This window comes from Streptosporangium sandarakinum, assembly GCF_013409935.1.
In the GTDB taxonomy this organism is placed as follows: domain Bacteria; phylum Actinomycetota; class Actinomycetes; order Streptosporangiales; family Streptosporangiaceae; genus Streptosporangium; species Streptosporangium nondiastaticum.
Genome location: NZ_JACCCO010000002.1, coordinates 1,429,517 through 1,792,651 on the forward strand (window position 1 = coordinate 1,429,517; position 363,135 = coordinate 1,792,651).

The following is a 363,135-nucleotide window of genomic DNA, read 5'->3' on the forward strand; positions in this document are numbered from 1 at the left end:
GGACGCGGCCGGTGTCGGGCGAGACGACGGTGGTGCTCTCCAGGTCGAGCTTGTCCTTGAGGTAGTGGACCAGCACCGGCATGGCGAACAGGTGGTCGACCGGGCCGTCGAAGAAGCCCTGGATCTGCGAGGTGTGCAGGTCGATGGACATCAGCCGGTCGGCGCCCGCGGTCTTGAACAGGTCGGCCATGAGGCGGGCGGTGATGGGCTCGCGGCCGCGGCCCTTCTTGTCCTGGCGGGCGTAGCCGAAGAACGGCATGATCACGGTGATCCGCTTGGCGGAGGCGCGCTTGAGCGCGTCCACCATGATCAGCTGCTCCATGATCCATTTGTTGATCGGACCGGTGTGGCTCTGGATGACGAAGGCGTCGCAGCCCCGGACGGACTCCAGGTAGCGGGCGTAGATCTCGCCGTTGGCGAAGTCACGCAGGGTGGTGGGGGTCGGGTCGATCCCGAGGTGGCTCGCCACCTCCTCGGCCAGCTCCGGGTAGGCGCGTCCGGAGAAGAACATCAGCTGCTTCTCACCGGTCTGCTTCATGCCGCTCATGCCGTCCTCCTCGCCTGACGGCCCTCGGTCGTCGTCGCGACGCTGCCGTGCCCGCCGGCCGGCTCGCTGCGCTTGCTCACGTCTTGCTCCCCTGCTGGTTTCCGGTCTCGATGGCCTTTTGGGCCGCCTCGGCCGATTTGGTGCCCGCGCGCCTGCGCGCGACCCACCCTTCAATGTTGCGCTGCCGGCCCCGGGCCACCGCCATCGCCCCCGGAGGGACGTCGTTGGTGAGCACCGAGCCCGCCGCCGTGTAGGCGCCGTCCCCGATGGTGATCGGCGCGACGAGCATGTTGTCGCTGCCGACCCGGACGTGGTCGCCCACCGTCGTGTGGTGTTTCTCGGCTCCGTCGTAGTTGACGAAGACGCAGGCGGCTCCGATGTTGGAGCCCGTCCCGATCGTGGCGTCGCCCACGTAGGTCAGGTGGGGCACCTTCGTGCCCTCGCCGATCCGGGCGTTCTTCATCTCCACGTACGTCCCGGCCTTGGCCCCGCGCGCGAGGACGGTGCCGGGGCGCAGGTAGGCGTACGGTCCGACCTGGGCGCCGGGGCCGATCTCGGCCTCGACGCAGACGGCGTTGCGCACCACCGCGTCCTCGCCGACGACCGTGTCGGTCAGGGTGACGCCGGGGCCGATCTCGGCGCCCTCGGCGACGGCCGTACGGCCGTGCAGCTGGGTGCCGGGGTGGAGGACCACGTCGGGTTCGAGGGTGACGTCCACGTCCACCCATGTGTTGGCGGGGTCGACGACCGTGACCCCGGCCCGCATGTGCCGCTCCAGCAGGCGGGTGTTGAGGACGCGGCGGGCGAAGGCGAGCTGCACCCGGTCGTTGACGCCCTCCACCTCGACGTGGTCGGCCGCGACGTGCGCGCCGACCCGGTGGCCGTCCTCCCGGAGGATGGACAGCACGTCGGTGAGGTACTCCTCGCCCTGGGCGTTGGCGGTGGAGACCCGCTTGACCGCGTCGGCCAGCAGGCGGCCGTCGAAGGCGTAGACGCCGGAGTTCATCTCCCGGATCAGCCGCTGCTCGGGGGTGGCGTCCTTCTCCTCGACGATGGCGAGGACCGCTCCCGTCCCGTCGCGGACGATCCGGCCGTAACCGCGGGGGTCGGGGACCTCGGCGGTGAGCACGGTGACGGCGTTGCCGTCGCGGTCGTGCCGTTCCAGCAGCGCGGCGAGGGTCTCGGTGCGCAGCAGCGGCGTGTCGCCGTAGGTCACCAGGACCGTGCCGTCGATGGCCCCGGCGGTCTCCAGCACCACCCGGACCGCGTTGCCGGTGCCGCGCTGTTCGGGCTGGACGACGGCCTGGGTGTCGGGGCCGGTTCGCGCGAGGTGCTCGCGCACCCGTTCGCGCTCGTGGCCTATGACAACAATGAGCCGCTCGGGTTCGAGACCTCGAGCGGCGGCGAGCATGTGGTCCACGAGTGCGCGGCCGCACAGCTCGTGCAGGATCTTGGGTGTTTTCGACTTCATCCGGGTGCCCTCGCCGGCGGCGAGGACGATGACGGCGGCCGGGCGCGGCACACTCACGGACGAGGCTCCCTCGGCGTCGCGGCTGAGACATTGACGGAGCGGATGACCGAAGGTCGCCCTCCTCAGGGCATCGGACGGTCACCCACTCGACAACGTGAGGATACCTGCCCGCCCGGGAACCCACCCAGCCGACTAGCCGGAACAATAAAACCGTCAAAAGCCGTAGCTCCGGCACCAGGACTCGAACCTGGACAACAAGGACCAAAACCTTGCGGGCTGCCAATTACCCAATACCGGACCGACAGGGCCGCCCGAACCGGTCCGGGCACCCGGCCACCCCCCACGATACCGAGCCATCGATATCGAACGCGCCTCGTTTCGGCTCCGCCTGCGCCACGGGAACCGGAAGGAGTAGGGGGACCCCGCCGCGGGCATGGACCGGAAGACGTCGTTTAGCAGATCCGCTCGGTGGCAGCAAGTCGTGAACCGACCACGGGATCCACCGAGGAGCGTCACCTTCTCCACATCCGGCCACAGGTATTCCTAACTTACGATGGCGTAGGTTACGGTTGCGTAGCCGGACGAAATCGCCCTTCTCCTATGAGTCGTATCGAGGTAGCCCATGACCGTCCTTGAAGAGCGTTCCGCCCCCTCCCCGAAACCGGACGTCGACCCAGAGCCCAAGACCCGACCCGAGATCATCACGTTCGGGGTGGTCGTCGCCCTGCCGCTGATCGCGCTCGTCGCCGCCGTGCCGCTCGCCTGGGGGTGGGGGCTCGGCTGGACGGACGTCGTCATCGCCCTCGTCCTCTACGTGATCACCGGCCTCGGCGTCACCGTCGGCCTGCACCGTTACTTCACCCACGGATCGTTCAAGGCCAAGCGCCCGCTGAAGATCGCGCTGGGCATCGCCGGCAGCCTCTCGCTGGAGATGTCGGTGCTCGACTGGGTGGCCACCCACCGCAAGCACCACAAGTTCTCCGACAAGGAGGGCGACCCGCACTCGCCGTGGCGGTTCGGCACCGGCTTCTGGGCGGTGAGCAAGGGACTGCTCTGGGCCCACATGGGCTGGCTGTTCGAGGCCGACCGGGCCAACCGGGAGAAGTACGCCCCCGACCTGGTCAAGGACCCCGACATCATCAAGCTGCACAGGTACTTCCCGGTGCTGGCGATCACCTCGATGGTGATGCCCGCCGTCCTCGGCGGCCTGCTGAGCTGGTCATGGTGGGGCATGGCGACCGGATTCTTCTGGGGCACGCTGGTCCGCATCGGCCTGCTGCACCACGTCACCTGGTCGATCAACTCCATCTGCCACGTCTTCGGCGAGGAGGTCTTCGAGTCGCGTGACAAGTCACGCAACGTGTGGTGGCTGGCCATCCCCTCCTTCGGCGAGTCCTGGCACAACCTGCACCACTCCGACCCGACCTGCGCCCGGCACGGTGTGCTCAAGGGCCAGATCGACCTCAGCGCCGGCGTGATCCGGCTGTTCGAGAAGCTCGGCTGGGCCCACTCCGTCCGCTGGCCGAACCCGGAGCGACTGGCGGCGAAGCGCATTGCCGCCTGACGGCCCATCACGGAGTACCGGGGCGGCCCGCGTCACCGCAGCGCCGCCCGGCATCCCGTCCCAGAGCCCCGGAACCGCGCGTCCCCCCGCGGCGGCCCGCCTCGCCGTGTCATCGCCCGGCGCCCCGCCCGGACCCTCCGCAACGGTCTCCGGCGGCACGGCGCCGCCCGCCGGCCCGTCCAGGACCGCGCGGCGGACGGCCACCGTGACCTCGGACGAGACGATCGACCGGAGTGCCGGAATCGACGCCGTCCAGGACGTGGTTCCCGCTTCGCGACCCGGGAACGCCATTATTAGAACCGTGAACGAACCCCGACGACGCATGTCAGGCAAGGAACGCCGGGAACAGCTGATCCAGATCAGCCGGTCCCTGTTCGCCGAGAAGGGGTTCGACGGCACCTCGGTGGAGGAGATAGCCGCCACCGCCGGCGTCTCCAAGCCGGTGGTCTACGAGCACTTCGGCGGCAAGGAGGGCGTCTACGCGGTCGTCGTCGACCGGGAGATGGACAAGCTCCTCGGCATGGTGACCGAGGCGCTGGCGGCCTCGCACGCGCTGGTCAAGCTGGAGCGGGCCGCCCTCGCGCTGCTCGCCTACGTGGAGGAGAACAGCGAGGGCTTCCGGATCCTGATCCGCGACTCCCACGCCGCCTCCGGGACCGGCACGTTCGCCAGCCTGATCAACGACATCGCCAGCCAGGTCGAGGACGTCATGGTGGACGAGTTCGTCCGCCGGGGCTACGACCCCAAGCTCGCCCCCATGTACGCGCAGATGCTGGTCGGCATGGTGGCGCTGACCGGCCAGTGGTGGCTCGACGTGCGCCGGCCGCCGCGCGAGGAGGTGGCCGCCCACCTGGTCAACCTCGCCTGGAACGGCCTGAAGGGCCTGGACCCGAACCCCCGCCTGACCGCCTCCCGCGGCCCGGACCAGTTGCGGTCCCGGCCGTCGGAGAAGGAGCTCCGGGAGCGGGAGAAGGCCCGCGAGCGCGACCTCAAGGAGCTGGAGAAGGCCCGCGAACGCGAACGACGCGAGGCCGAGAAGCTCGCCCGCGAGCAGGAGAAGATCCGCCAGCGCGAGCTGAAGGAGGCCGAGAAGGCGCGGGAGCGGGAGCTGAAGGAGCAGGAACGGCTGCTCAGGGAGCGGGAGAAGGCCCGCGAGCGTGACCTCAAGGAGCTGGAGAAGGTCCGTCAGCGCGAGCAGCGGGAGGCAGCCAGGCAGACCAGGGCCGCCGAGCACCCCGGTGAGCAGCCGGGGCCCTGAACCGATCCGGCGGGTGACGGCGGCCGTTGATCCGGCGTTCACGTTGAGTTTCTAAAAACCGGGCATTGTCGTCATATGTCCGTAGAAGCCGTGCAGGCCGACCCCGGAGAACCACCTCTTCCCCAGGAACGGTTCCTCAACCGCGAGGAGAGCTGGCTCCAGTTCAACCAGCGGGTGCTGGAGCTGGCCGAGGACCCCTCCCTGCCCCTCCTGGAACGGGTCAGGTTCCTCGCGATCTTCGCCGGCAACCTCGACGAGTTCTTCCGGGTACGGGTGGCCGGCCTCAAACGGCGGATGGCCACCGGCCTGCTGCTGCGGACCAAGAGCGGGCTGAAGCCCAGCGAGGAGCTCACCCGGATCTCCTCGATCGCCCACGACCTCGCGCTGCGGCACGCGGCCTGCTTCCGCGAGCTGCTGTGCCCGCGGCTCGCCGCCGAGGGCATCGAGATCGTGCGCTGGGACGACCTGGGCCGCGACGAGCGCACCGCGATGCGCAGACTGTTCCGGGAGCGGATCCGGCCGGTGCTCACCCCGCTGGCCGTCGATCCCGCCCACCCGTTCCCCTACATCTCCGGGCTGTCGCTGAACCTCGCGGTCACCGTCCGCAACCCGGTGACCGGCCACACCGTCTTCGCCCGGGTGAAGGTGCCGAGCCGGCTCCCCCGCTTCGTCGCCGCGTCCAGGGACCGGTTCGTGCCTCTGGAGGACGTGATCGCCGCCCACCTCGGCCAGCTCTTCAAGGGCATGGAGATCGTCGAGCACCACGCCTTCCGGGTGACCCGCAACGAGGACCTGGACGTGGACGAGGACGTCACCGAGAACCTCATGCAGGCGCTGGAGCGCGAGCTGCTCAAACGCCGCTTCGGCCCGCCGGTCCGGCTGGAGGTCGAGGAGAGCATCACCCCCGAGGTCCTCGACCTGCTGGTGGACGAGCTGGGCGTGGCCGAGCACGAGATCTACCGGCTGCCCGGCCCGCTGGACCTGACCGGCATGCACGCCATCGCCGACCTGGACCGGGGCGAGCTGGCCTTCCGCCCGTTCGTGCCCGCCGAGGTCGTGCACGTCTCCGACGACATCTTCGCGGTGCTGCGCGAGCGGGACGTGCTGCTGCACCACCCGTACGACTCCTTCGCCACGAGCGTGCAGCGCTTCATCGAGCAGGCGGCGGCGGACCCGGACGTGCTGGCCATCAAGCAGACGCTCTACCGGACCAGCGGCGAGTCGCCGATCGTGGACGCGCTGATCGACGCGGCCGAGGCCGGCAAGCAGGTCGTCGTGGTGGTGGAGATCAAGGCGCGCTTCGACGAGCACGCCAACATCACCTGGGCCCGCAAACTGGAGCGGGCCGGCTGCCACGTGGTCTACGGCGTGGTCGGCCTGAAGACCCACTGCAAGCTGGCGCTGGTGGTACGGCAGGAGCCCTCGGGGGAGCTTCGCGCCTACTGCCACATCGGCACCGGCAACTACAACCCCAAGACCGCCCGCGTCTACGAGGACCTGGGCCTGCTCACCGCCGACCCGCTGGTCGGCGAGGACGTCACCGACCTGTTCATCCACCTGACCGGCTACTCCGCCCACTCGGCCTACCGGCGGCTGCTGGTGGCGCCGCACTCGCTGCGCGGCGGGCTGGTGGCCAGGATCGAGCGGGAGGCCGCCCACCAGGAGGCGGGCCGCCCGGCCGGCATCAGGATCAAGACGAACTCCCTGGTGGACGAGCCGGTCATCGACGCGCTCTACCGCGCCTCGCGGGCGGGCGTCCCGGTGGACCTGTGGGTGCGGGGGGTCTGCACGCTGCGGCCGGGCGTCCCCGGGCTGTCGGAGAACATCCGGGTCAGGAGCGTGCTGGGCCGGTTCCTGGAGCACTCGCGGATCTACGAGTTCGGCCGGGGGCGCCGGCCGGAGATCTGGATCGGCAGCGCCGACCTGATGCGCCGCAACCTGGACCGCCGGGTCGAGGCGCTGGTGAAGGTGACAAGCCAGCGGCAGCGGGCATATCTGTCGGGCCTGCTGGACCTCGCGATGTCGGAGGACGCCGCCACCTGGTGGCTCGACGCCGACGGCACGTGGACCCGGCACGGCGGCGAGGACCTGCAGGACCACCTGATCGGCACCCGGCGCTGGAGGACGATGGATGACTGACCCGGACACCCGCCCGCCGGATCCGATCCGCGCGGCCGGAGCGGTGGTGTGGCGGGGGCGGGAGTCCGCGCCGGAGGTCGCGCTCGTGCACCGGCCGAAGTTCGACGACTGGACGTTCCCCAAGGGCAAGCTGCGGCCGGGCGAGCACGTCGTCGCCGGAGCCCTGCGCGAGGTGGCCGAGGAGACGGGCCTGGCGGTGCTGCTCGGCCGGCCGCTGCCGCCGGTCCACTACCTGGTCGGCGGCCGACCCAAGCGCGTCGACTACTGGACGGCCCAGGTGGCCGAGGACACCCGCCCCGTCGCCGAACGGGAGGACGACGAGGTGGACGAGGTCGCCTGGGTGCCGGTGGCCGAGGCCGCCCGGCTGCTGACCTACGAGTGGGACACGGGCCTGCTGGACGCGCTCGTCTCCGCGCCGCTGGCCACCACCACGCTCGTCCTCGTACGGCACGCCCTGGCCGGGTCACGCGGGGAGTGGGAGGGCGACGACGACGAGCGGCCGATCGACCGGGACGGCGCGGCGCAGGCCGCGGCGCTGGCCGGCGTCCTGCCCGGCTACCTGCCCGCCGAGCTGGTCAGCTCCCCCAGCAGACGGTGCGTGCAGACCCTGGAACCGTACGCCGGGCGGGCCGGTCTCGCGATCCGCCCCGAGCCGGCGCTGTCGGAGAGCCGCCACGACCCCGGTACGGCCCTGCGCCTGGTCACCGGTCTCCTGGCCGCCGGCCGGCCCGCCGCGGTCTGCAGCCACGGCAAGGTCCTGCCCGGCCTGATGACCGGTGTCGGCGTCGGCCAGGAGGAGGCCCGCCTGTCCAAGGGCGGCTTCATGGTGCTCCACCACGTCACGGGCCGCCTCGTCGCCACCGAGAACCACGCCGTCTGACCCCGCGGCCCCCGGGCGCCGGCGTCACGGTGCCGGCGCCCGGGAACCACGGCCCGAGCCCGCGCCCCTCCGGGTCCGGCGCGGTGGGGTCTCACAGGAGCTTCGCCACCGCCTTCGACGTCTTCTTCCACAGGCGCGGGAACTCCTCGCGGGCCCGCTCGGTGCGGGCCCGCTCCAGGCCGGTCAGCACGCCGTAGGTGAAGGTGTCCTCCCCGGCCCGCCGCGCGGCGTCGGCGACCACGGCCAGCCGTCCCTGGGCGACGACGCCGTCCAGGCGGGCGCCCAGCGCGTCCTGTACGGCCTCGGCCCGCTCGGCGAGCTCGTCCATGCCGATCGCCTCGGCGGTGTAGCGGGCCCGCTTGGCGGCCTTGCGCACGTCGTGCATGGCGTGCTCGCGCCCGGCGGGGTCGGTGGCGGCCAGGGCGGCCCGGTGCGCCTTGACCACCCGCCGCCAGCTCCCGGCGGCCCGGGCGCGGAGGGTCCCGGCCGGCCGGTCCGCCGCGCCGGTCAGCGCCGGGGCGCCGGTCAGCGCGTCGAGGGCGTCCAGCAGGGCGAAGTAGCGCTCCCCGCGCAGCGCCTCCCGCACCCGGTCCAGGGCCTCGCTCTCGGCGGCTCCCAGCTCGGCGTCGAGGCGGAGCCGGACCGGGCCCGACACCGCCCCCTCCCCGAGGGCGTCGAACCCGGCGATCAGGCGTTCCCTGACCACCTCGGCGTCCCGCGCCTCGCCGAGCACCCGCCCCAGCCACTTCAGCTCCTCCTGGAGCCCGGCGGTGTCCTCCACGACGGCGCCGAACGATTTCAACGCGCTGCGGAGCCGGCGGGCGGCGACGCGCATCCGGTGCACGGCGTCCTCGTCGGCCCGCCGTACGCGGGGGTCCTGGGCGAGCAGGGCGTCCGCCTGGGCGGTGAGGTAGCCGACGACGACCTCTCCTGCGGAGCCGGGCCGGGTGCGCGGGCGGGGCCGTCCAGGGATGGGGCGGGCGGCGCCGAGCGCGCGGGCGAGCTTGCTCGGCGACGCGGCGGGTACGGCCCCGGCGGCGGCCAGCCGCTTGCCGACCTTGCGGAGCAGCCGCTCGTCGCCCCCGATGAGTTCGGCCTCCACCTCGCGCCACCGTTCCACGTGCGGCCCGGCTCCCGGTTCGCCGCCCGCGGCGGCCTCGGGGACGGTGCCGGTGACCCGGTCGTCGGCGATCTCCACCAGCCGCACGCCCGCGCCGTTGACCAGGGTGGTCACCGTACGGTGCGTCTCCAGTTCGGCGACGGGGGCCAGGGGCGCGCCCCGGGTGAGGGCGGACACGAGGTCGGCGAGGTCGGCGGGGACGGTCTTCGTACCCCGGCCGAGCGGGCGGGTGATCTCCTGCCGGGCGCCCTCGGACCTGGGCAGCTTCAGGTGCCAGCCCGCGTCGGTCCCGCCCCTGCGCCGGCGCAGCGTGACGCCGCGGGCGGCCAGCCGCAGGTCGGGGGTGTCGAAGTAGACCGCGACGAGCCGGTGGGTCACCGGCCCGGCCGCCTCCGTGACCCCCGGCAGCCCGGTCAGGTCCGGGACCTCGAACCCGGCGGGCACGTCGAACTTGTCCTCGATCTCCATCGCCACAGGCCACTCCCCGGTCGACTCACACCGCGCAGTGGGTATTGATGCCCCGTCCCGCGTCCGGAAACGTCGGCAGGCCCCGCCCGTTTTTCGGCGTCCGGCCGGGCAGGCGGGCCGATGGGCCAGGCAGGCCGGGCAAGCGGACCGTCCGGCCCGGAACGTCACCTGCGGGCGACCACGAAGATCCTGCGGAACGGGAAGACGGTGCCGTACGGCCCGCGCGGGTACGCCTCCCCCAGCCGCGCGCCGCAGTCGGCGAGGAACTCCTCCGTCTCCCGCGGGTCCAGCCGGTCGAGCGCGGGGCGCAGGGCGGTGCCGCTGACCCAGCGCAGCACGGCGTCCTCCCCCTCCAGGACGTGCAGGTAGGTGGTCTCCCAGGCGTCCACCCGGCAGCCGAGCCCGGCCAGCAGCTCCAGGTACTCGGCCGGGTCGCCGACCGGGACCCCCCGCCCCAGGTCCCCGAGCCGGTCGCGCCACCTGCCCGTGGCGTACAGCTCGCGCAGGATCGTGTGGCTGGGGAACTCGAAGTTGCCGGGCACCTGGAAGGCGAGCCAGCCGCCCGAGGCGAGCGCGTCCACCCAGGCGGGCAGCAGTTCGCGGTGGCCGGGCACCCACTGCAGGACGGCGTTGGAGACCAGCACGTCCACCGGCCGTTCGGGCCGCCACCGGGTGACGTCCCCGACGGAGAAGGTCAGCCGCTCGCCCGGCACCGCCTTGGCGATCATCGCGGGCGAGGAGTCGAAGCCGTGGACGTCGGCCCCGGGCCACCGCGCGGCGAGCTGCGCGGTGAGCTCGCCGTCGCCGCATCCGGCGTCCACCACGTACGAGGGCCGCTCGGCCGCTACTCTGGCGACGAGCTCGAAGAACGGGCGCGCACGCTCACCGGCGTAGCGGCCGTAGACCACGGGGTCCCACATATCTCTTGACATCAAGATAATTGATATCCGCCGAGATATCTCGATGTCAAGAGAGATAGAATCGTGTCATGACCCTGCAGCACGCGGACGACGGCGACGGCCGGGCGGACCGGCACGAGGACGAGGTCGACCGGCTGGTGGCCGCCTGGCGCACGGAGCGCCCGGAGCTCGACGTGGCGCCCCTCCAGGTGCTCAGCCGGGTCTCCCGGCTCGCCCGCCACCTGGACCGCGCCCGCCGGACCTCCTTCGCCGAGCACGGCCTGGAGATCTGGGAGTTCGACGTGCTGACGGCGCTGCGCCGGGCCGGCGAGCCGTACGAGCTGAGCCCCGGAGCCCTGCTCCGCGCGACCCTGGTGACCTCCGGGACGATGACCAACCGGATCGACCGCCTCGCCGCGGCCGGGCTGGTCCGGCGGCGGCCCGACCCCGAGGACCGGCGGGGCGTGCTGGTGTCGCTGACCGACGCGGGGCGGGAACGGGTGGACGGCGCCTTCGACGACCTGCTCCGGCGCGAGCGCGACCTGCTGGCGGCGCTGGGAGAGCATGAACAGCAGGCCCTCGCGGACCTGCTGCGCACGCTACTCGTCCCTTTTGACGCCGATGAAACCGGAGCTTCCGGAGCGCACGGATGATCTACTGCCCGCCTGCCGGAGGCTAAACCGGCCGGAGACGATCATTCGGTCACTCGCCCAGGCGGTCGGCCGTCTCCAGCCACTCGGCCTCGATCCCGTCCTTCTCGGCCAGGATCTCCTTGAGCTCGGCGTCCAGCGAGGCCAGCCGACCGTAGTCGGAGGCGGCCTCGGCCATGGCGGCGTGCAGCTTCTCCTCCCGGCCGCTCAGCTTGTCGAGCTGGCGCTCCAGACGGGACAGCTCCTTGCGCAGCTCCCGCTCCTCCTTGGCCGACAGGCCCGTCTGAGCCTTCGTCCCGTCCGACGGCGCGGACGCGGCCGGGGAGGCGGGCGCGGACCCGCCGGCGGCGGCGCGGGCCGACAGCGCCGCGCCTGAGGCCCGCCGGGCGAGATACTCGTCCACCCCGCCGGGCAGCATCGACAGCTTCCCGTCACCGAGCAGCGCCACGACCCGGTCGCACACCCGCTCCAGGAAGTAGCGGTCGTGGCTGACCAGGATCAGCGTGCCGGGCCAGCCGTCGAGCAGGTCCTCCAGCTCGTTCAGCGTCTCGATGTCGAGGTCGTTGGTCGGCTCGTCGAGCAGCAGCACGTTGGGGTCGTCCATCAGCAGCCGCAGCATCTGCAGCCGCCGCCGCTCGCCGCCGGACAGGTCGCCGACGACCTTCCACTGCGCCTCGCCCTTGAAGCCGAGCCGCTCCAGCAGCGCCGAGGCCGTCCACTCCTTCTTGCCGACCTGGACGAACTTGCGGACCTCCTCGACGGTCTCCAGCACCCGCCGGGCGGGGTCGAGCTCGGCCAGCTCCTGCGACAGGTGCGCCAGGCGGACCGTACGGCCCCGCACGACCCGTCCCGCGTCGGGCTCGACCGTGCCGGACAGCAGCCGCAGCACCGAGGACTTGCCCGAGCCGTTCACGCCGATCAGGCCGATCCGGTCACCCGGGCCGAACTGCCAGGTCGAGTGGTCGAGCACCAGCGGGCCCCGGCCGGGACCGCCGGCGTGCAGGGTGACGTCCTCCAGGTCGTAGACCGTACGGCCCAGCCGCGCCGCGGCGAACTTGACCAGCTCGACGGTCTCCCGCGCCGGCGGCTCGTCGGCGATCAGCGCCTGGGCGGCCTCGATGCGGAACTTGGGCTTGGAGGTGCGGGCGGGCGGGCCGCGCCTCAGCCAGGCGATCTCCTTGCGCATGAGGTTCTGGCGGCGCGCCTCGGCGGCGGCGGCGATCCGGGCGCGCTCGGCCTTGGCCAGCACGTAGGCGGCGTACCCGCCCTCGTAGCGCTCGACCGCGCCGTCCACGACCTCCCAGGTGCGGGTGGAGACGGCGTCCAGGAACCACCGGTCGTGGGTGACCACCAGCAGCGCCGACCTGCGGCCCGTGAGGTGCCGGGCCAGCCAGTCGATGGCCTCGATGTCGAGGTGGTTGGTGGGCTCGTCCAGGACGATCAGCTCGTGCTCGCCGATCAACAGCCGGGCCAGCGCCGTACGGCGCCGCTCGCCGCCCGACAGGCTCCCGACCGGGACGGTGAGGTCGATGTCGCCGAGGAGGTTGGCGAGGATCTCACGGATGCCCGCGTCACCCGCCCACTCGTGCTCGGCCCGGCCACCGAGGACGGTCTCGCCCACCGGCCGGTCCGGGTCGAGGTCGTCGCCCTGGGACAGCACGCCGATCTGCAGGCCGCGGTTGTGGGTGACGCGCCCCTCGTTGGGCTTGAGGGCGCCGGCGATCACCGAGATGAGCGTGGTCTTGCCGCCGCCGTTGCGGCCGACCACCCCGATGCGGTCGCCCGCCTCGATGCCGAGGGAGACGTCGCTGAGAAGGGGCTTGGGGCCGTAGGAGTGGGAGACCGACTCAAGATTGACCAGATTCATCGCCCTACAAGGGTATCCGCTCCCGGACCGCGCGGCCGTCGCCCCGGAGAGGACCGGGCGGCCGCCCGGTCACCGCGGACACGGGCCGCACAGACCGCACGGACGGCACGGCCGGCACCGACGGCACGGGCAGCCGTGAGCGGACCGGGTCAGGGGCGCTGCCCGACCGCCGGGCCGGGGACGGGGCCGTGGGCGGTCACCGCGTCGCGGGCCACGCCCTCGGCCCGCAGGGCGGCGGCCAGCTCGACCGCGTGGGGCTCGGAGTCGGCCAGGAAGGCGCAGGTCGGGCCGGAACCGGAGACGATCGCGCCCAGCGCGCCATGCTCGCGTCCGGCGTCCAGCGTCCGGGCCAGGGAACGGCGGAGCATGACGGCGGCGGGCTGCAGGTCGTTGGCCAGCTCCGCGCCCAGCGCCTTGGCGTCCCCCCGGCGCAGCGCGTCCAGCAGCGGCTCCGACGCCTGCGGCCAGGCGGCCTCGGTGCCCGTCGCCTCGCGGATCCGGTCGCACTCGGCGTAGACGGCGGGCGTGGACAGGCCACCCTCGGCCAGGGCGAACACCCAGTGGAAGGTGCCGCCGACCTCAAGCGGGGTCAGCCGCTCCCCCCGGCCGGTGCCGACGGCCGTGCCGCCGAGCAGGGCGAACGGGACGTCGCTGCCGATGTCCGCGCCGATCTCCATCAGGTCCGCCAGCGGCAGGCCCAGGCCCCACAGCTCGTTGCAGGCGACCAGCGCCGCGGCGGCGTCGGCGCTGCCGCCCGCCATCCCCCCGGCGACCGGGATCGACTTGCGGATCAGCAGGCTCACGCCGTACGACCGGCCGGCGTGGTGGGCCAGCGCGGAGGCCGCGCGGATGGCGAGGTTGTCGTCGTCCTCGGGCACCTGGCCGGCGCTGTCGCCCTCGACGCGGACCCGCATCCCGGTCTCGGCGGTGGCGGTCACCTCGTCGAAGATCGAGACGGCGTGGAAGACGTTCACCAGGTCGTGGTAGCCGTCGTCACGCAGCGGCCCGACCGCCAGTTGCAGGTTCACCTTGGCCGGCACGCGGACGGTCACGGAGTTCATGTTCCTCAAGGCTCTCGCTCAGGGGATGATGAGGTCCGATCGTAACCGGGCGCGTTCCCGCCTCCCCGCCAGCCCCGGCGTTTCGCCACGCTAGAGCCGGTTTTAAGGACCCACGACGCGACAAAGATCCGCGAAACAGAACCTAAGGGCGGTTCTCCGCGATACGCGCGAAGTCCTCGACCGTGAGCTGCTCGCCCCGGCGGGACGGGTCGATCCCCGCCGCCCGCAGCGCCCGCTCGGCGGCGGCGGGCGAGCCGGCCCAGGAGGCCAGGGCGGCGCGCAGGGTCTTACGGCGCTGGGCGAAGGCGGCGTCCACGGCCGCGAAGACGTCCTCGCGGGACACCCCGGTGGTGGGCGGCTCGCGGCGGGTCATCGCGACGAGGCCGGAGTCGACGTTGGGCGCCGGCCAGAAGACCGTGCGGCCGACGGGGCCGGCCCGGCGCACGTCGGCGTACCAGGCGGCCTTGACCGATGGGACACCGTACACGCGGGAGCCGGGCGCCGCGGCCAGCCGGTCGGCCACCTCGGCCTGGACCATGACCAGCACGGTGCGCAGCGACGGCAGGGCCTGCAGCAGGTGCAGCACCACCGGGACCGCGACGTTGTAGGGGAGGTTGGCCACCAGCGCGGTCGGCGGGTCCCCCGGCAGGTCGCCGGGGGCGACCCGGAGGGCGTCGGCGTGCACGACGGAGAGCCGGTCGGCCAGTTCGGGGGCGTGCTCGGCGACGGTCAGCGGGAGCTGCCCGGCCAGCACCGGGTCGATCTCCACCGCCGTCACGCCGCGGGCCTCCGGCAGCAGCGCCAGGGTCAGCGAACCCAGGCCGGGGCCGACCTCGATGACCACGTCGTCGGGGCGCAGCCCGGCGGCGCGGACGATCTTTCGGACCGTGCCGCCGTCGATGACGAAGTTCTGGCCGAGCTTCTTGGTGGGGCGGATGCCCAGCCGCGCCGCCAGGTCGCGGATCTCCGCCGGGCCCAGGAGGCCGCTCATGACCGGCCCCCGCGCGTCGTCGGCCGTGTCCCGCGCGTCGCCGGCCGTGCCCCGCGGGTCACCGCGCCGTGCACGGCGGGACCGCCACCGGCCGCGTCGCGCACGCGGCGGGTCTCACCACGCGCGCCGCCGCGGACCTCACCGTGCGCGCCGCCGCGGGTCTCACCACGCACCGAAGACCGCCTCGCCGTTCGCACTGATCACGCGGGCCAGGGCGTCCGGGTCGGCCCCCCGGACCTCGGCCAGGCAGCGCAGGGTGAGCGGGATCAGATAGGGGGCGTTGGGCTTGCCCCGGTGCGGCGTCGGAGGGAGGTAGGGCGCGTCGGTCTCGACCAGCATCAGCTCGTCGGGCACGATCGCGGCGGCCTCGCGGAGGCCGGCGGCGTTCTTGTAGGTGACCGGCCCGGAGAATGACATGAAGTATCCCGCCCGGGCGCACCGCTTGGCCAGCTCGGCGTCGCCGGAGAAGCTGTGGAAGACCACCACGTCGGGGGCGCCCTGGTCGGCGAGCACGGCCAGCACGTCGTCGTGGGCGTCGCGGTCGTGGATCACCAGGGCCCGGCCGGTCCGCTTGGCGATCTCGATGTGCGCGCGGAAGCTCGCGTGCTGGTCCTCCTTGGAGGCCCAGTCGCGGTAGTAGTCGAGGCCGGTCTCGCCCACCGCGCGGACGTGCGGCAGGCGGGCCAGCTCCTCGATCTCGGCGAGGACCTCCGGGGTCGCGGCGTGCGCCTCGTTGGGGTGGATCGCCACCGCGGCGTACACGTCGGGGTGCGCCGCGGCGGCCTCGGCGTTCCACCGCGAGGACGGCAGGTCGTAGCCGACGGTGACCAGCCGGGTCACGCCCACCTCGCGGGCCTGCCGGGCGATCTCCTCGACGCTCGCCCGGGCCGCCTGGGCGGCCAGGGCGACCGGGTCACCCGAGGACGCCTGGCGGTGGCCCACCATGATGTCCAGGTGACAGTGGCTGTCGAACACCTCCGTGGCGAGGGGCTCGGGGACTGCGGGAAGCCTGGTGTCGCTCATCGTCGCGTCAGTCGCCCAGCCGGGCGAGCTCCTCGTCCACGATCTTGGGGTCCAGCTTGGAGAACAGCGGGGTCGGCGGCGCCAGCGGGACGCCCGCCCGGATGGGCGTGGACTCCCAGCGCGCGGCGCCGTCGTAGGACCCGGTGATGATCGGGTAGCTCCGGCCGGGCTCGTCGAGGTCCTCGACCTCCTGGATCTCCGGCATGCCGGACCAGGCGCCCTCACCGCCGAGCATGGCGTGGACCTTGTCGGAGGAGGCGGGCAGCACCGGGGTCAGCAGGGTCTTGGCGTCGTCGACGACCTGCAGGGCGACGTGCAGGATCGACTTCACCCGCTCCGGGTCGTCCTTGCGCTTCCACGGCTCCTGCTCGGCGAGATACTTGTTCGCCTCGCGGATGACGTCGAACGCCTCGTTCGTGGCGTTCTTGAACCGGGAGCGCTCGAACTCGGCGGCGACCCGGGGGAAGGCGGCCCGGCTGCGCTCCAGCATGGCGCGGTCGGCGTCGGTGAGGTCGCCCGCCTCGGGGACGACCCCGAAGTTCTTGGCGGCCATCGAGATCGAGCGGTTGACCAGGTTGCCCCAGGCCGCCACCAGCTCGCCGTTGTTGCGGTTGAGGAACTCCGACCAGGTGAAGTCGGTGTCCTGGGTCTCCGGGCCGGCCACGGCGATGTAGTAGCGCAGCGCGTCGGCGTCGTAACGCGCCAGGAAGTCGCGCACGTAGATGACGACCTGGCGGGAGGAGGAGAACTTGCGGCCCTCCATGGTCAGGAACTCGCTGGAGACGACCTCCGACGGCAGGCTCAGCTCGCCGAGGGAGCCGGGCCGGCCGTCGCGGGCGCCCTGGCCGTTGTAGCCGAACAGCAGCGCCGGCCAGATCTCCGCGTGGAAGACGATGTTGTCCTTGCCCATGAAGTAGTAACCCCGGGCGTCGGGGTTCTGCCACCACTGCCGCCAGGCGTCGGGGTCGCCGGAGCGGCGGGCCCACTCGACGGAGGCGCTGAGGTAGCCGATGACGGCGTCGAACCACACGTACAGCCGCTTGTTGGGCTGGTCGCGCCAGCCGTCCAGCGGGATCGGCACGCCCCAGTCGAGGTCGCGGCTCATCGCGCGGGGCTGCAGGTCGCCCAGGAGGTTCAGGGCGAACTTCAGCACGTTGGGCCGCCACTCGCCCTGCTTGGACTGCAGCCAGGAGCCGAGGACCTCGGCGAACGCCGGCAGGTCGAGCATGAAGTGCTCGGTCTCGACGAAGATCGGGGTCTCGCCGTTGATCCGGCTGACCGGGTTGATCAGCTGGATCGGGTCGAGCTGGTTGCCGCAGTTGTCGCACTGGTCGCCGCGGGCGCCGTCGAAGTGGCAGATCGGGCAGGTGCCCTCGATGTAGCGGTCGGGCAGGGTGCGGCCGGTGGACGGCGAGATCGCCCCCATGGTGGTGCGGGGGAAGATGTAGCCGTTGTCGTACAGGCCCTTGAAGATCTCCTGCACCACCGCGTAGTGGTTGGCGGTGGTGGTGCGGGTGAACAGGTCGTAGGACAGCCCCAGGCCCCGGAGGTCCTCGGCGATCACCCGGTTGTAGCGGTCGGCGAGCTCGCGGGCGGTCACGCCCTCCTTGTCGGCCTGGACCTGGATCGGGGTGCCGTGCTCGTCGGTCCCGCTCACCATCAGGACCTTGTTGCCCGCCATCCGCTGGTAGCGGCTGAAGATGTCGGACGGCACGCCGAAGCCGGACACGTGCCCGATGTGGCGGGGGCCGTTGGCATAGGGCCAGGCGACCGCGGTCAGGATGTGGTGGGACATGTGCCCAAGCCTAAGGGACACCACCCGGGCTTCGCCGCCCGGAATCGGGAGGCGCCGCCCCGCGGGGCCGCGCCGCCGTACCGGAGTCCGCCCGTACCGGAACCCGGCGCGCGGCCCGATGCGGCTCGGGCGCGCTGCGCGGGGATCAGGGCTGCGCGGGGATCAGGGCTACGCGGGGATCAGGCGGCGCCGCCCCGGCTGCCGGCCGGTTCGTCCCGGTTCGCGGCTCGGCCGTCCTCCCGGCTGACGGCCTCGGCCGCCTCCTCCGCTGCGGAGGCCGCCACGTCGATGGGCGTCTCCTTGGTACGGCGGATGCCCAGGATGCTGACGAACAGGGCCGCGAAGATGGTCTGGAAGCTCATGATCAGCGCGGTGGCCGAGGGCACGACCAGGCGCAGCGACTCCGACGGGATCAGCGTGCCGAAGCTGCGGGTCTGCCAGTGGACCAGCGAGGCGGCCAGGCCGCCGAGACCGGCCAGGGCCAGCAGGCCGCCCACGATCAGGCCCTTCTCCAGGGTGACCACGTCGACGAGCTTGCGCACCCGCCGGTCCTCCGGCAGGAAGCCCTCCTCGGCCGCGTACACCTTGGTGAACACCGCGAACAGCGTGGCCTGGAAGCCGATCACCATCGCGGCCGACGCCCCGACCAGGGTGTCGACGTCGAAGGCGAGCTTGCCGATGTAGACCGGGCCGAAGGTCAGCGCGGTGCCCGCCACCAGGCCCAGGGTCATCAGGATCATGCCCGGGATCAGGAACAGCCAGCGGGGGCTGTACAGGAGCAGGAAGCGCAGGTGGCGCCAGCCGTCGCGCCAGGAGCGCAGGTGCGGCGGGCGGGAGCGGCCGTCCGGCGAGAGCGTGGTGGGCACCTCTCGCACGTCGAGGCCGGAGAGGGTCGAGCGCACCACCATCTCGCTGGCGAACTCCATGCCGCCGGTCTGCAGGCCGAGCCGCAGGATGGAGTCGCGGCGGAAGCCCCGCAGGCCGCAGTGGAAGTCACCGATGGCGCTGGGGAAGAACAGGCGGCCGATGAAGGACAGCACCGGGTTGCCGAGGTAGCGGTGCAGCGGGGGCATGGCCCCCGGCGCGATGCCGCCCTTGAACCGGTTGCCCATCACCAGGTCGGCACCGTCGCGCAGCTGCTCGACGAACGGCAGCAGCGAGGTGAAGTCGTAGGAGTCGTCGGCGTCGCCCATGATGACGTACTTGCCGCGCGCCGCGCGGATGCCGCCCATGAGCGCGTTGCCGTACCCCTTGGCGTCCACGTGCACGACCCGGGCGCCGGCGTCGCGCGCCAGCTGCTGCGAGCCGTCGGTGCTGCCGTTGTCTGCGATCAGCACCTCACCGTCGATCCCGTGGTCCCGCATGCAGGCCAGCGCCTTGCGTACGCAGGTCTCCACGGTCTCCGCCTCGTTCAGGCATGGCATGACCACGGTCAGTTCCACGTCTCAACCCTTCGATCCGGCACAAGCCAATCTCATCATGATGCCCTGTGCCGACTCGCGCGCGGGGCAACTCCGTGAAAGGACTGGCATCCTGTAAGGCATGGTTACCGTGGCCGAACGACCATGCCTGGACGAGCCTCCATCTGGCTGGAGAGCGCGTCTCCTGGCGTTCGTCCGCCGTCACCGCGTCTTCCTCGCCGCCCTGACGGCGGCGTTCGCGCTGCGGCTGGTCACCATGATCGGATACGGCCCGGCGCTGTGGTTCAACGACTCCTACGACTACGTCTCCGGGGCGGTGAACCCCGAACGGCCCAGTGCCCTGCGGCCGAACGGTTACTCCTTCTGGCTGCTCCTGCTCAGACCATTTCACAGTTTCGGACTGGTCGCCTTCACCCAGCACCTCATGGGCCTGGCCGTCGCCGTCCTGGTGTACGCGCTGCTGCGCCGGAAGTTCGGGCTGCCCGCCTGGGGGGCGACGCTGGCGACGGCGCCGGTGCTGTTCGACGCCTACCAGATCCAGCTCGAACACCTGGTCATGTCCGACACCATGTTCATGCTGCTGGTCGTCGGCGTCGTGACGCTGGTGCTGTGGCACCGGAAGATGTCGTGGCGGCTGGGCGTCGTCGTCGGCCTGCTGCTCGCCCTGACCGCGCTCACCCGGTCGATCGGCCTGCCGATCCTCGCGCTGGTGGTGGTCTACCTCCTGGTGAAGCGGGTCGGCTGGCGGCCGGTCGCCGCCATGGTGACGGCCTGCGCGATCCCGGTGACGGGGTACATGGCGTGGTTCGCCTCCGCGCACGGCAACTTCGCGATGACCAACAGCGACGGCGCGATCCTCTACATGCGCACGGCCCTGTTCTCCGACTGCAAGAAGATGGGCGTCGACCCGCGCGAGGAGCTGGAGCTGGCGCTGCTGTGCATCACCGCGCCGCCGAGCCAGCGCCACTTCTCCGGCCAGAACTACCTGTGGTGGGCCAACGGCGACGGCCAGCGCTTCCACGCCTTCGGCTCCGGCGTCACCTTCACCCCGGAGATGAACCGGGTCGCCGGGCAGTTCGCCAAGCGGGCCATCCTGTCCCAGCCGGGCGACTACCTCGCCCGGGTCGGCCTCGACTTCGTCCGGGCCTTCCACTGGGGCCGGCCGCGCTTCCCCGACTACAAGACCTACCTGCAGTACGAGTTCCCCTTCGAGGACAAGGTGCTGCCCTCCTGGTCGTCGTACAAGGGCACCACCGACGGCGACGCCCAGATCTACGACCCGGGTCTGCGGACCGCGTCGATCGACGGCCGGGCGAAGGTGATAGGCACCCGGGTGAACGACCCGTGGGCCGCGTTCATGCAGGGCTACCAGCGGATCGTACGGCTGCCCGGCCTGGTGCTCGGCGTGCTGCTGCTGATCGGCCTGGCCGGGGTGGCGGTGCGCTGGCGCAGGCTGGGCGGCCCGGTGCTGCTGCCGTGGCTGGCCTCCTTCGGCCTCCTCCTGGCCCCGGCGGCCACCGCGGAGTTCGACTACCGCTACGTGCTGCCCGCGGTGCCACTGGCCTGCCTGGCCGCCGCGATCTCGCTGCGGCACGGGGTGCCGTGGCTCCGGGGGGTCGCGCCGCGGCTCGCGGGCGCCCGGCCCGGCGCGCGTCCGGCGTCCGGGACGGCCTCGCGGCGCCCGGGACGCACCCGGCGCTGAGACCCCCGCACACCGGGCCCGTGCCACCGGGGACCGCGCGCCGGGTCCCGCGGCGGCCTCCGGACCGAACGGGTCACGCCTGGTGGACGGCGTCGTACAGGACCCGCTTGGGCACGCCCGCGCCCTTGGCGACGTCGACGATCGCCTGCTTCCTCGACGTGCCCGCCTCCTCCCGGCGGGCCACCTCCTCGACCAGTTCCTCGATCGACGGGGGCGCGGCGTCGTGGACGCGTCCGGCGACGACCACGGTGATCTCGCCCCTGACCCCGCCGGCCGCCCATTCGGCCAGCTCGCCGAGGCCGCCCCGCCGTACCTCCTCGTAGGTCTTGGTGAGCTCGCGGCAGACGGCGGCGGGCCGGTCCGGGCCGAACGCCTCAGCCATCGCCTCCAGCGCGGCGGCCAGCCGGTGCGGCGCCTCGAAGAACACCATCGTGCGCTCCTCGGCGGCCAGGGCGGCGAGCCTGCGGGCGCGTTCGCCGGGCTTGCGCGGCGGGAAGCCCTCGAAGCAGAAGCGGTCGCTGGGCAGGCCGGACACGGCCAGGGCGGTGGTGACCGCCGAGGGTCCCGGCAGCGAGGTGACCGTGATCCCGGCCTCCACGGCCAGGCTGGTCAGGCGGTAGCCGGGGTCGGAGACGCCGGGCATGCCGGCGTCGGTGATCACCAGGACGGTCCGGCCCTCCTGGAGCGCGGCGAGGAGCTCGGCGGCCCGGCCGGACTCGTTGGCGTCGTAGTAGGAGACGACGCGCCCGCCGATCTCGGCGCCCAGCTCGGCGGCCAGCCGGCGCAGGCGCCGGGTGTCCTCGGCCGCGACCACGTCGGCGTTCTCCAGGGCGTCGCGCAACCTCGGGGAGGCGTCGCCCGCCTGCCCGATCGGGGCTCCCGCCAGCACCAGCCTGCCGTTGTCCGTCACGCCCCCATCCTCGCGCATCCGGGGGCGGGCCCCCGCCCGGGGGATCGGCCCCCGTTCACCGGCGCTCGGGGCCGGTCCCCGACCGCAGAAGGACAGCGCACCCCAGGACCGCCCGTTCACCTGCGCGCGGAGGAGTCCCCGCCCGGGGACCGACCGGGAGGCCGTACCCGTTCACCGGCGCCGTCACGGGGGCGGGCCCGCCGGAGGACCGTCCCACCCGGCGGCCAACCCGGATCACCCGGGAATATCACCCTCAATTGGGCATGCGGCCGGGGTTTCCCTGGGTGGCCGGGCGGGGTGGCCCGTACGATGGCCGGGTGGCCGTGACCGATTTCACCAACAAGGGGTTCGAGCAGCCCGACCCCTCGCCGACCCGCGAATCGGCACGCTCCGTGCGCGACCGCCTGGTCCCGCCGATGCCCGGGAGCGCCCTGTGGGGATGGCTGGGCCCGGCGCTGGTGGCGGCGTTCGGTGCGATCCTGCGCTTCGTCGACCTGAGCCGCCCGAAGGCGGTCATGTTCGACGAGACGTACTACGCCAAGGACGGCTTCGCGCTGCTGAACTTCGGCACCGAGCACACCCCGGTGGACAACGCCAACGCGCTGCTGCTCCAGGGCAACACCGACATCTGGCAGCGGTGCGCGGCCGACCAGCTCGAGAAGTGCGCCTCCTACGTCGTCCACCCGCCCCTGGGCAAGTGGATGATCGCGCTGGGCGAGCAGATCTTCGGCATGACCCCGTTCGGCTGGCGCTTCGCCGCCGCCCTCACCGGCGTCGTGTCGATCCTCGTCATGGCCCGCGTCGCCCGCCGGATGACCCGCTCCACCCTGCTCGGCTGCCTCGCCGGGCTGCTGCTGGCGGTCGACGGCCAGCACTTCGTGCTGTCCCGCACCGCGCTGCTCGACATCTTCCTGATGTTCTGGGTGCTGGCCGGCTTCGCCTGCCTGGTCACCGACCGCGACCGGGCCCGCGCCCGCCTGGCCGCCTGGTACGAGACCTCCCCGCTCGACGAGCACGGCCCCTGGCTCGGCTGGCGCCCCTGGCGCATCGCGGCCGGCGTCTGCCTGGGGGCGGCCTGCGCCGTCAAGTGGTCCGGCATCTTCTTCCTGATCGCCCTCGCCATCATGTCCCTCGTCTGGGACGCCGGCGCCCGCAAGGCCGTCGGCCTGCGCAGGCCGTACGGCGGCGCGGCGAGCAAGGACCTGCCGACCGCGCTGACCGCCATGGCCCTCGCCCCCGCCGTCGCCTACATGGCCTCCTGGAGCGGCTGGTTCGCCACCGCCGGCGGCTGGGGCCGCAACTGGGAGCGCGCCACCTCCCACGGCCCCGCCTACTTCGTCTTCGACTCGATCCGATCGTGGCTCGCCTACCACTTCCAGGTCCTCGGCTTCCACAACGGCCTGTCCACCCCGCACAACTACCAGTCCGAGCCGTGGAGCTGGCCGCTGCTGCTGCGCCCGGTGGCGTTCTTCTACGAGTCGCCCAAGACCGGCTGCGGCGCGCAGAACTGCTCGCAGGCCGTCCTCGGGGTCGGCACCCCGATCATCTGGTACGGCGGGCTCGCCGCGCTCGTCGCCATGTTCACCTGGTACGTCTCGGCCCGCGACTGGCGGGCCGGGGCCGTGCTGCTCCCCTACATCGCGGGCTGGCTGCCCTGGTTCTACTGGGCGATCGCCGACAACCGCACGATGTTCCTGTTCTACACGGCCCCGATGGAGCCGTTCATGATCCTGGCACTGACCCTGGCCGCCGGGCTCGTCCTGGGCCGCGCGGACGCCCCGCCGCGCAGGCGTATGGTCGGAGGGGTGGTCGTCGGCTCCTTCACGCTGCTGGCGGTCCTCAACTTCTGGTGGCTGTACCCCGTCCTCACCGCCGAGATCATTCCCTACACGGACTGGAGCGCGCGGATGCTCTTCAAGAAGGGCTGGATCTGATCGTTCCCATGTGGTGCTCGGATGCGGATTTCCTAGGGTAGGCACGGTGCACGAACCACTGCGTCACCTCCATCGCCAGGGCAGGCCCGGCCACGGCAGGCTGCGGAGCGTGCCCGCGCCGGACGTTGCCGCGCTGCTGGCCGAGCTGGAGCGGTCCGAGCCCGGCCACGCCGGGCACGCCCGCGACGCGATCGACCGGCTCACCGGCGGCGAGCCGCTGGAGACCCTCACCGAGCTGACCGTGTGCGAGTTCCTCTGGTACACGCTGCCGACCCAGATCGCGGGTGACCGCGGGGCGGTCGCCACGGCGCTGGGCAGGCTGCTGGAGCTGGGCGGCCTCGGCCGCTACGCCGCGCTCTGCTCCTCGCCGCTCACCGCGCGGATCCTGCGGACCTACGAGCGGTCCGGCGAGGAGGCCGGGACGGCCGCCTGCCGGCGCGCCCTGGACGCCACCGGCCTGCTCCCGCCCGACCTCCCCGAGCTGCGGTGGAGCTCGATCATGGGTCCCGAGGAGCTGGGCGCGCACGGCGCCTGCTCGGCCGCGCTGGAGCTGGCCCGCGTCTGCGGGGAGCCGGCCGTGGACTCGGCCGCCGGGCGCGAGGCGCTGACCCGCCGCTGGCTGACCGAACCCCGCGCCGACCTCGGCGGCGACAGCTGGCTGCACCGGGTCCGGGGTGAGCGGCTCAACCGCTGGGTGCTGGGCCGGGGCGCCGCCTGGCGCGAGCTCGCCCAGCCCTTCGAGGCGCACCTGCACGCCCCGGTCCCGGCTCCGGCCGGAACATTCCTCGCCGCGCTGCGGTGGCTGCTGGAGCTGGGCCGCCGCCCCGACGGGATCCCGCTGCCCCAGGACCGCGACCCGGCCCGCCCGGCGCCCGACGGGAGCCGCTGGAGCGACGGGGAACTGGAGGCGGCCCGTGAGCTGGCCGAGGGACGCATGGGCGCGCTGCGCCGCGCGGGCCGGAGGCTGGTGACCACCCGGGAGGGGCGGCGCCTGCTCGGCGACCGCGATCTGCTGTGGGAGACGGCGTCCGCCGCGCTGCTGGCCCCCGCTCCCGGGGAGGACGCCTTCCGCGCCTCGGCCCGCGAGGCGGCGCTGATGCTGCTCGCCGAGGGGGCCCCCGCCGACCGCGACCGCGTCGCCGGGGTGGTCGGCCGCGGGGAGGGACGGGCCAGGGAGGTGGACGCCGTCCTGGCCGACCTCGCGCGGCGCCTGGCCGCCTTCGGGCTGCGGACCGGCGGGCGGCTGACCCCCGCGGGCCGCTCGGCGGCTCTGGCGGCGCTGCGCAGCCACGCCCTGCGTCCCCGCACGTACGCCAAGGCGTCATGACCGCTCCCAGTGCCGCCGGTGGTGGCCATCACCCGTTGAACCCGACTATTCGCCCAAACGACGGGCAGGTCCCCTCCGTGTCCGAGCACCACTCCCCCGCCCCCGAGGCCCCAGAAGCCCCCGACCCGGTCGCGGCCGACTCCGCCGACGCGGCCGGGCCCGCCGAGCCGATCCTCACCTCGGCCGGCCCCCTGCAGCCGCTCGACGCCCCCGAGGACCCGCCGGACCTGCCCTTCGGGCGGCCGGGCCGGTCCATGCGCAACCACCCGTTCGTGTTCGGCTTCACCGCCGCGCTCGGCGTGCTCACCGCCTGGTGGCTGGTGCAGGCCGTGATGAGCGCCAGCTCGGTGATCATACTGATCGTCGTCTCGCTCTTCCTCGCCATCGGCCTGAACCCGGCGGTCGAGGCCCTGCAACGGCGCGGCCTGCCCCGCATGGTGGCGATCACCGCGGTCTTCCTCTGCGTCACCGCCGTCTTCGTCGCCTTCGGCCTGGCCGTGGTGCCGCCGCTGACCACGCAGTCCACCGACTTCGTGGAGAAGCTCCCGCAGTACGTGCGGGAGCTGCAGGACAACCCGCTGATCCGCGACCTGGACGAGCGCTTCCAGATCCTGGAGCGGCTCCAGCAGTACGTGACGAGCGGTGACTTCGGCAGCCAGATGTTCGGCGGCGTGCTCGGCTTCGGCCAGGTGCTCATCGGGGCGGTCTTCAACTCCCTGACCGTGCTGGTCCTGACGCTGTACTTCCTGGGCTCCCTCAACTCCCTGAAGAAGATGGCCTACCGCCTGGTGCCGCGCTCCCGCCGTACCCGGGCGAGCCTGCTCGGCGACCAGATCATCGCCAGCATCGGCGGCTACGTCGCCGGGAACCTCATCATCTCCCTGATCGCCGGGGTGACGACCTTCTTCTTCCTGGTCCTCATGAAGGTCCCCTACGCCCTGGGGCTCTCCCTGATCGTGGCCCTGACCGACCTGATCCCGATGGTGGGCGCCTTCATCGGCGCGGGGATCGCCTCCCTGGTCGGGTTCTTCGTCTCGCCCACGGTCGGCATCGTCTGCATCGTCTTCTTCACCATCTACCAGCAGATCGAGAACTACTGGATCGCGCCGAGCGTGATGAAGAGCTCGGTGGACGTCCCACCGCTCGCCACGGTCGTCGGGGCGCTGCTCGGCGGCGCCCTGCTCGGCGTGGTGGGGGCGCTGCTGGGCATCCCGCTGGTCGCGGCCATCCTGCTCATCATCCGCGAGGTGATCATGCCCCGCCAGGAACAGGCCTGACCACGACGGGCGCCGCCCGCCCGGAGGCCCGGCGGCCCGGGGGGCTCGGGCCGCCGTGGGCCTCGGGCCTCATGCCTCCCGGACGCTGACGGCGGCGCGGCGGGTCCGGGGGGCCTCGACCTCGTCGAGCAGCGCGATCGCGAAGTCCGCGTAGGTGATGCGGCTGGCGGCGTCCCCGTGCTCGGCGACCCGGTACCGCCCCGTCGGGACGCCGCCGTGGTCGAAGTCGCCCGCGGGCGCGACGTACGCCCAGTCCGGCTCGCACGCCCGCAGCTCGTCGAGGCCCGCCGCGTGGCCGAGGTAGAAGGCGCGGTACTCGTTCGGGTAGCCGGGCTCGTCCATCAGCGGCACGCCGGACGCGCCGGGCAGGACGGACGCGAGGCCGACCACCACCAGACGGCCCACCCCCGCCTTCGCCAGGCCGGCCGACAGGGCGCGGGCCGAGGAGGTGAAGAAGTCGTGCGGCGGCACGGCCAGGTCCGCGGCGGCGCTGATCGCGGCGTCGTGCCCGGCGGCCACCCGCTCGACGCCCGCCTCGTCCACGACGTCGCCCGCCACCACCCGCGCGCCGGTCAGGTCGCCGTGGCGCGCGGGGTCGCGCACCACGGCGGTGACCCGGTGGCCGCGCCGGAGCCCCTCGGCGACGGCCTGCCGCCCGGCCCTGCCGCCCGCGCCGAAGATCACGATGTCCATGGGGGACCGCCTTTCACCGGGGCCGGGTCCCGTGCGCCCGGCCTGCTCGCGGACGCTATCCGCAGCCGCGGTTACCGCCGGGATACCGGCTATCGTGAGGTCATGAGGGAGCCTCTGCCCGCCGACATGTTCGACGAGCTGTGCCCGTCCCCGCTCAACCCGATCCGGTTCGGCGACAAGTGGGCGGCGCTCATCATCCGATGCCTCGAAGACGGGCCGCGCCGGTTCTCCGAGCTGCGCGTGCCGCTGCGTCGCGTCACCCCCAAGGTCCTCACCGGGTCGCTGCGCTCCCTGGAGCGCGGCGGCCTGGTCAGGCGCACCGTCCTCGCCGGCGCCACCCCGCACGTCGAGTACGAGCTGACCCCGCTGGGCCGCAGCATGCTCGTGCCGCTGGCGGCCGCGTGCGCCTGGACGGAGGAGCACTGGGACGAGCTGATCGACGCCCGCGAGTCGTACGACGACGCCTCCGGGCCGCGGCCCGCGCACGCCTACGCCCCCGGCCCGGCGGCCGGACGTCCCGGCGGGTGAGGCGGGGCCGGCTTCGCGACGCCCGCGCCGCGACCCCTGCCGGGACGTCCGGGCGGGTGAGGCCAGGCTGATTTCACGACGCCCGCGCCGGGCCCCTGCCGGGGACATTCGGGCGGCTGAGGCGGGGCCGCCCGGGCTCCTGAGGGCTCAGATGCCGTGCACGGCGGCGACGGTGAAGGGCGTCTCCGGGGTTCCCTCCCCCATCGGGCCGCCCTTGTCGAACTGCGAGCGGACCACGTAAAGGGTCCCGCGGACCCGTACCAGTGTCGTCGGGAGCCGCAGTTCCTCGTCGGCCGCCCGCCGCTCCAGCCGGGCCGAGGAGCCGTTCCGGGAAACCCGCCACCGGCTGATGGCGTCGTCGGTGTTGTGGACGGCCCAGAGCGTGCCGTCCCGCAGCTCCAGCCCGTCGGCGTGGAGCAGGTCGCCGCCGCGCAGCGCGACCCGGCGGATCGCGCCGGAGGCGACGTCGAGGCGGTAGAGGTCACCACCGGTCGTGTCCACGACCAGCAGGTACCGCCCGGACGGGCCGGCGACGATCCCGTTCAGGGTGTACGCGCCGGGCGCGTGGGCGTCGAGGAGATCGCCCAGGTCGAATCGGGGGGTGAGCGCCACGGGTTCGTCTCCCGCGCCGGCCAGTTGCCGGGGCGTGACCCGGTAGACCATGGCGCGGGCGCTGTCGGTCAGGTAGGCGCTGCCGTCCGGGGTGACGGCGAGATCGTTGACGAAGCGCGCGCCCTCCTCCGGGACCACGAAGCGGGCCAGCAGGCGGCGGCTGCGCGTGTCGTACACGGAGACCCCGGTGGTGGAGTCGGTCACCCACAGCCGCCCGAACCGGTCGGCCTTCAGCCCGTTGGCGGTGTGCCGGCCGTCCGCGCCCGCCGGCAGGAAGATCTGGGCCGTGCGCCGTCCCGGGGTCATCTTGAAGACCGTCCCGTCGGTGAACGACCCGGCGTAGAGGTCTCCGGTGCGCGGGTCGGCGGCGATGCCCTCCGGGTAGACCCGCTCCCCCGGCAACTCGTACGCGGTGGAGATCCGGAGGCGCGCTCCGGAGGGGGCCGACGCGGGCCGGTCGGCCGCGGCGGCCGGGGACGGGCCGGCCGCGGCGGTGGGGGCCGCCTGGGCCGCCGGGGCGCAGGCGAGGGCGGCGGCGAGAACCGCGGTCGCGACGGTGACGGACCTGCGAGCTCGGAACACGGGCTTCTCCATTCGACCGCTCAAGGTACTTAGATGTCTATCTCCAAATCGACCTCTAACGATAATTAGAACTCTAATGATCGTCAATCCGCGAATCCTCCAGGCCGTTAACATGCGGGAATGACCTCGATGCCGGTTCCGGAGCGCCTGGGATCCCACCTCAAGCGGGCGGCGCAGGCGCTCACCGCGGCCAAGCAGTCCGCACTGAAGCCGGCCCACCTGACGGTGTCGCAGTACGCGGCGTTGCTGCACCTGTCGCGGAACCCCGGGATCTCGGCCGCCGCGCTCGCCCGGGCGTGCGCGGTCACCCCGCCGACCATGAACACCGTGCTCAAGAACCTCCAGGAGAACGGCCTGATCGAGCGCACCCCGCACGAGTGGCACCGGAACATCCTGGAGACCCGGCTCACCGAGAAGGGCGAGCGGGTGCTGGCCGACGGGGACGCCCGCGCGGTGCGGGTCGAGCGGGGACTCGCCGCCGAGTTCAGCCCGGAGGAGCGGGAGACGCTGGTCGCCCTGCTGGGCCGCTGCATCGAGTTCCTCCAGTCGGCCCGCTCCGACCAGCCGGGCGAGCGCGGCTGACAGGACGGACCCGGCCGTTCCGGCCCCCACGCCGGGACGGCCGGGCGAGACGGGTCCCCGGCCGGCGGGACCATCCGTCCCGCCGGGCGCCCCGGAGAGGGCGGGGACCTCAGAGCGCCGGGGACGCGCCGCCCACGGGGGCCGTACGGGCGGCACGCCTCTCCAGGACGCCCGCGGCCCAGAGCGCCACGCCGATGTAGAGGATCTGCTCGGGGACGCGCTGCCACAGCGGCGTCGCCGGCTCTCCGCCGAGGGTCGTCCCGGCCAGCGCGGCGTGGACGTTGGCCGGGAGCATGAGCACGAACAGCAGTGCCAGGCAGATCCCGGCCGCCCGCCGGGTGACCGGCAGCGCGAGACCCACCGCCCCGGCCAGCTCCAGGACGCCGGTCAGGTAGACCACGAAGGCCGGGAACGGGACGAACGGCGGGACCATCGCCACCATGTCGGCGTGGTTCGGCATGAAGGTCACGCCCGGCGGGACGAAGTGGGCACTGGCCGTCATCACCAGCATGACGGCCAGGCCGTGCGCGGCGCCCACCCGCCAGGTGGCGAAACGGTCCAGGTGGAGCACCGCGCCCAGCAGGCGGAAGACCAGCGTGGCCACGATGAGGACGATCAACGTCATGAGACTCGCTCCTTTTGGATAGTTACAGTATCCAATTATGGATAGTTTTACTATCTAATGGAAGTCCCGGCGGACGGGATCTCCCGCGGAGATATACAAACGATCGGTCGTTAATGTAGTTTGGCGCCCATGACACACGACGGCCGACGGCTGCGCGGGTCACGCAGCCGGGAGGCGATCCTGGAGCGGACGGTGAGCCTGGCCTCCGTCGAGGGACTGGACGGGCTCTCCCTGGGACGGCTGGCGGCTGCGACCGGCACCAGCAAGTCCGGATTCTTCGCCCACTGGCGCGACAAGGAGCAACTCCAGCTCGACGCCGTCGAATGGGCCGCCCGCCAGTGGACCGAGTTGGTGGTGGCGCCCGCCCTGCGGGCCCCCGCCGGTGTGCGGCGGCTGTTCGCGCTGCACGAGGCGCGGCTGAAGTTCTACAGCGACGGCGTGCTGCCCGGCGGATGCTTCTTCTTCGCCGTGCATGCCGAGTTCGACGACCGCCCCGGGCCGGTGCACGACCGCATCGCGCGGGCCATGCGCGATTGGCTGAAGTTCGTCCGGCGGCAGGTGGACGAGGCCGTGGCGCTGGGCGAACTGGCCGGGAGCACGGACCCTGCCCAGCTCGCGTACGAGATCGACGCGCTCGGCGAGATGGTCGTCCCGCACTCCCGCCTGCACGAAGGACAGGCCGTGTTCGCCCACGCCCGCCGCGCCGTACTGCAACGCCTGCGCGCGCTCTGCCCGCATCCCGATCTTCTCCCGGAGGACTGACCATGACTGAAGACGGTGTTTTCGAACCGGTCCAGGTGCATTTCGATGATCTCGACGCCATGGGGCTGCTGCACAACTCCCGGTACGCCCTGCTCGTCGAGCGGGCGGTCGGCACGTACTGGCAGCGCCTGGGCTGGGCGGCGGACCCGGCCCGGTCGGTGTTCAAGGACGTGTTCCTGGCCGTGCGCGAGTTCAAGGTGACCTACCACGTCCCCATCGCCGGGGCCGGTGAGCCCGTGGTGCAGTTCTGGATCGAGCGCCTGGGCCGCACCAGCAACATGTACGGCTTCCGCGTGCTGTCGCCCGACCGCGCGGTGGTGCACGCCGACGGCTACCGCGTCAACGTCAACCTGGACCCGGCCACGCTGCGGCCGACGCCGCTCAGCGACGAGCTGCGCGCCGCCGCCGAACCCCTGCTCCGCCGTACGGCGGCGGCGTGCTGAGGACCCGCTGGATCGCCGGTCCGGCGGCCGGCCACCCGGGCCCGCTGGTGGCCGCGCTGACGGACTACCGGACGAACCGGCTCCTCGACCTGCCCGGGATCGCCCGGCACGGCCTCTCGCTGAGCCGCCTGTGGCCGACCCTGCCGGGCGCGGTGGGCATGTGGCTGTGGGCGGACCTTCCCGGACGCCGGGTCGGTTCGCTGTCGGTGTGGCGCGAGGAGGACGATCTCCAGGCGTTCGTACGGCTGCGCGCACACATGCGGATCATGCGTGAGTACCGCCACCGGGGCGTGCTCCGCTCCCGTACCTGGCAGATCGACGGCCTGGACCAGGTCGTCCCGCCGGGTCCGGCTATGCCGCCTCGGCGGCCTGCCCGGCCCCGCGCAGGACACTAGAGCGCCGCTGACCGGCCAGGAGGTGCCCGGCCCCGATGACGAGCACGATGGGCCAGTCGATGATCTCCAGGGCTCCCAGCGCGCCCAGCACCGCGTAGAAAGCGAGGTGCTCCGGAGGCGGAAGGTTCACCTTGCCGATCACCGGCACGGTGACGTGCAAATCCTGGAGCTTGCCGAGTCCGCCGCCCCGCTTGCCGGGCGCAGCCGATGTGGATCTCGCCGCCATGATGGCCTCCATCGGATCTGGCGAGGGGGCTACCGGGTCCGCCCGGCGGAGAAGTCGCTTCCCCCGCGACGGCCCGCGTGTTCGGAACGGGCAGGGCTTGTCCGTCGCCCACCTCGGGCCCACCTCGGCCGAGGGAGGCGAGAGCCGCTCCCTCGGAGCGCGGAGGAGTCACGAATCAGGGTCCCTCAGCTGGGATGCCCGCTCCCCCGCGAGCCGTAACACGGCCGCCGGGAGCTTTACGGTCGCCCGCCGGCGCGTCGACCGGCGGGCGTGAGAGGGGCGCGCGGTGAGCCCTCGGTCACCCGGCCGGGGTCAGCCACCCGCGGGCGGGAACGCCTCCGGGTTCTTCAGCGGATCGATCGGGGCGTCCCAGGACGGGTCGTCGACGAGCACGCAGGGCTTCACCGGGCCGTCGGTGACCTGGAAGAGGTACTGCCACAGGGCTCTCGGCTTCTCCGGTCCCGAGGTCTGGTCCTCGTTCTCGGTGAACTCCATGACCACGGTCCAGTCCGGCTTGATCCTGTCCGGATAGATCCTCAGGCCACCACCCGGCATCCTGTCGTGCGCGCGCGCGGAGGGCGTGTTCTCGATCGCCTTCCTCACCCGGTCCCGGACCGCCGGGTCCTTGCTCCGCAGTTCCTCGGGCGTGACACGCGGCTCTCCGATGGTGGAGAAACGACCCGGAGCGCACTTCTTGCCCGGCTTGACGTATGAGACGTCCGCCGTCACGCCCAGCTCGTCGAGATCCCGCTCGACCTGTTCCGGGTTCCGGAACTCGTTGATCTTCAGGGCGATGGACCCGTCGGGGTTCCGGGTCAGCGCGTACGCCGCGTTCTCCGTCCCGGTGACCATCGGCACGGCCACCAGCGCCGCGGCGGCCACGCCCGCGACCGCGACCACCGCCGGCAGGCGACGCCGCAGGGGGCCGCGGGCGGGCCTCCGTGCCGCCCGCTCGTTCATCTCGGTCTTGAGCTCCATGAGCAGTCTCTCCTCGAAGTTCATCGGAGTCCTTCCATGACCGTGGGGGAGATGACGCCGGGAATGCGGCGCAGTGCCTTGCGGGCGCGGTGCAGCCGGACCCTGGTGGTCCCCTGCCGGATGCCCAGCGCGGCGGCCGCCTCGGGGACGGAGAGCTGGTCGACGACGACCAGCTCCAGGACGGCGCGCTCGCTGTCGGGCAGACCGGCCATGGCCTCGAAGGCCCGCCGGGCCGGACTCTCCGCGTCCAGACGCTCCTCCATCCGCGACAGGTCGTCCGCGTCGAGGAGCCGCCGCCCGCTGATCCTGGTGGCCAGCCGCAGCTCGCTCACCGCCCGCCGCCGTTCGGCGGACAGGGTGTTGCGTGCCACGCCGTACAGCCAGCCGATCTCACTGCCCAGGCCGGAGCGGTAGGTGTGCGCCGAGTCGAGCACCGCGACGAAGACCTCCGCGACCAGGTCGGCGACCGTGTGGGGGTCGTCCACCCGGCGGGCCATGAACCGCGTGACCGCTTCGACATGGCACCGGTAGAAGGCTTCGAATGCCTCGGGGTCGGTGGAGATCCCCACCGGCCCCGTTCGTCTGAAGCGCACCGGCCGTGCTCCCTTCGTCGTCCTCCCGAACACGCCAATGCTTGGAAGAAGACCGACGAAGCGTTACATGGTCAGAGAAAGGCCCTTTCCGGTGAGTTGCTCCCCGATGCCGCACCGCGGCGGGGCGTGATCACGCGGCACCGGGGCCGTCCGCCGCGGAGCCGGTCCGCGTCCGCCTCCCCGCCTCGTCCCGGAGTGGAGAGCCGACCCAGACGTCGACGCGCATGCCCCGATGGAGGAGACGCCTGCGAAGCGTCGCCTCGACCACGAACCCCGCCTTCTCGGCGACCCGTCTCGACACCGTGTTCCCGACTTCGCACCGCTCACCGCGGTCCGGTCCGCATGCGCCGGTGTGCGATCCGCGCCCGCGGGGTCAGCCTCGCCACCAGTCGAGCACCCTGAGCGCGCGGAGGGTGTTCCAGCGGCTCGGCTTCCCCACGCCCTCCTCGAAGGCGAAGTGGACGCGGCCCGGGTGGACGCGGTCGAGCGGCCAGCGGCCGTCGGGCCGCCGCCTGGAGCGGACGACCTCCACGGCCTCCGCCATCCGGGGATCCGGTTCGGCCCCCGAGCGCCTGAAGTAGTCGAGCGCGCGCAGCACGTCGTGGTGCCAGTAGTACGGGAAGGCGAAGTCGAGGTACGCCGCGTCGGCGACCTCCCCGGTGCTCCTGCGGCGGAACAGGCCGCGTTCGAGCAGGTACTCCTCCCCGCCGCGTCGCGCCCGGCGCACCACGGCGGACCCGCCGGTCGCGCGCTCGAATTCGAGCAGGCCGTCCAGCACGTTGATCGTCGTGTCGAACGAGGAGCGCACGGATCCGTTCTCGGCCTCGCAGTTCCATCCGCCGTCGGCGAGCCGTTCACCGATGACCCGCTCCACGATCGCCGAGACGTCCACCCCGAAGTAGGCGCCGGTCTCGATCGTCCTGCCGTTGATGCACGGCTCGACCTCGCCGTCGAAGTACCGCTGCCCGGCGTGCTCCCATCGCCCGTGTCGGGCGACGAGCGGGATCGCGCGGCGTGCCGCCTCCGACGCCGGGTCGAGCCCGAGGATCCGCAGCGTCTGGAGGGTGTGCATCGTCGGCGTCCAGGGCTGCCCGGGTTCGCCGCCGGTGTAGGACGCCGGGAAGCAGGCGCCGCCGTCCCACAACCCGTCGGGGCCCTGAAGCGCCAGGAGACGGGCGCCCCAGCCCTCGTGCTCCACGCGCGCCCGCTCGGCGGCGACCTCGTCGGGCGAGGAGCCGGTGAGGTCGCGCGACACCTGCCAGCGGATGGCGGGGTCGGATTCGAACAACCAATCGATCACGCTCACCGCTGCACCATAAGCCATCCGGACCGCCCGTTCACGGAATACGAGAAGTTCGGCCCCGGCCGCCGAGATCACGAGTGACGGTTCGGGGTCCATCGCGGGCTCCCCGGCAAAACCACGAACGTGGGCCGTCCCCGCGGAGACGGCCGAGGACGCGTGGTCGCACGGCAACGCAGGAGGCCGCTCCCGATCCCTCGGGAACGGCCTCTGACCTGGGTCGCGTCCACACGGGTCGCGATCCTCACCGGCCCCGAGGACGGTACGGAGGAGGCGGGGACGGTTCCGCTCTGCGCGAAGCCGGCAGAACTCGAATGCGTCGTCTCCCTATGGTGAGGTATGGCCTTCTCTGTCCCGCCGCTACGTCCGGCGACCGATCGGACCGCCCCCAAGCCGTCTCCGGCTCGCGAGCCGCTGTGGCGGCACGTGCTCGGTGAGCGTCTCAGAGGTCTTCGTCACGAGCGGGGCGAGAAGCTGAGCGAGACGGCGCGTCGCGCCGGCGTCTCGCCGCAGTATCTCTCCGAGATGGAACGGGGCGTCAAAGAGCCGTCGAGCGAAATGATCGCCGCGGTCGCCGGCGCGCTGGACGTCACCCTGGTCGATCTGACCCTTGCCGTCGCCGAGAGCCTGCGGTCCGCTCAGAACAGCACGTCGAGGGGTGCCACCTGCTCGGCGGCGTACGCCCTGGCCGCGTAGCGCGGCCCGCCGGGATCATTCACGGGCCTATGAGCGCTCCTCGATGATCTGATCGAGGAGCCCGTACTCCAGGGCCGCGGTCGCGGTGAACACGCGATCGTGATCGGTGTCGGCGCGCAGGGTCTCGACGGTCTGGCCCGTGTGCCGTGACAGTATGCGCTCGATGTCCGCTCGGATACGCACGACCTCGTCGGCTTGCAGGATGAGATCGGGGATCGTTCCGCGCCCTTGGGCGGCCGGCTGGTGCAGGATCACCCGTGCGTGCGGGAGGGCGGCGCGTTTTCCTTCGGCGCCCGCGGCGAGAAGGACGGCGCCCACCGCGATGGCCTGCCCGACGCAGGTCGTCTCGACCCGCGGGCGGATATAGCGCATGGTGTCATATATCGCGAGCATCGCACTCGGGTCCCCGCCCTCACAGTTGATATAGAACTGTATGCCGGCCTCGGGGTTATCGGACTCCAGAAAAATAAGCTGTGCGATGAGCGCGTTCGCGACGCCCGCATCGATCGCGGTCCCCAGATAGACGATCCGCTCGGTGAGAAGATGCGAATAGACATCCATGATCCGCTCGCCACGAGGATTCTGGGCGATGACGTTGGGGATCGTGTACGTGCTCACTTACCGACTCCTTCGGTGACGCCGAATCCGGACCGTGGACGGCTGCGTGGCGCTATTTCGTCGAAACTCTGGACGATCGCGTCGATGAAGCCGTAGTCCAGAGCCTCCTGCGCCGTGTACCAGCGATCGTGCAGGGAGTCCTCGAATATGCGCTCCACGGGCTGACCCGTGTCCTCGGCGATGAGACCGAGCACCGTGTCGCGAGTGTGCCGGAGGTCGTCGGCCTGCAGCTCGATGTCGACCGCGGTGCCACCGATCCCGGCCGATCCCTGGTGCATCAGGACACGTGCGTGCGGCAGGGCGCGGCGCTTCCCCCGGGTACCCGACGACAGCAGGAACTGCCCGGCGCTGTATGCGATACCCATCGCGAGGGTCGACACGTCGCAGGGAATGAGCCGCATGATGTCGCGGATCGCGAGCATCGATGGAACCGAGCCGCCCGGGGAATGAATCCACAATGCGATATCGGCCGACGCGTCCTGTGTGGCGAGTGCTATCAACTGCGTGGCGATCAACGTCCCGTTGTCGTCATCGAGAGGACCGTCGAGAACGAGAACACGCTCTTCGTAAAGCTGACGTCTCACCCGCGCGTCGAAAAGTGGAAGTTTCGATTCTTCGCCCATGCGTCCATCATGTGGGGCGTTCTGTATCGACGTCGACGCGATCCGCCTGCGGCAGCTCTGCTCTGAGCAGCGCGGACCCGGTTCCCGGCCCGGCCGGACGCGTCCGGCTCGTCCTCGCAGGAGGCGAAGAACGGCGGATCCCGCCCTCCTCGTACTCCTCCGGGAAGCACCGGACCGACGCCGAAGCCGGCCCGAGCTCCGCTTCGGGCACCTGATCCACCAGGTGGTGAGGCTCCTCGCACAGGGCACCCGTGCCTTCACGCGTGGGCGGGCAGCCCTCGGCACACCCTGTCTTTGAGGAAGCGCCCAAGGCCCGACTCCACGAGCTGGAGCCGGGCCTTTCTGACGGGGTGTTCACGAGTGATGGGAGCCGGGATGGGCCGGAGCCCTAGGAGATCGCTTCCCGCGGTCCCCGCACGGAGTCGACTTCACCGGGCCCGCGGAGAACCCGGTGCCGGAGCTGGTCAGTCCTTGCGGGGTCTGCTGAACTCCTCGATCAGCACGGGATACTGCTCCCCACCGTGCCCGGCGGCGATCGAGCGGTCGGCCATCGCCTTGATCAACTTTGGCAGTTCGGCGTTGACACCCACCGCCTCGCTCTCCTCGATCAGGTGCGCCATCGCCCGCGCGTCGGTCTCCAGGGCCGACACCTCGGCCGGGAAGGAGCCGCTGTCGATCTGCTCGGCGTACCCGGGCAGCCATTCGGCGACAGTGGCGGCGATCTGCCGCGCGAACGGCGCATACGTCGCGGCGTCGACTCCGGCCGTCCTGAGCAGGGCGGTGCCCTGGAGCCAGGCGTTCAGGACGCTCCACATCATGGCGAGGCCGGCCACGTCGTACAGGGACGCCAGCCCGTGGTCCGCGCCGAGGTAGGTGACGGTGCCGAGCGCGTCGAGCGTCGGCCTGTACGCCTCGAAGTCCGGCTGCGGCCCGCTGTGCAGAATCACCGCCTCGGCGGTCCCGATCGCCGATGGGATGGCCATTATGGCGCCGTCCAGGTAGTGGGCGCCGCGTTGCGCGGCCCATCGGGCGGCTTCCCTGGCCTGGGTCGAGTCGCCCGAGGTCAGGTTGACCAACGTCTTGCCGTCCAGCTCGCCATCGCTCGCGCCGAGCAGTTCGTACATGGCCTGGTAGTCGGTGACGCAGATGATCGTCAGGGAGCTCGCCCCGAGCGCGTCGCCGACCGTCGGCGCCGGCCGGGCGCCCTCGGCCACCAACCGGTCGGCCTTGGAGGTCGTGCGGTTCCACACGGTCGTGGGGTGCCCGGCTCTCAGGAACGCGCCGGCGAGCGCCCGGCCCATCAGCCCGAGTCCGATGACCGTCACGGGTGTATCGGTTCTGCTGTTCATGGCAGCATCGTCAGCGTTGATACCGGTATGAAGGTCAAGTGAGGGTTCGATGCTGATCGGGGAGCTGAGTCGTCGGACGGGCGTGAACACCCATCAGTTGCGTTACTACGAAGCCCAGGGTCTGCTGGAGGCGGACCGCGGCGCGAACGGTTACCGCGAGTACGACGAGAGCGCCGTACTGCGGGTGAAGCAGATCCGGCACCTGCTCGGCGCGGGCCTGTCCTCCGAGGACATCGCGTACCTGCTGCCCTGCGCGGTCGGAGAAGCACCGGAGCTACTCGGATGTCCCGAGTTGCTGGCCGCGATGCGGTCACGGCTGCGGCGACTGGACGATCAGATGGACAGGCTCGCCCGATCCCGCGACGCCCTTGCCGACTACATCGACGCGGCCGAACGAATGGCCGGCGAGAGCTATCCCCCCTTCGAAGCCCCTGACCAGGAGCCCGTCCCCGCCTGAGCCTGTGCTTCCCGCCCGCCCTCGTCCCGCTCGGCCTCGCCCCCGCGGCGGCCGGCCCGACCCAGGGGATGATCACCCTCTTAACCCGCCGTGAACTGCTCCGCGTACTCGGCGGACGGCTCGATCGGCGTGATCACGTCGATCAGCACGCCACTCGGATCGGCGACGATGAAGTGCCGCTGCCCGAAGCCCTCGCTACGCAGCTCCAGCTCGGGCCGCAGGCCGTGCCGTACGACCAGCCGCTCCCACTCCGCGTCGACGTCCTCCACCTCGAAATTGAGCAGCAACCCCCGCACCGGCGCCCGGTAGGCCTCGGGCAGCGTCGGGTGCTCGTGGTCGAGCAGGGCCAGCTCGTACGGCCGCGCGCCGGGCCGCCGCAGGCTCACGTACCAGTCCGCCTCGAAGGTCGGCTCGAAGCCGAACAGGCCGACGTAGAAGTCCCGGCTCTCGGCCAGGCGCTTGGTGCAGATGACCGGATAGAAGCTGGTCAGAATCATGGCGAATCCCTTTCGCATACCGTCGGTATGTGAAAGCTATTTGGCGTACCATCGGTATGTCAACAGCCCGAGGAGCGACATGAGCAGAGCCGAGCAACGCGAACAGACCAGACGCGCACTGCTGCGGGAGAGCAGGCGGCTGTTCGCGGCCGAGGGCTACGGCGCCGTGGGCCTGTCCCAGATCGTCAACGCCGTCGGCGTCACCAAGGGCGCCCTCTACCACCACTTCGATGACAAGACGGCGCTGTTCCGAGCCGTCCTCGCGCAGGTGCAGGAAGAGGTCGGCCGGCGCGTGGCCGCGACCGCCGACGCCGAGCCGGATCCCTGGGACCAGTTCGTCGCCGGATGCCACGCCTTCCTCACCGCGAGCGCCGACCCCGCCATCCAGCGGATCATGCTGATCGACGGCCCCGCCGTACTCGGCTGGAACGAGTGGCGCGCGTTCGACGAAGCCACCTCGGCCCGCCACCTCACCGACGCGCTGACCCGCCTGATCGAGGCCGGCATCATCGCCAGGCAACCGATCGCCCCCCTCGCCCACCTGCTCTCCGGCGCCATGAACGAGGCCGCCCTGTGGCTCGCCACCTCGGCCGACCCCGGCGCCCTCGCCGACACCAAGGCCGCCCTCACCCGCATGCTGGAGTCCCTGCGCACCTGACCGGCGGTCCGGCCGGCGAGAACGCCCCGCCATCCGGGCGGGAGAGACGAGACTCAGGTCCTCGTACGGGATGACCACCGGAACCGGCACCGTGACGCGCCCGCGGATGGCCGGACACCGCCCGCCCCCTCTCCGCGCCGCCACACGCGCTCGAACAAGCCCTCCAACGACCTCACCGACCCGGAAAACGACGGAATCCCATTCGATCAGGTCGATCGGACGGGATCTCGTCAACCAGCCACCGGCCGCCTCAGGAGCGGCCCCGACCGGAGGTGTTCAAGAGCGTGTACGGCCTGGCCGGACATGTCGTCGTGGAAGATCGCCTCCCAGCGGGAAGGCGATCGTTTCCCGGCCCCTACCGGAACTCGGGCAGATCACCGACCCGTCACGGGAACCGCGGGGCTATGCGAGACGTGCGGAGGGCTGGGGCTGGGACTGAAGCTGGGGCTGGGGCCTGGAACCGCTGAGCAGCAGGCCACCGGCGAGCATGACCGCCAGGGCGGTGGCGCCGTGCACACCGAAGGCGGTGGTGGGCGCTCCATCGGAGGACAGCACGATGAACATGTCGCCGATCGGGGTGAGCGCCGTGGCCAGCATGACCCACCCCAGGACACGGCGGTTCCCCACCAGAGCGACCGAGAGGATCACCAGGCCGGACACCACGTCCCGGACCCCCTTGACGGCCAGGAATCCCGCGCCCTCACCGTGCGGCCAGGTCGGCAGCCCGAAGTCGGGCGCCATCGACTGGGGAGCCAGCAGATAGCTCACCCCGACGTAGCCGATGAAGAGGGCACCGACGACAGAGAGGACGGTGCCGATCGTGACACGGGACGGCAGTTTCGCGGACATGGAAGGTCTCCTTCAGCACGGGTGAGGGTCAGGACGCCTGGCGGTCGTGGGTCCAGGCGGGGCTGTCGAGGAAGTGGTTGTCGTAGAGGTCCTGGGACGCGAGCAGTTCCTCGAGCGTGGCCTCGCCCCGGCGGAGGCGGTCGAGCAGGCGGAAGTACTCGAAGCGCTGGATCCCGGGGGCGACGACGATGAGGAGGTCGGCGGTGTGGCCGGGAGCGGCGGCGAACGCGTGGGGCGTCAGCGGGGGCACGGCCGCCACGTCGCCCTGTTCCAGCGTCACGATCTGCTCGCCCGACAGGATGCGGGCCTTGCCCCCCAGGATGTAGAAAAATTCGGTGGAGGTGGCGTGGTGGTGGGGCACGGCGCCGTCCGCGCCTTCGGCGAGCGTCATCCGGATGGTGCTCAGCGCGCCGCCGGTGTCGCCGGAGTCGAGCAGCAGCCGTCCGGTCGCCGTGGGCGAGACGATGGTCTCGGCGTCGACTTCGCGGACGATGGCGGTTTCCACGATCAGTGACATGTCAGGTTCCCTTCGAGCGCGGAGGACACGAGCCGTTCTGCGTAGGCCCGGTCGACCGGCGCGCCTGTGATCATTACTCGGTAGTAGAGGGCGCCGGCCATCTGGTCGAACAGCGCCTCGGCGTCGAGGTCCGCGCGCAGCTCGCCGCGCACGCGCGCCCGCTCGATCAGGGCGAGCGCGAGGGCGTTGCGCTCGGCGTACTGCTCGCGGGTCAGCCGTCCGATGTCCTCGTGCCTGGCCGCGGCGGCCACGAGCTCGCCGACCGTTCCGGCGGAGGGGCCCTGGCGGTGCCCGGCCGCGCGCATGCGGTTGAGCCCCGCGGCGATCTTCTCCAGGTAGTTGACGAGATCGGCCCGGATGTCGCCGGTGTCGGCGATCTCGTCGTCGGCCTGCAGTCGCGCCACCACCGCGACGGCCAGGTGGTCCTTGGTCGGCCAGCGGCGGTACAGCGTGGTCTTGGCCGCTCCCGCCTGCTCGGCCACCTCGTCGATGGACAGGCCGGCGTAGCCGCGCTCAAGCATCAGGGCGGCGGCGATCCGCAGCACCCGCTCGTCAACCTGCATGTCACGCGGCCGTCCCCGAGACACCATGCCGACCTCCCCATTACGAAACTCAGGTAGCGAAAAAGAAGCTACTCCTCACCCCTGGATTACGCAACTACAGTTTCGTAATTGGTGGAGCGGCCATGGGGACGGCAGGGGCGTGCACCGTCCCGATCGGCATGCCGCCAGGTCCTGCGGCGCGGAAGGCTCCGGGGTGACGCGGAAGGTCACCCGGCCCTGCGGCGCGGAAGGCTCCAGAACGACATGGGAGGTCCCGGCCCGCCCGGCGCAGAAGGCTCCAGAACGACGCGCGAGGTCACCCGGTCCGCCCGGCGCGCCCCTTCTCGGACACGGGGCGGGCCCGCTCGGCCCCGTCCCTGCCGGAGCCGCGCCAACAGCGGCGGGCGATCACGGGCCGGATCTGCGGTTCGCGGACCATGCGGCGGTACTCGTCGTGGTCATGGCCGCGATCGGCGGGCACGCCCCCGGGCCGCCGCCGGGGGCGGCCGCGCTTGCCGCAGATCTTCGGGATGGCGTCCAGAAGCGGGCGACGCCGGGTGACATCGTTGCGGTCGGCGCCAGTGAGGATCACCGCGAGCGGGATTCCCGTGGCATCGGTGATCAGGTGGCGCTTACTGCCGGATCGTCCCCGGCCGACCGGCGCCGGACCGGTCTGCGCCCCTCTTTTCAAGGCTCTGATGTGGGAGGAGTCCGCCACGGCCTGGGAGAGGTCAAGAAATATCGGCCGCGCGCAGCCGGTCCAGGAGCACCTCGCGCAGGCGCTGCCGGACGCCGGAGACGTTCACTCCTTCGGGCGCCGCCGGCACGTCATGCCCGAGCCGTAGCCCAGCTCCTGCGGCGGATGCTCCCAGGAGATGCCGGTGTGCGGCACGAACAAGATGCCCCGCAACGCGGGGCGGTCATCCAGCCGCTTACGGCCTGGCCGGCGGGTGCGACACGGCTTCTTCGGCAGCAGCGGCTCGATGACCGCCCATGGTTCGTCACCGGCCTCCGACGGCTTCAACCGCGCTACCTGCTGCTCCTCTCGCCGCTGTGGCAGCGAGAGATCAAAACAAAACGGAGATCATTCTGTTAGGAGCCCCAAGCCCTTTAGTCGTGCTTGGACCAGGTCAGGCCCTGGTCGGTCCAGATGACGCCCTTGTTGCGGCACAGGCAGAAGGGGTGGCCGATCGGGTCGGTGTAGACCCGCCAGCCGTAGCCGTCGGCGCCGATGAAGTCCTGCCGCAGCGTCGCACCGAGGTCGAGGACGCGGCGCTGCTCGGACTCGATCTCGTCCACTTCGAAGTCAAGGTGGAACTGCTTGGGGTGCTCGCTGTCGGGCCACTGCGGAGCGCGGTAGTCGTCCACCCGGATGAAGGCCAGCTCGACCTCACCGAACTTGATGCCGGCCCAGTTCTCGTGGCTGTCTTCCTTGATCGGACGGCCCGTCACCTCAGAGTAGAAGGCCGCAAGCTTCATCGGGTCCGGGCAGTCGATGATGAAATCGGTGAGTCGCAGCATCCCGCGATCCTGTCACAAGATCTTTGATGCAGGGCCTAGTCCGGGTTCCCGTCGATGTAGTGGAAGTGCTCCTGCTGCGCGGCCGTGAAGCGCCCGACGAACGAGGAGGTCTGCTGATGGGCGGCGCGGGGCTGGAAGTGGCCGTGCTCGATCGCCCAGTCGTAGACACCCGTGTCGAGGGGGTACTCCGTGAGCATCCCCGTCAGCTTGCCGGCCTTGATCCAGGACTCTGCGCGCTCTTGTGTCCGGAACACGCCGGACGGCCACTGGGCGTCCTCGCCCAGGAAGACCCACACGGTCACGGGACTGGAATCGCTCACCGCTGAGACCCCTCATCACTGGACTCTGCGAAACCCGGAGGGAACAGAGCTGGTGGATGAACCGTAATCACTCGGTTGGTCACCCGGCAACGCAAGAGGCCGCTTCCGATCTCTCGAAAGCGGCCTCTGACTTGGTTGGAGATGAGGGGATTCGAACCCCTGATCCCTTCGATACGAACACTGGTGGGACATGCCGGGTCGGCTCATCGGATGACGTCCGGTGCCGTCAGGTGCCGCGTCGGTGCTGTTTGATGATCTCGGCCGCGTCCTCGTGTCAACGGGTTCGCTGGCTTTTCGCCGACTCGACACACCCACCCATCGAAATCCATTACGGCTGGAGCAACCCGCTCCGATGCTGTTCCTGGATGGTCGCCACCACCCGCCGCACTCCGGCGACACCCCAAGATCATGGATGGGATCTGCGCTCCCCGCACCAAGGCCCTGCCCGGCCAGCGCCGGTTCCCCGCGTCCCAGGTCCCCCCGGAGTCGGGTAGACCACGGCTTCTCCCCGGTCTGGCCGATCAGGCTGGGCAGGGGACTCGCTGCGACGAGACCGTGACCATCATCCGTGATGATCGGCGCATGAAACGCATGAGCGTCGCTCTGGTGGTGGCCGGCCTGTTGAGCGTCGCGATTCCAGGCGGCGCCGTGCACGCGGCTCCCGAATCGAAGTCTCTCGACTCAGTCGTCCAAGCGATCAAGAAGCAGTTCGCGAAGAAGAGCAGCGTGCGCTTCTCCGTCAAGCGACGTGGAGGCCCCCTTCCCGCGGTGGACAGCCAGGCGTCCGGTGCGTACCGCTTCAGGGCTTCGGGCGTGTACGCCGCCGACATCACGGAGATCTCCCAGGAGCCGGATGGGACAGGCCGGTCCCGGGAAATCAGCATCGGCCGGGAGTTCTACTCGCAGGCCTACGTGCGTTCCAAGGACGGCAAGTACATCTGGAAATCGCCGTCGACGGTGGGGAAATGGAGCTACGGGCGGAACCTGGCCGGGGTCATCTGGGGAGAGGACCTGATCAACGGGATCAACCCGGGCTTCCTCAAGCTGGCCGCCTCTCACGCTGAGACCAGCACCGACGGCGGAACGTTCGAGGGAGTGAAGACGACCCTCCACAGCGGCACGGTGACGGTTCCCGAGCTGGGCGAGAGGCAGGCCGGGATGACCTTCGGGACCGAGAAGGAGTATGGCTCGCGGGGCGGGCCGATCACCTGGAAACTCCGGGTGGGCCCGGACAACCTGCCGAGACGCTTCCACGCCATCATCAGGTTCACCCGGCCGGAGGGCGGTGACGCCGAGACCATGACGATGAACATCATCTATCGAGGATGGGGAACCCCCGTCAAGATCACGGCCCCGCCCGAGCGCCTCATCACCGACGACTGGTGATCGCACCAGCGTTCGCTCGGCGGCTGCTCCGCGTACCGGCGATGAGAAGCGCGGTTATGCCTCCATAGAGCAGAAGAACGAACCAGAGCCCCTGCGAACCCAAGGGACAGTAGGGGGAGAAGAACGTGACGACCGAGAGCGCGTAGTAGGCGGCCGTCATGAGCGCCGCACCGGCCCCGATCCATCTCAGGGCGCGGAGTCTCTTACCTGAGGATCGCCATATGGCCACTGCCAGCACCGCCAGGACGACGGGAAGAAGCGTAGCCATGGCACCGAAGCCCAAGGCGAGCACGTCAGGACCGGTGTACCCACCCTCGGTGTTCAGATAAGCGCAAATCTGAATCCCTGAGTCAGCGTCCAGGAATCCCCAATGAGGAAGGAGCGACAGCAGAACGGCGCTCGTCCAGCACAGCAGCACACGGCGCTTCATCGCCTTCCTCCCAGACCCGCAACGCCTCGTCCTCCCACGCGGATCTTGGGAGGAAGTCCATGATCCCGCGATGACCAGGGCCTCTGGACGAGGTGCGGCCGTAGTCACTCAGTTGGTCACTCGACAACGCAGAAGGCCACTCCCGATCTCTCGGAAGCGGCCTCTGACCTGGGTGGAGATGAGAGGATCCGAACCCCTGACCCCTTCGATGCGAACCCTGGCGGGGCGTACCGCTCCTGGTCACCGGACGCCATCGGGTGCCGTCAAGTGCTGTGGGGATGACATCCGTTGATCTCGGCTGCGATCCCGTGCCATCAGGTCCGCCGACTTTTCACTGACTCGACACACCCGCCCGCCGGTCCGGCTCTTCCTCCGGGCGCACCCCGCTCGGCACCCTCCATGGTCTGTTCCGACCGGGTGAGGGAGTAGGCGTGTGAAACCGGAGTGATCAGAATTGGACGTTGGTCATCGTGTACCACGTCGGAGCGAAAGTCAGCAGGGCCAGTGCGACGAGGACCGCCAATGACTTGAGTACGCGTGAGGTGGCGATGGGCGCGGGTGCGATGGGCCGTAGCCTCCATCGCCCGACCACGATGAACGCCGCGACGCCTCCCAGCAAGAGATTCGCGGGCACCAATGCGTATTCGCCGCGCGTGATATGAAAACCAGCCGCGAGGACCATCGTCAGCGTCAGGCCGACGGCGGCGAGCGGCGTCAGCTTCGGTTCGACTCTCGTCATCGCCGGCAGGATCAGGCCGACGCCGCCGAGCACCTCACAGACCCCGATGAAGACGATCAGAGGTTGCGGCACCGCCGCGTACCACGCCACGGCCCGGGGTGCTGCCGCATACAGAGCTCCGTCGTACAACAGCACCTTGCCGAAACCGCTGCCGGCGAAGAAGAATCCGAACAACACTTGTAGTGACCAAAGTGCGCCGTTGAGCGTGAACCTCGTTCCGCGCCTCTCAGGCTGCTGCTCAATGTTCTTGACGCTGAGCAGGTTGACGCTGACATGCCCGTTCAAGCTCTATCACTGCCTTTCTCATGGAGTTCGCCGGGGAAGGAGCTCTGTGGGCGGATCTCTACGAGGTGACCCGTCGTTTCGATGCTGCTCATGGCAGCTTCCCCTCTGAAAACCTCGATGTACTCGATCTTGCGAAGGGCCCTGATGGCCCTGAGGTCGTCGCGGGTGAGCCGGTGCCCGGTGTGGCGGCGGCGTCGGCGTTCATCGGTCTTGAAGCAGCCCGAGGACGTTGCCGTCGGGGTCGGTGACGGTGGCCACGCGGCGGCCACCGCCGACGTCGTGCGCGGCCTCCTTCACGGTGGCCCCCGCGGCGATCACCTCGGCCAGCTTCGCCTCGATGTCCGGTACGTGCCAGTAGGCCACCGGCGAGGTCATGCCCTGCGGCCCACCGCCCGGCACCAGCCCGATGTGCTGCCCCCCGACCTCGAAGCCGACGTAGTAGGACGAGTCGGTCTGTGGCGCGACACCGAGGAGGGCCGCGTACACCGCCTTGGCCTTGGCCAGATCGGACACGGGATGGAGCACGGTCTTGATCTCCTGGGAGGAAGAGCCGGTCACGGTCACTCCTGTCGTCGTGGGTCACATCGACCCGCTGTTTGCGTGTGCTCAGCTTTTCGCCCGGCTTGGCCGCTGCGCATTCGTGGTGATCACGGATCCTCAGTACGGATCGTCGGCACGTATGGGCTGCGGAGGGCATACGCCAAACTGGGGCGGTGGTGACGAGAGTGGAGATTTCGCCTCGGGAAGCCGAGGTACTGGAGCTGGTCGGGGCCCATCTCAGCAATGCCGAGATCGCGGCACGGCTGTGCATCTCGGTGCGTACCGTGGAGAGCCATGTTTCCTCGCTGCTGCGCAAGCTGGAGGTGCCGAATCGGCGGGCGCTCGCCCAGCGTGCGCCCACGCCGGCCGATGTCGGCCCGGCACCGGTTCTGCCGACCCCGCTGACCTCGTTCATCGGCCGGGTGAGCGAGCGGGCCCAGCTGACCGGGATGACCAAGACGCACCGGCAGGTGACCGCGGTCGGTCCCGGCGGAGTGGGCAAGACCCGGTTGGCATTGGCGGTGGCCGCGGAGGTGAGCGGCGAGTACGCCGACGGAGTGTGGTTCGTCGACCTGGTCCCGGTCACCGATCCGGGCCTGATCGCGACCGCGGTCGCGGGAGCGCTCGGCCTCGGTGAGCAGCCCGGCCGCGACATGACCGAGTCCGTGTTCGCCGCGCTGGCCGACCGTCATGCGCTGCTGGTGCTGGACAACTGTGAGCACGTGGCGGACGGGGTGGCGCTGTTTCTCGAGCGGCTGTTGGCGACGTGCCCGCGGGTGACGGTGCTGGCGACCAGCCGGGCCCGGCTGATGGTGCCGTTCGAACGGGTATATCCGGTCCCGCCGCTGTCGCTGGCCGTCGACGGTGAGTCGGACGCGGTCGCGTTGTTCATGGAACGGGCGGCGGCGGTCGGCTGGCCGCTGGATCCGCCGTTGCGCGACCAGGTGGCCGCGATCTGTGAGCGGCTGGACGGAATGGCGCTGGCGATCGAGCTGGCCGCCGCCCGCTATCCCATGCTCGGGGTCGATGGCATCACCGCCGCCCTGTCCCACCCTCTGCGGATGCTCACCGGCGGCTCCCGTGCCGATGACCGGCACCGCTCGGTGCGGGCGGCGCTGGACTGGAGCCACGCCCTGTTGGAACCGGCCGACCGGGCGCTGCTGCGCCGGGTGTCAGTGTTCGTGGCGCCATTCACCGCCGCGGCGGCGGCGCAGGTGACCGGGGATGAAGACGAGGAAGGCCTGGTCGCCGACGGCCTGGCCCGGCTCGCCGAACAGAGTCTGCTGACGGTGACGGCATCCCTGGGCAGGACTGAGTACCGGGCGCTGGAGACCATCCGCCAGTACGGAATGGAGCGGCTGTCCGAGGCCGGTGAGCTGATCAACACTCGATCCCGGCACCTTCGCTGGTGCCTGGCGCAGGCGGCCGACTTGGCAGTGGTACGCCAAGATTGGCGGGCCCGGTTCGATCTGGTGGCCGACGACCTCCGTGCCGCCCTGGCGTGGGCGGCCAACCGTCCGGAGCAGCGCGTCGACGCGTTCGAGCTCGCCCGGTGCCTGGCGGAGCTGACCTTCACCCGTCACCTGACCGGCGAGTCCCAGCGGCGCTATGAGCAGGCCGCCGCACTCGCGACCGACCCGGCCGCCTCCGCGTCGATGCTCCGGCAGGCCGCGGCCGTAGCCGGGTGCCGGACAGCCGGCGATGACATGTACCGCCTGCGCCGCGCGGCCGCGGACGCCGCCCGCACGTCCGGCGCCGCCGCCGCTGCCGCCGCCGACCTGGCGACCGCCGCCACCATCGCGTTCCGGTTCTCGACCACATTCGTGCGGCACCCGTCTCAGGAGGAGGCGCTCCAGCTGATCACCGAGGCGCGGGAGCAGGCCGGCGACGATCCGGCCGCGCAGGCGGCGGTGGCACTGGCCGAGGCCGCGGTGCTCACCGACGCGTTCGGCGCCGTCCAGGGCCCGCCCGGCAACGCCGTACCGGAGACGCGTGAGCGCGCCGAGCACGCCGTCGAACTCGCCCGCCGGACCGGCGACCCGCTCGCCGAGTCGGCCGCACTCGACGCGCTCACCGGCGCTCAAAGCTGGGTCGGCGACACGTTCGCCGCCGCGGTCACGGCCCGGCGCCGGATCATGCTCCTGTCGTCCCTGCCGATCTCGCCGGCCGGCACCCATGAGCTGATCGACGCGCTCGGTATCGTCGCCGAGGCCAGCCTCGGGGCGGGAGACGTGCAGGGCGCCCGCCGATGGGCACGGCAGCTGGCCGACCATCCATCGCTGGCGGAGGTAGGTCATCGCGCTACGTGTCGGCTGCTGATGGTCGCCGCGCTGGCGGGCGACGTCGACGAGGTGCTCACCGGCAGCGTCCGGTTCCTCGATGCGTGGCGGCGGGCAGGCAGCCCCGCCCGGTCCATCCTCGCCCCGGCGGCGGCCGGTGTGGCGATGATCCACGGCCTGCGCGACGACCATGACGCCAGGCGCACATGGCAGGAGATCCTGGGCCGGCTCGGCAGCTCACCGGAGCATACCTACGGCGGCTACGGGGCGGTCTTCGACGCGATGCTCCTGCTGCACAACGGGCAGGCGCCGGAGGCGCTGGAGCGGATGGCCCCTGAGCCCCGGCAGATGTGGAAGTGGATCACCTGGATCTGGCACCACTGGTATGTCGCGCTGCGCAGCGAGACCGCCGTGCTCGCCGAAAGCCGCAACGCCCGCGACATCGTGGCCGAGGCCCGCACCGTCGTGGCCGGCAACCCGGTCGCCGCTGCCATCGTGGAACGGGCTGGAGCCCTGCTCGACGGCGACCGGGAGGCGCTGCTCGCCACGACGGACGCGTTCGGCACCGCCGGCTGCCGCTACCAGTTCGCGCGGACCCTTGTGCTCGCCGGCGGCGACCACGCCGAGCGCGGCGCCGCCGCCCTCGCCGCCCTTGGTTTCGCCCCGATGAGACCAACCGGCCGAAGATGGTGACCTCGTTACGCACCGGGCCGGATCGCCCCGTATGTGTCGAACCGTCGAAGACCTGGCGTGGGCTGTGTGGAGATTCGTTGTGCCCGTAAGAGATCCCTGACCGCCGCCACCGGCGTGAACTCCGAGAGATCGTTGACGAGCGGTGGGCAGGAGGCTCGCTGCGCCGAGATCGAGATCACCATCCGTGATGATCAGCGCATGAAGCGCATGAGCGTCGCGCTGGTGGCCGGTCTGCTGAGTGTCGCGATTCCCGGCGGCGCCGTGCACGCGGCTCCCGCATCGAAGTCTCTCGACTCCGTCATCAAAGCGACCAAGAAGCGGTCCGCGCAGAAAAGCAGCATGCGCTTCCCCATCAAACGACGAGGCGGACCCCCAGCCACCTGGGATATGAAGGCGTCCGGCGCGTACCGCTTCAGGGCTTCGGGCGTGTACGCCGCCGACACCACGGAGATCACCCAGGAGTCAGAAGGAACAGGCCGGTCCCGGGGGATCAGCATCGGCCGGGAGTCCTACTCACAGGCTACGTGCGATCCAAGGACGGCGCCTACGTCTGGAAGTCGCCGTCGGCAGTGGGGAAGTGGTTCTACGGGCGGAACTTCGCCGGGGTCATCCGGGGAGAGGACCTGATCAACCCCGGCTTCCTCAAGCTGGGCGCCTCTCACGGTGCGACCAGCGCCAATGGCGGAACGTTCGAGGGAGTGAAGACGACCCTCCACAGCGGCACGGTGACGGTTCCCGAGCTGGGCGAGAGGCAGGCCGGGATGACCTTCCGGACCGAGGACGAGGACGGCTCGTGGAGCGGGCCGATCATCTGGAAACTCCGGGTGGGCCCGGACAACCTGCCGAGACGATTCCACGCCATCATGAGGTTCACCCCGAAGTACGGCGGCGGTGAGATCGAGACCATGACGATGAACATCGTCTATCGAGGATGGGGGCCCGTCAGGATCACGGCCCTGCCCGAGCGCCTCATCACCGACGATTGGTGATCGACGACCCCTCGGAAGAGAACCTCGCCCTTACGTGTCTGCCGCGAGCAATCTCGGGGTCAGTCAGCGCGGCGTAGGGCATCGGCGAAGCTCATCAGGCCGACCGGTTCGAGGTCCAGGACGGGATGATCAGACGGGATCTCGCCCCTGAGCAGCAGAAAAGGCCCGGCTCCATGATCTGGAACCGGGCCTTTCGTCTTGTGGAGATGAGGGGATTCGAACCCCTGACCCCTTCGATGCGAACACCGGTGGGGCGTACCGGGCCGACTCGTCGGGTGCCATCCTGTGCCGTCAGGTGCCTCGCCAGTGCCGTCTGATGATCCCTGCCGCGTCCTCGTGCCAGCGGGTTCGCTGACTTCTCACTGACTCCGGCCGACCTTCGCTGATCATGTGTCTGTCCTGGTCCCGACCATTCAGCCGAAGCTCGTGATCCCTTCCGGCAGGAGGGTGAACGCATCGACATGGCGGGGTCTCACCGCGTGGAAGTGCCGATGATCGACCGTGGCGATCGTCGACAGCCCCAAGCGTTCGGCCACCGCGATGACCGATGCGTCGACGATTCCCAGAGGGAAGCCGATGTACTGCTGCGCCAACTCCGCCATGCGAACGAGGTCTCTCTCCTCAAGTTCGGCCAGCCGGAAGCCGTTGCCGCCGAAGGACCTCAGAAAGTTCAGCTCCGCCTCGGGACCGACCCGGGCCGTCAGGTAATACCCCACCTCACCAAGCACCGGCGACGGCACAAGGATCGGTCCTTTGGTACGGCGCAGCAGATCGAGGCACGCGTGATGGTGCCTGTCCTTCTTGCTCCCGACCGCGATGAGCACGCCCGAGTCGCACAGGAGCACGTCAGAAGCCCGACCTGGAACGCAGGATCTCTCGGTACTTCTCGGACGCGTCCGGCTCGTCCTCAAACGAGGCGAAGAACGGCAGATCCCGCTCGCTCTCCTCCTCATGCTCCTCCAGGAAGCCCCGGATCAACTCCAAGGCCGGCCGGAGCTCTGCCTCCGGCACCTGATCCACCAGGTGGTGAAGCTCCTCACGCATGGCACCCATGTCTTCGAGTGTAGGCGGACAGCCCTCAGCACGCCCTGCCCTCGGAAGGATCTCAGCACGTCGAAGGCCCGAGTTCATGACCTGGAGCCGGGCCTTTCGTCTGGTGGGGTGTTCACGAGTACGGCTGACCTGCAGCGCGAGAGCTACTTCGAAGATCGCCTCCCTATTCAGGAATGATCGTTTCCCGAGAGTAGATGCAGTTCACGCTTGATCGCCTCACGCATCGCATTGTGCTGTGGCCCCAGAGCGAATTGCTGATCGCTCCAGTGTTCGTGCGGGTACAGCCACACCGGGCGGCCGACCAGATGGGCGGGCTCCCATTCGTAGCGCGGCCACACATGCGCATGAAGGAAGGCATCGGTGTTGCCGAGGATCTCCAGGTTCACTCGCCGAAACGCTGGGTCTAGGTCGCGGCAGGCCCGCTCAACCGCCTCGCCGAGCCGATCCATGTCGGAGAGGAACGCCAGTCGCTTGGCGCGGGGTAGGTCCGATAGCCGCTGAGCGTCAGGCTCGTCTGCCAGCAGGACCGAGTAGCCCGGCAGGAATTGGGTATCGCCGATCACCGCGAAGCCGGCTTCGAGCCGTCGCAGCACGGTGGGATTGCCGCCCTCCAGGGCACTTCCGATCCGGTCCGCTCGCCAGTTGTTGATCATGGTCGTTGACCCTATTGCCTCCAGGATTGCCCTTTGGCAACCCCCTACGAACCGTAGAGACTTCCGATGTGGTGATCTTGCACTTTTAGGATCTTGCCAGTGCGCCGCGCGCCTTCGCCGGGGCAGGCCCCGGCCTGCCCCCAACCCCTGAGCACAAGACCAGCGAACTGCCGAAGATCTGCCACCAGCACACCATCACCCTGCGTTCCGGCGACCTCGACCACCTCGACAAGCTCCGCCAGGACCTGCCCTACCTCAGCCCCTCGTGGCGGGGGACATACTCCGTGCCAGGGCGATGACGGAGGGGCTGAACGGCCGTCTCAAGGGCTATGACCTCGACCTTGGTGATCCGAAGAACCGGCTCGCCCATGGCCGCGCCGCCCAGACCATTCTGGTCGCGTTGCTCATCGCTGTTGCCAACGACCACTTCCTCGACCAGTGGCGCCACATCCACCAGCCCCCCAGCGGGCCCGACACACCCGCCGACACCTTCAAGATCCCAGCAGAGCACCTCGACCGCTCGCCGCTCACAGGCAGAAGCCGACCACCACCGGCCCGATAACCCGCACTTCAGATCACTTCGCTGACTCCCTCCGGCCTCTATCGACTAGAGATGATCTGGTCGGGGGACCACCGCGCTAAGCATCATCAGATCAGCAGGAGAGTCTTGCCCAGGGCACTTCGCGACTCGATCGCGGCATGCGCGTCCGCAGCACGCTCCAGAGGGAAAGTCTGCCCGATGATCGGCCGGATCCGACCCGCCGCCGCCTCCGACAGCACCCGCTCGGCCCAGCCCCGCATCTTCGGCCCGAAACCGAAGAGCTGCTCGATCCCGATCACCTCGACTCCGCGCCGTTGCGCCTGGGCAGGATCGATCTCCGTGACTTGACCGCTGGAAGCACCGTGGATGGAGAAGCGACCGCCGGCCGCCGTCACCTCGAACGCGGCCCGGCCGATCGCTCCGCCGACCCCGTCGAACACCACATCGGGCCCCGCGCCACCGGTCGCCTCGCGTACTTGCTTCGCCCAGTCCGGGTCCGAGTAGTCGACCGCGACATCCGCGCCCAGACCACGGATCATGTCCAGTTTCCGTGCACCGCGTGCGGCTCCCACGACTCTGGCGCCTGCCGCCCGAGCCAACTGCACCAACAGAGTGCCGACACCGCCACCTGCCGCCTCGACCAGCACCCATTCCCCGGGAAGGATCCGAGCTCCCTCGACCAGCCCCAGCGCGGTGCTGCCGTCGGTATGAAGAGCGGTGGCCTCGGGCAACCCCAGCCCGTCCGGCACCGGGATCAGATCCTCCACTACGGCCACCGCGCGCTCGGCGAAGCCGCCGGTCTCCCCCACATCGGCGATGACACGCCGTCCGGACCAGCTCGGATCCACGCCCTCCCCGACCGAACCCACCTGACCGGCCACCGTACCGCCCGGCACGTACGGCAGTGCAGGCCTGGTGTGCCATTTGTCGACACCCCGCCGGATCTGAGTCTCGACGAACGTGATGCCGGCGACGGATACGTCGACCACCGCCTGTCCCGGTCCGGCGACCGGGTCCGGCACCTCGCCCGGAACCAAAACCTCGGGACCTCCGAAACGCGTCACCTGCACCACTCGCACGTCAGCCGCTCTCCTGTACTCAGCTTGCCCGACACCGGTACAGAGGAGTCTTCAACCCCAACTGAGGTTGAGGTCAAATGATCACGAGGCGGCATCCGTCCGCAGGCGAGCCAGACCCACCCTGCGTCCGACGAGTATCTAAATCGCCCCGGCGAAGCGACAGCAGGTTCTCTCGCCCTGCGGGTCGTTGCTGGATGACCCCCGCGGCGAGGAGGGCTGCTCCTGCTGCGCGGCCGTGAAGCGCTCGACGAACGAGGAAGTCTGCTGGTGGGCGGAGCGAGGCTGGAAGTAGCCGTGCTCTATCGCCCAGTCGTAGAGACATCCGCGTCGAGGGGGTACTCCGTGAGCATCCCCGTCAACTCGCCGACCTTGATCCAGGACTCGGCGCGTTCTCGTGTCTGGAACACACCGGACGGCCACCGCGCACCGTCGCCCAGGAAGACCCACACGGTCACGGGACTGGAATCGCTCACCGCTGAGATACCTCGCCGCTGAACTCTGCGCAACCCGGAGGGGCACGGCCCTGATGGATGGACCATAGTCACTCAGCAACGCAGAAGGCCGCTCCCAATCTTTCGGAAGCGGCCTCTGACCTGGGTGGGCTGTTCACGAATAGGTCTGGCCTGGGATGGAGCAGAGGCAAGGAAGATCGCTTCCCAGGATCGACGTGATCGTTTCCCAGATGTGGCTTCCACCCTGTCCTCATCCGCACCCCCACGCAACGGCATCATCATTCAGCTCAGTCGGGCAGAAGGACCCCGCGCCGTGCCCGCCGTGTGGCGGTCAACCCTCCGATCAGGCCGCTCACCACGCAGACCAGTACCAGCCCGACGTATTGCGGCAAAGAGTAGGCGAACCACGGCACGCCGGTCGCTGCCTTGCCCAGCACGGTGAGGCAGACGACCGCGATGCCCGTCCCCAGCAGTGTTCCAGCGGCCGTCACGATCAACGTCTCCCAGATCACCGCCCTGGTGAGCTGCCGCGGCTTGGTCCCCACCGTGCGCAACAACCGGATTTCCTCGGCCCGCTCGGTCATCGTCATCGCGGTCGCGTTCAGCACCGCGATCACGGTGTAGACCACACCCGATCCCACCATCATCGGTGCCGCCCACGCCGATGTCCCCGTACGGACCACGCCCGCCGCTGCGTCCGAGGTCGCCACGGCGAACAGGAAGGTGCACGCGAGCGCCACGGTCAGCATTACGGGGGACGCGGCCGACATCGCCCGGCGCGGCTGGGTGATCAACGAAGCCCTGGCCAGCATCCCGGCGCCCGGGTCGAGTCGGGCGAGCACGGCTCCCAGCAGCCAACCGATACCGGCCAGCGCGATGGGTCCGAGCGCGGACGCGCCCACGGAGAGAGCCATAGCCGCCCCCAAGCCGGCCGGAAATGCGGCCACCGGCTTGACCTGCGGCACGAGATAGGCCAGGGCGCTGCCCCCGCACAGCATCAACACCCCGATGACAGCCCTCGGCCAGGGCAGCAGCCGCCGCTGCGCCGCGCTCTCCCGCAGTACTTCCAAAGGCCCCACGCGGACGGCCTTACGCGCTGCGCTCCGGGCCGCCAGCAGCGTCACGGCCAGCCCGACCACCAGTGCCATGATGAACGGTCCCGGCGTCACTTCCACCGGAACGCCCACCGGCGCCAGGCCGGTCATCCGCATGGCCTCCGCCATCGTCACGGCATACGGCACGGCCAGCACGCAGCCCGCCACACTCGCCAGTACGGCCAGTACCAGCGCCTCCGCCGTGACCAGCCACCGCACCTGCCGCGGGGTCATGCCGACCGACCGCAGCAACCCCCACGTCCTGCGCTGCCGCAGCACGTGCAGGCTCAACATGCCCGCGATCACGAAGATCGACACGAAGCCCGACACCGCGGCCGACAGCACCAGCAACCCCATGACGCCGTTCAACTCGTCGCGCGCTCCGGCGCCGGCGACCAGCATGCCGCTACCGCCGACCAGCATCGCGGCCAAGACCACCGCCGCGAACGACGCGGCGAAGCTCATTCGATTGGCCCGTACGTTGTTCCAGGCCAGGACGAGTGTCACCGGCGGCCACCCAGTCGCATGCCGATCTGGTCGGCCGAGGGCCTGTCCAGGACGTCGACGATCTGCCCGTCGGTCAGGAACAGCACGCTGTCGGCCCGGGCTGCCGCCTGCGGATCGTGCGTGACCATGACCACCGTCTGGCCGAACGCGTCGACCGCTTCCCGCAGCAGTGCCAGCACCTCGTGTCCGGTGCTGCGGTCCAGCGCCCCCGTCGGCTCGTCTGCGAAGAGCACCTCCGGCCTGCCGAGCAGGGCACGTGCGATCGCCACCCGTTGCTGCTGGCCGCCGGACAACTGCGCCGGGCGATGCCTCTCCCGCCCTTCTAGTCCGACCCGGTGCAGCAACTCGCGCACACGGGACGGGTCGGGCCGCCGCCTGGCCAGCCTGCTGGGCAGGATCACGTTCTGCCAGGCGGTCAGCGACGGCACCAGGTTGAAGGCCTGGAAGATGACGCCGACCTGGTCGCGGCGCAGCACCGCCAGTTCCTTCTCCCTCAAGCGGGTGACGTCCTGCCCGGCGATACGAACCGCCCCGGAATCCGGCCGGTCCAGCCCCGAGGAACACTGCAGCAGCGTGCTCTTGCCCGACCCCGACGGGCCCATCACAGCGGTGAAAGTGCCACGTGGGAAGGCGACGCTGACCTGCCGGAGCGCGGCCACCTCGGTTCCACCCTTTCCATATGTCCTGGTCACTTCCTCAAGGAGAACCGCGTGATCACTCATGATCAGCAGCGTGCCGGAACCCGCGGACTTTAGCCATCCGGTATCTCCCCGATCGATCCCTGAGCCTCGCCGCACGCCTCAAGAAAGCACTGGGCACTGCGGGGCGAGCAGGCCGATATGTGCCGGGTGCGTGGTTGATGTGGGGATCCGGTGCAAGGCAGCTGGGGGCCGGATTGGGACGTGGCTGTGGCTTGGTCACGGAAGTTGTGGCCTCCCCGACCTCCGATCACAAAGCGGCGAACTACCGAAGATCTGCCACCAGCACACCATCACCCTGCACCCCGGCGACCTCGACAAGTTCCGCCAGGACCTGGCCTACCTCAGCCCTTCGTGGCGAGGGACGTACTCCACCGTCAGGGCGATGACCGAGGGACTGAGCAGAGCACCTCGATCGCTCGCCGCTCACGGGCCGGAGCCGGCCACCACCCATCCCAATAACGAGCAACTCAGATCCTCTTGTCGCAGCGTCCAGCCCGGAGCCGGCATCGCCATGCCCAGCGACGCGAACCCAGCCCTCCACCAGCGACCAGACACCACCCGGGCCTTCCCGGACGCCCGCTCCGCGGTTCCCGAACCAGGACGAACCCGATTCGCAAACCCCTGAAACGACAAGATCCCGCCTGATCGCGATGATCAGACGGGATCCCGTCAACTTCAGTCCGGCCGTCTCAAGAACGGCCCCTGGTGGGGTGTTCACGAATAGGTCGAGCGGACTGCGCTCCCCAAGGTTCTGAGCGGGGGATCGCCTCAAGGCGGCGCACAGGGTGTGGTTGTCGAGCCATCCGGCGGGTCTGCAGTCGCACAGGGGCAGTTGTGCTCGGTGGTGGAAGGAGCGAGTGCAGAGGCGTCTCTTCCCGTGAGCTGCAAAGCCATCTACAGTTACGGTTTGCAGGCATTGCGTGACTCTGTGTGGTCGCACATTCTCTGCGGGTTACGCACGGCGCCAGGTATGTGGAGGTCGGCATGACGTTGGGCGAAGCATCGCTACTGGAGCAGTTGGCTGCGGACGAGGAGTCCGCCCGCGCACAACTTGAGTCGTTGCATGAGCAGGTGGCGACCCTGGAAGAGCAGCTGCGCGACCTGGCCACCACCCGGAGGATCGTCGCGCCGATGCTCGCCGGGCGTTCCCGGCCCGAGCAGGCACCGTCTGGCGGCACGCCTGAAGCCCCGACACACACCTCGCCAGTGAAAGCCGCGCCAGCGCCGAAACCAGTCGCCGGGCTCGACCAGCGGGTCGTTGTGATCATGGCGAGTTCCGGGCGGACGATGCGTGCCAAGGAAGTGGCTCAAGCGCTGGGCGAGCCCGACGTGCGGGGCCGGGTGGAGACCACCCGGGCGCGACTCAAGCGGCTGACGGCGCTCGGCTGGCTGACCCAGCACGAGCCGGGCCTGTTCTCCATCGCCGCGGGCATCAATGGCCACGCGCCGGGGGGAGTCGCCGACGACGAGGCATAGAGCCACACATCAGAGGTCAAGCGTTCCACAACGGTCGTGGGCGCCGGGCCGGACAAGCAGGGTGCCGCCGAGATTAGGCCCTCGGCGGCACCCGAGGTTGCGTGAGCACCCTCCAGGTATCAACTGACAGTGTCTCGCGCACTCCTGAGAGTAACTCGAATGAGGACCTTTGGGGAGGCGTCGAGCCTGGATTTCGTCTGCCCTGCGATCGGCAGGGCAGGCGCGGGAAGGATCGACAATGCCCTCACCAGGGCGAGAAGGGGTCCGGGGCGGGTCAGTTTCCGCCGGTCCCGGTGGGCGACGCAGGCCACAGCCGGACGGCCAGGCCGACCTCCAGTTGGGCGATGGTGGCCACGTCAGGCCAGCAGCGTCCGGCGGCCACGTCGTTGACGGTCTGCCGGTTCACCCCACTGATCTCGGCCAGCCGGCGGAAGCTCAGCCTTCGCTCGGTCATCACTGCTTGCAGAGTCGCGGCGATGGCCTGGACGACGGCGGCGGCCGGATGGCCGGACAGGTCCGCGTGGGGCCAGTTCTCCGGGTCGTCGGCCAGCTCCCGGGGAGAGCGGGAACGCCCGCGTCCTCCGACCATGACAAACGACTCCTTTCGGTAGATGTCGTCGTCCTCCGTAACGGCAGGTTGTCCTGCCGCTATGGATGGGGTGTGACCCTCGACGCGGAAACCTCGGCGAAGATCACCGGCTACCGGCCGCAGCAGGCCACGCCGGAATGGGAACAGATCGCCGGGCACGTCCGGATGCTGGTCGCCGCCAGCGCCAACCGCTCCCCCTACCGAGTGCAGCGGCTGCTCACCGCGACCACCCGGCTGGCCGTGTGGTGTCACCGCTCCGGCCTGCCCGATGACCCGGAAGTGTGGCTGCGGCACGAGACGATCGACGCGTTCGTCCTGACCGGCTGCACCGACCTGGCCCCGAGCTCGGCGCAGACCTACCGGTCCTGGCTGCGGCACATGCGCGCCATGCTGGCCTGGCTGGAACGCGGCGAACAGGTGCCGCCACCGATGAAAGCCCCCAAGAAGGTCAGCCCGCCGTACTCGCCGGCCCAGCTCGGCCGCCTTCGCGGCTGGGCCGAACGCCTGCCTGGCCAGGCTAGGGGCGACGCTCTGGCGTTGATGGCGCTCGCCTGCGGCTGCGGTCTGACCTCTGGAGAAGTGGCCGCCGTCCGCACCGGGCATCTGCGCCGCTTGGACTGCGGCGCGGTCGTGGTCGCCGTCCCCGGCACCGAGCGGTTGATCGTCTGCCGCGCCGCCTGGGAGGACGTCCTGGCTCATGCCGCCGACCAGCCGGGCGACCGGTTCGTATTCCGGCCCAGGCGCGCCGCCCGGCACGCCAAGAACCTGTTCAGCTCCTGGACCGCCCGCCACACCCCGACCGGCGGCCTGCCCGCCCTGTCGGTGCGCCGGCTGCGCTCCTCCTGGATCGTCGAGTTGCTGAGCGCCCGCATCGATTTGGGGGTGGTGGCCGTCGCAGCCGGGATGAGCACCTCCGCGCTGGCCCGCTACCAACATTTCGTCCCCGTCCTGGACGAGTCCACCGCGGTCGCGCTGCTGCGCGGCAGGCCCGACGAACAGGCCCGTTGAGTACGGCGAAGCCACGCGCCTGGCCGCCGCGCACCACCCGAGCCCGAGCCACCCGGCCCCGGCCACCTGCCAAGCAGACGGCACAGATCCCCGATGCCGTCACCAGCCACTACGCCCGGCTGCTGGACGACTCCGGCATCATGGCGTTGATCAACGACGAGCTCGGCCAGCGCCCCGGCCCGGCGGGAGTGCCGATCCGGGCGGTGCTCGTCTGTCTGATGATCTCGATCCACCACAGCGGCAAAGCCACCCTGGCCGAAGCCTGGCAGCTGGCCGCCTTCTGCCTGTCCCCGGCCGCCCGACAGCATCTGGGCCTGGATCCCGACCGGCCATCTGCCGACGATCCGCACGCCTGCCTGGCCGACAACCGGCGTTTCTACCGCGCCTTCGACCGGCTCACCAGCCTGCTGGACCCGGCCCGGCACGACCGTCGCACCCGCCTGCCCCAGCACGAGGCCGACCTGCTTGCCACCGCCTGGCAAGACGACGATCCCGACCACACCCGCACGCGGGGCCTGCTGCAAGACGTCGTCACCGCGCTCGTGCTCACACCGGTCCGCTGGAGCAAAGGCCGCGGCTACCTGGCAGGATTTAGCGGTGACGTCGGCATCGACACCACCGCTGCCCCGGTCTTCGCCCGGCCGCCCCGAGCTCGCCGCTCCGCCGGCGAATTGATCGCCTCCACCGAGATCACCGCAGGCTGGCACCACTCGGCCGGAAACGATCCACCCGAGTACGGCTACAGCGCCACCCTCACCGTCGCCGCCCGCACCCGCTCTGTTTCCGGGTCTTTTCCGCAGTTGGCGCTCGGCCTGGTCCTCGACACCCCGCACAAACGCATCGGCGCCAACGCCATCACCACCTTGAAACCTCTGGTTGCGCTCGGCTTCCCCGCAGCCTTCGCCGTCGCCGACCGCGCCTACACCGACCAGCAATCCGCCCATTTCGCTCAACCCGCACGCGAACTCGGCTACAAGCTCGCACTCGATTACAAAGTGGATCAGCGGGGAGTGCAGGGCAGCGCCCACGGCGCGCTGCTCATCGACGGCTCCCTGGCCTGCCCGCTGATGCCCGCCAAGCTCGCACAGGCCACCACCGGCTTGGACGACACCGCCATCCGCACACCATCGCAAGAACTCACCGCGTTGATCGCTGCGCGGGAGCCGTACTTGCTGCGCCTCAAACAGAGCGCGAACGCAGACGGCGCCATCCGCTTCCAATGCCCGGCAGCAGGCACCTCCCCGTCGCTCACTTGCCCCCGCTTCGACCGCCTCCACCAGCGCGAGCCCAGCAGGCCCGCCGCGGTCGACCTGACCGACGCCCGGCAGCGAGCCGCCCACCCAGCGGCCAAACCCCGCGTCCTGCCCCCAACCCCCGACCACAAGAGCGGCGAACTGCCGAAGATCTGCCACCAGCACACCATCACCCTGCGCCCCGGCGACCTGGGCCACCTCGACAAGTTCCGCCAGGACGTGGCCTATCTCAGTCCTGCCTGGATCGGAACCTACAAGCCCGTCCGCGCCAACACCGAGGGCATCAACGGCAGACTCAAGGGACACGACCTCGACCTCGGAGATCCCAAGAACCGCCTCGCCCACGGACGCGTCGCCCAGAGCATCCTGGTCGCGCTGCTCGTCACCGTCGCCAACGACCACTTCCTCGACCAATGGCGCCACACCCAGCAGCCCCCAGACGAGCCCGACGCGGTCGCCGCCACTCCGCAGACTCCAGCCGGGCCCTTCGACGGCACCCCACCCGCAGGCCAGAGCAGGCCACCATCCGCCCCATAAGCCGCAAAACCCACCACCCTGTCGCAGCACCTCGCCCGCCGCCGGCTTCGCCATGCCCAACGGCCAGGTCTCGGTTCTCCACCAGCGGCCTGACATCACCCGGGCCTTCCCGGACACCTGCTCCGCGGCTCCCAAACCAGGACGAACCTGATTCGGAAACCCCTGAAACGACAAGATCCCGCCTGATCTCTATGATCAGACGGGATCCCGTCAACTTCAGTCCAGCCGTTTCAAGAACGGCCCTGGGTGGAGATGAGGGGATTCGAACCCCTGACCCCTTCGATGCGAACGAAGTGCGCTACCGGACTGCGCTACATCCCCAAGACCTGCACTAGGTTAGCAAACTTCTGGAGCCGCTCGCGCCACCCGAGGACGGGTAGATCGAGGGGATCGCGCGGGAGGCCGGAAGAGGCGGCGCGGTGCGGCGGGAAGCCGCAGGCAGCGGCATCCAAGCCGGGTACCGGTCGCGCCGTGCGGCGCGGGAGCGGACCGTTCGGCGTGAGCCACATCACGGTGCCGGAGCCGATGACCCGAGACGGTCGGCATCGGCGGGGAACGAGGCTTTCAACCGTGGGGTTGATAAACGGATGATCTACGGCCTAAGATTCTTTCAACCGTTGAGTTGAAAACCGGAGGGGTGATGAGCACGGACGCGCTGTCCCGGGTCTTCGCGGCCCTCGCGGATCCGACCCGGCGTGACATGGTCGCCCGGCTCTCGGAGGGCGACGCGACCGTGAGCCGGCTGGCCGAGCCGTACCGGATGACGCTGCAGGCCGTCTACAAGCACCTGCGGGTGCTCGAGGACGCCGGGCTCGTCAGCCGGCCGCCGGGGCCGCAGCCCCGGCCGGTGCGCCTGGAGGCCCAGGCATTCGACCTGATGGACACCTGGATCGAGCGCCACCGGAGTCGCGTCGAGCAGCGCTACCGCCGCCTTGACGCCGTCCTGGCGGAGATGAGGGGAGACGAGCATTAACAGGATCATGGAGACGGCCATCGAAGCCGACCCGGGACTGCCGGTCATCCGGATGACGCGTGACTTCGCGGCGACGCCCGGGCAGTTGTTCCGCGCCCACACCGATCCCGCGTTGTTCGCCCGGTGGGTGGGTCCCGACGCCACGGTCACCCGGATCGAGCACTGGGACGCGCGCACCGGCGGCAGTTGGCGGTACGTCTCGGCGCACGGGGGCACGGAGTACGGGTTCCACGGCTGCTTCCACGAGGTACGGCCGGACCGCATCGTGCAGACCTTCACGTTCGAGGGCGATCCCGACGGGGTCGCGCTGGAGACGCTGTGGTTCGAGGACCTGGGCGACGGCCGCACGCGGCTGCGGACGCAGTCGCTGGTCGACAGCTTCGAGAGTCGTGACGCGTGGCTGCGCGGCGGCATGGAGGTCGGTGTCGGCGAAGGTCACGCGAAGCTGGAGAGGATGCTCATCGATGGCACTGTCTGACCACCCGGCCGAGCGGCACCGGCAGATCGCCGGACTGTTCACCGACCGGGTCCGCGGCACCCGGTCCTGGGACGCGCCGTCCCCGGTCGCCGGCTGGACCGCCCGCGACGTCGTGCGCCACCTCGTCGAATGGCTGCCCGCGCTCCTCACCTCCGGCGCCGACGTCGACCTGCCCCGCGGACCGTCGGTGGACGACGACCCGGTCGCCGCGTGGCAGACGCACCGCGACGGTGTGCAGGCGGTACTGGACGACCCGGAGACCGCGCACCGGAAACTCACCAATCCGCACATCGGCAGCCTGCCGCTGGACACCGCGATCGATCAGTTCTACACCGCCGACGTGTTCATGCACACCTGGGACCTGTCCAGGGCCACCGGCCAGGACGACCGGCTGGACCCCGGCTTCTGCGCCCGGCTCCTCGCCGGGATGGAAGAGATAGAGCAGGTCCTTCGCTCCTCCGGCCAGTACGGCGCCCGGATCAGGGTGCCCGATGACGCGGATGTCCAGACCAGGCTGCTGGGTTTCATCGGCCGGAACCCGTTCTGGCCGGAGCCGGTGAGCCGAACGCCCTGACCGGGCCGAAGGCCGATGGAAGCATGCCGGAGCCGGGAACGGGCGAGGTCTCCGGTGGACGCCCCGCCGCCGGACGTCAGTCGCCGACCGCGCGGCGCGGTGTCTCGGCGTACTGGTCGAACAGCTCGTCGCGCAGCGCGGTGAGGTCGATGACCTCCGCCACCGGCCGCCGGACCTCCAGCTCGGCGCGCCGGCGGGCGCGCCTGGCACGCTCCGCCCTGGCCAAGGCGGCGGCTCGGCGCCGTTCGGCGTCGACCCTCACGGCGGTCCGCAGGACCATCAGGTAGCCGGCCAGGAGAACGACCGAGGGGGTTATCCCCCACCAGGGGATCACCCCGGTCGCGGCCGTCACCACGGAGGCGAGGAGCAGCAGCACGCACCACAGCGTCAGCCGCCTGCGCTTGGCCACCTGGGCGGCCCTGCGCCGCCGTTCGGCGCGCCGGCGCTCGGCCGCGGACCGCGGGAGCCGGTGGCCGGGCGCGGCGGAGGAGGCGTCGCCGGCCGCATCATCCGCGCCGGCGGGGGGCTCGGCGCGCGTGTCACCGCCCCCGTCCCCATCATCGGACACCCGCGCGGCCGGGCCGTACGGCTCGGCGACGGTGACGGCGTCGGCATCGACGTCCGCCACGCCGTCGGCTTCGGCGTCCGCGCCGGATTCGGTGTCGGTGTAGGCGGGCCGGTCACGGCGCAACCACATGGGCACGAGCACGCACAGCCACATCACCACGATGGCCAGATAGAGAAGGACGCTCCCGCTCACGGCCACCTCCGGGCAGCACGAAAGCGCCGCTGGTCCGCTGGCGCTCTCGATGTGCTCACGTCACGCACCGTAAGACCGCGTGTCACTATTTGACGAGTATTCGATGCGGTGTGTCGCGAGATCTTCAAACCTCTTCGTGCGGAGCGCCTCCGTGCGCCGCCGCCTCGCGGTCCCTGCGCCACCTGGTCAGCAGCCCTCTGGGCACATCCTCAACGGTCAGCGCATAACAAATATGGTCACGCCAGGCGCCGTCAATGTGCAATTGCCGACGTCTGATGCCCTCTTCCCGGAAACCGAGCTTTTCAACCACTCTACGACTCGCGTGATTTTCCGGACGGATATTCGCCTCGATGCGGTGCAGGCCGGTGGTGAAGAAACAGTGGTCGACGGCCATGGCCACGGCGGTGGGGATGATGCCCCGGCCCGCCACGGCGCTGTCCACCCAGTAGCCGACCTGCGCGGACCTGGCCGACCCCCAGACGATCGCGCCGACGGTCAACTGCCCGGCGAACGCCCCCCGGTAGGTGACGACCCAGGGAAGCGCCAGTCCCTGCCTGGCCTCCCGGCGCAGCGTGGCGGTCATCGACACGTAGGGGCCGAGCCCCGTGCGGAACAGGGGCGTCTCGGGGTTGCTCGGCTCCCAGGGACGCAGCCAGTCGGCGTTGCGCAGCCGCGACTCGCGCCAGACGCGCACATCCCTCAGCCGCAACGGCCGAAGCCCCACGGGTCCTTCCGTCAGGGTCACCGGCCAGCCACGTAGTCGATCCACGCCTTCCATCATCCTCCCAAGGCGTGCCACCGTGCCACGGACTCTCCTCCCCGGCTCGGCCCGAGCGGCACCGGCCACCCGAGCGGCCCTGAACCGGCCCGAGCAGCCCCGGACCGACCGAGCAGTCCCGGTCCGCTCCGAACGGCCTCGGCCGACCCGAGCAACCCCGGCCCGCCCGACCCGAACGGCCCCGGCACGGCCGGAAGGGCCGGAACAGCCCCGGTCCCGGTCCCGAGAACCAGGCCCCGGCCCCGGTTTCCGGCCTCCGCCCCCGGCGCGCCGCCCGCCGTACCGGCGGGGTCCTCCCCCGTACCGGCGGGGTCCCCCGGGCCGGCACGGTCAGCGTGGGTGGTCTCCCCCCCGGATCTGGTCCACGACGTGCCTGAGGACCGGCGCGAGTACGGCCATGCCGTCGCGGACCCCGCCCGAGGAGCCCGGCAGGTTGACGACCAGGGTGTTCCCGGCCTGCCCGGCGAGCCCCCGGGACAGGATCGAGGTGGGCACCCTGTCGCGGGACGACTGGCGGATGGCCTCGGCGATGCCGGGGATCTCCCGGTCGAGCACGCGGCGCGTCATCTCCGGGGTCAGGTCGGCGGGTGTCAGGCCGGTGCCGCCGGTGGTGACGATCACATCGTGGCCCTCGGCCACCCCGGCCCGCAGCGCCTCCTCGACCGGCCCGCCGTCGGGCACCACCCGCGGGCCCGTCACCTCGCACCCGGCCTCGGCCAGCAGCTCGGCGAGCAGCCTGCCGGACCTGTCCTCGTACACCCCCGCGGCGGCCCGGTTGGACGCCGTGATCACCAAAGCCCTCACCCGATCACCCGGTCCTCATCCGCGTCTGCTCAAGGCGGCCGGTCACGGGCGGGTCCAGACCCCGGTCTTGCCGCCCGTCTTCTCCTCCACCCGCACGTCGGTGATCACCGCCGCCGGGTCCACCGCCTTGACCATGTCGATCAGCGCGAGCGCCGCGACGGAGACCGCGGTCAGCGCCTCCATCTCGACGCCGGTGCGGTCGGCGGTCTTCACCCGCGCGGTGATCTCCACCCCGTCGTCGGTCACCGCCAGGTCGACCTTCACGCCGTGCAGGGCGATCGGATGGCAGAGCGGGATCAGGTCGGGGGTGCGCTTGGCGCCCATGATCCCCGCGATCCGGGCGGTGCCGAGCGCGTCGCCCTTGGGAACCTCCCCCGACCGCAGCAGCGCGACCGCCTCGGCCGACAGCAGCACCTTGCCGGTGGCGGTGGCCGTACGGGCGGAGACGTCCTTGGCCGAGACGTCGACCATGCGGGCCGCGCCGGTCTCGTCGATGTGTGTGAATCCGCTCACAGCGGGATGACCTCCACGTTCGATCCCTCGGGCAGCTCGGTGACGTCCTCGGGGACCGCGATCAGGGCGTTGGCCGAGGCGAGGGCGGCGAGCTGGTGCGAGCCCTGCCCCCGGACCGGCGTGACCGCGCCGTCGTGGCCGAGCACGGCGCGCAGGTAGGACCGCCTGCCCTGTGGCGAGCGCAGCGGCGCGGTGGTCACCCCCCGAACGCTGTACGGGGGCCCGGCGGCCAGGCCGCGCATCTTCAGGAGCGCGGGCCGGACGAACAGCATGAACGACACGAAGGACGACACCGGATTGCCGGGCAGCGCGAAGATCGGGATCTGGTCCTGACCCACGACGCCGAACCCCTGCGGCATACCCGGCTGCATCGCGACGCGTTCGAAACGGACCGTGCCGAGCGGCGAGAGCGCCTCCTTGACGGGCTCGTAGGCGCCCATCGAGACGCCGCCGCTGGTGATCACCGCGTCGGCCCGCAGCAACTGGGCGTCGAGCTGGTCGAGGAACCGGGCGGGGTCGTCGGCCACGATCCCGGCGCGGTAGCCCTCCCCGCCGGCCTGCTGGACGGCGGCGGCCAGGGTGTAGCTGTTGGACTCCCACAACTGCCCGGCCTCCAGCGGCGCGCCGGGTTCCACCAGCTCGGCGCCGGTGGAGATCACCACGACCCGGGGGCGGGGCCGTACCAGCACCCGGCGGCGACCGACCCCGGCGAGGATGCCGAGCTGCGCCGGTCCGATGGGCGTGCCCACCGGCAGTACGGCCTGACCCGCGGAGACGTCCTCGCCCGCGCGGCGGATGGCGTTGCCCTCCGGTGCCTGCCGGTCGATCCGCACTTCGACGGTGCCGCCGTCGGTCCACTCGACCGGGATCACGGTGTCGGCGCCCGGCGGCACCGGGGCTCCGGTCATGATCCGCACGGCCGTGCCGGGGCCGACGGCGAGCGTCCGGCCGGCGCCGGCCGCGATGTCACCGAGCACCTGCAACTTCGCCGGCACCGTCGCGAGGTCCTCGGCCCGTACGGCGTAACCGTCCATGGCCGAGTTGTCGAACGACGGCAGCGGCACCGGGGAGGTGACCTCCTCGGCGAGGGTGGTGCCCAGCGCCTGGTCGAGGTCGACCTCCAGCGGCGCGAGCGTCCGCACGGTCCGCAGGATGTCGGAGAGGTGGTCGTCGACCGTTCTCATGGGATGGTTCATCGAGACGCCAGGAATTCCTTCAGCCAGGGCAGGAAGTCCGGTCCGAGGTCGGGCCGGTCCGCGGCGAACTTCACCACCGTGCGCAGGTATTCGAGCTTGTCACCGGTGTCGTAGCGGCGGCCGCGGAACAGCACGCCGTGGACCGGGCCGCCCTCGTCCTCGCCGCGGCCCGCCAGGGTGCGCAGCGCGTCGGTGAGCTGGATCTCGCCGCCGCGGCCGGGCCCGGTGTTCTCCAGCACCTCGAACACGGCCGGGTCGAGCACGTAACGGCCGATGATGGCCCAGTTGGACGGCGCCTCGTCCGCCGGCGGCTTCTCCACCAGGTCCGTCACCCGTACAACGTCGTCGTCGGAGGTGGGCTCGATGGCGGCGCAACCGTACAGGGACACCTGCTCCTGGGGCACCTCCATCAGCGCGATGACGCTGCCGCCGTGGGTCTGGCGCACCTCGATCATCCGCTTGAGCAGCTCGTCACGCTGGTCGATCAGGTCGTCACCGAGCAGGCAGGCGAACGGGTGGTCGCCCACGTGCTGCTTGGCGCAGAGCACCGCGTGGCCGAGGCCGCGCGGCTCGCCCTGCCGCACATAGTGGATGGTCGCAAGGTCGGCGGGCTCACGCACCTTGGACAGGCGCTCGTCGTCGCCCTTGGCCTCCAGCACGTCCTCAAGCTCGATCGCCCGGTCGAAATGGTCCTCGATAGAACGCTTGTTCTTCCCGGTCACCATCAGCACGTCCAGCAGACCGGCGGAGACGGCCTCCTCCACGACATACTGGATCGCCGGCTTGTCGACGATCGGGAGCATCTCCTTGGGGGTCGCCTTGGTCGCGGGCAGGAAGCGCGTGCCCAGCCCCGCGGCGGGGACTACGGCTTTGGTCACAGAATGGAAGTCGGTCATAACCGAAACCATAACGGAGGCGTCTGTGGACAAGTCGAGGCTGCGGTCGGTCATCGAAAGCGCGCGGGCCGCCGTTCCCGGCGACGCGCGGCACGCGGCCTCCATCCGGATCAGGGACGCCCTGCTCGACCAGCCCTGGGTGCAGATGGCCGGATTGGTCGCCTGTTACTGGTCGATCGGCGCCGAGCCCGAGACCCACGGCCTCGTCTTCGCGCTGTGGAAGCACGGCGCGACCGTGATGCTGCCGGTGCTGCGCGACGACGACGACCTCGACTGGGCGGTGTACGACGGCCCCGACACCCTCGCCCCCGGCCGCTTCGGGATCATGGAGCCGGTCGACACCCGGCGCGGCATCGACGCGATCCGCACCGCCGCCCTGGTCATCGTGCCCGCGCTGGCCGTGGACCGCGCGACCGGCGTACGGCTCGGCCGCGGCGGCGGATCCTACGACCGCGCGCTGGCCCGGGTCGGCCCGAACGTGCCGACGGTCGCGCTGCTGCACGAGGGTGAGCTGATGGACGGCGTGCCGGCCGAGCCGCACGACGTACCGGTCCGCTACGCGGCCACCCCGGAGGGGATCGTCCGCCTGGCAGGGTGAGCCGTACGGCCTCGCACCGGGGGACCATCCGCCTGGCGGGGAGCCGTACGGCAGGGAGCCGAGGGGCCGCAGCGCCGTACGACCGCACGCTGGGGGACCGTCCGCTTGGCCGGATGAGCCGTACGGCCGCACGCCGGAGAAGCATCCGCCTGGCGGGGCGAGCCGTACGGCAGGGAGCCGAGGGGCCGAAGCGTCGTACGGCCGCGCGTCGAGGGGACCGGGTGAACCGTGCGCCTGGACGTGCGGTACGGCTCGCCCCGGACGGGTGAGACGGAGCAGTAGACCGAATACGACAGAATGGTCGCCGAGGTAGGAGAGGGGGCCAGATGAACGTCGACGTCTGGCTTCTTCTGGGCGCCGGCGTGGTGATCGCGGCCATCGTCGCGGTGCGCATCGCCCACCGCACCGGCCTGCCCAGCCTTCTCATCTTCCTCGGCATCGGCCTGCTCGTCGGCGAGTCCGGCCTGGGCCTGCAGTTCGAGAACCCGCAGCTCGCCCAGCAGATAGGGCTGATCGCCCTGGCCGTCATCCTCGCCGAGGGCGGCCTGACCACCAACTGGAACCACGTCAAAAAGGCGGTCCCCCTCGCGGCGGTGCTCGCCACCGTCGGCGTGGGGGTGAGCATCGTGGCCGTCGCCGTACCGGTCCACCTGCTGCTCCGCCTGGACCTGCGCACCTCCCTGATCATCGGCGCGGTGCTCGCCTCGACCGACGCCGCGGCGGTCTTCTCCGTCCTGCGCCGGCTGCCGCTGCCGCGCCACCTGGCGGGCACCCTGGAGGCGGAGTCCGGATTCAACGACGCCCCCACCGTCATCGCGGTGGTGCTGCTGAGCACTGCGCGCTCGCCCTCGCTGGGGCACGCGTTGCTGGAGGTGGTCGTCGAGCTGACGGTGGGCGCCGCCGTCGGCCTGGCGGTCGGGCCCCTGGGCGTGTACGCGCTGCGCCGGATCGCGCTGCCGGTCTCCGGCCTGTACCCGATCGCCGTGCTCGCCCTGGCGTTCGTCGCCTACTCCGGGGCCGTCCACCTGGGCGGCAGTGGCTTCCTCGCGGTCTACCTCGCCGCGCTGATCATGGGCAACTCCCGGATGCCGCACCGCGCCGCCACCCGGGGGTTCGCCGAAGGAGTGGCCTGGCTCGCGCAGATCGGCCTGTTCGTCATGCTGGGGTTGCTGGCCAGTCCCTCGGAGATGCCGTCGGCGATCGTCCCGGGGTTGCTGGCCGGGCTCATCCTGGTCGCGGTGGCCCGGCCACTGTCGATCGTGGTCTGCTCCTTCCTGGTGCGGATCGTCCGGGTGGACCGGCTCAACTGGCGCGAGCAGGCGTTCCTGTCGTGGGCGGGACTGCGCGGCGCGGTCCCCGTCGTGCTCGCCACCATCCCCTGGGCGGCGAGCACGGCCGGCGACGGCTCCGCCAAGCTCGTGTTCAACGAGGTGTTCGTCATCGTGGTCGTCTACACCCTGATCCAGGGGCCGACGCTGCCCTTCGTGGCCACGCGACTCGGGCTGTCCAGGGTGGACGAGGCGCAGGACCTCGAAGTGGAGTCGGCGCCGCTGGAGGAGCTCAACGCCGACCTGTTGCAGATAAAGGTCCCGTCGACCTCCAAGCTGCAGGGTGTGGAGATCTTCGAGCTCCGGCTGCCCACCGACGCCCAGGTCACGCTGATCGTCAGGGACGGCCGGACGTTCGTGCCCACCGACACCACCAGGATCAAGGTGGACGACCAGCTCCTGGTCGTGACCACCGCCGCCTGCCGCGACCCGGTCGAGCGGCGGATCAGGGCGATCAGCCGCCGGGGCAAGCTGGCGGGCTGGTTCGGCGAACTCGGCCACTGACCGGCCGATACCTTCGCTGACCAGTCGATGCCTTCATGACCGGCCGATGCCTTCGCTGACCAGCCGGCATCTTCGTGACCGGCCGCCACCTTCATGACCGGCCGATGTCTTCCCTGACCAGCCGATGCCTTCACTGACTGGCGGAATGGCAAGGGCCCGACTCGCGTTCACCCCTGTCAGCCGAATACCATTAGCAGTCGCGTCTGTAGAGTGCCAACCGGCGTGAACCAACGAGGAGGAGCGCGTGCCCACTTACCAGTACGCCTGCAACACGTGCGGCAACGAGTTCGAGATCGTCCAGAAGTTCTCGGATGACGCCCTGACCGAGTGCCCGTCCTGCTCCGGCCAGCTCCGCAAGGTGTTCTCGGCGGTCGGCATCGTCTTCAAGGGCTCCGGCTTCTACCGGACCGACAGCCGGTCCTCCTCCTCCAGCACCGTGGGCTCCTCCAGCTCGTCGAGCTCCTCCGGGTCGTCGAACTCCTCGGACTCCTCGGGGTCGTCGAGCTCGTCCGGCGAGTCGAAGCCGTCCGGCTCCTCGTCCGAGTCGAAGAGCACCGCCTCCACCCCGGCGAGCAGTTCGGCCCCCGCCGCCTGAGCCCGTCCGCTCCCACCCGGGAGCGGACCCGCGGCAGTTGTCCACAGGCGCGGCTCGGCGCCCGCCCGTTGTCCACAGGCACGGTCCGGCCTCATCGCCGGGCCGCCGGCCGCGCTAGTCTCGGCGCCATGGTCACTCGCGCGGAAATCGGGGTCATCGGCGGCTCCGGCTTCTACTCCCTGCTCGACGACGCCACCGAGGTCGAGGTCTCCACGCCCTACGGCCCGCCCAGCGACGTCATCACCGTCGGCCGCATCGGCTCCCGCACGGTCGCCTTCCTCCCCCGCCACGGTCGCGACCACCGTTTCGCTCCCCACCTCATCCCCTACCGCGCCAACCTGTGGGCCCTGCGCTCCCTCGGCGTCCGCCAGGTCCTGGCCCCCAGCGCGGTCGGTTCCCTGCGCCCCGAGGTGGGTCCCGGCGCCCTGGTCGTCCCCGACCAGCTCGTCGACCGCACCTCCGGCCGCGTCCAGACGTACTACGACGCCGACGGCGTCGTGCACGTCGCCTTCGCCGACCCCTACTGCCCGGCCGGGCGCGCGGCGGCCGTCTCCACCGCCCGCTCCGCCCAGTGGGACCTGGTCGACGGCGGCACCCTCGTGGTCATCGAGGGCCCCCGGTTCTCCACCCGCGCGGAGTCGCGCTGGTTCAGCTCCAACGGGTGGACGATCGTCGGCATGACCGGCTTCCCCGAGTCGATCCTCGCCCGCGAGCTGGCCATGTGCTACACCTCGCTGTCCCTGGTCACCGACCACGACGCCGGGGTCGAGGCCGGCGAGGGCGTCACCCACGAGGAGGTCCTGGCCTTCTTCGCCGCCAGCGTCGAGCGCATGCGTTCCCTCGTCACCGAGGTCGTCACCGCCCTCCCGGAGGAGCGCGCCTGCCCGTGCTCCAGCGCCCTCGACGGCCTCAAGCTCCCCTTCGACCTCCCCGAGTGACCATCGCCGCCGTGCGGTGACGGCCCAGGGGTCGCCGGAACCGCACAGTGCCGGCGGAAGATACCGTCCCCGCCGTACGGCCCCGCTGTACGGCGGGACGCTGCCATCACGGGTACCGCGCCACCCGGCTCTTCCAACTCTCACGATGGAGTCCGTCATGCGCGCGTTCCGCCGTCTTCTCGGCCGCTACCACCGCCTCGCCGCCACCGCCGTCGCCGCTCTGGCCGCCGCCTGCGCCGTCGTCGCGCTGCGGCCGGAGACCGCCTCGGTGACCGTCCTGGTGGCGGCCAAGAACCTTTCCGGAGGCGTGCTGACGGCGCGCGACGTCACCACGGCCGCCTTCCGGCCGGGGACGGTCCCCGACGGCGCGCTCCGGCCCGGCGTTCCGGTCGCCGGGAAGGTGCTGGCCGGGCCGGCCCGCCGCGGGGAGCCCATCACCGACGTTCGCCTCCTCGGTCCGGGCCTGCTCGCCGCGCACGGCCCGGGAACGGTCGCCACGCCGGTCCGCGTCGCCGACTCCGAGGCTGCCCGGCTGCTGTCGCCCGGCGACGTCGTCAACGTCCTCGCCGCCTCCGCCACCTGGGAGAGCGCCGTCCCGGCCCGGGTCGTGGCCGAGGGCGTCACCGTTCTGGCCGGTCTCGGCGACCGGTCGGATCACGGTGCCCTGGTCGTGCTGGCCACCACCGCCGAGCAGGCCGTCAGGCTGGCCTCGGCCCAGGCGGGCGGCCACCTGTCGATCACCATCGGCCCGCGCGGATGACAGGGCCGGCCCCGACCGGCCGGTCCTCCACCCAGCCCGGGAAAGCCGGGAAAACCGAGGAAGCCGGGAAGGCCGGGGAGGGTGTCACAGCAGCGAGCCGAGCTTGGGGTCGTACTCCCAGTGCCAGGGCTCGAAGGGGCTGACGTAGGCCCACTTCGGGTGGAACCACCCGTACTTCTTGCTGTTGGCCTCCATCCAGTTGAACTGGGGCGACCGGAACTGCTGCACCCCGCCGCACAGGTCGACGGCGAGGCCTAGGCCGTGGTTGCTCCGCCCAGGGACGGCCGCGAAGCCCGGGCGGCGGTAGTAGACCGACTGCTGCTCGGCGAGGCTCCGGTAGCTGTCGGTCACGCACATCGGCTTGCCGAACTGCTTCTTGTACGCCTCGTTCATGCTGATGAACGCGAGCGCCGCGTCCCCGCGCAGCTCGCTGCCGGGCTGCGGGAGCGGGCAAAGGTACGCCTTGGGGATCAGCCCGTTGGAGAACTGATCCGACATGCCCACCTGGACCGGGTTGCATCCCTGGGCAGGCTGGCCCGACTTGTCGACCTTGACGCCCAGCTTCACCAGCGCCTGGGTCAGCGACTTCACGATCTTGCCGGACCGGGCCCGGAGCGCCTCGATCTCGGCGTTCGCCTGCGCCTCGGACAGCAGTCTGTCGGCCCGCAGCTCCTGAGCTTGGGCGGCCAGCTTCTCGCGCTCGGCCTGCAGACGGCTGCTCTCCGCCAGGATGAGATCCCGCTCGGCCACGATCTGGGTGACGTCGGCCATGGCCTGCAACGTCGCGTCGTTCGTCTCCCCGGACAGGAAACCGGCCAGGTCCCCGCCGGTGGGCTGCTGGTAGAGCAGGCCGACGATGTCCGACAGCGGCTGCCGCATCTGGGCGAAGGCGCGGTCGGCGGCCTGGAGCTCGCGCAGCTTGTTCGACAGCTCCTTCTCCGAGGCTCGGATCTTGGCCTGCCGGTCCCGGAGCGCCTTCGTGGCGTCTTCCAGCTCCTTGGTCGCCTTCTCGGCCTCGCGGCGCAGCTCCAGGAGGCTCGTCGGGTCACGGCGCAGTTCGGCGAAGGCCGGGAATCCCGCCTGGGCCGTGGCGGAGACCGGGAACCCGGACTGAGCCTGAGCGTAAACCGGAGAACCCGGCTGGGCTTGGGCGGAGACCAGGGACCGAGGCTGGGCCTGGGCGGAGATCGGGGACCTCGACTGCTCCTGGGGGGAGACCGGCGGTCCGGATCGTGCCTCGGCGGCCCCGGGGATGAGGGAGGTCATGGTCGCGACAACGGCGATCAGACCCGCTGATCGACGAGGTGGCACTTTACGACCCCTCCGTTTGCGAACTCGTGACCTGGGTCAGGCACGCACGTTACTACAGCTCCCCAAGTGTCCGAGCCAGAGACGGTGCAGCCGTTATGCGCGGAACTCACCTTTTGTCAGCCTGCTGCCTCAAGCACCCTCCCACTCCTGTTCCTCGCACACCTCCCACAACCAGGTCCCCCACCACTCCTTCGGACACTCGAACACGGCGTCCGCACTCTCCGGCCGCGGCGTCCCCGACACCTCGGGCGTCGGCTCGGCCTCCGGCCGCGGCGTCTCGGCGGGCTCCGCCGTACGCTCGTCCCTCGGGACGGTCACCCTGGGAGCCGTCAGACGCGTCCTCGGCTCCCTGGCGACCTCCACCGGGCGGCGCGGCCGGGCCACCACGACCCCCGGCATCCACCCCTCGTACACCCGGTCGGGCCGAGGTGGAGGAGGCACCCACCTCGGCCCGAAGGCCACGTCCGGAACGGGAACGACCACGTACGGCAGAGCCGCGATGACGCCCCCCTCAGGTCCCCCGGCGGCGCCGGCGTCCCGGACGGCCTCGCCGTACCCGGTGAGGTCGGCCACCAGCAGCCCGGTGGCGAGAAGCGCGGGAGCCAGCATCGCCCCGCAGAGCACCAACGGCCGCAGCGCGCGACGCTCCCGGCTGCGAATAGGTCGCCGTTCGATCACGCAGCGTGACACTAGCCAGGCCCGCCACACGGCCACGCCGCCACTTGCCACGCTTTTACCGCAGCTCAGCGAAGGGATGACGCGCCCTTCGCCCGCCATCCGCCCGCCCGGCGCGCATGCACGCCGAACTTTCGCTACCCTTGGAGGGAGTCCCTGCCTCCGTAGCTCAGGGGATAGAGCACCGCTCTCCTAAAGCGGGTGTCGCATGTTCGAATCATGCCGGGGGCACCATCGTTACCTTGCCATATACCGCCCCACCTGGGCTTTCCCCTCAGTGCGGCGTACGCCGCCGTGCAGCCGTAGGCCGCCGTGAGCGACCTTGAGTCGCCGTTCACGGGATATGCACGGGATGATCTTGAGCCCCTCCGTCAAAGGACAAGCGGCTCCTCGCCCGACGCGGATGCCTCAGTCCGATCACGAAGAGCCGTTCCACTTCCATTCGCCGCCCTTGAAGCTGGTTGTCCAGGAAAGTGGTCTCTGCGATCATCTGCGATCTGGAGATCCCTACGGCGCCCAGTCCAGCCTCCCGGACCACGCCGGGGCCGATCGGAGGTCGAGCTTCATCGTGCAGTCCTGGGCTGATCACTGGCCGATCGTCGATCCCACCATCCCGCCCCGAGACAAGCGCCGGATCATGGGCAACCGAAAGCTCCTGGGTATATCAACGGCGTCCCCGGCCAGACATCCCAGCTCTCAACCGTCGAAGGGCAAAGGTTGCCTGATCGTTTTTGTGTCCCTCGTCGCCGTGGGAATCCTCAGGGCCATTGGCGCAGCTGTGATCAAGGCGCCATGGATCGGTTTACTTCTCCTCGGTCTGATCACCGTGGCCGCAACAGCGTTCTTCGTGTGGAGACACCTCGAATCCCCGAAACGGCTGGCATGTCTCTACCGCGACCGATACGTGCTTCCCAGCGATCTCGACAACGAGGCCCACGCCCTATTCAAGCGGGCTGCTGACGCCACCATGACGGTCACCCGGTCTCAGGTCAGCCGGCACGGGTTCCTGGACTCTGTCGCCAACGACGTACTGTTCCCCTCTCAGCTGTGGGAGATCAGTCGTCTTCTGCGCTTTCAGACCATCCTCCGCGCCGAGCAAGCCGCCGCCACCCGCGGCGTCATCGTCACCCCCGAGCTGGCGGCCGTCCTCGCCCCACAGCGGCAAGCCTTGCAGCATTCGGTCGCGATGGTCACACAACGGGTCGTGGAGCTGGAGGTCTATGCACGTCGCGTTCAGGAAGCCGATGCCGCCCTGCGGGCCCAGGAGCAACTGCAGAACAACGACAGATACCGCCACCTGCTCGCGCACACCGACGACAGAATGGGCATGCAGAGCCTCCTGGAGCAGGCGGCCGTTATGGAGAGCACCCTCACACGCAGTGTTCAGAACGCCATCGCGGCAGGTCAGACGCTGAGCCTGCCGGACCTTAAGCACTGGAGCTGACCATTGCACGATGTCAGCGAACAACAGCGAAGGCCCCGGGCTCGCCGGGGCCTCTGCTGTAGCGCTGTCTGTCAGTCTTCGAGAGCTTTGGTGATCTGACCGTTGGCGCGATCTCGCTGCCCTTCGAGGCATTTCGCGTAGACACGGAGGAGCACGTCCACACCGTGGCCGGCGCGCTGGGCGACCTCAGTAGGTGGAACCCCCGCGTTGAGCCACAGAGAGACCGCCGCGTGCCGCAGATCGTACGGCCGGGCCGCCAGCGGGGAGGCGACCTGCTCAGCGGTGAAGGCCAACCGACGGGCCTCCTGCCATACGGCGGAGTACGCCGAGGAGGAGAACGGGCGGCCCTTGCCCGTGCGGAAGAGCCTGCCGTCCTTCTCGGTGCCATACGTCCCGATGTGCTCGCGGAGGATCGTGACGAGAGCCGGAGGGATCGGGATCTCCCGAGTGTCGTCTTTGGCCCTGTGCTTCAATCCACGCTCGTCGTGGGTCTCCCCCGAGTCCGTCCACCGCTTGTTCGCCTGTGGACGTGCCTTCTCAAGCGTGATGAGCCCCCATCCCTCGGTGGGGAGGACGCAGTTCTGGCGACGCAGGCCAGACGCCTCTTCGGGGCGGAGTGCTGCGTAGTACATGCAGGCGAACATGGCCACCAACCGGGGGCCGCGTGTCCGTCCCACTTGTCTCACAGCGTCGAGCAGTTTCCGCGCCTGCATCGGGTTGACCGCTGTCCGGGGGTCAACAGTCCCGGAGACTTTTGGCGGCTTCCACTTGACCGCGTGCAGCGGATTGACAGACAGCTTCTTGAGTTCAACCGCGGATTCCATCATGTGGTGGAGCACCGCCCGCTTGCGCCGTACCGTGTTGGCCGCCGCCGGCCTCCCGTCGAAGCGGAGAGCGATCGCGTCGAGGGCCGATCGGATGATGACCGGTTCCAGTAGGTCGGTAAGCGGTAGGGACGCCGCTTCCAACCAACCGAACACCGCCTTGCGCTCCGGCCGCAGTTCCCCGCGTCGCTTGTCCGGAAGGAAGGCGTAGTCGCGCAGCACCGCGCGGAGCTCTTCGTCATCCGGCCTGCCGGGAAGGTCCGTGGTAAGGGCGGGGACCAGGGACAGCAAGGCGTACGTCATCGTCTCGCGGGTCCGAGCAGCCGAGTGGACCCAGCGGGCCGCCATGTACGACCGTGCGAAGCCGAAGAAGGTCGGCCCACTGTCGGCAGCAGGCTTGGCCATCGACTCGGGAAGACCGGTCACCAGATCGAAGGGCTCCCCCTTCCTGGCCGCCTGCCGTAGATCAGAGACGAAGCTCTCGGCAAGCGCCTTCGTCCGGAAGGTCTTGGACCGCTCCTTGCCGCCGACCTTCCAGCGGACGACGTACGAAGGCGTCTTGCTGGAGGCGTTTCGGCGGATGTCCCAGATCCGCACGTCGTAGGAGGTATTCACGCCGCCTCCCGGAGGGTGTCCAGCCAGGCCGCGAAGTCGCTCCGCCAGACGCGGATCTCCCCGTTCGGCAGCTTGATGCACTTGGGCGCGTGGCCGAGTTCGCGCCAGCGGTAGAACGTCCGCCGCGAGAGTCCACCCAGTTCGTCGAGGATCTGGGCCACGGTCAGCAGTTCATCGCGACGGGTCATCGGGACTCACCTCCACCGCTCGTCGCCGAGGCGGGTAAGGCGGTGCCGGTTAGTGCGGCGGCGAGGAGGGCGTCTCCGAGGGAGTGGCCCTTTCCGGCGTACTGCCATTCGGCGATGACGAGGACGGTGTCCTCGTCGAAGAGCGGGAGCCGACCGGTGGTGATCTCTTCATTGCGGGCGTAGGTGGTGCGGTCGGCGCGGATGTCGCCGAGGGTGGTGGAGTAGCCGCGGGAGCGGGTGGAGAAGTGGCCGCGGAAGCCGAGCATGTGCGCCCACTGGACAAGGCGGAGGTCGGCCAGTTCGTCGAGGGCGCCCAAACGGAAGCATTCGGCGATGAGCCGCCGGGCGTGCTCGCGCAGGGGCAGGGCGGCCAGGTCGTCGAGGGGGTTGATGCGCCGGTCGAGGGTGCCGACGCATTCGGCGGCCTTGGTGGCGTACTTGGCGATGTAGCCGGCCACGGCCTGGTCGGTGAGGTCGCCGTCCAGGGTGATCGGACGGACGTCGAGCTGAGCGCCCCAGCGCAGGACGTGGGCGGGTTCGTCGGCCGCGTCCGGGGTGGTGACGGTCACGGCGGAGGTGGCGTGCCGTACGGCGTCGGCCAGGACGTCGGCGCTGGCCCAGGCCGGGGGCGGGGAGGCGGGTCCGTCGGGGCCGTCGAGGCGGATGACGGCGTGGAAGTGGACGACGCCGCGCCGCTGGTACTCGGCGACCTTGGCGAAGGCGATCGTGGCCTGCCCGCGCAGTTCCCGCAGGGTCAGACCGGCGGCTTTGGCGACGCGGCGGCGCAGGGCGTCGGTGAAGTAGCGCCACAGCTGCGGGGCCAGGGCGTTGAACAGCACCGAGCCGGTGTAGTCGTAGCAGTCCGGGCACAGCGGCTCGCCGAGGCGCTCGTCGTCGGAGGCGTGGCGAACGGTGCAGGAGAGGACGCGGCCGTGCGGGCAGGTGGCGGCGTCACGGCGCGGGTGGCAGGGCAGGGTCTTGCCCTTCTTCTCCCGGCGGGTGTGGACGGTGCCGAAAGAGGGGGCGGTGAGGGTGACGAACAGGCATGGGTGCGCGGTGACGGTCTGCGGGACGCCCTTGCCGCCGGTTAGACCTGCGCGGATGAGCTGGTAGGTGTCGGCCCGGTAGGTCTCGGCGCAAGCGGGGCAGCGGGAGGCCCGGCGGGTCTTGCACGGGACGCGAAGAACACCGTCGGGTTCGGTCCGGGTGGTGTAGCGGTGGAGCAGTTCGCCGGTGGCCCGGTCGATGTGGTCGACGCGGCCGCGCAGGTGGATCGGCTGGCGGCAGCCGTTCGTGGCGCGGATTTGGGCGGCCCAGCGGGAGTAGTCCGGGTCGTGCAGGCGGGTGATCATGCCGCGGATCGCGTGCGTGTTGAGTGTGGATACGGGCAAGATGGTGACCTCCTTTCACTCGTTGGGGTGCGAAGGGGATGGCCCCCGACCTGGCGGGCGTCTTGGCGGATGTGCGGCCAGGCCGGGGGCGCCGGCGGCTTTCAGCAGAAGCCGAGGCCGTCGCAGGAGGAGCAGGTCTCACCGTCACCGGTGACGCCACCTCCGCCGCAGGAGCAGCAGCGCCAGCGCTGAGGGGTCAGCGCGACGAACGGCACCTGCTCTCCGGGGTCGTCGGGGAAGGGCACGGCGGGCGTCTTCTCTCGGTTCAAGAGACCGGAGGGTCGAGGGTGATGCAGTCCTCGTGGGAGGTCTGTGCCTGGTGGCGAGTGCGAGCGGCGGCGAGGATGCCGACCGCCTGGTAGGTGACCGGGCCGAAGTTGACGGCGGTCGTGTAGTGGTTCTGGTCTGCGTCGCCGGGGTCAGTCGCGACGCCGAGTAGGGCGGCGATGCGGTCGATCTCGGCGCGGATCTCCTCGTCGCTTCCCTTGGCGTAGTGGGTGACGGTGACGACGGAGGGAACGGGCACGTCCCGGTGGGTCAGCGTGAACACGGCGAGGCTGACGAGTCCGCGGGCCAGGTCGGTGCGGTGATCGTTGGTGGTTGCCATGGTGGTTTTTCCTTCCTCTGTTGTCAGGCGGCTTCGGGAACGGTGTGCAGGGTGCGGAGCAGGTCGGCGGCGAGCTGGTCGGACACGCCCAGCCGGGCGCGCAGCGTCTCGGCGGTGATGGGTGCGCCGTGTGTGGCGTGGTGCTCGTCGGCCACGCGCCGGGCGAAGGTGACCAGGGCCGGAGGAAGCCCGGCCGCGGATCCGGAACCGTCTGCGTCGACCGGGGTGAGCTCGGGCATCGGTGGTGCAGGAACGGGCGCGGCCGAGGCGGTGACGGTCGCCGGGGCCGGTGCGGGTCGGGGATCGGCGGAACGAGTGGTGGCGCGGCGTTCCAGCATCGAGACCGCGATGAGGAACGCCCCGGCGGGCGTGGCGGCGACCAGCCAGCCCCATACCGACGCTTCGGCCTGGTGCAGGTTGGCCGCCAGGGATAGTGCGACCCCGCCGGCCAGTACCAGCGCCGGCCAGGAGACCAGCCCCGATCGCTTACGGCCCGTCGCGGCGTCGCGCTGCCGTTCGCGGGCGGCCATGACGCAGGTCAGGTCGACGCAGACGGCCACGGCCCAGGCCATCCAGCCGCCCTGTCCGTGCTCGGTGGCGGTGTCGTGGATGTGGGTGAACGATCCGGCACCCGCGATGGCGGCCAGGACGATGACCGGGCCGGAGTCGAGCAGCCGGCGGGCAAGGCGTCGCATCGTGTCCCCCCTTTCTGATCAGGTCGGTTTGCCGGTTCAGGCGTCGAGTAGCTCGGTCAGGTCAAGCTCGCTGGTGTCGGTGTCGGTGTCGTGGACGTATGAGGTGATGTCGGCCCAGGCCGGGGTGAGGTCTGAGTACATCCGGGCGGCGTGTTCGGCGGCCTGCTCGGTGACGAGGAAGGAGCGGGCGCGGTACCACTGGCCGTCCTGGCCGGCGAAGATGGCGACGCCGGGTGTCTCGGCGGGGATCGCGCGGGCAGAGACCAGAGCGGCCGGGTCGAGGTCGCCGAGGGTCATGGTCGCGGTTTCGGGATCGTTGACTCGGTGGCAGATGCGGCCGGAGCATTGGGCGCGCAGGGCGGTGACGCCGGGTCCGAGGTCGGAGCCGATGCGCTGGCCGCAGCAGAACAGGTAGATGCCGAAGGCCCGTCCGAGCTGGGCAACGCGTAGCAGGGCCGTGGAGGTGCGGGCGATCTCGTCTTTCTCGCTCTTGTCGGCCATCAGGTACAGCTCGGCCAGCTCGTCGATGAGGACCACGACCGGCATCGGCCGCACCCCGGGTGGGAGCTGCCAGATGTTGCGGGCGCCGGCCGTACGGCACAGGCCCATCCGGTCGGCCATCAGCGCCACCAGGTCATCCAGCAGCGCGGCGCATTCGGCGCGGGTGGTGGCCAGCGCTGAGAGCCGGGGCGCGTACGGGGTGAATTCCACGCCGCCCTTGAGGTCGAAGCCGACCAGGGCGACCGGTTGCGGGGCCAGGCCGACGATGAGGGCGTTGGCGAGGTTCGACTTTCCCGACTGGGTCGCTCCGGCGTTGAGCCAGTGCGGCACGGTGCGGAAGTCGATCTCCCAGGGTTTGCCGGTCTCCAGCCGCCCGACCACCACCTTCAGCAGCGCATCGGAGGGCGGGAGCCGGTCAATGCGCACCAGCGGGTCGTGCATGGTCGCCGACAGCACGACCCGGCCCGGCCGGGGTGAGGAGACTCGGACGGCGTGGACCCGCCAGGAGTGCGCGAGCCGTTCGGCGGCCTGGCTGTAGTCATCGGGGATCTGGCCTTCCAGCAGGTGGAGGGTGACGCGCCAGCCGTGCCGGGTTGGCAGCGGCAGCCACATCCAGGGCTTGGTGTCGACGGCGATGCGCTGGAAGCGGCGGCGGACCTTGACCAGGCCGGTGGAGGCGACCGCGCCGGGGGTGAGGGTGAACCACCAGCGTTGCCGTTTCTTGGTCAGGCCGCAGCCGAGGGCGACCTTGCGCCAGGTGCCGCGGACCGTCAGGGCCATGAGCGGGTAGCCGGCCACCAGCCAGAAGGAGCGGTAGTGCCAGCGCCGCCAGGCCCATAGCCCGAGCACCATGGCGGCCAGGGCGGTGAGGAGGGTCAACAGGTCATCGCGCAAGAGCGTTCACCTCCGCCGGGAGGATCGAGGCGGCGCGGTAGCTGATGCCCCAGCGGACCTCTCCGTTGCGGGTCTGCTCCCACACGAAGCCGACCAGGTCCACGGGGTGGACGGGCATGCCGAGGGTGACGGGCGGTTCGCCGGAGACGTTGACGCGGAGCAGTTCGATCCGGCCGGTTGCGTCGATGGCCGACAGGGCGACCTCGTAGACGGGGTTGCCGCTCTTGTCGGTCTTGATCTCGCCGGTGTCCTTGTTGACCAGGCGGGGGCGGGGTGCGGCGACGCAGACGAACTGCAGCTTGGTGGTGTCGACGGGGATCGGGATGTTGCGCATGGTCGGTGACCTCCTATCTGTCGTAGCCAACATAGTTAACCTAGTTAGCTTGGTTGTCAACGTGCTCATGGTTGGCTTGGTCGCGTGTCTGTGGTGAAGTAAGAGGTTGGTAGACCAACAAGAGGTTGGTAGGCCGAGCTGGACTACCAGGCAGCAGCGGGCGGAAGAGAGACGGCGGGATGGTCAAGAACACCGGGCGGCCCGGCTATCTACAGATCGCCGACGATCTGCGCGAGCAGATCCGCTCCGGCGCCCTTACCCCCGGCGCCCCGCTGCCGTCCACCACCCGGCTCGCCGAGCGCTACGAGGCGTCGTTGAGCGTGGTGAAACTTGCCGTCGGTGTCCTGCGCAACGAGGGCCTGGTCATCGGCCAGCAGGGCAAGGGCGTCTTCGTCCGGGAGAGCGCCGCGCCGGCCCCGCCGGAGGCTTCGTCGGACGAGCTGACCGAGATCCGCGCCACCCTGCAAGATCTGTCGGAACGGCTCGCCCGGGTCGAGTCGGCCCTGTCAGACCGCCCGTAGACCGCTTCTGGAGTCATCCGCGGACGTGGCAGCCGGTCACCCGCCGCGCCAGGCCTGCCGTACGGCTCGGCGGCACCTTGCCCAGGCTCATGCACCGGTCCTCCTGGCGCATCCCGATCAGGACGAGCGCGTAGCCGACGAGGACGGTTGCCCCGAGCACCAGGGCGACGATGAGGGGAAGCGCGCTCACGTCCAGATCACCCCCGCCTCGGCGACGCCGCGCGGGTAGCCGGCCGGGCGCCGGACCTCACCGCGCCGCCTGCTCGCCTTGCGGCGGCGCTGAGCCGTACGGCGCAGCCAGCGCGCCGAGGCGTGGCACTTGCGGCAGAGCGTCTGCCCTTCCTCCACGGCCGCGCCGCAGGCGCAGACCGGTCCCTCGTCCAGCGAGGCCATCAGGTCGATCATGATCGTTGCTCCCTTCGCCGAGTCGGTGTCGTGCGGTGTGACACGAGAATCCGGCCAAAGGGCAGGACGGGATCACTACAGGACGGGACATGTTCAAGACGTCCGGCATACGATTGCCCCGTCCCTGGACGTCCCCTGGTGGCAGGTGAAATGCCGAACGAGCGACTGCGCGCGGCCCTGTTAGAGCGCGGGGCGACGGTGGCCGACCTCGCCGAGTCGATTGCGGTCGATCCGAAAACCGTGGAGCGGTGGATCACCAAAGACCGCACCCCGTACCGCAAGCACCGTTACGCGGTGGCATCGTTCCTGCGCATGGACGAGGCGTACCTGTGGCCGGCCGCGCTGACGCCCGAGCAGGCCGCGGCCGTGTCCGAAAGTGAGATCGTCACCGTCTACCCACACCGCTGGGCCGTCCCCCGGGACGCCTGGGGACGTCTGTTCACCGCGGCCAAGCAGGAGATCGGCGTGCTGGTCTACAGCGGCCTGTTCCTCGCCGAGGACACCGGCATCGTGCGCCTGTTCGCCGACAAGGCCACCGCCGGCACCCGGGTCCGCATCCTGCTCGGCGATCCCGACTGCGCCGAAGTCGCTCAGCGCGGCGCCGACGAGGGCATCGACGACGGCATGGCCGCCAAGATCCGCAACGTTATGGTCCTCTACCGGCCGCTGCGGCAGGTCGAAGGCGTGGAGATCCGGCTGCACCGCACGGTGCTGTACAACTCGATCTACCGCGGAGACGACCAGCTGCTCGTCAACACCCATGTGTACGGCCAGCCCGCCGCCAACGCCCCCGTCTTCCACCTGCGCAAGGTCACCGGCGGCGACATGGTCTCCACCTACACCGGCAGCTTCGACGCCATCTGGGCCGACGCCACCCCGCTAGAGTCCTGACCATGGCCCGCCGCATCGACTTCTACGACGACCCCGACGCACCCAAGCCCAACAGCCTGGTCCCGTCGGTCAACGTCGTGGTCACCAACGACGCCGGCGAGATCCTCATGATCCGCCGATCCGACAACGGCAACTGGGCCGTCCCCGGCGGCGCGATCGACCTGGGCGAGTCCCTGCCCGAGGCCGCGATCCGCGAGACGCTGGAAGAGACCGGCATCACATGTGAGATCACCGGCCTGGTCGGCACCTACACCGACCCCAAGCACGTCATCCTCTACACCTCCAATGGCGAGGCCCGCCAGGAGTTCTCCATCGTGCTGCACGGCCGGCCGGTCGCCGGTGAGCCGACGCCGAGCGATGAGTCCCGCGAGGTGCGGTGGGTGCCCCGTGAAGAAGTCGGCGCGCTGTCGATGGACCGGTCAATGCGCCTGCGGATCGGTCACTTCCTCGACGGCCGGGCGGCGCCGTACATCGGCTAGAGCCTCCTGAACCGCGCGTACGGCCGAGGTGATGCACGGGGTCGCATTGCTGATCGACCGGCTGACGAGATGCTCGGGGCCGTAGCGGGAGTGGATCTCCGCCAGCCGGTCGGCGACGTCCAAGGGAAGACCGTCCGGGCTGGTGGTCATGTCGGCATAGGTCAACGCCGTCACCAGCTCAGGGCGCTCAAGGCCGAACTCGGCGTTGAGGGCGTCGAGGAGTCCCCGCTCGGTCGCCTCGTAAACCGCGCAGGAGTGATGAGCGACCAGGCGGCAGAGCCGGGCGTCGGCCTGGTGGACATCGCGCAGGTACCGGGCACCGTCGAGCGGATGAAAGCCGGTGTCGACGAGATCGGGCGCGTAGCCGATGTCGTGCAGCCAGGCCGCGGCGGTCAGCAGGTCGGCTTCCTCGCCGAGGATCGGCGCCAGGGACTCAGCACGCGCGGCCACTCCTTGAGTGTGCGCCCAGCGGCGCGGCAGCGGTTTGCACAGGAGGGTTTCGGCCAGGTCGCGTGCCCATTCAGCATGTCCCATGCGGCTCACGATAGACGCCGGCCCCGGGGAGGCTTCCAGGGTCGGCGCCGGGACGTCCTCAGACGTCTCAATCGGGGGCAGGCCGGACGAACCGGCCTTTTCCGTGCGCGGTGGTGATCAACCCTTCGCGCTCCAGCTCGGCCAGGGCGTGGCGGACGGTGTTGCGCGAGGCCCGGTGCCGGCGGCACAGCGCGTGCTCGCTGGGCAGCAGGGCCCCGGAGGGCAGCGCTCCAGTGCGGATCTGCTCGCGTAGGCCGCGGGCGATCGCCTGGTAGCGGTAGGCCGCCTGCCGGTCCGGGTCATCGCATCTGACGACGCGGCCCTTGCCGGGCAGGGTGATGATGAGGCCCTCGTCTTCCAGGACCGCCAGGCCGCGCCGGGCCGTGGAGCGGGCGATGCGGAACCGGTCGGCGAGGGCCGTTTCTGAGGGCAGGGTGCTGCCCGGCGGGTAGGTCCCCGCGGTGATCTGCGCGCGGAGCCGATCGGCGAGCTGGTGGTAGACCCGCCCGCCGGTCAGCCACCTGCTCTCAGCAACCGACATCGAAGGCCGGGTTCAGGAGCGGTAGGCCTGGCGGATCTGGCTGAGGTCCAGGCCGAGCTCTTCCTGCTCGCCGTCGCGCCAGCCGGCCCGTGCCGCCTCAGCGATCCGGTCGGCCGCGGGGAACAGCTTCAGGCACGAGACGCGCTCGTCGTGCTCGGCGCCCCAGTAGTACCACTGGAACGCCAGGTGGGCGTAGACGCGGCGGGTGCGGAAGGCGCTGTCGGTGACGTCCAGGCACGGCCGGTTCTTGCTGTCGGTGATCAGGACCGCGATGATCTCCCGGTTGATCAGCTCGTTGCGGAGTGCGGTGAGCAGCTCCACCTGGTAGGCGTGCTGGCTTTCTTTCACGGTGCCCATGACTGTTTCGGCTCCCATCGGATGGTGGAGGGCGAAGACCCCGGATCAGGTGGGGTCACATGCCGATGAGCTTCGTCGCCGGAGAGGGACTCGTGGACCGCAAGTTAGGGACGTCTAGGGACGTCTTATGTTAACGTCGCAGGCACCGGCCCTCCTGCTGTGGAAGGTGCGTCCCTGTTATGAACGAAAACCTCCGGCACGCCCTTATTCGGGCGCGACTGCAGCCCGTCGACATCGCCGCCCGCCTGGCGGTCGACCCCAAGACCGTCGCCCGCTGGATCAGTGGCCGCATCCCTCACCCCCGTCACCGCCTCGCGGTCGCCGATCTCCTCGGAGCCGAGGAGAGGGACCTGTGGCCCGACGCCACCCGCGGCCGGCGCGTCCCCGACGAGATCAAGGCGATCTACCCTCATCGCTGGGCTGTCCCGGCCGATGTCTGGCGCACCTTCTTCGAGGCCGCGGAGGAAGAGATCGGCATCCTCGTCTACAGCGGCCTGTTCCTCGCCGAAGACGCCGGCCTCCTGCGCATCCTGACCCAACGAGCACGGGCAGGGGTGCGGGTCCGCATCCTCCTGGGCGACCCCGACAGCCCGGACGTTGCCGCCCGGGGCGTCGAGGAGGGCATCGGCGGCGACGTCATGGCCGCCCGCGTCCGCAACACCCTGGCCCTCTACCGGCCCCTCCAGGACGTCGAGGGCATCGAGATCCGTCTCCACCGCACGGTGCTGTACAACTCGATCTATCGAGCCGACGACAGCCTGTTGGTCAACCTCCACGCCTACGGCACCCGAGCCTCCGAAGCCCCGGTCATCTACCTGGCCAGAATCGAGAGCGGCAACGCCGCGACGACCTACCTCGACAGCTTCGAACGCGTCTGGTCCAGCACCGAAACAGCAGTTCAAAGGACCTGACAGTTCTTCATTCAAGATCGAACGTAACTTATCTGTTCGCTTTCAAGGGCGGTCCGCTCCGCGGCCCGCCGCGCGTGCGCGGTCGCCGGCCGCGCTGCGGCTCTTCGGCCGGTCGCGCCCGGCGCCGCCCACGCGCCAGATTCATCGGGTGAACCTCTTGAGCAGGACAAGCCTTCAGGTGGTCGAAGCGGTCTCTCCGCAAGGCTGCCGCGCCGCTTCCGTTGCTAATGACGGTCGCGGGCACGTCCCCGATCTGGCAGAGCGGAGCGGATGCCTACTTCCGTTGCAAGATCTCCGAGATCTTTCGCCCGAGACTGGTGCCGTTGCCGACTCGGCCGGACGGGGACGTGCCGCACCTGATAGACCGTGGCGTGAGCCCACCCGCGCAGGAGGAACCCCTTTCACACGTTGGTGAGCGGCCAGCTCTGAGCAAGACCGGGGCCTGCACGGGTCACCGGGGTCACCGACGGCTCATCGGATGGTAGGCCGCAGAGCCTTGTCATTAGGGCGCCGCACGACCCCGCCACGGGCAGAGGAGCAACCGGAGCAGCGGAGGTGAACAGTGCGCGTCTTCTGCGGAATCGACTGGGCCGAGCGCCATCACGACGTGGCGTTGGTGGACGAGAGCGGAACCGTGATCGCCCAACGGCGGATCACCGAGACCGTGCAGGGCTACCAGGAACTCCTGAACATGCTCGCCGAGGCCGGCGACGGCCCGGAGGCCCCGATCCCGGTCGCAATCGAAACACCTCGTGGCCTGCTGGTGGCGTGCCTGCGCGCCTGCGGCCGCCCGGTGTTCGCCATCAACCCCTTCAGCGCCTCCCGCTACCGGGAACGGCACGCGATCTCCCGCAAGAAGTCCGACCGCCAGGACGCCATCGTGCTGGCCAACATCCTGCGCACCGACATGGCCATGCACCGGCCGCTGCCGGCCGACACCCACCAGGCCCAAGCGGTCACGGTACTGGCCCGCGCCCAGCAGGATGCCGTCTGGCGAGTGCACCGCACCGGCAACGAGCTGCGCTCGGTGCTGCGTGAGTACTACCCCGCCTTCCTGGAGCTGTTCGCCGCCCAGGAGGGCGGAGTCAGCTGCCGTGAGGCCCGCGCGATCCTGGCCATCGCCCCGACCCCCGCCGCAGCCGCCCGGCTGAGCCGGCCGCAGATCCGCGCCGCCCTCAAGCGCAGCGGCCGGATCTATCACCTGCAGTCCTGGACCGAGAAGATCCACACCGGGCTGCGCGTCGAGCACCTGCGCCAACCCGGCCCCGTCGAAGAGGCCTACGGCCACCAAGTGCTGGCGCTGCTGGCGGTGCTGGACGCCGCTTGCACCTCGGCCGCGGCTCTGGAAGAGGCCGCCATCGCCGCGTTCCGCGCCCACCCCGACCACGCGATCATCACCAGCTTCCCCGGCCTGGGTGACCTGACCGGCGCCCGACTGCTCGGTGAGATCGGCGACGACCGCACCCGCTTCGCCGACGCCCGAGCGCTCAAGGCATATGCGGGCGCGGCCCCGGTCACCCGAGCCAGCGGACGCAGCCGCGCCGTGATGCACCGTCGGGTCAAGAACCAGCGCCTGGCCGCGGTCGGGTATGTGTGGGCATTCGCCGCTCTGACCGCCTCACCTGGAGCGCGAGGCCACTACGACCGGCGCAAAGACCAGGGCGAGCGCCACGCCGCCGCCCTGCGCAACCTCTACAACCGCTTCCTCGGGTGCCTGTTTCACTGCCTGACCACCCGCCAGACCTACCGGGAACAAGCGGCGTTCCCCGCATCGACCGAGCAGCCCGCCGCAGCGTAAGCCGGCCGGGCTGAGCCCTGTTGCCGCTGGGGGCTTCGCAGCCCCCAGACCCCCGCGCGCCGGAGCAACCGCCGGCGCGCCCACTGTCATGCCCACGACCCGCCGCTCGCGCCGGCGGTCACTCCGGACCGGGTTGACACGCCCCGCCCATCGGATGTCTCGGGCCTAGCGGCCCTGCGCTACGGGTCGGCTTGCCACCGAATGACTCAGGTGTCACTTACCGACTCCGATCCTCATAGGATTGCAGCTCCTCAACAGTGAGCCCAACGTCATCGGTGTCAGTAGTCTCCACCGAATTCAGCGAATACGGCTTCGATGCTGGCCTTTGTTGTGCACTCATCAAGCCGTTCAGTGATTATGTCGGTGGTTAGATCGAGGGCCTTCAACTCATCGGATACCTTGATGACTGCAACAACTCGCCGTACCTTGTCATGGTGCGCCCGAGCCCACCGGCTAAGAGCAGCCCACTTCGGGCCGGTGTCCCACCCCTGGTGACCGTGCGGATCGACCACATCGACCACGATCGCACCGTCAACTTCATGGAAGAAGAGGAAGTCTGGGTACATCAGTGCCCATCCTTCACCGTCGGGGTAAGGAACTCCCAAGCCATGCTTCGACCTGGCCGGATTCCGGTACCACCCGACCAGTGTCGCGTACCCGATCTCCTTCTCAAGCACGTCAATCTCCCACGCAGAGCCGGGCTTGAAAGGATACTTCCCTTCCGGAACGACACGATGGTCCGACGGCGCGACATACAAGTGCTTGTCGTACACCGGAACTGGCGAGGTAACCGCGTGCTCCCCGCTTCCCGTGATCGTCTCTGATGGGGCTGAGACGCTTGCGGGGATTTCGATGTCGACAGCTAGAGTTCCGACCCTCGGGTTCCATGCTCCCTCGAAGTCAAGACGAGCTTGTTTACCCAACATGGAAACCTGATTGGCGTATTGAACTCGCCAGGCCTCGCTCTGGTCAGCGGCGGCTGCCTCGACGGCCTTCTTGAAGGCTATCGCCATCTCTTTTGTTTTCACTAGAGCAGCTACATGTGCTTTCGCCTCGTACGGATCATCCATCTCGTCGCAGAGGGTATTCCAATACCACTTCGCAGTGGCATCGGGCAGCGCACGAACCGCAGCGTTGAATTGCGTGTCGATGTCCTGGACCTTGGTTGAGATCGACTGCTGGTTATCGCTCTCCACGAACTGACCGCGTCGGTTGTCCCAGACAGTTTCGGAGATGTCAAGCTCCATCACGTCGTTGACAAGTTCCTGAATCTCCGCAGCGCGCACAGCAACCTCGGTTTTGATTGCTCCGACAAGGCGGGCCTGTGCCTGTGCGCTGGCGTTAGCTACTAGGTTGTGGCCGCGGAGAAGCCGAGCGAGGCCGAGGAGCCGGTCAGTCTGCGAGCGCCATGGTTTCTTGGCTCGGGCGACCGACGGCAAAGCTCCAAGAAGAGCGAAGCACTCCGACGGAATGGCCGTGTTCTTCACGCAATCGACTGGCTCTACGGCGATTTCGATGTCACCGCCCGTATCCTCACCGAGTGCCTGGACGACCTTAGCGACTTCACTCTTCGAGTAATGAGGAAGGTAGAGCGTTACCGAGTTCAGAGATTCGTCGGTTTCAATACGCTCCGCAAGCGGTGTGCGGACCATACGGCCGATCAGCTGCGCAATATTCGTGTAGTCCTTGGCAACACGTAACGAGAGCATCACCTCGGCACGTGGGCAGTCCCACCCGGTCGTCAGAGCGCTCTTAAATAGGACCACACGAACCCGGCTGTCAGCCGCGATCCGGTCCGGGGCGATATAGCGGACCTCTCGGTCACCTGGCAGTGTCAGAGTGGCGTGGGACTCGAAAGAGTGCGCAATAGCGTCCCCCTTCAATAGCAACCATTCCGACTCCAGAGAAGATAGATATGAACCGAGTTCAGCGTCCGAGGTACCCGGACGGACTTGGATCACCAGGAGGGGTTCGACCAAGGGCGCCCCGGTCAATTCCGTGTAAGCCCGCCATCTCTCGTCGAACTCCTTCAGGGTGACGACTGATTGCGCCAAAAGCGTCGACTCGGCGGCCTGGCTTTCGCCTGGGTGGCGGACGATGATTCTGTCCTTCAATAGACCCGATTCACGGACTTCCGAGACCGGTACCTCGATCATCTCCAACGACCGGCCGGCCCGGTCCATCGCTCTCTTGAAGCGCTCCGGCGTGGCGGTGATCCCGAAGATTACCGGCGCTGCCGGATGCGGTCGTCCCGTGAAGTGGTCGGCTGTGCCGCCATGGCTTATCCGTTCGATGATCGTGGCTGCGTCCCTCTTCGCCTCAACGCCCTTATGGGCCTCATCGATGACAAGAAGGAAGTTCGAGCCATACGCCTCGACGGTGTTCGCAACGATCTCCCATAGCCCATTCTCACGGCTGTTTGAAGGCTGCATCGAGGTGGTGCCCTTACCGAACAGATGGATGTGCGCGAAGTGGATACGGCCACGGTCAAGTCGCTTCTGGTCAAACGCCGTATCAATCTCGACCAAATCGCCATCGGTTAACTGGGCAGAGGCCAATAACATCTTGTCAAGTGTTTGACGGTTCAGAGCTGGGTCGTCGGTGACCCATAAGATTGCCAGGCCAGGGTTCCCCTCGGTGGTTTCATCACCGAAGATGAGCCGCTCCAAGACGGAGGTTGCAATAACAGTCTTTCCCGCGCCCGTCGGAGCCGAGAGCCCAACAGCGGTCTTCTTGGCACGCTCTATGAACACACGCTGAGCGTCACGTACTTCCTCGACGCACAATGTCACGGCATTAGACTGGTAGGGAGTGAGAGTGAAGCTCACTGGGCCGCCTCCACGTTTATTTCAAAGTTCCTCAAGTACGACTCATAGAGTCGGTATGTGCGGATCCCTCGGGGCAGCCGCCCTGTGACATCCTCGAAGTCAGAAGGGGAGTCGGTTACTACGAACACCAGCGGGGGCGGCTTCTGGAGCGCGGACATCGCAGCGACAAAGGACTCGCTCGCGTCGACATCAACGAGAACCGCGTACCGGTCCGAAAGCGCCCACCCCTCGGACGGCTCCTTAGATATACACCTCCCTATCGCTCCGGCCTGCATCCAGAGCAGCGGTGCGATCGCCTCGAAATCACGGGCGCGAGAGACACGGTCAGGATCTAGGTAGGTGAGGTCAAAGAATTCGACGGTGGCGCTCAAGCCATTCGAGTAGATGGAGCCATCAGGACGGGTTCCGGTAACGACAGTAGTAATGCGAGGCTGAGTGACATACCTACATACTCCTCTCGCCTCCCATTCGGGATCCCCAGGGCTACACCCGGCCGCGCGGAGCGCCTTGGAATCCTTGGCCCCTACTTCGTTGTTTGTGACCAGAATTGACTGGCGAGTCCCGCCATCTTCAGCATTGAGGCGCGCCACAGCCTCGGTCGTCGAGCCCGAGCCTCCAAAGAAGTCGAGGATTACTGCGTCAGACGGAGCTATCGCAGAAAACCACCGCATCAAGACTTCGTGATCTTTGGGGAACGGAAAGCGTTTATCGCCGAGTATAGCTTCCAGCCGCTTCGAGCCCGGCATGCGAGGTGTCGTAAACGTTGCATAGGGAACTTGAACAGCCTGATCCACAAGTAGCCGCTTTATCCGTGGCGTAGTTGTTTCATCCGGACCAAACAAAATGCGATTATCTTTGAGGCGTTCCTCCATTGCATCAGGATCCAATCGCCAACCATTTGCAGGCATGCGGACAGGCTTACCCGTCTTCGGATGGTGGAGGTCATATCTCAGATTTTCGCGCGGACTTGGACTACTAAGATCTCCTGCCTGAAAGACGCGACCTTGATCATCAATCTGGTCATAACGGAATACGGCTGGCCCGAGGACATTCCGAAGTGGGCGCAGAGCCGCACGGTAGATCTTGGTTGCCTCGCTGGGGTCGTGTCCCGACTCTTCCCATGCCTTCTTAGCGGTTTCCAACGCTAGGTCAATGCCTGGCTTGACGACTCGCCAACGGACTTCATTTTCGGCGAGCGTCGACTCATCCCTTGCGTACGCCAACATATAGTCCACCCCGCCAGCGGTGTAGCGAGCGTCGTTCTTGCCGCTGCCTTGCCAGACGATATTTGCAATGAAATTCTGAGGGCCGAAGACCTGATCCATCAACATTCGGAGACGATGGTGTTCTTCGTCGCCAATCGCTACGAGGATAATCCCTGTATCCTTAAGGAGGTCTCGTGCGAACGTCAGACGTCGCTCCATAAACGAGAGCCACTTGGAATGCTTGAAAACATCCTGGTCCGCGATATATCTATCACTGTAAATCCAACTCTGATTCCCGGTATTGTACGGCGGGTCAATATAGATGAGATCTATTGCCTTGCGGTGGGTCATCTTTAGCGCTTGTAGCGCATGATAATTTTCGCCATTGATGACGACATGGCATGGGACGTTAGGCTGTCCGCGCTCGATCCGATGAATCGGCTTCAGACCGGGATAAACTGGCTCACCGAAATCCCGCACGACGACTAGGTCGGCAACTGGAACGGGTTCCTCTACATCGGCCAGGTAGGCCAAGCGCTCAATCCCTGCACTGACGACCTTGAGGACACGCCAAGTTTGTTCTTGCCCGCCATGAACCGAGTCACGGCGCACTACCTTCACACCGCGCTTTACCGGATGCTCCGGAAGCCTCACCGACTCGGGAAGATGCTTCTCGAAAACTAGTCCGAACTTCCGGCCTTCGCGTATCGCATCTACTTCGCGGGCGAGCGTGACGGCTAGCGCGGGATCCAGTGCGCGGACCCGGGCAAGCGCATCATCAAGGACGTTCGATCCTGGTTTGTTGCCCACAACCTTGGGCGCAGGGTTGGTTGGAGAGGGGGCTTCAGTCACAGATTGAGGCTTTCACTGTTGGGTTATGGGATAGTTGATCATTTTGGGTTCTATTAAACCGTACTCAGTCATCCGCTAGTGGGCTTACGAGCGGATGACTGAGCCGACGAACAGGTGCCGCATCCAACATGAACACTCATGATCAACTTTGAGCTAACTATGGATCAGGTTATGGCAAAGTCTGCGGCGAGGCATCCGTTTCCACAGCCCGGCGGCCTTGTGAGGCAAAGTCTCCACTGCCAGGTGAGCAAGTGCTGAGGTGTAGCTCACCACACGATTCGCCCCTGATGCAGACGGGGCTACCATCTTGTGACGGCCAAGCCATGAAATGTCCGTTATGTCCTATATTTGGGATCCCATCAGCCGCTCTAGCCGGGAGTCATGCCACTGCCCACAGCTTCCAAGGGCTATGTCGGCAACAGGGAGCACCGACTATCCCTCCTCGGCTGGGATGCGGTCGTCTGTTGTACATCGAGGTAGCCCGGGGCTGTATTGGCATGTCACGCTTAACGTAGAAGCCGCGAACACACAGCGTGCTGTGCGACCCAGCCTGCCAAAGCAACGCGGTTCGTCCCTGTCGAACGCTCGCTAGATCAGTTATTCGATACGGTGACTGTCGTGAGCTCGTACCTGCTGATTCTGGGTGAACGTGAGGCCGTGGCCTGGGTGCTACGCGAGTCTCGGATGGCTTTCCCTCCGAGAAGCCGGAGCGAAGTGGCCAAGCTCAAGGTGGGTGATGAGCTGCTCATCCTCACTACCCGCGGCTGCTGGCACAACCCCACGCGGGACCGCACGCGGGTCATCGGCCTCGCGAAGGTAACCGAGGACGTCGTCCCTTACGATGAGCCCATTACCATCGCAGGTCGCAGCTTCACACGAGGCTGCGAGATCAAGATCGAAGCGCTTGCACCCTATCTTGCCGGCGTTGAGCTGTCGCCACTTGTCCCTCAGCTTGCTGCTTTTCCGGATAAGCGGAGCAGCGCATGGTCCCTTCGACTTCGTCGTCCCCTTCTGGAGATCTCCGATCATGATGCGCTGTTCCTCAGGCAGAAACTGCGTATCGTCTGCGGGGATGCCGCCAACGTGATCCCCGAGTACCTTTCTGCCATCCGCCCCGTACAGGCCTCTTCGCGGAGGTAGTTGTCGAGGTTAAAGGCGTGGTGTCGTCGGAGTCGGGCGGGGACAAGTCCAGTGCCGAGGAGGCAGCCGTCGAGGACGTCGTGGCGGTATTGGAGTCGGTGTAGGCCTTGGCGGACGATGGTGATCAGGTCGTTGGGGTCGGTGAAGGCGCGGTTGGCCATGGTGGTGCGGCGCAGTATCGACCAGATGCCTTCCACGGGGTTGAGGTCGGGGACGTAGGTGGGGAGCTGGTAGACGGTGAGCCAGTCGCGTTCGGTGATGTAGCGGCGTATCCCGGCGGTCAGGTGGGCGTTGAGGTTGTCCCACACCAAGACGATCGGGCCGCCGAGCTGGTGGGCGACCTGGATCAGGTTGCGGTAGTCGGTCCAGGCGAAGCTTTTGCGGCCGTCGGGGTGAGCGTTGCGCACGGCCGGTAGATCAGGCAGGGTGGCCGGCCGGATTTACAGCACAGCAGGGCGGCCACCGATAATCGGCGCCGGGATCGGCCGCGCACGCGCACGATCGGGGTGGATCCGTACCGGGCCCAAGTCCGGGTGACCCGGCGGCGTCATCGAGAACCCGGCCTCGTCTCCGAAGACGATCTATGCCCCGAGCGCCGCCGCGGTTGTTCCACCTGTGACCAGATCTCCTTCACCCATCCGGCCACCACGGCCTCATCGCGCTCGACCGCCCGGTGTGCCGGTATCTGAGCCGGCCAGCCGTGCCGCTTGAGCAAAACGGCCACCCCTTGGGTGGTTTAGCTCTTGTGGAACCGCCGGCGGATCAACGTCTTGATCCGGGCCAGGGTCCAGGTCTGGTCCGGCCAGCCGTGCGCCACCGTTCCTTTGTCCAGTTCGGTCTCCAGCACCGCGAAAAGCTCATCGCTCAGCAGCGGCAGCGCGGCCGGGCCCTTGGAGCCCAGCGCCTGAACACCGCCCTGTGACCAGGCTTTACGCCATCACTGTACCGAGCAGATACTCACCCGCAGATCGCGGGCGATGACCGCGTTGTCCTGCCCGGCCACGAACCACCCGGCCGCCTCAAGGCGCAACCGTTCATGAAAGGCCCGGCGCTCGGCGGTCAGCCCGCTACCCTGCGCGTATCGCATGACGACGGCGCGCCTCAGGGATCACCACCCGTCAGCTATCCTCAACACCACACTTTTAAGATCAGTAGCTGATCGCCCTGCCGAAGAACCGGTTCAAACAGATGCAGTGCTGCCTCGCCCTCGTCACCGGCTTCATCGCTAAGGTCGGCCTGGATTTCCAACCCCCGGAAGCCCAGCCACTAAGCCTCTCTAAGAATACGAAGCAAAGTACCGTGTCGCGGATGTGCTTCAGGTGATGGAGGCGCTCCTTGCGGAACGGTGATCCTCAGTTTCAGGAGGCATCTGAGGGTGCGTCCAGGTTGAGTCGCCGCTCTACGTTCACCAGAACGGCATCCAGCATTTTTTTTGGATCGTATCCAGGCATCGGACCAAGCCGGATGCGAAGCTGCTCGGCAAGTTCGCAGGCGAGTTCAGCGATAGGCTCATCACTTAAGACCGCAGCCAGTTCGTCTAGAAGATGCGCTATCGCGTCGCCTTCATGCCAATTTAGCAAGGGCTGTTGCAGCAACGGAAGATGCCGAGCTGAGTCGACTTGGGCGGCCAGGGCGATAGCGATATTCAGGCGTAAATCTCGGGCCGAAGAGCTCTCTGTCGCGATCTGCCAGTTCGGCGTGCAGTCGGTCATGATAATTTCTCCTGTCCACAAGTCGACAGTATGCTATATGTCCATGTTCATGAAAATTCAATAACTATACACAATTTCAGGCAAACCGGCATTGATATTCCCATATGCCCTAACCGTCGGTGGTGTGGTATCAGAATTCCAGACTCAGCGTTAGCGACGTCGTTTGTACGGTTTGGACTGCCCGGCTTGTCTTCATCGGTCCCTGCTGCATGCTTGCTGAACCGTTGAACCCTTTCGGCTACCGACTTGCCACGCCTTCACCTGCTGAAGCCCGCGACGACCGGGTGCAGAGACAGCGCCCCCGAGCGGTCTTGCTCGAAGGCGCCGTCGTCCTCAGCCTCCGAAGAACAGCGGGTTAGGCAGGAACATAAACCCCATGCGATCACCTCCCGTAGCTTTGTAATTGCATAGGGTAGTCATTAAGGTCTCTTGTGACCAGAGGAGGAGGGGCTTCCATGCAGAGAGTCCAACAACACGTGATCGACGACATCTACGCCCAGCTTCGCCGCCAGCTCGCCGAACTAGAGCGACACATCGAGCGCCAGCGCAATCACTCAGGACCGATTGCTGCCGAGGCATATGTAGGCATACGTCGGTTATGCCAGGCGATACGTGACGCTGCGGCTGATCTCGACGTCCTGATCAGAGATTCCTGACCTAAGCTGCATCGACGAACTCAGAGCAACTACTAAGTCTCGTCATGTATCGCCAAAAGGAAGGGGACCCGCTTCCACACCGTCGCTCTCTGTTCGCCCTCTTGGCCTGCATTGGTAACATTTGATCCCACCATGACGACTGACTAACCACAGGCCGACGAGATGTGCGGCGTCAAGTAAGTCGCGAGAGCCTACAAGATTAGGAAAATTCTCTCATCAACCCGGTGTTCTGGAATACCAGTTCGGAACGGAACATCACACAGGAGTCGAAAAGAGGACAAATGGGTCTACACATCTCGCGGATTGAGGTACACAACTTCCGCAATTTCCACCATCTGGTCATTGACAACTTCCCCGGGCACGCAGTGATTGTCGGCGAGAACGGAGTCGGCAAGTCGAACCTGCTGGAGGCGATCCGCCTAGTACTCGATCCCTCCCTGCCTGACTCACGGCGCATGCTGCGAGAGGAGGACATCTGGGAAGGGCACCCAGCTGGCCTAGCGGGCGGGGCCGAAGTAACCGTCGTGGTAGACCTGCAGGGATTCGACACCGATGACGACGCCAAGAGTGTCCTGTCCACGGCCATCGTGGACTTTGCTCCCTACACTGCACGGCTGACCTACCGTTTTGCTCCGCGCGTTGAGGCTGATGTCGTCGCCGGCCTCAGCCTGCAGCCCACCGGACGGCCGCTGACCGCGCAGGACTACGACTTCATCGCTTTTGCAGGTACCAGCGAGACCAGCGACATCCGCACCATTCGGCGCGAAGTGGCCTTGCGCGTCCTACCAGCCCTGCGGGACGCCGAGGGCGACCTATACAACTGGCGGCGCAGCCCTTTGCGAGATCTTCTCGAACGGCTGCCCTTGGACCCGGCCAACCTACAGGCTACTGCTTCGGCGATCGCCACCGCCGTTGACCAGCTCACTAAGGACGTCAATGTCGCCAAGCTAGAGGGGCACCTGACAGACCGGCTGGGGAACATGTTCGGCCCGCGGCTGGCGGTGCAGCCCACTCTTGGCTTTGCTTCCTCCAAGCCCGATGAACTGATCCGAGCCATCCGCCTGTTCCTCGACACGGCCCGCCGTAAGGGCATCTCGGACACTAGCTTGGGCAGCGCCAATGTCATCTACCTTGGCCTGCTGCTGGAGGTCCTCAACCAGCAGCGCCTGGACGAGCAGTTCGTCGCCACCCTAGTAGCTATCGAAGAGCCCGAAGCGCACCTCCACGTCAGTCTCCAAAGGCACCTCTTCAGCTACCTGTTGCGTACCGGACAGTCCCTCATTCTCACCACTCACAGCCCTCACATCGCTGCGGTCACCCCAGTCCACTCTTTCATCGTGCTGCGCGCCAGCGAGAGCGGCACTACCGGAGCCAGCACCGCGGCCCTTCCCATCAGCAGCGATGAGGCGGCGGACCTGGAACGCTACATCGACATTAGCCGCGCTGAGATCTTGTTTGCTTCTGCCGTCATCCTTGTCGAAGGACTGGCTGAGCTATACATTCTGCCTGCCCTGGCCGCCGCTGCGGGATTCGATCTCGACCCCTACGGAGCCGTCGTCGCCAGCGTCCACGGAACTGACTTCAAGCCCTACTGTGCCTTTCTCGGCCCGAAGGGGCTCAACACCCCTCATGTGGTCATCACCGACGGCGACGCCGCCTCGGATAAGCGCAACCAGCGGGAAGCCGGCCTCAAACGAGGCGCTAACCTCCATCCCGACCAGATGCACGCCAAAGCCCTCTTGAATCAAATCGCAGAGCTACCCGAGCCCAGCACAGCTAACTACCACGCCGTCCGCGCTCCCCTCACCACGGATCTAGAAAGCATCGGTGTCTACGTCGGTGTTCAGACCTTGGAGGCCGACCTGTGCCCCCTGTTCGGTGAAGAGATCATCCAAGCGTTTCAAGAACTGAGCAGCAACACCACTGCGATCGATGAGGTGCGCCGCGGCGTCGCCAATGAACAGGATGTGACAATCGACCCCGAAGCTCGCAAAAACATGCTCAAACGCATCTCTGACTTGGGCAAGGGCCGTTTCGCGCAGCGGCTCGCCGCGCACATCGCCCGTGCTGATCTACCCGCCCGCATCCGCGCAGCAGCCCACATTGCCAGCGACGATACTCCGGTGGAGCGCCAGGATCTGCGTCGTCTAGGCACCGCCTCCTACCTCTTCCTCGCCCTGGACGACATCTCCAGAACCGCCCGCGGCACCTCTCTGTTCGCCGTTTATCCGAGCATTTCTGACCGCAGTCAGCAGGTAACCGATGCAGATCAGTGACACCCTGCTGAGGGAACTCGAACACCTGCACCCCAAGCAGCGCGCCGCCGTCCTCTACCTCGGCAACGTCGCTCTGCGAGCCGGGCCTGGCAGTGGTAAGACTCGCACCCTCGTGGCTCGCATCGCTTACCTTCTCCAGACACAGATCTCCGCCTTCCGAGGAGTGGCTTGCATTACTTACGCCAAGGCCGCGGCCGATGAGATCCGCCGCCGCGTCCTCCACAGCGGAGTACGCGCCGAAGGGCGGATCGCTTGCTCTACCGTCCACTCGTTCTGCCTGAACGAGATCTTGCGCGCCTTCGCCCCCCTCACTGGCCAACCAGCACTTCAAGCGGGCCAAGTCCTCAACAAAACGGCCGTCGAATCGCTCCTGCAACGTTGCTTTGATCAGGTCGGCATCGCCGAGACTCTCGCCCAGTACCGCACAAACGAAAACACCCGGATCCGCCGCGCTCTCGCCTGCAACGAACCCCTGGACGCCTTCGACCCGCGGGAAGTACAGGCCGCCCGCCTCTACGAGGAACAGCTCACCGTCCGGGAAGAAATCGACTTTGAAGCCATGGTGATGCGAGCTGTGCGCATCGTTCGCGAGAATGAATCTGTCCGAGACCTACTGCATGCCCGCTTCCCTCACCTCATCGTGGATGAGTACCAGGACCTCGGCGGAGTCCTCCATGAACTCGTCACAACCCTGCATGATCTGGCCGGCATCACCGTCTTCGCCGTCGGGGACACCGACCAGTCCGTTTACGGATTCACCGGCGCCGACGCTAGGTATTTGACAGCCCTAGCCGCTCGGGACGACTTTTACGATCTGGAACTCGACGTCAACTATCGCAGCGGCCAAGACATCATCACTGCAGCCGAAGCCGCCCTCGGAACGCCCCGAGGACGTCGCGCACGCGACGGCGCGCCCCCCGGCACTGTCCACCTAGAACAAGTCCACCGAGGACTCGAAGACCACGCACGCCTCGCCTGTGACCTAACCCAAGAGGCACAACGCCGGCAGATCAGCCCTGAGCAGATCGCCATCCTCTATCCCCAGCGAGGCCCTCTGCTTGACGCCCTCCACAGCGAACTGACCCGGCGCCAGCTTGACTTCCTACACGAACGGGACGACAAACTCCCCGATGGGACAATCTCCCACTTCATCCAGCGCTGCGCCAGCCGCGCTGTCACCAACTACCAAATTCACTCCGCACCCGATACCGAACGCTCTGACATGCTGCACCGAGCGGAAGCACCGTCGCTCGCCGCATTAGCTCGCGACCTCACCACACTACGCACCGAGGCCCATCTCCCCCCGCCCGCATCGCGACTATTCTTGCTGCGGGCTCTACAAACCTGCCTCGACCCTCAACCGCTCTACCCGGCCAGTGCATCCGCCTACGACTGGCTGCAGCAGTTGCGCGCCATACTGGCCCTCGATGCGGTGGCCACATCGCACCCCGATCAGGACAATGTCACCAGTCTTGACGACCTCGCCCGTCTATGCCGCTCCAAAAATCTCATGCTGCAAGACCTCGCCCAGGGCGAACAAGTTATCGGCAAGGTGCTCCTTACGACCTATCACGCAGCCAAGGGTCGGGAATTCGACACGGTGATCCTGCCCGGACTACTCAACGGCATCATCCCGCGCAACAGCATCCCTGACCGAGGTAAGTGGCGTAGCCCCACGGCAAAGGAACTCGCGGAACAACGCCGCACCTTCTATGTGGCCTTAACTCGCGCCGAGACAGCACTACATCTGATCGTCGGCCCCGGCTACCACACGAGAAGTGGTTATTGGCAATCGAAGGGGCCCTCAGACTTCGTGATAGAGATGGTCCAGCGCCTGCCTCCGACCTGAGTACGCCTCCCACGCTTTCTACAGAGAGCCGGTGACAGTGCCGCCGGCCCTACGGAACTTCTAAGCACAGCGCTTCGGAAGCGTTTCGAGGGCCGGACCTGCACGATCGACGGCGAACTCGGTCACCGCCATGAAGGCATGCCTTCTACAGGAAGAAACGGCCTCGGCAAGCCCCATCAGAGCGGTGGCAGCAGCGCTGAAGCCAACGTCTCCGACCAGTAGAACTAGGAATTTTATTCCAGTCCACTACCGAAGCAAATTTTTCTCTGTTGGTCGCAATCTGCGACCTCGCTTATTGATTTTTTCCGCCCTTGCCGCGAGCATCTTTTCATGCGGATCGTATATCAGTTCAATGGCTCGCGAAAAATGTTCAATACCATCAAGAAGCCAAGAAAATGGCAGTTGCTCAACCTCATGACTGCCGACATTTCCGATCCATTTCATTGCCATTAATTGCTTAGCGGCCGATGCATTCTTTTCTTCGAATATCTCAATACGTCGATGTGTCGTTAGAGGACGCCTTGAATTTCTTGAGAATCTGGCGATCTTCTTGTGCGTCAACATGCAATCAATAGCAGATCGAATGCGATTTGCTGTTGCACTTGTATCAGAGAATAACGTCGCAGAAGCCGATTCTATTATGGCGCGCAGCTGGGGAGGGACGGCCTCGGGAAGTTTCATAAGGGGAAGTGGTGGAAGAATATGTGTAACCAAGTATCCTCGCAGATAGGGATCGTCTTCGGTGCCTTGAATGGACGCTGGCCCCCACTCAATGGACCAGCTCCCTGTGACAACATACCGATTCCCACAACTCAGCCTCGGACACTTTAGCTCACCATAGAAATAGCCTTCCTTAAGGTCGCTATCTAGCATTCCACGCGCCGATATGCTCGCGTAGCTCTCGAACTCTTTGATATCTGGCTCAAGCGCAATCGCCGCACACTCGGGGCAGAGGACTATAGGCCAATCATTGAAAGGACCCGCCAGCCGTTCGAATATCTCCCTATTGAAGAGCACCCACGGCTCCCTTATACTTCTAATTTCTGTTGATACGGCCCTGACTTCCGATTAAACAGATAATTAGCTGTCACTCCCGCGTGATCGGGGGATCTCTTGGAAGTAAGGTAGCAAGGGTGTGGGCATCTCCGGTCGCTGGTTTTGAAGCAACTGCTCGACCTTAATAATTTGGATCTTGGGATAGGTCACACCTGTTCCGGGGTGGTTGAACACTCCGGAGTTTGTCATCGCGTCAAGTGCGGATAAGTCCGGCTCATCCATCGTGATAATAATTCCCATAGCAGCTCTATGCTTCCTTACCGCACGCTCTAGCTCGACGATGTGAGTCTTCTTAATGCGTCCCGCCTTAACGGATACAAGGATGCGTTGAGAAACCCCGTTATGGTCGAGCGGTATACGTATAATGCCGTCGAATCCTCTATCTCCATGTCGGGAATCATGGAATTGCCCATCGACCTGCATCAGACACCACCGCTCAAACTCGGCGGGCGAATTGGCCAGCAAGGCACGCGCAGAGTTCAAGTCGTGAGGGAGTCCCACGATATTGTAATGATCTCTGGCTTCTTCCCCATATTTATGCCGGAGGCGCGTATCGATTAGCGCAATTCCTTGAGTTGTCTTATTGATACCAATCCAACGCCTACTCAGATCCTGCGCAACATCGACTGTTATTCCTTCCCCGGCATAAGGATCTAGAACCATGCCGCCAGGAAGAGTAGTCATGCTGATTATCCGTGCCAGCAGTTCAGCAGGTTTCTGCGTCGGATATCCAAGCCGCTGGGCTTCCTTGTAACTGGCCCCAGGTATATCTGTCCATATCTCATCTATAGCCTCACCTCGCGACTCATCGATGTACTGCTTGAGAACTGGCACTGATCCAGGAGCCCGCTGCTCAATAAGACCGGAGTTGTACGCAGATTCCATCCTTTCCTTGGCCCAGCGCCACACTCGCGTCACGCCTAAAAATTCATAGGAATAATTCTCCCTGTTGGGATTTGGGTTAACGAGACTAACATGTCTATAGAGTCGCCCTTCTTCATCTCGTCGATAGCCTTTGTGTTTATACTCGAAGCTCGAATCGTTAATATCGCGAGCAGCAAACAAAGCATCGCGATTCCATATTGCCTTATCGGTCTTTCCATACACGAGAATAGCATCATGGTTTCGCGGAACATGGAGGGTTTGAGACGGCCTCCGCTTCAAATATTTCCAAACTATTTCATTGCGAAAATTAGTTTGACCAAATACGGCATCTAGGGTCAGTCTGAAATAGTGACTAACGGCCGGGTTGCATTGCAGAACAAGAAATCCTGCAGGCTTAAGCGTGCGATACAGCTCCGGAAATATTCCAGCGTTGGAGGCGATGTAGGAAAAGGTTGGTCCTTCTCCCGCGATAACTCGAATCGTCTCAATTGATGTCTTTAGCGGTTCAGGCGCATTGTCCACAAGCGAAGCGCGATATACAGCCTTGCTGTCAGCTTCAGGCATCAACTCACCCAAGAGGCTGTCTGAGGAACGATCTATATAATCTCGACCTCGATCCTCTGGAGATATATTATGCGCTTGATTGAATCTAGTTTGCGGATCCAAATAAACTAGATCTACCGATTCATCTGAAATTTTCTCACTTAGGACATCAAAAGCATCTCCATAATAAAGTTCACTCAAGCAGGCATCACCCTTCTTTTTGCATAATGGCCCTTATCTGCCATTTTTAGACTTGCTGTCAGTTGTCGATACTCGACGGCTGGCACGCAGTATGTCATCCACCGAGGGGCTGAGGTGAGCATATAGATGTTCCTGCATGTAGCCCAGCCCTTTAGACAGCCACTGGTTCAGAGGTGGCAGCAGATGAGCGCTGAGGCCAGAACGAGGGACTCCTTGGATAAGGAGGAGATCGACGAAGCTCCCCACAGGGAAGCCCCAGTCAACGAAGATGTCTGTTGCACCATCGGCCAGGAAGAAGGTTGGACGGTTCCCATGAGGTACTGGCCAAGTCGGAGTTGAGGGCGAAGACACTACCAATCCTCAGCGCTCATGGTGGCAACGCTACCGTCCTGGAGATCAACCTTTTGCTGTAGCAGTGCCGTACAGCAATACCGCCTTATGCGATCACATCCCACCGGCCCGCATCCACCGTTTTACCAGGGCGGAAGGCCACCGAGGAGGTGGCCACAGCTCCCCACGGATCAAATGATCAGAGCTGAGGCCGTCACGATCGCTGACCATGGCTAGTGCCCGACGAGGTCGAGATGATCGGCTGCTGCCGCCCTCCTTCGTCGGGTCTTGCTACTGGACGATGTGGCGACCAGCTTCCCCGAACACGGAACATGCGCGGGATGATCTTGTAAATGGTGTGGGCCGTACAGAGCGTCCGAGCAGCTCACGCTGGGTGGGCCATCCATATAGCTGCCGCTCTCCTAAAGCGGGTGTCGCATGTTCGAATCATGCCGGGGGCACCATCCTGACCTTGGCGTCCACTGCCCAACCCGGGGTCCTCCCTGGGTGCTACGTGCGGCCCGGTGCAGCCATAGCCACCGGGTGCAGCTCTGACTCACTGGTCGCGGTCCGTTCACGGGATGATCTTTAGGCTGTTCGGCCAGGTTGAGCTGGACAAGGGCTCCTCGAACCGTCGGCTCAGGGAACCAGCCGAGGTCCGGATCTCAGTTGCGACCGACGAGCAGCACGTTCAACGGTTGACGATTCGCAGGAACACGTCGCACACTGGCGTCAGCAGAAGGAGGGGAGTATCCCTTCGCGGCGATGTCGTCATCACGGGCGGATCTTCGGAGACCCTGGTAATTCCGAAGGTACGCATTCCCGGCGTCGTTGGCCCTTGTATCAGGGGCGGGAGAGACCTTCAGCCATCGGGACGCCCGTCCCCTGAGGAAAACCGTATGGGATTCACAATCCCGTCTGAGAACCCAGCCAGGGCAGGGAACTCAGCTTGCCAGTGTTGTCTACTGGTCGAGCTGAGCCCTGCGCGCCCTGCTCGATCAGAGCCAGGGACGAGGGGTATGGGTCATGGTTTTCTCGGTTCTCACCACCTGGTTGGCCGTAGCGATCGTCGTGCCCACGCTAACGATCACGATCGTGTCGATCGTTGCTCTTCGAGGCACGCAGCCCGACCAGCGACCCGAGATCCTGCGCGCCTTGGCGATACTCGCGAAGGCCAATCAGAGGTCTTTGCCCACCCTCAGGCGGAGGTCAGGTGACCAGCAGCTCCCGCGGTAGTCGATCTGACTTCAGTGATCCAGGGTGTTCGGACTTGACGTTGGCCTGATGCCGCCGGCCATCAATGCGCACGGCCATCTCCGGTGAGAGCCTCAGCGACCTGGTCAGCGCGGCGGGCGCCTCGGACGAGGGTCACTTACTCAGGACGTATGAATGCCGCGGGACATCGCCGCGCGGCCTCCCATGACCCACGTCGACCGGGTGACCACGCCGACGCTGTTCCTCCACGGGGAGGATGACGATCAGGCTGAGCAGTGGTTCGCCGCCCTGCGCGAGCGGGGCGCGCCGGTCCGGCCGGCCCGTTACCCGGGCGGCTCCCACCTGTTCATCCTCAACGGCCGCCCGTACCGTCGAGTGGACTGCAACGAAAGGATCGTCGAGTGGCTGCAGCAGTGGATCCCGGTCGATGGCGGGCCCGTCTCGCCGAGCTGATCGCCCGCTTCGAGGTGCCCGGTGCGGGTCTGGCCTTCCTGCACGAGGGTGAGGTGCACGAGTTCGCCGCGGGCGTGCTCAACACGGCCACCGGTGTGGAAGTGACCACCGACTCCCTCTTCCAGGTCGGTTCGGTCACCAAGGTGTGGACCGCGACCCAGATCATGCTGCTCGTCGAGCGTGGCGAGTTGACGCTCGACACCGCGGTCGCCGAGGTGCTGCCGGAGTTCCGGGTCGCCGATCCCGAGGTGAGCAGGACCGTCACGATCCGGCATCTGCTCACGCACACCTCCGGCATCGACGGGGACCTGTTCCTCGACACGGGCCGCGGCGACGACTGCGTGGAGAAGTACGTGCGGGCGTGCGCCGACCTCGCGCAGAACCACCCGCTCGGCGCCACCCAGTCGTACTGCAACTCCGGGTTCACCATCGCCGGGCGCGTCATCGAGCGTCTCACCGGGAAGGTCTGGGACGCCGCGCTGCGCGAGCAGGTCATCGAGCCGCTCGGCCTGACCCACACCTGGACCCTGCCGGAGGACGTGCTGCGCTTCCGCGGTGCGATGGGCCACATGGACGGCCGGCCCGCCCCCGTCTGGGGCCTGATGCGCTCCGCCGGCCCGGCCGGGCTGATCTGCGCCCGGCCCGCCGACGTCGTCGCGTTCGCCCGCGCGCATCTGGGCACCGAGCTGCTCGCCGACCCCCGGGCGATGTGGGAGCCGCAGGTGGACATCCCCAACCCGCACACCATGGGCAGGCAGTGGGGCATCGGCTGGATCCTGGACGAGTGGCAGGGCCGCCGGGTCCTCTCCCACGGCGGGAACACCATCGGCCAGGCCGCCATGCTCTGGGTGGTCCCCGAGACGGAGACGGTGGTGTGTGTGCTGGCCAACGGCGGCCACACCGCCGCCTTCCAGCGCGCCCTGGCCACCGAGCTCTTCGACGAGCTGCTCGGCCTGGCCGTGCCGCCGGTGCTCGGCCCTCCCGCCGAGCCGTTCGAGACCGACGTCGAGCGGTACGCCGGCGTGTACGAGCGGGCGGGCGCCCGGATGACGATGTCGGTCCGCGACGGCCGGCTCTCGCTGCACAACGAGCCCACCGGCGCCCTCGCCGGGATGCAGCCGCCCATGGAGTTCGACCTCGTCCCGGTGGACGACACCACCTTCGTCGGCCGTCCGGACGGGGAGCCGCAGTGGGTGTCGGCCGTCTTCTACGAGCTCGCCGACGGCTCGCCGTACGTCCATCTGGGTGTGCGTGCCACACCCAGAACCGCCTGAGCGGTCATGACGGGTGTGGTGATCAGCGGGACGGTTCCCCGCTGATCAGTCCCCTTCACGGATGATGTCCGTTCATGTTCACTGTCGTGAGCGGATGAGGGATCGGCCACGTGAAGCGGGGCCACGGCCTTGGGAAGCACCGCCGGAGGGCGGGCTCCGGCGGTTCGTGTGGCGGCGGCCTTTCGAGAAGCGATGGGCCTCAGGGCCTCAGGAGCAGATCAGGGAGACGTCGCCCGGCTTGCAGGGGCCCTGGTTTCCGCCTCCGTCGACCACATCTCGCGATGACGCCCAGATGAGGTAGTCCGCGTTGCCCGAGCCGGTGTTGCGGGTGAGCGTGATCGCGGGAAGGTAGGGCGGCCCGTTCTCCACGCTGGAGTTCACGACGTGCAGGCCGCCCCGGAGGGGATAGCCCCAGCGGTCGGTGGCTCCGCTGGGGGCCTGCCCGTTGTCCAGGAAGACGTTGTCGGAGACCGGGTAGGACTGCCGGGGCGTCACCCGGTTGTCGATGTACAGGCCGACCGTCGTGTTGCGTGCGAAGGTGTTGTTCCGCACGGTCATCGTGTCGAAGTACGGCGCGGCGCGCATTCCGATGGAGTTGTCGTTGAACTCGTTGTTCTCGACCGTGCCCGAGGACCAGGGACCCCGCGCGATGCCGCCCATGTCGAGGGCCGTTCCGGCGTTCTTGAAGACGTTGTTCCGGAAGATGAAGTCGACCGACTCCCAGCCCACCGACACCGGGGCGTTGTCGAAGACGTTTCCGGTGAACAGGCCGTCGCTGGATTCGGTGAAACTCAGTGAGCCGTTGCTCACCACGCTCGACCTCACGGTCGGCACCCCTTGGTAGAAGGTTCCCCCGTGCAGGGTGCAGTCGTCCGCCGTCAGGCGGGCCTGCGTGAGGCTGATGGAGTCTATCTCGCAGGTGCTCGGCGTTCCGTTGGCGGTCACCGTCGCCCGGTTCCTGACGGTCAGTCTCACCCCCCGCACGTCGGTGAGGGTCACGGTGGTGCTGTCGGAGGCGGTGAGTCCCGAGAGCCGCCCGTTCTTCACGAGCACGCGGGAGGCGGTGTACACCAGGATGCTGCCCGCCACGGTGTGGCCCGCGAGGTCGAGGGTCACGAGGAAGGCGTTGTCCGAGTTCATGGTCAGGGCGTAACCCGAGGGGCAGTTCAGGTCGTTGTCGAGGGTGACGGTCAGGGGTCTGCCGGACACTATCGAGTCGCCGCACTTCAGGACCGTCGCCTCAGCCGGTACGGCCTGCGTCAGGGCGACGAGCAGGACGAACGCAAGGATTCCCGCCACCGTTCGCAGGCGTCGCGGCCCCGTTCTTCCCACACGAGTTCTGGTCATTTCTCTCCTGACTTTTCGGCGCGTCCCGTCTTATTCTCCGCCGGGGCTCCCCGAAATGTCCTCCGGCGGAACAGATCACCGTCCAGGGTGCCTTGGAAGCGATTACCGAAAAAGTCAGCAAAACGGCCTTCGGGTTCCATGAACGAGACCGTTCCGGTAGTTGCTCCGCAATCAAAGATGGTGATCACCAATTTGAGCGGGTGGATGAGCGCGATTCGGAGGCGTCGACGACCAGGAGATGCCCACCGGTTTCCGAAAACACCGAAAACCGCCTGGGGTGCGAGCTGTAATCGATATCGGTCGGCGCCTTTTTCTTGATGGCGCGGAAAGGGCCTTCGCACCTTTCTCCCCCGGCCCCGGGTCGACGACCAAAGCGCTTCCTCCCTCCGCGCTCCGTTCCCGCATCCCGAGTGGAGGGTGTGAGAATTCTCCGTCCCCTGTTCTCGGAAGTTCCAGTCTCGGTGATCGCCCAGGCGGGTGGACGGAGGCCTCCCTCGCCCCGGCGAGAGACGGTCAGAAGGAGAGGACCGCCAGAACGGCGAGGCCGATGCTCAGCGCGATGAGGGCCGGCGTTCTGGGCCGCCGGGCGGCCTCTTTCCGCGAGGAGACCACCAGCACCGCGCCCACGGCCAGCACAGTCAGCAGGTGCAGGCCGTACCACAGGGGGACGGGCACCTTCCCGAGGACGGCTCCGGACAGCAGGTCGTCGACGGCCCCGTACCCGGAGAGCGCGGCGAGCGCACCCAGGCCCAGTGCCACGAGGGCGTACCGGAACCGGCCGAGCAGGAGCCAGAGGATCGTCCCGGCGACGAGCAGGATCGAGGAGGTGTGGTGCAGTTGCCGGATGAGGAGGCCACCGCGCACGTCGAGGCTGATGTTCAGGGCCGAGGCGTAGGCGTCGCTCATGAGAGTGCCCCGAAGGGGCTCGTAGGAGCCGCTGTAGGGGACCATTTCGTCGCTGGGCACGTGGAAGAAGGCCAGGAAGCCCCCGGTCAGCAGGAGGACCGCGAAGAAGCAGACCAGCATCTCGCCTATCAACTGCCTCACGCGCTCCATTCAGCGTATTTCACCACAGGGGCCAGGTTCGGATCAGGCGATCGACATCGCCGGATCTCTCCTGGGAGGTACGGCGAGGCACGGCGCTAGTCGGCGACGAGAGTGGTGAACGTGAGGGTCTCCTCGCCCGGAGGGCCGGTGAGGCGGACGGACAGTTCCCACCCGCCGCCCATGGAGAACAGGTCGCCCTCGGCGACGAAGTGACCGGGGGCGGCTTTCCTGGCGGTGGCCTCGGGCATCGCGTGGCCCATGGCGGGCATCACGGCGGCGACGGTGACGGTGTCGGCCTCGCCCCTGTCCAGCCGTACGTCTATCGTGTTCCGGTCTGCGGTGACGGTGACGGCGTAGCGGGTGCCCGCCGTGGTCACCGGGTCCCCGCCCGAGGTGCGGGCGACGACGAACGCGACCACGACGACCGCCAGAAGCCCGGCGAGCACCAGACCTCCCAGCCCCTTCATGCCTTTCGTCCGGATCATCGGGGGACCTCCACGGTGAAGGGCACGGTGGTGATGCCGCGGTCTGTGGCGTACTGCGCCCAGGCGAAGTAGCGGCCCGGCACGGGGAAGCCGAACGTGAAGCGCAATCGGCTGCCGGGCGTCCCCATCTCGTGGACGTGGCCGAGGAACTCACCGTCCTCGGCGCGCACGATGAGGTGGCCCGCCATCCCGAGCCACGGCCGCGGCGTTCCGTTCGCGGCCACTTCGACGGTGGCGGGTCGCCCCGCCCGCGGTACGGCGGGCGTCACCGTGACCGTCCCGGCCGCGGCGTCCTGGATCCCCGGGCCGGGCGAGGCCGTGGGCCTCTCCGGGCCGGCGACAGTGAAGGAGCCGGTGAGGAGCTGGCCGCCCGAGTCGGTGCGTTCCAGCTCGACGTAGGTGAGGTAACGGCCGGGGCGGTCGGCGCGCAGCCGTACCTCCAGGCGTCCCGGGGCGGTGCGCAGCGGATGGACGTGACGGAAGTAGCGGCCGTCCTGGCTGGTGACCACCAGGTGGGCCATGGCCTCGTGGTGGACGGCTAGGTCGTCGACGGGCCGCCCGGTGGACCCGTCGAACAGTTCCACGCGCGTCGTGAACTCCTCGCCCGCGGCCGGGCGGGCGGGGACCGTGGTCACCACCCGCTGAACGTACGGCCGGCCGAGCGCCGAGCCCGTGGGCCGTGGCTCGGCGCCGTCCGGCGGCCTGGCGGGCAGCCAGGGTTCGAGGACCACGATCAGGGCGGCGACCGAGATCCCCGCGGCGGCGACCGCGGTCACCACGACCGCCGGTCTGCCACGCCGGTTGAACGCCCCGGTGAGCAGGCCGCCCACCAGAAGCAGACCGGCCACGAACAGGCCGCCGTAGATCAGGAACTCCCATCCCGAGCCGCGGTCCACCAGGACCCGGAACGGGATCACCGCGGTCTCGCCCCCGGCTCCGACGGTCAGCTCGTGCGGTCCGGTCTCCTCGACCCGGAACTGCGCGGGGCGCCCCGGCGCCGCCGTACCGTGCGTGACGCGCCCGTCGGCCGTCGATCGGAGCCGCAGGTCCAGCGCCGGGGCGGAGGGGAAGCCGATCACCTCGACGCGCAGCGGCCCCGGCACCCGGGTCGTGGCCTTGATGACGAGGGTCAGCTCCGCGCCCGCGATCGTCTGCGCGATCCGCAGGTCCGCCCCCGCCCTGACGTCGTGCGCCGCCGTGGGCGACGCTGACACCACCACCAGCAGAACGGCCAGGCAGAACAGCCGGAGCAGCCGGATCATGCCTGTCGGACGCCGGACCCACCGGCCCCCGCGGGTGTCGCGTTCGGGAGGAACAGGGCGCCGAGTGCGAGGCCGACGAGTCCCGCCACGATCGGCGCGCCGGTCCACAGTTCGGGTACGGCCGGCAGCCGTCCCGCGACCAGGGACGCGACCGCGATGTACAGGGACCAGGTGACGAACGCCGACAGGCCGGCGAAGGCCCAGTAGGCGGCCCGGCGTTCCCGGGAGGGACGCAGCCACCGGATCAGCAGGTCGCTCACCAGTCCGGCGGCGACGAACGTCAGCAGGATCGGCATGTTGCCGAAGGACGTCTGCGCGCCCGGCATCAGGACGCCCACCGCGGACAGCACGGTCACGCTCCCGAACGGCAGCCGCCATCTCCGCTGGAGGAACAGCACCGGGGCGAGCAGCACCACGTTCGTGACGATCATCGATGCGGCCAGTTGGTCGACGCCGCCGTCGTCCACGCTGGAGAAGGCCCGGACGACGCTCTCCGCGCCCCACTGCATGGCGTTGCCGTACGACACGAACAGCGACACCAGCGCGGCGCCGAAGCCGAGTCCGACCAGCGCGGGCAGAAGCCGCGACAGCCGGGGCCGGTCCCCGATGTCCGGGGCGTTCCAGGCCGAGCGGAGCGGGCTCGTGATGATGAGCATCATCGTCACGATCAGTCCCAGGTGGGAGGGGCTGAACAGGATGTCGATGGTCTGCTCGATGCCCAGGAACGTGTGCCACGTCAGGTCGGCGAACCCGAACGCGGCGAACCCCGGGATGGCGAGCAGTCCCGCGAGGTACCCGTCCGGCACCGCGGCCAGGCCGCTCCGGCCGGCGCGCACGTTGCGGTGGACCTGCCAGATGATCCACCCGGACACCGCTGCGAACCCCGAGTAGAACGCCGCGTGCCAGGGCGTGAAGAACGTCTCCAACTCGGCCAGGTTGCTGTGCGCCCAGGCGTCGATCATCAGCCCGACGCCGAACCAGACGCCGAGCAGCGCCGTGACCAGGTCGGTCCGGGGGCTCACCCGTGTGCGCGCCTGCCCGGAGTCCGCGAGCAGCCGCCGCACCTCAGCGTCCACCGCCATCAGCGTGCTCCTTTTCCTCGGTCCGATCGCCGGTGACTTTCCGCCGACGGCTTTCCGCGGATGATTTCTCGTCGGCGGCTTTCCGTCTGCGGTTTTCCGCCGGTGACTTTCCATCGGTGACTTTCCGTCGGTCCGATCATCGGCGACGGCCATCGGCGGGGGAACCCGGCTGGCACGCTCCTGAAGGTGCGGTTATCCGTACCTCCACGCCTCCGCACACGGCCGGGCGCCGTGACACCGCGCGCCCGCCGGTGACCGTACGGGCGCCCGCCCCCTCACCCGTTCAGATGTCGCGAGGCCGCGCGGACCCGCCCCTCACGCGTTCACGCACCGCGAGACCGTACGGGCTGCCCGCCCCCTCACGCGTTCCGGCGTCACAAAGCCGGGTGGCCCCGCCCCACACATGGTTCATGCGCCGCGAGGCCGCGCGGACCCGCCCCTTACGCGTTCAGGTACCGCAGCACCGCCAGCACCCGCCGGTGGTCGTGCGCGCTGGCCTCCAGGTCGAGCTTGGCGAAGATGCTCGTGCAGTGCTTCTCCACGGTGCGTTCGGCGATGGCCAGCCGTTCGGCGATCGCCATGTTCGTGCGGCCCTCGGCCATCAGCCGCAGTACGGCGCGTTCCCGCTCGGTGAGCCGTCCCAGCGGGTCGCCGGGCTGCCGGTGGCGGCCGACGAGCTGCTCGACGACGACCGGGTCCAGCACGGACCCGCCCGACCCCACCCGGCGGATGGCCGCGGCGAACTCCGCCAGGTCCGACACCCGGTCCTTCAGCAGGTAGCCCACGCCCTCGGTGCGGCCGCCGAGCAGCTCGACCGCGTAGCTCACCCGGACGTACTGCGACAGCACCAGCACCCCCACCTCCGGGTGCCGCTCCCGCAGGGTGACCGCGGCGCGCAGCCCCTCGTCGGTGTGCGTGGGCGGCAGCCGGATGTCGAGCACGGCCACCTCGGGCGGGTCCTGCGCCACGTGGGTGAGCAGTTCATCGGCGTTGTCGACGCACGCCGCCACCGCGAACCCCGACTCGGCCAGCAGCCGGGCCAGGCCCTCACGGAACAGCGTGGAGTCCTCGCAGATCGCTACGCGCACGGCAGGACCACCCTCAGCACGGTTCCCTTCCCCGGTGGGCTGTCGATCGTGAGTCTGCCGCCGTTGGCCTCGGCGCGGTCGGCGAGCCCGGCGAGCCCGGAGCCGCGCGCGGGGTCGGCGCCGCCCGCGCCGTCGTCGCCCACCTCGACCAGGAGATGGCCGTCGTGGCGGGCGAGCCGTACCCATGCCTTCGACGCGGCGGCGTGCCTGGTCACGTTGGCCAGGGCCTCGTTGACGATGTAGTAGGCCGCGGTCTCCACGGACTGCGGCAGCGGCCCGGCCGGCGCCAGGTCGCAGGTGACGGTGACGGTGACGGGTGAGACCGCGGCCAGCTCCTTGACCGCGCCCGCCAGACCGCGCTCGGTCAGCACCGGCGGGTGGATGCCGTGGCTGACCGCGCGCAGGTCGTCCAGCGCGGCGAGCACCGCCGCCTTGGCCTCGCCGATCAGCGGTACGGCCCGCCCGGGGGCGGCGCCCGCGGCCTCGGCCAGCCCGAGCGTCATCGCCACCGACAGCAGCCGCTGCTGCACGCCGTCGTGCAGGTCGCGTTCGATCCTGCGGCGCTCGGACTCGCCCCACTGCAGCATCCGCCGCCGCGAGGCCGCGAGCTGCCGCAGCCGGGCCCGCAGGTCCGCGGTGAGCCGCTCGTTCTCCAGGGCGAGCGCCGCGGCGGCGCACGCGGCCTCGACCAGCAGGGGCTGCTCCAGGAGGGCGGCGTCGTGCACGAGTACGGCGAGCGGCGCCTCGCCCTGGTCGACGCGGGTGACGGCCCTGCCCGGCCCCGGGTCCAGGTGGACCGGGCGGCCGTCGGCGTCGACGTAGCGGTCCTGCTCGGCCGTCCAGTAGCCCACGGTCAGCCCCGGGTCCCGCAGGGTGGCGGCCAGCTCGTCGCGCAGCGTGTCCGGCCGTTCGCGTCTGCTCAGGTGGACCACGAGCTCGGCCACGCGGCCGTGGTCCATCCGGCTTCGCATCAGCCCGGCCAGGTACGCCAGCGGGACCGCCACGAAGGCCGCCAGCATGACGAGCGCCGCGGGGAGTTGCAGCGGGTTGGGTGGGAAGAAGTCGGCCACGCGGTCCCCGGCGAAGGCGACCGTGGCGACGATCGACGCGCCGGTGACCGGTGCGATCGCCCGGCGCTGCGTCACGCTGGCCCGCCGCCAGCGTTTGACCGTGAGAACGAGCAGCGCGCCGGAGATGAGGAGCGCCGCCTGCCAGGAGGAGTCGTCGAGCGCGACGGCGATGTGCCGGAGCGGCTCGGGCAGCGGAAGGAGGACGAGTGCCTGGGCCGCGGACAGCACGAGGGCGGTGATGTACGCCAGGCCGGTCACCACCCGATGTGAAAGGGAGCCCAGCCTGCCGGTGGGGAAGGCGAGGAACAGGTGGCAGGCGACCCCGGCCCACACGCCGCACAGCGCCAGCGCCCACAGCGGGTCCTCGGGCAGGAACAGCATCTGCTGGGGGATCCAGGCGACCCCGAGCAGGACCATGAGCGGACCGACCTGGTTGCGCGGATGCTCCCGGGCGATCACGACCCCGATCATGAGGAAGGAGAGGCCGGCCAGCGCGCCGAGCGCCCATATCAGGCCGTTCCGCCAGATGACCTCCTGGCCGGCCCCCAGGACGGTGACGACCAGCAGCCACGTCCCTCCGGCCGCGACGGCGAGTGAAGCGGTGGTGCCCGTGGAACGTGACGCGGCGGTGCGTGTAGAACGCGGTGACGCGGTGGTGCCCGTGGAATGCGTGGCCATCGCCCACCCCCGATGGGATTGTACGGACGAACCACCCGGGGCGCGGCTGACAACGGAATGACGGCGGGGAATCTCACCGCCTCCCCCGGCGCCCGCGATCGGTGCCGGGGGAGGCGGGAACATGATCGGTCATCCGTACGGGCGGCCCCGCGTCCGGGCGGACCGGCGGCTCCCGTCGGCCCCGGTCCGCCCGGAGCGAGTGCGATGGATCGTGTGGTGGTCCGCCCCGGAGCGGGCACGGGGGACCGTGCGGTGGTCCGTCCCGGAGCGAGTGCGAGGAACCGTGCGGTGGCCCGTCCCCGAGCGGGTGCGAGAGGCCGCGCGGTGGTCCGTCGCGGTCGTCACGCCCTCTCGTGCGCGAGGGTCCGCGAGGGCGTCAGCAGCGTGGACAGCGCCCAGCGGCCGGGGCCGAAGACGGCGATGAGCAGGAAGCCCCAGCAGAAGAGGGCGGCCTTCTCGCCGCCGTTCTGGATCGGGAACAGCGCGTGGGCCTGGTGGACGGTGAAGTAGGCGAACGCCATGGTGCCCGAGCAGATGACGGCGGCGGTACGGGCGCCCAGTCCGAGGACGACGAGGGTGCCGCCGACCAGTTCGATGACGGCGGCCCACCACGAGGGCCACTGCCCGACACTGGGCGCCTGGCCTTCCGGCCCTCCCAGGACGTCGAAGAGGGTCGCCGCGCCGTGGCAGGCGAACAGCAGTCCCATGACGAACCGGTACAGGGCCAGGAACAGTCCCTGGTTCTTGACCACCATGTCCACGGCGGTGCCCTTTCTCAGTGTGGGACGGAGACGTCGTACCGGATCGGGGGCCGGTGTTCGGCGCGGTGTGGTCGGAAGCGTTTCGCGTGGTGATGACATGCCGGGTCTGACCCCCAGGTGTGGAGCCGAGAGGATGTGGGAGCGCTCCCATGAGACTTTTGGAGTTCGGGCACCGTATGTCAACGCCGCGCCGTCCGGTGGACGGCCCCCGGGCACTCGGCACACGCGTCACGTGGGCGGACACCCGGGAACGGGATCCCGCGATCGTGAAATTTTCAACTATTACCTGAAAGCATCGACGCGCATCCGGGAAAGCGCCCGGGGACCCGCCCGGCTCGCGGCCCTGGGACTACCGGGAGAACCGTGCCGCGGCCTCGCCTGTGAGCCGGCCCGGCGGCAGGCGCCGTCCGCAGACGACGAGCAGCAGGTCCTGCGCCAGGCCCCGGAGCGGCGTCCCCGTGCCGTGGCTCCAGTCGATGTCGGTCGCCTGCAGCCTGACCCCCGTCAGGTCGGTTCCGAAGAACGCGATGTTCTTCGGCCGCATCCCGGCCAGCACCATGGCGACCCGCTCCGCCGGCACCCGGCGGTCGAGTCCCAGGCCCACCGTGATGTCGAGCCCATGGATGACGTCGTGCGACAGCGCTCCCCCGGCGCCCCCGCCCGGCGGCGTCCACGGGTGCGCGACGTTGTCCCGCAGCGAGGCGAGCAGCCTCTCGGGCGGCAGTTCCGTGGCGTCGCGGCGCGCGCACCGGTCGGCCATGCGGTTGAAGTCTCCCCGTGCCCTCACCAGCTCCAGCAGCGTCCTGCCGAGTGAGGCGCGGAAGGGCGTCGTCGTGTGGGCGACGACCTCGCGCACCCGCCACCCCTCGCACAGCGTGGGCGCGTCCCACTGCTCCGGGCTCAGGGCGGCGAGCAGTTCCGCCTGCTCACCGCGCTCCGCCGCCACCGCTTTCCGAAGGTCGTCCTCGGTCATCGCGATCTCCCGTATGTGTGTCCGTACCGTGGTCTCGACAGGTGTACGGGCGCAGAGCCGGGAACTCATCGGTCCCCTCCCCCGGGATGTGTCGGTGGCGGTGCGTATGGTCGGGGGATGGCCAAGACGCCGACCGGCGAGGAGTCCCGGCTGGAGCCGTTCCGGGCCGAGCTGACCGGTTACTGCTACCGGATGCTCGGCTCCGGCTTCGATGCCGAGGACGCGGTGCAGGAGACGCTGCTGCGCGCCTGGCGGTCGTTCGACCGCTACGACGAACGGCGGGCGTCGCTGCGCACCTGGCTCTACAGCATCGCCACCAACGTCTGCCTCGACATGCTGCGCAGCGCACAGCGCCGCGCGCTGGCGATGGACCTCGGCCCGGCGGCGGAGGCCGGTTCGGGCATCGGCCGGCCCGCGCCGGAAAGCGTCTGGGTCCAGCCTGTTCCGGACGCCCTCGTGCTGCCGCCGGACGGTGACCCGGAGGAGCTGGCCGTACTGCGCGAGACGATCCGCCTGGCGTTCGTCGCCGCGCTGCAGCACCTGCCACCCCGGCAGCGGGCGGTGCTGATCCTGCGCGACGTGCTGCGGTGGAAGGCGGAGGAGGTCGCGACCCTCCTGGAGACCACCGTCGCGTCGGTGACCAGCGCGTTGCAGCGGGCGAGGGCGACGCTCCGGGCGGTCGGCACCGGGCCCGGCGAGCCGTTCCGGCCGTCCGACCCCGCCCAGCGCGAGCTGCTCGCCCGCTACTGCGCCGCGTTCGAACGGCACGACGTCACCACGCTCGTCGCCCTGCTGCACGAGGACGCGGTGCTGTCCATGCCGCCCTTCGTCTGGTGGCTGCGCGGCCGGGACCAGATCAGGCGGGTGCTGCTGGCCCCGGAGTCATCCTGCGAGGGGGCGCGCCTCGTTCCGGTCGCGGCGAACGGCTCGCCGGCGTTCTGGCAGACCAGGCCGGGCCCCGGCGGCGCCCACGTCCCGTTCGGGCTGGTGGTCCTCGACGTGTCCGGGGGGCTGGTCGTCGGCACCACCACCTACCTGGGCGCCGACCGGCTGCTCCCGCTCTTCGGCGCCTCGATCGGTTCCCCCCTGGCCGCGGCGAACGTCTCCGGCTGACACGCGTCCCCGGCCGCCGACGCTCCCGGTCGCTCCGCCCCCGGCCGCCGCGGAGGTTCCCGGCCTCCGCCGCGGCCCTTCCGTCATGAGCGTTCCCGCCCCACCGATGAGTTTCGCCGCGCCGCGCCGTACCACCGTGGACAGTGACATGAAGCGAACGAAGGAGCGGACATGACGACCGTCCAGCCCATCATCATCACCCCCGACCTGCCCCGGCTGCAGTTCTTCTACGAGCGGCTGCTCGGCGCGGTGGAGGTGCGCCGTTTCCCGGATGACGGCCCCGTCTTCTTCGTGGGCCTGCGGCTGGGCGACTCCGAGCTCGGCCTGGTCAGTGAGAAAGTCGATCTGTCCACGCCGCAGCGGTTCGCACTGAGCGTGCAGGTCGATGATGTCAACGGCCTGCTGGAGCGGGTCGAGGCGGCCGGCGGGCGCGTGCTCGGCCCGTCGAACGACATGCCGTGGGGGGAGCGGGTCGCCCACGTCCACGACCCCGACGGCAACATGGTCAACCTGACCCAGCCCCTCTGAGGAAAGCACGGGCCGGAAGGCCGTCCGGGACGGCCTCGGGCCGATCGGCCTTCCGGTCCGGTTGGACTCTCCCACCGTGGGAGCCTCCATGCTGAAGACGTGAACGAGGGATACCTGCCGATCGGGCGGTTCGCCCGGCTCTGCCGGCTCAGCGTCAAGCAACTGCGCCACTACGACGAGCTGGGACTGCTGGCCCCCGCCCACGTCGATCCGGACAGCGGCTACCGCTACTACCGGCCCGACCAGGCACGCGCCGCCCTGCTGATCGGCCTGTTGCGCTCCCTCGACGTGCCCCTGCCGTCGATCGGGCGGGTGCTGTCCGACGGGACGGACGCGCTCGGCGGCGTGCGCGACCGCATGGAGGCCGACCTGGCGCGCCGCGAGCGCAACTTCGCCGCGCTGGAACGCATCCTCTCCCACGGCCTGCCCCGCTCGGAGGTGACCGTCGTCCGCGAGCCCGCCCGGCGGGTGGCCACCGTACGGGACACCACGTCGCAGGAGCGGATCGGCGCCGTCACGTCGGCGAACGTGGCCCGGCTGATGGCGGCCGTGAACGCCATGGGCGTCGGGGGCGAGCCGGAAGGGACCGTGGGCGTCACGGGTGGGCCGACGGGGACGCCGATCGGGTTGTTCCCGCTCGACCTCACCCGGGAGATCGCCGTGACCATCGCGGTGGAGACGTCCGCGGACGTCCCGGGCACCTCTCCGGACGTCCTGCCGGGCGGCCTGTACGCCTCGGTCACCCATGTCGGGCCGTACGACCAGATATCCCTCACCACGCACGCGCTGTTCGCCTGGCTGGGTGAGCGCGGGCACACGCCCGACGGCCCGCTGCACGAGGTGTACGTCTCCGACCCCAGGACCACGTCACCGGACCGGCTGGTGACACATCTGATGATCAAATTGGAGGACCCCGAATGAGCTTGAACTGGTACTCGGCCGCCGACGATCCCGAAGTGGTCGAGTTCGGCCCCGTACGCGCGCTGTCGATCACGGGACAGGGCGAGCCGGGAGGGGCCGTCTACGGCACGAGCGTGGGAGCGCTGTACGCCGTCGCGGGGGAGTTGATCGGCGTCGCGGCCCGCCACGGGTGGATGTTCGAGTTGCCCTGTCTCGAAGGCCGGTGGTGGGTGGAGGATGAGCGTCCGCCGTTCGACGTGCCGCGCGAGGAGTGGTGGTGGCACCTGTTCCTGCGGCTGCCCGACGCGGCGGGCGTTGCCGGGAACGGCCCGGTTAGCGGTGGGGAGAACGACGCGATGGGCGGATCTGCGGGCGAGGCGGTGAACGGCCCGACGGGCGGAGCGGTGAACGGTCCGGTGGACATGACGTCGGACGGCCCGGCGGGCGGAGCGGTGAACGGTCCGGTGGACATGACGTCGGACGGCCCGGCGGGCGGAGCGGTGAACGGTCCGGTGGACATGACGTGGGACGGCCCGGTGGGCGCGGCGTGGGACGACGCGTGGGTCGACGAGGCGCGTGAGGCCGCGCGGCATCCGGCCGCCGCCCGGGTGCAGCTCGTCACCTTCACCGAGGGCCTGTGCGTGCAGGCGCTGCACCGCGGGCCGTACGCCGAGGAGCCGAAGACCCTCGCCCGGATGGAGGCTCACATCCGCGACGCCGGCTTCGTCCCGAACGGCCTGCACCACGAGATCTACCTGTCCGACGTGCGGGAGACCGATCCGGAGAAGATGCGGACCATCCTCCGCCAGCCGGTCCGCTCCGCCTGACGACCGGCGTCGCGGCCGGCGACCGGTCCCGGTTCTGTTCCGCGGATCTCCCCGCCCGCCGCGGCCGGCCGAGTGGAGATTCGCGGAACGGAACCTAGCGGCGCCGTCCGCCCGTGCTCTCGTCACTCGACTCGCTCAGCCCGCCGCCGCTCTCGTCACTCGGCTCATCCACCCCGCCGGCGCTCCCGTCGCTCGGCTCATCCAGCCCGCCGCCGCTCTCATCACTCGGCTCGTTCAGCGGGCGCAGGGTGGCCGAGGCCTCGTCGTGGTCCATCCCGGTCGCCTCCAGCAGGTCGACGGCGATGGAACGTAGCTGCGCGAGGGTGACGTTCGCCGAGAAGCCCAGGTTCGTGGGCCGCTCCCGCTCGGCGACGGCGAGCAGCGCCTGCCGGGCCAGCATCGGCTCGCGCCCGGCCCCCAGTTCGAGCTGAAGCAGCAGCGCCGCCTCCGAGACCTCTCGCAACGAGTCGGCCAGCACGACCGGCGGCGGGCTGGTCTCCCCCAGCGCCGCGAGCGTACGGCGGGCCAGCACGCGGGCGTTGCGCAGCGCCAGGTCCACCGGCATGGCGGCGGTCTCGTACCTGGTCAGCTGGGCCCGGTGGTGCCAGCGCAGCGGCGAGATCATGATGATCTCCTTGCTGTTCTCCAGCGCCGCCTCGAACTCCTCGACCGCCTCCTGGGTCCTGCGCCCGCACTCCAGGGCCTCGGCGGCCATGTCCATGTCGTTCTTCTCGATCGCCTCCGCGGCCTGCTCCAGCACGGTGGAGAGGGCGTCGAGCACGCCGGACAGGTGCCGGCCCGCGATGGCGAGCGGGCTGGCGGGCAGCAACGCGACCGCGACGATGCCGACGATGCCGCCGGTGAGCGCGTCGGCCATCCGGTCCAGCCCGCCGACGTCCTCGCCCGGCACCAGCATGGCGACCAGCACCGCGGACGACCCGACCTGCGACACGAACAGCTCACCGCTGCTCAGGAGCCCCGCGACGGTCATGGCCAGCGCGATCACGAGGGCCATCTGCCAGGGGCCCGAACCGATCCAGGATCCCAGCAGGTCCCCGATGCCCACGCCCAGGCTGACGCCGACCACCAGCTCGGCCACCCTGCGCAGCCGCCGCCCGAGCCCCACGCCCACGCAGATCATCACGGAGATGGGCGCGAAGAGGGGATGGGCGTGGCCGAGCAGATGAACGGCGACGATCCAGGCCAGCGCGGAGCCGACGGCACACTGCGCGATGGAGGGCACGATCGGGCTGAACGTGCTCAGCCGCTTCCTGACCTGATCACCGAGCCACGTTCGCACCCTTCCACCATGGCGGATCTTTATGACACTGGGGTCACATTTGCCCCTGGTTCTTCTGTTACGGGTGATTCGACGGGAAGCAGGCGCCATGGTTGAGAGTCACCAGGCTTGGTCATGCATGGTCGCTCTAACTGTTTCTGTTGCCGTTACCTCGGTTGCCGAGGTCCTTGATCCCCACTGGGACAGGACACAAACGGTGGCCGGATAGCTCGCCACGGCACCGGTCACGGCGCGTCGACGATGCACCTGCGAGATCCCGCAGTGACGGCCATGCCCAGACAGGGCACACCCCGTAATCACCGGTCATAGCAGCGCCGGTCCCGTGTTTTGACGAAGTCTGCACCACTCAGCGCGGTATGCCACAGGGACCGTCCCGACGGTCGCAACCGCCTTGCTCCCTGCCAGCCCGCAGTCTCGACCTTGACGCGCCCAACCCCAGCCGCCATTTCCAGCGCCGGCTCCAGGTCCGTGTCGTGGGAGGCCAGGACGACGATGTCGTATCGGCCGAACTGCGCGAGCTGGACCACCTCGAGAGCGACCATGACATCGATGCCCTTCTCCCGCGGCCTCTCAACACAGGATCGCTGCCCCCAGTCGGCCGGGTAGCGCAGCGGACGGTAGGTCACCTGGACGCGCGCGTCCCGAGTCCACTCAGCCCGATGCCGCTGGGTCACGCTGTAGAGGATGGGCTCCCGAGCGTTACTTGGAGAACCCCGGAAGACATGGACCTCAGCCAGGGTCACAAGCTTCGGCGCAGGAAGGGTCTGAAGCTCGGCGCGTACCTCCAGGACTCGCTCGGCGAAGGCGAGGGGATCCACGAGAGTGTCTTTGACGTGTGTCCCATAGGGGGCGAACAGGCCGTTGGCCGTGAGGTGGATGTTCTGGTAGTCGATCACCATGCATGCCGAGAGGGGGGTTCCGCTCGCCATCGAGCACCTCACATGAAAAGGCCCGCCAGTTCCGGGGAACGGCGGGCAGCAATGGACTCAGGATAGGCTGCTTTGGCGCGTACTCGCAACACGTCTCCGCCAAGAGTAGGTCAAGCGACCTGAACGCACAGCGTTAATCAGCGGCAATCTCCACGTCGTAACCTGGGTCTTTCCGTTATTTTCCAGTCGATGTTCGACAGATTCGTATCGCCTCGAACAGCGACCTGAACTTAGTGATCCCGGCAAATCAGAACGAACTCGCTCTTGGCTTGGAGGCGCGGCAAGGCTTCATGCCATGTGAGTGCCCATGGACGGTGTCCAGACGACCGGCAGCAGTTCCGTCGCTCTTCGGTAGGCATCCTTGAGAGCGGCACGCCGGAGGGCCGCAGTCGCGCCGGTCTGGGCCATGAGGACGTCACGCAGCGGATGACGCGATTCGATGAGGTCGTTGTTGCGCTGTTCCAGCCACGGCATCCAGGACTCGTGTGGTGCTCGATCCCGCTTCGCGACGTTGCAGGGCTCGCAGGACAGCACCAGGTTCCAGACGGCGTCGACGTCGGGGCCGTTCCAGTCGCGGGTGAGCAGCTTCCAAGGTAGAACGTGCTCGACGATGGGTCCGCTTCGCTCCTGGGCCATGAGCTGGTTGCAGTAGGCACAGCGGCCATCCTGATATCCGCTGAGGGCCGCGACGACTCCGGCGACGCTCTTACGGCGCTGCCCGGTCTGCAGGACCAGGTGCTGGGTGCCGGAGTCGTAGACCAGCGAGGGCGTCGAGGACGGTGAGGAAGCGAGGAGGGCGCCGGACACGCCGGTCGCCCACGCCGTCTCCACCAGCCGCCACCGGGCTGCGGTCTCGGCGTCGAGGTCGGGGGCGTGCACCGATCGGGCGAGTTCGAGAAGCTCGTCGCGCAGCACCAGGCCCGGGGCGAGGCTCTTACGCCGGTCCTCGTAGTAGCGCACCGGTGCCTGTTCACCGCCGAGCTTGGGAAAGGCGTCGATGACATTGACGAAGCCGAGCTGGACGGTTCGCCGGTGCAGTGTGTCGAGGTCGAGGTCACCGGCATTGAACGCGCGGCAGGCATCCAGGAACTTACTGCGGCCGGAGGTGCCTTGCCGGGGCTGGCGCTGGAGGGCCTGACAGAGCAGTTCCGCGTACCGCGGCGCCAACTCGTCCAGCGTGACGTGGTCACGACCGGTGGCGGCGATCTCCAGCAAAGTCGCACCGAAGGCGAACTTGTAGGTGGCCGAATTGGCACCGTACAAGACGATGGCACGCCATACGCTCTCACCGGTGATCACGCCACGCTGGTAATCCACATGCGGAGTATCCGCCAGGAGGATGACATTTTCATGCAAAAACGGACAATCAAGTACGGCAAGCTGGTCCGCGATCGGATCCCGGAGATCATCGAGGCCAGCGGCGAGACGGCCAGGGTGCGTGTCCTTGACGAGTGGGAAGTGATCCCCGCGCTGACAGCCAAGCTCGCCGAAGAGGCCGAGGAGCTGCGACAGGCCGGACCCGATGATCTACTGGGGGAACTGGCCGACATCCACGAGGTGCTGGCGGCCCTCACCGAAACGCTCGGATTCTCCGAGGAGGAGGTCCAAGAGGCGGCACATCACAAGCGGGCCGAGCGGGGCGGCTTCAGCCGCCGGTTGTGGCTTGACGAGGTGACGTCGAATGAGTGAATCGCACCGGTCTTCGGCAGCGATGCGCTTCCACGCGCAACGAGGAGATCTCTCCTCCCCCATCCCTGCCGAACCACCGGAAGGCCGGCGTTTTCGCTCCGAAAGCCAGCCCTGTCCATGGGGATGTATTGAGCGGTGACCGCCGAGGGCTGCGGTAACCGCTCCTGAAGCCGGCTCTGGGGCGGAGCCGCCAGTAGGGGCGGTCACCGGGGGATGGGGGAAGCACGACGTCGGAAGCCATGTGGGATCGCCTGCCGGCAGGCAGGGTGGTGAAAAGCGCCGGGGCCGCGGAGGGACCGACCGATTCCAGGGCAACGAGGTAGGCAGCGGACTCCTCGGTGTGACGAGTCGTCCCCTTGGCCGAACCACGGTGAGACTCACTTAATCCATGATCGCGAGAATCCTTACCGTGCCGCGGCCGTTCTCCAGCTGCCACCCTTGGCCGACGCGGGAAACCGCTGCCGCCCTCCCCGCCGATTTGAAGGGAGAAAAGCGGTCGTAGTCCGGGAGATCCACGGCGGAAATGATTACGGTCTGTTCCTCGCCGTCAGCGAAGCCCACTCGGATGAGACACCCGGGCGAGACGAGGTCACACTCGGCGGGGCGAACCCCAAAAGCCGGCCAGGAGAGCATGGCACGCAGCTGACCAGCGCGCTGAGCGAGTCTCCCTGCCATATCCGTACCGCCGTCAGCGTGGAAGTTCGGCAGCGATATGCCGCCTCGGAGCTTTTCTTCGATGGCGGACAGCTCAGCACGAAGGCGTGACAGGGAGTTACGCGTGACGAAGGCGCCAAGGCGCCGTGCCGCAGCTCTTCCGAACCCCAGGTTGTGGCGGATGGCGAACTCGCGGAGATTGTGGCACACCTCGGGGGACCGCGCCGCCGCGGCACTGAGCCGGTAGGCTCTGGCATCCCAGTCGAACCTGATGTCCGTTGCCTGGGTCAGCCTGCGCAGCTCGCGATTGAACTCGTTGTTCTTCTCGAAGAAGACCAGCAGGTCGTCATGGTTCAACTCGATCGACTTTCGGGGAGGCATGACCATTCCTTCCCTGAAGGGGGATCGACAACGCCACCGGTATGTACCGCGTCGCCGACAAGACCGGAAACCTAAACCATGCGGGTCGAAACCGCCAGCGATTTCCAAAGGCTCGGATTACATGCTCTGACTTCGCCTGGAGGCGATCAGGCGAAGCACTCTCCGTCGTTGCCGGACCCCGGCTCGGGGCCTGGGTAATGGATCACCCGTTTGCCCGCGTCGGGAATTGTCAGGGCTCAGTCGTAGGACAATGATTCCAAGACACGTGGCGAACGCCCCAAATGCGCTGATTCGACCTCAATGGAATCGGTGTTCCACAGGTACCGCCGGTCCGCGCGGAGCCGCCACTGCGGCGGTCACGGCCGGGCGGCGAGCAGGCGGGCGGCTCGTTTCTCCGGGGATGGCTGCAGCTTCAGTGCGAGCCGGTACAGGCCCCGCGTCCGGGGCGGGTGCTCCTGCACGTACCGTAGGGCGCGGTGGATCGGCTCCTCCCCGCAGACCTCGGCCACCCGGCGGTCCATCGCGTATATCTGCCGCCGCATCATGACCGGCAGCACGACGAGGACGAGAAGCGCCAGGGCCGTCACCGCGACCGGGACGAGCGAGTCGAACAGGAAGACCAGCGGAGCGCACACGAGGCCGACCAGGGTGCCGAGGCCGACCGAGACGCGGGTCGGCACGCCTTCCTTCCGGAGGTACGCGCGGTCGGACGCCGTGATGGCCCATGCCAGGTCGGTGTCCCGGGCGTACTCCGGCAGGGCGTCGAAGGTGGGACCGACGACGATCACCTGGTTCCTCCCCTGCCTGCGCAGTATGCAGTCCACGCCCTGGGGCGGCTCGCCGCAGACCACGTCCGGCGCGTGGACCCCGAACCCCCGGGACAGTTCCTCGACGCGGAGACGGATCTCGTCGATGTTCACCGGATCATCTTCGGGGACGAAGATCACACAGTGATCGCGACGGACGACGGAAGGAGTGCACATGGACGGGGACCGATCCGAGGTCCAGCCGTACGTCGTGGTGACCGGGGGTCCCGGGGCCGGGAAGAGCACCCTGATCGACCGGTTGCAGGAGGCCGGGTTCGCGCGGTCGTACGAGGCGGGGCGCGGCGTCATCCAGGACCAGGTGGCGATCGGCGGGCGCGCGCTGCCCTGGGCCGACCGGGAGCTGTTCGCCGAGCTGATGCTCGGCTGGGAGCTGCGCTCCTACCGGATGGCCTCGGCGGCGGCGCCGGACACGGTGAGTGCGGAGAAGGCGACGGACGCGGTGAATGCGGAGGAGATGACGCGTACGGCGGAGGCGGCGCCGGTCTTCTTCGATCGCGGGATCCCCGACATCGTGGGCTACCTGCGCCTGGAGGGGCTTCCCGTCCCGGAGCACGTCCACGCGGCAGCGCTCGGGTTCCGTTACCACCGGAGTGTGTTCGTCGCGCCTCCCTGGCCGGAGATCTACCGGCGGGACGCCGAGCGCAGGCAGTCCTACGAGGAGGCCGAGCGGACCTACGAGTCCATGGTCGCGACCTACACCGAGTACGGCTACGAGCCGGTGCCGCTCCCCCGCGCGCCGGTCGAGGAGCGCGTCCGGTTCGTCATCGAGCGGCTGCGGCGGGCCTGAGGCCACGTCAGGTGTCATGGCGATCCGGCGGGCCGGCGGTCTCGGCCCTACGGTCCGGCGGTTCGCCGAGCCGTCGCCCGGCCGGCCGGCCCTGAAAGTGGTCTGTGAGACGGCCCGCGAGGCGGTCCGTGCGCGCCGGTGCACGCCGGTGTGCGCCGATGTGTTCCAGTGGGCGCCGGGACGCGTGCGGGCCGCCTCGCCGGAGGACTCCGGGAACCGGGGCGGTGCCTCCCTACCGCGAGACGACCTGTCGCATCGCGTCCGGCCGGTTGGTGATGATGCCGTCCACGCCGTAGGAGACGAGGCGGCGCGCGACCGCGGTGTCGTTCACCGTCCAGGTGAGGACGCCCATGCCGTGGGAGTGGACGCGGCGGACGTAGTCGCGGGTGAGCCCGCCGTACGGCGGGTTGATCAGGTCGGCGTACTCCGCCAGCTTCGGAAGGTCCGCGATCGGCGGGGTGCCGAGCAGGCCGATCGGGACCTCCGGCATGAGACGGTGGAACGTCCGCATCGAGTTCCAGTCGAATGACTGCACCACGAGGCGACCGGGGCTCAGCCACGACGGGTGGTCGCGCAGCTCGTCGGCGACGCGGGCCTCGACGCCCGGGTAGAGCCGGGGTTCCTTGACCTCCAGGAGCAGACCGGGGGCCTTGTCCGCCATCGCGTCCAGCACCTCGCCGAGGGTGGGCACCGGCTCGTCCCGGTAGTCGACGGAGAACCACGAGCCCGCGTCCAGTCTGCGGATCTCGGCGAGGGTGAAGTCACCGACCCTCCAGGGCGTCCGGTCCGGGAAGACCTTCTCGACGTCGGTGGTGCGGGCCAGCGTGGTGTCGTGCATCAGGACGAGCTTGTGGTCGGCGGTCTCCTGGACGTCGAGCTCGAACATGTCGGCGCGCTGCCTGGCGGCCAGTTCGAAGGCCGCGACGGTGTTCTCGGGCGCGTAGGCGGACGCCCCGCGGTGGGCGACGTCGGCGACCGCCGGAGCCGCCGAGGCCGTCAGGGCCGCCGAGATCGTCGGCGCTGCCGGGGACGGTACGGCGGCCGCCACCGCGGCGGTCACCGTCAAGGCGGCCAGCGCGATCCTGGTCACAAGGCCGGGTCGTCGGAACATGGGTCTCCTCGGGGTGGTGAGGTGGCCTGGGAACCGACCTTCACAAGATCAGATGACGGGGAGTTGAGGACCGTACGGCACGCGGATGCAGGGGAGATGAGCATCGGGGAGGAGGGCGGGTGCGGTGGCCGGCGCCGTGCGGGCCGTACCGCCGGGAGCCGCAGACCGTACGGCTCGGGTTCGCGAGTCGTACGAACGGGGAGCCGCGGACCGTACGGCTCAACCGCGTTGGTCGTATGAGCGGATGGCGCGGGCCGTACGACTGGACGGCGGATCCGTACGGCTCAACCGCGTTGGTCGTATGAGCGGATGGCGCGGGCCGTACGACTGGATGGCGGATCCGTACGGCTCAGCCGCGTGGACCGTGCGGGTGAAAGATTCACCGGGCAGGCGGTCGGTGGGACTCTCCGCCCGGGAGAAACCCCTGGTCCCGGCGGCGATCGGGGTCCGGTGACGCGCCGAGAGCGGGGCGGGCGTTGACGGGTGGGCGGTGCGGTACGAAACATCGTCGTCGTCCCGGTTCGCCGAGTCCGAAGGGTGCGATGTCATGGCGCTTCCCGCTTCGTTCGCCGTCCGGCTCCGGGCGGTCGTCGTCTCGGCGGCACTGGTACTGGGAGGTCTCGCCGCGGCGGCGGCCGGCCCGGCGGCGGCCCTGCCGGACACCGGCTGCCGGGTGGACTACACCGTGAACCAGTGGCAGGGCGGGTTCACCGCCCAGGTGAAGGTGACCAACCTGGGGGCGGCGGTCGACGGCTGGCGACTCCGGTTGACCTTCGGCGGTGACCAGCGGGTGACGAACGCCTGGAACGCGCAGGTCGGGCAGAGCGGCACGACGGTGACCGCGACGAACGTCTCGTGGAACGCCTCCCTGCCCACCGGCGGGACCGCCGAGTTCGGCCTGCAGGGCACCTGGACGGCGGCCGGCCCGGTGCCCGCCGACTTCACCCTCAACGACGTGCCCTGCAACGGCACCGGTTCCCCGAGCCCGAGCGTCACCCCGACGGCCACGCCCACCGCGACACCCACGGTGACACCGACGGCCACGCCCACCGTGACACCGACCGCGACGCCGACGGTGACGCCGACCGGCGGGCCGGGGTGCGCGGGGGCGGCGGTCTGCTCGGGGTTCGAGGACCAGGCGGGCGTCCCGGCCGGTGACTGGCAGGTCGTGACGCCCAACTGCTCCGGCTCCGGCACCGCCGTGATCGACACCTCGGTCGCGCACGGCGGGAGCAGGTCCCTGCGGATCAACGGCGGCGGCGGGTACTGCAACCACGTCTTCGCCGGTACCACCCGGGACGTCTCCGCCATCGGCCCCGTGGTCCACGCGCGGATGTGGGTCCGGCACGCGACGGCCCTGCCTGCCGGGCACGTCAGCATGATCACCATGGCGGACTCCCGGGACGGCGGCCGGGACCTGCGCGTCGGCGGCCAGAACGGGGCGCTGCAGTGGAACCGCGAGTCCGACGACGCCACGCTTCCCGAGCAGAGCCCGGCGGGGGTCGCGCTCAGCACCCCGCTGCCGGTCGGCCGCTGGGTCTGCCTGCGGTACGAGATCGACACCACCCGGCAGTCGATCCGCACCCTGGTGGACGACCGGGAGGTCGCCGGGCTGCGCGTGGACGGGGTTCCCACGCAGGACGTCGACTCCCAGTGGCTTCGCCGTACGACCGCGCCGCGTCCGACCACGCTGCGGCTGGGCTGGGAGAGCTACGGGGGCGACCAGGACACGATCTGGTACGACGACGTGGCCCTGAGCTCCTCCCCGCTCTCCTGCTGAACCGCTCCCCCGCCGGGCCGGTCCCCTCCCGGGCCGCTCTCCTGCCGAACCGGCCCCGCCGAACCGCTCCGTCTCCGAACGCTCTCCCGCCGGACCGCTTCCCCGCCGGGGAGGCGGTCCGGTTCAGGGGCGGCCGGGGGCGGTGTCCGGGGTGGGGAGGGCGGCGCGTACGGCTTCCAGGCAGCGCTCCACCACCGGGAGCGGGTCGAACGCGTAGGTGCCGTCGCCGAAGAGCTCGAAGGTCATACGGCCCCGGTACCCCCGGCGGTCCAGGGCGGCGAGGTAGTCGGCCAGCGGCAGTTCGCCGTCGCCCCACGCCAGGTGGCCCGCGGGCCGGCCGTCGATCAGGTGGACGTGGCGGACGCGGTCGCCGAGCGCGTCGAAGTAGTCGTCCACGCTCTCGCCGGCGACGGCCATGCCCACCGTGTCGAGCACCGCGCCGAGGTTGGCCGCGCCCACCTCGTCGATCATCCTGGCGAGCGCCCGGGAGTCGTTGAGGAGGTTCGACTCCACGCGCTGCAGGGGTTCGAGCACGCAGGTCACGCCGAGGGTGGCGGCGTAGGCGGCGATCTCGCCGATCGCGTCGGCGGAGCTGCGCCAGGCCGCCTCCACCGGCTCGTTCTCGAAGCCGCGGCCCGGGGTCAGCAGGAGCAGCTCGGCTCCGAGCTCGGCGCACAGCTCGGCCGCGCGGCGGAACATGCCGATGCTGGCGGCGCGCAGCCAGGTGACGGGCGAGGCCACGTTGACCGGGTACATCACCTGCTCGGGGGTCAGGCAGCGGACCGTGAGGCCGCGCGACTCCAGGCGGCGGCGGACGGCTCGCGCCTCGGCGTCGCTCACCTGCGGCACGTGGAACTGCGGCGCGATGCCCCACAGTTCCACGTGTTCCCGGCCGAGGGCCGCGGCGTCGTCGAGGAACCGCTCGAACGGCTGGTGCTGGTAGGAGAAGTTCGAGGCGGTGATCTGGCCGAGGGAGAGGGTCATCGGTGCTCCTGTCGTGTGGGGTGCGACGCGGACCGGGTTCGGAGACCTGGTTCGGGGCCGGGTTCCGGGGCGGGCCGGGTGCCGCCCCGCCATCGTCCTCCGGCCGCGCGACGCCGTCCTGGGTCCGCGGTCCCGGGTCCGTCGTCCTGGGTCCGTCATCCCGGGTCCGTCGTCCTGGGTCCGTCGTCCCGGGTCCGCGGTGCCGGGTCCAGGGCCCCGGCGCCGCGGTACGGCGGTGCGGACGCCGTACGGCGGGACCGGTCACTTGCCGATGCCGTCGGCCATGCCCTTGACGATGTAGCGCTGGCCGAAGAAGAACAGCAGCATGACCGGGATCGCCGCGATGGTCATGCCGGCGAAGACGACGGGGAACTCGGTGCCGTGCTTGCTCATCAGGCTCATCAGGCCGACCGGGAGGGTCTGCACGCCGCTGCCGCTGGTGAAGATCATCGCGAAGAGGTACTCGTTCCAGGCGAAGAGGATGTGCAGCAGGACCGTCGAGGTGATGATCGGCTTGCACATCGGCAGGATGATGTGCCAGAACGCCGTCCACCGGCCGCAGCCGTCCATCTCGGCCGCCTCGTCGACCTCGCGGGGGAGGTCGAGCATGTAGGCGCGGATGAGGAAGGTGGTGAAGGGCACCCGGAAGGCGGTGTAGAGGATGAGCAGCGCCCAGAAGCTGTTGTACAGGCCCATCGCCTGGAACATCTTCACCAGCGGGACGAGCGCCACGCTGGGGGCGAGCATGAGGCCGCCGAGGATCGTCCCGGTGACGAACCCGCTGAACGGGATCTTCACCCGGGTGAGACCGTAGGCGGCCCAGGCACTGACGAAGACGGTGGCGACCGTCGAGGTCACCGTGACGAGCACGCTGGTGGTGAGGTAGTCGCTCACCCCCCGGTTCCACGCCTTGCGGTAGTTCTCGAAGCTCCAGTCGACGGGGAGGGCGAAGGGGTTCCCGAAGAGCTGCGAGTTGGTCTTGAACCCGTTGAGCACCATCCACAGCAGCGGGTAGACCACGACCACGGCGAGGCCGAGCAGGAACACCCACAGGAAGACGCGTGCGATCACGCCGAGGAAGCCGATGCGGCTCACCATTCCACCCTTCTCCTGTTGGCGACCCACAGCTGCGCCACGGCGATGGCGAGCGTGATCACGAAGATCACCGTCGCGATGGCGGCGGCGTAGCCGAAGTCGTTGCGGACGAAGCCGCTCCGGTAGAGCCAGGTTCCGAGCACCTGGCTGGAGTTGTCGGGGCCGCCGCCGGTCATCACCATGACCTCGTTGAAGACCTGGAACGCGCCGGAGATGGTGACCATCATCATCAGGCCGGTCATCTCGCGCACCAGGGGGACCGTCACGTGGAAGAAGCGGCGGACGGGGCCGGTGCCGTCGAGGGCGGCGGCGTGGTAGATCTCCGCGGGGATGCGCTGGATGGCGACGGCGAACAGCAGGGTGGAGTAGCCGAAGCCCTGCCACTGGCTCATCGCGATGATCGCGGGCATCGCGGTGCTCTCCTCGCCGAGCCAGGAGCGGCCGAGGTCGCCGAGCCCCACCGCCTCCAGCAGGTGGTTGAGCGGGCCGAGGTTGGGTTCGTAGATGAAGTAGAACAGCAGGCCCGCCACGGTCAGCGAGATGGCGCAGGGGATGAAGTAGATCGACCGGAGGATCCGCTGCCACCGCCGGCTGCGGATGCTCTCGATGAGCGCGGCGAGCACGAGCGCGCCGCACACCTGGAAGGCGATCGAGACCACCGCGTACATCACGTTGTTGCCGAGTGACCTCCAGAAGACGGGGTCGTCGACGAGCTTGCGGTAGTTCTCCAGGCCGACGAACTCCTGGCTTCCGCTGTAGATGTCCCATTTGAGGGTGCTGAACCCGAGGTTCTCCGCCAGCGGGAAGTAGACGAACACCCCGACCAGCGCGAGCGCGGGGAGGACCCACGCGAGCCCGAGCGCTCGTTTGACGATGGTGGGCACCGGCATGCTCTCCTTACGCCGAGCGGCTCGTGTGCGGGCGGGTCACTTGGCCGACGCCGATGCCTGGCGCACGCTTTCGAGCACCTGCTCGGGGGTCTTGCCGCCGGTGATGAGCGCCTCTCCGCCGGACAGCCACGCGTCGGCGACCTCGGGCACGGTCACGGTGTCGAGCCAGGCGGCGAGCCTCGGGGCGTTGTTGACCGCCTCGATGCCCTCGAACACGGCCTTGCTGGAGGTGTCGGTGGTGACGGCGCCGATGACCGTGCTGGGCTGGCCGTACGGCGGGGCGGAGAGCGTCTTGGCGTTCTCCTGGTTCGTGACGAACTTCATGAAGTCGACGGCGAGCGGCACGCGCGGTGAGGCGGCGTTGATCAGGTATCCCTCGGGCGCGCCCTCCAGCGTCGCCGCGTCACCCGCGGCGCCCTGGGGGACGGGCAGCGGGAAGATGCCGAACTCGGCGGGGTCGAGTTTGCCCTTGGCGGTGGCGTTGTCGAACTCCAGGATCTCCTGGTAGTACATCGCGGCCTTGCCGCCGGCGAACGCCTCCTGCGCGGAGCTGTAGAGGACGCCGTTGGTGCCGGTCCCGGTGTCGGTGCACTGGGTGACGAGGGTCTTGAACTGCTTGAGCGCGGTGACGTAGCCGGGGTCGTCGAGCTTGGCCGTCCCGGGCTTGAGGTCGGCCTGGAGGGTGGCGGGCGGCACGTTGTAGGCGAAGAGCTGCTGCAGGTAGTGCAGGGCGGGCCAGCCGTCCTTGTTGCCGAAGGCGATCGGCTCGTAGCCGGCCTTGCGCAGCGGGGCGCAGCTGCTGATGAGCTCCTCGAAGGTGGTGGGCACCTTGACCCCGGCCTTGTCGAAGGCGGCCTTGTCGTACCCCATGAACTTGCCGTTGTTGTAGAGCGGGATGCCGTAGTACTTGCCGTCGTAGGCGAAGGCCGACAGCGACCCCTTGCCGAAGGTCTTGCCCCAGGGGGTGTCGGGGCCGATCACGTCGGTGAGGTCGGCGGCGCGTCCGCCGCGGATGAAGTTCTCCGCCCAGTTGCCGGTCCAGGTGAAGTAGATGTCCGGCAGGGCGTTGGAGGCCGTCAGGGTCTTGGTCTTGTCCTTGATGCTCTGGTCGGTCTCCTGGATGAGCTCGACCTTCACCCCGGGGTGCGCCTTCTCGTAGTCGGCGGCGACCTTCCCGAAGTACGGCTCCAGCGGCTCGCCGGCGAACTTGGTGAGGATGCTCAGCGTGCCGGAGTAGTCCGGTTTCGCGGCGGCGTCGGCGGCGGGGGCCTTCGCCGGGGTGCCGCCGCCGGTGCAGCCGGTCAGTGTGAGCACCGAGGTCCCGGCGATTGCCGCGAACGTCGTCAGTACGCGAGAGCGCATGGGCTTCCTTTCTCTCGTGAGAGGAGAGGGACCACCGGTGCCGTGGCACCTCGGATCCGCGCCGTGGGGGTGTCTGCGACCTGGCCCGCCCGGTTGTCGGCTGACTGTACAGAGAATCTGATACCGGTACCAGACCTAAAACAAGATCTTATTTTTCGAGAGCGCCAGCCGAGACCCCATCGTGACCTGAGAGCGATTTGACCAGGTAAATCAACGGATCAAGGGCTCGGTATTGACGGCCCGCCGCTCGCTGTGCCAGCGTGACCCCTGCGTGATACCGGTATCAGGTCGCAAGGCGACACCGGTCGTGGCATTCCCGAAAGGACGCGTAGATGCTCCGCTTCAACGAGCCCGAGTTCCTCTCCCGGACGGCGAGCGCGGCGGCGCTGCGCCCGCAGATCGAGGAGCTCGTCGACCGTCTGGTGGACGAGGGGTTCGACAACCTCCTCCTCGTCGGCGCCGGCGGCACGTACGCCCAGATGTGGCCGTACGAGCACCTGGCCCGGCGCTCCTCCACCTTCGACGTGCGCGCCGCGATCGCGGCCGAGCTGGTCGTCTCCGGTGACGCGCGGCTCGGCGAGCGCTCGGTCGTGGTCTTCACCTCGGTCTCGGGCACCACCGAGGACAGCATCCGTGCCATCGAGTACTGCAAGGCCCGGGGCGCCTACACGATCGGCTTCACCGGCTACCCCGACTCGCCCATCGCGAAGCTGGTGGACGCCGCCCTCGTCACGGAGCCGGAGACCTGGCCCTTCGACGTCCAGATGCTGTTCTTCATGGGCCGGCTGCTCTCGCGCCGCGGGGAGTTCGACGGCTACGACAAGCTCGCCGACGAGCTGGCGGACATCCCGCGGATCCTCGTGGACGTCGCCAAGCAGGCCGAGCCGGTGGCCGCCGCCTTCGCCGAGGCCCACCGGGACAACGACTACCACTTCCTCATCGGCGGCGGGAACCTGTGGGGCTTCACCTACCTGTACTCCATGTGCATCCTGGAGGAGATGCAGTGGCTGCGCACCACCCGGGTGCACAGCGCCGAGTTCTTCCACGGCTCGCTCGAACTGCTGGAGGAGGACACCAGCGTCGTCATCTTCCAGGGCGAGGACGAGACCCGCGCCCTCACCGACCGGGCCGAGGCGTTCGCCAAGCGCGTCTCCAAGGACGTCACCGTCTTCGACACGCGTGACTACCCGCTCGACGGGATCAGCCCGGAGTTCCGCGGCCTGCTCTCACCGCTCGTGCTCGACACCGTGCTGAGCCGGGTCAGCAAGCACCTGGAGCGGGTCCGCGACCACTCGCTCGACCTGCGCCGCTACTACCGCGTCATGGACTACTGAGCCCTCCTCCTCGTCCCCGGGTATCCGCTCCCCCGGATACCCGCCCCGGCCGTACGCGCGGGCCGGCGTCATGCCGGCCCGTACGCGTGCCCTCCCCCTGTCCCGCGCCGCGGTGCGCGGAACCCGCGCACAGGAGAACCCATGAGAGTCCTCGGTTTCGGCGACAACATCGTCGACCGGTTCGTCGACCGCGGCGTCGACTATCCGGGCGGCAACAGCGTGAACGTCGCCGTCTACGCCCGCCGACTCGGCCTCGACGCCGCCTACCTCGGGGTCTTCGGCGACGACGACCTCGGCCGGTTCCTGCGGGAGGCGATCGCCGCCCAGGGGGTGGCCGTCGACCGGTGCGTGGTGCGGGTCGGCGAGAGCGGCGTCTCCACCCTGCGCGTCGACGACGGCGACCGCGTCTTCCTCGGATGGAACGGCGGCGGGGTGACGGTGCGGGAGCCGCTCGTGCTCGACGACGAGCTGCTCGGCTACGTGTCGGGTTTCCACCTGGTGCACTCCAGCGTCTACTCCGGCAGCGAGAGCGAACTGCCGAAGCTCGCCGGGCTCGGCCCGCTGGTGAGCTTCGACCTGTCCAGCGAGGAGGAGTTCCGCTCCCCCGCCTACCTCGACCGCGTCTGCCCGCACGCCGATCTCGTCCTGCTGTCGTGCTCCCACCTCGACGAGGCCGCCACGCGCGACCTCCTCGCCGACGCCGTACGGCGGGGCGCGCGGCTGGCGCTCGGCACCCGCGGCGTGGACGGGGCGATCGCGTACGACGGCGACGTCACCGTCGCCGCTCCGGCTCTTCCGGTGGCGGACCCCCGGGAGATCGTCGACACGATGGGCTGCGGTGACGCCTTCCTCGCCGGGTTCGCCGTATCGTTGCTGCGCGGCGGCTGGTCGGCCGGGACCCGGCCACGGCGTGACATGATCGAGCGGGCGCTGCGCGACGGCGCGGAGGCGGCCCACGAGCAGTGCCTCGTCGAGGGCGCGTTCGCCCGCGGCCGTCCCGCCGTACCGCAGGGTTAGCCGGGAGCGGCGAGGCATGCCCCGGGTCCCCTCGGCGGTCCTCGCCGTAGCGCGGGACCGGACGGGTGACCGGGGGAAACGCGCCCGGTCCATGAAAGGGATCTAGCATGTGGCGAGCCTCCGAACGCGAGATCCGAACGCGAGAAACGAGGGACGCGATCCATGCCAGGTGAGCGGAGCCAGGCGGGACGGCCGACGATCTCCGAGGTGGCCGCCGAGGCCGGTGTCGGCAGGGCGACCGCGGCCCGCACACTCGGCGGGTACGGATACGTCAGCCCCGAACTGCGCGAGCGGGTGCTCGCGGCGGCCGAGAAGCTCGGCTACCGCGCGAACGCGCTGGCGCGCAGCATGTCGACGGGCGTGAGCCACACGCTGGGCGTGATCGTCGCCGACATCGGCAACCCCTTCTTCGCGGGGGTGATGCGCGGCATCTCCGACGCCTCCCGCGCCCGCGGCTTCGACACGCTCGTGCTGAGCACGTACGAGGACCTGGAGGAGGAGGTCGCGGCGACGAACGTGCTCATCGACAAGCGCGTCGACGGCGTCATCCTCGCCTCGGCCGCGGTCGGCCGCGGCGACGTCGCGCACATCAGGGCCGCGCTGGACCGGGGCATCCCCGTCGTGCTCGTCGACCGGGCGGTCGCGTCGGTCGACCTCGACGCGGTCGTCATCGACAACCGCGACGCGGCGCGCCGGGCGGTCGAGACGCTCATCGCCTCCGGGCACCGCCGTATCGGGTTCGTGTGGGGCCCGCCGATGGCGGAGCCGCCCGCGACCCGGCGGGCGCTGCTGGCGGCGGCGTCCCGCAACCTGTGGACCGACGGGGAACGGCTGCGCGGTTACCTCGACGCGCTCGACGACGCGCGCATCCCCTTCGACCCCGACCTGGTGATGATGGGGCGCAAGATCGAGGAGCGGGCGACCCAGGAGGTCGCCCGCATGCTCGCCCTCCCCGACCGCGTCACCGCGCTGTTCTGCACCGAGACCGAGGCGGTGACGGGGGCGCTGCGCGCCCTGCGGACGTCGGGGCTGTCCTGCCCGCGCGACATCTCGCTGATCGGCTTCGACGACAGCGCCTGGGCGGCGGTCATGGAACCGCCCCTGACGATGATCGAGCAGCCGGTTCACCAGCTCGGCGCGAAGGCCGCCGAGGTGCTGCTCGACATCGTCGGAGGGGCCGAGCCCCGCCGCGAGATGCACACCCTCCGCTCGCGCCTCATCACCCGGTCCTCGGTCGCCCCGCCCCCGTCCCCGGACGCGTGACGGGCACCGTGTCCGCCCTACCCTTCGGGCGGCGCTGGGACGGGGCCGTGTCGGCTCTACCCCCGGGTGGCGCCGGGGCCGGGCCGCGCCGCGGCGATCCGGTCCGCGCCGGCGATGACCCGCCTGGCCAGGGCGGCGACGTTCCTCGCGTCGGTGACCACGGCGTCGGCCACGGGGCCGAACCGCTCCGCGAAGGAGGCGGCCCGGTCCGCCCGTACGGCGATCCGCCTGGCCTCCGCGGCGACCCTTTCGGCGTCCCGGCCGTTCTGCAGCGGCATGCGGCTGAGCCCGGTGGCCTGGGATTCCAGCCTCTCGGCGTCCGAGGAGATCCGGTCGGCGGCGGGGCTGGACCGGGCGCCCCTGCCGAAGATGAGCCTCAGCAGGTCGCGGGCGTCCCGTACCAGCTTGCCCGTGTCGTCGAGAAGTTTGATCGTGTCCCTGCCGACCTGGACGATGTCACCGAACACGCGCTCGACGGGCGCCGGGCTGGGCGGGTAGGGCTGGCGTCCCGGCGCCGTCACCACCGGGTGTCCCGGCATCGTCACGACCGGGCGGTCCTCCGCCACCGCCATCGGGTGGCCCGCCGCGACCACCGGCCCGGCGGCCACCGGCCCGGTGACCACCTGCCCGAGGGCCGGCCCCGTACCGGTGATCGGCCCCGCGCCGGCGGCCGGCCCCCCGCCGGCGAGCACGGCGCAGGCGAGGGAAACAGCGTGCCTTCCGGCTACTCGGATCACTCCGGCCTCCGTACTGTCCAACGGCGCGAACCACGTGATGACGTCCCTGAGGCACGACGGGCGCGCCTCCCGGACATCATGGAACCCCGCCGCGAACCGTGGTCTCCCGGCTCGCGCGACTTACCCAAAGATCATTTCTTGCTTCCCATCGGATGACGGAGAATCCGGCGGCCACGTCACCGGGTCCCTGGGCCGTGTGGATGCCTGGGCGGCCGTTCGCGCGTAAGTTGTGTGATCCGGGCCGCTCACCCGGTACGGGGAGCCCTTACCGAAGAACCTGAGGAAGAGAGCCGGGGATGAGCAGCACACACGAGGACGGACGGCGCTTCGGCGACATGCTCTCGGAGAGTGTCCGCGCCCTCGGCGAGACGGACGGCGCGCAGGACTCGGAGCGGGAGGCGCTCCGGGGCTGCGGCCAGGCCGCGGACGGCCAGGTGCGCGTTCTGGTCGGCCCGGACGGGCGGCTTCGTGAGGTGAACCTCAACCCGCGGGTGATGCGGATGGCGTCCGAGGACCTCGCGCGGGAGATCCTCACCGCGGTGAACGCGGCCGTGGACGATCTCCGTACGGACGTCCACGGTCTGGATCCGGCGACGGTTCCGGTCCCCACGGCGCTGGCGAGGAGCCTGGAGGGTGTTCACGACGACGTGATGCGCCGCATGGACGAGTTCGCGGCGGGGATCGAGTCGACCGTGCGGAGGCTGGAGGAGCGATGACCGGCGATTCCTGGATGGACGTCTCACACGCCGACCTGCGTGACATGAGCAGGGGGCTCACCGAGAACGGTGCGGACCACCTGACGGAGGTGCGGGCCATGCGCGCCTATCTGGAGGGGGAGGGCGACCCGTGGGGTGACGACGAACTGGGAAGCATGGTGGGGGCGGCATATCACGCGATGACCCGGCACGCGCTGGACGTCTACGAGTCGCTGGCGGAACGGCATGTGACGACGGGTGAGGGCACCGGCCTCATGGCCGGGAACCACCGCTCCGCAGAACAGCGGAGCGAGGAGGAGGCCGACCGGATCCTGCGGGACGTACGGCAGGCCTGAGACCGGCCCGGCGGCCGGCGGCGAGGATCACCGGTCACGGCCCGCGGTGAAGGCCGGGGGCCGCGGTCGACGGCCGGGAGTCGAGGACCGGCGGTCAGGGGTCGAGGACCGGCGTCAGGGCCGGCGGTGCAGGTCGGCGGGCGGGAGTATCACACTCGCCGGCCCGGACGGGTTGACCGCGACGCCGACGTCAGCGGGCAGCAGCGCGACCAGGTCGCCGCCGCGGATCGGCTGCCAGCCCGCAGTGCCTTCCGGGAACTCGTCCGGCAGGTGGGCGTGAGCCGTGTAGGCGAACGCCGCGCGGCCCCCGCCCGTCTCGAACACGGGGATGCCGCCTCCCGGGCCCACGGCCACGATCACCTCGGCCGCCAGGAGCAGGCGGACGATGTCCTGCCCGCCGGTGTAACCGGTCGCGCCGAGCTGGACGGCCCTGTCGACGGGGTCGGTCGGCTCGGGATAGCCGAGCGCGACCGGTGAGGGCCGGTAGTTCGGGTTGCGGCGGAACTCGCCGGTGATCTCCCCGCGGTCGTCGGCCCGCCACGCGCCGACGACGCCGTACGGCGGGACCTCGTCACCGGGGCCGAAGAAGGGGTCGATCGCGTAGAGCCAGGTCCCGGGGCTGCGTCGCGCCTGTTCCCGCAGTTCGTCGGTGAGCGGGGGCGGCGCCGGGGCGTCGTTCACTGTCGTACCCGTTCCTGGGAGCGTCTTCGGCCGGCGCACCCGCCCCTGCGGCTCGTGGACGCGCTGCGGAGGCGGCCGGACATGGTTCCGATCATTGTCGAGGGTAGCCGGGGTAGGGGTCGTAGTGCGGATTGGGGATGAAGTTCTCCGGTGTTCTGGGCACTCCCCCGGGCCAGGCGCCGGAGATGTACCGCCGGTGGACGCCGCCGGGGAAGGCGATCTCCTGTTCGTGGCCCAGCCGTCCGCTCGCCGGGAGGGTTTCCCGGACGTCGATCCCGCCGGGGGCGTCCACCTCGTAGAGGTGGCGGCGCAGGAGGACGTTGTCGATGTCCCTGCGGTAACTGGTCCCCACGAAGGCGGAGGGGGCGGACTTGTTCACGTAGTCGCCCAGGTCGGTGGCCGAGGGGTCCCATGGGCGGAACCCCTCCTCGAACACCTCTTCCGGCGGCCTGTTGTCGACGCGGTAGAGCGGCTCACGGTCCCTGCGCCATATCGGATAGGGGGTGATGTCCCGCACGACGACGCTGTCGTCGGCGGCGGCCTCCAGATAGTTGTCCGGTCCGCGAACGGGTGTGGGCGGGCGCTCCGAGGCCGGGAGCCGCGTGCCGCCCTCCCGGACGGGAGGTTTCCGCAGGAGTGCGGTGGCCCGGTCGAAGAGGCGGAGCACGCTCCGTTCCATCAGTCCGGACGTCTTGTGGGCGAGCTGCCGGGTGGCGAGGCGGGAGCCTCCCACGACGGCGGGCACCGCGGCGAGGGAGGCCCCGGCCGTGGGGCCCGAGGCCGCGGTGAGCCGGAGCAGGTTCAGCGCGAGCCGCAGGAGGATGACGATCAACGCCACCTTGGCCGCGAGCACGATCATGGCAGCGAGCTGCAGGGCGCAGCCGATGAGCAGGGCGGCGGCGATCGCGTCGTCAGAGTGTTCGGAGGTCTCCCGCCAGTCCTCGTCGAGCGCCCGGACGCCTTCGCTGACGTTGCGGGTCGTGGTCCGGACGACGTGCGCGCCGGCCGCGACCGTGTGGCGGCTCATCGCCTCCGCGAAGGCGATCCACCGCTGCCCGGACGCGTAGAGCTTGTCCTCGTCGGCCGGCGGCCATGGCAGTCCGACGAGGTTGAGAAGCGCGACCAGTTCGGCCGGCGGTTGCAGGGCCATGGCGTCATGATCCCGTACCGTTCCGGGCCGCGGGGCGGACCGGCTCGGCTACCAGGGGACGACCGGGTACCAGCCGTAGCCGAACATCGACGGCAGCCGCAGGTCCCAGTACAGCAGCGTGAACGAGCCCGCGACGAGGAAGGCGACCGCGGTCACGGTCACCAGGCGGGCCGGCTTCGCCGCCAGCCACCGCGCGAACCGGCCCCGGGCCGCGAGCATGAGCGCGGCGAACAGCACCGCCATCACCGCGATGTTGCCCACCGACTGCAGGATGAACACGGCCGCGCCGTACAGGGGGTTGTGGGTCTCGGCGGCGTAGGTGAACAGCTTGTGGAAGAGCGGGAACGGCCGGCCGATGAGGAAGCCGCCGACGAACGCGCCCAGGACGACGAGACGGACGTTCGGGAAGCGGCGCTCCAGCCGCGCCAGCGGGTCGGGCACGAGGCGCAGCGCGGCCAGGCCGAGCCAGATGAACGCCAGCCCGATGATCCCGAACACCACCGACGCCTGGAGCAGCCGTACCGGCATCCCGTCGCCCACGGTCGCGGTCGAGAGCTGCGGCAGCCGGTCACCGAGGAGCGCGCCGACCGCGCCGTACACGCCGCTGACCGCGACCATGCCGATGGCGAGCCGGCCGAGCGGGCGCAGCGTCTCCCGGAGCCTGACGCGCCAGGAGTCGCCATGCCGGACGAGCGGGACGACCGCGCCGAACGCGGCCACGTTGCAGGCGGTGAACGTGCCGGCCAGCCCGGACACGAACGCGAACACCGCCCCGGCCACGGCACCGGTGATCGCGGTGCCCTTGGCGTCGTGGCCGAGCAGCGTGTTGGCGACGTTGTCGCCGATCACGCTGTCCACGAAGTGGTAGGACCACAGGGAGGCGAGCGCCGCGCCGGCCAGCACGCTGAGAAGGACCAGGCGCCCTCGGCGGCGCGGTGCGGGGGAAACGGGGCCGGGGGCGGAAGCCGGGTCCGTGGCCCGGTGGCGGCCTTCGGCGGAGCCGGTGAACGTCATGTCGGATCCTCGATCCTCGCGGGGGACGGATACCGCGTCTGCGCCGGTCGGCGCCTCGGCACGCCTCTTCGAGAGACCCCGGGCCCCCTTCCGCCGCGCCCCGGCGGCGGCCGGGGGCGAGGATCGGACCGGCGTGGCAGGGCGCGTCCCGGCACCGGGTATCGGGAGCACCTTCATGGTCACCGGCCCCAGGCTTCCCTGTCGTCTCCGAACGTGCGGGGATCACGCCGTGGCCGCCGTGGGCTGCCGGTCGCGGAGCACGCGGACGGGTACGGTCGGAACATGACCGAACGCAGCATGCCGCATGACTTCGCCTCCTGGGCGTGCCCTCACGGGCAGGACGCGCGCCAGGGCTGCGCGGCCTGTTACGCGGAGTCGGCCGCCCCCGGCGCCGGGCCGCCGGGGTGGGAGGTCACCGCCTGGTTCACCACCGAGCAGCCCCTGCCCATCAGGACCCTGCAGGACGTCCACCACCACGGCCGCCGGTTCTCCATCGACCAGCCGTCCACGCCGCTGGTCTACCTGCTGACCGGCCGCACCTCGGCCCGCGACAGCGTCCAGGCGGTCGCGAGCGTCCTCGGCTTCCTGCTGCACGAGCGGTACACGGTGGGCGGGTTCACCGCGACCGAGACCAGGGCGACGCCGTTACCGGCCGCCGATCCGGGCACGGACCGGCGGACCGACGCGTGGATCAGCGACCGCGACCGTTCCCGGTGACCTCCGGGCCGCGCGACCGGCCCGTGCGCGGCGATCGGCTCGTTTCCTTACGAGGTGCGAACGTCATCGCCGAGCCCCTCCTCCGGCCTGCCGGGGCGCGATTACCGTCCCCGCATGAGAACACTGGTCACCGGCTCCGCCGGGTTCATCGGAAGCCACGTCGTCGAGACGCTGCGGGCGGCCGGGCACGAGGTCCGGTGTCACGGCCCGACCCTGGACGTCGGTTCCGGGCCTGGGCGGCTCACCGTCGCGCTCGCCCGGCGCGGGATCGCGGCCCTGGGAGTCGATGTCACCCCCTACGCCGTCCGCCTCACCCGGCGCGCGGGCGGCCGGGCGATCTGCCGGAACGTCTTCGAGCCGCTGCCCGGGGCGGGCCGCTGGGCGACCGCGTTGCTGGCCGACGGCAACATCGGCATCGGCGGCGACCCGGACGCCCTGCTCCGCAGGGTCCGCGAGCTGGTCCGGCCGGGCGGCGAGGTGATCGCCGAGGTGCGGCCGCCCGGTACGGCGGGCCGGGTCGAGCGGGTACGTCTGCGCGGTCGCGGGCTCACCGGCGCGTGGTTCACGTGGGCCACCGTCTCCGTGTCCGACCTGGGCTCCCTGGCCGGGCGTACCGGTTTCACCCGCGTGGAGGCGTGGAAGGAGGCGGGACGGTGGTTCGCGAGCCTTCGTTGACGCGACGCCCGTCGTACTCCTCGGGCACGCGCCCGTCATGATCCTGGGCGCGTGACCCCGCTCGCGTGATGGCGTGCGGGGTCAGGTGGTCGTACCGGGGCTACGCCGGGGCGCCGGTCACCTGGGCGATCAGGACGCACGTGTCGTCGGCCTCGTTGCTGGGCGCCATGGCGTCCATGACGGCCGTGAGCCGGTCGCGGGGAGCCGGTGGCGTGGACGGCGGCGCGGTCGGTGCCACGCCGAGGGCCGGGACCATGGGCGGGAGGAGTGCGGCGACCGCGGACGGGAGCGCCGGCGGGAGCGGGGACGAGGCCACGGGAGCCGGGCCGATCGCCCCGGCCACCGCGCGGCTCAGCATGTCCAGGCCCTCGTAAAGGTCGCCGCCGCGCTTCTCGATGAGCCCGTCGGTGAACATCACCAGCAGGTCGTCGGGGTGCAGCCGTACGGAGCCGCAGGTGTAGGTGGCGTCCTCCGAGACGCCCAGCAGGACGCCCGGGTGCAGCAGGCGCTCCACCCGGTTGCCCCGGGCGAGGAGCATCGGGGGGTGGCCGGCGTGGGTCCAGCGCAGGGTCCGGTCGGCCGGGCGGTAGCGGGCCACGAGCGCCGTCGCGAGCACGTCGGGGCGCAGCCTGCACAGCATGCGGTTCAGCACGCCGAGGATCTCCGCCGGGTCGTGGCCGGCGAAGGCCAGGCCGGTGATCGCGTGGCGCAGCTTCGCCATGGCCGAGGCGGCGGGCAGCCCGTGACCGGCCACGTCTCCCACCGCGAGCAGCACCTCACCGTCGTCCAGGGGGATCGCCTGGTACCAGTCGCCGCCCAGGTACGCCTCGGTGACGGCGGGCTGGTAGCGGGCGGCGACCCGCATGCCGGGCAGGACCCGGGGCTCGTCGGAGGCGGGCATGATGAGCTCGTGGAGGCTGGCGGTGAGCCGGTTCTCCTCCGCCCGCCGGGCCGCGCCCTCCCGGCTCCCGGACGGCTCGGCGGCGGCCGCTCCGGCATCGGGGACCGATCCGGCCGCGGTGACCCGCTCGGCCTTGGGAGCCGGTCCGGCCACGGCGGCCCGCTCGGCCTCGGGGGCCGGTCCGGCCACGGCGGCCCGCTCGGCCTCGGGGGCCGTTTCGATGACGTCCGGCCCGCCGGGGAGCAGCAGGCGACGTTCGTTGACGGATTTCAGGATGGCGTCCTTCCATACGGCCAGGCGTCGGCCCGGAGCGATCCGGCCGGCCACGAGGCCCGCACAGGGATGTCAGACGGTGAAGTACGCGCGGACGGTGGTGCCGTCCCCGCCGGTGTGGATGCGAACGAGGTCGCTGAGCAGGTTGGTCATGAGCAGGCCGCGGGAGCCCTGCTGTCTGGCGGCGGCGGGTCTGCGACCGGCGAGGAGGTCGACGATGTGACCGGCGTCGCTGACCTCGATGACCGCCCGGCCGTCCTCGAACCAGAGGCGCAGCGTTCCCGATCCGCCGCCGTGGTCGAGGCTGTTGGAGGCGAGTTCGCTGGCGATCAGCCTGAGGTCCTGGAGGCGCTCGCCGGAGAGCCCCATGCGTGAGGCGTGCTCGACGGCGAAGGCCCGCACCTTGAACAGGTCGGTCTCACCGAAGGCGAACTCGACGGCGTTACCGGGGGCGGGCAGCGGCCGGTTGTACTCCTGGACGGCGTGCTCGGGCGCGTACTCCTCGCTGATGCGCAGCCCGGAGGCGTCCATGATGGTGGGGTGGGTCATCCTGGCGTCACGGACGACCTCGGGGTCGAGCCCGTCGAGGTCGTACGGGCACAGGATGGTCACGCCGCGGCCCGCGAAGGCGAGGTTGATCAGCGCTTCGTGCTGGACGCACGCGGGGTACTCCGTGGCGGACCGCTCGGGCCAGATCGGCTCGCCGATGATGCGCACGCGGCGGCCGGGGTGAAGGTCGGCGAAGGCGGTCAGGACGGCGGGGATGATGCGCCCGGGGTTGCGGCCGGCCTCGCTCATGTCGATGAGACGCACCTGGGAGGCCAGCTCGCCCAGCTCGTCACGGATCAGCCGGAGGTTCCGCTCCGGCACGGCCACCGCGACCGGCTCGCCCGCGTCCAAGCCGCCGAGCACGAACGGCGTCGTCCCCTGGAGGTACTGCCTGCTCCCCCGATAGAACAACGCCGGATGGACGAAAGGGTCCGCCTCGGTCGTCGCGGTGGTGGTGGTCATGAGATCTCCACTTGGATGGGAGAGGGATCCGATCCGATCAGGGTGAGTACGGATCGCAGGCAGTAAGGGGAGTGGTGCAGGTACACCTTCTTCCCCGAGGGAAGGTTGCGGGCGGCCTCCGTCAGCAGCCAGACCCCCCTGACGTCGATGAACGTCAGCTCGGAGAGGTCGAGGTGCATGTCGTCGCCGCCGAGGGTCAGGCCGTCCAGGGCCTGCGCCCAGGGCACCCTGGTCGTCCGGTCGATCTCGCCGCTCACCTTCAGGCGGACCGGCGCGGCGAGCACGCTGATCCGCAGCCCGTGGAGGAGCTGCTCGCCCGCGTCGTGCGGAAGATCGCCACTGCTGGGCGGGGGGTGTCCACGCGGTCTCGCGCCCGGCCAGATCGGCATGATGACCACCCTGAGGTTGACGATGGGCATCTCCAACGTACCCGCTATCCCGTATGAGGTCGAAGGGATGGACTGCGGAGTGTCATCGGAATGGACCGCTCCCGGCTCGTCCCCCTTCGCCACCTGCGGCCCCTCCGGCACGGGCGAACAAGTGATCCTTTTCAGCGGCATCGGGTGAGAGCGGAAGGCCATACCGATGACTACCCGGCTCTCTGCCCGCTATGCGAAAGATTTTCCCTATAGGAAAAGATGGGAGACATGCGCATTCTGATCATCGGCGGCACCCGGTTCGTCGGCCGGCACATCACCGAGGCCGCGATCGCGGCCGGGCACGAGGTCTCCCTTCTGCACCGCGGCAGGACCGGCGCGGACCTGTTCCCCGAGGCCGAGCACCTCGTCGCCGACCGCGACGGTGACCTGTCGCTCCTGCGGGGCCGCGGGTGGGACGCCACGATCGACGTCACCGCCTACGCGCCATCGCAGGTCGAGTCCCTCGCGTCGGTGCTGACCACCGGCCAGTACGTCTTCATCTCGACCTGCGCGGTCTACGCCGTGCCCAAGACGCCCGGCGGCTACGCCGAGGACGCGCCGCTGGCCGAGACCGCCGGCCTGACCTCCGAGGAGGTGACCCCCGCGTCGTACGGCCCGCTGAAGGTGCTGTGCGAGCGGGCCGCGATCGAGCTGTTCGGCCCGGGCACGCTGATCGTCCGCCCGACGTACGTCATCGGCCCCCACGACCACACCGGCCGGTTCACCTACTGGGTGAACCGGATCGCCCGCGGCGGCGAGGTCCTGGCCCCGGGCTACCCCTCCGACCCGATCCAGGTGATCGACGGGCGCGACATGGCCACCTGGATCATCTCGATGACCGAGCGGGCCGCCGCCGCCCGGACCACCGCCGGAGAGAAGGGTCAGACCGCCGGGACGGACCCGCTGGACGGCACGGGCGTCTTCCACGCGGTCAGCCCGGCTCCGCCGTTCACCTTCGGCGACATGCTCCAGGCGATCGCGGACGAGGTCGGCCCGCCCGGGACCACGCTGACCTGGGTCGGGGAGGACTTCCTGCTGGCCGAGGGCGAGAACGGCCGGTCACTGCCGCTGTGGTCGGGCGGCGGCCACCGGGGCGCGCTCAACACCGCCGACCCGGCCGCCGCCAACGCGGCGGGGCTGGCGCCGCGTCCGCTGGCCCGTTCGGTGCGCGAGATCCGCGAGTCGGAGGCGGGGTACGCCACGGGCGCCGAGATCACTCCCGAGCGGGAGGCGGAGCTGCTGACCAGGTGGCGTTCGCGCTCCTGATCCTCTGTACCCGCCGTCCGCCCGGGGCCGCCGCGGTCCTCGTACACCCGGCCGGGTCGGGGACGGCGGTGCGGGGTGATCCGCTCACTCGCCCAGGTCGCGGGCGGTGTTGTCCAGGCAGTTCGCCAGGGCGTCGAGTTGCTCTCCGGTGACGGTGTCGCCGGAGAGCGACTCCGGCAGGTCCCGGCGGCGCGCGACGACCAGCGGCCGGTGGTCGTCGTCGATCTGCCCGCTCGTGAGGACCAGACACTCACCGCGGACGAACACCAGGGCCGTGTCGGGGTCCTCGGCCTCCAGCAGCTGTCGGACGCACTCGCGGTCGATGAGCGCCATGAGCCACCTCCCCTCACCGGTGACCTGGCCATACCCGAGCTTTTCCCCGGCTTAACAACCGTCCGGGTCAAACCACCGCGTACGGCTCACGACCCTCGAAACCCGGCCGCCCGCCACCGCGCACCGTCCCCGCATCGTTCACCGCGCGCCGCCGCGCCGTTCACCGTACGCCGTCGCCGTTCACCGCTCCCACGCCGTTCGCCGTCAGAGATCGCCGGGGAGAGTTCTGTAAACGAGTGAGTGAGCGGCTCACTCACTCGCTAGGGTGGTCGCGTGATCTCCACCTCCCAGCGCGCCGCGCCCCTCCCCCCGGAGGAACGGCGGGCCTCCCTCATCGAGTCCACCCTCTCACTGATCCTCGACCACGGCCCCGCGGTGAACACCCGGCAGATCGCCCAGGCGGCCGGCGTGGCCGAGGGCACGATCTTCCGGGTCTTCGCCACCAAGGACGAACTCGTCGACGCCGCCGTGGCCAGCGCCTTCGACCCCGCCCCGCTGGTGCGCGAGCTCGACGCCATCGACCGCTCCTCCCCGCTGGAGACCCGGCTCGCCACGGCGGTGCGGGTCCTGCAGCGCCGTGCGGCACGCGTCTTCCGGCTGGCCGACGCGCTGGGGGCGACGGGTCCGGCCGTCGCCCACCACCACCGCCAGGCATGCTCCGACGAGAGCGTCACCGTCCAGCGGGCGCTCGCCGACCTGATCTCCCCCGACCGCGTCCTGCTGCGCTGCGAGCCGTACGAGACGGCGCGGCGGCTCCAGCTGCTGACCGTCGCGTGCAGCCACCCCCGGCTCACCGAGGGCGACCCGCTGCCGCCCGAGGAGATCGCCCGCATGCTCCTGCACGGCGTCCTCGTTCCCGAGCACGCCGCCTGCCGTCCGGCCTCGAGTGGCGCCTCCGGAGAGGAGGTCCCGTGCTGATCCGGCTGCTCCGCACCCATCTCCGCCCCTACACCGGTTCCCTGGTCGCCGTCGTGGTGCTGCAACTCCTCGGCACCATCGCCTCGCTGTACCTGCCGAGCCTGAACGCCGACATCATCGACCGGGGCGTCGCCACCGGCGACACCGGCTACATCCTCACCACCGGCGGCTGGATGCTCGCCGTCTCCTTCGCGCAGATCGCCTGCTCCATCGCGGCGGTCTACTACGGCTCCCGCTCGGCGATGGGCTTCGGCCGCGACGTCCGCGCGGCCGTCTTCCACCGGGTGGGCACGTTCTCCGCCCGGGAGGTCTCCCAGTTCGGCGCACCGTCGTTGATCACCCGCAGCACCAACGACGTGCAGCAGGTCCAGATGCTCGTGGTGATGTCCTGCACGATGCTGGTCGCCGCACCGATCATGGGCGTGGGCGGCATCGTCATGGCGCTGCGCCAGGACGTCGGCCTGTCGTGGCTCATGCTGGTGTGCGTCCCGGCCCTGCTGGTGTCGATCGGCCTGATCATCTCCCGGATGGTCCCCCAGTTCCGCGCCATGCAGGACCGCATCGACACGGTCAACCAGGTGCTGCGCGAGCAGCTCACCGGCATCCGCGTCGTGCGCGCCTTCGTGCGCGAGCGGGAGGAGACCCGGCGGTTCGCCGAGGCCAACGAGGCGCTGACCGCCACCGCGCTGCGCGTCGGGCGGCTGACCGCGCTCATCTTCCCGACCGTGATGCTGATCCTCAACGCCTCCAGCGTCGCCGTGCTGTGGTTCGGCGCCGCGCGGGTGAACACCGGCGAGATGCAGGTCGGTGAGCTGACCGCGTTCCTGATGTACCTGATGCAGATCCTGACCTCGATGATGATGGCCACCTTCATCTCGATGATGATCCCGCGCGCCTCGGTCTGCGCCGAGCGCATCTCCGAGGTGCTGGACACCGAGTCCTCGGTCCTCCCGCCCGCCGACCCGGTGCGCCAGGTGCGCGGCCGGGGCGAGCTGGAGATGCGCGACGTCGGGTTCCGCTACCCGGGCGCGGCGTCCCCGGTGCTGTCCGGCATCTCGTTCCGTGTCGAGGCGGGCCGGACCCTCGCCGTCATCGGCAGCACCGGCTCGGGCAAGACGACCCTGCTGTCGCTGGTCCCCCGGCTCTTCGACGCCACCTCCGGCACGGTGTCGGTCGACGGCGTCGACGTGCGCGACCTCGACCCCCAGGTCCTCTGGCGGCGCATCGGCCTGGTGCCTCAGAAGCCGTACCTGTTCACCGGCACCGTCGCGAGCAACCTCCGGTACGGCAATCCCGACGCCACCGACGAGGAGCTGTGGGAGGCCCTGGAGATCGCCCAGGCCCGCGACTTCGTCGAGGCGATGCCCGAGGGTCTCGACGCCCCCATCGCCCAGGGCGGCACGAACGTCTCCGGTGGGCAGCGACAGCGCCTCGCCATCGCCAGGGCGCTGGTCAGAAAGCCGGAGATCTACCTGTTCGACGACTCGTTCTCGGCTCTCGACCTGACCACCGACGCCCGGTTGCGCGCGGCCCTGCGTCCGCGCACCTCCGACGCCGCCGTCGTCATCGTCGCCCAGCGCATCTCCACCGTCGCCGACGCCGACCAGATCGTCGTCCTCGACGACGGCGTGATCGCCGGCATCGGCACCCACGAGGAGCTGCTGGCCTCCTGCCCGACGTACGTCGAGATCGTCGAGTCCCAGCGAGCCGTGGAGAGTGCGGCATGAGCGACCGGTCCGTATCCCCCGCCTCCCCGGCCGCGCCGGGGGCCGCCCCCGCCGCGGCACCGGCGACCCCGGCGGCCTCGGCCGCCTCCCCGGCCGCCCCCGCAGCCGCCTCTCCCGCGGCCGCGCGTCCCCGTCCCCCGATGGGCGGCGGGCCCTTCGGGCGCGGCCCCTTCGGCGGGATGCCCGCCGAGAAGTCGATGGACTTCGGGCCGTCCGCGCGGCGGCTGATCCGGCGCCTGGCCCCCGAGCGGCCCCGGATCATCGCGGTGATCCTGCTCGCCGTGGCCAGCGTGGTGTTCTCCGTCATCGGCCCGAAGGTCCTCGGCCGCGCCACCGACCTCATCTTCAGCGGTGTCATCGGCGGTCGGCTGCCCGCCGGGACGACCATCCAGCAGGCGGCCGAGGCGGCCCGCGCGTCCGGCCACGGCGACTTCGCCGCGCTGCTGGAGAAGATGGACGTCGTCCCCGGCCGCGGCATCGACTTCGCCGCACTCGGCACGGTCCTGGCCTGGGCGCTGGCCCTCTACCTCGCGGCGACGGCGTTCGCCTGGCTGCAGGGTCACCTCCTCAACGACGTGGTGCAGCGCACCGTGTTCCGGCTGCGGTCCGACGTCGAGGACAAGCTGAACCGGCTCCCCCTGCGGTTCTTCGACGGCCAGCCGCGCGGTGAGCTGCTCAGCCGGGTCACCAACGACATCGACAACGTCTCGCAGACCCTTCAGCAGACGCTGAGCCAGCTGCTGACGTCCCTGCTGACCGTGGTCGGCGTGCTGGCGATGATGTTCGTGATCTCGCCGCTGCTCGCGCTGATCGCGTTGGTGACCATCCCGCTGTCGACGATCGTCACCGGGCAGGTCGCCAAGCGCTCGCAGAAGCTGTTCGTCGCCCAGTGGGCCCACACCGGCTCGCTGAACGCCCACATCGAGGAGGCGTTCACCGGCCACGAGCTGGTGAAGGTCTTCGGGCGGCAGCCGGAGGTCGAGGAGGTCTTCCGGGAGCGCAACGAGGAGCTGTTCAAGGCGAGCTTCGGCGCCCAGTTCGTCTCCGGGATCATCATGCCGGCGATGATGTTCATCGGGAACCTCAACTACGTCGCGATCGCCGTCGTCGGCGGCGTGCGGGTGGCCACCGGGTCGATGAGCCTGGGCGACGTGCAGGCGTTCATCCAGTACTCCCGGCAGTTCACCCAGCCGCTCACCCAGGTCGCCTCGATGGCCAACCTCCTGCAGTCGGGGGTGGCGTCGGCCGAGCGGGTCTTCGAGCTGCTCGACGCCGACGAGCAGACCCCCGACCCGGCCGAGCCCGCCCTGCCCGAGACCCGGCGCGGCCGGGTCGAGTTCGAGCAGGTGTCCTTCCGCTACGACCCCGACCGGCCCCTCATCGAGGACCTGTCGCTGGTGGCCGAACCCGGGCAGACGGTCGCGATCGTCGGCCCGACCGGCGCGGGCAAGACCACCCTGGTCAACCTCATCATGCGCTTCTACGAGCTGGACGGCGGGCGCATCACCCTGGACGGCGTCGACGTCACCGCGATGCGCCGCGAGGACCTGCGCTCGCGGATCGGCATGGTCCTGCAGGACACCTGGTTGTTCGGCGGCACCATCCGGGACAACATCGCCTACGGCGACCCCTCGGCCAGCGAGGAGCGGATCCTCGCCGCCGCGCGGGCCGCGTTCGTCGACCGGTTCGTGCGCACCCTGCCGGACGGCTACGACACCGTCATCGACGAGGAGGGCGGCAACATCAGCGCCGGCGAGAAGCAGCTGATCACCATCGCCCGCGCCTTCCTCTCCGAGCCGTCCCTGCTGATCCTCGACGAGGCGACCAGCTCGGTCGACACCCGCACCGAGCTGCTGGTGCAGCAGGCGATGGCCGCGCTGCGCGCCGACCGCACCAGCTTCGTCATCGCCCACCGGCTGTCCACCATCCGCGACGCGGACCTCATCCTGGTGATGGAGGAGGGCCGCATCGTCGAGCACGGCAACCACACCGAACTGCTCGCCGCGCGGGGCGCCTACCACCGGCTGTACTCGGCGCAGTTCACCGGCGCGGCGACCCCGGACGAGGAGGAGGCCGCCGTCGGCTGAACCGTCCGAACAAGCCGCCCGGGCGGGCCGTTCCCGACAAGCCGCCTCCGGTGAACCCGCCCGGGTCGGCCCGCGGCCCGGACCGTACTGCCGTCACGAAGCGGCCACCACGCGACCGGCCCGCTCACCGTACGGCGCCGTACGGTGGGGTCATTCGCCGGAGGGCGGCTGCTCGTCGGTCCAGCCGCTCTCCTGGTAGGCGGTGACGGCGCCGACCCGGACGGTCCGCCCGTCCGCGAGCCTGCCGTCGTACCGCTCCTCCCCTCCGAGGGGCCGCCCGCTTCCCGGCTCGATCACGAAGAGCAGGTCACGCCTGCCGTCCTCGCTGCGGTAGCCGACCGCCTGCCCGGTACGGCCCAGCGGATCGGTGACCTCCCCCTCCGAGCGCATGCCGGGCAGCGCGGCGAGGATCTCGTAGGCGGCGGCCCGCACCTCCGGCGTGACCGGCAGCTGCACGATGAGGTCCACGCAGCTCTTCTGCAGGACCGGCTCCATCCGCAGGTCCGGGTCCCCGCCGTTGCCACGCACCAGTTCCTCGGTGATGCGCTCCTCCAGATAGGCCCGCAGCCTCCCCGCGTCGTCCGGGACCTCCCGCAGTTCGTCCCAGGTGAGCATCTTCGTGAGCAGGGTCCCGCCCGTCCCCTTCGACGCACTGGACAGCGGGGTCGTCACCGGCGCGCCAGGCGAGGAGCGCAGCCTCTCCTTCGGGAAGACGTATCCCATGTCCCGGGTGTCGGCCGGATACCGCCAGGTGCGGGGGGAGCCCGCCGTGCGCCAGGCCGCCTCGTCCTCCGGGGTGGCGGGCCGGGTGCCCAGGTCCCGGTGGACCCGTACGCTCCGCCCGCCGGGCCGCCGCGCCAGCCACGTCTCATCGGAGACGCGGTGCCGGAGGAGGTAGCGGCCGGTCGGATCGACGACCGGCAGGTCGGTGACCGTCCGGACGCGCCAGTAGGCGCCATCGGAGGACGCCTTCGCCGCTCCGGTCACCGCGGCCGACGCCGCGGCGAGCAGGATCCGCCGGGCGTCCGGCTGTCCGGCCTGCGCCGTGGCGGACGTGCCCGCCCCGGGCGACAGGCGCACCGGGTCGCCTCCCGGGGCGGCCACGGTGACCACCAGGGCGGCCGCGGCCGCCGCGACCAGCCCGCCCCCCACGACCGTCCACGACCGCGGTCGCGTCCCCGGCCGGTGCCACCGGCCGGTTCTCCTCCCGGCGTCGGTCCGCCGGCCCTCATGTCCGGCGGTCCGGCCGGCCCCGGCCCCGGCCCCGATCCCGGCTCCGGTTCCGGTTCCGGCTTCGACGGGATCCGCGCCCGCCGTGGCCGGACCGGTACCGGCCGCCGCGCCGGCCGGGCCGGAGCCCGCGACGATCGACGCCAGCAGTGTCCGCGCCCCCGCGGTGGACGCCTGCCCGGTCAGCTCGCCGTCCCGGACCCGGGCCAGCCGGCCCACCATCTCTTCGGTGTCGTTCACAGCGACCCTCCTGTCGGGATCCGCGTCGGCCTGCTCATCAGGGGTGTCTCGACGTCCGCCGCGGCCAGCGCACGGGAGAGACGCCTGCGTGCCCGGTGGATCCGGATGCGCGCGGCGTTGCGGGAGCAGCCCAGGACGCGGGCGATCTCCCCTGCGTCCAGGCCCTCCCAGGCCACCAGGGACAGCAGTTCCCGGTCGTCGTCGGACAGCGCGCGGAATACCCGGCCCACCGCCTCCAGGCCGGCACGTTCGGCGGGCGGCGCGGTACGGGCGTAGAGGTCCGCGATGTCCTCGCGCAGCTCCGCCTGTCCGGCGTGGCGGCGCAGGTTCCCCCGGCGCTGGTTCGCCAGGACGTTGCGGGCCACGCCGTACAGCCAGAGCCTCGCCTGGTCGCCCGGGGGCAGGTCGTCGATCCGGCGCCAGGCGACCTCGAACGTCTCGGCCACGACGTCCAGCGCGTCCTCGGGGGAGTCGCAGCGGCGCGTCGCGTAACCGAGGATGCGTTCGTAGGCGTCGAGATACGCCTCCTCGAAGCGACGTCTCCGGTCGTCACTCACGGGCGGTCCACATGGTCGGCCTCCTCGGAGTCGGGATGTTCGGACAGCCCTTCATGTCGGAGAGCCCGGGATCATTTCATCCGGGAGGGTCGTGGCCGGAGCGGGCCACGCCGCCGGGCCGGACCGCCGTTGACCTCTGTACGGCGGGCGGGCGGCCGGAAGGCGCGCCGTACCGTACGGCGGGCGGGCGGGAGGCGGGCCGTACGGTGGGCGGCCGAGGAGACGCGCCGTGCCGTACGGCGGGTCGGGGCGGCTCAGCGGACCAGGCGGAAGAACTCCCGGATGTCACCCGTCAGCAGGTCCGGCGCCTGCAGCGCGGCGAAGTGGCCGCCGCGGTCGAACTCCGACCAGTGCACGACCCGGTGCTCCCGTTCGGCGAACGGCCGGACGGTCGAGTCGCCCGGGAACACCGCCAGGCCGGTCGGCACCGGGCAGAACTCCACCTCCCGGCCCCACGACGCGGCGGCCTCCCGGTAGAGGCGGGCCGCGGACCCGGCGGTGCCGGTCAGCCAGTTCAGCGTCACGTTGGTGAGGATGGCGTCCGGGTCCATCGCGCCGACGCCGTGCCCGTAGTCGTCGAACCACTCGGTGTTCCAGGCGAGCTGGCCGACCGGCGAGTCGACGAGGGCGTAGGCGAGCGTCTGCGGCCGGGTGGACTGGATCTGCGCGTACCCGGACCGCTCATCGCTCCACCGGGTGATCTTCTCCAGCCGCTTCCGCTCGGCCTCGCTCAGGTCCCCGGCCTCGGCCGGGTCGCTCGGGAAGGCCACGAAGGAGTTCATGTGCAGCCCGGCGACGTGGCCGGAGTCGATGCGGGTCAGCTCGGGGGAGATCCGCGCGCCCCAGTCGCCGCCGTGGGCGCCGTAGCGCTCGTAGCCGAGGCGGCTCATCAGCTCCGCCCAGGCCCGCGCGACGCGCGACACGTCCCATCCGGTCTCCGTCGTCGGCCCGGAGAATCCGTAGCCGGGAATCGACGGGATGACGAGGTGGAAGGCGTCGGCCGGGTCGCCGCCGTGCGCGCGGGGGTCGGCGAGCGGCCCGGCCACCTCCAGGAACTCGGCGACCGAGCCCGGCCAGCCGTGCGTGAGAATCAGCGGGAACGCGTCCGGCTCCGGCGAGCGGACGTGCAGGAAGTGCACGTTCTGCCCGTCGATGGTCGTGGTGTACTGCGGGAACGCGTTCAGCCTCGCCTCGTGCCGGCGCCAGTCGTAGCCCGTCCTCCAGTACTCGGCCAGCTCCCGCAGCCGGCCGAGCGGCACGCCGTACGACCAGCCCACGTCGGGCAGTTCGTCGGGCCAGCGGGTACGGCCGAGCCGGTCGCGCAGGTCGTCCAGGTCGGCCTGGGGGATGTCGATGCGGAAGGGACGGATCTCGCGGTCGTCGTTCATACCGGAACGGTAGGGCCGATCACGGAAGATCCGCTTCCGCGATCGGCCGGTCCCCGTTGACCGGTCCGGCCGCGCTTGGAAGCATGAGATGCGAACCGCCGGGCTCCCGGTCCTCCTCCTGCCGGGTTCCCGGCCTCCTCCGCGACGAGAGGCGGCGATGCGCCGGGCAGCGTACCTCGTCATCGGAGCCGTCCTGCTCCTCCTCGGGCTCGTGCCGGGGATCGCCGCCTACGGCGACACCGCGGCCTACCGGGGAGCCGCCCGCTGCGCCGACCTCCCGCCCGGCGGGCGGGGCGACTGCGTCGCGACCGTGGACGCGTCCGTCGTGTCGCGCTCGGAGTCCACCACACACGACCAGGACTTCCCCGACACCCCCGTCGACCCGTTCCCGCAGCCTCCCGCCCCGCCCCCGTACGTCCCGCCGCTGCGCCTGCTCGGACCGGCGGGCCCGCTCGTCTCCGCCGGTGTCACCGCGCTGGACCGCACCTCCTACGAGGTCGTCGTCGAGGTCTCCGGCCGCCGGTACACCGTCTCAGCGGGTGAGACCCTCTATGGCCTGGCCAGGCCGGGGACGAGGTGCCGGGCCGACATGTGGCGCGGCCGGCTGCTCAGCGTCACCGTGGGAGAGGCCACCGGGTACGCGTATCCGCCCTCGATTCCGTTCATCGCGGGCTGGATGCTCGCCTGGGTGGGCGCCGTGTTCGTGATCGGGGCGACCGTCCTCGACCTGGGGAACGCCTGGTACGGCCGCGACACCTCGTTCATGTGGGCGCTCGCGGTCGCCGGGCCGGTGTTGTTCGTCGTCGTCTTCGGCTTCCTGGGCTGGTGGCCGGCCTGGTGGGTGCTGCCCCTCGCCGTCCCGCCCGCCGTCGCCGTACGGCGGGCGGCCACCCGGAGACCCTGACCGGCCGCCCGAAGACCGGCCGGCACGGCCGGCCGTACGGTGTCAGGACGTCGCGCGGAGGTCGTCGACGGCCTGCCGGTACGCCTCGGCCGCCCGGGTGAAGTAGTCGAAGAGCACGTCGAGCTGCTCCGGCGAGTAGCCGCGCAGGATCTTCCCGATCTCCTCCCTGGCCGGGGTCATCACCTCGTCGAGCCGGACGGGCTTGCCGATCGGCTCGACGATCACCTTGCGGCGGTCGTCGGGCGATGGGACGCGGCGCACGTAGCCCGCCTCCTCCAGCCGGTCGATCATGCGGGTGGTCGGACCGGTCGTCAGGCCGGCGCGGGCGCCGAGCACGCCGGGGGTCATCGGCCCCTCCAGTTCCAGCAGGTTGAGCGCGTAAAGGTCGGTCGCCCCGAGGTCGCATGCCTTGGCGCTGGCGTGGCCGTGCAGCATCACCGCGCTCAGGTAACGGCGGTAGACCGCGCCGGCGTCGGTCCGGCTCTCCGGTGTTGACATGATCCACCCGACTCTCTAATCTCTTCTTTAAGGAAGAGAAATCTTCAAGGAAGAATCTTCTATGAAGAAGATATCACGGGAAGGAAGAGATCATGGGTGACACCGCCGCCGTCCGCGCCCTGCTGGAGGAGACCAGGGAAGCCTGGGACCGGGGAGACGGCATCGCCTACGGCGCCGCCTTCACCGACGACGCCACCGACGTCACCTTCGTCGGCACCGTCTACCGCGGCGCCAAGGAGATCGGCGCGGCGCACCAGGCCCTGTTCGACAGTTTCCTCAAGGGGACCCGGCTCACCATGGAGATCCTCGACATCCGCTTCTACGGCCCGGACACCGCCGTCGTCGTCAGCCGTGGCGACGTCCACAAGGGCAGGCCGAAGAAGCTCGGCAAGCTGCAGACCTACACCGTCGTCCGCGGCGCCGACGGCCGGTGGCGCATCGCCGCCATCCAGAAGACCAAGCACAACAGGCTGATGGAGGCGTTCTCCTTCGCCCTGCAGCCCGCCACCCGCCCGCGTACCCGGAACTGACCGGATGCCGCCCCGCGACGCGCCCGGCCGGGCACCCGACGGTCCGGCCCACCCCCGCGACAGAACCCCGTTCCCAGAAGTAGAGGAGCCCCCGCCATGTCATCCATCGCCGTCGTCGCCGCGACCGGCAGAACCGGCCGGATCATCGTGGAGCGGGCGCTGGCCGCCGGGCACGCCGTCACCGCGGTCGCCCGGAACCCAGGAGCCCTCGGCCTGCGCCACCCCCGCCTGACGGTGAAGGAGGGTGACGTCCTCCACCCCTCATCCCTGCGCGACGCGCTCACCGGCCATGACGCGGTCATCTCCGCGCTCGGTTCCTCCGGGCTCGGTCCCACCACCGTGTACTCCGAGGGCACCGCGGCGATCATCCCGGCGATGGCTCCCACCCACCGGCTGGTCGTGCTGTCCTCGGCGGGCCTCGCCGTACCGGCCGGCGCGGGCCTCGGCACGCGGATCCTCAGCGGTGTCCTGAAGCGCGTCATGCGCCATCCGTACGCCGACATGACCCGCATGGAGCGACTGCTCGCCGACAGCGACCTCGACTGGACGGCGGTGCGCCCGACCCGCCTGACCGACGACCCCGGAACCGGGCGCCCGCGCGCCTCCGTCGGCGCCACCGGCGTCGTCGGGTCCAGCACCGCACGCGCCGACCTCGCCGCGTACGTCCTCGCCGCGCTCGACGACCCTGCCACTCACCGCGTCCCCGTGGCGATCTCCTCATGACGGGTCCCCGTGGCGGTCTCCTCTGACGGCCTCACCGCACGCGACCGCCGGCCCTTTCGGACGGCCGACCTCCTGAGGGGACGGTCGCGGGCGCACCGCGCCGGCCGGAATCCGGGCGGAAACCGGCAAGGCGTGTGCGCGAATCGCCAACACGCGGACCCTCGCCAATGACATGATCACCCGAGCGGTTCCGCGCCGGTCCGAGCCGGGAGGCCCCAAAAGGCCCCGGGAGGCCGGGGGAACCGGAAGGAGTGACCGCACGAGCACGTGTCGGAGGCGGGTGCCACATGGACGCCGGAGGATACGAGCGGGCCGGACAGGCCGCGCGAACCGATCGCGCCCGGCGAACCGCGCCAGGCGGACCGCGCCAGGCCGATCGCGCCGATCAGACCGCGCGGACCGATCGCGTCATCCGCGCCGGGATGTGATCGGCCGTGAGACTCGACGGAAAGCCGATCCCGGGCTGGGCCGAACCCTACGTCGACTGGATGGTCGGGCAGGACTGGCCCGAAGGTGACGAGGAACGGTGCTTCCGGCTCGCCGACGCCTGCGTCGCCGCCGCCCACCGGATCGTCGCGGGACCGGGAGCCGACCGCCGGCTCACCCCGGGCACCGGGGCCCACCGTCAGATCGCCGCGGAAGCCGGAGACGGCCGCCCGATCACCGCGGAGACCGGAGACGGCCGCGGAATCGTCGCGAAGACCGGGGCCGGGCCCGTCATGAACGACGGGAAGACGGGACGGACGTGGGACGGCGCGGCCCACGCCGCCTTCGCCGAGCACGTCGCCGGGGCGGTGGGCGGGCGGGAGGCCGAGCTGGTCGTCCGGCTGGTCGGCACCGCCATAGCGATCAACGACGCCGGGGTGCGGGTCCGGAACGCCAGGCACACCATCGAGGCCACCGTACGGCTGGCGGTCGCACAACTGGGTCACCTGCTGGCCGCCGCCATGACCGGCGACGCCTCCACCCTGGCGCTCGTCTCCGCCCGGCTGCGGCTGGCCCGCCTGACCGTCGTGCACATCGGCGAGCGGACCCTGAACGACATCGCGCTGTCCACGGCCGTCACCGGCGACGCCGTCCCCGCCGGTGGACTCGCCCTGGCCGGACAGGACCACCGCGGCGTCCTCGACGCGCGGCGCCCGGCGGCCAGCACTCTCGCCGAGCTGGCCGACCACGTCACCGCCGCCGACGACGTGATCACCGAGGAGCGGTCCGGCACGGAGTGGCACGCCGGCGGCGAGGCCCCCGGCGTGCCGGACACCGACGGCCGGTACCTCGCCCCGTTCCTCTACCCCGGCCTCATGTACACCGGCCTCATGGGCGGCGGCCCGTACGGCGGAGCCACGTCCCCGTCCCGTTCCCCCGCCGGCCGCCGGGCCGCGGCCGTTCCTTCATCGCCCGACCATCCCACGGGGCACTCGGCCCCGGCCGTTCCTCCGTGGCCCGGCTCCGCCTCCTCCGCCGCTCTCGCCACCGATCGCCGTTCCTCCGCCGGCCGTTCCTCCACGGCCGCCGCTTCCTCCGCCGCCCCCGCCCGTTCCTCCGCCGCTTCCGCCCGTGACACCACGCCGGGCCATGCCTCCGCCCCGGGTACGGCGCGCCCTTTCTTCGGCCTCGACCTCGACCTCATCCGCCGCAGCGTCTCCGCCCCGGCCGTGACGCCGGGGGCCTCCCGGACCGGCCGTCCCCGCAGGACGCCCCGGCCAGTTCCCCGCGCCGATCCCGAGGCACGGCAACCGGCCGAGACCGAACCCCGGCCCGGAGCCGCGACCGGCGCCGAACCCGCGACCGAAGCCGGGTCCGGGTCCGGGTCCGGAGCATCGACCAGGCCCTTGAGCGGGTCCAGGGCCGAAACCGCAGCCCAGACCGACACCGAAACCGGAGCCGGGGCCAGGAGCGGGACCGGAAGCGGGACTGGGACTGGGACCGAAGCTCAAGGCATGGCCGCCCAGGGCACGGCCGGGGCGACGGCCTCCGACCCCTCCTACAACAAGGTCCAAGAGGCCCTCACCCCGACGGCGGACGAACCCACCGCCTCCGTTCCACCGGGTGGGTCCGCACCCGCGAAACCGTCTGCCTCCACGTCCGTATCCCCCGCTTCGGAATCTTCCTCCGCGTCCGGGGTTCCCTCTCCGGGACCTTCCTCCGCGTCCGGGTCTCCCTCCCCGGAACCTTCCGCGGCGGGGCCTTCCACCCGGGAATCTCCCGCGTCCGGCTCACCGGCCCCGAAACGGCCGCGCGTGCGGTGGAAGCGCCGCAGGTGAACCCGGAGGCGGCGGGGCACGCCGCGACCTGCTCGCCGGGCGGGACGTGAAGGCGGTCGGCGTTGACCCGCCCGGTCGGCGTTGACCCGTCCGCCGCGATGGGAGCACCGCCGGCCTGATCGTCGCGGTCGAGCACGCGGGAAACACGGGCGGGAAACGCGGGCGGTGGCTGATCCCGTCAGCCACCGCGTCCAGGCGCCCCGTCCGGGCGCCTCGGCCAGGCTGCCCCGGTCAGTCGTCCCCGGTCAGCAGGAACGCGGGCGGCGAGCCTTTCCACTCGGGGACGTCCAGGGAGTTGAGGGCCTCGACGATCTTCTTCTCCTCGTAGCGGAAGTGCGTCTCCAGGATGGCGCTCAGGCCGTCCAGTTCGTCCCGTACGGCCCGCGCGTCGACCGCGCCGGCCGCGCCGGTCCCATCGGCCGCACCGGTCCCGCCGATCGCGCCGGTTCCGTCAGCCGCGCCGGTCCCGTCGGCTGCTTCGGACAGGCCGGCACGCGGCGCGAGGCCGCTGAGCAGTTCCTCCACCCGTGACAGGATCCCGGTGACCATCCGGTGGTCGTGCTCCAACTGCTCGATCACGGGACGCAGTTCGGGGAACCGCTCGGCGAGGGCGGGGAACGCGCCGCCGTCCTCACCGGTGTGATGCCTGGTCAACGCGGAGCAGAAGGTCATGCAGTGCGCCCACAGCATGCGCGGGCGTTCGCCGCCGTCGAGGTAGGAGTCGAGATCCTCGCGGATCCGGTCGAGATCCTCGCGGAGCTGGAGGTGAACTTCGACGAGCTGGTTGCCGAACGCCGCGAGGCGGTCGCCCGGCCGGTCAGATGTGGTCATGGCTGTCCCATGATTCGGCGCCTCCATGCCCACGGCGGTCTCTTTGCCGGGTGCACCGCGACGCTGAGCCGAGATTCCACCATCCGGACGGCGGATCGTCAACCGCCGCCCATCCGGGGACGGCGCCGCGCGATCCCGGAACCGTCGTACCCGTCCGTTATGGTCCTGCCCCCTGGACGAAGGAGACCGGATGGCACGCGGGATCGACCTGACGATGGACTGCTCGGACGCCGGCAGGCTGGGCGAGTTCTGGAAGCTGGCGCTGGGCTACGAGGACAAGCCGCCGCCCGCGCCGTTCGCGACCAGGAACGAGTGGGTGAAGCACTTCGACCCCTCCGACAGCGCGGAGGGCGGGGCCTGGCTGCGCGATCCGGCCGGGGTCGGCCCCCGCCTGGTGTTCCTGGAGGTCCCCGAGCCGAAGACGGCCAAGAACCGGCTGCACATCGACGTCCGGGTGGCCGGGACGGGCGGCCCCGAGGAGCGGTGGGCCAGGGTCGTCGAGGAGGTCGAGCGGCTGACGGCGGCCGGTGGCGCGGCGCTGCACGAGTTCCCCGGCCACCACGTGGTCATGGCCGATCCCGAGGGCAACGAGTTCTGCGTCTGCTGAGCGCTCGGCGCCGTCCCGCCGTGTGAGCCCCCGGTTCCCGCTGACGGAACGCGCCCTCCACGGCCGCGGGACGGACATCCGCCGCACCTGCCCGGCGGCCCGGCGGGACGGGGCCCGAAGATCGGGTAGGCCCCGGGGATCACACGGCGAACAGCAGGGCGGCGCTGAGCAGGACGACCACGGCGGTGGCGAAGTGGATGCCGAAGGCCACCGCCTTCGTGCCGCCGTGGCGCAGGACGATGAGGGTGTCCCCGAGGGGCAGCAGGGCGACGACGAGCATGAACCAGGCTTCGGCGCGGGCGCCCGCGAAGATCAGCAATGCGAGGCCGAGGATGCCGTAGGTGAGGTCGCGCAGGCCCTTGACGGTCAGGTAGGCGGCGTCCCCGTTCTCCTTGGCGGGGACGCCGTAACCGGCGGCGGCGGGCCGTGGGGACAGCAGGAACCGCGCGCCGATGAAGAGGACGAACAGGTTGAGCACGACGGCGAGCCCGTAGGCGATGGGGGTGAGCATTGCCCCTCCTTTTTCTAGCAATGCTAGGAACGAGAGTGAAGCTAGCATAGCCTCGACAGTTCCGCTAGCGGCGCTAGAATCAGGAGCATGTCGATCCAGACGCGCCGGGAGCGCGAACGAGCGGAGCGGGAGCGGCTGATCATCCGGGCCGCGCGGGAGCTGGCCGAGTCGGAGGGCTGGGACGCGGTGACCACGCGCCGCCTCGCCCAGGAGATCGAGTACAGCCAGCCGGTCCTCTACAGCCACTTCAAGGGCAAGGACGCCATCATGGCGGCGGTCGCGATCGAGGGCTGCGCCGACCTCGCCGTCGAGCTGCACGCGGCCCGTACGGCGGCGGCCGACCCCCGGCGGACCCTCGCCAACGTCGCCGCCGCGTACGTCGGATTCGCCGAACGGCGGCCCGCCCTGTACGACGCGATGTTCACGCACATCGTCGATCTGCCGTTCGCCACCGCCGAGGCCCCGCCCGCCCTGCAGGAGGCCTTCGGCGAACTGCGTGAGACCGTACGACCGCTGGTGCGGGACGACGAGACGGAGGCCGACCTGGGGGCGCTCACCGAGGTCTTCTGGAGCGGAATGCACGGTCTCGTCACGCTCACGCGCAACGGCAGGTTCCGGCCCGAGCACCACGACCGCCGGATGGCGCTCCTGCTCGACCGCCTCTCCCGCTGACCCGCCCACGCTCGCCGTACCGGCCACCCACCGGCCGCCCCCGCCCACTCGCCGTGCCGGCCTCCCGCCGACCAGCCCACGCTCGCCCGCCGCACCGGCCTTCCGCCGACTCGCCCGCGCCCGCCGTACCGGCCGGGCGGGTCAGGGGTTCTGGAAGGTCACCTCGGGGTTGGCGGGGGACGGCCCGTCGAGCAGCGGCTGGGCCTTCAGCAGCAGCCGGGCCTCCTCGACCGTCATGTACGGCGCCGGAGTGCCGTCCCCGGCGGTGCGGGCCGGGTAGTACACCGACACCATGAGCCGCCGCGCGCCCGCCGACGGCACCCACGGGTCGGTGCGCGCGGTGTCGGTGAGGTGCAGGACGTCCCGGCCGACCGCGTACGGGCCGCTGGGCGCGGGAAGCCGCAGCTCCACACCGGCGGCCTTCACACCGCTCGGCGCCGCGGTGGCGTTCGACGGCACGGCGGTGTTAGACGGCGCGGCGGTGTTCGACGGCGCGGCCGTTCCCGCGAGGCGGGAAGGCGACGCGACGGCTCCAGCGGCATCGGGCGGCGTGGCGGCGGACGCCGCGGCGTTCGACGGTGACGCGGCGACGGCGGTGAGAGCGGCGACAGCCGACAGGGAGAGCGTCAGGGCGGCGGCGCGGCGCACGGGCATGACCACGGGAACTCCGTTCAGCGGGGCTAAAGGGGGTCGGAATCGAGCCCCTCCGAAGGGGCCGAGATCGAAGGTAGAAGCCCGGTGGGTCCCGGCACATCGGCCGATCGGCACGCCCGCCCCCCTACCTTCGTCAGGGGCGCGCCCGGCATCCCCGGCGGTGACGACCGCACACGGGCCGGGCAGACGTCCCAGGCCGGGCAGACGTCCCAGGCCGGTAGGCGTTCCAGGCCGCGGGCGCGAGAGACCGGCCGCCCGGCCGATGCCTTTCTCGCGGCGGACGTGACGCGTTCACGATGTCGAGCGGCCGGCATCTCGGGGCTGGGAAGCGGGGACGTCGCTCTGCTACCGTTTTCGGTATGCAGCGTGCCGCCATGACGACGACGCCGGAGAGTGTCCCGGCGCGCTGACAGACGTCTTGATCCGAAGCCCCGGGGCGAGTGCCCCGGGGCTTCGTCTTGTGGTCGCTCGCCTCCTGGACCCGCATCCGCGAGGAGACCGCCATGCACGACCACCGCAGACTCGGCCGCGAACTCGGCCTGTTCGACACCGACCCGCTGATCGGCTCGGGCCTGCCGTACTGGCTGCCCGACGGCGCGGCCGTACGGCACGCGCTGGAGGAGTACATCCGCGAGGCCGAGCGGAGAGCCGGCTACCGGCACGTGTACTCGCCGGTGCTGGGCAAGCGGGAGCTGTACGAGATCTCCGGGCACTGGTCGCACTACAGCGACGACATGTTCCCGCCCATGGACCTGGGCGGCGAGCAGGTCGTCCTGCGGCCGAGCCTGTGCCCGCACCACGCCCTGATCTTCCGTTCCCGCTCGCGCAGCTACCGTGAGCTGCCGCTGCGCATGGCCGAACTGGGTGGCATGTACCGCTCGGAGCTGTCGGGCGTGCTCGGCGGGCTGACCCGCGTCCGGGCCATCCAGCTCAACGACGCGCACATCTTCTGCACCCTGGAGCAGGTCGCCGACGAGGCGGGGGCCGCGCTGGAGATGATCCGCCGGGCGTACCGGGCGCTCGGCATCAGCCCGGCCCGCTACCGGCTGTCCCTGCCCGGTCCCGGCGGGAAGTACGTCGCCGCCCCCGAGCTGTGGCGGCGCTCCACCGAGCTGCTGACCGAGGTCCTCGACCGCTCCGGCCTGCCGTACGAGGCGGCCGAGGGCGAGGCGGCGTTCTACGGTCCCAAGATCGACATCCAGGTGGCCGACGGCGCCGGCCGCGAGTCCACCCTGTCCACCGTCCAGGTCGACTTCCACCAGCCCGAACGGTTCGGCCTGCACTACATCGGCGCGGACGGCGCCAAGCACCGGCCGGTGATGGTCCACCGCAGCATCATCGGCAGCGTGGAGCGCGCCGTGGCCCACCTCATCGAGCACCACGGCGGCGCCTTCCCCGCCTGGCTCGCCCCCGTTCAGGTGGTGGTCCTCCCGGTGTCCGACGCCGAACTGCCGGACGCCGCCGCGCTCGCCCGGCGCTGCGCCGATCTCGGGCTGCGGGCCGAGGTCGCCGGGCCGGAACACGGCAGCCTGGGCGCCCGGGTACGGCAGGCCCGCCTCGTGCCCTACCAGGCGGTCATCGGCGCCCGGGAGGCCGCCGCCGGCCACGTCGCCCTGCGGCTGCGCGACGGCCGCCGGCCGGAGGGGCTGACCGCCGCCGAGGCGCCGGCCCGCATCCGTGCCCTCGTCGGGTCCCACGGCACCGACCTGTGGGACACCGGTGCCGATGCCGACACCGGCGTTGACGCGGGCAGCGGCGGGCGGGGCGGTCTGACCGCGGGCTGAGCCGAGCCGTCGGAAGCGCCCCCGTGGTCTCGGACCGGTCCTCGGGGTCAGGTGGCGGCGAGGCTGCGCTCGACCGCCTTGACCACCAGCTCGTCCACTTCTTCGGGGGCGAACAGCTCCGGGAGCGTCAGCGTCTCCACGATCAGCCAGTTGAGCGCCAGCATGAGGAGCTTGACCGAGATCGCATCGCCCGGCAGGCCCCGCTCCACGTGATAGGCGACGTTCGCGTCCACATCCGCGCGCACCCTCTCGGTGAGCACGGCGCGCAGCTCGGGCCGCCGGGTCGACTCCAGTCGCAGCTCCAGCATGGCGAGATAGCCGCTGCGGAATCCGGCGACCCGCCCGACCGTCTCCCGCATCAGCTCGACCACCTTGGCCCTGTCCTGCGGTCCCGCTTTCGCGGCCGCCCAGGTGGCCTCGTCGGGCATCCACCGCTGGTAGACCCGCTCGGCGATCTGCATGAGCAGGTCGTCGCGGTTGGCGAAGTAGTTGGTGGCCGTGCCCACCGGGGTGCCCGCCTCGGCGTCGACCGCCCTGAAGGTCAGGCCGCGCGCGCCTTCCTTGGCCAGCACCTCGATGGCCGCGTCGAGGAGCGCGTTCCTGCGCTGGTCGTTCTTTCGCATGTTGACATCCTAAAGGCGTAGTACTACGTTTGCACCACTTCAACCGAAGTACTACAGAAAGAGTGACCAAGTATGCGAAAGCTCGTCTACTACGTCGGCGTCTCCATCGACGGCTACATCGCCGGTCCCGGCGAAGAGATCGACTTCTACCCGGTCAGCGACGACATGGCCGCGTGGATGAACGAGCGGTACCCCGAGGTGATCCCCACGCACATCCGCGCGCACGTCGGCCTGGCCGACGCGCCCAGCAAGAGGTTCGACACGGTGGTGATGGGCCTCGGCACCTACCGGCCCGCCCTGGACGTCGGCATCACCAGCCCCTATGCCCACCTGCGGCAGTACGTGGTGTCCTCGACGCTGGAGAAGATCGACGACCCGTCGGTCGAACTCGTCTCCGGCGACCCCGTCGGGCTGGTCCGCGAACTCAAGGCGGAATCCTCCGACAAGGACATCTACCTCGCCGGAGGCGGCAAGCTGGCCGGAGCGCTGCTGCCGGAGATCGACGAACTGATCATCAAGTGGTACCCGGTGGTCGCCGGCGCGGGCATCCCGGCCTTCCAGGGCGGGTTCGACCCCACGCTCTTCACCCCCGTCCAGCGGGAGTCGTTCAGCAACGGGGCGCAGGTGACCTGGTTCCAGCGCGCCGCCTAGCCGCCGGGCGACGACTCCACGGCGACCTGGCCCCAGCACACCGCGTAACCACCGGGCGACGACCCCACGAGACCGAACAGCCCTCATCCGAAGGACTCACATGCGAAAGCCGATCCAGATCAAGCTGCCCGCCTCCCTCACCGCCGCCACCGCCCGTCCTGGCGACCCGCGCTCGCCGCGCCGCTCCGCCGTACCGGCTCGCGCCGTGAACCCCACGGCGCAGCCGCACCTCACGCGCCGCTCCACCGCCGCCCCGCGCCGCGCCGCGTACTGAGCGGCATCGGCGCGCGGGCCGGCTTGACCTCAAGTCAGGTTGAGGCGGCACCGTGATCCACATGAACGCGGAACACATCGACGAGCGCACCCGTGAAACCGAGATCGAGGCGATCAGGCGGGTGGTCGCCGCCGTCCAGCACTCCCAGCGGAACATGCTCTCCGAGGAGTTCGTCGGCCTGTTCCGGCACGACGCCGTCTGGACGACGGCCCACGGCAGGCGGCTCTTCGGCCGCGACGAGATCTCGGAGTTCACCCACAAGGTGCTCCCCGGCGCGATGACGGACGTCACGGCCACGTACGAGGTGGAGCACGTGCTGTTCATCCGGCCCGACGTCGCCGCGGTCAAGGTGCGCCAGCGCTACCTCACACCCGGCGGCGAGCCGGTCGGAAACGCGGGCAGCCCGATGTACGTCATGTCCAAGGAGAACGGGCGCTGGCTCCTGACCGCCTGCCAGAACACCGAGGTCCGCGACACGTGACGGCTCCCAGTCCGGGCCGACCCCGGAGCCCCGGCCCGGACGCCGGGGCGCTACGAGTGAGCCGCCTCGTGTTCGGGGAGCACGGCCGGGGTGTCCTGGGCCGCCGGGCGCATGGTCAGGACCAGTACGGCCAACCCGGCGAAGATGACCGCGGTGACGACGCCGGTGACGTGCAGGCTCGCGGTGAACGCCTCCCGCGCGGCATCCAGCAGCTCCGCGCCCTGCCCGGCGGGAAGGCGCTCGGCGGCGGCGAGCGCGGCGGCCAGCGAGTCGGACGTGCCGCCCATCCGGTCGCGGTAGACCACCGCGGCCACCACGCCGAGCAGCGCGAAGCCGAGCGAGCCGCCGAAGTAGTTGCCGGTCTCCGACATCGACGCCGCCGAACCGGCGCGCTCCGGCGGCACGGACCCGAGGACCAGCCCGGTGCCCAGCGCGAACAGCGGGCCGGTGCCCAGCGCCAGTACGGCGATGCCGGTCATCACCAGCGGCAGGGCGCTCGCGCCGCCGACGCCACCGTCACCGCTGACGCCGACCAGCAGCAGGCCGCCCAGCGCCGACCCCGCCAGCCCGCCCGCGATCGCGGTCGCCGGCCTCATCCACCGGGTCAGCGCCGGCGCGGCCATGGTGCCGGCCGCCACGCCCAGGCCCATCGGCGCGAACAGCACCGCCGACGTGAACGGCGAGAAGCCCAGCACGCCCTGCAGGTACTGGGTCACCATCAGCCCCGTACCGGCCATGGCGACACCGGCGAAGACCAACCCGATGATCACGGCCGTGAACGGGCGGTTGCGCAGCAGCCGTAGGTCCAGCAGCGGCGTCTCCAGCCGCAGCTGCCGCCGTACGAACACGACCCCGACGGCCGCGCCGGCGACGAGCGCCACCGCGGGCACGGCCGACACGCCCTCGACGGTCAGCTGCTTGACGCCGTAGACCATCGCGAGCACCGCCACGAGCGACAGCCCGACACTGGGCAGGTCCAGCCGGCCGCCGGCCCGGTCGTCGCGGAACTCCGGCAGCAGGAACGGCCCGGCGAGCAGCAGCACCGCCATCGCCGGTACGGCGATCAGGAACACCGACCCCCACCAGAAGTGCTGGAGCAGGAACCCGGCGAGCACGGGCCCGAGCGCGCCGCCGGTGAACTGGCAGGTCGCCCAGATCGCGATGGCCTTCCCGCGCTGCCGCTCGTCGCGGAACATGTTGGTGATCAGGGCGAGCGTGCACGGCGCCAGGGTCGCTCCGGCGACGCCCAGCAGCGCCCGCGCGACGATCAGCATCAGCGGGTCGGCCGCGAAGGCCGCCGCGACCGACAGCGTCGCGAACGCCGCCGCGCCGATCAGCAGCAGTCGCCGCCGTCCGATCCGGTCGCCGAGCGTGCCCATCGTGATGACCAGCCCGGCCACCATGAACCCGTAGCCGTCACTGATCCACAGCTGCTGGACGCCGGTGGCCCCCAGGTCGGCGCTCAGCTGCGGGAGCGCGAGGAGCAGCGCCGTCGCGTCTATCGCGACGAGCAGTGTCGGCAACGTGAGGAGTGCCAGTCCCAGCCATGCCCGGTCGACTCTCATATCGGAAAACCCCTGTTCTCTCGACGTCTCGCCGCTTGGTCGGAGCGGCCGGGGGCTTCTTGACATCCGTACGGCGGGCGATCGCCGGCGCCCGCCACGTACGGCGGGGGTCACCCGGGACGGCGGTCCCGGAGGTCCCGGCGGCACGCCAGTACTGCGGCGTTGCGGCGAAAGGCCCCTCGCGACATGGCGGCGAAAATCTTGTGCGAAAGTTCCGGCGGGGATGTCAAGACGGCGGCGGCCGCTCCGACCGACCGGCGAAGGGCCCGGACGGGGCCCGCGAACCACGAGGAGTACGGGATGCAGTTCCTGATCAGCATGCACATCAACCCGGCCGTGCTGGACGCGCTGACCGACGAGGAGAAGACCGCGATCGGCGACGGCCACGGTAGGTTCATCGAGATGCTGAAGCGGTCCGGTGAGCTGATCACCACGCAGGCGCTGGCCGACCCGTCGCAGGCCGCCGTGGTGTCCGTGCGCAACGGCCAGCCGGTGGTGACCGACGGCCCCTTCCTGGAGGCGAAGGAGTACCTGGGTGGCTTCTACCTCGTCGACTGCGAGAACAAGGAGCGGGCGATCGAGCTGGCGGCGCAGATCCCGGACGCCGCGGTCGAGGGCCTGGGGATCGAGGTGCGCCAGGTCATGTTCGCCGATGGACAATTGGAGATGTGACCGCACCACCCATCGAGGACCTGCTGCGCGAGCTCGCGCCGCAGGTCCTCGGCACGTTGATCCGCCGGCACGGCCGTTTCGAGGAATGCGAGGACGCCGTCCAGGAGGCCCTCCTCGCCGCCACCGTGCAGTGGCCCGCCGAGGGGGTGCCGGACAACCCGCGCGGCTGGCTGGTGACCGTCGCGTCCCGGCGGCTCATCGACCAGATCCGCAGCGAGCACGCGCGCCGCGAGCGGGAGACGGCGACGGCCACCGCCGAGACTGTGCCCGAGGACGTGCCGGACACCGACGACACGCTCGTCCTGCTGTTCCTGTGCTGCCACCCGACGCTGACCCCGGCCTCCCAGACCGCCCTGACGCTTCGGGCGGTCGGCGGCCTGACCACCGCCGAGATCGCCCGCGCGTTCCTGGTGCCCGAGGCCACGATGGCGGCCAGGATCAGCCGGGCCAAGCAGCGCATCAAGGCCGCCGGCAGCTCGTTCGGCCTGCCCGAAGGCCCGGAACGTGAGGAGCGGCTCAGGGTCGTCCTGCACGTGCTCTACCTGGTCTTCAACGAGGGCTACACCGCCTCCTCGGGCAGTGAGCTGCACCGCGCCGACCTCGCGCACGAGGCGATCCGGCTGACCAGGATGGTGCACGCGCAGCTCCCCGACGACGGCGAGGTGGCCGGGCTGCTCGCACTGATGCTGCTGACCCACGCCCGCCGTACGGCGCGCACGACCGCGACCGGCGACCTGGTGCCGCTGGACGAGCAGGACCGTACGCGCTGGGACCGCGAGATGATCGACGAGGGCCTTGAGCTGGTCAAGGCGTCGCTGGCCGGCCCGGCGCTGGGGCCGTACCAGTTGCAGGCCGCCATCGCCGCCACGCACGCCGCCGCGGCCACGGCCGCGGAGACCGACTGGCGGCAGGTGCACGCGCTCTATCTGATCCTGGGACGGATCGCACCCAACCCGATGGTCACCCTCAACCGGGCGATCGCGCTCGCCGAGGTCGAGGGCCCGGCGGCCGGGCTGGACCTGCTGTCCACGCTGGACGGCGACGAGCGGATGGCCGGGCACCACCGGCTGCTGTCCGTACGGGCTCACCTGCTGGAGAAGACCGGCGAGGCGGCCAGGGCGTACGAGCACTACCGGCGCGCGGCGAAGGCCACCGCCAGCATCGCCGAGCAGCGCTACCTGGAGTCCCGCGCCGGGCGGCTGCGAACGTAGCGCCCTGAACGCCCCTCCCGGAAACGTGGCGCCTTGAACACCCCGTCCCGGAGCGGACGGGTTCGTCGCGAACTCCACGGGGCACGGGTGGAAAGGCATCCCCGGACAGGGGTCCCGCGTTCTATGATCACGGGCCTATGAGCCAATCGCCCACGCTGTCCGCCGCGGAGATCCCCTCGGAGCGGCTCCTGCTTCGCAGAGCGTTGCTCGACACCGATCGTGAAGGGCTCATCGAGCTCTCGACCGATCCCGACGTACGGGCGTACATCGGTGGTCCCCGGCCCCGGAGCGAGGTCGAGCAGCACTTCGATTCGGTCCTGGCCGCCGACGCGACGACCAGGCCCGGCAGTTACGTCATCGCGAACAACGCGACGAACCGGGTCATCGGGATGGTGATGCTCTCCCGCCGGTCGGCCGGCAGCCCCGGGCCCGTCACCGGGGACGGCGAGGAACTGGAGCTGGGCTACGAACTGCGGCGCGGCGCGTGGGGCGCGGGATACGCGTTCGAGGCCGCGACGGCCGTGTTGCGCGCCGCGGCCGGCGAGCTCCCCGACCAGCCGGTCCTGCTCACGACCCAGACCGCGAACACGCGATCCCTGAACCTCGCCACCCGCCTCGGCTTCCGCCCCGTCAGCACGTTCGAGGAGTACGGTGCCGAGCAGACCCTCTGCACCGCTCGTCTGTCCATGTTCCGACTCTGATCCCGGCCCCCGCCCCGACGCCGCCTCGCACCGGGTGGTCGGCACCCGGTAGCGGAAGGCGGGACGGATCGCGGATCCGGGCGCGGCGAGGCGGGTGGCCGGTCAGCCGCGTCGGCGCAGTTCGGCGTTGATCCGCAGGGCTTCGGTGAGCTGGTCTTCCAAGATGATGATGCGGCAGGCCGCCTCCAGGGCGGTGCCCTGGTCGACCAGTTCCCGGGCTCGGGCGGCCAGACGCAACTGGTAGCGCGAGTAGCGGCGGTGGCCGCCTTCGGAGCGCTGCGGCTCGATCAGCTTGGCTGCGCCCAGGCTGCGCAGGAAGGCCGGGGTGACGCCGAGGATCTCCGCTGCCCGGCCCATGCTGTAGGCGGGGTAGTTCTCATCGTCGAGTTTTTGGCCGGGCTTGTCGTCGGCCGCATCGGAAGGCGTCCGGGCCGCCTCCGTCTTCGCTTTCCCGGCGGTGTTCCGGGGGTGGGTGACTGTTTGATCCATAAAACCTTCCCTAACGCGGACAGGGGCCCCGGCGCCATGATGCGCCGGGGCCCAGTTGAGGTTCAACACCATCTACCGGTCCTGTGACCGGTTCACTGCTTCCGCACCGGCCTCCCGAGAAGGCGGGGGTGCGGGGATCGCGTATGCGTGACCGTAAACCACCATCCAATCCGTGGAGGTGCGGTACCCGTGCGGCGAACTTCAGCCGACGACGGGCGATCCTGATGGCGTTCAACACTCCCTTCGGTATCTCTACTTCGACTTCATCTGCCACTACTCCGGCAGCGCGTCCACGGCCAGGACCCTTCAACCTCGCCGGCCCCGGCACGTCCGACCTTCTGCCGTCCATCTACCTCGTCTTCTGCTGTCCACGTGCGTCCGGGCAGTTCGTCGTGATGCCTGCGTACTGCTCTGCCCTCGTGGATCCGTCCCTTGCGATGCCAGAAACTCTACCCTCCCCCACCATAAATGTCTACCGTCGTCACTACAGATTTTCGGTAGCAGAGAAGGCAGACCCTCCCCCGGGTCCGTGCGACCAGGGGCGAAGCGGCGAGAAGGACCACGGGATGGAGGAACAGCGGGACAGTCGTTCCTGGGGATTCAGGGGCCCGCTATGTCGAGGCGGCGCGCAGCGTCGCGATGACGGCCGCCGCGTGATCGGGGTCGGCCATGACCTGATCCCCGTAGACCAGGTTGAAGTGGGCGTCGTAGGCGGCCTTCCTGGCGTCGGGTGACAGAGCCTGTCGTGTCGATATCGCCGCCTGCCAGCGCGGCCGGACCGCCTCCCGCTCCTCCTCGCCCGGACGGTGATGCCACCCGCAGCTCGGGCAGGCCGGCATGCCGGTCGCGGTGTCGAAGGAGAAGATGTTGCGCCCGCTGTCCGGGGAGCTGTGCGGACCCGCGGACGGGTTCGCCATCCACTCGCCGGTGGTCTCGTCGATCGGATGGCCGGTCAACTCCGACTCGTAACCGCGGATGAGCCCGGCGAGCGGGGAGCCGTGCCCGACCGGCGTCGTCTCGCCCCGCTCGGCCGAAGCCAGCGCGGCGGCGAGCACCGGGTGACCGGCCACGCCGGCCACCCGGCACTGGCGGCGGGCTTCGGCGACCGCGGCCCGCCGCTGGAGGTCAGGGGAGGCGTCGTCGATGGCCTCGGCGAGCTTCCGGTTGACGATCCGCAGGGCGTGCCGGGCGAACGCGTCCCCTTTCCGGGGATCGTCGGGAGCCCGGTCGGTGATGACCCCGCCCAGCAGCGACCCGCCCAGCAGCTCGGGGGTGAACAGCACTCCGGAGATACGGCCGGCCAGGGCGAGGGCCGCGGGAACGGAGTCGGGCAGGTACTGGAACTCCTCGTCCGGTTCGGGTTCCAGGCCCAGCTCGCGCATGTCCTCGTTGAGGGCGTCGGGGTGGCTGCCCCAGCGCTCCTGGGGCGTCTGCGGGCGAAAGGCCGTGCGGATCCGGCCGTCCGCGGCGTGTTGGAAGTCATGCGAGGCCGCGTAGTTATGGCGCATGACGGAGACGGCCTCACCGCCGTCGCGGGTCAGCTCGCGCAGGGTCTCGGGCCGGGTCCCCTCCCAGCCGTCGTATTCATAGGCGATCGTCCAACCACCGGCCCGGGTCACCATCACCATGTCGCAGCAGCCGTCGGTCTCCAGGACGCGCTCCATGACCTCCTCGTCGTCCACCGGATGGATGTTGCCGTCGACCACGCCGAACCGCCGGAGCGTCTCGCGCTCGTCCAGGCCACGGACGAAGGTGACGGTGTAGATCTCCATCGGCCAGCCGGGCTCCCACGCGTAGTCCGCGGGCATGATCTTGCGCATCGGTCTCCTCAGACCTTCCCTTTCATGATCACGGTGAGTGTGGCAGGCGGATCCGACATTCCCGGCGACAGGAGGGATCGGCTCGTCGCACGTCCGGCCCAGGAGTCCCACCTCGGATCCGGGACGATGAACGAGCCGCGGATGGCGTCCCTTCGGGGATCCTCCGCCGGACGCTCCCGATCGTGGCCGGCGTATGGGCGCGACCTGCACGAACGCCGTCTCATCTGGGTGGTCCGGCGCGCTGTCCGGTATCCGGCTCGGGGACGTCACCGCCGGCCCGCCCCCGCCCCGGACCGCGAACCGGTGATGTGCCATCGGTGTCTGAAGCTGATCGGACACGAGTCGTTCGGTGAGCAACAGGAGCTGTTCGGCACCGACGAGCAGGACGATCTCACGGATGCCGGGGCCGGTGTGGCGGAGAAAAGGACCTAACCATATTGGGTGATCGGGCAGTTGGGCCGCCGGTACAGCTCGTTGGGAATGTATCGCCGCCACTCCTCGGCGGTGAACGACCGGCCCGCGATGTCGCACACCGCTCGCAGAAGACCTTGAAGGCCATACGGTAACCCGACGTTCCAGATCCGCACCGTGCCGTCGTTTCCGGCGGTGGCCAGGCGGGTGCCGTCCGGGCTGAAGACCACCGAGTTCACTGTGAGGGCGTGTCCGGTGAAGGGGATGCCGATCTGCCGGCCCGTGCCCGCATCCCACAGGCGCACCGTACCGTCGTCTCCGGCGGTGGCCAGGCGGGTGCCGTCCGGGCTGAAGACCACCGAGTTCACACGACCGGTGTGCCCGGTGAAGGGGATGCCGATCTGCCGGCCCGTGCCCGCATCCCACAGGCGCACCGTACCGTCGTCTCCGGTGGAGGCCAGGCGGATGCCGTCCGGGCTGAAGACCACCGAGTTCACACGACCGGTGTGCCCGGTGAAGGGGGCACCGATCTGCCCGCCCGTGGCCACGTCCCAGATCCGTACTGTCCTGTCGGCTCCGCCGGTGGCCAGACGGGTGCCGTCCGGGCTGAAGGCCACCGACTGCATCGTTCCGATGTTCCCGGTGGGGGGAGCGCCGATCTGCCTGATCTGCCTGCCCGCGGCCACATCCCACAGCCGCACCGTGCCCTCGACTCCGGCGGAGGCCAGGCGCTTGCCGTCCGGGCTGAAGACCACCGAGTTCACTGCGAGGGCGTGTCCGGTGAGGGGAGTGCCGACCTGCCGGCCCGTGGCCACGTCCCATAGCCGCATCGTGCCGTCGCCTTCGCCGGTGGCCAGGCGCCTGCCGTCCGGACTGAAAACCACCGAATACACCCAACCGTTGCGTATGGTGGGAGCGCCGATCTGCTTGCCCGTGCTCACATCCCACAGCTGCACCATGTTGCCCATTCCGCCACCGGCCAGGCGTTTGCCGTCGGGGCTGAAGGCCACCGAATCCATCGTTCCGAGGTGTCCGGTGAGGGGAGCGCCGATCTGCCTGCTGGTGGCCACGTCCCAGATCCGCACCGTCTTGTCGTCTCCACCGCTGGCCAGACGCTTGCTGTCGGGGCTGAAGGCCACCGACCTCACTGTGAGGGTGTGTCCGGTAAGGGAAGCGCCGATCTGCTTACCCGTGGCCACGTCCCAGATCCGCACCGTGTCATCGTCTCCGCCGGCGGCCAGGCGCTTGCCGTCGGGGCTGAAGACCACCGACAACACCACACCGAGGCGTCCGGGGAGGGGAGCGCCGATCTTCCTGGTCTGCCTGCCTGTGGCCACGTTCCAGATCCGCACCGTGTAGTCGGCTCCGCCGGTGGCCAGGCGCCTGCCGTCCGGGCTGAAAACCACCGATAACACCGCACCGAGGTGTCCGGTGAGGGAGGCGCCGACCTGCCTGCCGGTGGCCGCGTTCCAGATCCGCACCGTCTTGTCGTCTCCGCCGGTGGCCAGGCGCTTGCCATCCGGGCTGAAGACCACCGACCTCACTATTCCGGTGTGTCCGGTGAAGGGGGCACCGACCTGCCTGCCGGTGGCCGCGTTCCAGATCCGCACCGTCTTGTCGTCTCCACCGGTGGCCAGGCGCTTGCCATCCGGGCTGAAGACCACCGACCTCACTATTCCGGTGTGTCCGGTGAAGGGGGCACCGATCGGTTTGCCGGTGGCCGCATCCCAGATCCGCACTGTGCTGTCGCCACCGCCGGTGGCCAGGCGCTTGCCATCCGGGCTGAAAACCACTGAATACACCGCGTCGGTGTGTCCGGTGAGGGGGGCGCCGACCTCCTTGCCCGTCGCCGCATTCCAGATCCGCACCGTGTCATCGTCTCCGGCGGTGGCCAGGTGGGTGCCGTCCGGGCTGAAGACCACCGATTCCACCGAGCCGGTGTGCCCGGCCAGGACGGCACGTGCCGGTCTGCTGAGAAGCGTGGCCAGGTTCACCTGTGCCTCGCCGGTGCCGGCGATGGCCTGCGCCGCGAGGGCCAGACGCGCCGACGTCTCCGGGTCGTCGGACAGGGCCTGGCTGTAGGCGGCCGCCTCCCGGGATGCGGCCTGGGTGCTGCGGAGCAGCGCCGAGGCACGTTGCCGGTCGGCCTCGGCGCGCTGCCGTTCGGCGTCCTGACCGAAGCGCACCGCGGCCACCGCGGTGATGATCGCGACCACCAGCAGCCCCGCCAGCACCGTGAACCGGAGCCGCTGGCGGCGCCGGGCCCGGGTGGCGGCACGGGCGCCGGCGTGCAGGAACGCCGCGGCGGGGCCGGGCAGGTCGAACCCGGTATAGCGGCCCGGGTCGGCCCGCCAGCGCCTGATGGCCTCCTCAGCGGCCTGCAGGCGGATCCCGCCGTACAAAAACGACGCATCCCGGCCGCGCCGGTCCCACTCATCGGCGTCCTGCAGGATCTCGGTGTGCAGGACACGGTCGGCGCGCTCGTCGGCCAGCCAGCCGCGCAGCCGCGGCCAGGAGCCCAGCAGCACATCATGGGCGATCTGGACGCGGCCGGCGTCGACGACGACGAGCCGCCGTCGGGCGAAGACCTCCAGCACCTCATCGACCGCGGCGCGCCCGGCCTCGGAGCGGCCGGTGTGCAAGGCGGTCCGCTCGACGGTACGGCGGGCCAGCGCGCCATCGCCGGTGACGGCCGTCAACCGCTCGAACACCCGCCGCGCCGCCTCCCGCCGATCCGGAGCCAGATCGGCATAGACGGCATCGGCGCTGGAGGCCACCGCCTTGGTCACCCCGCCGGTGCGGGCATACCCCCGGCTCGTGAGCCGCCCGCCCTCGCGGTGTTCCCAGACGGTCAGCATGGTCTGCGACAGCAGCGGCAACGCCCCCGCCTCATAGCCGCCGCCCGCGGCACGCAGCTCGCTGAGGATCACATCGACCAGGCCGGGCTCGATGGCCAGACCGGCGGCGTCGGCGGGGCCGGTGATCGCCCGCCGCAGATCCGTCCGCGTCATCGGGCCCACGACGAACGCCCCGTCCCGCAAAGCGGCGGCCAGATGCGGATGGGCGGCGCAACGGTCGACGACGTCGCCGCGCACCGCGACCACCACCAGCGCCGCCGCGGCCCCGTGCGGCCCGCACGGGGCGGTCGCGGCCGCGTGCAGCGCGGCGATGAACGCCTCCCGCTCCGCCACGGCCCGCTCATCGGCGGCGGAGACGAGGGTGAAGATCTCCTCCAGCTGGTCGACGACCAGCACGAGCCGGCCCCCGGCCGCGGCCGACGACGGCAGGGTGCGGCGGCGGGCGTCGGCCTCGACGGCCTGGCGCACCAGCAGCGGCGCCTGCCCGGGATCCTCCCGCAGGCCGCGCACCACCTCAGGGGCCGAAACACCCGCCAGCGCGGCCAGCGCACTCGCCAGAGCGACCAGCGGGGAGCCGGCCGGCTCGATGACCTGCACCGGCCAGTGGCGGGCCGCCGCCGTCAGCTCGCCCCGGCCGATCGCCGGCAGCAGGCCCGCGCGCAGCAGCGAGGACTTGCCCGCCCCCGAGGCGCCGGTCACCACCACCAGGCCCGGGGCGGCCAGCCGCTGGGAGACGGTGGTGAGCAGTTGCGCGGTGGTCACCTCCCGGCCGTGGAAGACCTCGGCGTCGGCCTCGCCGAAGGGCACCAGCCCCCGATACGGGCACCCGTCGCTCCAGCGTGCCCGGACGGCACCGGGCGCACCGCCGGGGTGGTGCCGGGGAAGCTCGGCCACCAGCTGCAACAGCAGCCGGATGTCGGTCGCCTGCCGGTACTGCAGATCCACCACCAGGCCGAGCTGCGCCCCTTGCGCATCCTGGCCGTCGCGCAGCACCCGCAGCTGATCTTCGACGGCGGTCAGCGTGAAGGCGAACTCGGCGAACTCCCGGCCCAGACCGGCCAGGCCACGGGTCAGACGCTCCTGCAGGTCGCGGTCCCCGGCCTGGATCGTCGCCTCGATCGCGGCGCCGACCGCGCCGACCTCCTCCAGCAGATGCGCGATCTCCGCGCGCAACGCCTTCGCCTCGGGCCCGCCGCTCTCCAGGACCTGCTGGATGCGCCGCTCCAGCTCCGCCTCCAGCGCCTGCCGCGACGACTCACCACCGCCGGCACCGCCGGCACCGCCGCCGCTGCTTGGGCCGAGGCGGGCGATGCCGGTTTTGACGATGTCGGTCAGCAGGTTGCCACCGACCGCGGTGGCCGCTCCGAGCATCGCGGCCCCCGCCGTGGCCTCACCCGGCTCCAGGAACGCCCCGAACGCCCCCGCCGACAGCAGCGCCAGCAGCGCCGGAGGCGACCAGCGGCGCGCTCCGGAGACCGAGGTACGGGCCAGCCGTGCCACCCGGGCCCGCACCCCGGCCCGCATCAGCTCCGACCGAACCTCCCGCCCCTCCCCCTCCTGCTCCTCGTGCTCCTCAACGCCCACCCCGCCACTATCACCCACCCAAGGCCGGAAAGTCCGCACAATCCCCGATCATCTGCCGCCCCAGAGGGTGCCGGCTGACAGCCCGCCCGGACCCGCCTCGGTTTCCGCCCCGCCGGCACGTTCGAGGAGTACGGCGCCGAGCAGGCCTCTGCACCACTCCCCCGTCCATGGTCCGAACTAGATCACCTCGACCCCGTCAACTGCGAGCAGCAGCCCGATAAGGTGCCGATCGCCACATAACAGTCGGCGTCACACATCGGGGAAGTCCTCCGGTCCGCCTGCCAGCCGCAGGGCGCCGGATGGACGTATCAGTTGGGAGTCCGTCATGACCACCGCACTCATCATCGGTGACATCCAGCGGGGCATCACGAGCAACTATCCGTTCGCCAGGCAGGTCGTGCCACCGCTCACCGAACTGCTCCCGCGCGCCCGTGCGGCCGGCGCTCTCGTCGTGTTCGTGCACTTCGCCGTCCGGGGCAACGGAGCCGACCTGCCGCCGGGCAACGCGCTGTTCAGGACGTTCTACGAGGCAGGGGACACCTTCCACGAGGGGTCGGCCGGAACCGAGATCGATCTGCCGGTCGCCGACGAGGACGTCGTCGTGACCAAACGCCGCGCCAGCGCGTTCGCCGGCACAGACCTCGACCTGGTACTCCGCGCGGGCGGCGTCGACACTCTTGCGATCGCCGGTGTCGCGACCAGCGCGATGGTGGCCGCGACGTGCTACGACGCGGCGGACCGTGGCTACCGGGTGACGGTGTTGCGTGACGGCTGCGCCGACGGCGATCCGGCGATGCACGACTTCTTCATGGATTCCGTCTTCCCGAGCCGGGGGGTTGAGGTCGTATCTTGCGCCGGTTGGCGGCCGACCGGCGAGGACATGTGACCGCGGTCGGCCTGACCCGCTCCGGGAGCGGGTCCGCTCCCCTGAGTTCCGGTGGCCTGACATCGACCGGTACGGCGCTGCCCCGTACGGCGTCGAAGGGGCGATCCACGCCAGGCTGAATCCGGACGCCGCGCGAGAAGGACGCCTCATGGCCCGTCCGGCCGCCGATTTGACCTCAACCATGGTTCAGGTTGAAGAGTGGGCGGCACGTTCTCTCCCATGAAGGGTGTTTGCTCATGCGTGCGATCCAGGTGTCCGTGTTCGGCGGTCCGGAAGTGCTGACCCCGGTGGAACTGCCCGACCCGGTGCCCGGCCGCGGCCAGGTCGTCGTCGGCATGGCCGCGGCGGATGTCATCTTCCTCGACACCCTGCTGCGCGGCGGCTGGGGCAAGGAGATCTTCCCGCGTGAGCTGCCGTACATCCCGGGCGGCGGCGGAGCCGGCGAGGTGGTGGCGATCGGCGAGGGTGTGGACCCGGCGTGGATCGGCCGGCGGGTGGTCACCCGTACCGGCACCGGCTACGCCGAGCGGGTCGTCGCCGACGCCGATGAGATCATGCCGATCCCCGACGGAATGGCCTTCGAGACGGCGGCGGCGCTGGTGCACGACGGCACGACCGCGATCATGATGGAACGGCTGGGTGTGGCGGAGAAGGGCGAGTGGGTCCTGGTGACGGCGGCGGCCGGCGGAGCGGGATCGCTGCTGGTGCAGCTGGCGATCGACGCCGGCGCCCGGGTGGTGGCCGCCGCGTCCAGCGACGCCAAGCTGGCGCTGGCCCGTGAGCTGGGCGCGGAGGCCACCGTCGACTACACGCGTCCGGACTGGATCGAGCGGGTCCGCGAGGTGACCGGCGGCGGCGCCGCGCTGGTCTACGACGGCGCGGGCGGCCCGCTCGGCACGGCCGCCCTGAACGCGCTGGCCGACGGCGGGCGGTTCGTCACCTACGGCACCGCCGAGGGCTTCGCCGCCCCGGACCGGGAGCTGGCCGCGCGTCGCGGTCTCCGGGTGTTCACCCCGCTGCTCGACGGCCCGCCGGCCCGGGAGGCCGCGCGTGGATGGCTGGCCCTGGCGCTGGAGCGGGCCACGGAAGGACGGCTGCGACCCGCCATCGGCGCCGTCTACCCGCTGGAGCGGGCCGCCGACGCCCACCGCGCACTGGCCGAGCGCGCCACGGTGGGCAAGTCACTGCTGCTGCCCGGCGCCAACGGGGCCTGACCGGGCCGCCGAGCCGCCGGATCGGCACGGCTGAGATCGAGCTCGCTCAGCGTGCCGGGACCGTCTCGTGCAGGAACCGGATCAGCAGGTCCGTCACTTCGGCGGGCCGCTCCAGGCTGGGCAGGTGACCCGCCCAGGGCAGCTCACTGTGACGGGCATCGGCGAGTGTTCCGGTAGCCGGGCGGCGGTCTCCCGGAAGTCCGCCAGGTCGTGGCCGCCGGAGAGAGCCAGACACGGGGCCTTGATCAGCGAGAGATCCACCTCCGCCTCGGTCGGCGCGAACTCCTCCTCCGCGGCCAGTTGCACGTCGAATGCGTGTCGCTGCATCCGGCGGACCTGCTCCCGAACCGTGTCATCGGCCTCGGGGCCCAGCCAGTTCTCCACAGGCGGAACCACGCTCGGCGGCACGTCGATATCGCCGCCGCTCCTCGTACGCCCCAGGGCACGGATGTCACGGCGGCCGGGCCGGTGGCACATCGGCGCGGTGGCCTCACCTCTGGGTCAGGCGAAGCAGTCCAGTCCGGTGAGCTCGCTGGAGAGGGCCCAGAGCCGGGACGCGGAGTCGGGGTCGACCGCCCACGGCTTGACGCCTCCGATGAGCATGTCGTCGGTGGTCGCGGGTTCGGCGATGTCGCAGTCCTGGCAGTAGGCACCGCCGTACTCTTCGAGCAGAGGCGACGTGGCCGCCCATACGGCCGTCGCCGCCCCCTGCGCCGGGGTTTTGAAGCCGTCGGCCTGGTGGCCCTCCCGGTTCATCCAGCCCTGGGCGATCTGCTCCGCGCGGGGGATGTGCCGTTGCAGCGGAGTGAGGATGCTGCCCGGGTGCACCGCGAAGGCGCGCACGCCACCGGCCGCGCCCAGGGTGTCGAGGTGGACGGCGAACAGGGCGTTGGCCGTCTTGGACTGCCCGTAGGCCCGCCAAGGGTCGTAGTCATGACGGAAGTGCAGGTCGTCCCAGCGGATGTCGGACAGGAAGTGTCCTGACGAGGCGACGGACACCACTCGCGCACCGGTGGGGGCCAGTGCCGGACGCAACCGGTTGACCAGGGCGAAGTGCCCGAGGTGGTTGATGGCGAGGTGCGCCTCCCATCCGGACCCGACGAGCCTCTGCGGGTAGGCCATGACGCCCGCGTTGTTGATGACGATGTCGAGGGTCCGGCCGGTCTCCAGGAACCGGTCACTGAACCTCCGGATACTGTCGGAGTCCGCCAGATCGAGCTCCCGCACCTCCGTCCGCGGAACGTCGCGCAGCGCTTCCATCGCCGCGGCGGGACGGCGGGCGGGCACGATGACGTGCGCCCCGGCGCGGGCCAGTGCGCTCGTGGCCTCCAGGCCGAGACCCGAGTAACCACCGGTGATCAGGACGTTCTTGCCGGACAGCTCGATTCCGGCCAGGACGTCGTCCGCCGTGCTGTGCGCGCCGAACCCCGAGCCGATCTTGTGTTGCGTGATTGCCATGCGCTCAACGCTAAAATCTAGAGTGCGAGCTAGGTCAAGCTATGGCGGTACGGCATGAGCAGAAACACGGACGGCCTCTCCATCGGAGACGTCGCGAGGGCGACCGGCCTGGGCGTGCACGCGTTGCGGTTCTTCGAGCGTGAGGAGCTCTTCCTCCGTCCGATTCCGCGCACGGCCGGAGGACAGCGCGTCTACGAACCGGCGGATGTGGAGTGGCTCCTGCTGTGCAACCGGCTGCGTGAGTCCGGCATGCCCATCGCCACCGTGAAGAGGTTCGCTCAACTCGTCCGATCCGGTCCGGGCAACGAGGCGGAGCGGCTCGCACTGCTGGAGGAGCACGAGAGAACCGTCCGGGACAGGCTCGCCGACCTGACGGCCAGCCTGGAGATCATCCACGACAAGGTCCTCACCTACCGCAGGCATGTCGAGAACGGCACCGCGGCCGGGCTCTGGTCGCCGGCCTCCTCTCCGCAGCCGTAGTCACAGCCGAGCCCTCTGAGGAAGCCGACGCTCAGATGTACGGCGGGCCGTACGTGGTCTGTGATGTTCGTGTGCTTTTCTGCGGTCAGGCCCGAGTCTCCGCTCGGCGACCGGCCTCCCCTCGGACGCCGGTGACCGACGGCTTCAGGGGCCGGAGAAAGGAAAGAACGTGTCCGGACAAGAAGTCAGCCGGCGTCGGCTCCTGGCTTCGGCGGCGGCCGTCGGCGGTCTGTCATTAGGGCTTTCACTCATCCCCACCGGGGCACAGGCCACGTCTTCAGCCGGTGGCCGCCCCCGCCGGGCCGGCGCCTCGTGGGAGGACGTCATCAAGAAGTCCTCCTTCAGCAGTTCCTCGGCCTTCAACCAGAACTGGAACCATCTCTACCCCTGGGACGGCGACGCCGACACCCACAACGGCGCCGCCAGGATGCACTCCAGCCAGATCTCTCTCGCTCAGGGCGTGCTGACCCTGAAGGCGACCCGGCTGGCCGAACCCGACGGAGACAGCCCGCACGCGCCGAACGCTCCGCTGTGGTACCGCTCAGGCGCCATCCACGCCAAGAAGCAGATCCTCGTCAACGACCGGTTCCCCGAGTACGACATCGAAGGCGAGTTCCGCACGCAGACCGGGAAGGGCATCTGGCCGGCTTTCTGGACCACCGGGATCTGGCCGGACTGGCCGCCGGAGAGCGACATCCTGGAATACGTGGGGAACTCCACCAACCTTTTCAACACCTGGAACAGGAGCGCCGACGACAATGAGCTCGTCGAGCGTAAGCGGATCAGTGGCCAAAAACCCGATGCCTGGCACAGGTACCGCGTCCGGATGTCCAAGCGGGGAAACGACGTCATGCTCGACTACTACTTCGACGGGGTCCGGAAGGCGACCCACCGGGGAGTCGGCTGGGCCGGTGTCCCCCAGTGGCTCATCATCAATCTGCAGATGGGATCCTGGGCTTCCGGAATCGCGCCTGGCGGTCCCGGCTGGGACAAGCAGCCGGGCCCCGCCGGCAGCACCTACCTCCGTGCTCGCAACGTGCGGGTCGGTCGCATGCGCGCCCGGTGACACATCACCGCGGGTCGGTCGCATGCGCGCTCGGTGACGCGTCACCCCGGCAGAACGCGACGTCCGCCCGAAGCCTGCGTGGCCGGGGAGCGGTGAGCCGGCTCTCCGGGACGGGCTCACCCGCCCGCCTCCGTCTCGGAGGGGGGAATTCTCCGTCTCCCCTCCTTGTGCCACGACCACGCGAGGGCGGCGATACCCAGCTGACCGAAAATCGCAAAGGGTATGACGGTCTTACGTGGCTGCGACCACCAGTCCTGGAGTAGATGAACGATCCCCAGGGGCTGGAAGAAGGCGATGCCCAACCCGCCTATGACAAGAACCACGACGAAGACCTCTATCAAGGTCCCGCCGATGACATCGGCGACAGGCTCAAGGGAAAGCCTGACCGCCTCCCCGAGTATCGTGATGAATATGAGCATGGAAATCAGCATGACCGCCACCGCGACAAGAAAGTAGAGGGGCTCCTCCTCGCCGCTGAATTCGACGAAATAGTCTCCGCCGCTTCCGATCGCCTCACGACCGCCCACAACGGCCAGCGGGGACGTCAGCACCACACAGGCCAGAGCCGCGTACATCTGCCACGGCAGTCCTCTTCTCAGCTTCACAGGCGTCGGTGCCGAACGAGAAGGGGACGGACCCGCAGAAGGTGACGGCTCCGGCTCCGTGGGTTCCGAGCCGGCCGGCCTCCTTGGAGACGAGGACCGCCCCGCCATGGCGATCCACAGTCCGGCCAGCGAGGTCACCGCGGCGACCACGCCTCCCACCTGATCGGCGAGCTCCCATCCGAAGAGCACCACCACTCCGGCCACGGCCAGCCCCGTCAGCAGCAGCGCGATGCCTATCGCCAACCGTCCCTTCCTGCTCATAACCGCAGTCTTACAAGCTTTGCAGGACTGCGCCCTTGTTTCGGAGGGAAGATCGCCATTGAATCCACCCGCGCGACTCGCCTCTCACCATGAAGTGCGGCACGCGAGGACCGCGATGCTCATTCGCCGCGAAAGCCCGAGGTCAGGCGGGGAGATCCCAGCTCGGGCCGTTCGGGTCGCCCAGCCAGACGTACTGGCGGGCCGGGGTGACGGTGAGCCCGAAGGCCGTCTGGTCCGGGGACCCGGCGGCCCGCCAGGTCAGCACGGCGTCCTCCACCGCGTCCCACAGCCGCAGCGGCCCGCGCTGCCGCACGGTCCCGGCGGTGACCTCGGCGAGCGAGCCGGTGCCCACATCCCACAGCACGACCTCGTCCCCGCCGCCCAGCCGTACCGCGGACGGTACGGCGAGCTGCGCCACGAACATCCCGGTCCGGTCGTCCAGGACCCGCGGGTCCACCCGGCCGTCCCGGGCCTCACCCATCCCGAGGTGCGGGGAGGCCAGCGGAGGGCGGCCGTGGGGCCGGGCGGTCATGAAGTGGAGGCCGTCCGGGAGGAACCGTCCGCCGGCCGTACCGTCGTCGGCGAGCGTGAGGTGCGCGAACGCGCTGCCGCCCAACCACCCGGACAGCGGTGCGGTGATAACAGAGGAGGGGAGCCGCCTAACTGTGAACATTAGAAAGGCTCAAGATACCGCTCAAGTCTTTGCACCACTTCGCATGTTCACTTGAGCTTGGACAGCACCAGTGCCATAGCACACAAAATACCATAAAAAGTACATGCGGGAACATTGTGACGAAAGATCAGGTAGTGCATCTGTCCGTATTCAGTGCCAAGATGCATACGTGGCTAAGTACGTCAGGACTTTTGGTGAGATACCCGGCTACCCAGAAGGTTGGCAGCCTCGGACGGGAAAGCGCGAAGAACTGCGCCTAGCAGGTCTGCACGCCCACAACGTGGCCGGGATTTCCGGCACGGCCAAAGAGGGCGCCGATGCGATCGTGCTCAACGGAGGTTACCCCGACGATCGTGACTATGGTGATGTAATTATATATACCGGACACGGGGGGCAGGATCCGAGAACCAAGAAGCAGATCGCCCATCAGACCCTCAATGACTCCGGGAACGCCGGTCTAGTCAAAAGCGAGCTCGACAAGTTACCCGTTCGAGTTATACGAGGCTTTGAAGAGAAGTCGCCACATGCCCCCCTTACCGGGTATCGATACGACGGGCTATACCGAGTTATCCGACACTGGTTCAAGGAACGCTACGACGGGTTCCGCGTCTGCCAATTCCTTATGATTAAGATCGGAAGCACCTACGATGCTGGCGATCTGCAATCGCCCGCCGAAGCAAATATCGGCGAGCTTCTAGAGGTTCTAGACGATCAGGCGAAGCCAGCCAGCAGAACCACCTCTACTGTCAACAAGATCAATCGACGCGCCGAACTTGTTAAAAAGGTAAAAGATCTCTACGAGAACCACTGTCAGATTTGCGGAAATACCGTAGAGCTTCCCAGCGGGCCGAGTAGCGAAGCCGCTCACATCCAGGCCCTCGGCATCCCTCACAACGGGCCAGACACGCTCGATAACATTCTCTGCCTATGCCCTAACGACCACAAGAGGTTCGACAATGGCGCTCTCTATCTAACGGATGATTTGAGAATCGTGAACGCCATTAAAGGCACCATTGAAGGACAAATAAGAAGGCACAGAGAGCACAGGATTGAAATCGCCTACGTGAGATACCACCGGTCCTGCTGGGAGATATCCGAATAGCCCGATAAAATAGCGCAGTTTGCCACCTCGCCTTTACTTATATAGATCCACTAACTTCAGCCTATGACTGCTCTATTCCTAAGTCCTCAAAGGATGTGCATGCGGACGCCGAGGCGGCGGATGCGTTCGCGGTAGCTGTAGCGCTCCAGGTCCAGCAGGGTTCGTACGGCCTGCTGGGCCATGGGGTGGTTGCGGACGAGCATTGGGGCGATCTTCTCGGCGCGTTCCAGCTCGGCCACGGCGGCATCGCGCTTGCCGCACCACAGCAGCCCTCGCGCGTAGTCGAGGTGGTGGTAGCCGGCGCGGCTGGCCTGCAGGCCCTTCGGCAAATGGACTATCTGCGCTCGCTGCACTGCCCCTGGTCCGTCGCCCAGTTCGACGGCTATGGCGACACCGTGGATGTCGATGTTGGGCTGGTTCGTGGACAGCTGGTAGTAGTTCGTGCGCTGACGAGCGCCGAGCCGGGTGACCGCCTCGGCCGCGAGCCGATGGCGTGCCCATGCCTCGTCGGCGTCATTCTTCCGGGCCGCGGTGATCGCCGCTCGAAGCTGCAGCCCGCCCCAGACAGCCAGCGCCTCAGGGTGCCCCGCGGTGTACTCACGCTCGATGTTCGCGCTCGCCCTGTCGAGTACGGCCAGCGCGTCATTCCATGAGGTGCTGGCCCACAGGTTCCGCACTCTTAGATAGGCGAAGAGGGCCTCACCGTAGAAGTCCCCTGCGCGTTCCCCCGCCCAGCGCATCCGGTCGGCTGTGATCGTGGCCAGGTCGGCGTAACCCAGGTTATAGAGGGCCGAGTCGGCCGCTCGATACGCGAAAGAGAGCAGGCTGAAGGCCGCGTTCCGATCAGGGCCCTCGTACAGATGCGTCGCGGCTTGGAGTTCGGAGAGCAGCGTCGGGATCTCATCCGTCAGCTCGGCGTAACGAACCTCTTGCCGAAGCCAGTGGATGCGCCCGACCGCCGTGCGCAGGTCCGCCAGTGGTCGTACCGTGCCTTCCCACTCCGGGTCGAGGTCGTAGCGCTCCAGTTGGCGGCGGATCTCAGGAATCGCCGAGTGGCCCTGGTCATCTTTCGGGTTGTCGCCACGGTAGGGACGCGCGGTGAGCTCGTTGGGGTGCATGCGCAGAGCGCGGGCGAGGGTGTTGATCAGTGCGACAGAGTCCAGGGGGATGCTGTCGTTCTCGACCCCGGACACCCAGGACTGCGCGCGACCGACGCGCCGGGCCAACTCGATCTGGGTGATACCGGCGCGCTTACGGGCACGCCGTACACGGGTTCCCACGCTCTCCGCCGCCGGATCTGAGTAGGCCATGGCCTCAAAGTAACCCTGCTGGAGGGCTTTGGCCTTACCCATCGCCGAAATATCAACGGCACTGATCTCCGCGCCGCTGTGCTTCCATACATTTACTCTCCGTGAGGGATAACGAGCATCCGAACTTCCACTGGCATCCGCCTGAAGCGTCGGCCGTAGAAGCCGCCGAGCGGTTGCGGCAAGCGCTTGAAGCGCTGGGTGTCGTGGTCGATGTCCATGACGGTTACGGGCTGGCGCTCGTGTCGGTGTGGGACGGCCTGGTCGTGTGGTGCAACGGCGACCGGTTCTGGTGGCAGGCCGGGTGGGACGAGCAGTGCGGGCGGCCCGCCTACGCATCGCGGCCGGTGTCCGGGGTCGAGGAGGTCGCCCGCCTGGTCACCGCTCGATGCGCGGAGCTGCGGCGAGTCCGATTCGGGGAGCGGGCCGACCCGAGGCAGGCCCAGCCCGAGGAACGGGCCGACCCACCGCGAGCTCAGGCCGGCGAGCGGGCGGCGACGCCGATGCAGGAGCCGGAACCGCCCCAGGGTCCCGTCTGACGGCCCGCAAACTTATCCACAGCCTGTGGAAACAAATCCCAGGCAAGCCCCAGAACCCTCATAGTCCAAAGAGAACGGCCCCACCAAGCGAGGCCAAGTCGCCTGGCAGGGCCTTGATCGCACACTGGAGGTGCGACCCGTGTCCAACCCTAATGGAGCCGTACGGATCATCCGGGTCCGTTGGCACGCCGAGCAACCACCCACCCCGCTCGGGTGCCGGTGGTGCGGGCATCCGCCGTACGCCCACGACGCCGCCGGCCTGCCGCACCGGCCCGGCCACCTGTGGGAACAGCCCACGCCCGTCCAGGTACGCGCCCGGATGGCCGCGCGGCGGCGGCTCGGCCTGTGCGACCGCCCCTTCCCCGGTACGGCGAAGCCCACCACGACCCGCTCCCCGAGGCTGTTCCACCCGTCCACGGGATCTTCGGCAGGCAGGCCGGCCGCTGGATCTCCGGCGAGCAGGTCGTCCACGGGATTCCCCGCGAGCCAGGGACGGCACGCGCGACCGGCGGCGACCGCCGTCGCACCGTACGGATGGGGGCCGCACCCGCAGGACCCGTACGTGCGGGACTCGCCACCGGGGTCATGCTCGCCGTACGGAAGCAGGCGCGGGGCGCGTCGCGAGGGGGTGACGGTATGAGCCCGGAGCGCCGGGCCGACGGTCCGGGGGACTCGGCTCCGCGGTCCCGGCCGGACAGAAAGCCGGGCAGAGAGCTGGACAGGCGGCTGGATGGGGAGCCGGACAGGGAGGAAGTGGAGAGGGCGGCGCGGTTGTTGTCGCGGCTGCTTCGCGTGCTCGTCCGGCGTGCCGGAACGGCGAACGGCTTCGATGGCACGCACACCACCGGAACTACGAACGGCCTCGGTGGCGCGGGCACCAGCGGAACGGCGAGCCGCTCCGGCGGCGCGAACCCCACCGGATCGGCACGCCCGGACACCGCCGGGCTGACGCAGCCGAACGCTACCGGACCGGCATGGCCGAGGGCCGCGCGAGCGGAGGCGGAAGCCGCGTGGCCGCCGCGTCCCGGGCGGACCGGGACCGACCTGCCGGTGATCTCCCACTGCTTCCCGGCGAACCGCGACCAGATCAGGCACGCTCGCGACTTCGTCGCCGGACTGCTCGGCGACGGCCACCCGCTGCGAGACGACGTCGTACTGCTGACCAGCGAACTGGCGACCAACGCCGTCGAGCACGCGTGCGGGCCGGGCGGGAGGTCGAACGGCGAGGCGGGTAAGCCAGGCGGGCCGGACGGCGCGGTGGACAAGGCGACCAGGCCGAACGACGGGCCGCGGGAGTTCCTCGTCACGGTCGCGTTCGTCGGGCGCGGTGTGCTGGTCACCGTCCAGGACCCCGGCTCCTCACGGATCCCCTGCCCCCGCGACCCCGGACCCGACGCCGTCGGCGGACGCGGGCTGGCACTCGTCAACGCCCTCGCCGCCCGCTGGGGCTTCCATCGCGACCCCCTCGGCACCGTCATCTGGTTCGAGTTGCACTCCCCCGGCTGACGACCTGCCCAAGGATCCGGAATCCGTCCAGGAATCCGGACCCTGCCCGAAGACCCGGACCCTGCCCAAGAATCCGCGGGCCGCTCACCTCATCCGGGTGAGCGGCCTGCGGATCCGTCGGGGGACGCCGGGTCACTTGGCCTTTTCGGCGAAGGCCGCGAGCGCGATGCCGAGGCCGCGCTCGTTCTGCCCGGCGGCCTTGGCGTCGGTGGAGTTGATCGAGTAGACGACCGTGCGGCTCAGGTCGCGGGTGGCGCCGACGCCGGTCGCGCTGCCGTACCTGGCTCCGGTCTTGCCGAACGCCACGATGCCGCCGGGCAGCTCCAGCCTGGTCAGGCCCGAGGTGTAGACCGCGGGCTGGTCGCCGCCGTACATCGTGACCTTCGGCACCGTGAACATGGGCTCGATCTGCGCGGCGGGCACCACCTTGCCGCCGAACAGGGCCTTGATGAATTTCTCCAGGTCGGCCGTGGTGGAGATCAGGTCGCCGGAGGCCCAGGTGGAGGTCACGCTGGTCTCGGTCATGTCCACGACGTAGCCCTGGCCGTACTTGACGGCGTTCGGGAAGCCCTTGGGGACGACCTGGTAGCCGTGGTTGTGCCGCCCGCGGATCTTGATGGACTCGCCGGGGAGGTAGCTGTCGCGCATGCCGACGGGTCGCAGGATCCGGGTGGTCACCTCGTGCTCGTAGGTCTTGCCGGTGATCTTCTCGATCAGCAGGCCCGCCACGAACGTGTTGGTGTTGAGGTAGTGCTGCCGAGTGCCCGGGGTGAACTCGATCGGGTTCTTCACGGCCTCGGCGACGTACTCCTCGGGGGTCACCTTCTCGAACCTGGTGGCGTAGACCCGCTCGAAGCCGCCGTCGTTCGTCGGCGAGGGCAGGCCGCTGGTGTGGTTGAGGAGCCGGCCGACCGTGATCGTGGGATAGTCGGCGGGCAGCAGCCCGGGGAGGTACTCCTGCACCGTGTCGTCGAGGGAGACCTTGCCCTCGGCCACGAGTTGCAGCACGACCGCGACGGTGAAGATCTTGGTCACGCTGCCGGCCCGGAACCGGGCGCCTTCTCTGGCGGGCCGCTCGGTGCGCAGGTCGGTCACGCCCGTGACGCCGCGCCAGGAACCGGCCGAGCCGCCCACCCTGACCTCGGCGGCGGTGGCGTCGGCCGCGGGCAGCCCGGCGATGCTCCGCTTCAGCGCCGCCTCGTTGATCGGCGGTACTTCGCTCCGTACGGCGGACGACCCCGCCGTGGTCGCGGACGGCCCCGCCGTGACGGCGGCGAGCGCCGGGGTGCCCGCGGTCGAGAACAGGGCGGCGAGGGCGAGACCGGCGGCGGCGACGCGGGTGCGCTTCATCGTGGACATCTCCAGGGGTCAGGCGGGGAAAGTGCTGGTGATGCCGTCGATCCTGCCGACCCGGCCCCGTCGCGCGGATCGCCGACGCAGGCGATTTTCCCGCTCCCTCCCGGGAGGGAGATCCTCCCCTGCCACTCCCCCGCGACGGAGGGAGGCACCGTTTTCTGTCCGGTGTCCGGTGACGAAATGCGGTCATGGAACTCGCCGCGATCGAAGCCGCTGTGCTCCGGGCTCGCCGGCTCCGTCCACCGCGTACGGCCGGCCCGCAGGCCCGGTACGGCGGTGCGAGGCGGAGAAGGGCGCACCGCCGTACCCCGGGTGTCAGGCCGAGGGCAGGAAGGTCAGCAGGTAGAGCGCGAGGAGCAGGGCGGTGGGTACGGCCCGCCAGGGCCAGGAGACGCGCGGCGCGGTGACCAGGGCGGCGAGCGGGTAGGCGAGAATGCCGCTGATCAGGATGAGGCCGAAGCCGCTTCTCCCCGACATCCAGGGAGCCAGGGCGATCTCCCAGATCGCCACCAGGAACGGGGCCGCCACGGCGGCAACGGGCCAGGCCGACCGTACGCGCAGGAAATACAGCAGCGGCCAGGCGAGGACAATCGCCACCCAGCGGCCCACCGCAAGGACGTAGAAGAGGAGCGCCAGGCAGCCGCTGGACTTCTCGCACAATCTGGAGCCGGCGAAGACGTCCATCGACAGGAGGCCGACGGCGAGGAGGAGAACGGGAAGGATCATCCCGACCACCCCCGCCCGGATCATCCGGTCGGCGACCTTCTCCCCGTTCGGCGGCGTCCCCACCGCGGCACCGGTCATGCTCGGATGATCACACGCGTCCCGCCGTCCTCCCATGGCCCTGACGCATTCGCAATCACGCCGATCCCGGATGGTTACCGGCTCGCCCCGGCTCCGCCACCCCCGCCCCCGGCCCCGGCCCCGGTCCCGGAGCGGCTGTGATCGGCCGTTTCACGACGGTGCCGCGTAACAGTGGACGGCCACCGTCCGGTGTGGGTTCCATCGCTGCTCGACGGTGGCCAGCAGTTCCCAGCCCATCCGCTCGTACAGCGCCGCCGCGGCGGTGTCGGACGCGACGACGTCGAGCACCGGATGCAGGCCGCTACGCCGTGCCTCCTCCATCGCCCGGCCGACCAGCAGCGCACCGATCCGATGTCCCCTGGCCTGCGGGGTGACGAACAGCCTGCCGACCACGGCGGCCGAGTCCGGCGTCGTCCCGTTCCGCTCGCTCCACAGCATCGGGGCCAGGTCGCCTTCTCCGCTCCGCGACAAGCCGACATGGTCGGCGAGGCGGTCGTCGAGCTCGGCGACCCAGGAGCCCAGCGAGGGGCCGGGCGACAGCCACTCGCCGGGCCGGTCGGGCCAGTTCACCGGGTAATCGTCCCGCCGGTGGACCTCCGCGAGGAGCCGCACGCACTCCTCGACGTCGTCCTCGGTCCTCCGCCGGACGCGACGGCTCGGCCTCTCGTCAGGCGCCCTGAAGCTCTCGATGCCCATCCCGGCATAGAAGCACATCCCGGATGGTCGCCACCCGCTCCCGCCGGCCGGGTTCGGTGAGACGGCCTCTTCGGACCCACCAGCAACCTTTCCCGGTGCGGTCACGTCAGATGGATCATGATTCTCGGTTCCTGTGCCGTCGTGAGCTGGGTCGCGCTCGGCACGGCGTACTACTTCTCCTTCTGGCTGGACGACGGCATCCTGTCGCCGTGGCTGCTGGCCTATCCCGTGCTGTGGATCCTGGCGGTCGGGCTGACGACCTGGTGGGCCGTCCGTCTGGGACGGCGGCAGAGCCGGGGATGGGCGGCGGTCATGGTCTGCCAGCTCGTCGTGGCAGTGGTGATCGCCGGAGTGGTTCCCTGGGAGCGGTTCTTCCGGTGGAGCTGGTTCGAGACGCACCGGACGGCCTTCGCGGAGCTGGCGCGCCTGGGCGAAGGGCTCCCGCCGGACCGCTCCCCGCTGCCGGAGCGGTACCGGGCGCTCGCTCTCGGCCGGGGTGCGGTGCAGAGGATCCACGACCCCGAAGTGCCCGGAGGGGATGTGCTGTTCCTCGCCGTGGCGGAGTGGAAGCCGGAGCGGATCGGCTTCGCCCGCGTGGTCGGCGGGAAAGCCGGCGCGGACCCCTGCTCCCTCCTCAACGTGGCGTATGACGGAGATTTCACCTGCGCGGCCCTGGGCGACGGCTGGTGGTGGATGGGGGACGTCTTGGAGATCGAGCGGTGAGCGGCCCGCGGGCGCGCGTGACCAGCTCGGCGAGGGCGGCCAGGTGTACCAGCGCGGCGACCGACTGGATGACCGTGAGGACGGGCAGGTACCACGGGGGGATGTGCTCGCTGAATCCGGACTGGTCGTCGGTGAGCACACCGGTGCTCAGGGGGTTGTACACCTGGGCCACCACCAGGGCGAGCAGGTAGAGAACGGCGAGGACACCCGACGTGAACAGGGCGCCCGGCCGGGTGCGCAGCCGCGGGTGCGTGCCGAGGATCGCCAGTGCGACCGCCGGGACACCGAGAAAGGCGGAATCGACGAACATCGCGGTCCGCGCGGCCGACACCACGTGCTCGACGAGGGCGGGGTCGGCCGCGTTCTCGGTCAGCCGGATGGCCGTGTGGTTGAACGCGGCGACCACGGCGACGAAGACGGGACCGAGTGCCATCAGTGGAATCGCCCGGGTGCGTCCCTCCGGGACCGCCGTCTCCCCCGTCGTGTCCTCTGCCGGGGCCGCCGTGCCCCCCGCCGTGTTCCCCGCGGTCTCCTTCCGGGCGTACCGGCGGACGGCGGCCGGCCGTGCCAGCAGGATCAGGCCCGCGAGCTGGCCGGCCCAGCCGATCAAGAGGAGTGCCGCGAGAGCGGGCAGGTACCAGGGCGGGGCGGCCGCCACCATGTCGAAGGGCGCTCCACTGAACAGGGCGCCGTTCACCGGGAACAACCGCGGGCCGTAGCCCGTGACGGGGTTGAGGCCGGCCACCAGGACCAGGCCGATCGTGTGGAGGACGGCGAGCACGCCGGCGAGCAGCGAAACCGCGGGCCACCGCCGCGCGCCCCGCCGGGCGGCCCGGGCGAGCAGCCCGAACGCGAGGGCGGCGGCCACGAAGAAGAGCCCGATGAGCGCCGTCCGCCCCCAGGCGAACCCCGCGTACTCGCGCAACGCGATGGGGACGGCTTCCGCGTTCTGCGTCACCGGCGCGTGTGGGAGCCGCCGGTCGGTCATGACGAGCGCGACGCCGTTGAGCACAGTGACGGCCAGACCGTGTGGGATCACCGACCACAGCAGCGCGATCGTGATGCGAACCTGCCGCGGTGGCGTGCGTGCCGTGTCGATCATGGTGAGTTGGACTTCCGCGCGGCGTGATCGGTTCCTCCGCGGCACCGGGCCCCGGAATCACCGTGAGCGAGCCCGGTGGAGGGCGCGCCGCCGTACCCCGGGTGTCAGGGTGACGGCAGGAAGGTCAGGACGCAGAGTGCCAGGAGCAGGGCGGCGGGTACGGCGCGCCACGGCCAGGCGAGGCGCGGCGCGGTGACCAGGGCGGCGAGCGGGTAGGCGAGCACGCCGCTGAGCAGGATGAGGGCGGATCCGCTGTTCCCCGCCCAGGACGACTGGGCGAACCGCCAGATCACCACCAGGAAGAGGACCGCCGCGACGGCGACGGGCCAGGCCGGCCGTACGCGCAGGAGATACAGCAGCGGCCAGGCGAGGATGACCGCCACCCAGCGGCCCACGAACCAGGTGAAGCCGATGGCGCCGAGGCAGGCGAAGGACTGTTCGCAGGTCCCCGGGCCGGTGAGGGCCCGCATCATCAGGAAGGCGGCTCCCACGAGGAGAGCGGTGAGGATCACCCCGGTCAGCGCGGCCAGGAGCAGCCGCCGGGGAAGTCTCCGATCGGCCGCCGGCCCGCTTTCCCTGATCGCTGTCACCTTCCGAGGATGGCACGCGGAAGTCCCACCGGCCCAGGGATGAAGGCCGGCGTTCCCGGAACCCATTGACACCTGGACGAGCCGGGACGGCCTAGGACAGACAAGGGCGGCACGGGAAAGGACGGGCCAGGGCAGGCCAGGACAATCGCGGACGGACCGAGACACGGGCCAGGACGGGTTTGCCTGACGTCAGTGACAAGGTTCTAGCGTGCTTCCGATGGGCGTGCGGAGGGCGTCGGGCGCGGATCGGCGAACCGGTCGTACGGCGACGCGGGACGAGCACGCGTCGCCGTACGACCGGAGGACGACAATGAAGTTCGCGATCAGCTACAACACGGCCTACTGCGGCGTCGATCCCGAGGAGGTCGGGTCCTTCGCCCGGCACGCCGAGGACTGCGGCTTCGAGGCGCTCTACCTGCCGGAGCACATCGTGCTGTATCCCGGTGCGACGTTCGGGCCCCATGAGATCCCGCCGTCGCTGCCGTACGTCGATCCGCTCGACTGCCTGAGCTTCGTCGCCGCTGCCACCCGGCGGATCCTGCTCGGCACGGGCGTGCTGCTGCTGCCGTACCACCACCCGGTCATCCTCGCCAAGCGTCTGGCGACCATCGACGTGCTTTCCGGGGGACGGATGCGGCTGCTGACCGTGGGGCTCGGCACCCTGCCGGGCGAGGCGGACGCGATGGGGGTCGACTTCGCCGGCCGGGGCCGTCGTGCCGACGAGGCGATCGACGTGCTGCGGCTGCTCTGGGGCGGCGGCGAGGAGGGCGTGAGCTTCGAGGGGGAGTTCTTCTCCTTCGAGCGGCTGGTGAGTTTCCCCAAGCCGTCCGGGGTCACCCACCTGCCGATCCACGTCGGCGGGTCGAGCCGGGCCGCCGCGCGCCGGGCCGGGCGGCGGGGCGACGGCTACTTCCCCGGCGGCGCGCTCGGCCCCGAGGAGCGCGCCGTACAGCTGGAGATCGCCCGGTCGGCCGCCGCCGAGGCCGGTCGTGACCCGGAAGCGCTCGAGTACACGCGCTGGGGGTCGATGGACATGACCGCGGAGCGGGTCGAGGAACTCGCCGCGCAGGGGGTGACCCGCGTCGTGGTGAATCCCACCGCCGCCGATCCGCAGGGGCGGCGCGAGGAGATGTCCGCGTTCGCCGAGCGGTTCGCCCTCCCGCACTGAGCGGCGCTTTCCCACACCGAGCGGTTCGCCCTCCCGCGCTGAATCGCCGGGCCCGTCCGGGCCGCTCTCAACCTTTCGGTACAGAGAAGCGTCAAAGTTCAAAAGCGCGATGGGAGAGCGGATATGACCAAGTGGGCGCACCGGTTCTCGGCCGCCACGGTGGCGGCGGTCACCGTCACCACCATCTTCCCGGCGACGGCGATGAGCGCCGTACGGTCCTCCCCGGTTTCGGCGGTTTCGCAGGCCCGGGAGACCGCCTCGCAGGCCCGGGGGACCGCCGTCAACCTCAAGGTCACCGAGAAGGTCCGCCGCGCGCTCGCCGACGCCTACTGGACCCAGTACTACGGCCCGTACCTCAGGAAGCACCACCCGGGGACCGGCCGCAAGAAGGTGGACGGGCCGAAGAAGGTCTACTACGGCAAGGTCAGGAGCGCGGGCAAGGACGTGTACTGGGCGGTCGGCTCCATCGGCGTCAAGGGCGACCCGATCAGCTACCAGGACGGGCCGCACGTGTGGCGCAGGAGCGCTCACGGCGCCTGGTCGTACCGCGGCGACACGGGCGGCTGCCTGGACAAGGCACCGAAGGCGCTGCTGAAGATCTGGCACCTGCGCTCGTACTGCTGAGCCGGACGGGAGCCCCGCCCCGGACGTCGCTCCCGGGAGGGGCGTGGCCCGAAAACCACATCCGTGTACGCCGCCGGTCGTGAACGGGTTCCTCCGCTCGTAGCGTGACGGGGGCGCCGGAGGGGAGCCGTCAGATCAGGACGGTGAGCCAGGTCCCGGCCGGCCGGAACCCGAGGCTCTCGTACACGCGCCGCGCGGGGTTCCCCTCGGTGACCGCCAGGCCGATCCCGGTCAGCTCGTCGGCGGCGGCCCGGGACAGGGTCGCCGAGAGCATGAGCGAGCCGAGGCCGCGTGGCGATCGGTCCGGGTGCCGGAAGACCTCGGTGACCCACGGGCCGTCGTTCGAGTCGGTGACCAGGACGCCGCCCACCACCTCGTCTTCTCCCCCCGCGTCGTCCCGTACGGCGAGGATTCCGCACGGGAGCAGGGGGCCCGTCACCTCGCCACGCATCAGGGGCGCGAGCTCATCGTCGAGGGTCATCTTCCGGGACCGGCGGTCGGGATGGCCGGGCGGGTAGGCCGCGAGCCACGCGGGGAAGACCTCCGCGGGCTCGCGGTCCCAGGGCGTGAACCGCAGGCCGCCGGGGGCCGCGTCCGCGGCCGGCCGTACGTCGGACAGGTCGCACCGCATCCGGTGGACGTGCCGCAGCGTCCGGGCGCCTCGCGCGACGAGACGCCGGGCGAGCTCGACCGGCGCCGACACCACCCAGCCGGGCAGGCGCGACATGACGGCGTCGACGGCTCCCGGGCCGAGCTCCTCGACGTTACGGGCCCAGGGACGCCCGTCACGGACGTCCTCCACATAGCCGATCACCGGGGCGCCGTCGGCCCCGGTCAATGTCCGTCGTTCGCCACTCATCACGGGAAAGTCTGCCACGCGCGGCGGAAGAGCCCGTCACCGGCGCCGGGAGAGTCCCGGCCGCGGCGGGAAAGCCTGTCATCCGCGGCGGGAGAGCCGCGCGACCGGGGCCGTTCCGGGTGGCGCCACAGCCGGTCCACCGGCGTCCCCGGGCCGGTGGGTCAGCCGGGTGAGGAGGTCGGCGTGGGGTTGGCCCCGGACCTCGGGGCGGACTTCGCGTGGGCGGCGCATCCGGCGTCCCACTCCGGGACGCGGATCAGCGCCGGGTTGGCGACGCCGTCCTCGCCCCGCGACCCGCTCGACGTGCTGGCGAAGGCCAGGCCCTCGACGCAGATCCGGGCGATGTTGGGGAAGTTGTCGGCGTTGCGGAAGACCTCGACGTAGTCGACGTCGCCGATCCGGTCGGGCGGGGCGCCGTTCTTGCCGCCGCGGTCGCCGAGCTGGTCCGAGCAGCCGGCCAGCAGCAGTACCGCGAGAGCCGCTCCCGCCGCCCGGCCGGCGGTCGCCGAGTGTGCCATCCGTCGCTCCCGTCACCGGAGGGGACGCCGCGGCGGGCGCCGATGATCGCCGAAATCCTACAAAAGAAGGATCGGTCTCATACGGCTTACCCGGGATGAGTTCGATGGCCTCGGACCCGGTCCGGAAACGGTCGCCCACGATGCGGTCAGACGCGGTCGCCCGGCTTCGGAAGGCGCGGCGCGACGTAGTCGTCGCCGTCCTTGGGATCGGTCACGATGGACACCCGCGGGGGCGCGTACTGGTCGGGCAGGAGCAGCACGTCCGTCACCTGGTCGAGGCGGTGGCCGGCGCCCAGGAACGTCTCGACGGTGTAGTGGTACCGGTCCTCGGCGGTGTGGTCCATGCGCATTCCGGCCGTGCCGCACGTCACCACCGTCCGCTGCCCGGTGACCGCGCACACGGCCAGCTCGATGAACCGTGACGACAGCGCCCACTCCGTCCTGCCGGTGAAGCGGATGTCGACCCGGATGACGTTCTGCGGCGGAAGGGCGTTGTTCCTGTCGTGCTCCCAGCCGGCGACCCTGGCGGTGACTCCGGAGACGTCGTTGCCGGTGACGACGACCTCGTGGGCGGCCGGTCCCGGCGCGCGGTCGCCGTCGGTCTCGGGATCGGCGGCGCACCCGCCGGCGGCCAGGACGGCGCCGATGACGCCCACGGCGACGACGCCGCGAAACGGTGATCCGATGACGCCCGCGGCGGCGACGGCACGAGCGGCGACGCGGCGGAGCGGTGAACCACCGCGCCGGGCCGTGATCGACGGATGCTCCACGGCGCGCAGCCTACCGCCCCCTCTTCCGGAAGGCCGGTCACCTCCGGAGCACGGCTTTTCGCATCCGGAATATGGCTTTGCCCGCGCCGCGAAGGGTCGCTAGGGTCGGCGCGGGAAGGACCCGTGATCACTCCTGGAGAAGGGGGGCTGATGAATATGGCTGCCGACAGCCCTGTTCAGCATGCCCTCGGCCGGTCCGCGTGAGTTCGGAGCGTGGCCGGTCACCCGAACGACCAGGAGTGTCACATGTTCTCTTTCTTCTCTTCGGCCGGTACCGATCTGGTCACCGACCGCCTCGTCCTGAGGATCTGGCCCCGCGATGAGGTCGACGCCGTTCTGCGGGACGCCCGGTGCGCGCACTGGGCGGACGACTTCCCCGCCGAAGGCGACCGCGTCATCGCCGGCCTGTTCGGCGAGTATCCCGAGTGGCTGGGCGAGTACGGTCACCGCCAGATCATCGAGCGCGACAGCGGTCTGGTGGTCGGCTCGCTCGGCCTGTTCTGGCCGCCGAGCGACGGCACGGTCGAGATCGGCTACGGCGTCGTGGCCTCCCGGCGGGGCCGCGGCTACGCTCCCGAGGCCACCCGGGCCCTGACGGAGTTCGCCCTCACCGCCGCCGATGTCCACACGGTGTACGCCAAGGTGGAGCCGTCGAACCCGCCCTCGGTCCGGGTGCTGGAGAAGGCCGGTTTCCGGTGGGTGAGCTCTGAGGAGGGCACGTCCCGGTTCCGTGTCACGGCGCCGTATCCGGCTCTGCCGTAACTCCCGAGGCCGGCGGCGCGTGCCGCCGCCGGCCTCGTCCCCGTCCCACGCCGGCCTCGTCCCCGTCCCACGCCGGCCTCGTCCCCGTCCCACGCCGGCCTCGTCCCCGTCCCACGCCGGCCTCGCTCCCGTCCCACGGCGGTTCCGCCTCCGGCCCCGCCGGCCTCGTCCCGTCCCGCGCCGGTCCTGCCCCTGGCCCCACCGGCCTCGTCCCCGGTCGGTCCCGGCCGGTCCCGGTCCTCCGCCGTCACCGGTCGCGGGCGGCGGCGAGGAGGTCGCGGAGCGCGTCCAGCACCGCGTCGGGCTGCTCGATGTGCAGGTACTGGTGGGAGGCGCCGGGCAGCTCCCGGCGCTCCCCCCGGGGGACGGACGCGGCCAGCGCGACGTGCATGGCGCGGATGCCGTCGTGCGCGGCGCGCATCTGCTCCTCGGTCATGAAGTGCGCCCAGTACGGGTTGCGCCCGCCCGCGGTGAGGAGGATCAGCGGCACGTCGGGGAGCGGCCCGCCGTTCCGCAGCTCGTCGTAGATCTCGGTCTCGAAGTTGGCCGTCTCGTGGAGTTGGGTCCGCCAGTCGGTGAGGTGGTACTCGACGAGCGCTTCGCGGACCCCGTCGGGCCATGCGGCCAGCAGCCCGGTCAGCGCGGCGCGGGCGGACGCGAGCTGCTCGCCGGTGAGGTCCGGCATCGTCTCGGGGTCCGGCTTCATCCGCTCGTTCAGCTCGGCGGCCCCTTCGGGCAGGTGGTCGAAGATGTCCTCGTGGCCGGGGTCCAGCAGCAGCAGTCCGGCGACCTCGCCGGGGAAGAGCTGCGCGTAACGGCGAGCGTAGAACGCACCCAGCGAATGCCCGGCCAGCAGGTACGGCCCGGGCACTCCGGCGGCGCGCAGCAGGTCCCGGAGCTCGCCCGCGACCTCGGCGGCGGAGCGGGGCAGGCGGGCCGGGTCACTCCAGCCGGTTCCGGCGCGGTCGTAGACGACGGCGGTGGTGAACCCGGCGGCCAGCTCCTGGAGGTTCAGGAAGTCCAATCCGACCAGGCCGGCGCCGGGCAGGAACACCACGCTCGGGCCGCCGGTGCCCGCGCGGTGCAGCAGCAGTCGCCGGCCGCCCACGTCGTGGTGGCGTCCCAGCGGCGCCGTACCGGCCGTCGTGGCGGGACCGGCGGGACCGCTCTCGGCGGGCTGATCGTGCATCGTCACTCCTTCGGACGGAGGGTGGGTCAAGGGCGCGCGGCCCGACCTTTCGCATGTTTGAGAACGGTAAACCCGATCGGCACCGTTCGCAAGATTGCGAAAGGTCGGGCGCTCTGCGAGCATGACGCGGTGGACGCGTTGGAACTGCTCGCACACCCGGTACGGCTGCGCGTCGTGCACGCCATGTCCGGTGGACGGATCCTCACCACCGCCCAGTTGTGCGACCGGATACCCGACGTCTCCAAGGCCACCGTGTACCGGCACGTCGCGCTGCTCGCCGAGCACGGCCTCCTGGAGGTGGCCGACGAGCAGCGGGTGCGCGGCGCGGTGGAGCGCCGCTACCGGTTGCGCCAGGAGCGGGCGGTCGTGGACGCCGGGACGGCCGCGTCGCTGTCCCCCGAGGACCACCGACGCGTGTTCGCCGCCGCCATGGCCACCCTGATCGCCGAGTTCGGCGCCTACCTCGACCGGGACGGCGCCGACCCGGCCGCCGACCTGGTGGGCTACCGGCAGCACGCGGTCTGGCTCGACGAGGAGGAGCGCGTGGAGCTGATCGAGGAGCTTCGCGCCGTGATCCTGCCCCGGCTGGCGTACGGCCCGGCCCCGCACCGCACCCGGCACCTGCTCAGCCCGATCCTGTTCCCGGCCGAGGAACCGCCGCGGGAGACGCCAGGGGAGACACCGTAGGGAACGCACCGGAGGGGACGGGGCACGGCGGACGCCGGCCTCGGCCCGCGTCCCGGCTTGCGCCTCAGCTATTCGGCGTTGCTAAGTACCGGTAGTCAGTGTTACTTTCTACCAGTACCTAGCAACACGAAGTAGCTGAAAGGAGGTGTTCCATGGGCAAGCTCGTCACGGAGATGCTCAAGGGAACGCTGGAGGGCATCGTCCTGGCGATCCTGTCCGGCCGGTCCGCCTACGGCTACGAGATCACTGCCTGGCTGCGCGACCAGGGCTTCTCCGACATCGCCGAGGGCACCATCTACGCGCTGCTGGTCAGGGTCGAGCAGCGCGGCCTGGTCGACGTGGAGAAGGTCCCGTCCGAGAAGGGGCCGCCGCGCAAGGTGTACTCCCTCAACGCTCAGGGACGGGAGTACCTCGAAGAGTTCTGGACGACCTGGAGCTTCCTGGCCGGAAGGCTCGAACAGCTCCGCGAAGGAGGCAAGTAGCCATGGCGGCAGAGCCGAACGAGCCGAAGAACCGCTACCGGCGGTACCTGGAGGTGGTCACCGGGTCGCTGGAGGACAAGCGGCGCTACCGGCAGTACAAGACGCGCATCAGGCAGCTTCCCCCCGACTACCGTACGGCGGCCGAGGCGATGGAGCGGTACCTGCTGCACCTCGGGCTGACCGACGGCGCCGACGTGACGATGTACGAGGACCTCGCCGACCTGTTCGAGCGGAGTGCCATCGACGAAACCCCGATCCGTGACCTCTTCGGGGAGGACCCCGTGGAGTTCGTGGAGGCGTTCGTCGCCAACTACCCGGCCGGACAGTGGCGGAACCGGGAGCGCAACCGTCTCACCAGCGCCATCAAGCGCGCCGCCGGCGAAGAGCCCGCAGGAGAGGACAGGACCGAATGATGACGACGCAGCAGGCCCCGGCGATCCAGGTGCGGGGCCTGGAGAAGTCGTACAAGGAGCTGCGGGTGCTGCGCGGCGTGGACCTCACCGTGGCGCGGGGCAGCATCTTCGCCCTGCTCGGCTCCAACGGGGCCGGCAAGACCACGGCCGTGAAGATCCTGTCCACGCTGCTCAAGGCCGACGCGGGCACGGCCCGCGTCAACGGCTTCGACGTCGCCACGCAGGCCGCGGACGTGCGCGAGTCGATCAGCCTCACCGGGCAGTTCGCCGCCGTGGACGAGATCCTCACCGGGCGGGAGAACCTCGTGCTGGTCGCCCGGCTGCGGCATGTCGGAAATCCGGGCAAGGTCGCCGACGACCTGCTGGAGCGCTTCTCGCTGACCGACGCGGGCGGGCGGAAGGCGTCGACGTACTCCGGCGGCATGCGCCGCCGCCTCGACATCGCGATGAGCCTGGTCGGGAATCCGCCGGTCATCTTCCTGGACGAGCCGACGACCGGGCTCGACCCCCAGGCGCGCATCGAGGTGTGGCAGGCCGTCAGGGAACTCGCCGCGCGCGGCACGACGGTGCTGCTCACCACGCAGTACCTCGACGAGGCCGAACAGCTCGCCGACCGGATCGCGATCCTCCACGAGGGCCGGATCATCGTCAACGGCACCCTCGCCGAGCTCAAGCGGCTGCTGCCGCCCGCCAAGGTCGAGTACGTCGAGAAGCAGCCGACCCTTGAGGACGTCTTCCTCACGCTCGTCGGCGCCGACGGCAGGAACGGCCATGACCGCAACGCCGGCACGGACGCATAAGGAGCAACGATGAGCAAGCACTTCCTCGGTGACACCGCCGTCCTGCTGGGACGATCCCTGCGCCACATCGCGCGCAGCCCGGACACCATCATCACGACCGTGGTCATGCCGATCGCCTTCATGCTGCTGTTCGTCTACGTGTTCGGCGGCGCGATCAACACGGGGTCGGACTCGTATGTGACCTACCTGCTGCCCGGCATCCTCCTCATCACGGTCGCCTCGGGCATCGCCTACACCGCGTACCGGCTGTTCATGGATATGAAGGGCGGCATCTTCGAGCGGTTCCAGTCCATGCCGACCGCGCGGTCGTCGGTGCTGTGGGCGCACGTGCTGACCTCGCTGGTCGCCAATCTGATCTCGCTCGCGGTCGTCGTGCTCGTCGCCCTGCTCATGGGCTTCCGCTCGACGGCGGGAGTGTCGGCGTGGCTCGCGGTCGCCGGCATCCTGATCCTGTTCACCCTGGCGTTGACGTGGATCGCCGTCATCCCCGGCCTGACGGCCAAGACCATGGAAGGCGCGAGCGCGTTCTCCTACCCGCTCATCTTCCTGCCGTTCCTCAGCTCGGCGTTCGTGCCCACCGGCACCATGCCCGGCCCGGTGCGCGCCTTCGCCGAGCACCAGCCGGTGACGTCCATCGTCAATGCCATCCGCGCCCTGTTCACGCAGCAGCCGGTCGGCACCGACATCTGGATCGCCCTGGCCTGGTGCGCCGGCATCCTCGTCGTCGCGTACGTCCTCGCCATGAACACCTACCGCCGCAGGATCTCCTAGAGGCCCCGCGAAGACAGCAGGCCGAGAAGGTAGAGCGCGAGGAACGCCGCGGCGATCGCGGCGCGCCACAGCCGGGTGAGCCCAGGCCCGGCGACCAGGACGGCGCACGAGTAGGCGATCAGGGCGCTGAGCGCGATGAGGTCGATGACGATGCCCAGCGGAGGCACCGAGGACAGGGCGAACTCCCAGATCGCCACCAGGAACAGCCCGCCCACGACGGCGACGGGCCAGGCGGGCCGTACCCGCAGGACGTACAGCAGCGGCCAGGCGAGGACGATCGCCACCCAGCGGCCCACCTCCCAGACGCGGACGAGAGAGCCCAGGCACCCGATGAACCCACCGCACATCCGGGAGGGGAACACCTCGCTCATCACGTACGCCCAGCCCAGAAGCGCCACCGGGAGGATCGCCCCGACCATCATGGCGCCGAAGACCCTCCTGCCGACTCTCTCTTTCACCGTCGTGGGTTCCATCGTCGTCCTGCGCCGCCTTCCGGTTCTCCGCGCGTGGCGCGTTCGGTGAGCCCCCGAAGGGATTCGACGCCCGGAGCGGGCGGGGAGTTCGGCGGAACCCACCGGCCGGCTTCCCCCGCCCGTCCCCTACCCGCAGGTCTTCGTCTCCGGGGAGCAGAACATGACCTCGGGATGGCGGGGCGATGGTTTCCTCAACAGGGCCTGCGGCTTCTCACGGAGGTGGAGGTCGAAGAAGGCCCGGACGTATCCGCGGGTGATCTCCACCGTGCGGGGTCCGGAGAGGGTGCCGCCGAGGTCGACGCCGATCTGCCTGGCGAGCAGGTCGTAGTCGGTGAAGGACGCGTGCACCGCCCCGGTCACCACGAGCCAGCGCTTCCAGCCGGTCAGGTGTCTCCAGTCACGGTCCCATGTGGGGTCCTCGCCGCTTCCCGGGCTGTGCGGTCCCCGTACGCCCAGGAACATGAACGGCCGCGCCAGCCCGCTCGCCGGAATCGGGGCGAACATCTGGCCGTCCATGTTGATCCCGGCGCGCACCCGGGGGTCCTTCAGCATGGTCTCGGCGACGCTCGCGCCGCCGAGGGACTGACCCGCCATCGCGATCCGGGACGGGTCGATCAGGGCGCCGCCCCGCCACTTCGAGCGTGGCCCGACCAGCTCGGCCAGCACGAAGGAGGTGTCGGCCGCCCGGCTCTTCACCGCCTTCCCGCCGAAGTCGTCGGTTTCGAGCTCGCACGCGGCGCAGGTGGTGACCCGCCCGTCGGGGAAGGTCGTGGCGAAGGTCTCGTAGGTGTGGTCGATGCCGGCCACCACGTAGCCGCGGCTCGCGAGCTCCTCGGCCAGGGCCGTCAGCGAGCTCCTGGGCCAGGTGAAGCCTGGAGAGAGCACCACCAGGGGCAGGCCGCGCCTGCGTCCGGCCGGGCTCGCGTCGCGGAACGCGTTGGTGCGCGTCCTGCTCAGCGCGTCGGCCGGCACGCCGGTCATCCCCGTTCCCTTCAGGACGAGCTCCGACTCCTTCGGTGTCATGTACGGCGCCCGCCGCCCGCCCGGTGACTTCGCCGGGTACCAGAGGGAGACCATGAGCTCCCTCGCCTTCACCCCGGGCACCCAGGGGTCCGGCCGGGAGAGGTCTCTCAGATGCAGGGACGTCGTGCCGACCGGATGGGGGCCGGTCGGCCTGGGCAGGTACGGCGCGCCGATCGGGGCGCCGGCGGGTGTGCCGCTCGGGGTACCGTCCGGCGTCCCGCTCCGCGCGGCCGGGGGGCTGGCGGAGGCGGGCACGGCGACGGTCGCTGTGGCTACGGACGCGGGCACGGTCGAGGCGGAGGCCGGCGTGGACGCGCAGGGAGCGGCGACCACGAGGGCGAGCAGCGCGGCGACGACGGCCAGGGCGCCCCTCGACACGGGTCCGGAGCCGCTCCGCTCCGGCTTCGTGCCGCTCGGACGGTGGCCGGTCCGGGTCACGTGCCCGTCTCGGCTCCCGGCTCCCAGCGCCGGGAAGAGATCTTCGTATGGCATGGAAAGATCCTGCGGATTCGGGCTCCCGGCGATATCGGCCCAAAGTACGGTTCACGGCACCTTGAACCGTCCATCTGGCCGGTTCACCGGATCCTCGCTCCCGGCTCGGTCCCGGTGAACCGGCGCCGCGACGGCCGTGAACCGTCGCGGCGGGCCGGTGGGCCTTTCCAGGGGCCGTGCGACGGTCAGGACCCTTCGGGGATGACGGCGTCGCGGGGGCCGCCGTAGACCGGGTTCCGGTCGTGGTGCTCCTTGGTGACGAGGAGGCGGATCACCCCGGTGGGCGTGTCCTCCGGCCCCTCGATGACCTCCTCCGCCTCCCAGACGGTCCAGTCCTCGCCGACCGGGGCCTTCTGGACGCGCAGCTCCCCGAAGCCGCCAGGGTTGCCCGGAGGGAGGGCCATGATCACGTAGACGACCTTCAGGCCGCGCTTCTCGATCTCCGGGACGACCTCGCCGACGGTCTTCTCGTCCACCCGGTACCCGGCGAGCGAGCGGCCCTTGGTGGTGGCCAGCCGGTAGGGCGGGCGGATCTCCTTCGGTTCGGGCGCGTCCACGAGCTCGCAGGGTCCCACCGGGCCCTCCATGAGGATGGTGCTGGTGCTGGTGTTCTTCCCGATGGTCCAGACGAAGGTCTGGCCGGGCTTGAAGAGCCGGGTGTCGATCCGCATCCGCCAGCCGTGCTTCTCACCGGGGATCGACTCGGGCACGTGGTACAGGTCCCTCGGGATGTCCTCCACGTGCTTCCCGCGCGGCTCCCGGCACATCTTGCCCTCGGGCGTGTAGTCGACGATGGCGGGGACGCCGAGCCTCCGCAGCTGGTCCGACAGCCCGGCGGCGTCGCGGAAGTCGCGGAGCTCGGCGTACACGACCCCGTTGGCATCCCTGGTGACGGCGTAGGCGGACTCGCCGCCGCCCCCGAACACCGCCGGGATCGCGACGGCGGCGCAGACCCCGGCCGCGACGGCCGCGGCGGCCAGGAGGAGGCGCCCCCGCGGCCTCCTCGCCGGTGCCGCCGTCGACCGCGCGGCGATGTGCTCCTTGAGCTCGGCGAGCTGCCGCTCCTCGAACCCGGCGAGACGTCTCTCACTGGTCGTCATGACGTTCCTTTCGCGATGGCGGGTTCCGGACGGCGGGCGTCGAATTCGGTCCTGAGCAGGCGGCGGACACGGTGCAGCCGTACCCGGGCGGTCCCGACGCGGATGCGCAGGGCGGCAGCGGCCTCCTCGACCGGCAGGCCGTCGAGGTGGACCAGCTCGGCCACGGCCCGCAGCCCCTTCGGCAGGGCGGCGATGGCCGACAGGAGGCGGCGGGCGTCCCGTTCGGCGTCGATCCGCTCCTCCAGCCGGGCGATGTCGTCGGCGTCCAGCGGGCGCCGGCCCGCGGCCCGGTCCGCCTTATGGACCTCCCGGGCGGCCCTGCGGTGCTCGGTCGCCACGACGTTGCGGGCTATGCCGTACAGCCAGGCGGCCTGACTGCCGCGCTCGGGACGGTAGGTGCCCGCGGTGTCGACGGCGGCCAGGAAGACCTCCATCGTCAGATCCGCCACCGTGTGCGGGTCCGTCACCCGGCGCGCCACGAAACGGCTGACGGACTCGGTATGTCTTCGGTAGAACTCCTCGAACGCCTCCGGATCGCGCATCGTCCGCCGGAGATCCTCCGTATCGGGTGCGGTGTTTGCCACCTGCTTTGCCCTTTCGCCGACCGTGTTCTCTTCCTTTCTTGGAGGGCGGGAAGGGAGAAATTACATTTTTCTTCACATCTCGCCTCGGCCGGGGCAGTCGGATATCGAAGTGATCCGCTCTCCCGCCGGCCCGCCGGGAGGAGCCGTCCCTCTCGGCGGCGGAGGCCGGGAAGCGGCGGAGGCCGGGAAGCGGCGGACGGAGGTCGCCGGTCCGGGGACGGAGCGGAGGCCCTGTTAGAGTTCGCGGCGTCTGCCTTCGATCATGACTTGAGGGGCGGTTGAGGGACATCGCCACCGACGACGTGGCCCTCGCGGGAGTGCTGGGGTTCGACCCGGAGGTCTGGGCCGGCGCGGGGAGAGGCGTCCGGGAGGCCGCCGACGAGCTGGCCCGGGGCGTGGACCGGTTCTGCCGGGCGATGGACGAGCGGCCCTTCGGCCAGGACGACCTGGGCCGCGCGTTGTTCGACGGCGATCCCGGGGCGGGCGTGCCGGGGTTCGCCCGGATACGCGACGACCTCCTGAAAGACCTCGCCCTGGCGGTGAACCTGCTGCGCGAAATGGCGGCCGGAATGGTCGTCACCGGATGCGAGTACGCCGCGGCCGAGGAGGCGAACGCGGGGGTCCCGTACGTGCCGCCGTGCCCGGGATGGCTGAGGGACCCGGAGGTGTACCGGCCCGAGCCGGGCCCGGGCGGCCTGCCGTCGACCACGCCGCCGCCCGGCTTCGTGAGCCAGGCGATCTGGTTCCTGGAGTCCGTGGGATTCGGGGCGGCGTGGCCGGACGGCGATCTCGACGGGGTGGCGCGGCTGCTCGACGCCGCGACGGCGATGGCGCGGGTGGTCGGCGACGTTCAGGAGCAGATCGCCGGGCAGTCCGGGCGGGTGGTCCGGGCCGGGTCCGGGTCGGCCACGGCCGCGTTCGGACGGGCCGCGCGACTGGTCCACGGCGAGCAGGGGTGGCTGGCGGACCTGCGGCGGCGATGCGAGCACCTCGCCGACTGCGCCCGCATCGCCCATGACGCGATCATCGAGGCCAGGCAGCGGTTCATGGCGTCCGCGGCGTTCGTGCTGACGCTGATGCTCCTCGCGAGGCTGCTGGCCCCCCGGCTCGGCCCGGTGCTCGACCTCGTGGTGAGGAAGCTGCTCCGGCTGGAGGGCCTGGCGCTGCGGATCGTCCTGCTGATGATCCGTCAGGCCGCGCTGGGCGCGATGTACTCCGGCGGGCTGGGGGTGATCGACCAGCTGTTCGCCACCGGAACCGTCGACGGAGCGGAGCTGGTCCGGGACCTGTCGCACGGAGCGCTCGCCGGCGGGTTGATGGCCGGCGCGCACGCCGCGCTGCCCGCCCTCCTGCGCCGGGGCGGCCCCACGCTCACCGGCCTGGCCGAGGCCATGGAGTCCGCCACGTGGGAGCGGGCGTTCTCCCGGACCCTGGTCGGCGGGGCGGTGAGCACGACCGTGCTGGCGACCGCGGGATGGGCCGGCGGCGCCGGCTGGGACTGGAAGCACGCCGCCGGGATGGGATTCGGCATGTCCGTGCTCAGCACCGGCGCGGGCCTCGCCGCCCGGTCCTGGCCCGCCCCGAGTTACGCGAGCCTGAGGGGCAGGGACTGGAAGCAGAGCCCGGCCAAGCGGTGGCACGACGTCAAGTGGGCCCTGGGGATTCTCACGATCACCGCCCCCGTCGTCTCCGTCTTCGCGCTCGCGAAGTTCGCCGAGGACCGGAGGAACCCGTTCTTCCTGCAGAAGCGGGTCGGCCAGTTCGGCCGCGAGTTCGACATCGCCAAGGGCCGCACCATGTCGACGACCGACGGCAAGGACGGCAGCCTCGGCGCGTCGGATCCGCGGCGTACGAGGGTCGGCGCCCTCTGGGCGAGGACCAGCCTCGACGAGTTCGTCCAGCTGGCCTACAACGTCCTCTACAAGAAGGACATGTCGGTCATCAACGACCGGCCGCTACTGGAAGCCGACAGGCAGAAGACGAGAGAGGCCGTCGGTCCCTTCCTGGGGCCGCGCTGGAACGAGGCGGACCTGGCCGGTAAGCCGGGACTGTTCGGCCCGTTCCCCAACAAGACCGTCGAGCTCGGCCTCAAGCCGAAGACGGAGATAGGTGCCTACGACGTCCAGCGGGGCTTCACGGGCCTCTGGCACGACCAGCACGCGAGCCTGGCCTCGGACCGGAAGATCCTCTGGGACTTCATCTCCACATACTGGCAGCGCATCTCCTAGCGCCGCGAAAGGACCGACGCGTGCACGAACTGAGCAGGCTGCTGGAGGCGGCCGGACGCGGGGACTTCCCGGCCGCCGACGGCTCCGTGCGGCTCACCGTACAGCCGAGCCCGCGCGACTGCGGCGTCATCGCGTTCACCGCGCACAGCGTGGTGTTCGCCGACGTCGACCACGAGTGGCTGCGCGGCCTGCTTCCCGCCGATGACCTGTCCGCGCCCCTGCACCCGCGCTTCCTGCGCGCCCTGGAGGAGCGCACCGGGCGGCGGGTGGACAACGTGGACATGCTGCTGACCGCCGGACCGCTGACCGGCCCGCCGCCGCTGCCGCTCACGGAGCTCACCGACCGCGGCCACCCCCGGGTACGGCGGGCCCTGCGCCACCGCGACGACGTGCGGGTGTGGGAGGCGGACGGCGGGGTCGTGCTGCTCGGCCGGGGCGTGGCGGGCCGCTGGGAGGTCGCGGGCGAGGTCGATCCCGGCCACCGGGGCGCGGGCCTGGGCAGGCTGCTGGCGCTGGCGGGCCGGCACCTCCTCACCGCGGTGGACGGCGCCGCCCACACCCTGTGGGCACAGGTGGCGCCCGGCAACGCGGCCAGTGTGCGGGCCTCCCTCGCGGCGGGCTTCCGCCCGGTCGGCGCCGAGGCCCTGCTCATGCAGCCCGAGCGTCCCTGACCGGGCTGCACCGGTCCGACCAGCCCTGTAAGAGCCGGCCAGGACCGGCCAGGGACGGTCAGGAGGCGGCCAGGGACGGTCAGGGGGCGGCGCAGACGTCGCGGTATGGCACGCCGCCGAGATACTCGCCCCACTCCCGCCGGGTGAGCGTACGGCCGGCCCGCGCGCAGACCTCGGCGGCCATCAGGCCAGGGGCGACGGGCAGCTCGTAGACGTGGCCTCCGACGCCGGCCGGGCGCAGCCGGGTGCCGTCGGCGGTGAAGGCCGGGTAGAGCCCGAGATACTCGTCGGCGTCGTGGATGTCGATCCCCGCCCCGATCGGCTGCCGGGTGGCGGTGTCCCACAGCCGGATGATCTCGTTGTCGTCCACGGTGACGAGCACGTCCCCGCGGGGGGAGAACACCGTGGGGCCGGAGTCGCGCGCCGCGACGGGCAGGTCCGGGGGCAGCGGCCTGTGGTTCCGGATGTCCCACAGGGTCACCCGCTCGCCGTCGCCGACCGCGAGCCACCTTCCGGTCGGGTCCGCGGTGACGTTGACCGCCCCGCCGGGAGTGCTGACGTATCCCCCGCCGGCGGACCTGCCCGTCGCGGTGTCGACGAGACGGCCCTCGGCCGAGGCCAGCGTGCGGCCGTCGCGTAGGTAGACGATGCCGGAGACCTGGGTGTCCAGCTTGACGGTCCGGATCTCCCGGCCGGTGCGCGTGTCCCACACGTGCAGCCGGTAGTCGCTCCGCACGGGGTAGGCGGAGGTCTCCGGGGCCTCGTCGCCGGTCTTCCCCGGGTCGGCGGCGGGGTCGCCCCGGGTGTCGCAGTCGGCCACGGTGAAGGTCCGGCCGTCGGGGCTGAACGCCTGCCCGGTCACCTTCCGGCCCGCGCCGAGACTGTGGCTCCACAGTCTGCGCCGTGTGGCGACGTCGAGCACCTCCACCCGGTGGTCGTCGTAGACGACGGCGACACTCCTGCTCGTGGGGTCGAACATCGAGCGGGGCATCACGGTCGGGTCGTGGGGGAAGGTCCCGGCGAGACGGCGCCCGGGGACGTCCCAGAGCATCAGCCGGGAGGCGTCGGACGGCTCGGCCATGAGCCACCGGCCGTCGGGGCTGACCGTCTGGACGTCGTGGATGCCGCGGAGCCGCCACTCCGGGAGCCGGGACCGCACGGCGAGGCCGACTATCCGGTCGCCGAGCCGGTAACGCAGGGTCCGGCCGTCCGGGGTGAACCAGACGGCGGAGACGTTGGCGGGAGCCCGATAGGTCAGGATCTCCCGGTGGGCCTGGACGTCCCAGACCCAGATGGACGTCCCGGCGTGGCCGGCGGCCAGCCGGTTGTCGTCGCTGAGCCGTATCCCGGAGGCGCCGTCCAGCGCCACCGGCGGGTCCGCGCCCGCCCAGGCCCACATCCAGTTGTAGCTCTGCTCGTGCGCCTCGGCGGCCTGCCGGGCGCGCCGGCCCGTCGCCGTGTCCCACAGCTCGATCCGCACGCCGCCGCAGATCAGGAACCGGCTGTCGGCGCTGAAGCTCACCACGTTGACGTCGCCGCCGCAGCCGCGCGGGAAGCGGCGGTCCTCCACGACGCCGGGCAGCCGCCACACCCGGACCCTGCCGCCGTTCACCGTCGCGCCGATCCGCCCGGACGGCGCGACGGTGAACGAGGTCTCGTACGGGGACCACCCCATGCGGACGAGCCGGTCGCGGCGCACGTCCCAGAGCCGTTCGGAGCCGCTGAGCGCCAGGAGGTGGCCGCTGCCCGCGAAGTCGGCCTCCAGCCCCTCCGGGCTCACCCCGGGCATCGACCGGCTTCCGGCGAGGCGGCCGGTGCGGGTCTCCCACACCAGGATGGCCTGGGAGACCGTGACGGCCAGCAGGCGGCCGTCGCCGCTCAGATCGGCGTGGCCCACTCCCCCGGACAGCCGGGGCGAGTTCCACTCGGCGACCTGCCGGCCGGTCGCCACCTCGTACACGCGCACCCCGCGCTCACCGACGAGGGCGAGCGTCCGGCCGTCGCCGCTCACCGCCTGCACGGCGGCTCCCTGCGCCGCCGGGGGCCGGAACACGCCGACCTCCCTGCCGTACATGGCGTCGGTGAGGCTGGAGCGGCTCTCGAACCCGGGGGCGAGCCGCCAGGCGGCGACGCTGAGCAGCATGGCCTTCACCGGGTCGGTGGTGCGCAGGTCGCCGGCAACGCGGGCGATCTCCCGGCCGCGGGCCTGGTCGCGTTCGGCGGCCACCTGGTCGCGCTGCTCGGCGACCTGGGCGCCCTGGTAGACCGAGGCGGCGGCGCCGGCCAGGGACAGCACCAGCAGCACCGCCAGCGCGACGGTGAACAGCCGCCGGCGGCGGGCGCGACGCCGGGTGAGCCCGCCCGCGGCGGCGAGGAAGTCACGTTCCAGCGGGGTGAGGGTCAGGTGCCGCCGCCCGGTGGCGGCCCAGCCGAGCGCCGCCTGCAGCCGGCTGCCCTGCGGCAGGTCGGCGTCGCGGCGGCCGTGCGCGTCCCAGACGCGGGCGGCCCGGCCGATCTCGGCGAGGACCGGCAGCCCCTCGCGGTCGGCCTCCACCCACGAGCGCAGCCTGGGCCAGGCGCGCAGGACGGCGGGGCGGGAGATGGCCACCTCGCCGTCGCGCTCGGTGACGAGGTAGCCGAAGGCGTCCAGGATGCGCCGGCGGGTCTCGGGACGCTCGGGCAGCAGCTCGTCCGCGGGCACCCGCCGTACGGTCTCCAGGCCGTCGGCGTCGATCGTGACCAGCCGCAGCAGCAGCTCGGGGACGAACTCCCGCTCGCCGGGCCCGAGGGTGGCGTAGGCGTCCTCGGCCAGCGCGCCGAGGGCCGGGTCGGCCGGGCCCGAGGTGTGCAGGGCGCCGGCGCGGCGGCCTGCGCCGAGCAGGTCGCCCCCGGCCGGGAGGTCCGCGCCGAAGCCGCCCAGCGGGCCGGCCTCCCCGGAGCCGCCCGCCGTACCGGCCGCCCAGAGGCCGCCGGCCGTACCGGTCTCCCCGGGGCCTCCGACCAGGGCGAGCAGGAGGTCGCGGGCGGACGGGCGGCGGTCGGGGTCCTTGTCCAGCGCGGCGGCCACCAGCGGGCGGACGGACGGCGGCAGCGCGCCCAGGTCGGGGTGGTGGGTCAGCACGCGGTGCATCACCGCGCCGAGGTCGTCGGCCCGGAACGGGTCCTCGCCGGTGGCGGCGAACACCACGACGCACCCCCAGGCGAACACGTCGGCCGGCGGTCCGGCGCGCTGTCCGGTGAGGATCTCGGGGGCCATGTAGGCGGGGGTGCCGGCGACGGCGCCGCTCGCGGTCAGCGACATCTCCGCGGTCCGGGCGATCCCGAAGTCGATCACCCGGGGCCCGTCCGGGCCGAGCAGGACGTTGTCCGGTTTGAGGTCGCGGTGCACGACGCCGGCCTCGTGCACCGCGGTCAGCGCGGTCGCGACGGCCGTCGCCAGGCGGTGCAGGTCGTCCCCGGTGAACCGCCGCCCGGCGCGCCGCAGATTGACGCCCTCCACGTACTCGCTGACGACGTACGGCCGGGCCGCGTCCGGGTCGGCGTCGATCACTTTGGCGGTGCAGAACGAGGCGACGCGCCGGGCCGCGGCGATCTCCTTGCGGAACCTGTCGCGCAGCCCGGGGTCGGTGGTGGCGTGCAGGACCTTGAGGGCGTAGCGGGCGCCGTCGGCGTCGTACGCCTCGTACACCACCCCCTGCCCGCCGGAACCGAGCCGTCCGGCCAGCCAGTACCCGCCGATCCGGTCAGGATCCCCGGTGCCCAACGCTTCCATCGTGCCTCCTCGGAGGGGTTGGACGCGCTTCGGGCGCCACGGGTTCATCAGGACGCGCGGGCGGACCTGTCCCGGACGAGCGTCGGGTCTCAGCTCCCGCCGGGTTCCCCCGGCGGGAGCGGCCGGTGCCGCGCGCCCCAGTCCCAGAGCGCCTGCAGGACGGGGCCGAGGTCGCGGCCGTGCGCGGTGAGCGTGTAGCGCACCCGGGGCGGCCAGCCGGCCCGCCGGTGCCGGTCGATGACGCCCATCCGCACCAGGTGCGCCAGCCGTTCGGACAGGACCTTGTCCGAAAGCGCGGGCAGGGCCTCCCGCAGTTCGGTGAAGGTGCGGTCGCCGCGCAGCAGCTCCCGGACCACCAGGGTGGTCCAGCGGCCGTGCAGGGCCGCGAGGGTGATCTCCACCGGGCAGGCGGGGGTGGGTTCGGTGACGCCCGCGCGGGGGTCGTCGGGCAGGCCCGGCCGTACCGGGTGACCAACCGTTTGGTGAGCCACGAGAGCGCCTCTTAGCGTTTCCGCGTCCGGGTGATTTCTACCTCACGACCCACGATTCACGACCCGCCGCCCGGCGGTCCGGTGGGAGGACCGGCGGCGGCCCGGCCGCCCGGCGGCCCGGCGGAAAAGACCGGGCGGCGGCCCCTACGGAAGGACCTGTGCCGATGACGCGGCAGCTTGCCGAACGCCCCGAGGACGTGCCCGCGGTGTTCGCCGAACGGTTCAACAGCGGCGACCCCGAGGCGGTCGCGGAGCTGTACGAGAGCGGGGCGGTGTTCGTCCCCGAATCGGGTGCGGCGCTGACCGGCCCGGACCTCCACGCCGCCAACGAGCGGTTCCAGTCCCTCGGGGTGCCCATCACCGTACGGCCGCGGCACGTCCACTCCGCCGGTGACGTCGCCCTGCTGGTCGTCGACTGGGTCATCGAGGGCACCGGCCCCGACGGCCTGCCCGTGCTCATCGAGAGCACCGCCGTCGACGTCGCCCGGCGCGGGCCGGACGGGCGGTGGCGATACGTCATCGACAGCCCCTTCGAGGGGACCCGGGCGGGCCGCGACCAGGGATGACGCGGCCCCGGGACGCCGTCGTCCGCGGACGGCGCGCGGCGCCGGGTGACGCGGACCGGAGCCTGCTTCGTTCGGCGCCCGTGAACGACGCGCGGCGCCGATGACGCCCGGCCGCGGGGACCGGTTCAGGAGAAGGTGATGTCCGGGGCGGGGGCGCCGGGGACGACGAACGCGTGGAGCCGTTCGGCCTCCTCGGCCACGGATTCGGTCTCGCCCGGTGTCAGGGGCCGGAACGGGAGGACGGCGAGTGTCGTGCCGCGCAGCTCCCAGATCCCGCGCACGAAGCCGTCGACGAGGAAGGTCGGCAGCACCAGCGCCCGTCCGGGCATGACCCGGGCGCGGTCCTCGTCGCTGATGATCCGGGTGCGGTCGGCATGCCCGAGCAGGACGTTGTCGTAGGCGGGCAGGAACCGTACCGGGGCGGGCGCGTCCTCCTCGGCGAGCGGCGCGCCGGGGAGGTCGAACAGCTCCCTGCCCTGCCCGTCCCGGACGACGCGGAGCTCCGGGCGGAGACGGTCGACGACCTCGCGCAGCCGGGTGATCCCGGACCACGCCTGGACGTCCATGACGCCGGCGGGCCCGAAGGCGGCCAGGTAGCGGAGGACCATCGCCTCGACGGACGGCGCCGTCTCCATGGGCTCGCCGATCCAGGCGTCGGCGAGGGCGACCTCGATCGAGGGACGGGTGCCCCAGCCTCCCCAGACGCCGATCCGCGGGGAGGTCACCAACGGCACCTGAAGCTCCAGGTTCCGGGCCAGCATCATGCCGTCGCGGCCCGGGTAGCGCTCGGCGAACAGTCCGGCCAGCATCCGGCGCGGGACGACCCGGTCGCCCAGCAGTTCCCGGCCCGTCTCGGCCAGCTCCGCCAGGTCCAGCCCGGCGGCCGGCTCGGCGTAGAGGGGCCGGCGCGCGGCGCGTTCGATGAAGGGCTGGATCAGGGGACGCAGCCAGCGGAAGTCGTCGGCGGCGACCAGGTGCTGGGTACGGCGCAGCGAGGTGGAGCGCACGACGGCGCGCTCGTGCAGCAGCGACTCCAGGTCGCCGTGGGTGAAGGGGTCCATCCGCGTCCAGAGCCCGACGTAGGGCCAGTTGGGCTCCTGGCTCTGCACCGCCACCAGGTGCCGCACCACCTCCAGCGCGGGCCGGGAGGTACGGCTGGTCAGGAACTGGCGGCTCAGCAGCGTCCGGTTGAGGGTACGCCGGGAGACGACGGGCACGGCGGTCATGGGACGGGGGCTCCTTCGGGGATCGGGCCCGCGGCTCCGGAGTCCTGCGGGGCTCCGCGAGCCTAGATCCCATACCGGTCAGTTCCCGTCCGGTTCACTCGCCTTTTCGTCGCGGGCTCGGAGGACCCGTCCGGGCCAGGACGGGTCCTCCGGGTCCGGGGTCTCAGAGGCGGCCATTGCGGCGGAGGACGTCCACGGCGCGCACGGTGGTGTACCCGCGCCAGTCGAGGGCGCCGGCGGGCGAGATCGTGGCGTAGTCGACGGTCCACCCGCCGTCGTCCCGCTGCAGACCGGCCAGCCGGTCGAGGTCCGCGTCGATCACCTCCTGGGTGAACAGCGCCCGCGCCGGGCGGTCCGGGAACGGGGCGAAGTCGAGCGGGCGCAGCGTCTCGTCCTCGGTGCCGCCCTCGACGCGCACCCGCCCGTCGGCGGGGATGTACTCGCCCAGGCGCTTCAGCAGGCCCGCCGCCTCGGGGGCGGTGCCGTGGACGGCATCGAGGAACCGTACGGCGAAGGCCAGCACATAGGCGTGGGACGTGTGGTCCACCTTCTCGACGGCGGCCAGGCAGTAGCGGACGGCCCGGTCGAGCCAGGGGTGTTCGGCGACCGCCGGGTCGTGGGCGGCGACGCGGAGGGCGGCGGCCGCGGTCACGGACGTGATCTGCAGCGAGGAGACCGTGGTGTCGGCGCCGGCCCACCAGGGGGCGCATCCGGCACTGGAGGTGACGGGAAGCGCGAACGGCAGGCCGCCGTCGGGCAGCGAGACCGACTCCAGCCAGTCGCACAGTGCTGTGGCCTGCGGCGCCGTGGCCGGGGCGATCTCCTCGAACACCTCGAAGGCGTGCGCGGCGGCGCCCGTCTGGCTCTCCGGGGAGCGCAGGTCGGGCTCCAGGCCCCAGCCGTAGCCGCCGTCGGGGTTGCGATAGCCGTCCAGCGCCACCAGCACGGCGGCGGGATCGCTCTCGCCCAGCGGCAACCCGAACCGGCGGCGGTCCAGGAGGCGGGCGTGGGTGGCCATGAAGGAGGAGACCGCGGAAAGGTCGATGCTCATATCGCAACCCTGCCTCATCCGACCGACGGTTCCGGGCTCCCCGGCCCACGGATCCTGGGCGGCGTCCCCGCACCGCGGCTCCCGCCGCCCCGGTGATTCGTTTCCCGTTTCGCACCCGAGCCATTCCTTGAGGGCTTCCCGGGGCGTTGCTATGGTGCGCGGGAAAGCGGGGAATGGTGAAACACGATTTCATCGGGGGACATTCGATGCGAATACCGCGAACAATGGCTGTGAAGGCTGGGAGAGCGGGTCTCGCCCTGCTGGCGGCGGGTGTCACGGCCGCGGCCTGGCCCCAGGTCGCCTGGGCGGAGCGGGACGGGAGCCAGGGCCGGATCCAGGGCCCGGAGCAGGGTCGTGATCAGGACTGGGAGCAGGCGCGAGGCCGGGAGCGGCAGAGTCCGCAGGGCCAGGGCCGGGAACAGCGGGGGCGGGAACAGGAGTGGCAGGGCCACGACCAGGCGGCCGGACGCAACGTCAGGAACGCCAACAGCGGTAAATGCCTGCTCGTGCGCGGGGACGCCGACGGTGCGAAGGCCGCGCAGTCGTCCTGCGCCGACTATCCCGACCAGAAGTGGCGTTTCATTCTGGAGGACGCCGAATCCGAATACAAAAGCTATCGGCTGGTGAACGCCAACAGCGGTAAATGCCTGCTCGTGCGCGGCCCGGAGGGTTCCCCCGCTCTCCAGTCCACCTGCGGCGACTACGACGACCAGATATGGGAGGTCATGTCCGCCAGGAACGGCTACTTCCAGCTGAGGAACCTCGCCGGCCAGCAGTGCCTGGTCGTGCGGGGAGACGAGGACAACGCCCACCCTGTCCAGTCCGACTGCGACACCGCCTACACCGACCAGTTCTGGCGCGACGAGGACGGGTCCTCACGCTGAGGATCGGCCGGGGTCGCCGGGCCCTGAGACGGGCCCGGCGGCCCCGGCCGCGGTCGATGACGGGTGACGTCAGGAGGCGGGCCCGTCGTCGGTCCAGCCCGACTCCAGCGTGACGTCGGAGTTCCACACGGTGCCCGGCTCCATCCCGGCCTGGGCACCGCCGGGCCGTACCACGACGTTCTCGGTGGCCAGCGCCCGCCCGGTCTCCTCATCGAAGATCAGGCGGGTGCGCAGGACCCCGTCGTCCCCGGCCGCCGCCTTCCCCATGGCCGACGCCTCCGGCCCGTCGATCGTGACCGCGGTGCCGGCGCGGCCCTCGGCGTCGGTGACGTCCCGGGTGACCTCGATGGACGCAAGGCCGGCGAGCATCCGGAACGCCGCGCCGCGCACCTCGGGGGTGACCGGCATATCGGCGATCAGGCCCGTCGTGACGGTGAACAGCCAGGCGTCCCGCGACATCGGGGCGCTCGACTCGGTGCCGTGCCCCTTGTAGGAGCGCAGCAGCCACGCCTTGAGGGCGCCCGGCTCGGACGGCAGGGCGCGCAGGTCCCGCACGCTGACGTTGCGGCCCAGCCAGAACACCTTGTCCCCGTCGGGGAGGGGGGCCTGGCCCTTCTGGACTTCCCCGGGCCCGGTGGGCAGCGACAGCTTCGCACCCTTCTTGCCGGGCACCACGACCGGGATCTCGGCCGGGGCGCCGGCCTCGCGCCACGCCGCCTCGTCCTCGGGGGTCGCCGGCTGCGCGCCGAGCGACTGCGAGCCGCTGTGCTGCCGCTGGTCGGGGCCGGTGGCGGACGGGGTCCAGCTCTCGGTCCGCTGCCGGTCCACGACGGTGTAGTCCGCGCCCTCGGCCCGGAACAGGGTCCGGCTCACCGACACCGTGTGCCACCAGGCGCCGGTCTCGTCCGGCTGGCCGGCGGCCCGGTGGGCGGCGGCCAGCAGCACGGTCCGCGCGGAGAGCCGGACCTGCCCGTCCGGAGCCGTACGGCCCGGCGAGGACTCCGGGGACTCCGAGGCCGACACGGCCTGCCCGGTCCGCGCGGTGGACGGCGAGGGCGCCGTACCGCCGGTCCCGGTGACCGCGACGGCCACCGCGGTCACCGCGGCGGCGGCTCCGGCGAGGCCGAGCCCCCACGCCGGCCTCGCGATCGTCCGCCTCCCCGGTGCCCGTCGCGTCCGCCTTTCCTGGCGGGGCTGCGCCATGGCGCGCGTGAGCTCCGCCGCCCGGGTGCGCTCGTCGACCGGGGTGTCCCCCAGGTGCGCGGGACGGGCGGCTCGCAGCCTGTCGATGGGATCGTTCATGACAACTCCTCGCTGAGGTTCCTCACCCGGGGCCGGGGGCTCACCGGGTTCTCCATGGCGCGGCCGAGCCGTTTGCGCGCGCGGTGCAGCCGTACGCGGAAGGTCGCCTGGGAGCAGCCGATGACGCGGGCCGCGTCACGCGGGGAGAGCCCCTGCCAGGCGACCAGGACCAGGATCTCCCGGTCGTCCTCGGGCAGCTCCGCCAGCGCGGCCAGCACGCCGAGGCGCTCGGTCACCTCGTCGGCGACGTCCGCCCGCCGTACGCCGTCCCCCGTCGCGGCGATCCAGGCCCGCAACTCGGCGCCGAACGCCTCCCGCCGCGCCTCCGCCCGCACGGTGTCGCGCAGCACGTTGCGGGCCACCCCGAGGAGCCACGGCAGAGCCGGTTCCGGCACGTCCTCCAGCCGCCTCCAGGCGATCGCGAAGGTCTCGCTCACCACCTCGTCCGCCACCTGCCGCCCGGCGCGGCTGACCACGTAGGCCCACACGCGCTGCCGGCACTCGTCGTACATGCCGGTGAACCTGCGTGAATCATCCGTCAACGCCCGGCCCCTTTCGTCCCGGATGTTCTTCTGACACCGGGAAGTGGTCCGGGCCCGCCCGTTGTTACGGGCCACCCCGGAGAATTTCACGGCCGCGGCGGACTCGGCACCGGGCCGGGACGCGGGCTCCGCGCCGAGCCGGAATGTCGGACCGGGTCACTACCGTTGCGGGAGCCGGCCCGCCGGGCCGGCGCGGGCGCGGTCCGGTGCCCGCCCCCGCGAGCGAAGGACCCGCACGTTATGGCCGACCGCAAGCACGGCGTGCCCGTGCCCGAGACCCACTCGACCATCCGGTCGGAGGACTGGGACAGCGAGGACCTCTCAGGCAGGCGATACGAGCGGGTCGCCTTCGTCGACGTGGACATGACCGAGGCGACGAGCCGGGGCGCGACGTTCCACGAATGCGTCTTCCGTGACGTGCGGTTCAACGCCTCCGTCCACTCCGACAGCGCGTTCACCAACTGCGCTTTCAAGAGCTGCGTGTTCTTCGACGCGACCTTCACCGGCTGCAAGCTGGTCGGCAGCGTGTTCGACGACTGCTCCTTCAGCCTCCTGAGGGTCGAGGGCGGCGACTGGTCGTTCGCCGGGCTCCCCGGGGCCGATCTGCGCGGCGTGTCCTTCAAGGACGTACGGCTGCGCGAGGCCGACCTCACCAAGGCGCGCTGCGAGGGCGCGGTGCTCCGGGACGCCGACCTGTCGGGCGCCTGGCTGCACAGCGCCGACTTCACCCGCGCCGACCTGCGGGGAAGCGACCTGTCGGCCCTCGACCCCCTCGTCGCCAAGCTGAAGGACGCGGTCATCGACGTACGGCAGGCCGTCACACTCGCCATGGCCCTGGGCATGGAGGTCCGCTCCGACTGACCCGCTCACCGCCACGCCCGGCCCGGCTGCCCGCCACGACGAGGCCCCGGAAGACCACGAGGCCGGACCCTACCTCCGAGGCTCGATCATGTGGCTGAGGCTCCCCGCCTCAACCACATGATCCGAACCCCGAACGGCTCCCAGGCGGGCGGCGGCCCGAGTGATGAGCCGCGTCCGGGTCCAGCGCGCCATGACGCCGCGCCGTTCCAGTTCCAGGACGGCGAGGAGGGCGAGGACGGGCATGAAGCCGCCGACGGCCGCACCCCCGACGAGGGCGAGGTACGGCGCGGCCGAGCGGGCCAGCCGCCGGAGCACAGGCGCGGGCCGCCCGGTCGCCGCGTGGCAGACCACGACGTGCACGGCCGCGCGGCCCGGTGTGGCGCCGTCCCTGCGCGCCGCCGGGAAGAGTGCGAAGATGACCAGCCCGATCACCGCGTACGACAAGCCGGGCAGGATGTCCCGCAGGAGGGCGTCGTCGGGCATCGGGCCACCCGTGACGAGCCGGTGGCCCTGGACGGAAAGCAACCCGAACACCGGCGAGGCGAAGAACCACACCACGCCATCGAGCAGCATGGCGAGCGCCAGTCGGCCGGCGGTGGGCGGGGCGAGGTCCTGGCGGGGCGCCGGCCATGGCCCCGGCAGCAGCCGCGCGGCCGGGCCCGCCAGTGTCCAGCCGAGTCCGGCGCCGACCGTATTGATGATCAGGTCGTCCAGGTCGAACAGCCGATACGCGCAGGGGTAGAGGCCCCACAGGCCGGTGAGCTGGGTCAACTCGATCGCCAGCGAACCGGCGAGGGAGATCGCCAGGGTGCGTGCCACGCCGAGCCCCTGCCGGTAGCGCAGGAAGAAGCCGAGCGGCACGAACAGGGCGACGTTGAACACGATCTGCAGCACCGACCTGCTGTACAGCGCGGCGGGCAGATCTCGTCCCGCGTTCTCTCTGATCACGTCCTGGATGCTCGACAGCGGCTGCCAGCGCGGCGTCGCGAGGCTCTGCCGGATCACGCAGAAGTCCGGCGTCACCTCAGGGAGCGGAAAGAGGGTGAAGGCCACCACGCCGCAGGCGTACAGGACGAGCATCGCCGTGACGAAGCCCGACCATCGCCCGATGTGCCCGAAGCGGCCGTATTGGCGAGACACGAAGGGCAGCGACAGCAGTGCGATGGCCAGCGGGGCGAGAAGCAGGGCGATTTTCGCCTGGGTCAGGTAGATCTCCACAAGTCGCGAAGTCTAGCCAAAGAGGACATATCGGTATGTTTGTGGATATAAGCACGGCCCCGAGGATCCTTCCCGGCGGACCATGCCGACGGCCCGCGCTCGCCCACGCCGCCGAACTCCGGACCTAGATGGACCGTTCGAGGATGTGCCGCATCGGGGTGAAACCGGCCGCCTCGTAGAAGGCCCGTGCGTCGGCGTTGAAATCCCACACGTCGGTGAGCAGGCTGGAGCACCCCTCCCGTCCGCCCGCCGTACGCACCGCCTCGACCAGGGCGGTGGCGACGCCGGTCCGGGCCGCCCGGGGATCGACGGCCAGGTGCTCCAGGATGACGAAAGTCCTCGGCCGCACGAGGGCGTCGCCCGGACGGTCGGCGATGACGGCGAGGGCGTAGCCGACCGGCCGACCGGCGAGGTGGGCCACGAAGGCGCGGACGTCCTCGCGGGCCAGGTGGGTCTCGAAGATCGGCACCAGTTCGGCGTGGGCGGCCCCGGAGCGGAAGACGTCCGGCCGGTTGCGGGCGTGGACGGAGTGGACGAAGTCGTTCAGCCGGGCCAGCAGGGCGGCGTCCCGGATCGAGGCGGGACGGACCTCCGGCGCGGGACGGGGTTCTTCGCCGGCCGGGGGCACGGACTGAGGCGGGGACGCGGGTTCGGTGGGTGTCATGGCCCGGATGGTGACGCACGCCCCGCGACCGGTGCCACCCGTTTTCCGCCCGGCCCGGCGTGCGGCGCCTTCCAGAGAAAAGGCCGGCGTTTTCCAGAGAAAAGAGCTGCGCGCCCGTTCCGTGGTGGAATCGGGCGCGCAGCCGGGACGTTCCCGGTTCGCCGATGTCTCGTTCAGGTGCGGTGCCGCGGATACTCCGCCTTACCCGGCACCGGGTCCTGCCATCCGCCCGGGAGTGGGAAACGGGTCCGTCCCCGTCCGCGCACGGTCACGCGCGGAGACGGTCTCAGTCGTCGTCCTCGTCGTCGCAGTCCTTGTGGCCGCGGCGGTCGTTGTCGAAGAAGTCCTGCAGGGCCAACGCCAGGAAGAACTCGTCGTCATCGTCGCCGTTGCCGACGCCCAGGGGGATGCCCACGCCCCCGGCGGTGACCGGAGCCACGGACGCGGCCTGAGCCGGAACGGTGTAGGCACCGGCGAAAACGACTGCGCCGAGAGCGGCCGCGGCGAGCGACGCGGCGGTCTTGATTTCCATGCGATCCTCCGATTTTCAGGAGGACAGATTCGTCCTCATGAGTTACCGACGCCCTAAGAATGCCCATCGTCGGATACCAAAAGAAACCGCAAAGCACTTATACTTCGGCAAAGCCGGGAAGAGGTACATAAATAAGAAGTGAATTGGACATTTCGGCTTATTTCAGGATGAATCGCGTTCCGCCAGGAATGAAGGCCCGGCGTTCACCGGCCGCCGGGCCGACTCCCGGACCCGCGCTCCGCCGGGAAAAGAGCCGGAGACCTGGGCAAAAGATGGCCGAGCGCCTTCCGAGGGATGGGAACGCGGCGGGTTACGTTGGGGCGATGAACTCTGGTTTCGGGCATTTCGCCACGCACGACGCGGTCGGCCCCGCCGTGATCGCCAGACTGGTCGAGGAGCGCGGCCACGAGGCGCTGCTCTTCAGCATCACTTGCGAGGAATCCCGGGCCGCCAAGCCCGGGAGGAATCGCATACGGCGCCGCACGTGTCGGCCCGAGCGGGTGAACTTCACAGCGTGAAATTCGTTGTACAGGTCCAGCCGTTCCCCACGCCCGCCCAGGAGGCGGCGCCGGCGGACGCGTTGCGCCTGTGCAACGAAGCGGCCGGCATCGTCTCCGGCGTCGCGTGGGAGACGCAGGCGTTTCGCAACTACGACCTGCGCAGGCCGCTCGCCCAACCGATCGCCTTCCGCTCCGACGCGGCACAGCGCCACCGCTCACCTCGGTGAAGCCGCAGCCCCGCTGCAGCTCATCATGGGCAAGACACGGCACAAGAACCCCCGCACCGCCATACGCCACCTCGAACCCGGCGTGCGGTGCCTTCCCCACCGGACCGGCGCCCAGCGCTCTCCCGGGTGATCCCGCTTCCGCCGCTTTCCCCGGGCGGCCGTGCTCCCGCGGCTTCTCCGGGTGTGGCCGTGCTCCCGGCGTCCCCGGGTGACGGCGTTCCCCGTGTCTTCCAGAGAAAGGACCGGCGTTCTCCAGAGAAAAGAGCTGCGCGCCCGTCCCGTAATGGAATCGGGCGCTCAGCCGGGACGTTCCCGGTTCGCCTGCGTCTCGTTCAGGTGGTGTGCCGCGAATACTTCGCCCTACCCGGCACCGGGTCCCGCCGTCCGCCCGGGAGCGGGAAACGGGTTCTGTCCCCCTCCGCACATGATCATGCGGAGACGATCTCAGTCGTCGCCACCGGCGGTGAAGCTCTCGGCGTGAGTAGCAACGGCCGACTGAAAGAGCACTGCCAGAGCGAGAGCCTCGAAGCCGTCGTCATGGGAGGTCCTCAAGGACCTGGGATCGGGCACAACGCTCTGGGCCTGAGCCGGAACGGTGTAGGCACCGGCGAAAACGACTGCGCCGAGAGCGGCCGCGGCGAGCGACGCGGCGGTCTTGATTTTCATGCGATCCTCCGATTTCAAGAGGACAGATTCGTCCTCATAGGCTACCTACGCCCCAATAATGCCCACTATCAGATACCAAAGGAAACCGAAAAGCATTTATGCTTTAGCAAAGCCGGGAAGAGATGTATAAATAAAAAGTGAATTGGACATTTCTCCTTATTTCGTGTTTAGTCGTTCTCTCCTCGGAGGGAAAACCCGGAGATCCCCGGCCGCCAGGTGGACTCCGGGGCCCGTGCCTCGTTGCGGTTCCGGGCCGGTGACCTGGGGAAAAGATGGCCGGGTGCCTTCCGGGGATCGGGGACGCGGCGGGTTACGTTGAGGTGATGGACTCTGGTTTCGGGTATTTCGCCACGCATGATGCGGTCGGCCCTGACGTGATCGCCAGGCTGGTCGAGGAGCGCGGCCACGAGGCGCTGCTCTTCAGCGAGCACACCCACATCCCCGCGGGAGAGAAACTGCCCGAGCGTCCCGAGGGCGGCGAGCTGCCCCGCAAGTACTGGCACACCTACGACCCGTTCGTCGCCTGCACGGCGGCCGGACTCGCCACCACGCGACTGCGCGTGGGCACCGGGATCTGCCTGGTGCCGCAGCACGACCCGATCGGCCTGGCCAAGACGGTGGCGAGCGTGGACGACCTCACCGGCGGGCGCTTCGAGTTCGGGATCGGGGCCGGGTGGAACGACCCGGAGATCCGCAACCACGGCGTGGACCCGGCGCGGCGCTTCGCGGTGATGAAGGACTATGTCCGGGCGATGCGGGAGATCTGGACGCACGACGATGCCTCCTACGAGGGGGAGTTCGTCGCCTTCGGCCCGATCTGGTCGTGGCCCAAGCCCGCGCAGCGTCCCTGTCCGCCGATCCTCGTGGGCGGAACGGGGCCCAAGGTCTTCGACCGGGTGCTCTCGTACGGCGATGCCTGGCTGCCGAACTACTCCGCCGGCATCCTGGATCGGGTGAAGGAGCTGTTCCGGCGGGCCGACGACGCCGGGAAGAGCGTCGAGGTCATCATGATGTCGGCGCCCGCCGACCCCGACGTGCTCCAGGCGATGGAGGAGGCGGGGGTCAGCCGGGCGATGGCGTGGCTGCCGTCGGCCGGGCCGGACCGCGTCCGGCGTGAGATGGACGCCTTCGAGACGGCGCTCGCGGAGGCCCGCGGCGAGTGAGGGGCGCCGGGTGAGGGACACGGCGGGTGAGGGACGCCGAGTGAGACTCCCGGCGCCCCGTGACATCGGGGGGAAACCGCCCGGTGCCCGCGAGGGTCCCGGTGTGGCACGCTGTCCCGGACAGCGCACGCCAACACGGGATAAATCGCGAAATGACCCACAGGGACGCCACCGGCCAGGGCAGCGCCATGGACCTGCTGGAACGGATCGGCTCGGTGGTGCTCCCGGTGGGCATCGCGCTCTACGCCCTGCTGTACCTCGGCGTCCAGCAGATGTACGGGATCTTCAACATCAGCCCCGAGCAGGCGGGCATCGACCAGGCGACCATGTTCGGACGCCTGGTCGGGTCCCTGGTCCTGCTGATCCTGACGGGTTCGCTGGTCCTGGGCGCGCTGGTGGCCGTCTGCTGGCTGGTGAACAGGGCCACGCTGGGGCACGCGGCCAGGCTGGCCCGCGCCGTACGGGCACGGCCGTGGGCGGCGGCGACCCTGGGCGCGGTGTGGTGCGGCGCGACGTACTGGGGCTTCCTCGGCTACCTGGACCTCGACGAGGGCGCCGGGCTCGCCTCGATCGTGCTGGTCGCCGCCGTCATCGGGACCGTCTCCTTCCTGGTGCCGTTCCGGCTGCTGCGGCGCCGCCCGACGGGCCGGGCCGGGATGCGGGTGGTGATCGCCGCGTTCACCGGCATCGGGCTCGGCTTCGCGCTGATCGGGCAACTGGAGGCGGACGCGGAGGCGCTCGCCGCCACGGGACGGGGAAGCATCGTGCTGAGCCTGGCCGGCTTCCAGGACCAGTGGGTGGTCGCCGTCACCCCCGCCAAGGGGACTCCCCTGTACGGCGGGACGCCCCTGCTGCTGCTCGGCGAGCACGAGGGCACCTACGCGTTCTACGACTGCGCCCGGCGGGAGACCTTCCGCCGCCCGATGGGCGCGACCGTGCTCCAGGGGATCGAGCTGGAGCCCGACCACGAGGGCTTCACCTGCGGCGAGCCCGCCCCCGCGAAGAACGCCGCCGCTGAGAGGACCCCCGCCGAGGACGCCTCCGCCGGGAACGGTTCCCCGAGGACCGGCTCGGCGAAGACCGGCTCGGCGGAGAGGGGTCCGATGGAGAGGGGTCCGGTGAGGACCGGCCCCGGAAGGATCGCCACGCCGGCCCCTTCAGCCGGCCAGGGCGACTGAGCGCAGGAACCCCGCGACGGCGGCGGCGACGCCCTCGGGGTCGGCCGCGTAGACGAAGTGGTCGGTCCGCAGTTCCACGAGGCGGGTGCCGGGACGCCGCTCGACCATGGCCCGGGCGTCCTCGGCGGAGATGACGCCGCCCTCGGCGGCGCGGATCAACAGGGCCGGGCAGGTGCTCGCCGTCCAGTCGGCCCAGTGGTCGCCGCGGTTGGACTGCTCGGACTCGTGGATGTCCTCGGGGTGGAACGGCAGGCGCCAGCTTCCGTCGGGGTTCTCCCGCAGGGCGTCGGCGAAGAACGGCGCGAAGTGGCCCATCCCCTCGATCATCGCCTCGCGGGTGGGCGCCTCGTACGGCAGGGCGAGCACGAAGGCCAGCGGGTCGGGGCCGCCGTCCAGGCCCAGCCGTACCGGCGCGTCCATGTTGACGAACGCGGAGACCCGCTCGGGGTGGCGCGCGGCGAGCTGGTAGGCGTTGATGCCGCCCAGTGAGTGGCCCATGACCACGGTCCGGTCGAGGCCGAGGTGGTCGAGCAGGGCGACGACGTCGGCGACGTATCCCTCGCGCGAGTAGTCGGCTGCCCGGTCCGACTCACCATGCCCGCGCTGGTCGGGGGCGACGACCCGCCACTCCGGGGCCAGCGCGGCGGCCACCCGGGCGAAGCTCGCCCCCTCGGACATGTGGCCGTGCAGGGCGATGAGGGGACGGCCGGGGCCGCCGAAGTCGACGTAGGACAGGCGTCGCCCGTCGATGCGGAACTCGGCCCGGACGGGGGCGGTCACCTGGGGGGTGCTCTGGTTCATGGCTGACCCTTTCGCGGTCTCGCGGTCACGCCCCGGTGGCGTGTGCTCGGAACGTTACGCCGATTTGGGCATACGCGCAATACATATGCCTAAGGCGTGCGCGCAAGGGCATGCCGCCGGGCGGAGAAGGAGGCCAGTAGCATCCCGGCATGGGAAATCGCGAGGATCTGATCGCCGGCGCCCGGCGCTGCCTGGAGGAGAAGGGTTGGGCGCGGACCACCGTCCGCGACATCTCGGCCGCCGCCGGAGGGGTCAGCATGGCGGCCATCGGCTACCACTTCGGCTCCCGGGACGCGTTGCTCATCGCGGCCCTCATCGAGGCGATCGACGAGTGGGGCAGCGAGACCGGGCGCACACTGGCCGCCTACGGCGAGGCGGGGTCCTCCTCGGCGGAGGAGTACGAGGCCATGTGGACGCGGATCATCGAGTCGTTCACCGCCAGCCGAAGGCTGTGGCTGGCCAGCATCGAGGCGGCCCTTCAGGCGGAGCACTCCCCCGAGCTGCGGCGTCACCTGTCGGGGAGCCAGCAGGAGGGGCGCCGCGGGCTGACCGCGCTGCTGTCGGGGGTCCCGGAGGAGGAGGTCCCCGACGCGGTGACGCGCACGCTCGGCTCGGTGCAGATGGCGCTGCTCTCCGGCGTCATGGTGCAGTGGCTGATCGACCCGGAGAGGTCGCCGACCGGCCCGGAGGTGGTCGAGGGACTGCGGGCGCTGGTGGACGTCATCGGCCCGCCCCCGGCCTCGGGCACGGCCCCGGTCTCGTGACCGCCCCCGGGACCGGATGACGGGCCGCGCGGTCAGGCGGTCTGGTAGACGGGGTCGTAGGTGAGGCAGTCGGCCCCGTTCTCCCCCGCTCCGACGGTGATGCCGGGAGCCTGGCACTCGAACTGGTCGTTGTGCCGGCAGTCGGCCATCTTGCACGCGCCGACCCGGCCGGTGCCGCCCGGGTCGCCGCCCTTGACCGAGTCGGTGAAGAAGGTGTCGCAGCGCGCGTGCCGCCGGTCGCCCACGGTGATCGCCAGTGCGTGGCACCCCTGGTTCCTGTTGTACGCGCAGGCTTCGGCCTGACATCGGTTCACGATGGGCATCTCCATCGGAAGTCCTCCTCGCACCCTTGAAGAAACATCACGCTGAGTAGGAGGTTCGTACCGAAAAGCGACCTTCACCAAGCCCGACGCGGCCCCAAATCTTCACCAGCCATCGTTCCGGCGCTCCGGCCTCGGGGTCCCCCGAGCACTCCGATCGCCGCGTTCCACCGGGCACCGCGCCGCTCCGGCACCGACCGCGCCGGGACGCCTCCCCGGTGCCGCGCCTCACCAAGCCCGGGTCCCGCCGAGTCCGCGTTCCGCCGGGCGTCGTACCGTGTCACATCGGAAGCCATACTTTTTCCAGAAATCTCGGTTGAGACGTAACACCGCGCCGTACCCGGACAGGTGCAAGGTGACGAGCACCCGGCGAAAGGCGACAGCGTGGGCCCCCCTGACCCGAAGGGGCGCTTCGAGGAGATCTACGAGGCGCACTACCCCGACCTGCTCGCCTACGTGCGACGCCGTACCGACTCCCCCGACGACGCCGCCGACGCGCTCGCCGAGACGTTCACCACGGCCTGGCGGCGGATGCGCGACATCCCCGACGGTCACGACGCGAAACTCTGGCTGTACGGGGTCGCCCGGCGGGTCCTGGCCAACCGGCGGCGCGCGGAGACCCGGCGGTCCGCGCTGGCCGTACGGCTGCGCGCTGAGCTGACCGTCTGGGCCGAGGACCTCGTGGAGGACGACGCCGACGGGGTGCGCCAGGCGTTCATGCGCCTGCGTCCCGAGGACCGGGAGCTGCTCGCCCTGGTCAGCTGGGAGGGTCTGAGCGGCGAGGAGATCGCGAAGGTGCTGGGGTGCTCGCACGGCGCGGTGCGGCTGCGGCTGCACCGCGCCCGCAGGCGGCTCGCCAGGGAGCTGCAGGCGGAGGGGCTCGACATGGCCAGGTACGGCTCGCGCGCGGTCGCGCTGGTGAAGGGTGGATCCGGTGCCTGACATCGACCGTCTCGTCGCCGGGATCGCCCCGGACCCCGGCCCCGGCATGACCCCCGGCGCCAGGGAGCTGCTGGACGAGATCACCGCCATGCCCGTTCCCGCCGCCGGCGGGCTCCGCCGATGGCTCGCCGTCCCTCACGGTCGCCGCTGGCAGGGCCTCTCCCGGCCCGCCCGGCGGTTCGCCGCGCCCCTCGTGGCCGGGATCGCCGCCGCCGTGACGATGCTGAGCTGGGCGCTTCCCGGCCTGTTCGGCACCGCCCCGGCCTCGGCCGCCCTCGACATCAGGCGGGAGGGCGACAACATGCTGATCATGGTCAGGGACATGTACGCCGCCCCCGCCGCCTACCAGCGCGAGCTACGGGACCGCGGCCTGCGGATCTCGCTCATCCTCGACCCGGCGCCGTCGAGCCTCGTCGGCCGGATGATGGTGATGGACCGGCGCTCCAGTGGTCTGTCCAACGTGGAGCTGCGGCGCAGGAAGGACCTCATCAGTACGATCGACCGTCCCGGGGGCTGTGATCGGCCGTGGGGGGACTGCCCGATCGGGATCAGGGTCCCCGTCCGCTACCGGGGACAGGCCGAGATCTCCCTCGCCCGCCCGGCGCGACCGGGTGAGATCTACCGGTGGCGAACCAGTCTCGCCGCGCCCGGCGGGCTGCTCCACTGCGTGCCCTTCATCAACCGTCCCCTGTCCGAGGTGCGGCCACTACTGGAGAGCCGCGGCGTCACCGTGAAGACCGTCTTCTACGGCGGCAGGCAGGCGGGGAAGCCGGTGCCCGGCCGGTGGTACGTCCACGACGCCGTCCTGGAGTCCGCGACCTCGGCGCTCGTACTGGTCCGGCCCACCAAGAAGGATCTCGCCCCGTCCGAGGCGGTGGGCGCCCCGGAGAACATGTGCCGGAACGGCTCGCCGAAGGCCGGCTCCTCCGACCCGAAAACGGGGGTCTCGTGATCGGTACCTCTCCGGGGGGTTCGCCGGAGGGCGAGCCCTCCCACCCGAAATCGGGGACCTGGTGACCGGGTCCTCCCCCTCGGAGGACCCGCTTCACCTGACGGCTCCCTCGGAGGACCCGCTTCACCTGACGGCCCCGTCAAAGGATCCCGCCTCCGTCTGACGGCCCCGCCGGAGGACTCCGCCTCCGCCTGAGGGCTCCTCGCCCTCCCCCGCTCTCCGGGGATCGCCGCCCTCCTGCTCCCCGGAGAGCTCTCGCCCTCCGCGGCCCCGCGGCCGGGCGCCCCTTTCCTCGCGTTCCCTCACGGCGCCGGCTCCGCGCCGCGCGCTCTCCTCGGCATGCCCGACCGCGGCACGCCCGACCTCCGGCACGCCCGACCCCGGTGTACCCGACCCCGGCGTACCCGACTTCGACATTCCCGGCTCCGGCGTACCCGGCTCCGGCGTACCCGGCTCCGGCGTGCCCGGAAAGACGATCGGACCCCGCATGTTCACAGACACCCGCCCGGCAACGGCCCCCCGGCCGCTCCGCCCGTCCACCGCCGTCCGCCGCCCGCTCGCCGCGGCCCGTCACGCGCTCGTCGCCGTCCGCCGCGCGCTCGCCCGGCACCGCGTGTTCACGGTGGTCCTCGTCCTGGCCGCCGCGCTGCGCGTGATCACGATGCTCGGTTACCGCCCCGCGCAGCTGTACTGGTACGACTCCTTCACCTACCTCGACATGGCCGTCCACCTGCGGCCGTCCGCGTCGTTCCACCCGATCGGCTATCCGCTGCTGCTGCGCGCCCTGTGGCCGTTCCACAGCGTGACGGTGATCGCGGCCGTTCAGCATCTCCTGGGCCTGGCCACCGGGGCGGTGATCTACGCCTTGCTGCGCCGCAGGTCCCTGCCCGGATGGGGGGCGTCCCTGGCGACCGTGCCGGCCCTGTTCGACGCGTCGTTCTTGCGGCTGGAGCACGGGGTGCTGTCGGACATGCAGGTCATCTTCCTGATCGTCACCGGGGTGGCCGCGCTGATGTGGTCGCCCAGGCTGTCGCCGCGGGCCGCCGCGGTGGCGGGCCTGCTGTTCGCGGCGGCGGCACTCACCAGGACGATCGCGCTGCCGCTGCTCGTCCTGGTCCTCCTGGTGCTGGCCGTACGGCGGGCCGGGTGGCGCCCGCTGGCGGCCCTGGCGCTCGCCGGGACACTCCCGCTCGCCGCCTACGCGGGCTGGTACCGCGCGCACCACGGCGCGTTCGCGCTCAGCGGCGCGGACGGGGTGGCGCTGTGGGCGCGCACCATGACGTTCGCCGACTGCTCGGTGATCCACCCTCCCGCCGAGGAGGCGCGGCTCTGCCCCAACGGCACGGTCGTGGACGCGGCGTCGGAGTACGTGTGGGCCCCCGGCGCCTCGCTCAACCGGCTTCCCGGCGATCGGTTCTCGCACAACGCGCTCGCCCGGTCGTTCGCGCTGCGCGCCATCGCCGCCCAGCCGCTCGACTATCTCCGCGAAGTGGCGAAGGACACCTCGCTCGCCTTCCCCTGGACCCCCGTCCCCCACCCCAAGCGGGTCAACGCGGCCTTCGGCTTCGCGCTCGGGGACTGGGCGCTGCCCGCCCAACCGTTGATCGACCAGGTCAGGCGGGAGTACGACCCCGGTATCCGGGGGCTCTACTCGGTCCGGCCGTACGCGGACTTCCTGGTCGCCTACCAGTACCCCGCCTACCTGCGCGGCCCGATGCTGGCGGCGATCCTGCTGACGGGCGCGGCCGGGGCGGTCTTCCGGTGGCGCTCGGTGATGCTGCCGTGGGCGGTGGCGGCGGGGCTGCTGGTGGGTCCGGTGGCGGTGCTGGACTTCGACCACCGCTACGTCCTGCCGGTCATCCCGCTCGCCTGTCTGGCCGCCGCGCTCGCCGTACGGGAGGGGGCGGAGGTCCTCCGGCCTGTGCTGCGGCGGGTGCGGAGATGAGCCCCGGACACCCCGGCTACGGCCCCGCCGCAGGCGGGCGGCGTGACAGGGCTTCGCGAGAAGGGTGTCCCGGGGCGGATGTCCCGGCGTGGCTCTCCCGGGCCGGGTTCCGGAACGGGCGTCCCGGGGCGGGCGCGGCGGGCGCTCCCGCCGTAACCGGGCGGCTCCGCGGGGTCAGGGGATCCCGGTCGTGCCGGGATCCGGGGGTTCCGGCCGTGCCGGGGTCAGCCAGAAGTGATCATGAGTGCCAGGCCGAGCAGCACGATGACGGGGATCAGCCACACCACGGCCTCGACTGCGAACTCCTTGTACACGGTCAATTTCTCCTTTTAGGTCCTGCTCAATACCTGGTTCCAGCCATGGGAAGCATATGCGTCTACCGGGATGACGTCGCATCGGACCCGGCCCGGCCCGGCTCCGCGCCCGGCCCCGCGGCCCGTCCGGCGCCGCGCGCGACCCCGGAACCCGCCCGGTGTCTCAGCCGGGTACGGCCCGCATAGTCCGCCGACGGCCGGGTACGGCCAGCACAACCGCCGACGGCCGGGTACGGCCCGGCCGGAACGACGGTGGTCCGGTGCGGAACGGCCGGGACGACGGCGACGCACGGCGCGGCGCCGGAGACGAGTCCCCTTGACCGGCGGACCACATGATGAGAAGACACAGAGCTGGTAGGAGGACATATGACGATGAAGAGCGCGGGCGAGGAGCAGGTGAACATCGTCGACGAGCGGCTCTACCTCGGCAGGGGCTTCGCCGACGACGAGCGCCCCGGGATCGTGGAACGGTTCACCCCGCTGGAGAAGCGACTGCGCTCCCACCCGCTCAGCTCGGTCGACCTGCTGCTGAACGTCAAGAACCGCGACCGGGCCGAGCAGAAGGTCACCCTTGAGTGCCGGCTGGCGGGCGCCGACCCGCTGGTGGCGACCTCCGGCGAGGAGGACATGACCTCGGCGCTGAACGAGGTCCGCGACGACCTCCTGCAGCAGCTCGACAAGCTCAAGACCAAGCGCGACCCCCGGCAGGACCGTCACCAGCAGCGCCGCCCCTGACACCGCCGGCCCGCCGACCGGCCGGGGACGGCCCGGCCGGTGATCGGGGCGGCCGGAGATCGGGGCGGCGACCCGCCCGGAGCGCCCGGCCGGGGACCGGACGGCGTCCGCTCGGAGGATCCGGACGGCGGAGGGCGCCGGCCCGGGTTCAGAGGGCGGAGCCGCCGGTGGCGTCGAGGGTCGTGCCGGTGACCCAGCGGGCGTCGGCGGAGGTGACGAAGGCCACCACGTCGGCGACGTCCTCGGGCGTGCCGACCCGGCCCAGGGCCGCGAAGCCCGCCGCGTACGCCTGGGCCTCGGGGTCGCCGCGCAGCCAGTCGGCGTTGATGTCGGTGTCGACGAACCCCGGGGCGACCGAGTTCACCGTGATCCCGCGCGGCCCGAGCTGCTTGGCGAGGGTCCGGCCCATCACCTCGATCGCCCCCTTGGTCCCGGTATAGGCGATGGTCCCGGGGAGGGCGATCCTGGTCACCCCCGAGGTGATGTTGACGATGCGCCCGCCGTCCCGCATGAGCGGGAGCGCCCGCTGGATGATGAAGAGCGGCGCCTTGACGTTCACCGCGTACACCCTGTCGTACAGCTCGGGCGTGAGCTCCTCGATCGACGCCGAGGCGTTGACCCCGGCGTTGTTGACCAGGATGTCCAGTCCGTCGATCTCCGGTTCCAGCGCGGCGAAGAGCGTGTCCACGTCTCCGGGCACACCCAGCTCGGCCCGTACGGCGAAGGCCCGGCCCCCGGCCCCGGTGATGGCCTCCACCGTCTCCTTGGCCGCCACCTCGTCCCTGCCGTAGTGGACGGCCACCCGCACACCGACCCGTCCCACCCGCCCGGCTGCCTGGTGATCAGCGCGGCGGTCAACTGCGGGCCGGGGTCGGCGGACGTACAGGAGAGCCTGCGCCGGCTCAGAGAGGCGGGCAAGGCGGCGATCGCCGAGCGCATCGCCGGGGACGTCGCGGCGGGCCGGCTTCCCGAGGACACCGACGTCGGCGCGCTGGCGACCTTCTACGCCGGTGTCCTCCAGGGCATATCCACCCAGGCCCGCGACGGCGCCGGCCGCGAGGAGCTGGAGCGCGTCGCCGACCTGGCCATGCTCGCCTGGCCCGCGGGAGACGGCGACCGCGGCGGACCCGGCCCGGACGACGCGGAGCGACCCGGCCGCGCGGACTGACCGGCTCGGGCGGCCCGGGGCGACCGGGCCGTCCGGGGCGACCACCCCGGACGGCCGGGACCGGGCGGACCGGTCGGTCCGGGCGGCCGGGCCGGGGTCACTGGTTCTTTGCCGAGCTGTCCTCCGGCGCCGTGTCGCGCGTGGTGGCGCGAAGCCAGCGCGTGCCGTACGGCTCCAGTGTGAACCTCACCCGGCCGTCCGGGGGAAGTTCCTGGGTGCCGTCCACCAGCAGGTCGACGAGCACGTCGCAGTGGCCCAGGTCCTTCAGCACGAGCTCCACCTCCGCCTCGCGGCCGGCGAAGTTGTGCACCGCCACCACGGTGCCGCCCTCGGCGTCGGCCCGGTGGGCCAGTACGGCGTCGTCCCCGGTGTCGAGCACCTCGTAGGAGCCCCAGGCCAGTTCCGGGGACTCGCGGTAGCGCTCGATCAGCAGCGTCATCCAGTGCAGCAGCGAGTCCGGGTCGCGGCGCTGGTCGCTCACATTGACGTTGCGCGGGCCGAACCTCCCGTCCGGGGAGGGGACGGAGACCTTCGGGTCGGGCGAGAAGCCGCCGGAGGGCGACCACTGCATCGGGATCCGGACGGCCATCCGGCCCTCGCCCGCCAGGTTCTCGCCGAGGCCGATCTCCTCGCCGTAGAAGAGCACCGGCGTGCCCGGCAGGCTGAACAGCACGCTGTAGGCCAGCTTGAGCCGGCGCGTGTCGCCGTCGAGCATCGGCGGGAGGCGGCGGCGCAGGCCCCTGCCGTACAGCTGCATGTCCTTGTCCGGGCCGAAAGCGTCGAAGACCTCCTGCCGCTCGGCGTCGGTGAGCTTGTCCAGGGTCAGCTCGTCGTGGTTGCGGACGAACATGGCCCACTGGGAGTCGTCGGGCGGCTCGGGCCGCTCGCGCAGCGCCTCGGCCAGGACGCGGGGGTTCTCGCGGGCCATCGACAGGTGGAACCGCTGCATGGCGATGAAGTCGAAGCACAGGGTGACCTCGTCGCCGTTGCCGTCACCGAAGTACTTCATCAGGTCGGGGTAGGGCAGGTTCACCTCGCCGAGCAGGATCGAGGAGCCGTCGCGGCGGTTCATGAAGGCGCGCAGGTCGGCCAGGAACTCGTGAGGGTCACCGTTGATGTCCTCGATCAGGAACGGCACCGCGTCCACCCGGAACCCCGACAGCCCCAGCTCCATCCAGAACCCGAGGATGCGCGCGATCTCGTCGCGCACCTCGGGGTTGCCCGTGTTCAGGTCCGGCTGGAAGCGGTAGAAGCTGTGGTAGTAGTACTGCCCGGTCTTCTCGTCGAGCTCCCAGACGCTGTCCTCCTTGTCGGGGAAGACGATCGCCTTCGGATCGAACGGCTCGGGCTCGTCGCGCCAGACGTACCAGTCCCGTTTGGCCGAGTCGCGGCTGGACCGGGCCTCCTTGAACCAGGGATGCCGGTCGGAGGTGTGGTTGACCACCAGGTCGGCGATCACCCGGATCCCCCGGTCCCTGGCCGTGCGCATGAACTCCACGAAGTCGCCCAGGGTGCCGAGCCGGGGGTCCACCGAGTAGAAGTCGGTGATGTCGTAGCCGTCGTCGCGGTCCTCGGTCGGGAAGAACGGCATCAGCCAGATGCAGGTCACCCCGAGCCGGTGGAGATGGTCGACCTCCTGGGCGAGTCCCCGGAAGTCGCCGATGCCGTCACCGTTGCCGTCCTTGTAGGTCTCGACGTCAAGGCAGTAGACGACGGCGTTCTTCCACCACAGGTCGGCTGTGTAGGTCATTCGCATGCATCCGCACTACCCCCGCTTGACGATTTCATGAGGAAAGCGCGGGTCGCGGAGTACGGCCCCGCATGGAAAAGCCGTGGAGCCCGGATCGCATGGGAATGGCGCGGACCGTGAAGCCCGCGCCTTCCCGTTCGTCCGGTGCCCGCCCACTCCGCCGGCGTGCCGGTCACGTGTGCGACCCGTCGGCCGGAGGGCCCTTCACAGGGCCCTCCGGCGCCTCGCACGGCCGGTGGAGCGGGATGTCCCCGCTCAGGGCGGTGGGATCAGCACAACGGGACGATCGCGGTGGTGCAGACCGCGCCGACCGGGTAGGCCCGGACGACCCCCACGACGGGACGGGTGTAGAACACCGGCCGGGTGTACACCATCGTCCTCGGGTAGACGACCTGCTTGGGCGGATAGACCACGGTCACCTGCCCCACGGGGCCCTGCAGACCGGTCACACCGGATGTCCCGGCGGGTCCGGGCGGGCCCTGCGGCCCCTCGGGTCCGGGCGGGCCCTGCGGCCCCTCGGGTCCGGGCGGACCTGTCAGGCCGATGTCACCCTGCGGGCCGATCGGACCCTGTGGACCGATCGGGCCGACGTCACCCTGCGGACCGGGCTCACCCTGCGGACCCTGCGGACCGACGTCGCCCTGCGGGCCCTGAGGACCAGCGGGGCCGATGTCACCAGGCAGACCCTGCGGACCGGGCTCACCCTGCGGGCCCTGCGGACCCTCCGGACCGACATCACCCTGCGGACCCTGCGGACCGACGTCGCCCTGCGGGCCCTGAGGACCAGTGTCACCCTGCGGACCCTGAGGACCAGCGGGGCCGATGTCACCAGGCAGACCCTGCGGACCGGGCTCACCCTGCGGGCCCTGCGGACCGACATCACCCTGCGGACCCTGAGGACCGGTGTCACCCTGCGGACCCTGAGGACCGGCCGGACCGGTGTCACCCTGCGGACCCTGCGGACCCTGCGGACCAGTGTCACCCTGCGGACCCTGAGGACCAGCGGGGCCGATGTCACCAGGCAGACCCTGCGGACCGGGCTCACCCTGCGGGCCCTGCGGACCGACATCACCCTGCGGACCCTGCGGACCGGTGTCACCCTGCGGACCGGCCGGGCCCTCCGGACCCTGCGGACCGACATCACCCTGCGGACCCTGCGGACCGGCCGGACCGGTGTCACCCTGCGGACCCTGAGGACCGGTGTCACCCTGCGGACCCTGCGGACCCGCCGGACCAGGCTCACCCTGCGGGCCCTGAGGACCGGTGTCACCCTGCGGACCCGCCGGACCAGGCTCACCCTGCGGACCGGGAAGCCCAGGCAGACCCTGCGGACCGGTCATGCCCATCGGACCCATCGGACCCATCGGGCCTTCCGGACCCTGCGGACCGGGAAGCCCGGGCAGACCCTGCGGGCCGGCGGGACCAGCCGGGCCGGCCGGACCGCGCTCGCCCTGCGGGCCCGGAAGGCCGGGCAGGCCCTCGGGTCCGGACTCGCCCTGCGGACCGGCCGGGCCCTCCGGGCCCTGCGGACCCGCCGGGCCCTGCGGACCGACGCCACCCTGCGGGCCGACCGGACCCGCCGGACCGGACGGACCGGACGGACCCTGCGGACCTGCCGGGCCCTGCGGACCGGTGTCACCCTGCGGGCCGACCGGGCCCTGCGGACCGACCGGTCCGGGCGGGCCCTGCGGTCCGGCCGGGCCCTGCGGTCCGGGAGGACCGGGGGGAACGGCACAGAGGGACTCGGGAAGACGAAGCCACCTGCACAGCAGGATGTAGTTGCCTGCCGCCACGGGCGGAGCGGGAGCGGGAGCGGCCGCCGGCGGGGTGGGGGCGGGACGAGGCACCGCCGTACCCCACGACGAAGTACAGAACGAGTGGAAGGTCACCATGAGCGGGCTGTCGTCACAGAAGGGGTCAGGACCCCCCTTGCTGCTCTGCACCTGCTTCGGCACCTGCTTGGGTGCTGTGTCGGCGAACGCCGGAGCGGACGCCTGGGCGAGGACGGCCCCGGCGAGTGCACCGCTCGCCAGGACGCTTTTCATAAGGGTAGCCACGACGTCTTCTCTACTCTTCCGGCGCTCGCAAAAAACCCGGTGCGGGCACTTTTGAACCACGGCGGAGAATCAGGAAACAGTGTCCCCCGGAATCGTTTGACACACCTGACAAGGAGAGCGCGTTTCTTTACCCATCACCCCCGCAAAACGTCGAATAAAAGCAGATTTCCTTAACGACTGACCAGCTCCGCCAAATGCCTTATCGCGCCCGATGCCGACAACATCGGTGAAGTCGTTAAAAAGCCATAAAGCCGCACATCATCCTGAAAGGGAAACGCTCCATAGAAGCGGGACGGAAGCGTTGCCGCCCCCCGGCGGGGACTCCCGACGGGGAAGCTGCGGACCCACGGTCTCCCCAGGGCCGCGATCGCCCGCTAATGTGCTTGACGCCCGATCCCCCGCTTCCGGAAGGCGGACGCACCCATGACGAACGACTACGCGACGACTTTCAAGATCATCGACGTCGACGGTGACGGCCTGATCTCGCTTGAGGAGTTCACCCGCCTCATGGAGGTGCTCGGCCAGCCGGTCACCCCCGAGACGGCTCGTGCCGCCATCGCCAAGCTCGACCAGGACGGCGACGGGCTCATCTCGCTTGAGGAGTTCGCTGGATATCTCCGGTAGGCCGGAGGGACGCGCCGTCCCTCCCCGCTCTCCGCCGGTCGCGCCGGGCGCGGATGGGCGCCCGGCCCGCGGATCCCCCTTGCAGGCCACGACGGGCCAGCCACGGACCGGACGCAGTTCAGGTCCATTCCCGGCTCTCCGGACCGTGACACCTGCCGGAACCACCGCTCGTCGGCGGCCGCATGCCCATATCCTCCTCGCCCCGGACATTCCGTACTCCGTTCTCAGGTCCGGTGGCTTTTCGGCCGCTCGTCGGCCGGGCCGGGCCTGCGGACGTAGACGGGGTCCCCGGGCCGGATCATGTCGTAGATCGGCCTGGCGTTGTGGAGCGGAATGCGGATGCATCCGTGCGACGCCGGGTGCCGGGGCACCTTCTCGGAGCCGTGGAAGCCGATCTCGCCGTTGAAGTAGACCGTGTAGAACTGGTCGCCCAGCGGTCCGCTGGTCCACCCGGGCGTCCGCAGCCAGGCGCGGAAGTCGCCGGTCGGCGTGACCGCGACCCCGCAGTGGCCCTTCTCGCAGTAGTGCTCGCCGTTCCCGGTGGAGATGTGGGTGACCAGCTCGGGCCTGTCGTTCCGCCACACGGTCAGCAACTGCCGGCGCAGGTCGATCTCCACCCGCGTGGGACCGCCGGACGGCACCAGCGGTCTGATCCGCGCGGGGTGGGCGAGCGCGCGCCAGGTGGGGCCGTCCACCTCGTTGACCGGGGGCAGCCCGTTCGCCTTCTGGAAGGCCCACACGGCCGCGCGCATGGCGGGGCCGTACGTGGGGCCGGGCGGGCCCTCGTCGAAGCCCAGCCGGCTCAGCCTCCGCCGGACCGCGAGGACGATCGTCCCCTCCGCGCCGGGCCGCAGGACCGGGAGGCTCACGGCGGCGCGCCCGCGGCCGGAGACCGGCCGCCCCGGCGGGGCCGCCAGGGCACCCGGGGCGCCGGGGACTTCCGGCGAGCCCGCGGAGCCCGCGGGCACCGGAGGACGCGACTGCGCGACGTCGCCGGGGGAGAGCCGGAACGGCAGGACCGCCGCCAGCAGGAGAGCCGCGTTCGCCGTCAGCAGGCAGCTAATGGTCTTTCGCATTTTCCACGCCCATCCGCGGTAAGAGGAGAACTCTCAGAAAGAGCGCGAGTATCGCCGCTCCTCGACGGCCGTCCGCACCAGTCCGACGGCCTCCCGGGCGCACCCCCAGGAAAAGCTGAATCCGGCGCCGCCGTGCGCGAAGTTGTAAACGACCTGGTCTTCCTCGTCCCATTCCAGGCAGACGTTCTCGCTGCGGAACGGGCGCAGGCCGACCCGCACCGGCTCGTCGGGGTCGATCCTGGCGCGGCGCAGCGCGGGCATGAACGCGAGGCACCGCTCGTACATCTCGCGGATGGGGGCGTGGTTCTCCAGATCGATTCCGGTGTCCCACTCGTCCTTTTCCGCCAGCCCGCCGAGAACGAGGAGATTCTGGTTCCGCGGGACGATGAAGACGATGTCCTGCTCGTCGTGGCGCTCGTCGTGGGAGACGCAGTGGGCCTCCTCGATCCGGGGGCCGCGCAGGCCGCCGTTGCGGACCCGGACGAGCGCGCCGCGCAGCGGGTACATGGGGACGCCGCGCAGCTCGGCGGTGCCGAGCCCGGCGCAGCAGACGACCAGTCCGGCGCCGAACCGCTCGCACAGCTCGTCCCGCCGGGCCGCCAGCGGGCCCTCGACGCGGTGCCGTACCACCCGTACACCGTGGCGGACGACTTCGCGCATCAGCCACACCATGTACCGGTCGGTGTCGATCATGGGCGCCAGGTGGGAGTAGGCGTCGACCACACCGTAGTCGGGGTTCACGCCGTTGCGCTCGGCGAGCGCCGGGTCGCGGAGGAAACCGCGGACCTTCCCGGCGAGCTCCCGCATCTTGTGCAGATCGTGCGGGTTCTCCTCGACACGGTGCCGGAAATAGAAATTGGATCTCCGCATGGCCACCCCCGGCACCTTGGCGCGGGCCATTTCCTCGAACATCCGGTACGAGGTGAGGCACCAGTCCTTGGACCGGGCGAGCGATATCTCGTCGTGGTGGTACCCGCACACCGCGGGCGGCCACTCCCACAACGCCCCCGCGACGACCGAGACGATGTCGGGCGCGAACCTGTCCGCGACGACGGTGACCCGGAAACCCTCTCTGGCCAGACACAACGCGGTCGTCAATCCGCTTACACCGGCCCCGACAACGAGTATTCTCTCCGAATTCGCGCGCACCTGAGAACGCCTTCTTCCTGGATTCTCCCGGATCGACCGGTATTTCGGCGCGACCGGCCGCGAAAAAGCCGCCCCGCCGTCCCACTCAAACGCTCCAAGGGTAGATCCGGGCGCCGACGCCCCCCGGAGCGTCGGCGTGTCCGGGAAATCCCGCGAACGGCCACGGAACCAGGACGAACGATGAACGATCAGAGAGATCGCCTGGACCGGACGCGGGTAACCCCGGCGGCCCGCCGAATGATCCGATGACGGCCGATCGGTCCCGGGCCGACCTTCACCGGCCGATCGGCGCCATCGGCCGGGTGGAAGGTTGACGCTTTTTTGGCACGGCCGCAGGAATGCACGGCTCCCGGTCCGGGCGCAAGGGGGGAGATTGCCTGCGTTGCTCGGCAAGCTCGCCTATTCGCCCCCGGTGGTATCGATGGGCGGAGGCGGCCGGGTGAATCCCGCTTGTACGGGATCCTGGCGGCAAGGAGGGGATTGGGCCCCGCATGACGGACGCCCCGCCGAAGAGCCGGCGGGGCGTCCCGGGTCAGCCGCCGATCCGCCGCCGGGTCCGCCGGAGCGACGCCCGGACGGTGGTCGGACGGTGGTCGGACGGTGGTCGGACGGTGGTGAGGCGGCGGTCAGGCGGTGGTGAGGTAGACCTGGCTGACGACCTCGGCGAGCTTCTTCAGGTCACCGGCCGCGTCGGTCTCCGGCGTGGCCGGGTCGTAGATGGCCGCGATGCGGCGCTGGACCGGGGCGAGCTTCTTCAGTTCGTCCCAGGCGGTCAGCCGGTTCACCGTGCCCTGGGCGGTCCGGACTCGGGTCCAGAGGTTCACCTGCTGGGCGGCGCCGTCCTTGACCGGCGCGGACACCCGCATCGCGACCTGCTCGGGGGCGACCTGGCCGACGACGCCGGTCTCCTCGGCGGCCACCTGGGTCAGGACGTCCCAGGCGCGGGCGCGGACCTGGATCCACTGGTTGCGGTGCGCCTGCTCGGCGTCGATCTTCCAGGTCTGGTAGCCGCCGTACAGCAGGCCGGTGTCCAGGGAGAGCTGGTCGAGGCGCCCCGCGTTCACGTAGCCCTCGACCTTCTCGGGGGTGAGCAGCGGGTACCGCTTGGTCATCTCGGTCTTGCAGGCGGCGTCGGCGCCGCAGGCGAACTCGGGGACGACCGTGTGGACGCCCAGCCGCTTGCCCGGGGCCGCCTGGCGCAGCGCGGCCGACGCGCCGGCGACGAAGGCGGTGACCTCGGCGTCCGTCGCGAACGTCTTGTTGTAGCCGAGCTGCGAGGTGAAGCGGATCCCGGTCACCTCGGGCCGCGCGGCCAGCGCCGCGACGCGCTTGACGGCCGCGGCGAAGTTCGCCGGGCCCGCCTTCCAGTCGTCGGCCAGCTCGGTGTCGAGCCAGACGCGCAGCCCACCGCTCCGGGCGGCGGTCACCGCCTGGCCGGTGGGGGTCTGCGCGGCCGCGGTCACCTCCTGGGCGGTGGGAGCCTGTACGGCGGGCTGGGCGCCCTGCGTGCCCTGGGTGGTCGCCGGGGTGGCCGTCGTCTTCGCGCCGGTGCCGCCGGGGCCGGTGAAGCTGCCGTTGTCGGGCCCGGTCACGCTGCCGTCGCCGCCGATCCCGTGCCCGTCGGTCGAGCACTGCCGGCCGCCCTCGCACTCGGGGGTCCCGCCGTCCTCGGCGCCCTCCGGCCAGGGGGAGCCGTCATCGCCGACCGCGCCGTCGCCCTGGAGCTCCGCGCAGTAGTTGCCGGGGGCCGAGCAGTCGATGAACTTGCCCTGCAGCGGGGTGGCGTCCTTGAGGTTGGCGCCGTCGTCCTTCAGCCAGAACTTCGCGATGTCGAGGGCCTCGTCGGGCTTGGCCAGCCAGTGGCACACCACGTACGCCGGGGCGTCGGCGCTCAGCAGATCGTTGCAGCTCCGGGGATCGTCCTGGGAGTAGGCGGCGACCGCGGGAGTCACCGCCCCGATGACCGTGAGCATGGCGCCGACGGCCAGGGTTCGCCGCAGAGTGAGTCGCATTCTTAAGCTCCCGGGTGAAGCCGGTCAAAACGATCGTTTGGCACTCTATCCGGATCATCCCTATCTCAACAGGTTTTGTCAGGAAGTCAGCAGACTCCCCCTCGCCCCACCGGCCCGCCCCGCACGCAGCCGCCCGGACCGTTTCCGCACCGCCCGGCCGTCCCGATCGCGGACCGGCACCGCCCTGCCCGGCCGCCCGGCGGCGGGGCGCCGATAATCGAAGCATGATCCCCGTACGGCGGGCCCGCTGATGGCGGCCGAGTCCTCACAGACCCTGGAGCGCGGTCTCCGGCTGCTCCGCCTGCTGGCCGACGGCCGGCGTGGCCGTACCCCCACCGAGCTCGCGACCGAGCTGGAGCTGAGCCGCCCGGTGGTCTACCGCCTGCTCACCACGCTCCAGAACGAGGGTTTCGTCCGCCGGGGCGGCGACGGCCGGGTCCACCTGGGGTTCGGGGTGCTCGTGCTGGCGCGGGCCGTACAGCCGCTGCTCCGCGAGGGCGCCCTGCCGACGCTGCGCGGGCTCGCCGAGGAGGTGGGCGCGACGGCGCACCTGACCGTGGCCGAGGGGGACGACGGCCTGGCGGTGGCGGTGGTGGAGCCCTCCTGGACCGACATGCACGTCGCCTACCGCGAAGGGTCCCGCCACCCGCTCGGCCGGGGCGCGGCCGGGCACGCCATCCTCGCCCTGCGGCAGGGCCGTACCGGCTATGTCGTCACCGAGGGCCAGCTCCAGGAAGGCGCCCGCGGCGTGGCCGCGCCCGTCACCGGCCTGCCCTGGCTGGAGGCGTCCGTCGGGGTCGTCGCCTTCACTCCGCTCGACCCGGCGGCCGTCGGCCCCCGGGTCGCCGCCGCGGCCGCCGAGCTGGGCCGCGCCCTCGCCTGAGGGAACCCGCCGGGTCAGGCGATCGGTTCGAGGAACTCCAGGCGGTTCCCGTGGGGGTCCTCGCTGTGGAAGCGCCGCATTCCCGGGAAGTCGTCGTCGAAGGTCACCGGGTGACCCGCCTCCGTCAGGCGCCGGGCCCACCCGTCGAGGTCGCGGACCAGCAGGCCGGGGTGCGCCTTGCGCGCCGGGCGGAAGTCCTCCTCGACGCCGAGGTGCAGCTCGATGCCGTGCCCGCGGAACCAGCAGCCGCCCCGCGCGGCCAGGACGGGTGGCTTGGGGATCTCGGCCAGACCGAGCACTCCCCCGTAGAAGTCCCGCAGGGCGGGCTCGCTCCCCGGCGGGCAGGCGAGCTGGACGTGGTGCAGCATCACGACTCCTTTCTATATCTTGATATCAAGATACTTCGTCCGTGAATCGCACCGTCATCCATCGCTCCACTCGGTCACCGCTCCGAGGCCGCCGGTTCTTCGGGGCGGGAGCGCGCCCGAGCCCCCGGGGTGTCGCGGTAGAGGTCGCGCAGCAGCAGCGTCTCCGCGCCGTGGTGGACGACCTCGCGGTTGACGTGCAGGACCAGCGCGGCCATGGGGTGGTCGGCGAACGGGCCCTCGGCGGGGCCGCAGGGCCGGGACAGACCCTCGGCGCCGAGCTCCCGCACGCCGTCCGCCCAGGCGGCGTACACCTCGTCGAGCTGCCTCAGAGCCTCGCCCGCCGTACCGGCGTAGGGGAAGGTCGGGTACTCGACGGCGGGTCCCCCGAAGTGCGCGGCGGCGCGCGCCCCCAGGACCCCCACGATGATGTGGGCGAGACGCCAGGCGATCGTCGTCACCGGCGGCGGACTCGGCTCGGGGCGCACGAAGTCGATCACGAAGTCTCCGTTCCCGATGGCGCCGGACGCGGCGCCGTCGCCGCGGGGCCGTACGCTCCAGCAGCCGGCCACCGGCTCCCAGAGGTACTCCTCGTCGGTCAGGCCGTCGAGTCGGGGCCGCAGGTGGTGCCGCCAGTGCCAGTCGAGCTGGTCGGAGAGCAGGTCGTTCCAGTCCAGGGTCGTACCGGGATGAGTCATGGCGGGACGATACGAACGATCGGGGACCGTATCGGTCCTCGATCTCTGGCAATCTCGGTCCATGTCCCACACACCGGCGCTGGACACCTCCGCCAGGCTGCTGAAGCTGCTGTCCCTGCTGTGGTCGCGCCGGGACTGGCCGGGCGCCGAGCTCGCCGCGCGCCTGGGCGTCACCCGCCGCACCGTCCGGCGCGACGTGGAACGGCTGCGCCTGCTCGGCTACCCGGTCAGCGCCACATCGGGTGTGGCGGGCGGATACCGGCTGGAGGCCGGGGCCACGCTGCCGCCGCTGCTGCTCGACGACGAGGAGGCAGTCGCGGTGGCGATCGGGCTGCGCCTGGCGGCCGGCGGCGCCGTCACCGGACTGGAGGAGACCTCGGTCCGGGCGCTGGCCAAACTGGAGCAACTGCTCCCGGCTCGGCTGCGGCGCCGCCTGACCGCGCTGCACGCCGCGACCGTGCACCTGCCCGGACGGGCCGCGGCCGTGGACTCCGCGGCGCTGTCGACGCTCGCCGGCGCCTGCCGCGACCGGGAACGGCTGCGGTTCGCCTACCGTGACGCCTCCGGCGTCCCCAGCGACCGTACGGTGGAGCCGTACCGGCTCGTCCACGCCGGGCAGCGCTGGTATCTCGTCGCCCTGGACCTCGTGCGCGACGACTGGCGCACCTTCCGGGTCGACCGGATCGGCGCGCTGCGGCCGACGGGAGCCCGCTTCACACCGCGGGAACCTCCCGACGCCGCCGCGTTCGTCGCCGCCTCCGTGTCCACCGGCCCCTACGCCTTCACCGCCCGGGTACGGCTCGCCGCCCCGGCGGACGCCGTCGCCGGGCACGTGCCGCCGACGGTCGGCGTCCTGGAGGACCTCACCGACGGGACGTGCCTGCTGACCACCGGATCGGACTCCCTGGACGCCCTGGTCGCCCACCTGATCCTCATCGGCGTGGAGTTCGAGGTGCTGGACCCGCCCGAGCTGGCCGACCGCGTCCGCGCCACCGCCGGCCGCCTCACCCGCGCCGCCCCGGTCCGGCCGACGGACGGGTTCCGCGGACGGGTTCCGGGGTCAGTGGCCGGTCCGCAGGCCGAGACCGCCGTTGACCGGAACGACCTCTCCGGTCATGAACCCGTTGGTCGCGACGAGCAGGACGGCCTCGGCTACGTCCTCGGGCCGGCCGACGCGCCCCACCGGCAGGGCCGCGGCGTACTCGGCGAACATCGCCGCCCGCCGCTCCTCCGGCAGGCCGGACCACCACGGGGTGTCGATCACGCCGGGTGAGACCGCGTTGACCCGCAGCGGGGCCAGCTCGGCGGCCAGCGGCGGGACCATCGCCTCCAGCGCGCCGTTGATCGCGGCCAGGCCGGCGGTGCCGGGCAGAGCCGCCCGCGCCGAGGATGCGGTGAGAAGGGTGACCGATCCGCCCTCGGTCATCCGGGGCAGCGCCGCCTGAAGGATCCGCAGGTACGGCCAGACCTTCCGCTCGAACCCGTCGCGCAGGCCGTCCAGGTCGAGGGTGGCGAACGGCCCCGCGCCGGAACCGCCGCTGAGGGCCAGCACCAGGTGGTCGTACCGGACGTCCTCGGCGAAGAAGTCGCTCACCTCCTCGGACGAGCAGCCGTCCACCCGCCGCGCGGTGACCTTGCCACCGATCCGCCCGGCCGCCGCGTCGAGCCGTACGGGGTCGCGGCCGGTGATGACGACCTCGGCGTCCCGCTCGGCGAAGAGCCTGGCGACGGCCTCACCGATCCCCGAGCTGCCGCCCATCACCAGCGAACGCCGTCCGGACAGCGACATGGGTCGCTCCCTTCGATTTGTCGATACCAAGAGTCTCGACAAATCATTGCCGAGACTAAGAGTCTCGTCAAGTAGGATCAGGACATGCAGACCGGCAGCGGTGATCAGGCCGCCCGCCGCCCGCACACCGGGCGGCGGCGCAACGAGGCGGCACGGCGGGCGATCCTCGACGTCGTCGTGGATCTGATCGGGCGGGACGACGACGCGCCGGTGACGATCGACACGATCGCGGCGGCGGCGGGGGTGGGAAAGCAGACCATCTACCGCTGGTGGCCCTCCAAGGGGGCCGTCCTGCTGGAGGCGATGACCGAGCGCGCCGACCTGGACATCCCACCGCCCGACACCGGGACGCTCGCCGGAGACCTGGAGACGTTCCTGCGCGCGACGTTCCACCTCGCCGGACAGGCGACGATGGCCCGTCTGCTGCGCAAGGTGATGGTGGAGGCGCAGCTCGACCCCCAGATGGGAGAGGCGACGCGGAGCTTCCTCGCCCGGCGGCGGAGCGCGCTGCGGGGCCTGTTCGAGCGGGCCGCCGAACGCGGCGAGACCGCCTCGGGCACCGACCCGGACCTGCTGGTGGACCAGGCGTTCGGCGTGCTCTGGTACCGGATCCTCGTCGGTCACGCCCCCCTCACCGAGGCGTCCGCCACCGAGCTGGCCGGGGCGCTGACGGCGCAGGCCGTACGGCGGGCGCCCGGCGAGCCCGGCTGACCGCGCCGGAGGCGGGGCACGGCCGGGCATGTTTGACAGGGCCCGGACCGGTGGCGGAAGGTTGTACGTATAAAGGACAGTAGTGTCCGATAAGCGGACATACTGTGTCACCATCTGCAGGCTCGGAGAGGCGCATGCCGTACTACCGCATGGTGGGAGAGGTCCCCCGCAAGCGACACGTGCAGTTCCGGCGGCCCGACGGCGGGCTGTACGCCGAGGAGCTGATGGGCGAGGAGGGCTTCTCCAGCGACTCGTCTCTCCTCTACCACCGGCACCTGCCCACGGCCATCCTCAAGTCCGAGGCGGTCGAGCCCACGGCGGCGACGGCGCTGACGCCCAACCTGCCGCTGTCGCCCCGGCACTTCCGCACCCAGGACCTCCCGGTGAACGGCGACCTGGTGACCGGGCGCGGGCTGCTGGCGGGCAACGCCGACGTCCGCATGTCGTACGTCGCGACCGAGACGCCCAGCGAGCTGTACCGCAACTCCATGGGTGACGAGTGCGTCTACATCGCGAGCGGCCGGGTCCGGTTCGAGTCGACCTACGGCGTGATCGAGGCCGGCGAGGGCGACTACGTCGTCATCCCGACCGGGACCATCCACCGCTGGGTGCCCGAGGGCCGGGTCACGGCCTTCACCATCGAGGCCGCCGGGCACATCCGGCCACCCAAGCGCTACCTGTCGAAGCACGGGCAGTTCCTGGAGCACGCCCCCTACTGCGAGCGCGACCTGCGCGGCCCGCAGGAGCCGCTGATCGTCGAGGGCGAGGAGGTGCCGGTGCTGGTCCGCACCCGCGGCGGGCTGACCCGGCTGGTCTACCGCAACCACCCGTTCGACGTGGTCGGCTGGGACGGCTGCCTGTACCCGTTCGCGTTCAACATCAACGACTTCGAGCCCATCGTGAAGCTCACCCACGCCCCGCCGCCGGTGCACCAGACGTTCGAGGGCCCGAACTTCGTGATCTGCTCGTTCTGCCCCCGGCCGCTGGACTTCCACCCCGAGGCCATCCCGATCCCCTACAACCACCACAACGTCGACTCCGACGAGCTGATGTTCTACGCGGGCGGCGACTACACCGCGCGCCGCGGCTCGGGCATCGACGTCGGCTCCATCTCGCTGCACCCGGCCGGGTTCACCCACGGCCCGCAGCCGGGCGCCGTCGAGGCCGTCATCGAGGCCGTACGGCAGGGCCACTCGACCACCAGCGAACTGGCCGTGATGGTCGACACCTTCCGCCCGCTCGACCTGGGGCCGGCCGCCCTGTCGGTCGAGGACCCCGCCTACGCGTGGACCTGGGCACGATGAGCCTCTTCGAGGCCCTCGTCGACGACGCGGGGCTGTTCCCGCCCACGGCGCTGCCGATGGCCGACGCGCTCCGGCGGCACCGCGACGACCTGGACGCGGGCAGCCCGGTGCTCACCCACCGGTTCCTGTGCCCGGCGAGCCGCCTCGCCGAGCTGCGCGCCCACCTGGAGCAGGCGGGATTCCCCGGCGCGGGTCCCCGGGCGGCCGAAGCCGACCAGGCGGGCCGAACCGAGCGGGCGGACGAAGCGGGCCGTACGGGCCGGGCCGGGCGGGTGGCGGAGCCGATCCGGCTCGGGCTGATCCTCGACACCCCCGAGGTCCCGCCGCTCGACGGCCTCACCGTCGAGCTGGTCGAGGTGCCGGGCGGCCGGGCGGTCACCCTGGACATCCCGGCGCGGCAGTTCGTCGAGGTCACCGCGGCACAGTTGCCGATCGACCCGCCGCCCGGGGTCGGGCTGAAGATCAGGTGCGGCGGCCTGACGGCGGCGGCCTTCCCCACCCCGCGGGAACTGGGCGCCTTCATCACCCACTGCGCCGAGCGCGGCATCCCGTTCAAGGCGACGGCGGGCCTGCACAACGCGGTCCGCCACTTTCATCCGGGGCTGGGCACCGACCGGCACGGCTTCCTCAACCTGGTCCTCGGGGTCTGCGCGGCGGTGGAGGGCCGCGACCCGGTCCCGGTGCTGACCACCACCGACGTGGGCGAGCTGGTCCGGCTCGCGCAGGCCGTACCGGACGGCACCGCCGAGCGCGCCCGCCGGCTGCTGGTCTCCTACGGCTCGTGCAGCACGAGCACGCCGATCGACGACCTGACCGCCCTGGGGCTCATCGGTGCGCAGCCGGCCGCGACGGGGTACGGGACCGGGGCGGCCGGCGCGGCCACCGACCCGGCGACGAGGGAAGAGCCGCCGACCCGATGACGAAGAAAGAGGAGGAAGCGTAATGTCCTGGGGCCTTTCCAACCTGCCCTACGGGGTCTTCACCCGGAGGGAGGGTGAGACCCCGCGCGTCGGCGTGCGGTACGGCGACCACGTGCTGGACCTCGCCGCGGCCCTGCACGACGAGGTGTTCGCCACCGGGTCGCTCAACGCGTTCATGGCCCGCGGCGTCACCGCCTGGCGCGAGACCCGGACGCTGATCCAGAACAGGCTGAGCGACGACCCGGCGGTCACCGCGTATCTCGTCCCGCTCGCGGAGGTGCGGATGCATCTGCCGTTCGAGGTGGCCGACTACGTCGACTTCTACTGCTCGCTGGAGCACGCCTCCAACCTCGGCCGGATCTTCCGCCCGGACGACGAGCCGCTGAAGCCGAACTGGCGGCACCTGCCGGTCGGCTACCACGGCCGGGCCGGGACCGTCGTGCCGTCCGGCACCCCGATCGTGCGGCCCTCCGGCCAGCGCGGCGCCGGGACGTTCGGCCCCTCGGCACGGCTGGACATCGAGGCGGAGCTCGGCTTCGTCGTCGGCACGCCGACCGGCCTGGGCGAGCGGGCGGGACGCTTCGAGGACCACGTGTTCGGCGTGACGCTGGTCAACGACTGGAGCGCCCGCGACATCCAGGCGTGGGAGTACGTCCCGCTGGGCCCGTTCCTCGGCAAGTCCTTCGCCACCTCGGTCTCGCCGTGGATCACCCCGCTGGAGGCGCTGTCGGAGGCCCGGGTCGCCGGGCGGGAGCAGGACCCCGAGCCGCTCGGCTACCTGCGCCGCGAGCGGCCCTGGGGACTGGACCTGACGCTGGAGGTCCGGCTGAACGGCGAGGTCGTCTCCCGCCCGCCGTACCGGGAGATGTACTGGACGCCCGACCAGATGCTCGCCCACATGACCGTGAACGGCGCGAGCCTGCGCACCGGCGACCTGTACGCCAGCGGCACGGTCTCCGGCTCGGAGCCGGACCAGCGGGGCTCGCTCATCGAGCTGACCTGGAACGGCACCGAGCCGATCAAGCTGGCCGACGGCTCGGTCCGTTCGTTCCTGGAGGACGGGGACACGGTCACCATCTCCGCGACCGCCCCCGGGCCGGGCGGCGAGGTGATCTCTCTCGGAGAGGTGTCGGGCACGGTCCGGCCGGCCCGGTGAGCCGCCTCGCGCGGACCCCGGTCCGCGCGAGGGGGGAGGCCGGATCCCGCGGTCCGCGCCCCGCGGGATCCGGCCGCGTCCCGCGGGCGCGGCCCGCGCGGCTCAGCCGCGCCCGTACGCGAGGATTGCGCGGGTCATGGCACGGCGCGCGGCCCGCGCGGTTCGGCCGCGCCCGGTGCGGGGACTCCTGACGGCTCGCCGGTCCCGTCATACCGTAGGAGAAGGAACCTCTCGGGCATCTCACTCGTTGTAACAAGCAGGAGGGCCGGCGTATGGACGAGTGGACCATCTGGTTGATTCTCGCGGCGGTGCTGGGCATCGCCGAGATCTTCACCCTGACCACCGTCCTGGGCCTGCTCGGCGCCGCCGCCCTCTTCACCGCCGCCGCCGCGGGGCTCGGCCTGCCGGTGCCGCTCCAGCTCCTGGTCTTCGCGGCCGCGTCCGCCGCGGGACTGCTGGGGGTCCGCCCGATCGCCAGGCGCCATCTCCGGCAGCTTCCCCAGAGCCAGCGGTTCGGGGTCCAGGCCCTCGTGGGTAAGACCGCCTACGTCCTGCGCGAGGTGACCGGCCAGGACGGCCGGGTACGGATCGGCGGGGAGGAGTGGTCGGCCAGGGCCTACGACGAGACACTGGTGATCCCGCCGGGGGCGGTCGTGGACGTCATCGAAATCGAGGGCGCGACCGCGCTCGTCTATCCCCGAGAGTGATCCTCTGACCGACTCACAGACTTCCCGGATGTGACCATGGACCCATTGCTGCTCGTCGGCCTCCTCATCGTCCTGTTCGTGGTGTTCACCGTGGCCCGCTCGGTGCGCATCGTCCCGCAGGCCAGGGCCCGCAACGTGGAACGGCTCGGCCGCTACCACACCACGCTCAAACCGGGTCTGAACTTCGTGATCCCGTACATCGACCGGGTCTACCCGATGATCGACCTGCGCGAGCAGGTGGTCTCCTTCCGCCCGCAGCCCGTGATCACCGAGGACAACCTGGTCGTCGAGATCGACACAGTGCTGTACTTCCAGGTCACCGACCCGCGGGCCGCCGCCTACGAGATCGCCAACTACATCCAGGCGATCGAGCAGCTCACCGTGACGACCCTGCGTAACGTCATCGGCTCCATGGACCTGGAGATGACGCTGACCTCCCGGGACACGATCAACAGCCAGCTCCGCGGAGTGCTGGACGAGGCCACCGGCAAGTGGGGCATCCGGGTCAACCGGGTCGAGATCAAGGCGATCGACCCGCCCAAGACCATCAAGGACGCGATGGAGAAGCAGATGCGCGCCGAGCGGGACAAGCGCGCCGCGATCCTCACCGCCGAAGGCCAGCGGCAGTCGCAGATCCTCACCGCCGAGGGTGACAAGCAGAGCGCGATCCTGCGCGCCGAGGGTGAGCGCAGCGCCGCGATCCTCAAGGCCCAGGGCCAGTCGCAGGCCATCGACGAGGTCTTCCAGGCGGTCCACCGCAACGACCCCGATCCCAAGCTGCTGGCCTACCAGTACCTCCAGGTGCTTCCCGAGCTGGCCAAGGGCGACAGCAACACGTTCTGGGTGATCCCCAGCGAGGTGACCTCCGCCCTGCAGGGCGTGTCGAAGGCGTTCACCGAGGCGCTGCCGCAGTCGTCCGCCACCCGGCAGGCTCCGGCCGTCAACGAGGCCGCCGAGCGGGAGATGGCCGCGGCACAGCGGGCCGCGGCCGAGGCGGTCGCGGAGGCCTCCGAGGCCGACATCGGCCCCCGCCAGCTCGGCCCCGGCGCTCCGGCCGCCACCGACCCGCTGGCCGGGCTGAACGAGGAGCGCCCGGCCGCCGCCGTCCGCCGCGACGGCGCGGGCGGGACCGGCGGGGGCACGGGCGGGACCGGCGCCAACGGCACCGGGGACCCGGCCGGTCCCGCCGGTCCCGGCGCCTGACCCCTCGTCCGCTCCCCCTTCGGGTTCCCGCCCGCCGTACGGCACCGCAGCGCCGTACGGCGGGCGGTGCCGTACGGGGGGGGCGGGAATGACCGGGATGATCCCGGGTAGGGAGGCCCCGTCTTTGCGAGCGTGAAGCAGCGCTGTGGGCGGGTTTAAGAAAAGCGCGATGGACACCTCCGGAGCCGACCGGGCACAGTGCGTAAGGTCGTAACCGAGGGGGGATCCGTATGAAAGCGCTGGTCAAGGCGAAGGCCGAGCCCGGTCTGTGGTTGATGGACGTACCGGTGCCCGAGGTGAGGCCGGGTGAGGTGCTGATCAAGGTGCTGCGCACCGGCATCTGCGGCACCGACCTGCACATCCGGAGCTTCGACGCCTGGGCGCGGCAGACGCTGCGCACGCCGCTGATCATCGGGCACGAGTTCTGCGGCGAGGTCGTCGAGGTGGCGCCCGGGGTCGAGGACGTCGCGGTCGGCGACTTCGTCAGCGGCGAGGGCCACCTGGTCTGCGGCAAGTGCCGCAACTGCATGGCCGGGCGGCGCCACCTGTGCCGCAACACCGTCGGGCTGGGCGTGAACCGCGACGGCGCGTTCGCCGAGTACCTGACGCTTCCCGCGTCCAACGTCTGGGTGCACCGCACGCCGGTCGACCCCGACGTCGCGGCGATCTTCGACCCGTTCGGCAACGCCGTGCACACCGCCCTGACGTTCCCCATGGTCGGCGAGGACGTCCTGATCACCGGGGCCGGGCCGATCGGCCTGATGGCCGCGGCGGTGGCGACGCACGTGGGCGCCCGCAACGTGGTCGTCACCGACCTCAGCCCCGAGCGGCTGGAGCTGGCCCGCAAGCTCGGCGTCTCCCTCGCGCTGAACGTCGCCGAGACCCCGATCGCCGAGGGCATGCGGCGGCTCGGCATGCGCGAGGGCTTCGACGTGGGCCTGGAGATGTCGGGCCACCCGCAGGCGCTCCGCGACATGATCGCCAACATGACGCACGGCGGGAAGATCGCCATGCTCGGGCTGCCCGCCGAGGAGTTCTCCGTCGACTTCGCGACCATCGTGACCTCGATGATCACCCTCAAGGGCATCTACGGCCGGGAGATGTTCGAGACGTGGTACGCCATGTCCGTGCTGCTGGAGAAAGGCCTCGACCTCTCCCCCGTGATCACCGACCGCTTCTCCCACCGCGACTTCGACGCGGCCTTCGACACCGCCGCGAGCGGTAAGACCGGCAAGATCATCTTGGATTGGACCGCCTGATGTTCGACAACGTCCGCGACGACCTGCGCGTGACCCTCGACGAGATCGCCTCCGCCGGGCTGCTCAAGCCCGAGCGGGTCCTCACCACCCCGCAGAGCTCCGGCATCGCCGTCGCCGGGGGCGGCGAGGTGCTGAACTTCTGCGCCAACAACTACCTGGGCCTGGCCGACCACCCCGAGGTGGTCGCCGCCGCCAAGGAGGCGCTCGACCGCTGGGGCTTCGGCATGGCGTCGGTCCGCTTCATCTGCGGCACCCAGGAGGTCCACAAGGAGCTGGAGACGCGGCTGTCGGAGTTCCTCGGCCAGGAGGACACCGTCCTGTACAGCTCGTGCTTCGACGCCAACGGCGGCGTGTTCGAGACGCTGCTCGACGACCGCGACGCGGTGATCTCCGACGCGCTCAACCACGCGAGCATCATCGACGGCATCCGGCTGTGCAAGGCCCGCCGCCTGCGCTACGCCAACCGCGACATGGCCGAGCTGGAGGCCCGGCTGAAGGAGGCGTCCGACGCCCGGCGCAAGCTGGTCGTCACCGACGGCGTCTTCTCCATGGACGGCTACGTCGCCCCGCTGCGGGAGATCTGCGACCTGGCCGAGCGGTACGGCGCCATGGTCATGGTGGACGACTCCCACGCGGTCGGCTTCGTCGGCCCCGGCGGCCGGGGCACCCCCGAGCTGCACGGCGTGATGGACCGGGTGGACATCATCACCGGCACCCTCGGCAAGGCGCTCGGCGGGGCCAGCGGCGGCTACGTCGCCGCCCGCCGGGAGATCTGCGCGCTGCTGCGCCAGCGCTCGCGCCCCTACCTGTTCTCCAACTCCCTCGCCCCGGTGATCACCGCCACCTCGCTGCGCATCCTCGACATGATCAGTGGTGACAGCGACGCCCGGGACCGGCTGCGCGCCAACACCGAGCGGTTCCGCACGAAGATGACCGAGGCGGGGTTCGACATCCTGCCCGGCGACCACCCCATCGTCCCGGTGATGATCGGCGACGCCGCCGAGGCCGCGGCGATGGCCGAGCGGCTGCTGGAGCGGGGCATCTACGTGATCGGCTTCTCCTACCCGGTGGTGCCGAAGGGCCAGGCCCGTATCAGGGTCCAGCTCTCGGCGTCCCACTCGGCCGAGGACGTGGACCGCGCGGTCGAGGCGTTCATCGCCGCCCGCGGCTGACCCCCCGCCCGGCCCGTTCCCGCGCTCCGTTCCGTCCTCGCGCTCCGGCCCGTTCCCGCGCTCCGGCCCGGGAGCGGGCCCGCGGCCGGCGTTCCGGAACGGCGAGGGGCGACCGGCCGGGGAACAGACCGGCACTACGCGCCGAGATAGGCCAGGACCGCCGCGACCCGCCGATGACTGTCGGGACTGTTCTCCAGCCCCAGCTTCATGAAGATCGCGTTGACGTTCTTCTCGACGGCGGAGACCGACAGGTGGAGCGCGCGGGCGATGCCGCCGTTGGACCTGCCGTGGGCCATCTCGCGCAGCACGTCGCGCTCGCGCGGGGTCAGCTCCTCCCCCCGGTGACCCCGTACGGCGCGGCGGGCCATCAGGGCCTCCACGACCTTGGGGTCGATGACCGAGCCGCCGCCGGCCACCGCCCGCACCGCGCCGAGAAGCTCCTCCAGATCACCGACGCGGTCCTTCAGCAGGTAGGCGAAGCCCTCGGCGCCGTGCTTGAACACCTCGAAGGCGTAGAGCGCGTCGGAGAACTGGGAGAGCACCACGACACCGGTCGCCGGGTGGTCGGCGCGGATCCGGTGGGCCGCGTCGATGCCCTCGAAGCCCGGCCGGAACGGGCCGCCCGGCATGCGGATGTCGGTGATGACCACGTCCGGCCGGAGCCTGCGCACGGCGTCCAGCAACTCGCCGGCGCTGCCCACCGCCCCGGCGACGACCGCCCTCCCGGACGTCTCCAGCAGTCTCCGGACGCCCTCGCGGACCAGGTAGTGGTCGTCGGCGACGACGACCCTCGGCCGCCCCTCGACCCGCTCCGGCTCAGTCATGGGCCGGCACCCAGGCTTGCACCCTCGTCCCCTCTCCCTTCGCGCTCGCCACGTCCAGGCCGCCGCCGAGCGCGGCCAGCCGGTCGGCGAGGGCCACGAGCCCGCGCCGGGTGACCGTCCCCGGGTCGAAACCCTCACCGTCGTCGGCGACCGTGACCCCCAGCCGCCCGCCGGACAGCGTCAGCCGTACGTCCACGGTGGAGGCCCGGGCGTGCTTGAGCGTGTTGGCGAGCGCCTCGCTCACGGTGAAGTACAGCGCTCCCTCGACCTCGTCGGGAAAGCGTCTCACACGCGACTCCGGGTCGACGCGCACCGTCGAGGGCACCGGCAGGCGCGAGCAGCGCTCCTCCAGGGCCTCGGCCAGCCCGCCCTGGCTGAGCACCGACGGGTGGATGCCCGCCGCCAGCTCCCGCAGGTCGTCGAGGGTCTGCCGGGCCTGGTCCCGCAGGAGCGTCAGCGTCTCGGCGTCCCCTCCGGTGGCCCTGGCCAGCTCCAGTCCGGCGATGAGCGCGACGACCTCCTGCTGCACGCCGTCGTGGATGTTGCGCTCGATCCGCCGCCGCTCGGCCTCCTGCGCGTTGACCAGCCGGGCGGCCAGCCCCGCGCTCTGGATCGCCAGCCCGACCGGTACGGCCAGCGCCCGCAGCAGCCGCCGGTCGTCGCGGGTGAGGCCGCCGTCCCGGGGCCCACAGGCGATGTGTCCCTGCCCGGCGGGGACGGTCAGCTCCGGCTCGCCCTCCTCCGCACCCGCCACGACCCGGGTGCCGTCGGCGAGCGTGACGGCCGCCCACCGGACGTCCAGGCCCGCCCGCACGGCCTCGGCCAGCCGCTCAAGCAGCTCGCCCGGCTCCGCCTCCTCCAGGCCGGGCGCCAGCTCCGAGAGCAGCTCGTCCACCGTGGGCCGCAGGTCGAAGACGAGGAAGAAGCGCGATCCCCGGACGCCCACCCGGATGTCGAGCAGGTTGTGCCGGAACACGGCCACCCCGATCACGGCGGGCAGCGCGCCCAGCAGGGGCATGACGAGGACTCCGGTCGCCGTCGACTCCGTGATGATGGAGAACGTGCCCAGCAGGAACCCGCCGAGGGTGACGGCGAGCCCGGCGGCCATCCAGCCGAGCCGGCGGCGCTCGGGTCCGGAGGCGCGACGGGTGCGCGCCGCGAGGGAGCCCAGCACCGCCAGCGCCGTGCCGAACACGGTCAGCTGCCCCAGTCCGGCCAGGCCCGCCACGACCAGCGCGCCCGGCCCGGTGACGCCGAGCGGGTTGCCGAGCGGCGAGATGACGTAGACGTCCTCCGGGAACAGCAGCACCCCCAGCCAGTGCGCGGCGATCGCCACCCCGGCGATCCAGGCCGCCACCCGCCAGCGCCGCGAGGGGAGCCGCCCGTCCGGGAAGAACAGCGGGACGAACACCCACGAGAGCCCGTAGAAAGGCGCGAACAGGGAGGACAGCAGGACGGCGAGGACGAGCGTCGGCATGGGCCGTCCCGCGCCCGCGGAGACGAGGAGGCCGACCCCGAGGGCTCCCAGGCCCAGGCAGTCCGCGGTGGCCAGGAGCAGCCAGCCGTAGAGGTTGTCCGGCCGCCGGTGGGCGACGAGCCAGCCCAGCGCGGGCAGCGGCAGCCCCAGCGCGACGAACGTCAGCTGGGCGAGTGGCGGGCTGCCCTCCAGCACCGTGCCGGTGACGATGCCGAGGATCGCCACCGCCGCCATGGAGGCGGCGAGGACGCGGGTCGGGGTCGGGGAGAGCACGGAACGCAGTGTGGTCCCCCGGGCGGCCGCCGTCTATGAGGTTGTCCTCACATCCGCCGGTGGACGGCCGCACCCCGCAAGCCGGTGGCTCGCCGGATACCCCCGCCCGGCGCGCCCTTCCTAGCGTGAGGGCCACGGCCGCCACCGTGGCGGTGGCGGCGGACCGCAGCCTTTGAAGCAGCCCATGAAGGAGACCTCCGTGCACCTCCGGCCCCGAACGACCCGCGCCCTGGCCTTGGCCGCCCTCGCCGTGGCCGCGCCTCTGACCGTCGGCGGAACCCTCCCGGCCACCGCGGACACCGTACGGCCCGCCATGGACGCCGTACGGCCCGCCGCCGCGCCGGCGCGGCAGGCCGCCGTGGAGACCACCCGGCGGACCACCGCGGAGGCCACCCCCGCGGCCACGGCCACCGCCGCCCCGGAGATCCCGGACAGCCCGGCCGGGCGGCAGCTCCGCTGGTTCCTGGACGCCACCACCCGGGCACCGCTCACCGCGGACGAGCTCGGGCAGCACGTGAACGCCGACTACCTCAAGCAGCTGACCGTCGACGGCCTCAACCGGTTCCTCAAGGGCCTGGCCGGCATCAGGCTCGAAGAGCTGACCAGGACCGACCCGGTCCTCCTGACCGGCACGACCGTCCTCGCCGGGCAGAGGTTCGACGTCCGGCTCGGCGTGGACGCCTCGGAGAAGATCAACTACCTGCTGGTCACGCCGTCGATCCCGCCGGCCCCCACCGGCTGGGCCCAGCTCGACGCCCGGCTCCGCGAGATCGCCCCCCGGACCGGCTTCCTCGCCGCCGAGATCGACCGGCGGGGCCGGTGTGAGACCGTCCACGGCGTCGGCGCGGACACCGCCCGTCCGCTGGGGTCGGTCTTCAAGCTCTACGTGCTGGGAGCGGTGGCGGACCGGATCCACGCGGGCAAGCTGGGCTGGGAGACGAGGCTCACCGTCACGCCCGACGTGAAGATCCCCGACGCGGACGGCCTCGGAGCCCGGCCGGACGGCAGCACCGTCACGGTCCGCGAGGCGGCCAAGCTGATGATCTCGATCAGCGACAACACCGCCGCCGACCTGCTGCTCAAGACGGCCGGCCGCAAGGCCGTGGAGAAGAAGGTCCGCCAGTGGTCCGGCCACGCCGAGCGGAACCTCCCCTTCCTCACCACGCGCGAGCTGTTCCTGCTGAAGGGCGTCGATTACCCCCGGCACGCCCGCGCCTACCTCGCGCGCGACACGCAGGGGCGCCGCGCCTACCTCCGCGACGTCGTCGCCGGCCTCCCTCTCTCGAAGATCAAGGTGTGGGAGCGGCCCCGCGAGATCGACACCCTCGAATGGTTCGGCTCCCCCCGCGACGTCTGCCGTGCCTACGCCGGCCTGCTCAAGCAGAATGACGACCGCCTCGACGAGGTGCTCTCGGTCAACGACGCCGGGCTCGGCCTCGACCCCGCCGCGTGGCCGACCGTCTGGTACAAGGGCGGCTCCGAGCTCGGGGTGCTGGACATGGCGTTCCTCGGGCGCACCGCCAAGGGGAAGACGTACGTGGTCACCACGCTGGCGAGCGACACCCGCGCCCCTCTCGACGAGGGCACCGTCGCCCCCGAGATCATCTCCCTCAGCAGGGGCGGTTTCGGCCTCGTCAAGTGAGCGGCCCGCCGGGTACGCGCACCCCGGGCGCTGCCCGACAATGAGGGGGTGATTGACACCCGGCGGCTGCGGACCCTGCGCGCGGTGGCCGACCACCGTACGGTCACCGCCGCCGCGGCGGCCCTCCACCTGACGCCGTCCGCGGTCTCCCAGCAGCTCGTCGCCCTGGAGCACGAGGTGGGGCACCGGCTGCTGGAGCGCGACGGCCGGGGCGTGCGGCTGACCGCCGTCGGCCGCATCCTGCTCGGCCACACCAACGAGGTGCTCGCCCAGCTGGAGCGTGCCGAGGCCGACATCGCCGCCTACACCACCGGTACGGCCGGCGAGGTGAAGACCGCCTCCTTCGCCACCGCGATCGGCCTCGTCGTGGCCCCGGCGGTGGGCGCGCTGCGGAGCAAGGAGCCCGGCATCCAGGTCCGCGTCCTCGACGCCGAGGGCGACCAGAGCCTCACCATGGTCCTGGACGGCGCGGTGGACGTCGCCGTGGCCGTCGAGTACCGCGGGGCACCGGCCGAGGACGACCGCCGCCTGTCGCGCATCCCGCTCTACTCCGAGCCGTTCGACGTGGTGCTGCCCGGCGACCACCCCCTCGCCCGCGACTCCGGGGAGCCGGGGGAGCCGGGGGAGGCCGGGGAGCGCGGGGATCTCGGCGAGCCCGGTGCGGCGATGCGGGAGGTGGCCGTGGCCGACCTGGCCGGGGAGACGTGGATCGGCCCCTACCCCGGCAACCCCTGCCACGACGTGATCGCGCTGGCCTGCGAGCACGCCGGGTTCACCCCGGAGTTCGCCCACTCCTCCGACAACTTCAGCGCGGTGGTCGCCCTGGCGGCGGCCGGGGCGGGCGTGGCGATGGTGCCCCGGCTGGCGCTGCGCGCGGCCGACCTGTCCGGCGTGGTGGTCCGCCCGGTCGCGGGCCCGGAGCGCCGGGTCTTCGCCGCCGTACGGCGCGGCGCCGAACGCCACCCGCTGCTGGTCCCCCTGCTGGACGCCCTCACCGACGCCGCGGCGGACCTGCGCCGGATCCCGCCCCGGTGAGAGGGCCGGGTCCGAAAGGCCACCGGCTCCGTCAGGCGGGTACGGCGCGCAGGAAGTCTTCGAGGATCTCGTTGAAGGCGTCCGGGCGCTCCATGTTGGGGTAGTGCGCGGTGCCGTCGACGGTGACCTCGCGGCCGTCGGCGACGGTGCGCGCGAGGCGGCCTGACATGCCGATGTGGTCGCTCGAATCGAGGCCGCCGCTGACGGCCAGCACCGGGACGGTGATCTTCTCCGCCCGCTCCCAGGTGCCGGTCACGGGCACCTGCCAGTCCCGCTCGGCGCCGGTGTGCTTGGCGACGGTCCGCATGGTCATCTCCCGCAGCCGCCGTACGACGTCCGGGGCGACGTCGTCGAGCGTGCGGTGCGGACCGGCCGCGAACAGCGTGAAGGCGTCCACCCAGCCGGCGACGTCGCCGGCGGCCAGGGCGCGGGCCTGCTCGGCCCTGACGCTTCCGATCCAGGGGTCGCGGAACTCCGGCTCGCTGGTCCCGGCGCCGACGGCGACCAGGGCGCGCACCAGTTCGGGGTGTTCGAGCGCGGTGTCGACCGCGACGGCCCCGCCCATCGACACCCCGACGAGGATCGCGGGGCCGGTGTCGAGGTGGCGCAGCAGCGCGGCGAGGTCGTCCGTGTGGCGGAACGGCCCGGTCGCGTTCGAGGACCCGCCGTGGCCGCGGGCGTCGGGGACGATCACCCGGTGGTCCCGGGCGAGGACCGGCAGCTGGTCGTCCCACATGTCGCCGCTCAGGAAGCCGCCGTGCAGCAGCACCACCGGCTGCCCCGCCCCGGCTTCGCGGTAGGCGAGACGACCGTCGCCGGTCGCGAACGTGAACGTGTCTGAAGTAACGGCCATGACAACCAAGGTGCCATCTTTGCGATGGTTTGACAACCAAGGTGTCATCATGGAGGGGTGGCCGATACCGAACGACCCCTCGCCCCCGATGATCTCGCCCACCGGCTCACCGAGGTGTTCGACCTCGTGGGGCCCCTGTACCGGCGCGCGCAGCGCAAGGTGGAGGAGGGCGTGCCGATCGAGGGGCTGTCCGTCGGGGTGCGCGCCGTCCTGAACCTGCTCCGCGAGAACGGGCCCATGACCGTTCCGCAGATGGGCCGCGCGCAGGCGCTGAGCCGGCAGTTCGTGCAGCGCACGGTCAACGACGCCGCGGCGCGGCGGCTGGTCGAGAGCATCCCGAACCCCGCCCACCAGCGGTCCTCACTGATCCGGCTGACGGACGACGGCAGGGCGGCCATCACCGCGGTGATGACGCGCGAGCACGCCCTGCTGCGCCAGGTCGGCGGAGACCTGACCGACGCCGACGTGACGGCCTGCGTGCGGGTCCTCACGGCGATGCTCGCCTTCCTCGACAACGTCGACGTGGACTGACCCACGCGTCACCACGGCCGTACGGTGCCGTCCGGGAACGACGGCGGCCCGCATGGTTCGCGTCCCCGCGGCCGGAAGGCCCTCCCGTCAGCCCTTGGCCCGGAAGACGATCTCGACGCGGCGGTTCTTCGCCCGGTACCTCTCCATCGGCCTGTCCTCGACGACGTTGGGGAACCTGGGTCTGGCCTCGCCGTACCCGGTGGCCTTCAGCGTCATGCCCGACCCGGTGAGCAGCGGGCCGAGGGCCCGCCGGACGGCATGGGCCCGCCTGCGCGACAGGACCAGGTTGTAGGCGTCGGATCCCTGGTCGTCGGTGTGACCACCGATCTCGACCGTGCCGCCGGCGGACTCGGCCCTGATCCGTTCCGCCACCTTCCGGAGCCGTTGCCGGGCCTTCGACGTCAGCGCGGCCCTGTCGAGCGCGAAGAGCACATCGCTGGTCAGCGCCACCGTGACCCGGTCGCCCCGCCGGGACTCGCTCTCGCCGCCGTCGAGCGACTCGACGTCGGGAACGAGGTCCTCGACGGGGAAGACGAGGTCCTCGGCGGGGAGGACGAGATCCTCCACCGTGGTCGTCGCGCCGGGCGGGACGGCGGGGACCGTGGGATCCCTGTGACCTGCGAAATTTGCATGACCCGTGAAGTCGGGGCGACCCGCGGAGTCCGAGTGACCTGCGAGACCCATGCGCCCCGCGAGATCTTTGCGCCCTGCGAGGTCCACGGTGTCCGCCCGGGCCACCGGTCCGGGAACCGCCGACAGCGCCACCGCCAGCGCCGCGGTCACCGCCACCGCCGCCACGGACGGCACGGACGGCACGCGGTCAGGAGATCGGGACATCGGTGATCACGCCGATCGACGGGAACTCGATGTTCACTTTGGCGACGTCCGCCGGGGGCGCTCCGAAGACCGCGTAGAACTCGAGGGACGACCCGCCCTTCACCGACGACCCCGAGGTCCTGGAGCAGACGCACTCGGCCTCCTTTCCGGTGCCGTTCCGCGCGACGCGGTACCGCTTGGCGTTGACCGGGTCGATCAGCGAGACGCCCGACACCGTGAAGTCCAGCATCTCCGCGCCCAGCTTCTGGTGCGGGATCCAGGTGTCCTTCTCCGCGCCGAGGTTGGTGACGGTCCAGTTCAGCGTGACCGTACGGCCCTGCCTGACGAGACCGGTGACGTCGAGGCGGAGGTCGTTGCCCTCGCTGCGCGTCTTGCGGCTGGCGAGCACCTGACCCTGCGGCGGCGCGGTCTCCCCTACGGGGGTCTCCTGGGCGTCCGCTCCCTGGGCGGCGGTTCCCTGACCGGCGGGCGGGGTGGCGGCGGACTCCGCCCGCTCCTGCCGCGCGGCGGTGATCGCCTTCTCCCGCGCCGCGGCCTGCTCCTCCTCCCCGCCGGTACCCCCCAGGGCCGGGGGAAGCATCCCGCAGCCCGTCAGCAGGGCCGCGAGCGCGGACGCCGTCACGGACAGTGTGATCTTCCTGTGCATCCTGGGGTCACCTTCACCTGTGGGGATCGCCGACGTGCCCGGCCGCAGAGACGCGGACGCCGGGAACCCGCGCGGCGGACCATGATGACGGTCGCGCCACCGCACCCCCGTGCGAGCCACCTCCGGCCTGGCCTGGCCGTACCCGCCCGGACGAGCCGGGCGGTCACATCCACCCGGATGAACCGGGCGGTCCGTACACGCGCCCAGGGCAGAGATGGGCCGCACACGCGCGGCCGGGCCGTACGCGGCACGGAGACACGATGATCTCGCAGGTACGACACATACCTCAATACCCCAAACCCACAAAAAGGGAAGTCCCTTAATCGACGGTCAGGGCGACCTCCATCCCCACGCTCTCCCCCTGCTCCAGCAGCCCGATCTGGCGCAGGCGGGTCAGCTCCACGTCCAGTCCGCGTTCCTCGGCCGCCACCAGCAGGGCGAGCACCGCCGGGTGGGTCGCGCCGTCGACCACCGGCACCTGGTCGTCGAACCGCCAGCGCACCGCCAGCTCCGGCGCGGCCTCGGCCGTGCCGGACTCGACCTCCCACCCCGGCACCGAGAACCCGTCGGCCGGCGGCCGGGCGACCGGCCAGCAGCAGACCACCTCGACCTCGCTGTCACTGCCGGGTGCGGCCCGCAGCGTCGACCAGAACGGCCCGACCGGCGCGTTGCCCTCCTCCGCCAGCGCCCGCCAGAGCGCGGCGAACCCCTCGTTGGCCCGTTCGTCCGCGCTTTCGACGTCCTCCGCCGCGGGGCTCTCCCCGCCGGGCACCCGCAGCACGACTCCCGCCCAGTGCCGCCGCTCGGCCCGCCGTTCCACCACCTGCCATTCGTGATCCCCATCGCCGCCGAGCAACCGGTCGAGCGTGTCGAGGGCGGCGTCCTGGCGTTCCCGCTCCGCCGCCAGCCGGGCGCGGTGCCCGGCGAGCGTCGCCGCTGCCGTACGGGGGTCGTCCAGGAACGGAGGGGCTTCGGCCAGCAGGACGCCCGCCGCGCGCAGCGCCTTCAGCCGGAGGGCCGGTCCGAGCTGGGCCGCACTGTAGCGCCGGTGCCGCGACCAGGGGTCGACCGAGGCCGGTTTGAGCAGGCCCTGCTCGTCGTAGAGGCGCAGGGCCTTCAGGCTCAGCCCGGTCAGCTCCGCGAATTCGCCGATGCTCATCATGCGACCAGTGTGGAACCTCCCCCAGGGGAAGGTTCCAGCCGCGCTCGACGGTTTTCTCCCGCGGCCCGGATGGCGGCCCGAGTAGGTGTGGCGATGGCATCCACTGGCGCCGCGTGCGGCCGGCCCATCTGGAGTGGAGGCCCGTACCGGCTGAAAGATCCGGACGACGGGTCATGGCTCGCCGTCATCACCAAGCCCACCAAGCTGCGCCGATCGCAGAAGGACCGATTGCGAGAGGACGCCCGCCACCTGACCGCCGGGCACACCTTGCCCAAATGATCTATCTGAACGACGTAGGCCCCCAGTGGGGACTTAGCGCCTGTACGATCGAAAATCGTAACGATCTTCCCATCCCTCACAGGCGTCACAGGGTTCTGTGGGGACGGTGGTGCTCAGCGAAAGGAAGGGCATGAACATTCGGACCAAGCTCGCGGCATTGGCCGGCGCCGCGGTGGTTTCCACCGGCCTGGTGGCCAGCGCCGCGCCGGCAAGCGCGGCTGGCCCCTGCGGCGGCGGCTACTACCAGATCGACGTGTACAACATCTCGAACCTCGCGGGCAAGACGGTCGGCCGCACTCATCTCTACTACTCCAGGTCCACCAAGAAGAACTGCGCCGTCACCTACGCCACGCCCGCCAAGCGCGGCTACAAGGCCGTGAAGCTCCGCCGCTCGGGCACCTTGAAGTGGACCGTCGACGCGGGGACCTTCAACGAGTACGCGGGCCCGGTTTACGTCTCCGCTCCGGGCAAGTGCATCGACATCGAGGGGTACATCGGCGGCAACGGCGCCACGTACTACGGCAGGCACTGCGGCTGAGCCGTTCCAGGACCTGTAGGGAGTACGGATCTTCACCTGGTCTGAAGGTTCCGGATCCACAAGACGGCTCCGCGTAGACGGAGGCCGGCGAGGTAGCCGTCGGGGTCTTGCCGAAGCACCACGGCGGCCAGGAGCTCAGGCGCTCTGGCGGGCCTCGGCGTTGCTGGTGCGGATCTGCTGGATGCGCTGCTTGGTCAGGCCGAGCAGCTCACCGATGTCGGCGTCGGACAACCCGAGGCTCGACAGGTGCTCGACGCGCGCCCTGGCGGTGCGGCTGTAGTCCTCGGCGATCGCGGCGGCCCGGCGCTGCAACTCGGCGAAGGCGCTGAGGTCCTCCCCGGTCAGGCCGGGCAGCGTGTAGTGGAAGACGGGCGTCGGCGGCTCGGCGCGGTCGCCGAACAGGAACGGCAGCCCCTCGGCGACGTCGGCGTGCAGCTCCTTCAGCGAGCGGGCGGACATGCCGCCGGCGACGCCGTCCACGGTGGCGAGCCACAGCGTGCCGTTCTTGGTGACGTGAACGTCAACGCTGTCGTCGGCCATCAGTCCTCCAGCCAGTCGTCACCGAACAGGGTGGCGAGCCCGCGTTCGAGGGCTGCCACGAGTTCGGGTGTCTCACCCGGGTAGAGCGGGACGATCGCGCGCGCCGCGACGCGCCCGGCCGGGTCCCACAGCAGCAGGAAGCGCTGCCGCCTGCTCGTCTCCGCCCAGTCGCAGCGCAGCCCGTGGGCACGCGCGAGGGCCACGAGCCGGTCACGGATGGCCGCGTAGTCGTCTCGTTCTACCACACGCGGCAGACTATACCCCTTGTTTCACACCGACAATGCCCCTTGTCGCTGCATTCCGGCATGGCGTGTTCCTCGCCACCCGGCGAACATGGGGACCGGAAGGCCGGCGGGTCCCGAGAAGCGCGAGGGTCCCGGCCGGGACCCTCGCGGCGGGAGGGTCAGACGGTCACGGGCAGCCCCGTGAGGCGCCAGGTGCCGGGGTCGGGGACGCGCAGCCCGGCCGGCGGCACGGTCGGCGACAGGTCGGGGAAGCGGCGCAGCAGGGCGGTGAGCGCGACCTCGGCCTGCACCCGGGCCAGCGACGCCCCGACGCAGAAGTGCGGCCCGTGGGAGAACCCGAGATGGCTCGCCGTATCGGGGGTGCCGGGGACCCGGGTGACGTCGAGCCGGTCGGGGTCGGCGAACGCGCGCGGGTCGCGGTTGGCGGCGGCGACCGCGACGGTGACGGCCTCACCCTTGCCGATCGGCACGCCGTACAGCTCGACGTCCTCCCGGGCGTGGCGGGGGATCGTCAGCAGCGTCGGGCCGCACCAGCGGATCAGCTCCTCGACGGCGCGCGGCACGATCGCGGGGTCGGCGCGCAGCGCGGCGAGCTGTGCCGGGTGGTCCAGCAGGGCCGCCACGGCGTTGGCGATGAGGTTCGTCGGCGTCTGACCGGACAGCACGAGCTGCCAGACCAGCATGACCAGTTCGGTCCCACTCAGCCGGTCACCGTCCTCGTCCCGGACCCGGACGAGGTCGGAGAGCAGGTCGTCGCCGGGCTCCTCGCGCCGCCGCGCCACCGCCGCCTCGGCGCCCCGCATGATGGCCGGGATCGCCGCGGCGAACGCCTGTCCCGCGCCCGCGGCGATGGTCGCGCCGTACTCGCGCCAGCTCGGGCGGTCGGCCTCGGGGATGCCGACCAGCTCGCAGATGACGTCCATCGGCAGCGGGCGGGCGAAGTGCCACAGCAGGTCCACCGAGCCGTCCTCGGCGTGAGCGGGAAGGTCGTCGAGCACCCCCTCGACGATCCGCTCGATCCGGGGCCGGAACCCGGCGGCGCGGCGCGCGGTGAACGCGGGCGCCACCAGCCGCCGCAGCCGCAGGTGCTCCGCCCCCTCCATCTCGCTCATCGTCCGCATGTACGGCAGGCAGTCGGCGGGCACGTCGGGCCGCATGAAGCTGCTCTCGGTGATCTCGAACCGCGGGTCGGTGAGCAGTGCCCGTGCGTCCTCGTGCCGGGTGACGGCCCACATCGGCATGCCGGGGATCAGCAGCCGCGCCAGCGGGGAGCGCTCGCGCGCCCGCCCATAGGCGGTGAAGGGGTCGCGGATCACCTCGGGGTCGGTGAGATCGACCTCGGGGACGCCGCCTGCCTCACGGTCGCCGCCCGCTTCGGTCCCGCTCATGAACTCTCCTCAAATCCAAATGCCGTGAACATATACACTCATCATTCAGATGTTAACTGTATTCAGATTTGCCGGGCGCGACAACCCGGGGCAGGAAGGAGGCCGGCTCGCCGGAACGTGGACACGGGGAGGGCGACCGGGCAGGCCGCCGACGGCCGCTCGGATAAGTCTGAGATGACAGAAATTTGTGTTATTTCAGATATTTAAGTAATCTCATGCACGTGACATTCGATGACGAGCTCGCCTTCGCCGACGAGGTCGGCCGGCATTTCGCCCGGCAGAACGGCCTCCCACCGATCACCGGCCGAGTGGCCGGATGGCTTCTCATCTGCGATCCGCCGCAGCAGAGCATCGCCGAACTCAGCGAGGCGCTGCGGGCGAGTCGCAGCGCCGTCAGCGGCGCGGTCTCCGCCCTTGAGGAGTGGTCCTGGATCCAGCGCTCACGCGCCGCCGGCGAGCGCATGGACCGCGTCAGCCTCCATCCCGCGATCTGGCTGAGGATGACGGACAAGTCAACGGAGTACGCCTCACTCGGCGCGCTGGCACGACACGGGCTCGCGGTTCTGGGCGACGCTCCCGCGCCCCGCCGGGCCCGTCTCCTGGAGACGGTGGCCTTCGCCGACTTCCTCCTTGAGCGGATGCCCGCGCTCGCGGCCGAGTGGCGCGCCCACCGCGACGCCCTGCGCGCCTCGGGTGAACTGCCCGGCGACCCCGGAGCGCGCTCTTCCTGACCCTCACCCCGCGAGGCCGTTTTCCCGTTTTCCCGCTTTCCCGTCGCCGCCCCACCGGCGCCGGTTCCCCCACCATGCCCGCACCACGGCCGTGCCGGTCGTGAGCACCTCCCGACGAGGAGAATTCCGATGACTTTCGACGCCGCCCGCTGGCAGGCCCGCTTCGACGCGCTTCGCTCCGCCCACCATGTGCCGGGAGCGTCGCTGGCCGTACTGGTCGATGGTGAGATCCACGAACTGGCCGGCGGTGTACTGCACCGGGGGACCGGGGTGGAGGTGACGACCGACTCGGTGTTCCTGTCCGGTTCGCTGGCCAAGGTCTACACCGCCACCCTGGTGATGCGGCTGGTCGACTCCGGCATGCTGGACCTGGACACGCCGGTCGTGGACGTCCTGCCCGAGTTCGCCACCCCGGACCCCGAAGCCACCAAGGCGATCACCATCCGGCGGCTGCTCAGCCACACCGGGGGGCTGACCTGCGACTTCAACCACGACTCCGGCCGGGGCGACGACTGCCTGGCCAGATACGTGGAGGCCGCCAAGGACGTCGCCCTGGACTGCCCGCCCGGGACGGCCATCTCCTACAGCAGCCTCGGATACGTCGTACTGGGCCGCGTCGTCGAGGTGCTCACCGGCATGACCTGGGACCAGGCGCTGAAGGACCTGCTCCTCACCCCGCTCGGGCTGGAGCACTCGATGACGCTGCCCGAAGAGGCGCTTCGCTTCCGCGTGGCCATGAGCCACCTGGGCGGGCCCGGCCAGGATCCCGACCCGGCGCCGGCCTGGGACCTGATGCCGCGTTCGGCGGGGCCGTACGGGAGGGTCATCATCTCCGCGGGGGACGTCATCCGGTTCGTCCGGATGCATCTGGACGGCGGCACCTCCCCCGACGGCACCCGCGTGCTGTCCGCCGACGCCGTCGCGGCGATGCAGCGCCGCGAGGTCGACAGCCCGGACAAGTGGACCGTCAGCGCCGACGGCTGGGGCCTGGGCTGGACCCTGTACGACTGGGACGGCGTCCCCGGCTACGGCCATGACGGCAGCGCCGTCGCCCAGCACTCCTACCTGCGCGTCGTCCCCCACGCGGGCGTCGCCGTCGTCCTGCTGACCAACGGCGGCGGCACCGACGGGCTTTACGCCGAGCTGTTCCGGGAGCTGCTGGCGGAGCTGGCCGGGGTGCGGATGCCCGCCCCCTTCGGTCCCGCGGCGAACCCGCCCGCGGTGGACATGACGCCGCTGGTGGGCACCTACCGGCGCGAGGGCGTCGTCACCACCGTCACCCAGGACGAAGACGGCCGCGCGCACATCCGCTACGAGTTCGTCGACGGCATGAAGGACTTCTCCCCGCCGCTGGAGATGGACCTGCTGCCGGTGTCGGAGACGGTGTTCGCCGCCTCCGGCGGCCCCGCCTACGGCGAGGGCCACATCCCCGTCGTCTTCTCCACCCTGACCGACGGCACCCCGTGCGTGTACATCGGCATGCGCGCCACACCCAAGGCCGCCTGACCGCTCACGCCGCCCGGGAGGAAGCCGCGGTGGGGGCGAGCTTTGGGGGCGCGTCGAACGCGGACCGGCCCGGTGCCGCGCGTCTCACCCGATGGCGGGGCCGGGGCCGCGGTAGGGCAGGGTGCGGCTGTAGACGATGTTGGTCGTCGTGCCGCCGAACACCGCCAGTTCGTTGACGACCTGTTCCAGGTGGGGCATGGACGTCGCGGCGACCTTCAGCACGTAGCAGTCCTCGCCCGTGGTGCGCAGGCACTCCAGGATCTCCGGACGCTCCCCGAAGAGCCGGTGCAGCGGCTCGTGCCGGCTGCCGGGATACTTCAGGCGCACCACGGCGAGCACCGGGAACCCCGCCTTCTCCAGGTCGACATCGGCCCGGTAGCCGGTGATGACCCCCGCCGACTCCAGCCGCCTGACCCGCTCGGTCGTCGCCGAGGCGCTGAGGCTCACCCGCCGCGCCAGCTCGGTGAGCGGAGCCCTGCCGTCCCGCTGGAGCTCGGTGATGATCGCCCAGTCGGTCTGGTCAAGATTCTCGGCCATTCGCCAAAAATACCGTCATATCCTCGGCCGATCCCCCGTCATGGCGTGAGGAATCCCTTCCGGATCGGCCGACCGGATAACTAGCCTCGATCGAGTGGAAATAGGAGTCAATGTCCCGAATTTCGGGCCCGGCACCGACCCGGACACGCTGCGCCGCTGGGCGCGGACGGTGGAAGGACTGGGCTTCGACCTGCTGATGGTCTCCGACCATGTCGTGGTGACCCCGGACGTCGCCGAGCAGTACCCGGCGCCCTTCTACGAGCCGTTCACCACGCTCTCCTGGCTGGCCGGCGTCACCGACCGGATCCGGCTCGGCACCACGGTGCTCATCGTGCCCTACCGGCATCCGCTGCTCGTCGCCCGGATGGCCGCCAACCTGAACCGGCTCAGCGGCGGACGGCTGGTCCTCGGTGTGGCGGCCGGCTGGGCGCGCCAGGAGTTCGAAGCGCTCGGCGTGCCGTTCGAGCGGCGCGGAAGGCTCACCGACGACCATCTGCGGGCCATCCGCGCCGCCTGGGAGGAGGACGACGACTACCGCGCCGGCGACATACCGTTCTGGGTCGGCGGCCACAGCGACGCCGCGCTGCGCCGTGCCGTACGGCTGGGCGACGCGTGGCATCCGCTGCGGTTCACCCTTCCCTGGCTGACCGGGGCGCTGGACCGGCTGAAGGCCGTCGCCGCCGAGGAGGGGCGGACCGCGCCCGCGCTGGTCCCTCGCATGATCCTGAGGCTCACCGAAACGCCGGTCGCCGGGCCGGACAGGCTCGCCGGGGAGGGGACGATCGACCAGGTCACCGAGGACCTGGAGCGGCTGCGCCTGCTCGGCGCCGAGACCGTCGTGCTGGACCCGTTCGGCGGGGACCCCGCCGAGACCCTCCACCCGGAGACGGCATGGCGGGCGCTCGCGGCCGTCGCCGACCGGCGGCGAACGCTCACGGCCGGAAACACCATCGCGCGCGAACGGAGTGATCATGACAGGTGACGACGAGCGGTTCCTCCGCAGGGCCATCGAGCTGGCCGCCGAGGCCAGGGCGGGCGGGAATCCGCCGTTCGGATCGCTGCTGGCGGGGCCGGACGGCGGGATCCTCGCGGAGGAGCGCAACACGAGCGTCACCGACGCCGATATCACCGCCCACCCCGAGCTGAAGCTGGCCAGGTGGGCGGCCCGCGAGCTGGACCGGGCCACCGCGGCCGCCACCACCATGTACACCAGCTGCCGGCCGTGCGGCATGTGCGCGGGCGCCATCGAGCGGTCCGGCCTGGGCCGCGTCGTCTACGCGCTCTCCCCCGAGCAGCTCGCGAGCCTCAAGTCACCCGGTGCCACGCCGGTCGTCTTCCCCTTCTCCGAGGAGGGCCCGGCCCTGTTCGACGAGGCCCGCGTCCCGGTGCAGGGCTACTACTGAGGACCGGGCCCCGGCAGCCCGGCTCGCCCCCGGGAGGATCGAGGATTCGTCGATCACGACGCCGTGAAGGCCCGACGCGGGCCGGACCGCCACGGCGTCGTGATCGACGGCCGGCCGGCGTGGCGCACCGTCAGGCCAGCCGGCCCGCGGCCCTCAGGTCGTCGAAGATGAGCTGGTCGACCGGGGAGACCCGGTCGCGGTCGGCGTACGACAGCCAGGCGACCTCCTCGATCTCGCCGCTCGCGGTGAGGGTGCCGCGGTAGTCGCCGGTGTAGCAGGTCATGCGGACCACCGTCCCCTCCGGGTGGCCGTGCGCCTGGGCCTCGTAGGTGCCGAGGAGGGCGACGGTCCCGGGGAGGATCTCCACGGTGAGCTCCTCGGTGATCTCACGCGCCAGCGTCTGCGCGTCGCTCTCCCCGGCCTCCCGCTTGCCGCCGGGGAAGTAGTAGGCGTCCTTGCCCCGGGAGCGCGTGCTGAGGACCCTGCCGTCCTCCAGCCGTATCCACGCCACCTTGTCGATGAGCACCGGCATCACGGTGTCCCCGTTCCTCGTGGTTGATGAAAGACGCGGCCGCGGACGCCGGGCTGAGGCTCCGGCGTGCGGGCTTCAACGACGAGCGATGAGTGGGAGCAGCAGGTCATCGATGACCGACTCGATCTGCTCGTCGGTGCTCTTGGGCTGTCCGCTGACGCAGTGGTAGAGGAGCATCGCGGGCCCGGCCGCGGCGATGGCCGTCTCGCTCGCACCCGGCGCGGCGCCTCCGTGTCTCTTGATCAGCTCGATGACGCCCCTCTCGCAGGGCACGGTCACCGACTCGTGGAAGAGCACGCGCAGCTGGGCCGTCTCCTCGTCCCCCGCGGCCGCCACCGCCTGGAAGGCCGTGCCCCTGGAGTCGTACAGCGCCTGGTTGAGGTACCGGAGCAATATCAGCAGGCCGTCGCGGAGCGGCGTGTCCGGCGGGATCTCCGGTGGGGCGGGAAGCAGGTCGCGCAGCGCGTCGCGCACGAGTTCGTCCTTGTTGCGCCACCTTCGGTACAGGGCCGCCTTGCCGGTGCCGGCCGCGGCGGCGACCCGGTTGGTGCTCAGCTTGGCATAGCCGACGGTGCCGAGCTGCTCGATCACCGCGTCGAAGATGGCCCGCTGCAGCGCCTCACCACGCCGTCGCGTGGAGGACGGCTCCGGCCGCGCCGGTCGTTGCGCCGATGTGGTCATCGACACCTCCTTCACACCGGACCGGTTGCGCTCCCACCCTATCGGCCAAATATAGCGAACCATCTAGTTCCCTATTTGGGCTTCAGCCCCGAAGGAGGAAGAGGAAGATGTCGAGCCCACCCGAACGAGCCGCCACCGAGGCACCGGCCGCTGCCGCCGAGGCGGCGCCGAAAGCCACCGATGGGAGGCTGACCGGTGCCGCCGCGATGACCCTGGGGGTGATCGTCTCCTGCGAGCTGGTCCTGATGCTCGATGCCACGATCATGAACGTGGCCCTGCCCCAGATCCGCGGCGGCCTGGGATTCACCCCCGCCGGACTGTCCTGGGTCACCAACGCCTTCCTGCTCACCTACGCGGGCCTGATGCTGCTCGGCGGGCGCGCCGGCGACATTCTCGGCCACCGCCGGGTGTTCCTCGCCGGCATGGTGCTGTTCACCGCCGCCTCCCTGCTGGGCGGGCTGGCCCCCGACCCTGAGGTGCTCATCGTCGCCCGCGCCGCGCAGGGTCTCGGCGCCGCGCTGGCCGCGCCCAGCACCCTGGCCCTGCTGACCACCAACTTCCGGGGCGAATCGCAGGCCAAGGCGCTGGGTGTCTACTCCTCCGTCACCGCCTCCGCCATGACCCTCGGCCTCGTCCTCGGCGGCGTCATCACCACCGCGCTGTCGTGGCGCTGGGTGCTGTTCATCAACGTCCCGATCGGGCTGTTCGCCGTCCTGATCGCACCGCGCCATCTCGCCGAGTCGCCGCGACGGGCGGGCCGCTTCGACGCGGCCGGGGCGCTGACGTCGATGTCCGGGCTGGTCGCCGTCGCCTTCGCGCTGATACGCGCCGCCGAGCACGGCTGGCGGGACCCGGCCGCGCTCGCGGCACTGATCGGCGGCATCGTGCTGCTGGTCGCCGTCAGTCTCGCCTTCGCGGCCGCCGCTCTCCTGATCACCCTCCTGGTGGTCAGACGAACGGGCGCGCGATGAATCCGGCAGGCGCTCAGGACGTGGTTCACACGGAGCCGCTGACAGCCGATCAACGCCGGACACCGGTGGCGCCCCCCTGAGACCCGGCGCGGAGCGGGACCGCCGTGCCTCGGGCGGGACCGGCGGAGGTCAGTCCCGGGCGGGTTTCCGCTGCTCCCACCGTTCCATCGCGAGCAGGAGCTCGTCGTGGCAGAAGACGAAGAAGTCGCGCATCTCAGCCATGGTGCGGCCGGGGCGGCTGTCGGGGTCGCCGATCGCGGCTATGCCCTCGTCGACGGTGTCGGCGATGAGCTGCAGCCGGTTCATCTTGCCGACCATCGCCTCCCACCAGCTCTGGCTGCTCAGGAGGTACAGGTCGCGCCGGGAGCCCGGGACCGGCTCCCGGCGGAGCAGATCCACGTCCACGAGGTAGCGCACGGCGCCCGAGATGGCGCCGGAGCTGGCGCCGAGCCGTTCGGCGAGGTCGGCGGCGCTGAGCGCGTCCTCCTCGGCGGTCATCACGGTGAGCATCACGCGGGCCGCCATCGGCGGGACGCCCATGGCGGCCAGCATCCGGCCCATCCGCTCCACGAACCGGCGTACGGCCTCCTCGTCGCGCATCCGTCCCCCTCTCTGGCGTCCTCCCGCATTCTCCCGCGTCAAGAACGCGTACAGGTACTTTCATTTTTCTCTGAAGCCTCTGTACATTCTAAAACATGAGCAACGTCATCTCGGTGTCCGGCGTCACGAAGCGATTCGGCCGGACCCGCGCGCTGGACGGCCTGGACCTGGAGGTCCGGGCCGGCGAGGTGCACGGCTTCCTGGGCCCGAACGGCGCCGGGAAGTCGACCGCGATCCGCGTCCTGCTCGGCCTGCTGCGGGCCGATTCGGGCACGGTCCGACTGCTGGGCGGCGACCCCTGGAAGGACGCCGTCGAGCTCCACCGCCGCCTGGCCTACGTGCCCGGCGACGTCACACTGTGGCCCAACCTGTCCGGCGGAGAGGTCATCGACCTGCTCGGCCGGCTGCGCGGCGGTCTCGACCGGGATCGCAAGAGGGAGCTGATCGAGCGGTTCGACCTCGACCCGCGCAAGAAGGGCCGGGCCTACTCCAAGGGCAACCGGCAGAAGGTCGCCCTCGTCGCCGCGCTCGCCTCCGACGCGGAGCTGCTGCTGCTGGACGAGCCGACCTCCGGGCTCGACCCGCTGATGGAGGCGGTCTTCACCGACTGCGTCGCCGAGGCTCGGGAGCGGGGCCGTACGGTGCTGCTGTCCAGCCACATCCTCGCCGAGGTCGAGAAGCTGTGCGACCGGGTGAGCATCATCCGCGACGGCCGCACCGTCGAGACCGGCACGCTGGCCGAACTGCGCCACCTGACCCGCACGTCGATCACCGCCGAGCTGGCCGGCCCGCCCGACGGGCTGGCGGACCTGCCCGGCGTCCACGGCCTGCGCGCCGACGGCGGCCGGGTGACGTTCGAGGTCGACGACGACCGGCTGGGCGACGCGCTGGCGCGGCTCGCGGCCCGCGGCGTGCGCTCGCTCACCAGCCGGCCGCCGACCCTGGAGGAGCTGTTCCTGCGCCACTACCGGGACGGGGACGCCCGTACGGCGAACGGGAGCACCCGTACGGCCGGCGGCGACGCCCGGCCGGTGGACGGGGACGCCCGTACGGCGAGCGGAGACGCCCGATGACCGGCACCGGCTCGCTCGTCCGGCTGATCCTGCGGCGCGACCGGCTCGTTCTGCCGCTGTGGGTGCTGCTGCTCGCCGTACTGCCGATCACCCAGACCGCCGGCATCGCCGAGCTGTACCCGACCGAGCGGGGGCTGCGGGAGTTCGCCGCGTCCTTCGGCGCCAACCCCGCGCTGGTCGCGATGTACGGGCCGTTCACGCACTGGAACGCCGCCGCGCTGGGCGTGTGGCGCGCCGGGTTCACCCCCGTGCTGCTGGGTCTGGCCTGCCTGCTCACCGTGGTCCGGCACACCCGGGTGGAGGAGGAGACCGGCCGTCGCGAGCTGCTCGGCTCCACCGTCCTGGGCCGTCAGGCGGGGCTGTCGGCGGCGCTGGCCGTGGCCGCGTCGGCGAACCTGGCCGTGGCGCTGGTCGTCCTGGCCTCCTTCGCCGGGCCGGGGTACCCGGTCGCCGGCGCGCTGGCCACCGGCCTCGGCTACGCCGCGACCGGCATGGTGTTCGCCGCCGTGGGCGCGGTCGCCGCGCAGCTCACCGAGAGCGCGGGCGGGGCCCGGGCGATCGGCCTGTCGGCGCTCGGCGTCGCCTACCTGGTCCGGATGGCCGGCGACTCGACCGGCGCCTCGTGGCTGTCGTGGCTGTCGCCGTTCGGCTGGAGCCAGCGGATGCGTCCCTTCGCCGGCGAGGTCTGGTGGCCGCTCGCCCTGTCGCTCGCGGCGGTCGCCCTGCTGTCGCTCGCCGCCTACGCCCTGGCCGGGCGCAGGGACCTCGCGGCGGGTGTGCTGCCGCCGCGGCTGGGTCCCGCCGACGCCGTGCCCGGCTTCGGCTCGCCGCTCGCGCTGGCCTGGCGGCTGCACCGGGGGCCGCTGCTCGGCTGGAGCGCGGGTTTCGCGGTGTTCGGCGCGGTGGTCGGCGCCGCGGCGAAGGCCGCCGCCGACACGATGGCCGGCAACGCGCGGCTCATGGAGATGATGGCCCGGCTGGGCGGCTCGGCGAACGTGGCCGACGTCTTCGTCGCGAGCGTGATGAGCATCTTCGGGATGGGCGCCGCCGGCTACGCCGTGCAGGCCGCGCTGCGGATGCGCGGCGAGGAGACGCTCATGCGCGCCGAACCGCTGCTGGCCGCCCCGGTGGGCAGGGCCCGGTGGATGGCGGGTCACCTGGTGTTCGCGCTGCTCGGGCCGGCCGTGGTGATGCTGGTCCTGGGGGTCGCGGTCGGGATCGCCTACGGCGCGAGCACCGGCGACGTCGCCGGCCGGCTCCCCGGGGTGGCGGGCGCGGCGGTCTCCCAGCTCCCCGCCGTGTGGTCGCTGGCCGGGCTGGCGGTCGCGCTGTTCGGCCTGTTGCCACGCCTGACCGCGCTGGCGTGGGCGGCGCTGGCGCTGTTCCTGCTGCTCGGCCAGGTCGGCGCGCTGCTGGACCTGCCGCCCGCGGCGCTGGACCTCTCACCGTTCAGCCATCTGCCCAAGCTCCCCGGCGGGGAGGTGGCGGCGACGCCGCTGCTCGTACTGACCGCGATCGCCGCCGCGCTCGTGGCCACCGGCCTGTACGGCTTCCGCCGCCGCGACGTCGGCTGACGCCGGCGGGCACGGTCCGGCGTCGCCGGGGTCCCGCCGTACGGTTCGCGGGCCGTACGGCGGGACCCGGGGGCCATGCGAGGAGGGTGCGCGGACGGGCGGCCGATGGGGGTTTCGGCAGGTGGGAGCCGGTGAGGAACGAGGAAGGAGCCGTCCGCCTCCGGCGGCGGCCCGCAGGGGGGCGGACCGGTGCCGCCGGGGATGAGCGCCGCGCTCGGGGGCAGGGTCTCCCGGTCACCCGTCCGCACCGCCGAAGGAGGACCGCATGGCCGACACCGCCATCATCGACGTCGACGGCACCCTGGTCGACACCAACTACCAGCACGCGCTCGCGTGGTACCGGGCTTTCAACCGCTACGACGTGGTGCTGCCGCTGTGGCGCATCCACCGGCACATCGGCATGGGGGGCGACCAGATCGTGGCCGCACTCGCCGGGGAGGACGTCGAGCGGGAGCACGGCGACGCGCTGCGGGAGGCGTGGACCGAGGAGTTCGACAAGATGATCGACGAGGTGCGGCCCTTCGAGGGCGCCACCGACCTGCTGGTCGAGCTGGGCCGACGCGGGTTCGCCGTGGTCCTCGCCTCCTCCGGCAAGCCGGAGCACGTCGATCACTTCCTCGACCTCATCGACGGCCGCGAGCACTGCAGGGCGTGGACCACCTCCGAGGACGTCGAGAAGACCAAGCCCGCCCCCGACCTGATGAAGGTGGCGCTCGCCAAGGTCGAGGGCGCCTCGGGGGTGGCGGTCGGCGACTCCACCTGGGACTTCCTCGCCGCCGGCAAGCTGGACCTGCCCGGCATCGCGATCCGCACCGGCGGGTTCTCGCCCGAGGAGCTGCGCGAGGCCGGCGCCGCCCACGTCTTCGATTCGATTCCCGACCTGATCGACGGGCTCGACCGCACGCCGCTCCGGAAGGCCACCTGACGACGTCGCCCCCGCCCGGGGGCGGGGGCTTCCCGGAGGTTTCCGATGAACTGGTACCCGCTGCGTCTCAGCAGCCCCGTCCGCGACTACGTCTTCGGCGGCCGGGCCATCGCCGAGCGGCTGGGCCGTACCGGCCTCCCCCATGGTCCCGTCGCCGAGACGTGGGAGGTGAGCGACCTGGAAGGCGAGAGCGCGGTGGTGAGCAACGGCCCCCTGGCCGGGTGCACGCTGCGGGAGCTCGTCGAGGACCGGCCGGGCGAGCTGGTGTGCCACGGCTGGAGCGGGCCGCACTTCCCGGTGCTCACGAAGTTCATCGACGCCACCGGCATGCTGCCGGTGCACCTGCACGCCGACGACGCGACCGCGCGGCGGCTGCAGGCCCAGCCGAACGGCAAGACCGAGGCGTGGCACATCCTGGACGCCGCACCCGGCGCCACCGCCCTGGTCGGCGTCAAGGAGGGCGTGGGCCACGACGAGCTGCGCGCCGCGCTCCTGGAGCAGGACTTCGACGCGGTGATGCGGCGGCTCCCGGTGCGGCCGGGCGAGACGGTGTACGTGCCGGGCGGGACGCTGCACAGCTTCGGTCCCCGCACCCTCGTCTACGAGATCGAGCAGACCTCCGACATCCATCAGCACGCCATGCCCTGGCGCATGGAGGACGGCTCCCCCCTGGGGAGAGGTGAGTGGCACGCCGGCGTCGAACGGCTGCTGGAGGAGTGGCGGCCGGAGCCGCGGCCCGACTTCCAGCCGGGCCTGCGCATCCCCGCGGGCGAGGACGTCGAGCGGGTGATCTGCTGCGCCGGGCCGTACTTCGCCCTGGAGCGCTGGCGGGTGGCGGCCGGCGTGTCGCCGGTGTGCCGGTTCGACACCGCGCTCGTGGTGAGCAACGCCGGCGGCCCGGTGGCGGTCGAGGCCGGCGGGTGGTGCGAGACCCTCGGGCCGGCGCGGACGCTGCTGCTGCCCGCCGCACTCGGCCTGGTACGGGTCAGCGGGCCGGCCGACCTGCTGGTCGGCTACCTGCCGAACCTGGAGCGCGACATCCGCGCCCCGCTGGCCGCGAGCGGCTACGGGCCACAGGTCATCGCCTCGCTCGGGGAGGGTCTGGCGGCCTGAGCCGCGCGGACCCGGCGGTTCGGGACGCGCGGACCCGGCGGTTCGGGACGCGCGGACCCGGCGGTTCGGGACGCGCGGACCCGGCGGTTCGGGACGCGGGAAGGAGCCCCCGCGGGGGCGGGGATGAGTTATCACGCCTCTCACCTGGGCAACCAGCAGGGATGGACCATTCAGAAGCACCGGTGCTGGAGGCGCTCGCCGCCTACCACGCCGAGAAGCAGCTGCCGTTCACCCCGCCGGGCACAAGCAGGGGCGCGGCGCCGACCCGAGGGTCCGCGCGGTGCTGGGGGACGCCGTCTTCCACTCCGACGTCCTGGCCGTCAACGGCCTGGACGACCGCACCTCCTCCAAGGGGATCCTGGAGCGGGCCCAGGAGCTCATGGCCGACGCCGTCGGCGCGGACCACACCTTCTTCTCCACCTGCGGCAGCTCCCTGTCGGTCAAGGCCGCCATGCTGGCGGCGGCAGGCCCGCACGAGAAGCTGGTACTCGGCAGGGACGCCCACAAGGCCATGGTGGCCGGGCTGATCCTGTCCGGTGTCCGGCCGGTCTGGGTGGACCCGAACTTCGACCCGGACCTGCACCTGGCCCACCCGCCGTCGGTCGAGGCGTTCACCGCGGCCTTCGACGAGCACCCCGACGCCAAGGGCGCGCTGGTGACCAGCCCGACGCCGTACGGCACCTGCGGCGACCTGGCCGGGCTCGCCCGGATGTGCCACGAGCGGGGCAGACCCCTGCTGGTGGACGAGGCGTGGGGCGCGCACCTGCCCTTCCACCCCGACCTGCCGGTCTGGGCGATGAACGCCGGCGCCGACGTCTGCGTCACCTCCATCCACAAGATGGGGTCGGGGCTGGAGCAGAGCTCCGTCTTCCACCTGCGGGGCGACCTCGTCGACCCGGAGGCACTCAAGTCGCGCGCCGACCTGCTGAGCACCACCAGCCCGTCGGTGCTGATCTACGCCGCCCTGGACGGCTGGCGGCGGCAGATGGCCGAGCACGGCCGTGAGCTGTACGACCACGCGCTGGCGCTGGCCGGGAGCCTGCGCGAGCGGATCTCCGAGATCAAGGGCATGCACGTCCACACCCGGGACGACTTCTGCGGGCCCGGCCGGGCGTCCGACATGGAGAGGAGTCCGCCGCCAGGCTGCTCACCGGGCTGAGGGACCTGGCCGAGCACGCCGGTGAGCTGCCCCCGGGCCCGTCGATGGACGTCCCCGACCCGCGGGAGCTGCGGCTGGAGCAGGCCATGCTGCCGCGGGACGCGTTCTTCGGCCGTGCCGAGCGGGTGCCGTGGCGGGAGGCCGTGGGCCGGGTCTCCGCGGAGATGCTCACGCCGTACCCGCCCGGCATCCCCGCCGCGGTGCCCGGTGAGCGGCTCACCGAGGCGGTGCTGGACTACCTGCGCACCGGGGTGGACGCCGGGATGGTCGTACCGGACGCGGCGGACCCGGAGGTCAGGAGCGTCCGCGTCGTCGCCGGGGAGTGACCGCCGCCCCCGGCGGGCGGCCTCCGCACCGGCGAGGGCCGCTGCCGTCCGGTGGCGGGGCCGGATCGCGAGGGCGGCACCGAACGGCCGGGGCACCCCGACCGTTCGCCCTTTTCCGACTTTTCCGGCTTTTTCATCCTCGATGTACCCTTTCGATCACTTACGCCTTGACCAGGGGAAGACGACCCTTTACAGCCCTTTGACATGACTGTACGTTGTCGTTAAATCACCCTGTGCATTCGAGGAATGTAGGTGAGACCATGCCCGAAAACGGCAGCGAACGCCCTCCCGACCCCCGGGTGGCGTTCGCGAGCGCGGCGGAGGCCAACGCCGGGGAGCGCAACGAGCGTCCCGGGGCGGCCGACCGCGCCGTCATCACGGTGACCGCCGACGAGCACCTCCCGCCCCTGGCCGAGCAGGCGTTGGACGACCGGCCGCTGACCCTGCGATTCACGGAACCGGAGGAGTAGGCCATGGAGCTGCACTTCCGCAACCGCTACGTGTCCAGGGTCTGGGTGGCGATCATGTTCTACAGCCCCGTCACCTGCCGCGACTACGGCCAGTGGGGCACCCGCGGCTGGTGGGCCGTCGACCCGGGCGGTGAGGCGTTCGTCCTCAACACCGACAACCGCTACGCCGCCTTCTACGCCGAAGCCGCCAACGGAGCCGTCTGGACCGGCCCCTACGGCCCGATGTACGTCTACCAGACCGCCTTCGACTCCTGCCTCAACATCGGCAGCACCGCGGCCAGGCGCGTCGGCACCCGACTGGTCGACATGAGCGGCTACTCCCGCTACTACGTGAACCTCGTCGCCTGACGAGGCCCCTCACCGGGCGCCGGCCCGGCACCGGCCGATCGGCATCGCGGTGAGGAAGCCCCCTTGAGCGCCTCCTGGGAGACGGCTCCGAGGTCCGTCCGGCCTCGTGTCTCCTTCCGCTGACCCGTCCCCCTCCGACCGGGAGGCGCTCACCCCGAAACCGGCCGCCGAGGCGCCGGCCCCGAAGACGCCCGCCGGCCCCGAACCCGCCCGCCGGCCGCCGAGGCGCACCTCGCCCGTCCGGGACGCCTTTCCGTACGGCTCGCCGCCCCGGCCGACGCCGGCTAGGGCTCGATGTTCTTGCGCAGCGCGGCGAAGTAGAACCCGATGGCGATGGCGCCCACCAGCGCCACCATCCCGACGGTGGTCCCCTCCGCGCCGAAGAGCGAGGTCAGCACGATCGCGACGGCGAAGACGAGGGGCACGCCGATATCGAGCCTTTTGCGGTTCACGATCCTCCTTCTCGGTTCGCCTCGCGGCTTCACCGCCCGTTGTCCAGGGCGATGCCGTCCGGCGAGGCAGGATCAACCTAGCGCCCCGCACGCGAACCCGCGCACGGCCGCCGTCCCGCGACCCGGCGGGGCACCCGCCGAGCACCGGCCCCACGGCCCGGGGGAGCACGCCGGCCGGGTCGCCCGGCCGCCGGTTCCACGGCTCAGCGGGACGCGCCCCGGGCCACCGCGATCATCTCGGCGAACCGGCGGTAGCGGGTCAGCTCCTCTCCCACCGGGTCCAGCACGAACTCCCGGGCGACCTGACCCACGCTCGCCCGGAGCGCCCGGGACGCCCGGCGCGCCCGGCGGCGCCCGCCCAGCCACGCGGCCACCCGGCAGAGCAGCGCGATCACCAGCCCGAGGAGCACCCCGCCGAGCAGCAGCAGGGTGGGCCAGGGCAGCTCCCCCACGGTCGGCATGTAGGGCCGGGGAAGCCGCAGGTAGTCCATGGCGATCAGGCCGAGCAGCCAGAACGCCCCGGAGAGCGCCACCAGCAGCACCAGCCACTGCGCCAGCCCCGCCGCCCTCCACCACGCGGGCCGTCCCGACACGCCGAGCGAGGTGGTCGCCACGGCGCGGTCGAGGCCGTCCTCCAGCTCGTCCGCGCGTGCCCGGGCCGCCTGCCGTACGGCCGCCGCCCACGGCTCGGGCAGGCCCTCCGAGGCGGTCCCGGCGGTCTCGCGGACGGCGGTGTCCATCCGCGAGCGCTGCACGGCGGACGTGGCCGGGATGGAGGTGCGGCCCACGGGCCCGCCGCCCTCCGGCGTCGCGGGCCCGGCGGCCCCCCTCGTCGCGGACGGGGCGGGAAGGCCCAGGCGGAGGCGGCGCAGCGGGTCGGGCCGCAGCCGGCGGATCCACCGGGTCGGCGGCCAGCCGGTCGCGACGACGGAGCGGTGCCGGTGAGACTTGGCCACGGCGGCGACCACGACCGGGACCCCCGCCGCCTCCGACAGCGCGCCGGTCAGCGGCCCCGCGAGGCCGTCCAGGGAGACCTCCGGCGGCGCGGCCACCTCGATCGGGCCCGTGGCCGAGGCGCCGGCGTCGCGCACCACCCCGAAGGCCGGGCCTCCGCCGAGTCCGGGGCCGGAGCCGGGACCGGTACCGGGGCCGCCGGCGTAGAGGTCCGTGCCGGCCATGACGGACTCCCCGTCGTGGAGACCGGCGCCGCTGGAGGCCAGGGCGAGCGCGTCCGAGGCCGTACCGACGTCGGCGGCCAGGCGGGCGGCCCACGAGCGGCGGTTCGCGACGCGCGAGGCGAGCAGGGAGCGCAGTTCGTCCACGCCCTCCCCGGTGCGCGCCGAGACCGCGACCAGCGGCACCCCGGCCAGCCCGTCGTCGTCGAGCAGCCGCCGCAGGTCCGCCAGGCAGCGTTCCACGGCGGCCGGGGACAGGCGGTCGATCTGGTTGAGGACGACCACCGTGACGTCGCGGTGCCGGGACAGCGGGCGCAGGTAGCGGTCGTGCACGGCCGCGTCGGCGTACTTCTGCGGGTCCAGCACCCACACCAGCAGGTCGACCAGCTCGACCAGCCGGTCCACCTCCAGCCGGTGCGCCGCCTCGATCGAGTCGTGGTCGGGCAGGTCGAGCAGGACCAGCCCGGGGACCTCCCCGCTCGCCCAGCCCCCGGTGACGGCGTCATCGGAGGCCCCGGCGTCCACCTCGTGGCGGCGGGAGATCTCCAGCCAGTCGAGCAGCGGCCCGGCGCCCGTCCCCTCCCAGAGGGCCGCCTGCGCGGCCGAGGTGGTCGGCCGGGTGACCCCGACCGTGGCGAGCGTGGTGCCGGACAGCAGGTTGAACAGCGAGGACTTGCCGCTGCCGGTGGCGCCGGCCAGCGCCACCGCGGTGTGGTCGACCGACAGGCTGCGCCGCACGCCGGCGCGGGCGACCACCGAGCGGGCCCCGGCGACCGCGACGGGGGCCAGCCGCCCGTCGGCGAGGTCGGCGGCCTCGGCCAGCGCGTCCAGCCGGTCGTCCAGGGAGACCGTGGTCCTGCGTCGCAGCAGCTTCACGCCTCACGCCCCTCGGTGCCGTTCAGCGGAACGGCGTCCGCTCCGCCCCGCGACACGCCGCCCAGGCCGTCCATGCCGTTCACGCCTCCGGTGGAGCCGCCGGGCGGCAGCGCGCCCCGGCCCTCGGCGGCCGCCGGGATCTCGCGCCGGTGCTCCCGTACGGCCCGCGCCGCGGCCCGCAGCGCCCCGGCGGTGTCCCCGGGCGGCTGCACGGCGTCGAGGAGGTCGGTGAACCGGGTGGCCTCCGCGCCGAGCAGGGAGGCGACGCGGGCCCGCAGGTCGGCCCGGGCCTTGACGGTGAGGGTCCGCACCGCCTGGTCGCCGAAGACCGCCTCCAGCAGCTTCTGGCTCAGCACGCTGGTTCCCCCGGCGATGCCGACCTCGATGCCGGTCAGGCCCCCGGTGGAGGCGAACACCGCGAGCATCAGCAGCAGGCCCGCCCCGTTGAGGCCGTAGGAGGTGACGCGGGCGGCGGTCCGCCGGTCGGCGCCCTCCTCGCGGACCAGGCCGAGGACGTACTCCTGCCAGCCCCGGACGGCGGCCTCGGAGCGGGCGGGCAGGTCGGTCGCGGCCCGGCCCAGGCGCCCGGCCGCCGCGACCCCGGCCTCCTCCAGCAGGGCTCGCCCGGAGGGGTGCGACGACCACGACTCCAGCGCGCGTTCGGCGGCGTCGTCGGCCGCCGCCCTGATCAGTGCCTCCACCCCGCTCTCCAGGGCGACGCGCAGCTCGCTGTCCGGCGCGGGCCGCCCGGTGAACATCGCCACCAGCCGGTCGCGGAACCGGCCGACCCGGCTCTCCAGGGAGCGCATCAGGTCGCCGGTGCCGACGAAGTCCTGCCAGCGGGCCAGCACCTCCCCGCGCAGCAGCGAACCGTCCAGCATGCCCTGGTCGAAGGCGGCCAGCCCGCCCGAGTAGGCGGCGCCCGTCATCGAGCGGAGGTCCTCGGCCGCGGCGCGCTGGCGGTCCACCGCGTCGGCGAGGGCGGGGACCCGTACGGCGAGGCTGTCCAGGGCGCCGGACAGCGTCTGGCGGACCACGTCCGCGCGGGCCTGGGCGTCGGCGGCGATGCCGGTCAGCCAGTCGGCGATCGGCTGGACCGCCGGGCGCGGCAGGCGGGCGTTCTCCTCGGGCAGGACCAGCTCCGGCACCTCGAACAGGCGTGTCCCGCCCAGTCCGTTGGCCTCCAGCAGCCGCCCGAGGTCACGCTCGACCACGCCGACGGCCTCGGGCGGGACGCGCGACAGGATGACGGCCAGGGCCGTGCTCCGCTCCCGGGCCGACCGCAGGAACCCCCACGGCACCTCGTCGGCGTAGCGGGAGGCCGTGGTGGTGAACAGCCACAGGTCGGCGGCGGCGAGGAGCTGGGCGGCCAGCTCGCGGTTGGCGGCGACGACCGAGTCGATGTCCGGCGCGTCGAGCAGGGCCAGCCCCGGTGGCAGGCCGGCGACGGTGACCACCCGCAGCGTGCCGGGCTCCCCGGAGCCGCCGCCGGTGACGCGGGGCAGGCCCGGCAGGACGTGCTGTTCGGTGAACCACGCCTCGTCGGCGGGGCTGGTGACCAGGGTGGGCGCCAGCGTGGTGGGCCGCAGGACGCCGGGCGTGGTGACGTCGGCCCCGACGATGGAGTTCACCAGGGTCGACTTGCCCGCCCCGGTGGAGCCTCCGACGACGGCCAGCAGCGGGGCGTCGATCGCGCTCAGGCGCGGGATCAGGTAGTCGTCGAGCTGGCCGGCCAGCTCGCGCAGCGCCCTGCGGTCCGCCTCGACACCGCCGGTCTCCAGGGGCAGCGGGTCAGGATCGAGGCGGCCCCGCAGCTCCCGCAGCGCCTCCAGCAGACCGCCGTTCCCGTTCATAGGACCGGTCCTTCCCGAAAGGGAACGGCCTAGACGTCCAACGTGATCGGTTCCGCGCCCGGAGGCCGACCGGGTGAAGGCGGGCGGACCACGACGAGGACGGACACGGCCGGACGGCGGGGCGAGGGCCGCACGAGCCTGACGAAGACGGACGGACCCGGACGGGCCCCACGGAGAACGTCCCGGAGACGGGGTCGCACGGGGAACGACCCGGAGACGGGGTCCCACGGAGAACGACCCGCGTACGGCCCCGCGCATGAGAAGGGCCCCGCCGTCCGACCGGATCACGGGGGCGAATCCGGTAGGCGACGGGGCCCGAATCCCCGGTGCCCGAGGGCGGACCGGAACGGTCTCGCCTCCCCCGCAGCTGGAGGCGAGCCCTGATCCGCCACGGTCACGGGGAGATCTGGGGTGACGCGGTGACCATTGGAGCAGCCGAACCTCAGGGACAGATGAGGCGAACCTGAGTATTCGCTGAAAGTTCAATCATCCCGGGGAGGGCGCAGGACGTATCCCACGCCCCTCAGAGTGTGGATGAGGCGGGGCTCGTTCACGTCCACCTTCCGGCGGAGGTAGGAGACGTAGGACTCCACGACCCCGGCGTCGCCGCCGAAGTCGTAGTTCCAGACGTGGTCGAGGATCTGCGCCTTCGACAGCACCCGGCCGGTGTTGACCATGAAGTAGTGCAGCAGCTTGAACTCGGTGGGCGACAGCCGCACCGGCTCACCCGACACCCAGACCTGGTGGGCCTCCTCGTCCAGTTCCAGCGTGCCGACCTGCAGCCGGGCGGGGATGTCGAGGTCGCCCCGGGTACGGCGCAGCACGGCCCGGATCCGGGCCACGACCTCCTCCAGGCTGAACGGCTTGGTCACGTAGTCGTCGGCCACCCGCAGGCCGGCGACCTTGTCGTCGGTCGCGTCCCGGGCGGTCAGGAAGAGCACCGGCGTCTGGCCGCTCACGTCCCGCAGCCGCCCGGCGACCGAGAAGCCGTCCATGTCGGGCAGCATCACGTCCAGCACGACGAGGTCGGGGCGGGTCCGCTCGGCGAAGTGCACCGCCTCCCGCCCGTCCGCGGCGGTGATCACCTCGAACCCCGACCTGCGCAGGCTGGCCGAGAGCAGCTCACGGATGTTCGGCTCGTCGTCCACGACGAGCAATCTGGCCTCGGCTCTGTCCAGCACGATCACGAGGTTCGCTCACCGCCCTGGAACGCAGCTCAGCCCAGGCTGAACATTTGCTGAGAAAACGATTTCAGTACGCGGACCGCCATCGCCGCCGGGAAACGGACCCGATTCCGGCCCCCTTTCCCGCCGGCGAGACGGACCCGGTCCCGGACCGCCGTCGCCGCCGGGCCCGCGCCCGCCCGTCACCCCCGGCCGCCGCCCTCGCTGATCGCGGTGGCGGTGATCGAGCCGTCCCCGGCCCGCTCCCCCTGGACGACCACCACGCCACCGGGTTCCAGGTCGGTGACCTTCCCCTTCTTCGAGACCCGCACGGTCGTGTCGTCGCCGGTGTTGACCGTCACGACGGAGCCGTCCCTGGTCTGGACGTAGACCTTCGTGCCCTCCACCCGCTGCACGGTGCCGACGGCCGCCCCGCCGAACCCGCCCCGGCCGCCGAAGCCGCCGCCCGGACCGGTCCGGCCGTTCTGCGTGCCCTGGTCACCCTGGCCGTTCTGTCCGGGCTGGCCGCTCCGCTGGCCGCCGCCGAAGCCCCGACCGTCCCCGAAACCGCTCCCGGAGCCACCGGGACCGCCGGAGCCCTGCCGTACCGCGGCGTTCGACGCGGCGGGACCCGCGGCCGGGCCGCCCAGCGCCTTGTGCGCCTGGATACCCAGGACGATCCCGGCGACGAGCACCACCCCGGCGCCCAGCACGAGCGTGAGCGTGGACGGGCCGCGCCGCGGCGGGCCCGTCAGTTCCGTCTCCAGGTCGTCCCCGAAGGGAGAGCCGTCGAGCACCTCCCCGGCGGGGACGGTGCCACCCGGCCCGTCGGCCGGTCCCGCGCCCTCGTGTTTCCCCTTGGGCCCCATGTGTCTCTCCTCAGCCTGAATGCGCGCGGCGCGCGCCGTACCGGGTCACTCGTGGCGCAGGGCCTGGATGGGGCGGAGCTTGGCCGCCCGGTTGGCCGGGTAGCCGCCGAAGAACAGCCCGATGCCCACCGAGACGCCGAGGGCCAGCGCGATCGAGGACGGCACGACCACGGGCTGGATGCCCGCGACCGGGAGCCGGCTGCCGGCCAGCGCGACCAGCACGCCCGCCAGCCCGCCCGCCAGGCTCAGCACCGTCGCCTCCGTCAGGAACTGGCCGAGGATCGCGCTCCGGGGCGCCCCGATGGCCTTCCTGATGCCGATCTCCCTCGTCCGCTCGGTCACGGTGACCAGCATGATGTTGGTGATGCCGATGCCGCCGACCAGCAGGGAGATCGCGGCGACCGCGCCGAGCAGCGCGGTGAAGACGCCGATGGTCGAGCTGACCGTCTCCTGCAGGGCGGCCTGGTTCAGGATGCGGTAGTCGGCGGCGCCGCCGGGGGCGATGCCGTGCCGCTGGTCGAGGATGGCCGTCACCTCGTCCTGGGCCGCGTCCGTCGTGTCGGCGCCGGTGGCCTGCACGATGATCGAGCCGAGCGGGCCGAACCCGGTCAGGCTCTGCTGTACGGCCGGCAGCGGCACGATCGCGACGTCGTCGGCGTCCTGCATCCCCGACGAGCCCAGCTCCCTGAGCACCCCGACCACCGTGAACGGCACCCCGGAGACGGTGACCTGCCGGCCGACCGGGTCGGCGGCCCCGAACAGCTCGTCGGCCACGGTCCGCCCGACCACCATGACCTTCCGGGCGGCGACCACGTCGTCGTTGACGAAGTACGACCCCTTCTCGACCACCTTGTTGGTCGCCTCGAAATAGCTGGGGTAGGTGCCGACGAGCTGGGAGACGGTGTGGCTCGTCCCCTCGTACACGGCGGCGGTCCCGTTCGCGGTCACCACCGGCGACACGCTCCGGACCGACGGGGCCTGCGCGCGGTCGGTCAGCGCCCGCGCGTCGTCCAGCGTGAGCTGCCTGGCCTGGGTGCGCGGCCCGCCGCCCCCGCGCCCGCGCCCGCCGGCGAACCCGCCGGGGCCGCCGCCCGCGAAGGACGCGGAGACGGTGAGGGTGTTCGACCCCAGCCGCTGGATGTTCTGCTGGATGGACCGCGAGGCGCCCTCGCCGAAGGCGACCAGCAGGATCACCGCGGCGACCCCGATGAGGATGCCGAGTGTGGTCAGGAAGCTGCGCAGCTTGTTGGCCGCCAGCCCGCGCAGCGCGAACCGGAGGATCTCGAACCGGCTCACGCGGGCACCTCCGGCGTGCGGGCCCGGGGCGGGGCGCCCTCGGCGGGCGCCTGCCGGCGGTCGTCGACGATCCGGCCGTCCACCAGGCGGACCACCCGCTTGGCGTGCTCGGCCACGTCGTCCTCGTGGGTGATGATCACGATCGTCCGGCCGGAGACGTTCAGCTCGTCGAAGATCTCCAGGACGTCCCGGGTCGAGGCGGTGTCAAGGTTGCCCGTCGGCTCGTCGGCGAGCAGCAGGGACGGCGCGGTCACCAGCGCCCTGGCGACGGCGACGCGCTGCTGCTGGCCGCCGGACAGCTCGTTCGGCTCGTGCCGGACGCGGTCGGCCAGGCCGACCCGCTCCAGGGCCGCCAGGGCGCGGGCCCGCCGCTCGGCCGCCCCGACCCCTCCGTACGCCATGGGCAGCTCGACGTTGGCGAGCGCGCTCATCCGGGGGATCAGATTGAACGACTGGAAGACGAAGCCGATCTTCCGGTTGCGCAGGACGGCGAGGCGGCGCTCGTCCAGCGACCCGACGTCGGTGCCCTCGATGAGGTAGCGGCCCGAGGACGGCACGTCCAGGCAGCCCAGGATGTTCATCAGCGTGGACTTGCCGGAGCCGGAGGCGCCCATGATGGCCACGTAGTCGCCGCGCTCGACGGTGAGGGACACCCCGCGCAGGGCGTGGACCCGGGCGTCGCCCTCGCCGTACACCTTCGACAGGTCGCGGACCGACAGGACGGGGACGCTCACCGGCCACCGTCCCCGCCGCCACCGCCGCCGATCCGGCCCAGGCGGCCGGTGCCGCCCCCGCCTCCGCCGAGGCCGGGGAAGCCGCCCTGCTGGGAGGTGCCGGCGGCGGCCGGGCGGACGACCTGGTCGCCCTCGGCGAGACCGGACGTGATCTCGGTGAGGGTGAGGCCCCTGACACCGACCTCGACCGGGGTCGTCACCTGCCGGCCGTCCCGCAGGACCGTCACCGTAGTGCGGCCACCCGCCGTGGAGACGACCGAGGAGGGGACCGCGAGGACGTTCTCGGCCCGGCCGACGGTCACCTCGACGGTCGCCGTCTGGCCGAGCCTCACCTCTTCCGGCGCCTTGGCGAAGGAGATCGTCACCGGGTACTGCACGACGTTGTCGCTGGTCGTGGCGGTCGGCTGGATCTGGGTGACCTCGCCGCCCGCGGTGACACCGGGCAGCGCGTCGAACCGGACCGCGGCCTGCTGGCCGACCTTGAGCCTGGTGACGTCGGACTCGGTGAAGTTCCCGACGAGCTGGAGCCTCCCGGTGTCGGCGAGCTCGATGAACCCGCCCGACCTGGCGGTGGAGCCGTTCGACGCGTTGCTCCCCGACGCGCCCGAGCCGGACCCCGAGCCCGAGGCGGACCCCGACTCCGAGCCGGAGGCCGAGGCCGACGACCCCGAGGCCGAGCCGCCGACGGTGCCGTTGACCGCGGTGACCGTGCCCGCGAACGGGGCCTTGATGACCGTGCCCGCCGCGGTCCGCCGCGCCTCCCGGTAGGTGTTCCTGGCGGTGACGTACCGGGCGTAGGAGGCGGCGGTGGAGGTGTCGTCGTCGGCGGAGTCGAGCGCGGCCGCCGCCGCGTCCAGACTCTCCCGGGCGGCGGTGTCGTCCAGGCGGGCGAGGATCTGCCCCGCGCGCACCTTGTCACCGGGGGCCACGTAGATCTTCTCCACCGTGCCGCCCGTACCGAACCCCAGGGAGCGCGACCGGGCGCTCGTCACCGCTCCCGAGGCCGACACCGAGGCGACCACCGTGCCCCGGGTCACCGCCACGGTCCGCGCGGCGGCTCCGGCGGACCCGGCGGCCTCCGCCGAGGAGGACTCCCCGCCCAGGGAGGAGTAGGCGATCCCCGCGCCGCCCAGCAACAGGACGGCGAGCGTCCCGTTGACGATCAGCGCTCCGCGCTTGGTCGACAGCTTCACAGGGCGGTACCTTGGCGCACCTTCCTTAGGCGCAGCCTCTAGATCGCTGAAGGTTTCCTGGGGACCCGCGGGGCTCCGGTGGAGATACGCAGGAAACCCTCAGGTGTTCCTGAGGAGAGAGTGGATCGGGCACGCCACAATGGTCCGCCATGAGACCGACTGATCTCCCGAAACCGGTACGGACGGGAGGACTCGCCCTGGCCGCCCTCGTCCTGGCGGGCGCGGGCGTGCTCTACGCGCTCGACGACGGCTCCGCCCCGGCGCCCCGGGTGGAACTCGCCGCCGCCCGGCGGGGGACGGTGACGGCCGAGGTGTCCGCGGCGGGCGAGACGGTGGACGGCCACACCCGCGAGCTGGCCTTCGGCGCGTCCGGCACGGTCACGAAGGTCCATGTCAAGGCCGGTGACAAGGTCGGCCGGGGCGACGTCCTCGCCAGGATCGACCCGGCGGCCGCCCGCGAGCACTACGCCGCGGCGAAGGCGCAGCTCGCGGCGGCCCAGGAGGCGCTGGACGACGCGGAGACCTCAGCGACCTCTGTGACCTCGGAGACCTCCGCGACCGCCGCGCCGCGGGCCACCCGACAGGCCGCGCAGCCCCGTCAGCCGCAACAGCGGGGTCGGGAGCAGGTCCCCGCGACCTCAGGCCCCACCGTCCCCGCTGTCCCCACCGCCCGCGCCACCTGCGTCCCCACGGTCCCGACGGCCCGTCCCACCTCCGCCCCCGGGCCCAGCGGCACCACCGACCGTACGGCCCGCCCGACAGGCGCGCCCGCCCCGACCGGCGCGCCGGCCGCGCCCACACCCGGGTCGCGGGAGCCGGTACGGCAGGTCACGGTGGCACCGGCCGGTGGGATCGCGCCGGCCGGGTACTTCCTCGCGCCCGCCCGGATCCCTTCGTTCGCCGGAATCCCTTCGTCCGTCCAGAGCCCTTCGTCCGTCCGGAGCCCGGAGCGGACGCCCACCCCCACGCCCACGGTCAGCCCGACGGCCGTCCCGTCGCCCACCGGCGACTCCACCGACCCGGAGCCCGCGCCGACGGTGACCGTCACGGTGACGGCGACCCCGACGGCGGCCCCCACGGTGACCGTGACCGCCACGGTCACCGCCACGGCCACGGTCACCGCCGCGCCGGGCGGGGACCGCCCGCCGGTCACCACCGGGCCCACGCGTCCCGGGACGGAGCCCACCGCCGGACCGAGCGGGCACCCCACCGCCGGGCCGGGCAGGCACCCCACCGCCGCCCCCACCTCGACCGGTCGGCGCGGATCGAGCCCCACCCCGACCGTCGGCCGCACCCCCGGGACGCGCACCACCCCGGCCTGCCAGGAACAGGGCTCCGGCCGCGACCGGACGGCCACCGACACCGGAGACGGCACCGGCACCCGAACCGGGACCGGAAACGACACCGGCACCCGAACTGGGACCGGAAACGGCACCGGGACCACCCGGTCGGCCACCGCCACCGGGGACGGCGCCGGCGGACGGCAGGCGCTCAGCGTCGAGCAGGCCCGGGCCGAGGTGAAGCGGGCGGAGGCCGACCTCACCGACGCCCGCGAGGAACTGGGCGGCGTGCGGATCGTCGCGCCCGCGGACGGGACCGTCCTGTCCGTGGCGGGCGCCGTCGGCGACAGCGCGGGCACCGGCGCGTTCGTCACCCTCGGCGATCTCGACGAGCTCCAGGTGGAGGCGCTGTTCACCGAGTCCGACATCGGCCGGCTGAAGCTCGGGCAGCGGGCCCGGGTCACCCTCGCCACCCGGGAGGGCGAGGAGCACACCGGCACGGTGACCCGCATCGCCCCCACGGCCACCACCAGCGGGCAGCTCGTGCGGTACGGGGTCACGGTGGCGTTCGACGAGCCCCCGGCCGGGCTCCTGGTCGGCCAGACCGCCACCGTCCGGGTGACGGTCGCCGAGGCCGAGCAGACGCTCTATCTCCCGGCCCAGGCCGTGCGGTCCCGGGCGGGCGGCGTCTCGGTGGTCACCGTCCAGGGCGGCGTCGAGCGCGTCGTCGAGACCGGGGTCCGCGGCGACCGGTACGTCGAGATCGTCTCGGGTCTGACGGAGAACGACCGGGTGGTGCTCCCCGGCGGCACGGCCACCGGTGGGTTCCCCGACAGCGGCTGGCCCGAAGGGATGTGAGCCCGTACGGTTCCGGGGCCCGGCCGGGTCCCGGGACCGTACGGCTCATCCCGGGAGATCCCGCCGCCCCGGAACGCGGCCCGTGACGACCCGGACCAGGGAAGGGTCAGTCGGCCTCGGGGGCGAGGGGGAGGGCGACCCGGAACGTCGCCCCCTCGCCCGGGGCGGACTCCACGGCGACCCGGCCCCCGTGGGCCTCGACCATGGCGGCCACGATCGCCAGGCCGAGCCCGCTGCCACCGCCCTCGGGAGTACGGCGGCCGCGGGCCGAGTCGACGCGGTAGAACCGCTCGAAGACGCGTTCGCACTGCTCGGCGTCGAGCCCCGGCCCCTTGTCGGCCACCTCGATGACGGCCGTGCCGTCCTCGGCGCGCACCCTCACCTCGATCGGGGTGCCTTCGGGCGTGTGGGTGAGCGCGTTCGTCATCAGGTTGCCCACGACCTGGCGGAGCCGTACCTCGTCGCCCGAGACGATGAGCGCGGCGCCGTCCACGGTGAGCGTGACGGAGCGGGCGGGGGCCAGGATACGGGCGTCGTGGACGGCGTCGGCCGCGATGGCGAGCAGGTCGACCGGGCGCGTCGCCATCGGGCGCTGCTGGTCCATCCGGGCGAGCATCAGCAGGTCGTCCACGAGCAGGCCCATCCGGACCGCCTCGGACTCCACCCGGCGCATCAGCGGCGCGACGTCGACGTCCGGGGCCTGCCGGTAGAACTCGGCGAAGCCCCGGATCGAGGTCAGCGGGGTGCGCAGCTCGTGTGAGGCGTCCGCGACGAACCGGCGCATGCGCTCCTCGGAGCTGCGGGCCGCCGCCTCCGACTCCGACCTCGCCCGGAAGGCGGTCTCGATCTGGGTGAGCATGCCGTTCAGCGACTGGCCGAGGCGCCCGACCTCGGTGCGCGGGTCGGCGTCGGCGACGCGGCGGCTCAGGTCTCCGGCGGCGATGGCCTGGGCGGTGGCCTCGATCTCCTCCAGCGGGCGCAGGCTCCGCCGGATGACCATCACGCCCGCCCCGGCGAGCACCAGCATCAGCCCGCCGCCGCCCAGCACCTCCACCAGGGCGAGCTGGCCGACGATCTGGCGGACCTCGGACATGTCCACGGCCACGACCAGGCTCCCGCCTTCCGGGAGGGGGGTCACCCGGACCCGCCACTCCCCGCTGGTGAACGACCCCGGCCGACGCCACGCCGGCACGTGCGGGCCGGGCTTGTCCTCCACCTCCGAGCCGCTGAACGGCAGGAGGACAGCGCCGTTCCGGTCGCGGATCTCCACCCTGGTGTCGGCCGAGAGCGGTTTGCCGGCCAGCATGGTGTTGCCCCGCTGGACGCGGCGCAGGGCGGTCGCGGTGGTCAGGGCGGTCTGGTTGTCCACCCGGTCGATCAGGTAGCCGTGCATGATCGAGACGCTGCCGATGCCGATGAGGGTGAGCGCGATGACCAGCAGGACCAGGATGATCACGATCAGTCTCACCCGCAGCGGGGTGCCCTTGAAGGTCATGACCCGCGGCGGGGCGGCCATGAGGGTCCTGGCCCGTGACGGGACGCCCCGGCGGATCATGCGCCGGGCGGGAGTCGCAGAACGTAGCCGACGCCGCGCAGGGTGTGGATGAGCCGGGGATCGGTGTTGTCGATCTTGCGGCGGAGCACGGAGACGTAGGACTCGACGATCCCGACGTCGCCCCGGAAGTCGTAGTCCCACACGTGGTCGAGGATCTGCGCCTTCGACAGCACCCGCCCGGCGTTGGCCATGAAGTAGCGCAGGAGCTTGAACTCCGTCGGCGACAGCGCCACCGCCCTGCCGTCGCGCCACACCTCGTGGCTCTCCTCGTCGAGCTCGACGTCGGCGAAGGTGAGCCGGGGCGGCCGGGCGAGCACGTCTCCGGACCCGGTACGGCGCAGCACGGCCCTGATCCGGGCCACGACCTCCTCCAGGCTGAACGGCTTGGTCACGTAGTCGTCGCCGCCCAGCGTCAGTCCCTTGATCTTGTCCTCCACGGCGTCGCGCGCGGTGAGGAAGAGCACGGGGGTGTCGGTGCCGCCGCCGCGCAGCCGCCGAACGACGTCGAAGCCGTCCATGTCCGGCAGCATCACGTCGAGGACGATGAGGTCCGGGCGGTGGCGCTGCACCGAGGCGACGGCGTCGGTCCCGTTGCCCGCGGTGTTCACGCCGAACCCGGCGAACCGCAGGCTCGCGGCCAGCAGTTCGAGGATGTTGGGCTCGTCCTCGACGATCAGGAGTCGAGCCTCGGGGGAGTCGGTCACGACGGTTATCTTCACTCCCCCAGATGAAAGCGCAGTTAAAAGGACGACACCGAGGTTAGCCCCACAATATGCCTGGCGATTGCCAGACTGGACGTCGCCGCAGGCGAAGGGGCGTTTCTCACCAGCGCCACCCGGCCCTGGACGTCGACGGAGAAGTCGTCCAGAAGGGCGCCGTCCCTGTCCACGGCCTGCGCCCGGACGCCGCCCTCGACCCTGACGAGGTCGTCGGTGGTGAGGGCGGGCACGTAGCGGCGGGCGGCGGACAGGAAGGCCCCCTTGGACAGCGAGCCGAGCACCTCCCGCACCCCGGTCCGCCAGTGCCGTACGGCCAGCCGCCGGGTGCCCCGCCAGGCGAGGATCCGGCGCAGGTCGCCCGGGTCGACGTCGCGCCAGGAGTAGCCCTCCAGCGCCAGAGCCATGACCGCGTTGGGGCCGACCAGGACCTCGCCGTCGATCCGGCGGGTCAGGTGGACGCCGAGGAACGGGTAGCGGGGGTCGGGGACGGGATAGATCAGCCCGCGGACCAGGTCCCTGGCCGTGCCGGCCAGCGCGTAGTACTCCCCGCGGAAGGGGACGATCCGCACGTCGCCGGGCGCCCCGGTCATCCGGGCGACGGCGTCGGTGCCGAGGCCGGCGCAGACGATCAGCCGGTCGAAGCGGTGCCTCCGCCCGCCGGCCAGCACGTCCACCCCGCCCGAGGTCTGCCGCAGGGCGCGGACCGGGTGTGACAGGAGCACCGAGCCGCCCAGTTCCTCGATGTCGCGGGCCAGGCGGCGGGCGACGGCGGGGAAGTCGGCGATCGCGGTGTGCGGGGAGTGCACGGCGGCCACCCCGACGGCGTTCGGCTCGACCTCGCGCAGCGCCAGGGCGTCCAGCTCGGCGATGTCCGGCACGCCGTTGGCGCGGGCACGCTCGGCGATGTCCCGCAGCCCCGGCCGCTCGGCGGCGGTGGAGGCGACGACGAGCTTGCCGACCTCGTCGTAGGGGATGCGGTGCTCGGCGCAGTACTCCCTGAGCATCGCCGCGCCCTCGCGGCACAGCCGCGCCTTGAGCGAACCGGGCCGGTAGTAGATCCCCGCGTGCACGACGCCGCTGTTGTGCCCGGTCTGGTGGGCCGCGACGTGGTCCTCCTTGTCGAGGACGGTCACCGTGGCGCCGTCCAGGGCCACCTGCCGGGCCACCGCCAGTCCGACGATTCCCGCGCCGACGATCCCCACGCTCCCGCGGGGGACGGCGCCGCCGGACGCACCGGCCTCCAGAAAGGGCATGCCCGCACGCTAACGGCAACACTTCCCCGCGGTGAAGCCCCTTCCGCTGATCGTCACCTTTTGCCCACATACCGCCTGAAAGACAGGGACCACGCGCGGGAGTCGCCCGCCGGAGCCGCGTGGAAGCCGCGCGCCGGGACCCGTGGGAGCCGTCCACCGGGGCCGCTCGGGAGCCACGCGGGAGCCGCCGGCCGGAGCCGCGTGGGAGCCGCGCGTCGTCAGCGCATCCTGCCCACGGCCGCCCGCAGCCGGCGCACGTCCCTCAACCGGGCCTCGTAGGTGGCGCCGAGCGCGACGAGCAGCAGCCCGCCCGCCGCCATCGGCGCCCACCGCGGCACGGCCACGACGACCAGCGCTACCCACGGGGCCAGCTCGTGCAGGACGACGACGGCCAGCGTGAGACCACCGAGCAGGGCCGGCGCCTGGAGCCGCAAGCGGGCCCCGGCCAGCAGCACGGCCATCGAGACCAGGCCGAGCAGCAGCGGCCGGACCCAGCCCTCGCCCTGGAACACCGCGAAAGCGCTGGGCAGCAGGCCGGTGGCCAGGCCCGTGCCGTAGGCGCTCCAGGAGGAGATCCTCGCCCCGCGCGCCCGCCACCGGCCGAAGGCCACCAGCACCAGCGCGAACGGGACCGTGTACGCCTCGATCACCGACACGTCCCAGGCGAGCAGCCGCAGCCAGAAGGCCACGAGCAGGAAGCCCGTCCCCACGTATCCGGCCTGCCGCCGGTCGGCGCGCAGCGCCGTACCGGCCATCAGCACGCCGACGACCGCGCAGGCCAGCGCCATCACCGGCAGGTCCGCGCCGGAGCCCGTGCTCCCGACGGCCTCCGGGAGCGAACCCGTGACGGCGAGGATCAGGCCGGCGGCGGCGAGGGCGTACCCCGCCGCCTCCACCCCGGCCGCGAACACCGACCGCCGCAGGCGGCCCGCGACGACCGCCGCCGCACAGGCCACGGTCAGCGCGCCGAACGCCGCGTACCGTACCGGCCACCCCGCCGCCAGACCGGCGGCCAGCGCCTCGCCGCCCAGGAGGAGCGTCGCCACGCCCGCCGCCCCGGCCCGTACGGCCGACTCCCGGCCGGCCGCCGCGACCGCCGCCCCGATCGCCGCCACCGCCGGAAGCGCGGCCAGCGTGGCGGATTCCGCCGCGAGCGCCCAGGAGACCGCCATCGACCCCGCCCACAGCGCGCCGGCCGCACCGGCCACTCCGGCAGCGCCGATCGCTCGGGGCGCTCCTGCCGCGGAAGCCGTCCCGTCGTCACGGCCACGCGCCGCCGCCCACGCCGCCGGAACGATTCCCGCGACCAGCAGCGCCACCTCCACCCCGTACGGCGGGGCGGCCGAGGCCGCCAGCGCCGCCGGCACCACCGGCCCGGCGGCCGACGCCGCCGCGAGCGCGCCGACCCGTCCGGCGGCCCGGCCGCGGAACGCCGCCAGGGCGACCACCGTGAGAACCGCCAGGACGACGAGGGACGGGTGCTGCCGGACGTGCTCCACCGGCGGCGCCCAAGGCCGGGCGAGCGGGTGGTAGAACCCGTGGATCCCGGCGGCGAGCACGGGAACCGCGACGAGCCCGGCCAGGAGACCGGCGGAGACCGCGGCGGCCGGGCGGATCCGCACGCCCCCGCGGACCGGCGTACCCGCTGCTCGGCGGATCCGCGCGTTCACCGGGCCCGGCAGGTACAGCGCGACCGCCGCGACGACCAGCGCCGCGGTGACCTGGGAGACGGCCCACCACTCCCCCGGGAGCAGTGTCCGGAGGGGCGCCGCCAGGCCGACGGCCGCCGCGAGCGCCGACGCGGCCGCGAGGACCGTGCGCGCCGGAGCCCCCAGCCGTACGGCGACGGCCACCCCGATCACGGCCAGCACGACCAGCAGCGTCCCACCGGTGAGACCGGCTGCCGTACCGCCCGGGAGCGCGGGAGAGGCCGGCACTCCGAAGGAGGTGTGGAGGAATCCGCAGAGGGCGGCCGCCGCCCAGGCGAGACCGAAGCAGGCGGACGCGGTCACCCGCGCCCATCGCCCGCCCGCGCCCAGCCCCGAACCACGCGTCCCCGGCGCCGGACCACCGGCTCCCGGCACCGGGTCACCGGTCTCGGGCCCCGGGCCGTGCACCTCTGACCTCGGATCACCCGCCTCCGGCCTCGGATCGCCCGCCCACGGCCTCGGGTCGTGTGCCTCCGGCCTCGGGTCGTGTGCCTCCGGCCTCGGGTCGTGTGCCTCCGGCCTCGGGCCGTGTGCCTCCGGCCTCGGGCCATGCGCCTTCGGCGCCGTCCCGGGGACGGAGGCCGGGCCTCGCGCCCCGCGGGCGAACAGACCCACGAGGACGGCGTCGATCGCGGCCGTGACCACGAGGGCCGCGGTGCTCCGGACGTCCACCCCGTGCACGAACAGCAGCGGGAGCGGGAGCTGGGCGAACCCGATCGCCACCGGCAGCGGCAGCCTCAGCGGCAGCAGCCGTGAGTACCCCGCCATGGCGAGCGCGACCACGGCGGACAGCAGGGCGGCGTAGTCGCGTCCGGCGAGGTCGGCGGCTCCCGCCAGGCCGACACGCCGGACCGCGTAGCCGTCCAGGAGAAGCAGGGCGACGCCGAGCATCGCGACGGTCTCCGCGGTGGTGACGAGTGACCGCCGCACCAGGAGCCGCGGCGCGGCGAGGGTCAGCGCGGTGAACCCGGCGAGGATCGCCGCCCGCCCGCCGATGCCGATGCGTCCCCAGTTCACCACGGTGAAGGCGACGGCCGCGACGACGAGGAGCAGGCCGCCGAGCGTGAGGAGGAGGTTCTGCACGGCCCGCGGCGAGAAGTCCCGGCGCGGGGCAGCGGGACCGCCGGGGCCATCCGAACCGCCGGGACCATCGGGACCGATGGGACCGCCGGGGAAACCCGCGGGCGCCGGCCCGGCGGCCGGGGCGTGTTCCGCCCTGAGCCGGGCGAGCAGTCCACCGCGCCGCTCCAGCAGCTCGGCCTCTTTGGCCCGAAGGTCGGCCAGCGCCCGGTCCACGTGCCACAGCTGGGTCGCCACCGGCCCGCGCAACGGCAGCGCGCAGCGGGGACAGCGGTCGTACGTCGCGTCGATGGGCGCGTCGCATTCCGGGCAGCCCGTTCCCAGCGGGCGCCGCGCACCGGGGGGCGGGGTTAGATCAGGCATGGTGCCGACGATGGCAGGCGCCGATTGCCGTTCGGTTGCGGAAAGCACTCATCCCGGCCCGCCGCCGGATCCGAGGCCCCCGCCCAGCCGCCGAGTCCGGGATCCCTGCCCGGCTATCGGGTCCGAGGCCCCCGCCCAGCCGCCGAGTCCGGGATCCCTGCCCGGCTATCGGGTCCGAGGCCCCCGCTCAGCCACCGAGTCCAAGGCCCCTGCCTGACCGTCGGGGCCGAGGCCCCCGCCCGGCTACCTGGCGCGGCGGGCGATGAAGGTGATGACGCCGGTGGCTCCCGCCGCGACGGCCAGCCACAACGCCACCGCCCGGTTCGGCACCCCCGCGTCGGCGTCGGCCGCCCGCGCGTCACCCCGGGCGTCCGGCCCGGCGTCGGCAGCCGTCGTGGCCCGGCCGTCCGCGCTCCCCGTCGGGGTCGGCGCGGCCTTTCGGTCCCCCGTGGCCTTCGCCCGCGTCGCGTCTATCTCGCGGAGCACCCGCTCGGGCAGCGGGACGCGGTACACAGGGCTGCCGACCCCCTCGCTCCCGGTCAGCAGCGCCCTGCCGTCGGGCGTGTAGGCGATGGACTCGGCCTGCTCCAGCGGCGGCATCGACACCCGGGAGATCTCCTTGCCCGGCGCACGGTAGACGGTGGCGGAGAAGTAGGTGCGGATGACGAAACTCGACCCGTCGGGGGCGTAGGCGGCGTCGGTGGCCATGATCGGCGCGGAGCCGACCCTGCGGAAAACGTTGATCCGGTCGGTGCGCAGCCGCTTCGGCGCCGCGTAGACCCCGCCGGCGAACTGCTTGGTCACGACGTAGAGCCGTCCGGTGCGGGGGTGGACCATGACGCTCTCGGCGTTGTGCTTGCCGTCCTCGTAGCGGAACCGGTAGCGCACGGCGGGCAGGGTGGCGTCACGCATCGTGGTGGGCTCGTCCACCCGGTAGACGGAGACGTCCGGCCACGCCCCGTCGAAGTTGTCACCGATGTCGGCGAACCAGAGCACCCCCCGGCCGGTCGCCGGGTCCTTGGACGCCGCCATCCCCTCCCAGTCGCGGGCCGACGCCCCCCGGAGGGTGAACGTCGCGCGGGTGCGGCCGTTGGGCCCGACGGCGTAGAAGACCGGCCCGGCCGCGCTGTCGTTGTGGGTGTAGTAGACGTCCGGGTGCGTCGGCGAGACCGCCAGCCCGCTCGACTCGGTGATCCGCCGGTCCTTGAAGGTGAACAGCGGCCTCCCCTCGTCGTCGTCCCACGCCGCCGCCCGCGTCCCCGTCCCCGTCCCCGCCCACGCCTGCGCCTGCGGTCCGGTGAGCGCCACCGCGCCGGCCAGCACGACCGCCCCGGCCGACGCGAGCGTACGGACCACGATCTCCCCCGCCTTACTCCCCATCCCGCCATAATGCCCTGCGATCGGCCCGCGGAAGCGGCCTGCCTGATCAGCCCCGCGCCTGCGCTGCCCGCCCCGGCCGGTCATCGCTTGTCCATCCCCAAACGATCTTAGAGGTATACCTCTTAGAGTTATAGTTCTAAGAGGTATACCTCTAAGGAGCGCGACAGTGATCAGGAAGCCCGAGTACGTCTTCGCCCGGGACACCGAATGGGCCGCGCTGAGCCGTTTCGTGGAGAGTGAGGCGCTGAGCACCCGGCTGGGCGTGGTGAGCGGGCGGCGCAGGCAGGGCAAGACCTTCCTGCTCAATGCCCTCGTCGAAGCCGTCGGCGGTTTCTACTTCGCGGCCAGCGAGGATACCGAGACGGAAGGGCTCCGGCGGTTCGGCGAAGCCCTGGCCTTCCACGCGGGCGGCGGAGGACGGTACCAGTTCGACAACTGGGACCAGGCCATCGACCGCCTGTATGCGACGGTCCCCGACGGCATCGTCGTCATCGACGAGTTCCCCTACCTCACCAAGGCCAGTCCCGTTCTGCCCTCGCTGTTCCAGCGGGCCCTCGATCCAGGTGGCATCGCACGCCGGTCGAGGACCAAGACCCTGCTCTGCGGATCCGCGATGTCGGTGATGGGCGGCCTTCTCGCGGGTGACGCAGCGCTCCGGGGACGGGCCAGTCTCGAACTCGTCGTCAGTCCCATGGACTACCTCACCGCCGCACGCTTCTGGGGATGCGACTCCGACCACGAGCTGGCGGTGCTCCTCCACTCCGTCGTCGGCGGGACGCCCGCGTACCGGCACGAGTTCATCCACTCCGACGCGCCGTCGTCGCTCGCGGAGTTCGACGACTGGGTGGTCAGGACCGTGCTCAATCCCGTGGTCCCCCTCTTCCGGGAGGCCCGTTATCTCCTCGCGGAGGAGACCGAGATCCGCGATCCGGCCCTCTACCACGCCGTTCTGGGGGCCATCGCCACCGGGCACAACACGCGCGGCGGCATCGCGGGATACCTCGGACGCCCCTCGACCCACATCGGCCATCCCCTGACGGTGCTGGAGGACAGCCGCCTGATCCATCGGGAACAGGACACCTTCAGGCCGGGGAAGTTCACCTACCGGATCACCGAGCCGCTGATCACCTTCTACGAGAGCGTGATGCGCCGCACTTGGAGCTTCCTTGAGCGCGGGCTGGCCGGGCAGGCGTGGGAGGTGTCCAGGAGCGGTTTCCTCTCCCAGGTCGTCGGCCCGCACTTCGAGGAGCTGTGCCGGGAGTTCACCATCGCCAACAGCCTGGACCTGTTCGGCGAACTGCCGGGACAGGTGTCCCCGGGGGTCGTCCCGGACCCCTCCGACAGGAGATCGATCCAGGTCGACGTCGCCGCGGTCGCCCCGGGCGAGGCGGGTGCCCGCCCACGCGTCATCGCCCTGGGCGAGGCGAAATGGGGGAAGGTCATGGGGCTGCGCCATCTCGAACGGCTGCGCAGAGCCGGAGAGCTACTGGCCGTCAAGGGATACGACACCGAGGGCACGTCGCTGCTCTGCTACAGCGGAGCCGGGTTCGACGCCGAGCTGCGCGCGGCGGCCGCCCGCGACGGCCGGATCGTCCTCGTCGACCTCCCCCGCCTGTACGGCCGGGCAGCCGGGTGAGGCGGGGGATCCGCCATCCCCGCCCGGACGGCCGGGTGGTGCGGCATATCAGTCCGGCGGGAACCCGTTCTCCAACGCTCCCGCCGGACTCCACTCCCCCAAACCCGTGAAGAGTCCCGTCCACTTGTTCGCCCGCCGCCCCCGCCGCCCCCGCCGGCTTCGGCGGCTTCGGCGGCTTCGGCGGCTTCGGCGGCGAATGATCGATGAGAGGGCCGCGCGCGGGGGCCGGCCCCCGCCTGGTCCCCGCGCGCGGATCGGTGAGCGCCTCAGTCCCGGTGGGCGGGCGGTTCCGGTCTTTCGTCGGTCCAGCCGATCGCCTGGTACGAGGTGGATGAGGGGATCTCCACCGGCCGCCCGTCGGCACCCTTGGCCACGTTCGTCCGCATTTCGGCGAGCGGCAGGCCGGTGCCGGGATCGACCACGAAACGGATCTCGGTGAACAGGCCCGGCTCGGCCTCCTCCCGATAGACGAGCGCCTGCCCGCGCCGGCCCAGCGGATCCGTGATCTCCCCCTCGGCCCGGATGCCGGGCAGGGACGCGAGGATCCGGTAGGCGGACGCGCGAGCCTCGGGGGACACCGGCAAGCTGGTGATCATCCGTATGCAGACCGCCCGAAGGAGCTGCGGCATCTCCTTCTCCACGTCCATCCCGGAGTCAGGGTGCGCCACCTGCCGCCGGACGTACTGTTCCAGGTACGTCCGGAGCTTCCCGGGGTCGCCCGGGATCGCGCGCGCCTCCTGCCAGGTGATCAAATCCCATACCAGGTCACCGGCCGTGCCCCTCCAGCGGCCGCGAAGCCGCTCGGCGATCCGCTCGCCCGCCGCCGCCTCCAACGACTCCCCGGGCGGCGGGGCGGCGAACTGTTCCTTCTTCATGTCCTCGGGGTACCGCCAGCTGGTGGGCGCCCCCGCGGCCCGCCATGCCTCCTCGTCCCGCGGGGTCGCGGGCTTGGCGCCGAGATACTGCCGGACACGCCAGCTCTGCAGACCCGGCCGCTCCGTCAGCCATTCCTCCCGGGACTGCTTGATCTCGATCACATAGCTGCGAGTGGGGTCGGTCAGCGTCGACTGGTCGACCATCGCGATGCGCCAGTAGTCGCCGCTCGCAGGGGCCTTCTCCACGGCGACGGCGGCGGCGAGCAGGACCTGCCGGGCGGTCAGTTCGGTCGTGGCGGGAACCGACGTACCGGTGCGAGGTGCGATGGACGTCCCGCTGCCGGACAGCCCCATGGGGACGAGAACCGCCACCGCGGCCGCCGCGGCGAGGCTCAGCCCGATGCCGACCCGCCGGCCCCGCCGTCCGTGCCGCCTCCGCCGTACGGGTTCCAGGCCGCTGACCGTGGCGGTCGCGGCCGCCTCGGCGAGCAGCCGGGCGCGACCCTCCGCGACCGTGCGGGGTGAGGGTTCGTGGGATCCCAGCAGGTGGCGTACAGCGGTCACGTGGTGCGGCTCGACCGGCTGACGGAAGTCCTGGTCGTCGTGCGGCTCATCCATCGGATCCTCCCGATTCAGCAGTGATGTCGTTCAGCGCCGCGCGCAGCTTTCTGCGGACCCGGTTGAGCCGGGAGCCCACGGTGCCCAGAGGGATGTCGAGGGCTTGAGCGATCTCCTCGTAGCTGAGATCGCCGTACGCGACAAGGAGCAGCACGTCCCGCTCGCCATCGGGCAGCCGGCTGAGCTCCGCGGCGAGTCGGCGCTGCGTGGCCGCCGCGGTCACCTGCGCCGCCACGCGGTCGGCGTGCTCGCTTTCGGCGGGACTGTCCACCGGCACCCTGGCCAGCGCTTCCAGCCTCCGGGTCTCGCTTCGGCGATGGTCGGCGAGGAGGTTGGTGGCGATTCCGTACAACCATCGGCGTACCGCGCCACGCTCGGGGTCGAAGCCGTCTCGCTTGCGGAACGCGACCAGGAAGGTCTCGGAGGCCAGATCGTCGGCGGCCTGCGGTCCGATCCGCGCGGCGACGTAGCGGTAGATATCGCCGAAGTGGCGGTCGTACAGCGTGGCGAAGGACTCGGGCCGATGCCGCGACTGCTCGATGAGCGTGGCGTCGTCAAGTCTCCCCGGCGAATCGGGGGGAGCGGTCATCCGCATGGTGTCCCTTCTTCCAGATACACCATTAGTCCGTCGCAGAGCCCGTCCGACTTCACGGCCTGCGCCGGTGGGTGCGCGAGACGGTCATCGATGACGCCTGTCGGCGCCGGAGTTCCGCGCGACGGACTCGCCTGGAGCGCGCTCCAGGTATTTAGGGTGAAGGTCATGGATTACACACAGCTTGGCCGTACCGGCCTGAAGGTCAGCCGCCTCTGCCTCGGCACCATGAACTTCGGCCCTGTGACCTCGGAGGAAGACTCCTTCGCGATCATGGACCGCGCCCACGAGCTGGGGATCAACTTCTTCGACACCGCCAACGTCTACGGGTGGAAGAAGGGCGAGGGCATCACCGAGAACATCCTCGGGCGATGGTTCGCCAAGGGCGGCGGCCGCCGCGAGAAGACCGTCATCGCCACGAAGCTCTACGGCGACATGGGCGACTGGCCCAACGAGGGCCGCCTGTCGGCGCTCAACATCCGCCGGGCCGCCGAGGCGTCGCTGAAGCGGATGCAGACCGACTACATCGACCTCTACCAGGCCCACCACATCGACCGGAACACCCCGTTCGAGGAGTTCTGGGAGGCCATGGACATCCTCAAGCAGCAGGGCAAGATCCTGTACGTGGGGTCGTCCAACTTCGCCGGCTGGCACATCGCCAAGGCGCAGGAGACCGCCCGGCGCCGGGGCGGCCTCGGCCTGGTCTCCGAGCAGTCGCACTACAACCTCATCGTCCGCGCCGCCGAACTGGAGGTCATCCCGGCCTGTGAGGACTACGGCCTGGGCCTGATCCCGTGGAGCCCGCTGGCGGGCGGCCTGCTCGGCGGCATCCTCCGGAAGATCGACAAGGGTCGCTCGGCCGCCGAGCACATCGTCCAGGAGCTGGAGAAGCACCGCGACAAGATCGAGCGGTACGAGGCGTTCTGCGACGAGCTCGGCGAGGACCCGGCCAACGTCGGCCTGGCCTGGCTGCTGCACCAGCGTGCCGTCACCGCGCCGATCATCGGCCCGCGCACGACCGAGCAGCTCGACGGGACCGTCAAGGCCCTGGAGATCACGCTGGATGACAAGGCGCTGACCCGCCTGGACGAGATCTTCCCCGGGTTCAGGACGTCGCCCGAGGAGTACGCCTGGTAGCGGACGACCGGCGGACACGGCCCGCGGATCCCCGTCCCGGCGGGGGCCGCGGGCCGTACGGCGGGGGCGCGCGGAGACCGCGCGGCCGAGCCGTACGGCGGGAGTCCAGGAAAGCCGCGGGGAGCCCTGGGAGCGGACGGCGAGGGCCCGGAAACAGGCCCGGGGAGCCTAGGAGACGAGGGCGCCGATCACCACGAGCAGCACGAGCAGTGCGAGCACCGTGGGCAGCAGCCAGCGACGGGGACGATCCACGCTTTGGAGCTTAGCCCCGCTCACCGGGTGCGGGCGCCGCGAGGGGGTACTCCTCGATCGTCTCGTAGCGGACCGTCGCCCCCAGGTGGCTGCGCACCAGATGCACGGCGTCCGCCTCCCAGGAGGACCCGGTGAACGCGGCGAAGGCGTCCACCAGGTCCTGGACGTCGACGCCGGAGCGGGTCCTGGCCAGCGACAGGTGCGGCCGTAGCCGCCGCCGGTCGGCCTGCTCGGCCCCGGCCCGGAACGCCCCCGCCCCGAGCGAGTCCGCCAGGCGGACGAGCCGGGGTTCGGGGCCGCGCAGCCCGGCCCAGAAGACCCGCGCCCGGCGGGCGGAGGGGAAGGCGCCCCCGCCCGCGAACGACAGCGTCATCCGCTCGTAGCGCGACGCGGCGCGCGCCAGCCGGATGTGCAGGCCGGGCAGGACCGTCTCCGGGACCTCGCCCAGGAACGACAGCGTCACGTGCCAGCTCTCCATGTTCAGCCAGCGCAGCTCGGGCCAGGCCGCCCGGTGGGGTTCCAGGGCGCGGGCGAGCTCGTCACGCACCTGCCGCGGCGGCAGTAGCCCGACGAACAGCCGCATGCGTCCTCCTGCCGATCACCCTGGTCAGCATTATCGCCGCGCCGACCCCGAGCATCGTGAGCACCCCTCCGATGACGACGCCCGTGCGGGGGCCGCCGACCTCCGCGACCCAGCCGAGCAGCGGCGCGCCGATCGGGGCGCCGCCGGTGAAGACCAGCACGTAGATGCCCATCACCCGGCCGCGCATCTCCGGCGAGGCGGCGAGCTGGACGCTGGTGTTGGCGGCGGTGTTGACCGTGATCAGCGCGATCCCGGCGGGGATGAGGAAGAGCAGGTAGAGCGGGTACCACATGGCCAGGCCGCTGACGATCTGGGCCACGCCGAAGGACAGCGCGCCGCCGATCAGCAGCTTGCGGCTGGGCCGTACCCGCCGGGCCGCGAGCAGCGCGCCGCCCAGCGCGCCCACCGCGAACATGCTGGAGGCCAGACCGAAGGAGGACGCGCCCGCGCCGAAGACCTGCCGGGCCATCAGCGCGATCGACATCGAGAACGACTGGGTGAACAGCGACACGAAGGCGACCAGCAGTATCGGCAGCAGCAGCTCGGAGCGCGCCAGCACGTACCGCAGGCCCTCGCGGAGCTGGCCCTTGGCCCTGGGCACCGGGTCGGGGGCGGTCAGCTCCGAGGCCCGCATCATCCCCAGGCCGGCGAGGACCGCGCCGAACGACAGCGCGTTGACCAGGAACATCGGGCCGGTGCCGCCGAGCGCGGAGATCAGCACGCCCGCGATGGCCGGGCCGACCACGCGGGCCAGGTTGAAGCTGGAGGCGTTCAGCGCGACGGCGTTGGACAGGTCCTTGCGGCCCACCATCTCCACGACGAACGACTGCCGGGTCGGCACCTCGACGCAGGAGATGAGGCCCAGGACGAAGGCCATCACGTAGACGTGCCAGACCTGCGCGCTGCCGGTCACCACGAGCACGCCCATGGTCAGCGCCAGCAGGCCCATGAGCGACTGGGCGGCCATCAGCAGCGGCCGCTTGGGGTAGCGGTCGGCGAGCATGCCGCCCCACAGCCCGAACAGCAGCAGCGGCAGGAACTGCAGCGCGGTGGTCAGGCCCAGGGCGAAGGCGCTGCCGTGCGCCAGGTCCAGCACCAGCAGGTCCTGCGCGGTGCGCTGCATCCATCCGCCGACGTTGGAGATCACGCCGCCGATGGCGAACAGCCGGTAGTTGTAGATGCGCAGCGACCGGAACGTCCCGCCCGTCGACTTGGGGACGGGCTGAACGGTCCTGGTCTCGACGGCCTGCAGCTCACCCGCGGCCGCCGCCCGCGCGGTCCGGCGGCGGCGCGCGGCCGCCCGCCACCCGGGCACCGCGCGCGTCACCCGCCGCGTGACCCGTCGTACCGGCCCCTCCTCCGGTACGGCACGCGCCTCGGCGTCCTGCGGGGTCGCCGAGGCCCTGGGTTCCTCAGGTTCGGCTAGATCCGGCTGAGCTTCTCCAGAATCGGAGCCGCCTGCCGCAGCACCGCCCTCTCCTCGGGTGTCAGCTCCTTCAACTGCCGCGTCAGCCACGCCTCCTTGCGGCGGCGCTCCTCCTTCAGCAGCGCCGATCCCGCCTCGGTCACGCTCAGCGTCACCTGGCGCCGGTCGGTCGGGTGCGGTGTGCGCGACACCAGCCCTCGCTCGCCCAGTACGGAGGTCACGCGGGTCATCGAGGGCGGTTGCACCTTCTCGAGCTCGGCCAATTCGCCGGGGGTTATCCCGGAATGCCGTTCCACGGCGGCGAGCGTCGCGAGCTGGGTGGGGGTCAACGAGTGTCCGGCGGCCTGCCTGCGCAGGCGTCTGTTCAGGCGCGCCAGCGACACGCGCAGCGCCGAGGCCAGACCGGCGTCGCTGCGCAGGTTCGCGCGCTGATCCTTGCTTGGGTTCATTATCATGCGTCATTACCTTTGCTAACTATATACGACGCTACGGAATTCCCGGCGGGGCAAGGGTTTCTCGCGCGCGTCACCGGCCCCGGGCAGCGGCGCCCGCCGCATGTTCGCAGAGTACGGCGAGCGCCCTCCGCCCCTCCGCCGGACCCCGCGAAGGGTCCTTCCACGCGGCCGCCACCCGGTCCGCCGGGCGGCCCGCCACACGGCGTGGAGGCCGCCGGCCGCCGTGGTGATGCGCCCCTGGCCGGCCTGCCCTCCCTCTTCGGGGGGACGGCCCCTCTTCTCGTGCCCGGACGACCCGGGCCCGCGTGGCCTTACGGGTCCGCACGAAACGGGAAAGGCCGTCGTGGCGGCCCGCACCGCCACGACGGCCTTTCCCGCGCGTCTCTCAGCCGACGCCGAGGAGGGACTTGATCGGGCCGAGGGCGAAGTAGAGGACGAACAGCGCCGCGACCACCCACATCAGGGTGTGGATCTCGCGGACCTTGCCCTTCGCCAGCTTGATCAGCACGAAGCTGACGAAGCCCGCGCCGATGCCGTTGGCGATGGAGTAGCTGAACGGCATGAGCACGATGGTGAGGAACGCCGGGATGGCGATCTCGTAGTCGGTGAAGTCGATCTCGCGGATGGCCGTCATCATCAGGAAGCCCACGACGACCAGCGCCGGGGCGGCGGCTTCGTGCGGGACGACCGCGACCAGCGGCGAGACGAAGATCGCCAGCAGGAAGAGCACGCCGGTGACGACGCTGGCCAGGCCGGTGCGCGCACCCTCCCCGACGCCCGCCGCCGACTCGACGTAGGTGGTGTTGGACGAGACCGAGCCCGCGCCGCCGACCGCCGCGCCGATCGAGTCGACCAGGAGGATCTCCCGGGTCCGGGGCAGCGTGCCGTCCTCCTCGATCAGACCGGCCTGCCCGCCGACGCCGACGATCGTGCCCATGGTGTCGAAGAAGTCGGTGATCAGCAGGGTGAAGACGAGCAGCAGCGCCACGATGACCGAGACGGAGCCGAACGCGCCGAACGGGTCGAACTCCTTGAACAGCACCAGCGGGTTCTCGAACCCGAAGATCTTCTCCGGCATCGCGGGCACGACGAGCCGCCAGCCGCCGGGGTTCGGGTGGTCGGCCGTGCCCGAACCGCCGACCTTGGCGACGGCCTCCACGACGATCGCCAGGACGGTGGTCGCGACGATGCCGAGGAGGATGGCGCCCTTCACCTTGCGGGCCACGAGCATGACGAGCACCAGCAGGCCGGCCACGAACACGAAGATCGGCCAGCTCGTCAGGTTGCCGCCGATGCCCAGCTCCAGCGGAACGGCCGGCGCCTTGCGGACGAAACCGGCGTCCACGAAGCCGATCAGCGCGATGAACAGGCCGATGCCGACGCTGATCGCGGTCTTCAGCTGGGGCGGGATGGCGTTGAACACCGCCGTCCGGAACCCGGTCAGCACCAGGAGGGCGATGATCACGCCTTCGAGGAAGACCAGGCCCATGGCCGCCTCCCACGACATCTGCGAGGCGATGCCGTAGGTGACGAAGGCGTTCAGGCCGAGCCCGGCGGCCATCGCGAACGGGACCTTCCCGACGACGCCCATCAGGATGCACAGCACTCCGGCGACGAAGGCGGTCCCGGCGGCCACCAGGCCGGTGGGCGCGGAGGTCGCGTCGGCGATGAACTGGCCGTCCGCGTCCTTGGCGGTGGCGATGATCAAGGGGTTGAGCACCACGATGTAGGCCATCGTGAAGAAGGTCGCCAGGCCGCCCCGGACCTCCCGGCCGACCGACGATCCGCGCTCGGAAATGCTAAAGAAACGGTCAAGACCGCTCAATTGGGTGGGTTTACTGTCAGTCACGGACGCAGGGTGACAGTGCGTGTCCGCCGCCGGAAGGGCCAGGCCGCGATGGTGATGTTTTCGCGACCGATTCGCGATCTCACAGGGCCAGGTTGCGGGCGGTGAGCCCCCGTCGCCTACGCTGGCTCACGTGAAGCAGTCTCGCCCCTCGGATCTCCAGCCGCTGAAGACCAACGACACGGCCACGATCCTCACGGGCATCGGCCTGTGGGCGGCCGCCCTCGTCGCGCTTCTGATCGTCGGCCCCGACGCCGGGCACCGCTGGTGGATCTGGACCTGCGTCTCTGGCATCTGCGGCGGCGTCTTCGGCCTGTGGTTCGTCCGGCGGCGCGACCGGCACGCCCCGGCCTCGGCCCCGGCTCCCGGTGAGGAGCCGGTCGAGCCCGCCACCGCGATCCCCCCGATCTCCCCCACCCCGCCGTCCGCCTGACCGGGGTCGCCGCGCGCCGGAGTGTCACGTTGCGGCTTCGGCCGCGGCACCGCTCGGAAGGAGGGCCAGGAGCTGCCGCGTGTGGCCGGGCAGCTCCGCCTCCGCGAGGCCCTTGATGAGGTCCCTCAGCGGCATGGGCTGATCGACCAGGACGGTGTCCTTGGACAGGAGCCGGGTGGGCACCGGTGTGTCGAGTTCGGCGTCGCTCAGCATCGGTCCCCCGAGTGCGCAGAGGGCGTCCGCTTGGAGACGGATGCGGTCTCGAAGCCCCGCGTTGCCGCCGGCGAGCGCGATGAGGCGCTCGATGGTCCAGGTGTCGAGCGCCATGCGGTTGTCGTAGGTCGTGTTCGTTCCCGAAGCGACGGCTGAGACGGCTGCGATGGTGGCCGCATTGACGATGGCGACATGCGCCAGGATCTGGTCGGCGTTCCACTCACCGGCCGGCGGGAGAGGGCTGGGCTCGCCGGAGCCGGCCACGGTGGCAGCGGCGTCCAGCAGCGCGCGGTAGGCGTCTCGCAGGGGGATGGTGTCCATCGAAGTCCTCTTTCCGCGGTCGCGGGCGGGGGCGAACGGGAAGGGTCGTGTCCGATGCCGTCTCAGGCATGGGCTTCGTGCATCTCCCATGGCGCCTGTGGGAGGACCTCGCCGGTTTCAAGCAGCGACTTGAGGTTCGCCAGCACGGCCGGCCATCCGCGTGAGATGCCGTCGAGCATCTCCTGGTTGGGAAGATTCTCGTGGGTCACGGTGAGGCGGACGATGTCCCGGTGTGGTTCGACGAGAAAGGTGACGACCGACGGCTCTCTCGGCGATTCGGCGTCGGGGGCGTCGTCGAAGGTGATGACCAGGCGCGTCGGGGGGTCGGCTTTGATCACTTGGCCGGCGACGTCGACGACGCCTGATCCGTCGACGCGCCGGTGCTCCCAGGCCGAGCCCGGCTGCCAGTCCGACACGTTGGCGTGCCCCCAGTAACGCGCCGTCAGGTCCGCGTCCGTCAGGGCCCGCCACACCTGCTCCGCGCTCGCGCGGATGTAGGTGACATAGACGTAGGTCGGCACGGACGCGGGTCCATTGGTCATGGCGTACTCCTCTGCCTGGTTCTTGATGGCACTGACCGCCCGTAGGCGGGGCTTGTCGAACCCCGAGATCCAGCGCTCCTCGATCTCGTGGATCGGTATCGGGTTGAGGTAGTGAAGCCGCGCCCGTCCGCGTCGTACGACGGTCACGAGGTTGGCCCGCTCAAGGATGTCGAGGTGCTGGGTCGCCGACTGGCGCGCCATGTCCAGGCGTTCGCACAGCTCGCTCAGCGTCTGGCCGTTGTGCTCGCGCAGACGGTCGAGCAGAAGTCGCCGGGTGGGGTCGGCCAGCGCTTTGAAGACCGAGTCCATCGCTTCGAGGCTCACGCCTCCGTTATGCAGGCATTTGCCTGCATAACGTCAAGTGATGGATCTCCGCTCGCCTGACTTCATGACCATCGGGCGCGACCAGGCACTACGCGCCCACCCGGCATGACGCACAACGCGCCGCCCGGAACGATTCCGGACGGCGCGTCGCTACGGGGCGAACGTTGCTCGATGCGGGCTAGTTCGTCGAGGCGGTCCAGCTGTCCAGGTCGGCCTCGGCCAGCAGCAGCGGCACGGCCGCCGGGTCGCGCAGCAGCGCCGCCACGGCCAGCCGGTCGCCCCACTGGCCCGACGCCCAGGCCAGCCCCCGCGCCAGGCCCTCCACGCCCGAGGCGTGCACCTGGCCCTCGAAGAACCGCCAGGCCGCGGGGACGCCGTCCACCAGCAGCTTCTCGTGCTCCACGTACGTGGCGGGCGCGGTGGGCAGCAGCGATCGCACGGCGGGCGGCACCTCGCGGGCCGCGCCCGAGGAGGTCACCTCACCGGCCGCCTCCTCCCCGGCCAGCGGCAGGTCGAGCAGCTCCGACAGCGCCTCGGCGAGGTCGAACGGCGCCAGCACCAGCGGCCGGCCCGCCACCAGCGGCAGCAGGTCCGGGGCCTCCACCACGACCGGCTCGGGCACCTCGGCCCCGGCGCCCCCGACGCGGTCGGGTCCCGCCAGCAGCCGTCCGTTCTCGGCGTCCACGACGACGATCTCGCCGTCGAGGATCGCCCGCACCGCCCGCGGGGGCGCGACGCGGGCGGGCTCGACGCCGGCGAGCGCCACCCACAGCGACCGCAGCTGCGCCCGGTCCACCTCGGCCGAGGGGTCGCCCAGCAGGTCCAGCAGCTCGTCGGGGCCGCCGTGCGAGGCGAGCAGGTCGGTCAGGGTGGTCCGCACGCCGATCATGGCGAGCGCGGCCTCGTCCACCACCGGGGGCGCGTCGCCGTACAGGCCGAACAGCAGCGGGTCGGCGGCGGGCAGCCGCAGCTGCGTGGGACGCCGGCCGTCCAGCACCGGGTGGGTGGACAGCCACCACGCGGTGTAGGACGGCACCTCCACCACCTCGCCGGCCGCAAGGACCCGCAGCGGGTGCAGGACCGAGCGAAGCGGCGGGCGCGACAGCAGGGCCAGGGCCGACGGCCAGTCGGCGACGTACTCCAGGTCGCGGACGGCGGAGAACTCCCTGGCGACCGGCGGCACGTCGATGTCGGGCAGCAGGTCGAGCACCGCCTCCAGCCACTCCTCCTCGCGGTCGAGGTCGTGGTCGAACTCGTCCGGGTCGAGCATGACGTCGGCGTCGTTGACCACGGCGAAGCCGTCGAGCACGCCGGCCGCGGCCAGCACCCGCGGGCCGTACCGCTCCACCAGGTCGGGCGCGGCCGTGCCGAAGTGGGTCTCGGCGTCGAGCAGCCCGGCCAGCGCTCCGTCGGCCAGGAGCAGCTCACCCGCCGGGTACAGCTCGCCGTCGGCGCCGCGCAGCGCCAGCTCCGACAGCCACGGGGCGTCACCCGGGACCAGCCCGGCGGCGTCCACCAGCGCGAGCACCGCCTGCGCCACCGGCTCGGGGTCGGGGCCGTCCAGCGACTCCGCGACGGCGGAGCGGGTCAGCGGGTCCTCCAGGACCGTTCTGGGCGTCGCCTCGGCGGCGCCCAGGCGCAGCAGCAGCGGATGGGCGGCCTCCGGGTGGACCACGCGCAGGCCCAGCGGGCCGAGCACGGCCGGGTCCAGCGCCGAGCCGTCGCTCAGCAGCAGCGTGCCGCGCGGCCCCCGGACCAGGCGGCCGTCCGCCAGCGGCACCGGCAGCGCACCGAGCGCCTCGGGGTCGTCGGCGGGCAGCACCTCGTACAGCGACCGCCACCATTCGGGACCGAGATCGGCGACGGCGTCCCCGGAGAGCATGTCCACCACGTCGGACAGCTGCACCCGCCGGACGCCGAGCGCGGCGATCGCGGGGTGCCGGGACGGCCACCCGGCCGGCAACAGCCCGGGGACCATACCGGCGATCTTCTCCAGCAGCTCGCCCGGCGCCGCCACCACCGACGCCTGCCGCCCCGTGACGACGATGTCCTCACCCGGCGCGCCCGCGCCCGCGCCCTCGGCGGCGGCGTCGGCGGCGGCGTCGGCGGCGGCGTCGGCGGCGGCGGCGGCGGCGGGTGGCGACAGCGCCGGGAGCAGCGGCAGGTCGGGCAGCCTGCGCAGGATGGCGCGGCGGATCCGCGCGTCGAGCTCACCCCTGCCCATCAGGCCGGGGACGAGGTCGAGGAGGGCGGGCGTGCGGGGCAGCCCGGCCAGCAGGTCGAGGTAGGCGTCGGCGGCGCGCTCCACCAGGAAGTCGGTCAGCGGCCCCATGGCCACGTGCCGCCGGTCGGTCGCCATCGGGAAGGAGGCGATGAGCAGGGCGGGCAGGTCGAGCGGCTCGTCGCTCGGCGTCGGCGCGTGCACCACCGGCCGGACCAGCTCGGGCAGCGGCCGGGGCTCCCCCGCCTCCCCGGCGACCGGTACGGCCCAGCGGACCAGCCAGTGCGGCCGGCTCCGCTCCTCGGTCGGCCGGTCGGCGAACAGCTCGGCCACCTCCTCGGGGGTGAACCGCCCGGACGCCGAGACCACCCGCCAGCCGTCCGGCAGGATCGTGCGCATCTCGCCGTCGAGGTCGATCTCGATCGACTCCAGCGCGGGCAGCCCGAGCAGCAGCGCCGGACCTGCCTCCCGCAGCATCCGCCGTACGGCGTCCTCGGACGCGGCGTCGCGCAGCGGCAGCCGGACGAGCGTGTCGAAGCCCGGCGGCACCTCCACCGGGCCGGCCGGGAACGGCAGGCGCAGCAGCGGCACGTGCCCGCCGCGCTCGGCCAGTTCCGCGGCGAGCACCGGCTCGGCGGCCACCAGCGCGGCGGTCTGGGAACGGGACCAGCGGACCACCCCCGACCCGAGCGAGCCGATCACCGGCTCGTCGGTGACCGAGACCACGGCGGCGAAACCGACGCCGAAGCGGCCCGCGGCGTCCTCCTCGCCGCGCTTGGCGGAGGCGCGCAGCGTCGACAGGCTCTCGATCCCGGCGGCGTCCACCGGCGCGCCGGTGTTGGCGGCCGACAGCACGCCCTCGCGCAGCGACAGGCGCAGCCGCCCCGGCACCCCGGCGCGGACCGCGGCGTCGGCGGCGTTCTGGGCGAGCTCGACGATCAGCCGGTCGCGGTAGCCGCCGAGCGCGAAGTCCTCCTCGGCGTTGGCGTCCTCGCGGAACCGCGCGGGCGAGGCGGTCCAGGCCGCGAGCACCGCGGAGCGCATCCGGTCGGTGCCGAAGGTGTCGGGGCCGAAAATGTCAGTCACAGCGATGAGTCCAAGGGTCGAAGGGATCCAGTGGTCACGTCGCGCACCGGGCCGCCGGGCCGTGAACGGCCCGCCCGCGCCGGACGGCCCCGCGGGGACCGGGACGCGGCCCCGCGGGAGGGGGCCGGGTCAGGAGTGGCCCAGCGGCTCGGCCGCGGCGTCGTCCACCGAACCGCCGCGGTCCGCCCCCGGCAACTCCTCGGCGAGGTGCTCGGTGATGTCGTAGGCGAGTTCGTCGAGGATCGGCGCGGTCGGCTCGACCTGGGGCGGCGTCACGGCCGCCTCCGAGTGCGCGCCGCAGCCGTGGTCGGCGGCGACCACGCGGCCGTCGTCCGGGGCGAACTCGTTGGTGCAGACGCCGAACGTCGCGCCCAGCGCGCCGGCGAGCGGCCAGTAGAAACCGCAGGTGGAGCACTGGGCGGGCGCGGCGTGCGCGATCGGGGTGTGCGGCCCCGCCTCACCCGCGTGCCAGCGTCGCACGGCACGGTCGCGGCCGACCGGGGACAGCACCCGGGCCCTGCCGAGGCCGTACTCGAAGAACATCTCGCGGTCGGTCTCCTCACCGGTGTCGGTGAAGCCGGGCGCGAGGCGGACGTCGTCGGCCGCGGTGGGCAGCAGGTCGCCCACGCCGAGGTCGCCGGGGCGCAGACGCTCGCTCCACGGCACCCACTGCGGCGGCAGCAGCGCGCCCTCGCCGGGCACGAGCACGACCTCGCTGACCGTGACGTTGCGCGCCCGCGAGGCGCGGGCGACGGTCACCGCCCATCGCCAGCCGGTGTAGGCGCGGTCGAGGCAGGCGAAGTAATGGGTGACGACCCGCTCGCCCTCGCTCTGCGCTCCGAGGTGCCCGCCCACCTCGTCGGGCCGGACGTTCTCCTCCACGGCGGAACGGGCCAGGTCCACGGCGTCGGCGCAGGCGGGGTCGAGAACCGGGGTGCGGGTCCGGACGCGGCTCACGAGCCCGCTCCCGTCGGCCCCGCAACCGGACGGTCGCTGTGCTTGCTCGCTCGCTCGTTGCGCTGACTCACAGTTCATTCTCACCCATGTCCGGAGCGGACGGCACCGTACCTCCCCTGGGGCGGGAGGGGCGAGCCGTGGCCATCGGACGACCTGGCCATCACCATTTTTTCAGGAATAGGCGCCCGGTGCGAAAAAGGCGTCCCGACCCCGCCGGAAGCGCGCCGCGGAACGGGCCGGTCCGGTCCGCGGGCCGATCGTAGGGCGGGATCGATCGGGTAAGACTGGATGCGTGGGAAACGGGTGGAACCGGGCGCGGCGGGTGGTGGGCGAGGCGTCCCGCCGGACGGGCCGGGCGGCGGCCGGGGCGGGGCGTGGCACCGTACGGGCGGGCCGGGGCGCGGGGCGGGCGGTGGCGCGCGCCGGTCGCGGCACGGCCGGCGGGGTGCGGCGGATGGGCCGGGCCACACGGCGGCTCACCCACGCCCAGGGGGCCGGCCGCACCGGGCTCGGCCCGCTCATCGAGCTGACCGCCGGGCAGAGCGCCGGCGACGCGCTGGTCACCGCGGCCCTGGCCGGGACGCTGTTCAAGCTCCCGGTCAACGAGGCCCGCGGCCACGTCGCCCTCTACCTGCTGATCACGATGATCCCCTTCGTGGTGGTCGCGCCGTTCGTCGGCCCGGTCCTCGACCGCTTCCGCTCCGGCCGGCGCTTCGTGATGGCCGGCACGCTGTTCGGCCGCGGGCTGCTGTGCTTCGCGATGGCGGCGGCGTTCGTCAGCGGCGACCCGTTCACCATCTTCCCCGCGGCGCTGGCCGTGCTGGTGCTGTCGAAGGCGTACAGCGTCTCCCGCGCCGCGATCATGCCGAACGTGCTGCCGGCCGACATCCCGCTGGTCACCGCGAACGCCAGGGTCGCGCTGTTCGCGCTGGTGGCGGCCGGGGTGGCGGTCCCGATCGGCGCGGGCGTCAGTGCCTGGGTCGGCGGCGACTGGATGCTGCGCGGGGCGACGGTCGTCTTCCTGCTTCAGGGCGTGTGGGCCGTACGGCTCCCGCGCCACGTCGACTCCCCCGACCTGGAGGAGCTCCGTGAGGAGGGGGAGGAACGCCCGCACCGCTGGCGCACCCTGCTGAACGTCGGCCCGGTGGTGACCGAGGCGATGCGGGCCAACATGGCCATTCGCGCCCAGTCCGGGTTCCTGCTGTTCTACCTGCTGTTCCTGGTGCAGGACGGCAAGCTGCCGGGCCAGGCGCCCGCGGTGACCATCGGCCTGCTGGCGGTGGCCGCCGGGGCGGGCGGCCTCGCCGGTACGGCCGTGGCCTCCCGGATGCGCCGCCGCTCGCCCCAGGTCATCGTGCTGGCCACCCTGGCGTTGACGACCGTGGCGACGATCGTCCCGGCGGTGGTGTTCACCCTGTGGACGGCGGTGGCCGTCGCCCTGGTGGCCGCGTTCGCCCAGGGGCTGGGCAAGCTGGCGCTCGACGCCATCGTGCAGCGCGAGATCGGCGAGGAGGTGCGCTCGTCCACCTTCGGCGTGGTGGAGGCGATCCTGCAGATCACCTGGGTGGCCGGCGGCCTGTTCGGGCTGCTGCTGTCGCTGTTCGCCGGCGGCCGTACCGGGCTCGCGGTGATGGCGGCGCTGCTGGGCGGCTCGTTCGGCTGGCTGGTGGCGCGGCGCCGCGGGCGGACGATGGCGGTTGAGGAGCGGGTCCAGGCCGCCCGGTCCGCCTCCGGCGCCCCCGCCGCGTCCGGCGTCCCCGCCGTCACGACGGTCGCCGGGGACGACGCGCCCGGTTCCGAAGGGCCCGCCGCCCCGCCCGCGCCGGACGGGGACCCGCAGGGCCCCCCGCCCGGCGGTCCCTCGCCGGACGGCCCGGTGCCCGGCGGATCGACGTCCGGCGGCCCGGAGGGCGGGCCGTACGACGGCTCCCCGGCCTCCGGCACGCGCCGGCTCCGGTGGACGCGGCGCGCCCCGAAGCCCACCGGGCCGACCACCGCGATCGTGCGGCACGGGGACCACCCGGCGGACAAGACGGAGAAGCACACCAAACCGCTGACCAACCCACACGGCTGAACACGGGAGCCGGTCGCGGGGCCACGGGGGGTCACCGCCGGAGCGCGGTCAGGCCTCCAGGTCGTCGGCCACCGTGCGGAGAATGGCGGCGATCTTCCTGGCGTGCGCCGGCTCGGGGTGCTTGCCCTTCTGGTACGACGTGGAGACGGTGTCCAGGAGCTTGATCAGGTCTTCCACGATGACCACCATCTCGTCGGGCTTCTTGCGCTTGCCCTTCGGCTTGGCGGCCCTGGCGAGCGTCGGGGGCTGGTCGATCACGCGAACCGAGAGCGCCTGCTGGCCACGGCGCCCCTCGGCCACACCGAACTCGACCTTCTGCCCTGGCTTGAGGGAGTCCACGCCGCCGGGCAGCGCGGAGGAATGCACGAAGACCTCACCGCCGTCGTCGCGGGTGAGGAAGCCGAAACCCTTGTCGGCGTCGTACCACTTGACCTTGCCACTCGGCACAGGGGTGACCTCGTTCAGACTGTCGTGAAAAGGAATGGATGTAGGTTATGCCCACAGGACGCCGGGGGCGACCGTCTATTTCCCCGGAATTACGCGACGACAGCGGTGTTTCGCCAGCCGCCGAACCACTCCCCGAACTCGGTCAGATCCGCCAGGACCACGTCGGCCCCGTGGTCGCGCAGATCCTCCACCTGATGACCGCCGGTGGCCACCGCCACGCTGACCGCGCCGCCGGCCCGGGCCGCCTCGATGTCGGCCACGTGGTCCCCCACGTAGGCGGTCGCGCCGAAGTCGGCGAGGGCCGGGCCCTTGGCGGCCCCGAAGACCGACCCGGCGACCATGTCCACCTCAAGGCCGAGGAACTCGACCGTCCGCGTCGCGTCGATGGGGTTCTTCCCGGTCACCACGATGACCCGGCCGCCGCCGCGCCGTACGGCCTCGACGGCCTCGCGCGCGCCGGGCATGAGGACGGTGGCGGGCACGGCGAGCGAGGGGTACAGCTCCCGGTAGAGGGCAACGGCCGGCGGGACCTCCTCCGGCGGCAGCCAGTTGGCCAGCTCCCACTCCAGCGGCGGCCCGAGCCTGGCCACCACGACGGCGCTGTCGATGAACACACCGAGCCGCAGGGACAGCTCGTCGAAGACGGCCGCGATGCCGGCGCGCGTGTCGGCGAGCGTCATGTCCAGGTCGAATCCCACCGACGTCATCGGACACTCATCTCCGGCTCACAACTCCTCGTCATCCGCCGGAGGGTTCGCTCCGCGCGCTCCCCGCAGTGTGCCAAATCCCGCCGGTGCAGGGGTAATCGCCGCCGGGGAACGGGCCTGACGCCGACGTGCCCGGACTTTCCCGGACGGCCGGACGCCGACGTGCCGCGCTTTCCCGTACGGCCGGGCGACGGCGGATCCGGACTTTCCCGGACGGCGCTTTGTCGGGGACGCCTCTTACCATTGACGGAATGAGCACGGAGTTCACCGAATGGCTGCGCGGCCGGAGCGACGACCGGCTGCGGGCGCTCGTCGCCGCGCGCCCCGAGCTCATCACCCCGGTCCCGGCCCACATCGAGGGGCTGGCCGGGCGGGCGAGCAGCCCGTCGGCGGTCGCCCGGGTGCTCGACCGGCTCGACCGGTTCGCGCTCGCGGTCCTGGAGACGCTGGTCGTGCTCCCCGAGCCGGTCGGCTACGACGCCCTGCGCGGCCGGCTCGCCCTGGCGCTGCCCGGGGCCGCCGGACGGCCGTTCCGGACGGCGCTCCGGGAGACGGTCGAGCGACTGCGGACCCTCGCCCTGCTCTACGGCCCCGATCGCGCCCTCGCCCCGGCGCCCGGCGTGCGGGAGGCGCTGGACGCCCCCGCCGGGCTCGGCCCGCCGGCCGCCGAGGCGTTCCGGCACCACTCCCCCGAGCGCCTGGCGGAGCTGGTCCACGACATCGGCGGCCGGACCGGCGGCACCGGTGAGCCCGCCGGGCGCAACGGCGCCGCTCCCGGGCCGAACGGCGCCCATGACCGGCCGGACCGCGGGGGCACCGGCGGGCGGGAGGCCCTCGCCGCGCTGCTCGGCGACGACGCGACCGTCGGCCGCCTCCTCGACGAGGTCTCCCCGCAGGCCCGCGCCGCCCTCGACGAGCTGACCTGGGGCCCGCCCAGCGGCCGGGTGCCCAACGCCCGCCGCGAGGTGCGGGCCGCCACCGCCCGGTCGCCGATCGACCAGCTCCTCTCCCGCGCGCTGCTGGCCGCGACCGGCGAGGAGACCGTCGTCCTGCCGCGCGAGGTGGGCCTGTTCCTGCGCGGTGGCCGGGTCCACCGCGACCTCTCCCCGCTCCCGCCCGTGCTGGAGGGCCCGGCGCGCGACCCCGGGCTCGCCGACCGCACGGCGGCGGGGCAGGCGTTCGCGTTCACCCGCGCGGTGGAGGAGCTGTGCGAGCAGTGGAGCGCCGACCCGCCGGGCGTGCTGCGCGGGGGCGGCCTGGCCGTACGCGACCTGAAGCGGTGCGCGGCCCTGCTCGACCTGCCCGAGTGGGCGGCGGGCCTGGTCATCGAGGTGGCGCACGCCGCCGGGCTGGTCGCCGCGAGCGGCTCGGTCGACGGCGAGTGGCTGCCCACCCCCGCCTACGACGCCTGGCGGGTGAAGGGCACCGAGGACCGCTGGGTGGCGCTGGCCACGATGTGGCTGACCATGGACCGGGTGCCGGGCATGATCGGCGACCGCGACGAGCGCGACCGGCTGCTCAACGCCCTCCACCCCGACCTGCGCACCTCCGTGGCCTCCGAGGTCCGCACCACCGCGCTGGGCGTGCTGGCCGTCGCGGGCCCCGGGGTGGCGCCGGCGCTCGCGTCGGTGCGCGAGCGCCTGGCCTGGGAGCAGCCCCGGCGCCGCGGCGAGCGGCGCGACCGGCTGGTGGAGTTCACCCTGCGCGAGGCCGAGCAGCTCGGGGTCACCGGTCTCGGCGTGCTCGCCGGCCATGGCCGGGCGCTGCTCCCCGGGGTCCTCGACCACCAGGATCCCGTGGAGCCCGGTGGGTCCGGCGACCCCCGCGAGTCCGGCGGCGTCCGCGCCGGGACCGCGGGCGAGCTGCTGCTCCCGCTGCTGCCCGAGCCGCTCGACCACGTGCTCCTGCAGGCCGACCTGACCGCCGTCGCCCCCGGTCCGCTCACCGGCGAGCTGAGGCGGTGGCTGGCGCTGGCCGCCGACGTGGAGTCCACCGGCGGCGCGACGGTGTACCGGTTCGGCGAGGGGTCGCTCCGGCGGGCACTGGACGCCGGGCAGGGCGCCGACGAGATCCTCGCCATGCTGGAGCGCCACTCGGCCACCCCGGTGCCGCAGCCGCTGACCTACCTCGTCACCGACGTGGCCCGCCGCCACGGCCGGATGCGCGTCGGCACGGCGAGCGCCTACGTCCGCTGCGACGACCCCTCGCTGCTGGACGAGGTGATGGCCGACCGGCGCTCGCTGCCGCTGCGGCTGCGCCGCCTGGCCCCCACGGTGATCGCTTCCAAGGCGTCCCGGCAGACGCTCCTCGACGCGCTGCGCGCGATGGGGTACGCCCCGGCGGCCGAGTCGCTGGAGGGCGACGTCATCATCACCCAGCTCGACGTACGGCGGACCGAGGGCCAGCCCGCCGTCCGCCCGCCGGTCGCGTTCAGCGGGCTGGAGGCCGACGTGGTGGCGGCGGCGGTCCGGGCCGTGCGGGCCGGGGACGCGGCCCACCGGTCCCGCCGCGCCCCGGTGAGCGCGCCGGAGGGCCGGCCGCCCCGCTCACCCTCGACCGCCACCGTCGACGCGCTGCGCGAGGCCATCCGGCAGGGCTCCCAGGTCTGGATCGGTTATCTCGATTCCCAGGGAAACGCCACGAGCCGGATCCTGGAGCCCGCCCGGATGGAGGGTGGTTACCTCACCGCCTACGACGAGACCCGGGCGGCGGTGCACCGCTTCGCCCTGCACCGCATCACCGGCATCGCGGGCGTCGAGTGACGCGCGCCCCGTTCCGCTGTGGCCGGGATCCCGGCCCCATATCGTGATATCTGTTGAAGCTGGTCTGCCCAACCGAAGTGAGAGATCCACAGTGAGCAGCGGTCACCCCGAAGGCCCCAACGGCAACCCGGACGACTGGAGGAACCCGTACGGCCCCGGCCCCGGCCAGACCCCCGGGTACGGCCAGTCCGGCGACCACGGCCAGGCCCCCGGATACGGCCCGCCGCCGGGCGGCCACCCGACCGGCGGCCAGTACCCCCCGCCGGGCCAGGGATACGGCCAGGGGTACGGCGGTCAGGGATACGGCGACTCCGGCTACGGCGGCCAGGGGTACGGCGGCCAGGGGTACGGCGACCCCTCCTACGGGCAGTCCGCACCCGGGTACGGCTACGGCGGTTACGGCTACGGACCCGCGCCGCAGGGCGGCAACGACGGCGTCCGGACCCACGCGATCGTCGCGCTGGTGATCAGCATCATCCTGGCTCTGAGCTGCTACGTCACCCTGGGCGGCATCGCCGGAGCCATCCTGTCCGGCATCGCGCTGGGCAAGGTCGAGCGTGAGCCGCAGACCGCCAGGAACCTCCTCAAGTGGACCTGGATCAGCATCGGCATCAACGTCGGCCTCCTCATCCTGGGCGTCGGCGGCGTGATCATCGCCGGGATGAACGGCGCCTTCGACTGACCGGCGGCCCCGGTGGGAACTCGGGCTCCGGTCAGGGACTTATCGGGGGTCCGTGTCCGTTGAACACCGGGTGGGCCGCACGCGGAGAGCGGGATGACACGGCCACCCGGACCGGCCGCGCGGATCCCCGCCACGGAGGATCCGCGGTGGATCCGCCACGCGGGCCCGGAACACACCGGCCGCCCCCTCGCCGATGCGAGCATGGGGTTCGCCGGCCGCGCAACGAGGGAGAAGCCTTGACCGACGGACCACTCATCGTGCAATCGGACAAAACCCTGCTGCTGGAGGTCGAGCACGAGCGGGCCGACGAGTGCCGCAAGGCGATCGCGCCGTTCGCCGAGCTCGAACGCGCCCCCGAGCACGTGCACACCTACCGGGTGACCCCGCTGGCGCTGTGGAACGCGCGGGCCGCCGGGCACGACGCCGAGCAGGTGATCGACGCGCTGATCGGCTACAGCCGCTACCCCGTCCCGCACGCGCTGCTGGTGGACGTGGCCGAGACCATGGCGCGCTACGGCCGGCTGCGCCTGGAGAAGCACCCCGTCCACGGGCTGGTGCTGACCAGCACCGACCGCGCCGTGCTGGAGGAGGTGCTGCGCTCCCGGAAGATCCAGCCGCTGCTGGGCGAGCGGCTGGGCGACGACGGCGTGGCGGTGCACCCCAGCGAACGCGGCAACATCAAGCAGCACCTCCTCAAACTGGGCTGGCCGGCCGAGGACCTCGCCGGATACGTCGACGGCGAGCGCCACCCGATCAGCCTGGCCGAGGACGGCTGGACCCTGCGCACCTACCAGCGGGAGGCCGCCGAGGCGTTCTGGCACGGCGGGTCGGGCGTGGTGGTGCTCCCCTGCGGCGCGGGCAAGACGATCGTGGGCGCGGCGGCGATGGCGCACGCCCAGGCGACGACGCTGATCCTGGTGACGAACACGGTCTCGGCGCACCAGTGGAAGCAGGAGCTGATCCGGCGGACCTCGCTGACCGCGGACGAGATCGGCGAGTACACCGGCACCAAGAAGGAGATCCGGCCGGTCACCATCGCCACCTACCAGGTGATGACCACCCGCAGGCAGGGCGTCTACCGTCATCTGGAGCTGTTCGACGCCCGCGACTGGGGCCTGATCGTCTACGACGAGGTGCACCTGCTGCCCGCGCCGATCTTCCGGATGACCGCCGACCTGCAGGCCCGGAGGCGGGTCGGGCTGACCGCGACGCTCGTGCGGGAGGACGGCCGGGAGGGTGACGTGTTCTCCCTCATCGGCCCCAAGCGCTACGACGCGCCGTGGAAGGAGATGGAGAACCAGGGCTGGATCGCCCCGGCCGACTGCGTCGAGGTGCGGGTGACGCTGAGCGAGTCGGAACGGCTCGCCTACGCGATGGCCGACGCCGAGGAGCGCTACCGGTTCTGCGCGACCACGCCGGCGAAGCTGCGGGTGTCCGAGGCGCTGGTCCGGCGGCATCCGGACGAGCAGGTGCTGGTCATCGGCCAGTACATCGACCAGCTCGACGAGCTCGGCGAGCACCTGGGCGCCCCGGTGATCAAGGGTGAGACGAAGGTCAAGGAGCGCGAGCGGCTCTTCCAGGCGTTCCGCGACCGGGAGATCCAGGTCCTGGTGGTGTCGAAGGTCGCGAACTTCTCCATCGACCTGCCGGAGGCCGCGGTGGCCATCCAGGTGTCGGGCACCTTCGGCTCGCGCCAGGAGGAGGCCCAGCGGCTGGGCCGGGTGCTGCGTCCCAAGTCGGACGGGGGTGGCGCCCGCTTCTACTCGGTGGTCAGCCGGGACACCGTCGACCAGGACTTCGCCGCCCACCGTCAGCGGTTCCTGGCCGAGCAGGGGTACGCCTACCAGATCATCGACGCTGACGACGTGCTCGCCGGCGAGTGACACCGCCCGGCGAGCACGCCCTCACATGTCCCGGTCCGTCGACCGGTCAGGTCCACGAGATACCGCGGGTCTTCGGCAACCACACCACCCCCTCGACAAGGCCGCGGCGGCCATTGGCGACATACCCCCATGATCTGCGGGAGTCACCAGATTTGCTCCCCTTTTTTGCGATTTTCGAGTAGTGTGACGGAGGGTGACAAAGGGGTCGCTGTGGGAATTGGAACGTTCCTCCGGTCGACCCCGGCACGGCCCCCCGTCCCTCCGGCCCCACCGTGCTTCCCCCGGAACGCCGCGTCCCGGCGCTCCCGCCCTTCGGGGTGAGCCCGTACGGCCCGCACCCACCCCCGGCGGGTCCGTCCGGTCCGGCGCGGCGCCGGATCCGGCGATCGGCACGACCGTCGCGATACCCGCCGCACCGGGCCCCCGGTCACCCGCCAATCCTTTTGAGACGCCCTGGGACCGCGGCTAAGCTAGTCGGTTCGCTGCCTGATCACCTCCGTTTACCGAATGGGAGGCGTTTTCGTATGCCCGCACACCAGCTGGCCCCCGACATAGCCGACGACCCCGGCCACTCCGGCCACCCCGGCCACTCCACCCGTTCCGCCGGTCCCGGCGACGGCGACACCGCGGCGGTCCTCGAAGCCGAGCGACGGCACCTGGCCGTCTCCCGGGCGGCGCTGCGCGCGATGCGCGAGCACGCCCAGTCCCTGTCCTCCGACGCCGCCGGCGACTGGGTCTCCCAGCAGATCCTCCAGGCGCTGCTGGACCAGCGCGTCGCGGCGCTCGCCGACCACTCGGGCACCCCCCTGTTCTTCGGCCGCCTCGACCGCACCGGGGGCGACGACCTCCCCGGCATCATCTACGTCGGGCGCCGGCACGTCCACGACGAGCGCAGCCGCCCCCTGGTGATCGACTGGCGGGCGCCGGTCTCGCGGGCGTTCTACCAGGCCACCCCGGCCGACCCGATGGGCGTGGAGCTGCGCCGCCGGTTCGGCTACCACGGCGGCGACCTGACCGCCTACGAGGACGAGCCGCTCACCGGGGGCGGCGTCCTGGCGCAGAGCAGGATCCTCACCGAGGAGATCGAGCGTCCCCGCTCCGGCCCGATGCGCGACATCGTCGCGACCATCCAGCCCGACCAGGACGAGATCGTCCGGTCCGAGCTGGGCGGCACGGTGTGCGTCCAGGGGGCGCCGGGCACCGGGAAGACCGCAGTCGGCCTGCACCGGGCCGCCTACCTGCTGTTCACCCACCGGGAGAAGCTCGCCAGGTCCGGCGTGATGATCGTCGGCCCGAACCGCGCCTTCCTCGCCTACATCTCCTCGGTGCTGCCCGCGCTGGGCGAGGTCAAGGTCGACCAGACCACCGTCGCGGGGATCCTCGGAGAGTACGCCGCGCCGGAGGACCCCGCCGCCGGCACGGTCAAGGGTGACGCGCGGATGGCTCCGGTGCTGCGCCGCGCCCTGTGGACGCACGTCGTCAAGCCGACCGAGGGCCTGCTGTTCACCAAGGGCGTCAACCGCTACCGGGTCGCCGACCACGAGGTCCGCGAGATCGTCGCCTCGCTGCGCGGCACCACCCGCTACGGCCCCGGCCGCGCGGCCCTCGCCCAGCGGCTGGCCCACATGGTGCTGGTCCGGATGGAGCAGCGCGGCGAGTCACCCGACGACCGGGTGCAGGACGCCGTGGCCCGATCCAAGCCGGTCAAGCAGCTCGTGGACGCCGTATGGCCCAAGCTGACCCCGCAGCAGGTGCTCCACCGGCTGTTCAGCGACCCCGCGTTCCTCGCCGCCGCCGCGAAGGACGACCTCACCGCCGACGAGCAGGCCCTGCTGCTGTGGGCCAAGCCCGCCAAGTCGCACCGCTCGGCGAAGTGGTCGGCGGCCGACGGCGCGCTGATGGACGAGCTGGCCGACCTGATCGAGCGGACACCCTCCCTGGGGCACCTGGTGGTGGACGAGGCGCAGGACCTGTCGGCGATGCAGCTGCGGGCGCTCGGGCGGCGGTGCCGTACCGGGTCGGCCACCGTACTCGGCGACCTGGCGCAGGGCACCACCCCCTGGTCGGCCTGCTCGTGGACGGAGGTCCTCACCCACCTGGGCTTCGAGAACGGCGCCGTCACCGAGCTGACCCTCGGCTTCCGCGTGCCCCGCGAGGTCCTCGACTACGCCGCCCGGCTGCTGCCCGACGTCGCCCCCGGCCTGGCCGCGCCCCGCTCGCTGCGGCCCGGCGCGGGCTCCCTGACGGTACGGCGGGTGCCCGACCTCGCCGCGTCCCTGCCTGAGGCGGCGCGGGAGGTCCTGGCGCGGGAGGGGTCGATCGGCGTGATCGTCCCGGACGCCTCGGTCGCCGCCGTGTCGGCGTCCCTGGCCGGCCTGGACCACCGGGTGCTGGGCCCCGACTCCGTCGAGGAGCACCGCCTGCTGGTGGTGCCGGCGTCCCTGGCCAAGGGCCTGGAGTACGACCACGTGATCGTGGCCGAGCCGGCCGACATCGTGGACGCCGAACCGCGCGGCCTGGCCCGCCTCTACGTGGTCCTCACCCGCGCGGTCACCTCGCTGACCGTCCTGCACACCCGGGACCTGCCTCCGCGACTGCGCTGACGCGGGCCGCGGCCGGCCCGGGAAAAGGGCCGAGGGAAAGAGGCCGTGGAAAGGGTCCGGAGAAAAAGGCGGAAAAGGACAGCGGAAAAGAACCGCGAAAAAACGGAAAGGCGGCCCCGGAGATCCGGGGCCGCCTTCTCGTTCGCGTGAGACGACGGACTAGAAGTCCATGTCGCCGCCGCCCGGCATGGCGGGAGCGGCCGGGGTCTTCTCCGGCTTCTCGGCGATGACGGCCTCGGTGGTGAGGAACAGCGCCGCGATGGACGCCGCGTTCTGCAGAGCGGAACGGGTCACCTTGGCCGGGTCGAGGATGCCCGCCTCGAACATGTTGACGTACTCGCCGGTGGCGGCGTTCAGGCCCTCACCCGGGGTGAGGTTGCGCACCTTCTCCACCACGACGCCGCCCTCAAGGCCGGCGTTGACGGCGATCTGCTTCAGCGGCTCCTCCAGGGCCTTGCGGACGATCGCGGCACCGGTGGCCTCGTCGCCGTTCAGCTCCAGCTTGTCGAACGCCTTGGCGCCCGCCTGCAGCAGCGCCACGCCACCGCCGGGGACGATGCCCTCCTCGACGGCCGCCTTCGCGTTGCGGACGGCGTCCTCGATGCGGTGCTTGCGCTCCTTGAGCTCGACCTCGGTCGCCGCACCGGCCTTGATGACGGCCACGCCGCCGGCCAGCTTGGCGAGACGCTCCTGGAGCTTCTCGCGGTCGTAGTCGGAGTCGGTGTTCTCGATCTCGGCGCGGATCTGGTTGACCCGGCCGGCGATCTGCTCGGCGTCACCGGCGCCGTCGACGATGGTGGTCTCGTCCTTGGTGACGATGACCTGGCGGGCCCGGCCGAGCTGGTCGAGCGCGGTGGACTCCAGCTTGAGGCCGATGTCCTCGCTGATGACCTGGGCGCCGGTCAGGATGGCGATGTCGCCCAGCATGGCCTTGCGACGGTCACCGAAGCCGGGGGCCTTGACGGCCACCGAGCGGAACAGGCCGCGGATCTTGTTGACGACCAGGGTCGCCAGGGCCTCGGCCTCGACGTCCTCGGCGATGATCAGCAGCGGCTTGCCGGACTGCACGACCTTGTCGAGGACCGGCAGGAGGTCCTTGTTCGCGGAGATCTTGGAGTTGACGACGAGGATGTACGGGTCGTCGAGGACGGCCTCCATACGCTCCGGGTCGGTGACGAAGTAGGGCGAGATGTAGCCCTTGTCGAAGCGCATGCCCTCGGTGAGCTCAAGCTCCAGGCCGAAGGTGTTGCTCTCCTCGACGGTGATGACGCCTTCCTTGCCGACCTTGTCCATCGCCTCGGCGATCATCTCGCCGATCTGCGGGTCGCCCGCGGAGATGGAGGCCGTGGAGGCGATCTGCGCCTTCGTCTCCACGTCCTTGGCGAGCTTGAGCAGCTCCTCGGAGACACGCTCGACGGAGGCCTCGATGCCCTTCTTCAGGCCCATCGGGTTGGCGCCGGCGGCCACGTTGCGGAGGCCCTCGCGAACCAGGGCCTGCGCGAGGACGGTGGCGGTGGTGGTGCCGTCACCGGCGACGTCGTCGGTCTTCTTGGCGACTTCCTTGACGAGTTCGGCCCCGATCTTCTCCCACGGGTCCTCGAGCTCGATCTCCTTGGCGATGGACACACCGTCGTTGGTGATCGTGGGGGCGCCCCACTTCTTCTCCAGGACGACGTTGCGGCCCTTCGGGCCCAGGGTCACCTTGACGGCGTCCGCGAGCTGGTTCATACCACGCTCGAGACCGCGCCGGGCGTCCTCGTCAAACGCGATCATCTTGGCTGCCATACGGCTAGACCTCCCGAACACAGGGTGGCTTGCACCGGATCGAGCCGACGCCCGCGACGGCATCGGATCCGCGACTCCGTTCGGCGGATCCCATCGCCCCGATCCAGGGTTGGCACTCACCCGTGGGGAGTGCCAACAAACTATTTAGCACTCTACCCTGCCGAGTGCAAGCGACGCCGCGTTGACCTGCCCCGGGAGGCGACGACCTCAGGCGGCCCGGCGCGGCCACCGCTTCACCTGGCCTCGCCCCGGCGGCCACGTCGTGCGGCGGAGTCCGGCCCCGATACGGCGAGGGCCCGGCCCGCCGAGTGGACACGGCGGACCGGGCCGGCGTGCCGAGGGCCCGCGTGGACTGCGCTGCCACGGGGGCCGTCCGGCACGCCCCTGCGCACCTCAAGGAGACGGCTGCCTCAGACGGCCCGGACGGACTCCGCCTGCGGACCCTTCTGCCCCTGGGTGATCTCGAACTCGACCCGCTGGCCCTGTTCGAGTGAGCGATAGCCGTCCATCATGATCGCGGAGTAATGGACGAACACATCCTTACCACCGTCTACCGCGATGAAGCCGTAGCCCTTGTCCGCGTTGAACCATTTGACGGTGCCTTGCGCCACTTCCGACTCCTCTTACTGGACTTGAGGACGTCGCCCATTCCTCTCGCGGCGCCCTCAATCTCCGAGGCGGACACATCGCCTGCGTCGATCGTTCTCGACCATACCTGTGGTACGCCGTAGGGCAACAGAGTCAACCAGCAAACTGCCGCTTTACGTACGAATACAGCACGAGAACATAGTTTTGCTATCCAGGCCCGCTGATCAAATATTGCATTATTTCACCAAGCGCCGATATCGACACCCTCCCGAAAGCGCGACACCCGCCCCGAACTGGACCGGGGCGGGTGTCGGTGGGCGCCGTACGGCACGGCGGCCCGGAGTGTGGAGGGACGGATCAGCCCCCGGCGACCGCCGGGATGATGGAGACCTGGACGCCCGACGGCGTGGCGGTGTCCAGGTTGTCGGCGAATCGGACATCCTCCTCACCGACGTAGACGTTGACGAACCGGCGAATCCTGCCGGAGTCGTCGAGAATCCGGGCGCCGATCCCGGGGAAGTCGGCGTCGAGTTTCCGCAGCACGTCGCGGAGGGTCTCACCCTCGGCGTTCACCTCGGCCGCACCACCGGTGTACGTCCGGAGAATCGTCGGAATCCGTACAGAGACACTCATTATTAAGCACCTTTCCGGTGATTTCAGGCGATGACCGAGCGGAATTCGTCAAGCGAGGGGCGGATGACGGCGGTGGGACGGGCCTCGCCCGCCACCGCGTCGAGGGTCTTCAGGCCGTCGCCGGTGTTGAGCACCACGGTCTCGGCGTCGGGGTCGAGCCGCCCCTCGGCGACCAGCTTGCGCAGCACGCCGACCGTGACGCCGCCGGCGGTCTCGGCGAAGATGCCCTCGGTCCTGGCCAGCAGCCTGATCGCGTCGACGATCTCGGCGTCCGTGACGTCCTCCACCGCGCCGCCGGTGCGCCGGGCGATGTCCAGCACGTAGGGGCCGTCGGCCGGGTTGCCGATGGCCAGTGACTTGGCGATCGTGTCCGGCCGTACCGGGCGGATCACGTCCTGGCCCGCCTTGTAGGCGGCCGAGACCGGGGAGCAGCCCTCGGCCTGGGCGGCGAAGATCCGGTACGGCCTCTCCTCGACCAGCCCGAGCGCGATCAGCTCCTTGAACCCCTTGTCGATCTTCGTGAGCTGGGAGCCGGACGCCACCGGGACGACGATCTGGTCGGGGATCCGCCAGCCGAGCTGCTCGGCGATCTCGTACGCCAGGGTCTTGGAGCCCTCGGCGTAGTACGGGCGCAGGTTGACGTTGACGAAGCCCCACCGCTCGCCCAGCTCGTCGCCGATGAGCTCGGAGCAGAAGCGGTTGACGTCGTCGTAGGTGCCCTCGATGCCGACGAGCCTCCCGCCGTACACCGAGGCCATGACGATCTTGGCCTGCTCCAGGTCGGCGGGGATGAACACGCAGGCGTCCAGCCCGGCCCGGGCGGCGGCCGCGGTCACCGCGCCGGCGAGGTTGCCGGTGGAGGAGCACGACAGGGTGTGGAAGCCGAAGTTGCGGGCCGCCTCGACGGCGATGGCGACCACGCGGTCCTTGAACGAGTGGGTCGGGTTGCCCGAGTCGTCCTTCACGTGCAGCGAGCGCAGGCCCAGCTCGCGGGCGAGGTTGCCGGCGTTGACGAGCCTGGTCCAGCCGGGCGCCATGTTGGGCCGGGCGGCGACGCCGTCCGGGACCGGCAGCAGTGCGCGGTACCGCCAGATGCTCGCCGGACCGGCGGCGATCTGCTCGCGCGTGACGCGCCCGAAGTCGTAGGCGACCTCCAGGGGGCCGAAACACTCGATACAGGCGAAGCTCGGGCCGAGGTCGTAGCGGGCGCCGCACTCCCGGCAGGACAGGGCCACGGCGGGGCCGAAGCGGCCGTCGAGCGCGGTGTCGGCGGAGACGGAGGCGGTGGGGATCTCTGTTTCTGCGAGCGCCATGAAGCGAGGCCTTTCCCTCATCTTCGTCCGCGACCACCCTGGTCGCGAACCGGAATTGGCACCTGTCCCGGCCGACCCCGCCATGTCGCGAGTTTGAACCGGGAGGGTTGCCGGGGCTTCGCAGGGCCGGTCCCTCCACCCCTCTGGATGAGCAATATGAAGTTGTGGGCCCGATGGACGGGTCTCCTGCACTTTACCCCGGCCATCGGTCGTTCCGACCGTATGTCTCACTCCGCGAGACGACCGGTGTCATCCTCCGGACGACGGCGAGCCCGTCGCCGGTGTCGGCACCCGAGAAGAAGGGGGGGTGCCGGCCGGGCCGTCAGAAACCGTAGGCGTCGCCCAGGGCGCCCTGGACGTATTTGCGCGCCTGGTGGATGCGCGACTTGGCGGTGCCGAGCGGGATGCCGAGCTGCTCGGCCACCTCGCTGTAGTCGAGCTGGCAGATGTCGCGCAGCACCAGCGCCTGGGCGAGGTCGGGTTTCTCCGCCTCCAGCGCCTCCATCGCGTCCAGCAGGTCGAGCCGCGACCCGGCGATCACGCTCACCCGGGCGACGTCGGGCCGCTGCACCGGCAGCTCGTCGGAGCTCTGCTCGGCCGAGCGCCGCTTCAGCGAGCGGTAGGTGGTGCGGGCGCAGTTGGCGGTGATGATGTGCAGCCACGTGCTGAACCGGGCCCGCCCCTCGAACCGGCCGATGTTCCGCGCCACCGCCAGCAGCGTGTCCTGGCACGCCTCCTCGGCGTCCTGCCGGTAGGGAAGGATCCGGCCGCAGTGCCGGAGGATGTCGGGTTCGATCCGCCTCAGCAGCTCGCCGAGCGCGCGGTGATCACCTTGGGCGGCCAGCCGGGCCAGTTCCTCGGTCGTCTCGTCCAGCGCCATCACGAGCTCCTGATCGACGGTCATGGTCGATCGCCATCTTAAGCTCCGTCGGCCCTTTCCTTGGCGTCACCTTGACCGTCCCCCCGCTCCCGGCGGCTCCGGCGGCCCGGCGGACCGGGGCGCGACCCCCCCTGGGAACCCGCACAGGTGGAAGACCAGGGCATTTTGCCCGAGGCCCGGTTAACCTTTCAATCCAGGCAAGCGCGTCCCTCTGCCGAAGGGATCCCGATGAGCGGCCCCATCCTGCTGGCTTCGAACCGCGGCCCCGTCTCCTTCACCCTCTCCGACGACGGTTCCCTGACCATGCGCCGGGGCGGCGGGGGCCTGGTGTCGGGCCTCTCGGAGGTGTCGCGGGACTTCGACCTGCTGTGGATCTGCGCCGCGCTGTCCGACGGCGACCGCGGCGCCGTACGGCTGGCGCCCGGCGGCCGGCTCGACCACGCGGGCTTCGACACCGGGGCGGTGCGGATGCTCGACATCCCCCCGGCGACCTTCCACCGCGCCTACAACACGGTGGCGAACTCCACACTGTGGTTCGTCCACCACCTGCTCTACGACACGCCCAACCGGCCGCAGTTCGACGCGAGGTTCCGCCGCGACTGGGAGTCCTACCAGGCGTACAACGAGGCGTTCGCGACGGCGCTGGGCGAGGAGGCGCCGCACGAGGCCCGGGTGATGGTCCAGGACTACCACCTGTCCCTGGTCCCGGCCATGCTGCGCGGCGAGCGGCCCGACCTGCGGGTGGCGCACTTCTCGCACACCCCCTGGGCCCCGCCGGAGTACTTCTCCCTGCTCCCCGACGATCTGCGGGTCGAGCTGCTCGAAGGCATCCTCGGCGCCGACCGGGCCGGTTTCCTCACCGCCCGGTGGGCCGGGGCCTTCATGGACTGCTGCGAGACGGTGCTCGGCGCCCGGGTGGACCGCGCGCACCGCACCGTCACGCACGGCGGCCGGACCACCCGGATCGGCGTGCACCCGCTGGGGGTGGACGGCGAGGCGCTGTGGGCGCGGGCCTCGGAGCCCGACGTCGAGTCGCACATGGCCGCGCTCCGCGACCAGGTGGGCGACCGCAGGCTGATCGTGCGGATCGACCGGACGGAGCTGTCCAAGAACATCGTGCGGGGCCTGTCGGCCTACCGGGAGTTCCTGGCGGCGCACCCGGAGTGGCACGGCCGGGTGGTGCACCTGGCGTTCGCCTACCCCTCCCGCCACGACCTGCCCGAGTACCGCGAGTACACCGCCGCGGTGCAGCGCTGCGCCCAGGAGATCGAGGACGAGTACGCCACCGAGGACTGGAGCCCGCTGATCCTCAACGTCAACGACGACTACCCGCGCTCGCTGGCCGCCTACCGGCTGGCCGACGTGATGCTGGTCAACCCGATCCGCGACGGCATGAACCTGGTGGCCAAGGAGGGGCCGCTGCTGTCGCCGGGCAGCGCGCTGATCCTGTCGCGCGAGGCGGGCGCCGCCGCCGAGCTGGGCGAGAACGCGCTGCTGGTCAACCCCTTCGACATCTCGGCCACGGCGGCCGCCATCCACCGGAGCCTGATCATGCCGGAGGCCGACCGCGTCCGCAGGGGCGCGCGGCTGTCGGCGGCGGCCACCGCGCTGCCCCCGCGCCGCTGGTTCACCGACCAGCTCTCCGCCCTGGGATGAACGCCCGGCTCAGGCGCGGTCCGTCCCCCCGGCCTCGATCGCGTCGGCGATCGAGGCGAACAGCTTCATCACCCCGTCGGGGCCGTCCACCACGATGTCGGCCTCCACCTCCAGCTCGGCCGACCCGCTGAACACCGTCACGCCGGGCAGGCCCGACGTCCGTACGGCCTCGAACGCCGCGATGTCCCCGAGGTCGTCGCCGGCGAACAGCACCGAGCGCGCGCCGCGCTCGCGCAGGAACGCGCCGAGCGCCATTCCCTTGTCCATCCCCGGCGGGCGAAGCTCCAGCACGAACTTGCCCGGCTCCACCGCCAGCCCGGTCTCGACGGCCAGCTCGGTGATCGGGTCGCGCAGCGCGACGAGCACGCCCTGGGGGTCGTGGGCCCGCCGGGTGTGCACGGCCAGCGCCCGTTCCTTGTCCTCGATCACGACCCCGTCGAACGGCTCGACCAGCCGGGGCAGGTCCGCCCGCGCCCGGTCCAGGCCGGGGTGCGGCGGCGGTGAGGTGACCGTGTCCGCCTCCCAGCGTTCGAAGCCGTAGTGGCCGAGCACGACGACCCCGGGTATCCCGGCCAGGGAGCCGTACTCCACGGCGGTGGCCGCCGGGCGACCGGTGACGACCGCCACGGCGCCGACCAGGCGGCCGAGCCTGGTCAGTACGGCGACGCCGTCCGGATGGATCCTGGCGTCGGCGGGGTCGGGCACGATCGGGGCGAGCGTGCCGTCGAAGTCCACCCCGATCACCGCCCCCGCGGGGTCGGCCGTGATCGCGCGCAGTCCGTCAGGGAAGTCAGTGGTCATGCTCGCTCGCTCCGTCGTCGGCCCGGTCGTCTCGCCGGATCACCGGCTCACCGTCGTCTCACCGGCTCGCCCGGCGTCCGCCGGGGTGCCCGCTCGCAGTGCCGTACCCCTCTATTTGATGATTTATCCGAAATAGGGGTTATCACCGGGGTCGCCGGGCGGCACGCCGGGCGAGGCATCGGGCGGGGCCGCCGGGCCTGCGCGGCGGACGTCCCGGTCGCGGCGGCGCGTCTCGCGGAGCCGGCGCAGGCGCTTGACCAGCATCGGGTCATGGGCCAGCGCCTCCGGACGGTCGACGAGCTCGCCGAGCAACTGGTAGTAGCGGGTGGCCGAGACGCCGAAGGTCTGCCGGATGGCCTGCTCCTTCGCGCCGGGGCGGCGCCACCACCGGCGCTCGAAGGCCAGCAGCTCCCGCTCCCGTTCGGTGAGGGCGCGGGCGTCCGGCTCGCGTCCGGCGCCGGCGTCGTCGCCGGGGATCGGTGCGCCGTCCATCGCCCTCCTCCTCGGTCGGGCACCCGGCGACCACGCCGGGCACGCGCCCGGAAGTCAGGATAGTCCGGAATTTCTGTCTGTTCACGGCGGAGGCCCCGACGTACAGTCACCAGGTGTGACCTCAGTCATCACCATTCTCACTGACTACGGCCTGCAGGACGGCTACGTCGCCTCCTGCCACGGTGTGATCGTCGGCATATCACCGGAGGCGCGGATCATCGACGTGTGCCACCAGGTCCCGACGGGGGATGTGCGGCGCGCGGCGGCGATCCTGGCGCAGACGGTCCCCCACATGCCGCCCGCCGTCCACATCGCCGTGGTGGACCCCGGGGGCGGGGCCCGGCGCGCCGTGGCGATCGAGGCGGGCGACCACGTGTTCCTGGGGCCGGACAACGGGGTGCTGTCATGGGCGGTCCAGGCGAACGGCGGTGCGCGGGCGGCCTACGAGCTCACCAACGAGGAGTTCTTCCACCGGCCCGTCGCACCGACCTTCCACGGCCGCGACGTCTTCGCGCCCGTGGCGGCGTTCCTGACGGTCGGGCGCCGGCCGCCCGAGCTGGGGCCGCCGATCCCGCTCGACCGGCTGGTCTCGCTGCCCGCGCCGACCTCGCGGGTGCGCGAGGGCACGGTGGAGGGCGAGGTGCTGTCGGTGGACGGCCACGGCAACACCCAGCTCTCGGTCACCGGGGGCGACCTGGACACGCTGGGCGCGCGCCCCGGCGGCACGCTGGTGGTCTGGCTGGGCAGGCGGCACGTCACCGTGCCGTTCCGCGAGACGTTCGCCGCCGTCGCGCCGGGCGAGCTGGTCGCCTTCACCGATTCGGCGGGGCTGCTGTCGCTGGCGGTCCACGCCGGCGACGCCTCACAGCGGCTGGGCCTGCCCCCCGGTGCCCACGTGCGCCTGTCGGTCCACCCGTGACCCGAGCGCCCCGCACCGCCCGCCCGTGACCCGCCCGCCCATGAGGGGCGCCGCTCCCCTCCGGCCCGGCGCCGCCCGCGGTCCCCGCGGTCTCCGCCGTCCGTCGCGACGCGCGGGACCGCAACGGGCGTGGCCGTACGGCGCTGCGCGGGTGTTATGCCCGCTTTTGCACCGTTATGGTGCTGCGATCATTGCCGCCGCCTGACCTTCTCGGCACCGCCCGTAGACGTGCCGCTGGATAGTCTCACTCTCGCTACTTCGCGTGGTCACGCGCATACGCGGAGTGTCAAGGCCAATCACTGGCGCGATTTCCTTTCGGGGGGAACACAAATGATTCGTCGTCTTCTCGTCACCTCGGCGTGCGTCGGCCTCGCCGTCCTCGCCCCGGCCGTCGCCGCCTCGGCGTCCACGGCCAAGACGGCCAACTGCTGCGGTGCCGGCGCCTTCATCCCGACCAGCACCGTCACCTACGGCCAGGTCGTCACCCCGGTCGCCATCGCCAGCTCCGCCAACTGCCTCGGCTACAGCGGTGTCGCCCTCGCCGGCGGCAACTGCTTCGGCTACGGCGCCGGCTGCTACGGCGGCGGCTACTACGGCGGCGGCGGCTACTACGGCGGCGGGCTCGTCCCGGGGGGCTACGGCCTCGGCGGCGGCGGCTACCTCGGCGGCGGCAACAACATCAACACCCTCAGCCCCGGCACCGGCGTCGTGGGCAACGGCACGGGCATCGGCGGCCTCATCGGCGTCGGCAACCTGGGCATCGGCGTCCTCTAAGGAGCGATACCGCCGGCCGGTTCCGCGCACTGACGGCGGGCGCCGGCCGGCTTCTCCGAGCACCGAAAAGGGCGGTGCCCCCACACGTCACCGTGCGGGGGCACCGCCCTTCGGCGTCTCCGGCACCCGGCCGGGGCCGGCGGGCCGTACGGCCCCGGGAACCTCACGCGCCCGGCCGGCGGCGCGGCCGGCGCGTCACCGGCCGCCCGCCGTACGAGCCGTATGAGCGGAGATGGCCCCTACACGTGCACCACGTCGTGGGTCTCGGCGAAGTGGCAGGCGCTGGCGTGCCCGGTGCCGGGCCTGATCTGCAGCAGCGGCTCCTGCTGGGCGCAGATGTCCTGTGCCTTCCAGCACCGGGTGCGGAACCGGCAGCCCGACGGCGGGTTGGCCGGGGACGGCGGGTCGCCCTGCAGCACGATCCGCTCGCGCCGCTCACGCCCGTCGGGGTCGGGCACCGGCACCGCCGACAACAGCGCCTGGGTGTACGGGTGCGCGGGCCGGTCGTAGATCTCCACGTCGGTGCCGATCTCCACCATCTTGCCCAGGTACATCACGCCGACCCGGTCGGAGATGTGGCGGACCACCGACAGGTCGTGGGCGATGAAGATGTAGGCGAGGCCGAACTCCCGCTGCAGCCGCTCCAGCAGGTTGACGACCTGCGCCTGGATCGACACGTCGAGCGCGGACACCGGCTCGTCGCAGACGATGATCTCCGGCTGGAGCGCCAGGCCGCGGGCGATGCCGATGCGCTGGCGCTGGCCGCCGGAGAACTGGTGCGGGTAGCGGTTGACGTGCTCGGGGTTGAGCCCCACGACCTCCAGCAGCTCCTGCACCCTGCGGCGGCGGTCGCCCTTGGGCGCGACCTCGGGGTGGATCTCGTACGGCTCGCCGATGATGTCGCCCACGGTCATCCGGGGGTTCAGCGAGGTGTAGGGGTCCTGCATCACCATCTGGATGTTGCGGCGGACCTTCTTGAGCTCGGCCCCCCGGGCGTTCGCGATCTCCCGGCCGTTGATCTTCACCGAGCCGGAGGTCGGCCGCTCCAGCGCCATCAGCACCTTGGCCAGCGTGGACTTGCCGCAGCCGGACTCGCCCACGATGCCGAGCGTCTCGCCGCGGCGCAGGTCGAAGGAGACCCCGTCGACGGCCTTGATCGCGCCGACCTGCTTCTTCAGCAGGATGCCCTGGTGCAGCGGGAAGTGCTTGACCAGGTCGCGGACCTCCAGGATCGGCTCACCTGCGGCTGTCATCGAAGACCTCCCTCCAGTAGTGGCACGCGCTGCCGCGGGTCGGCCCGACCTCGTACAGCGGTGGCGCGTCGGTGACGCAGTCGTCCTGACGGTAGGGGCACCGGGGGTGGAAGGCGCAGCCCTGCGGCATGTCCAGCAGGTTCGGCGGCATGCCCTTGATGGCGTACAGCTCCTGGCCCTTGAGGTCCACCCTGGGAATGGAGTCCAGCAGGCCCTTGGTGTACGGGTGGGCGGGCGACCGGTAGATGTCGTGCACCAGGGCGTTCTCCACGATCCGCCCGCCGTACATGACCGCGATCTTGTCGGCCACGTCCGCCACGACGCCGAGGTCGTGGGTGATGAGGATCAGGCCCATGTTGCTCTCGCGCTGGAGCTCGGCGAGCAGCTCCATGATCTGGGCCTGCACCGTCACGTCGAGCGCCGTGGTGGGCTCGTCGGCGATCAGCACCTCCGGGTCGAGCGCGATCGCCATCGCGATCATGATGCGCTGACGCATGCCGCCGGAGAACTGGTGCGGGTAGTCGTTCACCCGCTGCCGGGCCGCGGGGATGCGGACCCGGTCCATCAGCTCGACGGCCTTCTTCGTGGCGTCGCGGCGGGACATGCCGCGGTGGACCCGGAACATCTCGCTGATCTGCCAGCCCACGGTGAACACCGGGTTCAGCGCGGAGAGCGCGTCCTGGAAGATCATCGAGATGCGCTGGCCGCGGACCTGCGCCCGCTGGTCCTCCGGCAGCCGCAGCAGGTCGGTGCCGCGGAAGCGGATCTCACCGCGGGGGATACGGGCCGGCGGCATGTCGAGGATGCCCATGATGGCCTGCGCGGTCACCGACTTGCCGGACCCGGACTCACCGAGCACGGCGAGGGTCTCGCCGGGGTTCAGCGAGTAGCTGACCCCGTTGACCGCCTTGACGACGCCCTGCCGGGTGGCGAACTCCACGTGCAGGTCGTCGACGGCGAGCAGCGGACCGTCGCCCGGGGCCGTCCGCGCCGGCAGCACCGGCGTCGAGGTCTTCTTCACAGCGGGTCCCCCTTACCGCAGCTTCGGGTCGAGGGCGTCGCGCACGGCGTCGCCCAGCATGATGAAGGCCAGCACGGTCAGGCTCAGGAACAGCGCCGGGAACAGCAGCGGAGCCGGAGCCTCCAGGAACCGCTCCCGGGCGTCGGAGATCATCAGACCCCAGGAGATGTCCGGGGAGCGCAGACCGACGCCGAGGAACGACAGGCCCGCCTCGGCCGCGATGAACGTGCCCAGGTTGATCGTGGAGACCACGATCACCGGCGCGACGGCGTTCGGCAGGATGTGCCGGAACATGATCCTCGGCGCCGAGGCGCCGAGCGCCCGCGCGGCGACGACGTAGTCCTGGCTCTTGGCGGTGATCACCGCGGCGCGCATGATGCGGAACGTCATCGGCCAGGCCAGTACGGCCAGCGCCAGCGTGACGGTCCAGACGTTGCCGGTACGGAAGACCGCGAGGATGAGCAGGGCGCCCAGGATCGACGGGATCGCGAAGAAGATCTCGGTGATCCGGGAGAACAGGGTGTCCACCGCGCCGCCCTTGAACCCGGCGACCAGGCCGAACAGCCCGCCGACGACCGCGGTGACGATCGTGGTGCTCAGGCCGACCACGATCGAGTTGCGGGCGCCGTAGAGGGTGCGCGCGTAGACGTCGCAGCCGAGGTTGTCGGTGCCGAAGAAGTGGGCGCCGCTCATCGGCTGCCTCGCCTTGGCGAGTTCGCAGCTGGCGGCGTTGAGCGGGTCGACCGAGGTGAAGAGCCCGGGGAACACCGCGATGACCAGGATGACCGCGATGAGGACGGCCGAGCCGATGAAGAGGGGGCGGCGGCGCAGGTCGTGCCAGGCGTCGCTCCACAGGCTCGCCGCCTTGGGCGGCTTGGCGGTCCCGCCGCCGTGCTTGCGGCGCCGGGCGGACGGCGCGATCGTGTCACTCATAGCGGATCCTCGGGTCGAGCACGGCGTACAGCAGGTCGACGACCAGGTTCGCCAGGATGTAGACCAGCACCAGCACGGTCACGATCCCGACGACCACGGACTGCTCGCGCAGGTAGACGGAGCTGAACAGCTGCTGGCCGATGCCGGGCAGGTTGAAGATCGTCTCGGTGATCACCGCGCCGCCCATCAGCGCGCCGAGGTCGGCGCCGATGAAGGTGACGAGCGGGATCAGCGCGTTGCGCAGCGCGTGCCGCCCGACGACCCGGCGGCGGGGCAGGCCCTTGGCCACCGCCGTGCGGATGTAGTCGGCGCGCAGGGTCTCGGCCAGGCTGGTCCGGGTGAGCCGGGTGAGGTAGGCGATCGACACCCCGGCGAGCACGAAGCCGGGCAGCAGGTAGCTGCGCCAGCCCTCCGTCACGCCCGCGATGGGGAACAGGTCGACCCCGGCCGTCTTGAGCTTGACGCCCAGCAGCAGCTGGAGCACGAAGCCGGTGACCAGCGTGGGGATGGAGATCAGCACCAGCGTCGAGGCGAGGATCAGCGAGTCCGCGGGCCGGCCGCGGCGCAGCGCCGCGTACAGGCCGAGGCCGATGCCGATGACCGCCTCCAGGACCAGCGCCGTCGCCGCCAGGTTGATGGTCACCTGGAACTTGCCGGCCATGAGGTCCGTCACCGGCACGCCGGCGAAGGTCTTGCCGAAGTCACCGCGGAACAGTCCCGTGAGGTAGTACCAGTACTGCACGATGAACGGGTCGTTCAGGTGGTACTGGTCGCGCAGGATGGCGACGATGTTGGGGTCCATCCGCTTCTCACCCGCCAGCGCCGCGATGGGGTCACCGGGCAGCGCGAAGACGATGGCGTAGATGAGCAGGGTGGCGCCCAGTAGGACGGGTATCGCCTGGATCAGGCGCCTGATGATGTAGCGGCCCATTCAAGCCTCCCTTGTGCCCCGCCGCGGCCCTCCTTCCGGCACCCGGGGGTGGTGGTGCCGGGAAGGGCCGCGGCCGTGAGGCGGTTCGTGCGGCCGGGCTCGGCGCCCGGCCCGCGGGGCGTGGGTCAGGCGACCTTCTCGACCTTGGTCCAGTCGACCTGGTTGAGGAGGTTGATCTTGACGCCCTTGATGTGCTGGGAGAAGGCCGCGTTGGTCCGGTAGAAGTACACCGGGATGTACGGCAGGTCCTTGATCAGGACGTCGTCGGCCTGCTGGTAGTACTTCAGGCCCTCCTCCTGGGTCGGGGCGGCGTCGCCCTTCGCCAACAGCTCGTCGAACTGCTTGTTGGACCAGCCGGCGTAGTTGGAGCCGGTCTTGATCGCGACGGTGGAGAAGACCGGGGTCAGGTAGTTCTCCGCGGACGGGTAGTCGATCGCCCAGCCCATGCGGAACATGCCGGTGTAGCTCTTCTTGTCCAGGTCGTCGAGGATCGAGGCGAACTTCTCGAACGGCTTGACCGTGACCTGCACGCCGAGGTTGGCGCGGAGGTTGTTGGCGACGGCCTCGATCCACTCCTTGTGCGGGCCGTCGGTGTTGTAGCCCAGCTCCAGCGTCTTCGGGCCGCCCGCGGCCGCGTACTGCTCCTTGGCCTTGGCCGGGTCGTAGTTGCAGACGGCGCAGGCGCCCTGGCGGTAGCCGTCCAGCAGCGGGTTGATGAAGTCGTCGGCCGGGGCGCGGGTGCCGGAGAAGACGGTCTCGGCGATCGTCTTGCGGTCGATGGCCATGGAGATGGCCTCGCGCACCTTCACGTTCGAGTAGATCTTGTTGTACTGCAGCGGGAAGCCGATGTAGCCGACGCCGGCGTCGGCCGCGTCGATGTAGCGCTCGCCCAGCTCGGTCTTGGCCCGGGAGATGGCCGACGGGGGCAGCGAGTCGTGGACGTCCAGGTTGCCGGCGACCAGGTCGTTGAACGCGGTCTCCGGGCTCGTGTAGAGCTTGAACTGGAGCTTGTCGAACTTCGGCTTCGCACCCGGGAACTTGTCGTAGCGGGTGAGGTCGATCGTCTGGTCGGTGCCCTTGTTGTAGGGCTTGTCGAGCTTGAAGTAGCCCTGGCCGATCGGCTGCTTGGCGTACGCGTCGGTGATCTTGCCGTCGGGGCCGAAGGCCGCCTTGGGCAGCGGGTAGAACGCGGTGTAGCCGAGCATCGTCTTGAACTGCGAGAACGGCTTGCTGAGGGTCACCTTGAAGGTGGTCTCGTCGACGGCCTTGAGGCCCTTCATCCCCTTGGCGGAGACGGTCTTGCCCTCGCCCGGGTTCAGGTCGGCCCAGCCCTCGACGCGGCTGAAGAAGCCGTTGGCGCCCTGCGCGTTGTCCTGGTCGGCCGCGTAGTTCCAGGCGTCCACGTAGTTCTGGGCGATCAGCTTCTCACCGTTGTGCCAGGTGTAGCCCGGCTTGATCTTGATCGTCCAGACCTTGTTGTCGGTGGTCTTGATCGACTCGGCGACGTCGTTGACGACCTGCTTGTTCTCGTCGTAGTCGACGAGCGGGGCGAAGATCGCGGCCAGGACCTCCGCACCCTCGGACTCGGTGGTGTCGCCGGGGTAGAAGAGCTTCTGCGGCTCACCCAGCTCCATGCGCACGGGCTGGTCGCCGCCGGCGGCCGACCCCCCGCCGGTGGAGGACTCGCTGCCACACGCGGCGAGCCCGAGCGCGAGCAGCGCGGTGCCAGCGATGATCCGTGCGCCGTTAGTAACGCGCATTTTAGGTTTTTCCTCCCTTTACAGGCGGACGCCGCCGATGAACTACCGAAGACCGGGGCACGACGGAAGAGGATCTTGTGGTCCTCAGGTCCCCGTCACCCTGGGCAACGTGCTGACGCCACACCAGTCAGACGCGACTATCCCGTACCGCTCCACACCGAGTCGCCTCTGTGATGTTGCAGTTCGGTCACGCTAGTGCCGGTTCAACGTCATAAGTCTGCCAGCACCGCCCCCACAAGCTCCCATCGAGGCATTAACCAGACATAGAGGCACATGTGGGACGTGAACGACCAGGCTAAAATACCGGCGCACCGGCAGTGCTCGCACCCATTGCCCCTCTGATGACCTTGAGCTGGGCTAACGTTGGGCGGGGCGCGGGGGACCTGACGCCCACCGGCAAACCACGCGAATTGCCGTGGAACCTCTTTCTCGGAGATCCCGTCCAATGTGTGCGGCGGACCCCCGCCGCAGGCACTTCAACCACTCGCATCCAATAGAGTCCTTGCCATGAGCCAGCCGGAATCCGCGATCGCGGACGCCCAGGCGGGCGGCCCGAAGAACGGCACCCCCACCAAGGGGCAGGAGCCGCTGGCCAAGCTCGCCGAGCGTTACGGACTTCGGCGTGCCATCGCACGCCCCAGTCTGCCCGTCTACCTGCGCCAGTTGTGGGAACGACGGCACTTCATCACGACGTACGCCACCGCGCGCAACGTCTCGAAGTACAGCAACTCAGCCCTGGGCCAGCTGTGGCAGGTCCTCACGCCACTGCTCAACGCGGCGATCTACTACGTGATGTTCGGCCTCATCCTGGGGGCCAAGGGCGGCATCGAGAACTACCCGGCGTTCCTCATCACCGGGATGTTCGTCTTCACCTACACCCAGCGCTCGGTGAGCAGCGGCGCCAAGTCGATCTCCGGCAACCTGTCGCTGATCCGCGCCCTGCACTTCCCCCGCGCGGCGCTCCCCCTCGCCTACACCATCCAGGAGTTCCAGCAGCTGCTGATCTCCATGGGCGTGCTGGTCGTGCTCGTGGTCATCACCGGCGAGCTGCCCACGTGGCTCTGGCTCCTCGTCCCGGTCGCCCTGGCGCTGCAGACCATGTTCAACATCGGCGCGAGCCTGGTCCTGGCCCGCGTCGGCGCCTCGGCCCGCGACCTGAACCAGCTGCTGCCCTTCATCATGCGCACCTGGCTGTACGCCTCCGGGGTGTTCTTCTCCATCCAGGACCGGGTCGTGAACGCCGCGCACCTGCCGCAGTGGATCGCCGACGTCATGTACTTCAACCCGGCCGCCGCCTACATGGAGCTCATGCGCGATCTGCTCATGAAAACGCACGAGCTGCGCCCCTATATCTGGCAGGTCTGCGTATTCTGGGCAGTGTTCGCCCTGATCGGTGGCTTCTGGTACTTCTGGCGAGCCGAGGAGAAGTACGGCCGTGGCTGAGTTGACCGAGGAGCTGTCGCACGTGAAGGCCGAGGAGCCCGGCGTCCCCAAGACGGACGTCAGGGTGCACCCTGACCCCGAGCCCGCCGGCAAGGACAAGGAGCGCGTCCCCACGGTCATCGTGGACGACCTGCACATCATCTACCGCGTGTACGGCGCGGCCACCGACAACGAGAAGGGCAACGCCGCCAACGCCCTGATGCGCCTCGTCAAGCGCCAGGGGCGGCCCCAGATGAAGGAGGTGCACGCCGTACGCGGCGTGTCCTTCGTGGCCTACCACGGCGACGCCATCGGCATCGTCGGCCGCAACGGCTCCGGCAAGTCCACGATGCTGCGCGCCATCGCCGGCCTGCTGCCGCCGCACTCCGGCGCCGTCTACACCGACGGCCAGCCGTCCCTGCTCGGCGTCAACGCCGCGCTGATGCGCGAGCTCACCGGCGAGCGCAACATCGTGCTCGGCTGCTACGCCATGGGCATGAACCCCGCGCAGGTCAAGGAGAAGTACGACGACATCGTCGACTTCTCCGGCATCGGGGAGTTCGTACAGTTCCCCATGTCCACCTACTCCTCGGGCATGGGCGCCCGCCTGCGCTTCGCCATCGCCTCGGCAAAGTCCCACGACGTGCTGCTCATCGACGAGGCCCTGGCCACCGGCGACCGCGAGTTCAAGCGCAAGAGCCAGGAGCGCATCAAGCAGATGCGCCAGGAGGCCGGCACGGTCTTCCTCGTCGCCCACAACCTCGACGTGATCGAGGAGACCTGCAACCGGGTCATCTGGCTGCACAAGGGGAAGATCAAGATGGACGGCGACCCGAAGACGGTCCTCGCCGCCTACAACGCCTGACCCGGGCAAGATGGGAAGGTCCGAAAGACCGTCCCACCGGAGGTGAACCTGTGTCCTCACGGCCACCGATCCCCTACGACTTCCTGCCCGAGGTCCCCGCGCTGACCGTCGAGAGCGACGACGTCCGCGACGGCGAGACCATGTCCCAGACCCACGTGTTCGACGACTGGGGCTTCACCGGGGAGAACCTCTCCCCGCACCTGCGCTGGTCCGGCGCCCCCGAGGGCACGCTGAGCTACGCCGTCACCTGCTACGACCCCGACGCCCCCACCGGCAGCGGGTTCTGGCACTGGCTGCTGTTCGACATCCCCGCCGACGTGACGGAGCTGCCGAGGGGCGCCGGGAGCGCCGACGGCGGGTTCGGCACCCACGGCCGCAACGACTACAGCGCCAACGCCTACGGCGGCGCCGCCCCGCCGCCCGGCCTGCCGCACCGCTACGTCTTCGCGGTGCACGCCCTCGACGTGGACAAGCTCGACCTGGGCCCCGACACCCCGCCGGCCGTGATCGGTTTCAACATCACCGCGCACACCCTGGCCCGCGGCTACATCGCGCCGGTCTACGAGAGCTGACCGCCGCCGCGCCGTCCCGCTCGGGACCGCCCCGCCCGGCGCCCGCCGGAGGGCCGCCCGCCCGGGCGCGTCCCGGCGCGCCGGGTCCTCGCACCGCCGCGTCCGGCGCACCGGGCGGGACCGCCGGCGCGTCTCCGGCGCGTCCGCCCCGATCCGCTGACACGACGATCAGCGTTCCGCTATGATTCGAACGTTGGTTCGATCATTGGAAGCCGTCATGGAGTGGGGGAGCGCGTTGCGAGAGCTGTCGACCGCGATCGACCACCTGGCCGTCGAGGACCCATCCGAGATTCCCCGCCTCCAGCTCGCCGAGCAGCTCATCGAGCTGCACTGGCAGATGGCGCGGCTCCAGGCCCAGATCGCCCGCCGCACCGCCGTACGGGCGCCGGGGGCCTGAGCCCGAGCGGGCCCGCGCGGCCCCGGAGCGTTCGGGAGACCCGCACGGGATCCCCGGCCCGGGAAGCGCGGCGCACCTTACGTCCACCCGGAAGGCACGCGAGACCGGACTTCGGCGGCCGGTCGCGGCGCGCGGCACGACGGAGAGGGGGCGGCCGACACATGTCGGCCGCCCCCTCTCCTCGTCACGGTCATCCGGCCCCCGGCGAACGCCGCGGCCGGCGCCCGTCCCGGGTTCCGTCCCCGCGGAATGATCCGCGGGGACGGAACCCGACCGTCCGGCGGCGCCCACGATCGCCCACGCGGGCACCGCCCGGCCGCCGTCAGCGGCCCATGACCACCATCGGCATGCCGCCCATCGGCATCCCGCCCATCTGCGCGCCCATCTGCGCGCCCATGGGCATGCCACCCATCGGCATGCCGCCCATGGGCATCCCGCCCATCGGCATGCCGCCGCCCAGCGGCATCATCATGGGCGGCACGCCCGTCTCGCCGCCGCCGTTGAGACCGAGCGACCCGATCGGCTGGCCGAGCAGGTTGAGGTTGTCGAGCTGCAGGCCGAGGATGCCCAGCAGGTTGTTGTTCCCGCCGATGCCGCTGTCCGTCGCCGCCTGGGCGGGGGCGCACACCGTCGCCGCGACGCCGAACGCCGCGACGGCCACGGCCGTCTTGATGATCTTCTTCATGGTTGCCTTCCCAGCTTCTCTTCGGCCCGCTTCGCTCCCGGACTCTTTTCGGGAAGCGGGCTCTGGACCCTGTGTCGCCGGCGGGCGCGATGTGAAGGGTGCGCGGTGAACGCGCCGGCCGGGAACCGCTCGGCATTTGTATCCCAGGCCCGACGGCGCGAGATCGGCCTTTGGCCAGCTGATTACCCTCCTGGTCCGGGCCGTCCCGTCCCCGGGTGCCCTCTTGACCGACCGCGGCGGATACGGAGTCCTCCACCGTCCCGGCCTTTGGCCTTCCCGCCGAACGGCGCACCTTCCCCGCCGCCCTTCCGGCGCCGAGCCGCACGACCCTCCACGCGCCCCGCCCTCCCCGGCGCTCCGGCCGGCCCGCCGCCCTCCACGCGCTCCCCCCTCCCTGGCGCTCCGGCCGGCCCGGCGGCACTCCTCCGGAAATCACCGGATTCACCTATCGCGATATATCTTGTCCGCGTACAATCGGCGCATGATCTCCCTCGACCCCGCCGCCCGCGTGTCCGGCCTGGCCCCGCACGGGTCCGACCCCGCGCTGCGCGCCTCCGACGCCGACCGCGACCGCGTGGCGAGCGTGCTGAGCGAAGCCCTCGCCTCCGGCAGGCTCACCAGCCTCGAACACGCCGACCGCCTGGAGGCGACCTACAACGCCGTGACCGTGGGCGAGCTCGCCCCGATCATCCGCGACCTGCCCGACACCACCCCGGCCGGCACCGGCGCCGCCCCCGTCCGGCAGGAGATCGGCGCGGTCTTCAGCAAGGTGATCCGCGGCGGGCGCTGGATCGCCGGACGCCACACGGCGCTGAACGCCACCTTCGGCGCCCTGATCGTCGACCTGTCCGACGCCGTGCTCCCCGGCCGGGAGATCACCCTTGAGGTCGACTGCCGCTTCAGCAAAATGATCGTCAGGGTCCCCGAGAACTCCCATGTCATCGACGAGGTCGGCGCGCTGTTCGCCAAACGCAGCATCTCCGGCGGCGCCGGCGCCGCGGACGGGCCCGTCATCAGGGTCGTCGGCAACGTCGCCTTCGGGAAGATCATCATCTCGCGGGAGACCACCGACTGGAACCTTCCCCCCAGGCGCTGAGCCCCGCACCGGTGAGCCCCGGCACCCCGGAGAACCGGGCCCGCGGTCGTCCCGCCTACGATGCGGGCATTCCCTTTCCCGCACGAGGTGACCGCTTGCCTGACACCGACGCCCCAGGCGTCCCGCCCATCGCCCTGGACGCCATGGGCGGCGACCACGCTCCCGACGAGATCGTCGCGGGGGCCGTGCGGGCCGTACGGGAACACGGGGTGCCCGTCCTCCTCGTGGGCGCGCCCCGCCCCCTCCACGAGGCGCTCGCCCGGCACGACGCGCTCACCGAGATCCCCATCGTGCGGGCCGAGGAGGCCCTCGCCATGGACGAGGGCGCCCTGGCGAGCCTGCGCCGCCCGCGCTCCAGCATCGCCGTCGCCTGCCACCTCGTACGGCGGGGCGACGCCTGCGCCGTGGTCTCCGCCGGATCCACCGCCGGGGTGGTCGCCACCGGCAAGCTACGGCTCCGCAGCCAGCCCGGGGTGCTCCGGCCCGCCATCGCGGTCGCCCTGCCGACCCGGCCCGTCCCCACCATCCTGCTGGATGCCGGGGCGAACGCCGAGGTCAAGCCCGAGATGCTGGTGCAGTTCGCCCACCTCGGCGCCGCCTACGCACAGGCCTGCCTGGACATCCCCGACCCCAGGATCGGCCTGCTCACCATCGGCAGCGAACCGGAGAAGGGCAACAAGCTCGTCCGGCGGGCCCACGAACTGCTGGCCGCCGCGCCGGGACTGAACTTCACCGGCAACATCGAGGGACACGACCTGCTCACCGGGGTGGCCGACGTCATCGTCACCGACGGCTTCACCGGCAACGTGGCGCTCAAGACCATGGAGGGCAGCGTCCGCTACGCCTTCTCGGAGCTGGGCGCCACGCTTCGGGAGAGCCACGCGGCCCGGCTGGGCGGTCTGCTGCAGCGCAGGCGCCTCCGGGGCCTCCACCGTCGGCTCGACCCGGAGGTCCACGGCGGGGCCGTACTGCTCGGCCTGAACGGCACCGTGGTCATCGCGCACGGGGCGTCCCGGGCCGGCGGCGTCAGCGCCGCGTGCGTCCTGGCGGCCGAGCTGGCCCGGCGGGGCGTGGTGGCGCGGGTGGGAGAGCGCCTGGCCTCCTCCCGGCCGCACCGCCTCTGGGGACGGCCGTCCCCGCCCGCATCCCCGCCCTCATCACCGGCGGCGCCCCCACCGAACCCCGGCGACGGCCACCCGGGGTGAGACCGCCGCACGAGTGAGACCGCTGGAACCGCGCACCGGACAGATCCCTCACGCGGGTGGAACCACCGCGTCCGGCGAGATCACCGAACGAGGCGACACGAACCCCGCACGACCTCGCCGGCGACCATTTTCAAGATCATGTCATCGGTCGATATGTCGCCGGTTCACCGCAGGCCAACCGATACCCTTGATGCATGACCGACCCGCAGCTCGTGCTCACCGAGCGCGTCCAGCAGGCGCTGGCCGCCGCATTCGGTGCGGAGTACGCCACCGCAGACCCGCTGATCCGTCCCTCGCAGTTCGCCGACTACCAGGCGAACGTCGCGATGAGTCTGAGCAAGCGACTGCGACGGGCCCCGCGCGAGGTCGCCCAGGAGATCGCCGACCGCCTCTCCGGCGCGAGCGGGGAGGGCCGGCCCTTCCCCGGCACCGTCGAGGTCAGCGGCCCCGGCTTCCTGAACATCACCCTCTCCGACGACTGGATCACCGGCCAGGTCGCCGAGCTGCTCACCGACCCGCGGGCCGGCGTTCCCGAGACCGCGTCATCGCAGACCGTCGTGATCGACTACTCCGCGCCCAACGCGGCCAAGGAGATGCACGTCGGCCACCTGCGCACCACCATCGTCGGCGACGCGCTCGTCCGCGTCCACGAGCACCTCGGCAACCGGGTCGTCCGGCAGAACCACCTGGGCGACTGGGGCACCCCGTTCGGCATGCTCATCGAGCACCTGCTCGACATCGGCGAGGACGCCGCCGTGGCGCAGCTGGAGGCCGGCGAGGGCAACGCCTACTACCAGGCCGCCCGCGCGAAGTTCGACAGCGACCCCGAGTTCAACCGGCGCGCCCGCGCCCGCGTGGTCACCCTCCAGGCCGAGGAGCCGGAGACCATGCGCTTGTGGCACATCTTCATGGACGCCACGGTCCGCTACTTCAACAAGGTCTACACCCAGCTCGGAGTGACGCTGACCGACGCCGACATCGCCGGCGAGAGCATGTACAACCCCATGCTGGCCCAGGTCTGCGACGAACTGCAGGAGCACGGCATCGCCGTGATCAGCGAAGGCGCGCTCTGCGTCTTCCCGTCCGGCTTCACCGGCCGCGAGGGCCAGCCGCTCCCGTTCATGATCCGCAAGAGCGACGGCGGGTACGGCTACGCCACCACCGACATGGCGACGATCCGCTACCGCGTCCAGGACCTCAAGGCCGACCGCATCCTCTACGTGATCGGCGCCACCCAGTCCTTGCACATGTCGATGCTGTTCGCCTCCGCCCGGATGGCCGGCTGGCTGCCCGACCACGTCAACGCCGAGCACGTCCAGATCGGCAGCGTGCTGGGCAGCGACGGCAAGATGTTCAAGACCCGCAGCGGCGAGTCCATCAAGCTGCTCGACCTGCTCGCCGAGGCCGAGACCAGGGCCGCCGCGGTGATCGCCGAACGCGACTACGACGAGGCGACCCGCGCGGAGATCGCGCACGCCGTCGGCATGGGCGCGGTCAAGTACGCCGACCTGTCGGTCAGCCACGACAGCGAGTACGTCTTCGACTTCGACCGCATGCTCGCCCTGACCGGCAACACCGGCCCCTACCTGCAGTACGCCACCGCCCGGATCCGCTCCATCTTCCGCAAGGGGGGGATCGACCCGGCGGAGGCGACCGGCCCGATCGTCCTCGGCCACCCGGCCGAGCGCGCCCTCGCCCTCCAGCTCCTCGGGTTCGCCCCGGCCGTGCTGGAGATGGCCGAGGGTTCGGTCCCGCACAAGCTCGCCGCCTACCTCTTCGAGACCGCGAGCACCCTCACCACCTTCTACGAGCACTGCCCCGTGCTCAAGGAGGGTGTCGAGCCGGCCACCCGCGCCTCGCGCCTGGCCCTGCTCGCGCTGACCCTGCGCGTCCTGGTGACCGGCCTGGACCTGCTCGGTATCCCGGTGCCTGAGCGCATGTGAGATCATCGACCGGATGATCGCCTTGATTCGGTAAATCGAGGCGATCATCCGGCAAAGTTGGATTCGGCGCGCCTCCCGACGGGGATGACCGGATCGCACTACGCTGGCGCGGTCAGTCGGTCACGATTTCGGAGAGTTCTCTGCCTTGAGCACGGACCTGACCGCGAGCCCCCGCATCGGAACGGAGTCGCACCGCTACGCCGAGGCGCTCCTGACAAGCCTGACCGCCGGAACCGGCGCCGGCCTCCCGATGCCACCGGAGGCCTCGGACGCGCCCGAGCACTGGCTGAGGCCCGCCGTCCAGGCGCTTGAGATGATCCTGCGGGGCGAGGACGCCCTCGAACCCCTCGGCCGCGCCGCCCAGCTCGACGGCCGGCGGACCGCGCTCTTCCTCTGCCTCGCCCTGGCCGTCGCCGGGCAGGGCGAGCAGATCCACGCCTCCTGGCTCGGCATCGCCTTCGGCGAGCTGTCGCTGAACCAGCCGGTGACCCACGGCCAGCGCGCGCTCTGGCTCGCCGCCGCCCGGGGCGCGTACGGCCCCGCCGGCAAGATCTTCGTGCTCCGCAGGCTCGACGCGGTGGCGATCCCCGCGCACACCGAGCCCGAACGCTGGCTGAGCGCGCTGACCCCGCACGAGCCCGCGATGGTGGTACCGCCCTCGCTGGTCGACTTCCCCGAGCTCGCCGAGCTTCCCGAGCTGGCCGAGCCGGTTGAGGCCGCCGCACAGCTCGCCCACCTCCGCGGCCGCTGCACCGAGATCACCTCCACCCGGCAGAACGGTTCCGGCCGCAAACCGGCCACCCCCGAGGGAAGGTCCGCGGAAGCCGAGGAGAAGCTCCTCGTCGCGCTACGCCACCTGATCGGCGCCGCCGAGCCCGAGACACCGCCCGGCCCGCTCATCGACCATCTCCTCGCCGACCTGCGGCCGGGCTCCGACCTGCACCTCGCGGGCATTGCCCTGCACGTGGCCGCGCCCATCGTGCGGTCCGCCGCGGAGACCCTCGTCACGACCACCCAGGCCGAGCCGCCGGAGTCGGTCACCATGCCGATCCTGGGGCACAGCGTGGTGCTCCGTCCCGAGGGTCCGGACCCCGAGTCGCTGGCCGCGGCCGAGGAGCGGATCTCCGTCGAGGGTGTGCCGGACCGCGGCCGTCCCTGGATGGGTTACGCGCTCCTCGTCTTCGGCGTGGCCGTACTGGCGACGGCGTTCGCCACCTCGGCGACGCTCCCCCTCGCGGGCCTCGCGCTGGCCCTGTTCGCGGCGGGCGGCTACGGGCTCTGGCACCGGCGCAGGCGCGAGCGGGCCGACGCCGAGTACGTCACCGCGCAGCTCTCCGAACTGAGGGAACTGGCGGAGGGCGCCGTGTGGGCGCTGCACGAGTACGCCCGGGAGAACGAGAAGCGCGTCCAGGACGCGGCGGCGGACCTCGCCGAGCTGACCCGCCTGCTCCGCAGGGGCCCCCGCGCCCGCTAGGTTCCGTCCTGCGGGTCGTCCCGCCCTCCGCGGGCGACCGGACGGAGACCCACGGAACCGGAACCCGGGTCATACCGCCTCCCGACACGGACGTGCCCGGAGGCGGCGTGGCATCTCCGGGCACGTTCCAAGATCGAAAGGGTCAGCCGGTGGTGATCTCCACGTCGGCGGGCGCCAGCAGGAAGACCTTCTCGGCGATGCGCTCGATACGACCCTCGCAGCCGTAGGCCAGACCCGCCGCGAAGTCGACCATCCGGGTGGCCTCGGCGGTGCTCATGCAGTTGACGTCCATGATGACCGTCTGACCGTCACGGAAGTGCCGCCCGATGAGCGGCGCGTCGTTGTACTTGCGCGGCGTCAGCATCACGATCTGCGAGGGCTCGCTGGTCGAGTGCCAGCGCCTGGCCGCGCGCTCCGACGCGGACTGCCAGTCCTCACCCTCGCCTTCGACGTCGTCCACGTACTCGTAGGACTCGTCGTAGTCCTCCACACCGCTCAGGCCAAGGTATGTCGCCACCTTGCGCACTGCCCCCATCGGCTCGTCCTTTCCTACAGGACCACGCCGCAGCCGGCTTGTCCCTCCACCTTGGACGGTAACCGACGAATTGAAGTTCGCCGCGCGACACGCCCAGGGCTTATTCCCACTTTGTACGGCTAGCGCACTGGTCCACCCGACCCTCATACCCACTTCTGGGCGGATATTGCATCACGACTAGCATTATGGACATGCGCATCTACACGGTCGATTCATTTACCGACCAGTTTTTCAAGGGTAACCCGGCGGGGGTCTGCCTACTCGACAATCCGGCACCGGACGCCTGGATGCAGGCCCTCGCCGCGGAGATGCGGCACTCCGAGACCGCCTTCCTCCTCGGAGGAGAGGCCGGCGAGCCGTACTCGCTCCGCTGGTTCACCCCGGCGACCGAGGTGGCCCTGTGCGGACACGCGACCTTGGCGACGGCGCCCGTCCTGTATTCCACCGGAACGGCTCCGGAAACCCTGAAGTTCGCCACGAAGAGCGGAATCCTCGCCGTGACCAGGGACGAAACGGGTCTGATCACCATGGACTTTCCCGCCAAGCCCCTGGAGGAGACCGATCCGCGGAGGGCCTGACGGAGGCGCTGGGGGTCACTCCCCGGTGGGCCGGCAGGAACGTCTGGGACTACTCGTGGAGGTGGAGTCCGAGGAGGTACGCGCCGTCTCCCCCGACTTCCCCGCCTGGGGCCGTGGACGCCCGAGGGGTCATCGTGACCGCCCTTCGGCTCGTCCCGGCGTCGACTACGTCTCGCGGTTCTTCGCCCCCAGGGTCGGCGTCCCGGAGGACCGGTCACCGGTTCGGCCCACTGCGCCCTGGCGCCGTACTGGACGGCCAAGCTCGGCTCGGCACCCTCCTCGGGAGCAGCTCTCCGAGGGGGGGACGATACGCACGACCGTGCGGGGGGACCGCGTCGAGCTGTCGGGCCGGGCGGTGACCGTCCTCTCCGGCGAGCTCCACGCCTGAGACCCCGAGCGCGTCATCCGAGACCCCGCCCCGGGGCCCCGAACGCTTCCCGGGGACTTCAGGCGTGCCGACCGGGGCCATGGGCGCTTCCCGGAGCTCCGGGGCGCCGGCGGAGACTCCAGGTCGTGTCGGTCCCGCGGCCCATCGGGAGCCACGACCTCCAGCCGGTTCGCGCCGAACGCGCTCGAACAAAAGCCCGTCTGACGTTTGGACACGAGAATCCCGGCAGATGGAAAAGAACCGCACATACTAAAAAAGCGCCTCACCCGGGCAGTGGAAAAACATGCATGAATCGCAAGAGAACCCCGGAAATGCGGAAAGGGCCGCTCCCCCGGTGAAACCAGGGGGCGGCCCTCTCCAAAAGATTGTCCGGCGGCGACCTACTCTCCCACACCGTCCCCGGTGCAGTACCATCGGCGCTGAAGAGCTTAACTTCCGGGTTCGGAATGTAACCGGGTGTTTCCCCTTCGCCATAACCGCCGTAACACTATGAAACACACAAACACACGCACCGACCCGGAACCGACATCCCGGGGGTGCAGACGGTGCCTGCTGCCTCAGAATCACACAGTGGACGCGAGCAAAACCAGTGATCACGCGCCTGCTCCGGACCCGGCGAAGAGTACAGAGCGCTGCAGAAACCACACGAACGCTTTATGGTCAAGTCCTCGGCCTATTAGTACCGGTCAGCTCCACACATTACTGCGCTTCCACCTCCGGCCTATCAACCCAATCGTCTATTGGGAGCCTTACCCCCTCACGGGGTGGGAGACCTCATCTCAAGGCAAGCTTCCCGCTTAGATGCTTTCAGCGGTTATCCCTCCCGAACGTAGCCAACCAGCCGTGCTCCTGGCGGAACAAATGGCACACCAGAGGTTCGTCCGTCCGGTCCTCTCGTACTAGGACAGCCCCTTTCAAGTCTCCTGCGCGCGCAGCGGATAGGGACCGAACTGTCCTCGCGACGTTCTAAACCCAGCTCGCGTACCGCTTTAATGGGGCGAACAGCCCAACCCTTGGGACCTACTCCAGCCCAGGATGCGACGAGCCGACATCGAGGTGCCAAACCATCCCGTCGATATGGACTCTTGGGGAAGATCAGCCTGTTATCCCCGGGGTACCTTTTAGCCGTTGAGCGACGGCGCTTCCACATGCCACCGCCGGATCACTAGTCCCAGCTTTCGCTCCTGCTCGACCCGCCGGGTCTCACAGTCAAGCTCCCTTGTGCACTTACACTCGACACCTGATTGCCAACCAGGCTGAGGGAACCTTTGGGCGCCTCCGTTACCCTTTAGGAGGCAACCGCCCCAGTTAAACTACCCACCAGACACTGTCCCTGATCCGGATCACGACCCAAGTTAGACGTCCAAAACGACCAGAGTGGTATTTCACCAATGACTCCACCGGAACTAGCGTCCCAGCTTCACCGTCTCCCACCTATCCTACACAAACCGTTCCAAACGCCAATGTCAAGCTGTAGTGAAGGTCCCGGGGTCTTTCCGTCCTGCTGCGCGTAACGAGCATCTTTACTCGTAGTGCAATTTCGCCGGGTCTGCGGTTGAGACAGCGGGGAAGTCGTTACGCCATTCGTGCAGGTCGGAACTTACCCGACAAGGAATTTCGCTACCTTAGGATGGTTATAGTTAACCACCGCCGTTTACTGGCGCTTAAGTTCTCACCTTCGCACACCCGAAGGCATGCTAAGCGGTCCCCTTAACGTTCCAGCACCGGGCAGGCGTCAGTCCGTATACATCGTCTTACGACTTCGCACGGACCTGTGTTTTTAGTAAACAGTCGCCTTCCCCCTGGCCTCTGCGGCCCCCACCAGCTCCGAGTGCAAGACTCATCACCAGCGAAGGCCCCCCTTCTCCCGAAGTTACGGGGGCAATTTGCCGAGTTCCTTAACCGCAGTTCACCCGATCGCCTTGGTATTCTCTACCTGACCACCTGAGTCGGTTTCGGGTACGGGCCGCCATGACACTCACTAGAGGCTTTTCTCGGCAGCATAGGATCACCCACTTCGCCACAATCGGCTCGGCATCACGTCTCAGACCCATGAGAGGCGGATTTGCCTACCCCTCGTCCTACACGCTTACCCCAGGAACAACCATCGCTGGGATGGGCTACCTTCCTGCGTCACCCCATCGCTTACCTACTACCAGATCAGGTCAGGCGTTCACCCTGACGCCCGCTCCGAAGAGCAGACCGGGTTAAGGACCCTTAGTATCACTGGGTTCAGTATGGGCGCATCACAGCGGGTACGGGAATATCAACCCGTTGTCCATCGACTACGCCTGTCGGCCTCGCCTTAGGTCCCGACTTACCCTGGCGGATTAGCCTGGCCCAGGAACCCTTGGTCATCCGGCGCAGAAGTTTCTCACTTCTGATTCGCTACTCATGCCTGCATTCTCACTCGCACGGCCTCCACAACTGGATCACTCCGCTGCTTCGCCGGCCGCACGACGCTCCCCTACCCATCCACACCCCTCGACAAAAGCCAGGGTTAATGCGTGAATGCCACGACTTCGGCGGTGTACTTGAGCCCCGCTACATTGTCGGCGCAGAATCACTTGACCAGTGAGCTATTACGCACTCTTTCAAGGGTGGCTGCTTCTAAGCCAACCTCCTGGTTGTCACTGCGACTCCACATCCTTTCCCACTTAGCACACGCTTAGGGCCTTAGTCGGTGGTCTGGGCTGTTTCCCTCTCGACTACGGAGCTTATCCCCGCAGTCTCACTGCCACGCTCTCACTTACCGGCATTCGGAGTTTGGCTGACGTCAGTAACCTTGTCGGGCCCATCGGCCATCCAGTGCTCTACCTCCGGCAAGAAACACGCGACGCTGCACCTAATGCATTTCGGGGAGAACCAGCTATCACGGAGTTTGATTGGCCTTTCACCCCTAAACACAGGTCAGCCCCCAGGTTTTCACCTGGTGGGTTCGGTCCTCCACGCGGTCTTACCCGCGCTTCAACCTGCCCATGCCTAGATCACTCCGCTTCGGGTCTGCAGCATGCGACTCAAACGCCCTATTCAGACTCGCTTTCGCTACGGCTACCCCACACGGGTTTACCTCGCCACACACCGCAACTCGCAGGCTCATTCTTCAAAAGGCACGCAGTCACATCACGAGCAGGGCGAACCCCGCTCACGCTCCTACGGCTTGTAGGCACACGGTTTCAGGTACTCTTTCACGACCCCTCACCGGGGCACTTTTCACCTTTCCCTCACGGTACTAGTGCACTATCGGTCATCAGGGAGTATTTAGGCTTACCAGGTGGTCCTGCAGATTCACACAGGATTTCTCGGGCCCCGTGCTACTTGGATCCCCTCCAGCAGTCGACAGGATTTCGCCTACCCGGCTCTCACGGTCTCCGGCGCCCCTTCCCAGAAGCTTCGGCTACCCCATCGATTTCTCACTGCTCACAGTCCCGGCAGAGACCTTCAGAAGGTCCCGCAACCCCGAACACGCAACGCCCGCCGGCTTTAACACGCGCCCGGTTTAGCCTCTTTCCGCTTTCGCTCACCACTACTCACGGAATCACTATTTGTTTTCTCTTCCTACGGGTACTGAGATGTTTCACTTCCCCGCGTTACCACCAACCGCCCTATACATTCAGGCGGAGGCAACACCACATGACTGGTGCTAGGTTTCCCCATTCGGACATCCCCGGATCAACGTCTGGTTGGCGACTCCCCGGGGCTTAACGCAGCCTCCCACGTCCTTCATCGGCTCCTGATGCCAAGGCATCCACCGTGTGCCCTAAAAAACTTGGCCACAAAGATGCTCGCGTCCACTATGCAAATCTCAAACAACACGCAGCGACCACCACGACCCCACCACCAGACACCCACCCCCACAGAGATGAGCCGGTATGACAGGCGGACGGTCCCGCAGAGGGAAAACCAAACCGCGAGCCCGCCCGAACAGCGGGCCCGCCTGGTCCGTTTCCTCAGGACCCAACAGTGTGTCCGGACCAGCGAAACCCCTCGCAACCGCCGTTCCCACTCCCCAGAGCGAACCCCGGAGGCGGTACTAGCCGGCCAGCGACTCCGCTGAACCGAATAGCCAGTGCTCCACTAATGAGCGCACCGTGCGCGAGACGTTCGCTCGCGGCCACGGCATGGACCGATCAGCCCCCACCCCAGCGGGTGGCGTGCTGCCGGCCGGTGCTCCTTAGAAAGGAGGTGATCCAGCCGCACCTTCCGGTACGGCTACCTTGTTACGACTTCGTCCCAATCGCCAGCCCCACCTTCGACCGCTCCCCCCCAAAGGGTTGGGCCACGGGCTTCGGGTGTTGCCGACTTTTCGTGACGTGACGGGCGGTGTGTACAAGGCCCGGGAACGTATTCACCGCAGCGTTGCTGATCTGCGATTACTAGCGACTCCGACTTCATGGGGTCGAGTTGCAGACCCCAATCCGAACTGAGACCGGCTTTTAGGGATTCGCTCCACCTTGCGGTATCGCAACCCTCTGTACCGGCCATTGTAGCATGTTTGCAGCCCAAGACATAAGGGGCATGATGACTTGACGTCATCCCCACCTTCCTCCGAGTTGACCCCGGCAGTCCCCCATGAGTCCCCACCACCCCGAAGGGCGTGCTGGCAACATGGAGCAAGGGTTGCGCTCGTTGCGGGACTTAACCCAACATCTCACGACACGAGCTGACGACAGCCATGCACCACCTGTCACCCAGTCCGAAGAGGGCTCTGTCTCCAGAGCTTTCCGGGCGATGTCAAGCCTTGGTAAGGTTCTTCGCGTTGCGTCGAATTAAGCAACATGCTCCGCCGCTTGTGCGGGCCCCCGTCAATTCCTTTGAGTTTTAGCCTTGCGGCCGTACTCCCCAGGCGGGGCGCTTAATGCGTTAGCTACGGCGCGGAAACCGTGGAAGGTCCCCACACCTAGCGCCCAACGTTTACGGCGTGGACTACCAGGGTATCTAATCCTGTTCGCTCCCCACGCTTTCGCTCCTCAGCGTCAGGTAAGGCCCAGAGAACCGCCTTCGCCACCGGTGTTCCTCCTGATATCTGCGCATTTCACCGCTACACCAGGAATTCCGTTCTCCCCTGCCTACCTCTAGCCAGCCCGTATCGAATGCAGACCTGGAGTTAAGCCCCAAGCTTTCACATCCGACGCGACAAGCCACCTACGAGCTCTTTACGCCCAATAATTCCGGACAACGCTTGCGCCCTACGTATTACCGCGGCTGCTGGCACGTAGTTAGCCGGCGCTTCTTCTGCAGGTACACGTCAACTTCGTCCCTGCTGAAAGAGGTTTACAACCCGAAGGCCGTCATCCCCCACGCGGCGTCGCTGCGTCAGGCTTCCGCCCATTGCGCAATATTCCCCACTGCTGCCTCCCGTAGGAGTCTGGGCCGTGTCTCAGTCCCAGTGTGGCCGGTCGCCCTCTCAGGCCGGCTACCCGTCGTCGCCTTGGTAGGCCGTTACCCCACCAACAAGCTGATAGGCCGCGAGTCCATCCCCAACCGAAAAGACTTTCCACACGCATCCCATGCGGAAGCGTGTCGTATCCGGTATTAGACCCAGTTTCCCGGGCTTATCCCAGAGTCAGGGGCAGGTTACTCACGTGTTACTCACCCGTTCGCCGCTCGAGTACCCCGAAGGGCCTTTCCGCTCGACTTGCATGTGTTAAGCACGCCGCCAGCGTTCGTCCTGAGCCAGGATCAAACTCTCCAAACAATGTCTACAGAGTTTCTCCCGGCTGAAAGCATCCCCATCCCCAGCGAAGGAGACGAGGTGCATCAACCAAAGGAATCCGTCCTCCCACCGAGCGGGTGGGACGGGGTTGTGCATCATGCACTGGCTTTTAACACACTGTTGAGTTCTCAAGAAACGGACGCGTTCACCGTCGATCCGGACCCTCAGGGCCGTTTCTTCGGGGCGTTTCGTTCGTTTCGTTGTGCCTTTATTCTTTCAGACCGGCTTTTTCGTGTCAAACCGCTCTTTCGGAGCGACTTTCTTCGATTCCACCGACCCGAAGGGAATTCGGGCGTCCCGTTTCCGGGGCAACCTCAAAC

The 363,135-nt window shown here is 70.9% G+C and carries 355 protein-coding genes, 3 tRNA genes, 3 rRNA genes, 3 pseudogenes and 1 riboswitch (1 of these 365 running past the window's edge); of the genes and pseudogenes, 156 read left to right on the forward strand and 208 right to left on the reverse strand.

Going from position 1 to position 363,135, the window contains the following annotated elements:
- From HDA43_RS24845 to HDA43_RS24855, 3 genes are all read right to left on the reverse strand, one after another.
- Positions 1 to 547 carry the 5' portion of a ribose-phosphate diphosphokinase gene (locus tag HDA43_RS24845; RefSeq protein ID WP_179825618.1) on the reverse strand. The gene continues 431 nt to the left of window position 1, outside the view, so 547 of the gene's 978 nt are visible here — the first part of the coding sequence; the start codon lies at positions 545 to 547; its stop codon lies off the left edge, out of view.
- Positions 548 to 623: 76 nt separating this feature from the next.
- On the reverse strand, positions 624 to 2,075 hold the full coding sequence (glmU, locus tag HDA43_RS24850) for a bifunctional UDP-N-acetylglucosamine diphosphorylase/glucosamine-1-phosphate N-acetyltransferase GlmU (RefSeq protein ID WP_179825620.1): 1,452 nt from the start codon (positions 2,073 to 2,075) through the stop codon (positions 624 to 626).
- Positions 2,076 to 2,244: 169 nt separating this feature from the next.
- Positions 2,245 to 2,316 (reverse strand) — tRNA-Gln (locus HDA43_RS24855).
- A 324-nt stretch (positions 2,317 to 2,640) separates the two neighbouring features.
- Between HDA43_RS24855 and HDA43_RS24860 the strand changes: the two genes are divergently transcribed.
- The 4 genes from HDA43_RS24860 (at position 2,641) to HDA43_RS24875 (ending at position 7,859) form a co-directional block, all read left to right on the forward strand.
- Positions 2,641 to 3,582, forward strand: a complete 942-nt coding sequence (locus HDA43_RS24860; RefSeq protein WP_179825622.1) for an acyl-CoA desaturase — start codon at positions 2,641 to 2,643, stop codon at positions 3,580 to 3,582.
- 301 nt (positions 3,583 to 3,883) lie between these two features.
- The gene (locus HDA43_RS24865; RefSeq protein ID WP_312873526.1) at positions 3,884 to 4,840 is read left to right on the forward strand and encodes a TetR family transcriptional regulator; all 957 of its coding nucleotides are present in this window, start codon (positions 3,884 to 3,886) and stop codon (positions 4,838 to 4,840) included.
- 75 nt (positions 4,841 to 4,915) lie between these two features.
- Positions 4,916 to 6,979 (forward strand): RNA degradosome polyphosphate kinase, encoded by a 2,064-nt coding sequence (locus HDA43_RS24870; RefSeq protein ID WP_179825624.1) that lies wholly within the window; start codon positions 4,916 to 4,918, stop codon positions 6,977 to 6,979.
- Complete coding sequence (locus tag HDA43_RS24875; protein WP_179825626.1) at positions 6,972 to 7,859, forward strand: NUDIX hydrolase; 888 nt, start codon at positions 6,972 to 6,974, stop codon at positions 7,857 to 7,859. The genes HDA43_RS24870 and HDA43_RS24875 overlap by 8 nt, the downstream gene beginning before the upstream one ends.
- Positions 7,860 to 7,950: 91 nt before the next feature.
- Here the strand turns inward: HDA43_RS24875 and HDA43_RS24880 are convergent, their stop codons facing one another.
- Positions 7,951 to 9,447 carry a CYTH and CHAD domain-containing protein gene (locus HDA43_RS24880; protein ID WP_218912612.1) on the reverse strand — a complete coding sequence of 499 codons (1,497 nt, stop codon included), beginning with the start codon at positions 9,445 to 9,447 and terminating at the stop codon, positions 7,951 to 7,953.
- Positions 9,448 to 9,611: 164 nt separating this feature from the next.
- The gene (locus tag HDA43_RS24885; RefSeq protein ID WP_246424502.1) at positions 9,612 to 10,379 is read right to left on the reverse strand and encodes a trans-aconitate 2-methyltransferase; all 768 of its coding nucleotides are present in this window, start codon (positions 10,377 to 10,379) and stop codon (positions 9,612 to 9,614) included.
- 56 nt (positions 10,380 to 10,435) lie between these two features.
- Between HDA43_RS24885 and HDA43_RS24890 the strand changes: the two genes are divergently transcribed.
- The gene (locus HDA43_RS24890; protein ID WP_179825630.1) at positions 10,436 to 10,999 is read left to right on the forward strand and encodes a MarR family winged helix-turn-helix transcriptional regulator; all 564 of its coding nucleotides are present in this window, start codon (positions 10,436 to 10,438) and stop codon (positions 10,997 to 10,999) included.
- A 49-nt stretch (positions 11,000 to 11,048) separates the two neighbouring features.
- On the opposite strand, the gene HDA43_RS24895 is transcribed toward HDA43_RS24890, so the two are convergent.
- From HDA43_RS24895 to HDA43_RS24920, 6 genes are all read right to left on the reverse strand, one after another.
- Positions 11,049 to 12,863, reverse strand: a complete 1,815-nt coding sequence (locus HDA43_RS24895) for an ABC-F family ATP-binding cassette domain-containing protein (protein WP_179825632.1) — start codon at positions 12,861 to 12,863, stop codon at positions 11,049 to 11,051.
- Positions 12,864 to 13,012: 149 nt separating this feature from the next.
- The gene (locus HDA43_RS24900) at positions 13,013 to 13,924 is read right to left on the reverse strand and encodes a 4-(cytidine 5'-diphospho)-2-C-methyl-D-erythritol kinase (protein WP_179825635.1); all 912 of its coding nucleotides are present in this window, start codon (positions 13,922 to 13,924) and stop codon (positions 13,013 to 13,015) included.
- Positions 13,925 to 14,066: 142 nt separating this feature from the next.
- The gene (gene rsmA, locus HDA43_RS24905; protein WP_179825637.1) at positions 14,067 to 14,915 is read right to left on the reverse strand and encodes a 16S rRNA (adenine(1518)-N(6)/adenine(1519)-N(6))-dimethyltransferase RsmA; all 849 of its coding nucleotides are present in this window, start codon (positions 14,913 to 14,915) and stop codon (positions 14,067 to 14,069) included.
- Positions 14,916 to 15,077: 162 nt separating this feature from the next.
- Entirely contained in the window at positions 15,078 to 15,938 is an 861-nt protein-coding gene (locus tag HDA43_RS24910; RefSeq protein WP_179825639.1) for a TatD family hydrolase, read from the reverse strand.
- A gap of 7 nt (positions 15,939 to 15,945) precedes the next feature.
- The gene (gene metG / locus HDA43_RS24915; protein WP_179825641.1) at positions 15,946 to 17,733 is read right to left on the reverse strand and encodes a methionine--tRNA ligase; all 1,788 of its coding nucleotides are present in this window, start codon (positions 17,731 to 17,733) and stop codon (positions 15,946 to 15,948) included.
- Positions 17,734 to 17,912: 179 nt separating this feature from the next.
- Complete coding sequence (locus HDA43_RS24920) at positions 17,913 to 19,175, reverse strand: glycosyltransferase family 2 protein (RefSeq protein WP_179825643.1); 1,263 nt, start codon at positions 19,173 to 19,175, stop codon at positions 17,913 to 17,915.
- A 100-nt stretch (positions 19,176 to 19,275) separates the two neighbouring features.
- Here HDA43_RS24920 and HDA43_RS24925 point away from each other — a divergent pair, with 100 nt between their 5' ends.
- Positions 19,276 to 20,856 (forward strand): hypothetical protein, encoded by a 1,581-nt coding sequence (locus tag HDA43_RS24925; RefSeq protein ID WP_179825645.1) that lies wholly within the window; start codon positions 19,276 to 19,278, stop codon positions 20,854 to 20,856.
- Positions 20,857 to 20,929: 73 nt separating this feature from the next.
- Here the strand turns inward: HDA43_RS24925 and rsmI are convergent, their stop codons facing one another.
- Positions 20,930 to 21,784, reverse strand: coding sequence for a 16S rRNA (cytidine(1402)-2'-O)-methyltransferase (rsmI, locus tag HDA43_RS24930; RefSeq protein ID WP_179825647.1), 855 nt, complete (start codon positions 21,782 to 21,784; stop codon positions 20,930 to 20,932).
- A 245-nt stretch (positions 21,785 to 22,029) separates the two neighbouring features.
- Between rsmI and HDA43_RS24935 the strand changes: the two genes are divergently transcribed.
- The 3 genes from HDA43_RS24935 (at position 22,030) to HDA43_RS24945 (ending at position 26,304) form a co-directional block, all read left to right on the forward strand.
- Positions 22,030 to 23,700 carry a dolichyl-phosphate-mannose--protein mannosyltransferase gene (locus tag HDA43_RS24935; protein ID WP_179826471.1) on the forward strand — a complete coding sequence of 557 codons (1,671 nt, stop codon included), beginning with the start codon at positions 22,030 to 22,032 and terminating at the stop codon, positions 23,698 to 23,700.
- Positions 23,701 to 23,746: 46 nt separating this feature from the next.
- Positions 23,747 to 25,027, forward strand: coding sequence for a hypothetical protein (locus HDA43_RS24940; protein WP_312873528.1), 1,281 nt, complete (start codon positions 23,747 to 23,749; stop codon positions 25,025 to 25,027).
- A 77-nt stretch (positions 25,028 to 25,104) separates the two neighbouring features.
- Complete coding sequence (locus HDA43_RS24945; RefSeq protein WP_312873529.1) at positions 25,105 to 26,304, forward strand: AI-2E family transporter; 1,200 nt, start codon at positions 25,105 to 25,107, stop codon at positions 26,302 to 26,304.
- 69 nt (positions 26,305 to 26,373) lie between these two features.
- Here the strand turns inward: HDA43_RS24945 and HDA43_RS24950 are convergent, their stop codons facing one another.
- Complete coding sequence (locus tag HDA43_RS24950; RefSeq protein ID WP_179825650.1) at positions 26,374 to 26,997, reverse strand: NAD(P)-dependent oxidoreductase; 624 nt, start codon at positions 26,995 to 26,997, stop codon at positions 26,374 to 26,376.
- Positions 26,998 to 27,099: 102 nt separating this feature from the next.
- On the opposite strand from HDA43_RS24950, the gene HDA43_RS24955 reads away from it, so the two are divergent.
- On the forward strand, positions 27,100 to 27,525 hold the full coding sequence (locus HDA43_RS24955; RefSeq protein WP_179825653.1) for a winged helix-turn-helix transcriptional regulator: 426 nt from the start codon (positions 27,100 to 27,102) through the stop codon (positions 27,523 to 27,525).
- A gap of 147 nt (positions 27,526 to 27,672) precedes the next feature.
- Here HDA43_RS24955 and HDA43_RS24960 read toward each other — a convergent pair whose 3' ends face one another.
- Complete coding sequence (locus tag HDA43_RS24960) at positions 27,673 to 28,731, reverse strand: SMP-30/gluconolactonase/LRE family protein (protein ID WP_179825655.1); 1,059 nt, start codon at positions 28,729 to 28,731, stop codon at positions 27,673 to 27,675.
- 108 nt (positions 28,732 to 28,839) lie between these two features.
- Between HDA43_RS24960 and HDA43_RS24965 the strand changes: the two genes are divergently transcribed.
- The gene (locus tag HDA43_RS24965; RefSeq protein WP_218912401.1) at positions 28,840 to 29,301 is read left to right on the forward strand and encodes a MarR family winged helix-turn-helix transcriptional regulator; all 462 of its coding nucleotides are present in this window, start codon (positions 28,840 to 28,842) and stop codon (positions 29,299 to 29,301) included.
- 109 nt (positions 29,302 to 29,410) lie between these two features.
- Here the strand turns inward: HDA43_RS24965 and HDA43_RS24970 are convergent, their stop codons facing one another.
- Positions 29,411 to 29,926, reverse strand: coding sequence for a DoxX family protein (locus HDA43_RS24970; protein ID WP_246424503.1), 516 nt, complete (start codon positions 29,924 to 29,926; stop codon positions 29,411 to 29,413).
- 129 nt (positions 29,927 to 30,055) lie between these two features.
- On the opposite strand from HDA43_RS24970, the gene HDA43_RS24975 reads away from it, so the two are divergent.
- The 3 genes from HDA43_RS24975 to HDA43_RS24985 are packed head-to-tail and all read left to right on the forward strand — an operon-like array spanning position 30,056 to position 31,526.
- Complete coding sequence (locus HDA43_RS24975) at positions 30,056 to 30,688, forward strand: TetR/AcrR family transcriptional regulator (RefSeq protein WP_179825656.1); 633 nt, start codon at positions 30,056 to 30,058, stop codon at positions 30,686 to 30,688.
- A 2-nt stretch (positions 30,689 to 30,690) separates the two neighbouring features.
- Complete coding sequence (locus HDA43_RS24980) at positions 30,691 to 31,131, forward strand: acyl-CoA thioesterase (RefSeq protein WP_179825658.1); 441 nt, start codon at positions 30,691 to 30,693, stop codon at positions 31,129 to 31,131.
- Positions 31,125 to 31,526, forward strand: a complete 402-nt coding sequence (locus HDA43_RS24985; RefSeq protein WP_179825660.1) for a hypothetical protein — start codon at positions 31,125 to 31,127, stop codon at positions 31,524 to 31,526. Before HDA43_RS24980 ends, HDA43_RS24985 begins: the two co-directional genes overlap by 7 nt.
- On the opposite strand, the gene HDA43_RS24990 is transcribed toward HDA43_RS24985, so the two are convergent.
- The 5 genes from HDA43_RS24990 to HDA43_RS25010 form a co-directional block, all read right to left on the reverse strand.
- Positions 31,483 to 31,752 carry a hypothetical protein gene (locus HDA43_RS24990; protein ID WP_179825662.1) on the reverse strand — a complete coding sequence of 90 codons (270 nt, stop codon included), beginning with the start codon at positions 31,750 to 31,752 and terminating at the stop codon, positions 31,483 to 31,485. The two genes, HDA43_RS24985 and HDA43_RS24990, sit on opposite strands and share 44 nt — an antisense overlap.
- A gap of 312 nt (positions 31,753 to 32,064) precedes the next feature.
- Positions 32,065 to 32,754, reverse strand: a complete 690-nt coding sequence (locus tag HDA43_RS24995) for a hypothetical protein (RefSeq protein ID WP_179825664.1) — start codon at positions 32,752 to 32,754, stop codon at positions 32,065 to 32,067.
- Complete coding sequence (locus tag HDA43_RS25000; RefSeq protein WP_312873530.1) at positions 32,751 to 33,323, reverse strand: RNA polymerase sigma factor; 573 nt, start codon at positions 33,321 to 33,323, stop codon at positions 32,751 to 32,753. Before HDA43_RS25000 ends, HDA43_RS24995 begins: the two co-directional genes overlap by 4 nt.
- 130 nt (positions 33,324 to 33,453) lie before the next feature.
- Positions 33,454 to 33,624, reverse strand: coding sequence for a GNAT family N-acetyltransferase (locus HDA43_RS25005; protein ID WP_179825666.1), 171 nt, complete (start codon positions 33,622 to 33,624; stop codon positions 33,454 to 33,456).
- A gap of 72 nt (positions 33,625 to 33,696) precedes the next feature.
- Entirely contained in the window at positions 33,697 to 34,629 is a 933-nt protein-coding gene (locus tag HDA43_RS25010) for a hypothetical protein (RefSeq protein ID WP_218912402.1), read from the reverse strand.
- A gap of 333 nt (positions 34,630 to 34,962) precedes the next feature.
- On the opposite strand from HDA43_RS25010, the gene HDA43_RS25015 reads away from it, so the two are divergent.
- Positions 34,963 to 35,319 carry a helix-turn-helix domain-containing protein gene (locus tag HDA43_RS25015; RefSeq protein WP_179825670.1) on the forward strand — a complete coding sequence of 119 codons (357 nt, stop codon included), beginning with the start codon at positions 34,963 to 34,965 and terminating at the stop codon, positions 35,317 to 35,319.
- 27 nt (positions 35,320 to 35,346) lie between these two features.
- On the opposite strand, the gene HDA43_RS25020 is transcribed toward HDA43_RS25015, so the two are convergent.
- The 3 genes from HDA43_RS25020 to HDA43_RS25030 all read right to left on the reverse strand — a co-directional run bounded on the left by HDA43_RS25020 (position 35,347) and on the right by HDA43_RS25030 (position 37,909).
- Positions 35,347 to 35,937 (reverse strand): ClpP family protease, encoded by a 591-nt coding sequence (locus HDA43_RS25020; RefSeq protein WP_179825672.1) that lies wholly within the window; start codon positions 35,935 to 35,937, stop codon positions 35,347 to 35,349.
- Positions 35,934 to 36,560, reverse strand: coding sequence for a ClpP family protease (locus HDA43_RS25025; protein WP_179825674.1), 627 nt, complete (start codon positions 36,558 to 36,560; stop codon positions 35,934 to 35,936). The genes HDA43_RS25020 and HDA43_RS25025 overlap by 4 nt, the downstream gene beginning before the upstream one ends.
- 464 nt (positions 36,561 to 37,024) lie before the next feature.
- Complete coding sequence (locus tag HDA43_RS25030; protein WP_179825676.1) at positions 37,025 to 37,909, reverse strand: NAD(P)-dependent oxidoreductase; 885 nt, start codon at positions 37,907 to 37,909, stop codon at positions 37,025 to 37,027.
- A 49-nt stretch (positions 37,910 to 37,958) separates the two neighbouring features.
- On the opposite strand from HDA43_RS25030, the gene HDA43_RS25035 reads away from it, so the two are divergent.
- Complete coding sequence (locus HDA43_RS25035; RefSeq protein ID WP_179825678.1) at positions 37,959 to 38,366, forward strand: MerR family transcriptional regulator; 408 nt, start codon at positions 37,959 to 37,961, stop codon at positions 38,364 to 38,366.
- 80 nt (positions 38,367 to 38,446) lie between these two features.
- Here HDA43_RS25035 and HDA43_RS25040 read toward each other — a convergent pair whose 3' ends face one another.
- Positions 38,447 to 38,863, reverse strand: coding sequence for a VOC family protein (locus HDA43_RS25040; protein WP_179825679.1), 417 nt, complete (start codon positions 38,861 to 38,863; stop codon positions 38,447 to 38,449).
- Positions 38,864 to 38,942: 79 nt separating this feature from the next.
- Between HDA43_RS25040 and HDA43_RS25045 the strand changes: the two genes are divergently transcribed.
- Positions 38,943 to 39,521 (forward strand): TetR/AcrR family transcriptional regulator, encoded by a 579-nt coding sequence (locus HDA43_RS25045; RefSeq protein ID WP_179825681.1) that lies wholly within the window; start codon positions 38,943 to 38,945, stop codon positions 39,519 to 39,521.
- A 402-nt stretch (positions 39,522 to 39,923) separates the two neighbouring features.
- Here the strand turns inward: HDA43_RS25045 and HDA43_RS25050 are convergent, their stop codons facing one another.
- The 7 genes from HDA43_RS25050 to HDA43_RS25080 form a co-directional block, all read right to left on the reverse strand.
- On the reverse strand, positions 39,924 to 40,370 hold the full coding sequence (locus tag HDA43_RS25050; protein WP_179825684.1) for a DUF4267 domain-containing protein: 447 nt from the start codon (positions 40,368 to 40,370) through the stop codon (positions 39,924 to 39,926).
- A 28-nt stretch (positions 40,371 to 40,398) separates the two neighbouring features.
- Positions 40,399 to 40,887, reverse strand: coding sequence for a cupin domain-containing protein (locus tag HDA43_RS25055; RefSeq protein WP_179825686.1), 489 nt, complete (start codon positions 40,885 to 40,887; stop codon positions 40,399 to 40,401).
- Positions 40,878 to 41,477, reverse strand: coding sequence for a TetR/AcrR family transcriptional regulator (locus tag HDA43_RS25060; protein ID WP_179825688.1), 600 nt, complete (start codon positions 41,475 to 41,477; stop codon positions 40,878 to 40,880). The genes HDA43_RS25055 and HDA43_RS25060 overlap by 10 nt, the downstream gene beginning before the upstream one ends.
- A gap of 268 nt (positions 41,478 to 41,745) precedes the next feature.
- The gene (locus HDA43_RS25065; RefSeq protein ID WP_312873531.1) at positions 41,746 to 42,147 is read right to left on the reverse strand and encodes a transposase; all 402 of its coding nucleotides are present in this window, start codon (positions 42,145 to 42,147) and stop codon (positions 41,746 to 41,748) included.
- An 84-nt stretch (positions 42,148 to 42,231) separates the two neighbouring features.
- Positions 42,232 to 42,453, reverse strand: a complete 222-nt coding sequence (locus HDA43_RS25070) for a transposase (RefSeq protein ID WP_179825691.1) — start codon at positions 42,451 to 42,453, stop codon at positions 42,232 to 42,234.
- 86 nt (positions 42,454 to 42,539) lie between these two features.
- Positions 42,540 to 42,950, reverse strand: a complete 411-nt coding sequence (locus tag HDA43_RS25075) for a VOC family protein (RefSeq protein ID WP_179825693.1) — start codon at positions 42,948 to 42,950, stop codon at positions 42,540 to 42,542.
- A 35-nt stretch (positions 42,951 to 42,985) separates the two neighbouring features.
- Positions 42,986 to 43,270: a DUF7710 domain-containing protein gene (locus tag HDA43_RS25080; protein WP_218912403.1), complete on the reverse strand. Its 285-nt coding sequence runs from the start codon at positions 43,268 to 43,270 to the stop codon at positions 42,986 to 42,988.
- Positions 43,271 to 43,825: 555 nt separating this feature from the next.
- On the opposite strand from HDA43_RS25080, the gene HDA43_RS25085 reads away from it, so the two are divergent.
- Positions 43,826 to 44,656 (forward strand): hypothetical protein, encoded by an 831-nt coding sequence (locus HDA43_RS25085; protein ID WP_179825695.1) that lies wholly within the window; start codon positions 43,826 to 43,828, stop codon positions 44,654 to 44,656.
- On the opposite strand, the gene HDA43_RS25090 is transcribed toward HDA43_RS25085, so the two are convergent.
- The 3 genes from HDA43_RS25090 to HDA43_RS25100 all read right to left on the reverse strand — a co-directional run bounded on the left by HDA43_RS25090 (position 44,640) and on the right by HDA43_RS25100 (position 46,668).
- Positions 44,640 to 45,086, reverse strand: coding sequence for a hypothetical protein (locus HDA43_RS25090; protein WP_179825697.1), 447 nt, complete (start codon positions 45,084 to 45,086; stop codon positions 44,640 to 44,642). The two genes, HDA43_RS25085 and HDA43_RS25090, sit on opposite strands and share 17 nt — an antisense overlap.
- 448 nt (positions 45,087 to 45,534) lie before the next feature.
- A complete protein-coding gene (locus HDA43_RS25095; RefSeq protein ID WP_179825699.1) occupies positions 45,535 to 46,110 on the reverse strand; it encodes a DoxX family protein in 576 nt (191 codons plus the stop codon).
- Between the two features lie 201 nt (positions 46,111 to 46,311).
- The gene (locus HDA43_RS25100) at positions 46,312 to 46,668 is read right to left on the reverse strand and encodes a VOC family protein (RefSeq protein ID WP_179825701.1); all 357 of its coding nucleotides are present in this window, start codon (positions 46,666 to 46,668) and stop codon (positions 46,312 to 46,314) included.
- 167 nt (positions 46,669 to 46,835) lie between these two features.
- On the opposite strand from HDA43_RS25100, the gene HDA43_RS25105 reads away from it, so the two are divergent.
- Both HDA43_RS25105 and HDA43_RS25110 read left to right on the forward strand, forming a co-directional pair.
- A complete protein-coding gene (locus tag HDA43_RS25105) occupies positions 46,836 to 49,622 on the forward strand; it encodes an ATP-binding protein (protein WP_312873532.1) in 2,787 nt (928 codons plus the stop codon).
- A gap of 524 nt (positions 49,623 to 50,146) precedes the next feature.
- Positions 50,147 to 50,611 (forward strand): hypothetical protein, encoded by a 465-nt coding sequence (locus HDA43_RS25110; protein WP_179825704.1) that lies wholly within the window; start codon positions 50,147 to 50,149, stop codon positions 50,609 to 50,611.
- 413 nt (positions 50,612 to 51,024) lie between these two features.
- On the opposite strand, the gene HDA43_RS25115 is transcribed toward HDA43_RS25110, so the two are convergent.
- The 3 genes from HDA43_RS25115 to HDA43_RS25125 form a co-directional block, all read right to left on the reverse strand.
- A complete protein-coding gene (locus HDA43_RS25115) occupies positions 51,025 to 51,456 on the reverse strand; it encodes a type II toxin-antitoxin system VapC family toxin (protein WP_179825706.1) in 432 nt (143 codons plus the stop codon).
- 1 nt (position 51,457) lies between these two features.
- Entirely contained in the window at positions 51,458 to 51,664 is a 207-nt protein-coding gene (locus HDA43_RS35335; protein WP_179825708.1) for a hypothetical protein, read from the reverse strand.
- A 167-nt stretch (positions 51,665 to 51,831) separates the two neighbouring features.
- Entirely contained in the window at positions 51,832 to 52,317 is a 486-nt protein-coding gene (locus HDA43_RS25125; protein WP_179825710.1) for an HIT family protein, read from the reverse strand.
- A gap of 295 nt (positions 52,318 to 52,612) precedes the next feature.
- On the opposite strand from HDA43_RS25125, the gene HDA43_RS25130 reads away from it, so the two are divergent.
- Positions 52,613 to 52,879: a hypothetical protein gene (locus HDA43_RS25130; RefSeq protein WP_179825712.1), complete on the forward strand. Its 267-nt coding sequence runs from the start codon at positions 52,613 to 52,615 to the stop codon at positions 52,877 to 52,879.
- An 86-nt stretch (positions 52,880 to 52,965) separates the two neighbouring features.
- On the opposite strand, the gene HDA43_RS25135 is transcribed toward HDA43_RS25130, so the two are convergent.
- The 5 genes from HDA43_RS25135 to HDA43_RS25145 all read right to left on the reverse strand — a co-directional run bounded on the left by HDA43_RS25135 (position 52,966) and on the right by HDA43_RS25145 (position 56,712).
- The gene (locus HDA43_RS25135; protein WP_179825714.1) at positions 52,966 to 53,937 is read right to left on the reverse strand and encodes a zinc-binding dehydrogenase; all 972 of its coding nucleotides are present in this window, start codon (positions 53,935 to 53,937) and stop codon (positions 52,966 to 52,968) included.
- A gap of 138 nt (positions 53,938 to 54,075) precedes the next feature.
- Positions 54,076 to 54,315 (reverse strand): DUF7710 domain-containing protein, encoded by a 240-nt coding sequence (locus HDA43_RS36840; protein WP_446697295.1) that lies wholly within the window; start codon positions 54,313 to 54,315, stop codon positions 54,076 to 54,078.
- A complete protein-coding gene (locus HDA43_RS36845; protein ID WP_446697293.1) occupies positions 54,237 to 54,476 on the reverse strand; it encodes a DUF7710 domain-containing protein in 240 nt (79 codons plus the stop codon). Before HDA43_RS36845 ends, HDA43_RS36840 begins: the two co-directional genes overlap by 79 nt.
- 200 nt (positions 54,477 to 54,676) lie before the next feature.
- Complete coding sequence (locus HDA43_RS25140) at positions 54,677 to 55,990, reverse strand: FtsX-like permease family protein (protein WP_179825716.1); 1,314 nt, start codon at positions 55,988 to 55,990, stop codon at positions 54,677 to 54,679.
- Positions 55,987 to 56,712, reverse strand: a complete 726-nt coding sequence (locus HDA43_RS25145) for an ABC transporter ATP-binding protein (protein ID WP_179825718.1) — start codon at positions 56,710 to 56,712, stop codon at positions 55,987 to 55,989. The genes HDA43_RS25140 and HDA43_RS25145 overlap by 4 nt, the downstream gene beginning before the upstream one ends.
- Positions 56,713 to 57,675: 963 nt before the next feature.
- Between HDA43_RS25145 and HDA43_RS25150 the strand changes: the two genes are divergently transcribed.
- On the forward strand, positions 57,676 to 58,167 hold the full coding sequence (locus tag HDA43_RS25150) for a hypothetical protein (protein WP_179825720.1): 492 nt from the start codon (positions 57,676 to 57,678) through the stop codon (positions 58,165 to 58,167).
- Between the two features lie 274 nt (positions 58,168 to 58,441).
- On the opposite strand, the gene HDA43_RS25155 is transcribed toward HDA43_RS25150, so the two are convergent.
- Positions 58,442 to 58,756 carry a helix-turn-helix domain-containing protein gene (locus HDA43_RS25155; RefSeq protein ID WP_179825721.1) on the reverse strand — a complete coding sequence of 105 codons (315 nt, stop codon included), beginning with the start codon at positions 58,754 to 58,756 and terminating at the stop codon, positions 58,442 to 58,444.
- A gap of 72 nt (positions 58,757 to 58,828) precedes the next feature.
- Here HDA43_RS25155 and HDA43_RS25160 point away from each other — a divergent pair, with 72 nt between their 5' ends.
- Positions 58,829 to 59,764: a site-specific integrase gene (locus HDA43_RS25160; RefSeq protein WP_179825722.1), complete on the forward strand. Its 936-nt coding sequence runs from the start codon at positions 58,829 to 58,831 to the stop codon at positions 59,762 to 59,764.
- A 140-nt stretch (positions 59,765 to 59,904) separates the two neighbouring features.
- Positions 59,905 to 61,554 (forward strand): hypothetical protein, encoded by a 1,650-nt coding sequence (locus tag HDA43_RS25165; protein WP_179825723.1) that lies wholly within the window; start codon positions 59,905 to 59,907, stop codon positions 61,552 to 61,554.
- 247 nt (positions 61,555 to 61,801) lie between these two features.
- Here HDA43_RS25165 and HDA43_RS25170 read toward each other — a convergent pair.
- A tRNA-Ala gene (locus tag HDA43_RS25170) sits at positions 61,802 to 61,875 on the reverse strand.
- 319 nt (positions 61,876 to 62,194) lie between these two features.
- On the opposite strand from HDA43_RS25170, the gene HDA43_RS25175 reads away from it, so the two are divergent.
- The 3 genes from HDA43_RS25175 to HDA43_RS25185 are packed head-to-tail and all read left to right on the forward strand — an operon-like array spanning position 62,195 to position 63,579.
- The gene (locus tag HDA43_RS25175) at positions 62,195 to 62,527 is read left to right on the forward strand and encodes an ArsR/SmtB family transcription factor (RefSeq protein WP_179825724.1); all 333 of its coding nucleotides are present in this window, start codon (positions 62,195 to 62,197) and stop codon (positions 62,525 to 62,527) included.
- A gap of 7 nt (positions 62,528 to 62,534) precedes the next feature.
- Positions 62,535 to 63,005 (forward strand): SRPBCC domain-containing protein, encoded by a 471-nt coding sequence (locus tag HDA43_RS25180; protein ID WP_179825725.1) that lies wholly within the window; start codon positions 62,535 to 62,537, stop codon positions 63,003 to 63,005.
- Positions 62,992 to 63,579, forward strand: coding sequence for a TIGR03086 family metal-binding protein (locus tag HDA43_RS25185; protein ID WP_179825726.1), 588 nt, complete (start codon positions 62,992 to 62,994; stop codon positions 63,577 to 63,579). The genes HDA43_RS25180 and HDA43_RS25185 overlap by 14 nt, the downstream gene beginning before the upstream one ends.
- Positions 63,580 to 63,655: 76 nt before the next feature.
- Here the strand turns inward: HDA43_RS25185 and sepX are convergent, their stop codons facing one another.
- From sepX to galU, 6 genes are all read right to left on the reverse strand, one after another.
- A complete protein-coding gene (gene sepX, locus HDA43_RS25190; RefSeq protein ID WP_312873533.1) occupies positions 63,656 to 64,339 on the reverse strand; it encodes a divisome protein SepX/GlpR in 684 nt (227 codons plus the stop codon).
- A gap of 124 nt (positions 64,340 to 64,463) precedes the next feature.
- Entirely contained in the window at positions 64,464 to 65,117 is a 654-nt protein-coding gene (locus HDA43_RS25195; protein WP_179825727.1) for a GNAT family N-acetyltransferase, read from the reverse strand.
- 330 nt (positions 65,118 to 65,447) lie between these two features.
- A complete protein-coding gene (locus HDA43_RS25200) occupies positions 65,448 to 65,921 on the reverse strand; it encodes a MogA/MoaB family molybdenum cofactor biosynthesis protein (protein ID WP_179825728.1) in 474 nt (157 codons plus the stop codon).
- Between the two features lie 42 nt (positions 65,922 to 65,963).
- Positions 65,964 to 66,434 carry a cyclic pyranopterin monophosphate synthase MoaC gene (moaC, locus tag HDA43_RS25205; RefSeq protein ID WP_179825729.1) on the reverse strand — a complete coding sequence of 157 codons (471 nt, stop codon included), beginning with the start codon at positions 66,432 to 66,434 and terminating at the stop codon, positions 65,964 to 65,966.
- Positions 66,431 to 67,618 carry a molybdotransferase-like divisome protein Glp gene (gene glp / locus HDA43_RS25210; RefSeq protein WP_179825731.1) on the reverse strand — a complete coding sequence of 396 codons (1,188 nt, stop codon included), beginning with the start codon at positions 67,616 to 67,618 and terminating at the stop codon, positions 66,431 to 66,433. The genes moaC and glp overlap by 4 nt, the downstream gene beginning before the upstream one ends.
- 8 nt (positions 67,619 to 67,626) lie before the next feature.
- The gene (gene galU, locus HDA43_RS25215) at positions 67,627 to 68,526 is read right to left on the reverse strand and encodes a UTP--glucose-1-phosphate uridylyltransferase GalU (protein WP_179825733.1); all 900 of its coding nucleotides are present in this window, start codon (positions 68,524 to 68,526) and stop codon (positions 67,627 to 67,629) included.
- Between the two features lie 25 nt (positions 68,527 to 68,551).
- On the opposite strand from galU, the gene HDA43_RS25220 reads away from it, so the two are divergent.
- The 3 genes and pseudogenes from HDA43_RS25220 to HDA43_RS36765 all read left to right on the forward strand — a co-directional run.
- Complete coding sequence (locus HDA43_RS25220; RefSeq protein WP_179825736.1) at positions 68,552 to 69,124, forward strand: 5-formyltetrahydrofolate cyclo-ligase; 573 nt, start codon at positions 68,552 to 68,554, stop codon at positions 69,122 to 69,124.
- 326 nt (positions 69,125 to 69,450) lie between these two features.
- Positions 69,451 to 70,956: a potassium/proton antiporter gene (locus HDA43_RS25225; RefSeq protein ID WP_179825738.1), complete on the forward strand. Its 1,506-nt coding sequence runs from the start codon at positions 69,451 to 69,453 to the stop codon at positions 70,954 to 70,956.
- Positions 70,957 to 71,200: 244 nt separating this feature from the next.
- Positions 71,201 to 71,341, forward strand: a pseudogene (locus HDA43_RS36765) (FmdB family zinc ribbon protein); the annotation flags it as partial.
- Positions 71,342 to 71,355: 14 nt separating this feature from the next.
- Here HDA43_RS36765 and HDA43_RS36770 read toward each other — a convergent pair.
- The gene (locus tag HDA43_RS36770) at positions 71,356 to 71,511 is read right to left on the reverse strand and encodes a hypothetical protein (RefSeq protein WP_376770526.1); all 156 of its coding nucleotides are present in this window, start codon (positions 71,509 to 71,511) and stop codon (positions 71,356 to 71,358) included.
- Positions 71,512 to 71,679: 168 nt separating this feature from the next.
- On the opposite strand from HDA43_RS36770, the gene HDA43_RS25235 reads away from it, so the two are divergent.
- A complete protein-coding gene (locus tag HDA43_RS25235; protein WP_179825742.1) occupies positions 71,680 to 72,489 on the forward strand; it encodes an S-methyl-5'-thioadenosine phosphorylase in 810 nt (269 codons plus the stop codon).
- 157 nt (positions 72,490 to 72,646) lie between these two features.
- A complete protein-coding gene (locus tag HDA43_RS25240; RefSeq protein ID WP_246424504.1) occupies positions 72,647 to 73,249 on the forward strand; it encodes a CpaB family protein in 603 nt (200 codons plus the stop codon).
- Positions 73,250 to 73,333: 84 nt separating this feature from the next.
- Here the strand turns inward: HDA43_RS25240 and HDA43_RS25245 are convergent, their stop codons facing one another.
- Both HDA43_RS25245 and HDA43_RS25250 read right to left on the reverse strand, forming a co-directional pair.
- Positions 73,334 to 74,515 (reverse strand): D-alanyl-D-alanine carboxypeptidase family protein, encoded by a 1,182-nt coding sequence (locus tag HDA43_RS25245; protein WP_179825744.1) that lies wholly within the window; start codon positions 74,513 to 74,515, stop codon positions 73,334 to 73,336.
- Positions 74,516 to 74,689: 174 nt separating this feature from the next.
- The gene (locus HDA43_RS25250) at positions 74,690 to 75,238 is read right to left on the reverse strand and encodes a hypothetical protein (RefSeq protein WP_179825745.1); all 549 of its coding nucleotides are present in this window, start codon (positions 75,236 to 75,238) and stop codon (positions 74,690 to 74,692) included.
- Between the two features lie 155 nt (positions 75,239 to 75,393).
- On the opposite strand from HDA43_RS25250, the gene HDA43_RS25255 reads away from it, so the two are divergent.
- Both HDA43_RS25255 and HDA43_RS25260 read left to right on the forward strand, forming a co-directional pair.
- Positions 75,394 to 75,469, forward strand: a tRNA-Arg gene (locus HDA43_RS25255).
- 217 nt (positions 75,470 to 75,686) lie between these two features.
- A complete protein-coding gene (locus HDA43_RS25260; protein ID WP_179825746.1) occupies positions 75,687 to 76,679 on the forward strand; it encodes a hypothetical protein in 993 nt (330 codons plus the stop codon).
- A 71-nt stretch (positions 76,680 to 76,750) separates the two neighbouring features.
- Here HDA43_RS25260 and HDA43_RS36085 read toward each other — a convergent pair whose 3' ends face one another.
- The 8 genes from HDA43_RS36085 to HDA43_RS25300 form a co-directional block, all read right to left on the reverse strand.
- Positions 76,751 to 78,118, reverse strand: coding sequence for a tyrosine-type recombinase/integrase (locus HDA43_RS36085; protein WP_179825747.1), 1,368 nt, complete (start codon positions 78,116 to 78,118; stop codon positions 76,751 to 76,753).
- Positions 78,115 to 78,306, reverse strand: coding sequence for a helix-turn-helix transcriptional regulator (locus HDA43_RS25270; RefSeq protein WP_179825748.1), 192 nt, complete (start codon positions 78,304 to 78,306; stop codon positions 78,115 to 78,117). The genes HDA43_RS36085 and HDA43_RS25270 overlap by 4 nt, the downstream gene beginning before the upstream one ends.
- On the reverse strand, positions 78,303 to 79,658 hold the full coding sequence (locus HDA43_RS25275; protein WP_179826484.1) for a replication initiator: 1,356 nt from the start codon (positions 79,656 to 79,658) through the stop codon (positions 78,303 to 78,305). Before HDA43_RS25275 ends, HDA43_RS25270 begins: the two co-directional genes overlap by 4 nt.
- Before the next feature lie 140 nt (positions 79,659 to 79,798).
- Positions 79,799 to 79,966 carry a hypothetical protein gene (locus HDA43_RS25280; RefSeq protein WP_179823445.1) on the reverse strand — a complete coding sequence of 56 codons (168 nt, stop codon included), beginning with the start codon at positions 79,964 to 79,966 and terminating at the stop codon, positions 79,799 to 79,801.
- A complete protein-coding gene (locus HDA43_RS25285; protein WP_179825749.1) occupies positions 79,963 to 80,304 on the reverse strand; it encodes a hypothetical protein in 342 nt (113 codons plus the stop codon). The genes HDA43_RS25280 and HDA43_RS25285 overlap by 4 nt, the downstream gene beginning before the upstream one ends.
- A 23-nt stretch (positions 80,305 to 80,327) precedes the next feature.
- On the reverse strand, positions 80,328 to 80,999 hold the full coding sequence (locus tag HDA43_RS25290) for a DUF2637 domain-containing protein (protein ID WP_179825750.1): 672 nt from the start codon (positions 80,997 to 80,999) through the stop codon (positions 80,328 to 80,330).
- Between the two features lie 36 nt (positions 81,000 to 81,035).
- On the reverse strand, positions 81,036 to 82,394 hold the full coding sequence (locus HDA43_RS25295) for an FtsK/SpoIIIE domain-containing protein (protein ID WP_246424505.1): 1,359 nt from the start codon (positions 82,392 to 82,394) through the stop codon (positions 81,036 to 81,038).
- The gene (locus HDA43_RS25300; protein ID WP_179825751.1) at positions 82,384 to 82,728 is read right to left on the reverse strand and encodes an SCO3933 family regulatory protein; all 345 of its coding nucleotides are present in this window, start codon (positions 82,726 to 82,728) and stop codon (positions 82,384 to 82,386) included. Before HDA43_RS25300 ends, HDA43_RS25295 begins: the two co-directional genes overlap by 11 nt.
- Before the next feature lie 179 nt (positions 82,729 to 82,907).
- On the opposite strand from HDA43_RS25300, the gene HDA43_RS25305 reads away from it, so the two are divergent.
- Positions 82,908 to 83,249 carry a GntR family transcriptional regulator gene (locus HDA43_RS25305; protein ID WP_179825752.1) on the forward strand — a complete coding sequence of 114 codons (342 nt, stop codon included), beginning with the start codon at positions 82,908 to 82,910 and terminating at the stop codon, positions 83,247 to 83,249.
- Between the two features lie 13 nt (positions 83,250 to 83,262).
- Here the strand turns inward: HDA43_RS25305 and HDA43_RS25310 are convergent, their stop codons facing one another.
- Together HDA43_RS25310 and HDA43_RS25315 are read right to left on the reverse strand one after the other, a co-directional pair.
- The gene (locus HDA43_RS25310) at positions 83,263 to 83,439 is read right to left on the reverse strand and encodes a hypothetical protein (RefSeq protein WP_179825754.1); all 177 of its coding nucleotides are present in this window, start codon (positions 83,437 to 83,439) and stop codon (positions 83,263 to 83,265) included.
- On the reverse strand, positions 83,436 to 83,654 hold the full coding sequence (locus HDA43_RS25315) for a hypothetical protein (RefSeq protein WP_179825755.1): 219 nt from the start codon (positions 83,652 to 83,654) through the stop codon (positions 83,436 to 83,438). Before HDA43_RS25315 ends, HDA43_RS25310 begins: the two co-directional genes overlap by 4 nt.
- A 150-nt stretch (positions 83,655 to 83,804) precedes the next feature.
- Between HDA43_RS25315 and HDA43_RS25320 the strand changes: the two genes are divergently transcribed.
- Positions 83,805 to 84,545 (forward strand): helix-turn-helix domain-containing protein, encoded by a 741-nt coding sequence (locus tag HDA43_RS25320; protein ID WP_179825757.1) that lies wholly within the window; start codon positions 83,805 to 83,807, stop codon positions 84,543 to 84,545.
- A gap of 2 nt (positions 84,546 to 84,547) precedes the next feature.
- Positions 84,548 to 85,024, forward strand: coding sequence for an NUDIX hydrolase (locus HDA43_RS25325; RefSeq protein ID WP_179825759.1), 477 nt, complete (start codon positions 84,548 to 84,550; stop codon positions 85,022 to 85,024).
- Here the strand turns inward: HDA43_RS25325 and HDA43_RS25330 are convergent.
- From HDA43_RS25330 to HDA43_RS25340, 3 genes are all read right to left on the reverse strand, one after another.
- A complete protein-coding gene (locus tag HDA43_RS25330; protein WP_179825761.1) occupies positions 84,965 to 85,558 on the reverse strand; it encodes an HD domain-containing protein in 594 nt (197 codons plus the stop codon). The genes HDA43_RS25325 and HDA43_RS25330 overlap by 60 nt on opposite strands.
- A 67-nt stretch (positions 85,559 to 85,625) precedes the next feature.
- Positions 85,626 to 86,099 (reverse strand): GntR family transcriptional regulator, encoded by a 474-nt coding sequence (locus HDA43_RS25335; protein WP_179825764.1) that lies wholly within the window; start codon positions 86,097 to 86,099, stop codon positions 85,626 to 85,628.
- A gap of 12 nt (positions 86,100 to 86,111) precedes the next feature.
- Positions 86,112 to 86,456, reverse strand: a complete 345-nt coding sequence (locus HDA43_RS25340; protein WP_179825766.1) for a hypothetical protein — start codon at positions 86,454 to 86,456, stop codon at positions 86,112 to 86,114.
- A gap of 179 nt (positions 86,457 to 86,635) precedes the next feature.
- On the opposite strand from HDA43_RS25340, the gene HDA43_RS25345 reads away from it, so the two are divergent.
- Positions 86,636 to 87,367, forward strand: coding sequence for a phospholipase D-like domain-containing protein (locus HDA43_RS25345; protein ID WP_179825768.1), 732 nt, complete (start codon positions 86,636 to 86,638; stop codon positions 87,365 to 87,367).
- 562 nt (positions 87,368 to 87,929) lie between these two features.
- On the forward strand, positions 87,930 to 89,165 hold the full coding sequence (locus HDA43_RS25350; protein ID WP_179825769.1) for an IS110 family RNA-guided transposase: 1,236 nt from the start codon (positions 87,930 to 87,932) through the stop codon (positions 89,163 to 89,165).
- A gap of 278 nt (positions 89,166 to 89,443) precedes the next feature.
- Here the strand turns inward: HDA43_RS25350 and HDA43_RS25355 are convergent, their stop codons facing one another.
- The 6 genes from HDA43_RS25355 to HDA43_RS25375 form a co-directional block, all read right to left on the reverse strand.
- Positions 89,444 to 91,993: a DEAD/DEAH box helicase gene (locus HDA43_RS25355; protein ID WP_179825771.1), complete on the reverse strand. Its 2,550-nt coding sequence runs from the start codon at positions 91,991 to 91,993 to the stop codon at positions 89,444 to 89,446.
- On the reverse strand, positions 91,990 to 94,050 hold the full coding sequence (locus HDA43_RS25360) for a site-specific DNA-methyltransferase (protein WP_218912406.1): 2,061 nt from the start codon (positions 94,048 to 94,050) through the stop codon (positions 91,990 to 91,992). The genes HDA43_RS25355 and HDA43_RS25360 overlap by 4 nt, the downstream gene beginning before the upstream one ends.
- Before the next feature lie 1,025 nt (positions 94,051 to 95,075).
- Positions 95,076 to 95,597 (reverse strand): transposase, encoded by a 522-nt coding sequence (locus HDA43_RS25365; protein ID WP_218912407.1) that lies wholly within the window; start codon positions 95,595 to 95,597, stop codon positions 95,076 to 95,078.
- Between the two features lie 140 nt (positions 95,598 to 95,737).
- On the reverse strand, positions 95,738 to 95,914 hold the full coding sequence (locus tag HDA43_RS36775) for a winged helix-turn-helix domain-containing protein (RefSeq protein ID WP_218912408.1): 177 nt from the start codon (positions 95,912 to 95,914) through the stop codon (positions 95,738 to 95,740).
- 213 nt (positions 95,915 to 96,127) lie between these two features.
- Positions 96,128 to 96,277: a hypothetical protein gene (locus tag HDA43_RS34485; RefSeq protein WP_218912409.1), complete on the reverse strand. Its 150-nt coding sequence runs from the start codon at positions 96,275 to 96,277 to the stop codon at positions 96,128 to 96,130.
- Between the two features lie 271 nt (positions 96,278 to 96,548).
- Positions 96,549 to 96,902 (reverse strand): hypothetical protein, encoded by a 354-nt coding sequence (locus HDA43_RS25375; RefSeq protein WP_179825773.1) that lies wholly within the window; start codon positions 96,900 to 96,902, stop codon positions 96,549 to 96,551.
- Positions 96,903 to 97,378: 476 nt separating this feature from the next.
- On the opposite strand from HDA43_RS25375, the gene HDA43_RS25380 reads away from it, so the two are divergent.
- From HDA43_RS25380 to HDA43_RS25390, 3 genes are all read left to right on the forward strand, one after another.
- Positions 97,379 to 97,558 carry a hypothetical protein gene (locus HDA43_RS25380; RefSeq protein ID WP_179825775.1) on the forward strand — a complete coding sequence of 60 codons (180 nt, stop codon included), beginning with the start codon at positions 97,379 to 97,381 and terminating at the stop codon, positions 97,556 to 97,558.
- Between the two features lie 224 nt (positions 97,559 to 97,782).
- Positions 97,783 to 99,834, forward strand: a complete 2,052-nt coding sequence (locus tag HDA43_RS25385; protein WP_179825777.1) for an ATP-dependent nuclease — start codon at positions 97,783 to 97,785, stop codon at positions 99,832 to 99,834.
- A complete protein-coding gene (locus HDA43_RS25390; RefSeq protein ID WP_179825780.1) occupies positions 99,821 to 101,683 on the forward strand; it encodes an ATP-dependent helicase in 1,863 nt (620 codons plus the stop codon). The genes HDA43_RS25385 and HDA43_RS25390 overlap by 14 nt, the downstream gene beginning before the upstream one ends.
- 246 nt (positions 101,684 to 101,929) lie before the next feature.
- Here the strand turns inward: HDA43_RS25390 and HDA43_RS36495 are convergent, their stop codons facing one another.
- Positions 101,930 to 102,700, reverse strand: a complete 771-nt coding sequence (locus tag HDA43_RS36495) for a DUF4145 domain-containing protein (protein WP_179825781.1) — start codon at positions 102,698 to 102,700, stop codon at positions 101,930 to 101,932.
- Positions 102,701 to 102,763: 63 nt separating this feature from the next.
- Positions 102,764 to 104,368, reverse strand: coding sequence for a DNA methyltransferase (locus HDA43_RS25400; protein ID WP_179825783.1), 1,605 nt, complete (start codon positions 104,366 to 104,368; stop codon positions 102,764 to 102,766).
- Positions 104,369 to 106,087: 1,719 nt separating this feature from the next.
- Between HDA43_RS25400 and HDA43_RS25405 the strand changes: the two genes are divergently transcribed.
- Both HDA43_RS25405 and HDA43_RS25410 read left to right on the forward strand, forming a co-directional pair.
- Positions 106,088 to 106,366, forward strand: a complete 279-nt coding sequence (locus HDA43_RS25405; RefSeq protein WP_179825785.1) for an alpha/beta hydrolase family protein — start codon at positions 106,088 to 106,090, stop codon at positions 106,364 to 106,366.
- On the forward strand, positions 106,315 to 107,640 hold the full coding sequence (locus HDA43_RS25410) for a serine hydrolase (RefSeq protein ID WP_312873535.1): 1,326 nt from the start codon (positions 106,315 to 106,317) through the stop codon (positions 107,638 to 107,640). The genes HDA43_RS25405 and HDA43_RS25410 overlap by 52 nt, the downstream gene beginning before the upstream one ends.
- 207 nt (positions 107,641 to 107,847) lie before the next feature.
- Here the strand turns inward: HDA43_RS25410 and HDA43_RS25415 are convergent, their stop codons facing one another.
- The 9 genes from HDA43_RS25415 to HDA43_RS25455 all read right to left on the reverse strand — a co-directional run bounded on the left by HDA43_RS25415 (position 107,848) and on the right by HDA43_RS25455 (position 117,433).
- Positions 107,848 to 108,939, reverse strand: a complete 1,092-nt coding sequence (locus HDA43_RS25415; RefSeq protein WP_179825787.1) for a right-handed parallel beta-helix repeat-containing protein — start codon at positions 108,937 to 108,939, stop codon at positions 107,848 to 107,850.
- A 561-nt stretch (positions 108,940 to 109,500) separates the two neighbouring features.
- Positions 109,501 to 110,034: a hypothetical protein gene (locus tag HDA43_RS25420; protein ID WP_179825789.1), complete on the reverse strand. Its 534-nt coding sequence runs from the start codon at positions 110,032 to 110,034 to the stop codon at positions 109,501 to 109,503.
- Positions 110,035 to 110,129: 95 nt separating this feature from the next.
- Complete coding sequence (locus HDA43_RS25425) at positions 110,130 to 110,519, reverse strand: hypothetical protein (protein WP_179825791.1); 390 nt, start codon at positions 110,517 to 110,519, stop codon at positions 110,130 to 110,132.
- Positions 110,516 to 111,781, reverse strand: a complete 1,266-nt coding sequence (locus tag HDA43_RS25430) for a DUF8832 domain-containing protein (RefSeq protein WP_179825793.1) — start codon at positions 111,779 to 111,781, stop codon at positions 110,516 to 110,518. Before HDA43_RS25430 ends, HDA43_RS25425 begins: the two co-directional genes overlap by 4 nt.
- Positions 111,778 to 112,863: a hypothetical protein gene (locus tag HDA43_RS25435; RefSeq protein ID WP_179825795.1), complete on the reverse strand. Its 1,086-nt coding sequence runs from the start codon at positions 112,861 to 112,863 to the stop codon at positions 111,778 to 111,780. The genes HDA43_RS25430 and HDA43_RS25435 overlap by 4 nt, the downstream gene beginning before the upstream one ends.
- A gap of 440 nt (positions 112,864 to 113,303) precedes the next feature.
- The gene (locus tag HDA43_RS25440; protein ID WP_179825797.1) at positions 113,304 to 113,951 is read right to left on the reverse strand and encodes a response regulator transcription factor; all 648 of its coding nucleotides are present in this window, start codon (positions 113,949 to 113,951) and stop codon (positions 113,304 to 113,306) included.
- Entirely contained in the window at positions 113,942 to 115,699 is a 1,758-nt protein-coding gene (locus tag HDA43_RS35350) for a sensor histidine kinase (protein WP_179825799.1), read from the reverse strand. The genes HDA43_RS25440 and HDA43_RS35350 overlap by 10 nt, the downstream gene beginning before the upstream one ends.
- 341 nt (positions 115,700 to 116,040) lie before the next feature.
- Positions 116,041 to 116,454 (reverse strand): DoxX family protein, encoded by a 414-nt coding sequence (locus tag HDA43_RS25450; protein ID WP_179826492.1) that lies wholly within the window; start codon positions 116,452 to 116,454, stop codon positions 116,041 to 116,043.
- Between the two features lie 355 nt (positions 116,455 to 116,809).
- Positions 116,810 to 117,433, reverse strand: a complete 624-nt coding sequence (locus tag HDA43_RS25455; protein WP_179825801.1) for a maleylpyruvate isomerase family mycothiol-dependent enzyme — start codon at positions 117,431 to 117,433, stop codon at positions 116,810 to 116,812.
- A 117-nt stretch (positions 117,434 to 117,550) separates the two neighbouring features.
- On the opposite strand from HDA43_RS25455, the gene HDA43_RS25460 reads away from it, so the two are divergent.
- The 4 genes from HDA43_RS25460 (at position 117,551) to HDA43_RS34490 (ending at position 120,801) form a co-directional block, all read left to right on the forward strand.
- Positions 117,551 to 118,546 carry a sigma-70 family RNA polymerase sigma factor gene (locus HDA43_RS25460; RefSeq protein WP_179825803.1) on the forward strand — a complete coding sequence of 332 codons (996 nt, stop codon included), beginning with the start codon at positions 117,551 to 117,553 and terminating at the stop codon, positions 118,544 to 118,546.
- 171 nt (positions 118,547 to 118,717) lie between these two features.
- Positions 118,718 to 119,074 (forward strand): VOC family protein, encoded by a 357-nt coding sequence (locus HDA43_RS25465; RefSeq protein WP_179825806.1) that lies wholly within the window; start codon positions 118,718 to 118,720, stop codon positions 119,072 to 119,074.
- A gap of 99 nt (positions 119,075 to 119,173) precedes the next feature.
- Complete coding sequence (locus HDA43_RS25470) at positions 119,174 to 119,995, forward strand: MerR family transcriptional regulator (protein WP_179825808.1); 822 nt, start codon at positions 119,174 to 119,176, stop codon at positions 119,993 to 119,995.
- Positions 119,992 to 120,801 (forward strand): GyrI-like domain-containing protein, encoded by an 810-nt coding sequence (locus HDA43_RS34490; protein WP_218912412.1) that lies wholly within the window; start codon positions 119,992 to 119,994, stop codon positions 120,799 to 120,801. Before HDA43_RS25470 ends, HDA43_RS34490 begins: the two co-directional genes overlap by 4 nt.
- Positions 120,802 to 120,895: 94 nt before the next feature.
- Here the strand turns inward: HDA43_RS34490 and HDA43_RS25480 are convergent, their stop codons facing one another.
- From HDA43_RS25480 to HDA43_RS36500, 3 genes are all read right to left on the reverse strand, one after another.
- Entirely contained in the window at positions 120,896 to 122,101 is a 1,206-nt protein-coding gene (locus HDA43_RS25480; RefSeq protein WP_312873536.1) for an FUSC family protein, read from the reverse strand.
- Positions 122,102 to 122,397: 296 nt separating this feature from the next.
- Positions 122,398 to 123,000 (reverse strand): NYN domain-containing protein, encoded by a 603-nt coding sequence (locus HDA43_RS25485; protein ID WP_179825810.1) that lies wholly within the window; start codon positions 122,998 to 123,000, stop codon positions 122,398 to 122,400.
- A 318-nt stretch (positions 123,001 to 123,318) separates the two neighbouring features.
- Positions 123,319 to 124,347 (reverse strand): HNH endonuclease, encoded by a 1,029-nt coding sequence (locus HDA43_RS36500; RefSeq protein ID WP_179825813.1) that lies wholly within the window; start codon positions 124,345 to 124,347, stop codon positions 123,319 to 123,321.
- A 33-nt stretch (positions 124,348 to 124,380) separates the two neighbouring features.
- On the opposite strand from HDA43_RS36500, the gene HDA43_RS25495 reads away from it, so the two are divergent.
- Positions 124,381 to 124,719 (forward strand): nucleoside triphosphate pyrophosphohydrolase, encoded by a 339-nt coding sequence (locus HDA43_RS25495; RefSeq protein WP_218912413.1) that lies wholly within the window; start codon positions 124,381 to 124,383, stop codon positions 124,717 to 124,719.
- 381 nt (positions 124,720 to 125,100) lie between these two features.
- Here HDA43_RS25495 and HDA43_RS25500 read toward each other — a convergent pair whose 3' ends face one another.
- Both HDA43_RS25500 and HDA43_RS25505 read right to left on the reverse strand, forming a co-directional pair.
- Complete coding sequence (locus HDA43_RS25500; RefSeq protein WP_179825817.1) at positions 125,101 to 125,754, reverse strand: hypothetical protein; 654 nt, start codon at positions 125,752 to 125,754, stop codon at positions 125,101 to 125,103.
- Between the two features lie 356 nt (positions 125,755 to 126,110).
- A complete protein-coding gene (locus HDA43_RS25505; RefSeq protein WP_179825819.1) occupies positions 126,111 to 126,674 on the reverse strand; it encodes a hypothetical protein in 564 nt (187 codons plus the stop codon).
- A gap of 61 nt (positions 126,675 to 126,735) precedes the next feature.
- Here HDA43_RS25505 and HDA43_RS25510 point away from each other — a divergent pair, with 61 nt between their 5' ends.
- The gene (locus HDA43_RS25510) at positions 126,736 to 127,368 is read left to right on the forward strand and encodes an AAA family ATPase (protein ID WP_179825821.1); all 633 of its coding nucleotides are present in this window, start codon (positions 126,736 to 126,738) and stop codon (positions 127,366 to 127,368) included.
- Between the two features lie 232 nt (positions 127,369 to 127,600).
- Here HDA43_RS25510 and HDA43_RS25515 read toward each other — a convergent pair whose 3' ends face one another.
- On the reverse strand, positions 127,601 to 128,479 hold the full coding sequence (locus tag HDA43_RS25515) for a glycerophosphodiester phosphodiesterase (RefSeq protein WP_179825823.1): 879 nt from the start codon (positions 128,477 to 128,479) through the stop codon (positions 127,601 to 127,603).
- 547 nt (positions 128,480 to 129,026) lie between these two features.
- Here HDA43_RS25515 and HDA43_RS25520 point away from each other — a divergent pair.
- Complete coding sequence (locus tag HDA43_RS25520; RefSeq protein ID WP_179825825.1) at positions 129,027 to 130,259, forward strand: cellulose-binding domain-containing protein; 1,233 nt, start codon at positions 129,027 to 129,029, stop codon at positions 130,257 to 130,259.
- A gap of 123 nt (positions 130,260 to 130,382) precedes the next feature.
- Here the strand turns inward: HDA43_RS25520 and HDA43_RS25525 are convergent, their stop codons facing one another.
- The 4 genes from HDA43_RS25525 to HDA43_RS25540 all read right to left on the reverse strand — a co-directional run bounded on the left by HDA43_RS25525 (position 130,383) and on the right by HDA43_RS25540 (position 134,590).
- Positions 130,383 to 131,243: a sugar phosphate isomerase/epimerase family protein gene (locus HDA43_RS25525; protein WP_179825827.1), complete on the reverse strand. Its 861-nt coding sequence runs from the start codon at positions 131,241 to 131,243 to the stop codon at positions 130,383 to 130,385.
- 261 nt (positions 131,244 to 131,504) lie between these two features.
- Entirely contained in the window at positions 131,505 to 132,341 is an 837-nt protein-coding gene (locus HDA43_RS25530) for a carbohydrate ABC transporter permease (RefSeq protein ID WP_179825829.1), read from the reverse strand.
- The gene (locus HDA43_RS25535) at positions 132,335 to 133,228 is read right to left on the reverse strand and encodes a carbohydrate ABC transporter permease (RefSeq protein WP_179825831.1); all 894 of its coding nucleotides are present in this window, start codon (positions 133,226 to 133,228) and stop codon (positions 132,335 to 132,337) included. Before HDA43_RS25535 ends, HDA43_RS25530 begins: the two co-directional genes overlap by 7 nt.
- 36 nt (positions 133,229 to 133,264) lie before the next feature.
- Positions 133,265 to 134,590, reverse strand: coding sequence for an ABC transporter substrate-binding protein (locus tag HDA43_RS25540; protein ID WP_179825833.1), 1,326 nt, complete (start codon positions 134,588 to 134,590; stop codon positions 133,265 to 133,267).
- Between the two features lie 332 nt (positions 134,591 to 134,922).
- On the opposite strand from HDA43_RS25540, the gene HDA43_RS25545 reads away from it, so the two are divergent.
- The 3 genes from HDA43_RS25545 to HDA43_RS25555 all read left to right on the forward strand — a co-directional run bounded on the left by HDA43_RS25545 (position 134,923) and on the right by HDA43_RS25555 (position 138,204).
- Complete coding sequence (locus HDA43_RS25545) at positions 134,923 to 135,924, forward strand: SIS domain-containing protein (RefSeq protein WP_179825835.1); 1,002 nt, start codon at positions 134,923 to 134,925, stop codon at positions 135,922 to 135,924.
- A 141-nt stretch (positions 135,925 to 136,065) separates the two neighbouring features.
- Positions 136,066 to 136,941, forward strand: coding sequence for a PfkB family carbohydrate kinase (locus HDA43_RS25550; protein ID WP_179825837.1), 876 nt, complete (start codon positions 136,066 to 136,068; stop codon positions 136,939 to 136,941).
- Between the two features lie 162 nt (positions 136,942 to 137,103).
- Positions 137,104 to 138,204 (forward strand): LacI family DNA-binding transcriptional regulator, encoded by a 1,101-nt coding sequence (locus tag HDA43_RS25555; RefSeq protein WP_179825839.1) that lies wholly within the window; start codon positions 137,104 to 137,106, stop codon positions 138,202 to 138,204.
- A gap of 56 nt (positions 138,205 to 138,260) precedes the next feature.
- Here the strand turns inward: HDA43_RS25555 and HDA43_RS25560 are convergent, their stop codons facing one another.
- Positions 138,261 to 138,941: a hypothetical protein gene (locus HDA43_RS25560; protein WP_179825841.1), complete on the reverse strand. Its 681-nt coding sequence runs from the start codon at positions 138,939 to 138,941 to the stop codon at positions 138,261 to 138,263.
- Positions 138,942 to 139,237: 296 nt separating this feature from the next.
- Between HDA43_RS25560 and HDA43_RS25565 the strand changes: the two genes are divergently transcribed.
- Together HDA43_RS25565 and HDA43_RS25570 are read left to right on the forward strand one after the other, a co-directional pair.
- The gene (locus HDA43_RS25565; protein WP_179825844.1) at positions 139,238 to 139,657 is read left to right on the forward strand and encodes a YbaB/EbfC family nucleoid-associated protein; all 420 of its coding nucleotides are present in this window, start codon (positions 139,238 to 139,240) and stop codon (positions 139,655 to 139,657) included.
- On the forward strand, positions 139,654 to 139,992 hold the full coding sequence (locus HDA43_RS25570) for a hypothetical protein (RefSeq protein WP_179825846.1): 339 nt from the start codon (positions 139,654 to 139,656) through the stop codon (positions 139,990 to 139,992). Before HDA43_RS25565 ends, HDA43_RS25570 begins: the two co-directional genes overlap by 4 nt.
- 114 nt (positions 139,993 to 140,106) lie before the next feature.
- Here HDA43_RS25570 and HDA43_RS25575 read toward each other — a convergent pair whose 3' ends face one another.
- The 3 genes from HDA43_RS25575 to HDA43_RS25585 all read right to left on the reverse strand — a co-directional run bounded on the left by HDA43_RS25575 (position 140,107) and on the right by HDA43_RS25585 (position 142,837).
- Positions 140,107 to 140,673 (reverse strand): type VII secretion system-associated protein, encoded by a 567-nt coding sequence (locus HDA43_RS25575; protein ID WP_179825848.1) that lies wholly within the window; start codon positions 140,671 to 140,673, stop codon positions 140,107 to 140,109.
- A 91-nt stretch (positions 140,674 to 140,764) separates the two neighbouring features.
- Positions 140,765 to 141,823, reverse strand: coding sequence for a scabin-related ADP-ribosyltransferase (locus tag HDA43_RS25580; RefSeq protein ID WP_179825850.1), 1,059 nt, complete (start codon positions 141,821 to 141,823; stop codon positions 140,765 to 140,767).
- Between the two features lie 48 nt (positions 141,824 to 141,871).
- Complete coding sequence (locus tag HDA43_RS25585) at positions 141,872 to 142,837, reverse strand: hypothetical protein (protein WP_179825852.1); 966 nt, start codon at positions 142,835 to 142,837, stop codon at positions 141,872 to 141,874.
- A 282-nt stretch (positions 142,838 to 143,119) separates the two neighbouring features.
- Between HDA43_RS25585 and HDA43_RS25590 the strand changes: the two genes are divergently transcribed.
- A complete protein-coding gene (locus HDA43_RS25590; protein WP_179825854.1) occupies positions 143,120 to 143,554 on the forward strand; it encodes a hypothetical protein in 435 nt (144 codons plus the stop codon).
- Positions 143,555 to 143,668: 114 nt separating this feature from the next.
- Positions 143,669 to 144,229 (forward strand): class I SAM-dependent methyltransferase, encoded by a 561-nt coding sequence (locus HDA43_RS35360; RefSeq protein WP_179825856.1) that lies wholly within the window; start codon positions 143,669 to 143,671, stop codon positions 144,227 to 144,229.
- Positions 144,230 to 144,329: 100 nt separating this feature from the next.
- Here the strand turns inward: HDA43_RS35360 and HDA43_RS25600 are convergent, their stop codons facing one another.
- Genes HDA43_RS25600 through HDA43_RS25610 form a run of 3 tightly spaced genes read right to left on the reverse strand, consistent with a single transcriptional unit; the run spans position 144,330 to position 146,833 of the window.
- On the reverse strand, positions 144,330 to 145,457 hold the full coding sequence (locus HDA43_RS25600; RefSeq protein ID WP_179825858.1) for a PP2C family protein-serine/threonine phosphatase: 1,128 nt from the start codon (positions 145,455 to 145,457) through the stop codon (positions 144,330 to 144,332).
- 18 nt (positions 145,458 to 145,475) lie between these two features.
- Positions 145,476 to 146,414 carry an anti-sigma factor RsbA family regulatory protein gene (locus HDA43_RS25605; RefSeq protein ID WP_179825860.1) on the reverse strand — a complete coding sequence of 313 codons (939 nt, stop codon included), beginning with the start codon at positions 146,412 to 146,414 and terminating at the stop codon, positions 145,476 to 145,478.
- Complete coding sequence (locus tag HDA43_RS25610) at positions 146,411 to 146,833, reverse strand: STAS domain-containing protein (RefSeq protein ID WP_179825862.1); 423 nt, start codon at positions 146,831 to 146,833, stop codon at positions 146,411 to 146,413. Before HDA43_RS25610 ends, HDA43_RS25605 begins: the two co-directional genes overlap by 4 nt.
- Before the next feature lie 228 nt (positions 146,834 to 147,061).
- Here HDA43_RS25610 and HDA43_RS25615 point away from each other — a divergent pair, with 228 nt between their 5' ends.
- Positions 147,062 to 148,099 carry an NAD-dependent epimerase/dehydratase family protein gene (locus HDA43_RS25615; RefSeq protein WP_179825864.1) on the forward strand — a complete coding sequence of 346 codons (1,038 nt, stop codon included), beginning with the start codon at positions 147,062 to 147,064 and terminating at the stop codon, positions 148,097 to 148,099.
- An 84-nt stretch (positions 148,100 to 148,183) separates the two neighbouring features.
- On the opposite strand, the gene HDA43_RS25620 is transcribed toward HDA43_RS25615, so the two are convergent.
- Entirely contained in the window at positions 148,184 to 148,432 is a 249-nt protein-coding gene (locus tag HDA43_RS25620; RefSeq protein ID WP_179825866.1) for a hypothetical protein, read from the reverse strand.
- Between the two features lie 273 nt (positions 148,433 to 148,705).
- Between HDA43_RS25620 and HDA43_RS25625 the strand changes: the two genes are divergently transcribed.
- From HDA43_RS25625 to HDA43_RS25635, 3 genes are read left to right on the forward strand one after another with little or no spacing between them, the layout of a single operon-like run.
- Positions 148,706 to 149,350 (forward strand): TetR/AcrR family transcriptional regulator, encoded by a 645-nt coding sequence (locus HDA43_RS25625; RefSeq protein ID WP_179825868.1) that lies wholly within the window; start codon positions 148,706 to 148,708, stop codon positions 149,348 to 149,350.
- On the forward strand, positions 149,344 to 151,077 hold the full coding sequence (locus tag HDA43_RS25630; RefSeq protein WP_179825870.1) for an ABC transporter ATP-binding protein: 1,734 nt from the start codon (positions 149,344 to 149,346) through the stop codon (positions 151,075 to 151,077). The genes HDA43_RS25625 and HDA43_RS25630 overlap by 7 nt, the downstream gene beginning before the upstream one ends.
- A complete protein-coding gene (locus HDA43_RS25635; RefSeq protein ID WP_312873537.1) occupies positions 151,074 to 153,164 on the forward strand; it encodes an ABC transporter ATP-binding protein in 2,091 nt (696 codons plus the stop codon). Before HDA43_RS25630 ends, HDA43_RS25635 begins: the two co-directional genes overlap by 4 nt.
- 150 nt (positions 153,165 to 153,314) lie before the next feature.
- Here HDA43_RS25635 and HDA43_RS25640 read toward each other — a convergent pair whose 3' ends face one another.
- The 3 genes from HDA43_RS25640 to HDA43_RS25650 form a co-directional block, all read right to left on the reverse strand.
- A complete protein-coding gene (locus HDA43_RS25640; protein WP_179825872.1) occupies positions 153,315 to 154,634 on the reverse strand; it encodes a CU044_5270 family protein in 1,320 nt (439 codons plus the stop codon).
- Positions 154,631 to 155,191, reverse strand: coding sequence for an RNA polymerase sigma factor (locus HDA43_RS25645; protein ID WP_179825874.1), 561 nt, complete (start codon positions 155,189 to 155,191; stop codon positions 154,631 to 154,633). Before HDA43_RS25645 ends, HDA43_RS25640 begins: the two co-directional genes overlap by 4 nt.
- A gap of 254 nt (positions 155,192 to 155,445) precedes the next feature.
- A complete protein-coding gene (locus HDA43_RS25650; protein WP_179825876.1) occupies positions 155,446 to 156,579 on the reverse strand; it encodes an epoxide hydrolase family protein in 1,134 nt (377 codons plus the stop codon).
- Between the two features lie 157 nt (positions 156,580 to 156,736).
- Between HDA43_RS25650 and HDA43_RS25655 the strand changes: the two genes are divergently transcribed.
- Positions 156,737 to 157,483 (forward strand): hypothetical protein, encoded by a 747-nt coding sequence (locus HDA43_RS25655; RefSeq protein ID WP_179825878.1) that lies wholly within the window; start codon positions 156,737 to 156,739, stop codon positions 157,481 to 157,483.
- 42 nt (positions 157,484 to 157,525) lie between these two features.
- On the opposite strand, the gene HDA43_RS25660 is transcribed toward HDA43_RS25655, so the two are convergent.
- Positions 157,526 to 157,981 (reverse strand): MarR family winged helix-turn-helix transcriptional regulator, encoded by a 456-nt coding sequence (locus tag HDA43_RS25660; RefSeq protein ID WP_179825880.1) that lies wholly within the window; start codon positions 157,979 to 157,981, stop codon positions 157,526 to 157,528.
- Positions 157,982 to 158,073: 92 nt separating this feature from the next.
- Between HDA43_RS25660 and HDA43_RS25665 the strand changes: the two genes are divergently transcribed.
- From HDA43_RS25665 to HDA43_RS25675, 3 genes are all read left to right on the forward strand, one after another.
- Complete coding sequence (locus HDA43_RS25665; RefSeq protein WP_179825881.1) at positions 158,074 to 158,511, forward strand: SgcJ/EcaC family oxidoreductase; 438 nt, start codon at positions 158,074 to 158,076, stop codon at positions 158,509 to 158,511.
- A 96-nt stretch (positions 158,512 to 158,607) separates the two neighbouring features.
- Positions 158,608 to 159,234 (forward strand): NAD(P)-dependent oxidoreductase, encoded by a 627-nt coding sequence (locus tag HDA43_RS25670; protein ID WP_179825882.1) that lies wholly within the window; start codon positions 158,608 to 158,610, stop codon positions 159,232 to 159,234.
- Positions 159,235 to 159,668: 434 nt separating this feature from the next.
- Complete coding sequence (locus HDA43_RS25675) at positions 159,669 to 161,498, forward strand: hypothetical protein (protein ID WP_179825884.1); 1,830 nt, start codon at positions 159,669 to 159,671, stop codon at positions 161,496 to 161,498.
- 231 nt (positions 161,499 to 161,729) lie between these two features.
- On the opposite strand, the gene HDA43_RS25680 is transcribed toward HDA43_RS25675, so the two are convergent.
- Positions 161,730 to 162,329, reverse strand: coding sequence for a hemerythrin domain-containing protein (locus HDA43_RS25680; RefSeq protein ID WP_179825891.1), 600 nt, complete (start codon positions 162,327 to 162,329; stop codon positions 161,730 to 161,732).
- Positions 162,330 to 162,519: 190 nt separating this feature from the next.
- Between HDA43_RS25680 and HDA43_RS25685 the strand changes: the two genes are divergently transcribed.
- On the forward strand, positions 162,520 to 162,936 hold the full coding sequence (locus HDA43_RS25685; RefSeq protein WP_179825892.1) for a VOC family protein: 417 nt from the start codon (positions 162,520 to 162,522) through the stop codon (positions 162,934 to 162,936).
- 139 nt (positions 162,937 to 163,075) lie between these two features.
- Here the strand turns inward: HDA43_RS25685 and HDA43_RS25690 are convergent, their stop codons facing one another.
- Positions 163,076 to 163,447: a DUF4267 domain-containing protein gene (locus tag HDA43_RS25690; RefSeq protein WP_179825893.1), complete on the reverse strand. Its 372-nt coding sequence runs from the start codon at positions 163,445 to 163,447 to the stop codon at positions 163,076 to 163,078.
- An 87-nt stretch (positions 163,448 to 163,534) separates the two neighbouring features.
- On the opposite strand from HDA43_RS25690, the gene HDA43_RS25695 reads away from it, so the two are divergent.
- On the forward strand, positions 163,535 to 164,119 hold the full coding sequence (locus HDA43_RS25695; protein ID WP_179825894.1) for a TetR/AcrR family transcriptional regulator: 585 nt from the start codon (positions 163,535 to 163,537) through the stop codon (positions 164,117 to 164,119).
- Between the two features lie 141 nt (positions 164,120 to 164,260).
- Here the strand turns inward: HDA43_RS25695 and HDA43_RS25700 are convergent, their stop codons facing one another.
- Positions 164,261 to 164,779: a hypothetical protein gene (locus HDA43_RS25700; protein WP_179825896.1), complete on the reverse strand. Its 519-nt coding sequence runs from the start codon at positions 164,777 to 164,779 to the stop codon at positions 164,261 to 164,263.
- A gap of 434 nt (positions 164,780 to 165,213) precedes the next feature.
- On the opposite strand from HDA43_RS25700, the gene thrS reads away from it, so the two are divergent.
- The gene (gene thrS, locus HDA43_RS25705) at positions 165,214 to 166,557 is read left to right on the forward strand and encodes a threonine--tRNA ligase (protein WP_312873538.1); all 1,344 of its coding nucleotides are present in this window, start codon (positions 165,214 to 165,216) and stop codon (positions 166,555 to 166,557) included.
- A gap of 47 nt (positions 166,558 to 166,604) precedes the next feature.
- On the opposite strand, the gene HDA43_RS25710 is transcribed toward thrS, so the two are convergent.
- Positions 166,605 to 167,180 (reverse strand): TetR/AcrR family transcriptional regulator, encoded by a 576-nt coding sequence (locus HDA43_RS25710; protein WP_179825899.1) that lies wholly within the window; start codon positions 167,178 to 167,180, stop codon positions 166,605 to 166,607.
- Between the two features lie 72 nt (positions 167,181 to 167,252).
- Here HDA43_RS25710 and HDA43_RS25715 point away from each other — a divergent pair, with 72 nt between their 5' ends.
- From HDA43_RS25715 to HDA43_RS25725, 3 genes are all read left to right on the forward strand, one after another.
- Entirely contained in the window at positions 167,253 to 167,831 is a 579-nt protein-coding gene (locus HDA43_RS25715) for a dihydrofolate reductase family protein (RefSeq protein WP_179825901.1), read from the forward strand.
- A 100-nt stretch (positions 167,832 to 167,931) separates the two neighbouring features.
- Entirely contained in the window at positions 167,932 to 168,105 is a 174-nt protein-coding gene (locus HDA43_RS25720) for a hypothetical protein (RefSeq protein ID WP_179825903.1), read from the forward strand.
- 61 nt (positions 168,106 to 168,166) lie between these two features.
- Positions 168,167 to 168,586, forward strand: a complete 420-nt coding sequence (locus tag HDA43_RS25725) for an SgcJ/EcaC family oxidoreductase (protein ID WP_179825913.1) — start codon at positions 168,167 to 168,169, stop codon at positions 168,584 to 168,586.
- Positions 168,587 to 168,636: 50 nt separating this feature from the next.
- On the opposite strand, the gene HDA43_RS25730 is transcribed toward HDA43_RS25725, so the two are convergent.
- Entirely contained in the window at positions 168,637 to 170,151 is a 1,515-nt protein-coding gene (locus HDA43_RS25730; protein WP_179825915.1) for an MFS transporter, read from the reverse strand.
- Positions 170,152 to 170,451: 300 nt separating this feature from the next.
- Between HDA43_RS25730 and HDA43_RS25735 the strand changes: the two genes are divergently transcribed.
- From HDA43_RS25735 to HDA43_RS25745, 3 genes are all read left to right on the forward strand, one after another.
- Positions 170,452 to 170,823, forward strand: a complete 372-nt coding sequence (locus tag HDA43_RS25735) for a YciI family protein (RefSeq protein ID WP_179825917.1) — start codon at positions 170,452 to 170,454, stop codon at positions 170,821 to 170,823.
- Positions 170,820 to 172,034: an RNA polymerase sigma factor gene (locus HDA43_RS25740; protein WP_179825919.1), complete on the forward strand. Its 1,215-nt coding sequence runs from the start codon at positions 170,820 to 170,822 to the stop codon at positions 172,032 to 172,034. Before HDA43_RS25735 ends, HDA43_RS25740 begins: the two co-directional genes overlap by 4 nt.
- Positions 172,035 to 172,171: 137 nt before the next feature.
- Positions 172,172 to 172,735 carry a GNAT family N-acetyltransferase gene (locus HDA43_RS25745; RefSeq protein WP_179825920.1) on the forward strand — a complete coding sequence of 188 codons (564 nt, stop codon included), beginning with the start codon at positions 172,172 to 172,174 and terminating at the stop codon, positions 172,733 to 172,735.
- A 102-nt stretch (positions 172,736 to 172,837) separates the two neighbouring features.
- Here the strand turns inward: HDA43_RS25745 and HDA43_RS25750 are convergent, their stop codons facing one another.
- The 3 genes from HDA43_RS25750 to HDA43_RS36505 all read right to left on the reverse strand — a co-directional run bounded on the left by HDA43_RS25750 (position 172,838) and on the right by HDA43_RS36505 (position 179,897).
- Positions 172,838 to 173,224, reverse strand: coding sequence for a MerR family transcriptional regulator (locus tag HDA43_RS25750; protein ID WP_179825921.1), 387 nt, complete (start codon positions 173,222 to 173,224; stop codon positions 172,838 to 172,840).
- Positions 173,225 to 173,835: 611 nt separating this feature from the next.
- Positions 173,836 to 175,044, reverse strand: coding sequence for a DUF6461 domain-containing protein (locus HDA43_RS25755; RefSeq protein WP_179825922.1), 1,209 nt, complete (start codon positions 175,042 to 175,044; stop codon positions 173,836 to 173,838).
- A 428-nt stretch (positions 175,045 to 175,472) separates the two neighbouring features.
- Positions 175,473 to 179,897, reverse strand: coding sequence for an nSTAND1 domain-containing NTPase (locus tag HDA43_RS36505; protein WP_179825923.1), 4,425 nt, complete (start codon positions 179,895 to 179,897; stop codon positions 175,473 to 175,475).
- A gap of 325 nt (positions 179,898 to 180,222) precedes the next feature.
- Here HDA43_RS36505 and HDA43_RS25765 point away from each other — a divergent pair, with 325 nt between their 5' ends.
- A complete protein-coding gene (locus HDA43_RS25765) occupies positions 180,223 to 180,783 on the forward strand; it encodes a cysteine hydrolase family protein (protein WP_179825924.1) in 561 nt (186 codons plus the stop codon).
- Between the two features lie 236 nt (positions 180,784 to 181,019).
- Positions 181,020 to 181,997 (forward strand): zinc-binding dehydrogenase, encoded by a 978-nt coding sequence (locus HDA43_RS25770; RefSeq protein ID WP_179825925.1) that lies wholly within the window; start codon positions 181,020 to 181,022, stop codon positions 181,995 to 181,997.
- A 93-nt stretch (positions 181,998 to 182,090) separates the two neighbouring features.
- On the opposite strand, the gene HDA43_RS25775 is transcribed toward HDA43_RS25770, so the two are convergent.
- Together HDA43_RS25775 and HDA43_RS25780 are read right to left on the reverse strand one after the other, a co-directional pair.
- On the reverse strand, positions 182,091 to 182,324 hold the full coding sequence (locus HDA43_RS25775) for a hypothetical protein (RefSeq protein WP_179825926.1): 234 nt from the start codon (positions 182,322 to 182,324) through the stop codon (positions 182,091 to 182,093).
- 174 nt (positions 182,325 to 182,498) lie between these two features.
- Positions 182,499 to 183,455, reverse strand: coding sequence for an SDR family NAD(P)-dependent oxidoreductase (locus HDA43_RS25780; protein WP_179825928.1), 957 nt, complete (start codon positions 183,453 to 183,455; stop codon positions 182,499 to 182,501).
- Positions 183,456 to 183,509: 54 nt separating this feature from the next.
- Between HDA43_RS25780 and HDA43_RS25785 the strand changes: the two genes are divergently transcribed.
- Positions 183,510 to 183,935, forward strand: coding sequence for a MerR family transcriptional regulator (locus tag HDA43_RS25785; RefSeq protein ID WP_179825930.1), 426 nt, complete (start codon positions 183,510 to 183,512; stop codon positions 183,933 to 183,935).
- Between the two features lie 169 nt (positions 183,936 to 184,104).
- Positions 184,105 to 185,001 (forward strand): family 16 glycosylhydrolase, encoded by an 897-nt coding sequence (locus HDA43_RS25790; protein ID WP_179825931.1) that lies wholly within the window; start codon positions 184,105 to 184,107, stop codon positions 184,999 to 185,001.
- A gap of 116 nt (positions 185,002 to 185,117) precedes the next feature.
- Here the strand turns inward: HDA43_RS25790 and HDA43_RS25795 are convergent, their stop codons facing one another.
- Both HDA43_RS25795 and HDA43_RS25800 read right to left on the reverse strand, forming a co-directional pair.
- Positions 185,118 to 185,867, reverse strand: a complete 750-nt coding sequence (locus HDA43_RS25795) for a hypothetical protein (protein ID WP_179825933.1) — start codon at positions 185,865 to 185,867, stop codon at positions 185,118 to 185,120.
- 142 nt (positions 185,868 to 186,009) lie between these two features.
- Complete coding sequence (locus HDA43_RS25800) at positions 186,010 to 186,483, reverse strand: hypothetical protein (protein WP_179825934.1); 474 nt, start codon at positions 186,481 to 186,483, stop codon at positions 186,010 to 186,012.
- 226 nt (positions 186,484 to 186,709) lie between these two features.
- On the opposite strand from HDA43_RS25800, the gene HDA43_RS25805 reads away from it, so the two are divergent.
- Entirely contained in the window at positions 186,710 to 187,642 is a 933-nt protein-coding gene (locus HDA43_RS25805; RefSeq protein ID WP_179825936.1) for a YDG/SRA domain-containing protein, read from the forward strand.
- An 86-nt stretch (positions 187,643 to 187,728) separates the two neighbouring features.
- Here HDA43_RS25805 and HDA43_RS25810 read toward each other — a convergent pair whose 3' ends face one another.
- Positions 187,729 to 188,994: a helix-turn-helix domain-containing protein gene (locus HDA43_RS25810; RefSeq protein ID WP_246424507.1), complete on the reverse strand. Its 1,266-nt coding sequence runs from the start codon at positions 188,992 to 188,994 to the stop codon at positions 187,729 to 187,731.
- Between the two features lie 59 nt (positions 188,995 to 189,053).
- Here HDA43_RS25810 and HDA43_RS25815 point away from each other — a divergent pair, with 59 nt between their 5' ends.
- Complete coding sequence (locus HDA43_RS25815) at positions 189,054 to 189,488, forward strand: hypothetical protein (RefSeq protein WP_179825939.1); 435 nt, start codon at positions 189,054 to 189,056, stop codon at positions 189,486 to 189,488.
- 1,050 nt (positions 189,489 to 190,538) lie between these two features.
- On the forward strand, positions 190,539 to 190,994 hold the full coding sequence (locus tag HDA43_RS36510; protein WP_218912414.1) for an ATP-binding protein: 456 nt from the start codon (positions 190,539 to 190,541) through the stop codon (positions 190,992 to 190,994).
- Positions 190,995 to 191,126: 132 nt separating this feature from the next.
- On the opposite strand, the gene HDA43_RS25825 is transcribed toward HDA43_RS36510, so the two are convergent.
- From HDA43_RS25825 to HDA43_RS25835, 3 genes are all read right to left on the reverse strand, one after another.
- Complete coding sequence (locus HDA43_RS25825) at positions 191,127 to 192,344, reverse strand: serine hydrolase domain-containing protein (RefSeq protein ID WP_218912415.1); 1,218 nt, start codon at positions 192,342 to 192,344, stop codon at positions 191,127 to 191,129.
- Positions 192,345 to 192,665: 321 nt separating this feature from the next.
- On the reverse strand, positions 192,666 to 193,154 hold the full coding sequence (locus HDA43_RS25830) for a hypothetical protein (RefSeq protein ID WP_179825944.1): 489 nt from the start codon (positions 193,152 to 193,154) through the stop codon (positions 192,666 to 192,668).
- 150 nt (positions 193,155 to 193,304) lie between these two features.
- Complete coding sequence (locus HDA43_RS25835) at positions 193,305 to 193,850, reverse strand: GNAT family N-acetyltransferase (protein ID WP_179825946.1); 546 nt, start codon at positions 193,848 to 193,850, stop codon at positions 193,305 to 193,307.
- Between the two features lie 141 nt (positions 193,851 to 193,991).
- Between HDA43_RS25835 and HDA43_RS25840 the strand changes: the two genes are divergently transcribed.
- Positions 193,992 to 194,573 carry a hypothetical protein gene (locus HDA43_RS25840; RefSeq protein ID WP_179825948.1) on the forward strand — a complete coding sequence of 194 codons (582 nt, stop codon included), beginning with the start codon at positions 193,992 to 193,994 and terminating at the stop codon, positions 194,571 to 194,573.
- On the opposite strand, the gene HDA43_RS25845 is transcribed toward HDA43_RS25840, so the two are convergent.
- Both HDA43_RS25845 and HDA43_RS25850 read right to left on the reverse strand, forming a co-directional pair.
- Positions 194,509 to 195,675 carry a hypothetical protein gene (locus HDA43_RS25845; RefSeq protein WP_179825949.1) on the reverse strand — a complete coding sequence of 389 codons (1,167 nt, stop codon included), beginning with the start codon at positions 195,673 to 195,675 and terminating at the stop codon, positions 194,509 to 194,511. The genes HDA43_RS25840 and HDA43_RS25845 overlap by 65 nt on opposite strands.
- Positions 195,676 to 195,779: 104 nt before the next feature.
- Positions 195,780 to 196,265 carry a hypothetical protein gene (locus tag HDA43_RS25850; RefSeq protein ID WP_179825951.1) on the reverse strand — a complete coding sequence of 162 codons (486 nt, stop codon included), beginning with the start codon at positions 196,263 to 196,265 and terminating at the stop codon, positions 195,780 to 195,782.
- A gap of 310 nt (positions 196,266 to 196,575) precedes the next feature.
- Between HDA43_RS25850 and HDA43_RS25855 the strand changes: the two genes are divergently transcribed.
- Together HDA43_RS25855 and HDA43_RS25860 are read left to right on the forward strand one after the other, a co-directional pair.
- Complete coding sequence (locus HDA43_RS25855; RefSeq protein ID WP_179825953.1) at positions 196,576 to 197,433, forward strand: TIGR03619 family F420-dependent LLM class oxidoreductase; 858 nt, start codon at positions 196,576 to 196,578, stop codon at positions 197,431 to 197,433.
- A 123-nt stretch (positions 197,434 to 197,556) separates the two neighbouring features.
- Positions 197,557 to 198,057 (forward strand): hypothetical protein, encoded by a 501-nt coding sequence (locus HDA43_RS25860; protein ID WP_179825955.1) that lies wholly within the window; start codon positions 197,557 to 197,559, stop codon positions 198,055 to 198,057.
- Positions 198,058 to 198,187: 130 nt separating this feature from the next.
- On the opposite strand, the gene HDA43_RS25865 is transcribed toward HDA43_RS25860, so the two are convergent.
- From HDA43_RS25865 to HDA43_RS25875, 3 genes are all read right to left on the reverse strand, one after another.
- Entirely contained in the window at positions 198,188 to 198,916 is a 729-nt protein-coding gene (locus HDA43_RS25865) for a GNAT family N-acetyltransferase (RefSeq protein WP_179825957.1), read from the reverse strand.
- Between the two features lie 161 nt (positions 198,917 to 199,077).
- Positions 199,078 to 199,434 (reverse strand): hypothetical protein, encoded by a 357-nt coding sequence (locus HDA43_RS25870; RefSeq protein ID WP_218912416.1) that lies wholly within the window; start codon positions 199,432 to 199,434, stop codon positions 199,078 to 199,080.
- Positions 199,435 to 199,580: 146 nt separating this feature from the next.
- A complete protein-coding gene (locus HDA43_RS25875; protein WP_179825959.1) occupies positions 199,581 to 200,204 on the reverse strand; it encodes a hypothetical protein in 624 nt (207 codons plus the stop codon).
- A 246-nt stretch (positions 200,205 to 200,450) separates the two neighbouring features.
- Between HDA43_RS25875 and HDA43_RS25880 the strand changes: the two genes are divergently transcribed.
- Positions 200,451 to 200,966, forward strand: a complete 516-nt coding sequence (locus HDA43_RS25880; protein ID WP_179825961.1) for a GNAT family N-acetyltransferase — start codon at positions 200,451 to 200,453, stop codon at positions 200,964 to 200,966.
- A gap of 247 nt (positions 200,967 to 201,213) precedes the next feature.
- Here HDA43_RS25880 and HDA43_RS25885 read toward each other — a convergent pair whose 3' ends face one another.
- Positions 201,214 to 202,155, reverse strand: a complete 942-nt coding sequence (locus HDA43_RS25885) for an alpha/beta fold hydrolase (RefSeq protein ID WP_179825963.1) — start codon at positions 202,153 to 202,155, stop codon at positions 201,214 to 201,216.
- Positions 202,156 to 202,284: 129 nt separating this feature from the next.
- On the opposite strand from HDA43_RS25885, the gene HDA43_RS25890 reads away from it, so the two are divergent.
- The 5 genes from HDA43_RS25890 (at position 202,285) to HDA43_RS25910 (ending at position 205,308) form a co-directional block, all read left to right on the forward strand.
- Positions 202,285 to 202,842: a helix-turn-helix domain-containing protein gene (locus tag HDA43_RS25890; RefSeq protein ID WP_179825965.1), complete on the forward strand. Its 558-nt coding sequence runs from the start codon at positions 202,285 to 202,287 to the stop codon at positions 202,840 to 202,842.
- 152 nt (positions 202,843 to 202,994) lie between these two features.
- Positions 202,995 to 203,324 (forward strand): PadR family transcriptional regulator, encoded by a 330-nt coding sequence (locus tag HDA43_RS25895; RefSeq protein ID WP_179825967.1) that lies wholly within the window; start codon positions 202,995 to 202,997, stop codon positions 203,322 to 203,324.
- Positions 203,325 to 203,326: 2 nt separating this feature from the next.
- A complete protein-coding gene (locus HDA43_RS25900) occupies positions 203,327 to 203,737 on the forward strand; it encodes a DUF1048 domain-containing protein (RefSeq protein WP_179825969.1) in 411 nt (136 codons plus the stop codon).
- Positions 203,737 to 204,537, forward strand: a complete 801-nt coding sequence (locus HDA43_RS25905; protein ID WP_179825980.1) for an ABC transporter ATP-binding protein — start codon at positions 203,737 to 203,739, stop codon at positions 204,535 to 204,537. The genes HDA43_RS25900 and HDA43_RS25905 overlap by 1 nt, the downstream gene beginning before the upstream one ends.
- Positions 204,538 to 204,546: 9 nt before the next feature.
- Positions 204,547 to 205,308: an ABC transporter permease gene (locus tag HDA43_RS25910; RefSeq protein ID WP_179825982.1), complete on the forward strand. Its 762-nt coding sequence runs from the start codon at positions 204,547 to 204,549 to the stop codon at positions 205,306 to 205,308.
- Here the strand turns inward: HDA43_RS25910 and HDA43_RS25915 are convergent.
- The 4 genes from HDA43_RS25915 to HDA43_RS25930 form a co-directional block, all read right to left on the reverse strand.
- Positions 205,305 to 205,766 (reverse strand): hypothetical protein, encoded by a 462-nt coding sequence (locus tag HDA43_RS25915; protein WP_179825984.1) that lies wholly within the window; start codon positions 205,764 to 205,766, stop codon positions 205,305 to 205,307. The two genes, HDA43_RS25910 and HDA43_RS25915, sit on opposite strands and share 4 nt — an antisense overlap.
- Before the next feature lie 141 nt (positions 205,767 to 205,907).
- Positions 205,908 to 207,296 (reverse strand): alpha/beta hydrolase family protein, encoded by a 1,389-nt coding sequence (locus HDA43_RS25920; RefSeq protein ID WP_179825985.1) that lies wholly within the window; start codon positions 207,294 to 207,296, stop codon positions 205,908 to 205,910.
- 185 nt (positions 207,297 to 207,481) lie between these two features.
- Positions 207,482 to 208,396, reverse strand: coding sequence for a hypothetical protein (locus tag HDA43_RS25925; RefSeq protein ID WP_179825986.1), 915 nt, complete (start codon positions 208,394 to 208,396; stop codon positions 207,482 to 207,484).
- Entirely contained in the window at positions 208,393 to 208,938 is a 546-nt protein-coding gene (locus tag HDA43_RS25930; protein ID WP_179825987.1) for an RNA polymerase sigma factor, read from the reverse strand. The genes HDA43_RS25925 and HDA43_RS25930 overlap by 4 nt, the downstream gene beginning before the upstream one ends.
- Positions 208,939 to 209,258: 320 nt before the next feature.
- Here HDA43_RS25930 and HDA43_RS25935 point away from each other — a divergent pair, with 320 nt between their 5' ends.
- Both HDA43_RS25935 and HDA43_RS25940 read left to right on the forward strand, forming a co-directional pair.
- Complete coding sequence (locus HDA43_RS25935; RefSeq protein ID WP_179825988.1) at positions 209,259 to 211,208, forward strand: sugar transferase; 1,950 nt, start codon at positions 209,259 to 209,261, stop codon at positions 211,206 to 211,208.
- A 20-nt stretch (positions 211,209 to 211,228) separates the two neighbouring features.
- Positions 211,229 to 211,879 carry a GNAT family N-acetyltransferase gene (locus HDA43_RS25940; protein ID WP_179825989.1) on the forward strand — a complete coding sequence of 217 codons (651 nt, stop codon included), beginning with the start codon at positions 211,229 to 211,231 and terminating at the stop codon, positions 211,877 to 211,879.
- A 79-nt stretch (positions 211,880 to 211,958) separates the two neighbouring features.
- On the opposite strand, the gene HDA43_RS25945 is transcribed toward HDA43_RS25940, so the two are convergent.
- Together HDA43_RS25945 and HDA43_RS25950 are read right to left on the reverse strand one after the other, a co-directional pair.
- Positions 211,959 to 215,651 carry a serine/threonine-protein kinase gene (locus tag HDA43_RS25945; protein WP_179825990.1) on the reverse strand — a complete coding sequence of 1,231 codons (3,693 nt, stop codon included), beginning with the start codon at positions 215,649 to 215,651 and terminating at the stop codon, positions 211,959 to 211,961.
- An 89-nt stretch (positions 215,652 to 215,740) separates the two neighbouring features.
- On the reverse strand, positions 215,741 to 216,142 hold the full coding sequence (locus tag HDA43_RS25950) for a winged helix-turn-helix transcriptional regulator (RefSeq protein WP_179825991.1): 402 nt from the start codon (positions 216,140 to 216,142) through the stop codon (positions 215,741 to 215,743).
- A gap of 164 nt (positions 216,143 to 216,306) precedes the next feature.
- On the opposite strand from HDA43_RS25950, the gene HDA43_RS25955 reads away from it, so the two are divergent.
- Complete coding sequence (locus tag HDA43_RS25955; RefSeq protein ID WP_179825993.1) at positions 216,307 to 216,708, forward strand: YybH family protein; 402 nt, start codon at positions 216,307 to 216,309, stop codon at positions 216,706 to 216,708.
- Between the two features lie 125 nt (positions 216,709 to 216,833).
- On the opposite strand, the gene HDA43_RS25960 is transcribed toward HDA43_RS25955, so the two are convergent.
- Complete coding sequence (locus HDA43_RS25960) at positions 216,834 to 217,934, reverse strand: winged helix DNA-binding domain-containing protein (RefSeq protein WP_179825995.1); 1,101 nt, start codon at positions 217,932 to 217,934, stop codon at positions 216,834 to 216,836.
- A 163-nt stretch (positions 217,935 to 218,097) separates the two neighbouring features.
- Positions 218,098 to 218,985 (reverse strand): hypothetical protein, encoded by an 888-nt coding sequence (locus HDA43_RS25965; RefSeq protein WP_179825997.1) that lies wholly within the window; start codon positions 218,983 to 218,985, stop codon positions 218,098 to 218,100.
- A gap of 224 nt (positions 218,986 to 219,209) precedes the next feature.
- On the opposite strand from HDA43_RS25965, the gene HDA43_RS25970 reads away from it, so the two are divergent.
- Positions 219,210 to 219,869: an RICIN domain-containing protein gene (locus HDA43_RS25970; protein WP_179825998.1), complete on the forward strand. Its 660-nt coding sequence runs from the start codon at positions 219,210 to 219,212 to the stop codon at positions 219,867 to 219,869.
- Between the two features lie 69 nt (positions 219,870 to 219,938).
- On the opposite strand, the gene HDA43_RS25975 is transcribed toward HDA43_RS25970, so the two are convergent.
- Together HDA43_RS25975 and HDA43_RS25980 are read right to left on the reverse strand one after the other, a co-directional pair.
- Positions 219,939 to 221,171: a CU044_5270 family protein gene (locus HDA43_RS25975; protein WP_179825999.1), complete on the reverse strand. Its 1,233-nt coding sequence runs from the start codon at positions 221,169 to 221,171 to the stop codon at positions 219,939 to 219,941.
- Positions 221,168 to 221,713 carry an RNA polymerase sigma factor gene (locus HDA43_RS25980; protein WP_246424508.1) on the reverse strand — a complete coding sequence of 182 codons (546 nt, stop codon included), beginning with the start codon at positions 221,711 to 221,713 and terminating at the stop codon, positions 221,168 to 221,170. Before HDA43_RS25980 ends, HDA43_RS25975 begins: the two co-directional genes overlap by 4 nt.
- Before the next feature lie 240 nt (positions 221,714 to 221,953).
- Between HDA43_RS25980 and HDA43_RS25985 the strand changes: the two genes are divergently transcribed.
- A complete protein-coding gene (locus HDA43_RS25985; protein WP_179826000.1) occupies positions 221,954 to 222,574 on the forward strand; it encodes a pentapeptide repeat-containing protein in 621 nt (206 codons plus the stop codon).
- A gap of 69 nt (positions 222,575 to 222,643) precedes the next feature.
- Here HDA43_RS25985 and HDA43_RS25990 read toward each other — a convergent pair whose 3' ends face one another.
- The 3 genes from HDA43_RS25990 to HDA43_RS26000 all read right to left on the reverse strand — a co-directional run bounded on the left by HDA43_RS25990 (position 222,644) and on the right by HDA43_RS26000 (position 224,988).
- A complete protein-coding gene (locus HDA43_RS25990) occupies positions 222,644 to 223,792 on the reverse strand; it encodes a VanZ family protein (protein ID WP_179826001.1) in 1,149 nt (382 codons plus the stop codon).
- Between the two features lie 124 nt (positions 223,793 to 223,916).
- Entirely contained in the window at positions 223,917 to 224,456 is a 540-nt protein-coding gene (locus HDA43_RS25995; protein ID WP_179826002.1) for a GNAT family N-acetyltransferase, read from the reverse strand.
- Positions 224,457 to 224,742: 286 nt separating this feature from the next.
- A complete protein-coding gene (locus HDA43_RS26000; protein WP_179826003.1) occupies positions 224,743 to 224,988 on the reverse strand; it encodes a hypothetical protein in 246 nt (81 codons plus the stop codon).
- Positions 224,989 to 225,311: 323 nt separating this feature from the next.
- Here HDA43_RS26000 and HDA43_RS26005 point away from each other — a divergent pair, with 323 nt between their 5' ends.
- Both HDA43_RS26005 and HDA43_RS26010 read left to right on the forward strand, forming a co-directional pair.
- Positions 225,312 to 225,506, forward strand: a complete 195-nt coding sequence (locus HDA43_RS26005; protein ID WP_179826004.1) for a hypothetical protein — start codon at positions 225,312 to 225,314, stop codon at positions 225,504 to 225,506.
- Complete coding sequence (locus tag HDA43_RS26010; protein WP_179826005.1) at positions 225,503 to 225,715, forward strand: hypothetical protein; 213 nt, start codon at positions 225,503 to 225,505, stop codon at positions 225,713 to 225,715. Before HDA43_RS26005 ends, HDA43_RS26010 begins: the two co-directional genes overlap by 4 nt.
- Before the next feature lie 444 nt (positions 225,716 to 226,159).
- On the opposite strand, the gene HDA43_RS26015 is transcribed toward HDA43_RS26010, so the two are convergent.
- A complete protein-coding gene (locus tag HDA43_RS26015) occupies positions 226,160 to 226,381 on the reverse strand; it encodes a hypothetical protein (RefSeq protein ID WP_179826006.1) in 222 nt (73 codons plus the stop codon).
- A gap of 323 nt (positions 226,382 to 226,704) precedes the next feature.
- Between HDA43_RS26015 and HDA43_RS26020 the strand changes: the two genes are divergently transcribed.
- Together HDA43_RS26020 and HDA43_RS26025 are read left to right on the forward strand one after the other, a co-directional pair.
- Positions 226,705 to 227,544 (forward strand): LLM class F420-dependent oxidoreductase, encoded by an 840-nt coding sequence (locus HDA43_RS26020; protein ID WP_179826008.1) that lies wholly within the window; start codon positions 226,705 to 226,707, stop codon positions 227,542 to 227,544.
- 152 nt (positions 227,545 to 227,696) lie between these two features.
- Complete coding sequence (locus HDA43_RS26025) at positions 227,697 to 228,722, forward strand: hypothetical protein (RefSeq protein ID WP_179826010.1); 1,026 nt, start codon at positions 227,697 to 227,699, stop codon at positions 228,720 to 228,722.
- On the opposite strand, the gene HDA43_RS26030 is transcribed toward HDA43_RS26025, so the two are convergent.
- Positions 228,702 to 229,523, reverse strand: coding sequence for an alpha/beta fold hydrolase (locus HDA43_RS26030; RefSeq protein WP_179826012.1), 822 nt, complete (start codon positions 229,521 to 229,523; stop codon positions 228,702 to 228,704). The genes HDA43_RS26025 and HDA43_RS26030 overlap by 21 nt on opposite strands.
- A 149-nt stretch (positions 229,524 to 229,672) precedes the next feature.
- On the opposite strand from HDA43_RS26030, the gene HDA43_RS26035 reads away from it, so the two are divergent.
- Positions 229,673 to 230,287 carry a TetR/AcrR family transcriptional regulator gene (locus HDA43_RS26035; protein WP_179826014.1) on the forward strand — a complete coding sequence of 205 codons (615 nt, stop codon included), beginning with the start codon at positions 229,673 to 229,675 and terminating at the stop codon, positions 230,285 to 230,287.
- 32 nt (positions 230,288 to 230,319) lie between these two features.
- On the opposite strand, the gene HDA43_RS26040 is transcribed toward HDA43_RS26035, so the two are convergent.
- Entirely contained in the window at positions 230,320 to 230,616 is a 297-nt protein-coding gene (locus tag HDA43_RS26040; protein ID WP_179826016.1) for a DUF1540 domain-containing protein, read from the reverse strand.
- Positions 230,617 to 230,991: 375 nt separating this feature from the next.
- On the opposite strand from HDA43_RS26040, the gene HDA43_RS26045 reads away from it, so the two are divergent.
- The 4 genes from HDA43_RS26045 to HDA43_RS26060 all read left to right on the forward strand — a co-directional run bounded on the left by HDA43_RS26045 (position 230,992) and on the right by HDA43_RS26060 (position 235,495).
- Entirely contained in the window at positions 230,992 to 231,549 is a 558-nt protein-coding gene (locus HDA43_RS26045; RefSeq protein ID WP_179826018.1) for an RNA polymerase sigma factor, read from the forward strand.
- Positions 231,542 to 232,501 (forward strand): hypothetical protein, encoded by a 960-nt coding sequence (locus tag HDA43_RS26050; protein ID WP_179826021.1) that lies wholly within the window; start codon positions 231,542 to 231,544, stop codon positions 232,499 to 232,501. The genes HDA43_RS26045 and HDA43_RS26050 overlap by 8 nt, the downstream gene beginning before the upstream one ends.
- 487 nt (positions 232,502 to 232,988) lie before the next feature.
- On the forward strand, positions 232,989 to 234,446 hold the full coding sequence (locus HDA43_RS26055; protein WP_179826023.1) for a hypothetical protein: 1,458 nt from the start codon (positions 232,989 to 232,991) through the stop codon (positions 234,444 to 234,446).
- Between the two features lie 680 nt (positions 234,447 to 235,126).
- Positions 235,127 to 235,495, forward strand: coding sequence for an HPF/RaiA family ribosome-associated protein (locus HDA43_RS26060; protein WP_179826025.1), 369 nt, complete (start codon positions 235,127 to 235,129; stop codon positions 235,493 to 235,495).
- 148 nt (positions 235,496 to 235,643) lie between these two features.
- On the opposite strand, the gene HDA43_RS26065 is transcribed toward HDA43_RS26060, so the two are convergent.
- Positions 235,644 to 236,297, reverse strand: coding sequence for an SDR family oxidoreductase (locus HDA43_RS26065; protein ID WP_218912417.1), 654 nt, complete (start codon positions 236,295 to 236,297; stop codon positions 235,644 to 235,646).
- Between HDA43_RS26065 and HDA43_RS26070 the strand changes: the two genes are divergently transcribed.
- Positions 236,286 to 236,663: a TetR family transcriptional regulator C-terminal domain-containing protein gene (locus HDA43_RS26070; RefSeq protein WP_179823447.1), complete on the forward strand. Its 378-nt coding sequence runs from the start codon at positions 236,286 to 236,288 to the stop codon at positions 236,661 to 236,663. The genes HDA43_RS26065 and HDA43_RS26070 overlap by 12 nt on opposite strands.
- Before the next feature lie 97 nt (positions 236,664 to 236,760).
- Here HDA43_RS26070 and HDA43_RS26075 read toward each other — a convergent pair whose 3' ends face one another.
- The 3 genes from HDA43_RS26075 to HDA43_RS34510 all read right to left on the reverse strand — a co-directional run bounded on the left by HDA43_RS26075 (position 236,761) and on the right by HDA43_RS34510 (position 239,710).
- Entirely contained in the window at positions 236,761 to 238,413 is a 1,653-nt protein-coding gene (locus tag HDA43_RS26075) for an alpha-amylase family protein (protein ID WP_246424509.1), read from the reverse strand.
- A gap of 269 nt (positions 238,414 to 238,682) precedes the next feature.
- On the reverse strand, positions 238,683 to 238,862 hold the full coding sequence (locus HDA43_RS34505; RefSeq protein WP_218912418.1) for a hypothetical protein: 180 nt from the start codon (positions 238,860 to 238,862) through the stop codon (positions 238,683 to 238,685).
- A gap of 86 nt (positions 238,863 to 238,948) precedes the next feature.
- Positions 238,949 to 239,710 (reverse strand): hypothetical protein, encoded by a 762-nt coding sequence (locus tag HDA43_RS34510; protein ID WP_218912419.1) that lies wholly within the window; start codon positions 239,708 to 239,710, stop codon positions 238,949 to 238,951.
- 1,183 nt (positions 239,711 to 240,893) lie between these two features.
- On the opposite strand from HDA43_RS34510, the gene HDA43_RS26085 reads away from it, so the two are divergent.
- Complete coding sequence (locus HDA43_RS26085) at positions 240,894 to 241,094, forward strand: EF-hand domain-containing protein (RefSeq protein ID WP_179826028.1); 201 nt, start codon at positions 240,894 to 240,896, stop codon at positions 241,092 to 241,094.
- A 224-nt stretch (positions 241,095 to 241,318) separates the two neighbouring features.
- On the opposite strand, the gene HDA43_RS26090 is transcribed toward HDA43_RS26085, so the two are convergent.
- The 3 genes from HDA43_RS26090 to HDA43_RS26100 all read right to left on the reverse strand — a co-directional run bounded on the left by HDA43_RS26090 (position 241,319) and on the right by HDA43_RS26100 (position 245,331).
- Positions 241,319 to 242,170, reverse strand: coding sequence for a L,D-transpeptidase family protein (locus HDA43_RS26090; protein WP_179826031.1), 852 nt, complete (start codon positions 242,168 to 242,170; stop codon positions 241,319 to 241,321).
- Between the two features lie 33 nt (positions 242,171 to 242,203).
- A complete protein-coding gene (locus HDA43_RS26095; protein ID WP_179826033.1) occupies positions 242,204 to 243,319 on the reverse strand; it encodes an FAD-dependent oxidoreductase in 1,116 nt (371 codons plus the stop codon).
- Positions 243,320 to 243,945: 626 nt separating this feature from the next.
- Positions 243,946 to 245,331 carry a hypothetical protein gene (locus HDA43_RS26100; protein ID WP_179826034.1) on the reverse strand — a complete coding sequence of 462 codons (1,386 nt, stop codon included), beginning with the start codon at positions 245,329 to 245,331 and terminating at the stop codon, positions 243,946 to 243,948.
- A 250-nt stretch (positions 245,332 to 245,581) separates the two neighbouring features.
- Between HDA43_RS26100 and HDA43_RS26105 the strand changes: the two genes are divergently transcribed.
- The gene (locus tag HDA43_RS26105) at positions 245,582 to 246,214 is read left to right on the forward strand and encodes an IclR family transcriptional regulator (protein ID WP_179826036.1); all 633 of its coding nucleotides are present in this window, start codon (positions 245,582 to 245,584) and stop codon (positions 246,212 to 246,214) included.
- 14 nt (positions 246,215 to 246,228) lie between these two features.
- Here HDA43_RS26105 and HDA43_RS26110 read toward each other — a convergent pair whose 3' ends face one another.
- Both HDA43_RS26110 and HDA43_RS26115 read right to left on the reverse strand, forming a co-directional pair.
- Complete coding sequence (locus tag HDA43_RS26110; protein WP_179826038.1) at positions 246,229 to 246,582, reverse strand: VOC family protein; 354 nt, start codon at positions 246,580 to 246,582, stop codon at positions 246,229 to 246,231.
- A 74-nt stretch (positions 246,583 to 246,656) separates the two neighbouring features.
- On the reverse strand, positions 246,657 to 247,277 hold the full coding sequence (locus tag HDA43_RS26115) for a DinB family protein (RefSeq protein WP_218912421.1): 621 nt from the start codon (positions 247,275 to 247,277) through the stop codon (positions 246,657 to 246,659).
- A 61-nt stretch (positions 247,278 to 247,338) separates the two neighbouring features.
- Between HDA43_RS26115 and HDA43_RS26120 the strand changes: the two are divergent.
- A pseudogene (locus tag HDA43_RS26120) lies at positions 247,339 to 248,307 on the forward strand (helix-turn-helix transcriptional regulator); the annotation flags it as partial.
- A 30-nt stretch (positions 248,308 to 248,337) separates the two neighbouring features.
- On the opposite strand, the gene HDA43_RS26125 reads toward HDA43_RS26120, so the two are convergent.
- The gene (locus HDA43_RS26125) at positions 248,338 to 249,066 is read right to left on the reverse strand and encodes an SDR family oxidoreductase (RefSeq protein WP_246424510.1); all 729 of its coding nucleotides are present in this window, start codon (positions 249,064 to 249,066) and stop codon (positions 248,338 to 248,340) included.
- Between the two features lie 84 nt (positions 249,067 to 249,150).
- Here HDA43_RS26125 and HDA43_RS26130 point away from each other — a divergent pair, with 84 nt between their 5' ends.
- The 8 genes from HDA43_RS26130 (at position 249,151) to HDA43_RS26165 (ending at position 257,498) form a co-directional block, all read left to right on the forward strand.
- Positions 249,151 to 249,777, forward strand: coding sequence for a TetR/AcrR family transcriptional regulator (locus HDA43_RS26130; RefSeq protein ID WP_179826040.1), 627 nt, complete (start codon positions 249,151 to 249,153; stop codon positions 249,775 to 249,777).
- A 134-nt stretch (positions 249,778 to 249,911) separates the two neighbouring features.
- A complete protein-coding gene (locus HDA43_RS26135) occupies positions 249,912 to 251,081 on the forward strand; it encodes a homogentisate 1,2-dioxygenase (protein ID WP_179826042.1) in 1,170 nt (389 codons plus the stop codon).
- The gene (locus HDA43_RS36090; RefSeq protein WP_312873539.1) at positions 251,063 to 252,001 is read left to right on the forward strand and encodes a hypothetical protein; all 939 of its coding nucleotides are present in this window, start codon (positions 251,063 to 251,065) and stop codon (positions 251,999 to 252,001) included. The genes HDA43_RS26135 and HDA43_RS36090 overlap by 19 nt, the downstream gene beginning before the upstream one ends.
- Positions 252,002 to 252,023: 22 nt before the next feature.
- Positions 252,024 to 253,157 carry a fumarylacetoacetase gene (gene fahA / locus HDA43_RS26145; protein ID WP_179826044.1) on the forward strand — a complete coding sequence of 378 codons (1,134 nt, stop codon included), beginning with the start codon at positions 252,024 to 252,026 and terminating at the stop codon, positions 253,155 to 253,157.
- A gap of 272 nt (positions 253,158 to 253,429) precedes the next feature.
- On the forward strand, positions 253,430 to 253,864 hold the full coding sequence (locus tag HDA43_RS26150) for an NfeD family protein (RefSeq protein WP_179826046.1): 435 nt from the start codon (positions 253,430 to 253,432) through the stop codon (positions 253,862 to 253,864).
- 36 nt (positions 253,865 to 253,900) lie between these two features.
- Positions 253,901 to 255,067, forward strand: coding sequence for an SPFH domain-containing protein (locus HDA43_RS26155; RefSeq protein WP_179826512.1), 1,167 nt, complete (start codon positions 253,901 to 253,903; stop codon positions 255,065 to 255,067).
- Positions 255,068 to 255,297: 230 nt separating this feature from the next.
- The gene (tdh, locus tag HDA43_RS26160) at positions 255,298 to 256,326 is read left to right on the forward strand and encodes an L-threonine 3-dehydrogenase (protein ID WP_179826048.1); all 1,029 of its coding nucleotides are present in this window, start codon (positions 255,298 to 255,300) and stop codon (positions 256,324 to 256,326) included.
- The gene (locus HDA43_RS26165) at positions 256,326 to 257,498 is read left to right on the forward strand and encodes a glycine C-acetyltransferase (RefSeq protein ID WP_179826514.1); all 1,173 of its coding nucleotides are present in this window, start codon (positions 256,326 to 256,328) and stop codon (positions 257,496 to 257,498) included. The genes tdh and HDA43_RS26165 overlap by 1 nt, the downstream gene beginning before the upstream one ends.
- Positions 257,499 to 257,632: 134 nt before the next feature.
- On the opposite strand, the gene HDA43_RS26170 is transcribed toward HDA43_RS26165, so the two are convergent.
- Positions 257,633 to 258,322 (reverse strand): response regulator transcription factor, encoded by a 690-nt coding sequence (locus tag HDA43_RS26170; protein ID WP_179826050.1) that lies wholly within the window; start codon positions 258,320 to 258,322, stop codon positions 257,633 to 257,635.
- Positions 258,315 to 260,072, reverse strand: a complete 1,758-nt coding sequence (locus HDA43_RS36515) for a sensor histidine kinase (RefSeq protein ID WP_179826052.1) — start codon at positions 260,070 to 260,072, stop codon at positions 258,315 to 258,317. Before HDA43_RS36515 ends, HDA43_RS26170 begins: the two co-directional genes overlap by 8 nt.
- Before the next feature lie 199 nt (positions 260,073 to 260,271).
- Between HDA43_RS36515 and HDA43_RS26180 the strand changes: the two genes are divergently transcribed.
- Together HDA43_RS26180 and HDA43_RS26185 are read left to right on the forward strand one after the other, a co-directional pair.
- On the forward strand, positions 260,272 to 261,714 hold the full coding sequence (locus HDA43_RS26180) for a serine hydrolase (protein ID WP_179826055.1): 1,443 nt from the start codon (positions 260,272 to 260,274) through the stop codon (positions 261,712 to 261,714).
- A gap of 48 nt (positions 261,715 to 261,762) precedes the next feature.
- On the forward strand, positions 261,763 to 262,749 hold the full coding sequence (locus tag HDA43_RS26185) for a LysR family transcriptional regulator (protein WP_179826057.1): 987 nt from the start codon (positions 261,763 to 261,765) through the stop codon (positions 262,747 to 262,749).
- A 31-nt stretch (positions 262,750 to 262,780) separates the two neighbouring features.
- Here HDA43_RS26185 and HDA43_RS26190 read toward each other — a convergent pair whose 3' ends face one another.
- Positions 262,781 to 263,602 carry an alpha/beta fold hydrolase gene (locus HDA43_RS26190; RefSeq protein WP_218912422.1) on the reverse strand — a complete coding sequence of 274 codons (822 nt, stop codon included), beginning with the start codon at positions 263,600 to 263,602 and terminating at the stop codon, positions 262,781 to 262,783.
- Positions 263,603 to 263,659: 57 nt separating this feature from the next.
- Between HDA43_RS26190 and HDA43_RS26195 the strand changes: the two genes are divergently transcribed.
- Positions 263,660 to 264,133, forward strand: a complete 474-nt coding sequence (locus HDA43_RS26195; RefSeq protein WP_179826059.1) for a MarR family winged helix-turn-helix transcriptional regulator — start codon at positions 263,660 to 263,662, stop codon at positions 264,131 to 264,133.
- Between the two features lie 87 nt (positions 264,134 to 264,220).
- On the opposite strand, the gene HDA43_RS26200 is transcribed toward HDA43_RS26195, so the two are convergent.
- From HDA43_RS26200 to HDA43_RS26210, 3 genes are all read right to left on the reverse strand, one after another.
- Positions 264,221 to 264,949, reverse strand: a complete 729-nt coding sequence (locus tag HDA43_RS26200; RefSeq protein WP_312873540.1) for an OmpA family protein — start codon at positions 264,947 to 264,949, stop codon at positions 264,221 to 264,223.
- A gap of 4 nt (positions 264,950 to 264,953) precedes the next feature.
- Positions 264,954 to 265,616, reverse strand: a complete 663-nt coding sequence (locus HDA43_RS26205; RefSeq protein ID WP_179826061.1) for a hypothetical protein — start codon at positions 265,614 to 265,616, stop codon at positions 264,954 to 264,956.
- Between the two features lie 319 nt (positions 265,617 to 265,935).
- A complete protein-coding gene (locus HDA43_RS26210; RefSeq protein ID WP_246424511.1) occupies positions 265,936 to 266,775 on the reverse strand; it encodes a MerR family DNA-binding transcriptional regulator in 840 nt (279 codons plus the stop codon).
- A gap of 96 nt (positions 266,776 to 266,871) precedes the next feature.
- Between HDA43_RS26210 and HDA43_RS26215 the strand changes: the two genes are divergently transcribed.
- Both HDA43_RS26215 and HDA43_RS26220 read left to right on the forward strand, forming a co-directional pair.
- On the forward strand, positions 266,872 to 267,057 hold the full coding sequence (locus HDA43_RS26215) for a hypothetical protein (RefSeq protein WP_179826064.1): 186 nt from the start codon (positions 266,872 to 266,874) through the stop codon (positions 267,055 to 267,057).
- A gap of 130 nt (positions 267,058 to 267,187) precedes the next feature.
- Positions 267,188 to 267,595 (forward strand): spore-associated protein A, encoded by a 408-nt coding sequence (locus HDA43_RS26220; protein WP_179826066.1) that lies wholly within the window; start codon positions 267,188 to 267,190, stop codon positions 267,593 to 267,595.
- A gap of 135 nt (positions 267,596 to 267,730) precedes the next feature.
- Here HDA43_RS26220 and HDA43_RS26225 read toward each other — a convergent pair whose 3' ends face one another.
- The 3 genes from HDA43_RS26225 to HDA43_RS26235 all read right to left on the reverse strand — a co-directional run bounded on the left by HDA43_RS26225 (position 267,731) and on the right by HDA43_RS26235 (position 269,768).
- The gene (locus HDA43_RS26225) at positions 267,731 to 268,135 is read right to left on the reverse strand and encodes a hypothetical protein (RefSeq protein ID WP_179826068.1); all 405 of its coding nucleotides are present in this window, start codon (positions 268,133 to 268,135) and stop codon (positions 267,731 to 267,733) included.
- On the reverse strand, positions 268,135 to 268,380 hold the full coding sequence (locus HDA43_RS26230; protein WP_179826070.1) for a hypothetical protein: 246 nt from the start codon (positions 268,378 to 268,380) through the stop codon (positions 268,135 to 268,137). Before HDA43_RS26230 ends, HDA43_RS26225 begins: the two co-directional genes overlap by 1 nt.
- 158 nt (positions 268,381 to 268,538) lie before the next feature.
- Positions 268,539 to 269,768, reverse strand: coding sequence for a cytochrome P450 family protein (locus HDA43_RS26235; protein ID WP_179826072.1), 1,230 nt, complete (start codon positions 269,766 to 269,768; stop codon positions 268,539 to 268,541).
- A gap of 221 nt (positions 269,769 to 269,989) precedes the next feature.
- Between HDA43_RS26235 and HDA43_RS26240 the strand changes: the two genes are divergently transcribed.
- Positions 269,990 to 270,499: a GbsR/MarR family transcriptional regulator gene (locus HDA43_RS26240; RefSeq protein WP_179826074.1), complete on the forward strand. Its 510-nt coding sequence runs from the start codon at positions 269,990 to 269,992 to the stop codon at positions 270,497 to 270,499.
- Between the two features lie 129 nt (positions 270,500 to 270,628).
- A complete protein-coding gene (locus tag HDA43_RS26245; protein ID WP_179826076.1) occupies positions 270,629 to 272,005 on the forward strand; it encodes a serine hydrolase domain-containing protein in 1,377 nt (458 codons plus the stop codon).
- A gap of 84 nt (positions 272,006 to 272,089) precedes the next feature.
- Here HDA43_RS26245 and HDA43_RS26250 read toward each other — a convergent pair whose 3' ends face one another.
- Complete coding sequence (locus HDA43_RS26250; protein WP_179826078.1) at positions 272,090 to 272,542, reverse strand: Lrp/AsnC family transcriptional regulator; 453 nt, start codon at positions 272,540 to 272,542, stop codon at positions 272,090 to 272,092.
- A 94-nt stretch (positions 272,543 to 272,636) separates the two neighbouring features.
- Here HDA43_RS26250 and HDA43_RS26255 point away from each other — a divergent pair, with 94 nt between their 5' ends.
- Together HDA43_RS26255 and HDA43_RS26260 are read left to right on the forward strand one after the other, a co-directional pair.
- Entirely contained in the window at positions 272,637 to 273,524 is an 888-nt protein-coding gene (locus HDA43_RS26255) for an LLM class flavin-dependent oxidoreductase (protein ID WP_179826080.1), read from the forward strand.
- Positions 273,514 to 273,945, forward strand: a complete 432-nt coding sequence (locus HDA43_RS26260; protein WP_179826081.1) for a nucleoside deaminase — start codon at positions 273,514 to 273,516, stop codon at positions 273,943 to 273,945. The genes HDA43_RS26255 and HDA43_RS26260 overlap by 11 nt, the downstream gene beginning before the upstream one ends.
- A gap of 130 nt (positions 273,946 to 274,075) precedes the next feature.
- Here the strand turns inward: HDA43_RS26260 and HDA43_RS26265 are convergent, their stop codons facing one another.
- On the reverse strand, positions 274,076 to 274,471 hold the full coding sequence (locus HDA43_RS26265) for an NUDIX hydrolase (protein WP_446697294.1): 396 nt from the start codon (positions 274,469 to 274,471) through the stop codon (positions 274,076 to 274,078).
- An 81-nt stretch (positions 274,472 to 274,552) separates the two neighbouring features.
- Entirely contained in the window at positions 274,553 to 275,158 is a 606-nt protein-coding gene (locus tag HDA43_RS26270; protein ID WP_179826085.1) for a TetR/AcrR family transcriptional regulator, read from the reverse strand.
- Positions 275,159 to 275,265: 107 nt separating this feature from the next.
- On the opposite strand from HDA43_RS26270, the gene HDA43_RS26275 reads away from it, so the two are divergent.
- Positions 275,266 to 276,129, forward strand: coding sequence for an MFS transporter (locus HDA43_RS26275; RefSeq protein WP_246424513.1), 864 nt, complete (start codon positions 275,266 to 275,268; stop codon positions 276,127 to 276,129).
- Positions 276,130 to 276,258: 129 nt separating this feature from the next.
- Here HDA43_RS26275 and HDA43_RS26280 read toward each other — a convergent pair whose 3' ends face one another.
- Positions 276,259 to 276,729 carry a GbsR/MarR family transcriptional regulator gene (locus HDA43_RS26280; protein ID WP_179826087.1) on the reverse strand — a complete coding sequence of 157 codons (471 nt, stop codon included), beginning with the start codon at positions 276,727 to 276,729 and terminating at the stop codon, positions 276,259 to 276,261.
- Between the two features lie 95 nt (positions 276,730 to 276,824).
- Here HDA43_RS26280 and HDA43_RS26285 point away from each other — a divergent pair, with 95 nt between their 5' ends.
- From HDA43_RS26285 to HDA43_RS26320, 8 genes are all read left to right on the forward strand, one after another.
- Positions 276,825 to 277,802, forward strand: a complete 978-nt coding sequence (locus tag HDA43_RS26285; protein ID WP_179826089.1) for an ABC transporter ATP-binding protein — start codon at positions 276,825 to 276,827, stop codon at positions 277,800 to 277,802.
- Positions 277,799 to 279,376 carry an ABC transporter permease gene (locus HDA43_RS26290; RefSeq protein WP_179826091.1) on the forward strand — a complete coding sequence of 526 codons (1,578 nt, stop codon included), beginning with the start codon at positions 277,799 to 277,801 and terminating at the stop codon, positions 279,374 to 279,376. The genes HDA43_RS26285 and HDA43_RS26290 overlap by 4 nt, the downstream gene beginning before the upstream one ends.
- A gap of 265 nt (positions 279,377 to 279,641) precedes the next feature.
- Entirely contained in the window at positions 279,642 to 280,301 is a 660-nt protein-coding gene (locus HDA43_RS26295; protein WP_179826093.1) for an HAD family hydrolase, read from the forward strand.
- A gap of 45 nt (positions 280,302 to 280,346) precedes the next feature.
- Entirely contained in the window at positions 280,347 to 281,414 is a 1,068-nt protein-coding gene (locus tag HDA43_RS26300) for a type I phosphomannose isomerase catalytic subunit (protein WP_179826095.1), read from the forward strand.
- A 280-nt stretch (positions 281,415 to 281,694) separates the two neighbouring features.
- Positions 281,695 to 282,573 carry an aminotransferase class I/II-fold pyridoxal phosphate-dependent enzyme gene (locus tag HDA43_RS26305; RefSeq protein ID WP_312873541.1) on the forward strand — a complete coding sequence of 293 codons (879 nt, stop codon included), beginning with the start codon at positions 281,695 to 281,697 and terminating at the stop codon, positions 282,571 to 282,573.
- A 44-nt stretch (positions 282,574 to 282,617) separates the two neighbouring features.
- Entirely contained in the window at positions 282,618 to 282,899 is a 282-nt protein-coding gene (locus HDA43_RS36095) for an Orn/Lys/Arg family decarboxylase (RefSeq protein WP_179826096.1), read from the forward strand.
- A gap of 260 nt (positions 282,900 to 283,159) precedes the next feature.
- The gene (locus tag HDA43_RS26315) at positions 283,160 to 283,369 is read left to right on the forward strand and encodes a hypothetical protein (protein WP_179826098.1); all 210 of its coding nucleotides are present in this window, start codon (positions 283,160 to 283,162) and stop codon (positions 283,367 to 283,369) included.
- Positions 283,370 to 283,372: 3 nt separating this feature from the next.
- Entirely contained in the window at positions 283,373 to 283,717 is a 345-nt protein-coding gene (locus tag HDA43_RS26320) for a DUF1036 domain-containing protein (RefSeq protein WP_179826100.1), read from the forward strand.
- A 284-nt stretch (positions 283,718 to 284,001) separates the two neighbouring features.
- Here the strand turns inward: HDA43_RS26320 and HDA43_RS26325 are convergent, their stop codons facing one another.
- From HDA43_RS26325 to HDA43_RS26360, 8 genes are all read right to left on the reverse strand, one after another.
- Positions 284,002 to 284,169 carry a hypothetical protein gene (locus tag HDA43_RS26325; RefSeq protein WP_179826102.1) on the reverse strand — a complete coding sequence of 56 codons (168 nt, stop codon included), beginning with the start codon at positions 284,167 to 284,169 and terminating at the stop codon, positions 284,002 to 284,004.
- 203 nt (positions 284,170 to 284,372) lie between these two features.
- Positions 284,373 to 286,220, reverse strand: a complete 1,848-nt coding sequence (locus HDA43_RS26330) for a GTPase family protein (protein ID WP_179826110.1) — start codon at positions 286,218 to 286,220, stop codon at positions 284,373 to 284,375.
- The gene (locus HDA43_RS26335; protein ID WP_246424514.1) at positions 286,217 to 288,073 is read right to left on the reverse strand and encodes a GTPase family protein; all 1,857 of its coding nucleotides are present in this window, start codon (positions 288,071 to 288,073) and stop codon (positions 286,217 to 286,219) included. Before HDA43_RS26335 ends, HDA43_RS26330 begins: the two co-directional genes overlap by 4 nt.
- Positions 288,074 to 288,555: 482 nt before the next feature.
- Entirely contained in the window at positions 288,556 to 289,260 is a 705-nt protein-coding gene (locus HDA43_RS26340) for a response regulator transcription factor (protein ID WP_312873542.1), read from the reverse strand.
- A 179-nt stretch (positions 289,261 to 289,439) separates the two neighbouring features.
- Positions 289,440 to 290,105 carry a hypothetical protein gene (locus HDA43_RS26345; protein WP_179826112.1) on the reverse strand — a complete coding sequence of 222 codons (666 nt, stop codon included), beginning with the start codon at positions 290,103 to 290,105 and terminating at the stop codon, positions 289,440 to 289,442.
- Positions 290,106 to 290,150: 45 nt separating this feature from the next.
- A complete protein-coding gene (locus tag HDA43_RS26350) occupies positions 290,151 to 291,401 on the reverse strand; it encodes an ABC transporter permease (protein ID WP_179826116.1) in 1,251 nt (416 codons plus the stop codon).
- Positions 291,398 to 292,135: an ABC transporter ATP-binding protein gene (locus HDA43_RS26355; RefSeq protein WP_179826118.1), complete on the reverse strand. Its 738-nt coding sequence runs from the start codon at positions 292,133 to 292,135 to the stop codon at positions 291,398 to 291,400. Before HDA43_RS26355 ends, HDA43_RS26350 begins: the two co-directional genes overlap by 4 nt.
- Complete coding sequence (locus HDA43_RS26360) at positions 292,132 to 293,328, reverse strand: efflux RND transporter periplasmic adaptor subunit (protein WP_179826120.1); 1,197 nt, start codon at positions 293,326 to 293,328, stop codon at positions 292,132 to 292,134. The genes HDA43_RS26355 and HDA43_RS26360 overlap by 4 nt, the downstream gene beginning before the upstream one ends.
- A 149-nt stretch (positions 293,329 to 293,477) precedes the next feature.
- On the opposite strand from HDA43_RS26360, the gene HDA43_RS26365 reads away from it, so the two are divergent.
- Positions 293,478 to 295,466, forward strand: coding sequence for an efflux RND transporter periplasmic adaptor subunit (locus tag HDA43_RS26365; protein ID WP_179826122.1), 1,989 nt, complete (start codon positions 293,478 to 293,480; stop codon positions 295,464 to 295,466).
- Positions 295,467 to 295,572: 106 nt separating this feature from the next.
- On the opposite strand, the gene HDA43_RS26370 is transcribed toward HDA43_RS26365, so the two are convergent.
- From HDA43_RS26370 to HDA43_RS26390, 5 genes are all read right to left on the reverse strand, one after another.
- On the reverse strand, positions 295,573 to 296,982 hold the full coding sequence (locus HDA43_RS26370; RefSeq protein ID WP_246424515.1) for a sensor histidine kinase: 1,410 nt from the start codon (positions 296,980 to 296,982) through the stop codon (positions 295,573 to 295,575).
- Between the two features lie 35 nt (positions 296,983 to 297,017).
- Positions 297,018 to 297,725: a response regulator transcription factor gene (locus HDA43_RS26375; protein ID WP_179826124.1), complete on the reverse strand. Its 708-nt coding sequence runs from the start codon at positions 297,723 to 297,725 to the stop codon at positions 297,018 to 297,020.
- Between the two features lie 35 nt (positions 297,726 to 297,760).
- A complete protein-coding gene (gene lhgD / locus HDA43_RS26380; protein WP_179826126.1) occupies positions 297,761 to 298,993 on the reverse strand; it encodes an L-2-hydroxyglutarate dehydrogenase in 1,233 nt (410 codons plus the stop codon).
- Positions 298,994 to 299,211: 218 nt separating this feature from the next.
- The gene (locus HDA43_RS26385) at positions 299,212 to 302,145 is read right to left on the reverse strand and encodes an SCO7613 C-terminal domain-containing membrane protein (protein ID WP_179826128.1); all 2,934 of its coding nucleotides are present in this window, start codon (positions 302,143 to 302,145) and stop codon (positions 299,212 to 299,214) included.
- Between the two features lie 243 nt (positions 302,146 to 302,388).
- Positions 302,389 to 303,525, reverse strand: a complete 1,137-nt coding sequence (locus HDA43_RS26390) for a YjiK family protein (protein WP_218912423.1) — start codon at positions 303,523 to 303,525, stop codon at positions 302,389 to 302,391.
- Positions 303,526 to 303,691: 166 nt separating this feature from the next.
- Between HDA43_RS26390 and HDA43_RS26395 the strand changes: the two genes are divergently transcribed.
- Positions 303,692 to 305,161, forward strand: a complete 1,470-nt coding sequence (locus tag HDA43_RS26395) for an AAA family ATPase (protein WP_312873543.1) — start codon at positions 303,692 to 303,694, stop codon at positions 305,159 to 305,161.
- Positions 305,162 to 305,427: 266 nt separating this feature from the next.
- Here the strand turns inward: HDA43_RS26395 and HDA43_RS26400 are convergent, their stop codons facing one another.
- Positions 305,428 to 306,654: a CU044_5270 family protein gene (locus HDA43_RS26400; protein ID WP_179826130.1), complete on the reverse strand. Its 1,227-nt coding sequence runs from the start codon at positions 306,652 to 306,654 to the stop codon at positions 305,428 to 305,430.
- On the reverse strand, positions 306,647 to 307,249 hold the full coding sequence (locus HDA43_RS26405) for an RNA polymerase sigma factor (protein ID WP_312873544.1): 603 nt from the start codon (positions 307,247 to 307,249) through the stop codon (positions 306,647 to 306,649). Before HDA43_RS26405 ends, HDA43_RS26400 begins: the two co-directional genes overlap by 8 nt.
- A 165-nt stretch (positions 307,250 to 307,414) precedes the next feature.
- Between HDA43_RS26405 and HDA43_RS26410 the strand changes: the two genes are divergently transcribed.
- Complete coding sequence (locus HDA43_RS26410; protein ID WP_179826132.1) at positions 307,415 to 308,383, forward strand: aldo/keto reductase; 969 nt, start codon at positions 307,415 to 307,417, stop codon at positions 308,381 to 308,383.
- Positions 308,384 to 308,645: 262 nt separating this feature from the next.
- Here the strand turns inward: HDA43_RS26410 and thpR are convergent, their stop codons facing one another.
- The 4 genes from thpR to HDA43_RS26430 all read right to left on the reverse strand — a co-directional run bounded on the left by thpR (position 308,646) and on the right by HDA43_RS26430 (position 312,924).
- Entirely contained in the window at positions 308,646 to 309,218 is a 573-nt protein-coding gene (gene thpR, locus HDA43_RS26415; RefSeq protein ID WP_179826134.1) for an RNA 2',3'-cyclic phosphodiesterase, read from the reverse strand.
- Positions 309,175 to 310,470, reverse strand: coding sequence for an MFS transporter (locus HDA43_RS26420; protein WP_179826534.1), 1,296 nt, complete (start codon positions 310,468 to 310,470; stop codon positions 309,175 to 309,177). Before HDA43_RS26420 ends, thpR begins: the two co-directional genes overlap by 44 nt.
- Before the next feature lie 170 nt (positions 310,471 to 310,640).
- Entirely contained in the window at positions 310,641 to 311,093 is a 453-nt protein-coding gene (locus HDA43_RS26425; RefSeq protein ID WP_179826536.1) for a MarR family winged helix-turn-helix transcriptional regulator, read from the reverse strand.
- Positions 311,094 to 311,484: 391 nt separating this feature from the next.
- Positions 311,485 to 312,924 carry an NCS2 family permease gene (locus HDA43_RS26430; protein WP_246424516.1) on the reverse strand — a complete coding sequence of 480 codons (1,440 nt, stop codon included), beginning with the start codon at positions 312,922 to 312,924 and terminating at the stop codon, positions 311,485 to 311,487.
- Positions 312,925 to 313,078: 154 nt separating this feature from the next.
- Here HDA43_RS26430 and HDA43_RS26435 point away from each other — a divergent pair, with 154 nt between their 5' ends.
- Positions 313,079 to 313,378: a DUF2530 domain-containing protein gene (locus tag HDA43_RS26435; RefSeq protein ID WP_179826138.1), complete on the forward strand. Its 300-nt coding sequence runs from the start codon at positions 313,079 to 313,081 to the stop codon at positions 313,376 to 313,378.
- Positions 313,379 to 313,402: 24 nt separating this feature from the next.
- On the opposite strand, the gene HDA43_RS26440 is transcribed toward HDA43_RS26435, so the two are convergent.
- The 4 genes from HDA43_RS26440 to HDA43_RS26455 all read right to left on the reverse strand — a co-directional run bounded on the left by HDA43_RS26440 (position 313,403) and on the right by HDA43_RS26455 (position 319,042).
- Positions 313,403 to 313,912 carry a hypothetical protein gene (locus tag HDA43_RS26440; RefSeq protein ID WP_179826140.1) on the reverse strand — a complete coding sequence of 170 codons (510 nt, stop codon included), beginning with the start codon at positions 313,910 to 313,912 and terminating at the stop codon, positions 313,403 to 313,405.
- Positions 313,913 to 313,974: 62 nt separating this feature from the next.
- Positions 313,975 to 314,778 (reverse strand): ArsR/SmtB family transcription factor, encoded by an 804-nt coding sequence (locus HDA43_RS26445; protein WP_312873546.1) that lies wholly within the window; start codon positions 314,776 to 314,778, stop codon positions 313,975 to 313,977.
- 178 nt (positions 314,779 to 314,956) lie between these two features.
- A complete protein-coding gene (locus tag HDA43_RS26450; protein ID WP_179826541.1) occupies positions 314,957 to 318,043 on the reverse strand; it encodes a sacsin N-terminal ATP-binding-like domain-containing protein in 3,087 nt (1,028 codons plus the stop codon).
- Positions 318,044 to 318,214: 171 nt separating this feature from the next.
- Entirely contained in the window at positions 318,215 to 319,042 is an 828-nt protein-coding gene (locus HDA43_RS26455; protein WP_179826142.1) for a DUF3027 domain-containing protein, read from the reverse strand.
- Positions 319,043 to 319,334: 292 nt separating this feature from the next.
- On the opposite strand from HDA43_RS26455, the gene HDA43_RS26460 reads away from it, so the two are divergent.
- Positions 319,335 to 321,116, forward strand: coding sequence for an MFS transporter (locus HDA43_RS26460; protein ID WP_312873547.1), 1,782 nt, complete (start codon positions 319,335 to 319,337; stop codon positions 321,114 to 321,116).
- Between the two features lie 48 nt (positions 321,117 to 321,164).
- Here the strand turns inward: HDA43_RS26460 and HDA43_RS36100 are convergent, their stop codons facing one another.
- Both HDA43_RS36100 and HDA43_RS26470 read right to left on the reverse strand, forming a co-directional pair.
- Positions 321,165 to 321,563, reverse strand: a complete 399-nt coding sequence (locus tag HDA43_RS36100) for a cold-shock protein (RefSeq protein ID WP_179826144.1) — start codon at positions 321,561 to 321,563, stop codon at positions 321,165 to 321,167.
- 89 nt (positions 321,564 to 321,652) lie between these two features.
- The gene (locus HDA43_RS26470; protein WP_179826146.1) at positions 321,653 to 322,270 is read right to left on the reverse strand and encodes an HAD family hydrolase; all 618 of its coding nucleotides are present in this window, start codon (positions 322,268 to 322,270) and stop codon (positions 321,653 to 321,655) included.
- Positions 322,271 to 322,521: 251 nt separating this feature from the next.
- Here HDA43_RS26470 and HDA43_RS26475 point away from each other — a divergent pair, with 251 nt between their 5' ends.
- From HDA43_RS26475 to HDA43_RS26490, 4 genes are all read left to right on the forward strand, one after another.
- Positions 322,522 to 325,032 carry a helicase-associated domain-containing protein gene (locus tag HDA43_RS26475; RefSeq protein ID WP_179826148.1) on the forward strand — a complete coding sequence of 837 codons (2,511 nt, stop codon included), beginning with the start codon at positions 322,522 to 322,524 and terminating at the stop codon, positions 325,030 to 325,032.
- Between the two features lie 91 nt (positions 325,033 to 325,123).
- Positions 325,124 to 325,714, forward strand: coding sequence for a hypothetical protein (locus tag HDA43_RS26480; RefSeq protein ID WP_179826150.1), 591 nt, complete (start codon positions 325,124 to 325,126; stop codon positions 325,712 to 325,714).
- Between the two features lie 236 nt (positions 325,715 to 325,950).
- On the forward strand, positions 325,951 to 327,597 hold the full coding sequence (locus HDA43_RS26485) for a DNA repair helicase XPB (protein WP_179826151.1): 1,647 nt from the start codon (positions 325,951 to 325,953) through the stop codon (positions 327,595 to 327,597).
- A 524-nt stretch (positions 327,598 to 328,121) separates the two neighbouring features.
- On the forward strand, positions 328,122 to 330,200 hold the full coding sequence (locus tag HDA43_RS26490) for a HelD family protein (protein ID WP_179826153.1): 2,079 nt from the start codon (positions 328,122 to 328,124) through the stop codon (positions 330,198 to 330,200).
- A 159-nt stretch (positions 330,201 to 330,359) separates the two neighbouring features.
- Here the strand turns inward: HDA43_RS26490 and groL are convergent, their stop codons facing one another.
- The 5 genes from groL to HDA43_RS26515 all read right to left on the reverse strand — a co-directional run bounded on the left by groL (position 330,360) and on the right by HDA43_RS26515 (position 335,399).
- Complete coding sequence (gene groL, locus HDA43_RS26495; protein WP_179826155.1) at positions 330,360 to 331,985, reverse strand: chaperonin GroEL; 1,626 nt, start codon at positions 331,983 to 331,985, stop codon at positions 330,360 to 330,362.
- A gap of 410 nt (positions 331,986 to 332,395) precedes the next feature.
- Positions 332,396 to 332,596, reverse strand: a complete 201-nt coding sequence (locus HDA43_RS26500) for a cold-shock protein (RefSeq protein ID WP_068927743.1) — start codon at positions 332,594 to 332,596, stop codon at positions 332,396 to 332,398.
- Positions 332,597 to 332,930: 334 nt separating this feature from the next.
- Positions 332,931 to 333,206, reverse strand: a complete 276-nt coding sequence (locus tag HDA43_RS26505; protein ID WP_179826157.1) for a MoaD/ThiS family protein — start codon at positions 333,204 to 333,206, stop codon at positions 332,931 to 332,933.
- Between the two features lie 23 nt (positions 333,207 to 333,229).
- Positions 333,230 to 334,519, reverse strand: a complete 1,290-nt coding sequence (gene thrC, locus HDA43_RS26510) for a threonine synthase (protein WP_179826159.1) — start codon at positions 334,517 to 334,519, stop codon at positions 333,230 to 333,232.
- Positions 334,520 to 334,533: 14 nt separating this feature from the next.
- Positions 334,534 to 334,673: riboswitch (SAM riboswitch) on the reverse strand.
- 168 nt (positions 334,674 to 334,841) lie between these two features.
- Positions 334,842 to 335,399 (reverse strand): RNA polymerase sigma factor, encoded by a 558-nt coding sequence (locus HDA43_RS26515; protein WP_179826543.1) that lies wholly within the window; start codon positions 335,397 to 335,399, stop codon positions 334,842 to 334,844.
- A 228-nt stretch (positions 335,400 to 335,627) separates the two neighbouring features.
- Between HDA43_RS26515 and HDA43_RS26520 the strand changes: the two genes are divergently transcribed.
- On the forward strand, positions 335,628 to 337,055 hold the full coding sequence (locus HDA43_RS26520; RefSeq protein ID WP_179826162.1) for an alpha,alpha-trehalose-phosphate synthase (UDP-forming): 1,428 nt from the start codon (positions 335,628 to 335,630) through the stop codon (positions 337,053 to 337,055).
- 9 nt (positions 337,056 to 337,064) lie between these two features.
- Here the strand turns inward: HDA43_RS26520 and otsB are convergent, their stop codons facing one another.
- Positions 337,065 to 337,856, reverse strand: coding sequence for a trehalose-phosphatase (otsB, locus tag HDA43_RS26525; protein WP_179826170.1), 792 nt, complete (start codon positions 337,854 to 337,856; stop codon positions 337,065 to 337,067).
- A gap of 195 nt (positions 337,857 to 338,051) precedes the next feature.
- Positions 338,052 to 338,348, reverse strand: a pseudogene (locus HDA43_RS26530) (DUF3263 domain-containing protein); the annotation flags it as partial.
- 115 nt (positions 338,349 to 338,463) lie between these two features.
- Between HDA43_RS26530 and HDA43_RS26535 the strand changes: the two are divergent.
- Positions 338,464 to 339,267, forward strand: a complete 804-nt coding sequence (locus tag HDA43_RS26535) for an SAM hydrolase/SAM-dependent halogenase family protein (RefSeq protein ID WP_179826173.1) — start codon at positions 338,464 to 338,466, stop codon at positions 339,265 to 339,267.
- 330 nt (positions 339,268 to 339,597) lie between these two features.
- Entirely contained in the window at positions 339,598 to 340,041 is a 444-nt protein-coding gene (locus tag HDA43_RS26540; RefSeq protein ID WP_179826175.1) for a hypothetical protein, read from the forward strand.
- Between the two features lie 239 nt (positions 340,042 to 340,280).
- Here HDA43_RS26540 and HDA43_RS26545 read toward each other — a convergent pair whose 3' ends face one another.
- The 5 genes from HDA43_RS26545 to HDA43_RS26565 form a co-directional block, all read right to left on the reverse strand.
- On the reverse strand, positions 340,281 to 341,294 hold the full coding sequence (locus HDA43_RS26545) for an ABC transporter ATP-binding protein (protein WP_179826177.1): 1,014 nt from the start codon (positions 341,292 to 341,294) through the stop codon (positions 340,281 to 340,283).
- Entirely contained in the window at positions 341,278 to 342,315 is a 1,038-nt protein-coding gene (locus tag HDA43_RS26550) for an ABC transporter ATP-binding protein (RefSeq protein ID WP_179826179.1), read from the reverse strand. The genes HDA43_RS26545 and HDA43_RS26550 overlap by 17 nt, the downstream gene beginning before the upstream one ends.
- A gap of 12 nt (positions 342,316 to 342,327) precedes the next feature.
- Positions 342,328 to 343,248, reverse strand: coding sequence for an ABC transporter permease (locus HDA43_RS26555; RefSeq protein ID WP_179826181.1), 921 nt, complete (start codon positions 343,246 to 343,248; stop codon positions 342,328 to 342,330).
- On the reverse strand, positions 343,241 to 344,179 hold the full coding sequence (locus HDA43_RS26560) for an ABC transporter permease (RefSeq protein ID WP_179826183.1): 939 nt from the start codon (positions 344,177 to 344,179) through the stop codon (positions 343,241 to 343,243). Before HDA43_RS26560 ends, HDA43_RS26555 begins: the two co-directional genes overlap by 8 nt.
- A 125-nt stretch (positions 344,180 to 344,304) precedes the next feature.
- The gene (locus HDA43_RS26565) at positions 344,305 to 345,939 is read right to left on the reverse strand and encodes a peptide ABC transporter substrate-binding protein (RefSeq protein ID WP_179826185.1); all 1,635 of its coding nucleotides are present in this window, start codon (positions 345,937 to 345,939) and stop codon (positions 344,305 to 344,307) included.
- A 507-nt stretch (positions 345,940 to 346,446) separates the two neighbouring features.
- Between HDA43_RS26565 and HDA43_RS26570 the strand changes: the two genes are divergently transcribed.
- The 4 genes from HDA43_RS26570 to HDA43_RS26585 all read left to right on the forward strand — a co-directional run bounded on the left by HDA43_RS26570 (position 346,447) and on the right by HDA43_RS26585 (position 349,195).
- Positions 346,447 to 347,382 (forward strand): ABC transporter permease, encoded by a 936-nt coding sequence (locus HDA43_RS26570; protein WP_179826187.1) that lies wholly within the window; start codon positions 346,447 to 346,449, stop codon positions 347,380 to 347,382.
- Positions 347,375 to 348,226 carry an ABC transporter ATP-binding protein gene (locus tag HDA43_RS26575; RefSeq protein WP_179826189.1) on the forward strand — a complete coding sequence of 284 codons (852 nt, stop codon included), beginning with the start codon at positions 347,375 to 347,377 and terminating at the stop codon, positions 348,224 to 348,226. Before HDA43_RS26570 ends, HDA43_RS26575 begins: the two co-directional genes overlap by 8 nt.
- Before the next feature lie 50 nt (positions 348,227 to 348,276).
- Positions 348,277 to 348,798, forward strand: coding sequence for a YbhB/YbcL family Raf kinase inhibitor-like protein (locus HDA43_RS26580; RefSeq protein ID WP_179826191.1), 522 nt, complete (start codon positions 348,277 to 348,279; stop codon positions 348,796 to 348,798).
- A 193-nt stretch (positions 348,799 to 348,991) separates the two neighbouring features.
- A complete protein-coding gene (locus HDA43_RS26585) occupies positions 348,992 to 349,195 on the forward strand; it encodes a hypothetical protein (RefSeq protein WP_246424517.1) in 204 nt (67 codons plus the stop codon).
- A 322-nt stretch (positions 349,196 to 349,517) separates the two neighbouring features.
- Here the strand turns inward: HDA43_RS26585 and HDA43_RS26590 are convergent, their stop codons facing one another.
- The gene (locus tag HDA43_RS26590) at positions 349,518 to 349,880 is read right to left on the reverse strand and encodes a hypothetical protein (RefSeq protein WP_179826193.1); all 363 of its coding nucleotides are present in this window, start codon (positions 349,878 to 349,880) and stop codon (positions 349,518 to 349,520) included.
- Positions 349,881 to 350,361: 481 nt separating this feature from the next.
- Here HDA43_RS26590 and HDA43_RS26595 point away from each other — a divergent pair, with 481 nt between their 5' ends.
- The 4 genes from HDA43_RS26595 (at position 350,362) to HDA43_RS26610 (ending at position 355,598) form a co-directional block, all read left to right on the forward strand.
- Positions 350,362 to 350,976, forward strand: coding sequence for a DUF1707 SHOCT-like domain-containing protein (locus HDA43_RS26595; RefSeq protein WP_179826195.1), 615 nt, complete (start codon positions 350,362 to 350,364; stop codon positions 350,974 to 350,976).
- 143 nt (positions 350,977 to 351,119) lie between these two features.
- A complete protein-coding gene (gene plsX, locus HDA43_RS26600; protein WP_179826547.1) occupies positions 351,120 to 352,181 on the forward strand; it encodes a phosphate acyltransferase PlsX in 1,062 nt (353 codons plus the stop codon).
- Positions 352,182 to 352,375: 194 nt separating this feature from the next.
- Positions 352,376 to 354,124 carry an arginine--tRNA ligase gene (argS, locus tag HDA43_RS26605; protein WP_179826197.1) on the forward strand — a complete coding sequence of 583 codons (1,749 nt, stop codon included), beginning with the start codon at positions 352,376 to 352,378 and terminating at the stop codon, positions 354,122 to 354,124.
- A 145-nt stretch (positions 354,125 to 354,269) separates the two neighbouring features.
- Entirely contained in the window at positions 354,270 to 355,598 is a 1,329-nt protein-coding gene (locus HDA43_RS26610) for a hypothetical protein (protein WP_246424518.1), read from the forward strand.
- 142 nt (positions 355,599 to 355,740) lie between these two features.
- Here the strand turns inward: HDA43_RS26610 and HDA43_RS26615 are convergent, their stop codons facing one another.
- A complete protein-coding gene (locus tag HDA43_RS26615) occupies positions 355,741 to 356,133 on the reverse strand; it encodes a cell division protein SepF (protein ID WP_179817696.1) in 393 nt (130 codons plus the stop codon).
- A gap of 191 nt (positions 356,134 to 356,324) precedes the next feature.
- Here HDA43_RS26615 and HDA43_RS35400 point away from each other — a divergent pair, with 191 nt between their 5' ends.
- Positions 356,325 to 356,711, forward strand: coding sequence for a PhzF family protein (locus HDA43_RS35400; RefSeq protein ID WP_246424519.1), 387 nt, complete (start codon positions 356,325 to 356,327; stop codon positions 356,709 to 356,711).
- A 755-nt stretch (positions 356,712 to 357,466) separates the two neighbouring features.
- Here the strand turns inward: HDA43_RS35400 and rrf are convergent.
- The 3 genes from rrf to HDA43_RS26635 all read right to left on the reverse strand — a co-directional run bounded on the left by rrf (position 357,467) and on the right by HDA43_RS26635 (position 362,797).
- Positions 357,467 to 357,583 (reverse strand): 5S ribosomal RNA (gene rrf, locus HDA43_RS26625).
- 172 nt (positions 357,584 to 357,755) lie between these two features.
- Positions 357,756 to 360,874 (reverse strand): 23S ribosomal RNA (locus HDA43_RS26630).
- Positions 360,875 to 361,277: 403 nt separating this feature from the next.
- Positions 361,278 to 362,797: ribosomal RNA gene (locus HDA43_RS26635) — 16S ribosomal RNA — on the reverse strand.
- The 16S, 23S and 5S rRNA genes sit together here, the layout of an rRNA operon.
- Positions 362,798 to 363,135: the final 338 nt, after the last annotated feature.

Excerpts from the sequence above, each read along its gene's own strand:
- HDA43_RS25685 (WP_179825892.1), top strand. The coding sequence starts at position 162,520 with ATGGCACGCGGGATCGACCTGACGATGGACTGCTCGGACGCCGGCAGG.
- HDA43_RS24970 (WP_246424503.1), bottom strand. The coding sequence starts at position 29,926 with ATGACGTTGATCGTCCTCATCGTGGCCACGCTGGTCTTCCGCCTGCTG.
- galU (WP_179825733.1), bottom strand. The coding sequence starts at position 68,526 with ATGACCGACTTCCATTCTGTGACCAAAGCCGTAGTCCCCGCCGCGGGG.
- HDA43_RS25090 (WP_179825697.1), bottom strand. The coding sequence starts at position 45,086 with ATGAAGCGCCGTGTGCTGCTGTGCTGGACGAGCGCCGTTCTGCTGTCG.
- HDA43_RS26040 (WP_179826016.1), bottom strand. The coding sequence starts at position 230,616 with ATGGAGATGCCCATCGTGAACCGATGTCAGGCCGAAGCCTGCGCGTAC.
- HDA43_RS26215 (WP_179826064.1), top strand. The coding sequence starts at position 266,872 with ATGGCATCCACTGGCGCCGCGTGCGGCCGGCCCATCTGGAGTGGAGGC.
- HDA43_RS26165 (WP_179826514.1), top strand. The coding sequence starts at position 256,326 with ATGTTCGACAACGTCCGCGACGACCTGCGCGTGACCCTCGACGAGATC.
- HDA43_RS25880 (WP_179825961.1), top strand. The coding sequence starts at position 200,451 with ATGTTCTCTTTCTTCTCTTCGGCCGGTACCGATCTGGTCACCGACCGC.
- HDA43_RS25130 (WP_179825712.1), top strand. The coding sequence starts at position 52,613 with ATGACGGAGGGGCTGAACGGCCGTCTCAAGGGCTATGACCTCGACCTT.
- HDA43_RS24955 (WP_179825653.1), top strand. The coding sequence starts at position 27,100 with ATGAGGGAGCCTCTGCCCGCCGACATGTTCGACGAGCTGTGCCCGTCC.
- HDA43_RS26135 (WP_179826042.1), top strand. The coding sequence starts at position 249,912 with ATGCCGTACTACCGCATGGTGGGAGAGGTCCCCCGCAAGCGACACGTG.
- HDA43_RS26590 (WP_179826193.1), bottom strand. The coding sequence starts at position 349,880 with ATGAAGAAGATCATCAAGACGGCCGTGGCCGTCGCGGCGTTCGGCGTC.
- HDA43_RS25055 (WP_179825686.1), bottom strand. The coding sequence starts at position 40,887 with ATGTCACTGATCGTGGAAACCGCCATCGTCCGCGAAGTCGACGCCGAG.
- HDA43_RS25860 (WP_179825955.1), top strand. The coding sequence starts at position 197,557 with ATGACCAAGTGGGCGCACCGGTTCTCGGCCGCCACGGTGGCGGCGGTC.
- HDA43_RS25125 (WP_179825710.1), bottom strand. The coding sequence starts at position 52,317 with ATGATCAACAACTGGCGAGCGGACCGGATCGGAAGTGCCCTGGAGGGC.
- HDA43_RS26085 (WP_179826028.1), top strand. The coding sequence starts at position 240,894 with ATGACGAACGACTACGCGACGACTTTCAAGATCATCGACGTCGACGGT.
- HDA43_RS26490 (WP_179826153.1), top strand. The coding sequence starts at position 328,122 with ATGCCCGCACACCAGCTGGCCCCCGACATAGCCGACGACCCCGGCCAC.
- HDA43_RS26300 (WP_179826095.1), top strand. The coding sequence starts at position 280,347 with ATGAACTGGTACCCGCTGCGTCTCAGCAGCCCCGTCCGCGACTACGTC.
- HDA43_RS25180 (WP_179825725.1), top strand. The coding sequence starts at position 62,535 with ATGGAGACGGCCATCGAAGCCGACCCGGGACTGCCGGTCATCCGGATG.
- HDA43_RS25970 (WP_179825998.1), top strand. The coding sequence starts at position 219,210 with ATGGCTGTGAAGGCTGGGAGAGCGGGTCTCGCCCTGCTGGCGGCGGGT.
- HDA43_RS25635 (WP_312873537.1), top strand. The coding sequence starts at position 151,074 with ATGAGCGACCGGTCCGTATCCCCCGCCTCCCCGGCCGCGCCGGGGGCC.
- HDA43_RS25285 (WP_179825749.1), bottom strand. The coding sequence starts at position 80,304 with ATGGCAACCACCAACGATCACCGCACCGACCTGGCCCGCGGACTCGTC.
- HDA43_RS24880 (WP_218912612.1), bottom strand. The coding sequence starts at position 9,447 with ATGGAGATCGAGGACAAGTTCGACGTGCCCGCCGGGTTCGAGGTCCCG.
- HDA43_RS26565 (WP_179826185.1), bottom strand. The coding sequence starts at position 345,939 with ATGCGCGTTACTAACGGCGCACGGATCATCGCTGGCACCGCGCTGCTC.
- HDA43_RS26345 (WP_179826112.1), bottom strand. The coding sequence starts at position 290,105 with ATGGGGCCCAAGGGGAAACACGAGGGCGCGGGACCGGCCGACGGGCCG.
- HDA43_RS25730 (WP_179825915.1), bottom strand. The coding sequence starts at position 170,151 with ATGAGAGTCGACCGGGCATGGCTGGGACTGGCACTCCTCACGTTGCCG.
- HDA43_RS25735 (WP_179825917.1), top strand. The coding sequence starts at position 170,452 with ATGCAGTTCCTGATCAGCATGCACATCAACCCGGCCGTGCTGGACGCG.
- HDA43_RS25825 (WP_218912415.1), bottom strand. The coding sequence starts at position 192,344 with ATGAAGCGCACCCGCGTCGCCGCCGCCGGTCTCGCCCTCGCCGCCCTG.
- HDA43_RS26025 (WP_179826010.1), top strand. The coding sequence starts at position 227,697 with ATGACCCACAGGGACGCCACCGGCCAGGGCAGCGCCATGGACCTGCTG.
- HDA43_RS26020 (WP_179826008.1), top strand. The coding sequence starts at position 226,705 with ATGGACTCTGGTTTCGGGTATTTCGCCACGCATGATGCGGTCGGCCCT.
- HDA43_RS25155 (WP_179825721.1), bottom strand. The coding sequence starts at position 58,756 with ATGGTCGGAGGACGCGGGCGTTCCCGCTCTCCCCGGGAGCTGGCCGAC.
- HDA43_RS26275 (WP_246424513.1), top strand. The coding sequence starts at position 275,266 with ATGTCGAGCCCACCCGAACGAGCCGCCACCGAGGCACCGGCCGCTGCC.
- HDA43_RS24950 (WP_179825650.1), bottom strand. The coding sequence starts at position 26,997 with ATGGACATCGTGATCTTCGGCGCGGGCGGCAGGGCCGGGCGGCAGGCC.
- HDA43_RS26515 (WP_179826543.1), bottom strand. The coding sequence starts at position 335,399 with ATGGCGCTGGACGAGACGACCGAGGAACTGGCCCGGCTGGCCGCCCAA.
- HDA43_RS26035 (WP_179826014.1), top strand. The coding sequence starts at position 229,673 with ATGGGAAATCGCGAGGATCTGATCGCCGGCGCCCGGCGCTGCCTGGAG.
- HDA43_RS25665 (WP_179825881.1), top strand. The coding sequence starts at position 158,074 with ATGGGTGACACCGCCGCCGTCCGCGCCCTGCTGGAGGAGACCAGGGAA.
- HDA43_RS26015 (WP_179826006.1), bottom strand. The coding sequence starts at position 226,381 with ATGAAAATCAAGACCGCCGCGTCGCTCGCCGCGGCCGCTCTCGGCGCA.
- HDA43_RS25955 (WP_179825993.1), top strand. The coding sequence starts at position 216,307 with ATGACGCGGCAGCTTGCCGAACGCCCCGAGGACGTGCCCGCGGTGTTC.
- HDA43_RS25515 (WP_179825823.1), bottom strand. The coding sequence starts at position 128,479 with ATGTTCCGACGACCCGGCCTTGTGACCAGGATCGCGCTGGCCGCCTTG.
- HDA43_RS25785 (WP_179825930.1), top strand. The coding sequence starts at position 183,510 with ATGAGCAGAAACACGGACGGCCTCTCCATCGGAGACGTCGCGAGGGCG.
- HDA43_RS25725 (WP_179825913.1), top strand. The coding sequence starts at position 168,167 with ATGAACGCGGAACACATCGACGAGCGCACCCGTGAAACCGAGATCGAG.
- plsX (WP_179826547.1), top strand. The coding sequence starts at position 351,120 with ATGGGCGGCGACCACGCTCCCGACGAGATCGTCGCGGGGGCCGTGCGG.
- HDA43_RS26245 (WP_179826076.1), top strand. The coding sequence starts at position 270,629 with ATGACTTTCGACGCCGCCCGCTGGCAGGCCCGCTTCGACGCGCTTCGC.
- HDA43_RS24875 (WP_179825626.1), top strand. The coding sequence starts at position 6,972 with ATGACTGACCCGGACACCCGCCCGCCGGATCCGATCCGCGCGGCCGGA.
- HDA43_RS25660 (WP_179825880.1), bottom strand. The coding sequence starts at position 157,981 with ATGTCAACACCGGAGAGCCGGACCGACGCCGGCGCGGTCTACCGCCGT.
- HDA43_RS26560 (WP_179826183.1), bottom strand. The coding sequence starts at position 344,179 with ATGGGCCGCTACATCATCAGGCGCCTGATCCAGGCGATACCCGTCCTA.
- HDA43_RS26405 (WP_312873544.1), bottom strand. The coding sequence starts at position 307,249 with ATGCGGATGACCGCTCCCCCCGATTCGCCGGGGAGACTTGACGACGCC.
- HDA43_RS25745 (WP_179825920.1), top strand. The coding sequence starts at position 172,172 with ATGAGCCAATCGCCCACGCTGTCCGCCGCGGAGATCCCCTCGGAGCGG.
- HDA43_RS34490 (WP_218912412.1), top strand. The coding sequence starts at position 119,992 with ATGAGCTTGAACTGGTACTCGGCCGCCGACGATCCCGAAGTGGTCGAG.
- HDA43_RS25500 (WP_179825817.1), bottom strand. The coding sequence starts at position 125,754 with ATGCCTCCCCGAAAGTCGATCGAGTTGAACCATGACGACCTGCTGGTC.
- HDA43_RS26315 (WP_179826098.1), top strand. The coding sequence starts at position 283,160 with ATGCCCGAAAACGGCAGCGAACGCCCTCCCGACCCCCGGGTGGCGTTC.
- HDA43_RS26335 (WP_246424514.1), bottom strand. The coding sequence starts at position 288,073 with ATGAACGGGAACGGCGGTCTGCTGGAGGCGCTGCGGGAGCTGCGGGGC.
- HDA43_RS26150 (WP_179826046.1), top strand. The coding sequence starts at position 253,430 with ATGGACGAGTGGACCATCTGGTTGATTCTCGCGGCGGTGCTGGGCATC.
- HDA43_RS25390 (WP_179825780.1), top strand. The coding sequence starts at position 99,821 with ATGCAGATCAGTGACACCCTGCTGAGGGAACTCGAACACCTGCACCCC.
- HDA43_RS25315 (WP_179825755.1), bottom strand. The coding sequence starts at position 83,654 with ATGATCGACCTGATGGCCTCGCTGGACGAGGGACCGGTCTGCGCCTGC.
- HDA43_RS24925 (WP_179825645.1), top strand. The coding sequence starts at position 19,276 with ATGGTTACCGTGGCCGAACGACCATGCCTGGACGAGCCTCCATCTGGC.
- HDA43_RS26055 (WP_179826023.1), top strand. The coding sequence starts at position 232,989 with ATGTTCACAGACACCCGCCCGGCAACGGCCCCCCGGCCGCTCCGCCCG.
- HDA43_RS25985 (WP_179826000.1), top strand. The coding sequence starts at position 221,954 with ATGGCCGACCGCAAGCACGGCGTGCCCGTGCCCGAGACCCACTCGACC.
- HDA43_RS26105 (WP_179826036.1), top strand. The coding sequence starts at position 245,582 with ATGGCGGCCGAGTCCTCACAGACCCTGGAGCGCGGTCTCCGGCTGCTC.
- HDA43_RS24975 (WP_179825656.1), top strand. The coding sequence starts at position 30,056 with ATGACACACGACGGCCGACGGCTGCGCGGGTCACGCAGCCGGGAGGCG.
- HDA43_RS26390 (WP_218912423.1), bottom strand. The coding sequence starts at position 303,525 with ATGGGGAGTAAGGCGGGGGAGATCGTGGTCCGTACGCTCGCGTCGGCC.
- HDA43_RS24900 (WP_179825635.1), bottom strand. The coding sequence starts at position 13,924 with ATGAACTCCGTGACCGTCCGCGTGCCGGCCAAGGTGAACCTGCAACTG.
- HDA43_RS25765 (WP_179825924.1), top strand. The coding sequence starts at position 180,223 with ATGACCACCGCACTCATCATCGGTGACATCCAGCGGGGCATCACGAGC.
- HDA43_RS26615 (WP_179817696.1), bottom strand. The coding sequence starts at position 356,133 with ATGGGGGCAGTGCGCAAGGTGGCGACATACCTTGGCCTGAGCGGTGTG.
- HDA43_RS25835 (WP_179825946.1), bottom strand. The coding sequence starts at position 193,850 with ATGGGCATCGAGAGCTTCAGGGCGCCTGACGAGAGGCCGAGCCGTCGC.
- HDA43_RS25885 (WP_179825963.1), bottom strand. The coding sequence starts at position 202,155 with ATGCACGATCAGCCCGCCGAGAGCGGTCCCGCCGGTCCCGCCACGACG.
- HDA43_RS25925 (WP_179825986.1), bottom strand. The coding sequence starts at position 208,396 with ATGACGACCAGTGAGAGACGTCTCGCCGGGTTCGAGGAGCGGCAGCTC.
- HDA43_RS26470 (WP_179826146.1), bottom strand. The coding sequence starts at position 322,270 with ATGACGTCGGTGGGATTCGACCTGGACATGACGCTCGCCGACACGCGC.
- HDA43_RS25960 (WP_179825995.1), bottom strand. The coding sequence starts at position 217,934 with ATGACCGCCGTGCCCGTCGTCTCCCGGCGTACCCTCAACCGGACGCTG.
- HDA43_RS25345 (WP_179825768.1), top strand. The coding sequence starts at position 86,636 with ATGAACGAAAACCTCCGGCACGCCCTTATTCGGGCGCGACTGCAGCCC.
- HDA43_RS25670 (WP_179825882.1), top strand. The coding sequence starts at position 158,608 with ATGTCATCCATCGCCGTCGTCGCCGCGACCGGCAGAACCGGCCGGATC.
- HDA43_RS24890 (WP_179825630.1), top strand. The coding sequence starts at position 10,436 with ATGACCCTGCAGCACGCGGACGACGGCGACGGCCGGGCGGACCGGCAC.
- HDA43_RS26290 (WP_179826091.1), top strand. The coding sequence starts at position 277,799 with ATGACCGGCACCGGCTCGCTCGTCCGGCTGATCCTGCGGCGCGACCGG.
- HDA43_RS26170 (WP_179826050.1), bottom strand. The coding sequence starts at position 258,322 with ATGACTGAGCCGGAGCGGGTCGAGGGGCGGCCGAGGGTCGTCGTCGCC.
- HDA43_RS26425 (WP_179826536.1), bottom strand. The coding sequence starts at position 311,093 with ATGAACCCAAGCAAGGATCAGCGCGCGAACCTGCGCAGCGACGCCGGT.
- HDA43_RS24910 (WP_179825639.1), bottom strand. The coding sequence starts at position 15,938 with ATGAGCGACACCAGGCTTCCCGCAGTCCCCGAGCCCCTCGCCACGGAG.
- HDA43_RS26190 (WP_218912422.1), bottom strand. The coding sequence starts at position 263,602 with ATGGCCGTTACTTCAGACACGTTCACGTTCGCGACCGGCGACGGTCGT.
- HDA43_RS26520 (WP_179826162.1), top strand. The coding sequence starts at position 335,628 with ATGAGCGGCCCCATCCTGCTGGCTTCGAACCGCGGCCCCGTCTCCTTC.
- HDA43_RS36845 (WP_446697293.1), bottom strand. The coding sequence starts at position 54,476 with ATGGTCCATCCATCAGGGCCGTGCCCCTCCGGGTTGCGCAGAGTTCAG.
- HDA43_RS25340 (WP_179825766.1), bottom strand. The coding sequence starts at position 86,456 with ATGGGCACCGTGAAAGAAAGCCAGCACGCCTACCAGGTGGAGCTGCTC.
- HDA43_RS25995 (WP_179826002.1), bottom strand. The coding sequence starts at position 224,456 with ATGACACCCACCGAACCCGCGTCCCCGCCTCAGTCCGTGCCCCCGGCC.
- HDA43_RS25650 (WP_179825876.1), bottom strand. The coding sequence starts at position 156,579 with ATGAACGACGACCGCGAGATCCGTCCCTTCCGCATCGACATCCCCCAG.
- HDA43_RS26125 (WP_246424510.1), bottom strand. The coding sequence starts at position 249,066 with ATGTCGCTGTCCGGACGGCGTTCGCTGGTGATGGGCGGCAGCTCGGGG.
- HDA43_RS25030 (WP_179825676.1), bottom strand. The coding sequence starts at position 37,909 with ATGAACAGCAGAACCGATACACCCGTGACGGTCATCGGACTCGGGCTG.
- HDA43_RS25195 (WP_179825727.1), bottom strand. The coding sequence starts at position 65,117 with ATGGAAGGCGTGGATCGACTACGTGGCTGGCCGGTGACCCTGACGGAA.
- HDA43_RS25615 (WP_179825864.1), top strand. The coding sequence starts at position 147,062 with ATGCGCATTCTGATCATCGGCGGCACCCGGTTCGTCGGCCGGCACATC.
- HDA43_RS26385 (WP_179826128.1), bottom strand. The coding sequence starts at position 302,145 with ATGCCTGATCTAACCCCGCCCCCCGGTGCGCGGCGCCCGCTGGGAACG.
- HDA43_RS26210 (WP_246424511.1), bottom strand. The coding sequence starts at position 266,775 with ATGAGCATCGGCGAATTCGCGGAGCTGACCGGGCTGAGCCTGAAGGCC.
- HDA43_RS26505 (WP_179826157.1), bottom strand. The coding sequence starts at position 333,206 with ATGAGTGTCTCTGTACGGATTCCGACGATTCTCCGGACGTACACCGGT.
- HDA43_RS25375 (WP_179825773.1), bottom strand. The coding sequence starts at position 96,902 with ATGACCGACTGCACGCCGAACTGGCAGATCGCGACAGAGAGCTCTTCG.
- HDA43_RS26000 (WP_179826003.1), bottom strand. The coding sequence starts at position 224,988 with ATGGAAATCAAGACCGCCGCGTCGCTCGCCGCGGCCGCTCTCGGCGCA.
- HDA43_RS25435 (WP_179825795.1), bottom strand. The coding sequence starts at position 112,863 with ATGGCGGTGGACGCTGAGGTGCGGCGGCTGCTCGCGGACTCCGGGCAG.
- HDA43_RS25150 (WP_179825720.1), top strand. The coding sequence starts at position 57,676 with ATGACGTTGGGCGAAGCATCGCTACTGGAGCAGTTGGCTGCGGACGAG.
- HDA43_RS25425 (WP_179825791.1), bottom strand. The coding sequence starts at position 110,519 with ATGATCCGGACGAAAGGCATGAAGGGGCTGGGAGGTCTGGTGCTCGCC.
- HDA43_RS25830 (WP_179825944.1), bottom strand. The coding sequence starts at position 193,154 with ATGACCGGTGCCGCGGTGGGGACGCCGCCGAACGGGGAGAAGGTCGCC.
- HDA43_RS24935 (WP_179826471.1), top strand. The coding sequence starts at position 22,030 with ATGCGGCCGGGGTTTCCCTGGGTGGCCGGGCGGGGTGGCCCGTACGAT.
- HDA43_RS25565 (WP_179825844.1), top strand. The coding sequence starts at position 139,238 with ATGAGCAGCACACACGAGGACGGACGGCGCTTCGGCGACATGCTCTCG.
- HDA43_RS26285 (WP_179826089.1), top strand. The coding sequence starts at position 276,825 with ATGAGCAACGTCATCTCGGTGTCCGGCGTCACGAAGCGATTCGGCCGG.
- groL (WP_179826155.1), bottom strand. The coding sequence starts at position 331,985 with ATGGCAGCCAAGATGATCGCGTTTGACGAGGACGCCCGGCGCGGTCTC.
- HDA43_RS26005 (WP_179826004.1), top strand. The coding sequence starts at position 225,312 with ATGAACTCTGGTTTCGGGCATTTCGCCACGCACGACGCGGTCGGCCCC.
- HDA43_RS25270 (WP_179825748.1), bottom strand. The coding sequence starts at position 78,306 with ATGACCCGTCGCGATGAACTGCTGACCGTGGCCCAGATCCTCGACGAA.
- HDA43_RS25510 (WP_179825821.1), top strand. The coding sequence starts at position 126,736 with ATGGACGGGGACCGATCCGAGGTCCAGCCGTACGTCGTGGTGACCGGG.
- HDA43_RS26595 (WP_179826195.1), top strand. The coding sequence starts at position 350,362 with ATGATCTCCCTCGACCCCGCCGCCCGCGTGTCCGGCCTGGCCCCGCAC.
- HDA43_RS25680 (WP_179825891.1), bottom strand. The coding sequence starts at position 162,329 with ATGACCACATCTGACCGGCCGGGCGACCGCCTCGCGGCGTTCGGCAAC.
- HDA43_RS26075 (WP_246424509.1), bottom strand. The coding sequence starts at position 238,413 with ATGACCTACACAGCCGACCTGTGGTGGAAGAACGCCGTCGTCTACTGC.
- HDA43_RS25185 (WP_179825726.1), top strand. The coding sequence starts at position 62,992 with ATGGCACTGTCTGACCACCCGGCCGAGCGGCACCGGCAGATCGCCGGA.
- HDA43_RS26225 (WP_179826068.1), bottom strand. The coding sequence starts at position 268,135 with ATGGCCGACGACAGCGTTGACGTTCACGTCACCAAGAACGGCACGCTG.
- rsmI (WP_179825647.1), bottom strand. The coding sequence starts at position 21,784 with ATGCGCGAGGATGGGGGCGTGACGGACAACGGCAGGCTGGTGCTGGCG.
- HDA43_RS24990 (WP_179825662.1), bottom strand. The coding sequence starts at position 31,752 with ATGGCGGCGAGATCCACATCGGCTGCGCCCGGCAAGCGGGGCGGCGGA.
- HDA43_RS25580 (WP_179825850.1), bottom strand. The coding sequence starts at position 141,823 with ATGGCCCTGCAACCGCCGGCCGAACTGGTCGCGCTTCTCAACCTCGTC.
- HDA43_RS25335 (WP_179825764.1), bottom strand. The coding sequence starts at position 86,099 with ATGTCGGTTGCTGAGAGCAGGTGGCTGACCGGCGGGCGGGTCTACCAC.
- HDA43_RS25780 (WP_179825928.1), bottom strand. The coding sequence starts at position 183,455 with ATGGCAATCACGCAACACAAGATCGGCTCGGGGTTCGGCGCGCACAGC.
- HDA43_RS26295 (WP_179826093.1), top strand. The coding sequence starts at position 279,642 with ATGGCCGACACCGCCATCATCGACGTCGACGGCACCCTGGTCGACACC.
- HDA43_RS25075 (WP_179825693.1), bottom strand. The coding sequence starts at position 42,950 with ATGCTGCGACTCACCGATTTCATCATCGACTGCCCGGACCCGATGAAG.
- HDA43_RS25540 (WP_179825833.1), bottom strand. The coding sequence starts at position 134,590 with ATGCGCTCTCGCGTACTGACGACGTTCGCGGCAATCGCCGGGACCTCG.
- HDA43_RS25555 (WP_179825839.1), top strand. The coding sequence starts at position 137,104 with ATGCCAGGTGAGCGGAGCCAGGCGGGACGGCCGACGATCTCCGAGGTG.
- HDA43_RS25485 (WP_179825810.1), bottom strand. The coding sequence starts at position 123,000 with ATGGTGATCGACTACCAGAACATCCACCTCACGGCCAACGGCCTGTTC.
- HDA43_RS26250 (WP_179826078.1), bottom strand. The coding sequence starts at position 272,542 with ATGGCCGAGAATCTTGACCAGACCGACTGGGCGATCATCACCGAGCTC.
- HDA43_RS25460 (WP_179825803.1), top strand. The coding sequence starts at position 117,551 with ATGGCCAAGACGCCGACCGGCGAGGAGTCCCGGCTGGAGCCGTTCCGG.
- HDA43_RS25045 (WP_179825681.1), top strand. The coding sequence starts at position 38,943 with ATGAGCAGAGCCGAGCAACGCGAACAGACCAGACGCGCACTGCTGCGG.
- HDA43_RS25695 (WP_179825894.1), top strand. The coding sequence starts at position 163,535 with ATGTCGATCCAGACGCGCCGGGAGCGCGAACGAGCGGAGCGGGAGCGG.
- HDA43_RS26410 (WP_179826132.1), top strand. The coding sequence starts at position 307,415 with ATGGATTACACACAGCTTGGCCGTACCGGCCTGAAGGTCAGCCGCCTC.
- HDA43_RS26260 (WP_179826081.1), top strand. The coding sequence starts at position 273,514 with ATGACAGGTGACGACGAGCGGTTCCTCCGCAGGGCCATCGAGCTGGCC.
- rsmA (WP_179825637.1), bottom strand. The coding sequence starts at position 14,915 with ATGAGCGGCCTCCTGGGCCCGGCGGAGATCCGCGACCTGGCGGCGCGG.
- HDA43_RS24965 (WP_218912401.1), top strand. The coding sequence starts at position 28,840 with ATGACCTCGATGCCGGTTCCGGAGCGCCTGGGATCCCACCTCAAGCGG.
- HDA43_RS25900 (WP_179825969.1), top strand. The coding sequence starts at position 203,327 with ATGGCGGCAGAGCCGAACGAGCCGAAGAACCGCTACCGGCGGTACCTG.
- HDA43_RS25605 (WP_179825860.1), bottom strand. The coding sequence starts at position 146,414 with ATGACCACCACCACCGCGACGACCGAGGCGGACCCTTTCGTCCATCCG.
- HDA43_RS25545 (WP_179825835.1), top strand. The coding sequence starts at position 134,923 with ATGCTCCGCTTCAACGAGCCCGAGTTCCTCTCCCGGACGGCGAGCGCG.
- HDA43_RS26270 (WP_179826085.1), bottom strand. The coding sequence starts at position 275,158 with ATGACCACATCGGCGCAACGACCGGCGCGGCCGGAGCCGTCCTCCACG.
- HDA43_RS25795 (WP_179825933.1), bottom strand. The coding sequence starts at position 185,867 with ATGAGCAGGAAGGGACGGTTGGCGATAGGCATCGCGCTGCTGCTGACG.
- HDA43_RS25710 (WP_179825899.1), bottom strand. The coding sequence starts at position 167,180 with ATGCGAAAGAACGACCAGCGCAGGAACGCGCTCCTCGACGCGGCCATC.
- HDA43_RS26110 (WP_179826038.1), bottom strand. The coding sequence starts at position 246,582 with ATGCTGCACCACGTCCAGCTCGCCTGCCCGCCGGGGAGCGAGCCCGCC.
- HDA43_RS25910 (WP_179825982.1), top strand. The coding sequence starts at position 204,547 with ATGAGCAAGCACTTCCTCGGTGACACCGCCGTCCTGCTGGGACGATCC.
- HDA43_RS25525 (WP_179825827.1), bottom strand. The coding sequence starts at position 131,243 with ATGACCCTCTCCCTCGGCCAGATCACCGCCTCGAACTTCTCCTACCAG.
- otsB (WP_179826170.1), bottom strand. The coding sequence starts at position 337,856 with ATGACCACTGACTTCCCTGACGGACTGCGCGCGATCACGGCCGACCCC.
- HDA43_RS25040 (WP_179825679.1), bottom strand. The coding sequence starts at position 38,863 with ATGATTCTGACCAGCTTCTATCCGGTCATCTGCACCAAGCGCCTGGCC.
- HDA43_RS26060 (WP_179826025.1), top strand. The coding sequence starts at position 235,127 with ATGACGATGAAGAGCGCGGGCGAGGAGCAGGTGAACATCGTCGACGAG.
- HDA43_RS26555 (WP_179826181.1), bottom strand. The coding sequence starts at position 343,248 with ATGAGTGACACGATCGCGCCGTCCGCCCGGCGCCGCAAGCACGGCGGC.
- HDA43_RS25655 (WP_179825878.1), top strand. The coding sequence starts at position 156,737 with ATGCGCCGGGCAGCGTACCTCGTCATCGGAGCCGTCCTGCTCCTCCTC.
- HDA43_RS25320 (WP_179825757.1), top strand. The coding sequence starts at position 83,805 with ATGCCGAACGAGCGACTGCGCGCGGCCCTGTTAGAGCGCGGGGCGACG.
- HDA43_RS25750 (WP_179825921.1), bottom strand. The coding sequence starts at position 173,224 with ATGGATCAAACAGTCACCCACCCCCGGAACACCGCCGGGAAAGCGAAG.
- HDA43_RS35335 (WP_179825708.1), bottom strand. The coding sequence starts at position 51,664 with ATGGGTGCCATGCGTGAGGAGCTTCACCACCTGGTGGATCAGGTGCCG.
- HDA43_RS25245 (WP_179825744.1), bottom strand. The coding sequence starts at position 74,515 with ATGACCTCCCTCATCCCCGGGGCCGCCGAGGCACGATCCGGACCGCCG.
- HDA43_RS25855 (WP_179825953.1), top strand. The coding sequence starts at position 196,576 with ATGAAGTTCGCGATCAGCTACAACACGGCCTACTGCGGCGTCGATCCC.
- HDA43_RS25175 (WP_179825724.1), top strand. The coding sequence starts at position 62,195 with ATGAGCACGGACGCGCTGTCCCGGGTCTTCGCGGCCCTCGCGGATCCG.
- HDA43_RS25275 (WP_179826484.1), bottom strand. The coding sequence starts at position 79,658 with ATGATCACCCGCCTGCACGACCCGGACTACTCCCGCTGGGCCGCCCAA.
- HDA43_RS25300 (WP_179825751.1), bottom strand. The coding sequence starts at position 82,728 with ATGCGCAACATCCCGATCCCCGTCGACACCACCAAGCTGCAGTTCGTC.
- HDA43_RS24885 (WP_246424502.1), bottom strand. The coding sequence starts at position 10,379 with ATGTCAAGAGATATGTGGGACCCCGTGGTCTACGGCCGCTACGCCGGT.
- HDA43_RS25330 (WP_179825761.1), bottom strand. The coding sequence starts at position 85,558 with ATGGGACATGCTGAATGGGCACGCGACCTGGCCGAAACCCTCCTGTGC.
- HDA43_RS26365 (WP_179826122.1), top strand. The coding sequence starts at position 293,478 with ATGAGACCGACTGATCTCCCGAAACCGGTACGGACGGGAGGACTCGCC.
- HDA43_RS26540 (WP_179826175.1), top strand. The coding sequence starts at position 339,598 with ATGATTCGTCGTCTTCTCGTCACCTCGGCGTGCGTCGGCCTCGCCGTC.
- HDA43_RS24870 (WP_179825624.1), top strand. The coding sequence starts at position 4,916 with ATGTCCGTAGAAGCCGTGCAGGCCGACCCCGGAGAACCACCTCTTCCC.
- HDA43_RS25025 (WP_179825674.1), bottom strand. The coding sequence starts at position 36,560 with ATGGGCGAAGAATCGAAACTTCCACTTTTCGACGCGCGGGTGAGACGT.
- HDA43_RS25610 (WP_179825862.1), bottom strand. The coding sequence starts at position 146,833 with ATGCCCATCGTCAACCTCAGGGTGGTCATCATGCCGATCTGGCCGGGC.
- HDA43_RS25290 (WP_179825750.1), bottom strand. The coding sequence starts at position 80,999 with ATGCGACGCCTTGCCCGCCGGCTGCTCGACTCCGGCCCGGTCATCGTC.
- HDA43_RS25015 (WP_179825670.1), top strand. The coding sequence starts at position 34,963 with ATGGCCTTCTCTGTCCCGCCGCTACGTCCGGCGACCGATCGGACCGCC.
- HDA43_RS25775 (WP_179825926.1), bottom strand. The coding sequence starts at position 182,324 with ATGCAGCGACACGCATTCGACGTGCAACTGGCCGCGGAGGAGGAGTTC.
- HDA43_RS26155 (WP_179826512.1), top strand. The coding sequence starts at position 253,901 with ATGGACCCATTGCTGCTCGTCGGCCTCCTCATCGTCCTGTTCGTGGTG.
- HDA43_RS25145 (WP_179825718.1), bottom strand. The coding sequence starts at position 56,712 with ATGAGTGATCACGCGGTTCTCCTTGAGGAAGTGACCAGGACATATGGA.
- HDA43_RS26030 (WP_179826012.1), bottom strand. The coding sequence starts at position 229,523 with ATGAACCAGAGCACCCCCCAGGTGACCGCCCCCGTCCGGGCCGAGTTC.
- HDA43_RS26450 (WP_179826541.1), bottom strand. The coding sequence starts at position 318,043 with ATGCGCTCCGCGGTGCTCGCGGCCTGGACCGCCTCGCCCGCGCGGTTC.
- HDA43_RS25865 (WP_179825957.1), bottom strand. The coding sequence starts at position 198,916 with ATGAGTGGCGAACGACGGACATTGACCGGGGCCGACGGCGCCCCGGTG.
- HDA43_RS25930 (WP_179825987.1), bottom strand. The coding sequence starts at position 208,938 with ATGCGCGATCCGGAGGCGTTCGAGGAGTTCTACCGAAGACATACCGAG.
- HDA43_RS24960 (WP_179825655.1), bottom strand. The coding sequence starts at position 28,731 with ATGGAGAAGCCCGTGTTCCGAGCTCGCAGGTCCGTCACCGTCGCGACC.
- HDA43_RS35400 (WP_246424519.1), top strand. The coding sequence starts at position 356,325 with ATGCGCATCTACACGGTCGATTCATTTACCGACCAGTTTTTCAAGGGT.
- HDA43_RS26400 (WP_179826130.1), bottom strand. The coding sequence starts at position 306,654 with ATGGATGAGCCGCACGACGACCAGGACTTCCGTCAGCCGGTCGAGCCG.
- metG (WP_179825641.1), bottom strand. The coding sequence starts at position 17,733 with ATGTCCCACCACATCCTGACCGCGGTCGCCTGGCCCTATGCCAACGGC.
- HDA43_RS24860 (WP_179825622.1), top strand. The coding sequence starts at position 2,641 with ATGACCGTCCTTGAAGAGCGTTCCGCCCCCTCCCCGAAACCGGACGTC.
- HDA43_RS25455 (WP_179825801.1), bottom strand. The coding sequence starts at position 117,433 with ATGACCGAGGACGACCTTCGGAAAGCGGTGGCGGCGGAGCGCGGTGAG.
- HDA43_RS26115 (WP_218912421.1), bottom strand. The coding sequence starts at position 247,277 with ATGACTCATCCCGGTACGACCCTGGACTGGAACGACCTGCTCTCCGAC.
- HDA43_RS25165 (WP_179825723.1), top strand. The coding sequence starts at position 59,905 with ATGGCGTTGATCAACGACGAGCTCGGCCAGCGCCCCGGCCCGGCGGGA.
- HDA43_RS26090 (WP_179826031.1), bottom strand. The coding sequence starts at position 242,170 with ATGCGAAAGACCATTAGCTGCCTGCTGACGGCGAACGCGGCTCTCCTG.
- HDA43_RS26280 (WP_179826087.1), bottom strand. The coding sequence starts at position 276,729 with ATGCGCGACGAGGAGGCCGTACGCCGGTTCGTGGAGCGGATGGGCCGG.
- HDA43_RS26235 (WP_179826072.1), bottom strand. The coding sequence starts at position 269,768 with ATGAGCGGGACCGAAGCGGGCGGCGACCGTGAGGCAGGCGGCGTCCCC.
- HDA43_RS26570 (WP_179826187.1), top strand. The coding sequence starts at position 346,447 with ATGAGCCAGCCGGAATCCGCGATCGCGGACGCCCAGGCGGGCGGCCCG.
- HDA43_RS26130 (WP_179826040.1), top strand. The coding sequence starts at position 249,151 with ATGCAGACCGGCAGCGGTGATCAGGCCGCCCGCCGCCCGCACACCGGG.
- HDA43_RS25585 (WP_179825852.1), bottom strand. The coding sequence starts at position 142,837 with ATGACGTTCACCGGCTCCGCCGAAGGCCGCCACCGGGCCACGGACCCG.
- glp (WP_179825731.1), bottom strand. The coding sequence starts at position 67,618 with ATGAGAACGGTCGACGACCACCTCTCCGACATCCTGCGGACCGTGCGG.
- HDA43_RS25755 (WP_179825922.1), bottom strand. The coding sequence starts at position 175,044 with ATGCGCAAGATCATGCCCGCGGACTACGCGTGGGAGCCCGGCTGGCCG.
- HDA43_RS25550 (WP_179825837.1), top strand. The coding sequence starts at position 136,066 with ATGAGAGTCCTCGGTTTCGGCGACAACATCGTCGACCGGTTCGTCGAC.
- thrC (WP_179826159.1), bottom strand. The coding sequence starts at position 334,519 with ATGGCGCTCGCAGAAACAGAGATCCCCACCGCCTCCGTCTCCGCCGAC.
- HDA43_RS25530 (WP_179825829.1), bottom strand. The coding sequence starts at position 132,341 with ATGGTGAGCCGCATCGGCTTCCTCGGCGTGATCGCACGCGTCTTCCTG.
- argS (WP_179826197.1), top strand. The coding sequence starts at position 352,376 with ATGACCGACCCGCAGCTCGTGCTCACCGAGCGCGTCCAGCAGGCGCTG.
- HDA43_RS25975 (WP_179825999.1), bottom strand. The coding sequence starts at position 221,171 with ATGAACGATCCCATCGACAGGCTGCGAGCCGCCCGTCCCGCGCACCTG.
- HDA43_RS26205 (WP_179826061.1), bottom strand. The coding sequence starts at position 265,616 with ATGCACAGGAAGATCACACTGTCCGTGACGGCGTCCGCGCTCGCGGCC.
- HDA43_RS25590 (WP_179825854.1), top strand. The coding sequence starts at position 143,120 with ATGACCGAACGCAGCATGCCGCATGACTTCGCCTCCTGGGCGTGCCCT.
- fahA (WP_179826044.1), top strand. The coding sequence starts at position 252,024 with ATGTCCTGGGGCCTTTCCAACCTGCCCTACGGGGTCTTCACCCGGAGG.
- HDA43_RS25240 (WP_246424504.1), top strand. The coding sequence starts at position 72,647 with ATGCGCGCGTTCCGCCGTCTTCTCGGCCGCTACCACCGCCTCGCCGCC.
- HDA43_RS25945 (WP_179825990.1), bottom strand. The coding sequence starts at position 215,651 with ATGGAAGCGTTGGGCACCGGGGATCCTGACCGGATCGGCGGGTACTGG.
- HDA43_RS25770 (WP_179825925.1), top strand. The coding sequence starts at position 181,020 with ATGCGTGCGATCCAGGTGTCCGTGTTCGGCGGTCCGGAAGTGCTGACC.
- HDA43_RS25965 (WP_179825997.1), bottom strand. The coding sequence starts at position 218,985 with ATGAGCATCGACCTTTCCGCGGTCTCCTCCTTCATGGCCACCCACGCC.
- HDA43_RS26475 (WP_179826148.1), top strand. The coding sequence starts at position 322,522 with ATGAGCACGGAGTTCACCGAATGGCTGCGCGGCCGGAGCGACGACCGG.
- HDA43_RS25430 (WP_179825793.1), bottom strand. The coding sequence starts at position 111,781 with ATGATCCGGCTGCTCCGGCTGTTCTGCCTGGCCGTTCTGCTGGTGGTG.
- HDA43_RS25720 (WP_179825903.1), top strand. The coding sequence starts at position 167,932 with ATGCGAAAGCCGATCCAGATCAAGCTGCCCGCCTCCCTCACCGCCGCC.
- HDA43_RS25845 (WP_179825949.1), bottom strand. The coding sequence starts at position 195,675 with ATGATCGACACGGCACGCACGCCACCGCGGCAGGTTCGCATCACGATC.
- HDA43_RS25305 (WP_179825752.1), top strand. The coding sequence starts at position 82,908 with ATGGTCAAGAACACCGGGCGGCCCGGCTATCTACAGATCGCCGACGAT.
- HDA43_RS25060 (WP_179825688.1), bottom strand. The coding sequence starts at position 41,477 with ATGGTGTCTCGGGGACGGCCGCGTGACATGCAGGTTGACGAGCGGGTG.
- HDA43_RS35360 (WP_179825856.1), top strand. The coding sequence starts at position 143,669 with ATGAGAACACTGGTCACCGGCTCCGCCGGGTTCATCGGAAGCCACGTC.
- thpR (WP_179826134.1), bottom strand. The coding sequence starts at position 309,218 with ATGCGGCTGTTCGTCGGGCTACTGCCGCCGCGGCAGGTGCGTGACGAG.
- HDA43_RS25920 (WP_179825985.1), bottom strand. The coding sequence starts at position 207,296 with ATGCCATACGAAGATCTCTTCCCGGCGCTGGGAGCCGGGAGCCGAGAC.
- HDA43_RS25225 (WP_179825738.1), top strand. The coding sequence starts at position 69,451 with ATGAACGTCGACGTCTGGCTTCTTCTGGGCGCCGGCGTGGTGATCGCG.
- tdh (WP_179826048.1), top strand. The coding sequence starts at position 255,298 with ATGAAAGCGCTGGTCAAGGCGAAGGCCGAGCCCGGTCTGTGGTTGATG.
- HDA43_RS25715 (WP_179825901.1), top strand. The coding sequence starts at position 167,253 with ATGCGAAAGCTCGTCTACTACGTCGGCGTCTCCATCGACGGCTACATC.
- HDA43_RS36095 (WP_179826096.1), top strand. The coding sequence starts at position 282,618 with ATGGACGTCCCCGACCCGCGGGAGCTGCGGCTGGAGCAGGCCATGCTG.
- HDA43_RS25620 (WP_179825866.1), bottom strand. The coding sequence starts at position 148,432 with ATGGCGCTCATCGACCGCGAGTGCGTCCGACAGCTGCTGGAGGCCGAG.
- HDA43_RS25905 (WP_179825980.1), top strand. The coding sequence starts at position 203,737 with ATGACGACGCAGCAGGCCCCGGCGATCCAGGTGCGGGGCCTGGAGAAG.
- HDA43_RS25520 (WP_179825825.1), top strand. The coding sequence starts at position 129,027 with ATGGCGCTTCCCGCTTCGTTCGCCGTCCGGCTCCGGGCGGTCGTCGTC.
- HDA43_RS25035 (WP_179825678.1), top strand. The coding sequence starts at position 37,959 with ATGCTGATCGGGGAGCTGAGTCGTCGGACGGGCGTGAACACCCATCAG.
- HDA43_RS25870 (WP_218912416.1), bottom strand. The coding sequence starts at position 199,434 with ATGGCACACTCGGCGACCGCCGGCCGGGCGGCGGGAGCGGCTCTCGCG.
- HDA43_RS26100 (WP_179826034.1), bottom strand. The coding sequence starts at position 245,331 with ATGCGACTCACTCTGCGGCGAACCCTGGCCGTCGGCGCCATGCTCACG.
- HDA43_RS26370 (WP_246424515.1), bottom strand. The coding sequence starts at position 296,982 with ATGGCCGCCCCGCCGCGGGTCATGACCTTCAAGGGCACCCCGCTGCGG.
- HDA43_RS34485 (WP_218912409.1), bottom strand. The coding sequence starts at position 96,277 with ATGCGATACGCGCAGGGTAGCGGGCTGACCGCCGAGCGCCGGGCCTTT.
- HDA43_RS26545 (WP_179826177.1), bottom strand. The coding sequence starts at position 341,294 with ATGACAGCCGCAGGTGAGCCGATCCTGGAGGTCCGCGACCTGGTCAAG.
- HDA43_RS26220 (WP_179826066.1), top strand. The coding sequence starts at position 267,188 with ATGAACATTCGGACCAAGCTCGCGGCATTGGCCGGCGCCGCGGTGGTT.
- HDA43_RS25465 (WP_179825806.1), top strand. The coding sequence starts at position 118,718 with ATGACGACCGTCCAGCCCATCATCATCACCCCCGACCTGCCCCGGCTG.
- HDA43_RS35350 (WP_179825799.1), bottom strand. The coding sequence starts at position 115,699 with ATGGCCACGCATTCCACGGGCACCACCGCGTCACCGCGTTCTACACGC.
- HDA43_RS25535 (WP_179825831.1), bottom strand. The coding sequence starts at position 133,228 with ATGCCGGTGCCCACCATCGTCAAACGAGCGCTCGGGCTCGCGTGGGTC.
- HDA43_RS26440 (WP_179826140.1), bottom strand. The coding sequence starts at position 313,912 with ATGGACACCATCCCCCTGCGAGACGCCTACCGCGCGCTGCTGGACGCC.
- HDA43_RS26320 (WP_179826100.1), top strand. The coding sequence starts at position 283,373 with ATGGAGCTGCACTTCCGCAACCGCTACGTGTCCAGGGTCTGGGTGGCG.
- HDA43_RS25325 (WP_179825759.1), top strand. The coding sequence starts at position 84,548 with ATGGCCCGCCGCATCGACTTCTACGACGACCCCGACGCACCCAAGCCC.
- HDA43_RS25895 (WP_179825967.1), top strand. The coding sequence starts at position 202,995 with ATGGGCAAGCTCGTCACGGAGATGCTCAAGGGAACGCTGGAGGGCATC.
- lhgD (WP_179826126.1), bottom strand. The coding sequence starts at position 298,993 with ATGCCCTTTCTGGAGGCCGGTGCGTCCGGCGGCGCCGTCCCCCGCGGG.
- HDA43_RS25810 (WP_246424507.1), bottom strand. The coding sequence starts at position 188,994 with ATGGGTAAGGCCAAAGCCCTCCAGCAGGGTTACTTTGAGGCCATGGCC.
- HDA43_RS25050 (WP_179825684.1), bottom strand. The coding sequence starts at position 40,370 with ATGTCCGCGAAACTGCCGTCCCGTGTCACGATCGGCACCGTCCTCTCT.
- HDA43_RS25690 (WP_179825893.1), bottom strand. The coding sequence starts at position 163,447 with ATGCTCACCCCCATCGCCTACGGGCTCGCCGTCGTGCTCAACCTGTTC.
- HDA43_RS25405 (WP_179825785.1), top strand. The coding sequence starts at position 106,088 with ATGCCGCGGGACATCGCCGCGCGGCCTCCCATGACCCACGTCGACCGG.
- HDA43_RS24995 (WP_179825664.1), bottom strand. The coding sequence starts at position 32,754 with ATGAACTTCGAGGAGAGACTGCTCATGGAGCTCAAGACCGAGATGAAC.
- HDA43_RS24980 (WP_179825658.1), top strand. The coding sequence starts at position 30,691 with ATGACTGAAGACGGTGTTTTCGAACCGGTCCAGGTGCATTTCGATGAT.
- HDA43_RS24895 (WP_179825632.1), bottom strand. The coding sequence starts at position 12,863 with ATGAATCTGGTCAATCTTGAGTCGGTCTCCCACTCCTACGGCCCCAAG.
- HDA43_RS25570 (WP_179825846.1), top strand. The coding sequence starts at position 139,654 with ATGACCGGCGATTCCTGGATGGACGTCTCACACGCCGACCTGCGTGAC.
- HDA43_RS25235 (WP_179825742.1), top strand. The coding sequence starts at position 71,680 with ATGGTCACTCGCGCGGAAATCGGGGTCATCGGCGGCTCCGGCTTCTAC.
- HDA43_RS25495 (WP_218912413.1), top strand. The coding sequence starts at position 124,381 with ATGCAAAAACGGACAATCAAGTACGGCAAGCTGGTCCGCGATCGGATC.
- HDA43_RS25450 (WP_179826492.1), bottom strand. The coding sequence starts at position 116,454 with ATGGTGGTCAAGAACCAGGGACTGTTCCTGGCCCTGTACCGGTTCGTC.